Genomic DNA, 352898 nt, shown 5'->3' on the forward strand with positions numbered 1-352898 from the left:
GGCCCCGGAGAGACGACTCTCCGGGGCCCGACCCCTGTGCAAGGGGCAGGAGCCGATTTCCGTCAAGGGGTTGACGGCATAGGTATCCTCAGCGGAGCTTTGGAGTTCATAACTTGTACAAGGTTCGGTCACCCAGGGTGACGCGGGCCACGGATAAGGGTGGGTCAATGGAGACTCCGGGGTCGCAGACATCTCTGCATCGGGCCAACCTCGAGCGGGTCGTACGTGCCGTAAGGATGGCGGGGTCCCTGACCCAGGCGGAGATCGCCAGGAGCACCGGCCTCTCCGCAGCCACTGTCTCCAACATCGTTCGTGAACTCAAGGACGGCGGAACAGTCGAGGTGACCCCCACCTCGGCGGGCGGGCGCCGGGCCAGGAGCGTCTCCCTGAGCGGGGACGCGGGCATCGTCATAGGGGTTGATTTCGGACATACGCACCTCCGGGTGGCCATCGGCAACCTGGCTCACCAAGTGCTGGCCGAGGAATCGGAGCCGCTGGACGTGGACGCCTCGTCCGCGGAGGGCTTCGGACGGGCGGAACACCTGGTCAACCGCCTGATCGAGACCACGGGCATCAGTCCCGCGAAGGTGATCGGCGTCGGCCTCGGCGTACCGGGCCCGATCGACGTCGAATCCGGCACGCTCGGGTCCACCTCGATCCTGCCGGGCTGGACGGGCATCAATCCCAGCCAGGAGCTCGCGGGGCGCCTCGGGGTGCCGGTGTACGTGGACAACGATGCCAACCTGGGCGCCCTCGGCGAGCTCGTCTGGGGCAGCGGCCGGGGGGTGCGGGACCTCGCCTACATCAAGGTCGCCAGCGGCGTGGGAGCCGGTCTGGTGATCGACGGGCACATCTACCGCGGTCCCGGTGGCACGGCCGGCGAGATCGGCCACATCACCCTCGACGAGGCGGGCCCTGTCTGCCGCTGCGGCAACCGCGGCTGCCTGGAGACCTTCACCGCCGCCCGGTACGTCCTGCCCCTGCTCATGCCCAGCCACGGGCCCGATCTCACGATGGAGCGGGTGGTGCAGCTGGCCCGCGAGGGCGATCCGGGCTGCCGCAGGGTCATCGGGGACGTCGGCCGGCACATCGGCAGCGGGGTGGCCAACCTGTGCAACCTGCTCAACCCGAGCCGGGTCGTGCTCGGAGGATCCCTCGCGGAGGCGGGCGAGTTGGTGCTCGGACCCATCCGTGACTCGGTCTCGCGCTATGCCATTCCCAGTGCCGCGCGGCAGCTCTCCGTGCTGCCGGGAGCGCTCGGCGGACGGGCCGAGGTGCTGGGGGCGCTGGCCCTCGTACTCAGTGAGATGGGGGATTCAACCCTTTTGGAGAGCACCCTCCCTGCCGCGACGCCTGCCTTCACTTAGATAACGAATGGCACCGTTGTCATCTCGTTAAGGATTTACTCCTTGACGCTGACGTCGCGGCCGAGTTGACTTCCAGCCACCTCGGCCGCAACGTCGCGGCCTCGTCAGGGAGGTTCGAAATGAACACGCGTATGCGTCGTGCCGCCGTTGCCGTTGCCGCCACCACCATGGCCGTCTCGCTCGCTGCTTGCGGGAGTGCCAAGGAGTCCGGCGACAAGGCCACCACCGACTCGGGCAAGAAGGGCGACGATCTCAAGATCGGTCTGCTCCTCCCCGAGAACGTCACCGCCCGCTACGAGAAGTTCGACAAGCCGATCATCGAGAAGAAGGTCAGCGAGCTGACCGGTGGCAAGGCGGAGGTCGTCTACGCCAACGCCAAGCAGGACGCCACGCTGCAGTCGCAGCAGGTCGACACGATGATCACCAACAAGGTCGACGCACTGATCATCGACGCCGTGGACGCCAAGGCGATCGAGAACAGCGTGAAGAAGGCCAAGGACGAGGGCATCCCCGTCGTCGCCTTCGACCGCCTCGCCGAAGGCCCGATCGACGCCTACACCTCCTTCGACAACGAAGAGGTCGGCCGCGTGCAGGGCACGGCCCTGCTGGAGGCCCTGGGCGACGCCGCCAAGCCCACCATCGTGATGATGAACGGCTCGATCACCGACCCCAACGCCGCCCTCTTCAAGAAGGGCGCCAAGTCGGTCCTCGACGGCAAGGTGACGTACGGCAAGGAGTACGACACCAAGGAGTGGAAGCCGGAGAACGCCAACGCCAACATGGAGGGCGCGATCACCGCCCTGGGCAAGGACAAGATCGCCGGTGTCTACTCCGCCAACGACGGCATGGCGGGCGGCATCATCCAGGCCCTCAAGTCCGCGGGCATCTCCAAGCTCCCGCCGGTCACCGGCCAGGACGCCGAGCTCGCGGGTGTGCAGCGCATCGTCACCGGTGAGCAGTTCATGAGCGTCTACAAGCCCTACCCGCAGGAGGGCATCGTCGCCGCGGAGATGGCCGTCGCGCTCGCCAAGGGCGAGAAGCTCGACACCATCGCCACGTCCAAGGTCGACAACGCCGGCACGAAGGGCATCGCCACCGTCCTCGTCCCGGTCGTCTCGCTGACCAAGGACAACATCAAGGACACCGTCATCAAGGACGGTATCTACACGCTCGACGAGATCTGCACGGCCAAGTACAAGGCGGCTTGCGACGCCGCCGGCCTGAAGTAGGTCCCCCTCCGCCCGGCCGGCCCTCCACGGCCCGCCGGGCGGACCCGAAGCCTGTCCGGTGCCTCGCCCACCAACTGTCCCGCTGCCGGGCGGGGCGCCGGACGGAACGCTTCGGCCCCTCCTCTTTTCATGCTTCTGCTCAAACCACCGCGCCTTCCCCCAGGTGCGGTATCCCCGCCGGGTCAGGCGGCGAAGGAGATGGTTCACGTGTCCGCTACGCCCGTGTTGGCGTTGCGAGGGGTCTCCAAGCGATTCGGTGCCGTCCAGGCGCTCACCGACGTAGAGCTTGAGGTCCACGCCGGTGAGGTCGTCGCCCTGGTGGGTGACAACGGCGCCGGTAAATCAACGCTGGTCAAGACGATCGCCGGAGTCCACCCCATCGATGACGGTGTCATCGAGTGGGACGGCAAGGCCGTCCAGATCAACAAGCCGCACGATGCCCAGAACCTGGGGATCGCGACCGTCTACCAGGACCTCGCGCTCTGCGACAACATCGACGTCGTCGGCAACCTCTACCTCGGCCGGGAGCTCCGCAAGTTCGGAATCCTCGACGAGGTCGAGATGGAGCGCCGCTCCCGCGAGCTCCTCAGCACGCTGTCGATCCGCATCCCCAGCGTCCGCATCCCGATCGCGTCGCTCTCCGGCGGTCAGCGCCAGACCGTCGCGATCGCCCGCTCCATGCTGGGCGAGCCCAAGCTCGTCATCCTCGACGAGCCCACCGCCGCGCTCGGTGTCGAGCAGACCGCGCAGGTCCTCGACCTCGTCGAGCGGCTGCGCGAGCGGGGCCACGCGGTCATCCTCATCAGCCACAACATGGCCGATGTGAAGGCCGTCGCCGACAAGGTCGCCGTGCTCCGGCTCGGCCGGAACAACGGGGTCTTCGACGTGAAGACCACCTCGCAGGAAGAGATCATCTCCGCCATCACGGGTGCCACGGAGAACGCCGTGACCCGTCGTGCGGCGCGCAACGCGGAGGCCCAGAAGTGACAACCGACAAGACGTCCACCGCAGTGGTCAACCCGGAGGCGGCCAAGGGCGCCGACACCGTGGTCGACCCCCGGCTCCTCGTGCGCGAGCAGGGCCTCGCCGGCTACCTCACCGAGTTCAAGCGCAAGATGCGCGGCGGTGACCTCGGCTCGATCCCCGTGATCATCGGCCTGGTCATCATCTGCGTGGTCTTCCAGAGCCTGAACTCGGAATTCCTCTCGGCGAAGAACGTCAGCGACATCGCCGTGACCATGGTGGCCACCGGCATGATGGCCGTGGGCATCATCTTCGTGCTGCTGCTCGGCGAGATCGACCTCTCGGTCGGCTCGGTCAGCGGTGTCTCGGGCGCCGTCGTCGCCGTGCTCAGCGTCACGCACGGGATGAACGAGTGGCTCGCCGTCCTCGTCGCGATCGTCAGCGGCGCGGTCATCGGCGCCATCCACGGCTTCTTCTTCGCCCGGATCGGTGCTCCCGCCTTCGCCGTCACCCTCGCCGGTCTGCTGTTCTGGCTGGGCTTCATGCTCCAGCTGCTCGGTGACACGGGCACGATCAACCTGGACAGCGACGGTGTGGTCGGCAAGCTGACCACGTACTACTTCTCGGACGTGGCCGCCGCCTACGGCCTCGCGGCCGTCGCGGTGATCGGCTACTTCCTCTCCGCGTTCCTCGACACCCGCCGCCGCGAGGCCGCCGGCGTCCCGTCGCGGCCGCTGGTCGACATCGTGATCCGTACCGCAGTGCTCGCGGTCTTCGGCTTCGGCGCGGCGTTCATGTTCAACCAGTACCGCGGCCTCCCGCTGGCCCTGGTCCTCTTCCTTGTCGTCCTGGTCGGCACGGACTTCGTCCTGCGCCGCACCTCCTACGGCCGGAAGATCTTCGCGCTCGGCGGCAGCGTCGAGGCGTCCCGCCGCGCGGGCATCAACGTCACCGCGATCCGTGTCTCGGTCTTCGCGATAGCCGGCACCTTCGCGGCGATCGGCGGCCTCTTCTGGGCCTCCAAGATCGCGGCGGCCAACCAGGGCTCCGGCGGCGGCGACCTCCTGATGAACGTCATCGCCGCGGCCGTCATCGGCGGCACCAGCCTCTTCGGTGGCCGGGGCCGCACCTGGAACGCGCTGCTCGGCGTCATGGTGATCGTCTCGATCCAGTACGGCCTGGCGCTGGAAGGCATCGCCACCCCGATCAACTACATGATCACCGGTGCTGTTCTTCTCATCACGGTCGTCATCGACTCCATCACCCGCAAGACGCAGAAGACCGCGGGCCGCGCCTGACCGTCGTACCTGCGAACCTGTGCCCGGCATCCCCGTGATGCCGGGCACACGCGTGTCCGCCGGGCCCCGGCGCGGCGCGGACCAATACCCCGCCCGATGACCGCGGCCGTCGGCGGAACATTAGACTCATCGGATCGACACGCTCGACCAGCTCACAAGCAAGGAGGCACGGGTGGACCTGCTGACCCGCATCAAGGGACCGCGTGACCTGGACCGGCTCGGCCTCGAGCAGCTCGACCAGCTCGCCGGGGAGATCCGTACCTTCCTCGTCGAGGAGGTGTCCAAGACCGGCGGCCACCTCGGCCCGAACCTCGGTGTGGTCGAGCTGACCATCGCCCTGCACCGCGTCTTCGAGTCCCCGCAGGACAAGGTCCTCTTCGACACGGGCCACCAGAGCTATGTGCACAAGCTGCTCACCGGCCGGCAGGACTTCTCGAAGCTCAAGAGCAAGGGCGGCCTCTCCGGATACCCGTCCCGCGCCGAGTCCGAGCACGACGTCATCGAGAACTCGCACGCCTCGACCGTGCTCGGCTGGGCCGACGGCCTCGCCAAGGCCAACGAGGTGCTCAAGAAGGACGACCACGTCGTCGCGGTCATCGGTGACGGCGCGCTCACCGGCGGTATGGCCTGGGAGGCGCTGAACAACATCGCCGCCGCCAAGGACCGCCCGCTCGTCATCGTCGTCAACGACAACGAGCGCTCGTACGCCCCGACCATCGGCGGCCTCGCGAACCACCTCGCCACCCTGCGCACCACCGACGGGTACGAGCGCTTCCTGGCCCGCGGCAAGGACCTCCTGGAGCGCACCCCCGTCGTGGGCAAGCCGCTCTACGAGACCCTGCACGGCGCCAAGAAGGGCCTCAAGGACTTCATCGCCCCGCAGGGCATGTTCGAGGACCTCGGACTGAAGTACGTCGGCCCCATCGACGGCCACGACATCGAGGCCCTGGAATCCGCGCTCCAGCGCGCCAAGCGCTTCGGCGGGCCCGTCATCGTCCACTGCCTCACCGAGAAGGGCCGCGGCTACACTCCGGCGCTCGAGGACGAGGCGGACCGCTTCCACGCCGTCGGCAAGATCCACCCGGACACGGGCCTGCCCATCTCCACCTCCGGCCTCGACTGGACCTCGGTCTTCGGCGAGGAGATGGTCAAGCTCGGCCATGAGCGCGAGGACGTCGTCGCCATCACGGCGGCCATGCTCCAGCCGGTCGGCCTCGGCAAGTTCGAGGCGGCCTTCCCGGACCGGATCTACGACGTCGGGATCGCCGAGCAGCACGGCGCGGTCTCCGCGGCGGGCCTGGCGACCGGCGGGCTGCACCCCGTCTTCGCCGTCTACGCGACCTTCCTGAACCGCGCCTTCGACCAGGTCCTCATGGACGTCGCCCTGCACAAGTGCGGTGTGACCTTCGTCCTGGACCGGGCCGGCGTCACCGGCACGGACGGCGCCTCGCACAACGGCATGTGGGACATGTCGATCCTCCAGTGCGTGCCGAGCCTGCGCATCGCGGCCCCGCGCGACGCCGACCAGGTCCGCGCCCAGCTGCGCGAGGCCGTCGACGTCGACGACGCGCCCACCGTCGTCCGCTTCTCCAAGGGCGCGGTCGGCCCGGCGGTCAAGGCCGTCGGCACGGCGGGCGGCATGGACATCCTGCGTACGGCGGGTACGGACAGCCCGGACGTCCTCCTGGTCTCCATCGGCGCGCTCGCCCCGATGTGCCTGGAGATCGCCGCGCTGCTGGACGCCCAGGGCATCTCCACCACGGTCGTCGACCCGCGCTGGGTCAAGCCCGTGGACGAGGCGCTCGCCCCGCTCGCGACCGGGCACCGGGTCGTCGTCACCGTCGAGGACAACAGCAGGGCCGGCGGCGTCGGCTCCGCCATCGCCCAGGCGCTGCGCGACGCGGACGTGGACGTGCCCCTGCGCGACTTCGGCATCCCGCCGGTCTTCCTCGACCACGCCTCGCGGGGTGAGGTCATGGCCGAGATCGGGCTGACCGCGCCGGACATCGCCCGGCAGGTCACCGGCCTGGTCGCCAAGCTCGACGGACGGTACGAGAGCCGGGCCGCCGAGCCCGTCCGCGACTGATCCGCACCAGCGGGCCCGATGGGCCGGTCGCCACCCCGCACGGGTGGTCCGACCGGCCCATTCGCGTGAAATCGGGCCGCGCGGAGCGTGCCGCGGGCAGCCGGTTACGAATCATGGCGTGCACGACGAGCGCGTGGAGGTACGCCGGTGAGCACGCAGCAGGACACGCCCCCCAGCGGAGACGGGCTGTTCCGGACCAAGACGGTCGAACAGTCCATCCGTGACACCGAGGAACCGGAGCACGCCCTCAGGAAGTCCCTCTCGGCGCTGGACCTCACGGTCTTCGGGGTGGGTGTCATCATCGGCACCGGGATCTTCGTCCTCACGGGCAAGGTCGCCAAGGAGACGGCCGGCCCCGCCACGGCGCTCGCCTTCGTCGCCGCCGGCATCGTCTGCGCCCTCGCGGCCCTCTGCTACGCCGAATTCGCCTCCACCGTCCCGGTGGCCGGATCGGCGTACACCTTCTCGTACGCCTCCCTGGGCGAGCTCGTCGCCTGGATCATCGGCTGGGACCTGGTGCTGGAGTTCGCGCTGGGCACCGCGGTGGTGGCGGTCGGCTGGTCCGGCTATGTGCGCTCACTCATGGACAACGTCGGCTGGACGATGCCCGAGGCACTTTCCGGCCCGGACGTGGCCAGTGGATTCGGCTTCGACATCCTGGCGTTCGCCCTGGTCCTGATCCTGACCGTCATCCTGGTCCTCGGGATGAAGCTCTCCGCCCGGGTCACCACGGTCGTCGTGGCCATCAAGATCGCGGTCGTGCTGATCGTGATCATCGCCGGGTTGTTCTTCATCGACGCGTCCAACTACTCGCCGTTCATCCCGGAGGCCGAGAGCCAGACCTCGGGCTCGGGCCTGGACGCGCCGCTGGTCCAGCTGATCTTCGGCTACGAACCGACGAACTTCGGCGTCATGGGCATCTTCACCGCGGCCTCCATCGTCTTCTTCGCCTTCATCGGCTTCGACGTCGTGGCGACGGCCGCCGAGGAGACCAAGCTCCCGCAGCGCGACATGCCGCGCGGCATCCTCGCCTCGCTCGTCATCTGCACCCTGCTCTACGTCGCCGTGTCGATCGTCGTCACCGGCATGCAGAACTACTCCGAACTCTCCGTCAGCGCCCCGCTCGCCGACGCGTTCAAGGCCGTCGGGCACCCCTTCTACGCCGGTGTCATCAGCTTCGGCGCGGCCGTCGGCCTCACCACCGTCTGCATGATCCTGCTGCTCGGCCAGACCAGGGTGTTCTTCGCGATGAGCCGCGACGGACTGCTCCCGAGGTTCTTCTCGGTGACGCACCCGCGCTTCGGCACGCCGTACCGTCCGACGATCCTGCTCGGCGTGGTCATCGCGATCGTGGCGGGCTTCACGAGCATCAACGAGCTGGCGACGCTGGTGAACATCGGCACGCTCTTCGCGTTCGTGGTCGTCGCCCTCGGCGTCATCGTCCTGCGCCGCACCCGCCCCGAGCTCCACCGGGCCTTCCGCACCCCGTGGGTCCCGGCCCTCCCGATCGTGTCGGTGGCGGCCTCGGTCTGGCTGATGCTGAACCTGCCGGCCGAGACCTGGGTCCGCTTCGGGATCTGGATGGCGCTCGGCGTGCTCATCTACTTCCTGTACGGGCGCAGGAACAGCCGTATGGCGAAGGCCCGTTGACCCGCCCCTGAGTCACACCGCGGAAGCGGAAGCGGCCGTACGCCCGGTACGGCCGCTTCCGCCCGCCGGGGCGGGCTCCACCGATCACCGCCCGGTCAGCCGCCGGTGGCCGGGGACTTCTTCGCCGACTCGGGAATGGTGCCGTCCGTCCGGATCGCCTTCCAGAGGTCACCGGCCTGGGGCTCCGCCGCCACCACGCGGTTCGGGTCCTGCTTGTCGTAGGCGACCGGCAGCATGATCGTCTCCATCGAGGAGGGGTCGACGCCGTTCATCGAGCGGGCGAACTCCGCGAGCGAGGTCAGCGAGGCGAGCCCCTCGTCGGTCGTGAGTGACTTGGTCGCGGAGTTGGCGATCTTGTAGGTGCTCGTCGGACTGCCCAGCAGGTCCTGCGACTTGATCTCCGTCAGCAGGGCCATCAGGAACTGCTGCTGGAGCCCGATCCGGCCCAGGTCGCTCCCGTCGCCGACGCCGTGACGGGTACGCACATAGGCGAGGGACTCGGTTCCGTTCAGCTTGTGCGTACCGGCGGTGAGGTCGAGCCCCGAGGCGGAGTCCTTGATCGGCTCGTCGACCTTGACGGTGACCCCGCCGATCGCGTCGACCAGGTCCTTGAACCCGGCGAAGTTGATCTCCAGGTAGTGGTCGATCCTGACCCCGGACATCTTCTCCACGGTCTTCACGACACAGGCCGGACCGACCTGGGAGTAGACGGAGTTGAACATGACCCGCTCGGCGGAGGCCATCTTCGAACCGTCGCTCTTGACGCACTCGGGCCTGGTCACGAGGGTGTCGCGCGGGATGGAGACCGCGGTGGCCTCGGTGCGGCCCTCGGGTATGTGCACCACCAGCGCCGTGTCGGACCGCGCCCCGCTGACACCGCCGCCCCCGCCCAGCTCCTTGTTCTCCGCCCCGGCGCGCGAGTCGGAGCCGAGGACGAGCAGGTTCTGCCCGGTGGTGGGGAGCTTCTCGGGACGGTCCTCGCCGAGCGCCTTGTTGATGTCGACGCCCTTGATGTTGCCGTCGAGGTCCTGGTACATCCAGTACGCGGTGCCGCCGCCCGCGAGGAGGAGCACGAGGAGGACCCCGAGAGTGATCTTGAGGCCGCGGCGGCGCTTGCGTTCCTTCTTCCGGCCCCGCTTCGGTGCTTCCGCCCGGCGAGAGGCGCGCGGGCCCGGGGGTACGGCGTCGTGGCTCATCCTGCACGAGTCCCTTGGTCTGTGGCCCGTGAGGGCTGGATGTGGACTTGGGGACTCGGGTGGGGCCGGTCGACCCATGTGGGGGGCAGGCCGAGTAGTATAGACAAATTTTCGAATCGTGTGTAATTCTTCGCGCGCCGTTCGCATCCCGTACGCAGCCGCCCGGTCCGTTCCGTGGCGCGTCCGGCACGCGAAAAGCGAACGCCGGGCGGCGAGTCGGTGGCGATCGAACGGAGATTCTATGATGGCGGTTGCCAGACCCGTCTCGCGTCCCTGACGCAGAAGGCCGCGCGGCAGCCGGTGCCGGGTCCGGGCGGGGAATCATGGGAAGGACGACCTCACATCATGCGGGTCAAGTCTGGGCGCGCCGACCGGGGGAGCACTCCGGCACGGACTGTCCGTGAGCACCGTAACGACGACCGTCACGCGGCCGTGGCCGCCGTCGACGGCCAGTGGCTGGTGCGAGGCAAGGACGGAAGACTCACCGCCTACGCGCGCCACCCCGAGGGACTGCTCCGCTGGACGGAGACGCGCCCGGGGGGCCCGGAGTGGTCAGGCCCGGACCTCTTCGTGATCCGGCATCTGACGAACCTCTCCCTCGCGCAGGGCGCGGACGGCTATGTGCACTTCCTCGGGCGCCGGTGCGTACCGAAGAAGGACACCCAGCCGGTCGTCGATGTGATGCACGCCATCCAGTACCAGAGCGGCCGGGCCCTCAGCGGATGGCATTCCCTCGGCAATCCGCGCAGGAACACCGACCAGGCCCCCGGCATGGGCGCGCCGGCCGGCGTCGTGAGCCCGTCCGGGCTCGTGCACTTCTTCGTGCGGACCGCCGCCGGCGGGGTGATGCTGCGGCGCGACGACAAGGACGGCAAGTGGGAGTCGTGGCACAACATGAACGCCCGTGAGGCCGAGGACGGGATGGCGGTCACGCTCGGGGCGTCCGGCGCCGTCGATCTCCTCGTCCAGGGGCCGGGTAAGGCGATGCACTGGCGCCAGACCTCCGCGAACGGCGGCTTCTCGCGGGAGCAGGACATCCCCGTCCAGATGGCGCCGGCCAGTGTGACCGCGCTGGAGACCGCGCCGGGGCGGTGCACGTACTACTGGACCGATCCGGCCACGGGCGGTGTGGTGGCCTACCGCCTCGGGGGATGGGTGGTTCCGCTGGGCGGTACTCCGGCCGAGGGGCCGGTCTCCGTGCTGCGCGCGGTGCTCGACGGCTACGACTGCACCGTCCTGGCGCACCGCGACGCCGACGGGCACGTCATGCTCGCGGCCTGCGGCACCGAGAACGAGGGCGGCGGCCTGTGGTGGTCGCCGACCGGCGAGCGGACGGACATGCCGCCGGCCCTGGCCGTCGACAGCGTGGGCCGGGTGGTCGTGGGGACGATCGGCGCCGACGGGGCGCTGTACATCGCACGCCAGAACGCCGAACCGGGTCTGGCCATGGCTCCGGCCGAGCGCGTCTGACAGTCGGACCCGCGCGAGATCCATCCGGCCACCGGGTCATGGTCGATATGTTCCCTATATCGCCACTTTTAGTGGTTTGTGGCTTTCGGGTCGGACATTGACACGGGGCCTACAACTGATGAAGATGTGATCGCTCTGTGAAAGTTGAAAGTTCTTTCAATTGCCGTCAATGACTACTTGTGGCGAATAAGGCATGCAGAGTCGCGGTGTCCAAGGGGGGACCCGCGAACAGCTCTGCCGGTCGTCGACCGCAGGTGATCGAGGAGTGATGGCGTGCGGCGGCGTGTGTCCTGCCCTGGGGGGTGGCGGGTTTGACGATCATTCCTGGGCCGGTGGTGAGGCCTGTCAGGGAGGCGGTGCAGGACGGTTCGCCCGTGTCCCTCGCGGCGACGCCCGTGCCTCCGCAACAGCAGAACGCGCCCGGCGGTGCGACGGACGACATCTATGTCGAGCCGGGGCTCACGCCTCTCGGTGCCCGTGAGGCGAATCGTTCCGCCGTCGCCGACCTGCTTCAGTCCGCCGGAGTGTCCTTCTTCGCCGTCCGAGGCACCTCCGACCACGGGACCGTCGTGGCTGTCGCCGAAGAGGACCGCGAAGCCGTCCTCGGCGCCCTCTTCAGGGGCATGGGGCAGTACGCAGGCCACCTGAGCGTGATCGACCCGGACGCGGCGGCACCCGCGGCTCCCCGCTCGTCCCGGGACCCCAAGGCGTGGCGCGGTGTCCGTACCGCGGCTGCCGTGCAGGTCAGCTGGTACCGCGCCGACATCGGCAAACACCTGGTCATGGGCCACGAGTACGGCTGCGTGGTGGAGTTCTGGAGGTGGCACGGGACGCATCTCGTCGCACCCCGGGCCAACAGGGTCACCTGGGCGGTGTCCGGCGAGGGCGGAAACGTCTTCGGAGCTCCTCGGCTGTTCAGCCGTTTCGTGTCCGATCACACGTCGCGGCGGGAGGCTCCTCCGCTCGCCACCAGACCCGAATTCCTGGTGAGCTGCGTCGAGGACATCGCCTTCCCCGTCGATGCCGTGTACACGTGGGTGGACGGGAACGACCCCGCCTGGCAGCAGCGGAAGGCCTCGGCGAAGGGTGAGGTCTACCACGCCGAGTCCGCGAGTGACGCCCGTTTCATCAGCCGTGACGAGCTGCGCTACTCCGTCCGGTCGCTCCACATGTTCGCCCCGTGGATCCGCAACATCTACATCGCCACCGACGACCAGGTCCCGGCATGGCTCCGCGAAGACATCCCGGGCATCAGGGTGGTGAGCCACCGGGAGATCTTCCGTAACTCCGCCGACCTGCCGACCTTCAACTCGCACTCCATCGAGAGTCAGCTGCATCACATCGAAGGACTCTCCGAGCACTTCCTGTACTTCAACGACGACATGTTCATCGGCCGCCCCGTGGCACCGCACGCCTTCTTCACACCGAGCGGAACGGCGCGCTACTTCCCCTCGCGCAACCGCATTCCGCAGGGGCCCGTCGTCGAGACCGACACCCCTGTCGACGCGGCCTGCAAGAACAACCGCGCGCTCCTCAAGGAACGTTTCGGCAGGGTGATCACCCAGCCCATGGAGCACATCCCCTACGCGCTGCGCCGCAGCGCCATGGAGGAGGCCGAACGCGACTTCCCGCAGGCATGGGCCCGCACGGCCGCCAGCCGCTTCCGGGCGATGACGGACCTCTCCACGACCTCGTCGTTCGGGCTCTACTACGCGGCGCTGACCGGCCGGGCCCAGCCGGGCACCATGCCGTTCACCTATCTCCAGCTGGCGGTTCCCGACCTGGCGGACCGGCTGCAGAGGCTGCTCGACGGCCGGAGCCAGGACTCCTTCTGTCTGAACGACGCCTTCTCCACGCCGGAGGACATCGAGGCCCAGCAAGAGCTGCTCGACGGATTCCTCAACGCCTACTTCCCAGTCCCCAGTCCCTACGAGCGATGAATCGGGGTTCATGACATGACCGATTCGAGTTCGGCAGCCAGGGTCTACAAGCGCATCGTTCCCCAGCCGGTGCGTGCCGTCGCGGGCAGCCGCGTGCCGCCCAGGGTCAGGCGCAAGGTCAAGGGCGGGCTGGTCCGCACGCTGAACCGCCGTGAGGCGCGCCTGCACCGACGTGCGCTGCGGCTCGTCAGGAAGGGGGACTTCGCGAGCGCCTCCGAGCGCAGGACGCGCACCCCCGACGGCAGGGTCGGCCATGTGCACCAAGGGCTGACCGTCGACCTGGCGCGGCGGCTCGACCACGATCTGGTGACCTCGGCCCTGGACGCCGCAGACATCCCCTGGTTCGCGGTGCCCGCACTCGACGACCGGCGCATCTGCCTCGCCGTGGAGCAGCAGGACAAGGGCCAGGTCCGCAGGGTGCTCCGCGCGCTGCTGGAGGAGCACACCGGATACGTCGTGTCGGCGTCCCCCGTCAACAACGACACCCGCATGACCCCCGGGAGCCACCTCAAGGCCTGGAAGAACTACGGCAGGGCCAGGGCGATCCGGATCACCTGGCTGCGCACCGAACCGACCGAGAACCTCTGGGTCGGCGAGGACCAGGGCATCGAGATCGAGTTCTGGACGGTCAACACCGATCTGCCGCAGGAGCGCCTGGTGGGGCCCCGTCCCAACCGGGTCCAGCGTGTCGTCTCCAGGGACGCCGCGGGCATCGAGATCGGCTTCGACCGGCTCTCGGGCTACTGCGACATCGACGGTGACATGGACCCGTCGGTCACCCTCGAACAGTTCGACATCGCCCGGCTCGAGGAGGTCTCGTTCCCCATCGACGCCGTGCTTCTGTGGGAGCACCCGGGCGCCTGGGGCGAGGAGCTGCTGAGGGCCTCGCTGCGCTCCCTGCACCAGTACGCCCCGTGGGTCGACGTCGTCCATGTGGTGGCGCAGGAGCCGGTGCCCGAGTGGCTCAGGGGCGACGACGGCAGGCTCGCCGTGGTCGAGGGGCGGCACCCGGCCGACGGCCACCTCCACCTCCTTCCCGACATCGCGGAACACTTCCTGCTGTTCAGGCCGGGTGCGCTGCTCGGTCGGCCCACGCGTCCGTTCGACTACTTCACGCCCAACGGCACGACCAGGCCGAGGCGAGGGATGTGGACGGCCGAGGAGTCGTTCGCCCCCTGGACGGCGCTCGCGTACTCGGCCACAGGGCGTGCCGTGACGCAGTCCTTCGCACCGGGACCCCAGCCGTTCACCTGCTCCGCCCTGGGCCGGCTCGCCGAGAGCGGGGCGGCGGCCGAACCGTCACCGGACGGGCAGACACAGCCGAGGCTTCCCGGAACCCACCCGGGTGACGGACTGGTCCACCACTTCGCGTACGCCCACGGGCTCGCCGACCCGTCAGGGGAGACGACCGCGGTCCTGCACGCGGCCCTTCCCGGTATCGGGCTGCGGCTGGACCGGCTCCTCGTACGCCGTGACCTGCAGCAGCTTCAGTTCTTCGGGCTCGGGAGCGACGAGGCTCTCGGCCGTGGCGGCAGCAAGGCGGTCGTCGATTTCCTGCACCGCTACTTCCCCGTGGCGAGCCCGTTCGAGCACGGCCATCCAGAGGACCCGGAAACGTACACGTGAGCACAAGTAATCCTGAGGCGTCCGCTGTCGTCGGGGTGTACCGCACTTTCGTTCCTCGCTCCCTGAGACGTCGTGTCGCCCGCCGCGTTCCCATGCGCCTGCGCACCGGTCTCAAGGGGCTGCTGCGGCAGCTGCACATCCTCACCCTGGCCGCGCGGTTCGTCCGGGGGCGCAGGGCGCGGCGCCGCTGGCCGCACCTCTTCCGCGCGTCGGAGAGCCTCGCGGTCCTCTCGGGCCGGGGAGGGATGATCGCGCTCGTCCGCTCCACCGCGTCCCCGCTGGGCCTGCGGGAAGCGAACCTGGAGCTGATCGTCTCGCTGCTCGACAACGCGGGCATCGACTACTTCGCCGTCCGCGGCAACTCCGACTTCAGGTCCGTCCTCGGCGTCTCGGAGGCGGACCGAGCGAGGGTGGTGGCCGCCCTCGCGACCACCCGGATCACCGCGCCCGTGTATGTCTCCGCCTGCTCCGGCGAGCGGCTCGTCGGCAGGTCGGCACTCTGCGGATCCCCCCGTGCCCGCCGCACGGGCCGCCAGGCCCGCGTGCTGCGCACCGGAATGGTGTGGGCCGATCCCGGAAACTCCCTGGTGCTCGGCCTTCGTTACGGCTGCGACATCGAGTTCTGGCGCCCCGAGGACGGCCGGCTCGTCGCGCCCCGGCCCAACCGTGTCACCGAGGACGTCTCGCTGGACGAACCGAGGGTCAGCGTCCCTGTCAGCCGGCTGACCGGGTTCGCCGCCCTGCACACCCGCCGCACCCGCTCGGTGCGCACGATCGAGGCCTGCGCCGATGTGCTGCCCGAGGATGTGCGCTTCCCCGTCGATGTCGTCTACACCTGGGTGGACGGGTCCGCCCCCGAATGGCAGCGGCGCCGCTCCCATTTCGGCGACGGCGGCTACCACACCGAGTCGGCGAACGCGGCCCGCTACATCAGCCGCGACGAACTCCGCTATTCGCTACGCGCGTTGGAGCAGAACGCGCCATGGGTCCGCCATGTCTATCTGGTGACCGACCGGCAGAGGCCCGAGTGGCTCAGCCTGCGCAGCTCACGGCTCACCGTGGTCGACCATACCGAGATCTTCCAGGACCAGGCCGCACTTCCGACATACAACTCGCATGCCATCGAAAGCCAGCTGCACCACATCGACGGACTGTCCGAGCACTTCCTCTACTTCAACGACGACATGTTCCTTGGATGCCCGACAACGCCCAAGGACTTCTTCATGTCGAACGGGATGACCCGCACCTTCTTCTCTCCCTCGCAGGTCCCCAGGTGGGGACTCACCGTCGGGGACCGGCCCGTCGACGCGGCCGGGAAGAACAACCGGAAGATCATTCTCGACAATTTCGGGTCCGCCATCGTGCAGAAGCTCCGGCACGCTCCGTACGCCCTGCGGCGCAGTGTCCTCTACGAGATGGAGAAGGAGTTCGCCGAGGCGCACCACAGCACATCCCACAGCAGATTCCGCAGCGCGACCGACATCTCCATCCCGTCCTCGCTCTACCACTACTACGCGTATTTCACAGGACGAGCCGTGCCTTCCGACATCAGTTTCGCCTATCTCGACCTGGCGAAGCCGGAGATCTCCAGAAGGCTGGGCATCCTGCTGGCCCGGCGCGACCGGCAGGCGTTCTGCATCAACGACACGGTCTCCGACACCTTCGAGGTGAACCGGCAGACCCGCATGCTGAACACCTTCCTGGAGTCCTACTTCCCGGTGCCCAGCCCCTTCGAGCGGAAGGAACGGGAAGCCCGATGAAGATCTCGTTCCTGATCAACAACATCTACGGCATCGGCGGCACCAACCGCACGGTGATCAATCTCGCCGAGGCACTGGCGGTCCGCCACGAGGTCGAGATCGTCTCGGTCTTCAGGCGCGCCACCGCGACGAAGTTCGAGATCTCCCCCCGCATCACGATCAGGGCGCTGGTGGACCTCCGCCCCGGATCCGCGGACGTGAGGGCGGGCGGCAGCGACGAGCCGAGCGAGGTCGTCCCGCGCCAGGAGGAGTTCTACGCCCAGTACAGCAAGTTCACCGACGCGAGGATCATCCAGGACCTGAGCAGGACCACCGCCGATGTGGTGGTGGGCACCAGGCCCAGCCTGAATCTGTTCGTCGCGCGGTACACCCGTGACTCCGCCCTGCGCGTCGCCCAGGAGCACATGACCCATCTGGCGATCCCGCCGGCCGTCCGGGCCGAGATGGCCCGCGTCTACCCGCGCCTCGACGCGGTGACGACGGTCACGGAGGCCGACGCCCGCTCGTTCGTGGAGAACACCCCCGTGCCGGGCATCCCCGTCGTCGGCATCCCCAACAGCGTGCCGCGGCCCGTGGTCGAGCCCTCGGACGGCTCCCACAAGGTGATCGTGAGCGCCGGCCGCATGCACCAGATCAAGCGTTACGACCTGCTGCTCCACGCCTTCGGGATGCTCGCCGACGAGTTCCCCGACTGGCAGCTGCGGATCTACGGCGACGGGGGCGAGTCGGCCAAGCTGCGGGCACTCACCACCGAACTGGGCCTCGCGGGACGCGCGCTGCTCATGGGCGGGTTCTCACCGATCGAGTCGGAGTGGGCCAAGGGGTCGATCGCCGCCGTCACCTCCAGCGCCGAGTCCTTCGGCATGACCCTGGTGGAGGCCATGCGGTGCGGACTGCCCGTCGTGTCCACCGACTGCCCCGTGGGACCGCGCGAGATCCTGCGCCACGGCGAGGACGGGCTGCTGGTCAGGACCGAGGACGCGGACGCCATCGCACAGGGCCTGCGGCTGCTGATGTCCGACGACAGGCTCCGCCGCGACATGGGGGTGGCGGCGCTGCGCAACTCCGCGCGCTACGACCCCGAGGCGGTCGCGGCGCGCTACGTCGAGCTGTTCGAGGACGCGATGCGCCGCAGGTCCGCCTCGGACCGCGGCTACCGCGCCCCGTCCACGGCCGCGGACGCCGTCGCCGCGCCGCCGACCGTGCCGCCCGTCTCGATCGCGGCCGCGACGGTCGACGTCGCCGCCGACGACGCCGGCTGGCTGCGGTTCTCGGCCGTCGGCCCGCAGGACGGCAAGCAACGCTGGCAGTTCGTCCTCAGGCACAACCCGTCCGACGGGAAGCGGCTGCCGGACATGACGCTGCGCACCACCAGGAAGCCGCTCGGCAACGGCGGCACCCGCTACACGGCCGCGCTGACCCCCTCGGCCCTGGATGACCTCGGCGACGGCAGATGGCGGGTCACCATGTCCTCGGCCAAGTCGGTCAACGTCCATATGAAGGCCGGGATCAGGGACACGCGGAAGCTGATCGGGGCCAGGTCGGCTGTCCTGGCCGGCTCCGGTCCGGCTCCCGTCGGATGGAACCTCCCCTACGCGCAGCCGAACGGGAAGCTGATGCTCCGTACGGTGCTGCGCCAGGACCACGTCGAGTCGACCGCCGTCGAGGTCGACGAACATGGGATCACCCTCAGCGGTGTGCTCTGCGGGAGGGCCCGGGTGGAGCCCGGCGCGCTCTTCGTGGTCAGCAGGCGCGGACCGCACTCGGCCAATTTCACCGTGCCCGTCCAGGTGCTCGCGGACAACGCGTTCCGTGCCCGGGTGCCGGTCCGCAAGGTGGTGGACCACCGTCTCGACCGTTGGGAGGACTGGGACTGGTGGCTCCAGCCCTCTCCGGACAACTGGCGCAAATTCCGTGTGTGCCACCTCCTGGAGGACTTCCCCGACGTCAAGGGCGCGTTCGTGTATCCCGCCGTGCCGGTCGTGGGTGACGAGACATCGGAATTCGTGTGCGTCCACCCGGCCAAGCCCGTCCAGGTACGCCCCTACTGCTCAGCGTCAGGGGCCATGGCCATGAACGTCGTCGACCGCTAGAACTCCTTGAATGGGGATAAAATGAACCGCACTATATTTGTCCTCGGGGATTCCGTTCCGGCGCCGCGCACGGACGAAGAGGCCCCGATGGCGGGCTGGGGGCAGAAGATACAGGAACTGCTCGTCGGCCCGATCGAAGTCGCGAACTACGCGCGCAGCGCGATGACCACGCGCAAGTACTACACCGAGCGGTTCGCGGGGCTGCTCAACCGCATGAAGCCGGGAGACGTCGTTCTCCTCGGGTTCGGCGGCGTGGACCACATGATCCACAACGGCATGCGCTACGTCCCGGTACCGGAGTACCAGGAACTTCTCGGACTCTTCACCGAGTACATCCGGAGCGAGGGCGGGGTGCCGGTCATGGTCACCCCCACCGCGCGCTACGCCTTCTCACCGACCGGCGAGGTGAAGAACACCCGGGGCGAGTACCCGCGTGCCATGGCGGAGACCGCCGCCGCCCTCGGCGTCCCCCTGATCGACCTCACCGGCATCACGATGAGCCTCTGGTCCAGGATCGGCCCGACCCGGCTGCGCCAGTACTTCTGCTGGGTGGACGCGGGTGAGCACCCCCTGCACCCGGACGGCAACATCGACTCCAGCCACCTGAACCATCCCGGGGCCTACGAGGTCGCCAGGCTGGTCGTCGCCGGTCTGGTGGAACGGTCCGTGCTCACCCGGGCCGATGTCGACATAGCGGCTCTCATGGAACCCGAGGGACTGCCCCCGGTCTCCCACGAGTTCACCGTCCAGTCGCCCGAGTCGGCCCTGAACTACGGGATGGTCACCGGCGAAGCACCCGGCTTCGCCCGGCCCGTCGCGGGCGCCACCGTGGGTCCCATGACCAAGTTCTCGGGCACCGCCCCGCCCGGCACGGACTACCTGCTCTTCTTCGAGCAGGGCCGGTACATCGGTGGAACCGGTGTGGGCGCCGCGGGCCAGTGGCTGTGGCGCCGTGCGGTCGAGTGGACCCCGGGCGAACACGTCATCCATTGCGTGGGGCTCCGGGCGGACGGATGTTCTCCGACGGCCGAGCAGCACTTCCAGGTGATCGCCGGGGTGTCGCCCGCCGTCATCACCGCGCCGAAGGAGAACAAGTTCGCGGGGCCGAAGGTGCGCTTCGCCGGCCGTACCCAGCCGGGCGCCACCAAGGTCGTGCTCATGGAGGGCGGCCGGCTGATCGGCGCGACCGCCGTCGACGAGAAGGGCGAGTGGCACTTCACCCACGCCCACCGCTGGCGGGCGGGGCACCACGCCGTCGACGTCATCGCGCTGTTCGGGGCGCAGGAGTCCGCCCCCGCCACCGTGCGGTTCAAGGTCGTCGGCATCCCGGAGAACAGCAGCATCCGTACGGCGGGGAGCTCCCGCGAGGACGAATGCGGTGAGACGTGCAACCACAGGCCCTTCACCGGCACATGGTGAAGGACCGGTGCAAGCGAACGGGCCGTACGGGAGTGATCCCGTACGGCCCGTTCCCGGTGAATCCGCGGTTACGCCGGAACGCTCGCCACGCCCGGCGCCAGGAACGGCTTGCCGTTGACCCGCTGGGAGACGCCCTCGCGGTCCAGGTACGGCGTGATGCCGCCCAGGTGGAAGGGCCAGCCCGCGCCCGTGATCAGGCAGAGGTCGATGTCCTGGGGCTCGGCGACGACGCCCTCGGCGAGCATCAGGCCGATCTCCTGCGCCACCGCGTCCAGGACGCGGTCGCGGACCTGCTCCTCGGTGAGGACGGTGTCGCCCTGCTTGAGGAGCGCGGCGACCTCGGGGTCGAGGACCGGTGCACCGGAGTCGTAGACGTAGAAGCCGCGCTTCCCCGCCTTCACGACGGCGGCCAGGTTCTCGGAGACCGTGAAGCGCTCCGGGAAGGCGCGGTTCAGGGTCTCGGAGACGTGCAGGCCGATGGCCGGGCCGACCAGCTCCAGCAGCACCAGCGGGGACATCGGCAGGCCGAGGGGCTCGATGGCCTTCTCCGCCGTCTCGACCGGGGTGCCCTCGTCGATGATGTTCTGGATCTCGCCCATGAAGCGGGTGAGGATGCGGTTGACGACGAACGCCGGGGCGTCCTTCACCAGCACCGCGGTCTTCTTCAACTTGCGGGCGACACCGAAGGCCGTGGCCAGCGAGGCGTCGTCCGTCCGTTCGCCGCGGACGATCTCCAGGAGCGGGAGGATCGCGACCGGGTTGAAGAAGTGGAAGCCGACGACCCGCTCGGGGTGCTTCAGCTTCGACGCCATCTCGGTGACCGAGAGGGACGAGGTGTTCGTGGCGAGGATCGCGTGCGCCGGGGCGACAGCCTCGACCTCCGCGAACACCTTCTGCTTGACGCCGATCTCCTCGAAGACGGCCTCGATGATGAAGTCGGCGTCGGAGAAGCCCTCCGCCTTGTCCAGCACACCGGAGACCAGGGCCTTCAGGCGGTTGGCCTTGTCCTGGTTGATGCGGCCCTTGCCGAGCAGCTTCTCGATCTCGGCGTGGACGTAGCCGACGCCCTTGTCGACGCGCTCCTGGTCGATGTCCGTGAGGACGACCGGGACCTCCAGGCGGCGGAGGAACAGCAGGGCGAGCTGGCTGGCCATCAGGCCCGCGCCCACCACGCCGACCTTGGTGACCGGACGGGCCAGGGCCTTGTCCGGGGCGCCGGCCGGGCGCTTGGCGCGCTTCTGGACCAGGTTGAAGGAGTAGATCCCGGAGCGCAGCTCGCCGCCCATGATCAGGTCCGCGAGAGCCTGGTCCTCGGCGTCGAAGCCGGCGCCCAGGTCACCGCTCTTGGCAGCCGCGATGATCTCCAGCGCGCGGTACGCGGCGGGGGCCGCCCCGTGCACCTTGGAGTCGGCGATGGCCCTGCCGCGGGCGACGGCCTGGTCCCAGGCGTCACCGCGGTCGACCTCGGGACGCTCGACCGCGATCTCGCCCTTGAGGACGGACGCGGTCCAGATCAGCGACTGCTCCAGGAAGTCCGCGCCCTCGAAGATCGCGTCGGCGATCCCGAGCTCGAAGACCTGCTTGCCCTTGAGCTGGCGGTTCTGGTTGAGCGAGTTCTCGATGATCACCGAGACGGCGCGGTCGGCGCCGATCAGGTTGGGAAGCAGCGCGCAGCCGCCCCAGCCGGGGACCAGGCCGAGGAAGACCTCGGGCAGCGAGAACGCGGGCAGCGCGCTGGAGACGGTGCGGTAGGAGCAGTGCAGACCGATCTCCACACCGCCGCCCATGGCCGCGCCGTTGTAGTACGCGAAGGTCGGGACCGCGAGGCCGGAGAGGCGGCGGAAGACGTCGTGGCCGCCCTTGCCGATGGCCAGCGCGTCCTTGTGCTCCTTGAGGAGCTCGACGCCCTTGAGGTCCGCGCCGACGGCGAAGATGAACGGCTTGCCGGTGACACCGACACCGGTGATGGAGCCCTCGGAGGCCTCCTTCTCGACCTGGTCGATGGCGGCGTTCAGGTTCGCCAGCGACTGCGGGCCGATGGTGGTCGGCTTGGTGTGGTCGAAGCCGTTGTCCAGCGTGATGAGCGCGAAGCGCCCCGCGCCGCCGGGCAGGTCGAGGTGGCGTACGTGCGCCTGCGTGACGACCTCACCCGGGAACAGCTCGGCCGCGCCCTTCAGAAGCTCAGTGGTGGAGCTCACTTGTTGCCTCCGTTGAAGTTCGGGTTCTCCCAGACGACCGTCGCGCCCATGCCGAAGCCGACGCACATGGTCGTCAGGCCGTAGCGGACCTCCGGCTGCTCCTCGAACTGGCGGGCCAGCTGAGTCATCAGGCGGACGCCGGAGGAGGCGAGCGGGTGACCGTAGGCGATCGCGCCGCCGTACTGGTTGACGCGCTGGTCGTCGTCGGCGATGCCGTAGTGCTCCAGGAAGGCCAGCACCTGCACGGCGAAGGCCTCGTTGATCTCGAAGAGACCGATGTCGCCGATGGAGAGGCCGGCCTTGGCCAGGGCCTTCTCCGTCGCCGGGATCGGGCCGTAGCCCATGACCTCGGGCTCGACACCCGCGAAGGCGTAGGACACGAGGCGCATCTTGACCGGGAGGCCCAGCTCGCGGGCGGTCTCCTCGGACGCGAGCAGTGAGGCGGTGGCGCCGTCGTTGAGCCCCGCAGCGTTACCGGCCGTCACGCGGCCGTGGGCGCGGAAGGGCGTCTTCAGACCGGCCAGCGACTCCAGCGTGGTGCCGGGGCGCATCGGCTCGTCGGCGGTGACCAGGCCCCAGCCCGTCTCGCCCGCCTCCGCGTTGGTGCGGCGCACGGAGACCGGCACCAGGTCCTGCTGGATCTTGCCGTTGGCGTACGCCTTGGCGGCCTTCTCCTGCGAGCGGACCGCGTACTCGTCGGCGCGCTGCTTGGTGATCGAGGGGTACCTGTCGTGCAGGTTCTCCGCGGTCATGCCCATGAAGAGGGCGGACTCGTCGACCAGCTTCTCCGAGACGAGGCGCGGGTTCGGGTCCACGCTCTCGCCCATCGGGTGGCGGCCCATGTGCTCGACACCGCCGGCGATGACGACGTCGTACGCGCCGAAGGCGATGGAGCCGGCCGTCGAGGTGACGGCGGTCAGGGCGCCCGCACACATGCGGTCGATGGAGTAGCCGGGCACCGACTGCGGCAGACCGGCCAGGATTCCGGCGGTACGCCCGAGGGTGAGGCCCTGGTCGCCGATCTGCGTGGTCGCGGCGATGGCGACCTCGTCGATCTTCGCGGGGTCCAGGTCCGGGTTGCGGCGCAGCAGCTCCCGGATGGCCTTCACGACGAGATCGTCGGCGCGGGTCTCGTGGTAGATGCCCTTCGGGCCCGCTTTGCCGAACGGGGTGCGGACGCCGTCGACGAAGACGACGTCCCGGATGGTACGAGGCACGGTGGCTCTCCTCCAGGGTGCGGGATGGCACTGCTGCGGGCGCACGCATCGGCGCGCCACGCCCCTCATGCTACTTGCGGGTAACCAGACTGCCCACCCCCCACCACCGGAGCGGTGAACGTCACACGGGACGGGGTCGCCGCAGGCGCCCGGGAGCGGGTGGGGAACTGGCGTGAATTCGATCCTCGCCGATGGGTGGGGGAGCGGCCTGGTCCCGACACGCGTGTGCCCCCTGCCGGACCGGCAGGGGGCACACGCGGTGGGACGGAGGAGGTCAGGCGCTGGCGTCCAGGGCGCGCAGCAGCAGAGGGCCGACCTGCTCGATCTGCCAGCGCCGCGCGCCGTACCCCGCGAGTGCGGTCTCGACCGCGCCCGGGGTCAGGTGCTTGGGCGGCTCCCAGCAGACCCGGCGCACGGTGTCCGGGGTGATCAGGTTCTCCTGCGGCATGTGCAGCCGCTCGGCGAGCTCCGAGACGGACGCGCGGGCGGCCGAGAGACGGGCCGCGGCGGCCGGGTCCTTGTCCGCCCACGAGCGGGGCGGCGGCGGTCCGGCCGGCTGCTGGCCGGGCTGCGGCAGCTCCGACTCGGGCAGCCCCCTGGCCCGGTCGACGGCGGCCTGCCACTGCTCCAGCTGACGGCGGCCCATACGGTGGCCGAAGCCGGGCAGCGCGGTCAGGGCCTGCACGTTCACCGGCAGCGCCAGGGCCGCCTCGATGATCGCGGCGTCGCCGAGCACCTTGCCGGGCGAGATGTCACGGCGCTGCGCCACCTGGTCGCGGGTGGTCCACAGCTCCCGTACGACGGCGATCTGACGGCGGCGGCGCACCTTGTGCATGCCGGAGGTCCGGCGCCAGGGGTCCTTGCGCGGGGGAGCGGGCGGCGCCGACGCGATGGCGGCGAACTCCTCCAGCGCCCACTCCAGCTTGCCCTGCCGGTCGAGCTCCTCCTCCAGGGCGTTGCGCAGGTCGACCAGCAGCTCGACGTCGAGCGCGGCGTAGCGCAGCCAGGGGTCGGGCAGCGGGCGGGTGGACCAGTCGACCGCGGAGTGGCCCTTCTCCAGGGCGTAACCGAGGACGTTCTCCACGATGGCGCCCAGCCCGACGCGCGGGAATCCCGCCAGCCGTCCGGCGAGCTCCGTATCGAAGAGCGACGTCGGGGTCATGCCTATGTCGCGCAGGCAGGGCAGGTCCTGGGTGGCCGCGTGCAGGATCCACTCGGCTCCGGTGAGCGCCTCGCCGAGACCGGAGAGGTCGGGGCAGCCGACCGGGTCGATCAGCGCGCTGCCGGCGCCCTCGCGGCGCAGCTGCACGAGATAGGCGCGCTGGCCGTATCGGTAGCCGGACGCGCGCTCGGCATCGACGGCGACGGGGCCGGTGCCCGCGGCGAAGTCCGCGATCACCCGGGCCAGCGCGTCGTCGGTCGCCACCACCGGGGGGATGCCCTCGCGCGGTTCGAGCAAGGGGATCGGCGCCGGGGCGACGTCGTCCGGGGGAGCGCCCCCGGTGGTTCGCAGTGAACTGTCTTCTGCGGTCTCTTGGGCGTCGGTCACATGCCAAGGGTATCTGTGTATGCGCGTCGCCCGTCGACGGAACGTTCCGTCGACGGGCGGCCATGCGCGTAAACCGGCCGGTCGCGCATACGCGCAGGTGCCGGTGGGGTAGGGGGTCAGTGGATGATGCCCGTCCGCAGGGCGACGGCGACCATTCCGGCGCGGTCTCCGGTGCCGAGCTTGCGGGCGATGCGGGCGAGGTGGCTCTTGACGGTGAGTGCGGAGAGGCCCATCGAGACGCCGATGGCCTTGTTGGACTGGCCCTCGGCGACCAGGCGGAGCACCTCCACCTCGCGGCCGGAGAGCTCGCGGTAGCCGCCCGGGTGGCTCGGGGAGCCGGGAGGCCTGCGGTGCATACGGGCGGCGTTCGCCCCGATCGGGGCGACACCGGGACGGGTGGGGTGGCCGATGTTGGTACGGGTGCCGGTGACGACATAGCCCTTCACTCCGCCCGCGAGGGCGTTGCGCACCGCGCCGATGTCATCGGCGGCGGAGAGGGCGAGGCCGTTCGGCCAGCCGGCGGCTCGGGTCTCGGACAGCAGGGTCAGCCCGGAACCGTCGGGCAGGTGGACGTCGGCAACGCAGATGTCGCGCGGGTTGCCGACGCGGGGACGGGCCTCCGCGATGGACGACGCCTCGATGACGTCACGAACTCCGAGGGCCCACAGATGGCGGGTGACGGTGGAACGGACGCGCGGGTCGGCCACGACGACCATGGCCGTCGGCTTGTTCGGGCGGTAGGCGACCAGGCTTGCGGGCTGCTCGAGGAGAACGGACACCAGGCCTCCTGGGGAGTGGCGGGACGGGCCGGCTCGGGGATGAAGCCGGGGCGAACCGTGCTTGAAGGGTCATTGACCTCTTCGGCAGCAGGCGCGTCCTCCTTTAGGGGAAGATCACGGATTAGTGAGTAACAATTCGGGCAAATAGGACGCGCGATCGATTGTACGAAAAGAGAGCCGGTCGCTGTGCGACCGGCTCTCCCGAAAGGTCACGCTGTGTCATGGGGCCTGGGGGCCGCGCCGCTGGGGCAGTGTCACCACCGCCGCGTCGGTGGTGCCCGACGGCGGAAGACCGGCGAGCTGGCAGAGCAGATCACCCCACGCGACCAGATGGGCCGCCGTGTCCGGCGCCCCGCCGCGCCCCTCGCGCGGCGTCCATGAGGCACGGATCTCGATCTGCGTCGCCGGACGGCGCGCGCCGAGCGCGCCGAAGTAGTGCGAACCGGCGCGCGTCACGGTGCCACCGGCCTCCCCGTACGACAGGCCGCGGGCGTCCAGCGCACCCGTCAGCCAGGACCAGCACACCTCGGGCAGCAGCGGGTCCGCCGCCATCTCCGGTTCCAGCTCCGCCCGCACGAGCGTCACCAGACGGAAGGTGCCCTGCCAGGCGTCGTGCCCGGACGGGTCGTGCAGGAGCACCAGGCGCCCGTCGGCCAGATCGTCCTCGCCGTCCACCACGGCTGCTTCCAGGGCGTACGCGTGCGGGGCGAGCCGTTGCGGCGGACGTGTGGGCTCGACCTCCAGTTCGGGGCGGAGACGGGCGGACCGCAGCGCGTCGACCGCCGACCGGAACGCCGGCGGGACTGTTTCGCCCTCCGCACTCTCCTCGCTGTCAATGCCATCGGAATGATCGGAATACTGTCCCTGAGCCGGAGCCATGCGGGGAAGAGTAGGCGGAACCGGAGCCCCGTGCAGGGAGGGACACCCATGCGGGGTCCGGCTCGTTGCCGCTCCGTGCGAAGATTCTGTGCGTGAGTGCCAACGACCTTCCCCAAGAGCTCAGCTCCGTCCGATCGGGGGAGGGCCCGTCCTCGGGCCTGCCAGTGACCCCCGCCACCCATGACTCGGCGTTCCTGAAGGCCTGCCGCCGCGAGCCGGTGCCGCACACCCCGGTCTGGTTCATGCGTCAGGCGGGGCGGTCGCTGCCCGAGTACCTGAAGGTCCGCGAGGGCATCGCGATGCTGGACTCCTGCATGATGCCGGAGCTGGTCACCGAGATCACGCTGCAGCCCGTGCGCCGCCACAAGGTCGACGCCGCGATCTACTTCAGCGACATCGTCGTGCCCCTCAAGGCCATCGGCATCGACCTCGACATCAAGCCCGGCGTCGGCCCGGTGATCGCCGAGCCGATCCGCACCCGCGCCGACCTGGCCCGGCTGCGCGACCTCACGCCCGAGGACGTCCCGTACGTCACCGAGGCCTTCGGGATGCTCACCAGGGAGCTCGGCTCCACCCCGCTGATCGGATTCGCCGGTGCGCCGTTCACCCTGGCGAGCTATCTCGTGGAGGGCGGCCCGTCCCGCAACCACGAGCGCACCAAGGCCATGATGTACGGCGACCCGGAGCTCTGGGCCGACCTGCTCGACCGCCTCGCCGAGATCACCGGCGCCTTCCTGAAGGTCCAGATCGAGGCCGGAGCCTCCGCGGTCCAGCTCTTCGACTCCTGGGTCGGCGCCCTGGCCCCGGCCGACTACCGCCGCTCGGTGATGCCCGCCTCCGCGAAGGTCTTCGACGCCGTCGCGCCGTACGGCGTCCCGCGCATCCACTTCGGCGTCGGCACCAGCGAGCTGCTCGGCCTGATGGGCGAGGCCGGCGCGGACGTCGTCGGTGTGGACTGGCGCATCCCGATGGACGAGGGCGCCCGCCGGGTCGGCCCCGGCAAGGCGCTCCAGGGCAACCTCGACCCGGCGGTGCTCTTCGCGCCGACCGAGGCGGTCGAGGCGAAGACCCGCGAGGTGCTCGACGCCGCCGCCGGGCTGGAGGGCCACATCTTCAACCTCGGGCACGGCGTCCTGCCGTCCACCGACCCGGACGCCCTGACCCGCCTCGTGCAGTACGTCCACGAGCAGACGGCCCGTTAGTCAGACGTCCTCCCGGAGGCTCGCCCGCACCGCCGACACGGCCTTGCGGGCGGCCACCAGGACCGGGTCCCAGACCGGCGAGAACGGCGGGGCGTAGCCGAGGTCCAGTGCCGTCATGGCCTCCACCGTCATCCCGGCGGTGAGCGCCACGGCGGCGACGTCCACACGCTTCGCCGCCCCCTCGCGGCCCACGATCTGCACGCCCAGCAGCCTGCCGGTGCGGTACTCCGCGAGCATCTTCACCGTCATCGGCTTCGCCCCCGGGTAGTAGCCGGCGCGGCCCGTCGACTCGATCGTCGCCGTGACGTAGCGCAGCCCGACCGCCCGCGCGTCCTTCTCGCGCAGCCCGGTCCTGGCGATCTCCAGGTCGCAGACCTTGCTCACCGCTGTACCGACCACGCCGGGGAATGTGCCGTAGCCCCCGCCGACGTTGGACCCGATGATCTGGCCGTGCTTGTTGGCGTGCGTGCCGAGCGCGATGTGCCGGGTGCGGCCCGCGACGAGATCCAGGACCTCCACGCAGTCGCCGCCCGCCCAGATGTCCTCCTGCCCCACTACCCGCATCGACAGGTCCGTCAGGAGCCCGCCGTGCGGTCCCAGCGGCAGCCCCGCCGCACGGGCCAGGGCGGTCTCCGGCTCGACGCCGATGCCGAGCACCACGACATCCGCGGGGTACGTCCCGCCGTCCGTGACGACGCCCGTGGCCCGGCCGTCCCGGCCGGTGGTGATCCGGGTGACCGCGGCGCCGTTGACGGTGGTGATGCCCAGCCCGTCCATCGCGTCGTGGACCAGCCGCCCCATGTCCGGGTCGAGCGTCGCCATGGGCTGCGCTCCGCGGTTGAGCACCGTCACCTCGAAGCCGCGCTTGAGCATCGCCTCGGCCATCTCGACGCCGATGTAGCCCGCGCCCACGACGACGGCCCGGCGCCCCGGGGCCCGGTCCAGCGACTCCAGGAGCGCCTGGCCGTCACCCAGGGTCTGCACGCCGTGGACACCCGGGGCGTCGATCCCGGGCAGCGCGGGACGGACCGGCCGGGCACCGGTGGCGATCACCAGCTTGTCGAAGCCCGTCCAGTACGTCGCACCGCTCTCCCGGTCCAGCGCCCGCACCCGGCGCCCGGCCACATCGATCTCCGTCACCTCGGTGCGGGTGCGCAGATCGATGGAACGGGCCCGGTGCTCCTCGGGCGTACGGGCGATCAGGTCGTCCCGCCGCTCCACGTCACCGCTCACCCAGTACGGGATGCCGCAGGCGGAGTACGACGTGTAGTGGCCGCGCTCGAAGGCCACGATGCTCAGCTCGTCGGGCCCCTTGAGCCTGCGGGCCTGCGACGCGGCGGACATGCCCGCCGCGTCGCCCCCGACGATCACCAGTCGTTCCGCAGCCATAACGGGTCCCTTCGCCGCCGTGTGCAGGTCGGGGGCCCACGCTACGGCGACTACGGGGCCGACGGGGCCTCCGGGGCCCCGGACGGCTCCTGGGGTGCCCTGCGGCGCCGTGGCAGCCTGCCGCGCAGCAGACGCCACAGGACCACGAGCACCGCCAGCGCGGCCAGGAACGGTGCCGCGGCACCGACCGCCACCGCGATCCACCGCAGCGTCGTCACGAAGGCGTCCCAGCCGCCCGCCAGCGCGTCCAGGAAGCCCGGGTCCTCGTCCGACGCGTCCTCGTCCTCCTCGTACGGTTCGCTGAGGTCGAGGGTGATCGTCGCCAGCGAGGTGCGGTCCTTCAGCGACGCCTGCTGGGCGAGCAGGGACTCCAGGTCGGCCTGCCGGCTGCTCAGTTCGCCTTCCAGCGCCACCACATCGGTGAGCTTCCCGGCCTTGTCCATCAGGTCCCGGACCCGGGTGACGCTCGCGCGCTGGGTGGCGATCCGGCTGTCGACGTCGACGACCTCTCCCGTGACGTCCTTGGCGTTCGACGTGCGGGAGAGCAGCTTCCCCGACCCCGCGAGGCCGCGCAGCACCTCGTCGTAGCTCGCCTGGGGCACGCGCAGCACGAGGGTGGACACCTCGTGGGTGTCGTCGAGCCGCTCGGTCGTCTCGTCCGCGACGAGCCCCCCGGCGCCCTCCGCCGCCGCCCGGGCGGCGGCGACCGCCTTCGGCACGCTCTTCACCTCGACGGTGAGCGTGGCCGTCCGGATGACATGGACCGCGACCTCGGAGCCCGGCTCGGGCGCCGCCGAGGCGCCGTCGTCCCTTTTGCCCCCTGCCTGTTCACCGACCCCCTCCGAGCCGGCCGCGGCCTTGCTGTCGGACGCGGCTTTCGCCCCGTCCGAAGCGCTCTCCGAGTTCGCTCCGCACGCACCGGTGGCGAGGAGCGCCACGAGCAGTGCGGCGGCCGCGAGCGCACGCGGGCGGCGCGGACCGGAGCGGGCGGGTGGATGACTGTCCGTGTGGCGTTCGTATCGCATTGCGCGTCCCCCCAAGGGCCGTTGTCGATGGTGCCGGTTCGACGTGCGGTGCCCCTGCGCGGGTTGCCTGCCAGCGGTTTCGAAGTGGTCACGTTCGGGACTCGGTCCGGGTTTGAGAGAGTGGACCCATGCAGCGTCCTCTTCAGCGCGACACCACACGTACGGGCCATGCCGTCGTCATCGGCGGTGGCATCGCCGGACTCGCCGCCGCCCACCGGCTGTTGGCCTCGGGGCTCCGGGTCACGGTCCTGGAGGCGACCGAGCGGCTCGGCGGCAAGCTGATGACCGGTGAGATCGCGGGCACCCGGGTCGACCTCGGCGCCGAGTCGATGCTCGCGCGGCGGCCCGAAGCGGTCGGGCTGGCCACCGACGTGGGGCTCGGCGACCGGCTCCAGCCGCCCGCCACCGCCACCGCGTCGGTCTGGACCCGCGACGCCCTGCGCCCCATGCCCAAGGGCCATGTGATGGGCGTGCCCGGCGACCCGGAGGCCCTCAGCGGGGTCCTCTCCGCCGAGGGGCTGGCCAGGATCGCCGAGGAGCGCGACCTCACCCCGACCGCCGTCGGCGACGACGTCTCGGTCGGCAGTTACGTCGCCGACCGGCTCGGCCGCGAGGTCGTCGACCGGCTCGTGGAGCCGCTGCTCGGCGGGGTGTACGCGGGCGACGCCTACCGGATCTCGATGCGCGCCGCCGTGCCGCAGCTCTTCGAGGCCGTGAAGGAGGGCGGCCCGCTCCTCGACGGCGTACGCCGCATCCAGGAGCGGGCCGCCGCCCGGCAGCAGACCGGACCGGTCTTCCAGGGCATCGAGGGGGGCATCGGCACCCTGCCCGGCGCGGTCGCCGACGCCGTACGGGCGGGGGGCGGGGAGATCCTCACCGAGACCCCGGTGCTCGGCCTGACCCGCTCCGCCGAGGGCTGGGACGTGCGCACCGACACCCGGGTGATCGCCGCCGACGCCGTCGTCCTGGCCACGCCCGCCTGGTCCGCCTCCACGCTGCTCGCCGCCGAGTGCCCGGCCGCCTCCGTCGAGCTGGCCTCCGTCGAGTACGCCTCGATGGCCCTGGTCACCATGGCCTTCCGGCGCTCGGCCGTCGAGGGGACCGAAGCGCTCGGGGGCCGCTCCGGATTCCTCGTACCGCCGGTCGACGGGCGCACGATCAAGGCCGCCACCTTCTCCAGCAACAAGTGGCAGTGGGTCGCCGACGCCGCCCTGGACCTCTTCGTGCTGCGCACGTCCGTCGGCCGCTACGGCGAGGAGGAGCACCTGCACCGCGAGGACTCCGAGCTCGTCGCCGCGTCCCTGGGGGACCTCACCGCCGCGACGGGGCTGAGGGCCGAGCCCGTGGACACCGAGGTCACGCGCTGGATCGGCGGGCTGCCCCAGTACCCCGTGGGCCATCTCGGCAGGGTCGCCCGCATCCGTGACGAGGTCGCCAAGCTGCCGGGTCTGAGGGTCTGCGGAGCGGTGTACGACGGGGTCGGAATCCCCGGCTGCGTCGCGAGCGCCCACCGGGCGGCGGACGAGATCGTGGCAGGCCTGGCGGGGGCGGGCACGGGGGAGATCGACAACACGCCGACCCGGGTTCGGGGCACCGGGAGCGAGGCGGGACAATAGCCGTATGAGTGCGCCAGAAAAGCTTCCGAACGCAGGCAAGAAGGCCAAGGACCTCAACGAGGTCATCCGCTACACCCTGTGGTCCGTCTTCAGGCTGAAGGACGTCCTTCCCGTCGACCGCGCCGGTTACGCCGACGAGGTCCAGGAGCTGTTCGACCAGCTCGCGGCCAAGGACGTCACGGTCCGGGGCACCTACGACGTGTCCGGTCTGCGGGCCGACGCCGATCTGATGATCTGGTGGCACGCGGAGACCTCCGACGAGCTCCAGGAGGCATACAACCTCTTCCGGCGCACCAAGCTGGGCCGCGCCCTGGAGCCGGTCTGGTCGAACATGGCGCTGCACCGGCCCGCCGAGTTCAACAAGTCGCACGTGCCGGCCTTCCTGGCCGACGAGACGCCGCGCGACTACATCAGCGTGTACCCCTTCGTGCGCAGCTACGACTGGTACCTCCTGCCGGACGAGGACCGCCGCCGCATGCTCGCGGACCACGGCAAGATGGCCCGCGGCTACCCCGACGTGCGCGCCAACACCGTCGCCTCCTTCTCGCTCGGCGACTACGAGTGGATCCTCGCGTTCGAGGCGGACGAGCTGTACCGCATCGTCGACCTGATGCGTCACCTGCGGGCGTCCGAGGCGCGGCTGCACGTGCGCGAGGAGGTCCCGTTCTACACGGGGCGCAGGAAGTCCCTCGCAGACTTGGTGGCCGGACTCGCATAGCCAGCGTTTCCGGTCATCCCGACCCGGAAGATCAGTTGGCGGGCAACGGCGCGTGTGACGCCGCCCGTCGTTCCAGCGACACCGGGTCAGGTGCGGGGTGCACATCGGCCGACGGCCGGCGAACCGTCGCGGCCCGCGGGGGAGTCAGCCATTCCTCTCCGCGGACCGCCGCTTCTCGCCGTGTCCGGCCGGTGTGCCCCGCGCCGCACAACTGGATAGAACGCCACAAGGGCCGCCCCCGTCGGGCGGCCCTTGTGGCGTACGGCCCGTCCGTGTGCCGCCTGTTCGTGTTCCGCCGGTGTGTCCGGTCCCGCCGCGCGTCCCGCCGCGGCCCGGGGTGTCAGCCGCCGGTACGGGCCCCGCTCAGCAGGGCGGCCCGCAGTGCCGGGTCCTCCACGGCGCCCACGCCCCGCACCGCCACCGCCGCCAGCAGGTCGCGGTCCGCGCCGCGCTCCGGGGCGGGCAGGGAGTCGAGCCAGCGCTGCCCGGACGGGGAGGCCCACGGGCTGTACGGATGGTTCTCCACCCGCGCGATGGCGAGGCAGCCCAGCGTCAGCACCAGCGGCAGCCCGAACCAGGCGGCGACCGGGCCCGCGTAACCCGTCTCCTGACCCGGCATCAGCATGGCGAGCACCGCCAGGACGACCACCAGAACGGCCGCGCCCCGCACGGCGCGAACGGCCGATTCCAGGTTCGTCCGGGTGCCGTGCGGCACGGCGAGACCCGCGGCCACGAGGCGGTCGGCGAGGGAGCGTACGGCGTCGGCCGCCGCGGCGGCGGCCCGTATCGGCGCTATCCGCGACTGCCCCTCGGGGCCGATCGCGCGGATCACCGTGCGTTCCACCTCGTCCCTGCCCTCCGGGTCGACGACCGTCGCCCAGCCGGTGTGCGCGAGCAGCAGCCTGCGCCGCAGGTGCATGGAGACCAGGGCCAGGTCGGCGACCCGGTGCGGGCCGCCGGCCAGGAACGCCGTCTCGTACAGGTTGAGTTCATGGGAGGCGGGCGCCCGCGCGGCATCGGGGGGCCGCACGGCGGCGCCCGCGGTGACGAGGCAGAGCCGGATGCAGGAGATGGCGGCCGCGCCCCACGCGACCAGAAGAAGCAAGACCCAGAGCATGGCCGTGTTCTATGCGACGCCGGTGGGGGAGCGCCATGCCCTGTTCACGATATGGACGCATCTCGGTCACAGGCGGTCATCGGTGGCCGAATCCATACGCCTGCCGACCGCTGTCCTGAGCGGCCCCGGGACTCAGGAACTGCTGCCGCAGCTGGAACCGCCGCCGCAGCTGGAACCGCCGCCGCAGCTGGACCCGCTGCTGCAACTGGACCCGCTGCTGCTGCTGCCGCAACTCGATCCGCTGCTGCCACAGCTCGACCCCGAGCCGCAGGAGGACCGGGAGCCGCACGAGTCGCCGCCCCCGCCGCTCGAACTCCCGCAGCTTCCGCCGCCCGGGCTCACCCCGGCGCACCACACCGGCACGAACGCGGTGGCCGTGGCGCCCGTCGTGTACGGGGCGGACGACGAGGTGCTCCGGCCGGCCCGCTGCCTGGCGGCGGCCGTCAACTGTCCCTGGAGCTCGGGGTCCGGGAGCGCGCGCAGCCCTTGGACGGCCACCAGGTGGGCGGGGTCGGTCACTTGGGCGTTGTCGTTCCGGAAGGCGTCCAGGGCGCTGCGCCCTGCCTGTGTGATCCGCCGCAGGGTCGCCGCCGCCGCGAAGAATCCGATGATGCTCCCGGCGATGATCGCGGGCAGCACCTTGACGACGAACGGGAACGGTATGTCCCCGAAACCCGCGTGCGAGACGGACTGCACCACGGTGATGACCAGGGCGACGGGGAGGAGCACCGTGCAGGTGACCCCCTGGGTCATCGCCCACCGGCGCCTGTCCCGGCTCTCGTCCGGTGCGACCAGCAGCCCGCGGGCCGCGAGCCCGTCGCCGATCTCCTGCACCGCCTGATGCCGCATCACGGCCAGGCGCAGCGTGTGCAGGGCCCCGCTCGGGGCGGCGGCCAGCTCCTGGAGGACGGCGCGCTCCACCGGGTCACGGGCCTCCTCCCTGTACACGGCGACGATCCCCGGCCCTCCGACGGCCAGGCGGCCGTCCATGTGCATGGCCGTGAGCGTGCTGTCGACGACCCTGGCCGGGCCTCCGGCGAGGAAGGCGGCCTCGGCGCGGTCGTGCACCCGGTGGCCCTCGCCCGAGGGCCGGCCGGCCCTGCGGACGGCGAGGAGCAGGAGCGTCGAGGAGACCGCCACGGCGAGGTTCAGCAGGACGGCGAGCGTGTTCATCGGGGTCACCTTCCCAGGAGGGCGGTACGGGCGGCGTGGACCAGGCGGGAGCTCCGGCGCGGCGGGCGCGGTGCGGCGCGCTCCTGCCACCAGCGGGTCAGCCGGCGCCGGGCGGCTTCGTCGGCCGGTCGGCCGCCGATCAGCAGGTGCTCGGCGAAGTCGAGGGCGTCGCGGCGGTAACCGGCGGACATCGGCCGGTTCCTGGCGTACGCGAGGAACTCCCGCCGGTATTCCGAGCCGATGATCCCGGGCAGCTCGGGTGCCACCCTGGCCACGACATCGGCACGCTTCGCGGCCAGGGCGCGGCTCTGCACCCCGAGGCGGCGGCGGTCGAAGCCGTCCGGGACAGGCGTCCCCGCCACGAGCGAGGAGAGCAGCGCGGTCTGCGCCAGGGCGGCCCGGTCACGGGCCCCCGCCGCGCGGCCCGCGGGCTCCTCGGGCGGCGCGGGGCGCGACCGGCCGGCCGCCGGGGCGGAGACCGCCGCGTCCAGCGTGGCGCGGATCGCCGTCAGTTCACCTGCCAGCTCGGCGGCCGGCGGGAAGTCGTCGTCGCGCTCCAGCAGGACCCCGGGCGGGTCGACGCGGGAGCGCAGCTCGCTCAGCACGTCCAGGACGGGACGCGTGACGGGATGGGCGTGCGTGTCGTGCCAGACGCCGTCCTTCTCGACGCCGCCCGCCACATGGACGTACGCGATGGCCTCCACCGGCAGTTCGTCGAGCGCGGTCGCGGGGTCCTCGCCGCGGTTGACGTGGTTGGTGTGCAGATTGGCGACGTCGATCAGCAGGCGTACGCCGGTGCGCTCGACCAGCTCCGCCAGGAACTGGCCCTCGGTCAGCTCCTCGCCGGGCCAGGAGATCAGCGCGGCGATGTTCTCCAGGGCCAGCGGCACGGGCAGCGAGTCCTGCGCGATCCGCACGTTCTCGCAGAGCACCTCCAGCGCGTCCCAGGTCCGGGGTACCGGCAGCAGATGGCCCGCCTCCAGTACGGGCGAGCCGATGGCCGGCCCTCCGGCCCGTACGAAGGCGATGTGCTCCGTCACCAGCGGTGCGCCCAGCAGGGCGGCCCGCGCGGCGAGCCCGGCAAGGCGGCCGGGGTCGGGGCGGTCGGCGCCGCCCAGCCCCAGCGAGACGCCGTGCGGGACGACGGTCACGCCGCGCTCCCGGAGGCGTTCGAGGGGCGCGGGGAGATGGTCCGCGCAGATGTTCTCCGCCACCGCCTCGACCCAGTCGATCCCCGGCAGGGCCTCGACGGCGTCCGCGATCTCCGGCCGCCAGCCGATCCCGATTCCCAGCTTCATGGTGTCTCCTCCCCCTCGTGCAGGGGTCATGGCCCCGCCGCGCGGCGGCGAATCCGAAAGGGGGGACGTTCAGAGCTGAATTTGAGGTTCCCGACGCGCTCAAAGGCCCCCGTTATCCGATCGTGATATCCGGGGCCGAGGTGCGGTCACCGCGCCGACCTGCGGAAACGCGGTGCCGGGAAGATATATCGACGAGCCGGACACTCCGGATTAAATCCTTGGTCCGTTGACGGAGATCAACAGCCGTTCCCATGCTGACCGGCATGCCATCCAAGGACGGCCCCACGGCACGAGCCGAGCGGGGCGCGACGAACAGCACCGAACACCCCCAGCACCTCGGCCGGCGGTCCCTGCTGGCCCGCGCCGCAGGCGTGGCCGGAGCGGCGGCCCTGCCCGCCCTCGCCGTTCCGGGCGCGCAGGCGTCGGCCGCACCGGCCGTCCCGCCGGGTACCGCACCGGCCGCCGCGGCGCCGGCCTCCGCCCGGGCGAAGCGGCGGTACCCCCAGAACTGGCCCGATCCCGCGCCCTACGGTGTGGCCGACGCCCGGCAGGACCTGTGGCCCCGCGAGGACAACTCCTTCGTGCTCCCGCTGGAGCTGCGCCCCCGTGACAGGGAGCGCGGAGTGGTGTGGATGCGGGACACGTACGTCAACTGCTTCGTCGTGGACGGGCGTCCGCTCTACGTGGCCACGGGCACCACCCGGGTGCCCGGGCTCGAAGCGGCCGGTCCGTGGAACGACGGCATCTTCGTCTGGACGGCCCGCTCCATCGAGGGGCCATGGAAGCTGGCCGACACGACCGGAATCAGGCCGGGCGCGGAGAAGGGCAAGGTGTGGTCGCCCGAGTTCACCGACGAGAACAGGCCGGGCCGCACGGTCGTCGCCCCCTGGCAGGAGTACTGGTACGACGAGCGGTTCGGCAAGCGCGGCCAGGCGTGGGCCCCGGAACTGCACCTCTTCCGGGGAAAGTGGTACCTCGTCGCCTGCATGGGGGACCACTCCGCGAAGGTGGGCTCCTTCATGCTGGTGAGTGAGGGCGGGGTCGAGGGCCCGTACAGGCTCGTCGAGGGCAACCTGGAGAAGCCCTTCGGCGATTCCTTCATCGGGGGCCCGTCCTTCATCGAGCCGGGCGCCTACCACCACATCGACGGCGGCCTCTACACGGAGGACGACGACGCGTGGCTCGTGCTGCACAACAACCTGTACGCGAAGTTCCGCGACGACATGGAGGACATCGTCACCACGACGGATCTCCCCGTGTTCCGGCAGACCCCCTACGCGCCCGAGCCGTACCTCGAAGGCGCGTACGTGTTCAAGTACGGCGGGAAGTACTTCCTCCTGCACGCCGCCTGGGACCGCACGTCGGTCGACGCCGACGGAACCCCGCGCCACGCCTATGTCCCGGCGGGCACCGGCCGTGTGCAGTACCAGTACGACGCGGTCGCCGCCGTCTCGGACAGCTTCGAGGGCCCGTACTCCGAGCGCTGGACCGTCGGTGTCGGCGCGGGCCACAACAACCTCTTCGAGGACGCCGACGGCGGCCTGTGGGCGACGTTCTTCCGCAACCCGAACTTCGGCCACTGGTCCAACCCCGCACGCCTCGCCGACTCCGCGGTGCCCGGCGTCGTGCGGGTGGAGTGGACGGGCCCCGAGGGGAACCGCCTGTACGTCCGGCGCCGGGACCGCGACTGATACGCACTCAGGGCAGCGGTGCCATCGTCGGCGGCACCGGGCGGGACGTGAACGACTGGTCGCCGCTCGGTGTCACCGGCACCGGGACCTGCGGAACGCCACCGCCCGAGGACACGGGCGGCCCCGACGGGCTGGCGGTCGACGCACCGGCGGCATCGCGTGCGAGACCGTCGAAGTCGACGAAGCCGGTGCGCTCCAGCATGGTGATGTGGTCGAGCACCGTCTGATTCGCATCGGTGGCCAGCTGCCGGATCAGCGAGTTGCGTGTGGTGTGCCGGACCTGCGCGACCAGGGCGAACACCTTGCCGTGCGCGGCCCGCAGGAGGTTGGCGAACTTCTGCTGGTACTCCTCGCCACTGGCGGCGGTGAGCTCCCCGAGCCAGCCCTGCTGCTGCTCCGTCGGCTGGTTCGGGAGCTCCACCCCGAGCTTGGCGGCCACATCGCGGGCCCGCCGGTCCAGGTCGGTGTGGCCGACGACCAGATGGTCGCCCGCGAGCCTCACCGCCTCGCTCGGCGCGCGCTCGATCGCCTGCTGCCCCGCCGGGAGCTCCCACAGCCCGGCGAGCCGCACCTTGACCAGGAAGTCCCGGTCGGTCGCGGAGAGCGGGCCCCACTGGGTCGCGACGCTGGACGCGTTCAGATTGGCCTCGCCCGTGCCCGAGCGGTCGGCGTACGACCACACGGGGAAGGCGAGCGCGCCCAGCGTGGCGACCAGCGCGGCGATGATGAGGGCCGTTCCGTTGATGCGTCGCAGCAAGATGTCTCCCGGGCCGTTGTGTGACAGCTCGAACCAACCGCCAACCGAGGCGTCGATCAACCTACTTGGCGGTAATGCCGATGCGGCAGTACGGGGAGATACGTATTTCCGCGCAGGGATGTTCAGCCGACGGGCCTCGGTCTTCCGCCGGGCGGCTCGACTGCCCGGCTGTTCAGCGGCGCAGTGCCGGGTGGTCCGCGACGACCGTGCACGAGCCCGGTGCGACCTCGGTGAATCCGGCGTCACGCACCACCGGGAGCCCGCTCGCGGTGAGCTCGCTCCAGCGGGCGGCGTCGGGGGTGGCCACGGAGAGCGGGAAGCCCGCCTCGCGCCACGCCTTGCGCTCCGTCTCCGACAGCTCCCACCAGGCGAGCTGCGCGCCGTGTCCCGCCTGCGCCATCGTCTTGCCCGCCGACATGGTGACCTCAGGATTCAGCCAGAGCACGGGACCCGCCGTGTCGGGCGCGGCCGGAGGCTCGGGGTCGGTCAGGTCCGTGCCCGAGACCTGGAGCTTGGCCAGCTCCTTGGGCCAGCCGTCCAGCGGCACCGGCGGATAGACCCGGACCTCCGCGTGCTCGCCGGTCACCGTGATCCCGGGCAGCGTGGACGCCTTGCGCCACTCCGCGCCGCGCGCCCGCCGCACCACCTTGCGGATCCTGGCGTCCTGCCAGTCGCGCATGGCCTGGGCCCACTCGCCCTCGCCCACACCCTCGTCCTCACCGAGCGAGCGGGGGTCCGAGAGGATCGTGAGCACCGCGCGGGCAGCCGTCACCAGGGCGTCGTTGCGCGCCGGGGGGTCCGTCTTCTCCAGGTGCACCACCAGCGGCAGCACGAACTGGGGGGCCTCGTCACGCGCCGTCGGCTCCGTGCGGAACGGGCTGTCGGCGGGGGCCCCGGACGCTGCGGGGACGGGCTCGGGAATGCTGTCGCTGCTCACGCACTCCAGTCTGCCAGGCCCCTGTGACAACCCGTTCTTGGCGGAGGACCACGCTCCGGGTGAGGATGCACCGCATGAAGAGCGACCTCTTTTCCAGCGAGCACATGGCCCAGCAGGCCACCGCCCCCGGCATGACCCTGCAGAACGCCAAATCGATCAAATACGCCGTCAACGGCGAGATGTACGCACGTCAGGGATCGATGATCGCCTTCCGGGGCAACCTCCAGTTCGAGCGCAAGGGCCAGGGCATAGGCGGGATGCTCAAGCGCGCCGTGACCGGGGAAGGGCTCGCCCTGATGTCGGTCACCGGCCAGGGCGAGGCGTGGTTCGCGCACGAGGCGGCCAGCTGCTTCATCGTGGACATGGAACAGGGCGACGTCCTGACCATCAACGGCCGCAACGTCCTCTGTTTCGACGCGAGCCTGTCCTACGAGATCAAGACCGTGAAGGGCGCCGGAATGACCGGCGGCGGCCTCTTCAACAGCGTCTTCAGCGGATACGGGAAGCTCGGTCTGATCTGCGACGGCCACCCCATAGTGATCCCCGTCACCGCACAGCAGCCGGTGTACGTGGACACGGACGCGGTCGTCGGCTGGAGCGCCCAGCTCTCCACCTCCCTGCACCGCTCGCAGAGCTTCGGCTCGATGGTGCGCGGCGGCTCCGGCGAGGCGGTGCAGCTGATGCTCCAGGGCGAGGGGTTCGTGATCGTACGCCCCAGCGAACTCAAGCAGGAGAAGGCATCGGCCCATTGATCCTGCGGGACGTGGGCCGACGCCACAGCCTGCGCGGACCCTGGGTGCTGCGCGGCGTCGGCCTGGAGCTGCCCGCGCACACCCTGGTCCGGGTCGAGGGCGCCAACGGCTCGGGCAAGTCGACCCTTCTGCGGCTGCTCGCCGGGATCGACGCGCCCACCGAGGGCCGGATCACGGGCCGGCCGCGCACGGCGTACGTCCCCGAGCGCTTCCCGCCGGCGCTGCCGTTCACGGCCGCCGGATACCTCGTCCACATGGGCCGGATCCACGGCCTCGGCGCAGCGGAGGCCGCGGGCCGGGCCGAGGAGTGGCTCACGCGGTTCGGGGCGGCCGGGCACGCCCGCACGCCCCTGGCGGAACTCTCCAAGGGCACCAGCCAGAAGGTTGCCGTCGCCCAGGCGCTCCTGGCGGGCCCGGATCTGCTCGTCCTGGACGAGGCGTGGACCGGCCTGGACGCCGGGGCGCGCGAGGAGCTGGACCGGGCCGTCACCGAGCGGGTCGCCGAGGGTGCCACGGTGGTGTTCGTCGACCACGATCCGCGACGGCTGGCCGGATCGGCCGTCGCGTACCGGCTGGAGGGGCTGACGCTCGCTCCGGTCGGCACGGCGCCGCACCACTTCGGCCCGAGCGTCCGGATCGAGGCGACGGGCCGGGCGTCGGCCCCCCTCCCGGCCGGACTGCCCGGAGCCCTTACTGTCGACCGGGACGCCGGGAACCCTTCCTCGGTCCGCGTCACCACGACCACCGCGCACTCGGACCGCCTGCTGCACGCCCTGCTCACGGCCGACCCGCCCTGGCACATCACGCGGGTCACGCGACTCCCGGAACCGGCCCGGTCCCACGCCTCGGAGAAGGCGGCGGCCATGGACCAGGAGGAGAGCCCGGCCCAGAACGCGCAACAGCCCGCACCAGCCGCCGCACCCGCACCGACCGTCTCTGCGGGACCGACTGTCACACCCGCACCGGCTGCCTCTGCGGGACCGGCTGCCACACCCGCGCCCCGCGCCCACCGTTGGCCCCGCCCGGCCCCCGAGCCCCCGTCCCGGCCCGCCCCCGCACCCCGTACCGCGCTGCGCGTCACCGGCGCGACCGTGCGCTACCAGACCGCGATGCTGGCCCGGTCGCAGCGCTGGCTCGCGCCGCTCCTGCTCTACGCCGCCGTGCTCGGCATCGGCGTACGGGCGGGGCAGCCCGTGCTGGACTCGCTCGGTTACGCCGCCGCCGCGCTGGTCCCCGTCGCCGCATGGTTCACCGGGCTCTGCGTCACCCAGGAGCCGCGCGCCGCACGGGCCGTCACCGCCGCCGCCGGCGGACCGGCCCGCGCCCACCGGGCCTCGCTGCTGACCGCCCTGGGCTGCGCGCTCGCCGTGGGCGTCGCGGGCACCGGGGTCGTGCTGCTGATCAGCGAACCGGTCAGCACCGACCACACCGTCGCCGTACCGCTCCCGCCCGCCGCCCTCGCCGGGCTGCTCGCCGCCGCCTGCTGCGCCCTGGTGGGAACAGCAGCCGGGGCGCTCTGTGCCCGCCCGGTCCTGCACCGGCGGGGCTGGTCGCTCATGGCGACCCTGCTCGCCGTGCTGCTCGTCCTCGTGGGCAGGGGATCGCCGGCCAGGGACGCGGTGACGGCCCTGGTCACGGGCTCGACGACCGGCACGGTGGCGCTGCCCCTGCTGCCGTTGCTCGTGGCCGCCGTCGCCGCCGTCGCCGTGGCCGCCCTGACATCGCGGATCGCCGCGCTGCGCGGGTGAGTACGCTCGTACGCATGGACGACGCCTACTGCGAGACGCCCGCCCACGCACCCGCCCCGGTGGACGCCGGTCCGCCGTATGCCGAGTGCGTGCTGTGCCGGAAGCCGACCGAGTACCCGGAGTCGACGAAGGGCAGCACCCTCTGCCCGGTGTGCGAGTGGCAGGAGGCGGGGCGCACCGCGTGTTCCGGCTGACCGTGCGGGCACCGGCGCTCAGCCGCGCATCAGCTCGGAGACCTTGACGAAGCGGAAGCCTCGCTCGCGCAGCTCCGGCACGATCCGGCGTACGGCCTCCTCGGTGACGGGCGCGGCGCTGCGGGTGCAGTGCATGACGACCAGGGAGCCGGGCCGCACCCCGTCCAGCACCTGCTCGGCCACCGCGTCCGCGTCCGTCGCGAAGGCGTCACCGCTGACCACGTCCCACTGGACGGCGGTCACCCCGGCGGGGGCCAGGGCCTTCAGCGCCGCGTCGTCGTAGCAGCCGCCCGGGAAGCGGAAGTACGGCACCACATTGCGCGCCCCCGTCTCCCTGATCGCGGCGAAGGCCCGGTCCACATCGCCCCGCATGTCCGCCCGTCCGACGGTCGGCAGGCCGTAGCAGGGCGAGGAGAAGGCGTAATGGCTGAAGGAGTGGTTGGCGATCTCGAAGAGGGGGTCGGTGCCGATCGAGCGGGCCTGAGCCGGGTACTCCTGCGCCCAGCGGCCCGTCATGAAGACCGTCGACGGGATCTTCAGCTCGCGCAGCGACGCGATCAGCCCCGGGTTGTCGAAGTGTTCGCCGTTCGCGGCCCGGGGGCCCTGATCCGCCGTCATGTCCGCGTCGAAGGTGAGCGCCACGACCTTCCCGGACCCGCTCCGGGAGCCCGGGGCCGCTCCCTCCGCCCGGCGTTCGAAGACCGGTGTGAGGCCGGCGGGTCCCGGAGCGAGCACGGGCGGCTCGCTCTCCGGGGCCCGTGACGGGGAGGAGGGCTTCGGCGCGGGCCGGGTCGGCGCTTCCGGAGAGGCCGCCGGGGGAACGGCGGCCCGGGACCGGGTGGCCCCGGGGTCGGCGCACCCGGTGAGCGCCCCGCTCAGGACTGCTCCCCCGAGAGCAGTCAGCACGATCATCGTACGAACGGATGTGATCACCGAAGGACGCTAGCTGAAGGATGATCAGATTGCGCCCGCGGCACTCCGGGCCGGCGCGCGGCCGGCCCGGATCACCCGTCTGCCGTCCCGGTCAGCGCCAGGGGCCCGTCACCGCGAACGTCGTCCCCGGTGTGTAGCAGTTCACGAACATCGTCCGGCCGTCCGGCGAGAACGTGACCCCGGCGAACTCCCCCCACTCCGGTTCGTCCGCCGTCCCGATGTTCTGCCGCCCGCGCGCCATCGGATAGACCTCGCCGCGCCGCGTCACCCCCAGCACGTGCTGCGCGCCGCCGCCGTCCTCGCAGACCATCAGGCCGCCCCCGGAGGCGAGACAGATGTTGTCCGGGGACTCGCCCGGCAGCTGGACGTCGGTGTCCGGACCGAAGACGATCACCAGGGTGAGCCGGCGCAGTGCCGGCTCGTACCGCCAGACCTGGCCGAAGTGGTCGGCCGCCGATCCCTCCGCGCTCCGCGCGAAGCTGGAGACGAAGTAGACGGACGAGCCTCCCCAGTAGCAGCCCTCCAGCTTCTGGGCGTGCGTGACGCCCTTCGGCCCGAAGTCCTGGAGCCTGATCGGTGTCACGGCCGCCTGCGGGTCGGGTACGGGGACCCACTCGACCCGGTCGAAGCTCGCGCCGGTCTCCTGGATCAGGGAGAGGTCGGGGACCCCCGGCACCCGCATGGCCTCCAGGGTGCCGCCGGCCCGCAGCGACCCCGTCCCGCCGAGCGGCTTCTCGGGGAGGAAGCGGTAGAAGAGCCCGAAGGGCCTGTCGAACGCGTCCTCCGTCTCGTACACGACGCCGTTCTCCGGGTCGACGGCGATCGCCTCGTGCTGGAAGCGGCCCATCGCGGTCAGGGGGACGGCTCCGGTGCGGCGCGGATCGGCGCCGTCCACCTCGAAGATGAAGCCGTGGTCCTTCTCGTAGCCGTTGGTGCCGGCCTTGTCCTCGGTCTCCTCGCAGGTCAGCCAGGTGTTCCAAGGAGTGGGCCCGCCCGCGCAGTTGACGGCCGTACCGGCGATGGCGACGCGCTCGCCCCGGACGTCGCCCCGGGAGTCGAGTTCGAGGGCCGTACAGCCGCCCTTGCCCATCGGGTCGTAGGTGAGGCCCTCGACCGTGGGGACGCCGATCTTGCCCGTCACCCGGTTCTCGTGGTTGCGCACGAGGTGGACGCGGCCGTTGCGGCCCGCGAAGGCGGCCATACCGTCGTGGTTGCTGGGGACCGTGCCCTCGCCGGAGCGGAGCGGGTCGCCCTCCCGGGAGAGGACCCGGTAGCGGAAACCTTTCGGCAGGTCGAGCAGGCCGTCGGGGTCCGGGAGGAGGGGGCCGTAGCCACTGTGGCCCCGGGCGACGGCGGTGCCGGCGAAGAGTTCGGTGAAGGCGCCGGAGAAGGCGACAGCGGCGCTGCCGGCCAGGATCTGACGTCGTGTCGCGAGACGTCGAGGTGCTGATGTCATGAGGCAACTCCCTGTTGGCGGACAGGTGAAGTGACCCGCATGTGTGTACCACGCGTCGAGGCGTGCGGGAACCATGCGGGCCACGGTGCCCCCTGTGTCCCTGGGACGGACGAGGCCCCAGGGACGTGTGTGGGACCGGGCGACCGGACGATCAGGCCAGCGAGGCGCTGAGCGTGATCGTGGTGCCGGTGAGCGCCTGGCTCACCGGGCAGTTCGCCTTGGCGTCCTCGGCGGCCTTCACGAAGCCCGCCTCGTCCAGACCCGGGACCTCGCCCTCCACGGTGAGGTGGATGCCGGTGATGCCGGTGCCGGGCTGGAACGTGACCTCGGCCTGGGTGTTCAGCCTGGTCGGCGGGGTGCCCGCGCTGTTCAGGCCGTTGGACAGCGCCATGGAGAAGCAGCTGGAGTGCGCGGCGGCGATGAGCTCCTCCGGGCTGGTCCTGCCGTTCGCCTTCTCCGCGCGGGAGGGCCAGGAGACGGGGAACTCCCCGACCTTCGAGGAGTCGAGGGTGACGACACCCTTGCCCTCGGTCAGGTTGCCTTCCCAGACCGTGTGCGCCTGACGCGTGGTAGCCATGCTTGATCCCTTCGAACGGTGTGCGCGGTTGCGCGGGACGCACGGGCGCCGGACGGCACCCGCACGCGCTCAACCCCGAACCTACTGCGCCACCAGTCCCTTTGCGTCACGCGCCAGTGCGGTAAGCCGGGAGATGGCCCGGAAGTACTTCTTGCGGTACCCGCCGTTCAGCATCTCGTCGCTGAACAGCCGGTCGAAGGGGAGACCGGAGGCGAGCACGGGGATCTCACGGTCGTACAGCCGGTCCGCGAGCACCACCAGGCGCAGCGCCGTCGACTGGTCGGGCACCGCACGCACATCGGTGAGACAGACCGCCGTGATCCCGTCCGTCAGCGCGCCGTACCGGCTCGGGTGGACCCGGGCGAGATGGTCGAGCAGCGACGGGAAGTCGTCGAGGGAGGAACCGGCTGTGCGGTACGCGGCCCGGGTCACCTGGTCGTCGGAGTACGGCGGAGGCGCCTCGGGCAGCCCGCGGTGCCGGTAGTCCTCACCGTCGATGCGCAGCGGCCGGAAGTGCGAGGACAGCCCCTGGATCTCGCGGAGGAAGTCGGCCGCGGCGAAGCGGCCCTCGCCGAGCTTGCCCGGCAGTGTGTTCGACGTGGCGGCCAGCGCCACGCCCGCCTCGACGAGCCTGCTGAGCAGCGACGAGACCAGGACGGTGTCGCCCGGGTCGTCCAGCTCGAACTCGTCGATGCACAGTAGCCGGTGCCCGCTCAGGGTCTTCACGGTCTGCTGGAAGCCGAGCGCGCCGACCAGGTTCGTCAGCTCGACGAACGTGCCGAAGGCCTTGAGCGAGGCATCGGCGGGGGTGGCGTGCCAGAGGGAGGCCAGGAGGTGGGTCTTGCCGACGCCGTACCCGCCGTCGAGGTAGACACCGCGCGGGCCGGCGGGTGCGGCCGGCTGCTTCCTCCCGAACCACGAGCGCCGTCCCGAGCCCGTGGCATGCGCCCCGCCGAGCCCGGCCGCGAACGAGCTCAGCACCTTGACCGCGTCGGTCTGGCTCGGCTGGTTCGGGTCGGGGACGTACGTATCGAAGCGCACCGAGTCGAAACGCGGCGGCGGCACCATCTCCGCGACCAGACGGTCGGCGGGGACGCGCGGCTCGAGGGCGCACAGGGACTGCGGGGCCGTTTCGGCTATGGGGCTCTGCCCCGGCACGGCTGTGGAGGACGACACAACTCTCCACCTTAAGCGCCGTGCCAGACTGCTGGGCATGCGACGCCTGCTCCCTGTGACGGACCTGACAAACCAAGACGCTGCCACCGCCGACCGCGAGTGGATGCTCGACGAGCTGGCCGAGGCGTACGCGTACCCGGACACCGGTCGGCCCTGGCTCCGCGCCAACATGGTCTCCACCCTGGACGGAGCCGCCCAGCACGACGGCCGCTCCCAGGGCATCTCCTGCCCCACGGACATGCGGATCTTCGGCACCCTGCGCGGGCTGGCCGACGCGGTCGTCGTCGGCGCCCAGACGGTGCGGCAGGAGGGGTACAGGCCCGCGCGCGCCCGGGACGCCTTCGCCGCCCGGCGCGCGGCTGCCGGACAGGGCCCGGCCCCGGCCATCGCCGTCGTCAGCGCGAGCCTGGACCTGGACTTCTCACTCCCCCTCTTCGTCTCGCCCCTGGTCCCGACCTTCGTGATCACCGGGGCCGCGGCGCCCTCGGACCGGGTCCACGCCGCCCGGGAGGCCGGGGCGGAGGTGCTGTTCGCCGGGGAGGGCGCGGCCGTGGAGCCGGACCGTGCCGTGCGGGAGCTGGCTGCCCGCGGACTGGGCCGGCTGCTCACCGAGGGCGGACCCCGGCTGCTCGGCCAGTTCGTGGCGGCCGGGGTGCTGGACGAGCTCTGCCTGACCGTCTCGCCGCTGCTCACGGCCGGGGACGCGCAGCGGATCGCGGGCGGTCCCCCGGTCGCCGTGCCGGAACGTTTCTCCCTTGTCTCGCTCCTGGAGGAGGGGGGTTTCCTCTTCAGCCGGTACACGAAGGGCTGACCCTCGGCGCACCAAGATCTGACACTTAGCGGAATTTGCCGTTCCGGTTAGCTTCCGATGGGCACACTTAGTCCTGCACCCCGTGCAACAGCGGGGAAGGATGGTTTCAGCAACAACGGCCGTGCCCGCGGCCGACGAGATGAAGCGGAAGGGCGCCTGTCGTGTTCACAAGCGTTTTGATGATCGAGAAGCCCCTCACTCCCGAGGACGTGGAATTCGTCACCACTCTCCACGGCGAGGAGCGGATCTCGTTCGTCGTGCTGATGCAGCCCCGCAGCGACCAGGCCGACGTGCTGCTCCGCGCGATCGACGACGTGGCGATCGGCGAGCTCCGGGAGGCCGTCCGCGAGGGGGAGAAGCCCGAGGGCAAGGAGGCCGCCGAGCCGGCTGAGATGGCACTGGAGTACTCCCTCCGGGAGCTGCGGGAGGCGGGCTCGGAGGCTGTCGGACAGGTGATCGAGGACCACCCCCTGGACAAGCTGAAGACCGTCGTCGACGACTCGGGGGCGGACGAGGTCATCGTGCTGACGGCGCCGCACTACGTCGAGGAGTTCTTCCACCGGGACTGGGCGTCCCGGGCCCGCCACAAGGTCGGCGTACCGGTGCTCAAGCTCTTCGCACACAGCGAATAGGCTTGTGCCGCACTCTTGACCGCCTCACACCTCGGGAGACACACGCATGGCACCCGGTATTCCTGCCGCCCTGGAACGGCCGCACTTTATCGGCATCGGCGGCGCCGGAATGTCGGGCATCGCGAAGATCCTGGCCCAGCGCGGTGCGAAGGTGGCGGGCAGCGACGCCAAGGAGTCCGCCACCGCCGAGGCCCTGCGCGGGCTGGGGGCGACCGTCCACATCGGGCACGCCGCCGGGCACCTGGCGGACGACGCGACCTCGGTGGTCGTCTCCAGCGCCATCCGCGCCGACAACCCCGAGCTCGTCCGCGCCGCCGAGCTGGGCATTCCCGTCGTGCACCGCTCCGACGCGCTCGCCTCCCTGATGGAGGGCCTGCGGGCCATCGCGGTCGCCGGCACGCACGGCAAGACCACGACCACGTCGATGCTCGCCGTCGCCCTGTCCGAGCTGGGCCTCGACCCCTCGTACGCCATCGGCGGCGACCTGGAGGGCCCCGGCACCAACGCCACGCACGGCGGAGGCGACATCTTCGTCGCCGAGGCCGACGAGAGCGACCGGAGCTTCCAGAAGTACGCCCCGCAGGTCGCGATCGTGCTGAACGTCGAACTGGACCACCACGCGAACTACGCGTCGATGGACGAGATCTACGAGTCCTTCGAGACCTTCGTCGGCAAGGTCGTCCCCGGCGGCACCCTGGTCATCGCCGCCGACCAGCCCGGCGCCGCCGAGCTGACCCGGCGGGTCCGCGACCTCTCCTCGCTCACCGTCGTCACGTACGGGGAGTCCGAGGGCGCCGACGTACGCGTCCACAAGGTCACCCCGCGCGGTCTGACCAGCGAGGTCACGGTCGTGCTCAACGGCAAGTACCTCACCTTCACGGTCTCCGTGCCCGGCCGCCACTACGCGCACAACGCGGTCGCCGCGCTCGCCGCCGGTGTCGCCCTCGGCATCCCCGCGCACAACCTGGCCTCCGCCATCGGCAAGTACACCGGGGTCAAGCGCCGGCTCCAGCTCAAGGGCGAGGCGGCCGGTGTCCAGGTCATCGACTCCTACGCACACCACCCCACGGAGATGACGGCCGACCTGGAGGCCATGCGCGGCGCCGCCACCGGCTCGCGCCTCCTCGTCGTCTTCCAGCCGCACCTCTTCTCCCGCACCCAGGAGCTCGGCACGGAGATGGGCCAGGCCCTCGCCCTCGCCGACGCGTCCCTCGTCCTGGACATCTACCCGGCGCGCGAGGACCCGGTCCCCGGCGTCACCAGCGAGCTGATCATCGACGCCGCGAAGGCCGCGGGCGCCGACGTCATGGCCGTCCACGACAAGGCGCAGGTCCCCGCGGCCGTCGCGGGAATGGCGAAGCCGGGCGATCTGGTTCTTACCATGGGAGCGGGCGATGTCACCGACCTCGGCCCGCAGATCCTGGACCACCTGTCGAGCTGAGGGAGCCACCGTGTCGTACGACGTCGAGAAGCCGGACGAGCAATGGCGGGCGGAGCTGACCCCCGCCGAGTACGCGGTGCTGCGCAAGGCCGGCACCGAGCCCGCTTTCGTGGGTGAGTACACCGACACCAAGACGGCGGGTGTCTACTCCTGCCGTGCCTGCGGTGCGGAGCTGTTCCGCTCCGACACCAAATTCGAGTCGCACTGCGGCTGGCCGTCCTTCTACGACCCGAAGGACAGCGACGCCGTCGAGCTGCTCCAGGACAACAGCATGGGCATGGCCCGCACCGAGGTGCGCTGCGCCCGCTGCGGCTCGCACCTGGGCCATGTCTTCGAGGGCGAGGGCTACGCTACGCCCACCGATCAGCGGTACTGCATCAACTCGATCTCGCTGAGGCTGGCGCCCGACGAGAGCTGAGCCCGCGGCACCGGGCGTGCCCCGGTGCCGGGTACACGGCGACGGCCCGCCAGGAGAGCACCTCTCCTGGCGGGCCGCTTTCCGTTCGTACGGGCCGGCTACGCGGGCGCGCTCACGTCTTGACGAGCTCGACCGGCTCCTGCCGCTGCACCGGAATCCGGCGCTGCAGCTGCTCGCCCTCGATGTCGAGGTCGGGCAGCACCCGGTCGACGGCACGGGGCAGCCACCAGGCGGCACGCCCCACGAGGTGCATGACCGCGGGCACGAGGGCCATCCGCACGACGAACGCGTCGATGAGCACGCCGATCGCCAGGGCGAAGCCCATGGACTTGATGACGGGATCGTGCATGAAGACGAATCCGCCGAAGACGGCGGTCATGATCACGGCCGCGGCGGTGACGACCCGCGCGTTGTGGCCGACACCGCTGATGACGGACTCGCGGGCGTCGGCGCCGTGGACGAAGTCCTCCCGCATCCGCGAGACGAGGAAGACCTCGTAGTCCATCGCGAGCCCGAAGAGGATGCCGATCAGGAGGATGGGCAGGAAGCTGACCAGCGGGCCTGGCGTGTCCAGGCCCACCAGCGACGCCAGGTGGCCCTCCTGGAAGATCGCGACGGTGATGCCGAAGGTCGCTCCGATCGTCAGCAGGAAGCCCAGCGCGGCCTTCACGGGCACCAGGATCGACCGGAACACCAGCATCAGCAGCAGGATGGACAGTCCGACCACCAGCAGGAGGTAGACCGGCAGGGCGTCGGCGAGCTTCGCGGAGACGTCGATACCGACCGCCGTGGCACCGGTCAGCGCGATGGACGCCCCCGGGACGTCCGCGACCCTGTCCCGGATCTCGTTGACGGTGTCCTCGGTCTCGGCGGCGGTCGGGCCCGTCTCGGGGATCACGGCCAGCAGGGCGGTGGTGCCCTTCTCGTTCATCTGCGGAGGGGCTACGGCCAGCACGCCGTCGGTCTCCGTGATGAGCGCGGCGGCCTCCTTGGACGCCGTGCCGGTCGACTGCGCGCTGTCACCGGACACGACCGCGATCAGCCGGCCGTTGAAGCCCTCGCCGAAGCCCTCGGTGGTCAGGTCGTAGGCATCGCGGTTGGGTGACCCGACCGCTTCGGTGCTCGCGTCGGGCAGGGACAGCCGCATGTCCTGGAGGGGCAGGGCGAGAGCGCCGAGGCCGACCACACCGAGGATGAGCACGGGGACGCGCAGCCGTGCCACGATCCGGCCCCAGCGGAAGCCGAACGCGGACCGCGCCCGAGCCTCGTCCGACGGGGTGGCGGAGGCGGGTGCCTCGCTCCGCGTGCGGAGCTTGCGGGGCAGGACGCGGACGCCCGCGAAGCCCAGGACGGCGGGCAGGAGGGTGAGCGAGACCAGTACCGCGAGAGCGACCGTCGCCGCGGCCGCCAGCCCCATGACAGTCAGGAACGGCACCCCGGCGACGGTGAGTCCCGCCAGCGCGATGACGACGGTGGCGCCCGCGAAGACGACCGCCGAACCCGCGGTCCCGGCCGCCCGGCCCGCCGCTTCCTCGCCGTCCATGCCCTCCAGGAGGTAGTGGCGGTACCGGGAGGTGATGAACAGCGCGTAGTCGATGCCCACGGCCAGGCCCAGCATGAGCGCCAGGATCGGCGCGGTGCTGGTCAGTTCCACGACGCTGCTCAGTGCGAACAGCCCGGCCATGCCCGCCGCGACGCCGACCAGGGCGTTCAGCAGGGTCATCCCCGCCGCCACCAGGGAGCCGAAGGTGAGCACCAGCACGAGCGCCGCGACGGCGACACCGATGATCTCGGTCGAACCGACCTCCGGGACGCCGCGCATGATCTCGCCGCCGTGTTCTACGCGCAGATCGGTGACGGAGTCACCGGCCTTCGTGAACGCCTCCCGCTGCGCGTCGGTGATGCCGTCGACCCCCGTCGTGAACTGCACCTGGACCAGGGCGTACCGGCCGTCCTGCGACACGGCCCCGGCCCCGAACGGGTCGACCGCCGCGAGGACACCGGGAACCTTCGTGGCCTCCTCGGTCACGGGGGCCACGGCGGCGGGTGTGAGCTTCGCGCCCTCGGGCGCGGCGACCACGATCGTCCCGGTCGCGCCGCCGGCCTGCGGGAACTCCCGGGCGAGCGAGTCCAGGGCCTTCTGGGACTCGGTGCCCGGTATGGAGAACTTGCTGGTGGTGGGCCCGCTGAAGGCCGCGGCGGCCCCGCCGAGCAGTGCGAGCAGCAGCAGCCACAGGGCGAGGACACGCCCTCGGCGCCGGAAGGAGAGCCGGCCGAGCCGGTACAGCAGGATTGCCATGCGAAAGAGGCGTCTTTCTGTTCGAACGGGACGACTTCTGTCAGCTGGTGGTATGGCCGAGGGTTCTCAGTGCTCCCCGGAGGAGTTCGGCGCGCATGGTGTCGCGGTCGACGTCGAGGTCGGAGGCGACCGTGACGGCCACGCCCCCGATCACCATCTGGGCCATGACGCGCGCACGCGGCTGATCGGACCGGCCGGCCAGCGCGTCCGCGAGTTCGTCGACCGCCTCGGGGATGACGGCGAGGACCGGATGGCCGAGCATCTCGGGCAGTTCGGCGAAGATGATCTTGATTTCCAGGTGGAAGCGCATCGCCAGACCGATGTAGCCCGCCACGGCCGGTTCCACGGCGCGATCGCCGTCCAGTGCCGCCAACTCCGCGCGCAGGCCGGAGAGTCCCTCGGCGGGCGGGGTCAGCAGCTCGGTGAGGATCGCGTCCTTGCCGGCGAAGTGGTAGAGCAGGGACGCCTTGGAGCAGTGCGCCTCCACGGCGATGTCGTGCAGAGAGGTTCCCTTGAAACCGTGCTCGGCGAAGAGGCGCAGGGCGGAATCGAGAATGTGACGGCGCATCGCGGACGGCGGACGTGGCATGGGCCCACCGTAGCTGACCGATCGGTCAGCCCTGACCGTTCGGTCAGGAAGCCGGCGCGTGACACCCGCCACTCCGGCGGTGCTGCCGCCGCATGCCCGCCGCTCGCGTCCGTTGCCCCGGTCCTGCCCAACTCCCCTGCTAGCGTTGCCGGTCGACCCACTGGGAGGGATACATCGTGGCGGCGAGCACGTTCCGTATCGGCGGGGATCTGACGGTGAGGCGGCTCGGGTTCGGCGCCATGCACCTGCCCACGGAGCCCGGCGCGGCGCGCGAGGCATCCGTCGCGGTCGCGCGACGGGCCGTGGAACTGGGCATCAACCTGATCGACACCGCACACCTGTACGGCGGCGGGGCGAACGAGGAACTGCTGGCGGAGGCCCTGCACCCCTACCCGGAAGGGGTGTTGATCACCACCAAGGTCGGAGTGGCGCGCTCGGACGACTCCGGGGAATGGAGGCTCGACGGCCGGCCCGCCGTGCTGCGCGAGCAGGTCGAGAACGCCCTGCGACGGCTGCGCGTCGAGCGGATCGAGCTGCTCCAGCTGCACCGGATCGACCCGGAGACCCCGCTCGCCGACCAGATCGGCACCCTGCGGGACCTGCGGACGGAAGGGAAGATCGGCCGCATCGGGCTCTCCGAGGTCACCGTCGGCGAACTCGGCGAGGCGAGGGGCATCGTCGGCATCGCGAGCGTGCAGAACCGCTACAACCTGCTGGACCGTGAGCACGAGCCCGTGCTCACGGCCTGCGAGGAGGCAGGGATCGCCTTTCTGCCGTGGCGTCCCGTCGCCTGGGGCGATTCCGGCGCGAACGCCGAGGTCGCCGCCGTGGCGGCCGAGCTCGGCGCCACCCCCACCCAGGTGGCACTCGCCTGGCTCCTGGGCCGTTCACCGGTCGTCCTGCCGATCCCGGGCACGGCAAGGACCGACCACCTGGAGGAGAACCTCGCCGCGGAACGGCTCGACCTCACCCCGGCCCACCGCGACCGCCTGGACGGCCTGTCCGGCTAGGCGCCGGACTGACCCTCTTCGGACTCGGACTCCGCCTCGGCGCGCAGCAGCGGGTGCGCCACCCCCGGGAACACCCGGGCCCGTACGACCTCCTCGGCCGAACCGCCCTGGACGACGGTCTCGGCCACACCCCAGGGGCGCCCCGCGAGCCGGATGGTCAGGGTGTACGTGGCCGGGCAGCCCATGCACTCGTAGCGGTCCGCCCAGACCTCCACGTCCGTGACGCTGCCCGGGTAGCGCTTCACGTGCCGGTGCCGTGCGTGGCAGCGGTCACAGGTCTCGCCGGGCTCGCACGTGCTGCCGCACGGGCACGGCACGTCCAGGGTCTCCGCGGGACGCCAGCGCTGCGTGAGCAGGGCGTCGCGGGTGGCGCCCATGTCCTTCATCGCCTTCAGATTGCGCGCGGCGACGTTGTACGACTCGCCGGTCCCGGCCATCCGGACCCGGATCACGTCCTTGCGTCCGCGGTTCGTCGTCATGTGTTCCTCCTGGGTGTACGCAGCCCGTCAGGAGGCTCACGAAATCGTCCCTCCCTACGGTACCTGCCGGGCCGCACCCGCGATCCCGGCCGTCGGGCACGCGGCGCCGGCGGAAACCGCACCGGAGCCGGGGCACGGAGATCGCCCTCACTGGTTCGGACGGCCGGGCGGCGGGGCAGGACGAGGTGGACAGCCGAGAGCTGCCGCACCACTGGGTAAAAGGAGCATCCGATGGCAACGCCTCTTTCCGCCGACAAACTGCTCAAGGCCCTGCGGGACGAGGGTCTGCGGGTGGTCGAACACCGGAGCTGGCGCACACACAACCGCAACCACAAGGGCGCATGGGGCCCCGTGCACGGAGTGATGATCCACCACACCGTGACCTCGGGCACGCAGAGCTCCGTGGACCTCTGCTACGACGGTCATTCGGCCCTGCCGGGCCCGCTGTGCCACGGGGTGATCGCCAAGGACGGCTCGGTCCACATGGTCGGCCACGGCCGCGCCAACCACGCCGGACTCGGCGACGACGACGTCCTGCGCGCGGTGATCGACGAAAAGGCCCTGCCCGCCGACAACGAGGCCAACACCGACGGCAACCGTTCCTTCTACGGCTTCGAGTGCGTCAACCTCGGCGACGGCAAGGACCCGTGGCCCGCCGCCCAGCTGGAGGCCATCGAGAAGGCGGCCGCCGCCATCTGCCGGGCACACGGCTGGAACCACCGCTCGGTGATCGGCCACAAGGAGTGGCAGCCGGGGAAGGTCGACCCGCGCGGCTTCACGATGGACTCGATGCGCGGCAGGGTCCGCGACCGCCTCGCGGGCAGGCCTGACGGCCCGCCGCCCCCGGCGGCGTACGAGCCGTTCCCCGGCGCCGCGTTCTTCCGGGTGGGGCGGCACAGTGCCGTCATCACGGCGATGGGGAAGAGGCTGGTGGCCGAGGGCTGCGGACGGTACGAGGTCGGCCCCGGCCCCGACTGGTCCGAGGCGGACCGCGCGTCGTACGCCGCGTGGCAGCGCAAGCTGGGCTACTCGGGCAGCGGCGCGGACGGCATTCCGGGCAAGGCCAGCTGGGACAGACTCAAGGTGCCCAACGTCTGAGCCCGCCGCGGTGACGGGGCCGGCAGGTGATCCGCGAGAGCGCCCACGCACCCGGACCGGCGGCCGGCCGTCGAGTCCGGGGCACGCGGATCACCGTCGTCCGGACGCACGTCCCGGTCAGCCCCGGCGCACCCGGCCCGCGATGCGCTTCCCGAGGCGTCCCAGGGAGCGGGAGGGGCGGTTCCAGGCGCGGAACGCGTCGAGGGTGCGGCTGTTCCCCTCGCGTTCCACCGCCTGCTCCACCGCCGTCAGTCCGTCGGCGGCCAGCGCGCGTACCGCCGGGCGCAGCACCTCGTCGAGCAGGGCCGTGCGGGTCCGGGTCCAGGCCGCGCCCGCGTGCGGGTGGGCGTTCCACACTGTGAAGCAGTCCGCCACGTACGAGGGATCGGCCATCAGCAGGGTGCGGACCTCGTCGTGGCGGGCCGCCCTGCCGTACGCGGCGATCAGGTCCTCGTCCCCGCTGTGCACGAACGCGTACAGCTCCGCGTCCGGCCGGTCCGGGGCGAGCAGCCGCTCCGCGAGGGCGGCGTAGGCCTGCTCCAGGACCAGGGGTTCCACCGGTTCGGCGCGGGCGCGCAGCTCCCGGGCGCGGTCGGCCCAGCCGGGCTCCGCCGCTCCCGCGCGCAGGTCGCGGGCGAAGTCCAGCAGCATCAGGCAGGCGCGTACCCGGGCGGTGATCTCCTGCGGGAAGCCGCGCAGCAGGTCATGGGCGAGCTCGGGGGCGTCCTCGTCGCCGAGGGGGGCGGCGAGCGCGGCGTCGACCAGGTGCGCCCAGGTGCCGGCCGTCCGGTGGGCGTCGGACGTGGTCTCGGTGAGCAGCGATCTGGCCTCGCCCGCCGTCGGGGTGTCCTCGCCCCACACCAGTCCGACGGCGGTCCGCAGCACCAGCGGCTCGGCGAAGGGGGACATGCCCGCCGCGCGCAGCACCGTGTGCAGGATGCCCACCCGGTCCGTGCCGCGCGCCTTCGCGCCCGGCGCCTCGGCGCACATCCGCAGATGCGGCAGCGCCTGGGTCCCGGTGAACGGAAGGGTGACCCGGACCAGCAGCCTCTCCGCGCTCGCGGGATCGTCGGGGGCGAGCCGGTCCAGCTCGCCCAGCAGCGCCGTACGGACATCGAACTGTTCGTCCAGCAGGTCCAGCAGCGCGGGGCACGCGCCCGCCTCCGGGTCGTCGAGCAGCGCGCGGGCCAGCCGGCGCACGACGTCGGGCAGCAGCTCCCCGCAGTCGACGCCGAGCAGCCGCACGATCCGCAGCAGCTGTACGGTCCGCGCCACCCCCCGGTCCACCCCGGGGCCGAGCTCGGCCAGGAGGTCGTCGCCGAGCTCATCGACCAGGGAGGCGAGCGCGCGCTCCCCGGCGGGCTCGTCGAACGCCGAACGCGCGGGCGGCTCCAGGCCGACATCGCCTCCCCGTACGGCCTCCGTCACCAGCAGCGCGGCCAGCGGCGCGGTGACCGACGCGGGGCAGCGGCCGTCGAGCGCGGTCAGCAGCCGGAGCGCCGCGGCGCACTCCCCGGCCGTACGGTCGTCGGCGGGCGCGGTCAGCGCGTCGGTCAGCTGCCGGGTGCGCTTCTCGTCCAGCGCGTACGGCCGCACGGCGGCCCAGTCGGCCGCCGCGGCACGCTCGTCGGACCCGAGCGCGATGCCCGCGCCGAGCGCCGTCACGGCGAGCGGCCCCGCGGCGAACGGCTCGCCCGGCAGCTCCGCCGCCTCTTGGAACAGCTCGGGGGCCCGGCTGCGCCAGATCCGGGCGGCGGTCCCCGCCCAGGCGTCCTCCACCGGCCCGGCGGGGCGCGGGCCGGACGCGGCGTGCACACGGAAGCGGGGGTCGCGGGCGTCCGGCGCGTCCTCCGGCAGGACCCCGATGACCTGGTGCGTCGTGTGTCCGGGCTGCCGGGTGTACGTCGTGAAGGTCAGCCGCTCGGCGTGCTCCCTGGGCAGCACCGCGGTGGCCAGCGCGACCCACCGGGCCACATCCGCGCTCTGCCGCTCCACCAGCACGACCGGCGGGGCGGACGGGTCCTCGCTCACCCGGCGCAGATCGCTGAGCACGGCGGCCAGCCACGGGCTGCGGGACACGGCGAAGTCCCCGAGCCCTTCGCGGGTGAGCCCGTGGGAGGGGCCCTGAGCGCCGGACAGCAGGGTCAACGGGTCGGCGTGGGCGCGGTCCGGGGTCGCGGAGAGCCAGCCGGTGGCGCCCCACGCGGCGACCGGGAGGACCCGGCCCGGTACCGGCGTACCCGCGGGGAGGTGCACGCCGTGGGCGTGGAAGCCGCCCGAGGCGGTCGCCACGGAGCGGCTGAGCAGATGGCTGCCGTCGGAGAGCGCGGCGAATCCGAACGCGACCGGCAGTGCCCGGAGCCGTGCGTCGGTGAGCCGTTCGGGAGTGCCTGCCGGTGCCTCGTAGGCCAGCAGCGGTGCTGCCTCCGCGCGCACCGGCCCGGGTATCGCGGGGGTGACGGCGGTGTACCGGGCGGCGGACTCCCCGTCCCCGGCCGCGGCGGAGGTGTAGTGCAACTGCGGGAGGCTCATGCGTAGGCCCTCATCGTCCCTGCCACGTGCGTCCCCGTCCTACGCACCGGCCGCCGCTCGCCGCCCTGTTGGGGCGGCCCGGCCCAGCGGAGCGACGACCCCGGCGGGGAGCTTTCCGTAGTCGTGCGGGCGACGCTATCAAGCCCTGACGCACTGTTGGGCCGCGCGCCGAAGGAGAGGCCCTGGGCGAAGTGACGCTGTCCGCGTGAGCGGTGATCCGTCGGCCGGGTTCGCGATCGGCCGCCGGCCGCCGCCGCGCCGTCGTCCGGCCGGGGGAGAAGCGAGCGCCGCCCGGGGGAGAGGGGTGCGTCGCCCGGACGCGGCCCGCTGTCCGTCGCCGTGGTGCCGCAGCGGATCACGCCAGGGTGACCCGCATGCCGCCCTCGGCCAGGACTTCGAGGATCAGGCCGAACAGGTCGTAGGGCACGCCGTCCGGAGCCAGGGCCTGGGACAGGTACGCGCGGGCGGTCCCGGCGTCCCGCCAGAGCAGCGTCGCGGGCGCGGTGTAGCCGAAGGTGCCGCCCAGACAGTCGTCGAGGGCGGCGAGACAGCCGCCGAAGTAGCCGCCCGGCCCGTTCACCGCCTCGCCGAGCGCCAGGTAGAGGCCCGGTTCGTCGGTGACGTACCGGCCGTCGAGTTCGTACGCGTGCCCGGCCGGCCGGTCACCGGGGGCACGGTAGGCGGTCCGCTCCCGGACGAGGTCGTGCCAGGCCCAGCGGTGCCGGGTTCCGAGGTCCGCCCAGGCAGCCATGGTGTCGGGCGGCCCGGCGAACCACCGCTCCCAGATAGGCCGGACGTGCTCGGGAACGGGCCTGAAGAGCGCGCCGTCGAGCTCCAGATCGATCAGATCCGTCCCGTACGACGAGGGGTGCCACGCACCGACCCTGGCCCAGAGCAGGCGTTCGGTGAGCGGCTCGCCCCGGTCGTCCCGTATCTCCAGGGCGGCCTGCTCCAGGTCCAGTGCCTGCCGGGTGCCCTTCGCCAGCGCGGCCCGCAGCAGATCCCCCGCGGCGAGACCCCGCAGGACGAGCGGGGGCGCGGGCCGCTCGCGCGGCAGGACACGGGCGAACTCCCGGCAGGAGCCCAGCCATCGGTGTCCGTCGTGCACACGGACGCGGCCCCTGTGTCCCTCGGGCGGGCCCTCGTGGTCGTCGAGGCCGGTGAGCACGAGACCGTCCGCCCCGGGGGTCTGCCCAGGGCTCTCCGCGTCCTCCAGCAGCCAGGGGCCGAGCGACTCGACGTCCGGCACCAGCCAGACGCGGTGGCCGAACCAGCCGCCGGCCTCCGCTCGTGGAACCCAGCCGAACAGCTCGTAGGTCCCGCGCCGGGGTTCTCCGAACAGCCCTTCGGCCTCGGGGGACACGCCCCAGGCATGCCCGTGCTCCGTCTCGGTGAGCGTGTACCGGGGTCGCCCGCGGCGGGCACCTTCCTCATGTTCCTCATGCACGCGGGGAATCATGCCGGGAGCAGGCCCGGACGGCGAAGTGATTTCCCCCCGAGCCGGCCCCGCCACGCCCGACACGACTCGGCCCGATCCGGATGCGGGACCCGAGGCCCGGCCGGGTGCGGGGCGCTGTCACGCGCCTCCCGCACCCGCCCGTGGCCGGTCCGTCCGGTCGTCAGTCCTGCGCGGCCTCTTGCGCGTTGCCGCGCCGCATCCCGAGCCCGGCCAGCAGAGCGCCCGCGACACAGAGGACCGCGGTGACGATCACGGCGGAGTGCACACCGTTCATGAAGGCGTTGCCGCTGCCCTCGACGACGGCGGCCCTCAGCTGGGCCGGCATGTCGGCCGACACGGGCGAGACACCCATGGACACGGCGTCCTTGGCCTCCGCGAAGCCCGCCGCCGCGTCCGCCGGGACCCCGGCCGAGGTCAGCTCACCGGTCAGGGTGGAGCCCACCTTGCCGCTGATCAGGGAGACCAGCACGGACGTGCCGAGCGCGCCGCCGATCTGCAGCGAGGTGGCCTGAAGACCGCCCGCGACGCCACCGTCCTTCCGGGGCGCGTTGCCGACGATGGCGTCGGACGACGCGGACATCACCATGCCGACGCCCAGCCCGATGGCGAGGAACGGCGGCCACAGCGCGGCGTACGCGGAACCGGCGTCCCACGTCAGCATCCAGAGGGAGGCCGCGGCCTGGAGCAGCATGCCGATGGGCATGGTGAGCCGCGGGCCGAAGCGCTGGGTCAGCGCGGCGCCGAGCGGCGAGGCGACCACCGTGGCCAGGCTGAGCGGCAGGGTGCGGACGCCGGCCTCGACGGGCGTGAAGCCGCGCACGTTCTGCAGGTACAGCATCAGGAAGAAGATGACGCCGAGCAGGACGAAGAAGTTGATCGCGGTGACGGCGGTGCCGATGGTCAGCGACCGGTTGCGGAAGAGGCGCATCGGCAGCAACGGGTGCTCCTGGCGCGTCTCGTACCAGCAGAACACGGCCAGCAGGACCAGGCCCGCGGCCATCGACCCCAGCGTTCCGCCCGAGGTCCAGCCCCAGGTCTCGCCCTTGACCACACCGAAGACCAGGGCCACCAGGCCGACCGCCAGCAGGATCACGCCGGGCACGTCGAAACGGTGGTGGCCGGTGGAGTCCTTGCTCTTGGGAAGCACGAGCAGGCTGATGACGAGCGCGACGACGCCGATGGGGGCGTTGATGTAGAAGACCGACTCCCAGTTGACGTGCTCGATGAGCAGGCCGCCGACGATCGGTCCGAGCGCGGTGGAGCAGGACGCCACCATGGCCCACAGGCCCACGGCCATGCCGAACTTCTGCGGCGGGAAGACCGCGCGCAGCAGGCCGAGGGTGTTGGGGATCAGCAGGGCGGCGAAGAGCCCTTGCGCCGCGCGGAAGGCGATCACGCCTTCGATCGAGCCGGAGAGGCCGATCGCCACCGAGGCCAGGGTGAAGCCCACGGCGCCGGCCATGTAGACCGTGTGCCGCCCGAACCGGTCCCCGAGCTTGCCGCCCAGGATCAGCAGGGCGGCCATGGCGATCAGATAGGCGTTGGTGACCCACTGGAGGTCGGCGGTGGACGCGTCGAGGTCCCGGCCGATCTCCGGGTTGGCGATGGCGACGACGGAGCCGTCGAGGTTGACCATGAACAGACCGATGGCGACGGCGATCAGTGTCAGCCACGGGTTGGTGCGCCGGCTCTTGACCGGGATGCCGGCCGGAGGGCCTGCGGGCATGGAGGACTTGTCCACGGTGGTGGAGGACATGGAAATGCCTTGTCTGTGTTCGTACTTCGGGATGCCGGGCAGTCGGGCCCGGCGGACGGCGGTACGTCCGCACGTGTGCGGCGGGGATCGCCCGCGGCTGCGGAAACCGGTACGGGCCAGGGGCCCGGGTGCCTCATCGGGCCGGGCGCCTGGCCGGAAACGGGTGGTGTCAGCCGGCGGGGGAGTGGAGACGCCGGGTCAATGACGTCAGCGCGCCCAGAGCAGCACCGAGGGCGTCGAGATCGCCGTCGGTGAGGGTGATCAGCGCGCGTGCCAGGTGCGCTTCCTTGAGCTCCCGCGCCTCGGCGAGGCGCTCCCGCGCCACCGGCGTCGGGTGCAGATGGGCGATCCGCTTGTCGGCCGCGTCCTGCCTGCGCTCCAGAAGGCCGAGCTCGGTGAGCTGCGAGACGAGGGCGCTGACGTTGTTCGGCTTCATCAGCAGGGCTTCCGCCGACTCGCGGACGGTGATCCCCTCACGCTCCTCGACGAGGAACAGCAGCGCGAGCTGGCCGTCGGGCAGCCGGGGGTGCGGGAAATCCTGCGCGATCCGCCGCTCAAGAGCCCGTTGCAGCCCAGGCAGGAACGCCACGAGCGCGGAGGCTACGTGGTCGACGTCCTGGGAGGGCAGACGGGAGGCGGGCACGCGGCGAGTATAGGTACTACTGCATAGCTATGTCAACATACCTAAATATGTGGAGGGCCCGATGCCCATCGGGCAGCTCGGCGACGCCCTCGGCCTGGATGCCTCGACGCCTGGTCGACGGAGGAGGTCGCCGCCTTCGCCGCGTTCCTCCGGCGTTTCAACACCGACGTCGAGCGCCTCGACGGACGGCCCTGGCCGCGCCCCTGAGACGTGGTGTGAAGCACAGCTGCGGCGGCGCTTAAGAAATCCTCGATGGACCTGGAGCCCGTGGTGCGGGAGATTTCTCCGTGACGGCGGAAGGCGGCGCCAGGCATCGGTCCATGGGACGGGCCACCGCGTGACGCGCCCTCGCACCCCCGCCGTACCCCCAGTCGCCCCGGGCCGCAGGCCGTGATCCGGCATGCCCGGGACCGGGGTGTCCACCACGTACCAGGTACAGGGAGCCGCAGCCGTGAAGGCACTCGTGAAGCACAAGGCCGAGCCGGGACTGTGGCTGATGGACGTGCCCGAGCCGGAGACCGGACCCGGGGACGTGCTGATCAAGGTCCTGCGCACCGGGATCTGCGGCACCGACCTGCACATCCGCGACTACGACGGCTGGGCGCAGCAGGCCGTGCGCACCCCGCTCGTGCTGGGCCACGAGTTCGTCGGCAAGGTCGCCGGGATCGGCGCGGACGTCGTCGACATCACGATCGGCGACCTGGTCAGCGGCGAGGGCCACCTGGTCTGCGGGAAGTGCCGCAACTGTCTCGCCGGGCGCAGGCACCTCTGCCGCTCCACCCTCGGACTCGGGGTCGGCAGGGACGGGGCGTTCGCCGAGTACCTCGCGCTGCCCGCGTCCAACGTCTGGGTGCACCGGGACAAGGTCGACCTCGACGTGGCCGCGATCTTCGACCCCTTCGGCAACGCCGTGCACACCGCGCTGTCGTTCCCCCTGGTCGGCGAGGACGTGCTGATCACCGGCGCGGGCCCGATCGGCATCATGGCCGCCGCGGTGGCCCGCCACGCGGGCGCCCGCAACGTCGTCATCACCGACGTCAGCGAGGCCCGGCTCGAACTGGCCCGGAAGGTCGGCGTGAACCTCGCCCTGAACGTCGGCGAGCAGACCATCGCCGACGGACAGAGCCTCCTCGGGCTGCGCGAGGGCTTCGACATCGGCCTGGAGATGTCCGGACGCCCCGAGGCCATGCGGGACATGATCGCGAACATGACGCACGGCGGCCGGATCGCGATGCTCGGACTGCCGTCCGCGGAGTTCCCCGTCGACTGGTCCCGCGTCGTCACCTCGATGCTCACCATCAAGGGCATCTACGGCCGCGAGATGTACGAGACCTGGTACGCCATGTCCGTGCTCCTGGAGGGCGGGCTCGATCTCGCCCCGGTCATCACCGGCCGCTACGGCTACCGCGACTTCGAAGCCGCCTTCGACGACGCCGCGAGCGGACTCGGCGGCAAGGTCCTGCTCGACTGGGCCGCCTGAGACTTCTCGTACGCACCCGTAACCACCTGGGAGACACCCGACATGTTCGACTCCGTACGCGACGACCTGCGCGCCACCCTCGACGAGATCCGCGACGCCGGACTCCAGAAGCCCGAACGCGTCATCGGCACCCCGCAGTCCGCGACCGTCGCCGTCACCTCCGGGGGCCGCGCGGGCGAGGTGCTCAACTTCTGCGCGAACAACTACCTGGGCCTCGCCGACCACCCCGAGGTCGTCGCCGCCGCCCACGAGGCGCTGGAGCGCTGGGGCTACGGACTGGCGTCCGTACGCTTCATCTGCGGCACCCAGGAGGTCCACAAGGAGCTGGAGCAGCGGCTCTCGGCCTTCCTCGGCCAGGAGGACACGATCCTCTACTCCTCCTGCTTCGACGCCAACGGCGGAGTCTTCGAGACCCTCCTCGGCCCCGAGGACGCGGTGATCTCCGACGCCCTCAACCACGCCTCCATCATCGACGGCATCCGCCTCTCCAAGGCGAAGCGCTTCCGCTACGCCAACCGCGACATGGCCGACCTGGAGCAGCAGCTCAAGGAGGCCTCCGGGGCCAGGCGCCGCCTCGTCGTCACCGACGGCGTGTTCTCCATGGACGGTTACGTCGCCCCGCTGGCCGAGATCTGCGACCTCGCCGACCGCTACGGCGCCATGGTCATGGTCGACGACTCGCACGCCGTCGGCTTCGTCGGCACCGGCGGCCGGGGCACCCCCGAACTGCACGGCGTCATGGACCGCGTCGACATCATCACCGGAACGCTCGGCAAGGCGCTGGGCGGGGCGTCCGGCGGTTACGTCGCCGCGCGGGCCGAGATCGTCGCGCTCCTGCGCCAGCGCTCGCGCCCGTACCTCTTCTCCAACTCGCTCGCCCCGGTCATCGCCGCCGCCTCCCTCAAGGTCATCGACCTGCTGGAGTCCGCGGGCGACCTGCGCGAGCGGCTCAACGCCAACACCGCGCTCTTCCGTTCCCGGATGACCGAGGAGGGCTTCGACATCCTGCCCGGCGACCACGCCATCGCCCCCGTCATGATCGGGGACGCGGCGAAGGCAGGCCGGATGGCGGAACTCCTCCTCGAGCGCGGTGTGTACGTCATCGGGTTCTCGTACCCCGTCGTCCCGCAGGGCGCCGCGCGCATCCGCGTCCAGCTCTCCGCGGCGCACTCCACGGCGGACGTGAACCGCGCCGTGGACGCGTTCGTCGACGCGCGGACCGCGCTGGAGGCGTGAGAGCCGCCCGCGACCAGGGACAATGAGCGCATGATCGATGTACGGCGGCTGCGTGTCCTCCGTGCGGTGGCCGACCACCGCACGGTGACCGCTGCCGCCGCCGCGCTGTATCTCACGCCCTCCGCGGTCTCCCAGCAGCTCGCCGCCCTGGAACAGGAGACCGGCCACCGGCTGGTCGAGCGCGGGGCGCGGGGCACCCGGCTGACCCCGGCCGGCGAGATCCTGCTGACCCACACCAACGAGGTCCTCGCCCAGCTGGAGCGGGCCGAGGCGGAGCTCGCGGACTACAGCGAGGGCGTCGCGGGCACGGTCACCGTCGCCGCGTTCGCCACGGGCATCGGCCTGGTCCTGGCCCCCGCGATCGCCGAGCTCACCCGCACCGCGCCCGGCATCCGGGTCCGGGTGCAGGACGCCGAGGGCGACGCGAGCGTGCCGATGGTGCTGGACCGCCTGGTCGACATGGCCGTCGCCGTCGAATACCGGGGAGCGCCCGGTGACGACGACCGGCGGCTGACCCGGCTGCCGCTGTACTCCGAGCCCTTCGACGCGGTGCTGCCCGCCGGTCACCGCCTCGCCGGCCGGGAGCAGGTCGCCGTCGCCGACCTCGCCGAGGACACCTGGATCGGACCCTACCCCGGCAATCCCTGCCACGACGTGGTGGTCCTGGCCTGCGAGTACGCCGGATTCGAACCCCGGCTGGAGCACTCGTCCGACGACTTCCACGCCGTGGTCGCCCTCGCGGGGGCCGGCGCCGGGGTGGCGCTGGTGCCCCGCTCGGCGCTGCGCGGCACGGAGCCCGGCCGCGTCGTCGTACGCCCGGTGGAGGGCGCCGCCCCGACCCGGCGGGTCTTCGCCGCCGTCCGCCGCGGCGCCGAGGGGCACCCGCTGATCAGGCCCGTCCTGGACGCGCTGGCCGCCGCGGCCGGACCGGTCTGACGGCCCCGGTCCGGCGGGCCGGGGGTCAGGCGGGCTGGAGCAGGTCCCAGCGGTTGCCGTAGAGGTCCTCGAACACCGCGACCGAGCCGTACGTCTCGTGTCTCGGCTCCTCCAGGAAGCGGACCCCGGCGGCCAGCATGCGGGCGTGGTCGCCCCGGAAGTCCTCCGTGTGCAGGAAGAAGCCGACCCGGCCGCCGGTCTGCGCCCCCACGCTCGCGAGCTGCTCCTCGTCCTTGGCGCGGGCCAGCAGCAGCCCGGTGCCCGAGGTGCCAGGCGGCCGCACGACCACCCAGCGGGTGCCGTCGCCCCGGTCGGTGTCCTCGACCTGCTCGAAGCCCAGGGCGTCCGTGTAGAAGGAGAGGGCCTCGTCGTAGTCGCGGACGACCAGCGTGACCAGGGCGATGTGGGACATGGGGTTCCTCGTCGTCGCAGGGGCACATCAGTGGGGAAGCAGGTGGTGAGTTATACGTAACACTAACGCGCTCCCGGCCGTCCGGGGACAATGCCCGCCATGGACACGAGCGACCTCACCCCGCTGACCGACCGCGCGCGCGGCCTCGCCTCGGCGGGCGGCCGGCGCGTCCTCGGCATCGCGGGTCCACCCGGTGCGGGGAAGTCCACCCTGGCCGCCCGGATCGTCGAGGAGCTCGGAGAGCGCGCCGTCCTCGTCCCCATGGACGGCTTCCATCTGGCGGGGGCGGAGCTGGAGCGCCTCGGGCGGGCGGACCGGAAGGGCGCCCCCGACACCTTCGACGCCGCCGGATACGCCGCGCTGCTCCGGCGGCTGCGGGACGCGGGGGAGACCTGCCCGGTGTACGCGCCCGCCTTCGACCGGGCCCTGGAGGAGCCGGTCGCCGGGTCGGTGCGCGTGGACCGGGACACGCCGCTCGTCGTGACCGAGGGCAACTACCTGCTCCTGGACGAGGGCCCCTGGGCGCCGGTGCGCGGGCTGCTGGACGAGGTGTGGTTCCTGGACGCCGACCAGGAGACCAGGGTCGGCGGGCTCGTGGAGCGCCATGTGCGCTTCGGGAAGTCCCGGCCGTACGCCGAACGCTGGGTCGCCGAGTCCGACGAGCGCAACGCCCGGCTGGTCGAGCGCCACCGCGACCGTGCCGACCTCGTCGTACGGCGCCGCTGACCCGCGCCCGGCACGTGCGCGATCCCGCTCGCGTTCACGGGGGGCCTGCGGGCAGGATGCTGTGTGCCGTGTCGCCCCGCCAGGAGGACCCCATGCCCAGCACCGACCAGCCCGTGCCCTTCACCGCCGACGACTACCGGAACAGGATGACCAGGGCCGCCGAGTCGGCGGACGCCGCGGGCCTGTCAGGCGTCCTCGTGGCGCCGGGCCCCGACATGGTCCACCTCACCGGCTACAAGCCGACGGCGGACACCGAGCGCCTCACCCTGCTCGTCCTGCGCGCGGGCCACGACCCGGTGCTCGTCGTCCCCGCCCTGGAGGCGGCCGACGCCGAGCGCGCGGTGGGCGCCCCCGCCCTCACCCTGCGGGACTGGACCGACGCGGCCAACCCGTACACCCTGACCGCCGGACTCCTCGACGCCAAGGGCCGGTTCGGGATCAGCGACAACGCGTGGGCGCTGCACCTGCTGGCGCTGCACGCGCTGCTGCCCGACACCTCCTACGCCTCGCTCACCGAGGCCCTGCCGATGCTGCGCGCGGTCAAGGACGCGGCCGAGCTGGAGCGGCTCGCCGCTGCGGGGGCCGCCGCCGACGCGACGTACGAGCAGATCCTGAAGGTCCGCTTCGCGGGCCGCAGGGAGAGCGACGTGGCCGCCGATCTGGCGGCCCTGCTCACCCGGCACGGCCACTCCCAGGTCGACTTCACCGTCGTCGGCTCCGGGCCGAACGGCGCCAACCCGCACCACGAGGCGGGCGACCGCACCATCGAGCGGGGCGACATGGTGGTGCTCGACTTCGGAGGGCTGAAGCACGGCTACGGCTCCGACACCTCCCGTACGGTCCACGTCGGCGAACCCACCGCCGAGGAGCAGCGGGTCCACGACGTCGTACGGGAGGCGCAGGAGGCGGGCTGCCTCGCCGTGCGGCCGGGGGCCGCCTGCCAGGACGTCGACCGGGCCGCCCGCGCCGTCATCACCGAATTCGGTTACGGCGAACGGTTCATCCACCGCACCGGCCACGGCATCGGCGTCACCACCCATGAACCGCCCTACATGATCGAGGGCGAGGAGCAGCGGCTCGTGCCCGGGATGTGCTTCTCCGTGGAACCGGGCATCTATCTCCCCGGCCGCTTCGGCGTGCGTATCGAGGACATCGTCACCGTCACCGAGGACGGGGGCAGGCGGCTGAACACGACGGCGCGCGAGCTGGCGATCGTGGAGTAGCCGACCGCGCGCACCCGTGCCGCGCGCCCGGACGGACGGACGCGCGGACGCGGTGGGGTCAGGACGCGGGCAGCGCGGTCAGCTTCTCGTCGTGCAGGGCGAAGACGCGCTTGCCCTCCGCGGCGACGTACCACGCGCCCAGCGCGCCCGACTTGTCGTTGTAGGTCCAGCGGCGGGCGCCGGTCCTCGCGTCGAAGGCGTGGACGCCGCCGTGCTCGTCGAGGTCGGTGGCGCCGAACAGCGTGCCGCCGGACTTCGCGAACTGCCAGGCTGCCGCCGCCTGCTCATCGGTGGGGACCGGCCTGTGCCAGATCTCCTTGCCCGTCGCCGGGTCCACCGCCCACTGCGCGTGGCTGCTGTCCGACACGTACAGCACGCCCTCCAGCACCGCGGGCGGCTGGAAGTTCGTGAACTCCTCCGTGCGCAGCGTCCAGCGCTCGGCACCGTCTGCCAGTGCGAACGCCCTGAGGTCGCGGCCCTGGGAGACGATGACGAGGTCCTCGTGCACGGCGAACCTGTCGTAGTTCGTCTTTCCGAGCTTCTGGGTCCACACCTGCTTGCCGGTCGTGGTGTCACGGACCGTCAGGTTCTTCCGGAAGTCGGTGTAGACGAGCGTCTTCCCCCGCACGCTCGCGCTGATGCCGTTCTCCTCCGTCCCGGTGTCCCGCTGCTCCCGCCACAGGACCTTGCCGCTCGTGCTGTCGATCGCGGCGATCACATTGGTCTTCGTGCGGACGCCGTCCTCGATGATCGTCGCGACCATGTACACCGCCGTGTCGTCCACGGCGACGGGCCTGGGGTGGGCGAACCCGTTGCCCAGCCGGCTGCGCCAGACCTCCTGGCCGGTGGCGGGATCGAGAGCGACGATGTTGCCGTCGTACTGGCCGCTCGCCAGATACAGCCGTCCCTTGCCGACGAGCAGAGGGGCGCCCGGCACCGTCACGCCCTCCCGCGACCAGCGCTTCTTCCCGGAGGCCGCGTCCCAGCCCACCAGCGGATCGCCGATGGCTATGACGACGCCGTCCACCACCACGAGCGCGTCGTCGCCTCCGTAGGCCTTCGCGGTGGTCGTGACCTGCCACAGCGGCGCGGGCGCCTGCCCGTCGGCCGGAGCGGACGAACCACCGCCGGCGGCGGGCTTCTTGTCCTCGCTCCGGGTGGCGCCGCCTTCCGATTCGTCGCAGCCCACGGTTCCGGCGCCCAGGAGTGCCAGCCCGGCGCCGCCCGCCGCGGCCCTCAGCAGGCGCCGTCGCGACGTACTGCCCGGCATCACGTTCCGTGCTGGATTCATCAAAGCCCCCATGGCTGCGTTCGTCAGGAACTCGCGGCCCGCGGCGGGCTCCGAGCAGGGTGCAGCCTAGGACGGATCGAGGACGGGCCGTGCCTTTGCGCGTTGCACCGGTACACATCTGTGAAGTGAACGGCACACGGGCGGTACAGCGACGGAACGCGGGGCTCAGTCGTCGGCGAGCACCACGCAGGACTCCGGCGGCAGGTGCAGCAGCCCGTCGGCGCCCGGCGCCTGGGCGGGCTCCCAGGCGGCCAGCACCCGGCCCCCGCCCTTGCGGTGCCGGCCGGCGCCCAGCGGGATGGCCGCGGGCTTCCCGGACAAATTGACCGCGACGCGCAGGTCGCCCCTGCGGTACGCGATCCAGCCGGCGTCCTGGTCGTACGCCGTCCTCACGGAGGCGAGGTCCGGATCGGAGAGGTCCGGCAGGGTGCGGCGCAGGGTGATCAGCTCGCGGTACCAGGACCGCAGCCGGGCGTGCGGCTCGCGCTCCGGCTCGCTCCAGTCGAGGCAGGAGCGGGCCCGGGTCGCCGGGTCCTGCGGATCGGGGATGTCCTCCTCCGCCCAGCCGTGCTCCCCGAACTCCCGCCGCCTGCCCTCGCGTACGGCGCGGGCGAGCTCCGGGTCGGTGTGGTCGGTGAAGAACTGCCACGGGGTTCGGGCGCCCCACTCCTCGCCCATGAACAGCATCGGGGTGAAGGGCCCGGTGAGCACGAGCGCCGCGGCGCACGCCTGGAGCCCGGGACTCAGCGAGGCGGCCAGCCGGTCCCCGAGGGCGCGGTTGCCGATCTGGTCGTGCGTCTGGGCGTAGCCGACGAAGCGGTGCGCGGGCGCCCGGGTGACGTCCACGGGGCGCCCGTGCGTCCGGCCCCGGAAGCTGGAGTACGTGCCGTTGTGGAAGAACGCGCTGGTGACGGTCTTGGCGAGGGCGGCGAGCGGGGCGGTCGCGAAGTCGGCGTAATAGCCCTGGGACTCGCCGGTGAGCGCGGTGTGCAGGGCGTGGTGGAAGTCGTCGTTCCACTGGGCGTGCAGACCGATGCCCCCCTCCGTGCGGGGCGTGGTCGTCCGCGGATCACAGAGGTCGGACTCCGCGATCAGGCCGAGCGGTCTGCCGAGCTCGGAGGCGAGCGCGTCGACGGCGGTGGAGAGCTCCTCCAGGAACGTCAGCGCCCGGCCGTCGGCCAGCGCGTGCACGGCGTCCAGGCGCAGGCCGTCCAGCCGGTAGTCCCGCAGCCAGGCCAGCGCACTGCCCAGCAGATACGCCCGCACCTCGTCCGAGCCGGGAGCGTCGAGGTTGACGGCCGAGCCCCAGGGGGTGTGGTGGGTGTCCGTGAAGTACGGGCCGAAGGCGGGCAGGTAGTTGCCGGAGGGACCCAGGTGGTTGTGGACCACGTCCAGGACGACCGCGAGCCCCAGACCGTGCGCCGTGTCGACAAAGCGCTTCAGTCCGTCCGGGCCTCCGTACGGCTCGTGCACCGCCCAGAGCGACACCCCTTCGTACCCCCACCCGTGGGTTCCCGGGAACGGGCAGACGGGCATCAGCTCCACATGGGTGATGCCGAGGTCCACGAGGCCGCCGAGCCGCTCGGCCGCGGCGTCGAAGGTCCCCTCCTCCGTGAACGTGCCGATGTGCAGCTCGTAGAGGACCGCGCCCGGCAGCCCGAGCCCCGCCCAGGAGGCGGTGTCCCAGGTGTACGCCGCATGGTCGACGACCGCGCTCGCGCCGTCCGGCCCGTCCGGCTGCCGGCGGGAGCGCGGATCGGGCAGGACGGGTCCGCCGTCGAGCGAGAAGCCGTAGCGGTCACCCCCCGCCGCCTCCGCCTCGGCCGTCCACCAGCCGGCCCGCAGCGGGTCACGGTCCATCGGACTCCGCCCGTCCCGCACGCACAGCGCGACAGAACCGGCGGCCGGGGCCCACACCTCGAACTGCATTCACCACTCCTCGTCCATGGACCGGAAGCCTCACCCGGAGGCCCCCATGATCGGCGGAAGTCGCACACACGGCCCCGGGACACTGGAGCGAGTCCGTAACTGGCGATTAGGGTCTGGTCCTGATCATTGCCCTGCCGGGTTCTGCTCATACGTAGTGCACCCGGGCAGTACCACCGAGGTTCCTTCCACGGCTGCTGGAGGCCGAGATGACCGTGCCGACGTTCCCACCCGGTTTCCTGTGGGGAGCCTCCGCCTCCGCCTTCCAGACGGAAGGGGCCTTCGACGCCGACGGCAAGGGGCTCTCCGGCTGGGACGCCTTCGCCGCACAGCCCGGCCGGATCAAGGACGGCACCGACACCACCCGGGGCACCGGCTTCCACGAGCACTACCGCGAGGACGTCGCCCTGCTCGCCGGACTCGGAGCCGACGCCTTCCGCTTCTCCATCAGCTGGCCCCGCGTCGTCCCCGGCGGCAGCGGCTCGCTCAACCCGGCGGGGCTGGACTTCTACGACCGCCTCGTCGACGAGCTCTGCGCCCACGGCATCACCCCCGCGCCGACCCTCTACCACTGGGACACCCCGCTCCCGCTCGACGAGGCGGGCGGCTGGCTCAACCGGGACACCGCCTACCGCTTCGCGGAGTACGCGGGCATCGTCGCCGAACGCCTCGCCGACCGGGTGCCGATGTGGATCACCATCAACGAACCGGCCGAGGTGACGATGCTCGGCTACGCCCTCGGCGAGCACGCCCCCGGCCGCACCCTCCTCTTCGACGCCCTGCCCGCCGCCCACCACCAGCTGCTCGCCCACGGACTGGCCGTACGGGCGCTGCGCGCGGCGGGCGCGGGCAACGTAGGCATCGCGCTCTCCCACAGCCCCGTCTGGACGGCGGGGGACTCCGACGAGGACCGCGCCGGCGCCGAGCTCTACGACACCCTGACCAACTGGCTCTTCGCCGACCCGGTGCTCACCGGCCGCTATCCCGACGAGGGCTTCGCCGCGCTGATGCCGGGCGCGGTCGAGGACGACCTCAAGACCATCTCCACGCCCCTCGACTGGTACGGCGTCAACTACTACAACCCGACCCTCGTCGGGGCGCCCAGGCCCGGAGCCCTCGACTCCTTCTCCGGCTACGCGATGCCCGCCGGACTCCCCTTCGGCATACGGGAGATCGAGGGGTACGACACCACCGACTTCGGCTGGCCCGTCGTGCCCGAAGGGCTCGGCGAGACGCTCGGCCAGCTCCGGGACCGCTTCGGCGACCGGCTGCCGCCCGTCTACATCACCGAGAACGGCTGCGCGGTCGACGAGCCCGTCGCCGACGGCCGGCGCATCGCCTTCCTCGAAGGGCATCTGGAGGCGCTGCGCAAGGCCATCGACGAGGGCGTCGACGTACGGGGCTACTTCACCTGGTCACTGACCGACAACGTCGAGTGGACCGAGGGCGCGAGCAAGCGCTTCGGCCTCGTCCACATCGACTACGAGACGCTGCGCCGCACCCCCAAGGAGTCCTACGGCTGGTACCGCGACGTCATCAGGGCGCAGCGCGTCACACCAGGTGAACGCGCTCCTGGGTGATGCGGTGGCCCGCCCGGGCGAACGCGGCGGCCATCGGCACATTGCCCCGGTCCGTCGCGCCCGCGACGGACGTGGCGCCCTCGGCGGCCAGGAAACGGGTGCACTCCACCAGCAGGTCGTAGCCGTAACCGTGGCCGCGCGCCTCGGGGACGACCCCGATGAAGCCGATGCACGGGCCGCCCGGATTGCGCGCGGGTATGTGGATGCCCGCGAGCGCCCCGTCCGGGGTGTGGGCGAGCTGCCACCAGGAGCGCGGCGAGGGGCACCAGTTGAAGAAGTCCAGCTCCTCCCGGGCGGCCTGCTCCAGACCGCCCGGACCCTCGATGGTGCGCAGGGCGTGGGCGTCCAGCGTGACGGAGTGGACCCGGCGCAGCACGTCCAGGATCACGGCGTCGTCGGGCTCCTCGCGGAACTCCAGCCTGCCGGGCGGCTCGGGCAGCCCGTCCGCGGGCGTCCACTCGTAGCGGTAGCGCTCGACCAGCGGCTTCATCCCTGACGCCTCGGCCGCCGCGATCCGCGCCGAGGCGGCGGCCCGTACCCCAGGGGTCTCCCGCCAGCGCGGCGGCACGATCAGTTCGTACTCCACGGACCACGCGGCGCGGCGCAGCAGCTCGGCCGCGGTGTCCTCCTCGCCCTCGGCGAAGTCGAAGTAGTTGAGCAGGACGGGCTCGGTGTCCTCGGGCCCGCCCCACCAGGCGGCCCTGGCGACGACGACGCCGTCGCGCAGGGCGACCCAGGTCCAGTCGGGACGGTACTCACCGCCGTCGTCCACGGTGGCGTAGCGGTGGCCGAACGCGGCACGGCCCACGAGGAAGGGGCCCGGCAGGGCATGGAAGAGATGGGCGTCGCTCGGGGTGAGCGAACGGATGACCGTGACGGTCATGGGTGTGTCCTCCAGGACTCGGTGACAGGGAGCGCGCTCCCGGTCAGACCGAGTCCGACACCACCCCGGGGGCGGGGCGGGAGCGCGGGAACGACGGGGTACGCACGTGTTCTCGCCTCCTTCCGCCTCCGGGGCCGGTTCTCTCCGGGGAGAGTACGGACCCCGGAACCGGAGGTCCAGCGGTTTTACGTCCGGTCCCACACCATGTCGAAGGCCCGCTCGAAGTTCACATAACCGAGGCGCGCGAACGCCCTGGCCATCGGGACGTTGCCGAGGTCCGTCGCGGCCCGGATGTGGTCCATGCCCTCGGCGGCGAGCACCCGGGTGCCCTCGGCGAGGATGTCGTCGATATAGCCGTTGCCGCGGTGCGCGGGCAGCACCCCGATGTACGCGATCACCGGGTGGTAGTTGTTGCGGGCCGGGATGACGAAGCCGACGGGTTCGCCGCCGGGGAGCTCCGCGACGCGCCACCACTCCTGAGGCGTCTTCAGGAGCGCGAACTCCTCGTCGTAGTGCTTCTCCGCCGCCGCGCGCGTGCCGAGCCCCGACGCCAGGTCGGCCTGGCCGTGCGCGTCCAGGGTGCCCTCCATCACCGGGGTCATCAGCGCGACGAGGTCCTCGCGGTCCGTGACCTTCCGGAACACCAGCCGGCCGTTGTCCTCGGGGACCGGGGTGCCCGCCCTCCACTCCAGGCGGAGCCGCTCGACGAGCATCCGGGCGCCACTCGCCTCCATGACCCGTATCCGGGCCTCGACGGCGTCACGCACGGCAGGGTCCTCGCGCCAGTCCGGCGGGACGAACCGGCCGTACTCGGGGCGTGCGGTCCCGGACGGGAGGACCGCGGCCGTCGCCGTCTCCAGCAGGCGCAGACCGGCCTCACCACGCTCGGGCTCCGCGAGCGTGTCGTCCAGGTCGAAGAAGTCCAGCGCCTGGGGGCCGGTACCGGGCTGTCCCGTCCACCAGGACAGGCGGCCCACGACCCGGTCGCCGCGCAGCGCCACCCACATCCACCCGGGGATGCGCCGGCCGGTGGACAGGTCGTCGGCGAGCTCGTGGTCCAGGACATAGGAAAGACCGCAGAAGAGACCGAGTTCGTCCGCTCCGGTGAGCGGACGGATGGTCAGTTCCGATGGTGCAAGGGTCACAAAGTCTCCTCGTTCGTGTGCCGCGGCCGGTGGGCGGCGGCGTGCGACCATAGCAACCGTGCGACGGCCGCCGTACGGTATTTATCCGTTCCCGCGCAGGTCAGGACGGCCGGAATCGGGCATCGTCTGGACACCTCGGGCGTCTCGGCCCGACAATCAGTTCTGTGACGTCCCCCTTCGAGCACCACACGTATCCCGCGCGGCTCTCGGACGCCGAGCGCGACCGTGTTCTCGGTGTGCTCAGAGACGGCGCGGCGCAGGGGAAGCTCTCCCACGACACCTTCCTGCGGCGCATGGAACTCGCCCTCGCCGCACGCCGGTCCGACGAGCTGAAGGCCCTCACCAGCGATCTGGAGGCCGGCGGACGCTGGTCGCGCGGACTGTTCCGCGCGGTCGGCGGGGTCTCCGCCTTTCCGGCCCGGGTGCGCAGGGCCTGGCAGTCCGAGCGGCTGCCCCGGCTCCTGCTGCCGCTGCCCGGCCCGCACGCGCTGCGCATCGGCCGCGACCCCGGCAACGGCCTCCGGCTCAGCCACGAGACGGTGTCGCGGATGCACGCCGAACTGACCGCCGACGGCAGCCGGTGGATCCTCAGCGACCTCGGCTCGACGAACGGCACCTGCGTCAACGGCCAGCGGGTCGTCGGCTCGGTCGTGGTGCGCGAGGGAGACCAGGTGAGCTTCGGCCGGATGACCTTCCGGCTGACCACGTCCCTGCCGGTCCCGCCGGCCTGACCACCGCGCCCGCCTCCGCCCGGACGCGTACGGGGCCCGGTCCGCCGCGGACCGGGCCCCGCACACGTCAGGTCAGCCGGTCAGGGTGAACGCCTGGGCGGCGGAGCCGTCGCACGGCTGCTGCGAGAGCTTCGCCCCGTCGGCCCGGGAGGAGCCGTCCACGGTCAGGCACTTGCCGCTGTGGCGGGCGGTGAAGCGGTACTGTCCGCCGGTGCCGAGGGCCTCCGGCTTCCACTGCTGGTTGGTTCCGCCCACGTACGTCCACAGATGGACCCGGGTGCCGTCCGCGGTGGCCCCGGTACCGCCGTCGACGTCCCAGGCCTTGGAGTTGTGCCGGTTGACGACCTGGTAGTGGCCGTCGCTCGTGGGCCGGAACTGCCAGCTCTGGTTGGCGCCGGTCCCGCAGGCCCACTGCTGGAGCGCGGTGCCGTCGGAGGTGCCCCAGTCGGCCGCGTCCAGGCAGGCGCCGCTGTTGCCGTTCTTCACCCGGTACCAGGCGGCCGGGTCGATCGAGCCGGCGGGCGGCTCGGTGGTGGAACCGGTGCCGTCCCAGACGAACGTGGCGACCGCGCCGGCGGGCAGGGTGTAGGCGAGGGACCTGCCGTTGTCGGTCAGTGAGAAACTCCGCGACCCGGACGCGGTGTTGACGACATAGGCGGCGCGGCTGCCGTCCGGGTTCTCGAAGGCGACGTTCTGCACACCGCCGGCGCCCTGGCTGGTGGAGCCGATGCGGGTGGCCCCGCGCCCGACGAACTTGGAGAGGTGCCCGAGGACGTAGTACTCGGCGTTGCGGGTGACGTTGCCGCCGGTGATGTCGACGACGCCGTTGCAGCGGGTACCGCAACCGCCCTGGTGCGGCCCGCCGTTCCCGTCGAGGGCGAGGTTCCAGTTGACGACGGTCTCACCACCGTGGCGCATGTTCTGCACGACGAGGTTCTCGGCGTGCCACCGCAGCGTGTCGGCGAAGGTGGCGGACGGGTCGGCGCTCTCGGTGCCCGAGCACTCGGTGAAGAAGACGCGCTTGCCCGCGTCGACGACCTGCTGCTGGGCCGAGGGGGCTCCGCCGTAGCAGTGGAAGGCCGCGCCGATCACCCGGTCGATGCCCCGGGTGCCGGCGAAGACCTCGACCGGATAGTTCGGGTGGTCCCAGTTGTGGTCGTAGGCCAGCAGGTTGGTGGGGAGGCCGGCGGCGGTCAGCGTACGGTCGAGGACCTTGAGGAACTCCGCCTGCTGCCCCGACGTCATGGTCATCGAGGGGTAGCTCGCCGCGAACTCCGGCTCGTTCTGGGCGGTGAGGTCGGTCAGCGTGATGCCCTCCTGCCCGTACGCCCGGATCGCCTTGACCAGGTAGTCGGCGTAGTCCTGGTGGTTCTCCGTCTTCAGGCTGCCGCCGACGAGCGAGTTGTTGGTCTTCATCCACGCGGGCGCCGACCAGGGCGAGCCCATGAAGCGGATGCCGGGGCTGACGCCGAGGGCCTGCTTCAGGACCGGGATGATCTCGCTCCTGTCCCGGTTGACGGAGAACGCTCCGCGGGTGTCCTCGTAGCTGTGGAAGCCGCCGGCCGCGTTGAAGTCGGAGTCGCCCAGCGGCTGGCGCAGGTAGGTGAGGCCGATGCCGTCCCCGGCGGTGGAGAACAGCGATCTCATCAGGGCGTCGCGCCGGTCCTGCGGAAGGCCCTGGACGAGGTGGGCGGAGGCCCCGGTCACCGAGGCTCCGGCACCGGTGAACTTCTGGCTCCTGGCGGCGCCGTCGACGCGTATGTCGATGGCCTGGGGCGCGGCGGTGAAGGGGAGGCTGCCGTCGGCCGCCAGCTTCCTGCCGCCGTCCGGGGTGGTGATCCAGACCTGGGCCGTGGGTTCGGCGGCGCCGGCGGCGCCCGTGCCGGAGAGGCCGAAGCCGGCGACGGCCAGGGCCAGGGCGGCGCCCGCGGCTCCGGTCAGCCGTCTGCGGGCGGGACGGGGAGATGACATGTGCGGCTCCTTCGGTTCGTACCAGTGCGGGTGGTGCGGCCGGCTCCGAGCTCGCCGTGGTCGGTCAACTGGCGCGAGGAGTGGGGGAGTTCAATTGACGCCGACATGAAAACACACCCACTGAGTGGTTAGTAAGTGATGTGAGTCACATCCATGAAGAGGTGTGGAGGGACCGGCTGCCGTGCGGGTGGGCGGGACTAGGCTGCGTGGGTGAGCAACCCTTCAGCGGGTACACCCGCCCACAGAACCCGGCCCCGCACCCCGCGCAGCGCGGAGGCCAAGCAGCGACAGCAGCGCATCCTGCACATCGCCATGGACACCTTCGGAGCCCGCGGCTACAACAACGCCTCGCTCGCGGAGATCGCGGAGCAGGCGGGTCTGACCCAGGCGGGCGTCCTGCACTACTTCCGCTCCAAGGCGCTCCTGCTCACCAGCGTCCTGGAGCTGCGCGACCAGACGGACATCGAACAGCTGGGATCCGACCGGCCCCGCGGACTCGCCTTCCTGAGCCACCTGGTGGACACCGCGCTCCGCAACGCCGAACGGGAAGGCATCGTCCGGCTGTACGCCGTGCTGTCGGCCGAGTCCGTCACCGAGAGCCACCCCGCCCAGACCTACTTCCGTGACCGGTACAGCGGACTGCGCGCCTTCGTGGCCGACGCCCTGCGCGAGGCCTGCGACCTGCCCGCCGACCGCGCGGAGCAGGCCGAGACCGCGGCCAACGCCGTCATCGCGGTCATGGACGGCCTTCAGGTGCAGTGGCTGCTGGACCCCGAGGCCGTGGACATGGCGGCCTCCACCGACCTCGTGGTCAACGCGCTGCTGGCCACGCTCGCACCGGACCGCTTCGGACACGCCGGGAGCTGAACCGCCGTGCGGGGCTCACCCGCGCCCCGTCACCGCCCCGCGCCGGCCCGCACGAGCAGCGCCACCGGCCGGTCGGCGAACAGGGACGCCAGGCCCACCCGGGGCCCCGTGAACTCCCGTCCGGGCGCGAGGAGATCGGTCCACGGGCCGTCGTCGGGAAGATCCAGCCCGGTGTCGCGCCAGCCCCCCTCCTCGTCGAGCCGCAGCGCCAGCCGGGTCACCGCCGTGACCACCTCACCGGACCGGCAGAAGGCCACGCAGTGCGACGCCGCCGGGCCGCGCGCCGCCAGCGGGGCGTACGTCCCCGACTCGCCGAAGAGCTCCGGGCGCTCCCGGCGCAGGCGCAGCGCCGCCCTCGTGAGCGCGGCCTTCTCGTCCCCGTCGGCCGGGGGCCTGCTGAACGGCCGCCGGTTGTCCGGGTCGACCAGGGCGATGTACTCCCGCTCCGTGCCCTGGTACAGATCGGGCACGCCGGGCATGGTCAGATGCACCAGCGCGGCCCCCAGCACATTGGCCCGCACGAAGGGGGCGAGCGTGTCCGCGAACCGCGTCATCATCGCCCTGGCCTCGCCCGCGTCACTGCCGGGACCCGCCGCCACGAAGTCGGTCACCGCCCGCTCGTACACCGGGTCCGGCTCGGTCCAGCTGGTGAACAGGCCGGCCTCGCGCACGGACTTCAGCAGCGCCGGCTCCAGCCTGCCCGCCATCTCACCGGCGGGCAGGCTCGCACAGCCGTACGCCGACTGCCAGGCCTGCCAGGCCAGCTGGGGATCGGGCGCGGGCGCGGCCCCGGCCCTGGCCAGCCGTGCCACCAGGGCGGACCACTGCTCGGGGCACTCCGACAGGACCGCGATCCTGGCCCGTACGTCCCCGCTGCGCTTGGTGTCGTGCGTGGTCAGCACCGTCCCGGTGGCCGGCCAGTCCCGGGCGATACGGGCGCAGAAGGCGTGGAACTCCTCCGGGCTCACCGCCGGCTGCCCGGGGTCGCCCCCGACCTCCGTCGCCGAGATCAGCGGGACATAGCGGTAGAACGCCGTGTCCTCCACCGACTTGGCGTGCAGCGCGGACGCCGTCTGCGCGAACCGCGCGCAGAACGCCGCGTGCTCCGGCCCGTCCCCGAGCCGGCCCAGCGCCAGATCCCGCACCACGTCGACGGCCCGCGCCTCCTCGGCGACCGGGAAGACCGCCTTGGCGTCGCGCACCGCCTCGGCCGGGAGGGTGGACTCGGCGATCTCCGTGAGCGGACCGCCCGCCGTGACGTACGGCCGGTAGACCGGGACCCGTACGAGCAGCTCGCGCACCGCCGTGTGCAGTGCCCACGGCGCGTGGTCGTGCAGCGCCGGATCACCGGCGCACGCCTCGACCGCGAGACGCGTCAGCCACTCCGTCTCGGCGGCCAGCTCATGGGTGACCACCCGGTACGCCGCGCGCCGGACGGTCGCGGTCCAGTAGCCCCCGCGGTCCCCGGGCGGCCCCGCGAAGTCCCGGTAGCGGCCGAGCAGGTCCGCCGCGCCCATCGGGTCCGTGAACAGCCCGTCGATCCGGTGCAGCGCGTCGTAACCGGTGGTGCCCGCGACCGCCCAGCCCGCCGGAAGGGCCTCGGCGCCGGTGAGGATCTTCTCGACCACCGTCCACCGCCCGCCGGTGGCCTCGCCGAGCCGCCCGAGATAGGCGGCGGGGTCCGCCAGCCCGTCCGGGTGGTCGATGCGCAGCCCGTCGAGGACCCCGTCGCCGACCAGTTCGAGGATCTTGGCGTGGGTGGCGGTGAAGACCTCCGGATGCTCCACCCGGACGCCGATCAGATCGGAGATGGTGAAGAACCGGCGGTAGTTCAGCTCGGTCCTGGCCAGACGCCACCAGGCCAGACGGTAGTGCTGCGCGGCCAGCAGCTCGGGCAGGGGAAGGCCCGCCGTGCCCTCGCGCACCGGGAACTCCAGATCCCCGTAGCGGAGCACGGGCGTGCCGTCGTCCCTGGCCGCCACCTCGAAGCTGCCGCTCTCCTCGCCGACGCGCCCGCCGAGCACCGGCAGCAGCACCTTCCCGCCGCCGGCCGCCCAGTCGATGTCGAACCAACGGGCGTACGGGGACTCCGGACCCTCGCGCAGGACCTCCCACAGCGGCAGGTTGTGCCGGGGAGCGGCGGCCATGTGGTTCGGCACGATGTCCAGGATCAGCCCGAGGCCGTGCGCCCGTGCCGTGGCGGCCAGCTCCCGCAGCCCCTCCTCGCCGCCGAACTCGGCCCGCACCCGGGTGTGGTCGACGACGTCGTAACCGTGCCCCGAGCCGGGCACGGCCTCCAGGACGGGCGACAGATGCAGATGGGAGACGCCGAGCTCGGCGAGATACGGCACGGCGTCCGCGGCGGCGGCGAACGGGAAGCCCGGCTGCAGTTGCAGCCGGTACGTGGCGGTGGGCGTCATGGACTCGTACGTACCCAGCCGGGCGGCTCTCTCCCACCTTCTGCCCCGCCCGGTGCCCCCGGGAGGCCCTCCACCCCGCACCGGACACCCCAATGGCCTACGCCGGGCGCTTCAGCACCGTCAGACTGCGCCCCACCAGCGTCACCCGCTCGCCCGCCGACACCTTCGGGCCCGCGCCCGGCGGCACCCCGTCCGGGATCGCCGTGTCCACGACGACCTGCCACTGCTTGCCGTGGTTCGTCGGGACGGCGAATTCCAGCGTCTCGGCGCCCGCGTTGAACATGAGCAGGAACGAGTCGTCGGCGATCCGCTCACCGCGCGGCCCCGGCTCGGAGATGGCGTGGCCGTTGAGGAAGACCGTCATGGCCTTGGCGTGCGCGGCCTGCCAGTCCCGCTGGGTCATCTCCTCACCCCTGGGGGTGAACCACGCGATGTCGGACAGCTCGTCGTGCGTCCCCTCCACCGGGCGGCCGTGGAAGAAGCGCCTGCGCCGGAAGACCGGGTGGTCGCGACGGAGCCAGACCATCGCCCGGGTGAACTCCAGCAGGCTCGTGTCCGTGCGCGCGCCGTCCGCGTCGCCGTCCTCGCCGCGCGTGGCGGCGGCCGGGTCGGGCCAGTGGACCCAGGAGAGCTCGTTGTCCTGGCAGTAGCCGTTGTTGTTGCCCCGCTGGGTCCGCGCGAACTCGTCGCCGTGGCTCAGCATCGGCACGCCCTGGGAGAGCATCAGCGTGGCGATGAAGTTGCGCATCTGACGGCTGCGCAGCTCCAGGACCTCCTTGTCCTCGGTCTCACCCTCCACCCCGCAGTTCCACGAGCGGTTGTGGCTCTCGCCGTCGCGGTTGCCCTCGCCGTTGGCGTCGTTGCGCTTGTCGTTGTACGAGACGAGGTCGTGGAGCGTGAAGCCGTCGTGGCACGTGGTGAAGTTGATCGAGGCCAGCGGGCGCCTGCCGTCGTCCTGGTAGAGGTCGGAGGAGCCCGTGAGCCGGCCGGCGAACTCCGCCAGCGTCCGGGGCTCGCCCCGCCACAGGTCCCGCACCGTGTCCCGGTACTTGCCGTTCCACTCGGTCCACAGCGGCGGGAAGTTCCCCACCTGGTAGCCGCCCTCGCCCACGTCCCAGGGCTCGGCGATCAGCTTCACCTGGCTGACCACCGGGTCCTGCTGCACCAGGTCGAAGAAGGAGGACAGCCGGTCCACCTCGTGGAACTGGCGTGCGAGCGTGGCCGCGAGGTCGAAGCGGAAGCCGTCCACATGCATCTCGGTCACCCAGTACCGCAGGGAGTCCATGATCAGTTGCAGGACGTGCGGGGACCGCATCAGCAGGGAGTTCCCCGTGCCGGTGGTGTCCATGTAGTACTTCTGGTCGTCGGCCAGACGGTAGTACGAGGCGTTGTCCAGGCCCCGGAACGAGAGCGTCGGACCCAGGTGGTTGCCCTCCGCCGTGTGGTTGTAGACCACGTCGAGGATCACCTCGATCCCCGCCTGGTGGAGCGCCTTGACCGCCTGCTTGAACTCCAGCACCTGCTCACCGCGGTCGCCCCAGGAGGCGTACGCGTTGTGCGGGGCGAAGAAGCCGATGGTGTTGTAACCCCAGTAGTTGGCCAGGCCGGCGTCGGCCAGCCGGTGGTCCTGGACGAACTGGTGCACCGGCATCAGCTCGATCGCGGTGACGCCCAGCTCCGTCAGATGGGCGATGATCTCCGGGTGCGCCAGGCCGGCGTAGGTGCCGCGGAGCTCCTCGGGGAGGCCCGGGTGAAGCATCGTCAGGCCCTTCACATGGGCCTCGTAGATCACCGTGCGGTGGTAGTCCGTACGCGGCCGGCGGTCGTCGCCCCAGTCGAAGTACGGATTCACCACGACCGAGCTCATCATGTGCGGCGCCGAGTCGAGGTCGTTGCGCTCGTCCGGCTTGCCGAACGGATAGCCGTACACCGCCTCGCCCCACTGGATCTGCCCCGAGATCGCGCGTGCGTAGGGATCGAGGAGCAGCTTCGCCGAATTGCAGCGCTGTCCGCGCCCCGGCTCGTACGGACCGTGCACCCGGAAGCCGTAGCGCTGCCCCGGCATCACCCCGGGCAGATAGGCGTGCCGCACGAAGGCGTCGGTCTCACGGAGCTCCACCGCCGTTTCTGAACCGTCGTCGTGCAGCAGGCACAACTCGATTCGGTCGGCGGCCTCCGAGAAGACCGCGAAGTTGGTTCCTGCGCCGTCGTAGGTGGCGCCGAGGGGATACGCGTGTCCCGGCCAGACCTGCATAGATAGGACTCTTCCACTTCTGATCCGGGTGCTGGGGGTTTTCGCCCCGATACTCCCCGAAAGACGGTCCTGTGCCTAGGACGTCGCCCGGTGCGGCCGGGTCCCGTCGGGTGATCCCGCGGGGCCGGTCAACCTGGGACACGTCGGTGTCGCCCGGACAGGGGGCCCGGGCCGCCGGGCAGCTCCTCCGTCCGGTATGCGGCATGCGAGAGGGTGCGCAATCACTATGAACCATCTCACTCCACCCGATCTCACCGCAAGGAACGGGCCTTCACCATAGGGGAGTTGAGAAAGGAGCTCGCGCATCCGGCTGCACGCCTCCCGCTCCCGGAGTACCCTTCCTTGATCGTTGGTGGGGGATGGGAAGGCGGTACGCGGGTGAGCTCGGGAGGGTTCGAGCTGCCCCCAGGTGACGCAGGTCACGAGGGGGAGTCGACCGATGCCCCGCCGGGGGCGGTCTCCCTCGCGCAGCCCATGGAGATCGGCGCCGAGCTGGACTGGGGAGCGGACGCCTGGAACGAGGTGCGTACGCGCGCCCAGCGCGCCGGGCGCGCGTACATCTGGCTGAATCTGGTGGAACAGCGGCTGCGCGCCGTGGTCTCCGCCGTCATCCGGCCGATCTACGAGCCGGTGCACGGCGAGGACTGGGTGGTCGCCGCCGCGGGGCCCGCCGGGCAGGAGTGGGTGCAGCGCGCCGTCGCGGTCCGGGAGGTCTCGCGCCGCAAGGGCTATCTGCTCGACCCGGCCGACGACAACGTCCTGAGCTTCCTGACCCTGCCCCAGCTGCGCGAGCTGATGGTCCAGCACTGGCCGTGCTTCGAGCCGTACTTCGACGACCGCCGCGAGGTGGAGCTCGCGCTCGACGAGCTGGAGGTGGCGCGCAACGTCGTCTCCCGCAACCGCGCGCTCAACGAGGCGGTGCTCGCGCAGGCCGAGCGGGCGTCCGCCCGGCTCCTGGAGATCCTCGGCAGCGGCGCAGCGGTCCCGTCCGCCGACCGGCTGCCCGTGGACGCCGTCGAGGAGCTGGTCGGCGACCGCTACGCCGACGTCGTCTCCGTCCACCCCGACCGGGTGCGGCTCCAGCGGCAGCTGCCCGCCGAGGACCTGTTCGGCGGGGCGCGCCGGCTGGACGCGATCGGCATAGGGCTCAACCTCCTCACACAGAACTTCTCCGGGCGCCGGCTGGTGCGCCTCGCCGAGTCGGGCTGCCGGGTGCGGCTGCTGTTCATCAACCCGGCGAGCAGCGCGGTCAAGCGCAGGGAGCGCGAACTGGGCCTCAAGAAGGGCGAACTGAGCCGGTCCGTGGAGATGAACATCCTCCATATGCGCCGGGTGCGCTCCAAGCTCCGCGACCCGGGCGCCTTCCAGATCCACGTCTTCGACGAGACGCCGCGTTTCACGGCCTATCTGGTGGACGGCGACGGGCCCGACGCCGTGGGGGTCGTCCAGCCCTATCTGCGGCGCGCACGCGGCATGGAGGCGCCCGTGCTGGTGCTGCGCGGCGGCGGGCGCTCGGTGGTCAGGGCGGGACAGGACAGCGAGCACGGACTCTTCGAGACGTACCGCGAGGAGTTCGAGTCGGTGTGGACGGACTCCAGGCCCGTCTCCTGACACCCCTTCCCGGGTTGTCAGTGGTGCGTGCGAAGGTGGTCATCACTTGGGGGAAGGCACCACAGGAGGAGGTACGGGATGAGCTGGCATCAGGAGCGCCTGGTCGGCTTCGACCTGGAGACGACCGGCACGGAACCGCTGGAGGCCCGGATCGTCACCGCCGCGGTCATCGCGGTGGACAGCAGGCACGGCCAGCCGGTCCGCAGCGGCACCTGGCTCGCGGACCCCGGCATCCGGATTCCCGCACAGGCCTCCGCGATCCACGGCATCAGCAGTGAGCGGGCCGCGGCGGAGGGCCGCCCTGCCCGCGAGGTGGCCGACGAGATCGCCGCCACCCTCGTGGAGTACTGGCGCGAGGGCGTGCCCGTCGTGGCGTACAACGCGGCGTTCGATCTGACCCTGCTCTCGGCGGAGCTGAGCCGCCACGGGCTGCCGTCCCTGAGCGACCGGCTGGACGGCAGGGGAGTCGGCCCCGTCATCGACCCGTACACCATCGACCGGGCCGTCGACCGCTACCGCAAGGGCAAGCGCACCCTGGAGGCGGTCTGTGTGGAGTACGGCGTGGTGCACGGCGGGGCCCATGACGCCGCCGCCGACGCGCTGGCCGCGGTGCGCGTGGCATACGCGATAGCGGACCGGCACGGCTCGGTCGCCGCCCTGGAGACCACCGACCTGCACGAGCGTCAGATCGAGTGGTACGCGGACTGGGCCGCCGACTTCCAGAAGTTCCTTCGCCGCAAGGGCACGGCGGACGCCGTGATCGACGGCCGCTGGCCGCTGCGCGAGCCGGCCGCGGTCAGCGCCTCCTGAATCGCGGTACTCCGGCACACGCGGGCCGGGGCGGGTGCAGTGCCCGGTGGCCGTGCCTCGCTCAGAAGGGGTACCAGCGCACCTCGGGGTCGTCCTCGCGCAGTGACGCCACCCTGCGGCGGAATTCCGCCAGTGCCTTGGGGTTCCCCGGCGCGTGCTGGGAGACCCAGGCGCAGCTGGCCGTCTCGCGGGCGCCCCGCAGCACCGTGCAGCCCTCCCAGGCGCGGACGTCCCAGCCGTACGCGTCGGTGAAGGCCTCGTAGGCCTCGACGGGCAGCCCGTACCGGTCGCGGGAGAGGGCGAGGACGACCAGGTCGTGCTCGCGCAGATCGGCGGAGAAGGTCTCCAGGTCCACCAGGACCGGTCCGTCCGGGCCGACGTGGACGTTGCGGGGGAGCGCGTCGCCGTGGATCGGCCCCGGCGGCAGATGCGGGGACAGTTCCGCCGCGGCCTTCGCGAAGCCGTCGCGCCGGCCGCGCAGATAGTCGGCGTCGGCGGGATCGATGGCGTCGCCCGCGAGCCGCAGCCAGCGCTCGACACCGCCGAGCAACTCGCGGCGCGGCAGCGTGAAGCCGACGGGGGCGGGCAGCGCGTGGATCTGGGTGAGCAGCGGGGCCAGGTCGCGCGGCTCGGTCGGGCGCACGGCATCGGGCAGCCGGTGCCACAGGGTCACCGGGTGGCCCTCCACCAGCCGTGCCTCGGCCTCCGCGGCCCGTACGGCGGGCACACCCGACGCGGCGAGCCACCGGGCGACGGCCACCTCGCGCTCGGCCCGCTCCCGCAGCTCCGGGTGGTGCGTGGCGTCCCGGCCGACCTTGGCCACCAGGTCGCCGACAGCGAACACCGCGTTCTCGCCCAGCGCGAGGAGCTCCGAGCCGCCGGGCAGCCCGGCGGCGGTCAGTACCTCGCGCGCACGCTTGTCGTCCATGGCCCGATTTTCTCATCCCCCCAGGCCACCTCCACCGCGGGCACCACCTCGGCGGGCGGGCGGGCCTGCCGGGCCTGGAGCCCGCCGGCTGCACGGGCCGGCCGCACCGGCCGGGTCAGCGGGCGATGAACGGCTCGGTCAGGTGTGGCGTCGCGAGATGGAGGGTGCCGGCGGCCCGGTCGTCGAGCACCCGTTCCCTGGAGGACCTCGCCTGTTCGGCGTCCATCTCGTGGGCGTAGGCGAGTGCGGGGTGGAGCAACTGGATCGCGTGCACGAGCAGATCACCGGTGACGGCGACCGTTTCGTCTCCGGCGGTGACGAGCACGCTCTGGTGGCCGGGCGTGTGACCGGGCGTGGGGAGGATGCGCTCGCCGCCGCGCAGCGAGGCCGTGCCCTTGAGCGTCCGTAGCTGACCGGTCGTGCGGAGCGGGTCGATCACCGAGGACAGCAGCTGCGGGTTGATCCCCTCGATCGCGTCGAGCTCGGCCTGCTGCAGCAGGTACTCGGCGTTCGGGAAGAACGGCCGGGCCCGCTCGCCGCCGACGACGGCCCAGCCCACATGGTCGGTGTGGAGGTGCGTGAGCACCACCGTGTCCACATCGGACGGGTCGATACCGGCGGCGGCCAGCGAGGCCGGGAGCGCCCCGGGCACGGGTGCCCAGGAGGCCGCCGGGCTGTCCGCCGGGCCGATCCCCGCATCGACCAGCGTCACTCCGCGGTCACTGCGGATGGCGAAGGCGCGGAACCGGAGCAGCCAGCGCCCGTCGGCGTCGAGCGCGCCGGGATCGAGCTGGTCCGCTGCCGCCCACTGCTCGGCGGTGGCGCCGGGGAACGCCTCCGCCCTGGGGGAGAAGAAGGGGCCCGCGCCGTCGGCGAGCGCGATGACGGTGCAAGGGCCGACCTGGAGGGAAGGGGGCATCCCGCAGATGGTGCCACCGGCCGGGAGCTCACGACCAGGCGTCGGCCCGGCCCCCGCGCCTGCTCGCGTCCGGCCGTACGGACCGCGGGTCGCCTCCACCGCCCGCCGTCGTCCGCGCGGACCACCGGGACCGCGGGCCACCTTGACGAACGGGCGGGCCGTCAGCACGATGACGGGGGCCGCCAGTGCGGCCATACAGGTATGAACCGATCCAATGAGGTAAAGGGGTCGAATTCATGACACTGGCGACCGCGACGGCGCGGTCCGGGCGTAAGTCCCCGTCCCCCCGGGGCGGGCGGGGTGAGAACCGCCGACGTGACGGCGCCACCTGGTTCCTGGTGCTGCCCGCGCTGATCCCGATCCTGATCCTGAGCGTCGGCCCCCTGCTGTACGGCATCGCGCTGGCCTTCACCGACGCGCAGTCGGGCCGCACCCGCTCCACGCAGTGGATCGGCACCCTCAACTTCCAGGACCTGCTGCACGACACGCTGTTCTGGGACTCCTTCCGCATCGGCCTGCTCTGGGCGGTCGGCGTCACGGTCCCGCAGTTCGTGCTCGCGCTCGGCCTCGCCCTGCTGCTCAACGCGAACCTGCGGATGCGCTGGCTGGCCAGGGCGCTGGCGATCATTCCCTGGGCCATGCCCGAGGTCGTCGTCGGCATCATGTGGCGGCTGGTCTACAACCCCGACGCGGGCATCCTCAACGAGACCATCCGCGACCTGGGGCTCGGTGACGGCAGGGACTGGCTCACCGGACTCGCCACCGCCCTGCCCGCCGTGATCGTCGTCGGGATCTGGGCGGGCATGCCGCAGACCACGGTGGCCCTGCTCGCCGGGCTGCAGAACACCCCGCACGAACTCCACGAGGCCGCGGCCCTCGACGGGGCAGGCGCCTGGCGCCGCTTCCGCACGGTCACCTGGCCCGCCATCAGACCCGTGGCCCTCGCCATCAGCGCCCTCAACTTCATCTGGAACTTCAACTCCTTCGCCCTGGTCTACGTCCTGACCAGCGGCGGTCCGGGGGGCCGCACCCGGCTGCCCATGCTCTTCGCCTACGAAGAGGCGTTCCGCTACGGACAGTTCGGCTACGCCGCCGCGATGGGCTGTGTGATGGTCGCCGTGATCTCGGTGCTGCTCGCCCTCTTCCTCGTCGGCCGGCTCAGGGGAGGCGAGGACGCATGAGCCTCCGTACGGGCAGAACCGCGCGGGCCGGACAGTACGCCGCGCTCCTGTGCTACCTCGTCTTCCTGGCATTCCCCTTCCTCTGGCTGATCTCCACCGCCTTCAAGCCCGCCACCGAGCTGGGCTCGCTGCACCCGACCTGGATCCCCGAGGACCCGACGCTGGACAACTTCCGGCAGGCCTTCGACGAACAGCCCCTGCTCAGGGCCGCCGCCAACTCGCTCACCGCCGCGCTCTGCGCCGCACTGATCGCCGTCGTCATCGCGACCCCCATGGCCTATGTGATGGCACGCCACCGGAGCAGGCTCTCCACGGCCGCCACCGGCTGGGTCGTGATCAGCCAGGCGTTCCCCTTCGTCCTGGTGATCATTCCGCTCTTCCTGGTCCTCAAGTACCTGCACCTGATCAACTCGCTCTGGGGGCTGATCCTGGTCTACGTCGTCTGGTCGCTGCCCTTCGCGCTCTGGATGCTGGCCGGTTACGTACGGGCGGTGCCGACCGAGCTGGAGGAGGCCGCGGCCGTCGACGGAGCGGGCAGAACCCGGATCCTCGTCTCGGTCGTCGCGCCGCTGCTGGCCCCCGGAATCGTCGCCACGGCGCTCTTCGCGTTCATCACCGCATGGAACGAGTTCTTCTTCGCTCTCGTCCTGCTCAAGACACCGGAGAAGCAGACCTTGCCGGTCGTACTGACCCACTTCCTCGGCGCGGAGGGTGTGGCCGACCTCGGGCCGCTCGCCGCCGCCGCGTTCCTCGCCACCCTTCCCTCGCTCGTCCTCTTCGCGGTCATCCAGAAGCGGATCACGGGCGGTCTGACGGCCGGGGCGGTGAAGAGCTGATGCGACGGCGCCTCCACGCGGTCACCGCGGCGGTCACCACCGCGCTCGCCCTCCTGCTGAGCGGCTGCTCGGGGGACGGCGGGCGGTCCACGGACGCCGACGGCACGATCCGGCTCAGCTTCCAGTCGCTGGCGTGGCAGAAGGAGTCCGTCGACGCCAACGAGGAACTCGTCCGCGAGTGGAACGCCGCCCACCCCGGCATCCAGGTGGACTACGTCCAGGGCAGCTGGGACAACGTCCACGACCAGCTGCTCACCGCCTTCGAGGGCGGCGAGGCGCCCGACATCATCCACGACGCCTCCGACGACCTCGCGGACTTCGCCTACGGCGGCTACCTCGCCGACCTGCGGACCCTGCTGCCGGCCCGGCTGAAGAAGGACATCCCGCAGCAGTCCTGGTCCACCACCACCTTCGGCGACGGCGTGTACGGAGTGCCGTTCCTCCAGGAGCCGAAGGTCCTGATCGCCAACACGGAGGTCCTCCGGTCCTCGGGCGTCCGGATCCCGACACCGGACAAGCCGTGGAGCTGGGCCGAGTTCCGGCAGGTCACCGATGAGCTGACGAGCAAGGAGAAGGGGACGTACGGCGTCGCCTGGCCGCTCAAGGAGCCGGTCTCCGTGACCCTCAATCTGGGGCTCTCGGCGGGCGGGCGGCTGTTCCACCGCGGCGCGGACGGCAAGGTGACCATCCGCTTCGACGAGGGCGACCGGATCATGCCCGGCACGGTCAGGGACCAGGTCAACTCCGACGGCAGCGCGGCCCGTACGGCGCTCGGCATGGGGGGTTCGGACTCGCTCCCCGGCTTCTTCGGAGGCAAGTACGCCATGGTCCCCCTGGGGTTCTCCTACCGCCAGCAGGTCGTGGAGCAGGCCCCGAAGGGCTTCGAGTGGACGGTCCTGCCCGCCCCGGCGGGCAGCGAGGGGCTGGCCCAGGGGGTCAGCCCGCAGACCCTCTCGGTCGCCGAGGACAGCCCGCACAAGAAGGAAGCCGCGCAGTTCATTGACTTCCTGCTCCGCCCGGAGAACATGGTCCGCCTGGCCAAGGGCGACTGGATGCTGCCCACCGGGACCGAGGCTCTGGCCGATCCCGCACTCCACACCGCGGAGAACGGCTGGGCCACGGGCGCGGCCCTGGCCAGGGAGCTTCGCCCCGCGCCCGCGCAGTCGGTGCGCGGCTACCCCGAATGGAAGGACAAGGTCGCCACACCCGCGCTCCAGGAGTACTACAGCGGGGCCATCGACACGGAGGAGTTGAAGAAACGCCTGGTCGAGGACGGTAACCGGGTGCTGGCGCGCTACCAGCGCTGAACCGGCCGAAGCAGCGGGGCTGAAAACAACTGGACGAGACGTATCGTCTCGTTTACGGTAGTGGTCATGCCGACGACCCAGCGCGCCCACATCGCCATGTTCTCCATCGCCGCCCACGGACACGTGAACCCGAGCCTCGAAGTGATCCGGGAGCTCGTCGCCCGTGGGCACCGCGTCAGTTACGCGATCCCGGCGTCCTTCGCCGAGAGGGTCGCCGCCACCGGAGCGGAGCCGGTGATCTACACCTCCACGCTGCCCACGGACCCGGAGGACTGGGGCACCGAACTCATCGACAACATCGAGCCGTTCCTCGAAGACGCCATCCAGGCGCTTCCCCAGCTCGCCCGCGCCTTCGAGGGCGACGAACCCGACCTCGTCCTGCACGACATCACCGCGTACCCGGCCCGCGCCCTCGCCCACCGCTGGGGCGTCCCCGCAGTCCAGCTCTGGCCCAACCTGGTCCCCTGGGAGGGGTACGCGGAGGAGGTGGGGGAACCCATGAACGCCGGGCTGAAGCAGACCGAGCGGGGCCGGGCGTACTTCGCGCGCTTCGACGCCTGGCTCGCGGAGAACGGCCTCGGCGACCTCTCCTCCGACGACTTCGTCGCCCGGCCGCGCCGGGGCCTGGTGCTGATTCCCGAGGCGCTCCAGCCCAACGCCGACCGGGTGGACCGCACCAGGTTCACCTTCGTCGGCGCCTGCCAGGGCGAGCGCGCCGACCAGGGGGAGTGGGAACGCCCGGCCGGCGCCGGGAAGGTGCTGCTGGTCTCCCTCGGATCCTCCTTCACCAACGAGCCGGCGTTCTACCGCGAGTGCGTCGAGGCCTTCCGCGACCTGCCGGAGTGGCATGTGGTGCTGCAGATCGGCGCACAGGTGGACCCCGCCGGACTCGGGGACGTACCGCCGCATGTCGAGGTGCGCTCCTGGGTGCCGCAGCTGTCGGTGCTGAAGCAGGCGGACGCCTTCATCACCCACGCGGGCGCGGGCGGCAGCCAGGAGGGCCTGGCCACCGGCACTCCGATGGTCGCGGTCCCGCAGGCCGTCGACCAGTTCGGCAACGCGGACATGCTCCAGGCACTCGGCGTCGCCCGCCACATCCCGAAGGAGAAGGCCGACGCGAACGCACTGCGCGCCGCGGTCCTGGACCTGGCGGACGACCCGGAGGTCGCCGCGAGGCTGGCCCGCATCCAGGAGCGAATGGCGAAGGAGGGCGGCACACGACGTGCCGCCGACCTGATCGAGGCGGAACTGACGGGGTGACGGGAGGCGGGGGCCCGGGGGTGTTGAGGGAGCGTCCCCGCGTGTGGTGGGAGCGGCCTTTGTCCGCTCGCCCTACGTCTTCGCCAGGTGGAGCAGTACTGCTGGGCGGGGTGGTCCACCGTGGGAGAGTACCGGTTCACCTGAGCCAGGCGTCCGCCGGCTCAATCGCGCCCAGCGACGTAAGGCGGTGCGGCCTCGATGATCGCGGCCGTGCCGACGACCGGCCTGCCCTCGTGCATGGTGATCACGTCGCCGGGCCGGACATGGCGCCACTGTTCGGGGCTGAGCGGTGCCAGACGGACCGTCGCGCTCTCTCCCGGTGCCAGGCCGGGCGCACCCTCCACCCACAGGCGCGCGACATTCACCGCCTGCCCGCCATCGGGCGCCCGGTTACCGATGTCCCAGAGCGGCCGCAGCTGCCCTTGCCCGGCGAAGGCGGTCCGGCGTCCGCCCTCCTCCGTGCTCAGCAGGCTCAGCCTGGCCCGGAGGGTGCCGTGCTGTGTCTCCCAGGCCCGCCACTCGCACCAGTCGGCGCTGTGCTCCAGCATCATCTGGCGGGCCGCGCACCCGAGATGCGACCAGAACCGCGGGGAAACCGGCCGCCCGTCCGCGATCTCCATCAGGAGGTCGAGCACGAGCTCCCACTCCTGCTCCCTCTGACACTCGCGCACGTCGTCGACCGTCACACCGCTGTCGGCCCAGGCGCCCTCGGGGAGCAGAGCGGTCGCTCGCCGAAGAAGAGTGAAGGCATCGTCCATGAGGAGCATTCTCCGCCTCCGCCCCGGCCGCGGGGCGAGCCCGGCCTCGCCGGGCCAACACCGGTGGAGGGCCGGGCTTGTAGGTTGATCGCCCGCGTCGCTCCGGTGCGCGGGCCGCTCGCCGGCGGTGCGGAAAAAGATTTCGAAGAAAATCGTCGTCGGATGTCGAGGACCCGCCTCCCGCTCCGACTGAGGGGTGACAGCACGCCGACGGGGCGTGCGGAACGAGGAGGACACCCGAGATGAAGTACGTAGCGATGATCTACGGCAACCAGGCCAAGTGGGACTCCTTCCCGGCCGAGGCATGGCCGGAGGCGATCGCCAAGCAGGAGGCGTTCAACAAGAAGTACCGCGAGAGCGGTGAACTGCTGGGCGCCTACGGCCTGGCGGACGCGGCCAACGCCCAGCTCGTGCGCCGCGAGGACGGCGCGCCGGCGGTCACCGACGGCCCGTACCTGGAGACCAAGGAGTACATCGCCAGCTTCTACATGCTGGACTGCGACAGCCTGGAGCGGGCGCAGGCCATCGCCGCGGACATGCCGTTCGCCGACGCGGATCCGGTCGAACTGTGGCCCGTCCTGCACGAGTCCGCGGCGGACGTGTGACCGCCGGGCGCCACGTAGCCGAGGACCTGCTGCGCGAGCTCGCGCCGCAGGTCCTCGGCACGCTCGTACGCCGCTACGGCGTCTTCGACGCATGCGAGGACGCCGTCCAGGAAGCACTGCTGGCCGCCGCGATGCAGTGGCCCGAAGCCGGTGTCCCGGAGAACCCCCGCGGCTGGCTCGTCACCGTCGCCTCCCGCAAGCTGGTCGACCAGATCCGCAGCGACAGCGCCCGCCGACGCCGCGAGGACACCCTCACCCTGGCCACTCCCCAGGCAGCGCTGCTCAGCCACGCAGCCGACGCCGTACCCGACACCGACCGGGACGACTCGCTGGCCCTGCTGTTCCTGTGCTGCCACCCCGCGCTGTCACCGGCCAGCCGGATCGCCCTGACCCTGCGCGCGGTCGGCGGCCTGACCACCGCACAGATCGCCGCGGCCTTCCTGGTGCCCGAGACGACCATGGCCCAGCGCATCAGCCGCGCCAAGCAGACCCTCAACGCGTCCGGCGCCCCCCTGTCCGTGCCCGAGGGGACCGACCTCACCGAGCGGCTGGCCGAGGTGCGGCACGTGCTCTACCTCGTCTTCAACGAGGGGTACAGCACGACCGGCGGCACCGACGGCACCGGGCTGACCGCGCCGGAGCTGTCCGACGAAGCGATCCGGCTCACCCGGATGCTGCACCGCTCGAAGCCCGACGACACCGAGACCGCGGGCCTCCTCGCGCTGATGCTGCTCACCGACGCGCGCCGCCCCGCCCGCACCGGCCCGTCCGGGGACCTGGTGCCGCTGGCGGAGCAGGACCGCGGCCGGTGGGACCGCCGCGCCATCGCGGAAGGGGTCGACCTGATCAGCCGGACCCTGCCGCTCGGCCGGGTCGGCCCCCTTCAACTGCAGGCCGCCATCGCGGCCGTGCACGCCGAGGCCGAGGACACCGACGCCACCGACTGGCCCCAGATCCTCGCCCTGTACGAGATCCTGGAACAGTTCGGGCCGAACCCGATGGTCACCCTCAACCGTGCGGTAGCCGTCGCCATGGTCCACGGCCCGGCCGCCGGACTCGCCCTGGTCACCGAGCTGGAGACCGACAGCCGCACGGCCCGCCACCACCGCCTGCTCGCCACCCGCGCCCACCTTCTCGAACTCCTCGGCGAGCACGAGGCCGCGGCGGCCTCCTACCGCGAAGCCGCCCGCCGCACCACCAGCACCCCCGAACGCCGCCACCTCACCGCCCGCGCCCACCGCCTGGAGGTCCGTGCGTGACGCGCCGAGGGCACCGGATCGCGGGCGATCACGGGCTGCCCGGCCTACCCCTGTTCGCGCGCCGCGGGTTCCACCGTCAGTGAGGTGAAGCGCGGCCAGGCGCCGGCCGGGTCGCCGTTGCGGACGCTCAGGGCGAAGCCTCCGCTCGCGTCGCCCCCGGTCACCCTGGTGCCGAGCCGCTCGATCCGCGTCACGCCGTCGACGACGACCACGGTCCGGTCGCCGTCCACGGTGACCCGCACCCTGTGCTCCGCCGCCGCGGTGATCCTCCGCCGGGCGACCTCGTGCCAGCGCCCGTCCCGGCGTTCCAGCAGGCGGACATGGCTCAGGCTGAGCGCGACCGCGAGCGGGTCGCGGCTGCCGTCGCGCACGACCAGCCCGACGTTGTTCTCCGACTCGCGCAGCCGGGCCGCCCGGGCGTCCACGGTGTAGGCGGACCAGTCGGCCGTGCTCGTCGGCCGGTACGAGGCGGCGGCGTACGCGGTGCTCCGGGGGTACGGGCCCGTGCCGGTGAGTGCCCCCAGACCGGTGGCGTTCGTACGGTCGCTGCGCCGCCACAGCAGTGGCTCCGCCAGCGGGGCCGGGCACGCGCCGGGGGAGACGGCCGTCCAGCGCTCGATGCCGGCCAGCAGGTCCCGGACACCCGTCCGGCTCGTGACCTCCACCCGCTGCACCTCGCGGGCCGCCGCCGCACGGCGCCCCGCAGGGAGCGGACGGTCCGAGCTGTTCGTCAGGGCGGCGGCGAACCGTGCGTCGAGCGCCGCCCGCAGTGTCCGGTTCGTGAGCCGCACCGAGCCGTTCCGGCCGTTCGCCTCGGAGAAGGGGTAGGCGAAGAGAGTCGGGCCGGGCAGACCGTGGCGTCTGATGTCACCGATCGAGCGGTCCAGATCGGCCTCGACACGCCGCCGGTACTCCGCCTCCGTCTCCCGGCGCCTCTCACCGGACAGCCACAGCCTGCTGGTGAGGGCCGAGGCCCGGTTGCCGGACGCGTCCACGGCCGACCGCTGGTGCAGGTCGTGGGTGTGGTTCTCGAAGTCCCAGCGCCCCGAGCGGGCCATCCGGCCGATCTCCTCCCAGGAGAGGTAGTACGGGCGGTGGCTGCCGACCGCACGCGTGATGAGGAAGGCCGCCGCCCGCATCCGGTACTTGGCCAGAATGCGGTCCGCGTGCACCCACAGCCCGTGCGCGCCGTCGTCGAAGGTGAGGAACACCGAGCGCGGGCCGGGCGCCCGTCCGCCCCGGAGGTACGCGACGAACTCCGCGCTGCTCAGGGTGCGGTAGCCCGCCGCCGCGAGGGCGCCGAGCTGGGCGTCGAAGGCCTCGGGGGTCACGGTGTAGCGGCTGCGGCTCTCGCGGCCGATGTCGTGGTACGCCAGTACGACGGGCGCCGCGCCCTCAGCGTGCGATCCGGCCGGGGCGCCGCCCGCGGGTGCGCCGGGCGCCGTTCGTGGCGGTGGCTCCTGGGCGGTCACCGCCCTGCGGAACTCGTTGTAGCGCCAGGCGCCGTAGAAGGGCGCGCAGACCATGGCCAGGGCCAGCAGCCAGAGCAGCGCACGGGCCGGAGCGGATCGGGTCACGGAAGGGCCCCCCGGGAAAGCACGAGAAGGTACACGGCGGCGACGGCAGCCGCGCTGAGCAGCGCGGCCAACGCTCTGAGGACCAGACGGGGAACGCCTCTCATGCCGCCCCCCGGGACCAGACACCACGCCGGACGGTGAGCAGGGAGTACGGCAGCAGCCAGGCCAGCAGCACCGAGGAGAACACGCTCATCAGCGGCCGGTAGCGCCAGCGTGTGTCCCCGGGGTGGTCGATCTTGTACGCCAGACCCCAGACGCAGCCCTTGAGGAGCACGCCGCAGAAATAGAGGAACGTCAGGAAGAGCGCTCCGTGCAGCGGGGCCCAGACCAGGTGCCGGAAGGCCATCACCGGCGCGGCGAGGACCCACAGCGCATGCCCGTAGTAGAGCGCGGCGGGCCCGGGGCCCCGGCGCCACATGAACGAGCCCGTGAAGAAGAGGTTGCGGATGAAGCTCTTCTTCCAGCGGATCTGCTGGCGCAGGAGCGGGCGGAGCCGGGCCGGGACATCCGTCCACACCTTCGCGGAACGTACGTACCCGACGCGCCAGCGGCGCTCGGGGAAGTCCTGCTCGACGAACGGCGATCCGGCGTACCGGCGCTTGAGCGCCGCGCCCTTCCACGCCTGCCCGAGGACGTAGCCGGTCAGCTGGCGGTCCGTGGCGAAGCGGAACGGGGCGCCCATGAACCGGTCGTCGGCCCAGGCCGGAAGGTAGTTGTAGATGGCGTCCCTGCGGAACACGGCCAGCGGTCCCGAGACGCAGGAGACCGAACCGAAGGACGCCTCGGCCGCCTTGGCGACCCTGAACTGGCCCTCGTACCAGACGTCCTGGACCCGTGCCAGCAGACTCGCCTCCGTGTTCAGCGCCCGGCAGTGGCCGCTCACGGCGCCCAGCTCGGGGTGGTCCACCAGCGCGCGGAGACAACGCCGCAGGGCGTCGGGGGCGAGGACGCAGTCGGAGTCGGTGAAGGCGATGATCTCGGTGTCCGCGAGCTCGCAGGCCCGGACCAGCGCGTGCTTCTTGCCGACATTGGCGTCCAGGTGGATGACGGTGATCCCGAGCTCGTCCCTCAGCCGGCGCAGCACCTCACCCGTACCGTCCTGGGAGTGGTCGTCCACGACGATGATCCGCACCCCGGGGCAGTCGGACGCCGCCATGGAGCGCACGCACGCCTCGATGCCGTCCACCTCGTCCTTGACGGCGAGCAGGAAGGAGATGCCGGGGTTCGCGGACAGCGGGGGGAAGAACTCCTTCGAGCCCGGGCGCACCCGCAGTTCACCCTCGGCGGGGTCCTCGTACCTGCTGTACGCGATGTAGAGCGTGGCGATCGTGCCGCCGAGCACGACCAGCCCGTAGCAGACCGGAAGATCCATGTGGTGCGGCAACCGCGTGGCCTGGTGCGCCAGGACGATGAGCAGGGGCATCAGACAGAGCAGGACGAGCAGCCGCCGCACTCCGTGTCTGAGAGCCGGGTCCGCGGGTGTGGCACGGCGTCCGGGGGTGCGCACCTCTCGGGAGCCGCTGCCGTCGGCGGGGCCGGTGGCCGGTTCCGTGCGGACCGGGGGGCGGTGGAGGGTGCTCACCCGTGTTCTCCTTCCGGACGGAAGATCTCCGGACGGGAGCCGGCCCGAGAGGAGCCGCCCGGCAGCGAGACCTCGGGAAGTGTGACCTCGGGAAGTGTGACCTCGGGAAGGGAGACCTCCGGAAGCGGAGCCTCCGCGAAGGGCGTTTCCGGTCCGGACGCCTCCGGAGGGTTCCCCTGCGGACGCTCGTCCGCGCATCCGCGGCGCCCTCCGGTGTCCCTGGCCGTGAAACCGTAGAAGGCCATCTCGGTGTTGTCCCCCCGCAGTCCGACCCCGCCGGGCCCGGCCAGCCTGCCCGGGGTCCTGTCCTCCGCGTCCAGCACGGTCCGTCCGTCCAGGGCGAGCGTGATCCGTACCCGGTCGTTCCCGCAGCCGCCCACCGTGGCGGCGATCTGGTGCCAACGGCCGTACGCGACGGCGTGATCGCTCGTGGCGAGGGTGGTGTAGACGCCCTCCTCGTCCACGGGGCGGCCCGGCGCCGGGTGCTTGCGCTTGAGCACGGCCTTGCCGTCACGCCGGCGGAAACTGAGCGCGTACAGCTCCTGCGGGCCGTGGTAGCGGAGCCAGAGGTGTCCGCCGTCCCAGTCACGAGCGGGGGTACGCCCGGTGGTACCCGGGGGGCGCAGGAACACCCAGCACCGTACGGACGTGTCGCCGAAGTCGCGGCGGCGTGTGACGAGCCGGAAGACGGACGAGCCCGTGTACCGGCCGGAATCGGGGCCGGGTGTGCCGCCGTCGGGGACTCCGGTCCACCCGAAGCCCCACTGTGCGAACAGGGAACCGCTGGTGACGACCCAGTCGTCCGAGAGGCGGGCGTCGTCCGACTCCGGGCTGCGGTAGGCGTATTCGTTGGTCACCAGGCCGCCTGCGGGGAAAACCGCGCGGAAGGGACCCCCGGCACCGGCGGCGGGGTCCGGCCGGGGCGCCGGGGAGGGCGAGGGGCCGGACGCCTTGCCGTCACCGGGGCGGCGGGACACGTCCGGACCGGGTGCCTCCGCGTCCGCCCCGTCCAGGACGAGGGCGGCTGCGAGTCCCGCCGCCGGTGTGGCCACGGCCGCGGTGAGCAGGGCGCGCCGGGTCGGGGAGCGGCCCGGGTCCGGGGGACTGCTCATGGTCATACGGCGGCCCCCGCGGCCGTGAGGGCCCGGCGATGGGTGACGTCGAGGACCTCGGGACCGTCCTCCAGCCAGCCCAGATCCGCTCCGGGATGCAGGGTGTGGACGACGACGAGGTCCCAGCCCTGCGCTCCGGGGGCAGCGACGCTGTGGCGCACGGACCCGTGACGCTCCAGGCGCGGCACCAGGTCGTCGGAGTACTCGACGGCGGCGCCCCAGGCCGTGAGCCGGTCCATGATCTCCAGCGCGGGGCTCTCGCGCAGATCCGACACCCCCGGCTTGTAGGCGATGCCCAGGATCAGGACCCGCGCGCCGATCACGCCGGGTCCCCGCGCCGTGAGCGCTTCCCGGGCCTTCTCGGCGACCCGGGCGGGGCGCTCGGCGATCGCCGTCATCGCGACGTCCACCAGGGGGGACGCGACCTTCCTCGCCCGTAGCTGCCAGAGCAGGTAATGCGGGTCGCAGGGGATGCAGTGCCCCCCGACGCCCGGGCCCGGGTAGAAGGGCATGAAGCCGTACGGCTTGGTGGCGGCGGCCTCGATGACCTGCCGCGGTTCGAGGTCGAACTCCAGGCAGTTCTCGGACAGTTCGTTCGCCAGCGCGATGTTGACCGCCCGGAAGGTGTTCTCCCAGAGCTTGCTCATCTCCGCCGCCTCCGGGCTGTCCACCCGGTGGACGGAGGGCGCGGTCCCGGCCAGCAGGGCACAGGCGCGCTCGGCGCAGCGGGGAGTGACGCCGCCGACGACGCGTGGCGTCCGGTCGGGAGAGTGCGAGGGGTTCCCGGGGTCGATCCGCTCGGGCGCGAAGGCGACGAAGACATCCGTGCCGGGAGTCATTCCCCGTTCCGCGAGAGGCTCGATGAGAAGCTCGCGCGTGGTGCCCACATAGCTGGTCGAGGTGAGGACCAGGAGCTGTCCCGGCACCGCGTGGGCCACCGCGGAGGAGCAGGCGGCCTTCAGCGCGCGCAGATCGGGCACGAGGTCCCCGTCGACGGGGGTCGGTACGCAGATGATCACCGCGTCCGCCTCCAGGGCCGCGGCGGGGTCGGCCGTCAGCCGGAAGCCCGGGTCGTCGAGGGCCGCCGTCAGTCTGCCGAGCTGGGCGGGCAGCAGATCCACCCGCGCGGAACGGATGTGGTCCAGCCGGGATTCGCTGGTGTCCACGCCGACCACCGCGTGGCCGGCCGCGAACAGGGAGAGCGCGGTGGGCAGTCCGACGTAACCGAGACCGATGACCGCGACGCCGGCCCGGAGTCCGTGCGGGATCTGCGCCGGCAGGCTGGCCGTCGTGGTCTCCGGAGGCAGGGCGACGACGCGTGCGCCGTCCGGCGCATCGTCATACCGGCTTGTCGTACAAGCGGTCCGCCATGTGTCCTCGTGTGAGGTATGGGGTGTGTTGCTGGCGATATGCACATGCGAAACATGCCATTCCGCTTGGTCGTTCCCTCGCGACGGGCGGACTCAGCAGTGCTTTGCCGAGCCGAGTTCACTCGTCCGGAACCCCTGTTCGTCCTAATGCGCGTCGAGCGACCGGGCAGCCTGCGACCGCGTGGGCGAAATGCGGCGGTTCGCTGTGTCGAAAGTTTGCCGACTGCGTGACGGCTACATGAAGGTCTTGATCTGGGCGCGTCAATCGAGCAGGGTTTCGAGGCAGCCCCCGGAGAATTTCCGGCCGAGGGCCAATCCCCCCACAAAGAATGACGAGGAGACCCCTCTTCATGGCAATTCACAAGCGCGCACGTTCGGTCAGGCTCACCGCCGCGATAACAGCGGTGGCGGCAGCGGCCGGTGTCACCCTGCTCGCCACCCCGTACGCCGGAGCGGCTCCCGCCCCCGCGACGGGCGTCGTGTACGGCGCGGACGCGGCCACGGCCGTCTCCGGCAGCTACATCGTGATGCTGGACGGGAAGGCCGACAAGGCCGACCTGGCCGAGGAGTACGGCGGCACGCTCCAGCGGAACTACGACTCGGCCATCAACGGCTTCTCGGCCAGCGGGCTTTCGGAGACCGAGGCGAAGCGCCTCGCCGCGGACCCGGCCGTCTCCAAGGTCGTCCAGAACAAGAAGTTCCACATCGACGCCACCCAGGACAACCCGCCGTCCTGGGGCCTGGACCGGATCGACCAGACCGGGACCGAGGGCGACAGCGCGTACACCTACCCGGACGCCGCCGGCGGGGACGTCACGGCGTACGTCATCGACACCGGGGTCCGCGTCACCCACAACGACTTCGAGGGCCGGGCCACTTCGGGTTTCGACGCCGTGGACAACGACGACGACGCCGACGACGGCAACGGGCACGGCACCCATGTGGCGGGCACGATCGCGGGAGCGGCCCACGGCGTGGCCAAGAAGGCCAAGATCGTGGCCGTCCGCGTCCTCGACGACGCCGGCTCGGGCACCACCGAGCAGGTCGTCGCCGGGATCGACTGGGTCACCGCGAACCACGAGGGCCCGTCCGTCGCCAACATGAGCCTCGGCGGGGGTGCCGACCCGGCCCTCGACGCCGCGGTGCAGAAGGCCATCGCCTCCGGCGTCACCTTCGCGGTCGCCGCGGGCAACGAGTCGGGCGACGCCGGCGAGGGCTCCCCCTCCCGCGTCCCGGAGGCCATCACGGTCGCCTCGTCGACGGTGGACGACGAGCAGTCGTCGTTCTCCAACTTCGGCTCGGTCGTGGACATCTACGCTCCGGGGTCGGACATCACGTCGGCCTGGAACGACAGCGACGACGCCACGAACACCATCTCCGGCACGTCCATGGCGACCCCCCACGTCGTCGGTGCCGCAGCCGTCTACCTCGGCGGACACCCGGACGCCACCCCCGACGAGGTCGCCGCGGCGCTCACCGGGGGAGCCACCCCGGACGCCATCACCAACGCGACCGAGGGCACGGCGAACAAGCTCCTGAAGATCGTCGAGTAGGCGGCAGGCAGGGCACAAGGCCGTGTCCGCGACGTCCGGCCCGGCCCGCCGGGCGTACGGCGGACCTCGCGGACACGGCTCGGCACCAAGGCCGCCGCGCTCTCCCCCACGGGGCGCGGCGGCCGCCGTGCGCGAGCGGGCGGGACACGGGCGAGCGGAGCGCGAGGCTCTAGGGTGGGGACATGAGCACGATGTACGCGGCGCTGCTGCGGGGGATCAACGTCAGCGGCCACCGGCGCGTTCCGATGGCGGAGCTCCGCACGGTGATGGGGGAGCTGGGATACGGGCACATCGCCACCCATCTCCAGAGCGGGAACGCCGTGTTCAGCAGCGAGTCGGGTGACGAGGACTCCCTGGCCGCCGAGCTGGAACAGGCGATCGACGCGCACTTCGGCTTTCCGGTCGACTGTCTCGTCCGCTCGGGCGCCTATCTCGCCGCCGTGGCCGACGCGTGTCCTTTCCCGGCCGCGGAGCTGGAGGGCAAGCAGCTGCACGTCACGTACTTCGACAAACCCGTCGACGACGCCCGGTTCGCGGCGCTCGACGCCGACGCGTTCCGTCCCGAGGAGTTCCGGCTCGGGGAGCGCGCCCTCTATCTGTACGCCCCCGAGGGGCTCGGCCGCTCCAAGCTGGCCGTGGCGCTCGGACGGCCCGCCTTCACCCGCGGCCTGGTCGCGACCAGCCGTAACTGGAACACCGTGGTCAAACTTGTGGAGATGACGCGTGACTGAGCCTTCGCCCGCCGTGGCAGCAGCGATCGAGGGCGAGCTCCGCCTCCTCGATCCCGTGGTACGGGGCTCCGCGGAGGTGCTGGCCGCGCTGCTGCACCCCGAGTTCCGGGAGATCGGCACCAGTGGGCGGCTGTGGGAGCGTACGACGATCATCGCCGCCCTCACCGGACCGGACGCACCGCACCCCGGGCCGCTCACCGCGTCACGGATGCGCGGCGACCAGCTCGCGCCGGACCTGGTGCACCTCACCTTCGACACGGAGTCCAGAGGGCTGCGCTCCCACCGCAGTTCGCTGTGGCGGCTGTCCGGGGGCGGCTGGCGGCTCTACTTCCACCAGGCCACGCCCTTCATCGACGACCCCTTCGCCGAGGTCTGAGCACCGGGGTCCGGTCCCCTGCCGCACGGGGAGCCGGCCGCCGGGTCCCGAGCCGCGAGGCCCGATCGCCGGGCCCGGGGCGCTGTGGCCGAGTGCCGGGTCCGCGGGCACCGAGTGCGGGCGTCACGTACGTACCGCCTCCCGAGGCAGCACCCCCGCAGCACACGACGGGGCGGCACCGCAAGAGTGCCGCCCCGGTCCGATGTGCGTCCGATCTGCACCCGGCGTCCGGCTGGATATCGCCGGAAGGACGGATTCCGGCCACCCGGGATGCCCGGGCAAAACGCCGGTAACCGTCCGAACGGTCGGTGTGCTCGGGTGCCCGCTCCGGGGTGCGGCATCGCCCGGCCGGCGGCCACCCGGACGCCTCCGGCGTGTGTGAACGCGATGCGCGTGGACAACGGCCTTCGCCCGGGCACTCTTCGCGCCTTTGCTGCAATTCGCTGCGGGCGTCCGTTCGGTGAGCGGACGCCGGTGTTCGGAGGTTACCCGCACGCATAGCGGAGTGAGGGGTCCGCTGTGCGCCGAGGGTCCGGAAGGCGACCTTGCCACCGGGCCAAGCGGAGTCAAGGATTCGAGCCGTGCGGTTGGCAGGTCCACGACCAGAATCCGCGGTCGGGGACAACCGCACACCCCTCGGCCCGCCCACCCAGCGGACCGGACACCCCCCATCGACGGAGGATCCTGTGACCTTCAAGCGCTTCGCCCCCCTCGGCTCGATCTCCAGACGCGCTCGCCTCATCGCGGCGACCTCGGGTCTGGTCACCGCCGTCGCGCTTGCGGCCCCCACCGCGGTCGCCCAGGCCGCACCCGACACCACGGTCACCAAGGCCGAGCTCGCCGAGGCCAGTTCGGCCGTGCTCGGCGCCGACATCGCCGGCACCGCCTGGTACACCGAGGCGGGCACGGGCAAGGTCGTCGTGACCGTCGACAGCACGGTCACCGCCGCCGAGATCGCCACCATCAAGAAGTCGGTCACCGACTCCGGCGCCAAGGCCGACATCAAGCGCACCGAGGGCACCTTCAACAAGCTCATCGCGGGCGGCCAGGCCATCTACGCGGGCGGCGGCCGCTGTTCCCTCGGCTTCAACGTCCGCAGCGGCAGCACGTACTACGCGCTGACCGCCGGGCACTGCACCGAGATAGGCAGCACCTGGTACACCAACTCCGGCCAGACCACGACCCTCGGCACACGCGCCGGCACCAGCTTCCCCACCAACGACTACGGTCTGATCCGGCACTCCAGCTCCGCCGCCGCCGACGGCCGGGTCTACCTCTACAACGGCAGCTACCAGGACATCACCTCCGCCGCCAACCCCAGCGTCGGTCAGTCCGTCAAGCGCAGCGGCTCCACCACCGGCGTCCACAGCGGCACCGTCACCGGTCTCAACGCGACCGTGAACTACGGCAGCGGTGACATCGTCTACGGCATGATCCAGACCAACGTCTGCGCCGAGCCCGGCGACAGCGGCGGCTCGCTGTTCTCCGGCACCACGGCCCTCGGCCTCACCTCGGGCGGCAGCGGCAACTGCTCGTCGGGCGGTACGACGTTCTTCCAGCCCGTCGTGGAGGCCCTCAACGCCTACGGCGTGAGCGTCTTCTAGCAGAACCCGGCACCCCACACCTGCCGACGGGCCGCGCTCCCCGAGCGCGGCCCGTTGCCGTTCCGCCGGAGCCCCCGGCCCGGCCGCTGTCGCGTTTCTTCAAGACCGGCCTTCCTCCCCGGCCACAGGATGGAGCCATGAAGAACGCGTACGCGCACATGGCCGAATGCGCCACCGAGTCCGCCCGGATCGCCCGGGGCATCGATGCCACGCTCCCCGACTCGGCCCCGACCCCCTGTCAGGGCTGGGACCTGCGGGAACTGGTCAACCACTGGGTGCTCTACAGCGCCCACGGCCTGGAGTGCCGTGCCCTGCGCGTACCCATCCCCGACGAGCTGACGACCCGTGACTTCACGGCCGACCCCGACTGGCCCGAGCGGTACGCCACCCAGCTCGACCAGGCGGTCGCCGCCTGGTCCGATCCGGCGGTCTGGGAGGGCGGCATCGACACCGGACACGGCTCCACCCCGGCGTCGGAGATCGCCGCGATGCTCCTCATGGAGACCGTGCTGCACGGCTGGGACGTGGCCCGCGCCACCGGACAGGAGTTCCGGATCTCCGGACCGGCGGCGAGCCACCTGCTGAGGACGGTCGAGGGCACGGCCGCGCTCTACCGGCAGTACGAGGGCTTCGCCGGTGAAGTCACCCTGCGGGAGGGGGCCTCCGACTTCGAGCGCGCCCTGGCCCTCAGCGGACGTGACCCGCACGGGACCCTGGCGGCCTGACCGCTCAGGAGACACCGGTGGCCCACCGGCACGGGGGCCGAATGGCCCAGATGTGCGGGCCACCGCCTTCATAGGCTTCACGCATGAGCACCCACGTGAACAAGACATCGGGCAGCGCGGCCGTCGACTTCTATTTCGACCCCGCCTGCCCGTTCGCCTGGATCGCCTCCCGCTGGATGCTGGAGGTGGAGCGTCTGCGGGACATCGAGCTCCGCTTCCACGTCATGAGCCTCCATCTGCACAACACCGGCAACGAACTCCCCGGCTGGTACCGCGATCTGGTCGACAGATCGATCGGGCCTGTGCGGGTCGCCGCCGCCGCGGCGGCGAGCCACGGTCCGGGCATCCTCCGGGACCTCTACACCGCCCTGGGCACCCGCATCCACCGGGAGAAGAACGAGGACTTCGACGCCGTCGTCGCCGAGTCCCTCGCCGAACTGGGCCTGCCCGGGGCCCTGGCGGCGGCCGCGCACACGGACACGTACGACGAGGCCGTGCGCCGCAGCCACGACCGGGGGAAGGACCCCGCCGCCGGTTCCTATGTCGGAACACCCACGATCCATGTCGACGGCACCGTCTGGTTCGGACCGGTGCTCAGCTCCGTACCGCGCGGCGAGGAGGCGGCACGGATCTTCGACAGCTTCCGGGTCCTGGCCGGCCACCCGGACTTCTTCGAGATGAAGCGCGAGCGCACCGGCAGCCTCGACCTGGGGCAGGACCGCCCGGAGTCCTAGGCGCTGATCGCCCCGGTCACCGGGACGCGCGCCTCGTCGTAGCGCGTCAGCAGCAGCCGGGCCAGTTCGGGGGACGGGCCGAGCACGCCGGCCAGTACATCGGCCCCGGACTCCTCGGCACCCGCGGCGATACGGTCGGGAAGCCTGCCCGGTGCGATGACGTACGGGGCCACCGCGACCCGCCGTACGCCTTCGGCGCGCAGGGCACGCACCGCGTCGGCGGTGCGGGAGGAGCCCCCGGCAACTACAGCGGAGGCGAACGCAGGCCGCACGGCGCACCAGCCGGTGTGCCGCAGCTCCCGCGCGATTTCAGCGATCACTGCGATCGCCTCCGGGTCGGTGGAGCCCGCCGAGGCCAGGACCAGCCCGGTCGAGCTCTTGTCGCCGGGGGTGAGCCCGGCCTCGTACAGGCGCTGTTCCAGCGCGGCGTTCAGCAGCGGGGACGGGCCGAGCACATCGGCCTGGTGGATCCGCAGCCGAGGCAGCCGCGCACGGGCCTCGCGCAGCACCGAGGGGATGTCCGCCTTGGCGTGGAAGGCCCGGGTCAGCAGCAGGGGAAGCGCCACGACCTCGTCCGCCCCCTCCGCGGCCAGGCGCTCCAGCACCCTGGGCACGGACGGGGCGTTGAACTCCAGGAAGCCCGTCTCCACCCGCAGCCCGGGCCGCAGCGACCGCACCCGCGCGGTGAGCGCGTGGACGGTCGCCGCGTGCCGCGGGTCGCGGCTGCCGTGGGCGATGACGAGGAGAACCGGAGAGGGCATGAGGACTCAGCTCTTGACCAGGAGACCACGGCTGCGCAGCACCCGCCGCTCCAGCGGACTGAAGATCAGCAGGTCGATGGCGATGCCGACGAACAGGATGAGGAGGATGGCCAGGAAGATCCCCGGCATGTCGAAGTTGTTCCGGCCGTTCTCCAGCAACTGGCCGAGCCCCAGCCCCAGGTCGGGCGAGGACGCGATGATCTCGGCGGCCATGAGCGAGCGCCAGGAGAACGCCCAGCCCTGCTTGAGGCCCGCGAGATAACCGGGCAGCGCGGCCGGCAGGACGATGTGGATCGTCCCGCGCAGCCCCGTCGCACCGATCGTGCGGCCCGCGCGGAGGAACAGCGGCGGCACCTGGTCGACACCGGAGACCAGGCCGTTGGCGACGGACGGGACCGCGCCGAGCAGGATCACCGCGTACATCGTCTTGTCGTCGAGGCCCAGCCAGATGATGGCCGGCGCCACCCACGCCACGGACGGCAGCGACTGAAGCCCGGACAGGATCGGCCCGATCGCCGCCCGGACGACCTTCACCCGTGCGACCAGCATGCCCAGCGGGGTGCCGATCGCCACGGCCATCACGAAGCCGAACAGGCCGCGCGACACACTGGTCCAGATGACCTCCAGCAGGGTGCCCTGCACCCACATGTCGGTCAGGCTGTCCCAGACCGCCGCGGGCGGCGGCAGCTTGTAGTCGTCGGTGACCTTCGCCCAGACCAGCAGCTGCCAGACCAGGACCACCAGGACGACCGCGACGACCGGCGGAAGCACCTTGTTGAGCAGGATCTCGCGGGTCGGTGTCCTGCGGACCTGTACGGCGTCGAGCGCGTCCAGGCCGGCTTCGAGACCGGCCAGGTCGTCGGGCTTCGTATCAGTGCTGGCCATGTCGGCGGATCTCCCCACGCAGTTCTTCGGTGATCTCGACGGACAGCTCCGCCACGGCGGTGTCCTCGATGCGGCGAGGCTGCTCGATGTCGACCGTCCACTCGCGGGCGATCCTGCCCGGGCGCGAGGAGAGCAGGATGACGCGCTGGGCGAGCCGCACCGCCTCGCGCACGTTGTGGGTGACGAAGAGGACGGAGGCGTTCGTCTCGCGCCAGATCCGCGTCAGCTCGTCGTGCAGCACATCGCGGGTGATGGCGTCGAGCGCGGCGAACGGCTCGTCCATCAGCAGCAGCTGGCTGTCCTGGGCGAGCGCGCGTGCCAGCGCGACCCGCTGGCGCATCCCGCCCGAGAGTTCGTGCACCCGCTTCCCGTACGCCCCGCCGAGGCGCACGAGTTCGAGCAGCCGCTCCGCCTCCGGGCGGCGCTCGGTCTTCGGGACCCCGCGCAGCCGCAGGGCGAGTTCGATGTTCTTGCCCGCGGTCAGCCACGGGAAGAGGGCGTGCTCCTGGAACATCAGGGCCGGCCGCCCGCCGGGGGTCTCGATGGACCCCGCGGTCGGGCGGTCGAGACCGGCCACCAGATTGAGCAGCGTGGACTTACCGCACCCGGAAGCTCCCAGGAGGGTGACGAACTCGCCCGGAGCGACATCGAGCGTGATGTCGTCCAGGACGAGCTGCTGCCCCGTGGGTCCGGCGAAGGACTTGGAGACGTGTCGGATGCGGGCGGCATGCTCGACCGCTGCACGGTCCTCGGCCTTGGTGAGGGTGGTGGTCGCCATGGTCGTCACCTCCTGGGAATCTTCAGGGATCCTGGTGCGGGCGGGTGGACTACTCGGCGCCGAGACCGGCGTCGGCGACCTCGGGCTGGCCCTCGGCCTTGAGGATCTTGTTCAGCGGCTTCAGGTCGTAGATGCCCTTGAGGTCGGGCTTCTCCAGCAGACCCGCGGAGACCGCGTGGTCGGCCTGCGCCTGGAGCGTGGCGGCCAGCGGGTCGTCCGTGATCTGGATCGACTCCCATGCCGGGTCGAGGACCTCGGCGGGCAGCGCCTTGCCGCTGAGCTCCTTGAGCGCCGCGTTGGCCGAGGCCTTCGCCTCGTCAGGGTTGGCGTTGATCCACTTGTTGGTGTTCACCGTGCCGCGCAGCACCGCGTCCACGACGTCCGGGTGCTCGGAGAGGAACTTCTGCGACACGATGATGTTCGTGATGACGAACTTGTCGTCCGGCCACAGCGTCGACTCGTCGAGCAGGACCTTGCCGCCCTCGGCGACCAGCTTGGAGGCGGTCGGCTCGGGGACCCAGGCACCGTCCAGGGAACCGGCCTTGAAGGCGTCCGGGGTGACCTTGTTGTCCGAGCGGACCACGGAGACGTCGCCCTTGCCGCTCTGGGCGTCGACCTTCCAGCCCTTCTCGGCGATCCAGTTGAGGAACGCCACGTCCTGGGTGTTGCCGAGCTGCGGGGTGGCGATCTTCTTGCCCTTGAGGTCGTCCAGGGTCTTGATCTTCTTCGGGTTCACGACGAGCTTCACGCCGCCGGACGCCGAGCCACCGATGATCCGCAGGCTCTGGCCCTTGGACTTGCTGTAGCCGTTGATCGAGGGGGAGGGGCCGATGAAGCCGATGTCGATCGCACCCGCGTTGAGCGCCTCGATCTCGGAGGGCCCGGCGTTGAACGTCGAGGGCTTGACCGTGGTGCCGCCCAGCTCCTTGGCGATGAGGCCTTCCTGGATGCCGACCAGGGCGGTGGCGTGCGTGAGGTTCGGGAAGTAACCGATCTTCACGGTGTCCGTCGAGAGCTTCTTCCCGTCGGCGGAGACGTTCGACTTGGAGGAGTCGTCGTCCTTCGCCTCGGAGCCGTAGCCGCAGGCGGTGAGCGCCACGGCGAGCAGCGGCAGGGCGGCGGCAGCGGAGAGGCTGCGGCGGAGAGTGGTACGGGTGGCAGGCACGGGAGGCTTTCCTCTCGTTGGCCCGGTGCTCACGTCCCCCTGGGATCAGGTGGCGCGGCCGGGCGGTCGGCAGGTCTTCGTCTGAACTGGCGGTGCGGGTCGTACGAGCGGGCGCGCAGGCAGTGCGCGTACGTCATCACGCACATCGCCCGACCCCGCCCTGGCCGCTGCCGAGGGCGCCGCTGCCGACCCGGCCGCCCTCCTTCGCGAAGGTCGAGAAGAAATCGTTGATCATCAGAAGTCCCACTCCGCGTCCTCGGCGGAGGTGTCCGCCTCCGCCTCCCCGCCGTTGGCGGCGGCGAACGAGGCGCCCGCCATGCCGGCCGACAGCGTCGTGCCGTCGGCGGGGTCGATCAGCAGGAAGGAGCCGGTGCGCCGCGAGTCCGCGTAGGCGTCGAGCGCGAGCGGCTCGGCGGTGCGGACGACGACCCGGCCGATGTCGTTGGCCACGAGCTGCCCGGGGGCCGGGTGCTGCGACAGGTCGTCCAGGGTCAGCCGCGACGGGATGTCCTTGACGATGGCCTTGACCGTGCGGGTGGTGTGCTTGAGCAGCACCCGCTGGCCCACCGTGAGCGGCTGGTCCGCGACGTGGCAGACGGTCGCCTCGACGTCCTGTGTGGTGGCCGGCGTGTCCGAGGCCGGCGCGATCAGGTCGCCGCGCGAGACGTCGATGTCGTCGGCCAGCCGGATCGTCACCGACTGCGGCGCCCAGGCGATGTCGACGCTCTCGCCGAGCGCGTCGATCCCCTCGATCGTCGTGGTGCGTCCGGAAGGCAGCACGGAGACCGTCTCGCCGACCCGGAACACCCCGGCGGCGATCTGACCGGCGTACCCCCGGTAGTCGGGGTGCTCGGCGGTCTGCGGACGGATCACGTACTGCACCGGGAAGCGCGCGTGGCAGGCGGTGAGGTCATGGCTGACCGGCACCGTCTCCAGGTGCTCCAGGACCGTCGGGCCGCCGTACCAGTCCATGTGGGCGGAGGGTTCCACGACGTTGTCACCGGCGAGCGCGGAGATCGGGATCGCGGTGATCTCCGGGACGCCGAGCGAGGCGGCGTACGCGGTGAACTCCTCGGCGATCGCGGCGAAGACGGGCTCCGCGTAGTCCACGAGGTCCATCTTGTTCACCGCGAGGACGACGTGGGGGACGCGCAGCAGGGCGGCGACCGCGGCGTGGCGGCGGGTCTGCTCGACCACACCGTTGCGGGCGTCGACCAGCACGACGGCGAGCTCGGCGGTGGAGGCACCGGTGACCATGTTGCGGGTGTACTGCACATGGCCGGGGGTGTCGGCGAGGATGAACCGGCGCCGGGGCGTGGCGAAGTAGCGGTAGGCCACGTCGATGGTGATGCCCTGCTCGCGCTCGGCGCGCAGCCCGTCGGTGAGCAGCGCCAGGTCGGGTGCCTCCTGGCCGCGGTTGGTGGAGGCCAGCGCCACGGCCTCCAGCTGGTCGGTGAGGACCGACTTGGAGTCGTGCAGCAGGCGTCCGACGAGGGTCGACTTGCCGTCGTCGACGGAGCCGGCCGTGGCGAAGCGCAGGAGGGTGGTGGCCGAGAGCTGCTCTGCCAGCTGGATGGGTGTGGTCATTTTTAGAAGTACCCCTCGCGCTTACGGTCTTCCATCGCGGCCTCGGACATCTTGTCGTCGGCGCGGGTCGCGCCCCGCTCGGTGAGGCGGGAGGCGGCGATCTCGGTGATCACGGCGTCCAGGGTGGTGGCGTCGGAGTCGACGGCGCCGGTGCAGGACATGTCGCCGACGGTGCGGTAGCGGACCTGGCGGGTCTCGACCTTCTCGTGGTCCTTGGGGCCGCCCCACTCGCCGGCGGTGAGCCACATGCCGTTGCGGCTGAAGACCTCGCGCTCGTGGGCGAAGTAGATCTCCGGGAGCTCGATGCCCTCGCGCTCGATGTACTGCCAGACGTCGAGTTCGGTCCAGTTGGAGATGGGGAAGACGCGCACGTGCTCACCGGGGGCGTGGCGGCCGTTGTAGAGCTGCCACAGCTCGGGGCGCTGGCGGCGGGGGTCCCACTGGGAGAACTCGTCGCGGAGGGAGAAGACGCGCTCCTTGGCGCGGGCCTTCTCCTCGTCGCGGCGTCCGCCGCCGAAGACGGCGTCGAAGCGGTGCTGCTGGATGGCCTCGGTGAGCGGGACCGTCTGGAGCGGGTTGCGGGTGCCGTCGGGGCGCTCGCGGAGCTTGCCGGCGTCGATGTAGTCCTGGACGGAGGCGACGTGGAGGCGCAGACCGTGCTTCTCGACGGTGCGGTCGCGGTAGTCGAGGACCTCGGGGAAGTTGTGCCCGGTGTCGACGTGCAGGAGCGTGAAGGGTATGGGCGCGGGAGCGAAGGCCTTCAGCGCGAGGTGCAGCATCAGGATCGAGTCCTTGCCGCCGGAGAAGAGGATCACCGGCCGCTCGAACTCGCCCGCGACCTCACGGAAGATGTGCACCGCCTCCGACTCCAGCGAGTCCAGGTGGCTCAGCGCGTACGGGTTGACGGTGCCTTCCGGCACGGTGGCGACAGTGCTCACGCCAGGCCCCTCTCGGTGAGCAGCGCGTGAAGCGCCGCTGCGGACTCCTGCACGGTCTGCTGGTGCGACTCGATCCGCAGATCGGGCGACTCCGGCGCCTCGTAGGGGTCGTCGACCCCGGTGAGACCGGTGAGCTCGCCCGCCGCCTGCTTGGCGTACAGCCCCTTCACATCGCGCTCGGAGCACACCTCGACCGGAGTCGCGACATGCACCTCCAGATACGCGGTGCCCTCCTGCTGATGGCGCTTGCGCACCGCGTCACGGCTGTCGGCGTAGGGCGCGATGACCGGAACGAGGGCCTTCACACCGTTGGCGGCCAGCAGTTCGGCGACGAAGCCGATCCGCTGGACGTTGGTGTGCCGGTCCTCGCGGGAGAAGCCGAGGCCCGCGGAGAGGAACTCCCGGATCTCGTCACCGTCCAGAACCTCGACCCGGTGCCCGTCCGCGCGCAGCCGGCCCGCCAGTTCGTAGGCGATGGTGGTCTTGCCGGCGCTCGGCAGACCGGTGAGCCAGACGGTGGCTCCCGTCTCCGTCACGCTCATCGATATCTCCTGATCAGTCGTCATCAGCCGTGCAGCCCGCATTCGGTCTTGCCGCGTCCGGCCCAGCGGCCGGCCCGTGCGTCCTCGCCCTCCAGCACCCGCCGGGTGCAGGGCGCGCAGCCGACGGAGGCGTAGCCGTCCATCAGCAGCGGGTTGGTCAGTACGCCGTTCTCGGCGACATACGCGTCCACGTCGTCCTGGGTCCACCGGGCGATCGGCGAGACCTTCACCTTGCGGCGCTTCTCGTCCCAGCCCACGACCGGGGTGTTGGCCCGGGTGGGGGACTCGTCGCGGCGCAGCCCGGTCGCCCAGGCGGCGTACGCGGTCAGACCCTCCTCCAGCGGCTTGACCTTGCGCAGCGCGCAGCAGAGGTCGGGGTCGCGGTCGTGCAGCTTCGGACCGTACTCCGCGTCCTGCTCGGCGACCGACTGACGCGGGGTCAGCGTGATGAGCCTGACGTCCATCACGGCGTCCACCGCGTCCCGGGTGCCGATGGTCTCCTCGAAGTGGTAGCCCGTGTCGAGGAAGACGACGTCCACACCGGGGAAGACCTGGGAGGCCAGGTGCGCGACGACCGCGTCCTCCATGGAGGAGGTGACGCAGAAGCGCCGGCCGAAGGTGTCGGCCGCCCACTTCAGGATGTCGCTCGCGGAGGCGTCCTCCAGCTCGCGCCCGGCCCGCTCGGCCAGTTCCTTCAGTTCCTCGTCGGTGAGCTCGTCCGCGTGCAGCGTGTCCGTCATGCCGTGTCCCCTTCGACGTCGTCGCGCTGGAGCCCCTGGGCCAGCAGGCCCAGGAACTTCAGCTGGAACGCGCGGTTGCAGGAAGCACATTCCCAGGCGCCGTGTCCGGCCTCGTGCGGGCGCAGGTCCTCGTCGCCGCAGTACGGGCAGTAGAACGGCGCGGCTCGTTCGCTCATGACAGCGACTCCGCACTGGCGCGGGCCGCCCAGGTCGCGAAGCGCTCGCCCTCCTCGCGCTCCTCCTGGAACTTGCCGAGCACCCGCTCGACGTAGTCCGGGAGTTCGGCCGAGGTGACCTTCAGACCGCGGACCTTGCGGCCGAAACCGGCCTCCAGGCCGAGCGCGCCACCGAGGTGCACCTGGTAGCCCTCGACCTGATTGCCGTCGCCGTCCAGCATCAGCTGGCCCTTGAGGCCGATGTCCGCGGTCTGGATGCGGGCGCAGGCGTTGGGGCAGCCGTTGATGTTGATGGAGAGCGGCTCCTCGAAGTCCGGGAGACGGCGCTCCAGTTCGTCGATGAGCGCGGCGCCGCGCGCCTTGGTCTCGACGATCGCCAGCTTGCAGAACTCGATGCCGGTGCAGGCCATCGTGCCGCGCCGGAACGGGGAGGCCTTCACCTGGAAGTCCAGCGCCTCCAGGCCGGCGGTCAGCGACTCGACCTGGTCCTGCTCCACGTCGAGGATGAGCATCTTCTGCTCGACGGTGGTGCGGACCCGGCCGGAGCCGTGTGCCTCGGCCAGATCGGCGATCTTGGCCAGGGTGGAGCCGTCCACGCGGCCCACGCGCGGGGCGAAGCCGACGTAGAAACGGCCGTCGCGCTGCGCGTGCACACCGATGTGGTCGCGCCAGCGGGAGGAGGGCTGCGCGGGCGGCGGGCCGTCCAGCATCGGGCGCTTGAGGTACTCGTCCTCCAGGACCTGGCGGAACTTCTCCGGGCCCCAGTCGGCCATCAGGAACTTCAGGCGGGCGCGGGTGCGGAGCCGGCGGTAGCCGTAGTCGCGGAAGATCCCGATGACGCCGGCCCAGACGTCGGGGACCTCGTCCAGCGGCACCCAGGCGCCCAGACGCTCGGCGAAGCGCGGGTTGGTGGAGAGCCCGCCGCCGACCCAGAGGTCGAAGCCGGGGCCGTGCTCGGGGTGGTCGACGCCCACGAACGCGATGTCGTTGATCTCGTGCACCACGTCCTGGACCGGCGAGCCCGAGATCGCGGTCTTGAACTTGCGGGGCAGGTTGGAGAATTCCTTGCTGCCGATGTAACGCTCGTGGATCTCCTCGACGGCGGGGGTGCCGTCGATGATCTCGTCCGCGGCGATGCCCGCCACCGGGGAACCGATGATCACGCGGGGGCAGTCACCGCATGCCTCGGTGGTCGAAAGGCCGACCGCTTCGAGCTTCTCCCAGATCGCGGGGACGTCCTCGATGCGGATCCAGTGCAGCTGGACGTTCTGCCGGTCGGTGATGTCGGCGGTGCCGCGGGCGTACTCCTCGGAGATCTCGCCGATGACACGCAGTTGCGCGGTGGTCAGCTTCCCGCCGTCGATGCGCACGCGCAGCATGAAGAAGCGGTCGTCCAGCTCCTCCGGCTCCAGCACGGCGGTCTTGCCGCCGTCGATCCCGGGACGGCGCTGGGTGTACAGGCCCCACCAGCGCATGCGTCCGCGCAGGTCGTTGGGGTCGATCGAGTCGAAACCGCGCTTGGAGTAGATCGTCTCAATGCGCGTCCGCACGTTGAGACTGTCGTCGTCCTTCTTGAACTGCTCGTTCCCGTTGAGCGGTGTGAAGTGACCCATGGCCCACTGACCTTCACCACGGTGACGTCCGGCCTTGCGGCGGGGCGTGGCGGTAGCAGGCTTCTCGGGGATGGCGGCCATGGCTATACGTCCTTCGGGACTGCAGGAGGGCGGCTCTGAACTGCACACTCGCGTGAGGCGCGGCGGTGCGCAGGGGTGGAGCGGACTTCAGGAAATCGCGGTGCTGGTGACTCTCAGCGGACCGGACAGATGGCGCTGGACATGCGGCCGAGGTCGACGTGCCGCCGACTCACCAAGGCAATTCCAGTTCCAGACATGACGGAAGCGTGTCACGCCGATCTCGGAGCAGTCCACCACGATCCATCATGTGGACGAGATGGTCTCGAAATGCGAGACGATGTGGTGTCGATCACGCGGATCTGTCGACAAAGCGACAAGATCGGCCCGGGATCGGCCCGGACCGGGGCACCCGGGTGAGTGCCCCCGGCCTCCGGTCAGGCGTGCGCGCCCGGCCAGGGACCCGGGTTCGGGACGTCGGGCTCCTGCTCGGTCTTCGTGTCGAACAGCCGGAAGCCCCGCCGCAGGTAGTTGCCCATCGCGTGCGGCCCGTCATTGGAGCAGGTGTGCAGCCACACCCGCTTGGTGGGGGTCCGCTCCGGGTGCCGCTCGGCCAGGTCCCAGGCGCGCGCCACGCCCTCCGAGAGCAGGTGTCCGCCTATCCGGCGGCCCCGGAAGGCGGGGATCAGACCGAAGTAGACGATCTCGACCGCCCCGTCCTCCTGGGGGCCGAGCTCGATGAACCCCGCCGGGGTCCCGTTCTCGTACGCCACCCACGTCTCGACCCCGGGCCGCTCCAGGAGCTCTTCCCACTGCGCGTACGTGAGGTCCAGCCGGTCGGTCCACCGGACGTCCCCGCCCACCGCCGTGTACAGGAAGCGGCTGAACTCGGGCAGCGCCGTCTCCGAGCGCACGACCGTCACCGAGCCGTCGGGGGCGGCGGCGGGCTTCAGATCGGCGGGGGAGGTCTGCTCCAGGTGCCAGACGGTCACGTCGGAGAGGGGGGCGGCGGCGGAGTGCGTGGCGTTGCTCATGGCGGTCAGAAAACCACGGCCCGGGCCCTTCACCCAAAAGGCCGCCCAGAAGGCCCCAGAAAGACGGAGACGTCAGGCCACCCCGGCCGCCGCACGTGCCCTGAGCACCACCGGAGCGTTCGAGCGGGGCAGCAGATCGGCCGGCACGTCCGGATGGACGACCTCCACCTCGACACCCTCGCCGAAGCGGTACGGGCGGTGCGCGAGCACCTCCGCGAGATGCCGCCGTATACGGGATATCTCGGCCCGCACCGTCACCGTCCTGGTCGCGTCGCCGAAGACGTCCTCGGCCAGCTCCGCCGCCGTGCGCCCGTCCCTGTGCAGGGCCAGCGAGTACAGCAGCTCCGCGTGCCGGGGCGAGAGCCGGTGCGTCCAGGTGCCCACGGGGCCCGCCACATGGACCGCGAGCCCCCGCTCCCGGCTCAGATCGAGCACCACCCGGCGAGGCGGACCCTCGCTCGCGCCCTCCGTGACCTGGATCAGCCACCCGCCCGGCAGCGGCTCCACCCGGCACATCCCCAGCGACGCCAGCCACACCGTGCCCGCCCGCAGCGACTTCGGCAGCGGCAGCCGGTCCATGGGCGGCATGCCGCTGAAGGCGGCGGGCCAGCCGTGCGTGTCCACCACCAGGGCGCGGCCGGGCATCCGGCACAGGATCGGGGCGGCCACCGAGCGCAGCCGGTCTATGGAGACCAGATGCCGGTTGCGCAGCTCGCTCTCCGCCAGCGCCGTCACCGAGCCGACCAGGGCCAGCGTCGCCGGATGGAAGGTGGAGGCGGGCCCGCTGATGTCGACGATGCCCATCAGCCGGCCGTCCCGGGGATCGCGCAACGGGGCCGCCGCACAGGTCCAGCCGTGCAGGGCGCGGATGAAGTGCTCGGCGGAGTGGACCTGGACGGGGGTGCGGACGGCGAGCGCCGTGCCGATGGCATTGGTGCCCGTCGCCGACTCGGCCCAGTTCGCGCCCTCCTCCAGGCAGATGTCCCTGGCCCGGCGCAGCACGGCCGAGTGCCCCTGCCGCCACAGCACCCTGCCCTCCGGGTCCGTGACCACCATGATCTGCTGAGCGGCGTCCGCGATCGAGGCCAGCCCCTGCCGCAGCAGCGGCATGACCTCGCCGAGCGCGGTGCTGCTGCGGCGGTGCTCGATCTCGTCGGCCTCCAGCAGCCTGGTTTCCGGCGACTGCTCCGGATCGATCCCGCTGCGCAGCACCCGGTCCCAGGAGGCGTCGATCTCGGCGCGCGGCACGGCCGCTGTGCGCAGGCCTTCCAGCCGGGCCTCCCGGGCGCGGTGGACCATGCCCTCGGTCACCGCGGGGTACCGCGCATTCTCCTGCCGCGATGGCGTGAAACGGCGTGTCTCCATGACGGGTCCCCCCAACAAAGCCCGGGTCCGACCGGAACTGGGAAACCGGACCCAGGGAGCCATCCTGCCGTGGACAGGGTCCCGTCACCCCACAGTCCACGCAATGGTTGCAACCCTTTGCAACTCTGGCGAGAGGCCGCAGACCGTACAAGAGTGGTGGAACACCGTGCGGGGAGTCCTCGACCCGCCGTGCGGTGCTGCACAGGCGTGGAGGGTGGTGCCGTGTCGGCGCAGCACCACCCTCCGTCGTTTGTCCCGACGGCCCGGCGGCACTCACGGGCCCCGCGCCGCTAGCGCTCCTGGGCCCGTGCCCGCTCCACGACCGTGGCCAGATCCAGACTGTGCGGCAGCGTCCCGAAGGCAGAGCCCCAGTCCCCGCCCAGCCGGGAGGCGCAGAACGCGTCGGCGACCTCGGGCGGCGCCCAGCGCAGCAGCAGCGAACCCTGGAGCACCAGGGCCATCCGCTCCACCAGCCGCCTGGCCCGCGCCTCGACGGCGTCCAGGTCCGCGAGTTCGGTCAGCAGGTCCTTGATCGCCCTGTCGAGCCGGTGATCGGTGCCCCGCGCCTTCCCGACCTCCGTGAGGAAGGCGTTCAGCGCCCCCGGCTCACGCTGCAACGCCCGCAGCACATCGAGCGCCTGTACGTTGCCCGAGCCCTCCCAGATCGAGTTGAGCGGCGCCTCGCGCAGCAGCCGGGGCATCCCCGACTCCTCGACGTAACCGTTGCCGCCCAGGCACTCCAGGGCCTCCCCGACCACCGCGGCGCACCGCTTCGTCACCCAGTACTTGGCGGCCGGCACGGCGATCCGCAGGAAAGCGCGCTCCTCCTCCGTGTCCGCGTCGTAGGCGGCGGCCAGCCGCAGCGCGAGCGTCGTCGCCGCCTCCGACTCCAGGGCGAGATCGGCCAGTACGTTGCGCATCAGCGGCTTCTCGATCAGCAGCCCGCCGAACGCGCTGCGGTACGCGCTGTGATGGATCGCCTGTGCCACCGCCTGCCGCATCAGCGCCGCCGAACCCACCACGCAGTCCAGCCGGGTCGCCGCCACCATCTCGATGATGGTGCGCACCCCGCGCCCCTCCTCACCGACCCGGCGGGCCCACGTCCCGTCGAACTCGACCTCGCTGGAGGCGTTCGACCGGTTGCCCAGTTTGTCCTTGAGTCGCTGGATCGCGAACACGTTGCGGGCGCCGTCCGGCAGGACCCGCGGCACCAGGAAGCAGCTCAGCCCGCCCGGGGCCTGGGCCAGCACCAGGAAGCCGTCCGACATGGGAGCCGAGCAGAACCACTTGTGGCCGGTGAGCAGATACTCCCCGTCGCCGGCCAGCGGTTCGGCCCGGGTGGTGTTGGAGCGGACATCGGTGCCGCCCTGCTTCTCCGTCATGCCCATCCCGAAGAGCACACCGGCCTTCTGCGAGGCGGGCCGCAGCCCCTCCTCGTACACGTGCGAGGTCAGCAGCGGCTCCCACTCGGCGGCCAGCGCGGGGTCGGTGCGCAGCGCCGGGACCGCCGCGTGTGTCATCGACAGCGGGCATCCGTGGCCCGCCTCGGCCTGCGTCCAGACCAGGAACCCGGCCGCGCGCCGGACATGACCGCCCTGCCTGCCCCAGGCGTCCGTCAGCCCCGCCGTCACCGCGTGCCCCAGCAGCCGGTGCCAGGCCGGATGGAAGTCCACCTCGTCGACGCGGTGCCCGTAGCGGTCGTGCGTACGCAGCTTCGGAGGATTCTCGTTGGCCTGCGCACCCCACTCCTGGGCCTGGGCCGAGCCGGCGGAGAGACCCAGCGCGCCGAGTTCCCCCCGGGCCTCGTCGAGGATTCCCGGTTCCAGATGCCGCTCGACGGCCTCCGTCAGAGCACGATCGGCCGCGAAGACGTCATAGCCGACCAGCGGCGGAACCTGGTTGGTCACTGTGTGGGTGGTAGCTGCCATGCCGCTACGGTAAGGAGGTGCAGGCAGCAAACGAAACACCCGAGCGGCCACCAGGCCGGCTCCACCGGGCTCGAGTCCTCTATCGCAACGTGTCGAAGCGCCAGATGGCGTGGCATCTGCTCAAGGACACGGTCAACTCGTGCATCGAGTACCGCATCCTCGGCCTCGCCGCCGAGGCGGCGTTCTTCACCCTGCTGTCCCTGCCACCGCTGCTGCTCGGTCTGATCGGGCTGCTCGGATACGTCGACGACTGGACGGCCACCACCACCGTCGCCTCCATCGAGCGCAACATCCTCGGCGCGGTGCAGACCGTGCTGTCCGAGCGCGGCGTCAACGACATCGCGAAACCGCTCATAGCCGACGTGACCACGGGCGCGCGCCCCGACGTCATCTCCATCGGCTTCGCGATCGCGCTCTGGTCCGGCTCCCGCGCGGTGAACGTCTTCATCGACACCATCACCGTGATGTACGGCCTCGACGGCCACCGGGGCATCGTCAAGACCCGGCTGCTCGCCTTCCTGCTCTACGTGGTCGCGCTGCTCCTGGGCGCCGTGGTGCTGCCGCTGCTGGTCGTCGGCCCCGACCGGGTGGTGGAGTTCGTCCCCTTCGGCACCGAGGTGCTGGCCGTCCTCTACTGGCCGCTGGTCATCATCCTGTCCATCGCCTTCCTGACGACGCTCTACCACGTGTCCGTCCCCGTCCGTTCACCGTGGATGGAGGACGTGCCCGGGGCGCTCGTGGCGCTCGGCATGTGGGTGCTGGGGAGCTTCCTGCTGCGGATCTACCTCACGAGCACGGTCGAAGGCCCCACCATCTACGGCTCCTTGGCCGCGCCCATCGCCGTCCTGCTCTGGATAGGCATCTCCGCCTTCGCCGTCCTGGTCGGCGCCGCCGTGAACGCGGCGATCGACCGCGTCTGGCCCTCGCTGGCCACGGCGGCGGCCCGCGCGGCCAGCGACCGGGTGAAGGCGGCGCAGGCCGCGGAACTGGTGGCCCGTACCCAGGCGGCGAACTGGGACGCCTATGCGGACGACGACGAGGAGGACGTCTCCATGCCCTCCGAATTCCCCGAGCGCTGGTCGCGCTTCCTGCCCCCGGACGACGTGAAGTCCCGTCTGCACGGGAACAGGGACGCGAAGTAGGACCGGAACGTTCCGCAGGGACGGGAAGCACGGCGGGAACATTCGGGCGCGGCACCGCGTTGGTCCCGAGTCCGCCCACGACGTCACCCTGGGAGCATCGTGCCCGAAACGTCCACCGTCCTTCCCGCGCTCCCGGCACCGTCGGCACAGGCCGAGCGCCTGATCGAGCTCGGGGTGCACGGGATCGCCGGTCTGTCCGCCGGCGAACTGCGCGCCTTCGCCGAGGCCGCCGACGCCTCCGCCGACGAGGGAACCCTGCTCGCCGTCCATCCCGGCCGGGCCCCCGCCTCCGTCCTCGCGCCGTTGCTCAGCCGCAACGGCAAGCCGGGGTTCGTCGTCACCGACATGTCCGATGTCGACCTGTTCGCCCCGCTCGACACCGTCGCGCTGCCCGACGCCCCGCTCTACCTCGTCACCGGGGCCGACCGCGGGGACGAGATGGCCAACTGGAGCCCGGACGAGGCGCTGCCCGCCCTCACCGGGCGGGACCGCACCCCGATGCTGCTCACCGAGGGCATCGCCTGGGTGCTGCAGCAGCCCGAGATCCTGGAGCGCAACCACTGCTTCATGACCATCGGTTCCCGGCTGCGCAAGGCGAACAGCGCCCTGGACGCCCGTACTCCCGCGCTGTGGATCAGCAACGGCACCGGGCGCGACGGCCGTGAGCGGCGCGACGCCCCCAAGGTCGGCTGGTGCTGGGCCGGGAACCGGCACACTGGCTCGGCTTCGCGTCGGGGACGGGGCGGAGCGTGATCCCGGACCGGTCCGAGGAGGGCTGACCCGCCACCGGCCCACGGCGGGCCGGACCCGCGTCCGGGACCTCTAGGCTGGAACCATGGGCGCACGGTACGAGGAGCGGGTGTCGCGCTTCGGCGGCGCGGTTCTCTGGGCCTGGAGCGGGGCACGGGACCCCGCCCGGCCCGTGCTCCCCGACGGCTGCATGGACCTGCTCTGGGTGGGCGGCCGGCTCCTGGTCGCGGGCCCCGACACCCATGCGTTCACCCCCGGTGCGGCGCTCTCGGGCGACTGCGCCGGCATCCGCTTCGCCCCCGGCACCGCTCCCGCCCTCCTCGGCGTGCCCGCGCACGAGCTGCGCGACCGGCGGGTCGCCCTCGACGCGCTCTGGCCCGGCCCCGACGTCCGCGGGCTCACCGAGCGGATCGGGGCGGCGGGCGACCCGGGCGCCGCGCTGGAGGGCATCGCCCTGCGCCGGGCCGCCCGCACCGGGCCCCCGGACCCGCTCGCGGCCGTCGTCGCCGCGCGGCTGCGGCAGGGCAGCTCCGTCGCCGCCACCGCACGCGCCGTGGGGCTCGGACCCCGTCAGCTGCACCGCCGCTCGCTGGCCGCGTTCGGCTACGGGCCGAAGACACTGGCCAGGATCCTGAGACTGCAGCGCGCCCTCGCCCTCGTACGCGCGGGAACGCCGTACGCCGAGGCTGCCCAAGCCGCGGGCTGCGCCGACCAGGCGCACCTGGCGCGGGAGATGCGGGACCTGGCCGGTGCGACACTGGGCGGCTATCTCACCGCCACGGGCTACGAGGGACGGGGCGCGAACAGCGAGACCGCGGAGCCGTCCGGGTCCAGGACGACGGCGTAACGCTGCCCCCAGACCGCGTCCCAGGGCGGCAGATGGCCCTCGTAGCCGGCATCGGTCAGATCCGTGTACACCGCGTCCACCTCCGCCGGGCCGTCGCACAGGAAGGCCAGCCCGAGGCGCTCGCCGCCCTTCGAGCCCGTCCAGCCGGGATCGAATGAGCGGACGACGTCCTCCGTGTCCCAGAGCAGGCGCTGCCCGCCCGGCAGCGACACCTCGACATGGGGGGCCGACTCGGCACCCTTGGGGATGTCGAGCCCGAGCCTGCGGTAGAAGGCCAGCGAGGCGGGAAGATCGGCGGTGGTGACGGAGATCGCGTCGAGTCGTGGAGTCATGGAACGAACGTAGGCCGGGCCCGTGACCATGTCTTGTACGAAACGGTCACGGGCCCGGCGGGTGCCCGCGCTCAGGCGCAGTCGGCGGGCGAGGTGCCCGGGTCCGTCAGCGGCAGGCCGAGCTGCGCGCGTTCGGTCAGCCAGCGGGTCGGACGGTGGCGCTGGTCGCCCGTCGTGGCGTGCAGCGCCCGCTGGAGGTCCAGCAGCCGCGCGGCGCCGATCCGGTCGCCCCAGGCCAGCGGGCCCGCCGGGTAGCCGAGGCCGGTCGTCACCGCCAGGTCGATGTCCGCCGGGGTGGCGAGCGAGCGCTCCGCGATCGACGCGGCGACGGAGACCACCGAGGCGAGCAGCCGCTGTGCCACCGAACCCGCGGTGTCCCGCACCACGGACACGGCGTACGGCTCCCCGCCGTCCGCCGCGCGGGCCAGCACCGCGCGGGCGTCCCGCGCGGCGGCGGGGTCGGACGCCGGGGTCACGGCGAGGACCCTGCGGCGGCCCGCCGGGGGCAGCGGGTCCACACCGAAGGTGCGCGAGGCGGGAAGCCCCAGCGCGGCCACCGCTGCGGCGGCCGTGGTGCCCCAGACCGGGACGAGGACCACGGCTGCCTCCGAGGGCCCGGGGCCGCTCTCCACCGTCGCTCCGGCGGTGCTCAGCGCGCTCCGCAGCGCGTCCCCCTCGCCGCCCGCCACGAACACCGGCCGGTCCGCGTCACCCGTCACCGGTGCCTCCGGGGCGGGGGAGGGCGCCTCGGGGCCGTACGCGAACCAGCCCTGGCCGGTCTTGCGGCCGTGCAGGCCCGCCGTCACCCGGTTCGGGGTGAGGAAGGACGGGCGGAGCCGGTCCTCGTGGCGGAAGCCCTGCCAGATGGAGTCGATCACCGCCGCCGTGACGTCGAGCCCCGTGAGGTCCATCAGTTCGAACGGGCCCATGCGCAGCCCCAGCACGTCCCGGGCGATCCGGTCGATCCCCGCGGGGTCCGCGACCGACTCCTCCAGGAGCGCCAGGGCCTCCGTCACCAGGCCCCGGCCGGCGTGGTTGACCAGGAAGCCGGGGGTGTCGGCGACGGTCACCGCGCGATGGCCGCAGCTCTCGACCAGGGTGGTCAGGAGGGGCGGGATCTCCGGACGCGTCGCGGCGCCCGGCACGATCTCGACGATCTTCATCAGCGGTACCGGGTTGAAGAAGTGCAGCCCCGCCAGCCGGCCCGGGTCCTTCAGCGACGCGGCGATGCGGGTCACGGAGAGGGATGAGGTGTTGGTCGCGAAGACGGTGGAGTCCGGCAGCGCCTGCTCCAGCTTCCCGAAGACCTCGGCCTTGGTGTCCAGGTCCTCCCGTACAGCCTCGACGACCAGCTCCACGTCAGGGCCCCCCGCCCACGGGTCGTCCAGCGGGACCAGCCGCTCCAGGGCGGCGGCGGCGTCGCCGGCGGTCATCCGGCCCTTCTGGACCGCGCGTTCCAGCATGGACCGCACGAAGTCCACGGCCGCTGTCACCGCCTCGGTCCTCACGTCGCAGAGCTCGACGGTGTGCCCGGCGACCGCGGCCCACTGGGCGATGCCCCGGCCCATGGCCCCGGCGCCGACGATCCTGATACGCATGGCGGTTACGTCCTCTCGGCAGGTGCGGTGATCGAAGGAAAACCGTGGTGGATGCCGGCGGAGGCCGGCCACGGCCGTGTCAGCGAAGGTAGACCCTGCCCGGGTCGACGTCCTCGCGCAGGAGCCGGAGTTCCGCCGCGGTCGGCGGGGGCACGGTGTCGACGGTGGCGGCGACCTGGAGGTCCCAGCCCGTGGCCTCGCGCACCTGGTCCACCGTCACCCCCGGGTGCACGGCGACGAGCCGGAGCTCCTCCCCGACGCCGGCCCGGGCCAGGATGCCCAGCTCGGTGATGACCCGGGTGACCCCCGCGCCCAGCGGCCGGATGCCCTCGGCGAGCGCGCGGTCCGGGCCCGGGGTGGTGCAGAAGTCCAGGGTCCCGGTGAAGGAGCGCGGGTTGTGACGGCGCATCACCACGAAGACCTCGCGGGAGTTGGCCATCACCTCGACGGCACCGCCGGAACCGGGGAGCCGTACCGCGGGGCTCTCCCAGTCACCGATGACCGAGGTGTTGAGGTTGCCCCACCGGTCGATCTGCGCGGCCCCCAGGAAGCCCACGTCGATGTGACCGCCCTGGAGCACACAGCCGAACAGCGCCGGCATCGAGAGCACCGCCTCCGCACCCGAGATGAGCACGGCGTCGGCGATGGTCTCCGGCAGGTGCGAGGGGTGCGCCCCGCACACCCCCGACTCGTAGACGACCTCGATCTGCGGCGCGACCGTCAGATGGGCCAGCTCGGTGGCGAGCGTCGGCAGCCCGATACCGGCGAACACCGTGCGGCGGGAAGCCAGTTCGCGCGAGGCGACGACGGAGAGCAGCTCGGAGGAGGTGACGGCCTCCGGTGCGGTGGTGGTCATGTCCCGTTCCCTCTCCTCCGGCGCGCTCACAGCCGCCGCCCGTAGTTCACCGGTTCGCTGAGTGCCTCGCCGACGGCCAGACCCGCCCAGAACTCCTCGCCCAGCTTGTCGACGTACTCGGCGTGGTCGGCCGTTCCGTACACCCACTCCGCCAGCCACTCGCGCAGCCGCTCCGGGTCCTTGCTGATGTGGGACCAGGCCCGGTAGAAGGCGTTGTCGCGGTCGTAGTAGCCCTGCGCGAAGGAGGGGTGCGCGCCGCGCGGGCAGACCACGACGGCGTCCACCGCGTGGGAGGGGACGACCGTGCGGTTGGGGTCCGAGCGGACCACCTCGTCGGCGACGACCTCCTCGACGACGACAATCGCCTTGTCCGCCGCGTACACCGCCTCGGCCTGGATGCCGGTGAGCCCCCAGATCTGGGTGTTGCCCCGGCGGTCGGCGCGCTGGGCGTGGATGATCGTCACGTCCGGGTTGACGGGCGGCACGACGTAGATCTGCTCCGGCTCCCCGTCGGGCCCGGGATAGGGCGACGTCACCTTGCGCAGAGCGCTGTTGACGCCCGGCAGATCGCTGCCGCCGTAGCTGCGCAGCGGATAGAACGGCAGCCGCTGGGACCCGGCGAGATAGCGGCAGACCATCCCGTAGTGGCTGTACTCCTCGAAGGCCAGGGGCGCAGGGTCGGCGCGCTCGATCCGGCGCCGCAGCTCCCCGAGCGAACCGGCGGAGGAGTTGCCCACGAAGGACGAGACCAGCCGCGAGACACAGCCCGCGGCGATCATCTGGTCCACCACGATGTCCGCCGTCATCCGTACGACGGTGAGGCCCTTGCGGCCCTGGCGGATGATCTCGTGCCCGGCCGCGGTGGGAACCAGGTGGGTGAACCCTTCGAGGGCGACGGTGGCTCCGTCGTGCACGAAGGCGGCGACGGCCTCCCTCATCGACATGACTTTGCTCGGCGCGTCGGCCGTATCCGTCCGCTCCACGGTGCTCCTCGGCAAGTGCGTGCTGGTCGCCCTCACCGTGTCAGCGGCTATTGATTGCTGTCCAATACCAAATTAAGGTCGGATCAAGACCGTTGGTTAATGAATGGAAGTACCCGATGGAGCTGCGTCATCTGACCGCCTTCACCGCCGTCGCCGAGGAGCTGCACTTCGGCCGCGCCGCCAAGCGGCTGCAGATGGCACAGCCCCCGCTCAGCCAGCAGATCCGCCAGCTGGAGAAGGAGCTCGGCGTCCAGCTCTTCGAGCGCAACACCCGCTCGGTGCGGCTGACCAGCGCGGGGGAGTCCTTCCTCGAACCCGTACGGACCGTGCTCGACAACCTGGACACGGCGGTACGGGCCGCCAAGGCCGCCGGGCGCGGGGAGTACGGCAGGGTCACGATCGGCTTCGCGGGCGCCTCCAGCCACGAGACGCTGCCCCTGCTGACCCGGGCCGTGCGCGCCGCCCACCCCGCGCTCGAACTGGTCATGAAGGGCCAGACGTACGCCAATGTCGCCCTGTCCCGGGTCGCCGACGGCTCGCTCGACCTGGGCTTCGTCCGGCTCCCCGTCACCCAGCCCGGGGTGGACTACCGGGTGATCGACGAGGAGGAGCTCCTCTGCGCGCTGCCCTCCGACCACCGGCTCGCCCGCCTGGAGAGCATCCCGATCGGCGTCCTCGCCGACGAACCCTTCGTCTCCTTCCCGGCGAACGCCGGCTCCACGGTGCGCGACGCGATGGTCCAGGCCTGCGAGGCCACCGGCTTCAACCCGCGCGTGGTGCAGGAGGCGCCCGACTCGTACACGATCCTGGCCCTCGTCGCCGCCGGCGTCGGTGTCACGCTCACGGTCTCCTCGGTCCGCCACATCCAGCAGAACGGGCTGGTCTACCGCTCCCTCGCGGGCCCGCCCATACGGCGCCAGGCGGCGCTGGCCTGGCGGGCGGACAACCCCTCGGCGGCGCTGCGTGCCGTGCTCGCGGTCGCCGAGGACGCCTTGCCGACCCCCTGAGGCCGGATTGAGACGCCAGGCGTCTTGAATGTGGGGGAACTCGATATTGGACCGACTCAGTGGTCCAGTGCGAAGGTCGCCCCACACACCCGAACCCGCCGAAAGGTGTTCCGCCGTGCCCGACCAGACCGATGTCGTCATCTGCGAGCCGCTGCGCACACCCATCGGGCGTTTCGGCGGCGCGTTCGCCCAGCAGACGCCCGCCGCGCTCGCCGCACGCGTCATCGCCGAGGTCGTCGCCCGTACGGGCATCGATCCCGACCGGGTGGACGAGGTGATCCTCGGGCACGCCTACCCCTCCTCCGAGGCGCCCGCGATCGGCCGCGTCGCCGCCCTGGACGCCGGACTCCCCGACACCGTCACCGGCGTCCAGACCGACCGGCGCTGCGGCTCCGGCCTCCAGGCCGTCCTCGACGCCGCCATGCAGATCCGCGCCGGGTTCAGCGACGTCGTCATCGCCGGAGGCGTCGACGTGATGAGCGCCGCGCCGTACTACACGCACGACGGACGCTGGGGCATCAAGGGCCCCGGCCTCCAGCTCCACGACTCGCTGGCCAGGGGCCGGGTCACCGCGGGCGGCGTCCACCACCCCGTACCCGGCGGCATGATCGAGACCGCGGAGAACCTCCGCAGGGCGTACGCGATCAGCCGCGCCGACCAGGACGCCCTCGCCCTGCGCTCGCAGGCCCGCACCGCCCGCGCCGTGGCGGAAGGGCGGTATGACGCGGAGACCGTTCCGGTCACTGTGCGCACCCGCAAGGGCGAGACGGTCGTCTCGGCCGACGAGCACCCCCGCCCGGACACCACCGCCGAGCAGCTCGCCGCGCTGCGGCCCATCATGGCGAGGACCGACCCCGAGGCCACCGTCACCGCGGGCAATGCGAGCGGCCAGAACGACGCCGCCGCCGCCTGCCTGGTCACCAGCGCGGCCACCGCCGAACGGCTCGGGCTCACCCCGCTCGTCCGCCTCGTCTCCTTCGCCCGCGCGGGTGTCCCCGCCGCGACGATGGGCATCGGCCCCGTCCCGGCCACCCACGCGGCCCTCGGCCGCGCCGGACTCACCCTCGCCGACCTCGACCTGATCGAGATCAACGAGGCCTTCGCCGCCCAGGTACTGGCCTGCACCCGCGAACTCGGCCTGGGCGAGAAGGACCACGAGCAGCGGATCAACATCAACGGCTCCGGTGTCTCGCTCGGCCACCCGGTCGGCGCCACCGGTGCCCGCATCCTGGCCACGCTCAGCCGTGAGATGCACCGCAGCGAGGCCCGCTACGGCCTGGAGACCATGTGTATCGGCGGCGGCCAGGGCCTTGCCGCGGTCTTCGAACGCATCGCCGCCTGACCGGAGTCCGTCCCCCTCGACATCCCTCTCCGTCCCCCCTTTTCCGTCCCCTCTCCACCACGCGACCCAAGGCGTCTCGGGCGACGCCGGGTCCGCCGTGTCCCCATCCGCTTGATCGACGAAGTTCACGGGAGCCACCATGAGTGCGACCACCGCATCCGCACGCGAGCGAACAAAAGCCGCCAACCGCGCAGGTTTCGGAGCCTTCATCGGCTCGACCATCGAGTGGTTCGACTTCTACATCTACGGAACCGCGGCAGCGCTCGTCTTCGACAAGGTGTTCTTCCCGGAACTCGAAGGCCCCATAGGCACCCTGGTCGCCTTCGCCACCTTCTGGGTCGGCTTCCTCGCCCGCCCCCTCGGCGGCATCATCTTCGGCCACTACGGCGACCGCCTCGGCCGCAAGAAGACCCTCGTCATCACCCTGCTGATGATGGGCATCTCGACCACGGCGATCGGCCTGCTGCCCGGCTACGCCTCCATCGGCATCGCCGCCCCGATCCTGCTGGTCTGCATCCGCATGATCCAGGGCATCGGCCTCGGCGGTGAATGGGGCGGCTCCGTCCTGATCGCCTCCGAGCACGCCCCCAAGGGCAAGTCGGTGCTGTACGGCGCGTTCGCCCAGCAGGGCTCGCCCGTCGGCAACACCCTCTCCACGGTGAGCTTCCTCGCCATCAGCCAGCTGCCCGACGACGCCTTCGTCTCCTGGGGCTGGCGCGTGCCCTTCCTCGCCTCCGCCGCGCTCGTCATGGTCGGCCTGCTCGTCCGCCTGAAGGTCGCGGAGTCCCCGGCCATGGCCAAGATCATCGAGAAGAAGGAAGTCGTCAAGCTCCCGCTGACCGAGGTCCTCCGCAGCCACCCCATGCTGATCGTCCTCGGCATCGGCGCCTGCACCATCGGTCTGTCCGCGACGTACTTCAAGTCGACGTTCGCCCTGTCCTGGGCCACCACCTCGCTGGACTTCGACCGCAGCTCGTTCCTGACGATCATCCTGGTCGCCAACATCACCCAGATCATCGTCCAGCCCTTCGGCGCCGTCATCGCCACGAAGATGAAGAGCTGGTCCCGCGCCGTGCTCGTGATGCTGGTGCCGGAACTGATCCTGATGCCGGTGATGTTCGTCCTCATCAACACCGAGAACTACGGCCTCGCGATGCTCGGTGTCTCCGTCGCCACGATCCCGCACTGCCTCTACTACGCGGCGCTCGCCGGCATGCTCGCCAGCCGCTTCCCGGCCCACCTGCGCTACACCGGCATCTCGCTCTGCTACCAGCTCTGCGGCACCCTGCTCGGCGGCACCACCCCGATCATCGGCCAGTTCCTGCTCAACAGGACCGGCTCCATCACCGCCGTCATCGCCTACGCCGTCTTCCAGGTCGCGCTGACCCTGGGCTGCATGCTCCTCCTGCTGAAGCGCCCCAACCACGACGAGCAGGCCGCCGAGCCGGTCGCCGCGCCCCGCACCGCGCCCGTCACCGCCTGACCGCCCGCACCCGCAGAACGGAGTACCGCCATGCCGCTGACCGCGCACGGCATCCCGGAGATCCTCGCCCTCGGCGGGCGCGACCTCGGCCGCTCGGAGTGGAAGGAGGTCACCCAGGAACTCATCGACGCCTACGCGTTCGTCTCCGGCGACCACCAGTGGATCCACACCGATGTCGAGCGCGCCGCCGCCGGCCCGTACGGACGCACCATCGCCCACGGCTACATGGTCCTGAGCTGGGGCATCCCGATGTTCGGCGAACTGCTCCAGGTGAGCGGTGTGGGGCGCGCGCTCAACTACGGGGTCAACCGGGTCCGTTACCCCGCCCCCGTCCCCGTCGGCAGCCGCGTGCGCCTGCACGCCATCGTCACCGGGGTGACCGAGGTCGCCCGGGGCGGCGTACAGATGACACGGGGCTTCACCTTCGAGCTGGAGGGCTCCGACAAGCCGGCCTGTGTCGCCGAGTCGCTGACGCACTTCTATCCGTAGGACCCCTGCGGTACCCGCGCGAAAGGCGCCCGCCCGGAACTCCCGGGCGGGCGCCTTTTCGCATAGTGCCCCCACGTTGTACGTGAAGCACAGCATCCACGCTGCGGGACGGCCCCTGCGTGCGTACGGGACTAGTTGCGCGAACCGCGGGTGCGGCGCATCAGCACCGCGCCTCCCAGCAGCAGCCCCGCGCTCGCGCCGGCGGCCAGGCCCATGCCACCGGCACCCGTCTCGGCCAGCTGCGTGCCGGGCGTGTTCGGACCGGGGTTGCCGGCCGGCGGCTCGTCCACGGGAGGCTTCGAGGTCGGCGGGGTGACCGTCGGAGGCTCCTCGGTGGGGGGCTCCTCGCTCGGCGGGGTGACCGTCGGAGGCTCCTCGGTCGGGGGCTCCACCGGGGGCTCCACCGGCGGCTCCACGGGCGGATCCACCGGCGGGTGGCCGTGGTCGTAACCGCTGTCGTTGACGCAGGAGTTGCCGAACGCCGGGTTCAGCGCACCGACGACGTCGATGCTGTTGCCGCAAGCGTTCACGGGGACGTCCACCGGAACCTGGGCGAGGTTGCCGGAGAGGACACCGGGGGAGCCGACGGCCGCGCCGTCCGCGCCGGCGCCGGAGCCGTTGTGGCCGTGCCCGCCGCCCTGGCTGCCGCCGTGCTCGTCGCCGTACCCGCCACCGTGGCCACCACCGTGGCTGTCGTGCGAGCTGACGTTCGCGCAGGAGTTCCCGAAGGCCGGGTTCAGGAGGGCGATCACATTGACGGTGTTGCCGCAGAGGTTGACCGGGACGTGCACCGGGACCTGTACGGCGTTGCCCGAGCCGACGCCCGGCGAGTTCGCGGCGACACCGTCGGCCGAGGAATCGGCGTGCGCGTAGCCGCCGGCAGCGGACAGGATGCCCGAGGCCGCTGCCATGACGATCATGCTTTTATTCAGAACCTGTCGCATTACATGCCCTTCTCCGGGAATTCGCGCTGGGCGGGGCCCCTGATGGAAGTCATTCCATCGACGCGGACGAATCCGTAACGAGCCGGGCCATGCGGGGGAAACTTGAAGGTTCGTGGAAATTATGTAACCACCCGAAAGGGTCACGCACGTGTGTTCGTGCACCGGTGGCGATCTGATCCGGCATTCGGGTGAACGCGCGCCGCCGGGGGCAACCAAACGGCCGTCGGTGAGTTGATCAGTGCGCTCCGTCGCGGGGCAATCGGTACGAGAAGGGTTCATCGTGATCAAGAAGGTTCTGGCCACCGGCGCCGTCGCCGCCTCCATCCTCGGTCTCTCGGCGACGAGCGCCATGGCGATCGGTGACGACACCGGCACCACGTCGATCAACGGCAACGGTGCCGAGCAGGAGTTCGGCAACAGCGAGACCAGGGGTGACCAGAGCCCGCAGCTCAGCCTGGTGCAGGGTTCGCTGAACAAGCCCTGCGTCGCCCTGCCGGTCAAGGCCAACGCCGGTGCGCTCGTCGGCCTCCTCGCCGCCGTCGCGGTCCAGGACATCAACGTCCTGTCCAACCCGCAGAACCAGCAGTGCACCGACAACTCCACCCAGGCCAAGGGTGACGAGCCGCTGTCGCACATCCTGTCGGACATCCCGGTTCTCTCGGGCAACGGCGCCGGCAACAGCTGACCTGGCTGCCAGGACCGGTCCGGGCCGCCGACACTCCTCCATCGCGCGGCCCGGGCCTGCACCATTCGGGCGGATTTCAGAGAAACCAGTCCCATAGCGTTTCGTCTTCGCCCGTCAATCGTTACGGATTACAGCTCGGGAGTCACGAGCGAATTCATCGAATCGCTCGTGCGGCACGAAAGACGTGACCGCTCAGGACTCCACTGCAGAAAGGGACCAAAAGTGAAGTACACCAAGGCCGCCGCCGTCGCCGCCGGAACCCTCATGGCGCTGGGTGCCGCTGCCCCGGCCATGGCCGACTCCGGCGCCGAGGCCGTTGCCGCCCACTCCCCGGGTGTCCTGTCCGGCAATGTCGTTCAGGTTCCGATCCACATCCCGGTGAACGTCTGCGGCAACACCATCAACGTCATCGGCCTGCTGAACCCGGCGTTCGGCAACGTCTGCATCAACGACTGACGTTTTTCCGGTCGAGCCGACGGTTCGTCATGAGAGGGCCCTGGAGCGCACGTCCTGCTCCAGGGCCTTTTCGCTGTTTCCGTGCAGATCCCGTACGTGCAGTTTCCCCCTGTGCCGCTTGATCGTTGTCCCGTACAAAGGCGGCGAACGCCGCCGAGGAAGGGACTTGAGAAGTGAAGTACGCGAAAGCTTTCGCCGTCGTGGCGGGTTCCGTCGCCGCTCTCGGAGCGACCGCTCCCGCCCACGCCGCCACTCCCACCGCTCCGAGCATCAGCCTCACCGGCGGGATGAACGAGCTGACCTCCACCGTGCCGCAGGTCCCCGACCGGGTGGTGAACCCCGTGGTGGACGCGGTGGGCCAGACCGCCGGCGCGGTGCGCGAGGACGGCACGGTCAGCAGGTCTGCGGACGCGGTGGCCGAGGTGGCCGACTCGGCGGCCCCGCTCCTGGGCGGACTTCCGCTGGGCGGCTGATCCGCCGCGGAGCACCGGTTCCACATCGGGGGCGCTCAATTCACCGGGCATTTTCCCGGACCGCTCGATACCGCCGGAACGGGAAATCGTTCGAGTGAAACGGCGCAACCGAACCCCGCTGTGCGGAGTTGATCAGAATGCTTCCGGACAGGCGGGCAACAGAAAAACCAGAAGGGCACGTTCATGATGAAGAAGATTCTGGCGTCGGCGGCAGTCGCCGCCTCCGTCGCCGGTGTTTCCGCCGCCGCGGCCCCCTCGGCCATGGCGGTCGGCAACGACCACGGCACGACGACGTCCAACGGCAACGGTTCCGAGCAGTACTACGGCAACAGCAGCACGCACGGCGACATGAGCCCGCAGATCGGTCTCATCCAGGGCTCGTTCAACAAGCCCTGCATCGCGCTGCCCGCGAAGGCCAACGTCGGCTCGCTCCTCGGGCTCATCCCGATCTCGGTCCAGGACATCAACGTCCTGTCCTCGCCGCAGAACCAGCAGTGCACCGAGAACTCCACCCAGGCCAAGGGGGACGAGGCGCTGTCGCACATCCTGAACGACATCCCGATCCTCTCGGCCAACGGCGCGGGCAACAACTGACAGCGCGCGAATCCGGCATCCCTGGGCCCATCCCCGGCCAGGGCGCATCGTTTCCCGCCTCGTCATAGTCCGTGAGGACATGTGGGGCCAGTCCGTCCATGGGGCGACCGACCGTCGGTCTGGAGCCCGGACGCGCTGGCCCCACAGCTCTGTCCGCGTCCGGTACGAGACCCCGGCCGACCGGTCGGGTAGCCCGATAGTGCGGAAATTGGGCCGGTTGCCCCATCCGTGGCCGACGCGCTCCGCGCGGCCGGGTAGGGGCCCCTCATGGACCCGTACGACAGTTACCACCCGCCCGGCGGCGACCGGCTGCCGGAGAGTTCCACACCCATCTACGACCGGCTGCTCGCCGAATGGCGCGAGGCCGCCCGGCGCGAGGCCGTGCGTCACCCGGGGGGGACCGAGCTCGGGCCCGCTGCCGCCCCTCGCCGCGCCGGCGCCTTCGTCCCGGCGGCTCGTACGGCGGGCGGCGAGGGCGGTGCGAGCGGCGCCGGCGGATAACGCCAGGCAGGGGCGCGGGGCACGGCGTTCCGGCCTCGAATTGGGATTCAACCCGTTCGAGTGGTGTAGCGGAACCGAACCCTCCGTTTGGGGTTATCAGTACGTTCCACAACGGGACGCTCCGAAAGGTGAAGCGTGATGAAGAAGATGATGGCCGGCGCCGCCGTTGCCGTGTCCCTGATCGGTCTGTCCGCCGCTGCGGCCCCCACGGCCATGGCGATCGGCAACGACCGCGGCACGACGACGAGCAACGGCAACGGCGCCGAGTCGGAGTTCGGCAACAGCGAGACCAGGGGCGACCAGAGCCCGCAGCTCAGCCTGGTCCAGGGCTCGCTGAACAAGCCCTGCATCGCCCTGCCGGTCAAGGCCAACGTGGGTTCGCTGATCGGTGCCATTCCGATCGCGGTCCAGGACGTCAACGTCCTGTCCAACCCGCAGAACCAGCAGTGCGCGGACAACTCCACCCAGGCCAAGGGGGACGAGCCGCTGTCGCACATCCTGAACGACATCCCGGTTCTCTCGGGCAACGGCGTCGGCAACAACTGACGTCGCTAGGCACCGCGGACACGACGATGCCCACCACTCCACGGGGGGTGGTGGGCATCGCCATGGGCCCGGACGGTCAGCCCAGGCTGCGCACGGGCAGGAGGCAGTGGGCCGAGGTCCCGATGACCTCCGGGTCGCCCACGAAGGCGCGCAGCTGCTCCTCGCCGACCGGCTGCCCGGGTACGGCGGCGGGCCACGGCCGGGTGGCGAACATCCCGTGCACCGTGCCCGCGTCGCGCGCGGCGGTCAGCCACTGGGGCGGAACGGTGTACTGCGCCTTGAAGTGCGGCAGCGTCAGCACGGCCTGCCCGGCCTGGACGAGAAGCTTCACCGGGAAGTTCGGCATCGACGTCGCGTCCAGCGTCTCGCCGCCCACCCGCAGTCCGCTGCGCTCCAGGGCCGTGTGCATGGCCTGCTCTCCGGCCTCGGGTCCGTCGGGTCCGTCGCCCAGTGAGTAGGCGAGCAGGAAGGCGGTCTCGGGTTCGCCGGGGTTGGAGCCACTCCACGCGATCAGGATCTGGGTGCCCAACTGGGCTGGTGAGTAAGGGAGGGTGGCGGAATTGGGTGAGGTCATGTCCGGCACCCTAACGGCCTGAGACCGGTCGATGTGCACACGTATCACCTGATCGTGGAGTATTTACCTCAAGTCAGGGCAAACCGCCTGGTCGTGCGCTCTCGCCGGAAAACCTGTTGACGTCGCGGGGAGCCCCCCGGCTACTGTGTGCGGAGTTCGAGGAGCCAGGAGGTGAGGACATTGATGACTGTCGTTGCGATGGGCGCTGCCCACACGAAGCGCATCACTCCCACCCCCGTGGCCACCGGCTGACTTCGACCTTCTCTCTCCGCGCCCGAACGCGCGTTGCCGGGGCCGCCCTTGTGAAGGGTCTCCCTTGTCTCTCCCCGTTCCTCCGCTTTCTTCTTCCACCTCGTCGCACCCGCTGACCCCGTACGGCTGGGACGACGACTGGGCCGCCGACTTCGCGCCGTACGCCGCGCAGGGACTCCTGCCGGGGCGGGTGGTCCGGGTGGACCGCGGGCAGTGCGACGTGGTCACCCCGCGCGGCACCCTCAGGGCGGACACCGCGTTCGTCGTGCCCCGCGACCCGATGCGGATCGTCTGCACCGGTGACTGGGTGGCCGTCGACCCCGACGGCGACCCGCAGTTCGTCCGTACGCTCCTGCCGCGGCGCACCGCCTTCGTCCGCTCGACGTCGTCGCAGCGCTCCGAGGGCCAGGTGCTCGCCACCAACATCGACCACATCGTCATCTGTGTATCGCTCGCCGTGGAGCTGGACCTCGGACGGCTGGAACGGTTCCTCGCGCTGGCCATGTCCAGCACCGCGGGGGCCGCTCTGCTCGGCGACGGGACACAGGCCGAGCGGTACGAGGCGCACACCGTCGTGCTGCTCACCAAGGCCGACCTCGTCCCGGACCCCGTCACCCTGTCCCATCTCGTCGAGGACATCGAGCGCGTCGCCCCCGGGGTGCAGGTGCTGCCCGTCAGCTCCGCCACCGGGGAGGGCGTCGACGTGTTCGGCGCGATCATCGGCGGCGGTACGAGTGTGCTGCTCGGGACCTCGGGGGCCGGGAAGTCGACCCTCGCCAACACGCTCCTCGGCCAGGACGTGATGGACGTGCGGGCCGCGCGTGACGTGGACGGCAAGGGCCGGCACACCACCACCACCCGCAACCTCCTCGTGCTGCCGGGCGGTGGCGTGCTCATCGACACCCCCGGGCTGCGCGGGGTCGGCCTCTTCGACGCGGAGGCGGGCGTCGGCCAGGTCTTCTCCGAGATCGAGGACCTCGCACAGCGGTGCCGCTTCCACGACTGCGCCCACGAGGCCGAGCCCGGCTGTGCCGTGCTCGGCGCGATCGAGGACGGGTCGCTGGCCGAGCGGCGCCTGGACAGCTACCGCAAGCTGCTCAGGGAGAACCACCGCATCGCGGCCAAGACCGATGCCCGGCTGCGCTCCGAGACCCTGCGTGAGTGGAAGCGCAGGGGCGCGGAGGGCAAGGCGGCCATGGAGCTGAAGCGGGGCCGCACCCGGTAAGGGGCGAAGCGGTACGGGAGTGCCGGGGCGGCAGCCGCCCCGGCACTCCCGTACCTCAGCCCCAGATGACCGCTCCCAGCCATGCCCCCACCACCAGCAGACAGCTGAACAGCTCCAGGAGCACCGAGTAGCCCGTCGCCCGCATCACGGACTTGAGCGAGGCCAGGCCGGCCGCCCGGCTGCCCAGACGAAGACGCTCGGCGCCGTAGACCGCGCCCACGTAACCCAGGATTCCGCCCACCACCGGGACCACGAAGAACCCGGCGATGGCCGCGAGCCCGCCCGCCATCAGTGTCTTGCGCGGCGCACCCGACTCATGGGGGCGCCGCGCGGGCATGAGGGCCTTCAGGGCCTGGTTCAGCAGCAGCAGACACGTCGAGCCGATCAGCACGGCCCAGGCGACCGGCGTCGGGTCCGTCAGCGCCCACCAGAGCACCGCCGCCCAGACGATCGCCTGCCCGGGGACGCCCGGCACCAGCACTCCCACCAGGCCGAGCAGCATCAGAGCCCCGACGGCGACGAGCTGCCACACACTCATTCGACCAGCGTGCCGGAGTCCGCGGGGTCCCGCCCGTCAGCGCGGGGCCCGACGGGCCCGGAGCGACGGCCGAGGGGGGTCAGCGTGGGGCGCGGGCCACCCATCCGCGTTCGTACGCGTGCCATCCCAGCTGTAGCCGGGTGGTCACCCCGGTGAGCTCCATGAGCCCCTTCACCCGCCGCTGCACGGTCCGCAGGCCCAGATCCAGCTGTTTCGCCACGCTCGCGTCCGTCAGACCGGCCAGCAGCAGCGAGAGGATCTCCAGATCGGTCGGATCGGGCCCCGGGCCGTTCTCCTCCCTGATGCCGTCCCCGCCCAGCCGCAGCGGCATCGCGTCCCGCCACACCGCCTCGAAGAGGCCCATCAGGGACTCCAGCAGCCCACTGGCATGGATGACCAGCGCCGCGGGTTCGGCCCCGCGGCCGGTCAGCGGCACCATGGCGAGCGACGCGTCGGCGACCACCAGCTTCGTCGGCACCCTGTCCACCACCCGGCACTGCTCGTCACGGCCCAGCGCCGCCGACAGCTCGACGATGCCGGACGGCAGCGACAGCACGTCCCGCTCGACGACCACGCGGTACGAGACGCCCCGCATGGCCGCCCGCTCCTCGGACTCGTTCTCCAGTCCGCTGACCGCGATCGGCTTCCCCGTGACCAGCGCGCAGACCTCCGTCGTGGCGCCCAGTTGCAGCTGGTGGAACCGGTGGGACACCGCGCTCGCCCCCGTCACCACCTCCACCAGGTCGTGCGCGGCGGGCTCGGCCGCCTCGGCCCTGTACTCCTCGGCGAGCAGCGCGGACGCCAGCTCCGCCTGTTCCAGCTCGTGGCGCTGCTGGGTGAGCAGCGCGCCCAGCGCGACCCCGGGCGGCGCGGCGACCCAGCGGTCCGCCCGTGACGAGGACTGGGCCACGAGCCCCTGCTGTTCCAGCCTGCGCAGGGCGCGTTCCGTGTCCGCCTCCGGCTGGGCCAGCCGTCTCGCGAGATCGGGGAGTTCCGCGGCCCCGGCCGCGACCAGCGCCCTGTAGGCCGCCTCCTGTCTCTCGTCGAGACCTATCGCTGACAGCATCCTCGGCCCTCCCCGGATCGGTTCTCGCACGTTCCCGCGCCCGTCGGGCGGGGTGCGACCTGGCGGGAACCGGCCACGGCGTAAACCCGCCGAGGTCATCATGCCCCGTGACACCGGCCCCTCTGACAGTCTGGCGGCACCGCAGTACCACCCGCCCCGCAGGCGGTGGGCTGATCTCACAGACCGGCCCGCCGGGCGACCTTCCCGTGGGGGGTGGGGACGCTCGGCGGGTCCCACTTCCGCGCCACTTTCGGGATGACCCGGTTTCGTACGCCCCGAGCGGTCGACAATATGGGCATGAGCCAGCAGGGGGAGAGGCCCGCCGCCCACGAGGACGAGTGGTGGCGCCGGCTGTACGACGAGACCGCGCCGGACACCGGCCCGAGCGGCGCGGCCGACAGTCTCGACGACCGTTTCGACTCGGCGTCGGTCGCCGTGGGCGAGGCGGAGGAGCACGGTGACCACCCGGTCACGGTGGTCCCCCTGCCCGACCCGCGCCTGCCGGATACGCAGGCCGCCGCGCCCCGGCCTCCGGGCCGCGCGCCGCAGCCGCCCGCGCCGGACCCGGAGGGAGCCCCGCCGGAGCCGCCCGGGCCTTCGAGTCCCCCGCGCACCGTCTCGTTCGGGCGTGCGCCCTGGGAGGCGCCCGACGGGCCGCCTCCCCGGCCGCAGACCTTCGCCGTACGGCCCCCGGCTCCGCCCCCGCCCCCCGAGGCGCCGGCCGAACCGCCCGCAGCCGCCCCATCGGAGCCCCCGGCACCGCCCGCGCGTCCCGTGGCCGGGCACATCGGGGACCGGCCGCCGACCTACGACGCGGAGCCCGTCGCCCTGCCCGCCTCGGGGCCCGACGACCTCGACGCGCTCGTCCCCGACACCGTCCTCGACGGCGCCCGCTACGGGACCTGCACCCTGCGGGCCGCCTCCGTGCGCGGGGACTCCGCGCGCTTTCGCGGCGAGCCCCGCCGCGACGCCCTGCTCACCGCGCGCTTCGGCGCCGGGGACGCGGCCCTGGTCCTGGTCGCCGTGGCCGGAGGAGCCCGGGGCGGGGAACAGGCCCACCTCGCCGCCGCCGACGCCTGTCGCTGGATCGGCGGATCGGTCGCCCGCAGCCACGCCCGGCTCTCCGACGACATACGGGCGGGACGCAGGGGCGACCTGAAATCGGGTCTGCACCGCCTCACCGACCGTACGTACGGCAAGCTGCGTGCCCGCGCCGCCGAGCTGGGCCTCGAACCCTCCGCCTACAGCGCGGGCCTGCGCTGCCTGCTGCTGTCCGCCGACCCGGAGTGCCGCACCCGGGTCTTCTTCGGCATCGGACCCGGCGGCCTCTTCCGGCTGCGCGACGGCGCCTGGCAGGACCTCGACCCGGAGCTCCCGGTGGCGGGCGGCGGGGCGAGCGAGGCGACCCCCGGCGGGGACCGGCTGACGATGGATCTGCAGATCGCCACGCCCCCGTCCCCGTACGCCGAGGACCCGCCGCGACCGCCCGCCGAGCCCTTCCGCTTCCGCGCCTCCGTCGCCCGGCCGGGGGACACGCTGCTGCTCTGCGGGAACGGCCTGGCCGAACCGATGCGCGGCGAGCCGGCGCTCGCGGAAGAACTGGCCCGGCGCTGGACGAGCGGGGGCCCGCCGGGGCTGGCCGCCTATCTGGCCGACACCCAGCTCCGGACCAAGGGGTACGCCGACGACCGCACCAGCGCGGCGGTCTGGGAGGCGTAACGGCGCGGGCCATGGGTTGATGGAGTGCGGGGGCAGCCGGAGGCAGAGAGGGTGCGCACCCATGGCCAAGCAGAACGTGTCGGAACAGTTCGTCGACATCCTCGTGCGGGCGGGGGTCAAGCGGCTGTACGGCGTTGTCGGCGACAGCCTCAACCCCGTGGTGGACGCGGTCCGGCGCAACTCCGCCGTCGAGTGGATCCAGGTCAGGCACGAGGAGACGGCCGCGTTCGCGGCGGGTGCCGAGGCGCAGATCACCGGCACCCTCGCCGCCTGCGCCGGGTCCTGCGGCCCCGGCAATCTCCACCTCATCAACGGCCTGTACGACGCCCACCGCTCGATGGCCCCGGTCCTCGCCCTCGCCTCGCACATCCCGTCGAGCGAGATCGGCCTCGGCTACTTCCAGGAGACCCATCCCGAGCTGCTCTTCCAGGAGTGCAGCCACTACAACGAGATGATCTCCAACCCGCAGCAGATGCCGCGTCTGCTCCAGACGGCGATCCAGCACGCGATCGGCCGAGGCGGCGTCAGCGTCGTGTCGATGCCGGGTGACATCGCCTCGCAGCCCGCCCCGGAGAAGTCGATCGAGCACGCGCTGGTCACCTCGCGGCCCTCGGTGAAGCCCGGCGACGAGGAGATCGAGAAGCTCTGCCGGATGATCGACGAGGCCAAACGGGTGACGCTGTTCTGCGGGAGCGGAACGGCGGGCGCCCACGCCGAGGTGATGGAGCTGGCCGAGCGGGTGAAGGCCCCGGTCGGCCACGCGCTGCGCGGCAAGGAGTGGATCCAGTACGACAACCCCTACGACGTCGGCATGAGCGGGCTGCTCGGCTACGGCGCCGCCTACGAGGCGACCAACGAGTGCGACCTGCTGATCCTGCTGGGCACCGACTTCCCGTACAACGCCTTCCTCCCCACCGATGTCCGGATCGTCCAGGTCGATGTGCGCCCCGAGCACCTGGGCCGCCGGTCCAAGCTCGACCTGGCGGTCTGGGGCGACGTACGCGAGACGCTGCGTGCCCTGACCCCGCGGGTGAAGGCCAAGACCGACCGGAAGTTCCTCGACCGGATGCTCAAGAAGCACGCCGACGCCCTGGAGGGCGTGGTCAAGGCCTACACCCGCAAGGTCGAGAAGCACGTCCCGATCCATCCGGAGTACGTCGCCTCGGTCCTGGACGAACTGGCCGACAAGGAGGCGGTGTTCACGGTGGACACCGGCATGTGCAATGTGTGGGCGGCCCGCTATCTCACGCCCAACGGCCGCCGCCGGGTGATCGGTTCGTTCAGCCACGGCTCGATGGCCAACGCGCTGCCGCAGGCGATCGGCGCCCAGTTCACCGACCGGAACCGCCAGGTCGTGTCGATGTCCGGCGACGGCGGATTCACCATGCTGATGGGTGACTTCCTCACGCTCGTCCAGTACAACCTGCCGGTGAAGGTCGTCCTCTTCAACAACTCCTCGCTCGGCATGGTCGAGCTGGAGATGCTGGTGGCCGGGCTGCCGTCGTTCGGCACGACCAACAAGAACCCCGACTTCGCCGCCATCGCCCGGGCCAGTGGGGCCTACGGCGTGCGTGTGGAGAAGCCCAAGCAGCTGGAGGGCGCGCTCAAGGACGCCTTCCGGCACAAGGGGCCCGCGCTCGTCGATGTGGTCACCGACCCGAACGCCCTCTCCATCCCGCCGAAGATCAGCGCCGACATGGTCACCGGCTTCGCGCTCTCCGCCAGCAAGATCGTCCTGGACGGCGGGGTCGGCAGGATGCTCCAGATGGCCCGCTCCAACCTCCGCAACGTGCCGCGTCCCTGAGAGGAAGACGAGCCGTACGCCCGGGAGTTCAGCCCAGGCGCAGGGTGCCGGGTGCCGTCCGTTCCGTGATGATCCCGACCAGCTGGTCGAAGAGCGTCGGGCCGCGCCCGGCCCGCGCCTCGGCCAGTTCCCGTTCCAGGCGGGCCCGGTTGGTGGGGTGCGCGCGGGGGAGCAGACGTTCCAGCCGGCGGGCGGTCTCCTCGTGCCCCAGGGCGCGGGCGGAGCGGGCGTGGTCGCGCCACTCGATGACGAACGAGCCGTCGTCCGGGGTGCCGAAACCGCCGCTCAGGCAGTCCGCGAAGGCGTCTAGACCGCGGCCGAAGTAGCCGCCGGGGCCGTTCACCGCCTCGCCGATCGCGTCCCAGAAGCTCTCCAGGCCGGTGATCCCCGAGCCGTCGATCACATAGGTCACGGTCATGCGTGGAGCGTACAAGCGCGGTCTCCAGGCCGCCGGTCCGAGGGTCCGCGCCGCAGGTGGGGGACTACGGCGCGGACCGGACCGGGGGGTGCGGATCAGCAGTCGTGGTCGACCAGGTCGAAGGACTCGTAGTGGTCCGCGGTGTAGTAGTCCTCCTCGACCGCCTCACCCGTCACGATCCGGCGGGCGCCCCGGTCCGAGGAGCCGGGCGTGATGACCGTGTACTCGTGGTAGTAGCCCGTTTTCTGGCTCGGCAGCAGAGCTTCCCGGTTCTGGAAGACGGTGCCGTCCTGGTCGTAGGGGAACGGCCCGCCCGACTCGATGAGGTCGAGCGTGTCATGGGCCTGGGACGGCAGCGCGGAGTAGCAGACGCTGCCGACGGCGGCGGCCGAGGGGAGGCTCGCCGCCGAGGCGGTGACCGGGCCGCCGACGAGGAGTACGGACAGGAGGGCGGCGACGCCGCCGAGCGTGGTGATCCGTGGGGGGATTCGCATGACCCCTATGATGACGCGCGTAGATCCCCATCCGTCAACGCCAACTCGTGTGAATTTTTCGGAAGTTAACCGTGAGTAGGAAGATGTAACGCCCCTGTCGTCCGGCCGGGGTTGCGTGGCCGTCCGTTCATATGTTGACGCCTGGAAAAGCGTGACGGCTCCCCGGTGGGGCATGCATTGCGTGTGAGCGTTCGAGACCTGACGGAACGGACCGGGACCGAAGGAGACCGATTCATCGTGCGTACGGGGGACATGACGATGCGGCAGGAGAGAACGCCGGTGCGACTGCACCGCAGACTCGGGCACACCGACCTGTCGGGTGTGGGGAACATACGCAGCGACCTGCGGGAGTTCCTGCGCCACCGGGGGCGCCCGGAGGAGACCGAGATCGCGGAGCTCCTCCTCAGCGAACTGGTGACGAACGCGCTGATCCACACGAGGAACGGCGCCGTGGTCACCGTGACCTCCGCACCCGCACGATTACGGGTGGAGGTGCGCGACTTCGTGGCGGGGCAGGAGCCCGCGCCGTACGTACCGAACGCCGACGACGGTACGCACGGCAGGGGACTGCTCCTCGTCCAGAGCCTGGCGGACTCCTGGGGAGTCACGACTCAGGCGCTGGGCAAGGTGGTCTGGTTCGAGCTGCACGGCAGGAGGCCCTGAGGCCCGGAGTCCTGGGATCGGGCCCGGGGCCCGGAGCCCGGAGGCTCAGCCGAACTGCTGCTCCAGATCCTTGAGTTTCTGCTCCAGCGAATCGAGCCGGGGCAGGGCCTGGGTGTCGTCCTCGGCGGTGAGGTCGACGGTCGCGGGGTCACCGCTCGTGGTCTGTCCCGAAGTGCTCCTGGAGTTCGAGCCGTTGACGGCTTGCAGGGATGGCCGAGGGCGAAGTGGCAGTTGTCCCGGCTCTGTTATGGCAGGCTCCGCGACGGCCGGAGGGCCGCCGCCCGATGCCGGGGCGATGGCCTGGACGTCCACCCGGCGATCGGTGCGGCCACCGCGCGTCCAGACGCGGTTCTGCCGGTTCAGGGCCTTGATGTGAGCCCGGTCCAGCTTGGCCTGGTCCTTCCGGCGGTGCCGGTCCTGTTCCTTCTCGCGGCGGTCCTCGCGTACCTCGTCCACAGCCTCGTCCAGGGTGCGTACGCCCTCCAGGAGCATCAGCGACCAGGCGCCGAAGGTCTCCCTGGGGGCACGCAGCCACCGGACGATGCGGATCTGCGGCAGCGGGCGGGGCACCAGGCCCTGCTCGCGCAGTGCCGCACGGCGGGTCTGCTTCAGCGCGCGGTCGAACAGCACGGCCGCCGAGAGCGACATCCCCGCGAAGAAGTGCGGGGCGCCCGCGTGGTCCATGCCGCGCGGCGCGTGCACCCAGTTGAACCAGGCGGCGGCGCCGGCGAACGTCCACACCAGCAGCCGGGAGCCCAGCGCGGCGTCGCCGTGGCTGGCCTCGCGCACCGCGAGCACCGAACAGAACATGGCGGCCCCGTCGAGGCCGAACGGCACGAGGTACTCCCAGCCCCCGGAGAGGCTGAGGTTCTGCCGGCCGAAGCCGACGAGCCCGTGGAAGGAGAGTGCGGCGGCAACCGCGGCGCAGCAGAACAGCAGGACGTAGGAGGCGGTGGCGTAGAGCGCCTCCTTGCGCCTGCGGCGCTCCTCGCTGCGTTCCCAGCTGTCGTCGGCCGCGGCCTTCTCAGCGGCGCGCCTGCCGCGCGCGACCACCGTCACCGCCGCCATGACTCCCACGAGCAGCACGGCGCCCGGAAGCAGCCAGTCAAGCGATATGTCGGTCAGTCTCATGCGCGGTCCCTTGCGTCACGTAGGGCGTTTCGGGCGCCATCGTGGCGGAAATACCGTGCCGCTCAGGGGGTTTCGGGGCAAGTGAACGCCATTGGGGTGACGGCGCTCATCGATGGGCGGAATCTTCTCGAACGCCCATGGGGGGAAGTCCAGTTGCGTTCGAATTCCGGTCGCCCGGCCGGGTGGTGTGAGCCGCCGCGAGGATCAGGCGGCGGCCAGCTTCCGGACACGGTCGGCGTCGCACGTGCGCGGGCAGGTGACACAGGTGTCCTCGGGGCGCAGCGTGTAGAACATGCAGCAGCTGGCCCGGTCGCGCGTCGGCAGCGATTCGCCGTCGGGGCCGGTCAGTTCGCGGAAGCCCGCGGTGCCGACGTACGGCTTGGTGGTGCCCGGGAGCAGGAGTTCGAGCTCCCTCATCGCCCGGTTCTCCTCGCCGAGCAGATGCGCGATGTACCAGAGGCCCTCGACGATCTCGTCCGTCGCCATGCCCCACAGGGCGCGCTTCCCGCGCCGCATGCGCGGCCGGAAACCGTCCAGCACCGGGCCGATGTGCTGCGCCACGGCGTCGAGGACCTCGGCCCGCAGCGCGGCCTCGTCGGGGACGACGCGGGCGCCCGGCAGCGTGGCCGCCGGGTCGTCCGGCAGGCAGGCGAACTCGCTCACCCGGAGGGCGAGACGGCCCAGGCCCCGGTGGAACGCCACGTCCGCCACGGGGACCCTCGGCACCCGGCGGTGGGTGAACCACGGCAGGGTCACCAGGAGGCAGGCGGGCCACGCGTAACGGTGGAGCCCGAAGCTCGCCACCACGTCCGGGCGGGCCCGCGTGCCGTAGTCCCGCAGCACCTGCGCCTCGTCCCAGGCCAGGAAGTCGTCCAGCTCCGCGCCGCCCGCGGCGAGCTCCGCGGCGCCGACCCACCCGGCGCCCGAGGGCGCGGCGGTGCCATCGGCGAGCACCTCGGCGCGCAGGCCGGGGAAGACCTCGGCCAGACGCGCGTACGCCGCCGTCAGCGGGGACGGGGCGGTGGCGGCGAGCAGAGCGGGCACGGTCATACGGGGACCACCGAATCACGATCTTTTGCAGGTAAGCCTTACCTTACCCGAAGTGATCGGTGTTTGAACTGAGGCCCGCTCCGCCTATCGTGCACAAGGGGCCCGGCGCACGCGAGTCGGCCCGCCAGTGCGAGGAGGTTCCGGTGGAGCAGGGCAGAGCGCGTGAGACCGCGCGGCCGTACGCGTCCGCGGGCACCCCGTCCGACATCCGCGTGCCCGAACAGGCGCGCGGCGAGCACACCCACTGCGAGCCGCCCGCGCCGCGGGTGGTCCAGCGGCACTCCGTGCGCGGCCAGATCCTCGACGCCCTGCGCGCCGCGCTCGTCGGCGGCGAGCTGGCCCCGGGACAGGTCTACTCCGCCCCGGCGCTCGGCGCCCGCTTCGGGGTGTCCGCGACGCCGGTGCGCGAGGCGATGCAGCAGCTGGCCGCCGAGGGCGCCGTCGAGACCGTGCCGAACAGGGGCTTCCGGATCAGCGAGCGGGCACCCCGGGAGCTGGCGGAGCTCGCCGAGGTGCGGGCCCTGCTCGAGATCCCCGTCATGCTGCGGCTCGCCAGGACCGTCCCGGCGGCCGGCTGGTGCGCGCTGCGCCCGCTGGCCGACGCCACCGTCGCGGCCGCGGCGGTGGGCGACCGGGCGGGGTACGCGGAGAGCGACCGCGCCTTCCACCGTGCCGTCCTCGCGCTCTCCGGCAACCAGCAGCTCGTGGCGGTCGCCGACGAGCTTCACCGCCGCTCCCAGTGGCCGCCGGCCGGCGGCCCGGGAAGCGGCGGCGCGGACCTGCTCGCCGACGCCTCGCAGCACACCGCCCTGCTGGACGCGCTGATCGCCCGGGACCTCACGGTGGCCCAGACCCTCGTGCGCGAGCACTTCGACGCCGCTGAGGCCTGAGCGCTCCCCGCGCCCCCGCCCCGGTCAGTTCGCCTCGGCCGTCCCCGGGTCCGGCGGCTCCAGCCGGGGAGCGAGCCAGGTCGGTACGCCGCCGAGCAGCCGGAACAGCCGTCCCGCCTCCGCGCGCAGCCGGGCCGCCGCCTCGGGCTCCGTCTCGGCGTCCGCGAGCGAGATGAGCGCCGGCGCCGTACCGACGAGATAGCCGAGCTCCTCCCTTATCCGCAGCGACTCGGCGAAGCCGTGCCGGGCCTCGGCGACCTCGCCCTCGCGCAGGGCGAGCGAGGCGAGATGGCGCCAGGTGAACGAGAGCAGCAGCTCGTCACCCCGGGCGGTGGCCCCGGCGTGCGCCCTGCGGTAGGCGGCGCGGGCGGACTGCGGGGAATCGGCGATGTTCTGGGCGATCAGGCCCCGGCGGAAGTCCAGCAGCGGGCGGCCGGGAGCCGAGGGGGAGAGCAGGGCCGCGGCCCTGCTGAGGGCCACGCTCGCCTCGTCCGCCCGGTCGCGCGCCCCGAGCAGGGTGGAGGCGTACGCGAGATAGCCGCGCTCGCACGCGGCGGCCCCGCGCTCGGAGTCGTCGTGGGCGAGCGCCTCGGCGGTGCGCAGCGCGTCCTCGGCGTCGGTCCAGCCGGCGCCGGTGTACAGGCACCGTTCCGTCAGCAGCGAGGTCCGCTGGAGGGCTGCGGCGTGGTCGGTGGCCGCGTGCGGTTCGAGCAGCGCTGCGGCGTCCGTCCAGCAGGCGCGTGAGCGCAGCCGCCATACCGCGGTCTGGAGCGGAGGATCGTCATCTTCTGTCGTTCCGGAACCAGACATGGCGGTATGCGCCACGTTGCCCTCCCCGAGCGCGCCATCGAGCTGTGGAGGCCGATCTGCGAGTGACGGTCGGCCTGGGTCTGCGCGCATCTCAGCACGGAATGGCACGCCGGGCCAAGGGGTCGGATCGATGTCAGGTGAAAGATTTCACAATCACCTGGAACCCGGGGGTGGCGCGGGAGTCCCGGGAAATCAGCTCATGCGCAGGGCCAGGAAGAAGTCGAGCTTGTCCTCCAGCCGCGAAAGGTCACGCCCCGTCAACTGCTCGATACGTCCGACGCGGTAGCGCAGTGTGTTGACGTGCAGGTGCAGCCGGGCCGCGCAGCGGGTCCAGGAGCCGTCGCAGTCCAGGAACGCCTCGAGCGTCTCGATCAGCTCCGCGCGGTGCCGCCGGTCGTACTCCCGCAGCGGGTCGAGGAGCCGCGCGGTGAAGGCGCGGCGCACATCGTCCGGGACGAAGGGCAGCAGCAGGACGTGCGAGGCGAGCTCGTGGTGCCCGGCGGCGCAGACCGGTCCGGGCCGGGCGGCGGCCACCCGCCGGGCGTGCCGCGCCTCCTCCAGCGCGCCCCGGAGCCCCTCGGCGGAATGCACGGCGGCGCTGACACCCAGTGTCAGGCGGCCGTCGTCCGCGAGGCCCGCGGAGAGCGGCGCGCGGACGCTGTCGAGCAGGGCGTCGGCGTGCAGCGCGGCGTCCTGCCGCTCCGCCGCACCGGCGTCCTCCCCGGCTCCGGCGCGCTCCGGCGCGTCCGCGTCGGCGGAGTCCGCCGGGGGGAGCGCGCTCAGCGGCACGAGGGCGACCGCCTCCTCGCCCGTGTGCGCCACGGCGATACGGTCGGCCGATTCCGGGCCCGTCACCGCGGGGTCGACCAGGATCTCCTCCAGCAGCGCCTGCGCGGCCCGGCCGCCCGGGAGACCCGCGGACTCCCCGGTCCACTCGACCCGGGCCACCACGACCTGCCAGTGCGGGGCCGTGCCCAGGCCGGGCAGCAGGACCGGGGCGGCCACCCGCAGTCTCGCCGAGATCTCGGCCGGGGCCGCGCCCGACTGGACCAGCTCCAGCACCTCCTGGGCGAGCCTGCGGCGCACGGCACGGGCCGCGTCCCGGCGGTCCCGCTCGACCGCGATCAGCTGGGTGACGCCCTGGAGCAGGTCCAGCCGGGCGGCGGGCCAGTCGCCCGCGTCCGCCGCCACGGCCAGCAGCCAGTCCGAGAGCACGGACTCGCGTGTCTCGCGGTCCGGGGCGGGCACGGCGGCCCTGCCGGTGTGGCGCACCGGGAACAGCGAATAGGCCGTGCCGTCCACCTCCGCCCGGTGCGGGCCGGGCCGGCCGGAGCGGGTCGCCGCGAGATGCTGCCCGGCCAGCTCCGCGCCGACCCGAGGGGGCAGGGGCTCGCCGGCCCCGGCGATCTGCCGGCCCGTGGGGGACAGGACCCAGGCCCGCAGGTCCAGGTCGGAGGTCAGCAGGTCGAGGACCACCTCGGGGCCGCCGCCCGCAGGGCCCGAGGTCATCAGCCTGCGGTGGCGGTCGACGACGGCGGCGAGGTCGCCCGCCCGCTCGCCGGACACCTGGCGCACCACATGTTCGGTGATCGTCGCGAACGCCACGGTCTCGTCGACCGCGAAGAGCGGGAGCCGGTGCCGCAGACACGCCTCGATCATGTCGTCGGGGACGGCCCCGAGCTCCGCCTCACCCGCGGCCAGCCCGGCGACCCCGGCGTTCGCCAGGATCCGGACGAAGGGTTCCGAGTCCGACGCGTCCCGGCGCCAGGCCAGCCCCGTGAGGACCAGCTCCCCGCCGGAGAGGTACCGGCTGGGATCGCGCAGGTCGGTCGTCATCACGCCCCGGACCGGCCGGTCCAGCTCGTCCTCGCCGCCGAGCAGCCGCAGACCCAGCGCCTCGGTGTCCAGCAGTGCGCGCAGCCGCATCGTCGATTGCCGCCGATCTTTTCGTTGGTGAGGGGGCGGCGGAGGTCACCTGTGAATTGCGGTGAGGTTACCGCTGTCCGCCATTCGTTCGAATCTACAAGACAGTGAGGGGGACCAGCCAATTCCTTCATGGTTTCGGTGACTGCACCGAGTGGAGCAAGGCTTGTGTACTGGGCCACACACCGCGTGAAACAACACAGGAACGGCCCCCGTCGAAGGCGGGCAGGCCGACGGGCCGGCCGTCCCCCGCCCCAGCCGAACGACCCGACAGAGAAGAAGAGAGCCACTCATGGACTTCCTTCGCCCCGCCAGCTGGGAGGAGGCGCTCGCCGTCAAGGCCGAGCACCCGACGGCTGTGCCCATCGCGGGTGGCACCGACGTGATGGTCGAGATCAACTTCGACCACCGGCGGCCCGAGTACCTCATGGATCTGAACCGCATCGGTGAGCTGTCCGAGTGGCAGGTGGGCCAGGACTCCGTCCGCCTCGGCGCCTCCGTACCGTACAGCGCGATCATGGAGCACCTGCGGGCCGAGCTGCCCGGCCTCGCGCTCGCCTCGCACACCGTCGCCTCGCCGCAGATCCGCAACCGCGGCGGCGTCGGCGGCAACCTGGGCACCGCCTCACCCGCGGGAGACGCCCACCCCGCGCTGCTCGCCGCCGGAGCCGAGGTCGAGGCCGCGTCCGTACGGGGGACGCGGATGATCCCCATCGACGCGTTCTACACCGGCGTCAAGCGCAACGCCCTCGCCCCCGACGAGCTGATCAGGGCCGTACACATCAAGAAGGCCGACGGACCCCAGCAGTACTCCAAGGTCGGCACCCGCAACGCGATGGTCATCGCCGTCTGCGCCTTCGGTCTCGCGCTCCACCCGGAGACCCGCACCGTGCGCACCGGCATCGGCTCCGCCGCCCCGACCCCGGTCAGGGCGAAGGAGGCCGAGGACTTCCTGAACGCGGCACTGGAGGAGGGCGGGTTCTGGGAGAGCGGCAAGATCATCACCCCGTCCGTCGCCAAGCAGTTCGCCCAGCTCGCCGCGGGCGCCTGCAACCCCATCGACGACGTACGGGGCACCGCCGCCTACCGCAGGCACGCCGTCGGCATCATGGCCCGCCGCACGCTGGGCTGGACCTGGGAGCAGTACCGCGGCGCGGGCCGCACCCTCGAAGGAGCTGCTTAACCATGCGAGTGAATTTCACGGTCAACGGCCGCCGGCAGGAGGCCGACGACGTCTGGGAGGGCGAGTCCCTCCTCTACGTCCTGCGCGAGCGCATGGGCCTGCCCGGCTCCAAGAACGCCTGTGAACAGGGCGAATGCGGCTCCTGCACGGTCCGGCTCGACGGCGTGCCCGTCTGTTCCTGTCTCGTCGCGGCGGGCCAGGCCGAGGGCCGCGAGGTCGTCACCGTCGAGGGCCTCGCCGACTACGCGAAGCACCGCGAGGACGCCCACCCCGGCACCGGCTGCGCCGCCGGCACCTGCGGCACCTCGCTCGACGCCGCCCAGCGCTGGCAGGCCAGGCCCGCCGACGCGCAGAGCGCCGAGGTGGCCGAACTCTCCCCGGTCCAGCAGGCGTTCATCGACGCGGGTGCCGTGCAGTGCGGCTTCTGCACCCCCGGCCTGCTGGTCGCGGCCGACGAACTGCTGGAGACGAATCCCTCCCCGTCCGACCAGGACATCCGCGAGGCGCTCTCCGGCAACCTCTGCCGCTGCACCGGTTACGAAAAAATCCTCGACGCGGTCCGCCTCGCGGCCGCCCGCCAGGAAGAGGCGGTGCGATAGCCATGGCGTCCAGCCCGCGAGTCACGTCCGTACCGTCCGGCACCCCCACCAAGATCACCCAGGGCTCCACCTCCCCGGGCGGCATCGGCGAGTCCACCCTGCGCCCCGACGGCACCCTCAAGGTCACCGGAGAGTTCGCGTACTCCTCGGACATGTGGCACGAGGACATGCTGTGGGGCCACACGCTGCGCTCCACCGTCGCGCACGCCGAGATCCGGTCGATCGACATCGGCGAGGCCCTCGCCACCCCCGGCGTGTACGCCGTCCTGACCTACGACGACCTGCCCGCCGAGATGAAGAACTACGGCCTGGAGATCCAGGACACGCCCGTCCTGGCCCACGGCAAGGTCCGCCACCACGGGGAGCCGGTGGCGCTCGTCGCCGCCGACCACCCCGAGACCGCGCGCCGCGCCGCCGCCAGGATCAGGATCGACTACGCCGAGCTGCCCGTCATCACCGACGAGGCGTCCGCGACCGCCCCCGGCGCGGTCCTGGTCCACGAGGGCCGCACCGACCACCACATCGGCCACGTACCGCACCCGAACATCGTCCACCGCCAGCCCATCATCCGCGGGGACGCGGACGCGGCGGCGGCGCGGGCCGACGTGATCGTCACCGGCGACTACGTCTTCGGGATGCAGGACCAGGCCTTCCTCGGCCCGGAGTCCGGCCTCGCCGTGCCGTCCGAGGACGGCGGCGTCGAGCTGTACGTCGCCACGCAGTGGCTGCACTCCGACCTCCGCCAGATCGCCCCCGTCCTCGGCCTCCCCGAGGACAAGGTCCGCATGACCCTCTCCGGGGTCGGCGGTGCCTTCGGCGGACGCGAGGACCTCTCGATGCAGATCCACGCCTGCCTGCTCGCACTGCGCACGGGCAAGCCCGTCAAGATGGTCTACAACCGCTTCGAGTCCTTCTTCGGGCACGTCCACCGGCACCCCGCGAAGCTCCACTACGAGCACGGCGCCACCAAGGACGGCAGGCTCACCCACATGAAGTGCCGGATCGTGCTGGACGGCGGGGCCTACGCCTCGGCGTCCCCGGCCGTCGTCGGCAACGCCTCCTCGCTCGCGGTCGGACCGTACGCCGTCGAGGACGTGGACATCGAGGCCATCGCTCTCTACTCCAACAACCCGCCCTGCGGCGCCATGCGCGGCTTCGGCGCGGTCCAGGCCTGCTTCGCCTACGAGGCGCAGATGGACAAGCTCGCCGCCGCCCTGGACATGGACCCGGTCGAGCTGCGGCAGCTGAACGCCATGGAGCAGGGCACCCTGCTCCCCACCGGACAGCCCGTCGACTCGCCGGCCCCCGTCGCCGAACTGCTGCGCCGCGTCAAGGCCCGCCCGATGCCCCCCGAGCAGCAGTGGCTGTCGGCCGACGCCGGAGGCAGCTCCGTCGATGTGCGCGCGCTGCCCGGCGGACTGTCCAACACCACCCACGGAGAAGGCGTCGTACGCGGCGTCGGCTACGCCGTCGGCCTGAAGAACGTCGGCTTCTCCGAGGGCTTCGACGACTACTCCACCGCCCGGGTGCGGATGGAGGTCATCAACGGCGAACCGGTCGCCACCGTGCACACCGCGATGGCCGAGGTCGGGCAGGGTGGTGTCACCGTCCACGCCCAGATCGCCCGTACCGAACTCGGCGTCAGCCAGGTGACCATCCAGCCGGCGGACACCCGGGTCGGCTCCGCAGGATCGACCTCGGCGTCCCGCCAGACCTATGTGACGGGCGGGGCGGTGAAGAACTCCTGCGAGGCCGTCCGGGAGAAGGTCCTGGAGATGGGCCGCCGCAAGTTCGGTACGTACCACCCCGCCTGGGCCACCGCCGAACTGCTCCTGGAGGGCGGCAAGGTCGTCACCGACGCCGGGGAGGTGCTCGCCCCGCTGGCCGAGGTGCTGGAGGACGAGGCCGTCGACATCGAGCTTGAGTGGCGCCACCGGCCCACCGAGGCCTTCGACCTGCGCACCGGACAGGGCAACGGCCACGTCCAGTACTCCTTCGCAGCGCACCGCGCGGTCGTGGAGGTCGACACCGAACTCGGCCTGGTCAAGGTCATCGAGCTCGCCTGCGCCCAGGATGTCGGCAAGGCGCTCAACCCGCTGTCGGTCGAGGGCCAGATCCAGGGCGGCACCACGCAAGGGCTGGGGGTGGCCGTCATGGAGGAGATCATCGTCGACCCGAAGACGGCGAAGGTGCGCAACCCGTCCTTCACCGACTATCTGATCCCCACCATCCTCGACACGCCGACCATCCCGGTCGATGTGCTCGAACTCGCCGACGACCACGCCCCGTACGGGCTGCGCGGCATCGGCGAGGCCCCGACCCTGTCGTCGACCCCGGCCGTCCTCGCGGCGATCCGGAACGCGACGGGACTGGAACTCAACAGGACACCGGTGCGCCCCGAGCACATCACCGGAACCTGACGGTCCCTCACACACCTCCGGGCGGTGCGCGCCTGCCGCGAACGTCACAGTCCCCGCACCGCGCACCGTCCGGAGCAGCAACCGCACCACCTGCACGAAGAGTTCGCCTCGGGCCGTCCCCCGGGTCGTGCCGCCACGCAGTCATCCCAAATCCCGCAATCTCGACAGCTCCACGCGGGTGCCCCTGTGAACCTTGGGAGTCAGGCAACATGACCCAGCAGTCCGTGGAACCCAGGACCGGCGCGGAGGACGCGGGCTCCGGCTCGCGCGTCCCCGCCGGACGGTCCTGGCTCGACCGCTACTTCCACATATCCGAACGAGGATCGACCGTCGCCCGAGAGGTGCGCGGCGGCGTCACGACCTTCATGGCCATGGCGTACATCCTCCTGCTCAACCCGCTCATCCTCGGCGGCAAGGACGCCGAGGGCCAACTGCTCGGCCAGCCGGGCCTGATCACCGCCACCGCGCTCGCCGCGGCGGCCACCACCCTGCTGATGGGCTTCGTCGGCAAGGTCCCCCTCGCCCTCGCCGCCGGGCTCAGCGTCTCCGGGGTGCTCGCCTCGCAGGTCGCGCCGGCCATGACCTGGCCGCAGGCCATGGGCATGTGCGTGGTCTACGGCGTGGTGATCTGCCTGCTGGTCGTCACCGGCCTCCGCGAGCTCATCATGAACGCGATCCCGCTCGCGCTGAAGCACGGCATCACCATCGGCATCGGCCTCTTCATCGCGCTCATCGGCCTCTTCAAGGCCGGTTTCGTCCACAAGGGGGAGGCGACCCCGCTCTCCCTCGGCCCCGCCGGTGAGCTCACCGGCTGGCCCGTCCTCGTCTTCGCCGTGACCCTGCTGCTGATCTTCATGCTCCAGGCGCGGAACGTCCCCGGCGCGATCCTCATCGGTATCGTCGTCGGCACCCTCGCGGCGATCACCGTCAACGCCGTGGGCGACATCGACCCGAAGGCGTGGAGCAGCGGCCCGCCCGAGCTGAGCGGCAGCGCCGTCTCCGCACCGGACTTCTCGCTCTTCGGGAACGTCGAGTTCGGCGGCTGGGGCGATGTCGGCGTGATGACGGTCGGCATGATCGTCTTCACCCTCGTGCTGGCCGGCTTCTTCGACGCGATGGCCACCATCATCGGCGTCGGCACCGAGGCGAAGCTCGCCGACGACAAGGGCCGGATGCCGGGCCTGTCCAAGGCGCTGTTCATCGACGGTGCGGGCGGTGCGATCGGCGGTGTCGCCGGAGGCTCCGGGCAGACGGTGTTCGTCGAGTCCGCCACCGGGGTGGGGGAGGGCGCCCGCACGGGGCTCGCCTCCGTCGTCACCGGGCTCTTCTTCGCCGCCTGCCTCTTCTTCACCCCGCTCACGGCGATCGTGCCCGCCGAGGTGGCCTCCGCCGCCCTGGTCGTCATCGGCGCCATGATGATGCAGAACGCCCGGCACGTGGACTGGGCCGACCGCTCGGTCGCCGTACCGGTCTTCCTCACCGTGGTCCTGATGCCGTTCACTTACACCATCACCACCGGTGTCGCCGCCGGCGTCATCTCGTACTCGGCCATCAAGCTCGCCCAGGGCAGGGCGCGCGAGGTCGGCGTCTTCATGTGGGTCCTGACGCTGGTCTTCCTCGTCTACTTCGCCCTGCACCCCCTCGAGAGCTGGCTGGGCGTCAGCTGACGCCCACCGCACCCCCCCCGCACCTCAGTCAGAAGGAGACACGCCATGCTGGACATCGCCGAAGAGCTCCACCGGTGGGTCGGGCAGGGACGCGCGTTCGCCGTGGCCACCGTGGTGGCCACCGGCGGCAGCGCGCCCCGGCAGCCGGGTGCCGCCCTCGCCGTCGACAGCGAGGGAACGGCCGTCGGATCGGTCTCCGGCGGGTGCGTGGAGGGCGCTGTGTACGAGCTGTGCCGGCAGGCCATCGAGGACGGCACCACCGTCCGCGAGCGCTTCGGCTACAGCGACGACGACGCCTTCGCCGTCGGGCTTACCTGCGGAGGCGTCATCGACATCCTGGTGACACCGGTGCGCGCGGACGACCCCGCGCGCCCGGTGTACGCCGCCGCTCTCGCCGCCGCGGCGGAGGGCCGCGCGGCGGCCGTCGCCCGTGTCACCGAGGGGCCCGGGGGGATGCTCGGCCGGCCCCTGCTCGTCCACGCCGACGGGACGTACGAGGGCGGGCTCGGCGGGCATCCCGAGCTGGACCGCACGGCCGCCGCCGAGGCCCGCGCGATGCTCGACGCGGGCCGTACGGGCGAGATGGTGATCGGCGCCGAGGGCTCCCGCTGCGGCAGTCCTCTCACCCTGCTCGTCGAGTCGAGCGTCCCGCCGCCACGGATGATCGTCTTCGGGGCCATCGACTTCGCCGCCGCCCTGGTGCGGGCCGGACGCTTCCTCGGCTACCGCGTGACCGTCTGCGACGCCCGGCCCGTCTTCGCCACGGAGGCGCGCTTCCCGGACGCCGACGAGATCGTCGTCGACTGGCCGCACCGCTATCTCGCCACCACCGACGTGGACGCGCGCACGGTGCTCTGCGTCCTCACGCACGACGCCAAGTTCGATGTCCCGCTGCTGGAACTGGCGTTGCGCCTGCCCGTCGCCTATGTCGGCGCGATGGGTTCGCGCCGCACCCATCTGGAGCGCAACGAGCGGCTGCGCGAGGCCGGTGTCACCGAGCGCCAACTGGCCTCCCTGCACTCGCCGATCGGGCTGGACCTCGGTGCCCGTACCCCCGAGGAGACCGCTCTCTCGATCGCCGCGGAGATCGTCGCCGACCGGCGTGGAGGCAGCGGTCTGCCGCTGAAGGGCGCCCACACCGCGATCCACCACGAGAGCGTTCCGCCGCTCGCCCCCGTGGCCTGAACAGGACCATCGGCGGCCGATCACGCCGGGCGGGTTGCCGCCACGGCGGTTTCACGCCAGGGGTGAAGCCGTCCGCAGCCCCGGATTTACCGGTAGATCAGCTGCATGACATTTTCCCTCTCCTCCGTTTCCGGCCGGGCGAGACCCGCTCGCGCGGGACGCAGGGCTCTGCTCATAGCGACCTCCGTCGCCCTCGTGAGCGGCGTCATGCTCCCTGTCGCCGGTTCCGCCACCGCCGCTCCGAAGCCCGCGACGGCCGAGGACCGCCACGGGCCCGAGGCCCGCGACTACGACATCACCCTCGTCACCGGCGACGTCGTCCACTACACGGACGGCACGGGCGCCCAGGACGTCGTCACCGTCGACCGCCCCGAGGGCGCCGAGGGCGGTGTGCATGTGCAGCAGGCCGGGGAGGACGTCTACGTCATCCCCGACGAGGCGAGCTCCCTCATCGCCGCGGGGAAGCTGGACCGCCGGCTGTTCAACGTCTCGGCACTCGCCGCCATGGGGTACGACGACGCGCGCGCCGGCGGCATCCCGCTGATCGCCACCTACCCGCGGAGCACGGCGCGTTCGCTGCCGGCCGCCCCGCGCGGCAGCAAGACCGTCCGCCGCCTGGAGTCGGTCAACGGCGCCGCGCTCAAGGCCGACAAGGACGACGCCCGCGCCTTCTGGAGCGACATCTCCCGTACGGAGAAGAGCCGTTCGCTGGACAACGGCATCGCCAAGCTCTGGCTCGACGGCAAGGTCGAGGCCGCGCTGAAGGACTCCGTGCCGCAGGTCAACGCCCCCCAGGCGTGGGCGGAGGGCTTCGACGGCAAGGGCACCACGATCGCCGTCCTGGACACGGGCATCGACGCCGACCACCCGGACGTCAAGGACCGCATCACGCAGTCCAGGAGCTTCGTGCCCGGCGAGGAGGTCGACGACAAGAACGGCCACGGCACGCACGTCGCGTCCACCATCGCGGGCTCCGGCGCGGCCTCGGAAGGTACCAACAAGGGCGTCGCCCCCGGTGCCGACCTGATCGTCGGCAAGGTCCTGGGCGACGGAGGGTCCGGCGCGGACTCCGGCATCATCGAGGCCATGGAGTGGGCCAAGGCCGAAGGCGCCGACGTCGTCTCCATGAGCCTCGGCTCCAGCATCCCGGACGACGGCAACGACCCGATGGCGCAGGCCGTCAACGCGCTCTCGGCAGACGGCGGCCCGCTCTTCGTTATCGCCGCGGGCAACTCCTACGGCGCGGGCACCATCGGCTCGCCCGGCTCCGCCGCCGACGCGCTCACCATCGCGGCCGTCGACAAGCAGGACGGCCGCGCGGACTTCTCCTCCATGGGCCCGCTCGTGCGCTCCCACGGCCTGAAGCCCGACCTCTCCGCCCCCGGCGTCGACATCAACGCAGCCGCCTCGCAGTCCGTGCCCGGCATCGAGGGCATGTACCAGCAGATGTCCGGTACGTCGATGGCGACCCCGCACGTCGCCGGCGCGGCGGCCATCCTCAAGCAGCGCCACCCCGAGTGGTCCGGCCAGCGCATCAAGGACGCGCTGATGAGCTCCTCGAAGCTGCTGCCCGGTTACACGCCGTACGAGCAGGGCACCGGCCGTCTCGACGTCAAGGCCGCCATCGACACCACCGTCGAGGCCACCGGCTCCGTCGAGGTCGCCTCGTACGCCTGGCCGCACAGCGACACGGACCCGGTCACCGAGCGGACCATCACCTACCGCAACACCGGCGCCGAGGACGTGACGCTGGACCTGGCGACCGACACGGACGCCGCCGCCTACACGCTGTCCACGTCGAGGCTGACCGTCCCGGCCGGCTCCACCGCCGAGGCGGTTCTCTCGATCGACCCGTCGAAGGTGCCGGTCGACACGGAGTTCTCCGGCCAGGTCCTCGCCGCCGACGCGGCCGGCACGACCGTGGCCCACACCGGCTTCGCCGTGCACAAGGAGCAGGAGCTCTACGACCTGACGCTCCGGCTGCGCGACCGCGCGGGCGAACCGGCGGACGGCACCGTGGTCTTCGCCGCCCTGGGCGACACGAGCCTGGGCCTCGTCAACATCTCGGGCGAGACCACCCTGCGGCTGCCGCCCGGCAACTACACCGCGTGGACGGCCCTCGACGTGGAGGGCGACCGGGCCGACTCCCAGGGCCTCGCCTTCCTGATGGCCCCCGAGACCGTTCTGGACAAGCCGACGACGGTCACTCTGGACGCCTCCGAGGCGCGCAAGGTCAGCGTGCGCACCCCCCAGGAGACCGAGCAGCGGCAGATGCGCCTCGACATGGCGCGTACGGCTCCCAGCGGCGTCGTCCAGCGTGAGGCGTTCACGCTCCCGATCTCCTACGACCAGCTGTGGGTCAGCCCCACCAAGAAGGTGAAGGAGGGCGACTTCAGCTATCTGACCCGCTGGCGCCAGGGCGAGAAGACGATCGACGTCTCGGCCGGCGGCCATGACGTCCCGGTCACCGCGCAGATCGGCTCCGTGGTCGCGGAGGACAGCGACCGGAAGCTGAAGGGCGTCTTCGCCGGAAGCGGCGCGGCCTCCGACTACAAGGGCCTGGACGCCAGGGGCAAGGCAGTCGTGGTCAACCGCAGCGACGCGGTCGCCCCCGCCGACCGGCTGGCCAACGCGCTCGCCGCGGGTGCCTCGGCGCTCTTCGTCGTCAGCGACGGCCGGGGCGTGCTGATGGAGAGCTCCTACGTGCCGTACGGCGAGGAGACGACGATCCCGGTCGCCTCCGTGCAGCGGCTCGCGGGCGGGACGCTGATCGAGGCCGCCCGCAAGGGCTCCCGGATCGACGTGGACCAGCGGAAGTTCGCGAGCTACGTCTACGACCTCGTCGACCGCCACGACGGAGCGGTCCCGGACCGATCGCTGGCCTTCGCGCCCTCGGCCCGGCAGCTGGCGAAGGTCGAGAACACCTTCTACGGCCACCGGGACGTCCTCGGCGGCGGCTACCGCTACGACATCCCGGACTACGGCTTCGGCATCGGCTTCGAGGAGTACGAGAAGTTCCCGGGCACCCGCAACGAGTACGTCACCCCGCTGCCCGGCGCCTCCTTCTGGTACGAGAACCACTCGGTGCTCAACGCCGACGCGTCCGACAGGGCGCACGAGATGCGCAGCGCGGAGCTGGACTACACGGCGGGCAGGACCTACCGCGCCGACTGGTTCGCGCCGGTGACCGGTCCCCGCCTGGGTACGGGCTACTGGGGTCCTTTCCGCACCGCGTACAACGATGTGCAGTTCAACATCACCCCGTGGACCGACTCGGGCGAGGGCCACTCGGGCTCGATGCCCGCGGACGAGTACGACACCACGTCCTACGCCTTCTACCAGGGCGACACCCTGGTCAAGAAGGGTGCGGGCCGCGCCGGCGCCGCCTGGGACCTGTCGGCCGAGAAGGTGCCGTACCGCCTGGTCATCGACTCGGTGCGCGACGAGGCCACCTGGAAGACCTCGACGCGGACGCACTCCGAGTGGAACTTCGTCTCGGGCGCCCTGCCGGAGGGCACGGAGCGCGCCGACATCCCGCTGCTCCAGCTGGACTACGACGTGGACACCGACCTGGCGGGCGACGTCAGGGCCGGCAAGCCGGTCGAGCTCGGCATCGCGTCGGGCACGCAGGACTGGCTGGACGGCGCGGTGAAGGCCACCAAGGCATCCTTGTCGGTCAGTTACGACGAGGGCAGGACCTGGAGCGCGGTGCAGCTGCGCAAGGGCGCTTCGGGGGAGTGGACCGCGACGCTGCGGACACCCGCCGAGGGCGCGGACTCGGTCTCGCTGAAGGCCCAGGTGGAGGGCCCCGGCGGACTGGCCCTCGACCAGGAGATCATCAAGGCCTTCGGCCTGAAGTGACCTGCTGAACGGCCGGGTCGAGGTGGTCCCGCATCCCGAGTGGGGTGCGGGGCCACCTCTTTCACATGGTCCTGCCGAAGCGCGCCACGCAGTGCCAGACCCGCTTGAGGTCCTGCGGATCGTGGGCGCCCGGCGGCGGCGGCCTCCCCGATGATCCGGGCGTTCAGGAACGCAGCGACGGGTCCAGCGGCGGCCCCGTGGACAGCGCGGCCACATGGCTCAGCGCGCGTGTCCGGGCGGGCGGGAGGCCGGCACTCGTCGGCACAGTGTGCCCGAGCGCCGACCGGGTGAGCAGCCCGTTTCACCGGCGTCGGCGGGCCGCCTTCTCCCGCGCCTTGCGCCGCGCGACCGTGTACACCGACCAGTCGCCCCGGTGCCGGTCGCACCGCGAGGCGTCCTTCATCGCCAGCCGTCGGCAGCGCGTGCCCTTCTGGGTGGGTGCTCCGCACCTCGACTGCGTACGAGCCATGTCCGACCGCCCTCCGAGTCCCGCCGGCCCGGTGCCGGCACGGCCAAGGTTCGCCCGTGGGCGCGGCCCGGCGGAAGGCGCACCGGGGCCCGCCCGATGCGCTCCGGAGCGTACGGGCGGCCGGCGGGGCTTCCGGCCGTCGCGTTTCCCGGGCCGGGACGGGCCCGGTGCGGCCGGATGCGGCCGCACGGGGCCCAGGCGCAGGGGACAGCCTCTCCGGTGAGAGAATGCCGGACGGCATGCACAGTGGTTCTTCGAGGAGGTTCAGCGGTGGCGGCAGGGGACGAGATTCTGGTGGTCGGAGCGGGAGTGGTCGGTGCCTCCGTCGCCCTGCACCTGGCCGCGCTCGGTCACGAGCGGGTGACCGTCCTCGACACCCGGGGGCCTGAGCACCTGCCCGGCTCGACCGGCCTGGCGCCCGGCTTCGTCGGCCAGCTCAGCGCCACGCCGGAACTGGCCGTGCTCGCCAAGGACAGCGTCGCCACCTATCTCGCGCTCTCCGCCGGAGCGGACGAACCGCCCTTCCGGCAGGTCGGCTGCCTGGAGGTCGCCACTACCCCCGCGCGTCTGGAGCAGGCGCACGCGGACGTGGAGCACGGCAGGAGGCTCGGGATCGAGGCGTACGTCGTCGACGCGGCCACAGCCGTGGCGCACGCCCCCGCGCTCGTCGACGCCGGACGCGCCCTCGGCGGGCTGTTCATCCCCACCGACGGGGCGGCCGAGCCCGTGGCGCTGACCAAGGCCCTGATCGCCGAGGCGGAGCGCGCCGGGGTGCGCTTCCGCTGGAACACCCCGGTCGGAGCGCTGGAGTCGGAGAACGGCCGGGTGACCGGGGTGCGCACCCGCGACGGCGGGGAACACCTGCGGGCTGGGCATGTGGTGCTGGCCGTCGGCATCTGGGGGCCCGTGCTGGCCGCGACGGCGGGCGTGCGCCTTCCCATGGTGGACGTCCAGCATCCGTACATGTTCACCGCCGAGCGCCCGGAGCTCGACGACACCCCGATCGACGGCCCGCTCGTGCGCTACCCGGACCAGACCGTCTACGCGCGCCGCCACGGACGGCGTTACGGGCTGGGCAGCTACGCCCACCGTCCGCTGCCCCTGGAGCCGACGGAGGACCTCACCTCGGCCGAACGGCCCTTTGTCGCAAGTGACTTCGAGACCGCCCTCGACGAGGCGACGGCGCTCGTGCCCGCCTTCCGCGGCGCGCGGCTGGGCCACCGGCTCAACGGGGTCTTCGCGATGACGCCCGACGAACTCCCGCTCGTGGGCCCGGCGCCCGGCGTGCCCGGTCTGTGGCTCGCCGAGGCGAGCTGGGTCACCCACGCGGCAGGGGTGGGGCGGCAGCTCGCCAACCAGCTGCTGGAGACCGGTGACACCCTGGTGGACCCCGCGCGGCTGGCCCCCGGGCGCTTCGACGCCTGGAGCGACCTCAAGGTGCGCGAGACGGCACTCGGCAACTACCAGGGCATCTACGACGCCCACTGACGCGGCCCGGCGCGCGGCCGGGCCTCAGGCCGCGCCGTCGACCGCCCGCAGCAGGCGGAGGAACGCCTTCAGCCCGGTGATGATCTCCTGATTGTCCGTCAGGCGATTGACGGTGGACTCGAATTCACGCGCCAGCGCGGCGATCTTCCGGTCGGACTCGTCCGCGCGGGCGTGCGCCGAGACGTTCAAGGCGTCGGTAGTGTGCCGCAGTTCGCCCAGCGCGCGGTACTGCTCCTCCGCCTTCTCCTCCAGGGCGCGTGTACCCGCGTGCAGCCGCGCCACCTCCTCGCGCAGCTGGAGTACGTCGTCGCGCGGGAAGGTCACGTCCTTCAGCAGGGTGCCCAGCCGCCGCCGCAGCTGTCCGAAGTAGGCCCCGGCAGGCCGGAAGACCGTGCTGAGCAGGAAGAAGCCCGCGAACCAGTAGCCCGTCACCGCACCCGTCGCCGCCGTGACCGCCACGGCCAGGGCGGCGGTCAGCGCGTGCCCGCCCACCGCCACCCGGAGCATCAGCCGTGCGATCCGCGCCGCCTCGGCGTCCCGCTCCTTCGGCACCTCCAGACCCTTGGAACGGCTCACGCCGATCTCGCCCAGCACGGTGTGCGCCCGGAAGTACAGATTCCAGGGAACCGTCAGCAGGAGGAGCAGCCACAGCAGGCTCAGTACCCCCGCCGCCGCACCCAGCAGCAGCGAGGCCGGGGCCCCCGACATGTACGCCAGCGCCACCGCTCCGGCCACCACCGCCACCGCGAGCAGCGCGCCCACCGACCGACCCATGCCGTCCCCCTCGACCGGCGCCCCGAAGGCGCCCCGCCCCGTGTCCCCGCCGTGTCCCGCCCGTCCGTCATCGTCCCGGCGGTACGGCTCCGGGGCATGAGTACGGGTACTCAACGGGCAGCGGCAGGGGCCACGGGGCCCGGGTGGAGGCGGAGTCAGCGTCCGGACTGGAGCGCCGCCCAGGTGTTCGGGCCCACGGCCCCGTCGACGGCCAGACCCCGGCTGCTCTGGTACTCACGCACGGCCGTGTCCGTCGCCGTGCCGAACGCCCCGTCGACGGCCAGCGTCCTGCCCAGCGCGGCGGTCAGCGCGCGCTGGAGCCGCTTCACGGCCTCGCCCGAGCTGCCCTTGGCGAGCGCCGGCGTGGTGCCGGCCGAGAGCAGCGCGGTCCAGGTCTTCGGCCCGACCGTGCCGTCGGCGGTGAGCCCGCGGGCGGTCTGGAACGCCTGCACGGCGCTCTTCGTGGTGGCGCCGAAGATCCCGTCCGCGGTGCCCGCGTCGTAGCCCTGCTGGTTGAGCAGTGTCTGCACGGCCTTGACCTGGCTGCCGGTCGAGCCGGACGTCTGGGTCGTGTACGAGGTGAAGGTCAGCCCGTCGGCCCCGCTGTCGGAGCCGCCGATCAGCTGCATGTAGTAGGTCCAGTTCCAGTTGGCGCCCGGGTCGGTGTGGTCGTTCCCGGGGGCCTCGCTGTGCCCGATGACGTGCGCCCGGTCCTTGGCGATGCCGTACCGGTCGCAGAGGTACTTCGTCAGCGCCGCCGAGGAGCGGTACATCGTGTCGGTGAACCACGACGGGTCGTCGACGAAGCCCTCGTGCTCGATGCCGAGCGAGGAGGCGTTGGCGCTCTTGGCGTGGTACGCGGTGTCCTTGTCGCGCACCATCTGGGTGATCTGGCCGTCCGAGGAGCGGACCACGTAGTGGGAGCTGACCTTCGACGTGGCGTTCTGGAACCAGCTGATCGTCCCGGCGTACGAGCCCTGCGTGACGTGGACGACCACCTTGTCGACCGTGGCCGTGCGCCCGGTCGCGTAGTTGGCGGTGTTGGCGGCGACCCAGAGCGCCGGGGGGTAGTCGGGGCTCTGGGCGGTGACGTCGGCCTTCGCCAGGCTGCCCTTCTCCGGGGAGACCGGCCGGGAGGTGACCGAGACCCGTTCGCCGCCCGCGACGGTCGCGCGCAGCCCTTCGGCGAGGAAGGTGTAGACGGTGTCCGCGTACAGGGCGGCGACGGAGCCCTGCGCGCCGCTGTAGCGGGCGACCGCCGGATACCAGGAGTCGATGTCCGCCCGCTCGGCCGCGTCCAGGCCCAGCGCGTCGGCGTGGCTGCGCAGCACGGCCGCGCCGCCCAGGATGTTGGTACCGGTGTCCCGGCGCAGCTCGGCGGCCGATTCACCCGTCAGGGCGGCGGCCTTCTCCAGAGACCGGTTGACGGGGTTGCTGACGAGGTGCATCACGCCGTAGCCGTTGTCCTGGCTGGGGCGGCCCCCGTGTCCGTCCAGGTGGGTCTCGCCGTAGCCGACGGCGGCGAGCAGATCGCGCGGTACGCCGAACTCCTCGGCCGCCGCGTCGAACGCCTGGTTCATGGGGCCCGCTCCGGCGGGAGCCGCGGGAGCCGCGGTCGCCGGGTGGCCGGTGGTGACGAGTGCGGTGACGGTGAGGGAGGCCAGTACGGCTGCGCGGCCTCTGGTGTGGCCGGCGGGGCGTCGGGGCATGCCTGCTCCAGGTCTGTGGGGGGAGAGGAAGGCCGAGGGCCGGGGTGAGGGGCCGTTGGCCGCTGAGCCCGCACAGGCTATCTAGCTGATTCATGCATGACAATGACGCCCCGCCGTGCCCAAATTGCCTTCACTCCAATGGAGTTGGGCCGGGCCGGCGGCGCACGCCGGCGCCGTCACCCCCCCTGGCCGAGGGGGACGGCGCGGCGCGGTGCGGGGCGCCCGTGGCTACCAGTGGTTACGGTGGACGACGTCGGCGACCGGGCGGCGCCGCACGGGGCCGAAGTTGCCGGCGGGCCATCCCACGGGAATGGCCGCGAAGGTGTGCGTGTTCTCGGGGATGCCGAGGGCCTTCTTCCACTCCTGTTCCAGCATCAGGTGCCAGATGGTGACGTTGGCCGCGAGGCCCAGCGCCCGCGCCGCGAGCAGGATGTTCTGGACGCCCGGATAGACGCAGGAGCCCTCCGCGAGCGCCTGGAAGCGCGTCTGGGTGGCCGCCATCCGTTCGAGGCCCGCCGGGCCGAGCGACTCGGCGTAGACCGCGAGGCCCTCCTCGTCGAACTCCGGGTCGGGGAACTTGTAGCAGGGGATGATCAGGACCGGGGTGTCGGCGAAGTGGTCGCGCTGGTACTCGATCGCCGCCACCATCCGCGCGTACGCCGCCTCGGGCATCCCCTTCGGCGCGTGCTTGCCGGTCGTCGCGAGATAGGCGTCCACACACCGCTTCCAGAGCGGCGCCAGCTCGGCCATCACCGCGCGGTCGGTGACGACCACGTACTCGTAGCACTGCATGTTGCCGCCGCTGGGCCCCCAGACCGCGGCCTGTATGAGCTGGTCGATGGTCTCGTCCGGGACCGGGTCCTTGGTGAGGCGGCGCATGGCGCGCATGGTGGCCATGGTCGGGAAGAGGGCGGGCCCGTCGGGCGCGGGCGCGTCGGCGTACACCGTTTCGAAGGTCATGATCGCGGAGTTTACGGCTCAAGGGCCGCTACGGGGAGTCCCGTTGGCACCCCGGACCGGTCCGGTCGGCGCAGGTCAGCGCCGCCGCAGCCGTACGACCGGAATGTCGCGGCCGGTCTTCGCGCGGTACTCGGCGTACCGGGGGAAGACCTCCACGAGATGCGGCCAGACGCGCTCCTTCTCCTCGGCGGAGAGCGTCTCGGCCAGGGCCGGGAAGCGTTCGGTGCGGACGCGTACCTCCACCGCGGGCTCGGCCAGCAGGTTCAGGTACCAGAGCGGGTGGCTGTCCGAGCCGCCGTTCGATCCGACGATCAGATAGTCCTCTCCGTCCCGCCCGTACATCAGCACCGTACGGCGCCGGGCCCCGCTGCGCCGTCCGACGTAGTCCAGGAGCAGGCAGTCCACGCCGAGCTGGGTGGTCCCCTTCGTCCCGCCGGACGACTCGTACAACTCGGCCTGCTTCGCCACCCAGTTGGACGGGCTGAGCCGTACCGCCCCGTCGTTCCGCTCCGCCGTCATGGCCTGCCCTTCCGTCGCCGTGCCCCCGTGTCCGTACGTCCGTGCCCATCCTGTCACCCACGGCTCCGGCGCGCCGGAATCGCACACCTGGCCGTTCGCCCTCCTCACGGGGGAACGGGGGACTGAAAACCGGCCGCGAAGGCGTATAAAGGGTCCCTCCCGAGCAGCCGGCGTCCCCGATGGCCATCTCACCCCCCACGCGGCCGGCGTCACCGCGTACCGAGAGCGGAGGAGCGTCCCCATGAGCACCTCGGAAGAGATCAGCGCCTTGCTCGTCACCAGGTTCGGAACCGATCCGGCATCCATCCGGCCCGAAGTGCCGCTCCGCCACCTGCGCCTGGACTCGCTCGCCCTGGAGGAGCTCCGGCTCCTCATCGAGGACCGGATGGACATCGATCTGGAGGACGTCGTGCTGTCCTCGCGAGACACCGTCGGTGCCCTGGTCGCGGCCGTGAGCAGCAAGGCCGGCGCGTGACGGCCCGGGGACCGCTCGCCCGCCGGTCCACCCGTCCGGGCGTCGAGCCCTTCAGCGCCGCGGTTACCGGCGTCGGCCTCGTCACCGCCGCGGGAGTGGGGATCGAGGAGGCATGGAGCGGGGTCTGCGACACCGCGGCCGTGCCCTCGGTCGGGCCCTTGCCCGAACTCGACGGGCTGCCCTGCGACTTCATGTACACCGTCGCGGACCTCGACACCAAGGCCCTCCTGGGCGTCGCCGCGCAGCGCCTGATGGACCGCTTCTCGCAGCTCGCCGTGATCGCCGCCCGCGAGGCGGTCGCCGACGCCGGGCTCGACCCCTCGGTCTGGGACAGCGGCCGGGTCGGCGTCGTCATCGGCTCCGCCCACGGCGGCCTGCCGTTCTACGACGAGCAGCACACCACCCTCACCGAGCGCGGGGCGCGGCGCGTCTCCCCGAAGCTCGCCCCGCTGACCGTCGTCAACGGCGCGGCCAGCAGCGTCGCCATGGACCTGGGTGTGCACGGCCCCAGCCAGGCCGTCTCCACGGCCTGTTCCTCGGGTACCGTCGCCATCGGCACCGCCCACCAGATGCTCCGCACCGGGGCCTGCGACATCGTCGTCGCGGGAGGTGCCGAGTCGGTGCGCTCGCGGCTCCTGATCGCCAGCGCCTGCCAGATGCGGGCGGTCTCCACCCGCCGCGACGACCCGCAGGCCGCCTGCCGCCCCTTCGACACGCACCGCGACGGCTTCGTCGTCGGCGAGGGCGCGGGCCTCCTCGTGATGGAACGCCCCGAGCACGCCCGCGCCCGCGGCGCCGTCGTCCGCGCCCGTGTGGCCGGCTACGGGGCCTCCAGCGACGCCCACTCCGCCGTCGCCCCCGACCCGGACGGCCTCGGCATCGAGCGGGCGCTGCGCACCGCCCTGGCCGACGCGGACATCGATGCCTCCGACGTGGGTCATGTCAACGCCCACGGCACCTCGACCGTCGCCAACGACCTCATCGAGGCGGTCATGCTCCGCCGCGTCCTGGGCGAACACCCCCTCGTCACCTCGACGAAGGCCAGGACCGGTCACACCCTGGGAGCGGCGGGCGGCATCGAGACCGCACTGACCGTGCTCGCGCTCCAGCGCCGGCTGATCCCTCCGACCGCCAACCTCGACGCCCCGGACCCCGAGATCCCCGTGGAGGTGGTGAGCAAGGAGGCCCGGCACGCCGCCTTCGACTGCGCCGTCAAGACATCGCTGGGCTTCGGCGGCCACAACGCGGCCCTCGTGCTCACCAGGGCGTGAGGGAAGCGAGGAGCACCATGCCCGAGGAGATCATCCGCACCCTGACCGTGGACGGACTGCGCTACGGCTACCGGGTGCTGCCCCGCGACCCGGCCGGCGGCGGGGCCCCGGCCACCGAACCGGTGCTCATCATCGGCGGGGCGCTGCAAGGCATGTTCGGCTGGCCGCAGATGGACGACCATCTGGGCCCGCTGGCCGACGTGGTGACCGCGGACCTCCCCGGCATGGGCACGGCCGACCCCCTGCCGCCCGGCCCCGGAGCCCCGGTCCTGCGCGCCGCGGTCACCGGGATCATCGACGATCTGGGTGTCTCCCGGATCAACCTCTTCGGCTTCTCCTACGGCGCGGCCGTCGCCTTCGACTGCGCGCGCCACGATCCGGACCGCATCGCCCGGCTCGTCCTCGGCGGCGTCCCCACCCACATCGGGGCGGAGCAGCGGGACTACTGGCACCGGGCGACGCGACGGCTGGCCGACGGGGACGCGGAGGGCTTCGCGAGCCTGGCCGCCGACGGCCTGATCTGCCTGGACCCGGAGCGGCACGTGCACCGCAGGGAGCTCGCCCGGCGCTATGTGCGGCGCTCGTTCCTGCACGCGCTCACCCACTCGGCGCACGCCCTGGACTCGCTCCGGCGGGCGCTGGGGGACCGGCCGGACTTCTCCGGCGGGCTGTCCGGCGTGCCGGCGCTGGTCTTCGCGGGCGAGCACGACACGGTGACCTCGCCGGAGCGGCAGCGGGAGTTCGCGGCGACGATCGAGGGCAGCCGCTTCCTCACGGTCCCGGAGTCCGACCACTGGGTCGTGCTGGAGCGCTCCGAGGAGGTGGCCGCCCTCGTGACGCGCTTCCTCACCGGGCGGCCGGTCGACGCGGTCGGTCCGGTCCATGCGGACGGTCCGGTCGATGCGGTGGCGGCACCGCTTCCGCACCAGACGCGGGTACCGGCGGCCGGTCCAGCGGAATCCACACCCGCATAGCCCCGGCACCACGGTTGGTCCACACCGCGTAGGGCACGGCGGTGAGATCCCCGGCCGTCACCACCGTGACCCCGCCGAGCAGCCCGGGGCGGTGCTCCGCTCCGAGAGCGGTGCTCGCGTCGAGGAGCACCTCGTCCAGCCGGCGGGGCTGGTCGGCCGACTCCGGCCTCCCAGAGCCGCACCGCCGTCTCCCGCAGCCTCGCTCCGGGCGTCGGCGGACGGGCGCACGGGCCCGGTGGACGGGGAGAGCTCGTCGGGGGGAGCGGTCTCGGCAGCCATGCGCGGCACGGTAGCGATACGGCCCGTCGAACAGCCGGTGGCCCGGGTGGCGGCAGGACGGTGCCCCCACCCGGGAGGGGAGGCCGGGCGGGGAGGTCAGTGCCCCGGTCCTCGTCCCTTCACGTCGACCCGCACGATCTGCGGGTCGTGGTCGCTCGCCTGTTCGGCGAACTCCGCGTTGATGTGCACCACGTCGTAGTCGAAGCGGCGCACGGCGGGGCTGGTCAGGATGTGGTCCAGCGTCTGCGAGTTGCCGTCGTACACATAGCTGTACTGCTCGCCCAGGGGCAGCGTCGTGATCAGCGGCTTGAGCACCTTGCCGGCGGTCAGCGCGGCCATGGTGGGGGAGAAGGCGAAGTCGTTGAGGTCGCCGAGCGTGATGACCTGCGCGGACTTGTCCGCCTTGAGCAGCGACGTCACGAAGGTGTTGACCTCCGCCGCCTGCCGCACGCGCTGCGTCTCGGAGCTGCGCACCGGCTCCTGGAAGCGGCCGTGCAGGGACTGGTCCCCGCCCTTGGACGCGAAGTGGTTGGCGATGACGAAGACCGACTCACCACGGAAGCGGAACTCGCCGACCAGCGGCTTGCGGCTGCTGTCCCAGGCCGTGCTCGTGGGGTTGATGCGACCGGGCGAGACGGAGAGGGTGGCCCCCTTCTTCGTCTTCACGGCCTGCACCGCGGTGGTCGCGTCGCCTCCGGGGCGGTCCACGAAGCCGACCCGCGCGGGGTTGAAGAGGAAGACGTTGCGGATGTTGCCGCCGGGCTCGCCGCCGTCCTTGCCGTCGGCGGGCGCCACATAGCGCCACTCGTAGCGGGGGCCGCCCGCGGCGACGATGGCGTCCGTGAAGCGCTTCAGCGTGGCCTCGGAGCCCACCGTGCCGTCGTTCACCGCACCGTTGTCGTCCTGGATCTCCTCCAGGGAGACGACGTCGGGTGACGCGAGGCCGACCGCCACACCCTCGGCGAGGGTGTCGAACTTGGCCTGCTCGTCGACCGCGTCCAGGTTCTCCACGTTGTACGTGGCGACGGCGAGCTCCTTGCGCTTCTGCTTGCGCGTCACCTCGCGCTTCAGGCCGTTGTCCTTCAGCGTGCCCAGTTCGGTGGCCTGGACGTTGTAGCCGCCGAAGGACGCGTAGTCGACGACGCCCGTGGTCGTGCCGGACAGCTCGTCGCCCACGTTCGCGTCCGGCACGGGCTGCGCCGCGTTCAGCGACATCACCTTGAGGCGGCCGGTGTTCTGGTCCTCGTAGGAGGCGTACAGCGTGCCGCCGCGCCGGGTCGGGTTCTCCCGCGGCTTCACCGTCACCCAGACCTCGTCGTACGCGGTGGTCGCGCCCGTCACACGGGTGTCGGCCATCGTGACGCGGGCGCCCTCCAGCGACTCGTACAGGTCCAGGGCGTACGTCGACGGGTCGAGCGTCAGCGGCTCGATCGACCCGCCGCTGGCCGACGGCACATAGGTGTCCGGCACCGACGAGGCGTCGAGGACGACCGCCTCGGGCAGGGCGTTGCCCGAGGACAGGACCGTGGTCAGCGGGGCGGTCAGCTGGGTGACCGACTGGGTTCCGGTGGCCGGGTAGTACTCGGCCACCTTGCCGCTGACCAGCACCGAGTCGCCGAGGGCGACGGCGGGTGCCGCGGAGCCGGTGTAGACGAACAGGCCTTCGCTCGTACGGGAGTCGGCGTCCGGCGTGGTGTCCTGGATCCAGAAGCCGCGCGAGCCCGTGGTCCGCACGCCCGTGACGACGCCCGGGACCCCGGTCACCTGCTGGCCGACGAGCGGGGAGACGCGCGTGGTGCCCTGGATGTCGTGCACCCGCACCGTGCCCGGCTCGGTCGGGCCGCCGGGCTCGCCGGGACCGGACCCGCCGGACGTCTCGCCCGCCGCGTTGACCGGGGTCGGGGTGCCGGAGGCGAGGTCGGCGGCGTTGTCGTCGGTGTCCGCGAGCGACGTACCACGGGCCACGGAGGCGGTCGCCGAGGCGCCCGTGACCGGGCCGCTGCCCTCGCGCACCACGGCGGAGCCGTAGCCCACGAGGTCGACTATCCGGGTGTCCGCCGCGCAGTCCGCCGCGGTCTTGCAGGTCAGCGGGGTGGTGCCGGAGACCAGTGCGACGGTGCCGCTCGTCGCGGACATCGCCACCGTGCCGGTCGCGTCGGCGGTCGGGAGCGCCACCGTGCCGCCGGTGCCCGCCGCCTGCGCGACGAGGTAGCGGCCACCGGGCGCGACGGCGCCGGTCAGCGCGGAGACCTGCCACAGCGAACCGGCGGAGGGAGTGCCCGGAAGGTACTGGACGCTGAAGCCGGACAGGTCGAAGGAGCTCTGGCCGGCGTTGGCCAGCTCGATGTAGTCACGGGTCAGCGTCGCACCGGAGTTGCCTCCGCCGCCGTACACCTCGGAGATGACGGCCGACGACGACGGGGCCGCGAAGGCGGCGGGGAGCGCGGTGACCGACAGGGTGACGGCGACGGCGGCGGCCAGCAGGGCGGAGCCGGGTCTGGCGATGTGCACGGGAACTGCCCCCAAGTGTGTAGTGAGGGGGCAAAAACTATGCGCGTAGACCAGCCGTGGCAAGAGACCGGAGGTTAATTCCAGGCGTCTTTGTCGCGCTCACCACCCGGCCCCCGGCGGACAGTTCGGCACCGGGCGGGAATCCTCGGCCGGACTGCGGCAGCCCTCGGAGCGGCCCAGGTGCTGACCTGCGACGGTCGGTGGAGGCATGAACCGCGGCCGGAGGAACGGCCGTCGGGGGAGGGCGGACAGCAGGCGGAACAGAAGTCCACCATGCGGTCAGACGTTTGACCGGCTTACGGCGTTCCGGATACGTTGCGTGACATGCAGCGATCCGCACACCTGACGACGCGAGGTCATGTCGACCTGAAGCGTGTGTGCTCCGCGGCGTGTCACCGGCACTGAGCACCCGGAGTCCGCGCCCCCTTCCCGGCTTCGCGCAGGACGCCCCGTCACGGCTCAGCGGGACCCCGGCAGGCACCGACCGCCGCCCGGTTCCGTCAGGAGGCCCCCGCGCAGGGGTTCTCACCTCCACGCCCGCTGCCATCGAGGACCTGGAAGACACCTGTGACAAGTCTGCCTGCGCCCGTCCGCCGCTCCCGGCCCCCGCGCCGCTCCGAGATCCCCTCGCCCGGACACGCCCGCCGAGCCTCCGGCACGGGCTCTGTGCTGGGCGCGATCCTCGACCACGGGCCGGTCGCCCGTTCCACCGTCGCCCGGCTCACCGGCCTCTCGCCCGCCTCGGTGACCGGCCACGTGGGGCATCTGCTCTCGCGCGGCCTGGTCCGGGAGAGCGCCGAGACGACCGGGCCGCGCGGTCTCGGACGTCCCCATGTGCCCGTCGACATCGACACCAGCCGCTTCCTCGTGGCCGGCGCGCACATCGCGGTCGCCCACTCGACGGTCTCCCTGATGGACCTGCGCGGCCGGATCGTGGCCGAGGACCGCAGGCCGCACACCAGCACGAACCCGCGCCACATCCTCGCCGGCCTCGCCGCCCGGCTGCCCCTGCTGACGGACGCCCACGCGGCCGGACGGCAGGTGCTGGCCCTGGGCGTCGCCACCGGACACCGGGTCGACCCTGCGGCCGGAGTCGTCGTGGAGCACCCGCACCTCGGCTGGCGCGCCGTTCCCGTACGCGAGATCCTGGCCGCCGCCACCGGGCTCCCGGTCCATGTGGACAGCCACTCCCGGGCGTTGGCCCGGGCCGAGCAGATGTTCGGCGAGGTGTCCACCCGTCGCAGCACCGTCCTGCTCTTCATCGGCGCGGTCGTCGACGGGGCCTTCGCCACCTCCGGCGAACTGCACAGGGGCCCGCGCTCCGGTGCGGGCAGCGTGGCCCATCTCCCGCTGGGATCGGGCGGATCGGGCGACGCCGAGCCCTGTAGGTGCGGGCGCACCGGGTGCCTCCAGTCCGAGGTGTCCGAACGGGCCATGATCCGCCGCGCCGCCGAACAGAGCCTGTACGTCGGCACGTTCCAGGAACTGCTGGACCACGCCATGGCCGGCGAGCCGCGTGCGGTGGCGCTGTTCCGCCGCCGGGCCCGGCTGGTGGGCAGGGCCGCGGCGCTGCTCCTGGACATGTTCGACCCGGAGTGCCTGGTGGTGGTCGAGCCCGGGGCGGGCAGGCTGCCGGAGTGCCTCGCCGATCTCCGTGAGGAGGTGGGGATGCGCTCCTGGGTCTGCGACGACCCGGAACGGGCCGTGGTGCCCAGCAGCTTCACCGGATCGGTGCTGGCCACGGCGGGCGGAGCGGTGGCCCTCGGGGCCCTGTACACCGACCCGCTGGGGCCGTGGCCCGCGCTGCCCGCGGTGTCCTGACCGCCGCCGATTCCCGCTTTAATTCAGAACGTTGCATTGTTGACCGGCCGCACGCCGCACGGGAAGATGAATTCATGAACAGCCGACAGCGGAATTCAGGGAAGGCGCCCACGCCGGCGCGATCCTGCCGCGCGGCCGCGCCGAAGAGCGAAATCGCCCGGCGCTTCTGTTGTCGTCCCTGTCCGGGTCGCCGATAACCCCCAGCTGATGTACCGGGCGGTCCGCATCCGTGCGTGAATTCTCCATCCCGCCCGCATTCCCGTGTGCCCTCGCGCCCCCACGCATGCCTTCCCGCGATTCCGCACGTCCGCTTTCCGCCTTTCGACCGGGGAGAGACATTGTCCGTCACCGTGTCCTCGTACGCCGCCGTCCGACCGCCCGAGCCCTCAACGACCGCTCCCGTCCCCGGTATCGCACCCGACCGCTTCAAGCAGGCCTTCCGCAGGTACCCGGCGGGAGTCGTCGTCGTCACCGCGGACGCCGGACGCGGCCCGGTGGGATTCACCGCCACCTCGCTCAGCTCGCTCTCCCTCGCCCCGCCGCTGGTCTCCTTCGGCATCGGTACGTCCACCTCGTCCTGGCCCCACATCGAGCGGGCGTCCTCGGCCGTCGTCAACTTCCTCGGCGTCGAACAGCAGCGGGTGGCCACCACGTTCGCCACCAGCGGTATCGACCGCTTCGCCGCTCCGACCCGCTGGAGCAGGCTGGCCGGCGGGGAACCCGTGCTCGACGGGGTGGCCGGCTGGCTCCGGCTCACCGTCCAGAGCATCGTCCCGGCCGGCGACCACCGCATCGTCATCGCCCGCGTCGAGGAGTCCTGGCTCGACGAGGGACGCAGCCCCTTGCTCTTCCACGACGGCAGTTACCACTCCATCCGCCCCGCGCCCGACCAGTGATCAGGAATTCACCATGACACGCCACGACAACAGGCCGGCCCTGGCCCGGAGGTCTTTCCTCGCTCTCGCGGGAGGCACCGTACTGAGCCTCGCCGCATGCTCGCCGCAGGTGAAATCCGTAGCGGGTGCGGAACCTGCGGGCGCCCTTCCGTCCGGAGCTCCGGCGGCCGGGACCGAACTGAAGATCGCCGCTCGTACCACGCAGCTCCAGCTGAAACCGGCAGGGCTTTCGAAGGAACTCGACTTCACCGTCACCGAATGGCCGAACCTCTCCGCGGGGCCCGATATCATCCAGGGTTTCCGTGCGAAATCGATCGACCTGGCCACCAACGCCGGAATTCCGCCGATCCAGGCCCACGCCATCGGCGTCCAGGCGAAAATCGTCGCCGTCCAGATACGCCGCCACCCGCTCTACACCTTCGCCACCGCCCCCGGCTCCTCCCTCACGAAGGCCGAGGACTTCCGAGGGAAGAAGATCGGGTTCTCCCAGGGCCAGGCACAGGGCGTCGTCGTCCTGCGCGCGCTCAAGGAGGCGGGACTGAAGAACTCCGACGTCGAGCTGGTCGCCCTGCCCAGCACGCAGTTCCTCACCGCCCTCCAGTCCGCGCAGGTCGATGTGGCGCCGCTGGCCGAGCCGACCCTCACCAAGTACCTCGACCAGTACGGCAAGGACGGCGCCCGGGGCGTGAAGACGGAGGTCGTCGACCTGCTGACGGTGCTCTGGGCGCCGAACGAGGTCCTCAACGATCCGGAGAAGGCCAAGGCCGTACGCAGCTTCGTCCCGCTGTGGGCGCGCGGCCAGGTGTGGGCCTGGGAGAACCAGGACGAGTGGATCGACACGTACTACGTGAAGGACCAGGGGGTGTCGAAGGAGGACGGGCGCCGCATCGTCGACTCGCAGCACAAGCCGCAGTTCCCGGTCAGCTGGGACGAGGCCCTCGCCTGGGAGCAGGAGACCGCCGATCTGCTGGCCGAGGGCGGCTTCGTGCCGAAGCAGAAGGCCTCCGAGCTGTTCGACCGCCGATTCGAGAAGCTGGCGGCCCAGGCCGTGGCCGCCGAGTACCGGGAGGGGTCATGACCGACCTGCTGGCGAAAGCGCGGACCACCCGCACCGGGATGCGGGAGCCGGCCGGCTCTCCGGCCGCCGGAGCGCCCCCGGCCGTCTCCAAGGGGACCCGGCGCAGGCTCGGCCCCGGCCGCGCGCTGCCGTTCGGGCGGCTGATCGGCCCGGTCCTGCTCGTGCTCGCGTGGTGGGCGGCCTCCGCGTCCGGATACCTCGACCCGAGAATCCTGTCCTCGCCCGGCACGGTCCTCGCCACCGCCGGAGACCTCGTCAGCACCGGCCGCCTCCAGGACAACGTCCTGATCTCGCTCCAGCGCGCGGGACTCGGCCTGATCTTCGGCGTCACGGCCGGTGTGATCCTGGCCGTCGCCGCGGGTCTGAGCCGCAGCGGGGAGTACCTCCTCGACGGGCCGCTCCAGATCAAGCGGGCCATCCCCTCCCTCGCCATGCTCCCGCTGCTGATCCTCTGGCTCGGCATCGGCGAGCAGATGAAGGTCACCGTCATCGCGCTCGGCGTCGCGGTGAACATGTACATCAACACCTACGCCTCGCTGACCGGCATCGACAGCAGGTACGTCGAACTCGCCGAAGGGCTCGACCTGAGCCGGGCGACGTTCATCCGCAAGGTCGTCGTCCCCGGCTCGCTGCCCGGCTTCTTCGTCGGGCTCCGGCTCGGTGTCACCTCGTCCTGGCTCGGCCTGATCGTCGTCGAGCAGATCAACGCCACCAGCGGCATCGGCTACATGATGTTCCAGGCCCAGCAGTACGCCCAGTCCGACGTGATCATCGTGGGCCTGGTGGCCTACGGACTCTTCGGCTTCGCCTCGGACGCGGCGGTACGCGCAGTCGAAAGGAAGGTCCTGTCATGGCGACGCACCCTGGCGGGCTGACAGAAGCCCCGCCCGCGATCCGCACCTCCCGGCTCGTCCGCCGGTTCGGCGACCGTGACGTACTCAAGCGGCTCGACCTGACCGTGGCGCAGGGGGAGTTCACCGCTCTCCTCGGGCGCAGCGGATCCGGCAAGTCCACCCTGCTCCGGGCGGTCGCCCGCCTCGACCACACTGTCGAGGGATCGGGCGAACTCTCCGTGCCCGACCGGGTGTCCCTCTCCTTCCAGGACTCCCGGCTGCTGCCCTGGCTGCGGGTCCTCGACAACGTCGTCCTCGGACTGCGCGGCCCCGGGGCACGCGAGCGGGGCCTGACCGCGCTCGCCGAGGTCGGCCTGGAGGGCCGCGACCGCTCCTGGCCCCATGAGCTGTCCGGCGGTGAGCAGCAGCGCGCCGCCCTGGCCCGGGCCCTCGTACGCGACCCCGAACTCCTGCTGGCCGACGAGCCGTTCGGCGCGCTGGACGCGCTGACCCGGATCAAGATGCACGACCTGCTGCGCGAGCTGTACGAACGCCACCGCCCCGCGGTGCTGCTGGTCACCCATGACGTCGACGAGGCCGTGGAGCTCGCCGACCGGGTCCTGGTCCTGGAGGACGGCGCCATCTCCGTCGACCTCAGGATCGACCTGCCCTCCCCGCGCTCACGGCGCGAGCCGCGCTTCCAGGAGTACCGCGACAGGCTGCTCGCCGCCCTCGGCGTGGCACAGCCCCAGCTCACGCACTGATCTTCCGAGATCCTCCGAGGAGAAGACATCCCATGCCGCGCAAGCAGCTCCATCTGAACGCCTTCCTGATGTCCACCGGCCACCACGAGGCGTCCTGGCGGCTCCCCGAGAGCCACGCCGAGGCCAACTCCGACCTGGAGCACTACAAGAACCTGGCCCGCATCGCCGAACGCGGGCTGCTGGACTCGCTGTTCCTCGCCGACGGGCCCGTCCTCATGGGCGACCCGGGCCGGCGCCCCGCCGCCAAACTGGAACCCACCGTGCTGCTCACCGCGCTCGCCGGGGTCACCCAGCGCATCGGCCTCATCGCCACCGCCTCCACCAGCTACAACGAGCCGTACAACCTGGCCCGCCGCTTCGCCTCCCTGGACCACATCTCCGGCGGCCGGGCCGGCTGGAACATCGTCACCACTGCCGGCGCCGACGCGGCCCGCAACTTCGGCCTGGACGACACGCCCCTGCACCGCGACCGCTACCGGCGCGCCGTGGAGTTCGTCGAGGTGTCCACGAAGCTCTGGGACAGCTGGGCGGACGACGCGGTCGTGGCCGACAAGGAGGCCGGGGTCCACGCGCTGGCCGACCGCGTCCGCAGCATCGGCCACGCCGGTGAGTTCTTCCGGGTCGACGGCCCGCTGAACGTCGAACGCCCGCCGCAGGGATACCCGTTGCTCGTCCAGGCCGGTTCCAGCGAGGACGGCAAGGACTTCGCCGCCCGCTACGCCGAGGCGGTGTTCACCGCCCAGCAGACCCTGGAGGAGGGCATCGCCTTCTACAAGGACGTCAAGCGGCGCGCCGAGAGCCTGGGCCGTAACCCCGACGGCATCAAGATCCTGCCCGGCATCGTCCCGGTCATCGGCGACACCGAGGCCGAGGCCCTCGAACTGGACGCGGAACTCGACCGGCTCATCGTCCCCGAGTACGCCAAGCGCCAGCTCGCCAGGACGCTGAAGCTCGACCCCTCCCAGCTCCACCTCGACAAGGAGCTTCCCGCCGACCTGCCCGACGAGGACGAGATCGAGGGGGCCAAGAGCCGCTACACCCTGGTCGTGGAGCTCGCCAGACGCGAGAAGCTGACGGTGCGCCGGCTCATCGGCAGGCTCGGCGGAGGGCGCGGACACCGTACCTTCGCCGGGACGGCCGAGCAGGTCGCCGACACCATCGAGCACTGGTACGGGAGCGGAGCGGCCGACGGCTTCAACATCATGCCCGCCGTGCTCCCCTCCGGACTGGAGGTCTTCGTCGACCGGGTCGTCCCGATCCTCCAGGAGCGCGGCCTGTTCCGCACCGAGTACACCGGGGCCACCCTGCGCGAGCACTACGGACTCCCGCGGCCGGCCAACCGGCTGTTCGACACCGTCGACACCAGCGAGGGCCACACCGGCATCGGCCTCGCCACGGCGGCGGCCCGGTGACCGACTGTCCCGACCCCGCGCTGCGCCGCCGTTCCCCGAGGTGAGCCGCTACCGCGTCTCCTGGCGGGCCGGATACACGGCCAGCGAGAAGGAGTGGCCCGCCGGGTCGGTGTAGACGCGGACGTCGCGCGGACCGCTGTTGCTGTCCCCCGTGTCCACGGGCCGGGCGCCGAGGCCTATCGCCTCGCGCTCGGCCTCGTCCATGTCCCCCGGGTCCACCAGGATGCGCAGATGCGCCTGATAGGAGTCCTCGGGGCGGGGCCAGCTCGGCGGCGCGTAACCGTGGTCGCGTCGCACGGCCAGATGCACACCGGTGTTGCCGACGATCTCGACGAAGTCGGGATCGCTCCCGATCCGCGTCTGTGCGCCGAGCAGGTTCGCGTAGAAGTCCGCCAGTTCCAGCGGTTCGGCGCAGTCCAGGACCAGAACGCTCGTTTTCCCGACAGTCATGTTCCGTCGGTACCCCCGATGGGCCCCGGCACGCCTGGCCGGACGACGCCCCGGCCGCACGGCGCGCCCGGAGCGGGGTCCGGGCGGACGCGAACTAGGGTGCGGGGCATGTCAGAGAGCACGGAACACCGGGACACGGGCAAGCCCGGAACCGGACCCTCCGACCCCCGCCGCTGGCGCGCCCTCGCCGTCTGCCTGGTCGCGGGCTTCATGACCCTGCTGGACGTGTCCATCGTCAATGTGGCGCTGCCGTCCATCAAGGAGGGCCTCGACACCCCGGAGTCCGACCTCCAGTGGGTGCTGTCCGGCTACGCACTCGCGTTCGGGCTCGTCCTGATCCCCGGCGGACGGCTCGGCGACGCCCGGGGCAGGCGCGCGGTGTTCATGGCGGGGCTGACCCTCTTCACCCTCGCCTCCGCCGCCTGCGGGGCCGCGCAGTCCAGCCTCTGGCTGGTCATCGCCCGGCTGCTCCAGGGCGCGGCGGGCGGGCTGCTCTCGCCGCAGATCTCCGCGCTGATCCAGCAGATGTTCTCCGGACGCGAGAGGGGCCGCGCCTTCGGCATGTTCGGCACCGTGGTCGGCATCTCCACCGCCGTGGGACCGCTGCTCGGCGGCCTGCTGATCCAGGGGGCCGGGGAGCAGGAGGGCTGGCGCTGGGTGTTCTACGTCAACCTCCCGATCGGGGCGGTCTGCCTCGTGCTGGCCCACAGACTGCTCCCCGACACCCCGTCGGCGGGCCGGGTACGCCCGCGCGACCTGGACCCCTTCGGCGTCCTGCTCCTCGGGGCGGGGGTACTGGCCCTGCTGCTGCCCTTCGTCCAGGCCCAGCAGTGGCCCGGCGACGGCAAGTGGCTGCTCGTGCCGGTGGCCCTGGTGCTGCTCGGCGCGTTCGTCGCCTGGGACTCCCGCTGCGCGGCCCGCGGTGTCCAGCCGGTGCTGAATCTGGCGCTCTTCCGGCTACGGGCCTTCTGGCTCGGCTGTCTGATGATCCTGCTGTACTTCGCGGGCTTCACCTCGATCTTCTTCATCACCACGCTCTATCTCCAGTCCGGGCTGGACTACAGCGCCCTGGAGGCGGGGCTCGCGATCACCCCCTTCGCGCTGGGCGCCGGAGCGTCGGCGAGCATCGGCGGGCGGCTGGTCGGCCGCTTCGGCCGGCCGCTCATCGTCGTGGGCCTGACCATGGTGGCCGTGGGGCTCGGGCTGACCGCGCTCGCCGCCCACCTGGTGCCGGGCAGGGGCGCCGGGCTCGCGATGGCCGCGCCGCTGCTGCTGGCGGGGCTGGGCAGCGGACTGGTCATCGCGCCGAACCAGACCCTCACCCTCTCCGAGGTGCCGGTCGGCAACGCGGGCAGCGCGGGCGGCACCCTCCAGACCAGCCAGCGCGTCGGCTCGGCCATCGGGATCGCCTCCGTCGGCTCCGTCTTCTTCGCCAGGCTGGGCTCCGGCGACTGGGCGGCGGCCCTGGACCACGGGCTCGTCGTCTCGATCGCGTTCGTCCTCGCGGCTCTGATCGTGGCGCTGGCCGATGTCGGGGCGGGCCGGCGGGGAAGAAGACGTTCCGAGACGTCCTGAGCCACCGAAGAACCGAGGAGCACCCGATGACGTCCCGGGTCACCGAAGAACCGAGGAGCACCCGATGAACGACACCGAGGACCGGGAGCCGAACCGGAACACCTCGTACGGCCACAAGCCCTTCAAGCGCTCCCGCAGCCACTTCGCCGACCGCATCACCGCCGACGGCCGTGACGGCTGGCCCGTCGAGGCGGGGCGCTACCGGCTGGTCGTCAGCCGCGCCTGCCCCTGGGCGAGCCGCGCCCTGGTGTCACGGAGGCTGCTCGGGCTGGAGAGCGCGCTCTCGCTGGCCGTCGCCGATCCGATCCAGGACGACCGCAGCTGGCGCTTCACCCTCGACGAGGGAGGCAAGGACCCGGTGCTCGGCATCGGTTTCCTGAGCGAGGCGTACGACGCCCGGGAGCACGGCTACCCGGGAGGGGTCAGCGTGCCCGCCGTCGTCGACGTACCGACGGGTGCCCTGGTCACCAACGACTACCAGCGGATCACCCTGGACCTGGCCACCGAGTGGACCGAGCTGCACCGCCCCGGCGCCCCGGACCTCTACCCCGAGCGGCTGCGCGACGAGATCGACGAGGTGATGGACGGCATCTACCGGGACGTCAACAACGGCGTCTACCGCGCCGGATTCGCCTCGGGACAGGGTGAGTACGAGGCGGCGTACGTCGATGTGTTCCGCCGCCTGGACCTGGTCTCCGAGCGCCTCGCCGGGCAGCGCTACCTCGTCGGGGACACGATCACCGAGGCGGACATCCGGCTGTTCACCACGCTGGTGCGCTTCGACGCCGTCTACCACGGGCACTTCAAGTGCAACCGCTCGAAGCTCGCCGAGGACCCGGTGCTGTGGGCGTACGTCCGCGACCTCTACCAGACCCCCGGATTCGGCGACACCGTCGACTTCGACCACATCAAGCGGCACTACCATCAGGTGCACACCGGCATCAACCCGACCGGCATCGTGCCCCTCGGCCCCGACCTGTCCGGCTGGCTCACCCCGCACCACCGCGAGCAGCTGGGCGGCAGGCCCTTCGGCGACGGCACCCCGCCGGGACCGGTGCCTCCGGGCGAGGAGGTCCCCGCCTCCGGGCGGCCCTGACCGGATCACTCCACCCGGGGCGGCGGGCCCGCGTTCGCCGCCGCCAGCGGGGAACGCGCGAGCACCACGCAGCCCACGGCGATCAGCGCGAGCCCGGCCAGCTGCGGCAGCAGCCACCACCCCGTCCGCAGCTCCTCGCCGAACAGCGTCACCCCGTACACCACGCTGATCAGCGCGTCCCCGAGCGTCAGCATCGGCTGTACGGCGACGAGGCTGCCGGCCTGGAGCGCGTTCTGGAGGAGGAACAGCGCGCCGACGCCGGCCGCCGCCGTGGCGTACAGCTGCCACGCCGTCAGCAGGCCCACCGCACCGCCGCTGTCCAGCCGCCCCATCGCGTCCTTCATCAGCGCGGCGGTCAGCGCGTAACCGCAGGCCGCGGCCAGCCCCAGCAGCGCGGCACGGGTGTCGCCGCGGATGCCGAGGGCCGCCGTGATCAGCACGGCCTCGAAGATCCCGGTCGCGATCAGCGCCGGGACCCAGGCCGCGCCCTGCACCTCGTCGCTCCCGCCGACCGGTGCGGCCGCGGCCATCGCGAGGGCCAGACCCGCCGTCACGGCGGCCACCCCCGCCCAGACCGGGCGCGGAATCCGGACCCGCATGACATACCCGGCGATGAGCAGGGTCGCGGGCAGTTCGATCACGAAGATCGGCTGGACGACCGCGATGGGGCCGGTGGCCAGCGCCACCGCCTGGCAGACGGCGGCGACGATCACGAGCCCGATACCGGCGAGCCACACCTTCTGACGCAGCAGATGCCCGACCAGCGACAGACGCATCGCCTCACTGTCGGGAACGTTGAGGGCGGCGCGGCGCTGCAGGACGGAGGCTGAGCCGTTGCTGAGCGCGGTCAGGACGGCGAACAGGACGCTGATCACCCGCCCCATCATGAGGGCCGACGCCCTCCGGTCCGCGGCGCCGCGGACCGTGCGAGTGTCGCTCTTCCCCGGCCGGCGCCGGCCGGCCCGCGTAATCTGCGGAGCATGGCCGACAGGAACGCTCCCGTGCTCTCCACCCGCGCGCTCAACAGGGCGACGCTGGAACGGCAGTTGCTGCTCCGCCGCGCCGCCGTGACGGCGAAGGAGGCCATCGGCGGGCTGGTCGGCCTCCAGGCCCAGAACACCAGGCCGCCCTACTTCCAGCTCCACGCACGGCTGGCGGACTTCGACCCGGCCGAGCTCTCGGCGCTCATGGAGTCCCGCGAGGTGGTCAGGATCGTCACCCTGCGCTCCACGATCCACACCCACACGGCCGAGGACGCCCTGACCCTGCGCCCCCTGGTCCAGCCGGCCCGCGACCGGGAGCTGAACATGTTCCGGAACGGGCTCACGGGTGTGGACCTGGACCGCCTCACGGTGCTCGCCAGGGAGCTCGTCGAGGAACGGCCACGCACCCTGAAGGAACTGCGGCAGGAGCTGCGCCCCCACTGGCCCGACGCCGACCCGCAGTCGCTCGGAGTCGCCGCCCGGTGCCGCCTTCCCCTGGTCCAGGTCACCCCGCGCGGGCTCTGGGGGCGCAGCGGGCAGGTCGCCCTGACGACCGCCGAACACTGGCTGGGAAGCCCGCCGCTGCCCGCCGCCACGCCCGACGCGACCGTGCTGCGCTATCTCGCCGCCTTCGGGCCCGCGTCGGTGAAGGACATGCAGATGTGGGCCGGACTCACCCGTATGCGCGAGGTCTTCGAACGGCTGCGACCGCGCCTGGTCACCTTCCGCGACGACAACGGCGCCGAGCTCTTCGACCTGCCGGACGCACCCCACCCCGACCCGGACACCCCGGCCCCGCCGCGCTTCCTGCCCGAGTTCGACAACGTGCTGCTCGGCCACGCCGACCGGACCAGGGTGATCCCGCCCGAGTACAAGGGGCGCAACGGTGTGGGCAACCAGGCCTACGGGACCGTGCTGGCCGACGGCTTCCTGGCCGCGGTCTGGCGCCTCGACGAGACCGCCGACGAGGCGGTCGTCACCGTGCAGGCCCTGGGCCGGCTCGGCCGGGCCGCCCGCGACGAGATCGCCCAGGAGGCCGTGGAGATGCTGGGCGTCATGTGTCCCAGGCCCGCCTACGACGTCCGGTTCGCCGCGTTCGTCGACTTCGGCGACTGAGGACCTCAGTCCGCCCGGCCCGTGGCCGCCACCGTCACACCCAGGCCGACCATCGCGAACCCGCCCGCGCCGCCGATCATCGACAGCCGCCGGTCCGAGCGCGCGAACCAGTCCCGGGCCGCCGAGGCGCCCAGCCCCCACAGGGTGTCCGTGACCGTCCCGATCGCGATCGGGACCAGCCCCAGAAGCAGCATCTGGACGGCGAGATGCCCGGCCGAGTGATCGACGAACTGGGGCAGGACGGCGGCGAAGAACACGATCCCCTTGGGGTTGGTGACACCGACGAACACACCGTCGGCGACCGTCCGCAGATCACCTCGCGCCGGCTGCCCGGCGCCCTGGGCCATCGTGCTCATGCTCAGTTCCTTGCGGTGCCGGAACGCCTGGACGCCCAGATGCACGAGATACGCGGCACCCGCCAGCTTCACCACCATGAAGAACAGCGCGGACCGCTCCACCAGCGAACCGATTCCCAGCGCGACCGCCAGCACCAGCACATAGGAGCCGGCGACATTGCCGAGCACCGTGGCCAGAGCCGTACGGCGGCCATGTGCCAGCGCCCGGCCGATCACGAACAGCACGCTCGGCCCCGGAATCACGATCACCAGCAGGGACATCAGCGCGAAAGCAAGATACTGATCGATGGACACCATGCCGTCGAACCCCCCGTTCGTCGAAAGCCGTTCAGGGCAGGAGCCCCGCGCGGCGAGCCGCCACCACGGCCTCCAGCCGGGTGTGCGCCCCCAGTTTCCGCATCGCGGACCGCAGATAGCTTTTCACGGTCTCCGGCCTCAGACCCAGCCGTTCGGCCGCCGTGGCGTTCGTCGCTCCCGACGCGACGCAGGCGATCACATCCAGCTCGCGCGGCGCCAGCCGCACCCGGACCGCCGGTGCGCCGCGGTCCGCCCCCGAGGCCGACGCCAGCCGGCCACACACCGCGAGGAGCTCCCCGCGCAGCCCCTGGTCGGCGATCTTCGGGGCCAGGGCCCGCAGCTCCCGGTGCGCCTCGCGGACGTCCTCCCAGGTGCCGGAGCCCGCTCCCGGGTCGGTGAGCCGCTCCCTGGTGGCGGCGAGGAGCCGCTGCACCTCGTCCCGTACGGCGAGGGCCTGCTCCACGTCACGGGCCGCCGACGCCGCCGCGTCGAAGGTGCGGTCCCCGAGCGTGAGCGGCGCACGCAGCGCCCCGTACAGCACCCCGCGCACCGTACGGCGTACGACGACGGGCACCGCGACGACCGAGCGCAGGCCCTCGGCCGCGACCGCCGTGTCGTACTCGTGGCTGATGTGCCGGGCCGAGGGGTAGTCCGTGACCGCGCAGGGCCGCGACAGGGCGATCGTCTTGCCGCCGAGCCCGCTGCCCGCCGAGATCATCAGCCCGCGCAGCGCCACGGTCTGCGCCCCGCTCAGCTCCGAGATCCGGGCGTGGCGCGCGTCCGAGAGCAGCCCGCCGAAGACCACCGGCAGCCCGCTGGTCCGGCGCAGCCGCAGCAGAGCCGCCCGCAGCTCGGTCTCCTCGCCTGCTTCCGCCACGCCGATGACACACCGCCCTGTCCGGCCTCGCGACCTCACCCCCGTCCGGGGGTGGTGAGATCCGGGTCACTGTTCACATGATGTTAAAGGACGGGTCCGCAACGAGGAGGGCACATGCCGGCAACCAGTGCGACGGAGACGTTCCGGGCGGCCCGGGACTTTCTGATCGAGCACCGCGAGGACTACGCGGCGGCCTACGAGGGCTTCAGCTGGCCCCGGCCGGAACGGTTCAACTGGGCGCTCGACTGGTTCGACGCCATCGCCGAGAACAACGACCGCACCGCCCTGCACATCGTGGAGGAGGACGGCGGGCGCACCGAGATCTCCTTCGCCCGCATGGCTGCCCGGTCCGATCAGGCGGCGAACTGGCTGCGGGACCAGGGAGTGGCCGCGGGCGACCGGATCCTCGTGATGCTCGGCAACCAGGCCGAGCTGTGGGAGACCGCCCTCGCCGCGATGAAGCTGCGCGCCGTCGTCATCCCGGCCACCCCGCTGCTGGGCCCGGTCGACCTGCGTGACCGTGTCGAGCGCGGCGCGGTGCGCCATGTGCTCGTGCGGTCGGAGGACGCCGCCAAGTTCGACGAGGTGCCCGGCGACTACACCCGTATCGCCGTCGGCGCCGACGTGGACGGCTGGGTCTCCTACGCCGGGGCCGACAAGGCGTCCGACACGTTCACCCCGGACGGCGACACCGACGCCGGTGAACCGCTGATGCTGTACTTCACCTCCGGCACCACCGCGAGCCCGAAGCTGGTCGAGCACACCCATCTCTCGTACCCCGTCGGGCACCTGTCCACGATGTACTGGATCGGCCTCAAACCCGGCGACGTCCATCTGAACATCTCCTCGCCCGGCTGGGCCAAGCACGCCTGGTCGAACCTCTTCGCGCCGTGGAGCGCCGAGGCCACCGTCTTCATCTTCAACTACACGCGCTTCGACGCCGCCCGGCTCATGGCGGAGATGGACCGCTCGGCCGTCACCAGCTTCTGCGCCCCGCCCACGGTCTGGCGGATGCTCATCCAGGCCGACCTCACCCAGCTCCGTACACCGCCGCGCGAGGTCGTCGCCGCCGGTGAACCGCTCAACCCCGAGGTCATCGAGAGCGTCCGGCGCGCCTGGGGCGTCACCATCCGGGACGGCTTCGGCCAGACGGAGACCTCCGTCCAGGTGGCCAACTCGCCGGGCCAGCTCCTCAAGGCCGGCTCGATGGGCCGGCCCAGCCCGGGATTCAAGGTCGAGCTGCTGGACCCGGTCTCCGGTGAACCGGGCGCGCCGGAGGGCGAGATCGCCCTCGACCTGTCCGCCCGCCCCGTCGGCCTGATGACGGGCTACCGCGGCGACCCGGAACGCACGGCCGAGGCGATGGCGGGCGGCTACTACCGCACCGGCGACATCGGCTCGCGCGACGAGGACGGCTACATCACCTATGTGGGCCGGGCGGACGACGTGTTCAAGGCCTCGGACTACAAGATCTCGCCGTTCGAGCTGGAGAGCGCCCTGCTGGAGCACGAAGCGGTCGCCGAGGCCGCCGTCGTGCCCGCCCCCGACCCGGTGCGCCTCGCCGTCCCGAAGGCGTACGTCGTGCTCGCGGCGGGCTGGGAGCCCGGTCCCGACACCGCCAAGGTGCTGTTCGAGCACTCCCGGTCGGTCCTCGCCCCGTACAAGCGCATCCGCAGGCTGGAGTTCGCCGAACTGCCGAAGACCGTCTCGGGGAAGATCCGCAGGATCGAACTGCGCGAGCACACCGCGCGGGGCGCCGGCACCGAGTTCGACGAGGGGGACCTGCGGTGAGCGGCCTCTCCTACGCGCACGGCACCGGCGGCACCGCCCTGCTCGGCGACACCATCGGGCGCAACCTGGACCGCGCGGTCGAGGCGTTCGGCGAGCGGGAGGCGCTGGTCGACGTGGCGTCCGGGCGCCGCTGGACGTACGCCCGCTTCGGCGCCGACGTCGACGAACTCGCCCGGGGGCTGATGGCGTCCGGCGTGGCCAAGGGCGACCGGGTCGGGATCTGGGCGGTCAACTGCCCGGAATGGGTCCTCGTCCAGTACGCCACGGCCCGGATCGGGGCCGTCATGGTCAACATCAACCCCGCCTACCGCGCGCACGAGCTCGGTTACGTGCTGGGCCAGGCCGGGATCTCCGTGCTGATCGCCTCCCTCGCCCACCGCACCAGCGACTACCGGGCGCTGGTGGACCAGGTCCGCGCCGAGTGCCCGGCGCTGCGGTCCGTCCACTACATCGGCGACCCGTCCTGGGACGAACTGACCGCCGCCTCGCAGACGGTGACGCATGAGCAGATGGCGGCACGCGAAGCGGAGCTGTCCTGCGACGACCCGATCAACATCCAGTACACCTCCGGCACCACGGGCTTCCCCAAGGGGGCCGTGCTCTCCCACCACAACATCCTCAACAACGGATATTTCGTGGGGGAGATGGTCGCCTACACCGAACAGGACCGGGTCTGCCTGCCCGTGCCGTTCTACCACTGCTTCGACTGATACAGCTTTAGGGTACACGACGCGTGGACACCAACCCCCCAATTCCTGCGGGGGCTTCGCTGCGTCCGGGGAGGGCATACCCTGGCTTGGGAGGTGATCCGATGTCGTCGCTGCAAGAGAGCGTCCGAAGCCACCGTAGGCGCTCCGGCTGGAGCCAGGAACAGCTCGCCGAAGAGGCCGGCCTGTCCGTGGGCGTCGTCCGCAAGATCGAGCAGGGTGGGAACGCTCAGGTCGAGACCATCCACATGCTCGCGCGGGCTTTAGGCACCACCACGTCCAGCCTGTTCGCCACCGAGGCCCCCGAGCCTGTCCACGGCAACGCGGGCGACGGCCCCAAGCTCTCCGAACTGCGCCGGGCTCTCATGCCTCCGGTCGGGCTCCGCGAGGTGATCGTCGAAGCCGACCACGCGCCCGTGCTGGCCTCAATCCAGCGCGACATCGACGACAGCCACGCCCTGTATCACGCCGACCACTACGACAGCGTCGCCAAGAAGCTGCCGGGCATCCTTCGGGACGCCGAGGCTGCGGTCTCCCTGTCGGAGGAGATCGAGCGCCAGAACGCCATCGTCGTGCGCGCCAGCGCCTTCCTGCTGGCCGGGAAGTACCTCACCCAGGTCCGGCGCTACGACATGGCTTACCACGCCCTGTCGCTGGGCATCAGGGACGCCCGCGAGGCCGACGAGACGCACATCGCGGCCACGGGAGTCGTCGGCATGGCCTGGCTGCTCCTGCGCCAGGACCGATTCGACGAAGCCGAGCGCCTGGCCACCGTGACGGCCGAGGAGGTTGAGCCGCGCATGTCCAGCGCCAAGCCGGGCGAGCTCGCGCTCTGGGGCGAGCTGCTTCAGCGCGTAGCCTCGGCTGCGATCAGGAACAACCGCCCCGACATCGCCAAGGACGCCCGGCGCATGACCGCGACCGCCGCGAGCGCGCTCAGCCGGGAGCACGTCAACTTCAGGCAGCACTGGACCACCTTCGGGCCGGTGACGGCCGAGGCGAAGGCGATCGAGGATCTCTCCCTCATCGGGGACCACCGCGGAGTGATCAGCAGGGCAGACGAGGGGCCGGTCGGCTCCAAGGGGCTGAAGAAGTTCGGCCGGCCGAGCGCGAACAATTGGGACCGGCACCGCCTCGATGTCGCTCGTGCTCACGCGAAGCTCGGCTCCCACCAGGACGCCATGGACGAGCTCTCGACCATCAAGCAGTCCTCTCCCGAGTGGCTGCGGCACCAAGCGATGGCTCGGCGCGTCATGACGGACATCCTGGAGCGGCGCAAGCGCACCCTCACCCAGGACATGCGCGATATGGCCGTTCACCTGGGTGTTGCTGGCTAACTACCACGCCCCGTAGCACTTCCTGGCGATCAGTCAGGGAACTGCTACGGGGCGTGTCTGGTTGATCACTATCACCCCTCGTAGCTTCATGGCCATGGCGAGCAACCAGCAAGCCGAGCCCCGTATCGAGATCGGCTCGGTCATGAGGGACACAGAGTCGGGTCAGATCGGCATCGTTCAGCGGGCCCCCGAGGGGCCGGTCCGCTTACATGCCCTGAACTGCGACAGGCACTGGGAGGTCGTCCCCGACCTCCTGTCGGAGTTGACCTCGGTCGAGGCGCTCAGTGCTCGCGTCGCCGTCGCCAACTACTGGTCCAGGAACCGCGTGGGACGCGGAGTGCGCTCATGATCTGGCGAGCGATAGCCCGAGCGGCCGGCCCCTTGCTCGCCCTGACGATCGCCGCCTCGGTCGGCTTCGTCCTCGTCTTCGTCTGGCGAACGACGAACCCCTAGACCGGCCCGTCCTGCATGGTGACCACCCCCATGGCTCCCCCGCCACCGCCCACGCAGGACGGGCCTTCAAGCCCCCACCCCGGCCGCTCTCATGACGGTCAGTGGTCGGAGTGGGCTGCAAGTCCAGTGCACCACTCCACGAGCGAGAGGAACACGCATGACTGCTGTAGCGAGCGAGACGAAGACCGGCCGCTCCCTCGTCAGCGAGTCGCTGTTCGGCAGCCTCACGAACTTCGTGATGCAGCACGACGGCGAGACGCTGGAGCGCGCCGAGCGGATCGTGGACCAGGCCATCGCCTACGTCGCCACCGCCACGGTGACCCTGATGCCCAGCGACGACGTCGACAAGGGCTACCACGCCTTCATCCTGCACACGAAGGCGTACGCCGAGTTCTGCGACCGCCAGGCCGGACGCTTCCTGCACCACAACCCCGCGTCGGGCCCCGTCCAGGGCGGCCGTCCCCTGGAGCGGGTCAGCCTCACCACGCACACGATGAAGGCCGCGGGCTTCATGGTCTTCGACGACCTCTGGACGGTGGACGGCACCAACGCCGCCCAGTGCGACTCGGACGACGGGCGCGACTACTAGGACGTCGCCCAGGTGTAGGGCGCGGCCGGTCTGCATCACGGGCCGGCCGCGCCCCTGTAGTAAGGAGCTATGGCCTTGCCAGCGAAAGAACTGCCCGTCGTCATCCTCGACGGGTTCATGCCCACCGCTCAGCGCCTTGTTCTGAACCGGCGCGGCTCCACGGTGTGGGACATCGAGAGCGAGCGTGGCCGATACGCGGCGAAACTCGGGTATCCCAACGAGTCGAGCGAGGGCTCCCAGCCCTGGACGGCTCTCGCTCCCGCCAGGGAGGGGCACATCCTCAACGCGCTGAATGAGGAGCCCACGGCTTTCGGCGAGTGGGAGGAGGGGACCTGGAACGTTCAGCCCTGGCGGGAAGGCCCCAGCCTCTGGCAGCTCTGGGAGGGCTGCCGAGTGCCAGGCTCGACGATGGAGCCGCACCAGAGCGTCGCCCTCGCCTGCGCAGAGGTCATCGCCGAGCTGCACGGGAAGGGTTGGACACACTCCGACATCCAGCCCGCGCACCTCATCATCGGCCCCGAGCGGACGCACCTCATCGACCTCGCCCTGGCCCGAGGTGGCCGCGTATCCGCCGGCTTCGACTTCCCCTTCCGTGGATGTCTCGTGCACTACGAGGCCCCCGAGATCTCCCGCAGCGTGCTGGATACTGGCTGGGCCGAGCCGACGCAGGCGTCCGACGTCTACGCCTTCGGCGCTTCGCTGCTCATCTCCGCCACCGGGGCGCGGGCGGTTGAGTACCCAGACGACGCGCCTCGCCCGATGCAGCGTCAGGCCATCGTGGGCGGTCGGTTCCGGGACGTCACCATCTCTGGCCCGATGCGCAGCCTGGTGCGGGAGATGCTTCGGTACGACCCGAAGGACCGGCCCACGATCTACGAGGTTGGCAAGGCGCTGAGCTGACTGTGAGTATGCGACAAGAGAGCCCCCCGGCTGATGGCTGGGGGGCTCTGTCGTGGGCGTTAGTCGCCCGCCGGAGCGGCCTCGAACGGGTTCGTGTGTGCGCGCAGTCGCTGCGTGTTATCTTGAGTTCAGTTCGAGCGCGGCCCGCAACATCGGCCCGCTCGATGGCCCAGGGAGGCGCAGCCACTCCCGAGCCAAGTAGACCTGAGAGGCCCTATGAGCATCTGGGCTTAGGGAACCACGAATCCGCCAAACCGGGTTCTGTTGTCTGCGCAACGGGATTCGACCGGAAGAGATGCGCCGCCAAGCGTCTCTTCCAAGCCACCCATAGTTCGAGGTGGCCGGTCGAGTCTGCGTCGCTTCGTCCGGCACCTCCTTAAAGGCGAAGGACGCTCGAAGTGATGGTCAAAGTCGCGCTGGCAGTCTGTGTGAGCCTGGTGCTCTCCATGCTGATCGCCTTGGGCGCCGGCATTCTGCTGGGCACGGACAAGCGCACGGGCGTGATCTACGGGGCAAGGGCCCTGGTCGGCACCATGACCATCTGCCTAGCCGTGATCGGCGTGTTCCTGATGGCGCCCAGAAGTGACCCCTAGGGAAGAGCGGGCTCCTTGGGCGCATCCGAGGGGCCTTTATCCCTTGGGCGAGTTGGTGCGGGACATGCCCAGGTAGACCCGAAGGGCCGGCCCGCGATCTACAAGGTGGGCAAGACCCTGAACTGAGTACGCACGACGAATGCCGCCCCCAGCACAGGAGTTGGGGGCGTTCGCGCGTGAGCGATCAACGATCGGATCGTGCTAGCGTTCTTCCGCAGGCGATTGAGGGCGGACCGCCCCTGGCGGTCCAACGCAGTGGTCACAACCCTCCACTACGTGACGCGCCCTCTCTAGCCGAGGGGGCGTACCCTTCGCGGCTGCGCGATCCAAATTGAGCACGAGGGCGGGCCCAGTTGGCCCGCGCCATGCAAGTACTGAGCGGCGGGTTGACGCGGCAGAAGCTTGACCGACTCCTCCGGAGGATCACGTCCAGTGACGTGGTGCGGGAGGAGTCCGCCATCCATTGTGGGTGGCCAGGTCGAGGCTGCCGTTGGCTCGACCTGGCCACCCCTTCACTAGAAGGGGCTCGCCAATGAGCGCCAACCGCCAGAAGCTGATCGCCCTCGCGTTCGTAGTCCTGTCCGCCGGGCTTGTCGGTCTCGCATCCGGGGCGTTGCTCGCGCTGCTCGGCGCTTCCCTGCGGGACAGCGTGACAGGCGGCGCTGCGGCAGGCATGGCTGCCGCCATGTTCGGACTTGCGGCCGTCGCCATGTTTCGCTTCAGGGACGGCGATGACGGGAGGCCTCCTGGGACATCCGCGCCATAACTGCCGCACCAGGGGGCTCTCTCAATGCCTCAAGGCGGCAGCCCCGAAGGGCTGCCGCCAGGCGTCACTTACACAGGGCGTCCGGTCAGCTCGCCGAGCACGACGATCACCCGCTTCAGGGTGCCGGCGCTGTACGCGGCGAGGTCGGAGAGCAGTTTGATCTGCGCGGCCGTCTCCTCGGCCGTGGGAGCCTCCTTGGCGAAGTACGCCAGGCTCAGGTCGATCCGCTCGTCGAGGTAGGGGATCGCCTCCTCGGCCTCGCTCCTCAGACCGTCGAGCTGGGCGCGCTTCGCCTTGCCGGCGACCTCCTCGGCGTCGTACGGCCGGGAGTAGATGACGTTCGCGCTGTCCGTGCGCTCGTCGCGCCAGAAGTACAGCTCGCGCACGTCGTCGTAGAAGTCGAACCGGCCATCGGCCATCTCTGCGGGCGGGGCCTCACTCACGCTGCTTCATCCTCCAACTGGTCGTATCCGTCGATGTACTTGTCGCCGTTCAGGTGCGCGGCGAGCTTGCCGACACCGCGCTCGGCCCGGCGCTGTACCGTGCTCTTGTGGACCTCGAAGAGGCCGCCGATCTCCTCGTACGTCCAGTCCAAGCCGTAGCGCATGACGGTCGAGCGCTTCTCGTCGAGGCTCAGGTCCGCGGTGTCCCAACCCCGCCGTACGTCGGCGAGGTGAGCGGGGAAGCTGGACCCCCTTCTTCTTGTCGGTCTGCGCCTTGGGCATGTCGGCGTCGGGGGCCTGCTCGTTCTTCATCCCGTACGCGGCATCGGGGGCGAAGACGGCTGGGAGCGTGCGCTCGACCGTCGCGCGGTCGTATCCACCAACTCAGTACCCCTGCGCTTCGAGCTGGTCCTGGTTGACCTCCCAGGACTTGTGCTCGGAGCGGTGCTTCTGGGCGGTGAGGAACTTGTTGCCGATGCGCTGGACGAGCCAGCGGTTGAGCATGCCGGGGCCGCCAGCGAGGGCATGCCGGGCCGCAGCCGGCCGGGTGGCCAAGAACGCCACCGCCTCCTGGTAGGCGCTCGTCGCCTACCGCGAGGCGTACGAGGCGTACGAAGACATGCTGGCAGCCGGCATCGCCCGCGAGGTGGCGCGCATGGTCCTGTTCACCAGCTTCTACGTGACGTGCAACGCCCGCAGACTGATGCACTTCCTCGGACTGCGCACCAAGAGCAATGCCGCCACCTTCCCCAGCTTCCCGCAGCGTGAGATCGAGATGGTCGCCGAACTCATGGAAGACCACCTCGCCGAGCAGATGCCCCTCACCTACGGCGCGCACAACTCGACCGGCCGGGTGGCCCCGTCAGTAAGCCGCCCCAGGCCCGCCCTGAGTTCCTGATCGAGCGATACCCGACCCTCTTCAGCAGCGAGCGCGAGAAGGAGCTGCCCGCCTGGGCACAGATCAAGTTCGCCGACCTGCGTCTGCTACTTCTCCAGGAGGCCGGCAACTACGAGGCGTCCCTTGAAGAGATCGACCGCCTGGAGAGCGGGCACCACAACTGACGCACGAAAGCCCCGGCACCCCCGAAAGGGGGTAGCCGGGGTTTCGTCGTATCCACCCCCGTTCGGGGGTAGTGGTCAGTCGCTCACGTCACGCCACTCGATGGTGATGTGGTCGTCCACGGACATGGACGTGAGGTGCCGGCCCTTCGCCGGATTCAGGGTGACGATGCAGCAGAAGTCCACCCATGCCCGACGCGTCGGAAGCGGAAGAGTCGGCCACCCCTCAATCAGACCGGCTACCCCCTTCACCGGGTCGAGCGGAGGGATTCCGGCCGTGCTCACCAGCTCCGACTCGATGGTTTCGAGCTTCTTCTGGATTGCCTGAGACCCGGCGGTCATCTGGGACAGGCTGATCGCGCCCTCTGCGTAGGCCATAGCCAGCCCGTCGAGGCGTTCCCGGAGCTCCTTGGCCTGACTCTGGAGCTGGGCCCCTGACTGGCCCTCCTGGGCATTCTGAGTCTCCAGGATCTGCCCGAGGAAGTCGGGGAACATCAGCCGGGCCAGAGTCGCCTTGCTCGCGCGGTCGTCGGCGATGCTCCGGGGCGTGCGCGTGTGCGTGTCCTTGCACCCGTACACCGGGACGCCCCGGTAGCCCCGACCATTGACTGTGTCGGTGCAGCCGTCGTAACCGCATCCCCCGATGCCGGCGAGCAGAGTGCCCGGCGTCCGGCCGGTCCGCTTGCCCCCGGAGAACCGCTCCGGGCTGTTCAGGATCGCCAGCACTGAGTAGTGCACCTCGGGGTCGAGGATCGGAGGCCACTGCGCCTCGCCGATTACCTCGCCGTAGTACGTGGACATCCCGGCGTAGCGCGGGGACGTGAGCACCTTCTTCACGCCGCGCAGAGTCCACCCCTTGGCGCCCGTGACCTTGCTACGGGGCGACTGGAGCTTGGCCTCGTCCCACTTGCGCGCGACCGCCGTCAGGGACTCCCCGGCGAGGATCATCTGCGCGCCCTCAACGATGGCCGCAGCCTCGTCGGCGATGAGCGTCATGTGGTCGTCGCCGTAACCGAAGGGGCGGATGCCCGCGGTGTACGGGCGGCCCTGCTGGGCGGCCTGCTGGTTGGCCAGCTTCTGGCGCTCAGCCTTCTGCTCACCCTCGTACGTAGCCCAGGCCGTTACCGTGCGGGCGACAGCCCGACCGGCCGGAGTGGACAGGTCCAGGTGTCCGGCCATCACCGCGTGGACGTTGACGCCAAGCTCGATCACCTTCTCCAGGTCCTTCGTCACACGGATGAGCCGGTCCGTGTGCCAGCAGATGATCGCCTCCGGCTTGCTGGCGAGCATGGCCTCGAAGTCCGGGCGCACGACGTTCTTCTTCGTGGCGCTCAGGTCGTTGTCCGTCCACACGTGGCGGACCTCCATGCCGAGGTCGGCCGCGAGCTGGCGGCAGCTCTCTTCCTGCCGGGCGACGCCCTGCTCCTCGCCCGTGAGATCCTGGCTGATCCGAACGTAGATGTCGGCCCGGATCACAGGCCCTCCGTTGCTGCGCATGTTGCGCATGGTACCCCCAAGCTGTACCGCTGTTTCGGCATGGTCATGGGAAACCTCGCCATCACCTCGCACGGTGCCTGCATCGTCATCCCGGCCCCGGCCTTCGAGCCCGCCGCCGTGCTGGCCGCCGTCCAGCAGGAGCGCTGCACCTCGCTCTACGGCGTGCCCACCATGTTCATCGCGGAGCTCGGTCTGCCCGGCTTCGCCTCGTACGACCTCTCCTCGCTGCGGACCGGGATCATGGCCGGATCGCCGTGTCCCGTCGAGGTGATGAAGCGGGTCGTCGCCGAGATGCACATGGAGGAGGTGTCCATCTGCTACGGGATGACGGAGACCTCCCCGGTCTCCACCCAGACCCGCATGGACGACGACCTGGAGCGCCGCACCGGGACCGTCGGGCGCGTGATGCCGCACCTCGAGGTGAAAGTCGTCGACCCGGCGACCGGAGTGACCCTGCCGCGCGGTGAGCCGGGTGAACTGTGCACCCGGGGCTACAGCGTGATGCTCGGTTACTGGGAACAGCCCGAGCGGACGGCCGAAGTGATCGACGCGGGACGCTGGATGCACACCGGTGATCTCGCGGTGATGCGGGAGGACGGTTACGTCCAGATCGTCGGCCGGATCAAGGACGTGATCATCCGCGGGGGCGAGAACGTCTATCCGCGTGAGATCGAGGAGTTCCTCTACAGCCATCCGAAGATCGCGGACGTCCAGGTGGTCGGGGTGCCGGACGCGAGGTACGGCGAGGAGATCCTGGCCTGTGTCATTCCGCGTGACCCGGCCGACCCTCCGACGCTGGAGGAGCTGAAGGCCTACTGTCACGAGCGGCTGGCGCACTACAAGATCCCGCGCGGGCTGCGGATTCTGGACGCCTTCCCGATGACCGTCAGCGGCAAGGTCCGCAAGGTCGAACTCCGGGAGGGGTACGGCGCGTAGACCGGGCCGGGCGGTGGCCGGTCAGGCGGCTTCGGTGACGCCGGAGCCCAGGCCCTGGGTGGCCGCCGCCCACTCGATGAGCAGGACCTCGTACGCCGCGGCCTCCACAGGGGTCCAGTCCTGTCCGGCCCGCTCGTCCACGAGTGCGCGGATCGCCTCGTTCGCCTCGACGGCGGACGGGTGGGCGGGCTGGGTCAGGAATACGTGCGTGGAGTGGGTGGGATGCCGAGGAGTTAAGACCATGCCTTCACTCTACGTCCTCATACTGACAACGCCCCGAACATATGCGTCCGGCAGGGCACAGGTGACCGAAATCATGCGGTGTCAGGGACCGGCGCTGATCAATTCGTCGGCGGGGCCGTTCACCGGCTGCGGCGTACCGGTGAGGTCGAGGACGAACAGCGGGATGGCGAGGCCGTCCGCGCGTGAGCGGGCCTCGTCGGTGTAGCCGGCCAGCGAGAAGAGCACGCCGGACACCGAGGAGTTGAGCGCGTTGAGCCAGAGGCACTCGACGTCCCGCAGGGCCGTGGGCCGGGTGGTGGCGTCGACCTGCGCGATGAGGCCGGCGGCGCGGAGGTCGATCCGGGAGCTCGGCCGCACCTCGGGCTGGACGACGTCGCGGTAGCCCAGCCACCGTAGATACAGCGCCGCGGTGCTCACCGCGTCGCGCGCCGTGCGTATCACCAAGGGCCGGAACGACGGCCTCGGATGGGCGGCGGTCCGCGGCAGCGGTATGTGCGAGGGCCCGGTCCGGCCGGCGTCGGGCTGCGTGATCCCGCGCGTGGCCACCGGGCGCACGGGTATGCGCAGCACCGCGCCGCAGGGGCAGCAGAGTTCGGGGTGCGGCCACTGGTCGCGCCGCCCGCAGGAGTGGCAGCGCACGCTCACCCAGTCGTCGTTCCAGGTGCGGTGCGTGATGGGCACCGCCGGGGCGCCGCGCATCAGCGGCGGGGCGGTCGGGGAGCCGCACGGGCAGGGATACACCGGAGTGATGTACGCGTGTTCCCGGCGGCAGACCGGGCAGCGCACGGGCACGGACTCCACGTATGGCCCCCCTCCTCCAGCCGCTCCCCGCGGCGACTGCGTTCCGTACCCCATCGTCCACCAAGAGCGATGCCCTGGGGAGGAACTCGGCGCACTTCGCGGTCATATCTTCGCCCGCACCCTCCCTGTGCCCGTCCCGCGTTCCGCCCCGCGTCCTCCCCGCCGTCCCGCGCTCCCTTGACGGCCGTTCGGGGTCGCCCTAAATTGATTCCGTATAGCAGAACAAAACTTCCGTAATGCGGAATTGGTGCTCTCAGGTGGCGCGACAGAGCCCGAATCCACCAGGTCCGAGCAGGAGCACTCAATGCCTCGTATGACCGCTGCCCGAGCGGCAGTTGAGATCCTCAAGCGCGAAGGCGTCAGTAACGCGTTCGGTGTGCCGGGTGCGGCGATCAACCCGTTCTACGCGGCTCTCAAGGCCTCCGGCGGGGTGCACCACACCCTCGCCCGCCATGTAGAGGGCGCCTCCCACATGGCCGAGGGCTACACCCGTGCCGCGGCCGGGAACATCGGCGTCTGCATCGGTACGTCGGGGCCCGCGGGCACCGACATGATCACCGGCCTCTACTCCGCCATCGCCGACTCGATCCCGATCCTCTGCATCACCGGCCAGGCCCCGACGGCCGTCCTGCACAAGGAGGACTTCCAGGCCGTCGACATCGCGTCGATCGCGGCCCCGGTGACCAAGGCCGCGACCACCGTCCTGGAGGCCGCGCAGGTCCCCGGTGTCTTCCAGCAGGCCTTCCACCTGATGCGCACAGGCCGGCCGGGACCGGTCCTCATCGACCTGCCGATCGACGTGCAGCTCACCGAGATCGAGTTCGACCCCGAGCTCTACGAGCCGCTGCCCGTCCACAAGCCCGCCGCGAGCCGCAAGCAGATCGAGCGGGCCGTCGAGATGCTGAACGCGTCCGAGCGCCCCCTGCTCGTCGCCGGCGGCGGCATCATCAACGCCGACGCGTCGCACCTCCTGGTGGAGTTCGCCGAGCTGACCGGCGTCCCGGTCGTCCCCACCCTGATGGGCTGGGGCATCCTCCCGGACGACCACGAGCTCAACGCGGGCATGGTCGGCCTCCAGACCTCGCACCGCTACGGCAACGCGAACTTCCTGGAGTCCGACTTCGTCCTCGGCATCGGCAACCGCTGGGCCAACCGCCACACCGGCAAGCTGGACGTCTACACCAAGGGCCGCACCTTCGTCCACGTCGACATCGAGCCCACCCAGCTCGGCAAGATCTTCGCCCCGGACCTCGGCATCGCCTCGGACGCGAAGGCGGCCCTGGAGCTCTTCGTCGAGGTGGCGCGCGAGCTGAAGGCGGCGGGGAAGCTGAAGGACCGCGCGCGGTGGGCCGCGTCCACCCAGGAGCGCAGGGCCACCCTCCAGCGCCGCACGCACTTCGACAACGTGCCGCTGAAGCCGCAGCGGGTGTACGAGGAGATGAACCGGGCGTTCGGCCCCGAGACCCGGTACGTCACCACCATCGGCCTCTCCCAGATCGCGGGCGCGCAGATGCTGCACGTCTACCGGCCGCGCCACTGGATCAACTGCGGCCAGGCGGGGCCACTGGGCTGGACCATCCCGGCCGCGCTGGGCGTCGCCACCGCCGACCCGGACGGCTCGGTCGTCGCCCTCTCCGGCGACTACGACTTCCAGTTCATGCTGGAGGAGCTCGCGGTGGGCGCGCAGCACCGCATCCCGTACGTCCACGTGCTGGTGAACAACTCCTACCTGGGGCTCATCCGGCAGGCGCAGCGCAACTTCGACATCGACTTCCAGGTCAACCTGGAGTTCGAGAACCTCAACTCCCCGGAGCTGGGCGTCTACGGCGTCGACCACGTCAAGGTCGTCGAGGGCCTCGGCTGCAAGGCGATCCGCGTCACCGAGCCCGACCAGCTTCTGCCCGCCTTCGAGGAGGCCAAGAAGCTCGCGGCGGAGCACCGGGTGCCGGTGGTGGTCGAGGCGGTCCTGGAGCGCGTCACCAACATCTCGATGAGCGGCTCGGACATCGCGTCCGTCAACGAGTTCGAGGACGTGGCCTCCGAGCCGGGCCACGCCCCGACGGCGATCCGGCCGTTCGCGGAGGCCTGAGCCCGGAGGGGCTGCGGTCGTGTTCCCGGAGAGCACCTGCGGAGGCCCGTAGGTGCTCTTCGGGCCTGTGCCCTGGGGTGATTCGAACCTGCGGCACCCGCTTTAGGAGTGGGATCGAATCCTTGCCGGGGGGTGCTCTACCGTGTCGCAGGATGTTGCTCTGCCTGATCAGCGCCCTCTGGCGTCGTACACCATCCGGCTCCTGACGCCCTGTGCCGGACCAGATCAGGAACCTGCGGTGGGCCGTGGACTTCGATATCGGCGGCTCCGGACGAACTGGTTCCGACCATTCGCTTGGCAGCAGTTGACAGTAGGGATCGATGAGAACCACCCGCACGAGATGGGTGCGCTGTCACGACTGGTTCTCAAAGCAGGTGCAGATTGGGGGCCTGTGCGGCACCCGTGTACTCGGCCATCGTCACGACCGTTACGCCGGCGTCTTCGAGTGTCTCGGTTCCGTTCGCGCCGGCGACGAAGGTGTCTGGCTCGTTCCAGGCCGTGACGACGCGCCGCAAGCCGGACTCCTTCACGAGCTGGGCGCACGGGCGAGGGCGGGATGCCCTCCTCGCGCACGGTTCCAGGGAACTGTAGATCGTGGCGGTTGCTAGGCGAGGATCTTGGGGCGGCAGCTTGGCGAGAGCGCCTTCCTCGGCGTGGTCGTGCGGATCGTTCTCCCGGGAGTAGCCGCGTGAGAGCTCGGTTCCGTCGGCGGCGACGATCACCGCACCCACGCTGAACGCGGTTTTCGAGGGCGGGCACAGGGTGGCCAGCTCGCAGGCTCGGGCGAGCCATCCGCCGTCGGCGTCGTTCGGCTCGCGGCCTGTGCCCGGGGTGCCGATTGAGGGCGGCGTCGTACTCATCGTGGCTCCGTCGAGGTGTCCTTGGGGGCGTACCTCAGGAGTACCACGTCGTCGATCTGGCGTGTCTCCAGCAGCCGCAGGCGCGCGGCAGGGCCGCCGGGGTAGGCAGCCGGGCCGAGCATGCGTACCGCGTCCGGCTGGCCGACGAGCAGCGGGGCGACTACGAGTTGCAGTTCGTCGGCCAGTCCCGCCGACAGGAGTTGGGTGTGGACTGTGCCGCCGCCCTCCACCATGAGCCGCTTGACGCCATACACATCTCCTAGGGCATCGAGAGCACCTGACCACACTGCCTCTGTGGGCACGGTATGGACCGTCGCCAGGTCGCCGAGGTTGGCTTGGGCCTTGCTGGTGGCCGCGTCGCCGGCGGCCAGGACGAGCTTGTCTCCGCCGTGGTGCCAGAACTTCCAGCCCGGGTCAAGGTCTCCCGTGGCCGTGACGGTGACCTTCAGGGGGTACTCCGACTGACCGGAAGCCAGCCGGTCCGCCCTGCGCTGTGCCGAGTTGACCAGCAGACGGGGGTTGTCCGCTCGCAGGGTCCCGGCGCCGACGAGAATGGCGTCGACGCCGGCTCGTACGGAATCGACCCGGTCGAAGTCCGCCTTGTTGGACAGCATGAGCCGGTCCTCGCCCGGGCGGGTGTCGAGGTGGCCGTCGATCGATACCGCTGCGGACAGCAGGACGTACGGGCGTGCCATGGGAGTCTCCCGGATTCAGGCGCCGATGGGTCAGGCAGGGTGCAGGACGATGCGGTCGAGCGCGGCTCGGAACTCGTCGACGCCGTCCTCTCCAGCTGCGGGGGCCAAGGCCACATCGAGCCGGTCGAGCTGGTTGTAGATGCGCGCGGAGCCGGTCTCGGCGGCGATCCCCACGGCCTGTACGCCGATTCGAGCAGCCAGGGTCACGTTGCCCGCTCCCGAGTGCGCACGAGCAGCACGGGCCAGGTAGACCCCGCGGTCCCGTCGGTAGACGGCCGGAAGCCCTGCGATGGCGTTGTCGAAGCCGATCGCCGCCTGGTCGTAGTCGCCCAGGGTGGCAAGGGAGCGGGCGCGGGCGGTATCGATGTATGCCGTATCGAGCCAGGAGCCCCACACTGAGTCGGCGTCCGCGCGGTCAAGAAGCATGAACGCGGCGTCGTAGGCCCTCTGCGCTTCGTCGCCTTCGCCCAGCACGGCATGAGCATGAGCTTCGTGAAGGACCGCGATCACTTCGAGGCGGCTTCCGGAAGGAGCAGTACGCCGGGCGGCGGCTGCGAGCCCGAGTGCGTCGGCTGCGTACCCAGTGTCGACCGCGAGTTGAGCCTTGCGCCCGAGGATGTAAGCGGTCAGAGCGGCGTCGCCGGTGATGTGTGAGGCGTCGAGAGCCTTGGCGGTGTAGCCGTCGGCGGCGCGGTCGTCACCGATGTCGTGGGCGAACCAGCCCGCCAGTTCCTCGTACCGCGTCTCCAGAGCGAGGAGCCTGATGGCGTCAGTGCCACGAGCGGCTCGGCGTCGGGAGGCGAGAGAGACGAGGTGCTGTTGCAACGCGGGTAGCAGGTGCCGAGGGCCGATTAGGTTGTCCGTCTGGATCATGACTCGACGAAGCTGGGAGAAGTGCTCCAGGGGAGAACCCATGTCGGCGAGTTCGTCAGCGGCTGCCGCTCTCACGGGAAGAGCCGCTGAGGCCAGGCCGGCAAGCCCGGAGGCAAGAACAACGCGGCGGGGCACGGGCACGAAGAGGATCCTTCCGTTGATACGAGCTGGTACGACGACCAGGTCCGTGTCGCCCTCGCCTAAGCCTGCCTGTTCGAAGGGACCCAGAGCCAGGGGCTCCGGCGGGATGGCCCCATGCCCCCTTGGCGTGGCCCCATGAACGAATCCCTCGACTTTGGACACCGAAGCGGCCCGGTTCCTCCGGGCTTCGAGTTCTGCCCTGTCCCAACCCCGCGCCAGCGCGCCAGCGGCGTCCAGGGCCTCGTCGAGGCGCACGGCGGCGGAGCGTGGAACGGGACGCTCAGCACGCTCGAAGCGCGCAATATGGGAGCGGTCGATCAGCGCCTTTCGTGCGAGGACTTGCTGAGCGAGTCCGCGGGCCTCGCGGAACTGACGTAGCTCATATCCCCAGCGGTGCCACGGACCGGCATCGGGCGTCAGTTCGTTCGGCCGTTGCCCCATATGTTTCTCCTCTCTCGCTGTGATGCATTGTCGAGCGTGGACCGAACAATGAGGTCGGGCCGGACTCAATGGGGCGCGTGGGGCCAACAAGCGGGGCCCCACGCAGGGCCTCCCGGTGGGACTGCCCATCGATTTCACTATGGGCACGAGTCGTTCACACGCTATCCGAACGACCCAAGCGGCGACCCCTCCTCTCATCACGATGAGTGATCGCTCAGTGGCCGATCGATCAAATTGCTCAACTCTGGAGGTTTGCCATGCCCCACGAACACTCCCGGAGGAGCCGACTCGCGTTGGCGGATACGCCCAATGCCGTCGCTCTGGCACGGCTGCACACTGCCGATGTTCTTTCGGGCTGGGGCGTCTCCTCCGACATCGTCGAGACGGCGAAGCTCCTGGTGTCCGAGCTGGCGACCAACGCCGTGCGGCACTCGGAGGAAGGCCAGGCACCCGCGCTTCCGCTTGCGTCGCAGAGCACCGTGCAGACCTTCGAGCTGCTGCTGGAAGCCCTGCCGGGCGTCGTCAGGCTTTCGGTGTGGGACCGCGATGTGAGGCCGCCCGTTCTGAAGGAGGTCGGCGTCGATGCGGCGGGTGGGCGCGGGATCTTCATCGTGGCGGCGATGAGCCGGGACTGGGGTTGCTACCCGGCCCGTGGCCTGCCGGGCAAGGTGGTGTGGGCGGAGATCGCCCTCGCGTCCGCGAGCCCGGGTGGCGACCGTGACGCTTCGGCGTCGTCCCCGGGCCGGTGTGCAACGGCTGACCTCCGTGCGTCCGGGTACGCACGGGCCGACCCGAACTTGATCGGTCGCGTACTCGTCGGCATCGAAGAACTCTGAGCGCGCCGACCGAATGCCCTCCGCCCGCTCAGATCGCTGCCCGTGGCTCCGTACGGAAGTCGCCGAGTCAGGGCCTTGCGGGATGCGACTGGAGCGAGTGAACCACTGACAGGTGCTGGACCTACCCCTACGAGGACAATCCGATGACGAATTCGCTGACGACCGCGGCGGCCACGACTCGCGCACTGAAGCTGGTCCTGGTGTACGCCGGTCTCGGCTTCGAGCTGGAGGAAGGCGGCGCGCCGGGTGGCTGCCGCCTACGGTTGACCCCCTCGGCCGCCCACCCCTGGACGCGCGGAAACGTGCGGGCCCACCTACTCGCCGAAGGCATCGCCGCAGAGGTGGCACGTTTTGAACAGCCTCTGTCCTGCCCCGGCCACGAGCTGCTTCTCCTCCTTCCCTCGGAACAGGAAGTCCGGTCTCTTGGGCGGCTGCTCGAGGCCCGTCTCACCGAGGTGCAGAACGCGGCATTGCAGCTGGATCGCGCGCTGGCGAGCATCGGCGTCGAGCGGCGCCTGGACATCCAGACCATGGGGGAGCGGGCCCTCATCGACATCGGCGTGTTCGATACGGGCGCGGCCACGCAGCTGTACCGCGGTCTCGGCGGTGACGATGCGGTTCTGCGTGGCCTCGACCTGGGGGACTGGCACGACCACGAGCGGTTCGCCCGGGAACTGGAGCGGGTGATCTCCGCGACCGGCCAGGTGACGCTGATCGAGTCGGTGCCCACCTGCGGACATTGTCGGAGCCGGCACGGTGGCAACCGCATCCGTTTCGACTACCTGGATGCCGACGACGCGCTGCTCCTCGCGGACACCTTGCTCCGGACCGCCGCATCGACAGGCTCGGCCCAGGTCCCACGACACCTGCCGGCGCGGACGCGACCGTAGCGGCGGTGGCGTCTGTGCGGCCGGCGAAGTCAGGCAACCTGGGGAGTGATGCTCACCGCGCGGTAGTCGTAGCCGTCCTGCTTGAAGCCGGGTGCTTCCCAGGTGAGATCGACCTTCTGCCCCGGTGACAGCGCGCGGAAGCCGGGCGCCTGAATGTCGGAGTAGTGGCCGAAGCACCCTCCGGGAGTCTCGGGTGAGTCGAGGACGCCCCACCCCTCCTCATCGCTCCACTCGCGCACAGTCGCGGTCACGACTGCCGTCTCCTTGCGGAGCCTTCCGTGACGCCCCATGTGCCGCTCCCTTCGCTCATGGCCGCAGGAGGCGGTCACACGGTGATCATTCCAACTCCTCTGTCGTCGCGGGGCCCATTTCTTCGGCCCAGCGTCGACTCCAGGCATCCAAAGGGCTCAGCGCCTCGACGAGATCCCGGTCCTGGGGTGCTCGCTTCCCCGCACGGTGACTCCGGTCCGCGCACCCGTAGCGCGCGTCAAAGGGCAGCGCGTGAAAAGGGCGTGGAGTACGGGACCGTATCCGCACTCCACGCCCTGGTTCAGGGAAAACAGGGCCGCGGCGGTAGAGCGAAGGGGAGCGCCCGGGCCTTCAGGTCAGGTGACCGGGCCGCCCGCCCGCGTACCACCGCACTGGCATCGCGCCACCGCCGCGGCCTCGTCCTGCCCGCACCGCGTGCAACCCCTCATCCGGGTGGACGCGTCGGTGCGGGCAGGGCCTGGGAGAGGCTCAGTCCTCGCGCAGGGCGCGGACGGCCTCCTCCACGCGCTTGCCGTAGTCGGCGTCCGCGGCGTGGAAGTGGGCGAGGTTCTTCTCGATCACGTCGTCACGGGTGACCTGCGAGAGGCCGCCCGCGATGTTGGCGATCAGACGGTCCTTCTCGTCGGCCGACATCAGCCGGTAGAGCTCGCCCGCCTGGAAGAAGTCGTCGTCCTTCGTGTGGGCCGGCGCCTCGTGCGTACCCGTCCAGCCGTGCACCTGGAGCGGCGCGGCCAGTGCCTGGCCCGTCTGGGCGGGGCCCGCGTACGAGTTGGGCTCGTAGTTCTTGTCCTGGCGCGAGCCGTAGCGCGTCGCGTGCAGACCGTCGCGCCCGTAGTTGTCGGCGGTGGCCGCCCTAGGCGCGTTGACCGGGAGCTGGGTGTGGTTGATGCCCAGCCGGTAGCGCTGCGCGTCGGCGTAGGCGAACAGGCGGCCCTGGAGCATCTTGTCCGGGGACGGGCCGATGCCGGGCACGAAGTTGTTCGGCGAGAACGCCGCCTGCTCGACCTCGGCGAAGACGTTGTCCGGGTTGCGGTCCAGCACCAGGCGGCCGACCCGCTGGAGCGGGTAGTCGCTGTGCGGCCACACCTTCGTCACGTCGAACGGGTTGAAGCGGTACTCCGCCGCCTCGGCGGCCGGCATGATCTGCACGTGGAGCGTCCAGGACGGGTTCATGCCGCGCTCGATGGCCTGGAGCAGGTCCGTCTGGTGGGAGTTGGCGTCCTTGCCGACCTGTTCGGCGGCCTGTGCGGCGGAGAGGGAGCGCACGCCCTGGTTCGTCTTGAAGTGGTACTTGACGAAGAAGGCCTCGCCCTTTGCGTTCGTCCACTGGTAGGTGTGCGAGCCGAAGCCGTTCATGTGGCGGTAGGACGCGGGAATCCCGCGGTCACCCATCAGCCAGGTGATCTGGTGCGTCGACTCGGGGGAGTTCGCCCAGAAGTCCCAGACGTTGTCCGGCTCCTGGCGGCCCGTGAAGGGGTCGCGCTTCTGGGAGTGGATGAAGTCGGGGAACTTGATCGGGTCCTTGATGAAGAACACCGGGGTGTTGTTGCCCACGAGGTCGTAGTTGCCCTCGTTCGTATAGAACTTGAGGGCGAATCCGCGGGGGTCGCGCACCGCGTCCGCGCCGCCCAGTGAGTCGGCGACCGTGGAGAAGCGGATGAACGTCTCGGTGCGGCGGCCCACCTCGGAGAGGAAGTCGGCGCGGGTGAAGCCGGTGACGTCGTCCGTCACCTCGAAGTAGCCGTACGCCCCGGAGCCGCGGGCGTGGACGACGCGCTCCGGGATGCGCTCACGGTTGAAGCGGGCGAGCTTCTCCAGCAGGTGCTGGTCCTGGAGGAGGATCGGCCCGCCGGCGCCGGCCGTGGCGGAGTTCTGGTTGTCGGCGACCGGGGCGCCTGACTCGGTCGTGAGCACACGCTGGGACATGGAGGCCTTCCGTACGGGGCTGCTGACGGCCTCAGGAGCGTAGGTTCGCCGGGATCGGCGCGTCAACAGTTTGTTGAAATTGGAGGAGTGGGTTCCGGGTCGCGGCGGCGCCTGGGCGCGACAGGACAGGTGTCAGCGCCGCCGCGACCCGGAGTTCGGGGGCCCTGGAGGGCCGGGGGTGTCAGACCTGGGGGCCGGAGAGCCGCTCGACGGAGCGCAGCAGCGCCGAGTGGTCGAGTCCGCCGTCGCCCTGCGCGCGCAGGGACGCGACCAGCTGGGCCACGACCCCGCCGACCGGCAGCGCGGCGCCGACGTTGCGGGCGGCGTCCGTCACGATGCCCATGTCCTTGTGGTGCAGGTCGATCCGGAAGCCCGGAGCGAAGTCCCGCTTGAGGAAGTTGTCCTTCTTGCGGGTCAGGACCGTGGAGCCGGCGAGCCCGCCGTTCAGTACGTCGAGCGCGGCGGCCAGGTCGACCCCGGACTTCTCCAGGAAGACGACGGCCTCGGCGCAGGCCTGGATGTTGACCGCGACGATCAGCTGGTTGGCGGCCTTCACCGTCTGGCCGGAGCCGTGCGGACCGCAGAGCACGATGGTCTTCCCGAGCGCGTCGAGCAGCGGCCTCGCGGCGTCGAAGTCGGTCTGCTCGCCGCCGACCATGATGGACAGGACGGCCTCGATCGCACCGGCCTCACCGCCGGACACGGGGGCGTCCAGCACGCGGATGCCCTTCTCCTTCGCGCTCGCGGCGAGGTCGACGGAGGTCTGCGGGGTGATCGAGGACATGTCGATCAGCAGGGCGCCCTTGCGGGCGTTCTCCAGGATGCCGTCGGGACCGTAGGCGATGGCCTCGACCTGCGGGGACGCCGGGACCATCGTGATGACGACGTCGGCGTCGCGCACCGCCTCCGCGATCGAGGCGGCACCCCGGCCGCCCGCCGCGACGAGCCGGTCGATCTTGTCCTGCTCCAGGGTGTAACCGGTCACCTGGTAACCGGCCTTGACCAGGTTCTCGGACATGGGGGAGCCCATGATGCCGAGCCCGATCCAGGCGACCTTGGGGAGGTTGCTGCTCATGAGGGTGCCTTCCGGTAAGCGTGTGTACGTGGGGCGGGGGCCCTCAGCGGGCCGGCCGGTGCTCGGCGGGGAGCCAGTCGAACGCCTCGGCGCTCGGCCGGTCGCCCGGCTTGTACTCCAGGCCGACCCGGCCCTCGTAACCGGCCTCGGCCAGCTCGTCGAGGAGCCGCTCCAGCGGGAGCGAGCCGGTGCCGGGCGCGCCGCGCCCCGGGTTGTCGGCGATCTGGACGTGGCCGGTCTTCGCGGCGTACGCCTTGATCACCTGGCTGAGGTCCTCGCCGTTCATCGACAGGTGGTAGAGGTCCAGCAGGAACGTGGCGTTGCCCAGTCCCGTCGCCTCGTTGACGCGGTCGACGACCTCGACGCCCGCAGGTGCGCTGACCAGCGGATAGTGCGGCGACTCCGTGTCGTTGAGGGTCTCGATCAGGAGGGTCGCGCCGACCCGGTGGGCGGCGCGGGCGGCCAGGACGAGGTTCTCCAGGGCGAGTTCGTCCTGGACGGCCGGGTCGACGCCCTCGACGCGGTTGCCGTACAGCGCGTTGAGCGCCGTGCAGCCGACCGAGGCCGCGAAGTCCGCCGCCACGTCGATGTTCGCGCGGAAGCGCTCCGACTCCTCGCCGGGCAGCGAGAGGGCCCCCCGGTCCGGGCCGGGGAGCTCGCCCGCGTAGAAGTTCAGCCCCACCAGCTGGGTGCCCGCGTCGTCGAGCGCCTTCTTCAGGGCGTCGAGCTCGGCCTGCGCGGGGGTGGGGGTCTCGATCCAGGGCCACCAGAGCTCGACCGCGGTGAAGCCCGCGGCGGCTGCCGCCGCCGGGCGCTCCAGGAGCGGGAGTTCGGTGAAGAGGATGGAGAGGTTCACATCGAAGCGCTGGTCCGAGTAACCCATCGTGCGCTCCTTCCGTATCGCGGAAGTTAGTTTCTGCTTAACGGAAGATTGCCTGGCGGGTGGTGAGGCTGTCAAGAGGCGAACCGAATCCCGGACACACGGAAGCGGGGTGGAGGCCGGCTCGCCCTCCACCCCGCTCACGCTCACCCGTGCCTGGTCAGACGGCCGGCACCGTGTCCTTGAACGTCGTGCCCGCCGCCCGGTACCCGCTCACCAGAGCCGACACCTGGGCGGGCGAGAGGACCTGGTCCTTCACGTGCAGCACGTAGTCCACCTGCTGGTCGTACGAGCGGGGAGTGGTGCTGGTCTGACCCGCCAGATCGATCAGCCACTGGTTGAAGTTGATCGACATGGGCCGCTCGGGGAGGTAGGCCCCGCCGTGCGTGCCGAAGGGCTGCCCGTCCACGTAGTACGTGATGGCGTTGCCGTCGATCGTCACCACCAGGTCGTGCCACCCGGCGTAGCTCACGCGCGCCTCGCTGTGCTGGTTGACGGCCTCCCAGGGGTCGGGCCGGTAGGTCTCCCAGGACGTCGTGTAGAGGATGTTGGACGGCTCGCCCCAGCCGCCGTTGGGCAGGTACTCGAAGTCGTACTCCGCGTAGTCGTCCGCCATCGGCGCCTTCAGGTCGTTGATCGTGAAGAAGGTCTGGACGAGGTGGTCGCCGTCCGGGCCCGACCTCGGGGCGTCGCTGAACTTCACCCGCGCCGCGTAGGTGCCGTTGCGGAACTTCATGGACTTCGTGAGGATCTCCGTCTGCACCGTCGAGGCGCCCGTGCCGGCGGTCGACGTCTCCAGGTTCATCACCGAGTTGCCGCTCTGGCTGCCGAAGGTGACGTTCTCGGGAGCCCAGACCGCGCCAGGGACACCCGGGCCGCCGGAGTTCGACCGGACGCTCCAGCCGTTCGCCGCGATCCTCGGGTCCGTGTGACCGGAGTAGTTGAAGTCGTCGAACAGCGTGGCTCCGTCGGCCGGCGGGTCGGTGGGGGGATCGGTCGGATCGGTCGGTCCCTCGCCGCCCGGAGCCTCGCCCCAGGCCGTGACCCCGCCCAGCCGGGCGGTGACCCGGGACCAGTCGGCGTAGCTGCTCCGCTCCGCGCCGAACGAGTAGTCGTCGCTCTGCCTCAGCGACTGCCAGTCCGCACGGTGGAAACGCAGCTGCATGTCCCCGGTGTCCGCACCCGGGGCGAGGCTGCCCGCGCCCGCGGTGAAGGCGATCTCCAGATACCGGTCGGCGGTGGCGGTCGGGGTCGGCAGGGTCCCGAACGTCCCGGTGATGTTCGCGCAGCCCTTCACCGCCCAGGAGCAGGCGAAACGGTACGCGGCCGAGGCGGAGTCGGCCTTGAAGTAGTACCGCACCTTGACGTCCGACAGCGGCACGCTCGCGCTGCCCGTGTTGCGGACCTTCAGCCACGGCTCGCTCTGGTCGGCCGTCGCCCCGGACGCGCTCGTGCGGTACTGGACGACGAGCCCGCCCGCCGCCGCGGCACCGGCGGTCGCGGGCAGGGCGGCGAGGGCCGTGCAGCCCAGGGCCAGGGTCATGGCGGCGGCCGACGCCGCGCGGATACGGCTCCTGCGGAATGTCCTCATGGCGGTGTTCCTCTCCGGAACGGTGGGGGATGAGTTACCGAGGGGTCGCGCTGTACCTAGGGCCCCTGGAGCACGGTCGCCAGGGACCGCGCGGTGAGAGGCCGGTACCGGACGCCGAGGGCGTCCAGCCGTTTGGTGTGGTGGCGCAGTCGCTCGACGAAGCCGGTCCAGTCGCTGCGCCCGCCGGACCAGGCACGGTCCGCCAGTGCGCACAGCCGGGGGTAGGCCAGGTACTCGATCTGCTCCGGCGTCGTCACGTACTCGGTCCACAACTGGGCCTGGGTGCCCAGGACACGGGAGGCCTCCTCGGGACCCGAGCCCCGGGGCACCGGTTCGCCGGCGTGGACCGCGTGCAGGGGGACGAGCACGCCCTGCTGGCCGGGCGGTTCGTCCGGGTCCGTGGACTGGGCGTAGTCCAGGTACGTCGCACGGTGGTGCGTGGTCACGACCTGGTGGCCGCGCCGGGCCGCCGTGAGCGCGTGCGCGGGGTCGCGCCACGTCATCACCGTGAATTCCGGGGGAAGTCCGCCGCCGGTCTCGGCCCAGCCGGCCGGCCTGCGGCCCCGCTCCACGAGGAACGAGCCGATCCTGGCCATGAACCAGCCGTGCAGAGCACCGGGCCCGGGGAGCCCCTCGGCCGCCGCGCGCTCCAGGGCCGCCGGGCTGCTCTCCCACTCGACGGTGGGGCACTCGTCGCCGCCGACGTGGACGTACGGGGAGGGGAAGACCTCCATGACCTCCTCCAGCACGGTCCGGCAGAAGTCGAAGACCTCCTCGTGGACGCCGAGCACGGTGTCGCAGACACCCCACCTGGTCCAGACGTCGAGCCGGCGCTCGGGCCGGTTTCCGAGCGAAGGGTAGGCCGCGAGGGCGGCGCGCACATGCCCCGGCATCTCGATCTCCGGCATGACGGTCACCCCCCTCTCCCGCGCGTAACGGACCAGCTCGCGCAGTTCCGCCTTGGTGTACGCCCCCGAGTGCGGCACGCCGTCGGACAGCGACTGCGCCCGGTGTCCGCCGACCGAGGTCAGCCGGGGGAAGGCGTCGACCGGCATGCGCCAGCCCTGGTCGTCCGTGAGGTGCAGATGGAGGACGTTGAGCTTGTGCAGCGCCATCAGGTCCACGTAGCGGCGCAGGTAGGAGACGGGCTGGAAGTGCCGGGCGACATCGAGCATCGCGCCGCGCCAGGGGTGTTCGGGCACGTCGCTGATCTCGACGCACGGCAGCTCCCAGGGCCCCTCGCTCCTGCCGCCCGACAGCGCCCCGGGCGGCAGCAACTGCCTGATGGTCTGGATGCCCCGGAGCAGACCGTCCGGCCGGGCGGCCCGCAGCAGCAGGGCGTCCGGCCCGACGGTGAGGCCGTATCCCTCGTCGCCCAGCCCGCCGAGCTGCGGGTCGAGTGCCAGGACGACGCGGCCCTCCGGTGACGGGGGAAGGGGGAGCCCGGTCGTCGGACCGAGGAGCGTCCGCAGCAGCCCGGCCGCCGCCTCCGCGCCCGGAAGGGCCCGTACGGAGGTGTCCTGGCCGAGGGTGAAGCGGCCGGGGCGCGGCGAGAGCTTGCGGGGGCGGGGGACGAGGGAGAGCTCGGGGCGTGATGCGGGCACGGGGGCCTCCGGGTTCGGTGGGTCGGGCGGTTCGCGCGGACGGGTTCGCGGGGCGCCCGGCGGGCTCAGCCCTTGACCGCGCCGGCCGCGAAGCCGGAGGTCACATGGCGCTGGAGCAGCAGGAAGATCACGAGCGCGGGCAGGGCGAAGAGCGTCGAGGCGGCCATGGTGGCGCCCCAGTCCGTGCCGAAGGTGTTCTGGAACGAGGAGAGCCAGACGGGGAGGGTGCGGTTGTCCTGCTGCTTGATGATCAGGAAGTTGGCGTAGGCGAACTCGTTCCACGCGGTGATGAATCCGAACAGCGACGTCGCCATCAGGCCGGGGGCGAGCAGCGGCAGCGCCACCCTGGTGAACGCGCCGGTGCGGGTGCAGCCGTCGACCTGGGCGGCCTCCTCCAGTTCGGGCGGGATCGTGGCCAGGAACCCCCGCAGGACCACGATCGTGAACGGCAGCGTGATCATGAAGTAGACGAGGGTCAGGGTGGGCAGGCGGTCCAGCATGTCCGTGTCGCGCGAGATGATGTACACCGGGATGATCAGCGATTCCCAGGGCGCCATCTGCGCCACGAACACCAGCAGCAGGAACTGCCGCCGGCCCTTCCACCGCAGGCGTGCCACGGCGTACGAGGACCCCAGCGCCACGACGAGGGAGAGCAGCACCGCGCCCAGCGTGACCAGGACACTGTTGCGCCAGAACAGCTCGAAGCCGTCCGCCTGCACGGCCTTGCGGAAGTGGTCGAGCGTCCAGGTGTAGGGCACCAGCCGGGGCTCGGAGGACTGGATGTCCCGGGAGGGTTTGAAGGCGGTCGAGACCATCCAGTAGACCGGGAACAGACAGACCGTCACGGTCACGACGGCGGCGGCGTTCAGCGGGACCCGCCGGAGACGGGTGCGCAGCGGAGTCATCGGAGGTCGTCCTCCTGACGGAACATCTGACGGAAGTAGGCGACCAGCACCCCGGACATCAGGACCACGGTGATCATCGACGCGGCGGAGCCCAGGTCGTAGCGCTGGCCGGAGAGCGCCGTCTGGACGGCGTACACGGGCAGGATGGTGGTGGCGTCGCCGGGGCCGCCGCGGGTCATCACCCAGATCTGGACGAACGCCTTGAAGGTCCAGATCACCTCCAGGGAGAGGACCAGCATGAAGATCGGCCGCAGCATCGGGAACGTCAGCGAGCGGAAGATGCGGGGACCCGAGGCCCCGTCGAGCCGCGCCGACTCGTACAGCTCGGCGGGGACGGTGGTCAGGGCGGAGTACAGGGTGACCGCGGCGAACGGCACGGACTGCCAGACGATGAGCAGGACCAGGATCGTGAAGGACGCCGTGCCGTTCGCGAACCACGGGTAGCGGTCGAAGGACCCGAATCCGAGGCCGGTGAGCGTCTGGTTGACGATGCCGAACTCCGAGTGGAACAACCACTGGAAGACCGTCGTGGCCGCGACGACCGGCATCGCCCAGGCCAGCACCAGGGAGCAGAGCACGACGGTCCGCCCGACGCGCCCGAGCCGCTCCGTCATCAGGGCCACGAGGGTCGAGATGACCATGATCAGCACGACGTTGACGGCCATGAAGACGAAGGTGCGGCCGGTGACCTCCCAGAAGCGCTGGTCGGACAGGAGCGTCCGGTAGTTCCGCAGGCCGACGAACTCGGCGTCCCCGCTGATCAGCTGGCGGAGCCGGAAGTCCTGGAGGGAGATCACCACCGCCCGCACCAGCGGGTAGACCAGCAGATAGAGCATCCCGCCGATCGCGGGGGCGATCAGGGCGTACGGCCAGAAGCGGTGCGAGGTCCGTCCGGGCCGCCGCCCCGGAGGTGCCTTCGGGGGACGGGTGACGCGTGGAGCGGGCCGTTCGCGTACAGCCGGCACGGCGGGCCTCCTCTCGGTGACGGGTGACGGGTGACGGGTGACGGGGCGAGGGGGTGAGGGGGTGAGGGGGTGAGGGGGTGAGGGGAGGCGGACCGGACGGTCAGGAGCCCGCGGTCATGGCCCGGGTGATGTCCGCGGAGGCCTTGGCCGCCTCCTCGGCGGCGTCACCGCCGGTGAGGACGGCCGTCATGTAGTCCTTGATGGGGTTCTCGGCCTCCACGGCCGCCCAGCCCGGGGTGTTCGGCGTCGCGTGCCCGTTGGCCGCGCCGACCGCCATCGCCGAGGCGCCGGGGTCACCCGCCACCGCCGAGGCGAGGGTGGTCCGGTTGGGCACGTAGCTCATGGCCACCGCGAGCTTCTTCTGCCAGGCGTCGCCCGTCAGTTCCCTGATGAACGTCACCGCCGCGTCCGGATGCCCGGCCGCCGCGGGCACGACCAGATCGGAACCGCCGGTGAACACCGCGCCCGGGGTGCCCGCCGTCTTCCCCGGGATCGGGAAGAAGCCCAGCTTCCCCTTCAGCCCGGGGTTCTTCTCGACGACCACGTTGGCACCGCCCGGGGTGGAGATGACCTGGGCCACCTGCCCCTGCGCCATCACCTCGGCCTGCGGCGGATCGTCCTCGTCGGAGTCCCTGGGGCCCTTCCCGAGCGCCTGGAGCTGCGCGTAGAAGGCCATGCCCCGCTGCGCCTCGGGTGTGTCGAGCGCGCCCTTCCACCGCCCGCCGGACTCGGTGGCGAGGTCCCCGCCCTCGTCCCAGACGAAGCCCGCCAGCGCGTACCAGAGCTGGCCCGGCAGGTAGATGCCCTGGGTGCCGCCCTTGTTCAGCTTCGTGGTGGCGGCGATCCACTCCTCGCGCGTGGTGATCTTCGCGGGATCGACGCCGGCCTTCTCGAAGAGGTCCTTGCGGTAGATCACGACCCGGTTGGCGGCGTAGTACGGGATGCCGTACTGCTTGCCGTCGTACGAACCCGGCTCCGCCAGGCCCTTCAGCCAGTCGCCGCCGTTCAGTTCGTCCTTCCTGTCGCTGAGGTCCAGCAGCCCGCCGCTCTCGGCGAACTGCGCGACCTGCGTGTTGCCCGCCTCGATCACGTCCGGGGCGTCGTGGCTGGCCAGTGCGGCGGTGATCTTCTGGCCGATGCCGTCCCACTCCTGGATCTGGATCTTCACGTCGATGTCCGGGTGCGCGGCCTCGAATCCCTCGGTGAACTCCTTCTGGAACGCGGCGGAGACGCTGTCCCGCATCAGCCAGACATCGACCGTCGTCACGCCCCCGGCCCCTTCGGCGTCGTCGGCGCCGGAGCTGCAGGCAGTGAGAGCGGCGGCCGTCACGAGCGCGGACACACCGGCAAGCAAGCGGTACTTCACGGTTCACCTCAACGGGAGCAGAGACCTGACCACCTGACCAGTGAAGTCCACTGGACAGCTCACCTCTTAGTGGTGGATGAAGGTGGCATAGACCAATGGGGTCGTCAAGCCCCTCTGTATAAAGGGATATTGGCCGATCCGGATCCGCCGTCCCCCTGTTCATGCCGTGCGAGGTGGCTAGAATCTCCCTGACCAGTAGACATCGATTGCTCAACTGGTAAAGGGAGCAGAACGCGCGGAGGGAAGAGCATGAAAGCCGACGTACCGGGGACGGTGCTCAAGCGGGAGCGGGCGCGTGACGCGGTCCTCGAGCTGATCGAGAGCCGGAGCCCCGGGGACGCCATCCCGTCCGAACGGGCCCTGTGCGCCCTGCTCGACGTGTCCCGGCCCACCCTGCGCGCCGCCGTCGACGAGCTGGTGGCGGCCGGGCTGCTCGTACGGGAGCACGGGCGCGGGATGTTCGTGGCGCCGGAGAAGATCACCCAGGAGCTGGTCTCCGCCGACCTCTCCCTGAGCCTGCCGCAGGCCGCCGGGGCGTGGTCGAGCAGGCTGCTGGAGTTCACGACGCTCCCGGCCGGCGCCCGGGTGGGCCGCAGGCTGCGGATGTCGCCCGCCGAGGACATCGTGTACGTCGCGCGGCTGCGCCTGGTCGACGGTGCGCCGATGGCCATCGAGCACCTGCACATCAGGGCCGCCCTGGTCCCGGGCCTGTCGGCGGAGGAACTGGAGGACGGTGATCTCTACGAGCATCTGCGCCACACCCACGGGGTGCACGTGCGCGAGGCGGTCCAGGCGATCGAGCCCACCGTCGTCACGCGCGCGGAGGCCCAGCTCCTGGAGGTCCCCGAGCTGTCCCCCGCGCTGCTCTTCGAGCGCCTGACCTCGGACACCGCCGGGGTGCCCGTGGAGTACGTCCACTCGCTCTACCGGGGTGACCGCTACCGGATCGTCTCCCGGCTGGCACTCGGGCCCGCCGCCACCGCACCGCTGGTCAGGGACGGGCACCACCCGGGGATCCCGCCCGGGGACTTCGCGCACGGGGACCCCATCGCGTCGTCCACCCGGGGGGACATCCAGGCCGGAGGGTGAGGCGCGGGCCCAAGGCTCCGGGGGCCCGTGCCATAGGGTCGGGGCGAGCCGTGCGAGCCGACGGGCGCGGCGGGACATGAGGGAGGCAACGTGCGCTTGAGGGTGGAATTCACCACCGAGCCCTTCGATCTCGACGAGGCACCCGCCCACGCGGTGGTGGCCCGCGAGGTGATCCAGACCGCCGATCTGGACGCCGTGGACGTGGGCCCCTTCGGGAACACGGCCGAAGGGGGCGCGGACCAGGTCCTCACCGCCGTGGACTCCCTGCTGCGCAAGGCCCTGGCCTCCGGCGCCACCCGGGTGTCCCTCCAGCTCAACGTGATCGGGGAGGACACCCCGTGACCGAACCGACCGATCACCCCCTGGTCGCGGCCGTGAAGCCGCTCGTCGACGCCATGGGGGCCGAGCTGCTGAGCCCCGAGCAGGCCGCGGCCGACGACGTCGTGCTGGCGTGGGAGGGCACGGACGTCATGGCGGTGCGGCTCCCGCAGCTCTCCGAGTCGCTCGACCACATCCTGGCCGCCATGGAGCGGCGGCACGGAATGCCGCTGTCCGACCTGGACCGCAAGGCCAAGCAGGGTGTGGTGCGGTCCCTGGAGGCGCGTGGCGCCTTCGCCGTGCGGCACGGGGTGGAGACCGTGGCCGGAGCCCTCGGGGTCAGCCGCTTCACCGTGTACAACTACCTGAACAGGGACAATGCCGCCAAGGGTGAATAGCCCCGCGTAAGCGGTCCAATGCCGTCGCCCGGGGGACCGGTCGGCGGCATTCTCTGTTCGTGGAATTTCAACAAACTGTTGACGTCGTGTTGTGAAGGGCGTTAGCTATCCGCAGCCCGACAACGCACAGCGAAAACAGCCACGGAGGCTCCCGTGACTTCGAGCTCCACACCGGGCCTCGCCCGGTTCAACACCCTGGCGGCCGACGAGGCCGCAGCAGCGCTGCACGAGGTGTGTGCCAGTGCGAAGTGGGGAAGCCTCGTTCTCGCCCATCGGCCGTACGCCGGCACGGAAGCCCTCCTCTCGGCGAGTGACGCCGCCATGGCGGAGCTCTCCGCGCAGGACCTGGCCGAAGCGATGGCCGGCCACCCGCCGATCGGCCGCCCCAAGCCCGGGGACCCGGCCTCCGCCCGTGAGCAGCGGGGGATGGCCGGTGCGTCCGAGGAGCTCAGGGCCGAGATGCTCGAACTCAACCTGGCCTACCAGGAGCGGTTCGGACACGTCTTCCTGATCTGCGCCACCGGAGCCACCGGTGAGCAGATGCGCGACGCGGTGAAGGCCCGGACCGGGAACTCGCCCGAGCAGGAGCGCGAGATCGTGCGCACCGAACTGGGCAAGATCAACCGGATCCGGCTGACCCGGCTCGTACAGGACTCTCCAGAGCAAGGAGCGTGACGGTCTTGAGCACCGACACCACCGCATCGGTGTCCACCCACATCCTGGACACCAGCATCGGCCGCCCCGCGGCAGCCGTCACCGTGTCCCTCGCCGCACGCGGCAGTGCGGACGCGGACTACGTGACGCTCGGCGGTTCCGCGACCGACGCGGACGGGCGCTGCAAGGACCTGCCGGCCCTGCCGGAAGGCACCACCCACGTACGGCTCGTCTTCGACACCGAGTCGTACTTCACCAGCAAGAAGCAAGCCGAGGCGCAGCAGGACGCCCCCCGCGTAAGGGACAGCGGCGCGTTCTTCCCGGAGGTGGCGATCGCGTTCGCCGTCACCCCGGGCGAGCACTATCACGTACCGCTGCTGCTCAACCCGTTCGGCTACTCCGTTTACCGAGGGAGCTAGCAGACAATGCCCACGATTCTCGGCCAGAACCAGTACGGCAAAGCAGAGAACCGCGTCGTCAGGATCACGCGGGACGGCGACACCCACCACATCAAGGACCTCAATGTCTCGGTCGCCCTCTCCGGCGACATGGACGACGTCCACTACTCCGGCTCCAACGCCAACGTCCTGCCGACCGACACCACCAAGAACACGGTGTACGCCTTCGCCAAGGAACACGGCATAGAGTCCGCCGAGCAGTTCGGCATCCACCTGGCCCGGCACTTCGTGACCTCGCAGGAGCCGATCAAGGTGGCCCGCATCAGGATCGAGGAGTACGCCTGGGAGCGCATCGCGACCTCCGACGGCAACTCCAGGTTCATCGGCGCCGACGAGGTCAAGCATTCCTTCGTCCGCAAGGGCCAGGAGACGCGCACCACCCAGATCACCTACGACGGCGAGAAGTGGGAGGTCGTCTCCGGTCTCAAGGACCTCACGGTGATGAACTCCACCAACTCCGAGTTCTGGGGCTACGTCAAGGACAAGTACACGACGCTCAAGGAGGCGTACGACCGCATCCTGGCGACGGACGTCTCCGCCCGGTGGCGTTACAACTGGACCGACGACGAGCAGCGCATGCCGAACTGGGAGAAGTCCTACGAGCAGGCGCGCAAGCACATGCTCGAAGCCTTCGCCGAGACGTACTCGCTCTCGCTCCAGCAGACCCTCTACCAGATGGGTTCGCGCATCATCAACAGCCGGAGCGAGATCGACGAGATCCGCTTCTCGCTGCCCAACAACCACCATTTCCTCGTGGACTTGGAGCCCTTCGGCCTCAAGAACGACAACGAGGTCTACTTCGCGGCCGACCGCCCGTACGGCCTCATCGAGGCGACCGTACTGCGCGACGGCGTCGAGCCGAAGATCCCGGTCGACATGACCAACCTCTGACGCGGTGCTGAACCGGCCCCCGTCCCCAGCGGGCACGGGGGCCGGTCATCCCGGAGGGAAAATCCATGGCACAGCCTGCAACGGGGCCGGCGAAAGGCCCATGTACAACCCCACCGACCGCTGCCGGCACGGCAGTTCATCCGGTGGACGAAAAGCTCCCGCCCTCGCGGCTCGTCCCCGCCGCACTCCAGCACATCGCCGCCATGTACGCGGGCGTCGTCACCCCTCCGCTCATCATCGGACAGGCCGTCGGACTCGACACGGCCGGCATGACCCGTCTGATCGCCGCGAGCCTCCTGATCGCCGGACTTGCCACCCTCCTCCAGACCCTCGGCGCCGGGCGCTTCGCGGGGAACCGGCTGCCGTTCGTCAACGCCGCGTCCTCCGCGGGCATCGCCCCGATGCTCGCCATCGCCGAGAACACCGCGCCCGGCCACCAACTCCCCGCCATCTACGGGGCGGTGATCGTCGCGGGCGTCTTCTGCCTCGCCGTGGGACCCTTCTTCGGACGGCTGCTCCGCTTCTTCCCGCCGCTCGTCACCGGCGTCGTCATCACCCTCATCGGCGTCACCCTGATGCCCGTGCCGGTCGGCTGGGCGCAGGGAGGCGATGCGACCGCCGACGACTTCGGCGCCATGAAGTACCTGGCGCTCGCCGCCTTCACCCTTGTCGTCATCCTGCTGATCCAGCGCTTCGGACGCGGCTTCGTCAAGCAGACGGCCCTGCTCGCGGGCATGTTCGCCGGCACGCTGGCCGCCGTCCCGTTCGGACTCGCCGACTTCTCCGCGCTCGGCTCCGCTCCCGTCGCCGCCCTGCCCACGCCCTTCTCCTTCGGCGCGCCCGAGTTCCAGCCCGCCGCGATCCTCTCGCTCTGCATCGTGATGCTCGTGCTGATGACGGAGTCCTCCGCCGGCATGCTGGCGCTCGGCGAGATCTGCGAGCGGCGCACCGACGGCGCCACCATCACCAGGGGTCTGCGCACCGACGGAATCGCCACCCTGCTCGGACCGGTCTTCGGCGGTTTCCCGACCAGTGCCTTCGCCCAGAACGTCGGCGTCGTGACGCTGACCGGGGTGCGCAGCCGCCACGTCGTCGCCGCGGCGGGCGGAGCCCTGCTGGTCCTGGGCGCCTTCCCCGTGCTCGGGGCCGTCGTCTCGCTCGTCCCGATGCCCGTGCTCGGCGGAGCCGGCATCGTCCTGTTCGGCTCGATCGCGGTGAGCGGCATCCGGACCCTGGCCGAGGCCGGACTCGACGACAGCTCCAACATCGTCCTCGTGGCGGTGGCCCTCGGCGCGGGCATCGTCCCCCTCGCGGCCCCCGGCTTCTACGCCGGATTCCCGTCCTGGGCGCAGACCGTGCTCGGCTCCGGGATCAGTGCGGGAGCGCTCGTCGCGGTCCTGCTCAACCTGTTCTTCCATCATCTCGGCACCCACAGCCGCAACGCTGTGGCACTCAAATCCTCCTAGGGTCCTGCCGTGCCCACATCGCCCGAGACAGAAGAGGGAAGCACCATGGCAGCTTCGGCGGATCCCAGGACCACCCAGCGCACCGTCATCGAGAACTGCGCGATCGCCACCGTCGACGCCCACGACACCGAGTACGCCTCGGGGCACGTCGTCGTGGCGGGCAACCGCATCGAGTCCGTCGGCGCGGGCAGAGCACCGGAGAACCTCGAAGGCGTCGTCCGGCGCGTCGACGGCACCGGCCACCTCGTCACGCCTGGCCTCGTCAACACCCACCACCACTTCTACCAGTGGATCACCCGGGGCCTCGCCACCGACCACAACCTCTTCGACTGGCTGGTCGCGCTCTACCCGACCTGGGCGCGCATCGACGAGCCGATGGTCCGGGCGGCAGCGCAGGGCTCCCTCGCGATGATGGCCCGCGGCGGGGTCACCACCGCGATGGACCACCACTACGTCTTCCCGCGCGGCTCCGGCGACCTGTCCGGCGCGATCATCGGGGCCGCCCGTGACATGGGCGTACGCTTCACCCTCGCCCGGGGCTCCATGGACCGCAGCGAGAAGGACGGCGGACTGCCCCCGGACTTCGCGGTGGAGACGCTCGACGGGGCGCTCGCCGCGACCGAGGCGACCATCGACGCACACCACGACGCCTCGTTCGACGCGATGACACAGATCGCCGTCGCACCCTGCTCGCCCTTCTCCGTTTCCACCGAACTGCTGCGCCAGGGCGCTGAGCTGGCTCGCCGCCGCGGCGTACGGCTGCACACCCACGGCTCGGAGACCGTCGAGGAGGAGCAGTTCTGCAAGGAACTGTTCGGGATGGGCCCGACCGACTACTTCGAGTCCACGGGCTGGCTCGGCGACGACGTGTGGATGGCCCACTGCGTCCACATGAACGACTCCGACATCGCCGCCTTCGCCCGCACCGGCACCGGCGTCGCGCACTGCCCGTCCTCCAACGCCCGCCTCGCCGCGGGCATCGCACGCGTCCCCGACATGCTCGCCGCCGGAGTCCCGGTCGGGCTCGGCGTCGACGGCACCGCGTCCAACGAGTCCGGCGAACTCCACACCGAGCTGCGCAACGCCCTCCTCATCAACCGCCTCGGCGCCCACCGCGAGAAGGCCCTGAACGCGCGTCAGGCGCTGCGCCTCGGCACGTACGGCGGAGCGAGCGTCCTCGGCCGTGCCGACCAGATCGGCTCCCTGGAGCCGGGCAAGCTCGCCGACCTGGTGCTGTGGAAGCTGGACACCCTCGCCCACGCCTCCATCGCCGACCCGGTGACCGCCCTGGTCTTCGGCGCGGCGGCCCCGGTCACCCTCTCCCTCGTCGACGGCAGGCCCGTCGTCGAGGACAGCCGGCTCATCACGGCCGACGAGGACGCCATCGCCCGCGCCACCCGCGACGAGGCCCGGCGCCTGGCGCAGATCGCCGCAGGAGCCTGACGCTCCGCACCCCCCATGACAGGCCGGCCGAGGGGGACGGCCCTCGGCCGGCCGCAGTGGACCCGCAGGGTCCGCAGCAGCCTGCCCGGGTGCGCGTACGCCCTGTACGCGCACCCGCGCAGGTGAGCTCCACGCTGCCCGCACCAGCTGCACGACCTGCACCAACGCACCACTCAGCACCACCTCCCTGACACCCACGTCGCCCGACGTGTACCCGACCGGAGGAAGCCGTGGCAGCTACGCCCAGGTTTCGCAAGAACGCAGTCGACGGAAAAGCAGTCGAAGGAAGCACGCCGGAGGGAAGCGGACCGGAAGAGAAGCATCCGGTCGACGAGACGCTCCCGCCCCTCAGGATGTTCACCAGCGGCCTCCAGCACGTGGCCGCGATGTACGCGGGTGTGGTGGCCCCGCCCATGATCGTCGGCCCCGCCGTGGGCCTCAGCGCCAAGGAGACCGCCTTCCTCATGGGGGCGAGCCTCTTCACCGCGGGGATAGCCACCCTGCTCCAGACGCTCGGCTTCTGGCGCATAGGCGCCCGGCTGCCGTTCGTCAACGGCGTCTCGTTCGCCGGTGTCACCCCGATGATCGCGATAGGCAAGGACCGCGGCCACGACGGCATCGCCGTCATCTTCGGAGCGATCATCGTCGCCGGTCTGCTCGGCTTCGTCCTCGCCCCGTACTTCTGCAAACTGGTGCGGTTCTTCCCGCCCGTCGTCACCGGCACGGTGATCACCCTGATCGGTGTCTCGCTGCTGCCGGTCGCCTTCAACTGGGCCCAGGGCGGCAACGCGACCGCCGACGACTACGGTTCGACGACGAACATCGTGATGGCCGCCGTCACCCTCGTCATCGTCCTGGCCCTGCGGAAACTGCTGCGGGGCTTCCTCCAGCAGATCGCGATCCTGCTGGGCCTCGTCGTCGGCACCCTGATCGCGATCCCCGCCGGCATCACCGACTTCGGGGCACTGGGCGACGCCGACCTGGTCGGCTTCCCGACGCCGTTCCACTTCGGCGCACCGCAGTTCGAGGTCGCCGCCATCATCTCGATGTGCATCGTGATGCTCGTCTGCATGACCGAGTCCACCGCCGACATGCTGGCCCTCGGCAAGATCGTCGGACGCCCCGCCGACGAGCGGACCATCGAGGGCGGGCTCCGCGCCGACACCCTGGGCAGCGCCATCAGCCCGCTGTTCAACGGCTTCATGTGCAGCGCCTTCGCCCAGAACATCGGACTGGTCGCCATGACCAAGGTCCGCAGCCGGTTCGTCGTCGCCGCGGGCGGCGTCATCCTCGTCCTGCTGGGTCTCGTCCCCGTGGCCGCGTCCGTCATCGCCCTCGTACCGCTGCCGGTGCTCGGCGGCGCCGGCATCGTCCTCTTCGGTTCCGTCGCCGCGAGCGGCATTCAGACGCTCGCCACCGCCGCCCTGGAGAAGGGCGAGAACGCCCTGATCGTCGCGGCGGCCGTCGGCGTCGGCCTCATCCCGATCGCCGCGCCGGACTTCTACCACGCCTTCCCCGAGGACCTGCTCGTCGTCCTGGACTCGGGCATCTCCACGGGCTGCGTGGTGGCGATCGTGCTCAACCTGGCCTTCAACCACTGGGGCCGGAGGCCGGACGAGGACCCGGAGGCCGGGGCCCCGGCCGACGAGCTGCCGAAGGACCCCATGGCGGTGCCCGTCGCCCACTGAACGGCCGGTGCGCGTACGCCGCCCCTTCACGGGGAGCGCGTACGCGCACCCGTGTGCGGCCGGGCGGTCAGCCGATGTGGAAGCTGTCGCCGTAGACCTTCCACTCCAGCGGCGGGTCCAGGTCCATGTTCCGCTCGCGCAGGAAGACCCGCTGGGCCGTGTCCACGCGGCTGGTGTCCGAGTGGGCCTCCTCCCGCTTCATGGCGCGGACCCGCACGTCCAGGAACGCGTTCAGAAAGGCGGCCTCGTCGCCGCCGAACGACGGCGGCCGGGCCTTCTCCAGCGCCGCCCGCCGGATGCCGCCGAAGCTGTCGGCGTCGTCGCCCTCGCCGTGCATGACGGCCGCGTCGTAGTACACGAACTGGCCGAGCGTGCCGAGACCGTCCTTCCTGGCGGCGCGCACCGCCGGATCGAAGTACACCCGGTCGCGCTCGTCGCGCTGTGCCTTCCGGAACGACGCGCCGGAGGCAGCCTTCACCCAGTCCCGGGTGAAACCGGGGTCGAGCCCCTCGTGGGAGTCGGTGCCGTCCACCTCCCGCAGCGCGGGCAGGTACGTCGCGAGTACGTTGCCCGGTTCGCGCTCGGTGTGGCGCCGGACCAGCTCCAGCATGTCGCTCGTCCCGGAGCAGAAGCCGACGATCCCGGCGGTGTAGCCGCGGCCGTCGCCGATGTCCTCGATGTAGGCGTACTGGGCTTCCCAGTCCAGTGTGGAGTTCTCGGCGCTGGACACCAGCTGCATCGCGATGTCCTTCTTCACGGGGTCGTCGAGCCCGGACGTGGCTGCCTCCTGGAGGTGAGCGGCCGGCACCGTGGGGACGCCGGCCTGTGCGGTGAGGGGCGCCGCGGCGAGCGCGAGCCCGATGATCGTCGAGGCGGTACGGGCGAGGCGCCTTTGCCGGGCCGTGTGGCGGCGAGCGGTGCCGGTGTGGGGGTGGTGCACCAGTCCTCCCGGAGATCTCTTCCCCGCCGCGGCGGGGTTCAGCCCCCGTCGATGCGGAAGCTCTCGCCGTACACCCTCCATGCCAGAGGTGTCTCCAGCCGCAGTTTCCCCTCGCGCACGAAGACGCGTTGCGCCGTTTCCACCCGGCTGGTGTCGCTGTGGGAGGGCTCCTCGCGGATCGCGGCCACCCGGGCGTCCAGGAAGGCGTTCAGATACGCCTCCTCGTCGCCGCCCTCGGACGGCGGGTCCGTCTCGGCGACGGCCTGGGCGCGGATCGTACGGAAGCCGACGGTGCCCGGGGTGTCGGCGTAACCGTGCATCACATAGGCGTCGTAGTAGATGAACTGGCCGAGCGCGCTCAGCCCGTCGGCCTCGGCCCGCTCGACCGCCGGATCGAAGTACGCCGAGTCGCGCTCCGCGTCCTGCGCCGACCGGAACGCCGGGTCCGCCGCCGCCTTCTTCCAGGCACCGGTGAAGGCGCTGCCCAGCCCTTCGTGCGAATCCGTGCCGTTCACCGCGCGCAGCGCCGGGAGGAACCCGGCGAGCGCGTTCCCCGGGCGCTTCGCCGTATAGCGCTCCACGACCTTCAGCAGGTCGCCGGTGCCGGAGCAGAACCCGATGATCCCGGCGGTCCAGCCGCGGCCGTCGCCGATGTCCTCGATGTAGCCGTACTGGGCCTTCCAGTCCAGTGTGGAGTTCTCGGCGCTGGACACCAGCCGCATCGCGATGTCCTTCTTCGCGGGGTCGTCGAGCCCCTTCTCGGAGGTGTCGGAGCCCTCACCGGAGCAGCCGGTCAGGACGAGGGCCGCGACGGCGGCGAGGACGAGACATCTGTGCTTCACGCACCAAGCGTGCCAGGCCGGGGGGCCGGGTCCGGCAGCCGTCCGGCGCCTGTAGCGTTCGGGACATGGAAGATCAGTCTGTTGTGGATGTCGGCGACGTGCGGCTGGCGTACCGGACCTGGGGGGAGTCGCTCGGCTCTCCCGTCGTGCTGCTGCACGGCCTCGGCGGCTCGTCGGCGAACTGGGAGGCGGCCGGGAGCCTGCTCGGCGAGGACTGGCGGGTGTACGCCATCGACCTGCGCGGCCACGGCGAGAGCGACTGGCCGGACGAGTACGACTTCGAGCTGATGAGGGACGACGTCGCGGAGTTCCTGGAGGCCTGCGAGATCGACCGGGTCGGCGTCGTCGGCCACGGGATGGGCGGAGTCGTCGCCTGCATGCTCGCCGAGGAGCACCCGGACCGGGTGGAGCGGCTGGTGCTGGTCGAGACACCGCCGCCGTTCCGGCCCGACGAGCCCGCCCAGTTCGTCCCGGAAGGCCCGGTCGACTACGACGAGAACGCCGTGCCCGCCGTCATGGCGCAGATCAACGACCCGGACCCGGGCCTGGAGGAGCAGCTCGGCCAGATCGTCGCCCCCACCCTGATCCTCGCCGGCGGCCCGGAGAGCACCATGGACCAGGGACGCCTGGCCGACATGGCCTCCCTGATCCCGGACTGCCGGCTGGTCACCCTGGGCGGCGGCCACCGGCCGCACGAGCGGGACCCCGGTCAGATCGCGTCCCGCGTGACGGAGTTCTTCACGAGCTGATCCCCGAGGTGCCGCCCCCCGGCGCCCCGGGCCCCGTGCCCGGCCGCCAGTCGGGCCGCCGTCCGCTCAGCGCGATCACCCGGTCGAGCAGCGGCGCCCCGGGCGGGACGGGGACCGGCGGGCCGAAGATCGCGTCCGGGCCCGACCTGTCGTCGTCGCCCGGGGCGAGCAGCACCTCCGACGCGCGCAGACTCTCCTCGTCCGCCCGGAACTCCTGCCCGGTCGCCCTGGCCAGGTCCCAGCCGTGCACGAGCAGCTCGTTCCTCGCGACCGCCCCGGCGATCCGGCCCGGCAGATCGACCCCGCCCGCCTGGGTCATGCCCTCCAGGGCGTCCGGGGAGCGCCAGGCCGCCACCAGCTCGTCCAGCAGCTCAGGCATCGTCCCGCGCCAGTCGCCGGGCAGCACCGGGAGCGCCGAGCCGGGGGAGGTACCGGTCGTCGGGCCCAGTTCCTTGCGCCCCGCGTCGCGGAAGGCGACGGTCAGCCCCAGCAGATGGCCGAGCAGCTCCCGCACCGAGTAGCGGGGGCAGGGCGTCGGGCCGGCCAGCTGCCGGTCGTCCACGGAGCCGAGCAGCTCCCGGACCCGCCGTGCCACCGGTTCGAGATCGAGTCCGGGCGCGGTGCCGTTTCGTGTGTCCATACCCTTCAGACCGCTCCCGCGCCCGGAACTCATCGCGGACATTGCGGAACGTTCCGATCCGCCCCCTTGTGGCGGGCCCCACCCGCATGGCATATAGGTCTGGACCATTGCTGTCGGATGGAAGGCATCACCGTGCAACGCCCCCACGCACGCACCGCGTTGACCTGCTCCGCCGCCCTGCTCCTCGCCGCACTCACCGCCTGCGGGGGTTCCGCGGAGGCGGACACCGGAAAACCGACGGTCCCCGAGGGGGTGACGGCACAGGCGGGCAGCGCCACCTCCGTACACGTCATGTGGGAGCGCGCCTCGGACAACGAGGGGATCGCCGGCTACGACGTCTACCGGGAGGGGAAGAAGGCCGCCTCGGTCGACGCGGCGAAGCTGATGACCGACATCGACGGCCTCACCGCCTCCACGGCCTACTCCTTCACCGTCCGGGCCCGCGACGCCGCGGGAAACGTCTCCGCGCCGAGCGCCGCCGTCCCCGTCACCACTCCCGCCGCCGCACCCGCCGACGAGGAACCCCCGACCGGGCCCACGAAACTGCGGGGCACGGCGGACAGCGGCCGGACGGTCTCCCTGTCCTGGGGCGGCTCCACGGACGACGTGGGCGTGACCTCGTACGACATCTACCAGGAGGACTCCAGGATCCACAGCGTCCCCGGCACACGCACCACGGCCCGTATCGGCGGGCTGCGGCCCGGCACCGTCTACACCTTCACCGTCCGCGCCCGCGACGCGGCCGACCGCTCCTCACCGGACAGCAACGCCCTCGACCTCACCACTCCGTCAGCCCCCGGCGACCCCGCGAGCACGGCGCCCACCGGGCTGCGGACGAAGCTGACGGCCGAGGGCACGGAGTTCCTGGTCGACCTCTCCTGGGACCAGCCGGACACCGGCGGCACCATTCCCGCGTACCAGCTGTTCCTGAACGGGAAGCAGACCACCACGATCGTCTGGGGCGGTACGCCGCCCAAGGGCCGCGCGACGTACCGGCTCACCCTGAGCGACCCGCCGGGCACCCGCTACTCGCTCAAGATCCGGCCCAAGCTGCCCGACGGGAAGTGGGGTGACTTCTCGGCCCAGCGCACGGTGGTGCTGGGCGGCTGACCGGAGGCCCGGCCGGTCACGGGCCGCGCCAGAGGTTGGCGAAGGCGGAGTTCTCGATGTTCCGCCGCTGGCGCACGGCCTCCAGCTCCATCACAGCGTCGTGTACGGCGGCCACCACCGTCGCGACCGCCTCGTCGTCGAAGCCGCTCTCCTCGCCGGAGTTGCCGTCGTCGATGCCCACGGCCGAGGCGAGGGCGGCCAGCACGGGTTCGCCCGACTCCCGGCGTCCGGCCGCCCGGCGCCGGCCGGGCGTATCGGCCGGTTCGACCCGCTCCGGACCGAAGGGCGAGCGGCCGCTGCGCTTCCGCGTCAGCTCGCCGTCCTTCTCCAGGCCGGCCTGGTACACGGCCGAGAGGCCCTCGCCCCGGCGCCACAGCCAGTCGTCGATCCGCTCGTGGGGCGGCTGCCGGGTGAGCCCGGCCGCGGCGTCGCCGAGGAGCGCGTCGTCCGGCGTCCGGGGCTCGCCCGGCACGATCCGGTCACCGTCCACGGTGACGGCCCCCGCGCCGATGAGATCGATCAGCTCGGCTCCCGCGAGCGCGAGCGACAGGTCACCCTGCCCCACGGCGTGCTCGGGCCGCGGGTCCAGGGTGATGATGAACAGGTCCTTCGCCGTGGTCATGAACGGCTCCCCTCGGAGGCATCGACTCAAGTGCGTCCCACCGGTCCCGTGCGGAGCCGGTGCGCGGCGGGGCGACCGTCACGATCAGTATCGCCCCCGGGAGCGCCGGCGCGCTAAGGTACCGGCCCCCGGCGGCTGCGCCGGAGTCGTCGGAGGAGGCGGTCGGCATGCGGGACGCGCGGCCTTCCCGGCGTGTCGTCACCCGGGGCCATGTCGTGCGCGGAGCCTGCCGGTTCTTCCTGCGGCACGGCACCGTGGACATGGACGCGCTCGCGCAGGACCTCGCGATCAGCCGGGCGACCCTGTACCGCGTGGTGGGAAGCCGCGACGCGCTCCTGGCCGACGTGCTCTGGGAGCTGGCCGACCACCTGCTGGAACGGGCACGGCTGCGGCGCACCCGCGCGGGCGTGGACGGGGTCCTGGAGATCACCCGGTACTTCGTCGGAGCGCTGCGCGGCTCCGCCCCCTTCGAGGACTTCCTGCGGGACGAACCCGAGACGGCGCGGCGCCTGCTGACCGGCGGCCGTGTCCACCGGCGGGCCGTACTGGCCCAGCGGAGCATCCTGCTGGAGGCGGGGGAGAGAGACCGCCTGTGGCCCCGCTCGGGCATCGACGATCTGGCGTACCTCTATGTCAGGGTCGTCGAATCCACCCTGTACGCCGAGCTGTTGAGCAGCCGCAGACCGGACCTCGCCCTGGCCGAACGCACTGCCCGCGCCGTGCTCCAGCAAACCCGCGGGACCTCGCCCCGCGCGAGCTGAGACCGCCGTCTCAGCCTCGGTCCCGCGACTGGCGGGACTTTCGGCACCGGCCGTAGCTTCCCCTGCGACGACGGCAACTCGGAGGACACGATGACCGGTTCACAGCCGGCCCTGACGGGCCGGGCCACGCTGCTCGCTCTGTTTCTGGCACTCGTCGCAGCACTCGCCGCCCCGTCGGCCCCGACCCGGGCCGCGGCCGTGCCACGCGCCACGGTCAACCCCGTGATCTTCGTCCACGGGCAGGAGGGCTCGGCCCAGCAGTGGCAGGCGCAGGCCAAGCGGTTCTCCAGCAACGGCTACCGCGACGACCTGCTGTACGTCCATGAGTACGACACCTCCATCGCCACCGACGACCACGCGATCGCCGGACTCGAGGCACTGGTCGACTCCGTCCGGGCACGTACCGGCGCTTCCCAGGTCGACCTCCTGGCGCACTCGCGCGGGACACGGGTCGCGCAGGCGTACCTCTCCGTGCCGGAGCGGGCGGCGGAGGTCGCGAAGTACGTGAACCTGGACGGCCGTACCGCCGCCGCGCAGCCCGGCGGGGTGCCCACCCTGGCCATCTGGAGCAGCCTCCAGCCGAACGGGTCGATCGGCGGCGCGGTCAACGTCCACGAACCGCAGGCCGGCCACACGGAGAGCGCCACCTCCGCCGAGAGCTTCGGCCACATCTACACGTTCCTCCGGGGCAGGGCGCCGCTCACCACGCGCGTCCTGCCCGAGCCGCCCGCCTCCGTCGTGATCGAGGGGCGCGCCGTGCACTTCCCGCAGAACAAGGGCCTCCCGGGCCGGCTGGAGGTATGGCGGCTGGACCCCGCCACCGGAGCCCGTGCGGGTCTTCTGCCGCAGCACGTGGTGAAGACGGGCGCGGACGGCGCCTTCGGCCCGCTCGCGGTCGGCGGACGCGGGCACTACGAGCTCGCCCTCGTCCGCTCCGGCGAGCGCACCAACCACTTCTACTTCGAACCCTTCGAGCGCGACGACCGTTTCGTCCGGCTGCTCGTCTCCCCGCCGGGCGGGGTCGCGGACTCCATCGACGCGTGCCCGGGACAGACGGCGCTCACCGTGGTCCGCGCACGCGAGTGGCGGGCCGGCACGGCCGACGACGACCGGCTCCGGATCGGCGGGACCGATGTGCTCAACCCTGCCGTGTCCCCGCAACTCCGGCAGATCCTCGGCCTGTTCGCCTTCGACAAGGGGTGCGACGGGGTCAGTCACCTGGACGCGGCACTGCCGCCCTTCGACCGCGTACCGTTCCTGACGGCGACCGACCTGTCCCTCCCGGCCGACGAGCGGGGCAGGGGGTCGATCCCGGTCACGCAGACGATGCGCGGGACCGGCGGGGTGGACGAGACCCTCGTGGTGCCGAACTGGCCGTCCGACCGGCACACCGTGTCGCTGCTCTTCAAGGACTACGTGGACATCCCGTCCGGCGGGTGAGCCCCGACGGCCGCACGACCGCACGGCCGCACGGCCGGTGCGCCGCTCCGGCGACACGGGAGCGGCGCACCGGGGCTCAGCCCGTGACGCGTACCGTCTCGACCCACGGGGGAGCGGCGGGCGCGGACGGGCCGACGAGGGCGGCGACGACCCGGCAGGACGGGATCTCGTCCGGCCACGGGGTGAGGCCGTCCGTCAGGACGACCACGACGGAGGGGCGTTCGCGCACGGCCAGCGCCGCCGCGATGCCCACGCGCATGTCGGTGCCACCGCCGCCGGCGAGCGCGATCTGCTCGGCGGACGTCACCCGGGAGACGGCCCGGACATCGGCGTCGCAGGCCAGGACGGTGACCCGGTTGCCCCGGATGCCCACCTCCCGCAGCACTCCGGTCACCTCGGCGAGCGCGGCGGCGATCTCCTCGTCACCCATCGAGCCCGAGGTGTCGATGACGACCGCCACCCTGGGCAGCGGCCGGCGCAGGCTGGGCAGCACGACGCCGCGCAGGGCCGCGCTCCGGCGTGCGGGGCGGCGGTAGGTGTAGTCCACCGCCCCGGCCGCCCAGGCGGCAGCCTCCCGTACGGCCCCCGCGAGCACCTGCCGCCAGTCGACCGTGGGTTCGAGGACCTCGTCAGCCCACCGCTTCCAGCCACCCGGCAGGGTTCCCCTGGACCGCACATGGGCGCGCATGGCCTCCGCGGTGTGGTGGCGCAGCGACTCCGCCTCCACACCGCCGACCCCCGGCGGCCCCGCGGCCGCGTCCGGCTCCCAGGGGGACGGCTCGCCATGGGCGCCCGACCCGCAGTCGTGGATCCAGGCGGAGGGCGGCAGCGCCGTCAGATACGCCTCGAAGAGCTGCCCCTCCGGGAGACCGAAGAGGCGTGGCTCCAGCCGCCCGGCGGGCAGCGGCAGCCCATCGGCGACCAGGTCGTCGTTGATCTCGCAGTCCTGGGCGACGTTGACCCGGTGCCGGTCACGCCGGTCCGCCGCCGGCAGCAGATCCGCGCGGCCGTGATGGTCGCGCAGCAGATGCGCGACCTCGTGCACCCAGACCGCCGCCAGCTCCGCCACCGGGGTCCGGTCGACGAAGCCGGGCGAGACGTAGCAGCGCCAGTGACGGTCCACGCCCATGGTCGGCACCTCGTCGCTGGGCACCACCGTCAGGGCGTACAACGCCGAGGCGAGGTACGGACGGTCCGTCGCCGCCCGGTACCGCGCCGCGAGCAGCTTGGTGGTGTCCAGCTCAGCCACCCTGCGGAAGGGCGCCGGACTGCCGCAGCAGGTCCAGGAAGCCGTCGATGCCCGGCGGCACCGGCCAGTCCAGGCTGCGCATGGCCGCCAGATCGACCGCCGCCCGGGCCGCCACGTCGGGCACCCCCGCGTCCACGGCCTTGGCCAGCACCGCCCACCCCGCCTCCCAGCGCTTCCGGGTCAGCTCGCCCTGCACGGCGGCGACGACCGCGATCAGGAAGGCGAGCTGCCGGTCGCCGCGCTCGGGCAGCGCGAACGCGTCCGGGTCCGCGAGCACACGGTCCGGGTCGGGCAGGTCGAGATGGTCCAGGTACGACAGCAGCTCGATGCCCGCACCGTCCCCGACGGCACCGGTGAGCGCTGCCGCGACCGCCTCCCGCCCGGTACCCGCCGCGTAGCCGGCGGCCAGCAGCCGCAGGGCCATGTCCCAGGTCCTCGGGGAGGGCCACGCGCGGCCCCGGCTCTCCGCGTCGGCCGGGAGGTGGTGGACCAGCCCCGGACGTGCCGTCAGGAACCCGGAGACGGCGCCCCGGGCCCGCGCCGCGGCGCCGGAGACCTTGGCCGGGTCGACCACCGGCACCCCCAGGGCCGGCCAGGTCCCCGCCATGCCGCGGGCGACGGTACGAGGGTCGTGCGTCCACCGGAGATGGACGAAGCGGTTGGCGAGCGGCGGGCTGAGGTGCCAGCCGTCCGCCGCGCTCGACGGAGGGTTGGCCGCCGCGACGATGCGCACGCTCTCCGGCAGCCGCAGGCTGCCCACCCGCCGTTCCAGCACGACCCGCAGCAGCGCGGCCTGCACGGCCGGGGGCGCCGACGACAGCTCGTCGAAGAACAGCAGCCCGCGGCCGGCCCGGGCGAGCCTGACCGCCCAGTCCGGCGGCGCCATCGGCACACCCGTCACGGCGGGATCGTCGCCGACGACCGGCAGCCCGGCGAAGTCCGACGGCTCGTGGACGCTCGCGATGACCGTCTCCAGTTCGAGCCCCAGACCGGCGGCGAGCTGCTCCATCCCGGCGGACTTGCCGATGCCCGGCTCGCCCCACAACAGGACCGGCTGATTGGCCGTCACCGCCAGGGCGAGCGCGTCGAGCTGCGGGCTCTCCGCGGGCTCGGTGCGGGTGACGCGCAGGCGCCGGTTGAGCTCGTCGGCCGCCTCCAGGGGGCCGGAGGGCGGGGGCCGGTCCCCCGTGGTCGTGCTCACTGCTGCTCGCCCTCCCCGTCCTTGTTCCTGAACCACCGCTCGTACCAGTCGACGCCGATGCCAGGGTGCTCCGCGGCCAGCCGCTCCCGGAGGAACGCGAGGTCCTCGCGCTTGTACCGGTGGATCAGCTGGTCGAGGGAGAGTCCCTCCGCGTCCGTCACGTCGATCCTGGCACCCGCGTCGATCAGCGCGCGTACGAGCGTCACGGAGCCCCTCTCGCTCACCGCGACGCTCAGCGGGGTCCGGCCGAGATGGTCCCGGGCCTCCAGGTCGAGCTTCGCCGCCAGCAGTCGTGGCAGAAGTGCCTCGTGGTCGAGCAGCGGCAGCATGTGCAGCAGCCCCCGTCGCCTGGCGTTGCGCACCCGGAGGTCGACCCCGGCGTCCAGCAGCTCCAGGACTCCGGCGGTGTTCCCGTGCTGGATGTGCAGGAACAGCTCCTTGCGCTGTGCCCGGAGCGCCTTCGGGAGGCGCCCCTGACCCGTCGTGCAGGAGTGCTCCACCGCGAAGCAGCCCGCGACCGCGCCGCCGAACGCCCGCATGGCACTCTCCCGCAGCCGCTCCTCCTCCGTGTGCGGGGAGCGCAGGGCGCCGTCACGGAAGACGACCTCGTGCCACTCGCCGCGGCACCGCACGCGCACCGGACCCGGCAGCGAAGGACCGGGCGGCCCGAAGGGGCCTTCGAGGGAAGGGAACAGGGCCCGCGCCACCAACGGGTGCAGCCACTGCGGCGGTACGACGCCCGCCCGCAGCAGGTCGAGGTCGAGGAGACGCCGCCAGGCCGCCCGGGGCAGCAAGGCGCCGGGAGCGCTGGGCTTCGCCTCCACGACCGTGGCGCGGAGCCGCCCGCCGGCGCTGTGGTCGGTGAGCTCCAGCAGGATGTACCTGCGCCAGTGGCCGGCGGCCAGGAAGCGCTCGCTGCCCACGGCGGCCGTCGCCCGGCGCACGGCCGACTCGAGCCGGGGAATGTCGATGGCGGTCGCGCGGAGGACCTCCCCGGGGTCCGTCCGGTACAGCGACCGTTCGGAGGCCGGCGGCGTCGGATCCCACTCGATCCCCGCCGCGGCGAACGCCTCATCGATCTCGCCCCGCTCGTAGAGCAGTGTCACCCGCTCCGCCCGGGCGGCGGCGTCCCCGTCACCGGACGCGGCGAGCTCCTGCCGCGTCAGCGGGGTCCCGTCGTCGTGGAAGAAGGGAATCCGGCCACCGGCGCCCACGGCCGCCCGCAGACCGTCCGTACGCCGGGAGTCCCACAGATACCGGACCGAGCGCCAGTCCTCGGTACCGCCGCGGAACAGACCGGGGGAGGACTCGCCGGGCACCGCCCCGAAACGCAGCGAGAGCCGCTGGGGGCCCTCCACCATCGCTGGTGTGCGCAGGTGGAGGTACGGCGCGTGGGGCAGACCGGACCCGTCCAGGTGTCCGGCGTATCCGGCGAGTACGACGGTCCGGCCGGGGGCGAGCGTCGAGCGCCCGCCCAGGACCCGGGGCAGATGCCAGCGCACCAGGTCGGGCACGAGATGGAGCAGGTCGGCCACGAGGGCCTCCGCCACGGCCGTGCCGTACACGGAGGCCACCCCGGCGGGATCGAAGTCCACGTCGACGTCGGCCGCGGCGAGCGCGCCCCGCCAGTCACCGGCGAGCCGCCGCTCCGCGGACCGCTCGATCATCGTGCGGGGCACGGCGTACCGCCGGACCTGCCACAGGCTGGAGGCCTCCTCCGCGCTGAGGAACCGGTCCTCCGGGCGGAGCCTCACCGGTAGACGCTCCGGATCGCGCGCAGGTCCGGGTGGGCGCCGTGGTCCGGGCGCAGCCGGGTGGCGAAGGAACGCTTCACCTTGCGGGGGAGCCCGGGCCCGAGCCCCACGTACTCCAGCCGGCAGTCCGCGCCGACCGCTCCCAGCAGGGCCTTCGCGCCCCGCCCCGTCAGCCCGGTGTGGGCCAGTTCGAGGCGCCGCAGGGGGCTCCCGGGCAGGGCCAGGGTCAGCGCATGGGCGCCCGCGTCGCCGGTCGCGTTCCCCGCCGCCCCGAGGCTGCGCTCCGACATCGGCCGCCCGAGGTCGAGCGCCTCGATCCCGTCCAGCGCGTCGGCCAGGGCGCCGGCCCCGGCGGGCCCGATCCCGTTGCCGCCGAGCCCGAGCCGCACGGGGCGCTCCGGACCGGCCGAGGCGGCGAGCACGGCGGCCCCCGCGTCGCCGAGGTGGTTGGCCGACACGTACAGCTCCCGCACCCCCGCGTCCCGGATCAGCGCGGCGAGGAGCGGAGCGGCGTCCTGGCCGAGCCCGTTGCCGCCGAGGAAGAGCCGCTCCAGCGGCTGTTCCCGCGAGGTCAGCGCGTCGAGCAGCGCCTCCAGACCGGCGGTGGTGACCCCGGTGTTGACGAGGTCCAGGGTGCGCAGCGAGGTGGTGCGGGCCAGCATCGGCGCGAGTGCCCGGACGCCCGTGTCACCCAGCGGATTCCGCTTCAGCCACAGCGCCCTGACGGTGGAGTCCCCGCTCAGCGCGCCCGCGAGCGCGGCGGCACCCTCGGCCCCGATGCGGTTGCAGCCGAGATAGACCGTCCGCAGCCCGTGTCCGGGTACGTCGCGCAGAGCGTCGGCCACCGAGCAAGCGCCCTCGTCGCCCAGGGAGTTGGTGCCGAGCAGGACGTGGCCGGCGTGCGGCGACCGGGCGAGGGCGGGCATCAGCAGGGCGGCGCCGGCCGCACCGAGACCCTGCTTGCAGAGATCGACGCGCCCGTCGGCCCGCAGTGTCCCGACCGGGAACACCTCGTCGGACCCGACCGCCTGCTCACCCCCGAGCCGCTCCACCAGCGGGTTCAACGCGGCCACATCGACGAGCGGAACGTCCGGGTGCTCGATCGCGGGGCAGCGCACGGGCATCGGCTGCGACAACACAACTCCCCAGTCCCACGCCGGGCCCCGGGCCGGAAGCGGACCGTTCGCGCCCACCCCCGCCCAGCGCCGGCGCGATCCTCCAAGAACAGGTGGCAAGACCGACCGGATTCGAACCGGCGTCCTCCAGCTCGATGCGTGGGCGCGACGACCTCTGCGCTACAGCCTTGCCGTGCGTGATCATAACGGCCATCGGCCCGGAATCGCACGCCAGTACGGCGAATGAGGCAGGGGTGCGCAGAGTTTCGAACGTGTTCAATAATGGACCGGTCCACCTGCCTACCGAGAGGCCCGGCATGATGAGCCGTACCCGCTTCACCCCTCGCGGCGCCCGGATCGCGGCCGCCGCCTACGTCGTCGTCATGGCGGCCGGTGGGCTGATCGTGGGAGCCCAAGCCCCGTCGCGCGCCGAGTCGTTGCTCTTCCTGCTATCCCAGCCCGGGCTGAACGTGCTGTACGTGTTCGTCCTCACGCCCCTCGTCGCGCTCGTCGGTGACACCGGCGGGGGAGTGGGCGACGCCGGAGGCCTCGCTCTCGCCTGCGGTCTGGGGGCCGCCGTGAACGTCCTGCTCGTACGGGCGGCCGTGTGCGCGGCCCGCGCGGTCGCCGCGGACCTCCCCGCGTGCGGGAAGCGCCGCACCCCCGCGCGTTGAGGCGCGGGGATGCGGCGCTCGGGTCCTCGGAGGTCAGCCCAGCTGCTCGTACGCCGGCAGCGTCAGGAAGTCCGCGTAGTCCTGGTCCAGCGAGACCTGGAGCAGCAGGTCGTGGGCCTGCTGCCACTTGCCGGACTCGAACGCCTCGTCGCCGATCTCGGCGCGGATCGCCGTCAGTTCCTCGGCCGCGACCTTGCGGGCGAGGTCCGCGGTGGCGTGCTCGCCGTTCTCGAAGACCACGTCCGCGTTGATCCACTGCCAGATCTGCGAGCGCGAGATCTCGGCGGTGGCCGCGTCCTCCATCAGGTTGAAGATGGCAACCGCGCCCATGCCCCGCAGCCACGCCTCGATGTAGCGGATGCCGACAGCGACCGCGTTGCGCAGTCCGTCGTACGAGGGCTTCGCGTCCAGCGTGTCGATGGCGATCAGGTCGCCCGGCGCCACCGAGACGTCCTCGCGCAGACGGTCCTTCTGGTTCGGCTTCTCGCCGAGGACCGCGTCGAAGGAGGCCATCGCGATCGGGACCAGGTCGGGGTGTGCGACCCAGGAGCCGTCGAAGCCGTCGTTGGCCTCGCGGTCCTTGTCGGCCTTGACCTTCTCGAAGGCGACCTTGTTGACCTCGGCGTCGCGCCGCGAGGGGATGAAGGCCGCCATGCCGCCGATGGCGTGCGCGCCGCGCTTGTGGCAGGTGCGGACGAGGAGTTCGGTGTACGCCCGCATGAACGGGGCGGTCATCGTGACCAGGTTGCGGTCCGGCAGGACGAACTTCGAGCCGCCGTCGCGGAAGTTCTTGACGATGGAGAAGAGGTAGTCCCAGCGGCCCGCGTTCAGCCCGGAGGCGTGGTCGCGGAGCTCGTAGAGGATCTCCTCCATCTCGTACGCGGCGGTGATGGTCTCGATCAGGACGGTCGCGCGGACCGTTCCCTGCGGGATGCCGGCGTAGTCCTGGGCGAAGACGAAGATGTCGTTCCAGAGGCGGGCCTCCAGGTGCGACTCCGTCTTCGGGAGGTAGAAGTACGGGCCCTTGCCGAGGTCGATCAGGCGCTGCGCGTTGTGGAAGAAGTAGAGGCCGAAGTCGACCAGCGCGCCGGGCACCGGGGTGCCGTCCAGCTGGAGATGGCGCTCGTTCAGGTGCCAGCCGCGCGGGCGCGTGACGACCGTCGCGAGCTCCTCGGCGGGCTTGAGGGCGTACGACTTGCCCGACTTGGGGTCGGTGAAGTCGATGTTCCGGGTGTAGGCGTCGATCAGGTTGAGCTGGCCGGTGATCACGTTCTCCCACGTGGGGGCGGACGCGTCCTCGAAGTCGGCGAGCCAGACCTTGGCGCCCGAGTTCAGGGCGTTGATGGTCATCTTGCGGTCGGTCGGACCGGTGATCTCCACCCGGCGGTCGTCCAGCGCGGCCGGGGCCGGGGCGACCTTCCAGGTGTCGTCCACCCGGACCGCCTCCGTCTCCGGCAGGAAGTCCAGCGTGGAGGTGCGGGCGATCTCGGCCCGGCGCTCGCCGCGACGGGCGAGCAGCTCGTCACGCCGGGGCGTGAACCGCCGGTGCAGCTCGGCCACGAACGCGAGGGCCGCATCGGTCAGGACCTCGTCCTGCCTCGGCAGGGGCTCGGCATCGACGATGGCCAGCGGGGACGGCGCTGGTGCGGACATGAGCTGTCACTCCTTCAGCGGGTGGTGCGGTGGCATCCCGTGGCCGCCGGGTCGCCCGGGACGGCACGGGGTGCCAGGGCTCCGAGATACGGCCACGGGGCGCCTCCGGGGACCGGAAGCGGAACCATGGGCTTCTGATCAGTGGATATTAGTTTCCTCATGGTGGAAGTTCAATGGTTTGTTGATATCGAGATTCTCCGGGTCGAGGCACGTACGGCCGTGGTGGCGCGCCGTGCCGCCCCGGCACGGTCCGTCTTCCCCTGGGGAGCTCCGCCCACCCGGGCCGCCTCCTCCGGCCGTCACTCCAGGTGCGTCAGGTCCTCCGCCGTGTCGATGTCGTACGCCTGAGCCGCATCGGAACACTCGACGAGCGTGATCGCGTCGCGGTGCGCCCGCAGATACGCCCGCGCCCCCTGGTCGCCGACCGCGCCCGCCGCGATGTCCGCCCAGCGGTCGGCGCCGAACAGCACGGGGTGGCCGCGTTCGCCGGCGTACGAGGCCGCCGCGAGGGTCGCCCGGGAGCGGTACGCCGAGCGGACCCGCGCCACCGCCACCGCTCCGATGCCCGGCTGGTCGACCAGGAGCACGAGAACCGCGTCCGCGTCCGAACCGGCGAGGGCGCCGAGGCCGGCCCGGAGCGAGGAGCCCATGCCCTCCTCCCACAGCGGGTTCACGGTCACCGTGCACCCCGGCAGTTCCGCCCGCGCCCGCACCTTGTCCGCCGCGGCGCCCAGGACGACATGGACGGGGCCGCAGCCGCCGTCGCGCAGGGTCCGCGCCGCGTGTTCGACCAGGGGGCGGCCGCGGTGCTCCAGGAGCGCCTTCGGCCTGCCGCCGAGGCGACGGCCGCCGCCTGCGGCGAGCAGAAGCCCGGCGACCACGGGGTTTCGTTCCGATTGAGCCATGCGCCCTGGATACCACTGCCGGGCGCGTACCGGCGGAAGGACTGTCACCCCCCGGAGGTACTCTCGTTCTGTGTCCGCACGGTGGCGCGCGCCGCCTTTCATGGCGTTAACTGGCGGACGACCCCAGGCGTTTGACCGCCGCCCCGGGGTCATTCGACACACCGGCACAATGACGTGCGAGGGGGAGTGCTTTGTTGCGAAGCGTGGGGCAGGAGCGGTTGGCCGGCAGCGGTGAGGACCCGAGAGTGGCGGAGCTGCGTACGGCGGTCTCCCGGCTCCGCCGGGAACTGGCCGGTCACCCCGTCGAGTTCCCCGACCGGGGCATAGCCGAGGACGAGCTCGCGGCGCTGGACGCCATGGCGGCCGGCGGCATGCCCGAGATCCCCCGGCTGCGGCGCTCCCTGCTGCTGGTCGCCGGGGCGATCGGCTCGGTCAGCGCGCTGGCCCCGGGCCTCCGCGAGGTCAGGATCGCGATCGAGCTGTTCGGGGAGCCCCCGAGGTCCTGAGGGCTCTCCCTTGGTCCTGAGGCTCTCCCTGGGTGCCTCTCGGCCGGATCGGGCCCGGCCTCGCGTGCCCCGGCCCGACCCGGACGGAGGGCCTGGAGGCGTTCGAGGGGCCGCCGAGGTGGTGCGCCCCTCGGCCGGCCCCGCGCGTTCGCGTGTCTCAGGCCGCCGGGCCGCTGCTCGCCAGCGCCTCGGAGAGTTCCTTCGCGATCTGCTGGAGGATCGGCACGATCCGCTCCGTCGCCGTCTCGGTCACCCGGCCCGCCGGCCCCGAGATGGAGATGGCGGCCGAGGTGGGGGAGTCGGGCACCGAGACCGCGAGGCAGCGGACCCCGATCTCCTGCTCGTTGTCGTCCACCGCGTAGCCCGCCCTGCGCACCTGTTCCAGCGCGTCGAGGAAGCCGTCCGGCGTGGTGATCGTCTTCTCGGTGGCCGCGGGCATGCCCGTACGGGCGAGCAGCGCGCGCACCTCGTCGGCCGGGGTGTTCGCGAGGAGGGCCTTGCCGACGCCCGTGGAGTGGGGCAGCACCCGGCGGCCGACCTCGGTGAACATCCGCATCGAGTGCTTGGACGGCACCTGGGCGACGTACACGATCTCGTCGCCGTCGAGCAGCGCCATGTTCGCCGTCTCGCCCGTCTCCTCGACCAGCCGCTGGAGATACGGCCGCGCCCAGGTGCCCAGCAGTCGGGAGGCGGACTCGCCGAGGCGGATCAGGCGGGGGCCGAGCGCGTAACGCCGGTTGGGCTGCTGGCGGACGTAGCCGCACACCACCAGGGTGCGCATCAGGCGGTGGATCGTCGGCAGCGGCAGTCCGCTGCTCGCGGAGAGTTCGCTGAGCCCGACCTCGCCCCCGGCGTCCGCCATGCGCTCCAGCAGATCGAAGGCGCGCTCGAGGGACTGGACGCCGCCACTGGGACCGGCGGGCTTGGAGTCGGAAGTGCTGGCGTGGGACGGCGGCACGTCAACGGTCCTTTCGAAGCGGAGGCAAGGCAGCAGCCTACCGGGCTGTTCCCGATCGGCCCACTGCTCCCGGTGCGGCGTCCTTGCCGGTCAGGACCTGCTTTGTCCTGGTGTCGACGGTCCGGCCCGCGCTCGGCCCGGTGCCCGGTGAGGTCGCTCCTGGCCCATTCTACGTTCCGCCTGACGAAAATGAACTTTTACTTCGTGGAAATCTACAATCCTTGCCTTCCATGATCCTCCGGGGGTTCCATGGGGGAGGTGAGCCCTTGACGGGTCGCCTCCCCGAGTGAAGACTCCTTCAACAGTTCGTTGAAATCTGCCCTGAGGAGCACAGGTGCCCGGTGTGGACTTGAAGCTGGTGCTGCGCTCGACGCGCGTCGTCACCCCGGAGGGGACCCGTGCCGCCGCGGTCCTCGTCGCCGACGGAGCGATCGAGGCGGTCCTGCCGTACGACGCCGAGGTGCCCGGCGGTGCCCGGGTCGAGGACTTCGGCGACGACGTCCTGCTGCCGGGCCTCGTCGACACGCACGTCCATGTGAACGACCCCGGCCGCACCGAGTGGGAGGGCTTCTGGACCGCCACCCGCGCCGCGGCCGCCGGCGGCATCACGACCCTGCTCGACATGCCGCTCAACTCCCTCCCGCCGACGACCACCGTCGAGAACCTGCGCGTCAAGCAGCAGGTGGCCGCCCCCAAGGCGCACATCGACACCGGCTTCTGGGGCGGTGCGATCCCCTCCAACACCAAGGACCTGCGTCCGCTGTACGAGGCCGGGGTCTTCGGCTTCAAGTGCTTCCTCTCGCCCTCGGGCGTCGAGGAGTTCCCCGAGCTGGACCAGGAGCAGCTGGCCCGCTCCATGGCCGAGGTCGCGGGCTTCGGCGGGCTGCTGATCGTGCACGCCGAGGACCCTCACGAGCTGGCGTCCGCGCCCCAGCGCAGCGGCGGGAAGTACGCCGACTTCCTCGCCTCCCGGCCCCGCGACGCCGAGAACCAGGCGATCGAGGGCCTCATCGCCTACGCCAGGCGGCTGAACGCGCGCGTCCACGTCCTGCACCTCTCCTCCGGCGACGCCCTGCCGCTGATCGCCGCCGCCAGGCGCGAGGGCGTCCGGATCTCCGTCGAGTCGTGCCCGCACTTCCTCACGCTCACCGCCGAGGAGGTCCCGGACGGGGCGACCGAGTTCAAGTGCTGCCCGCCGATCCGCGAGTCCGCCAACCAGGACACGCTCTGGGCCGGGCTCGCCGACGGGACGATCGACTGCGTCGTCTCCGACCACTCGCCCTGCACGACCGACCTCAAGACCCCCGACTTCGCCTCCGCCTGGGGCGGCATCTCCTCCCTCCAGCTGGGCCTGCCCGCCATCTGGACCGAGGCCCGCCGGCGCGGTCACACCCTCGACGACGTCGCCCGCTGGATGTCCGCCGCGCCGGCGGAGCTCGCCGGGCTCACCCGCAAGGGCGCCATCGAGGCCGGACGGGACGCCGACTTCGCGGTCCTCGCGCCCGACGAGACCTTCACCGTCGACCCCGCCGGACTCTTCCACCGCAACCAGGTCACCGCCTACGCCGGGAAGACCCTGCACGGCGTGGTGAAGTCCACCTGGCTGCGCGGCACACGGATCGCGGCCGACGGCGTACTCGCCGAGCCCACCGGCCGCCTCCTCGAAAGGAACCACTGACCATGACGGCGACCCCGCACTTCACCGGTGACGCGAGCCCGTACGCGGGCGGCGACCCGTACGCCGACTACCGCACCGCCGACTTCCCCTTCACCCACCTCGTCGACCTCGCCGACCGGCGTCTCGGCGCCGGTGTCATCGCCGCCAACGACGAGTTCTTCGCCGAGCGCGAGAACCTCCTGAAGCCCGGGCCCGCGGAGTTCGACCCGGAGCACTTCGGGCACAAGGGCAAGATCATGGACGGCTGGGAGACCCGCCGCCGGCGGGGCGTGAGCGGCGACGAGCCGCACCCCGCGGACGAGGACCACGACTGGGCGCTCGTACGCCTCGGAGCGCCCGGTGTAATCCGCGGACTGGTCGTCGACACCGCCCACTTCCGCGGCAACTACCCGCAGTCGGTCTCCGTCGAGGCGGCCTCGCTGCCCGGCTCCCCGTCCCCCGAGGACCTCCTCGCGCCCGACGTGAAGTGGACGACCCTCGTGCCCCGCACGGCCGTCGGCGGTCACGCGGCCAACGGCTTCGCGGTGGACGCCGGGCAGCGCTTCACCCATCTGCGGGTCAACCAGCACCCCGACGGTGGCATAGCGCGCCTGCGGGTCCACGGAGAGGTCGTCCCCGACCCCGCCTGGCTGGCCGCACTCGGCACGTTCGACCTCGTGGCCCTGGAGAACGGCGGCGAGGTCGAGGACGCCTCCGACCGCTTCTACTCCCCGGCCACCAACACCATCGCCCCCGGCCGCTCCCGCAAGATGGACGACGGCTGGGAGACCCGCCGCCGCCGCGACAAGGGCAACGACTGGATCCGCTACCGGCTGGTGGAGCAGTCGGAGATCCGGGCCGTCGAGATCGACACCGCCTACCTCAAGGGCAACGCGGCGGGCTGGGCACAGATCTCGGTGAGCGACGGGGAGGGCGGCGAACCCGCCGAACTCCTGCCCCGCACCCGGCTCCAGCCCGACACCAACCACCGCTTCGTCCTGCCCGATCCCGTGCGCGGCACGCATGTGCGCATCGACATCTTCCCGGACGGCGGGATCTCCCGGCTGCGGCTCTTCGGCTCACTCACCGAGCAGGGCGCGGCGCGGCTGGCGAACCGTCATGAGGCGCTCGGAGGCTGACCGGACAGCCCTCGGCGCTGCCGGGTGTGCCGGTTCCCGTCCGGCCTGTGGGCATATGGGACCCTGGCCGGAACGCTGCCGTCCCGACCAGGGAGTCACCATGATCTTCATCGCCGTCAAGTTCACCGTGCGTACCGCCGAGCGCGACAACTGGATGCCGGCCGTCGAGGATTTCACCCTCGCCACCCGCCAGGAGCCGGGGAACCTCTTCTTCGACTGGTCCTACAGCGTCGAGAACCCGGACCAGTTCGTGCTGCTCGAAGCGTTCGCCTCGCAGGAGGCGGGCGTGGAGCATGTGAACTCCGAGCACTTCAAGGCGGCGATCGAGACCATGTCCGAGCTCGTCAGCGAGGTGCCGGAGATCATCAACGTCGAGGTGCCCGGGGACGACTGGTCCCGGATGTCGGAGGTCACCCCGCGCAACCGGTGAGAACCACCGGCCCCGTGGTAACCGCCGGGTCCGACGGCCGCCGTCAGAACTCCTCGTGCGTGTCGGGGTCCCCGCCGAAGCGGTGCGGCGGCCGTGCCCCGATCCGGTCCATCTCCTGCTGCGTCAGTGCGAAGCCGAACAGGTCGAGATTCTCCCGCTGCCGCCCCGGATCGGCGGACTTCGGGATCGGCACGGCACCCAGCTGGGTGTGCCACCGCAGGACGACCTGGCCCGGCGTCACCCCGTGCGCCTCGGCCGCGGCGACGACCTCCGGGGCCTCGAGCACCTGACGCCCCCGGGCCAGCGGACTCCAGCTCTCCGTGACGATGCCCTTGGCCGTGTGCACCGCGCGCAGCTCCTCCTGCGGGAGCAGTGGATGCATCTCGATCTGGTTCACCACGGGCAGCACACCCGTCTCACGCTCCAGCCGGTCCAGGTGCTCCGCCGTGAAGTTGGAGACACCGATGGAGCGTACGAGCCCGTCCTCGCGGAGCTTGATCAGAGCCCTCCAGGTGTCGACGTACTTGTCCACCCGGGGCAGCGGCCAGTGGATGAGATACAGGTCGACGTAATCCAGGCCCAGATTGCTCCGGGACTCCTCGAAGGAGGCGAGCGTCTCCTCGTAGCCGTGGTGCCGGCCGGGCACCTTCGTCGTGACGAAGAGCTCCTGCCGGGGCACCCCTGAGCGGGCGATCCCTCGGCCGGTGCCGGTCTCGTTCCCGTAGTTCAGCGCCGTGTCCACGAGCCGGTAGCCGAGCTCCAGCGCCCCGGCGACGGCCTGCTCGGCGGCCTCGTCGTCGAGCGGCCAGGTGCCGAGGCCCACCGCGGGGACGGTGCTGCCGTCGTGGAGGTTGCGGACGGGGGTCGGTGTCCGGTGCATGGTCTCCCGTTTCGTCGCGTGTGCCGTCCCCGCCAGCGTAGGACGCGCCGCCGGACGGGGCGCGACGCGGCACGGCCGCGCGGTCCACCGGGCGCACCGGCGGAATCCGCCGGAAGGTGGGATCGGAAGGGTGGAACCACAGGGCTGCCGGGAGTCACGGCGGCGATGCGGAGGAGCGGGACCATGACGAAGCTGACCCTCACCACGTTCGTGTCCCTCGACGGCGTGACGCAGGCCCCCGGCGGGCCCGAGGAGGACACCTCCGGCGGGTTCCGCCACGGCGGCTGGGTGGCGCCGTACGCGGACGAGGGCATGGGGGCCTTCATGACCGAGGTCTTCGACCGCGCGGGAGCCTTTCTCCTCGGGCGGCGTACGTACGACATCTTCTCGTCCTACTGGCCCAGGGTCACCGATCCTGAGGACCCGATCGCCTCGCGCCTCAACACGCTGCCCAAGCACGTCGTCTCCACCACCCTGACGCACCCGGAGTGGGAGAACACCACCGTCGTCCGGGGCGATGTGCCCGCCGAGGTGGCCCTGCTCAAGGAGCGGACGGCGGAGGGCGAGCTGCAGATCCACGGCAGCGGCACCCTGGCCCGGTCACTCCTGGAGCACGGCCTGATCGACGAGCTCAACCTGCTCGTCTTCCCGGTCTGCCTGGGCAGCGGCAGGCGGCTCTTCCCGGAGGGCGGACAGCCGACGGCCTTCGAACCGACCGGCGAGCGGACCACCGGCAGCGGCATCGCGATCCACACCTACCGGACCGCGGGGCCCGCCCGGTTCGGAACCGTCGGCGAGTGACCGGGCTCCGGACGCCCCGGGCACCTGTGCCCTCAGGGAGCCGGGGGCAGTTCGGAGCGGCCGGTGGACGCGGCGCGCAGCCGCCCCAGGATGGCCCGGGCCGCCTTGGTGTAGCCGGGGTTGTTGTTGTGCAGCACGGACTCCGCGTTGGCCAGCTCCATGAACGCGATGAGTTCGAACGCCAGTTGCGAGACATCCGTGTCCGCCGCGAGTTCGCCCCGCACCCGGGCCTCCTCGATGGTCTCCTCCACGAAGGTGACCCAGCCGGTCTGAGTGGAGGCCAGGGCGTCGTGCACCTTGCCCTCCCTGGAGTCGAACTCGGCGATCGTCGCGTAGAAGAAGCAGCCGCCGCTGAACACCCGGCGCTGCGAATAGGAGAGCCAGCTCTCGCACATCCGCCAGACGCGGCCCAGACCCGGCGCCGCCGCCCTCGTCGGTGTCAGCACGTGCTCCACGAACACCGTCACGGCGGCGCGCACCGTGGCGAGCTGCAACTCCTCCTTGGAGCCGAACAGGGCGAACACCCCGCTCTTGCTCAGCTTCAGCTCCGTCGCCAGCCGGCCGAGCGACAGCCCCTCCAGCCCTTCGGTCGAGGCGACCTGGACCGCGCGCCCCAGCACCAGTTGCCTGGTCTGGTTCCCCCGCTCGATCCGTCCGTCCAGCCGCGCTCCACCCATGTGCCAACTCCGTGTTCCCGAGCGTCCCAAGACCGACATTCTAGGAGGAGCCGGCACGGTGGAAGGACCGCTTCGGGCCGGGACGACCCCTGGGGGCGGACGGCCGGCCCACCCTGCGGACAGAGGTTCCCGAGGGGGGTGTCCGTTCGGTACCGTGACCGCTCCCCGTGTGAGCCGGCGAGGTCTCCACATCGTTCCCTTTGTGGAGAACCAGGAGCACCCGATGTCCGCTGCCGCCGTGCCCGCCCTCGCCCCGCCCCGCCGCGCGTGGGTCGCCGATCTGCCGCTGCTGCTCGTCGCGGCCGTCTGGGGCGCCAGCTATCTCGCGGCCAAGGGCATCACCACCACGCACACCGTGATCGCCGTCCTGGTGCTCCGCTTCGCGATCGTCCTGCCCGCCCTGGCCGTCGCGGGGTGGCGCGGGCTCCGGGCGCTGAGCGGTGCGCAGTGGCGGGGCGCGGGCCTGCTGGGGCTCGTACTGAGCGGGATCTTCCTGCTGGAGACGTACGGTGTCGTGCACACCTCGGCGACCAACGCCGGACTCATCATCAGCCTCACGATGATCTTCACCCCCCTGGCCGAGGCCGCAGTGACCCGGGTCCGGCCGTCTGGGGCCTTCCTCGCCGCCGCCGGGCTCTCCGTCCTCGGCGTGGTACTCCTGACACAGGGCGGCGGATTCACCAGCCCCTCCGGCGGCGACCTCCTGATGCTGCTCGCGGCCCTCGCGCGCACGGTCCACGTCCTGGCGATGGCCCGCATCAAGGCCGTCCAGGACGCGGACTCGCTCTCCCTGACCACGGTGCAGCTCGGCAGCGCCGTCGCGGTCTTCGCCGTCCTCGCCGCCGCCCCCGGCACCGGGCCCGCGCCCTGGACGGTGGCGGCGGGCTTCGGCGCCGCCGAGTGGGCCGGGCTGATCTTCCTCTCCGTCTTCTGCACCCTGTTCGCCTTCTTCGTGCAGATGTGGTCCGTGCGCCGCACCTCGCCCTCCCGGGTCAGTCTGCTCCTCGGCACGGAACCGCTCTGGGCCGCCGCGGTCGGCATCGCGATCGGGGGTGAGCGCCTCGGCGTCCTGGGAGTGGTGGGCGCGGTGCTGGTGCTGGCGGGCACCGCGTGGGGACGCCGCCGTGCCGATGCCGAGCCGGGTCCGGACCGTCCTGCCTCCGCATGACCCCGGTCTCCTCCACGAGGACGAGGACGGGACATGAGGGGCCCCCTAGGCTGAACCGGTCAGCCGGAGGAATGGGGGCGGGACCATGTCCGTGATCGATCTGCGCGGAGCGGAGGACTTCAGCGCGAATCCGTATCCGTACTACGCGAAGATGCGCGCCGAGGGACCCGTGCACGCGGTCCGCACCGACGACTTCGAGCGGATCTGGATGGTCGTCGGCTACGAGGAGGCACGCGCCGCCCTCGCCGACCAGCGGTTCAGCAAGGACTGGCGGACGAACGGCCTCTGGTCGGCGCAGAGCAACCCGATCAACGCCAACATGCTGGAGATGGACGCCCCGCACCACACCCGGCTGCGCAAACTCGTCGCACGCGAGTTCACCGCCCGGCGGATCGAGGCGCTCCGCCCGCGCGTCGAGGAGATCACCGGGAGCCTCCTCGACGCGATGGTGCCGTCGGGGAGCGCCGACCTCGTCGACGCGTTCGCCTTCCCGCTGCCGATGACGGTGATCTGCGAGCTCCTCGGCGTACCCGACATCGACCGGGAGGCCTTCCGCCTGCTGTCCAACGCGATCGTCGCCCCCGTCTCGCAGGAGGAGGAGAACGACGCGGTGCACAGGATGGGCGCCTATCTCGTCGAGCTGATCGAGGACAAGCGCTGCGCCCCGGGCGACGACCTGATGAGCGCCCTGATCCAGGCACGGGACGACGACGGCGACCGGCTCTCCCCGGACGAACTCATCGGCATGGCCTTCCTGCTCCTGGTGGCGGGCCACGAGACGACCGTGAACCTGATCGCCAACGGCGTACGCGCGCTGCTCGACCACCCGGAGCAACTGGCCCTGCTCCGCGCCCGGCCGGAGCTGATCGACGGTGCGGTCGAGGAGATGCTCCGCTACGACGGGCCCGTGGGGACGGCGACCTTCCGCTTTGCCCGTGAGTCCGTGGCCATCGGCTCCACCGTCATCCCCCGGGGCGAGGCCGTGCTCGTCGCCCTCGGCTCGGGGGACCGTGATCCCGGCCGCTACCCGGCCCCGGACACCTTCGACATCCGGCGCGAGGCCCGGGGCCATCTGGCGTTCGGCCATGGCATCCACTTCTGCCTGGGCGCGCCCCTGGCCCGCATGGAGGGCCGCATCGCGGTCCGGGCGCTGCTGGAGCGGTGCCCCGGCCTGGAGCGGGACCCGGACGGCGGCGAGCCCGACTGGCTGCCCGGCCTGCTGCTGCGGGGCGTCCGGCATCTGCCGGTGCGCTGGTGAGGTGGGATGGGCACCATGACTGAACTCTCCATCGGCCAGGCGCAGCAGGTCCTCGACAGCCAGCCCTTCAGCAGGCTCGTCGGAGCGCGGATCACGGAGTTCGGTGACGGCGCGGCCGTACTCGAAGTCGGCGTACGCGAGGAGCTGACCCAGCAGAACGGCTTCCTGCACGGCGGTGTGCTCTCCTACGCCGCCGACAACGCGCTCACCTTCGCCGCCGGGACGACGCTCGGTCCGGCGGTCCTGACCGGCGGCTTCTCCATCCAGTACGTCCGCCCGGCGAGCGGCAGCACCCTCACCGCCCGGGCCGAGGTGGTCCACACCGGCCGCAGGCAGGCGGTGGTGCGCTGCGAGCTGTTCACCGCCGACGACGAGGGGGCCGAGACCCTGTGCGCGGTGGCGCAGGGGACGGTGCTCTCCGCCCGGCCGGCCTGACGCTCCGTCCGGCGCGCGGCGGTCAGGCCTCGGCGATCTCCGTGAGCCGCACCGGGCGGCGCTCCGCCCGCGACAGCTCGCACGCCTCGGCGATGCGCAGTGCGTGCAGCGCCTCCCGGCCGTCGCACGGGTTTTCCCGCTCGCCGCGCACGACGCCGAGGAACGCGTCCAGTTCGGCCTCGTAGGCCGGGGCGAACCGCTCCAGGAAACCGGGCCAGGGCTTGGCCGGGGCGGGCGGGCCCTGCGGTTCGGCGGAGGTGAGCGGCGTACGGTCGTCGAGGCCCACGGCGATCTGGTCCCGCTCGCCCGCGAGCTCCATGCGGACGTCGTAACCAGCCCCGTTGCACCGGGTCGCCGTCGCCGTGGCGAGCGTGCCGTCGTCCAGGGTCAGCAGCGCGGCGGCCGTGTCCACGTCCCCGGCCGCCCGGAAGATCGCGGGGCCGGCGTCCGATCCGGTGGCGTACACCTCGCTCACCTCACGGCCCGTCACCCAGCGCAGGATGTCGAAGTCGTGCACCAGGCAGTCCCTGAACAGCCCGCCGGAGAGCGGCAGATAGGCGGCCGGCGGGGGAGCGGGGTCGGACGTCGTCGCCCGTACGGTGTGCAGCCGGCCCAGCGCTCCGCCGCGCACGGCGGCGCGCGCCGCGGCGTAACCGGCGTCGAACCGGCGCATGAAACCGAGCTGGAGCACACCGCCCGCCCGCTCGACCTCGCGCAGCGCGCCGAGCGTGCCCGGCAGGTCCAGCGCGATCGGCTTCTCGCAGAAGACGGGCAGACCGGCCCGCGCCGCACGGCCGATGAGCTCCGCGTGCGCCGAGGTCGCCGAGGCGATCACCACCGCGTCCGCCCCGGCGGCGAGGACCTCGTCGGCGGAGGCGAGGGCGACGGCTCCCGTCCGCGCCGCGACCTGGGAGGCGCGGGCGGCGTCGGGATCGGTCACCACCAGGGATTCGACTCCGGGATGGCGTGCCAGGACGCTCGCGTGGAAGGAACCGATCCGGCCCGTGCCGATGAGTCCGATGCGCATGGACCCAACGTGCCGCCCTCCCGGCGCACTGTCAACTATATGTCCTGACAAAGTGCAGGGTGCGGCGCGCCGGTACGCGGTACGCTCCCTGCCGTGCCCAAACCCGCCGCCGACTCCGCCGCCCTGGGGCTGGGCGTGGACCGCACCAGTCCCGTTCCGCTCTACTACCAGCTGGCCCAGCAGCTGGAGGCGGCCATCGAGCAGGGGCGGCTGGCCCCCGGCAGCCTCCTGGGCAACGAACTGGAGCTCGCCGCGCGGCTCGGACTCTCCCGGCCCACCGTCCGCCAGGCCATCCAGTCGCTGGTCGACAAGGGGCTGATGGTGCGCCGCAGGGGCGTCGGCACCCAGGTCGTGCACAGCCGCATCAAGCGGCCGCTGGAACTGAGCAGCCTCTACGACGATCTGGAGGCGGCCGGCCGGCACCCCGCCACCCGGGTCCTGCGCAACACGCTCGAACCCGCCTCGCCCGAGGTCGCCGCCGCGCTCGGTGTCGAGGAGGGCGCCGACGTCCATCTGGTGGAGCGTGTGCGGTACGCGCACGACGAGCCCATGGCGCTCCTGCGTAACCACCTCCCGCTCCAGCTGCTCGACCTCGGCACCGAGCGGCTGGAGACGACCGGCCTGTACCGGATGATGCGCGCCTCGGGGATCACCCTGCACAGCGCCCGCCAGTCCGTGGGGGCCAGGGCCGCGACCGCGGAGGAGGGCGAGCTGCTCGCCGAGCCCCCGGGGGCCCCGCTGCTCACGATGGAGCGGATCACCTTCGACGACGGCGGCCGGGCGGTCGAATTCGGCTCGCACGTCTACCGGGCCTCGCGGTACGCCTTCGAGTTCCAGCTGCTCGTGCGGCCCTGAGAAATCCGGACGGCGGGACTCCGGTCCGTATGTTCGGACAAAAGTGTTGACGCGGTCATGCTAGGTGGTGAGAACGACGGAAGGGCGCGGCCCGCGCCCCTGCCGGGCATGACGGGACCGGGCTCGGGGATACTTGGCCCGCCGGGCGGCGAGTCCGCTCGCCCCGGCCTCACCAGGCAGCACAACGAGCAGCACTAGAAGGGCACGGCGTCGTGGCAAGGGTTCGGACAGGGGTACGCGCGATGGGCGCCGTGCTGGCAGCGGTACTGGCGGCCTCCCTCGCGGGATGCAGCAGCACCGGCGGCAAGCGGGCGGAGGAGCGCGCCGCCCAGCAGGCCGCCGAGGGCCGGTCCGCGGTGAACACGCCCCGCTGGACGTTCGCCATGGTCACCCACTCGGGTGATGGCGACACCTTCTGGGACATCGTCCAGAAGGGCGCCAAGCAGGCGGCCCAGAAGGACAACATCAACTTCCTGTACTCGCACAACGACGAGGGCCAGCAGCAGGCCGAGCTCGTCCAGACCGCGATCGACAAGAAGGTCGACGGCCTGATCGTCTCGCTCGCCAAGCCCGACTCGATGAAGGCCGTCGTGGCCAAGGCCGTCAAGGCCGGCATCCCCGTCATCACGGTGAACTCCGGCTCCGCCGAGTCCAAGGCATTCGGCGCGCTCACCCACATCGGCCAGGACGAGTCCATCGCGGGCGAGGCCGTCGGCGACGAGCTGAACGAGCGGAAGCGCAAGAAGGTGCTCTGCGTCCTGCACGAGCAGGGCAACGTCGGCCACGAGCAGCGCTGCGCCGGGGCGAAGAAGACCTTCGAAGGGACGATGCAGAACCTCTACGTCGACGGCACCAACATGCCCGACGTCCAGGCGTCCATCGAGGCCAAGCTCGACTCGGACAAGAGCATCGACGCGGTCGTCACCCTCGGCGCCCCCTTCGCCGCCGCGGCGGTCAAGGCCAAGCAGACCGCGGGCAGCGAGGCCGAGATCGACACCTTCGACCTCAACGCGAGCGTCGCCACCCAGCTCCAGAACAAGACCCTCGGCTTCGCCGTCGACCAGCAGCCCTACCTCCAGGGGTACGAGGCCGTCGACCTGCTCTGGCTCTACCGCTACAACCAGAACGTGCTCGGCGGCGGGCTGCCCGTCCTGACCGGACCGCAGGTCATCACCGCCGACGACGCCGAAGCGCTCGCCGAGTACACGCAGCGGGGGACCCGATGACGGCGACCGGGCAACCGGTGGCGCCCCGCACCGACGAACGCCTGCTGCGAACCTCCCCGCTCCGCAAGCTGCTCGGCCGCCCCGAGCTGGGCTCCGTCGTCGGGGCAGTGGCCGTCTTCCTCTTCTTCGCGATCGCCGCCGACAGCTTCCTCCAGGCATCCAGCCTGGGCACGGTGCTCTACGCGGCCTCCACGATCGGGATCATGGCGGCGCCGGTGGCGCTGCTGATGATCGGCGGTGAGTTCGACCTCTCCGCCGGTGTGATGGTGACCAGCTCCGCGCTGATCTCCTCGATGTTCAGCTACCAGATGACCGCCAACGTCTGGGTCGGCGTCTTCGTGTCGCTGCTGGTCACGCTGGGTTTCGGCGCGTTCAACGGCTTCATGCTGACCCGCACCAAGCTGCCCAGCTTCATCATCACGCTCGGCACGTTCCTGATGCTGACGGGCCTGAACCTCGGCTTCACCAAGCTGATCAGCGGCACCGTGTCGACCAAGACCATCGGCAACATGGAGGGCTTCGAGTCCGCCCGCAAGGTCTTCGCCTCGTACCTCACCATCGGTGACGTCGAGCTGAAGGTCACCATCCTGTGGTGGGCCGCGCTGGTCGCGGTAGCCACCTGGATCCTGATCCGCACCCGCTTCGGCAACTGGATCTTCGCCGTCGGCGGCGAGGCCGACGCGGCCCGCGCGGTCGGTGTCCCGGTCATCCGCACCAGGATCGGCCTCTACCTCGGCGTCGCCTTCGCCGCCTGGGTCTCCGGGCAGCACCTGCTCTTCAGTTACGACGTGGTGCAGTCGGGCGAGGGCGTCGGCAACGAGCTGATCTACATCATCGCCGCCGTCATCGGCGGCTGCCTGATCACCGGCGGCTACGGCTCCGCGATCGGCTCGGCGGTCGGCGCGATCATCTTCGGCATGACCAGCAAGGGCATCGTGTACGCGGAGTGGAACCCCGACTGGTTCAAGTTCTTCCTCGGAGCGATGCTGCTCCTGGCCACCCTGCTCAACGCATGGGTACGCAAGCGCGCGGAGGCGACGAAATGACGGCCACCCAGGCTCCGGCCCCCAGGGACACGGCCGGTCCGGCGCTCGTCGAGCTCGACGGCGTCAGCAAGTACTACGGCAACATCAAGGCCCTGGAGAACGTCTCGCTGGAGGTCCACGCGGGGGAGATCTCCTGTGTCCTCGGCGACAACGGCGCCGGCAAGTCCACCCTCATCAAGATCATCGCGGGGCTGCACCGGCACGACGCCGGAACCTTCCTGATCGAGGGCGAGGAGACCACGCTCGCCAATCCGCGCGACGCGCTCGACCGGGGCATCGCCACCGTCTACCAGGACCTGGCCGTCGTCCCGCTCATGCCGGTCTGGCGCAACTTCTTCCTCGGCTCGGAACCGACGAAGGGCGCCGGCCCGTTCAAGCGGCTCGACGTGCGGCTGATGCGGGAGACGACCCGTGCGGAGCTGCTGCGCATGGGCATCGACCTGCGCGACGTGGACCAGCCCATCGGCACCCTCTCCGGCGGTGAGCGCCAGTGCGTGGCCATCGCCCGCGCCGTGTACTTCGGCGCCAAGGTCCTCGTCCTGGACGAGCCGACCGCGGCGCTCGGCGTCAAGCAGTCGGGGGTCGTGCTCAAGTACGTCGCCGCCGCCAGGGACGCCGGGCTGGGCGTGGTCCTCATCACGCACAATCCTCATCACGCCTATCTCGTGGGTGACCGCTTCGTGCTGCTGAAGCGTGGCGCGATGTCCGGCAGCCACACCAAGCACGACGTCACCCTGGACGAACTGACCCGTCAGATGGCCGGTGGGAGCGAGCTCGACGAGCTCAGCCACGAGCTCGAACGGGCCCCGTCGCCGGACCACCTCGGCGGCCGTCCGGTCGGGGACGACGCCCCATAAGTCATGGTTTGTCCCCCGCGCCCCTGACCCGGAGACCGGTTCCGGGGGCGCGGGAGTGGCAGAATCGTGCACGGCGGACGCCGTCCGCCGCCGGACCGACGACCGCCCGGCCCCCCGACCTGCGCAGGGACGATGAGCACGTACCGCGACTTCACACACCGCGGCTCCGCCCGCGCCACGGTCCTGCGGACCGTCGGCACCAGGGAGCGGCGCTCGCACCTCACGGCGCCCCGGGTGCCCACCGTCGGCATCGACATCGGCGGCACGAAGGTGATGGCCGGGGTCGTCGACGCCGACGGCAACATCCTGGAGACCCTGCGCACCGAGACGCCGGACAAGTCCAAGAGCCCCAAGGTCGTCGAGGACACCATCGTCGAGCTGGTCCTCGACCTCTCCGACCGGCACGATGTGCACGCGGTGGGCATCGGCGCGGCCGGCTGGGTCGACGCGGACCGCTCCAAGGTGCTGTTCGCCCCGCACCTCGCCTGGCGCGACGAACCCCTCCGTGACGCCATCGCCTCCCGCCTCGTGGTCCCCGTGATGGTCGACAACGACGCCAACACGGCGGCCTGGGCGGAATGGCGCTTCGGCGCCGGGCGCGGCGAGGACCACCTGGTCATGATCACGCTGGGGACGGGCATCGGCGGCGCGATCCTGGAGGACGGGCACGTCAAACGCGGCAAGTACGGCGTCGCGGGTGAGTTCGGGCACATGCAGGTCGTGCCCGGCGGGCACCGCTGCCCGTGCGGCAACCGCGGCTGCTGGGAGCAGTACAGCTCGGGCAACGCCCTGGTGCGCGAGGCCCGGGAGCTGGCCGCGGCGGACTCCCCGGTGGCGCACGGCATCATCGAGCGGGTCAAGGGCAACATCCCCGAGATCACCGGGCCGCTCATCACCGAGCTGGCCCGCGAGGGCGACGCGATGTGCGTCGAGCTCCTCCAGGACATCGGCCAGTGGCTCGGGGTCGGCATCGCCAACCTCGCCGCCGCCCTGGACCCCTCGTGCTTCGTCATCGGCGGCGGCGTCAGCGCGGCCGACGACCTGCTGATCGGCCCGGCCAGGGACGCCTTCAAGCGCCACCTCACGGGCCGCGGCTACCGCCCCGAGGCCCGCATCGCCAAGGCCCAGCTCGGCCCCGAGGCCGGCATGGTCGGCGCCGCCGACCTGGCCCGTCTGGTCGCCCGGAGGTTCCGCCGGACCAACCGCCGCCGGGTCGAGCGCTACGAGCGGTACGCGCAGTTCTACGACCAGGCCGCGAGCACCATCCGCAGCACGCGCAGCCCCCGGGCCGTCGACTGACCCGCTGCCGCCAGGCGGCACCCGGCCACCCGCACTCCGAACCGCAGCTTCGAGGGACCACCGACCATGACCGCAGCCGAGCACCACATCGTGCCGCGCCAGCCCCCTTCGTCCGGCTCTTCGGGCTCCTCTGACTCCACGGGCCCCACGGGCGCGCCCGGCGACGGCGGGGGAACGCCTCCGCAGGACCGGCGCAGAGTGATTCGCCGGCGCCTGATCACGCTGACCATCATCGTGCTGCTCATCGGCATCCCGGCCGGCTATCTGGTGATCTCCGCAGGCCAGAGCCGTCGTTCAGGCAAGGACAAGGAGGCCGAGGCCGCGGCCCAGGGGCTGCGTGAGGACTGGCCGTCCGGGATGCAGCGCCGGATCTTCGAGCTGCCCATCCCGGGCAACGCGGTCGGGGTCCAGTACTACGAGACGAACAACTGGAAAGCCAGCCGGATGTACGTGAAGTTCCGTACGACATCCGCCGGGCTCGACCGCTTCCTGAGCGGCATGGGCACCGGCCGGGCCGCCCTGGAGACCGGCGTGGTCACCATCGGCGAGCGGGACATCAAGATCACCGGCTGGTACTTCGGGCCCGGGGTCGACTGGGCGGGCACGGTCCACAAGAACAAGGACCCGCGCCCGACCCAGAACATCACCGTCAACATGACCGATCCGGCCGCACCCGTCGTCTACGTGGTCTCGGCCGCCACTCCCTGAGGCCCCTCGGGGGAGCCGCCGGTGTCCGGTGGATGTCCGGGGGTGCGGAAGACCTTTGCAGGACCGGCGACAGCAAAAGCAACACCGCTGTGCGTCCGGGGAAACGCGAGTGAAACGGCGTCAACAAAAAGTTGACCCGCTGCCCGGGCCGGTGGGCCCGGGCCGTCCCGCTCGTGTTCCTTCCCCGTTCCCCAGCTCCGCTTCGCCTCCCGGAGGCCCGCCGTGTCCCAGTCCCCCGACGCATCCGCGTCCGCCACCACCGCACCGGCCCGGCACCCGGTCGACGAGGTCCTGCCGCCCGCCCGCCTGGGGCTGCTCGGCCTCCAGCACGTGCTGGTGATGTACACCGGCTGCGTCACCGTGCCGCTCGTCTTCGGCGCCGCCGCCGGGCTCGACACCTCCACCATCGGCCTGCTCATCAACGCCGACCTGCTCGTGGCCGGGCTGATCACCCTGATTCAGGCGCTCGGTGTCGGCAAGTTCCTCGGGGTGCGACTGCCGGTCGTCGCGGGAGCCACCTTCGCCGCCGTCACCCCGATGATCCTCATAGCCGGCGAGTACGGCCTCCAGGCGGTGTACGGCTCCATGATCGCCGCCGGTGTCTTCGGACTGCTGGTCGCGATCCCGTTCGCACGGGCGGTGCGCTTCTTCCCGCCCCTGGTCAGCGGATCCGTCATCACCGTGATCGGACTCTCCCTGATAGGCGTCGCGGCCGGGCTGATCGCGGGCCAGGATCCCACCGCGAAGGACTACGCGGCCCCCGGCCACCTGGCCCTGGCCGGCGGCATCGTGCTGATCATCGTCCTCGTCAACCGCTTCACCAGCGGCTTCCTCTCCCAGCTGGGAGTCCTGCTCGGACTGCTCGTCGGCACGCTGGTCGCCGTACCCATGGGCCTGACCGACTTCTCGTCCGTGGGCGGGGCCGACTGGTTCGGCCTGGCCTCCCCCTTCCACTTCGGCGCCCCGCACTTCCCTGTCGCGGCCGTCATCTCCATGTGTGTGGTCATGCTCGTGATCTTCACCGAGTCCACCGCCGACATGCTGGCCGTCGGTGAGATGACCGGCCGCCCGCTGTCCCGCAAGGACCTGGCGCGGGGCCTCGCCGCGGACGGCCTCTCGGGTGTCCTCGGCGGTGTCATGAACGGCTTCCTGGACACGGTGTTCGCGCAGAACGTCGGCCTGGTCGGCATGACCAAGGTGCGCAGCCGTTACGTCGCCGCCGTCGCCGGAGCGATCCTCGTGGTCCTCGCCCTCATCCCGAAGCTCGGAGAGATCGTCGCCTCCCTGCCGGGCCCGGTCATCGGCGGCGCCGGGCTCGTCATGTTCGCCACGGTCACCGCCGTCGGCATCAGTACCCTGCGCAAGGTGGAGTTCGAGGGCACCAGCAACTTGCTCATCGTCGCCGTCGCCATCGGTGTCGGCATGCTCCCGGTGGTGGCGCCGTCCTTCTACCACGCCTTCCCGACCTGGGTGCAGATCATCGGCGGCAGCGCCATCACCAGCGCCACCGTCGCGGCGTTCGTGCTGAACCTGCTGTTCAACCACACACCCGGACGGAAGAAGCCCGCAGGCCAGGAGCCGGAAGCGCTCCACAAGCCCGCCCCGGAACCGGCCCCCGCGCCTGGCCGGCCCTGAGGTGCCCCGGTGCGGAGTCCCGCGGCGCGGAACTCCGCGCCGGAGGAGGGGGAGTGGTGGGGCCGGCTCCCGGAGCGGCCCTCCCGGTCAGGTGTCGGGAGCGAGCGCCGGTACCGTTCCGGGGCGGTGGCCCGCCGTCAGACGCTCCGATACCTGCGCCAGCAGGTCCTCCTCCTGCTCCATGAGGTAGAAGTGGCCCCCGGGGAAGGTCCGTACGTCCAGTTCGTGTGAGGTCGTCCGGGCCCAGGACAGCAGTTCCTCCCGAGTGCACACCGGGTCCGACTCACCTCCGAACGCCGTGACCGGTGTGCTCAGCTCCACCGGGTCCAAGGGCCGGTAGTCGCGCAGCAGCTGGAAGTCGCCGCGCAGCGCGGGCATGATCAACGGCGCCAGGATCGGCTCGTCGTACGCCGCCGCGTGCCGCCCGCCCAGCCCTCGTGCGTAGCCGATCAGCGTCTTGTCGTCCAGCGGACCGCGGAACCGGCCGCTGACGGAGTACGGGGCACCCCGGCCCGAGACGAAGAGATGGTCGACCACGAAGCCGTGCTTCTGTTCGAGTGCCTTGGCCGTCTCGTACGCCGCCGAGCTGCCCATGCTGTGCCCGAAGACCGCCAGCGGCAGATCGAGGAGCGGCCGCACCGCCGTGGTGATGTGGCCGACGAGCTCGTCCATGTCCGTCACGCACGGCTCGGCGAGGCGGTCCTGCCGCCCCGGGTACTGCACGGCGACCACTTCGACATCCAGGGGCAGCCGTTTCTGCCAGGTGCGGAAGAGCACGGCGGACCCGCCGGCGTGCGGCAGGCACAGCAGCCGGATCCGGGCACCGGCGACGGGGTGGCGGCGGAACCACGCCGTGCCCAGGTCGCCGAGGTCAGTACGCGGCACGTTCAGCACCTCTGGAAGCCGTGGAGGCGCTCGCCTCGAAGGAGCACCGTCATGCCCGAACGGTAAGGATGGCGCGGGACCACGGCGAGCAGGGAGGAGGGCTCGGCCGGTCCGTCCACCGCGAACTCACGCACGGCGTAAATGAATTGTTCGGACGGTGGGGCCTTGGTCTCCATGGTGACACGCTGTCCGACTCTCTCTCGGACGTCAAGATGGAGATCTGCGCCGTGCGTTTTCCGTACCTGGGGCCCGGTCCTCACTGCTACACCAATTCGCTGACGGCAACACGTCGGCCATCACCACGTATGAATGCCTCGGCTGTCCAAGCGCCTGTGCAGCGCGGCAGACATTGAGGAAGCACGGCTCCGCGCGACCGTCGGCACGGCCGGACCGCGGCAGGGAAGCGGAGCAGCTCGTTCTCCCCCCTCGACCTGCGCTTTTGCGTTCAGCCGCAAGGGAGTGGCCGGGCGCCGGCCGGACAGGCGACAGTTGGCCTCACCAGGCGCAGAGACCGGTCAGGACACGCGACCGGGGCTCGCGCCCTCGAAAGGCCGCAGTTTCCGCTCCACCTTCCATGTCCGTACCTCGCATTGCGGACGCCTTCACGGGAAGCGTCCACGCCAAGGAACCCAGGGGGAAGTATGAAGAAGCTCCGCGCACTGCGCACTCAGGCCGGTGCCTCCGCTGCGGCAGTCGCGCTCTGCGCCGCCGGCATCGGGATGGTCACCGCGACACCCGCTTCCGCCTACGCCGGCTACTGCAACGACACCGTCGGCAGGACGATCTCCAACTCCGGCTATCACGCGAGCATTCCCGCCTACAACAACAACGTGGACTGCCAGATGTACCAGGGAGCCAGCGGCCGCGAGGTCAAGGCTCTGCAGATCACGCTGAACAAGTGCTACGGCCGCAGTCTGAGCACCGACGGGATCTTCGGCACCAACACCAGGAACGCCCTTGTCTACGCGCAGGGGCAGGAAGACATCGGCACTGACGGCGGGTACGGCAAGGAGACGCGGACGAACATCAAGTGGGCCTTCCAGTACAGCGGCAGCCTCGGTCAGTGGTCCTGCTTCTACATCACCAACTGGTAGCGGCTGCCGAGCAGTGCCGGGCGGGCGATGGTCAGGGCCTGCGCAGGAACACTGCTGGCGGATCGGGTAGTTGTGTCCACGGCATCCGCGGGGCAGGAGGAAGGCTGTCTCGGTTCAGCACTCAGGGTTCGACCGGCAGGTGCCGTGGAGCGTATACACACGAGGGCGGGAGGTTCGGGCCGTGTTCGAGGGCTTCGAGACCGATCGGGTTCAGGCCGATGAAGCATCGATTCTCGTTCGCCACGGCGGGGAAGGGCCGCCGGTGGTTCTAAGTGCTCGGCGCACGAGCTCTATCCGGCGGGCCGTAGGGCTGCCGGACAGGAAGTGCGGGGGCAGGGCCTCGGGGCGCCGGTCCACCAGGCGTCGAGGTGGTGGAGGATCTCAGCGGTGGTGGTGACGCTGCCCCGAGCGTCGGCGTCGTAGGAACCCGACGACGTTTTTCGTCCTCGCAGGCTGACCTGCGGCAGACGTCCGCTGACTGGATATGGGGTGCGCAGTGCTCTCCCGGATCGCGAGCGCCAGGTTTTGCGCGTGTCATGGGGGTAGCCGTCCATGTGCTGCACGTGGGAAGCCTGCTGCTGCCCAGGAAGAGGAGAGTGCCATGCCCGCCGGATCCAGTCCCAAGCGTGAGCGTCAGTACGAGCACATCAAGGAAGGTGCCAAGAAGCACGGCACTTCTGAGAAGCGGGCTGAGGAGATCGCAGCCCGCACGGTCAACAAGGAACGGGCCCGCTCAGGAGAGGCGAAGTCGGCGAGCAAGACTTCCACGCGGGACCCCAAGTCCGCTCCTCAGCGTGGCGGCCAGCGCTCCCACAGCGGTTCCGGAGGTCCGACGAAGGACCAGCTTTACGCGGAGGCCAAGAAGAAGAACATCGAGGGACGCTCATCGATGACCAAGAGCCAGCTGAGCAAGGCTCTGGGCCGCTGAGCCAGTGCCCAAGGGCCGTGCCGCAGCGACGCCGTTGTGGTCGCGTTGGCCGCCGAGGTCCCGGCGGGCCGGTATCGAGGGAATTCAGCCGACGCGTGACCCCCGCCGGGCTCGACCGGTTCAGCGATCGGCGATGCGATGGACATCGCCGTGATGGACGGCCGTATGGTCGATGTACGGGAGCGAGCCACGGACCGGGTCAACCGAGGCACCGCACCCGTTCGTCGGGCACGCTCGTCGACCTGGCCGCCGCCGACTCGATGCCGTGCCCGGCCGGCGTCGCGCTCCACGGGACGGGCCCGGGACGCTCGCGCGCCCGGGGCCCGTCCCGTACCGGTGCAGGTCAGCGGAGCTGGACGGATGCGACCAGAGTGTTCAGGTCCGGCCAGACCTTCTTGTTCGTCTCCGGCAGTACGACCCACAGCACCGAGGGGCGGACCCGCCCGGTGTCGACCACGAGGACCGCGTTCAGGTCCATCGTGGACGGCACCCCGCGTTTGTGGAAGTGGATCTCGCTGACCAGCAGCCAGGCGTCATGCCCGTCGACCTTCAGCGGCTGCGAGGCGACATCGACCAGGATCGCCTGGTCGCGGGGGTACTCGTAGCGCCGCCGCTCGTCCATCACCGCGCCCGCCACGCCCCGCAGCTCCCCGGTGCCGCCGGCCGCGGCCATGATGTCCTCGTCGACCTGCGTGGACTTCACGAGTGCGCGCTGGCGCCCCTCCTGCTTGCGGGTGAAGCCGTCGAAGACCGGATCCGACGTCTTGCTCCGGTCCCACGTGCCGCCCAGCTCCGCGTACTCCAGGGAGGAGTCCGTGACGGTGCCGATGACCGGCGAGCCCTCGCCCGGGTAGTCCGGCACCTTGACGGTCCCGGTGAGCCGCCGCTCCTCGGGCAGCGGGGAGGCGCCGGGGGTGAGAGTGGGCACGGGGATGCCCCGCTGCGGGGCGTCCGCGGTGCTGCCCGCGCAGGTGGCGGACGAGGAGTCCGGTGTGCTGTGCGCCTGCTGGACCACCTTGCCGCCGACCAGCACGGTGCACGTGAGAGTGCCCCCTTCCTGGTCCTCGCGGCTGCTGACGTCCAGATAGAAGTCGGCGCCCGCCGCCAGCTCGACGGTCTTGCGGTACGGCAGGATGACGACCCCGTGGGGCTCGTGGTTGCCGTTCGCCTCCCCGACGGTGAGGTCCACCGAGGGGTGGTCGCCCGTCGCGATGTAGGTGACCTCGACCCGCCGGGATTCCTTGTCCGGGGATGCCCCGTCGTCGCTCGGGTCGCCGACGGCCAGGGCCAGGCCCACCGCGCCGAGCGCTACCACCTCGAAGAGGATCACCAGGGCGCCGACCAGATAGAACCCGCCCGGGATCCGGTCGAAGGTCTTCTTGCCGCGGCCGGAGTGGGACTCACGTCTCGGCTGGGACGTCTGCGTCATGTCGTCCTCCCCCTCACGCCCGGCCGCTGCCGCCGGACCGGCGGCCGGCGGGCTCGTCGAACCGCGTGGCCAGCAGCCCTGCCTCCCGCGCCTCGTCCAGCATCCGGTGCAGGTCCTGGAGCCGGGACCGGTCGGCGAGCCCCTCGATCTCGGCGACGGCCAGCTCGTCCCGCACCGTGTTCACCACCAGCTCGTGCATGTCCTCGCCGAGTTGCTCCAGCTCTCGTACGGCCTCCCACTCGCGGTACGCCGCGTCCGCCGCGCGGGTGTTCTCGGCGTACCGCTCCAGTGCCTCCACCCGCTCCTCCAGCGCGCTCGACGACAGCCGCAGCGCCCGCCGCTGAGTCCGCAGGACCTCCTCCACCCGCGAGCCGGAGGCGTCCCCGGCAGCGGTGAGCACCTTCCGCGCCAGCCGGGTCAGCTCGGCCAGGCGCTGGGCGATCTCGTACTGCTGGGCCGGCAGCGTCACGTCGTTGGCGATGTCGTCCAGCAGCCCTTCCCGGTCGACCTGCGACTGGAGTACCGCCGTCACGGCGGCCTGGGCGCGCTCCATCCGACGCAGCGGCGAGTGGCCCAGCAGCTCGCGCAGGGAGTCGTCGCCGAAGTCCTCGGCCAGGTAGTAGCGGCCGTGGCGCAGCCGGGCCACCCGCTGCCGCTCGTCGGTCCCGCAGCCGAGGACGACGATCAGCAGCCAGGCCAGCAGGTGCACCCCCACGACGGTCAGGATGAACGCCTCGAACCCGAACCGGACCCCGACCCAGATCAGTCCCGCCTGCGCCGCGAGCCCGACGGCCAGGCCGGGCCACACGCCGATCAGCGCCCACAGGATCGTCACCGGCAGTAGCGCGCACACGGCGGAGACCCCCAGGGCCGTCCAGATGTCCGCCTTGGTACGGCCGCCCAGCCCCGGTTCCTCGGGCAGCGGCAGCGTGGCTGGGAAGAGTCCGTCGGCGGACTCCTCCAGCAGCGCGCGCTCCGAGTCATCGAGGGCCGGATCCACGACCGGCCGCAGCGCGATGTTCTGCGCCATTCAGCAACACCCCCCACAGGTTGGGGGAGATCGTGACACACGCCGGAGGGCCTGCCCACGCCGCCCCTGTTCCCGGCCACCGACTGAGACGGCGCCGACCCGAAGACAAACGGTCTCCCGGCTCGTCGACGCCCTCGCCGCAGCCGGGCCGAACGCCCTGTCCGCGATCAGGACCGCTCGGGCCGGCGTGCGCGAGCAGGTGCCTGAAGGGAGGCGTCTTCCGAATGCGCAGTGCCACGAACGGCGGGACAGTAGGGGTGTTTACAGACCGTTGTGCAGTGGGGGTGTGGAGGACAAGGCGGAGGGAGCGTGCGGGGCGTGGCGAAGGGAAAGAAGCTCGGGAAAGGTGATCGGGTCTCGTGGAGCAGTCACGGGCAAAGCGTTCCTGGAAAGGTGAAGAAGAAGATCACGGGCCGCACCGAGGCTGCAGGGCGCACCGTCGACGCCTCGAAAAAGGAGCCACAGTACGAGGTCGAGAGCGATAAATCCGGGCGCAGTGCCGTACACAGGCCGGAGTCTCTGCGTAAGAAGGGATCCGGTTCATGAGCGGTACGGGTGAAAAAGCAACGGCGGTGAGAGCACGGCATGCGTCATCGTCCGCCTTCAGACTCACTCGGTTCAATCACCGCTGCGCCGTGCCCGTGCTGCGGCGACGGCGCCGAGTGCCGCGCCGACAGCCAGGACGAGGAGCCCTCTGAGCCAGACCTCCCGCTCGATCTGGGTCGCGAGAACGACGCAGGACACGGCCCCGAGCACGGGTACGGCCGTCGGCGCCCGGAAGTGCTCGCGAGGAGCGGCATCGCGGCGCAGCACCAGGAGTGCGGTGTTGACGAGGAAGAAGACGACGAGGAGAAGCAGGACGAGGGTGGAGGCGAGAGTGGAGACGTCGCCGGTCAGCGCCAGGAGCAGAGCGAGGCCGGTGGTCGCGGCGATGGCGGCCCACGGTGTGCGCCGGCCGGGCAGCACCTTCGTGAGGAATGTGGGCAGGAGACCGTCTCGCGCCATCCCGTAGGCCAGCCGTGAGGACATGATGCCCGTCAGCAGGGCCCCGTTCGCGACGGCCACCAGGGCGATCGCGCTGAAGAGTTCCGTGGGTACCCCGTCGGCGGCCCGGACGACTTCGAGGAGCGGCCCGCTCGACCCGGCGAGCGTCCCGGTCGGCACGGCTGCCGCGGCAGCTGCTCCGACCAGGGCGTACACAGCGCCGGCTGTGACCAGTGCGCCGAACAGCGCTCTCGGATACGACCGGCGGGGGTTCCGGGTCTCCTCGGCCACGTTGACGGAGGTCTCGAATCCTACGAAGGAGTAGTAGGCGAGCACCGCCCCGCTCAGCAGGGCTGCCACGGGCCCCTCGCTCGCGGTCCCCAAATGCGTCAGCCTTCCCACGTCCCCGTCGCCGCGCAGCACGATGCAGGCTCCGAGGCCGATCACGAGCAGCAGCCCGCCGACCTCGATGACCGTGGCGACGACGTTGGCCCGTGTCGAATCGCTGATCCCTCGCGCGTTCAGCAGCGCCAGCGCGACCAGGAAGACGACCGTCACCAGCACGACGGGGAGAGAGACGAATTCGGACAGGTAGTCGCCGCCGAAGCCGCGGGCCAGGGCGGCCACCGACACGACTCCGGCGGCGAGCATGCAGAAACCGGCGAAGAACCCGACGAACGGACCGTAAGCCAAGGTGGCGTAATGCGAGGCACCACCCGCCCGCGGATATTTGGTGACCAGCTCCGCGTAGGAGGCCGCTGTCAGCAGGGCCAGGCACAACGCCACGAGCAGGGGAGCCCACACGGCGCCACCCGACTCGGCGGCGACCTGGCCCACCAGGACGTACACCCCCGCCCCGAGGACGTCGCCGAGGATGAAGAAGTAGAGCAGCGGGGTGGTCAGGGCCTTTTTGAGCGTGGACGGAGGGCGGCCCGGTGCCGAGGGCGTCGCAGGGGGAGGAGGGTTCACGTGCTCCCGTATACCCGGCCGGGCGCCCTGCAGACGGCAGTACCACCGGATGCTTGCAAGAGTGGGAAGGTCCGCACCGATCGGGCACAGGGGCCGGTGCACCTTACCTGGAGGACTGATGGCCGTACGAAATCGATTGATCAGAGGCACCGTGGAAGAGGTCTGGACGGTTCTCGCAGACGCGGAGCGCTACGGCGACTGGGTGGTGGGGACGTCGGACTCGCGGCGTGAAGAAGGTGTGTGGCCGCAGGTCGGCTCCAGCATCGCGTACACGGTTCGCCTGGGCCCGTGGTCTGTGTCGGGGAGCACTGTCGTCCGGAGCTGTGAGGCTCCGGGGGTGCTGGAGCTGGAGGCCGACAGCGGGTGGCTGGGGACCGCCCGGATCGCCCTGGAGGTCCGGCCATGGGGTGAGAACGCCTTGGTGACCATCGATGAGCACCCCTTGCGTGGGCCGGCCGGGAAGCTCCATAACGCAGTCGCGGACGCGCTGATCCAGGTGCGTCACCGCAGCGTGCTCGCGCGATTGGCGGACACGGTCGAAAAGAATGCCGAGCCGGTGCATCACACACCGTGACACCCGGCCGCCGGCTGCCTGAACGGCAAGGCGGCGGGGATGACGGATCCGCGAGATCCACACCACCTGGAGGTATCGATGCCGGACGCGGTGGTCATCGGAGCGGGGCCGAACGGCCTCGTCGCCGCGAATCTCCTTGCCGCTGCGGGGTGGAGCGTGGAGGTGCTGGAGGCGGAGACCGAGCCGGGCGGCGCGGTCCGCAGTGACCGTGGCGTCCATCCCGACTACGTGAGCGACCTTTTCAGCGCCTTCTACCCGCTGGCTGCCGCCTCGCCGATCCTGGGCGGTCTGGAGCTCCAGGAGGAAGGACTCCAATGGAGCCGTGCTCCGCGTGTGCTGGCGCACCCGCTGCCGGACGGCCGGTGTGCGGTCCTCGAAAGCGGGGCGGAGGACACGGCTGCGGGGCTGGACAGGTTCGCGGCGGGCGACGGGGCCGCCTGGCTCGATCTGTACGGAACGTGGAGCCGTCTGGGTCCCGACATCCTGCGGGCCCTGTTCACACCCTTCCCACCTGTGCGCTCCGCTCTTCGCCTTGCCGCCAGGCTCCGGGCCTCCGGCGGCCTCCGGATGGCACGGACGATGGTGCTGCCCGTGCGTCGCCTCGGGGAGGAGGAGTTCCGTGGCGAGGGAGCCAGGCTCCTCCTCGCGGGAAACGCACTGCACGCGGACCTCGGCCCCGAGGCGGCGGGAAGCGGCGGCTACGGGTGGTTGATGTCCATGCTCGGGCAGACCTACGGCTTCCCGGTGCCGGTAGGGGGAGCCGGTGCCCTCACGGCGGCCATGGTGAGCCGACTGGAACGGCACGGCGGCGTCGTCCGCTGCGGAGAACGCGTGACCAACGTCCTCGTGCGTGGCGGACGTGCCGTCGGCGTACGCACCGCCGGGGGCGAAGCCGTACCCGCCTCCCGTGCCGTCCTCGCCGACGTGTCCGCGCCCGCGCTGTACGGCGGACTGGTCGAGGCACAGCACCTGCCCGGCCGAATGCTGAACGACCTGTGCCGCTTCCAGTGGGACTTCGCGACGTTCAAGGTCGACTGGGCACTGAACGGCCCCGTGCCCTGGACCGCCGAGGACGCGTCCACGGCGGGAACCGTCCACCTGGCCGACGGGGTCGACGGTCTCACCCGCTTCGCCGCCCAGATCGCGACCGGGCAGGTGCCCGACCGCCCGTTCCTCCTCTTCGGGCAGATGACCACCGCCGACGCCACGCGCTCACCCGCCGGCACTCAGTCGGCTTGGGCGTACACGCACGTCCCCCACCGGATCAAGGGGGACGCGGGCGAGGACAGCCTGACGGGGCTATGGGACCGGCGCGAGCAGGAAGCCATGGCCGACCGTATGGAGAGCGAGGTCGAACGCTGGGCACCGGGGTTTCGCTCCCGCATCATCTCCCGGCGACTGCTGGCGCCTCCGACCCTCGAGTCGATGGACGCCAACTTGCACGGCGGCGCGATCAACGGTGGAACCGCAGCCGCACACCAGCAGTTGGTGTTCCGCCCGACGGTGGGCACCGGGCGGCCGGAAACACCCGTGAAGGGCCTGTACCTCGCCTCCGCCTCAGCCCACCCAGGCGGCGGCGTGCACGGCGCCCCCGGCGCCAACGCCGCACGTGCGGCGCTGCGCGGAAGCAGCGCGTACGCACTGCGCGGACCCTCCATGCCGTGGTCGGTCCGCGCAGGACGGGGCAGCGGGTAGGCATTCACAAGTGCTGGCCGTCGTCGGCTTGCTCGGTGCACCGTGGTCAGCGTCGTGGGGACGCGGGTCGCCGGGTGTCTCAGGGACATGGGTCCAGGTCCATGAGCAACTGCCGTGTCACCAGCACGAGTGCATCCGCGGCGGCGGACGCCGGCCCCGTCTGGTGGCGGGCCGTGTCGGCGAGGGCGCGATGGGCGGCCCAAGCCCCGCTCAAGGCCCGCTCGCGGCCGGATCCGTCGGCTGATGCGGTCGTCTTCCCGGCCTCCTCGGCACAGACGCGGGCGGCCTGTTCCAGCACGGCCGACAGATGGGCGACACATCGGGAGGGCGGCGCCGGAAGGCCCGCGTCGTCACCATGGATACCGTTCAGCGTGCTCGCGACGGTGAGGATGCGCGTGCAGACCCCGCTCCACCGAATGTCCTCCGCGAAGGGCGGGGGAGGGGGCCCCGTCCGCCGTAACCGTCCGCCCGGGTTCCAGCGTGCCCCTTCCGTGGCCCAGTACCTGGCATCGGCGACGCCTTGGAGGGACATGGTGAGACGGGATGCCTCGGCGTGCCAGTCCTCCGCCTTCTGCAACGCGTCGTCCTCTCGCAGGCCGTCCGCCATGGTGTCGAGCAGGTCTGCGGATTCCCGCGCGAGGCGGCGCAGCCGGTCACGGACGCTGCGCAGATGCACGGGTGGCAGAACGAGGGCGTTGACCGCGATGCCCACCACCGCCCCGATCAGTGTTTCCAGCAGCCGGTGGCCCACGGTCGAAGCGCTGGCTGATCCGTAGGTGATCACGAAGAGGGCCGTGGTCGCCCCGAGGATGCCCTGGCTCCCGAATCGGCGGTAGTTCCCGAGCAGCGTCATGAACGGCAGAGTGAGCAGCATGGCGGCCATGGTCTGGTCGTACGTGATGGTCATGGCAGCCGACGCCCACACGGTCCCGACGGCGATCACGGCGAACTGCTGCGCTCCCATGCGCAGCGACTGGTAGACGGTGCTGCTGACAAGGGCGACGGCCGTCCAGGGGGCGAGGAGGGCCATGGGCGCTTGGAGCCACCATCCGGTCAGGGCCCACGCGATGATGGCCGCTCCCGCCGCTTTGAGGGACTGGGCGAGTGTGTCCCGTTCGGGCCCGGGCTCCTCGAACGCGTTGTGGACGGACCGCCGGACCCCGGCCCACTCCCGTCCGGCCCACCGCCAGGCGGCCGGCCAATGCACGTCCCGTGCCAATCTGTTCACCTCACCTCGCGGGTCCCGTCCCCCCGCATCCCGTTCGTCGGCCCTCTGGGCTTCGTGCCCGCAGGCGGAGAGGCTACGCGTCGGTGTGGCGGGCCCGGCGTTCCGGAGTCATGCACGGGTCTGCGGCGTATTTGGGCGCCGATGTGGGCGGCGATCACCACTCTTCCAGGACGACCGGACGCTGTGGAGAGGTGCCCCGCGCCAGTACATGGAGTTGAGGTGGGTTCGCTTGTCCAGCAGGTGGCTGCAGATGAAGGCGACCGTGTCCGGGTCGCCGCCCCGGTTGGCCCGGAGGTCCACGATCAGCGCCTGGGCACGGGAGACCAAGGTGAGCGCGGCGGTCAGCGGTTCGGCGGCCCACTCCAGCGGAAACAGCATCGGTGCCAGCTCCAGTACGGCGACTCCTCCGTCGAGCAGTTCCACCCGGGGCGCACCGCCCAGCGAGGTGTCGAACCCCCCGCGGATGGACTCCAGGACCGCCGCCCCCTGTTTTTCAGGCACCTGCTCGGCGTGGTACTGCAGGCTCAGATGCCGGTCGCCGTTGACGGACTGCAGGTCTGCGGTGACCAGGCGGGCAAGCTCCTCGGCGTCGTCAACGGCGTAGGCGCCCTCGGCGTATCGCAGTTGCAGCAGTCCAGCAAGCTGTCCGGCTGTCTCGGGGAAGACGTAGTGCTCGGTCAGAAGCCGGACGGTCTCGTCGATGACAGGGCCAGGCTGAAGCTTCGTCACAGTCGTCATGGCACGAAGTAGATCACCGCTCTTACGGAAGGGGCCATACGTTCAGCAGCCGCCACCACCAGGGCCTCGCCGGCAAGGCCGAGCGGGACGCCACAGCACTCGCACACACGCCCAAGGACTTACGGGACTGTGGTTTCGTTCGTGCTTCTCGACGCGTGTGTCGGTGAGTGCGAGCAGCACCTGGCGATCTTTGGTCGTGAGGATGTTCAGCAGTGTCGACGGCGCTCATGCCATCGCGTGCGCAGTGGCTCGGGATCTGGTTCAGAGGGCTTGCTTGAACGAACGAGCCCGGTGGGTAGGGGTGCTCGCAAGAGACGAGACATCAAGGCAGGAGGGACCATGGCGGTGCTCACAGGCAAGGCAGCTGTCGTTACTGGAAGCTCACGGGGGATCGGCCGGGCTATCGTGCTGCGACTCGCGCGGGACGGAGCGGCTGTGGTTTCAACTACGCGCAGAACCGGGATGCTGCGGACGAGGTCGTTCGGCAGGCTGAGAAGGCTGGCGGGAAGGTTATCGGGGTCCAGCTGGATTGATGACGAGGGCACCGGCGTTGATGAACGGGTTCCGGGGGACGCCGTTCTCGTACTCCAACTGTCGCTGACCGAACCGCCACCAAGCTCCCATGGAAGCAGAGCGCCGATCAGAACGAACGAGGCGCGTGGCACCACCACGTCATCCTCGTCACCGCCGCCCAGACATTCCTCACCTTCAGTCGGCTCGACCCAGAAGCTCCTGCGCGCCACATACGATCCGGCGCCGAAGCCATCTCCGCCGGATCGAGCACCGACCTCGGCCAGGCTTCTCCCGCGCCCACCGCCCGCCCCGCCCGCCGGCCCCGCACCCGGCCTGCAACCATCCACCTCGTATTACCTCCGGGGTAATCGCCTCGCTCCACGTCGACGGGCATGGTGGTCCCACCGGGTTCCGAGGAGGCTGAGGCCACCACGGGACGCGGCCCCGACCAGCGTGTACGCAACCGATGGAGGCTGATCTCCGATGTCCGCGACCACCCTTTCCGCTGTCGCCCGCACCGCCGAGCCACTCGGCATGCTGCGCCGCTTCCTCGCCCTCGACGCCGTCGTCACCGGTGTGAACGGGCTCGCCTACGTAGCGGCGTCCGGACCGCTGGGCCGTCTGCTGGGCGTCGACCCGACGCTGCTGCTCTGGCTCGGCGTCTTCCTCCTGGCGTACGCCGCCGACGTCGGCTGGCTCGCTTCCCGCCGCGAGCCCTCCGGCTTCCTCACCCGGGTGGTGATCGACATGAACGTCGTCTGGGTGGTGGCCAGCATCGCCGCACTCGCCCTCTGGCTCACGCCGACCACGACCGGCGTGGTGTGGGGACTGATGCAGGCGGGCACCGTGGGGGGCTTCGCGGCCCTGCAGTTCGGGGCCCTGCGGCTCAACCGCTGAGCGAGTGCGGACAGGTGGCGGTCGCCCCCTCGGCAGGCAGGAAGGTCTCGATGGCCAGCTCCGCCACGGTCACATCCATGGGCGTGTTGAAGGTCGAGATCGACGAGATGAACGACAGCACCCTTCCGTCGTGTTCGATCTGGAGCGGCAGAGCGAAGTACGGCACCGGATCGGTCGGTTCAACACCCGCCTCCCGCACCGGATACCCCGACACCTCCTCGTACAGATCGCGCAGCGCGGCCGAGCGGACCAGGGGCGATCTGCCGCTCCATCCGGGGGATGGAGAGTGAGATGCACGGCGTTGAGCGGGGGAGCGAGCAGCCGCTCCGGCACGGCCTCAAGGATCATCGCGAAGCCGTTGTTGGCTGCGACCACGTTGTAGGCCGCGACGACCACGAGCGCCAGGTACGGCTCGTACCCGGCGAGCAGTTGCAGGAGCTCGCGGTGCACGGTCTCCAAAGCCGGTCCGTCGAGCGAAGTCTCGGGTAGGCGAGGGCGTAACCGGCGGCCCGCAGCGCCGAGTTACGCTCTCACACCGGAATATCCAGATGCTCGGACGACGGAGCCCGCCTCCAGGCGTGGGGATACGGCGGCCACGACCGGCCGCCAGCTGCCGTGCCGTGCCGGTTTTTGGAGGAACGCCACGGCCATCGACTACGAGCTCGCTCCGGCTTGGCTGCCCTGGTCTGCTGTCGACCCCGCTCTCGTCGCCTTCGCCTGGGACGAAGCCGAGGCATCTGAGATCACCAGGGTGATTGCGTCCATGGTGCCTCCTGAAGATGCCGGGTGGGAGGAGAAGCATCGCTTCACCACCGACGTTACGGCGCTGCTGGGCGCGCGATACGGCCGGTGGGCCTGCGGGTGGCACTGGGCGGTCGGTGAGGGCGGTGGCGGCGGTGTCGTCACCCACTGGTGCTGCGCCTCCCACTCCGTCGGCAGACCCGCGTCAACGGCCGTCAATGTGGTCACGTCGCTGCTGGAGTGGCGCGAGTGGCTGGAGGAACTGGCCGAGCGGTTCGAAGAGTTGACTCCGCCCGCCGGAGCGAATGCCGAGGATCACAGCTGGCACCTGGAACGGGCGGCCACCCGTCTCGTGACCGTGGTCATGGACCGCACTGGTGCCGAATGCGGTTGGTACGGGCTCTGCCATACGGTGCTGACGTGGTTCCTCTCTTCCACGGGTATGGAGGCGCAGGAGGCGAAGGACGCGGTTTACACCGCGATCGGTGGACGGTTCAAGAGCTGGACCGTGCCCTCGCGAATCCTGATCGACGCAGTGGGAGAGGACCTCGCCGTGGATCTGACCGGAGTACAGCCCTATCGTGAGCTCTGACGCCCTGCCGCATGGGTCCAGGTCAGGAAGCAGATCGAGGAATGTTCACCGTGAGCGCGCGCCCGGATCTGCTGTGAAGAAGGGCATCCGCTGAGGCGGACGCCCCTCAGGGCCGCGGCCACGACGCCACGCCCTCCCTGTCAGCTGAGGGTCTCAGCCGCCCTGGTCATCGGCCCTCCTGCGTCACCGGTGTTGATCGTTCCCATCGGCTCGAGCAACAGGATCGCCGTCTCCTCGTCCGCCACGGGGCAGTGTTCGACGCCCCTGGGAATCACGAACAACTCGCCAGGTTCCAGCACCACATCGCCATCCCTGAGCTGGATGGTGAGCCGCCCGCTTATGACCAGGAACAGTTCATCGGTGTCCGCGTGAGTGTGCCAGACGAACTCCCCTTTCAGTTTGGCCAGCTTGACCTCGTAGTCGTTGAGCACAGCCACCTTCTTCTGTGACCACAGCTCGCTGAACTGCGACAACTTGTCGGCGAGGTTGACAGGAACAGCAGACTTGGACATCCGGCATCCTTCCTCAGAGCCGGTCAACCGGGAGCGACTCCTCAGCCCCTCCTGCCGGCATCACAGGCCTGCCGCGCTCGGTCCAGCCAGTCTTGTACGTTCCTGACGTGACCGGAGACCGACGACGCGGTGACCGCCCAGGCGGGCCGGTCCGGGTCGTGGCCGCCCAGATGGTCCAGGGTCGCCAGATTCTGGCTCGGGTGCTGGGCGGCGAAGGCGTCGAAACGGACACCCGCATCCTCGGCAGGGGAGGTCCAGCGATTCCAGCGTCCGTCCACGGTGTGCTTCCACCCTGCGTCGGAAAGCGGCTGCATGGCCGGCGTGACGGTCTTCTCCTGCACCGGGGTCCGATGACCGTGCCTCGTCGTCGCGTGCCGCATCCCACGGCCGACGCCCGCTACGTGTCCCTGGTCGCGATCGGGGCCAGCGACGAGACCGTCACCCCGTACACCTATCAGGCGAACCACATCACCGCGGACAGCCCCGTCACCGGCAAGGTCACGGTCACACCCGAGCGGGCCAGCGTCACCCCCGGCGTGCCGACCGACGTGACCGCCGCCTGGTCCGGCGTCCCGGCGGACGCCCGGTCCGGCGCCTGGATCGAGTACGGCAACGGGACGGGTTCCTTCCTGACCCTCAACTGAATCTCGGCACCCATCGGCGGGGGCGGCACCCACACACGTGCCGCCCCCGCACGCGTGCTCCGCAGGTGCCGGACACCGTCGACACCTTCGTGCGGAACCCTCGGCTCCCGGCCCCCGAGGTGGACGCGTTCAGATCCCACATGTCCGGCTCGGGGATGAAGTACCGGCCTCGCGGGCCGAGCCGTGGCCCTGAGCCGCCACGTCCCGGCCCCGGCGTGGGAGCTGTTCAGAGCGTGATGACGAGGCGTCCGCGCAGGCCACCCTCCGCCAGGCGCGCGTGAGCCGCGGCGGCGTCCGCGAGCGGGAAGGTCCCGGACACGCGGGCCAACAGGACGCCCTGGTCGGCGAGCCGGGACAGCTCGCCGAGCTGGGCGCCGTCCGCGCGTACGTCCAGCGCGTCGACGCGGATGTCGCGCTCCGGGGCCGGCTCCTGCCCGGGCCAGACACCGATGTAGGCGCCGCCGGCGCTCACCGCGGCGAGGGCCGTGTCCCCGAGCAGCGCGGTGTCGATGACACCGTCGAAGGCGGCTGCGGGGAGGGGCTCGTCGCGGGGCAGGAAGCGGTCCGCGCCCCGGGTGGTCAGGAACTCCTCGTCGCGCGCGGAGGCGAGCGCGGTCACCTTCAGGCCGCGGTGGTGGGCGAGCTCCACGGTGTGCGCCCCGACGCCGCCTGCCGCGCCGGTGACCAGCAGGCTCTGCCCGGCCGTGAGGTCGGCCATGTCCAGGGCCTGCGCCGCGGACAGTGCGTTCAGGGGGAGGGCCGCAGCGTGGGTGTCGTCCAGCGCCGTGGGGGCCGCCGCGATGGCGTCCGTGTCGAGGACGACGTACTCGGCGTGCGTGCCCAGCGGGGTGCGGTGGCCGGTGCACAGGCCGATGACACGGTCGCCCGGGGCCCAGCGCACATCCCTGCCGACGCTCTCGACGGTGCCGGCGACGTCCCAGCCCAGACCGATGCGCTCGCCCTCCCCGCCGAAGGCGCCGGCCCGCATGGCCGCGTCCACCGGGTTCAGCGCGCCCGCCGTCACCTTGATCCGTACCTGTCCCGGGCCCGGGGCGGGCACCGGAACCTCCGTGATCTCGACTGCCTCGGGGCCGCCGAAGCGGTACACGGTCGCGGCACGCATGATCATGCTGTTCCTCCTGCGATGGGTGGGGGCGGTGCGCGGGACGAGACACCGTGCAGCCGATTCCTACTTTTGGTGCGCAACCCCACTCTGCGTCAGTATGGAAGTCCGTACAAAAGGCACACGCGTGTAAGAGACGCGGAGAGCAGGCGCACCATGGCATCCGACGTTCACGCGGAGCAGCCGCCCGGCCGGACCGGGCCCTGCGCCCGCTGGCCGGCCGAGCAGGGCGAGACGATCCGGCAGATCGTCGAGCGGGCCGGCGACAAATGGGCCGTCCTCGTCATCGGCACCCTGGAGAGCGGCCCCCTGCGCTACACCGACCTTCAGCGCTCCGTCCCCGGCATCTCCCAGCGCATGCTCACCCACACCCTGCGACAGCTGCGCCGCGACGGCCTGGTCACCCGCACCGCCTACCCCGAGGTGCCGCCGCGCGTCGAGTACGCACTGACCGGTCTCGGCGCGACGCTGCTGGGCGCGGTCACCGCCCTGATCGACTGGGCGGGCACCCACCACGACGAGATCACGCGCAACCGGGCTCAGTACGACGACGAGGTCCTCGGCGACTGAGGCGCGGACCGCCGCGGAGTTCCGGTGAGCGGACCGAGAGCGTTGGTTCCGCAGCGGCCGGCTGATGCCCCGCGTCCCGGCGGCAGCACGGCGATCGCGACCGCCCCCTGCGAGGCCGACCATCCGTGCGGCTTCCGGAACAGCATCGCCCGACCTCCAGGCCGTGATCCGGCAGCGGGCCGGCGGATCACGGCCTCGCGATACGCCGGAGTCATGACGCGTACGCAGGGCGGCCTGACTCAGTGCCTCGCTCGTGCCACATCCGCGGCGAAGCCGTCCCAGTCGTCCGCGCACCGGAAGTTGCCCGCTTCCGAGGTCGCACCGGACCCGTCATAGCGAGCCACCTGCGGATAAGGGCAAAGGGGCCGTGTCATGGAGACTTCGTTCTCAGGACGGTCCGCCACGTACTTGGTGGCGACCATCTTCTTCGGAGCATTCCCCTGTTCGACCCAGGTCCTGACAGTGGCCAACGCGTCGAAGGCGTTGGGGCCCGGGCCTCCCGACACATGCCCACCGCCCGGAATCATGAACAGCCGGTAGAACTCCTGGACATCCCGGAGGGTCGAGCGGACGTGGGGGCCGCCCTTGTCGAGCAGCACCCGGTTGTAGTACTCGACGGGCCGTTCTGCCGCCTGGAAATCATCGCTCCATCCCTGGGTCATGATGAGCTTGCCGCCGCGAGCCGCGAACCGCGAGAGGTCCGGGTTCGTCGCGTCGGTCTTGGCGGCCAGTTTCTTCTCGACCAGTGCGGCGTCCTTGTCGAAGTCGAAGGTGTGCCAGTCCCAGTTCGCGTCGTTGAAAACGGCTCGCCCGAGCAACGCCTGCGGATAGGACGTCAGTGCCGGGTCCTCCGCCGCGAAGTGCCAGGCGGCTTCGCTGCCCAGCGAGAAGCCCGGATACAGCTGTTCACCGGTCCGCGGGTTGCTGACCGGCGCGTACACCCGTTCGGCGGTCGCGATCTGCTCGGAGGTCAGACACCCGCCGGTCCCACCGGCCCGGCACTTCAGCCGCGCGGGGTCGAATCCGCAGTCCCGCGGATCGTTGAGGAACGGGTCTCCCCGGACTCCGTCGCGGCCCGCGCATGCCGCCAGCACCGCGTCGTTGAGCAGCTTGCGATCGTCGACCCGGAGCACGCCGTCCGGGTGTTCTGCGATGCGCTGCGAGGTCCACAGGACCTCCATCATCGCGTGGCTGTAGTCCATCCCGGGGCTGTTCGACACGATGCCGTCGTAGTCCTCGGGGTAGTACTGGGCCTCGATCATGCCCTGCCGGCCACCCGTGGAACCGCCCACGAAGTAGGAGTACTCGGGCCCGGCTCCGTAGTGCGCCGCCAGGATCTCCTTGGCTCGCACCGTCATGAGATGGACCGAGGTCCGGCCCCACATCTCGAGCTGAGCCGGGTCGCTGATCCAGGAGTTCGCCGAGTCGGACGCCGAGTGTCCGGTGTCCGTGGAAACGGTCGCATACCCCGCGGCGAGGGCGGGTGCCATAGCCGAATAGCTGATCTGCCCGGCGAATCCACCGTTGCCGACTCCCTGGAGTCTCCGGTTCCAGGACGTGGTGGGCAGCCAGACCTCGAACGTGAGGCTCGGAGCGACCGTCGCGGTCACGCGACAGAATTCGGGGAGGTCCCGGTACGTTCTCCCGTCGGGAGCTCTGTAGTCGCCGGCAGACACCAGCTGCGCCGATGTCATCTCGGTCTTCGGCAGGACCAGCTTGGTGAGGGTGGCGCATGAACCACCGGGACGCGCGGCCTCGTCGGCCGCTGCGGCGGTGGAGACACCCGCCGTTTGAAGAAGAAGCAGAACGCAGCTCACGATCGCCACCCGTAGGCGCGATGTCCGCACTGGCCCCGTCGACTTTCGCAGAAATGCCATGGGTCCCCTTCGTGGTCGTCCTCTGCCTGACAGCAGGCAGCTACCTACGTGAGTCCAAGGCGGGACGATCGCGAACACGCGGCAGGCATGCAAGCCACGCGGTCCGCTGAACGGATCGGGGGTTCCCGCCCGAGCGGGTCCGGCTCCCTGGGGGAGCCGGACCCGTGTCACGCCGTCCCGTCCTGCCGGATCAGCCGCGGCCGGCCCACTCCAGGACGGTGTCGGCGAACTCCTGCGGCACCTGCTCCGGCGCCGCCGCGTGTCCGGCGGACAGCACGCGGGTCGGGCAGCCGAGCTCCGCCGCGAACTTCTCGAGGGACGGCATGGAGAACCGGTCGTCGGGGGCGCAGACCGCGAGCGTGCGCGCGGTGATCTTCGGCAGGCGGGGTTCCATGGCGTAGCGGCGCACCGCCTGGTGGCCCTCCTCGACACGGTCGAGGACGGTCAGCGCGTCGATGACGTACCGGCCCAGGGCCGCCTCCTCGCCCGGCTGGTAGAAGCCACGCCGGTTGTCCCACAGCTGCCGCAGGTGCGTGCCGTCGGGCTTGGGGTCGACATGGTCGACGCGCCCGTGGGACGCCCGCTTCTCGTCGTCGACGAACGACGTCGCCGAAAGGAGCAGGCTCGCCACGCGGTCCTGGAAGCGGGCCGCCACCTCGACGGCGACCACCCCGCCGGTGTGGTGCCCGACCAGGTGGAAGCGGTCCAGGCCGAGCGCCTCGATCAGGTCGGCGACGCCGTCCGCGAAGCGCTCGATGGTGTGCGGCCCCTCGGGCTTCGCGGACGCCCCGTAGCCGAGGGTGTCCATGGCGATCGCCCGGTACCGGGAACCGACGAGGGGGAGCACGTCGAGGTATTCCGTCCAGGAGCGGGGCGTCTGGTGGAGCAGCAGTACAGGCTCGCCGTCGCCGGTCTCCACATAGTGCAACTGGCCGAAGCGGCTGAGGGCGTAGTCCTTCCGCAGCGTGTTCGTGTCCGTCATGTGCGCGTCGCTTTCGTCACAGGGCCGGCAGCACCGAGGCGCCGACGGATTCGATGAGGTCGGTGGGCGGGGCGTACGAGCCGACGTACGGGCCGATGGCCGCCGGGGTCAGGTCGGTCAGCGTGCGGCCCAGGGGACGCAGGACGTCTTGGTGGTGGCGGCGGGTCCCGGCGGAGGTCGCGTCGAAGACGTACTCCACGTCCGCGAACTCCGGCATCTGCACCAGGCCCTCGACGCCTTTGTGGGTGGTGGCGGCCTTCGGACGGCGGGCACGGGCCGGACCGTCGGAGTCCGGGGCGACGCCGGGGCACGGGTGTGCCGCCGAGCACGTACAGGCCGCTGGAGGCGTTGTCGGCGACGGTGTCGACGATGGTGATGTCCCAGTCGGCGTTGCGGCTGTCGACGATCTCCAGTGCCGCGAACGCGAAGCCGGTTGCCCCGAGCGTCCCGAAATCTGGTTGCCCGACGTCACTGCGGCGGTGCTCATCGGGCGCTCACCAGCGCGGTGTCGACGCCCACCGGGCCGAGAGGGGTCGCTCCGCCGGGGGAGCCGAGCGCGCTGTCGCGGCCGGGCAGGACCTCCACGAAGAAGTTCCGGTTGTCCTCACGGAAGTCGGGGTCCGCCTTGCGGTCCACCGTGATCGCCTGCTCGGGGCAGGCGACCTCGCAGGCGCCGCAGTCGATGCACTCCATGGGGTTGATGTAGAGCTTGCGCTCCCCCTCGTAGATGCAGTCGACCGGGCACTCCTCCACGCAGGACCGGTCCATGATGTCGACGCAGGACGCGCCGATGACGTACGCCATGGTGTGTTCAGTGCTCCTTCTCGGTGGAGTGCCCGGGGAACAGGGCGGCCTCCGGGTCGATGACGGTGGCCGCGTTGTTGACGGCGGTGGCGGCCTCGCCGAAGCCGACGGAGATGAGGCGGACCTTGCCGGGGTAGTCGGTGATGTCGCCCGCGGCGAAGACCCGGGGCAGGTTGGTCGCCATGTGGGTGTCGACGGTGATCTTCCGGGCGTTGAGGCCCAGGCCCCAGTGCTGCAGCGGGCCGAGGTCGGCGAGGAAGCCGAGCGCGGCGACCACGGTTCCGGCCGGGACGAGACGGGTCTCCTTGGTGACGCGGTGCCGGATCTCCGCCTGCTCGGCCCTGTCGCTGCCGATGAGCCGGCTCACCTCGCTGTCGGTGACGATCTCCACGCCGAGGTCGCGGACCTTCTCGACGGACGCCGCGTGGGCGCGGAAGCGGGCGGTGCGGTGCACGAGGGTGACCGAGCGGGCGATCGGCGCGAGGAGGGCCGCCCAGTCGAAGGCGCTGTCGCCGCCGCCGACGACCACCACGTCCTGGTCCGCGTGCACGGACGGGTCCGGCACGAAGTACTCCAGGCCGCGCCCGAGGAACTCCTCCCCGGCGAGCAGCGGCCGAGGCGTGAAGGTCCCGACGCCGCCCGTGATGACGACGGCCCTCGCTCGCACGGTCGCGCCCTGGTCGCTGCGGACGGTCGGCAGGCCGTCGGCGTCATGTGTCAGTTCGGCGGCCCGGTGGCCCAGGAGATAGCGCGGCGCGTACGGATCGGCCTGGGCGACGAGACCGTCCACCAGGTCGCGGCCGCGCACGGACAGGAACCCGGCGATGTCGAAGATCGGCTTCTCGGGATACATCGCGCTGATCTGCCCGCCGAGTTGCGGGAGGACGTCCATCACGGTCACCGTCAGGCCGCGGAAGCCGGCGTAGTAAGCGCCGTACAGGCCCGCCGGACCGGCGCCGATGATCAGGACGTCGGTGCTCAGGACGCCGGTTTCGTCGGTGAGTTGGCTCATATCGGTGAGCCTAGGAACGAGGGGCGGTTCTCCCTACGGAGTCGTTCCGGTGAGCAGGACGCGGCTGGTCAGGGGGGCGCGGCGACGGCGTCGCGGCACCGGAACACGGCGAGGGGCCCGCCGTCCGGCGGGCCCCTTCGTGCTCGTGCGAGGTGGTGCGGGGCGGCTAGGCGAGCGACCTGCCGATGCCCAGCGCGGCGGTGCGCAGCGCCGTCGCGTAGCCGGTCGCGTCCATCCGGTAGGTGGGCGCGGTGATGGACAGCGCGCCCACGAGCGTGGTGCCCCCGGCGAACACCGGAACGGCCAGGCTCGCGTACCCGAGTCGGATCTCCTCGGACTCCAGGACGATGCCCTCCTCCCGGATCCGGTCGAGCTGGGCGCGCAGGCGGCCCGGCGAGATCACCGTGTGCCGGGTGATCGGCTTGAGGCCGCCCCGGACCACGTCGACGAAGAGCGACGGCGGCGAATACGCGAGGATCGCCTTGCCGGTCCCCGTGCAGTACAGCGGGAGCCGGCCCGCCACCCGGGACTCGGCGTTCAGCCCGCGGTGCGGGAAGATCTTGTCCAGGTAGACGACGTCCAGACTGTCGTGGATGGCGAAGTGGATGGTCTCCCGGGTGATGAGCAGAAGATCCTCCATGTACGGCTGCACGGCCTCGCGCAGGATGCGCTGCCGATGCACCCGCTGCCCCAGCTCGAACAGGCGCAGACCGAGCCGGTAGTCGCACCCCTCGCGCTCCAGCAGGCCCCAGGTGACGAGCTCCTGGGCCAGCCGGTGCACCGTGGCCTTGGCCGCCCCCGACCGGCGCACCAGCTCGGCGAGCGAGAGGGCGGCGTCGTCGGAGGTGAAGGCCTCCAGGATCGGGCGTACCTTCCCCAGGACGGAGTTCATGGAGTCGGCCCCGCCCGCCTCCTCGTTCCCGGGCCCCTGCTCGGTGCGGTGCGAGGAGAGCACGAAGCCCTGCGGCGCCGGGGCGGCGAGGGGCTGGTGACCGGCCGGTGCCGCCTCGGCCGGCGCTTTCATGCCGACTGCCCCGCGTCCGGGGCAACCGGGTCGATGACCGCGACGCCCATCCCGGTGAGCCACTCGGGCATCGGCTCGTACGCCAGACGCCGTGCGGGCGCATGGTCCAGGGCGGCGGCCATCAGGAGCCACGTGCGCAACTCCTGCGCGCCGTTGCCCGCGGCCTCCTCCAGCTCCCCGGATGTGAACTCGGTGAGGCGGTGTGCCTCTCCACGCTCGAGGAGGCCGAGGAACTCGTTGTCGAACTCCGGGGTGAGCGAGGCCTCGGCGGCCCGGATGATCTCGCGGCGGCGGGCGTCGTAGTCCTGCCAGTTCTCACGGCCGTCGAGCCAGGCGCCGACCATGAACTCCTCGTCTTCGCCGTGCGGTTCGCGCCAGTCGGGCCAGGGCAGCCGGTGCGAGAGCCCGCCCGAGCCGACCACCGCGACCCGCCGTTCGCCGGGGAAGGAGAGCACGGCCTCGCGGACGGCGCGCCCCAGCTCCTCGCAGCGCTGAAGGGTCGGCAGCGGATGCGCGAAGACGTTCACGACCAGCGGCACGATCTCCACGCCGAGCCCGTCGAGCAGGTACTGAATGGCGTGCGACTGCCCGTGGTCGATCTGGAGCCGGGCGGAGAACGCCGGGTCGAACCGTCCGCTCTCCACCAGCGAGTCCGCGAGGTGCTGCGCGAGCGGCACATCGACCGGCTGCGGGCCCTTCGGGGTCCCGGACTCGCCGCTGGCAATACACTCCCCGACGCCGAGCGTGAACGGCGGGATGAGGTCGAGCCAGAACCCGCGGAAGTGGTTCGAACCGATCAGGACGACTGTGTCGGGGCGGACCCGGGCCAGCTCGGCGCGGGCCGCGCCGAGCGCGTCCCGGAACCGTTCGGCCCGGTCCTTGTGGATCGTCTCCTCCCAGTGCGTGTTCATCAGGGTGCTGTGGGAGGCCCCCACGCCGAGCACGATCTCGCTCATGCCGATGCTCCTTCCGGCTGCGCGGGTGCCTCGCACTCCGCGCGGGAACGGGTGACGGTGTCGACCGCCGTGCGGATCAGGTGGCGGGTCAGTCTCTGCATCTCGCGTACGGAGACGGTGTTCATGCCGCGGGCGAAGTCGATGTCGAAGGGCGCCTTGCTCACCTTCGGCATGCCGACGCGGACGGTGGGGATGCCGCGCCCGCGCAGGATGTTGGCGTCGGTCGCGCCACTGTTGCTGTTCACGACCTCGTGCGGCCGCCCTTCGAGCGCCTCCCACCCGGCGACCGCGCTGCGGAAGACCCAGCTCTCCCGGCTGGTGGTGGTCCCCGGGATCGCGAGGATCATCTCCACCGTGGCGTCGAGCCCCGGCATCGAGCGCTTCAACTCAGCCATGGCAGCGACGAATTCACGCTTCGCCTCCATGGGGGTCGTCTCCGGTGCGATCCGCAGGTCGACGCGGAGGGTGCAGGCCGCCGTGGTCACGGCCGCCATGCGCGGCCAGCCGCCCCGCACCGACGACACGATGCCCTGCGGCGCGACGGTGCCGCCGGTGTGGCGCTTCGCGTACTCGGCGAACCACTCCTCCAGGTGCCGTACGACGTCGCCGGCGCGGCTGATCGCGTTGTCGTACGGGAGCCGGTGGCGCGAGCCCACATAGGTGTGGGTGCCGTGCACCGTCACCTCGAACCAGACCAGACCGACCTCGTCCCACGACACGGTCCATCCCGGCTTGGCGATGACCGCGTAGTCGGCCCACACGCCCTGCTCCAGGAGAAACGAACAGCCCGCGCCCTGACCGGTGTTGAGCCGGTCGCTGCCGGGCCGGGCGTTCGTCGGCATGCCGCCGGCCCCGAACGCCGCCACCAGGTCCCCGCTCAGCGGCACACCGGCCAGCGCGATCGCCTCGGCGGCCATCATCACGCAGGCCGCGTGCCCTTTGGGGTTGGAGGCGCCGAGGCCCGTCACCAGGTCGTCGTAGACGGTGGCCTCCGGCCGCATGTCCTCGCGCAGCTTCGGCCCGATCCACGGCACGTCCTCGCTCTCCTCACCCACGGTGAGGGTGTCGACGGGCGCGTACAGCATCAGATCGGGGCCGGTGCCGTCGCCTTCGAGGCGGGCCCAGGCGTTGGCCTGCCGCGCGTCGATCGGCTGACAGGCCGCGCGCAGACCGACCGAGGCGAGGGTCCCGGCGATGTGCTCGGCGAGAGGCCGCTCGTCACCGGTCGGGCTGGGGATGCCGACGAGCCCCACGATCAGCTCGCGCAGCCGTTCGTCGGTGACGTGCCCCCACGCCTCCGACACCCAGGCGCGGCGCTGCTCGTCGAGCCCACAGAGCCCGTCGAGACCGTCGAGTTCGGCGGCGCCCGTCACTGGTTGATCCGGTGGACCTGGGTCATGGTCTTCTCCGCGAACAGCTGCTTGGCGCGGGGCAGTGCCACCGCGACGGCGACACCGAGCAGGATCTTGAAGAGGGTGCGGGCCATGATCAGGCCTCCGTTTCCGTGGTGTCCGCGGTGGGTTCGGCGACGCCGGCGGCGGCGAGCTTCTTGGCGTAGTCCTCCTCGACGAGGTTGCGCCAGGAGGTCAGCGACACGTCGGGCCGGTAGAGCTTCTCCGGCGGCGCGTCGGTGATGTCGACCATCCAGGCGTCCTGGCCGGAGAACTGGCCGTGGAACAGCCAGCGGATGGCGCCGAGGTACTTGCCGTAGAAGCGCAGGGTGTCCCAGCCCTGCTTGAAGTTGACCATCACGCCGACGTACATGTGGTTGTCGTCGTCGATCGGCACGTAGAACTCGTAGTGCATGAAGGTGGGGTAGGCGATCCGCAGCATGCCCGGCATCGTCAGGGACGCGAAGCCGGGGAAGCCCTGGGACTCGATCACCGGGTCGACCTTGTCGGACGCGCCGGTGTTGCCGAGGTTGAAGGTCCCCTCCGGCGGCTGCTTCATCCACCACCGCTTGTTGGTCCAGCGACCCACGCCCGGGAAGTCGGCCTCCCAGTAGACCTCGTCCTGGACACGGTAGATCCAGCGGTCCTTCGGTACTATCCGGGTGATGTTCCACGTCGGCATCGGCTTGAGCAGGCGCCAAAGAGCCGTGCGGTGCAGGTACTTGGCGTGTCCTTCGTCGAAGCCGTTCTCGCAGGCGAAGCGCCAGTTACCGCCGCGCGGATCGAAACGGCCACCCATCACGAAGGCGTTCGACACCAGCTCCTCGGGGAGCTGCTCGTCGATCGGGTGCGGCTCCTCGTCGGCGATCGGCATGTACACCCAGACCATGCCGATCCGCTCCTCGACGGCGTACGTGCGCACGCCCAGCTTGCCCGTGAGGCGGCAGCCGGGGCCGTCGGTGATGACCGCGGACAGATTGCCGGTGGGCAGGTCGAAGGTCCAGCCGTGGTACGGGCAGCTGACGGTGCCGGGGAACTGCTGGTTGCCCTCGGACAGCGGGACGCCGCGGTGCGGGCAGCGGTTGTGCAGCGCGTACGCCTTGCCGTTGTCGCGGATCAGCGTGATCTTCTCGCCGCAGAGCGTGAAAGGCTTGGGGTCGCCCGTGATGTGGCTCGCCCAGGTGACCGGGTACCAGTAGCCGCGGAAACCGGACGCCGCGTTGTCGTAGTGGGGCCAGGACGACCAGTCCTGCCGGCCGATCTTGTCGGCGGATGCGCGGGGCGCCTTGACGGGCTCCTTCGCTGCGGTCTTCCGTGCGGCGGGGGGTCGTTCGCTCGTCGTCATCTCGTCGTGGCCTCCTGCTTCGGTGGGTGTGCGGCACGAGCATCCGGCGTAGCGCGACGCCTGCCTATGAACCTGTTCCGGTGAACGGAACGTGGCCGGCGGGGGACCGGTCAGCGAACCGTCCACCTTGATCGCTCAGGGGCGGGCGGACAGCATCCGTGCATGAACCGCATGACGATTCCCGGCCTGGTCGACGCGGCGGCCGCAGACCACGGTGAACGGGCCTTCCTGACCGTCGACGGAACCCGGCGCACCTACGCGCAGACACGGACGGCCGCGGCCACGACGGCCGGCGCGCTGGCGGCCCGCGGCTGCCGCCCGGGCGACCGGGTGGCGGCGCTCCTGCCCAATCGAGTCGAACTGATCGACCTGGTGCTGGGCTGTGCCTGGCTCGGCGCGGTCGTGGTCCCGCTCAACACCGCACTGCACGGACGGCTCCTCCGGCACGCGCTGGACGTGTCGGAACCCCAGTTCCTCTACGTGGAGGAGGAACTGGCCGCGCGGGTGGCAGAGGTGGGATACGCGGGGGAGGTGTGGGTGACCGGCTCGCCGCAGGCGCCGGTCCCCGGCATCGAGAAGGCGCTCGACCCCCACCCGTCCCGCCCCGGCGACACGGCCGCCATCCTGTTCACCTCCGGCACCACCGGCCCCTCCCGCGGCGTGCGCTGCCCGCACGCCCAGTTCGCCTGGTGGGGCCGGAACGTTGCCGGCTCGCTGCGGCTGACCGCCGACGACACCCTCTACACGTGCCTGCCTCTCTTCCACACCAACGCGCTCAACACGCTGGCGCAGGCGATGACCGTGGGGGCCTCCCTGGTGGTGGACCGTAGGTTCTCCGCCTCGCGGCACTGGCAGCGGGCCGCCGAGACCGGAGCCACGTGCGTGTACGTGCTCGGCGCCATGGTGCCGATGCTGCTCGCCCAGCCGCCGGGCCCGGGCGACCGTGCGCATCGGGCCTGGCGCGGTCTCGGCCCGGGGACGCCCGGCCCGCTGTGGGAGGTGTTCCGCGAGCGGTTCGGTGTGGCGCTCGTGGACGGGTTCGGCTCCACGGAGACCAACGCGGTCATCGGCTCCGTGCCGGAGGACTGCCGCCCCGGTTACATGGGCACGGTGCGGGACGGCTTCGAGGCGCTGGTCGTCGACACGGATCTCTCCGACGTGCCTGACGGAACTCCCGGGGAACTCATGGTCCGCACCGGCCAGGAACATGCCTTCTCCAGCGGCTATGTGGGCGAGCAGACGCTGGACCCCGGCTCCTGGCGGCGCACGGGCGACCGTGTGGTGCGCGAGCCCGACGGCTGGTTCCGCTTCGTCGACCGCGTCAAGGACTGCATCCGGCGACGCGGGGAGAACATCTCCTCGTACGAGGTCGAGACGGCCCTGCGCACCCACCCCGACATCGCGGAGGCCGCGGCTTTCCCGGTCGCGTCCGAGCTCGCCGAGGACGAGGTGATGGTGGCGGTGGTTCCGCGCGCCCATCGCGTGCTCGACGCGGCGGCGGTCGCGCGGCACTGTGCGGCGGAGCTGCCGGCGTTCGCCGTGCCGCGGTACGTGGACGTGGTGGCGGAGCTGCCGCTCACCGAGACCGGGAAGGTCCGCAAGTCCGTGTTGCGGGAGCGCGGTGTCACCGCGGTGACGTGGGATCGGCTCGGATAGGGGAGGCCCACGGCGCGACGGCCCGGCCGGACACGCCTGTCCGGCCGGGCCGTCGCGCCGTCGCGTGTCACGCGGGCAGCAGAACCGCCCGCCCCCGTACCCGTCCGCCCCGCAGCGCGTCCAGCGCCGCGGAAGCCTCAGCCAGGTCGAACTCCTGAACTGCCAGGGACAGCGCGCCCTCGGAGAGTTTGCGCACCAGGTCGCCGGAGACCTCCCGGGCCCGGCGCTCCTGGCGGATCATGTTCACCGGCAGCAGCGCCACCTCGTCGAGCAGCCAGCTCGGCAGGTCGAGCTCGACGTGCGGACCCGCCACGTACCCGATGACCACGGCGCGCCCGCCCCGCCGCACCCAGCGGCTGCGGCCGACGAGGCCCGAGCCGCCGAGCGTGTCGACGAGCAGTGATGCCGACCGGTCCTGGGCGAGACCTGCTGCGTCGTCCAGCGTCACGGCCTCCACCCCCTTCGGCACGTCGGCCAGCTGGTCCTGGCGGCCGACCACACCGGTGACCCGTGCGCCCGCGGCCAGCGCCTGCTGCGCCACCATCGCGCCCACCGCGCCGGCGGCGCCCACCACGACGACGTCTTCGTCCTGCCCGATCCGGGCGACGTCATGCAGAGCCACGTATGCGGTCGTCGCGGGGACGAAGAAGCTCGCAGCCACCGCGGGAGCGAGCGGCGCGTCGAGCGGCGTGACGGCCTTGCGCTTCACACTGACCTGCTCCGCCCACGTGCCGTCACGCAGCAGGCCGAGGCCACCGCCGCGCAGCACGACCTGGGCACCCGGCGTGAGGCCGGAGTCGGTGTCCGCCTCCAGGACCGTGCCGGCGCCCTCGACACCACCGATGTACGGGAGCGAGGGCTTGAGCTCGAAGTCGCCGGACGCGACGGTGGCATCGAGGTGCGAGACACCGCCCGCCGTCACCTGGACGAGGACCTCGCCCGGTGCGCGGACCGGCTCGGGCACCTCGTCGAGGACCGGAGCGGCGCCCCAGTCGTGGAACCGGACCGCCCGCATCAGGCGGCGGCCTTGCCGATGAACTCGAGGCTGAGCGCGTTGTAGCGCTCGGCCTGCTCGTGCTGCGGCCAGTGACCGCAGTTCTCGAAGAGTTCGAGGCGCGAGCCTGGGATGCCCTCGTGCAGGGCAGTCGCCTCGGGGGTGTCGCCGAACGGGTTCTGGCGCCCCCACACCACCAGCGTGGGCTGGGTGATCTGTGCCAGGTGCTCGGGGCGCAGCAGGTTGCGTTGGCGGCGCTCCATGTCCTGGAGGGAAAGGAGGTTGTCGACGCCCGCGACGAACTGCGGCGTGTGGTAGATCGCGTGCCGGACCTCGACCAGCTCCTCCGTGGCGGAGGCGTCCTCGGCCATCAGCAGCCGCATCCGCTTACGGGTGAGCTCGATGTTGTCGGAGGTGACGGCCTTCTTGGTGCTGGTGCGGATGCGGTCCATGACCTCGGGGTTGGCCACGGTGCCGCCGGAGCAGAGGAGCTGGAGGCTGCGAATCCGCTCGGGGTGCTCGATGGCGGCGCGGGCGCCGACCCAGCCGCCCAGGGACTCGCCGACGACGTGGACGCTGTCCACACCGACGGCGTCCAGGTAGTCGAGCAGATGGGCCACGTAGTCGGCGATCTCGTACGGCTTGTCGGGCTTGCCGGTGTAGCCGTGACCGAGCATGTCGATGGCGTGCAGGTCATAGGCGGCGTGAGCGGTGATGTTGCGAGCGAAGGCCTCCAGGTGACCGCTGGTGCCGTGCAGGAAGACGACGGCCTGGCCGGCCGGGTCACCGGCGCGCAGGGTGCGGGTGGGGACACCGCCGGCGTCGACGTACTCGACGCGGAAGGGGGTGGGGCTGATCTCCGTCCAGATGGACATGGGGCGTTCTCCGTAAGGCAGTTGGGGGAGGGGAAGTGGACTCAGCTCAGGAGTCTCAGCTCAAGGAGTTGAGGAAGCCGTTGACCACCGAGTGGTACGCCTCCGGGCGCTCCTCCTCGAGGTGGTGGGAGGTGTGGTCCATCACGTGGAGGTTCCCGTTCGGCACCATGCGGGCCAGCATCAGCGGGTAGTCCGGGGTGAGGAACGCGTCCTGCATGCCCCACATGAACAGCGTGGGAGCCTGGATCTGCCCCAGTTCCTCGGTGAGGTCCTGCCACTGGCCGCGCGGCGAGTCGGACATGGCCGCCAGCGCGCGCTCCTCCTCGTCGAGGCTCTGCTCGTAGCGCATGGTCAGCGTCTCCTCGGGGAGCTTCGCGCCGTCGTACCACTCCAGCCTCGTGATGAGGTCCCGCAGCTTCTCGCGGGTCGGGCCCTCGCCGCCGTAGTAGATGTCGCGGGCCGTGCGGCCGCGGTGCCCGTTCTCGGGGAGCGGGGCGAGCGGACCGTAGAAGACGGGCATGCTGCCGGTGATGACGAGGGACCGGACCCGCTCCGGGTACTTCGCGGCGAGATTGAGGGCGATGGTGCCGCCCCACGAGCTGCACACGAAGTCGGCGCGGTCGACGCCGAGCGTGTCGAGCAGGCCGACGGTCTTCGCCGCGTGGTGGTCCCACATCGGGCCCTCGATGGCGGACTTCTCCGACTTGCCGTACTGCTGGATGTCTACGAGCAGACAGCGCCGGTCGGCCGCGAACAGGTGCGCGACGGGACCGAAGTCGCTCCACGCGGTGCAGCCGGGACCGCCACCGTGCAGGAACACGGTGTCGGGCCCCGAGCCGAGGTCGTGGTAGTGGTAGCGGATGCCCGCGCCGTCCGCGTAGTGGCTCTCCGGTGCAGGTGACATGTGAGTCCTTCCGTCTTCCGTACGAATGCGGGGAGGGGGTACGGTGCCGAGCCCATCACCGCACCGGGCGCGGGCCCAGCGTCGCGGTCCGTTCAGCGAACCGCTCTCGCTGGGCGACGCGGGCGGCGCTCACTGCGCGGTGTAGCCGCCGTCCACGTGCAGCAACGCACCGGTGGTGTACGACGAGCCGGCGTCGAGCAGCGGGAGCACCGCGTGCGCGATGTTGTCGGGCGTGCCCCAGCGGCCCATCGGCACCTTGGCGGTGAAGGCGGCCTGGGCGGCGGCGTCGGTGGTGGCGGCGCTCTCGTTCATGGGGGTGCGCACGGGGCCGGGCGCGACGCAGTTGACGGTGACGCCGGTGCCGGCGACCTCCAGGGCCGTCGACCTGGTGAGCGCGGCGACCGCGCCCTTGGTGGCGGCGTAGCCGCCCCGTTCGGGGGCGCCCGTCGAGCCGAGCACGGAGCCGATCGTGACGATGCGGCCGTGACCGGCGTCGAGCATGCCGGGCAGGACGGCGCGCATCGCGAGCCAGGTTCCGATGACATTGCTCTCGAAGGCGGCGCGGAAGTCGTCGGGCGTGAGGTCGAGCACCGAGCCGCGGGCCAGCTGCCCGGCCGCTGTCACCAGGCCGGTGACGGGGCCCCAGAGTTCGGTGGCCCGGCTCACGACCGCGGCCAGCGCCTCGGGGTCGGTGGTGTCGGCGGCCAGCACCAACTGGCGATCTCCCGCGATGCTTCGGAGCTGCTTCTCCGCCGCGCGGCAGCGGTCCTCGGACCGCCCGGTGACCACCACAGGGCGCCCGGCACGGGCCACCGCCTCCGCGATGGCGAGTCCGATCCCGCTGGTGCCGCCTGTGACGAGCACGGGCCCGTTCTGCGCGGTTTCGTCGGTGTGCTGTGTATGGGTGTGCTCTGAAGAACTCATTCGCCGAGCATGCGCAACGTACGCGAAGACGCCAACGCGGATGGTCCGGTCACCGGAACCGGACCACCCGCGTCGGCGCGGCCTCACCGTCCGGTGAACACCGGTGCCCGCTTCTCCAGGAACGCCTGCAGCCCCTCGGCCGCGTCGGCGGTCGCGGTCACCTCGGCGACGCCCTTCGCCTCGCACTCCAGGGCCTGTTCCACGGGCAGCCCGTACCCCTCGTCGACGACGCGCTTGAGCAGGCCGATGGTGGTCGTCGGCTTCTCGGCGAGGCGCTGGGCCCGCTCGGCGACCACCGCGTCGAACTCGGCCTGCTCCACCACGACGTCGACAAGTCCGAGCTCCAGGGCGCGCCGCGGCGTCAGCCTTTCCCCCTCGATCATCAAGCGCTTCGCCAGATGGGGGCCGACGAGCCGGGGGAGTCGCTGACTGCCACCGGCCCCCGGGAACAGGCCGAGCCGCATCTCCGGGAACCCGAACGTGGCCTCCTCCGAGATGATCCGCAGGTCGCAGGCGAGCGACAACTCCGCCCCGCCGCCCAGGGCGTGGCCGTTCATCGCCGCGACGACCGGCTTGGGCGCCTGCTCGAGCGCCCGCTGGACCTCGATCCAACGGCGCATCTTCGCCTGGTTGCCCGCCGACAGGTCCCGCATGACGGCGATGTCGGCGCCGGCGACGAAGAACCGGCCGGTGCCGGTGATGACGATGCAGCGCACCTCCGGATCGGCGGCCAGCGGCGGCAGGACCGAGAGGAACTCCTCGACCATCGCCGGATTCACGGCATTCGCCTTGGGCCGGTCCACGCGGACCGTGGCCACGGCGCCGTCGTGGGTCACGTGAAGTACGGAGCCCTGCTCGTTGTCCATGGCTGTCCCGCTCATTCGGTCACTCCCTCGGCGGTCAGTGCCGCCAGTTGTTCATCGGTCAGGTCAAGCAGCTCGCGCAGCACTTCATCCGTGTGCTGGCCGAGGAGCGGTGCGGGCCGGTCGAGCCCGCCGGGCGTCGCGGCCAAGCGCGCGACGATCCCCTCGTGCGGGACGGGCCCGGTGAGCGGATGGTCGAGGACGGTGTAGAAGCCGCGGGCGGCGAGCTGCTCGTCGGCCTCGATCAGGTCCTGGCCGGTCGCCACGACAGCCGCCGGCACGCCCTCGGCCTGGAGCAGTTCGGCGAGCTTGTGGCCGTCCTGCCCGCGCGTCCACGCGGCGAGGGCGGCGTCGATCTCGTCCTCGTGCGACCGCCGTGCGGACAAGTCGCTCCCGACGCACGGGAGGTCGACGATGCGCGTCAGGGCGTGCCACCGCGCCTCGTCCGTCACCGACACCGCCAGCCACCGGTCGTCCCCGGCCACCGGGTACACACCGTGGGGCACGGCGTGGGGCGACCGGTTCGGATGCTCGGCCGTCCGGGGGTCGGGGGCGCCGGCGCCGAGGACGGGCTCCAGGGCCGCCGGGCCCATCGTCGAGGCCATCGCCTCCAGCTGGGACAGATCCACGTGACCGCCACGGCCCTGCGCCAGCAGGTCGAGCGTGGCGAGCACCGCGGAGTTGGCCGCGATCATGTCGCCGAGCCCGAAGGTCAGTCCCTGCGGCGGGCCGTCCGGGTCGCGGGTCTCGTAGGCCAGGCCGGACATCGCGGCGAGTGTGTCGGCGAACGTCACGGCCTCGCGCCAGGGCCCGGTCTGGCCCACCCCCGCCATGGACACCAGGACGATGTCCGGGTTCAGCTCGCGCAGCGAGGCGTAGTCCATGCCCCACTTGGCCAGCACGCCCGGGCTGAAGTTCTCCACGACGACGTCGCAGTGCGGGACCATCTCGCGCAGCAGCCGCTGGCCCTCGTCGGTGCGCAGATTGAGGGCGACGCTGCGCTTGTTGCGGTTGAAGTTGATGAAGTAGCCGCTGTCGTCGGGGTCGGAGCCCGGCCGCAGATGCATCGAGGGCGCGAAACGCGTGGGGTCCTTGCGGTGCCGGGACTCGACCTTGACGATGTCCGCGCCGTGCTCCCCGAACTGCTTGGTCACGTACGGGCCGGCGAGCACCCACGTCAGATCGAGGACCCGAACGCCCTCCATGGCACGGGACTTGGGCTGCTCCTGCTCCTGGCGCGTCCGGCCGGTGTGGCGCCACGGAGAGTCTCCCTCCGCCTCCCGGATCGCGGGCAGGGTGACCGGCCGTGGCAGCGCCGCCCACGGGAAGCCGACGTCCTCGACGCCGCCGTCGGGCAGCCCTTCGCCGGTGACGGTGACCAGCGACTCGCGGTCGCGCAGCTGCGGATGCTCGGTCAGCCGCTCGGGCGGTACGACCTCGGCCCACGGCAGGGCGCGCCGCCGCGCCTCCTCGGCGATCTCGGCCGTGGGCAGCCCCTTCGCGAACTGCCGGACGATCTCGTCGACATGGGGGCGCTCGCGCCACCGGAACGCGGCGTCCTGCCAGCACTCGTCGAGCAGTTCACCGGCCTGGCCGCGCTCCGCCATCCACGTCAGCAGATCCGTCCACATCCGGGGGCTGCCGGAGTAGCCCCCGGCCACATATCCGTCCGCCGTCTCGAAGATCTGATGCGCGACGTGCTCGTACACCCCTGCGCTGCGTACGGGGAAACGTCCCGCGTGGACCCAGGCGACGGCGGCGGTCTCCAGCGTGGCGGCGACCGCCTCCTGCGCGGAGATGTCGACGAGCTGCGGGGTTCCCGACACGACGGCGAGCAGCGCGCCGATCGCCGCGTGGGCCCCGGCGATCTGGAACGCCTGCTCGCGCGGCGGCGGCTTGGGCTGCCTGTCGGGGCGCCCGCCGAGCCAGGTCATACCGCCCGCCGATGCCAGGACCAGATCGTCGACGACCCAGTCGCGGCGCGGACCAGTGAGACCGAACGGCGTCACCACCACATGCACGGCGTGCGGCCAGCGGGACGAGCCGTCCTCGCGCAGGCCGCGCAAGCCTGCCAACGGGCCGCTCTCCAGCACGACATCGGCGCCCGCCGCCAGCGCATCGAGCTCCGCCGCGTCACGCACGGTCGTCCAGCGCTTGCCCGCGTGCCAGTGCGCGCGGGCCGCGGGACCGAGACTGGCACCCGACTCGGTACGTACGACATCGGCGCCGATCCCCACGAGCAACCGGGCGCCCTGGAAGGCGAGTTCATCGGTCAGGTCGAGCACGCGCAGCGGCGTCTGGTCCGGATCTGTTCGCACCACGGCTCCTCCCCTCACATGTCCGCAGCCTTTGCGGCATCTCACGATCACCGGGGGAGGGGAGGCGGGCCACCGGTGTGTTCTGCTGGCCGGACCGGGACCGCTACGGCGCGTGCTCAGCCCGAGACGACGCGCACGGCGGTCGGCTTCTGTTTCGGCGTGCGAACCGTGTGCACCGGGCGAGCCGGGTCGTACGACGTCTTGCGCGCCACACCGCGCGTGATGCGCTCCGCCGTGTCCTGCAACATCGCGAGGTGCCGCTCCACCGACACCTGCGTGACCGGTCCGGTGATCGAGAGCGCCGCGTACTCCGTCCCGGCCAGCGCCACCGGTACGGCGAGGCTGGCATCCCCGATCCTGACCCCCTCCAGCTCCAGCGCGTACCCCTCCCGTGCGGCCCGGGACAGCCGCTGGGCCAGGACCTGCGGGTCCGTGACGGAGCGAGGGGTCATCACGGGCAGCCCCTTGGCGACGAGCTCCGCGACCCGCTCGGGTCCGTCCGGGGCAAGAGCGAGCAGCACCCGGCCGGTCGCCGTGCAGGAGGCGGGCAGTCGGCCGCCGACATAGGAGTGGGTGAGGACGTTGGCCTCACCGGCGATCTTCTCGAGGAACAGGACGTGGGTCCCGTCGAGGACCGAGAGGTGCACGGCCGTGCGGGTCCGGGTGAACAGGTCGGTCATCAGCGGCCGGGCCACGGTGCGCAGCACGGAGGAAGCGGGCACCCGCTGCCCGAGCTGGAAGAGCCGGATGCCGAGCTCGTACCGTTCGCCGTGCCGGTCGAGCAGCCCCCACTGCACCAGTTCCTGGGCGAGACGGTACGCCGACGCCTTGGGCACGCCCGAGCGGCGGCTCAGTTCGCTCAGTCGCAACCGGTCCGCGCCCGACTCGAACGCGGCGAGCAGCAGCTGCGCCTTGCCCAGGACGGAATTGGGCAGCAGGACATCCTCGTCCGCGTACGACCCCATGGGCGTCCCCTCACTTCGTTTCATGGCGACACAGGCCATTTGAAGTGCAACAACGCCATGTTGCATAGAGGGGCGGGCGTGTAAAAATCAGGCAACAGGTGCGCCGACGCTCTCCTTCCGTGCCTGGTCGGCGGGGTGTCCGGGGCCCGGCGGTGCCTTCGCGAAGAAGACCAGCGCCACCAGGGTGACGAGTGCCATCCCCATGGTCAGCACCGCGACCGGCAGGAAGTGTCCCGTGGCGGCGAGCAGCGCCGTCGCCGCCACCGGCGACAGACCGCCGGCGATCGCCGACGACAATTCGTGGCCCAGCGCCATTCCGGAGTACCGGGTGCTGGTGCTGAACAGTTCCGAGAAGTACGAGGGCTGAACGCCGATCATCGCGGCGATGGCGACGTGCCCGACGATGAACGCCACCCACACCGCGGCGGGCCGGCCCGTGTCCATCAGAAGGAAGAACGGCGCCGCCCACACCAGCATGCCGATCGCCCCGCCCAGATAGACGGGACGCCTGCCCACCTTGTCGGAGAGCCGGCCGAAGACCACCATCATCGCCGAGTCCACCAGCATCCCGACGATCCCGGCCCACAGGAGCACCGTCGAGGAGATCCCCACGTACGCCCCGTACACGAGGGAGAAGGACATGAAGATGTAGCTGGCGCCGCTGTCGGCGAAGCGCAGCGACATCGCGAACAGCACCTGGCGCGGATGCCGCCGCAGGACCTCCCGCAGCGGCGAGTGCGGTGCGCCCTCGGTCCGCGGGGACTCGGCCTCGAAACTGTCGGTCTCACCGAGGTTGCGGCGGATGTAGATCCCCACCACGAAGATCACCGCGCTGGCCAGGAACGGGAGTCGCCAGCCCCAGGTGAGGAAGCCGTCCCCGGACACCTGCTCGGCCAGCCACAGCGCCAGCGACGAGAGGACGAAGCCCAGGCCCATCCCGCAGGAACTGAACGAGGCGAGGAAGCCGCGCCGCTCGGCCGGGACGTTCTCGGTGATGATGAGCACGCCGCCGCCCCACTCGCCGCCGGCCGCCGCGCCCTGCAGAACCCGGAGCAGAACGAGGAGCAACGGCGAGAGCAGACCGGCCGTGGAGTACGAGGGCAGCAGTCCCATGCAGAAGGTGGCGCCGCCCATCAGGGAAAGCGTCCCCATGAGGGCGGCCTTGCGCCCCCGCCGGTCCCCGATGTGCCCGAAGATCACGCCCCCGATGGGCCGGGCGGCGAACCCCACGGCGTGACCGGCCAGGGCGGCGATCGTGCCGAGCAGCGGATTCTCGCCGGAGGGGAAGAAGACCTTTCCGAGGACCAGTGCGGCAGCGGTGGTGTAAAGGAAGAAGTCGTACCACTCCATCATGTTGCCGGCGACGGACGCGATGACCACGCGTCGCGTCCTCGATGTGCCCTCATTCGTGCTCTTGTGGGGCATATACGCTCCTTGCCGTTCGAGCCTGAGACCGGTGGAGCGTACGAACGGCCGGAAGTCGCCTCAATCGCGTCGGTCCGCCAGGCGGGACACCGTGCTTTCCGCCGACCTCCCGGGGGTGCCAGGTTTCCGCCACCTCGACAGCACTCCGATTCGGAGGTCGTACCCGATGTTCCGTCATCACCGCACGGGTGGGCGCCCGGCAGGCGCCCTGCTCACCCTGCTCGCACTCCTCCTCGCCACCGCCTGCGGGTCGGGCACCACCGACTCGGCGGGTTCCGGGGGAGGCAGGAGCCTGACCGTTCGGATCGCGCTGGGAGTCGATGCCTCGTACGCCCCGCTGTATCTCGCGGTCGAACGCGGCATGTTCGAGAAGGCAGGTCTCGACGTCCAGTTGATGAAAGTGGAGGGTGGCCCGGCCGCGGCCCAGGCGGTCACGGCCGGCGTCGCGCAGATGTCCGCCAACGCCGACTCCACCGCGCTTCCGCAGATGGTGAGCAATCCCGCCCTGCGCTCCCTGGGCGTGTTCCAGTCCTCGGGCCGCCTCCTCAAGGTCGTCCTGCGCAAGGGCATCACCTCGCCACGGCAGATCAGGACGATGGGCTCGATCCAGGGCATCGGCCTGTTCGCCACCCACCAGTACCTGCGGCACCACGGCATCGACCCGGACTCCGTGAAGATCCAGCAGAGTTCGCCGCAGGAGATGCCCACCATATTCCAGCGCGGTGACATAGACGGCTACATCCTCTTCGACCCCTGGGTGACCAAGGGCGTCGAGGCGGGTGGTCACATCGCCGGTTCCACCGGCGACTTCGGTGTCACGTACCGGCAGTGGCTGCTCGCCGACCAGAAGTGGCTGAAGGAGCACCAGGACGTCGCGGGGAAGGTGTTCAAGGTGGTCGCCGAGGCCGACCGGCTCGTGACGAAGGACCCGCACGCGGCAGCCCTCGCGTCCCATGAGCAGGTCCAACTGCCGGTGGCCGGAACGGAGAAGGCCATCGGCGAGATCTCCTTCAGGTCCCGCGCCCTGACGGCCGCCGATGTCGCCTCCTCGCGCAGGATCGTGGACTTCCTCCTCGCGCAGAAGCTCATCAAGAGCGCACCCGACTACGACACCGTGCTGCTGCGCGGCTGGTACGACCGGCACGCCAGGTGACCGGCTACGAGAAGCCGTGCCCCGACCGTCCCGCTGAGCGGACCGCCGTGCATGCGCCTGCGCTCCGACCGGCAGTACCGTTCGCCAACTCGTGGCCCCGCACCCCGATTCCCCGCCGAAAAGCGCCCCCTTCCGAGGTGACCATGCAGACAGCGTCCCGCTCCCGAAATCGACCGATCCGTCGCATCGCCGGCACCCTCCTCTCCACCGCCGCACTGACCGTGGTGACCGCCTGCGGAGCAGGCACCACCGACTCCGGGGCCGAGTCGGGCTCCGGCGGCGGGGCGGGTGATCCCCACATCCGGATCGCCGTCGGTGTCGACGCCGGGTACGCGCCTTTCTACGTGGCCGACGCCGAGGGGTTGTGGGCCAAGCACGGGGTCGACGTCGACCTCGTCCAGTTCGCCAAGGGCGGGGAAGGCGTCGACGCTCTCAGCGCCGGACAGGTCCAGATGGCGGGGAACTCCGACGTCACCACCATCGGACTGCTCGTACAGAACCCGGATCTGCGATCGCTCCTCGTGTACGAGCAGTCCGGGCGTTACCTCAAAGTCGTCCTGAGGGACGGAGTGAAGTCCCCCGACGCGATCCGGAAGATGGCCGTGGTCCCGGGCCTGTCCGAACTGGCCACCACGCGGTTCCTCGAGTCGAAGGGCATCAAGCCGGGCTCGGTCGAGTTCGTCACGGCCGACCCCGCCGAGATCCCGGCCCTCACCAGCAAGGGCGACGTGGACGCGTACGTCCTGTGGGAGCCGTGGCCGTCCAAGGGCAAGGAGCTGGGCGAGCGGATCCTGGAGTCCACGGGCGACTACGGATTCAGCTACCAGCACTGGCTCCTCGCGGCTTCGCCCTGGCTCAAGGACCACAAGAGCACCGCCGTCAAGGTGGCCGCGGCCCTCGAGGAGGCGGCCGAGAAGACCGAGAGCGATCCGCAGGCCGCGGCGCAGGCCGCCAAGGACGCCGCGAAGATCCCCACCGCCCAGACGGTGAAGGCGGTGAAGGAGATCGACTTCGGCGTCCGCGACTTCACCGACGAGGACCTGAAGGGTTACGAGGACACAGCCGGCTTCTACCTGAGCACCGGCAAGGTCAAGGCCCGCCCCGACGTGTCCCGCACCGTCCGACGCGGCTGGCTGCCCGAGAACACGGAGGGGTCCTGATGACCAAGGGGATCGAGAAGGAGAAGGTACCGGGGGAGGGGACCCTGTCAGCGGTCACCGTTCCCGCCCCCCGTGACCCGGCGGCGTCGGCGCCGGCCGGACGCGGTGCGGCTCTGCGCGTCGAAGACGCGAGCATCTCCTTCGGTGACTTCCGGGCCGTCCAGGGCATCGATCTGGACATTCCGGCCGGGGAGTTCCTCTGTCTGCTCGGACCGAGCGGCTGCGGCAAGTCCACGCTGCTGTCGGCCATGGCCGGGTTCATCCAGGTCAGCGAGGGGTCCCTCACCGCGGACGGCGTTGCCGTGAGCGGCCCGGACCCCGAGCTCGGCATGGTCTTCCAGAGCAGCGAGGCTCTCTTCGACTGGATGACGGTGGAGCAGAACGTCACCTTCGGGCCTCGCATGCGTGGCTGTTCCCGCGCCGAGCAGAACCGGGTGGCCGACGAGTACCTCGGCCTGGTCGGCCTGCGCCACTGCGCGGACCGCTACCCCGGGCAGCTCAGCGGCGGCATGCGCCAGCGCGTCCAGATCGCCCGGGTCCTGGCCAACGAACCGGGCGTCGTCCTCATGGACGAGCCCTTCGGCGCCCTCGACGCCCAGACCCGGCAGGTGCTGCAACAGGAGACCGCCCGCATCTGGAGCGCGTCCGGCTGCACCGTCGTCTTCGTCACGCACGACATCGACGAGGCGATCCTGCTCGCCGACCGGGTCGCCGTGATGACGGCGGGCCCCGCGGCGTCGATCAAGTCCCTGTACACGATCGACCTGCCGCGCCCCCGCGACGAGTCCGACCCCGCCGCCCTGCGCCTGCGCAGCCGACTGCGCGAGGACATCGGAGAAGAGGTGCGCAAGGCCATGCGCGATCAAGGACTCGACGACCGGCCCGACCGAGAGGCGAAGGGCGCATGACGATCACCACCACCGAGACCCCGGCCCCGGCCCGCACCCGCTCGCGGCGTACGAGCGGGACCGGCGCCCAGGGACTTCGCACCCTCGGCCTGTACGCTGTCGCCGTCCTGGTCGGCCTGGGTGTCTGGCAGCTCGTGGCCATGAAGTACGGCCCGTCCCTGGTCGCCTCCCCCAAGGAGACCCTGTCGGCCGCCCGTGAGCTGGCCGCCGACGGCACGCTGGGCAACTCCGTCATCGCCTCCAGCCGCCGCATCCTGATCGGCTGGGGCCTCGGTGTCGTAGTGGGCGCCCCGGTCGGCCTGCTCATCGGGCAGATCAGGATCGTCCGCCAGCTCCTGGAGCCGTACATCGAGTTCTTCCGCTTCATCCCGCCGGTCGCCTTCGTGACCCTGGCGGTGGTGTGGCTCGGCATCGGTGAGACGTCGAAGGTCGTCCTGATCTTCTACACGGCCGTCTTCATCGTCACGCTCAACACCAGCGCGGGTGTCATGGCCGTCAACGAGTCCAAACTGCTGGCCGCCGCCAGCCTCGGAGCGAGCCGCCGCCAGATCCTCCAGCGCGTGGTGCTGCCGTCCACGGTCCCGTACATCCTCACGGGCGCCCGCCTCGCGATGGGCAACAGCTTCCTGACGATCGTCTCGGCCGAGATCGTCGCCGCCCAGGTGGGCCTCGGCTCCCTGATCTGGACCTCCCGCAACTACGGCCGGGTCGACTGGGTCTTCGTCGGCATCATCACGCTGGGCATCCTGGGCCTCGTCTACGACCGGATCCTGCGCCTGATCGCGATGCGTGTACTGCACAAGTATGGAGCTAAGGTGTAAACGGGGTCGAAGTCACCAACGGGGGTCGGCGCACAGTCCAACGGGGGAAGAACGGAGACCACAGCACGTGAGTACCACCTTGTCCACCTCGCGGGCCCTCTTTCTCGAGAAGTTCGGCACGCTGCCGCGCCTGGGAGAACGGGCCGTGCCCGAGCCGCGCCCCGGGCACACCCTCGTCCGGGTGGCGGCGGCCACCGCCGCCCATCTGGACCTCAACATCCTCGACGGACAGTTCGGCATCCTGCCCGAGCTGCCGTTCGTCCCCGGCACCCAGGGCAGCGGCTACGTCGTCGCCTCGGAGACGCACCCCGAGGGTGCCCTGGTGCGGCTGCGCGGCGAAGGTCTCGGCCTCAGCCGCGACGGCGCCTGGGCCGAGCACGCGCTCGTCCCGGACGCCGCCGCGGAGATCATGCCCGAGGGCACAGCCCCCGCTCTGGCCTGCATCTACTTCTCCCCGGTCGGCACCGCCTGGGCGACCGTCCACGCGATCGCCCAGGTGCGGCCGGGGGAGCGGGTGCTGGTCACCGGCGCGTCCGGCGCGGTCGGCGCCATGGCCGTGCAGCTCGCGGCGCGCGCCGGCGCTGAGGTCATCGGCGCGGTCGGCCGTCCGGCGAAACTGCCGCACGTGCCCGACGCCGCCAAGGCCCTGCTCGCCTCGGACCTCTCCGAGGACGCCATCGGCGGCAAGGTCGACGTACTCATCGACACGGTCGGCGGCCAGATCCTCCGCAACGCCCTCACCCTGGTCCGCCCGCGCGGTCGCGCCGCGCTCCTCGGCTACACCGCCGGCCGTGAACTCACCCTGGACCTCGCGGACTTCTTCCTCGCGGACGTCACCCTCCTGCCCGTGAACATGATGAGCCGCAGCCCGGAGGTCGCTTCCGAGGTGCTGCGCCTGCTGCCGGACCTGTCCTCGGGCGCGCTGACGCTCCCGTACGAGAGGTACGGGATGGACGCGCTCGGCGAGGCGGTCGAGCGGCTGCGGTCGGGCGCGGTGGTCGGCAAGATCGTGCTCGACATGGAGCACACCGGCAACTGAGCCGAACGCTCGCCGCACGGCAACCCAAGAGGCCCCCTCCCGCCGGAGGGGGCCTTCGTGCTGGACCGGATCAGGACTGCGAAACGCCTGCCTGAGAGGCCAGTTGGTCCGCGTCGAGGGGAAGCCAGTCGTAGTCGATCGAGTTCCAGAAGGAGCACCGGCGGCGCGCCTCGTACGCGCCGGTCTTCAGCGCCCGGCTCTCACCGCCGGGCAGCAGGGACATGAACCGTCCGGCCCGGTACGAGGGCCAGGCGGCGAGCCCCGGAGCGGCGGGGTTCCCGTGCTTCACGAACGATCCCCAGTAGCGCACCATCTCGCCGGACAGCTGCTGCTGAGCGGGAGTCAGCAGCGCCGAGGTCGCCGAGGGCATCAGGTACTGCTTCTCGCTGCCGTGCGAGGCGCCCGCTTCGAAGCCGGTCGAGGACCCGCCGGTGGGCGGGTGCGGATCGTTGAACTCATAGAAGTAGGTGCGTGGCTGGCGCTTCGAATACTGCGCCGTGAGGGTCAGGTACTGGCAGCCCCCGAGTCCGAAGAAGGTGCTGCTGTCGCCCCACAGCGCGCCGAAGGCGTAGGCCCCGGTGTACGCGTCGCCGTAGGCGCTGAACGGATAGTGCGCGAGGATGGCGTCGGCCTCGTCCCCGAACTCGATGCGGACCGCCCTCTCGTACTGGTCCTTCGTCGCGTTCGCGAACGGCCTTGCCCAGCTGCGCACTTCGTCGCGCGTGTGGCCGATGAGGAGGGGGACGTCCGCGGTCCGGCCGGTGCGTACGGCCTCGAGCGGAGCGACCGGCAGTTCGGGCACCCCCGACGTGGGCAGCGGACCGGTCACGAGACCGCCGATAAAGCCCTTTGCCGCTGCCTGGAGTTCACTGGCCGGCTTGTTGCGCAGGCAGGCCAGGTCGGGCGCGGTGGTGGAGCAGCCGGCGGCCGTCGCGTACGCCTTCCCGCGGGCGACGGCCTGCTCGACCGTGTAGCTCGGGCATCCGCCGCTCTGGATGATCGCGCCCGAGAAGAGACCACGGGCCGGGGGTGACGCGAGGAGTGCGCAGACGGAGTGGCCGCCGGCCGACAGGCCGCCGATGGTGACCCGGCTCGCGTCGCCGCCGAACGCACCGATGTTGCGCTGCGTCCAGCGCAGCGCCGCCTCCTGGTCGAGCAGGCCGTAGTTGCCCGCGCCCTGCTCGCTCAGCCCGGGCAGGTCGAGGAAGCCGAACACGCCGAGGCGGTAGTTGATCGTGACGACCACGACGTTGTTGGTCCGGGCGATCAGCGAGCCGTCCTCCGCGTTCCCGGAACCGGTGGAGAAGCCGCCGCCGTGGATCCAGAACATCACCGGCAGCGGCCGGCCGGTCCGGTTGGCGGGCGTGTAGACGTTCAGGTAGAGGCAGTCCTCGCTCATCCCCGGGCTCGTGCTGCCTCCGTTCTGGAGGCAGCGGGGGCCGGGGGCCGTGGCCGGCCGGGTGTCCGTCCACGCGGCGGCGGGTGCGGGCGGCTGCCAGCGTCCGGTGCCGACGGGCGGAGCCGCGTACGGGATGCCGTAGAAGTGGTCGACGCCGTCGGCCGAGGCTCCCGCGACCGGGCCCTTGTCGGTGGCGACCGTCAAGGACCGTGCGGTGGCCGACGCCGGCACGGCCGATATGAGGGTCAGCAGGAAGAGGAAGCTCGCCAGACAGGCGAGTCTCTGTCGGAGGGTGGATCGCACTGGGTCTCCTGAGAGGTAGGAGCGGTGGACGGAGTCATGCTTTGCCTCGCGTAGCGGGCGCACGACGTTTCCGTTCCGCTCCCCGGACCCCTGTGCGACCACCCAGGCATGGCCGGAGTCGAGGCCCGGAATGTTGGCGCTGGAAGGCGTGAAGGGCGGAGAAGTACTCCTGTGGTACGCCCGGCTCGGGAAGACCACCCGGGCCGGACAGGACCTTCTTGCCGACTGTGCATGTGAATGGTTCCCGACGCTATTGCCCAGCGACAGAGTGCATGCAAAAGTGTATTCATGATGTCCGGTTGCCGGAGCGACTACCGGACACGGGCTTGCGGCCGACCGGCCGCGCGGTGGCTGCCAGCACCTTCCGGCTGACGACGGCGAGGGCCACGTAGCGCATGTCCCCTCCCCTCGACGTCGTGGTCCGCCTTGGAACTACAGACAACTACTCAACGATGGAGGTCCCCATGGGAGCACTTGACGGGCAAGTGGTGGTGTTCACCGGTGCCGGAGCGGGCATCGGGCGCGCGGTCGTCACGCGGTTCGCGGCCGAAGGCGCGCGCGTCGTCGCCGTGGACATCACCAACACGGTGAAGGAGCTGGCTGACGAGCTCGGGGCTGCGGTCATCCCGGTGGTCGCGGATGCGCGGTCCTGGGAGGGCAATGTGCAAGCGGTCGCCGCAGCCACCGAGACCTGGGGCCGCGTCGACGTCTTCGTCGGCAACGCGGGCATCACCGACGCGGCCCGACCGCTGGAGGACATCGCCGGGCCCCAGCTCAAGGCTGGGTTCGATGAGCTTTTCGGGGTGAACGTGCTCGCTCCTCTGCTCGGCGTCCGGGCGGCTCTGGACGAGCTCATCCGCTCACGTGGCTCGGTGATCCTCACCGGCTCATTTGCGGGGGCCAATGCCGCCGGCGGCGGCGTCCTCTACACAGCGTCGAAGCACGCAGTGCAAGGTCTGGTGCGCCAGCTCGCCTACGAATTCGCTCCGGACGTGCGGGTGAACGGTGTCGCTCCGGGGGTGGCCCCGACCCGGTTGAAAGGAACCGCCGCACTCGGGCAGGCGGCCACCGACTCGGTGCTGGACGGCACCCGCGAGGCACTGCCCCTTCAGGAGATCCCGACCGTCGATGCCTACAGCGGGATCTTCACCCTGCTTGCTTCCCGTTCCGAGGCGACCGTGATGACGGGAACGATGGTCAGTGCGGACAGTGGGCTGTCCGTCCGCGGCATCGCCCGGCCGGGTGGCCGCGTCGGGCGCACCGACGCGGGAGCGCCCAGCGGTGAGAGCCGGTGACCACGCAGGACCTGTCCGGGCATGTCGCCGTGGTCACCGGTGCGCGGCGGGGAATCGGCGCGGCGATCGCGGCGGCTCTGCTCGAGCATGGTGCGACCGTGGTGATCGGTGGCCGCGACGAGGCTCTCCTCGCCCGGAAGGCCGAGGAGTTGGGCGAGCACGGTCGCGTGATTCCCTGCGCGGCGGATCTGCGCACCGCAGCGGGCCGGACACGGCTGTTGGAGGCGGCGGGCCGGGTGGACATTCTGGTCAACAACGCCGGCGGCTTCACCCGTGCCGCCACCACCCGCGACACGACGCCGGACGACTGGCGGCAGCAGCTCGAGATCAACCTGACCATCCCCTTCCTGCTGTGCCAGAGCGTGCTGCCGGGAATGATCGAACGAGGCTGGGGACGCATCCTCAACATCGGATCGGTGGTCGCCTCGGCCCCCCAACTCGGCAACGCCATCGGTTATGTGGCCGCCAAGTCCGGGCTGGTCGGTTTCACCCGGCAACTCGCCGCCGAGGTGGCAGGACTGGGCGTGACCGCCAATGTACTCAACCCCGGGACTGTGAAGACGGAGCACCTGGACGAGTACTTCGCCGCCTCGGACACCGTCTCGGAGTCAACGCTCAGCGCGGCCGTCCCGGTCGGCCGGCTGGGACGCCCTGACGAGATCGCCGCCATCGTCCCGTATCTGGTCTCCAACGCGAGCGGTTTCCTCACCGGATCCGTGATCGACATCAACGGAGGTGCGATCCATGCCTGATGTGACGCGAAGCGGCTCCCTGCCGTTGGCGGGAAAGGTGGCCCTGGTCACCGGAGGCGCGGCCGGCGTCGGCCGCGCCGTGGTGCAAGGATATGTCGAGGCTGGTGCGAAGGTCGCGGTGCTGGACCGCGACGCGGACCGCCTGGGCAAGCTGTGCACGGAAATGGGTCCGGACGTCCACGGCACGGTCGGCTCGGTGGAGAAGCTGGTCGACAATCAACGGGCTGTCAGCGAAGCGCTGGAGGCGTACGGCCGCCTCGACGTGTTCGTCGGCAACGCGGGCGTCGGAGCCGGCAACCTGCCGCTCGCCCAGGTGCCGGCCGAACACCTGGAAGCCGCGATCGACGAGATCTTCGCCATCAACGTCAAGGGGTATCTGCTCGGCGCCCGCGCCTCCTTGGCCTCATTGCTGCGGACGCGGGGCAGCATGCTCTTCTCCTGTTCCCTGGCCAGCTACCGAGCGGTCGACGACGGCGCGCTCTATGTTGCGACCAAGCACGCCGACCTCGGCATCGTGCGCCAACTGGCCTGGGAGTTCGCCCCGCATGTGCGGGTCAACGGCGTTGCCATCGGCGTGGCCCGCACCCGCATGGAAGGTCTGCAGTGCCTCGGCCAGCAGCCGATCGACGCGGTCCTGCCGGGGGCCGAGCACGTGATTCCCCAGGGATTCATCCCAGAACCGGAGGACTACGCCGGCGCGTTCGTCTTCCTCGCCTCGGATGCCGCCCGGGTCGCCACCGGCGAGTGTCTGTGGGCCGACAGCGGGTTCGGCGTGCGCGGCATCGGCAGCCCGGCCGGGGGAAGAAACCTCAGCGCCGATGCGGTGGAGGTCCGAACACGGTCGTGAGATCGTCCGCTCCCTGACCACCAACGCCTTCCGAGCTGCCCGGTCTCCTGATCTGCCGGGCAGCTCTGCGGCATGCCCGCATATCGACGGTCGTCAGGGACTCCGGCAGCCGCAGTTCCTGGTGGCGGGTGGCGGGCCCAGCGGAAAGACGAGGGCCCGGGGAACACCCCGCTCACGGAACAGTAGCTGGGGCCGTTGACGGCGACGGCGACCCGTCTTGTCGTCGAAAACCGGGCGCTCGCAGGCGCGTGCCGCGCGGGGGAGTCTTCATCTTCACGCCGCTCCGGGGTACGGGGGACCCGCCAACCGGCAGCATGCTTCGTCCGAGGAGTCCGGCTCCCGGGCACCGCAGGAAACATCGCTCGGGTCGGATGCCATGGCGTGATCGCCTCGGCCGGGAACCGTATGGGCGAAGCGATCACGCCATAGGACGTGGAGGTCAGGGGGCGAGCAGCGCGCCGGCGTTCGGGACGACCGGTTCGAGGTGCAGGGCACGCAGGGTGCGCCAGACGGTGGCGGCGGATGCTGTGATGACGGGGATGTCGAAGGCGTCCTGGACTGCCTGGAGCGCTGGCAGCGACGGCATCTGGACGCAGGCGGAGAGGATCAGCGCGTCCGCGCCCTTGGTGTCGACGCGCTTGGCCAGCTCGGTCAGCCGGGACGGGTCGAGGCGGCCGACTTCGAGGTTGTCGGGGACCTCCAGACTCAGGGAGTCCAGGACCTCCGTGCCCTCCGCCTGCAGGTAGTCGCAGACCATGCCGGTCAGCGGCTTCATATAGGGGGTGATGACGGAGATCTTCTTGGCGCCCAAGTGGTCGAGGGCCTCGGAGAGCGCGCCGGCGGAGGAGAGCACGGCGGGGGCCTTGCGGTCGCCGACCGCCGCGGCCGCGGCCGCGGCGAGCCGCTTCTCGCTCTCCCGGTGGTAGCCCTCGCCCTGAGCCATGATCGCGACCAGGCAGGCATAGGCCATCACGTCGACGTCGGCGTCGGAGAGCTCGACGGCGCAGCGATCCGAGGCGGCGTCCATGGCGGCGAGTTGGTCGGGGGTGACCTTCTGCATCCGCATGCGGGCCGAGTGGAAGGTGAAACGTTCGGGGCGGATCGACTCGCGGGCGCGGAGCATCGCGGGGATCTCCGTCTCCATAGTGGTGTTGGAACTCGGGACGATCAGGCCGATGCGGTACGGGGCGGTCACGGGACTGGCGGCATTCATGGGAATTTGTCCTGTCATGCGAGGTGGCTGGGGGCCTTGAGGGCAGGCCGGTGAAACGCCTGGCGGGCGTACGGCGGGGCGTCGCCGGCCGGCGTGAGCAGTGCGGAAGTCGGTGCCGGGACACCGCCCCGGGGCGGGGCGTGCCCCAGGCGGCTGTCAGGCTTCGGTGAGGTGTTCGAGGTTCTCGGTGCGGGTTGTCGGCATCGCGACGGCACCGGGACGCAGCCAGTTGAGCCGGACCGGGCGGTGCACCGAGCCGTCCTCCTTGTGCTCGAGCCGCAGGCCCAGGCCGCGGGACGCGGTGATGAGCGAGTCGAAGCAGTAGTCCGGGTCCAGGTCGAGCGCCATGCCCAACGCGGCGTCGATCAGGTGCAGTTCGAGGAACTGGCGGGCCCGCTCGCCCTCGCGGTCGCGAACGGCCTCCAGGAACTGCCGGTCGACCCGGGTGAAGTCGGCCGGCACCGCGGGCCGGGACATGTGCAGCCGCTGGTGCCGGAAGATCCGGGAGTGCTGCTGCATGGTCAGGTCGGCGAGCAGCGGTGGGTAGCGGTCGAGCAGGAAACGGTGGAAGCGCAGGTGCGCCTCCTGGAAGTCACGGGTACGCCGGACCGTGGCCTCCATCCGCTCGAGCGCCTCCGTCATCTCCGCGATCTCCTCCTCGCCGATGTCGTCCACCAGGGCGGCGACCAGCGGCGGCTCGAGAAGGAGCCGGGCGGCGTAGGACTGCTCGGCCTGCTCGTGCGTGGCCGGGCTGACCTCCATGCCGCGGTTGGCGTGGGAGGTCACCAAGCCTTCGGCCTCGAGGCGGTGCAGCGCCTCGCGCAAGGGGGTGCGGCTGGTGTTCAGCTCGTCGGCGAGGGCTTGCTGCGAGAGCCGTATGCCGGGAGCGTAGGTGCCGTCGAGAATGCGGTCGCGCAGGCCGGTGTAGATCTCCTCGACGGTGCGTCCCGAACGCGCCATCAGACGTCGCCCTCCTGGTAGGCGCCCAGGCGGCGGGCGAAGAGCTCGCTGAACTTCGCGGGGTCCTGGGCAGCGACGATCTCCAGTTGCATGGCGTCGAGGAGGATCCGGTGCCCCTGCTTGGGCACCACGATCTCCAGACGCTCGCCCTGACGGGTGTAGACCTTGCGGAGCCGCACACCGGTGAACTCGTTGCCGATCCCGATCCACTCGTCGGTCCGGACGATGCCGTCCGCGTCCGGACCGGTGCTCGCGGTGGTGACGGGGCGGTCGATCATGACAGAGACTCCTCGTGGTGCGAAGCGGTTACCCGTGACGGCACGCGCGCGTAGGCGTCCGGGCGCACCTGGTCGAGGACGGGCAGCGTGGCACGGGCCCGCGCCACCCGGGCCGCGTCCAGCTCGACGACCCGGCAGGCGTACGGCGCCTCGCCGAGGTCGGCGAGGACCTCGCCCCACGGGGCGACGGCCAGGGAATGTCCGTACGTTGCAAAGGCGTCCGCACCCGGCACGTCACCGTGGACGGTTGCGGAGGCGACGACGAACGCGCCGTTCTCGATCGCCCGGGCCCGCAGCAGAACCTCCCAGTGGGCGGTGCCGGTGGTGCGGGTGAACGCGGCCGGGACGAGGAGTACCTCGGCGCCCGCCCGGGCGAGACCGCGGTACATCTCGGGGAAGCGCACGTCGTAGCAGATGGTGACACCCACGGTGACGCCCTTCACCTCCACCAGCAGCGATCGGTCTCCGGCCTGCTCCACGCCGGACGCCTCGAAGGACACTCCGTCGACCCGTGCGTCGAACAGATGGACCTTGTCATAGGTGCCAACGATCGTACCGTCGGTGCCGATCACCAGAGCCGTGTTCGTGATCCTGCCTTCGCCCTGGTCCTGGCGGCGGAGTTTCAGCCCGCCCAGCACGAGTACGGTACCGGTCTCGCGGGCGGCGGCCCGCAGGGAGGCGATCTCCGGGGAGTCGAGCGTGAAGGCGGCCTGTCGCATCTCGGTGTTGGAGCCGAGCATCAGGCCGTTCTCGGGGAGCAGCACGAGATCGGCGCCGGCGGTCGCGCAGTCGCGGACCGCGTCGAGGGCGAGGGCGGTGTTGCGGGTGACGTCACGTGTGGCGTGCCACTGGGTGAGGCCCACCCGCAGCAGGGGAAGGGAGGGTGTCTCAGGCATCGGCACTCTCCGGAAGCATCATGTTGACGACGGCCCAGCCGCCTCCGGAGGCGTCCATCGGCTCGTATGCGTAGACGTTGCCGCGGACGCCCGGGCCGATCATGCCCAGCATGATGAGCCAGTTGGGGAACTCGTACTGCCCGTGGTCGAGCAGGGCGTACGGCTCCAGGTTGGCGATGTCGGTGCCGCGGCCGGCCTTGAGCATCTCCAGCAGATAGGTGTCGAAGTCGACATCCGCCTTGCCGAACTTCCCCGGATCGAGCCAGTGCGAGAGACCGCCGGTGGCGAGTATCGCGACCCTCAGGTCACGGCTCTCGACCACCCCGCGCAGCACCTCGCCGAAGACCCGGGCGCCGAACGGCGAGAAGGCGCGGGCGGGCTGGGTGATGATCGGGATCACCGGCAGGTCGGGACGCGGCAGCAGCAGCCGCAGCGGCATGATCTCGCCGTGGTCGAGCGGGAACTCGGAGCTCTCCTCGACCTCCAGGCCCTCGGCACGTACAGCGTTGACCATGGCGAGCGCCAGATCGGGATGCCCCTTGACCGTCAGGTCGAGGTCGGGACGCTTGAAGAATTCCAGGCAACCGGTGTAGCCCGAACCGGTGCCGATGACGTACGCGCCTGTCCGGAAGGACTGGAAGTGGCAGTCGGCGGTGATCAGCAGGACGTCCGGGTCGGCGACGGCGAGGTCCGCCTTGAGCCGCTCGTAGCCGGACATCAGGCGGGCCACGGCATCCTCCGGGTCGATCCCGGGGCGGGCGATCAGATCCGGCACGTGGGAGCAGCCCGCCGCGAACACCAGGTTGGCCGGCACCTCCGGCTCGGGCAACGGCGAGGTGGTGTCGACGTGGAAGGCGCCCTTGCTGGTGGAGTCGCCCAGGTCGTCGGCGAACCAGCGGCTCACCAGGATGGTGATCGCGTCTCCCAGGCCGGCCGAGCGCAGCCGGTCGCGGTCGCCGCGGGCGATGACATCGGACCACTCGGCATCGAGACCGAGCCGCTCGCCGACCGGGGCAGGGTCGGTGCGGAAGGCGGTGAGCAGGTCCTGGTCCTTGGCGAGGGCGAGGATCGCCTGCTCCAGAGTGTTGCTGTCCACGAGGGCTCCAGGGAAGGGCGGAGGTACGGGGGTGGGTCGGCCCGGGGGCCGGGCCGTGAGGGTCGAGGTCCGGCCCCCTGACGCGTGAGGGATCAGACGAGCTTGCCGTCGCGGACGACCGCGTCGCCGTCGATCTCGACAGTGCAGCCGCGCATCGGGATGTCCAGGTGCGCCGGGGTCTCGCGGTCGGCGAACCGGTTCGGGCCGGTCGACCACATGAAGTTGCCGGCCGTGGAACGCAGTTCCTGTCCGTACAGGCTGCGCGGGTCGTAGACGTCGAAGGCGGACCAGCGGGCCTGGGGCAGCAGGCCCCAGCCCATGTGCGAAACGGCGTAGACCTCGCCGTCCTCCCACGCCTCGAAGTAGTCCCGCAGCAGGTGGGCGTCGGCGCCGGAGCCCTCGACCCGGGTGATGAAACCCTTCTCGATCTTGATGGCGACCTCGTCGCGGACGTAGCGCTGCCACGGGATCAGGGCGTCGCCGGGCTGAAGGACGATCAGGCCCTCGGCGGTGCGGTCGTGCGGGAAGCAGGCGACGAAGCCGCTCGGCCAGTGGTCCCAGCGGTGCTCCTGGTCGACGTATCCCCACTGGTGGGTGATCGGCAGGTCCTCGCCGGCGATGCCGGCGGTCAGGTCGGTGCCAGCCGCGCTGGTGACGTGCAGGGTGGAACCGGCGCGCAGCTTGTCGCCGCCCTTCTCCACCTCGGTGCGCAGGCCGTCGTCGCCCATCAGGCGCTCGAGGACGTCGGCGGGCTCGGCGACGAACAGCATCCGCTTCCCGTTGCCGGTGATCCGGGTGCGCACGTCGGAGTGGATCAGACCGCCGACGGTGACGTCGACGACCAGGTCGCACTCGGCGGCCGCGGCGAGCAGTGCCGGGACCTCGCGGCCGTCCGCCGCGTAGGGAGGGAGCATCGGGTTCGAGAGGCTGGAGGCGGTCAGGACCAGCGCGGAGGCGCCGAGGTCGCGGGCCGCGGCCACGGCGGCCTCCACGTACTCGCTCTTCTGTCCCAGCTCGGAGATGACGGCGACCTGCTCTTCCGGCTTGACCGAGCAGAGTTTGAGCTGCTCGACGAAGAGCTCACGAAGGGTGCGGGGCATGGCATGTCCTTCCGTATGACGGGCTGTGCGATGGGTGGGGTCGGGTCGGGTTCCGCGCGTCGGCTACGGCAACGAGCGGATCGCGCCGCCGTCGACGGCGAGCGAGGCGCCGGTGGTGAAGGAGGACCGCGACGAGGCGAGGAAGACCACGGTGTCCGCGATCTCCTCGGCCGCGGCCCAGCGGCCCATCGGGATGTCGCCCACGACCTTCGCGACTTCCTCCTCCTCGGTGGTGCCGTTGGCCGCGGCCTTGCTGGTGGTGATGTCCCGCATCCGGTCGGTGCCGGTGGCGCCCGGCATCACCTGGACCACCCGCACGCCGAGCGGTGCGACCTCCGCCGCCAGACTCTTGGCCATGGCGGCGATCGCGGCGCGGAAGGAGGCCGACAGCACCCCGCCGGGCGCCGGCTGGCGGACCCAGGTCGAGGTGAGGAACACGATGCAGCCGCCGCCCTGTTCGGCCATCCGCCGCGCGCCGGTCCGGGCGAGCTGCACGGCCGGCCGCAGCAGCAGTTCATAGCCGCGCAGCCATCCTTCGTCCGTGGACTCGAGGAACGGGCCGAGCTTGGGGCCAGGCTTGTGTCCCCGGTTCCCGTCAACCCGTCGGAGCTGGATTTTTCCTCCTCGAAACACGTGCCTGACCTGCAGCAACGGGAAGTCGGGGCCCGTTTCGGGGCATGACTCCGCACCGCCCGGGGTGAAGCCCCGGACGGTGCGGATCGGGGGCGCCTACGCCCCTGTGCGCGGGGCGCCGAATCGCCCGCCCGGGCAAGCGATACCCCGGATCGCCGGGCCGCTGCCTGCAGCGATCACCGTTCCGCTCCTCACGCCGGAGCCACCCGCGAGGCCGGCAGGGTGAAGACGCCGTCGTCGGAGTCCGCCTCCGGCGTCTCCTGGAGCGGCAGCGCCTCCCAGGTCCCGTCCAGGGCGGACTCGGCCATGCCCGCCGTCTCATCCGTCCAGAGATCACCCGTCCAGGTCGCGACATCGGCAACCACGGGAAGGGTCGCCTCTCCCGGATGGCCGGAGAGCGCCTGTTCGGTGATGTCCACGGCGGCGACGCGGGCGCCCTCGGCGGGGTAACGCCGCACGACCGAGCCCTGATGTCGGACCCTGCACCGGTCAGGACCGTGGTCCGTCCGTCCAACAGCCATGCCGAACTCCTGAGCGCGGTGAACAAGGGGAGAGTGTGGATGCACTTTTGCATGCACTTGCCTGTCGGGCAATCCCCGGGTGGCAACTTCATGACCGAGTGGCACCAGCGCTGCCACGGGCCCGGCGTGATGCCGTGCGGAGGCCGCCGGAGGCCCTCACCCCGCCCATCGCCCTCACCACCACGGTGCAGCACGAGCTCGACTCGCTCGACCACCACAGCCGCCTGCTGGCCCACCTCGACGACGCTCGTCACCCACACTTTCCGGCCCTGGCGGTAGGACTGCGAGTGACAGATGAGAGGGTGTTCCGGGTGACCGAAACACCACCGAACACCATGCAATACCGCTTTGACGGGCCAGAAGACGCTCCGGTCCTGGTGATCGGGCCGTCTCTGGGTACCACTTGGCACAGGTTGTAGAGACCGTCTATGGGCGTCCACGCCAGTCCATGGTGTTTGCGTTTTAGCAGGTCAGCGCCTCGTGGTCCGGTGGCGTCGGCGTAGTTGGTGACAGACGTGTGACAGGACCGGTGATAGACCAAGGCCCCGCCGGGAGGCATCCTTACGGGCCTCTGCCCGAAGCCGTGAGGCGATGCTTCACCGGAGCGCTCCGGTGAAGCATCGCCGTGACGTTGACTGTGCGTGCACACGTGACGCGTTCGGCTCGTCAGGCAGATTGTCTTCCACCGCTGTTCTCGGGGACGCTGCATTTGCGATCGCAGGCTGTATGCCGGGTGCCCGTGGCTGAGTCACGTAGTGGCCGCCGTCGATGTCCGGCATCTGGGGTGGCGTGTTCAGTGGATCGAGGCGGTCGACGGTGGCTACTGCCCGGGTGATCCATGCCTCGGCTTCGGTTCTGGTCTGGCCTGGCCTGGCCCGGGGGCAGGGTCTCGACCTGTGTGCGTGCGGCGCTCACGTATTCGGCCAGTCGGGTCGCGTGGCACCATGCCGCTTCCTGCGCTTCGAAGTGCCTGACACGGCACGCCTTGGCGTATTGGACGCGCGCCTCACCGTGGCTGCTTCCCAGCGGATGCGCTTTTGGGTGCGCTGCCTCGAGTTCGTCCAGGCGCCGGCGTTCGGCGGCTTCACCGCGGCGTGTGACCTCTGGGGCGATCTCGGCGAGTTGGTCTTCGAGGAGGCGGCCGGGGGTGGGCCGGCTCCAGTGGGCCGACAGGCCGTCCCAGACCAGCACCACTCGCTCGCCGCGGTAGAACACCTTCATCTGCTCCAGAACCTCGACGAATTCGGCGGTGTCGTAGTTGCCGTGCTGGAGGTGGAAGCACAGACAGGCCCCATGATCGGGGTCGGTGGAGTGGAAGCCCATGGCCCCGGCCATCAAGGCACCTCGGCTGTGAGACCCAGTTCTGCAACGCCAGCCCCAGCGCCGCCCTACGTCGGGCCGCAGCTCAGACCGACGCGCGGCTCGTCCCCAACTGGATTACTCATAACGACACGTTTTACCTCGTTGGCCGGGCTCAGTGGTTGCTGATCCGCGACGTCACTTGGCCTGGGACCGACAATGCAGCCGACCTTTCTCTCGTCGGTGGATTCCGTTTCCTCGCCGACTGGCGCAGCCGCGCAGGAGGCATGCGAGATGCGCCACTGCTGTGTGGCCGGCGGGCCAGACCGTCGCGGAAGAGCGCCGGTCGGAAGTAGCGTTGAGTATGCCCTCGCTCGTTCTGCTGGGAATTCTAAGCGGGACGTGTAGGTGAGGCTTGTCGCTGGGAAGCATGTCAGTGAACACCGTCGCAGCGCCGAAGGCTGGCTCTTGAGATTTTTGGACGGAAGTGTCTTGACTATCCTGTGTCGCTTTCGCGTTGTGGCAGTGGGCTCGACCGTCGACTCGAACAAGCGTGTCTGGAGCTCTGGCTTGCGTGGTGTGCCTGCACATTCTCACCTATGACCGCTTGGTCGAGTCGGTGTCGCTTGCTGGCACTGTGTCTCACGGAGGGGGATGAGGATCATTTCACCGGGATCTGCCCTTGAATTGTCGGGAGATGAGGTTGTGCTGGGGGTGGACACGCACCGAGACTTTCACGTTGCGGCGGTGCTCTCGGCGAATGGGAGACTTCTGGGTATCGAGCGATTCTCGGCTACCGCGAGCGGCTATGGGTTACTTGTGCGATGGGCACTCCAGTTTGGTGTTGTTCGACGTGCTGGTGTGGAGTCTTCAGGCAGTTACGGTGCCGCCCTGTCCCGGTATCTGTTGTCGCAGGGGATCGAGGCCATGGAGGCGCCGGGGCCTGGGCGTGCGGCCCGGCGCCGGAGAAGCAAGTCGGACCAGGGCGATGCGGAGGCTGCTGCGTGCGCCGTGCTCAGTGGGCGTGCGCATGCGGCGGTGAAGGCGGGGAGTGGCCCCGCGGAGATCGCACGTATCTACATCGTGGCCAGGGACTCTGCAGTGAAGGCCCAGAGGCAGGCGGTGAATCAGATGAAGGCCCTTCTGATCACTGCGGACCCGGGCCTGCGTGAGGAGCTGGCAGGTCTGCCTCGTCGTGCGCTTGTGACTGCCTGCCTGCAGCTCAGGGAAGAGGGCGAAGGGAAAGACCCTTTGGCGCGGGCGACGCGGTTCACGCTGAGCGTGCTGGCGGAGCGTATCGCGCATCTCAGGTTGCAGGCGGGCGTGCTGGAGAAGCAGCTGTCGACTCTGATCAGTTGTCACTACCCCCGTCTGCTTGACGCGGTGGGGATCGGGCCGCACAGTGCCGCAGTCCTGCTGACGGCGATGGGCGACAACGCTGATCGTCTGCGATGTGAGGCGTCGTTCGCCGCCCTGTGCGGGGCGAGTCCGGTGGAGTACTCATCTGGCAACAGGCAGCATCGCCGGCTAAACCGAGGCGGAAACCGGCAAGCGAACGCAGCGTTACATCGCATTGTGCTGACACGGCTGCGCTGGGATGAGCGGACTCAAACGTATTACGAAAAGCGCCTGTCGGAGGGCAAGACGAGACGAGAGACTATCCGTTGCCTGAAGCGCTACGTGGCCCGCGAGGTCTACCGGTTGATCCTGGACGAAAGCCGACATCCGAGCCCCGCGACACCTCCCGGACAGCTTTGACCTGTCGGGCTGCGCTGCCCGAACTCGACCGCCGCCACGTGTTCCACAGGCTCTCCCGCAGCTGCACCCGGGCGAGCAGCAGCTGCAGCGTACAGGGCGATGTCAGGCTTCTGGGCGGCTCAGACACATGACGGATCACGACAGGATTCTGCATCATTTGTCCGTCGCATTGCGTGTTCATCCATGGCCAGATCCCCAGCTTCGCCGGGCTGTAGTGCGGGGGGCCGTTCCGGGAGGAACGGCGCATCGATTCGGTAGCAGGCCGCTTGGTTCTGCAACGCCCTCAGGGTGTCGGGAGGCGTCCGATGTGGGCATTGTTGTACTCCGGATCTCCGCTTTCGAGTACACGGAGCAGGGACGCCGTCACGACCCGTGTCTTGCGGCCGATGCACAGCACACGGCATGGAAACTGTCCACTGCGGATCAGGTCGTATCCCTTTGCTCGTGAGAAGCCGAGCGCCCTCGAAGCCTCCTCCACGCTCCCCGTTCCATCCCAGGTGGCGCGGATGTGATGTGGGCTGTAGCGAGGGCCCAGCGTCTCGTCGATCTCTGTGTGCATCCCGGTCCTTTCTATTGGCAGCGGGTCACCCAGGGCCGACGCAGGTCGCACGGCCCAGGTGCCAATACTCCGCGCCATCGCCGGTTTGGCTAACCGGCGATCCGGGGCTATGTTGCCTCGCCTCCTGCACCCTCGTCTGCCATTCAGGGGCGTGGAACGCCTTCGCCGCCCCGCACGTCGCCGGCCCAGTTGTCGTCTGCGTGCGCTTCACCGGCCGCTCCACCTCGGTGGCAAGGTTTTAGGCGGTGGGTTGATCACCAGGCCGTTCAGGTTCACCTCCACTCGCGCTGAGAGCACGCAGGGCGCTGGTCTTTGGTCATCCCTCTGGGCGGCTCACCTACTATCGGGTCGCGCACCCGCATGATTCACCTCCGCTCGCGCGGAGAGGACGCGCCGGCCACGTACGCGAGGACATCCAACAGCGGTTCACCTCCGCTCGCGCGGAGAGGACGAGCTGGACCTCTCACCCTGGACTCGTGGGACGGTTCACCTCCGCTCGCGCAGAGAGGACGACCGTGTCCTGGGCGTCCGACCAGACGACGGCGGTTCACCTCCGCTCGCGCGGAGAGGACCGCGCCCAGTCCCGGTGGCGCATGGTGCGCGACGGTTCACCTCCGCTCGCGCGGAGAGGACAGCCGGTCCAACTTCGATGGCGAACGATCTAACGGCTCACCTCCGCTCGCGCAAAGAGGACTCGTCCGGCACCTCGCACGGCACGACGTCGTACGGCTCACCTCCGCTCGCGCAGAGAGGACACTGACGTCTTCACCATGCTGGTGGTCAACGGCGGTTTACCTCCGCTGGCGCGGAGAGGACCACATCCTCTCCCACCGTCCCGTGGCCAGGCTCGGTTCACCTCCGCTTGCGCGGAGAAAACATATAAATCATTCCATCCGGAGTAAACCGGATCGGCTTACCTCCGTTTGCGCGGAGAGGACGCCACCCACACCTGCCCCAACTGCGGGCACACCGGCTCACCTCCGCTCGCGCGGAGAGGGCATGGCGGCGCTGATGCCACGCGCGGCCAGGGCCGGCTCACCTCCGCTCGCGCGGAAAGGATTCAACTCTCTCCCGTCGGCGCTGCTCGGCCAGCGGTTTACCTCCGCTCGCACGGAGAGGACCAACGTCACCCGTCCTCCGCACCGGGGCATCGGCGGTTCACTTTCGCTCGCGTGGAGAGGACGGGGCACCAGCAGCGTCCGGTGGGAGTCGTACGGTTCACCTCCGCTTGCGCGGAGAGGACATCGGCCGCTACCTGCGCGACGCCCACTACATCGGTTCACCTCCGCTCGCGTGGAGAGGACCTGAGCGCTTCCAGTGCCGCACCGTGGCCAACCGGCTCACCTCCGCTCGCGCGGAGAGGACCCAAGGGGTCGTTGGTGTTGGACACGGTGCTGCGGCTCACCTCCGCTCGCGCGGAGAGGACCCAAGGGGTCGTTGGTGTTGGACACGGTGCTGCGGCTCACCTCCGCTCGCGCGGAGAGGACCCGCCGGGCGTCGAGCCCGGGGCAGAGTCGTGCGGCTCACCTCTGCTCGCGCGGAGAGGACGCGGCGAACGCCAAGTCCATCCTGTTCGGCGACGGCTCACCTCCGCTCGCGCGGAGAGGACGAGGACACCGGGCACACCGGTCGTCCCGGCTACGGCGCACCTCCGCTCGCGCGGAGAGGACTCGTGAAGGTCTACAGCGACGACTACAGCCGTCGGCTCACCTCCGGGTGCGCGGAGAGGACGGCCAGGCGCCGGCAGTCTTCGGACCGTAGAGCGGTTCACCTCCGCTCGCGCGGAGAGGATGGCCTTGCCGTCTTCAGCCCCGAGGGCCTGTTCGGTTCACCTCCGCTCGCGCGGAGAGCACGGGCTCGGGAACCTGCTCATGCAGGTGCTGACCGGCTCACCTCCGCTCGCGCAGAGTCCACGTATCGCAGTACCGCCAGACCAAGTCCTGCCACAGAGCACCGGATCGGACAGGGCTATCTCCTGAGTCGGAGGTGCCGGCGCTGCAGGTCGGCTTGCCCCGTTCGCCCAGGGACCAAAGGGGCAGGGCGCCGTCGGCCCCGGTCGTGACCGGCTCACACTCGCTCGCGCGTGGGGAACCACGATTACGCTCTTCACGTTTCAAGGAACGGACTCAGAGGCAACGCGCCCCTAGTTTGTCGTGCAACACCGGCTCACTCCCGCTCGCGCGGAGAAAGTTGCAAGACACGAGGGAAGGCGTAGTTGCCGTGGGGACACATCGGCGTGCGGTGAGCAGCCAGCCATCGGGGCATCGCCTCATGTAATGGGTGACGGACCCTGGGATCCGTCACCCTTGGCTCAGAACAGCCAGCTGACGAGTTCGTTGATCAGGGCACGAAGTACCGCGCTGATCACCAGGCGTGAGACCTCGAGGAGGACCTCGCGTCGCAGGACGAACTTCCGCAGGAACCGGGACACTGTTTCTCCAGAGCGCCGACAGAGCCGAGGTTGCGCCACATCCCTCGAGAGGGTCGTGCGTTCATCTCGCTGTGCCGTTGGCTGGAGAGCCAATGGAATTCCGCGCACCTCCCAGGGAGGCGTGCAGCAGTAAGTATTCTACGGGAGACCAAGTTGGTGTACCGGCGGTTGACCGAATTTCCTACCGCCGGTCTTCAAAGGGACGTTCCAGACCAGGCTCTTTCTGCTGCGCGCCTCTGAAGCTCACCTGCGCCGGACCCGTGACAAGGAGCACCATGTCCCTGGACTCCCGCCTCTGGGGCAAGGCTGCCGGGCTGGGTAAGGACGCTCGCGGTGCACACCATAGCCATCCTTTGATCTGTCACCTGCTGGACACGGCGGCTGTTGCTGAGGTCGTCTGGGACGAGCTGCTGACCGCGCACCAGCGGAGCATGGTGGTGGCGGCGCTGCAGGTTTCGGATGAGCAGGCGCGGGCGCTCGCGGCATTCTGGGCGGGGCTGCATGACATCGGGAAGATCAGTGTGCTGTTCCAACTGCACCGGAATGGGCCGAAGCGCGAGGACGGGAAACTGTTGGCTCAGGAGCTGAGCGGTGAGCCGGGGTACGGATTCGGTGGTGGTGCCGCGCAGGACCGGCAGTCGCACGAAGCGGTGGCGCACTGGTGGCTGGTGGGGATGTTCAAGGAGATCGGCTATCCGTCGTCGAGTCGGCGTCCGCAGTCCCAGCTCAGTCATGCGGTGGCCCAGTTGCTCGGTGGGCATGGTGGTCGTTTCCACCCGGTGGTTTACGACAAGGACTCGCGGTGCCCTGTGGCCCGTCACCCCGGCATGGGTGGGGGAAGTTGGGAGGAGCAGCGGCGGATCCACTTCGACGAGGTGCGCAGAGTGGTCGGGGCGAGGTCGGTTCCGCGAGGGCGGATGACGCCAGGAGCGGCTGTTGTCCTGACGGGGTTGGTGACCTTGTCGGACTGGCTGGCCAGTATCGAAGAAGAGATCCGGACCCGGCTCAGGGGAGAGGGATGGGTTGGAACACCCGATGACCTGGACGCGTACTGGCAGATCGCCCGCACGGCGGCTCCCCGTCTGTTGCAGCAGACGGACCTGCTCGGGACGGGCTTCGCCCGGCCGCTGGAGCCTGCTCAGGTCGCGGGGGAGACTGGTCTTGGGGCGAGCATGGCTTGCCAGGTGCCTGTTCTGGTGACCGAACACGGGCCGGGCATGGTGGTCGTGACGGCTCCGTCGTCAGAGGAGCGTACGGAAGCGGCCCTTCGCGCGGCGGCAGTCTTTGGGCACGCGGTGAACGCGCGGGGCCTCTTCTACGCACTGCCGACCGGTTCAGCGGCTGACAGCCACATGGCGCAGGTACATGCGTTCGCCAAGCAGGCACTGACCGGCCCCTGGCGGTCGCTGCTGCTTCACAGTTCTTCCCGGTTGAAGCCGGCGGAAGCCGCGGAGTGGTGGGCGCATGCCAATGCAACCGACGGAGTCAGCGCGGAGCCTGGTGAGGAGTGGGCTCCGACTGCGAACAGCTGGCTCAACTCCCATCACCGCGCGCTACTGGCTGCGCTCGGCACGGGGACGGTGGACGAACTTCTGCAGGCTGTCATGCCGGTGAAGTTCAACGTGATGAGGCTCTTTGCTCTTTCCGGCAAGGTAGTCGTGGTGGATGAAGCCCATGCCCGCAGTGCCTGGGGGCAGAAGCTGATGCTCCGGTTTTTGGAGTGGGCGGCTGCGTTGCGGGTCCCGGTTGTCCTGGCCGCGACGGCTGCGGACAAGTCGGTGGACGCGATGTTGGCGGCCTACCGCCGAGGTGCAGGAGGGGACAAAGAGCCGGTGATGCCGCCCCGTCGGTCGCCAGGGTGGTCGTTCGTGGATGCTCAGTCCGGAGGCGTGCACCTGCCCCAGCAGCCTGCCGGGGTCGCTCGTGCCGGCATGCTCAGCATCGAAGTCGTAGACGGTAGGCCGTGTGGCGAGATCCGGGCGGCTCTTGCACCGATGGTCGCAGCCGGCAGTGGAAGGGCTGTCGTCTACCGATCGACGCCTGCGGAAGCCATCTGCACGTTCCATCAGCTCACGAAGGAATTCCCCGGTCTGGATGTGACCCTGGTCCATGAACGGATGCGCAACAAGGACCGGTGGCAGCGTCTCGCGGCCTGCCGCAGTGCCTTCGCCTCAGCTGGTGGAGTCTCCGGCCCCTCTGTGCTGGTGACGACGTCGATGCTGGAGCATGTTCGGGGCCTGCATTTCGACCTTGTCGTATCTGGGCCGGCACCGCTCGCGGCCTTGCTGGCCCGTGCGGTGCAGAGCGTGGGTGACCGGTCGAGGCTGGTGGTGCTCCGAGCGGATAACACGTCCGAACTGGACGATGCCGCGCTGGTGCGGCGGACCGACATGCTCCTGGGGGCCGGCAGGACGGTTGCTGTGCCCGAAGAGCTGCCCTTGCTGCTGGATGAGGTGTACGCCGACGAGCTCGCCGATAGCTTGGGGGAGTCTGAGACGAGTGAGCTCCAGCAGCTCGACAATCAGCGCATGGTTCGTGAACGCAGAGCCAGTGTTACTGCGGGTTGGCTGGCGGTGCCTGGACCACGGGAGCTCGATGGCGACCTCGGCCTGCTCAGCCGCGACCACACCGGCATGGAGCCCGAGCTGCTCTCCTCCGTGCTCGGCGAGGAGATGGTGCATGTGGTCTGTCTATACGAGCACGGCCAGCCGGGGAACAAGGTGCATCTCCTGGAGGACGGCGTCCCGGAGCGGAGGCTTGAGCGCGGTCCCAAAGGGAGACCGGTGCCGGGCCAGCTGGTCCCGTATCTGATTCCGGTACCGAAGCGACTCGTCGAAGGCGTGGAGGGTGATGCTAATAATGCCTGGCGCGGCATGGCCGCCCTCAAGAATGTTCTCCGGCTGAATCTGAAAAAGTTGGAAGACGGTAGGTGGGTGTACACCAGTGCGAAACACCGTTTCTGCATGAGTGAGGACGGCCTGATGATTGATCAGTTGCCGTGACTGTCCACGCCTCCCCGTGCGGCCGTCTAGGATTCGGTAGACGTCCGACCACGGGGGGAGGGACGTGGCTACGCCTGCGTCCAATCTGATTGACCAGCCATGGATTCCGGTTGCATGGGTGGAGGGGAAGTCAGGTCCACCGCAAGTGGGCCTCAGGAGTCTGTTCCTGCGTGCCGGAGAGATTCGCACGTTGCTGGTCCCGGAAGCGCCGGCTCACTCGGCGCTGTTGCGCTTGTTGTACGCGCTCACCGCCCGGATCACCGCTCTGGACGAGGCCGGCCCCGGAAGCTGGGGCGATCGGCGGGAGGAAATCCTCGAGCAGGGTTTTCCAGAGCAGAGCATCGAACTTCCCGACGGCCGCAAGGCCGGAATCGCCGGCTACTTCGACCAGTGGGCCCACCGTTTCGACCTGTTCGATCGCGATCGTCCCTGGCTCCAGGACCCTCGCCTTCCCGACCAGTGTGACAGGAACCAGACTGCCGGGACCCACAAGCTGGTCATGAGCCGGTCAGCGGGCAACAACCACTCCTGGTTCGGGCACTGGAGCCATGACAACCCCGTACCCCCCAACTTCTCGCAGGCAGCGCTGTCGCTGCTGACCTGGCATTACTGGGGAGCCCCCGGTGCCCTTTCGAGGCGTGCGGTCGGCACTGTGAGCCACCACTACGCGAAGGCATCACCACTGCGAGCTGCGCTGTCGTACCACCCGGAGTGCGACAACCTTTTCCTGACGCTGCTGGCGGGTCTGACACCGCCGGATGGTGACGTCAGCCGGCAGACCGACCTGTGCCCCTGGGAGCGCGAAGACCTTCCGGACCCGCTGGGGCCGATGCCCGAACCCCAGGGTCCCTGCTCACGTCTCACCGGCTGTTCTCAGCACGCTCTCTATCTTGTCCCTGCCCATGACGGCGAGCACACCGCCGATGCATACATCACCTGGGCCTACAACGCCGAGCGGATCCGGCCGGAAGACGACTACCTGATCTGGGACATCGGCAAGGACGGAGAGACCTTCCCCCGGCTCGCGCGCTCCTCTCGTTCCCTTTGGCGGGACATCGACGCCCTTCTGCTCAAGCAGCTGGACGACTCAAGCCCCATCCAGCCGAAGGTGATGGATCACGCCTTCGACGTCAGCGAATACTTGCGCGTACGTGCGCTCGGCTTCGAACAGGACGCCAGCCAGGCAGCAAACCACCAATACGTCGACTCCACGACCCCGGTGCTCCTTTCCCGAGTGGAAGAAGACGTGGTGAGCGCTGAGCGGCCTGTGCGCCAGCTCCGCGAACTCGGCGAGCTCTTCGGGGACCGGTTGGAGCAGGCTACGAAGGAAGCTTGGCTGAAGTACACGGATGACAAGAAGAACGATCCGGGGGCTTGGTTGGACGCGGTCGCGGCATGGTATTGGCCGGCGGCGGAGGACGAGTTCTGGTCCAGGTTCCGGCAGTTGAGCCGCGCTGACGGAGCTGTGGACGCCGGCCTCGACTTCGAGGCCGCATGCCGGGCCTTCGGGCGGCACGCGCTCGACGCGTACGAAGCGGTGACCGACTCCGTCACGCGCACACCACGGGGCGCGAAGGCCGTCACCAGGGCGAAGGCGATCATCCTTGCCGCCCTGAAAGACCCGCAGAGGGCGATGGAGCAGCAGAGGACCAAGCAGGCGGCCAAGAAGTCGTGACCATCGCCCGCCGACTTAAGGACAGGCAGTGACCTTCCAAGCCCCCGACGCGAGCAAGCGCCAGAGGACGAGCTCCTCATATACCGCTTTCACCGTGAGCATTGAACGCCTGTGCCGCACAGACCCCGGGGCCCGTGCGGCGCTGCGCGCGGGTCTTCGCCGCGACCTGGACCACCCGCGTGCCCGTCCCATGCACCGGCTGCTGACGCCGCGACTGCCGGAAGAGTGCGACGACAAAACAGCGCAGGCCCATTACACAGTGGCCGCGCTCATCGCGGCCCAGCCCCGGCATACCTTCGCGCCAGAGCAGGAAGAGGACGAAGACACCGCTGACGACCAAGAGGCGGGGAAGAAGCAGGTCCTGCATAAGGAGGGCGAGCCGGACGAGGAGGTTGCCGCGCCCGAGCCCGCTCTCTATGGCCCTTCGTTCGGTGCCACTCTCGGGCATGCCGTCATGGCGAAGGGCGCCTCCATGCGGATGAGCGCCGCAGAGAGCCGCATCAACCTCCTGACCAGGCAGAGCCTGCGCGGCATCCACCTCTACCTCCCTGCTGCGGTGAACCAGGTACGCACCACCGACGCCACCATCGACTGGGGGCAGTTGCTGGCAGACCTCGTCGACTGGCCGTACCGGTCCGGGCGTATCAGCCGCCGCTGGCTGCAGGACTTCTACCGCGTCACCGCCCGCGCCGACCAGGACTGAACCCCTCATCCACAGGAGATCCCCGATGGACCTCAAGCCACGCTTCATCGACATCCACGTCGTCCAACCCGTTCCCTACGCGAACCTGAACCGGGACGACACCAACTCGGTGAAAACCATGCTCTACGGCGACGCCCTGCGCACCCGCGTCTCCAGCCAGTCCTGGAAGCGGGCCATCCGCGAGCACTTCCAGGACACGCTCGGCGACAACGCGCTGCGCACACGCCGCATCGGCGAGCGGGTCGCCGAAGCGCTCAGCGACCGTGGGTGGGATAAGGCGGTTGCCGAACGTGCCGGTGCGCATGTTGCGGCGGGGAGCAGCATCAAGTGGGAGGTGGCCAAGGGGAAGGACAAGCAGCCCATCACGAACAAGGTCCTGACCAACGCGCTCGTCTACCTCCCCGAAGACGCTGTCGAGGAACTGGCGGACATCGCCGAAGCCCACAAGGACACGCTCACGACGGACTTCACCGGCAAGGGCAGGACCAAGCCCGAGAGCGCCCTGAAAGGGAAGATCGACAAGGTGCTTCGCAAGAGGAACGGCGTCATCAATCTCTTCGGCCGCATGCTCGCCGAGGTCGACCAGGCCGGCGTCGACGGTGCCGTCCAGGTCGCGCACGCCTTCACCACGCACACCACCGAGGTCGAACTCGACTACTTCGCAGCCGTCGACGATGTCACCGCGACCAAAGGCGACGAAACCGGCAGCGGACACATGGGCACCGCCGAGTTCAGTACCGGCACCTTCTACCGGTTCGCCACCGTCGATCTCAAGGAACTGAGCAAGAATCTGAGCGACGACCACGACATCGGCCTCGAAGCAGCCCGCGAGCTCGCTGGCCAGTTCCTGCTCTCCTTCATCGAATCGCTACCGCAGGCGAAGAAGAACTCCACCGCCCCGCACTCGCTCCCGCACTTGGTCCACGTGGCGGTCCGCTCCGACCGGCCCCTGTCTTTCGCCGCAGCCTTCGAAGAACCCGTACGGTCTGCCGAACACGGCGGCTACGTCGGGCGCTCCGTGGCAGCCATCGACGCCTACTCCAAGGCCGCGAACACCCTCCTCGGCCCCCAGCGGGTCCTGCACGCTGCACACGCTTCCCTCCATTTCGACAAGCTGGAACACCTCGGAGAGCGCCGCACCTCCTTCGAAGCTCTCGTTACTACCTCCCTCGACGCGGCTCTCCCAGAGGCCCCGCAGTGACCGAAACGCCCTCCCACGGGCTGCTGCTGCGCTTGGCGGGACCACTCCAGTCCTGGGGCACTCACAGCAAGTACTTGCGACGTGACACGGCCCGATTCCCCACCCGGTCCGGAGTTGTGGGCATGCTCGCCGCAGGTCTCGGGCGGGAGCGCGAGGCGCCCTTGGACGACCTCACGGCGCTCTCAATGACGGTACGAGTTGACAGACCTGGTCGCGTGCTGTCCGACTACCACACGGTAGGCGGTGGGCTACCCGCCGATGAAAAGGTGATCACCGTCGAAGGGAAACGCAGGTCCGAGAGCAAGGGGACACTGGTCTCCAAGCGCCAGTATCTAGCCGACGCGGCTTTCACCCTCGCGCTCACCTCCAACGACGCGGAGCTGCTCCACGTGTGCGCTGCTGCACTGCGTGACCCGCACTGGCCTCTCTTTCTCGGCCGCCGGTCCTGCCCGCCGGAGGGCCCGATCCTGGTGGGAACCGTGGAAGATCCGCTGCACCACCTTGTACAGCTGCCGCTGGCGACCAAGAGGCCGCGCCGCGGCCCGCAGCCGACCGACTTCTACAGCGACCGGCCGCTCGGGGTGCTGCCCGTGGACTCTGACGCCCCAGACAGGGGCGATGGTGATCACCACAGCGGCGAAGTAAGCGACGAGCCAGTGTCGTTCGCACCACTGGAGCGCCAGTATCGGCCCCGGCCGCTGTACCGGCGCGCCGTGCACCTGCCGGATGCCACGTACGCAGGCTTCGGCACCGGCTACCTGGAGAAGCTCCAAACCTATATCGATACCCATTTCGTCAAGCCGGAGAGGAGCACCCGGTGACTTTGTGGCTGACCCGCATCGTGCCCTCGCCCAGTTCTCGCGAGGCCCGAAGGGACCTCGGTGGCAGCGACCAAGGCATCCGACTGCACCAACGCATGCTGCAGATGTTCCCCGACGGCGTCGAAGGCCCGGCCCGGGCCGCATTCGGAGTTCTGTTCCGTGCCGAGGAAACCCCACGTGGACCGCAGATCCTCCTCCAGAGCCACAGAGAACCCGACTCCTCACGCCTACCACGCGCCTACGCCAGCGTCGAAACGCGATCCCTCGACACCTTGCTGTCGAACCTGCACAAGGGGATGGTCGTAAACTACCGGTGTGTGGCCAGCCCCGTGCGCAAGCCGGGGGCCACCGCTCGGGAAGCCTACGGGCTCCCGCCGGTCGTGGCCTTGAGCGGCAATGCAGCTGTTGAGTGGTGGGAACGACAGTCCAACGCAGGCGGGCTGGAACCGTTGAACATCAACGCCCACCCCCTTGCCACGGTAGGCGGCCTTCGGGGTTCTAAAGGATCCGCCGCAGAGCAGCGCATCAAGCATGCGCGCACACAATTCGATGGGACAGCCCGAGTACTGGACGCCGAGCTGCTTCGCGAGAAGCTCGCTACGGGCATCGGGCGGGGCAAATCATACGGATGTGGGCTTCTCAGCATCGCTCCCGCTCGATGAGTTCATCCGCGCGCCGAACGTTGCGTTGCCGCACTCACAGCCGCGATGCTCCCGCGCGGCGGGGACGGGCGCCGCGCGAGCGGAGGTGAACCGCGCGCCCCCAGCACCGACGCCGAGGCCCCGGCGTGCTCTTCGCGCATGCGGAGGTGAACCGCGCGTCTGGCGCCTGAACGTCGTCGAGACCACGTGCTCTCCGCGTGAGCGGAGGTGAACTGGCCCTGGGGCCATCATTCCGGGACCTGCACGTCGGTGCTCTCCACACGAGCAAAGGTGAACCGCAAGATCCCGTCATTTAGTGTGCAAAAGTATCGAGGTCCCTGCGCGAGCAGGGGCCAGCCGGACAAGAACCATGATGGCTGCATCGACGGGACGGTCCTCTCCGTGAGAGGAGGTGAACCGGTCCGCCTCGCCAAGGCCGGGGCCGACATATGTGCGCTCCGTGCGAGCGGAGGTGATCCGCGGTCGCAGAAGGGCGACTACGCCAGGGCGGAGTCCCTTCCGTGCGAGCTGAGGTGAACTGTTGCCGGGGCCGCTGTGGTCGTTTGCGCGAACGTGCTCCGCGGGAGCGGAGGTGAACCGGACCCGTATACAGGCAAGGACAGCAACCACGAGTGTTCTCTGCGCGAGCGAGGCGAGCGGCCGAAGAGGCCGATGGCCCCGATGCTCAGTATGTCCTCTCTGCGCGATCGGAGGTGACCGCCGGTCAGGTCCGACAGAGTGCCGGTGACAAAGTCCTCTCCGCGCGAACGGAGGTTAACCGGAATTCTGACGTTCCCAGATGGTCCGGCGCACATGCTCTCCGCGCGAGCGGAGGTGAACCGACCGCGTACGGGGACATCGCCGTCCTGCTCCAGTCCTCTCCGCGCAAGCGGGGGTGAACCGAGTTTTCACCTGTGGGCGAAGGGCGACTGGTAATGCTCTCCGCGCGAGCGGAGGTGACCGTCCGACGAGGACGGCGCGCCGGTTCGCTGCCCGCGCTCTCCATGCGAGCGGAGGTGAACCGACCTGGTAGGTCTGGCCGGCCGTGATGGCGTAGTGCTCTCCGCGCGAGCGGAGGTGAACCGGCCTACGACCTGCTCATCCCGTACGGCTGGTTGTGCTGTCCGCGCAAGCGGAGGTGAACCGGGGCTACTCACGGACCAGGCCCGGTCCGGGGCGTGCTCTCCGCGCGAGCGGAGGCGGACCGGCCGGCTGTCTCGCTCCGGATGTCGGCTGGGGAGGGCCGGAACAGGATCTGGGCAGCCCCGGCGCCATGTTCTCCGCGCGAGCGGAGGTGAACCGTAGAAGTCGTAGTTGGCGACCTTGTGCGGGGCGTGCTCTCCGCGCGAGCGGAGGTGAGCCGTCACGTGGCGATGCCGTTCCACGGTCACGTGAGTGCTCTCCGCGCGAGCGGAGGTGAGCCGAAGCCCGACACGGCCGTCTACCACGAGCAGCCGGGCTCTCCACGCGAGCGGAGGTGAGCCGAACGGGGCAGGCGCCCCGATCACGGTGACGCTGTGCTCTCCGCGCGAGCGGAGGTGAGCCGCTGGCTCGGCAGTACATGGAGAGCCTGGGCCTGTGCTTTCCGCGCGAGCGGAGGTGAGCCGTTCTATAAGGGCGCGGCGAACGCTGCGGCCGTGTGCTCTCCGCGCGAGCGGAGGTGAGCCGTGGAAGCCGGTTGCGTCGGCGCGGCCGGCGTAGGGTTCTCCGCGCGAGCGGAGGTGAGCCGTTCCGCTCCACACCCACGGAGCCGACCAGACCGTGCTCTCCGCGCGAGCGGAGGTGAGCCGCAGGAGAACGGGCCGCGCGGACTGCGCATGGGTGCTCTCCGCGTGGGCGGAGGTGAGCCGACATCCGGGGAACAGCAGGACGGCCGCGTGCGGTGCTCTCCGCGCGAGCGGAGGTGAGCCGGAATCAGGGATCGGGTGGACGACGTGCAGCGTGTGCTCTACGCGCGAGCGGAGGTGAGCCGAAGTCGATCGACACCGCGAACTACAACGGGCCGTGCTCTCCGCGCGAGCGGAGGTGAACCGAACGCGCGGATCGTGCCACCGACGACGCCGGAGTGCTCTCCGCGCGAGCGGAGGTGAACCGTTGACCACGTCAAACACGCCGACGCCCGCCTCGTGCTCTCCGCGCGAGCGGAGGTGAACCGGCGGTCGACTACCGGGCGGCCCGGCCATACTTGTGCTCTCCGCGCGGAGCGGAGGTGAACCGACCTTCTTCATCCGGAACATCGCCCTGGCCCTGTGCTCTCCGCGCGAGCGGAGGTGAACCGCCTTCCTCTCCGCCTCTAGATCCAGAATGCATGTGCTGTCCGCGCGAGCGGAGGTGAACCGCAGCCCGCCTCCGTCCTGTGGGCGATGGAGTAGTGCTCTCCGCGCGAGCGGAGGTGAACCGGCCTTGAGCAACGTCCGCGCCGTCACCGGGGCGTGCTCTCCGCGCGAGCGGAGGTGAACCGAGGAGTACAACGTCCCGCCCCTCACCCACGAGGTGCTCTCTGCGAGAGCGGAGGTGAACCGTACCTCAACGACTTCGCGGTCCTCTTCGGCCCGTGCTTTCTGCGTGAGCGGAGGTGAACCGAGGGGAGCCCGGATTGAACGGGTGGATCAGCAGGGCTCTCTGCGCGAGCGGAGGTGAACCGTCGCTTCCAACGTCTCCCCCTTATGATCAGACGTGCTCTCCGCGCGAGCGGAGGTGAACCGCCCAGGCAGGACTGCCCGGCGTGCCCAGTGCTCTCCGCGCGAGCGGAGGTGAACCGGGCCCCGTACAGCCCGGAGAGCGCCGATCACGGTGCTCTCCGCGCGAGCGGGGGTGAACCGCACTCCTACCGGCAGTGGACGACGCAGGCCGCGTGCTCTCCGCGCGAGCGGAGGTGAACCGGCTGCGGGCGGGGACGCGACAGCACGGAAGCGGTGCTCTCCGCGCGAGCGGAGGTGAACCGCCGACGTCATGCCCGATCTGCTCACGCTGTGGGTGCTCTCCGCGCGAGCGGAGGTGAACCGAGACCCGTAAGCGGGACGAGCACAAGCGCGACGTGCTCTCCGCGCGAGCGGAGGTGAACCGCGGCTGTCCGGCCTCCGGTCGGCGACGACGAAGTGCTCTCCGCGCGAGCAGAGGTGAACCGTCCAGTTGGATCACCGCACGAGCCCGGCCCACGTGCTCTCCGCGAGCGGAGGTGAACCGGACAAGGTCGTCTCCTACGTCCACCAGATCCAGTGCTCTCCGCGCGAGCGGAGGTGAACCGTCGTACGCCTTGCACAACGAGGACCTCAAGGTGTGCTCTCCGCGCGAGCGGAGGTGAACCGGCGCTGGCACAACTCGTCCAACGCCCGCTGGCGTGCTCTTCGCGCGAGCGGAGGTGAACCGTGGCAGTTGCCGTCAACGGTGGCCTCATTGTCGTGCTCTCCGCGCGAGCGGAGGTGAACCGCGCGAGAGCGAAAGCATCCTCGGTCAGTGCTGGTGCTCTCCGCGCGAGCGGCGGTGAACCGGTCCGGACTTCCCCGACGCGTTCAAGGCCGGAGTGCTCTCCGCGCGAGCGGAGGTGAACTGCGGAAGGCGGCCGAGCCGTGGTTCCTGCAGACGTGCTCTCCGCGCGAGCGGAGGTGAACCGGAGTGGCTGCGGGTTCAGGTTGTCGAAGAGGTGTGTGGCTTTGTTCACGAGTTACGGGTTCTAGCACAGACCTTGGGGAGCCGTCACGAAGGGTGACGGTGTCGTTCGATTTGCGTGGGTGATCGCGAACCCGCCAGCCCGGTTTGATTCGACGAAGATCTTCACAGGTCCCCGTCTCTGCGTGAACATCGTCGACGCTTCAACGCCTGGCCGGCAACCGCTGAAGACCGGCCAGGCCGACGTCATCCGAGCGGGACTCTCTCTGGGGCCAAGGACCCGCCCTTCAGATGAGCTGCGATGCGCGTGACGGTCCGGGCGTTGTCCTCAAACAGATGCGCCTGCATACCCGCCGCCTGGGCGGCCTCAACGTTGACTGCGACATCGTCGATGAACAGGCAGCTCTCCGGCCGCACGTCCAAGCTGGCGCATGCGGCCTCGAAGGCACGCAGGTGGGGTTTCTCGATGCCGATCTCGTGCGAGTAGACGATCTGCTCCACCAGTTCGTCGAAGCGATACAGCTTCGTCTCCCGCTCCCGGGCGCCGACGAAGCTGTTGCTCAGGATGCCCAGCCTGCAGCTTCCGCGCAGCCCTCGCACATAGTCGATCAACTCCTCGTTCGGCGTCCCCAGATACTCCGCCCAGAGATCAGCCATGAAGTCTTCAACCTGGGGGGCGTCGAGTCCCAATCGGGCCGCCACCTGTTCGTGCACCTCGCGCTCGCTGATGCTCCCGACGCTCCCAGCCCGCCACACGTCGTGCATCCGTTCGCGGACAGTGCCCAGCGGCAGTTCCAGCTGCGCTTCCCACCGTTGCACCCATCCCGTTTCCGGCGTGATCTCCAGCACGCCGCCGATGTCGAGAATGACGCAGGTCGCGGTCACGCGAACTCCCCCTCTTCGTCCTGGTCTGACCAGCAGGCGCAGACCGCCCGCTCATGTGATCGCCTCAGACACTGTCGACTCTCCCCCTGGGGCAAGGTCAAGCGATCTTCGAAGCTGTGACAGCCCTGTCGCAAGCCGCCGACCCGACTCGCTTGAATGAGCGGGTGCCTTCAAAATGTCGGTCTGCCACAGATCTTGGGGAGCCGTCCCTGAGCGTCACTGGAGGAGGATTATCTTGCGGAGTAGTTCGAATCCGGCTCGGCCGTAGAGCTGCCGCTTGATCTTCTTGATGCGGTTCACGGCGCCCTCGATGCTGCCCGAGCTCCAGTCCAGAGTGAGGCCGGCGGTCACGGCGTCGAGGTCCCGGAGCAGGTGGAGTGCGAAGCCGGTGAGTCCGGGCAGCCGGCTGGCGTCGACCGCGTCGATCCAGGCAGGGAACGTGGCACCAAGCTGATGCATCCACGGCCCGTACGCGTGCGCCTCGTCGACCACGAACACCTTGTCCGACAACCCGAACAGCCGCAGCACGTTGTACCGCAACGGCAACACCGCGGCCAAAACCTGGTCGATCGTCCCCACACCCAGCGGAGCGAGCAGCCCACGCTTCGGTCCCCTCAACCACCCGTCCGCCTCGACCGCGGTCTCCCTCGCCGCACTCACGGGCCCCTCACCGGCCGGTACGCCGGACTTGGAAGCATTCTCCCCGCTGCCTGCAGAGCTCAGCCACGCCATCGAGTGCAGCAGCATCAGCGCCCGCTCCCCGGAAAGCGCCCCTTCCGCGAACCTCGCCACACGCGGCAGCATCGCATCCGCCGTGCCCATTGTCGGCAGCGCGAAATACAACCCTCGCGCCCCCGAAGCCCGACCCAGCAACGAGGCCGCAAACAACGCCGCCTCCGTCTTGCCATCCCCGGTCGGAGCTGTCACCAGCACCAGCCCATGACCTCGCTCCCCGACCATCGCGGGAAGATGCTCCACAAGATCCCGCTGCAAGCTGTTGGGAGCGAACGGGAACATCACACTGAACTCCGAGGTGGAAAACTCGGCTCTGCCCAGCCGCGCCGCTCGCACGAGTTCCGGAGCCGCCTTCACCGCGGCGTGCCAGTGGGAATCGATCTCCTCCGACGTCCCCGACCATCCCGGATCAGGGATCCGCGCTTCGATGATCGACGTCTGACTGGCCAGCCAGTCAGCCACCACAATCAGCCCGGACACCACCACGGCAAGGCCCACCGGTAACCCAGCACAAGGAACCGCGAACGCACCCATGACCCGCCGCAGCTCGAGAAAGTGCACCCGCCGTTGATCAGTCCAACCCTGCTTCCCCAAACCGGGGTTGTAGTCCCCTGCCCGAGCCGCCCTCTTGGGGTTCAGGACCTCACCGAAGAGACCGTGGTGACCGCCCAGGAGTTGTGCGACCTGATGGCTCACCGCCCTGTGCAGCAGGCGCCCACCGCCGGGATACCCGGCCTCCAAGAGAAGTGGGTAGAGGGCCCAATGGGAGGCGATCTCGTGGCGGAAACCTCTCTCGTCCTCGGCACCCTGCGCGCTGACGTAGGCCGGGTCGTCGCTGACCGGCTGATAGCGGGCGGGAACCTGCGCCTGGAACGGAGGAGTGATCTTGCCGAGGTCATGCAGCCCGGCCCAGAAAGCCACCACCGTGCGTGCTTCCGCCACCCGTAAGCCGAGCGCCGCTGCAATCGCCTGCTTGACTTCGTCGCCGAGAACGACATCCCACAACTCCGCGAACACCGCACCGGTATCAAGGAGATGGCACATGACCGGATACGGCCGGGAGAGCCCGCTCTCCTTCCCCCACAGCCGAACATCCAGAGCACAGCCCCGCGGAGCCTCCGCCTCGTCGCACTTCATCATGAGCACAGAGATAGCACCCCCCGCTGACATCCGGCCCAAAAGGCCCAACTCGGAGCTGAGGAGCGAGGTGCGCCTTACACTCGCTGCGCGACCACAACGAATCGAGATGTATGCGCGACGAAGCTCAGCAAAGAGACGGCAAAGCGTGCGGATAAGGCCAGGTCGCGAAGGGTGCTCTCCGCGCGAGCGGAGGTGAACCGTGGCGACAGCTCGCCGACGAGATCGCGGCGCAGTGCTCTCCGCGCGAGCGGAGGTGAACCGCTGGAGGTGGCGGCGAGCAAGGCCGAGGACGTGTGCTCTCCGCGCGAGCGGAGGTGAACCGGCGCAGGCAAAAGGGCGGTCCCGCGAAGCGGGGTGCTCTCCGCGCGAGCGGAGGTGAACCGGACGCGAGGCTGCCTGAGTACGACCGGTATGTGTGCTCTCCGCGCGAGCGGAGGTGAACCGCCTGCTCCTGGGTTCGCCGGGCCGCCGAGCAGGTGCTCTCCGCGCGAGCGGAGGTGAACCGCCCCGCATCGCGGCACAAGCCCGGCTCCTGGCGTGCTCTCCGCGCGAGCGGAGGTGAACCGTCGACCTCACCGGCGCGCGGCGAATCGGGCTCGTGCTCTCCGCGCGAGCGGAGGTGAACCGTCCCTGCTCCGCGTCACGTACCAGCTGTGGAAGTGCTCTCCGCGCGAGCGGAGGTGAACCGCGCAACGAACTCGGTCAGCTCGGGGAAGCGGAGTGCTCTCCGCGCGAGCGGAGGTGAACCGCCGCGGCGTCGGCCGACCCGGGCCGCACCACGGTGCTCTCCGCGCGAGCGGAGGTGAACCGGCCACCAGGGACGCGACGAAGGCGACGATGCCGTGCTCTCCGCGCGAGCGGAGGCGAACCGTACACCAGGTCCCCGCGCTGGCACCGGGCCATGTGCTCTCCGCGCGAGCGGAGGTGAACCGCGGTGGGCGTCCAGCCAGGCGTCACCCCGGTCGTGCTCTCCGCGCGAGCGGAGGTGAGCCGTCCGTCGAGGAGCAGCTGATGGAGGCAATGGAGTGCTCTCCGCGCGAGCGGAGGTGAACCGACCCTCACCACCCACGGCGCCCGGCTGTGGGCGTGCTCTCCGCGCGAGCGGAGGTGAACCGATCCGGGAGCGCCCGATCCTCGCCGAGGTCGCGTGCTCTCCGCGCGAGCGGAGGTGAACCGGTGCGCCGGCTCGTCACGAGCCTGTACGCCGAGTGCTCTCCGCGCGAGCGGAGGTGAACCGACGTTCAGCCGCGCGCAGCTGCTCGCGGCGGTGTGCTCTCCGCGCGAGCGGAGGTGAACCGCCGGTGGCGCAGGCCACCGGGACCGAGGAGCAGTGCCCTCCGCGCGAGCGGAGGTGAACCGTTCGTCCGCCTCGTCCTCCGTCAGCGTGAGGAGTGCTCTCCGCGCGAGCGGAGGTGAACCGTCGGTCAGGCGGGTCTTAGTGGTCGGCTCCGGAAGTCCTTCGGGGGTTGACGCTGAAGGAGCGCGTGTGGATTCAGGACCTGCATGAAGGGCTGCGGTGATTGCTTACCGCGCCCATGTGGATCGTTTCTCAGGGCGCGGTTCAGGTGGCCGGGGCTGCGGCGATGACGGTGTCGAGCATGGTTCGCGAAGCGTGCAGCTCGTTGATGGCGTGAGTGATGCGTTCGCGCTCTCGCCGAAGCTCGGTGATGGTGTCAGAGCACACGGGGATGAGGGTCGGGCCGTCGATGCGGACGCAAGGCAGGATTCTGGCGATGATCGTCGTGGACAGGCCAGCGGTCAGCAGGCTGCGGATGCGCCGCACCGTGTCGATGTCGACCTCGTTGTAGACGCGGTAGCCGCTGGGGAGCCGGTCCGGGTGGAGCAGGCCCTGTTCCTCGTAGTAGCGCAGCAGGCGTTCGCTGACGCCGGTTCGCCGGACCATCTCTCCCATGCGCATGTGACCTGCACCTCACCGCGTTGACTCTCACATTGGTGTGAGACTTTAGCGTCGGTCGCATGACGACGAACAGCGCGGTCTCGATGACCGCCATCCCTCCCGCGCCGGTGCGGCGGCGCGCGTTACTGGCTCTGCTGACCGCCTGTGTGTTCGTGGTGGGCACCGCGGAGTGGGTGATGGTCGGCCTGCTGCCGGAGCTGTCAACGGATCTGCACCATCCGCTGCCGACCGTCGGGGTGCTGGTGACGGTGTACGCGCTGGTGGTCACCGTCGCCGGACCGCTGGTCACCCTGGGGATGCTGGGTATCGCCCGCCACCGCACGCTGCTGATCTTGCTGGGCGTGTTCGTCGCGGGCAACGCCGCCGCAGCGCTGGCCACCGGGGTCGGCGTCTTGGCGGCGGCGAGGATGCTGACCGCTCTGACGCACAGCACGGTCTTCGCAACGGCATTGGTGATCGCGGTAACCACGAGTCCGGCAGGACACCGCGGGCGTGCCATCGCCGTGATCACTGCGGGCTGGAATCTCGCCACGGTCCTTGGCGCTCCGTTGGGTACCTGGATCGGCGACCACTACGGATGGCGGACCACCTTTGCCGGCATCGCCATCCTGGGCGCCGCCATCCTTACTGCCACCAGTGTGCTGGTCCGTCCGGCGGCACCGGAGACAGCTGGCCGCCCTGGCAGCGAGGTCCGGGAGATGCTTAAGCCCAAAGTGGCCGCAGTGCTGGCGATCACCGTGGTCGCGCAGGCCGGCCTGTTCACCACCTACACCTACATCGCCCCGCTGCTGCGCCAGGTCAGCGGATTCACCGCCTCCGGGGTCACGACGCTGCTCGCGCTATTCGGCCTGGGCTCCGTAGCCGGCAACATCCTCGGCGGCCGCCTGGCCGACCGCGCCCCGTGGGCAGCGTTGTGCGTGCTGCTTGCCGCCCTCGCCACTGTGCTGGCCGCCTTCACGCTCACCAGCCAGAGCCGCTGGGGGGCCGCCGCTACCGTACTCATCCTCGGTGTCATCGCCGCCGCCTTGATCCCGTTGCTGCAAGACCGCGCACTGGCGTCCGCCCCCAAAGCACCCACCCTGGTCACGGCGGTCAGCGCCTCCGCGTTCAACCTCGGGGTCGCAGCCGGCTCCACCCTCGGCGGCCAAGCAATCACCGCCGGCTCCTCGCTCGACGACCTGCCGTGGATCAGCGCGCTGGTGACGCTCGCCGCCGTCGGTCTCGCCACCACTGCTGCCCGGCGGCGCCGTGCTCAGCCACGCACCCCGATTACCTGCTCCATCCCGTAACCGCCTGAGAACCCAAAGGAAGACATCCCCATGTCCTCAACTACTCTGCCCCCTTCCTCCCTTGGCCGCATCGTGCGCGGCACCGGCCCGGGCCTGCTGCTCGCCCACGGCGCCGGCGGCGGCATCGACGCCAACTTCGGCCCCATCCTGGCGAGTCTCGCCGCCCACCACACCGTCGTCGGACCCGACTATCCCGGCACCGGCCGCACCCCCCGCGCCGAAGCCCCCCTCGCCCTGGACGCCCTGGCCGACGCCCTGGTCGCCGCCGCCGTCGAGGAGAACGTGGACACCTTCGCCATCGCCGGATACTCGCTCGGCAGCCCGGTCGCCATCCGCGCCGCCACCCGCCACCCCGACCGCGTCACCGGCCTCGTCCTGACATCTGGCTTCGCCCACCCCAATCCGCGCTTCTTGCTTGCCGCCCGGCTCTGGCGCGATCTGCTCCTCTCAGGCGATCTCGAGCGTCTGGCCGCGTTCGTGTCCCTGATCGGGCTGAGCGCCCCCGCCTTGGAGGCCATCGGTCAGGACGACCTCGACACCGCCCTGAAAGCCACCGCGACCACGATCCCGCACGGCACACTCGGGCAGCTGGACCTGCTTATCGATCAGGTTGACGTCCGCGAAGACCTGGCTGCCATCACGGTGCCGACCCTGATCATCTCCACCACGCTCGACCAGCTGGTCACGCCCTATCACCACCGGCAACTCGCCGACACGATCCCGGGTGCCGAGTACGCCGAGCTCTCCACGGGGCACCTGCCATTCGTCGAGAGCCCCGAGGAATGGTCCGCGCTTCTCCTCGACTTCCTCGGCAATGTCTCCGCCTGACAGCGGCCCCACGGCCACACGGGACGCGTACTGGGCAAGGATCGCACCGAACTCCCAATACACCCGGTGCCAATGACCTCGCAGGCCCCACGAGCTGAACAGCCAAATGTCGTTCTCACGCCACAGACAGCAAACGGTCGGCATGGTGATCACGATGCCGACCCCGGTCCGTCGGCGCTAAAAAACACCTTTCGTCCGTGCCCCGCAGCCTTCGCACGGGGGCCGGGGTCACCGAATGCTGCTCCAGGCCAGAAGACCGCGCCGGCAGCAGCTCCGGTGGACAGCCGCCAGAACCTTGCACGACACCTTTTGACGACAGGCCGTCAGTTCACCATGCCCATACGCGCCGCCGTGACGGTGGTGCTGACCGCCGCCGAACGCCACCGGCTCAAGAAGATGGCCTACGGCCATAAGACCCCTCACCAGACCAGGCAGCGTGCCACCATCGTCCTCCTCGCAGCACGCGGCCGGGCAAACGCCAAGATCGCCGCCGACACCCGTCTGCACGTGGACACGGTGCGCACCTGGCGTGGACGCTTCGCACACGGCGGCATACCGGCTCTGACCGACCGCAGACGCTCCGGGCGCCCGGCCCGATTCACGCCCGTACAGGTCGCCGAAGCCAAAGCACTGGCCTGCCAACTCCCGGCCGAGAGCGGGCTGCCGCTGTCACGCTGGTCGTGTCCAGAACTGGCAGCCGAGCTGACAGCGCGCGGGATCACCGACAGCATCTCAGCTTCCACCGTGCGCCGTTGGCTGCGTCAGGACGCGCTCAAGCCCTGGCAGTACCGTTCCTGGATCTTCATCCGCGACCCCGCCTTCCGCGCCAAAGCCCAGCGGGTCCTTGACCTGTACGCCCGGACCTGGCAGGGCGTACCGCTGAGCGCAGACGAGTACGTCATCTCCAGTGACGAGAAGACCTCCGTGCAGGCCCGCTGCCGCTGCCACCCGACCCTGGCCCCCGGCCAGGCCCGAGCGATGCGCGTCAACCACGAGTACGGCCGCGGCGGTGCGTTGGCCTACCTTGCCGCCTACGACATCCACCAAGCCGAGGTCGTCGGGCGCTGCGAAACGACCACCGGCATCATGCCGTTCATGAACCTCGTCGAGCAGGTCATGACCTGCGAGCCCTACGCCAGCGCGAAACGCGTCTTCTGGGTCGTTGACAACGGCTCCTCGCACCGCGGTCAGAGATCCATCGACCGCCTTGCCGCCAGGTTCCCGAACGCCGTGCTGGTGCACACCCCGGTCCACGCCTCCTGGTTGAACCAGATAGAGATCTTCTTCTCCATCGTGCAACGCAAGGTCGTCCAGCCCAACGACTTCACCGACCTCGCGGAGGTCAGGGACCGGCTCAGAAGGTTCGAAGGCCGCTACAACGCCTCGGCACAGCCGTTCCAGTGGACGTTCACCACCTCCGACCTGGACGATCTGCTGACCCGGCTTGACCGGCGCACCGCCGATCTCCACGACAAATCCTCCGTGGCACCGGCATGATCAACCCCCGAAGGAGTTACGGACCGAACCACTAAGGAGCGAGGTGCGCCTTACACTCGCTGCGCGACCACAACGAATCGAGATGTCTGCGCGACGAAGCTCAGCAAAGAGACGGCAAAGCGTTCCAATAAGGCCAGGTCGCGAAGGTGCTCTCCGCGCGAGCGGAGGTGAACCGGTGGAGGACAAGGCTGGGCTTCTGATGCTCGCGTGCTCTCCGCGCGAGCGGAGGTGAACCGGCGACCGAGACCCTTGAAGGGTTGGAGGTCACGTGCTCTCCGCGCGAGCGGAGGTGAACCGTGGTGGAGCGGCCGTTGGTCGGAGCGCGACGGGTGCTCTCCGCGCGAGCGGAGGTGAACCGAGACCCGGCGCCGCGGTGCCCACTGGTTCACGGTGCTCTCCGCGCGAGCGGAGGTGAACCGAGCGACAGCGTGGGCCGACTGCCTCCCGCGTTGTGCTCTCCGCGCGAGCGGAGGTGAACCGTAGCGGGTGCCGTTGTCGTCGGTGCCAGCGAGGTGCTCTCCGCGCGAGCGGAGGTGAACCGTCATCTCGCAGCCGCCCGGGTGGGTGTCGACCGTGCTCTCCGCGCGAGCGGAGGTGAACCGATGAGGCCGCCGCCCACGGCCAGGACCCAGATGTGCTCTCCGCGCGAGCGGAGGTGAACCGGCGCAGATCGCTGCGACGGCCAAGGACTTGGCGTGCTCTCCGCGCGAGCGGAGGTGAACCGGTCGGCGGCGGGGTGTCCGAGTTCATGGACTAGTGCTCTCCGCGCGAGCGGAGGTGAACCGAACGCCGAGACCACGGTGAGCGGCGACCTGGGCTCTCCGCGCGAGCGGAGGTGAACCGCCCTGTCCGACGCGTCGACCACCTACGCCTCCGTGCTCTCCGTGCGAGCGGAGGTGAACCGTCGATGCCGCGCCGAACGATGAGGAAGCCGCTGTGCTCTCGGCGCGAGCGGAGGTGAGCTCTCAGAGCTCAAGAAGCGCATGGAAGCCAGGGAGGACCTCCCCGAGCTGCCCGACGCCGGCTGACGAGGAGCGCGGAGAACGTCTCCGTGGATTCTCCGTAGCCACCCGCAGAAACCCGGCGACAGCCGGACAGCGCCGGACCATCCTCGTGGCCGCACGGGGCCGGTCCGACGCTTACGTTCCAGCTACCCATCGCCCGGTAATGTGCCTCTGAACAGCGAAAATGCCCTCCTGGTCGGAGGGCCTCACAGTGGAGCGCAATGTGCGCCCCCGGCAGGACTCGAACCTGCGGCCAAGCGCTTAGAAGGCACGTGCTCTGTCCGCTGAGCTACGGGGGCTGACCTGCGTAAACGCAGCTTCCGGGTCTTGTCCCTCAGGTCGCGGGGGACGCATGGGGGAATCGCTGGTCCCTGGTGGCTGGGGGAGGCGAGTGCTCTCCGGCCGGCTCGTACGCAGGCTCTCACATCACCTTCACGCCCTCGTGGCCTCTCGCGGAAACAATCCCGCACCTTTTCGGCGTTGATGACCTCCGAGCCGAGGAGGGGTCGAGCCTGAAGTTGTTTCGCATGGACATGGTGAATGGCGGCATGACCGAGGTCGTGCCGCGTCTTGCTGAGGTCGAGGCCGATGTGCAGGGTCTTGTCGAGGCGCACATGGAGACGCTGCTGGGGGTGCGGTTCCTGGCGAGCGAGTACGGAACGGGTCCGGTGCACGGGGGCCGGATCGATTCGCTGGGGCTGGACGAGAACGGGTCGCCGGTCCTCATTGAGTACAAGCGCGGTGTCGACGCCGGCGTCATCAACCAGGGGCTTTTCTACCTCTCGTGGCTGATGGACCACCGGGCGGAGTTCGAGCACCTGGTCCGCGACCGGCTCGGGGTGACGGCCGCGTCCCAGGTCCTGTGGAGCGGCCCACGCCTGATCTGTATCGCTGGCGACTTCACCCGCTACGACGTGCATGCCGTGCGCGAGCACCGTCGGTCGATCGACCTGGTCCGCTACCGACTCTTCGGCAGCGATCTGCTCGGGCTTGAGACCGTTGCGTCGGTGAGCGGTGGCATGCGGGTAGCCCGTCGGGCGCGTCGGCAGGCGGTTGCTCGGGCAGCGGCCGACGTCCAGGGCGCGTCGATGGTGGAGCTGGCGGGTGCGGTGGACGAGGCGCTGCTCGGGCTCGGGGGCGGCGTGAAGCGTGTCGAGCGCAAGACGTACCGGGCGTACCAGCGGCTGCGGAACTTTGCTTGCCTGTGTCCGCCGCAGCGGAGCAAGGTGCTGGTCTACCTGAAGGTCGATCCGAAGGACGTCGACCTCGTACCGGGATTCACCCGGGACGTGTCCGGGCTCGGTCACCACGGGACGGGCGACCTGGAGGTGCAGCTGCGTACCCCACGGGACGTGGAGCGGGCACAGGAGCTGTTCCGGGCGAGCTTCGCAGCAGCGTGATCGCCTGCCGGCCTCTCGGTCGTGGCCGCTTCGTGGCTGTTCTGTGGTCGTGAGGGCGAAGCCTTTCGACGCGCGGGTGGGGCGTGGCGGTGGACTATTAATAATGCGCGGGATCGCCGGTTTGGCTAACCGGCGATCCCGCGCTCTGTTGCGCGGTCGCTGGGCGGCGGCTATCGAATGACGCAAGATTCCTTCGCCTCTCCCTGCGCGCTGGCCTGTTTCTCGCGCTGTCCGCGGTTGGCGGCTTCGTTACGCAGGTTGAGAAGGCGGCGTGGGAGTGGACGGTCACGAGGTAGAGCACCCGACTTGGTGGCGTCGCACCGAGCGATCAAGAAGTCGGATGGCGACGCCCCAGCGGGCCGGGCCGTAGGGCCAGTCGTATGGCGGTCTTGACGGCTGGAGGGATATGGCCTCCGCGTCTGTCACGCGTTACGGCGGCTCCCAACCGTTTGGTCAGCGCCAGGTGTACGTCTGGTCGGTGATCGGGGGGAGCAGCACGTCGCTGGGCGGGTCGGTGGGCTCGGTCAGCTCACTGAGCGCGGTGCCGACGGCGGGGTAGAGGTGGCGGCGGGCGGCCTTCGCGAGGGGGACCCAGACCACGCTGGTGACGTCTTCGGCGTCTTGCTCGGTTGTGGGGAGGGCGGCCCGTACGTGGCGGGGGATGGACAGAAGATGGATGAGGTGGAGCCGGCGGAACGTGCCGGTTCTGCCGGGGCGTGTCGTGATCTGGTCCTGTGCCCAGCGCAGCCGGGGGCGGTCGGGGAGGGCGGTGACATCGAGATCGAGCTCTTCCTTGAGTTCGCGGGCGAGGGCGACAGGTACTTCCTCGTCCGGGTGGAGGAGACCGCCCGGCAGTGAGTACTGGTCGCCATCGGGGCGGGCCCGGCGGATCAGGCAGATCTCGTCGCTTTCGATGATGGCTGCGCAGGTGCGGATCGCGATGGCCGGAACGGCGCCCGCCGTGGTCATGAGTCCGTCCGCGAGTGGAGGGCGACAGCATTGTTGGCGGCCAGCCAGCCCGTCGGGTTGCCGCAGTCGAAGTACTGGCCGGTGACGGGGTGGATGAGCACGTTGTGGTCGCGGGCGAAGGCGATGATGGCGTCGGTGGCCTGGTACTCGCCGTTCGCGGCCGGGGTGAGCTTCTCAAAGTAGGCGGTGGCCTCGGCGGGAAGCAGGGTGCGGCTGATGTTGATGAAGGCCGTCGGTGCGCCGTAGGTGGTCGGCTTTTCCAGCAGGTCGTCCATTACCTGCTGGCCGTCTTTCGTGTTTCGGGGCTTCAGGATGCCGTACCGGTGGGCGTCGCTGCCGGGGACGGTGGCGGCGGCGACAGCACCCGCGGTGTCGGCGGCGTCGCGGGCGGCGGCGAGGTCGGCGAGGTCGGATCCGCCGTCGGTCCGCAGGAGCAGGTCGTCGCCGGCGATGAGGAAGAAGTCCTGGTCGCCGATGAAGTCGGCGGCCAGGATCGCGGGCAGGGCCGTTCCGTACCGGTCGCCGTCGCGGGGCTGCTCGATGAAGTGGAAGTCCGCCTGGTCGTGAAGATGTGCGATCGGTTCGTACTTCTTCTGCCAGGCGCGGGCGGCGAAGTAGTCCCGCATGCCGTGGTCTTCGGTGAAGTAGTGGCGGACCTGCCGTCCACCCTCGCCCTGCGAGGTGACGATCGCGATCTCGCGCACGCCCGCTGCCAGGCAGTCGGCGACCGCGTAGGCGAGGACGGGTTGGTCGAGTACCGGCAGCATGCACTTGTTGACCGATTTGGCGATGGGGAAGAAGCGGGTTCCCATGCCGGCTACGGCGATGACGGCGCGACTCACGCGGGCCCTTCGGGTGGGTGCGGGCTCTGCCTGTGGTCCTCCGGCAGGGCCCGGCGGGGCGGGATAGGCGCGACAGTCTACGCATACCGTGCACGGTTTCCGTGAACCCGCAGTCCGCAGCGGTGGCGCTCAACTGGCCGAGCCGCCATCGCTGTTGAGCGAGGCGGCTTGGCGGAGTGCGTCTGCTGGATCAGCGGGTGGGCGGTGTGATCGAAATGGAGAGGGGTTTGGGGGCCGCGGCGGCGGTCAGGGAGCCGGCCTCGCGGATCCGGTCCCAGATCGGGGTGGCCCGGTTGCTGGGGTCGAGACCGTGGCGTACTGCCTGCTGGTGGACTGCGGCGAGCATGGTGTCGTAGTCGCGGGGCGTGCCGACCTGGCCGTCCACGTAGCGGTGCAGGGCGGCGATACCGACCTCGATGATGTGGTTGCCGGTGTGCTGGAGGGCGCCGAGCAGGTCGGTGTCGAAGGACAGCCGGTGATCGGTGATCGGTGACCTGGGGCAGGGCTGCGGCGAGGGCGGTGCGGGTGAACGCCTTGAACCCGGCCTGGGGGTCGGTGACGTGCAGGCTGAGGAATTCGTTGGCCGCCTGTGTGTAGAGCAGGGTGGCCGGCGTGGGGCCGGCGGGCGGGTAGTAGCCGTGCGAGTCGGGCCTACGGCGCGACCCGATTACCGCCCCGGCTCCGGAGTGGGTCAGCGCTTCGAGGTGCAGGCCCAGCTGGTCGAGGGGGTAGGTGAGGTCGAGGTCGGTGTAGGCGAGGGTCGTGTGGCCGGCGGCGTGCAGCTGGTTGAGGCCCCACAGCACCGCTCCGCCCTTGCTGCTGGTCACTGCCGCGCGGTGCGCGATGGTGATGCTGATCCGGGGGTGGGAGCCGGTCAGTTCCGCGGCGGCCTGTGCGGAGGCGCTGTCAGGGTCCTCGTCGATGAGCAGCAGGTGCGCGCGGGCGTCGGGACGGGTTTCGAGGAGCCAGGCGAGCTGTGCGGTCTTTGCGGCCAGGGCGTCGAGTCCGTCGGGGTTGTCGGGTGAGGCGGGGGCGAGCCGGCCGGTTTCGGAGCGCATGGGGATGACGATGCCGACGTCGGGTGTCTGGGTGAGGGTGAGGAGCGCCGCTTTCGAGCGGGCTGCCTTGAGCGCGGCGATCAGGCCGTGGATGTGCAGGGCTCCGGGGATCTTGTGCCGGCTGTTCTTGGCGTGGGCCTGGACGAAGGTGATGAGCAGGGCGTCATCGAAGTGCGGAAGCGGGCTGTGCCCGAGGTGGCCGGTGAGGTGGTCCGCGATGGTGTGCAGCAGGGCACGTCCTGCCGGATCGGAGGCCCAGCACCGCTCGGGGGTGGGAGCGGTGTCCGCCGTGTAGTGGGTGCGGACGTGCTCAGCGAGAAGGTCGTAGCCGGCGATCAGCGCCCGTTGGCTGGGGTCCCAGATGGACCCGTCGGTGGTGGCGGCCTTCTGCCAGGCCGGTGACCAGACCTGGGGGTGCCGGCTCGCGGCGCGAGCGGCGGCTCGAAGCTGCTGCCAGCGGGCCTGGACGGCGGGCCAGGGGCAGTCGGGCACCGCGTCGGCGGCGAGCGTGCGCGGGGCAAGGAGGGCTATCGCCAGGGCGCGTCCGGCGTTCTGCGGGGTGTCGGCGGCCTCGGCGAGCGCGCCGAACCAGAGGGTGGCGGCCAGGGTGAGGCCGCCGGTGTGCTGGGCGAGAGCGGCGATCGTTTCCTCGCGCCGGGTGAGACACCCGCCGTGGCATAGGGCTCGCAGCCGGGGATCCGGTACCCGACCGATGTCTGCCTGACCGCTGAGTCCATGCGGCGGTCGACTCTGCGGCTCGGCCGGGAGGGCCTGCGGGGCCTGCGTCAACGCAAAGCGTGAAGGCATCCATTGGTGACTTTGCTGGCCGGGTGCCCGCATGTCTTGTTGGAATCGATCTGGAACCGGCTGTAGTGGGCGGCCGATGAGAGCAAAGGGATGACGATGAGCATTGCTCGGACGGAAGCCGGTGGCGAGAATTTCGATCCTGAGATCAGCACCGTCGCGGGGACGGGGGTCGCAGGGTTCAAGGGAGACAACGAGCCGGCCGTCGCGGCTCAGCTGAATCGCCCGTACGGCATCGCGCTGGACAGCACCGGCAGCCTTTACTTCTCCGACTACAACAACCACCGGGTCCGGAAGATCAGCACGGACGGGAAGATCAGCACGGTCGCCGGTGGCGGTGCCGGCTACCGGGGTGACGGCGGTCCTGCCGTTTCGGCCCTGCTGAACTGCCCGCGTGAAGTGGCGGTGGACGCTGCGGGCAGTGTCTACGTCACCGACGCTGCCAACCACCGGGTCCGGGTAATCACCCCTGATGGGAAGATCGACACAGTTGCCGGAACGGGCACCGCAGGGTTCAGCGGTGATGGCGGTCCGGCCGCAAAGGCCCAGTTGAACTATCCGTTGGGGGTGGCGGTGGACAGCTCCGGCGCTCTCTACATTTCCGACCACAGTAACAACCGGGTCCGGAAGGTCAGTACGGACGGGAAGATTAGTACGGTCGCGGGGAACGGTGCAGCGGGATTCAAGGGAGACGATGGTCCAGCGGCCTCAGCTCAGCTGAATCGCCCGTACGCGTTGGCGGTGGATGACGCGGACATCCTCTACATCACCGATGGGAACAACCACCGTGTCCGCAAGGTCGTGGCCGACGGGACCATCAGCACGGTCGCCGGAACGGGCACCGCGGGGTTCAGCGGTGACGGCGGCCCGGCGGCCTCCGCACAGCTGAACCTGCCCCTGGGGGTGGTCGTGGACAGCACCGGCACCCTCTACATCTCCGACTACAACAACCATCGCGTCCGGAAGGTCGGACCGGACGGCAAGATCTCCACGCTCGCCGGCAAGGGCACCGCGGGATTCGGCGGTGATGGCGGCCCGGCCGCGGCTGCCCAGTTGAGCAACCCGTTCGGGCTCGCTGTGGACTGCGTCGACACCCTCTACATCGCCGACCACGTCAACAACCGTGTGCGTAAGGTCGCCTCGGCGAGGATGGCGGGGCTGCCCGAGTCAGGCACGGTGGTTTCCTGGGCCAACGTCCGCAGCAGGCTGCGGATGGGTGTCCTGCGCGAGTCCACCAGGGACGGCGCCGAGATCCACCAGTCCCTCGCCTCCCCCCGGGCACACCAGCAGTGGCGGCTGATCGCGTCCGGCCAGGACGAGGCCGACGTCCTGTACCGGATCGAGAACGTGCGCAGCGGCAAGGTCCTGGAGGTCGTCGGAGGAGGCACCGTCGACGGGGCGGTGGTCGCGCAGCGTGCCTACGAAGGCACCGCAGCCGGCCATCAGCAGTGGAGGCTGATCCCGGTGGGTTCGGTGACGGACACCCCGCGGGTGTACGAGATCGCGAACCGCAACAGCGGTCTGCTGCTTCGCGTCGATACCAATGCCCCAGCGGTGGTGAAGCAGTACGGGGCGCAGGGCGATCACCGCGACCGGCAGTGGCAGCTGCTCCCCGTGTGAACGCACGAGTACGCACGAGTGGTCAGGGGCGGTACCGCCCCTGACCACTCGGCCCCTGTGACCCTACTTGGGATCGGACGGCTTCTCGGCGGTGGCCTTGGGTGCCTTGGGGGGTTCTTCGGCCGTGGGGGAGGCCGGGGCGTCGGGCGCCTTGAAGTCGCCCCTCTTCGGTGCCTGCAGGCCGTCGTCCTTCTGCAGGTCGCCGTGCTGTGTCACCGTCTCGCTGGACTTCTCCATGCCGGCTGCTGCGGCTGTGGATACGGATCCGGGGTCGTGGGCGTAGGCGGCCTGGGTGCCTGCGGATGCCTGGGTGGTTTGGATGAAGGAGGCGAGGAAGCCCAGGATGGCCCGGGCTTCGGGTGCCTGTTCCTGCACGATCTTCGCCCGGTGGGAGGCCCCGTGGATCCCGCTGGTGAACAGGCTCGTGGTCGTGTCGTCGTACGTGTCGTCGTCGGCGTCTTCGAAGTCGACGCCCGCTCCCGGCCGCGGTTTGTGGCTGTCGGTGGTCACCGAGAAGAGTTCCGCGCCTGCCCCGGCGGAGTCGAAGACGTTTTTGAACACCATGGTCGTCACCTCTGGTCGTTGTGGCGGTGCCGCCCGCCGGTCACGGCTGCTTGTACAGGTCTCGTTGGCTGTCGGTGAGGCTCTCGCCGTCGAACATCGTGTGGTGTACCTCGAGGGCGGAGACGACCTCGGCCAGCCCTTTCATGCGGAACCCACCGCCGGCCAGGTCGAGGTCGGCGATGTCGCGGGCGACCAGCTCGTCGAGTCCGGGGTAGGTGTCCGGCTGTGGGGGAGACAGGACTGCCACAGGCACGTCGTACTTCACCGCGAGCAGCCCGGAGAAGGTCACCGGGATCTCGTAGGTGTACTGCTTGAGGGCCCGGCGCTGCGTGACGATGGTCTCCACGCGGGAGTTCGGCGGAACCGTCCCGGAAATCTGTGATTTCGACGCCCAGCTGGTGGTGAGGGAGCCGCCGACGGAGGCCGTGATGCCCTGGGCCAGGGCTGCGTTGAGGCCCGCGGTGCCGGAGGCGGTGCCCGTGGTGGTGAAGTCCACGGAGCCGGTCATCGAGGCGGAGGCGGAGTTCGTCATCCCGTTGCTCACCGACGTGTCGACGGTGTTGGCGTTGTCCACGCCGACGCTGTCCTTGCTGTTCTTGCTGGTCACCGTGTTGGCGTTCTTGTTCGCCATCTCGTTCTTGAGCTGTGTCCCCAGCTGCCCCTGAAGGTTCAGGCCGAGCTTGTTCTGGAGCTGAAGCTGGAGCTGGGCGCTGACGTTGCCGCCGAAGGTGAGCTTGGTGTCTCCCGAGAGTGACCAGGTTGCCCCGTTCGACACGTTGAAGTCGACGGAGTCGGTGAAGTTCATGGCGGAGCCGCTGCGGTTGACGTAGGTGCGCGAGGAGAACGTGTCGGGCGGGGGCTGCGTGATGTTGCGCCGCTCCTCGATCAGCGGCTCCCCGAGGTTCATGTAGGCAAGCCAGCCCAGCCCGAACGCCGTACCTGGGAAGGAGCCGAATCTCGACTTGTTCACGGAGAAGCCGACGGGCTTGTGCCGCACCCCGTAGTCGTCGACGTAGACCAGGTTGGGGTGCTCCAGGATGGACTGCCAGGTTTGCTCGATGTTGAGTTCCCGCAGGTTCTTCTTCGTCAGCGGCTGGCGCTTGGCCCGTTCCAGGTTGTACGCGTTGGAAGGCAATTTCTGTCCTCGACTGATCTGGCCGAAACCGCACTCGGTGAAATGGCGAAAAGGGGCTCTGTACACGCTCCGGCAAATTAAGCTAACAGGCTTCCCTTTGGTGGAGTGGCCACTTCTGTGCATCGCACTCAAACGGGTGATCAAGATTTCTGGTCGCTCTTGATCACCCGATCGAGGATCTCCCTGCTCTCCGCCGTAGGGCCATGACCTCGAATGTTGCCACTTTGGTCCTATTTGCTTCGGTCGCATATTCGGTTATGAAGCCACCTTCGCTCGCGCATGATCGAGAGCGCGGTAATGCCGCGTGATAAATCATGTCACTGAGCGCCTGAGGCGTTGTTCCCCCACATTAAGAACAGGTGAGGTTTCCGCGATGTACACCCAAGAACGCACGGCAATGGCGAATTTGGTGGTCGGCGGCCCGGTGGCGGTCAACAGCTACGACAACGCGATTGTGGCCGCGCTGGTCGAGAGCCGGCCGGTCATGCTCGTGCACGCCTTCAACGGCGGCTACCTGAGGCCCGCGGAACTGGCGGCGAGCAGCCACGACAAGGGCGTGAAGCTGGCCACCGCGCTCGACCCGGCCACCAAGGAGGCTCAGGGCCACCTCTGGCACATCACCCCCGGGGGCTTCTTCGGCCAGCGCCCGCTGTACTTCATCGAGAGCGCCGCGGGACAGGTGACGCCCCCGTCGGCCGGTGCGGCCGACCCGGACACAGGGCGGGGCGACGACGGAATCCCGAAGCCGCAGCGCAGGCGCGTCACCGTCCACCAGGACGCCCCGCAGAGCACGGCCGACACCCTGCAGGTGGGCCTGCCCGCCAAGGTGGCCGACAAGTGGCGTGGGAAGAACGGTGCGATGGAGGACACCCAGCTGTGGGTGGTCACGGTGACGCCGTGGGGCGGGATCACCTTCGTGCCGATCACCCACCCCGACGCGATTCTCGGGTTCAAGGACCACGCCGTGGCGAAGGACAGCGAAGCGCGGCTCACCTACAACTGGGGCGGGGACTTCACCGGGACGGTCATCAACACCTTCTACCCGCGGCTGCCCAACGAGTGGGACGTCCCCTACCACCACGTCTTCACGTGATCCGCGGTCACCACCGCGCCGCACCTGTCCCGAGCCGTCGCACCAACCGCCTGGAAGAGGCACCACGATGCCCGTGCCCACGCAAGAACTGAAGCTGGAGATCGTCAACGCCGCCACAGGCCAGACCCTCGGCGCCAAGGCCACGCCGGCCGCGGACGGGACGCTCGTCGTCCGCGACTACCCCGAGGACGGCCCGCGACCGGAGCTGTGGCAGTTCACCCCCGTGCCGGGCTCGCAGGACGACCCGGCATACGTGATCCGCAGCACGGCCGGCAGCAAAGTGCTCGACACCCCAGCCGCTGCGGGCCAGGGCGTTCGCCAGTCGGACGCCTCGGGCAAGAAGGGCCAGCAGTGGCGCCTCGTCCCCGTCGCGGGCGAAGCGGGCCTCTACTTCATCGAGGGCGCGGCCGACGGCGCCGTGCTCGACCTCGACGAACCCGGGAAGGACGACACCCTGATCGTCCTCGGCCAGTACGACGACCTCGCGGAGAGCCAGCGGTGGCGCCTCGTCCCCGCCGAGCCGGAGCGCACCAGCGACCTCGTGCTGGACTGGGCGCCGCTGAGCCACTGGAACAGCCGCCAGTCCTGGCGACTGACCCACCACCAGAGCGCACTGCGGCCGGCACCCGACGCGACGCCCTCCTTCAGCAACGTACTGCTGGTTCTGGAGAAGTTCGGGAGCGACCAGGACACCGCCGGCTGGAAGAACGACGCGCTCACCCCTTCCGCCGGCGGGGAACCGGGCCGCTGGGCCGGGGTCGGTGCGCGTTTCCTCGCCGACACGGAAGGCACAGGGCGGGCCGACATCGTGGGGATCAGATCCACGAAGGGATCCGTGACCTCGTCCAGCCGAGGCGACGGGACGTTCGACGACGAGCGCCCGCTGCACCAAGGGGTGGCCACTCCGAGCTCGTCGGATCTGTGGTCCGTCGTGGATCTGACGGGCAACGGCAGGCCCGACGTGGTCGCCCTGTGCACCGGCGGAGTCCGGGTGTCCGCACAGGACCAGGGCGGGGCGTTCACACCCGAAGGCGGCGAACTGGTCCTCAAGGCTTTCGGCCATGGCAAACAGGCCGGCGGTTGGCTGGTCGACAAGCATCCGCGTTTCCTCGCCGATACCACCGGTGACGGCAGACTCGACATCGTCGGCTGTCACGACGACGGCCTCTGGGTATCACTCCAGGACGAGGAAGGGAAGTTCGCACCGCTCTCCGACGAACCCGCCCTCCGGGCGTTCGGCCACAGTGAGGAGGCCGGCGGTTGGCTGGTCGACAAGCATCCGCGTTTCCTCGCCGATACCACCGGTGACGGCAGACTCGACATCGTCGGCTGTCACGACGACGGCCTCTGGGTATCACTCCAGGACGAGGAAGGGGCTTTCGTCGAACCTCTTTACGTCCTCGACGACTTCGGGGTCGACCACGGATGGAGCTCGATCAGGGAGCACCCCCGGTTCGTGGTCGCCACCACCCGCGATGGGGTACCGGACATCGTCGGCTTCGGCCCGCAGGGTGTCACCGTCGCACGCGGACGCGGCGACGGCACCTTCGAGCCCTCCCGGCTCGTCCTGAACGACTACGGGCAGGCCCAGGGGTGGAGGGGCGAGAAGCACCTCCGGCTCCTGGCCGACGTCACCGGCGACGGGACCCCGGACATCGTCAGCTTCGGCAACGAGGGCGTCTGGGTATCGCACAACAACGGCGACGGCACCTTCGAGCAAGCCCAGCTGGTATGCCGCGGATTCGGGTACAACGACGACGCAGGCGCCTGGCGGGTCGACCGTCACCCCCGGTTCCTCGCCGACATCACCGGCGACGGACGCGTCGACATCGTCGGCTTCGGCGGGCCGGGCGTACACGTGGCCCGAAACCTCCACCGCCGCTTCCGGACCCGGTGACCCCGGAGGCACCCACAACCCATCACGGCACATGTGCGCGACCGAAGTGCGACTCCAAGCCCGTGACCATGATGGTCACGAAAGCGCCCGACCTCACGATGCGCCAGCTCGCCCCGCTCTTCCGCTGTTCCCCGGCCACCGTCTGCCGGGTCATTCATCGCCTGCGGCCGCTTCTCGCGCTGGAGCCGGCGCCGCGGCCTGTCGCGGATGTCGAACGGTTGTGGATCGTGGACGGAACCCTCGTCCCGGTCCGCGACCGCACGGTCGCCGCGTCCTCCCGTAACTATCGGTTCTCTGCGAATGTGCAGGTCATCATCGATGCGGATAGCCGCTTGGTGATCGCCTCAGCCCGCCCCGTCCCCGGGAACAAGGCCGACGCCCACGCCAGGCGAGAGTCGGACCTGCCCGCCTTCGCGGCCGGGACAACGGTCATCGCTGACGGCGCCTACCTGGGGACCGGGTTGATCGTCCCGCACCGGAGAAGAGCCGGACGCCCACTCCTGCGCGGCCAGGAGGAGGACAACGCCGAACACCGACGCGTCCGCGCCCGCGTCGAGCACAGCTTCGCCCGCATGAAACTGGAAAATCCTCCGCGACTGCCGCCTCACCATGCCGTCCAAGCCGTCGCCACCACGCACAACCTCGCCATGACAGGCTGAACCAGCAGGTCAAACATCATCCCGGCCTGCCCGCACCCACCCTTCTGCAACAACTTTTAGTGCCGCTGCGTAGCGGAAATAGCCGCGCGTACCCGGAGGATCAGTGACGTGGCCCAGGAGCAGCGGGTTCTCGAGACGGGCGGCTGCGCTGGCGGAGAGCAGCCGGGCCGTCATAGAGGCCCACCATGCGAGCCCGCCCGATCCCAACCCCGTGACGAAGGAGCCGTGATGGGACGCCGACCGCGTGACGAGGGAGCCGACCGTGCCGCGATCCGGGCAGCGGCCGACCGGCTTCTGGCCGGCATGCCTCTGCACTCGCAGCCCGCCGAGCGGACCGCGGTCAACCGGGGCGGCCGTATGGCGCAGCCAGACCTACACCCTGCGGCTCACCGCCACCCCCACAGAGCGGCCACCCCTCCATAAACCAGCAACCGGCCGCACATCGCCGCTCAGGCCGGCCTCCACTGTCAGCAACGTCCGTGGGCAATACAACTAGACTCCGCTCTTCCAGTCGGCCCAGCTGATAGTGGACCGAGCTGGCACTGGTGAGGCCGACCCGCTCGGCGATCTGGCGGAGGCTAGGCGCCTTACCCCTCTCGGTTATCGCGGCCTTGATCGCCTGGAGGATGGACTCCTGCCGTGCACTGAGGGGAGCGTCAGCGGTCATGCCGGTCTGCCCTGCTCCGCCGCGCGGACGGACCTTTGGAGTTCCATCCGGGCTGCCGAGGACCGCCCATTCCTCGTACCCCAGAACGGATGCCACCAGACCCGCGCGGACAACTGCAGCAGCCGTCGGCGCAGGGCGGTGTTCTCGACAGGGCTCACGGTGCTGAGCGCCAGGTAAGCGGCGTGCCTCTCACGCTCGGCTTGCAGGAGATCGTAGGGGAAGGGGGGTGTCGGAGCCATACCTCAATTAGAGTATGCGTTCGAATTTGGACGCACCTTCTGGAGCAACGGCGGGTCGGAGCCAATGAACGTGCACGTTGGTCGACTGCCTCACACGAGGGGGTGCAAGTGTTCGCTCCGCAGATGGTCGGGCTAGGGATCCGGCCGATGGCCTGTGGTGCATCGGCAGCATTTTTCCCGCGCTACGTTGAGTCGTTTGGTCTCTGAGATCAGCGCGTTCGACTGGGTTGGTGGCAGGCGCCGGTGACAGGTCCGGCCGGTGAAGTGGTGACGGGGCGTGTTTGACGCTGGCGGCTCGTGGCCGTCTTCTGGCGGGTGCCGGTTCCGTAGGCGAGGTTTTCGGAGAGGTCGGCCAGCAGCGAGCTGGGCGTGTACGGCGAGGCGGTGAGGGTCCAGGCGGGGCGGTCGGGGTTCGGGCCGCCCCAGACGGTCCAGGTGGCCAGGTTCTGAGTCGGGCGCTGGGCCGCGAAGGCATCGAACTGGACCCCGGCGTCTCCTGCGGGGGATGTCCAGCGGATCCCTCGTCCGTCCACGGTGTGCCTCCAACCGGCTTCGGAGAGGAGGCGAGTGGAGGCGGTCACGGTCTTCTCGCCGACGGGGGAGCCGAGAGCGGTGTCCGAGCTGTCAGCGTCGGCGAGGTGATGCAGAAGCCCGCGCAGCACGGGGGCCGGGGTGGCGCCGGTGGCGGTGAGGACCCACATGCGGTCGGAGACGGGGCTCTCGTACGCGGCCACCGTCCACGCCGTTTCGTGGGCGTCGGTTTCGTGGACGTGCTCGATGCGCAGGGTCTGGTCCTCGTGGATGGCGTGCGTCGTGTCGTCGGACCAGGTGCGCCACTTCTGCCAGTCGCGGTGATCTTCGAGGAAGGTGTCCAGGAGGGCGTCGTGGTCGCCGGCGTCGGCCGCGTATGCGGGGACGGTTTCCGGTTCCGGGCGCGGAGGCTCAGCCCCGGCGGTAGGCGGGCCGAGTGAGGTCCGGGCTTGGGCGGTGTCTTGCTCGGTGTCGGTCAGCGGAGCCGGGCCGGGTCGCATGGCGGCGCCGTGGGCCTTTTCGAAGGCGACCAGGGCTGCGGCGGGTGATCGAAAGGTGTCGGCGACCTGGCGCAGGTGGTCCTCGCCGTGGAGGTAGACGGACTTGCCGCTCTGATGGAGGTATGTGCCGACTGCGACGGTGGTGTGGCCGTCGCGGGCGTGGGCGTGGATGAGGAGGTGGCCGTGGCGGATGTCGTCGTGGATCTTCTGGGCCTCGTTGGAGACCTGGCGGATCTCGCTGCGGGTGCACCAGTGCATCGGGTAGTTGGGCCAGGTCCATTCCTCGTCCATGGCTTCCCGGAGCTTCGGGGTGATCTCGACGGTGATGCCGTCAGCGGCCAGTTGTTCGGCTGCCCACTCGGCCCAGTAAGGCTCCTCGTGATCGATGCGGGCCAGAACCAGGGTGTTCTTGCCCGCGACGCTCCAGTTGCCGGCCTCCAGGGCAACGTGGGCGATATGGGCCTGGGAACCGGTCAGGACGGCGGTCACGGCACTGGAGTGGTGAGGGTGGACATCGAGGCGGACATGGGCGTCGATGGAGGGAGTTGTCATGCGGGGGCTCGTTCCTGCCGGTTGCCGGGACACGAAGGGCCCGACAACCGGCGGGTGGGGATCAGCGGTGACTGCGCGTGGCGGAGGGAGCCGTGGTCTGCGGCGGACCGGCGCGGGGCACGCCTGCAGCTCTCGTGGCCCGTGCACGTGGGGTCCGGTCGGCCGGCTGAGGAGAGGGGGAGGTGGCGTGTCGCCATCGGGTACGCACGGCGGACAGGTCGGCGAGGGCGCGGCGGCTGCCGACGACGAGCTGGTAGGGCGTGCTGGACGCATCGTCGGTGAACGCCTCGATGGTCCGGCCAGCGTGGTCGGCGGCGGTGAGGACGGAGCGCTGGACGACGCGCTCGCCCCAGTGTTCGGGGGAACCGAACGACCCGGACAGGAGCCCCAGCAGCTCGCGCGGATCGGCCCCGGGACGCAGGAGCCCGCGGTGCTGTGCCTCCCACAGGACGGTCACGGGGTCGATGGGAGTGCCGCGCCGGTCCAGGGCCGTCAGGCACTGCCACAGCCCGGCGTGCAGCGGGTGCGTGAAGTCGCCGGGCGTAAGCCACCGCATCTGCTCGATGCCGCTGGGGTTGGCGGTCACGGTCGCGAGGAGCAGCCGCTCCTCGTCTGCGGCTTCTTCATCCACGGTCGCTACCGGCGCGGGAGCGGCCGTGCCGGGCAGGGAGCCGGGGTGTGGGGGGAAGCGGGCGGCGATGTCGTCCACCACGGTGACCACGGCGTCAGCCTCGTCCAGGGTGGCGGCCACGCGCTGGGGGAGTGAGGTGTCCGCGGCGGTGTGCGTGAGGCGCTGGGCGGCGGCGGCCAGACGGCG

At 70.9% G+C, this 352898-nt stretch carries 310 protein-coding genes, 1 tRNA gene, 12 pseudogenes and 4 CRISPR repeat arrays; of the genes and pseudogenes, 161 read left to right on the forward strand and 162 right to left on the reverse strand.

The window, feature by feature from the left end; all coding sequences use genetic code 11:
* Positions 1-167: 167 nt before the first annotated feature.
* From ACWCQM_RS14220 to ACWCQM_RS14245, 6 genes are all read left to right on the forward strand, one after another.
* A complete protein-coding gene (locus ACWCQM_RS14220; protein WP_073748376.1) occupies positions 168-1367 on the forward strand; it encodes an ROK family transcriptional regulator in 1200 nt (399 codons plus the stop codon).
* A gap of 119 nt (positions 1368-1486) precedes the next feature.
* Positions 1487-2596 carry a sugar ABC transporter substrate-binding protein gene (locus tag ACWCQM_RS14225; protein ID WP_450915576.1) on the forward strand — a complete coding sequence of 370 codons (1110 nt, stop codon included), beginning with the start codon at positions 1487-1489 and terminating at the stop codon, positions 2594-2596.
* Positions 2597-2794: 198 nt separating this feature from the next.
* Positions 2795-3583 carry an ATP-binding cassette domain-containing protein gene (locus ACWCQM_RS14230; protein WP_073748378.1) on the forward strand — a complete coding sequence of 263 codons (789 nt, stop codon included), beginning with the start codon at positions 2795-2797 and terminating at the stop codon, positions 3581-3583.
* Entirely contained in the window at positions 3580-4857 is a 1278-nt protein-coding gene (locus ACWCQM_RS14235) for a sugar ABC transporter permease (protein ID WP_450915577.1), read from the forward strand. The genes ACWCQM_RS14230 and ACWCQM_RS14235 overlap by 4 nt, the downstream gene beginning before the upstream one ends.
* 172 nt (positions 4858-5029) lie before the next feature.
* Positions 5030-6943, forward strand: coding sequence for a 1-deoxy-D-xylulose-5-phosphate synthase (gene dxs / locus ACWCQM_RS14240; protein ID WP_450915578.1), 1914 nt, complete (start codon positions 5030-5032; stop codon positions 6941-6943).
* Positions 6944-7090: 147 nt separating this feature from the next.
* A complete protein-coding gene (locus ACWCQM_RS14245; RefSeq protein ID WP_450915579.1) occupies positions 7091-8593 on the forward strand; it encodes an amino acid permease in 1503 nt (500 codons plus the stop codon).
* 95 nt (positions 8594-8688) lie between these two features.
* Here the strand turns inward: ACWCQM_RS14245 and ACWCQM_RS14250 are convergent, their stop codons facing one another.
* Entirely contained in the window at positions 8689-9789 is a 1101-nt protein-coding gene (locus ACWCQM_RS14250; protein WP_450915580.1) for an LCP family protein, read from the reverse strand.
* A gap of 345 nt (positions 9790-10134) precedes the next feature.
* On the opposite strand from ACWCQM_RS14250, the gene ACWCQM_RS14255 reads away from it, so the two are divergent.
* From ACWCQM_RS14255 to ACWCQM_RS14280, 6 genes are all read left to right on the forward strand, one after another.
* On the forward strand, positions 10135-11259 hold the full coding sequence (locus tag ACWCQM_RS14255; RefSeq protein WP_450915581.1) for a hypothetical protein: 1125 nt from the start codon (positions 10135-10137) through the stop codon (positions 11257-11259).
* Positions 11260-11633: 374 nt separating this feature from the next.
* The gene (locus ACWCQM_RS14260; protein WP_450915582.1) at positions 11634-13199 is read left to right on the forward strand and encodes a stealth family protein; all 1566 of its coding nucleotides are present in this window, start codon (positions 11634-11636) and stop codon (positions 13197-13199) included.
* Positions 13200-13214: 15 nt separating this feature from the next.
* Positions 13215-14825, forward strand: a complete 1611-nt coding sequence (locus tag ACWCQM_RS14265; RefSeq protein ID WP_450915583.1) for a sugar phosphotransferase — start codon at positions 13215-13217, stop codon at positions 14823-14825.
* Positions 14826-14917: 92 nt separating this feature from the next.
* Positions 14918-16585 (forward strand): stealth family protein, encoded by a 1668-nt coding sequence (locus ACWCQM_RS14270; RefSeq protein WP_450915584.1) that lies wholly within the window; start codon positions 14918-14920, stop codon positions 16583-16585.
* Entirely contained in the window at positions 16582-18678 is a 2097-nt protein-coding gene (locus ACWCQM_RS14275) for a glycosyltransferase family 4 protein (RefSeq protein ID WP_450915585.1), read from the forward strand. The genes ACWCQM_RS14270 and ACWCQM_RS14275 overlap by 4 nt, the downstream gene beginning before the upstream one ends.
* Positions 18679-18699: 21 nt before the next feature.
* Positions 18700-20097, forward strand: a complete 1398-nt coding sequence (locus ACWCQM_RS14280; protein WP_450915586.1) for a GDSL-type esterase/lipase family protein — start codon at positions 18700-18702, stop codon at positions 20095-20097.
* Between the two features lie 68 nt (positions 20098-20165).
* On the opposite strand, the gene ACWCQM_RS14285 is transcribed toward ACWCQM_RS14280, so the two are convergent.
* From ACWCQM_RS14285 to ACWCQM_RS14305, 5 genes are all read right to left on the reverse strand, one after another.
* Positions 20166-22295 carry a 3-hydroxyacyl-CoA dehydrogenase NAD-binding domain-containing protein gene (locus tag ACWCQM_RS14285; RefSeq protein WP_450915587.1) on the reverse strand — a complete coding sequence of 710 codons (2130 nt, stop codon included), beginning with the start codon at positions 22293-22295 and terminating at the stop codon, positions 20166-20168.
* Positions 22292-23512, reverse strand: coding sequence for a thiolase family protein (locus ACWCQM_RS14290; RefSeq protein ID WP_450915588.1), 1221 nt, complete (start codon positions 23510-23512; stop codon positions 22292-22294). Before ACWCQM_RS14290 ends, ACWCQM_RS14285 begins: the two co-directional genes overlap by 4 nt.
* 274 nt (positions 23513-23786) lie before the next feature.
* A complete protein-coding gene (locus ACWCQM_RS14295; protein WP_450915589.1) occupies positions 23787-25061 on the reverse strand; it encodes an HRDC domain-containing protein in 1275 nt (424 codons plus the stop codon).
* 116 nt (positions 25062-25177) lie between these two features.
* Positions 25178-25840, reverse strand: coding sequence for a helix-turn-helix transcriptional regulator (locus ACWCQM_RS14300; protein WP_033300087.1), 663 nt, complete (start codon positions 25838-25840; stop codon positions 25178-25180).
* 219 nt (positions 25841-26059) lie between these two features.
* On the reverse strand, positions 26060-26719 hold the full coding sequence (locus ACWCQM_RS14305) for a DUF3000 domain-containing protein (RefSeq protein ID WP_450915590.1): 660 nt from the start codon (positions 26717-26719) through the stop codon (positions 26060-26062).
* Between the two features lie 92 nt (positions 26720-26811).
* Between ACWCQM_RS14305 and hemE the strand changes: the two genes are divergently transcribed.
* Positions 26812-27921 (forward strand): uroporphyrinogen decarboxylase, encoded by a 1110-nt coding sequence (hemE, locus tag ACWCQM_RS14310; RefSeq protein WP_450915591.1) that lies wholly within the window; start codon positions 26812-26814, stop codon positions 27919-27921.
* On the opposite strand, the gene ACWCQM_RS14315 is transcribed toward hemE, so the two are convergent.
* Positions 27922-29310: an FAD-dependent oxidoreductase gene (locus tag ACWCQM_RS14315; protein ID WP_450915592.1), complete on the reverse strand. Its 1389-nt coding sequence runs from the start codon at positions 29308-29310 to the stop codon at positions 27922-27924. It abuts the gene before it with no gap.
* A gap of 50 nt (positions 29311-29360) precedes the next feature.
* Entirely contained in the window at positions 29361-30335 is a 975-nt protein-coding gene (locus ACWCQM_RS14320; RefSeq protein ID WP_450915593.1) for a DUF4349 domain-containing protein, read from the reverse strand.
* Positions 30336-30463: 128 nt separating this feature from the next.
* On the opposite strand from ACWCQM_RS14320, the gene hemG reads away from it, so the two are divergent.
* Both hemG and hemQ read left to right on the forward strand, forming a co-directional pair.
* Positions 30464-31951 carry a protoporphyrinogen oxidase gene (gene hemG / locus ACWCQM_RS14325; RefSeq protein WP_450915594.1) on the forward strand — a complete coding sequence of 496 codons (1488 nt, stop codon included), beginning with the start codon at positions 30464-30466 and terminating at the stop codon, positions 31949-31951.
* A 4-nt stretch (positions 31952-31955) separates the two neighbouring features.
* Positions 31956-32669, forward strand: coding sequence for a hydrogen peroxide-dependent heme synthase (gene hemQ / locus ACWCQM_RS14330; protein WP_450915595.1), 714 nt, complete (start codon positions 31956-31958; stop codon positions 32667-32669).
* 340 nt (positions 32670-33009) lie between these two features.
* Here hemQ and ACWCQM_RS14335 read toward each other — a convergent pair whose 3' ends face one another.
* From ACWCQM_RS14335 to ACWCQM_RS14345, 3 genes are all read right to left on the reverse strand, one after another.
* The gene (locus ACWCQM_RS14335) at positions 33010-33786 is read right to left on the reverse strand and encodes a TIGR04222 domain-containing membrane protein (RefSeq protein WP_450915596.1); all 777 of its coding nucleotides are present in this window, start codon (positions 33784-33786) and stop codon (positions 33010-33012) included.
* A gap of 132 nt (positions 33787-33918) precedes the next feature.
* The gene (locus ACWCQM_RS14340) at positions 33919-34959 is read right to left on the reverse strand and encodes a TIGR04222 domain-containing membrane protein (protein ID WP_450915597.1); all 1041 of its coding nucleotides are present in this window, start codon (positions 34957-34959) and stop codon (positions 33919-33921) included.
* A gap of 5 nt (positions 34960-34964) precedes the next feature.
* The gene (locus tag ACWCQM_RS14345; RefSeq protein ID WP_450915598.1) at positions 34965-36257 is read right to left on the reverse strand and encodes a DUF692 domain-containing protein; all 1293 of its coding nucleotides are present in this window, start codon (positions 36255-36257) and stop codon (positions 34965-34967) included.
* 263 nt (positions 36258-36520) lie between these two features.
* Here ACWCQM_RS14345 and ACWCQM_RS14350 point away from each other — a divergent pair, with 263 nt between their 5' ends.
* Positions 36521-37948, forward strand: a complete 1428-nt coding sequence (locus tag ACWCQM_RS14350; RefSeq protein WP_450915599.1) for a family 43 glycosylhydrolase — start codon at positions 36521-36523, stop codon at positions 37946-37948.
* A 7-nt stretch (positions 37949-37955) separates the two neighbouring features.
* On the opposite strand, the gene ACWCQM_RS14355 is transcribed toward ACWCQM_RS14350, so the two are convergent.
* Complete coding sequence (locus ACWCQM_RS14355; protein ID WP_450915865.1) at positions 37956-38702, reverse strand: DUF4142 domain-containing protein; 747 nt, start codon at positions 38700-38702, stop codon at positions 37956-37958.
* Between the two features lie 175 nt (positions 38703-38877).
* Complete coding sequence (locus ACWCQM_RS14360) at positions 38878-39642, reverse strand: peptidyl-tRNA hydrolase (protein WP_450915600.1); 765 nt, start codon at positions 39640-39642, stop codon at positions 38878-38880.
* Between the two features lie 74 nt (positions 39643-39716).
* Here ACWCQM_RS14360 and ACWCQM_RS14365 point away from each other — a divergent pair, with 74 nt between their 5' ends.
* The 3 genes from ACWCQM_RS14365 to ACWCQM_RS14375 are packed head-to-tail and all read left to right on the forward strand — an operon-like array spanning position 39717 to position 42336.
* On the forward strand, positions 39717-40394 hold the full coding sequence (locus ACWCQM_RS14365; RefSeq protein WP_450915601.1) for an AIM24 family protein: 678 nt from the start codon (positions 39717-39719) through the stop codon (positions 40392-40394).
* Positions 40395-40405: 11 nt separating this feature from the next.
* Positions 40406-42142 carry an ATP-binding cassette domain-containing protein gene (locus ACWCQM_RS14370; protein WP_450915602.1) on the forward strand — a complete coding sequence of 579 codons (1737 nt, stop codon included), beginning with the start codon at positions 40406-40408 and terminating at the stop codon, positions 42140-42142.
* A 14-nt stretch (positions 42143-42156) separates the two neighbouring features.
* Positions 42157-42336: a hypothetical protein gene (locus ACWCQM_RS14375; protein ID WP_450915603.1), complete on the forward strand. Its 180-nt coding sequence runs from the start codon at positions 42157-42159 to the stop codon at positions 42334-42336.
* Positions 42337-42354: 18 nt separating this feature from the next.
* Here the strand turns inward: ACWCQM_RS14375 and ACWCQM_RS14380 are convergent, their stop codons facing one another.
* The 4 genes from ACWCQM_RS14380 to zapE all read right to left on the reverse strand — a co-directional run bounded on the left by ACWCQM_RS14380 (position 42355) and on the right by zapE (position 46478).
* Positions 42355-43248: a polysaccharide deacetylase family protein gene (locus tag ACWCQM_RS14380; RefSeq protein WP_450915866.1), complete on the reverse strand. Its 894-nt coding sequence runs from the start codon at positions 43246-43248 to the stop codon at positions 42355-42357.
* 112 nt (positions 43249-43360) lie between these two features.
* Positions 43361-44725: an alkaline phosphatase PhoX gene (locus tag ACWCQM_RS14385; RefSeq protein WP_450915604.1), complete on the reverse strand. Its 1365-nt coding sequence runs from the start codon at positions 44723-44725 to the stop codon at positions 43361-43363.
* A gap of 151 nt (positions 44726-44876) precedes the next feature.
* Complete coding sequence (locus ACWCQM_RS14390; RefSeq protein WP_450915605.1) at positions 44877-45302, reverse strand: OsmC family protein; 426 nt, start codon at positions 45300-45302, stop codon at positions 44877-44879.
* 81 nt (positions 45303-45383) lie between these two features.
* A complete protein-coding gene (zapE, locus tag ACWCQM_RS14395) occupies positions 45384-46478 on the reverse strand; it encodes a cell division protein ZapE (protein WP_450915606.1) in 1095 nt (364 codons plus the stop codon).
* A 37-nt stretch (positions 46479-46515) separates the two neighbouring features.
* Between zapE and ACWCQM_RS14400 the strand changes: the two genes are divergently transcribed.
* The 4 genes from ACWCQM_RS14400 to msrB all read left to right on the forward strand — a co-directional run bounded on the left by ACWCQM_RS14400 (position 46516) and on the right by msrB (position 49780).
* The gene (locus ACWCQM_RS14400) at positions 46516-47289 is read left to right on the forward strand and encodes a pyrimidine reductase family protein (RefSeq protein ID WP_450915607.1); all 774 of its coding nucleotides are present in this window, start codon (positions 46516-46518) and stop codon (positions 47287-47289) included.
* Between the two features lie 179 nt (positions 47290-47468).
* Entirely contained in the window at positions 47469-47921 is a 453-nt protein-coding gene (locus ACWCQM_RS14405) for an indole-3-glycerol phosphate synthase (protein ID WP_450915608.1), read from the forward strand.
* A 46-nt stretch (positions 47922-47967) separates the two neighbouring features.
* Positions 47968-49362, forward strand: coding sequence for a UDP-N-acetylmuramate--L-alanine ligase (gene murC, locus ACWCQM_RS14410; RefSeq protein ID WP_450915609.1), 1395 nt, complete (start codon positions 47968-47970; stop codon positions 49360-49362).
* Positions 49363-49372: 10 nt separating this feature from the next.
* On the forward strand, positions 49373-49780 hold the full coding sequence (gene msrB / locus ACWCQM_RS14415; RefSeq protein WP_450915610.1) for a peptide-methionine (R)-S-oxide reductase MsrB: 408 nt from the start codon (positions 49373-49375) through the stop codon (positions 49778-49780).
* 112 nt (positions 49781-49892) lie between these two features.
* Here msrB and ACWCQM_RS14420 read toward each other — a convergent pair whose 3' ends face one another.
* Together ACWCQM_RS14420 and ACWCQM_RS14425 are read right to left on the reverse strand one after the other, a co-directional pair.
* Positions 49893-52079 carry an MMPL family transporter gene (locus ACWCQM_RS14420; RefSeq protein WP_450915611.1) on the reverse strand — a complete coding sequence of 729 codons (2187 nt, stop codon included), beginning with the start codon at positions 52077-52079 and terminating at the stop codon, positions 49893-49895.
* Between the two features lie 40 nt (positions 52080-52119).
* The gene (locus ACWCQM_RS14425; RefSeq protein ID WP_450915612.1) at positions 52120-52668 is read right to left on the reverse strand and encodes a TetR/AcrR family transcriptional regulator; all 549 of its coding nucleotides are present in this window, start codon (positions 52666-52668) and stop codon (positions 52120-52122) included.
* 176 nt (positions 52669-52844) lie between these two features.
* Here ACWCQM_RS14425 and ACWCQM_RS14430 point away from each other — a divergent pair, with 176 nt between their 5' ends.
* On the forward strand, positions 52845-53678 hold the full coding sequence (locus tag ACWCQM_RS14430; RefSeq protein WP_450915613.1) for an aldo/keto reductase: 834 nt from the start codon (positions 52845-52847) through the stop codon (positions 53676-53678).
* On the opposite strand, the gene ACWCQM_RS14435 is transcribed toward ACWCQM_RS14430, so the two are convergent.
* The gene (locus ACWCQM_RS14435; protein ID WP_450915614.1) at positions 53675-54157 is read right to left on the reverse strand and encodes a hypothetical protein; all 483 of its coding nucleotides are present in this window, start codon (positions 54155-54157) and stop codon (positions 53675-53677) included. The two genes, ACWCQM_RS14430 and ACWCQM_RS14435, sit on opposite strands and share 4 nt — an antisense overlap.
* A 231-nt stretch (positions 54158-54388) precedes the next feature.
* On the opposite strand from ACWCQM_RS14435, the gene ACWCQM_RS14440 reads away from it, so the two are divergent.
* Positions 54389-55255: a peptidoglycan-binding protein gene (locus ACWCQM_RS14440; protein WP_450915615.1), complete on the forward strand. Its 867-nt coding sequence runs from the start codon at positions 54389-54391 to the stop codon at positions 55253-55255.
* 117 nt (positions 55256-55372) lie between these two features.
* Here the strand turns inward: ACWCQM_RS14440 and ACWCQM_RS14445 are convergent, their stop codons facing one another.
* From ACWCQM_RS14445 to ACWCQM_RS14460, 4 genes are all read right to left on the reverse strand, one after another.
* On the reverse strand, positions 55373-57787 hold the full coding sequence (locus ACWCQM_RS14445; protein WP_450915616.1) for a GTPase-associated protein 1-related protein: 2415 nt from the start codon (positions 57785-57787) through the stop codon (positions 55373-55375).
* A 355-nt stretch (positions 57788-58142) separates the two neighbouring features.
* Complete coding sequence (locus tag ACWCQM_RS14450; RefSeq protein ID WP_450915617.1) at positions 58143-59246, reverse strand: barstar family protein; 1104 nt, start codon at positions 59244-59246, stop codon at positions 58143-58145.
* Positions 59247-59406: 160 nt separating this feature from the next.
* On the reverse strand, positions 59407-61002 hold the full coding sequence (locus ACWCQM_RS14455; RefSeq protein ID WP_450915618.1) for a DHA2 family efflux MFS transporter permease subunit: 1596 nt from the start codon (positions 61000-61002) through the stop codon (positions 59407-59409).
* Positions 61003-61171: 169 nt separating this feature from the next.
* On the reverse strand, positions 61172-61645 hold the full coding sequence (locus ACWCQM_RS14460; protein ID WP_450915619.1) for a MarR family winged helix-turn-helix transcriptional regulator: 474 nt from the start codon (positions 61643-61645) through the stop codon (positions 61172-61174).
* Positions 61646-61756: 111 nt separating this feature from the next.
* Here ACWCQM_RS14460 and ACWCQM_RS14465 point away from each other — a divergent pair.
* The 4 genes and pseudogenes from ACWCQM_RS14465 to ACWCQM_RS14480 all read left to right on the forward strand — a co-directional run.
* Positions 61757-61852 (forward strand): annotated as a pseudogene (locus ACWCQM_RS14465) (MarR family transcriptional regulator); the annotation flags it as partial.
* Between the two features lie 244 nt (positions 61853-62096).
* Entirely contained in the window at positions 62097-63125 is a 1029-nt protein-coding gene (tdh, locus tag ACWCQM_RS14470) for an L-threonine 3-dehydrogenase (RefSeq protein WP_450915620.1), read from the forward strand.
* A gap of 42 nt (positions 63126-63167) precedes the next feature.
* On the forward strand, positions 63168-64361 hold the full coding sequence (locus tag ACWCQM_RS14475) for a glycine C-acetyltransferase (RefSeq protein WP_450915621.1): 1194 nt from the start codon (positions 63168-63170) through the stop codon (positions 64359-64361).
* 30 nt (positions 64362-64391) lie between these two features.
* Positions 64392-65297: a LysR family transcriptional regulator gene (locus tag ACWCQM_RS14480; protein WP_450915622.1), complete on the forward strand. Its 906-nt coding sequence runs from the start codon at positions 64392-64394 to the stop codon at positions 65295-65297.
* A 25-nt stretch (positions 65298-65322) separates the two neighbouring features.
* On the opposite strand, the gene ACWCQM_RS14485 is transcribed toward ACWCQM_RS14480, so the two are convergent.
* Positions 65323-65709 (reverse strand): VOC family protein, encoded by a 387-nt coding sequence (locus ACWCQM_RS14485; RefSeq protein WP_450915623.1) that lies wholly within the window; start codon positions 65707-65709, stop codon positions 65323-65325.
* Positions 65710-65808: 99 nt separating this feature from the next.
* Between ACWCQM_RS14485 and ACWCQM_RS14490 the strand changes: the two genes are divergently transcribed.
* The gene (locus ACWCQM_RS14490) at positions 65809-66435 is read left to right on the forward strand and encodes a nucleoside/nucleotide kinase family protein (RefSeq protein WP_450915624.1); all 627 of its coding nucleotides are present in this window, start codon (positions 65809-65811) and stop codon (positions 66433-66435) included.
* 92 nt (positions 66436-66527) lie between these two features.
* Positions 66528-67658: a M24 family metallopeptidase gene (locus ACWCQM_RS14495; protein ID WP_450915625.1), complete on the forward strand. Its 1131-nt coding sequence runs from the start codon at positions 66528-66530 to the stop codon at positions 67656-67658.
* A gap of 58 nt (positions 67659-67716) precedes the next feature.
* On the opposite strand, the gene ACWCQM_RS14500 is transcribed toward ACWCQM_RS14495, so the two are convergent.
* Entirely contained in the window at positions 67717-68949 is a 1233-nt protein-coding gene (locus ACWCQM_RS14500; protein ID WP_450915626.1) for an outer membrane protein assembly factor BamB family protein, read from the reverse strand.
* A 165-nt stretch (positions 68950-69114) separates the two neighbouring features.
* Positions 69115-70878, reverse strand: coding sequence for a malto-oligosyltrehalose trehalohydrolase (treZ, locus tag ACWCQM_RS14505; protein ID WP_450915627.1), 1764 nt, complete (start codon positions 70876-70878; stop codon positions 69115-69117).
* A gap of 206 nt (positions 70879-71084) precedes the next feature.
* On the opposite strand from treZ, the gene ACWCQM_RS14510 reads away from it, so the two are divergent.
* The gene (locus ACWCQM_RS14510) at positions 71085-72455 is read left to right on the forward strand and encodes a GH1 family beta-glucosidase (RefSeq protein WP_450915628.1); all 1371 of its coding nucleotides are present in this window, start codon (positions 71085-71087) and stop codon (positions 72453-72455) included.
* Here ACWCQM_RS14510 and ACWCQM_RS14515 read toward each other — a convergent pair.
* Together ACWCQM_RS14515 and ACWCQM_RS14520 are read right to left on the reverse strand one after the other, a co-directional pair.
* A complete protein-coding gene (locus ACWCQM_RS14515) occupies positions 72427-73338 on the reverse strand; it encodes a GNAT family N-acetyltransferase (RefSeq protein ID WP_450915629.1) in 912 nt (303 codons plus the stop codon). The genes ACWCQM_RS14510 and ACWCQM_RS14515 overlap by 29 nt on opposite strands.
* Before the next feature lie 185 nt (positions 73339-73523).
* On the reverse strand, positions 73524-74483 hold the full coding sequence (locus ACWCQM_RS14520) for a GNAT family N-acetyltransferase (protein ID WP_450915630.1): 960 nt from the start codon (positions 74481-74483) through the stop codon (positions 73524-73526).
* Positions 74484-74647: 164 nt separating this feature from the next.
* On the opposite strand from ACWCQM_RS14520, the gene ACWCQM_RS14525 reads away from it, so the two are divergent.
* Positions 74648-75214, forward strand: coding sequence for a DUF1707 and FHA domain-containing protein (locus tag ACWCQM_RS14525; protein WP_450915631.1), 567 nt, complete (start codon positions 74648-74650; stop codon positions 75212-75214).
* Positions 75215-75286: 72 nt separating this feature from the next.
* Here the strand turns inward: ACWCQM_RS14525 and ACWCQM_RS14530 are convergent, their stop codons facing one another.
* Positions 75287-77185 carry an RICIN domain-containing protein gene (locus tag ACWCQM_RS14530; RefSeq protein ID WP_450915632.1) on the reverse strand — a complete coding sequence of 633 codons (1899 nt, stop codon included), beginning with the start codon at positions 77183-77185 and terminating at the stop codon, positions 75287-75289.
* Positions 77186-77395: 210 nt separating this feature from the next.
* Between ACWCQM_RS14530 and ACWCQM_RS14535 the strand changes: the two genes are divergently transcribed.
* Entirely contained in the window at positions 77396-78052 is a 657-nt protein-coding gene (locus ACWCQM_RS14535; RefSeq protein WP_450915633.1) for a TetR/AcrR family transcriptional regulator, read from the forward strand.
* A gap of 29 nt (positions 78053-78081) precedes the next feature.
* On the opposite strand, the gene treY is transcribed toward ACWCQM_RS14535, so the two are convergent.
* Together treY and glgX are read right to left on the reverse strand one after the other, a co-directional pair.
* Entirely contained in the window at positions 78082-80472 is a 2391-nt protein-coding gene (gene treY, locus ACWCQM_RS14540) for a malto-oligosyltrehalose synthase (protein ID WP_450915634.1), read from the reverse strand.
* A 97-nt stretch (positions 80473-80569) separates the two neighbouring features.
* Positions 80570-82726 (reverse strand): glycogen debranching protein GlgX, encoded by a 2157-nt coding sequence (gene glgX / locus ACWCQM_RS14545; RefSeq protein WP_450915635.1) that lies wholly within the window; start codon positions 82724-82726, stop codon positions 80570-80572.
* A gap of 378 nt (positions 82727-83104) precedes the next feature.
* Here glgX and ACWCQM_RS14550 point away from each other — a divergent pair, with 378 nt between their 5' ends.
* On the forward strand, positions 83105-84337 hold the full coding sequence (locus ACWCQM_RS14550) for an SAV2148 family HEPN domain-containing protein (protein ID WP_267080469.1): 1233 nt from the start codon (positions 83105-83107) through the stop codon (positions 84335-84337).
* Positions 84338-84415: 78 nt separating this feature from the next.
* On the forward strand, positions 84416-85147 hold the full coding sequence (locus tag ACWCQM_RS14555) for an exonuclease domain-containing protein (RefSeq protein ID WP_450915636.1): 732 nt from the start codon (positions 84416-84418) through the stop codon (positions 85145-85147).
* Between the two features lie 61 nt (positions 85148-85208).
* Here the strand turns inward: ACWCQM_RS14555 and ACWCQM_RS14560 are convergent, their stop codons facing one another.
* Entirely contained in the window at positions 85209-86075 is an 867-nt protein-coding gene (locus ACWCQM_RS14560) for a phosphotransferase enzyme family protein (protein ID WP_450915637.1), read from the reverse strand.
* A 115-nt stretch (positions 86076-86190) separates the two neighbouring features.
* Positions 86191-86994: an MBL fold metallo-hydrolase gene (locus ACWCQM_RS14565; RefSeq protein ID WP_450915638.1), complete on the reverse strand. Its 804-nt coding sequence runs from the start codon at positions 86992-86994 to the stop codon at positions 86191-86193.
* A gap of 236 nt (positions 86995-87230) precedes the next feature.
* Here ACWCQM_RS14565 and ACWCQM_RS14570 point away from each other — a divergent pair, with 236 nt between their 5' ends.
* The 4 genes and pseudogenes from ACWCQM_RS14570 to mgt all read left to right on the forward strand — a co-directional run bounded on the left by ACWCQM_RS14570 (position 87231) and on the right by mgt (position 91578).
* Positions 87231-88175: a carbohydrate ABC transporter permease gene (locus tag ACWCQM_RS14570; protein ID WP_450915639.1), complete on the forward strand. Its 945-nt coding sequence runs from the start codon at positions 87231-87233 to the stop codon at positions 88173-88175.
* Positions 88172-89011 carry a carbohydrate ABC transporter permease gene (locus ACWCQM_RS14575; RefSeq protein WP_450915640.1) on the forward strand — a complete coding sequence of 280 codons (840 nt, stop codon included), beginning with the start codon at positions 88172-88174 and terminating at the stop codon, positions 89009-89011. Before ACWCQM_RS14570 ends, ACWCQM_RS14575 begins: the two co-directional genes overlap by 4 nt.
* Positions 89011-90318 carry an ABC transporter substrate-binding protein gene (locus ACWCQM_RS14580; protein ID WP_450915641.1) on the forward strand — a complete coding sequence of 436 codons (1308 nt, stop codon included), beginning with the start codon at positions 89011-89013 and terminating at the stop codon, positions 90316-90318. Before ACWCQM_RS14575 ends, ACWCQM_RS14580 begins: the two co-directional genes overlap by 1 nt.
* 29 nt (positions 90319-90347) lie before the next feature.
* Positions 90348-91578: pseudogene (mgt, locus tag ACWCQM_RS14585) on the forward strand (macrolide-inactivating glycosyltransferase).
* Between the two features lie 161 nt (positions 91579-91739).
* Here the strand turns inward: mgt and ACWCQM_RS14590 are convergent.
* Entirely contained in the window at positions 91740-92336 is a 597-nt protein-coding gene (locus tag ACWCQM_RS14590) for a hypothetical protein (protein ID WP_450915642.1), read from the reverse strand.
* Between the two features lie 242 nt (positions 92337-92578).
* On the opposite strand from ACWCQM_RS14590, the gene ACWCQM_RS14595 reads away from it, so the two are divergent.
* Together ACWCQM_RS14595 and ACWCQM_RS14600 are read left to right on the forward strand one after the other, a co-directional pair.
* On the forward strand, positions 92579-92941 hold the full coding sequence (locus ACWCQM_RS14595; protein WP_450915643.1) for a YciI family protein: 363 nt from the start codon (positions 92579-92581) through the stop codon (positions 92939-92941).
* Positions 92938-94200, forward strand: coding sequence for an RNA polymerase sigma factor (locus tag ACWCQM_RS14600; protein WP_450915644.1), 1263 nt, complete (start codon positions 92938-92940; stop codon positions 94198-94200). Before ACWCQM_RS14595 ends, ACWCQM_RS14600 begins: the two co-directional genes overlap by 4 nt.
* Before the next feature lie 44 nt (positions 94201-94244).
* Here ACWCQM_RS14600 and ACWCQM_RS14605 read toward each other — a convergent pair whose 3' ends face one another.
* From ACWCQM_RS14605 to ACWCQM_RS14620, 4 genes are all read right to left on the reverse strand, one after another.
* Positions 94245-95777, reverse strand: a complete 1533-nt coding sequence (locus ACWCQM_RS14605) for a polysaccharide deacetylase family protein (protein ID WP_450915645.1) — start codon at positions 95775-95777, stop codon at positions 94245-94247.
* A gap of 100 nt (positions 95778-95877) precedes the next feature.
* A complete protein-coding gene (locus ACWCQM_RS14610; RefSeq protein ID WP_450915646.1) occupies positions 95878-97359 on the reverse strand; it encodes a glycosyltransferase family 2 protein in 1482 nt (493 codons plus the stop codon).
* A complete protein-coding gene (locus ACWCQM_RS14615; RefSeq protein ID WP_450915647.1) occupies positions 97356-98471 on the reverse strand; it encodes a hypothetical protein in 1116 nt (371 codons plus the stop codon). Before ACWCQM_RS14615 ends, ACWCQM_RS14610 begins: the two co-directional genes overlap by 4 nt.
* A 2-nt stretch (positions 98472-98473) precedes the next feature.
* A complete protein-coding gene (locus ACWCQM_RS14620; RefSeq protein ID WP_450915648.1) occupies positions 98474-99886 on the reverse strand; it encodes a nucleotide sugar dehydrogenase in 1413 nt (470 codons plus the stop codon).
* A gap of 305 nt (positions 99887-100191) precedes the next feature.
* Here ACWCQM_RS14620 and ACWCQM_RS14625 point away from each other — a divergent pair, with 305 nt between their 5' ends.
* The 6 genes from ACWCQM_RS14625 to ACWCQM_RS14650 all read left to right on the forward strand — a co-directional run bounded on the left by ACWCQM_RS14625 (position 100192) and on the right by ACWCQM_RS14650 (position 105564).
* Positions 100192-101394: a S8 family peptidase gene (locus ACWCQM_RS14625; RefSeq protein ID WP_450915649.1), complete on the forward strand. Its 1203-nt coding sequence runs from the start codon at positions 100192-100194 to the stop codon at positions 101392-101394.
* Positions 101395-101576: 182 nt separating this feature from the next.
* Positions 101577-102125, forward strand: a complete 549-nt coding sequence (locus ACWCQM_RS14630) for a DUF1697 domain-containing protein (RefSeq protein WP_450915650.1) — start codon at positions 101577-101579, stop codon at positions 102123-102125.
* Positions 102118-102501: a nuclear transport factor 2 family protein gene (locus tag ACWCQM_RS14635; protein ID WP_450915651.1), complete on the forward strand. Its 384-nt coding sequence runs from the start codon at positions 102118-102120 to the stop codon at positions 102499-102501. The genes ACWCQM_RS14630 and ACWCQM_RS14635 overlap by 8 nt, the downstream gene beginning before the upstream one ends.
* 686 nt (positions 102502-103187) lie before the next feature.
* Positions 103188-104105, forward strand: a complete 918-nt coding sequence (locus ACWCQM_RS14640) for a S1 family peptidase (RefSeq protein WP_450915652.1) — start codon at positions 103188-103190, stop codon at positions 104103-104105.
* 137 nt (positions 104106-104242) lie between these two features.
* A complete protein-coding gene (locus tag ACWCQM_RS14645) occupies positions 104243-104830 on the forward strand; it encodes a TIGR03086 family metal-binding protein (protein WP_450915653.1) in 588 nt (195 codons plus the stop codon).
* An 83-nt stretch (positions 104831-104913) separates the two neighbouring features.
* Positions 104914-105564, forward strand: coding sequence for a DsbA family protein (locus tag ACWCQM_RS14650; protein ID WP_450915654.1), 651 nt, complete (start codon positions 104914-104916; stop codon positions 105562-105564).
* On the opposite strand, the gene ACWCQM_RS14655 is transcribed toward ACWCQM_RS14650, so the two are convergent.
* The 14 genes from ACWCQM_RS14655 to ACWCQM_RS14720 all read right to left on the reverse strand — a co-directional run bounded on the left by ACWCQM_RS14655 (position 105561) and on the right by ACWCQM_RS14720 (position 119094).
* Positions 105561-106325, reverse strand: a complete 765-nt coding sequence (locus ACWCQM_RS14655; RefSeq protein ID WP_450915655.1) for a sirohydrochlorin chelatase — start codon at positions 106323-106325, stop codon at positions 105561-105563. The genes ACWCQM_RS14650 and ACWCQM_RS14655 overlap by 4 nt on opposite strands.
* A gap of 6 nt (positions 106326-106331) precedes the next feature.
* Entirely contained in the window at positions 106332-107210 is an 879-nt protein-coding gene (locus ACWCQM_RS14660; protein WP_450915656.1) for an ABC transporter permease, read from the reverse strand.
* Complete coding sequence (locus tag ACWCQM_RS14665) at positions 107197-107988, reverse strand: ABC transporter ATP-binding protein (protein WP_450915657.1); 792 nt, start codon at positions 107986-107988, stop codon at positions 107197-107199. Before ACWCQM_RS14665 ends, ACWCQM_RS14660 begins: the two co-directional genes overlap by 14 nt.
* 49 nt (positions 107989-108037) lie before the next feature.
* Positions 108038-109153: an aliphatic sulfonate ABC transporter substrate-binding protein gene (locus ACWCQM_RS14670; RefSeq protein ID WP_450915658.1), complete on the reverse strand. Its 1116-nt coding sequence runs from the start codon at positions 109151-109153 to the stop codon at positions 108038-108040.
* Positions 109154-109387: 234 nt separating this feature from the next.
* Positions 109388-110740, reverse strand: a complete 1353-nt coding sequence (locus ACWCQM_RS14675) for a sulfate adenylyltransferase subunit 1 (RefSeq protein WP_450915659.1) — start codon at positions 110738-110740, stop codon at positions 109388-109390.
* Between the two features lie 2 nt (positions 110741-110742).
* On the reverse strand, positions 110743-111678 hold the full coding sequence (gene cysD / locus ACWCQM_RS14680; protein WP_450915660.1) for a sulfate adenylyltransferase subunit CysD: 936 nt from the start codon (positions 111676-111678) through the stop codon (positions 110743-110745).
* Complete coding sequence (gene cysC, locus ACWCQM_RS14685; protein WP_450915661.1) at positions 111675-112220, reverse strand: adenylyl-sulfate kinase; 546 nt, start codon at positions 112218-112220, stop codon at positions 111675-111677. The genes cysD and cysC overlap by 4 nt, the downstream gene beginning before the upstream one ends.
* A gap of 23 nt (positions 112221-112243) precedes the next feature.
* Positions 112244-112960, reverse strand: coding sequence for a phosphoadenylyl-sulfate reductase (locus ACWCQM_RS14690; RefSeq protein ID WP_450915662.1), 717 nt, complete (start codon positions 112958-112960; stop codon positions 112244-112246).
* Entirely contained in the window at positions 112957-113136 is a 180-nt protein-coding gene (locus tag ACWCQM_RS14695) for a hypothetical protein (RefSeq protein WP_450915663.1), read from the reverse strand. The genes ACWCQM_RS14690 and ACWCQM_RS14695 overlap by 4 nt, the downstream gene beginning before the upstream one ends.
* Positions 113133-114830, reverse strand: coding sequence for a nitrite/sulfite reductase (locus ACWCQM_RS14700; protein WP_450915664.1), 1698 nt, complete (start codon positions 114828-114830; stop codon positions 113133-113135). The genes ACWCQM_RS14695 and ACWCQM_RS14700 overlap by 4 nt, the downstream gene beginning before the upstream one ends.
* Before the next feature lie 113 nt (positions 114831-114943).
* Positions 114944-115027: a putative leader peptide gene (locus ACWCQM_RS14705; RefSeq protein WP_349817346.1), complete on the reverse strand. Its 84-nt coding sequence runs from the start codon at positions 115025-115027 to the stop codon at positions 114944-114946.
* 177 nt (positions 115028-115204) lie between these two features.
* The gene (locus ACWCQM_RS14710) at positions 115205-115801 is read right to left on the reverse strand and encodes a GNAT family N-acetyltransferase (RefSeq protein WP_450915665.1); all 597 of its coding nucleotides are present in this window, start codon (positions 115799-115801) and stop codon (positions 115205-115207) included.
* A 72-nt stretch (positions 115802-115873) separates the two neighbouring features.
* Positions 115874-117100, reverse strand: a complete 1227-nt coding sequence (locus ACWCQM_RS14715) for a GAF domain-containing protein (RefSeq protein ID WP_450915867.1) — start codon at positions 117098-117100, stop codon at positions 115874-115876.
* A 356-nt stretch (positions 117101-117456) separates the two neighbouring features.
* Entirely contained in the window at positions 117457-119094 is a 1638-nt protein-coding gene (locus ACWCQM_RS14720) for an acyl-CoA dehydrogenase family protein (RefSeq protein WP_450915666.1), read from the reverse strand.
* A gap of 17 nt (positions 119095-119111) precedes the next feature.
* Here ACWCQM_RS14720 and ACWCQM_RS14725 point away from each other — a divergent pair, with 17 nt between their 5' ends.
* The 3 genes and pseudogenes from ACWCQM_RS14725 (at position 119112) to ACWCQM_RS14735 (ending at position 121833) form a co-directional block, all read left to right on the forward strand.
* Entirely contained in the window at positions 119112-120236 is a 1125-nt protein-coding gene (locus ACWCQM_RS14725; RefSeq protein ID WP_450915667.1) for a YihY/virulence factor BrkB family protein, read from the forward strand.
* 99 nt (positions 120237-120335) lie between these two features.
* Positions 120336-121015 (forward strand): annotated as a pseudogene (locus ACWCQM_RS14730) (DUF5701 family protein).
* Positions 121016-121071: 56 nt separating this feature from the next.
* Positions 121072-121833, forward strand: a complete 762-nt coding sequence (locus ACWCQM_RS14735; protein WP_450915668.1) for a helix-turn-helix domain-containing protein — start codon at positions 121072-121074, stop codon at positions 121831-121833.
* Here the strand turns inward: ACWCQM_RS14735 and ACWCQM_RS14740 are convergent.
* The 4 genes from ACWCQM_RS14740 to ACWCQM_RS14755 form a co-directional block, all read right to left on the reverse strand.
* On the reverse strand, positions 121770-122165 hold the full coding sequence (locus ACWCQM_RS14740; RefSeq protein ID WP_450915669.1) for a VOC family protein: 396 nt from the start codon (positions 122163-122165) through the stop codon (positions 121770-121772). The two genes, ACWCQM_RS14735 and ACWCQM_RS14740, sit on opposite strands and share 64 nt — an antisense overlap.
* Before the next feature lie 71 nt (positions 122166-122236).
* Positions 122237-123763 carry a 3-hydroxyacyl-CoA dehydrogenase gene (locus ACWCQM_RS14745; protein WP_450915670.1) on the reverse strand — a complete coding sequence of 509 codons (1527 nt, stop codon included), beginning with the start codon at positions 123761-123763 and terminating at the stop codon, positions 122237-122239.
* A gap of 79 nt (positions 123764-123842) precedes the next feature.
* Positions 123843-124619, reverse strand: coding sequence for a CoA-transferase subunit beta (locus ACWCQM_RS14750; protein WP_450915671.1), 777 nt, complete (start codon positions 124617-124619; stop codon positions 123843-123845).
* A gap of 26 nt (positions 124620-124645) precedes the next feature.
* Positions 124646-125563: a CoA transferase subunit A gene (locus tag ACWCQM_RS14755; protein WP_450915868.1), complete on the reverse strand. Its 918-nt coding sequence runs from the start codon at positions 125561-125563 to the stop codon at positions 124646-124648.
* Between the two features lie 155 nt (positions 125564-125718).
* Here ACWCQM_RS14755 and ACWCQM_RS14760 point away from each other — a divergent pair, with 155 nt between their 5' ends.
* The 4 genes from ACWCQM_RS14760 (at position 125719) to ACWCQM_RS14775 (ending at position 129923) form a co-directional block, all read left to right on the forward strand.
* Entirely contained in the window at positions 125719-126609 is an 891-nt protein-coding gene (locus tag ACWCQM_RS14760; protein ID WP_450915672.1) for a LysR family transcriptional regulator, read from the forward strand.
* Positions 126610-126724: 115 nt separating this feature from the next.
* A complete protein-coding gene (locus ACWCQM_RS14765; protein ID WP_450915673.1) occupies positions 126725-127951 on the forward strand; it encodes an acetyl-CoA C-acetyltransferase in 1227 nt (408 codons plus the stop codon).
* Between the two features lie 139 nt (positions 127952-128090).
* Positions 128091-129434, forward strand: a complete 1344-nt coding sequence (locus ACWCQM_RS14770; protein ID WP_450915674.1) for an MFS transporter — start codon at positions 128091-128093, stop codon at positions 129432-129434.
* A gap of 30 nt (positions 129435-129464) precedes the next feature.
* The gene (locus tag ACWCQM_RS14775) at positions 129465-129923 is read left to right on the forward strand and encodes a MaoC family dehydratase (protein WP_450915675.1); all 459 of its coding nucleotides are present in this window, start codon (positions 129465-129467) and stop codon (positions 129921-129923) included.
* Between the two features lie 131 nt (positions 129924-130054).
* On the opposite strand, the gene ACWCQM_RS14780 is transcribed toward ACWCQM_RS14775, so the two are convergent.
* Positions 130055-130843, reverse strand: a complete 789-nt coding sequence (locus ACWCQM_RS14780) for a chaplin (RefSeq protein WP_450915676.1) — start codon at positions 130841-130843, stop codon at positions 130055-130057.
* A 304-nt stretch (positions 130844-131147) separates the two neighbouring features.
* Here ACWCQM_RS14780 and ACWCQM_RS14785 point away from each other — a divergent pair, with 304 nt between their 5' ends.
* The 6 genes from ACWCQM_RS14785 to ACWCQM_RS14810 all read left to right on the forward strand — a co-directional run bounded on the left by ACWCQM_RS14785 (position 131148) and on the right by ACWCQM_RS14810 (position 134122).
* Positions 131148-131552: a rodlin gene (locus ACWCQM_RS14785; protein WP_450915677.1), complete on the forward strand. Its 405-nt coding sequence runs from the start codon at positions 131148-131150 to the stop codon at positions 131550-131552.
* Positions 131553-131774: 222 nt separating this feature from the next.
* On the forward strand, positions 131775-132008 hold the full coding sequence (locus ACWCQM_RS14790) for a chaplin (RefSeq protein ID WP_450915678.1): 234 nt from the start codon (positions 131775-131777) through the stop codon (positions 132006-132008).
* A 173-nt stretch (positions 132009-132181) separates the two neighbouring features.
* A complete protein-coding gene (locus tag ACWCQM_RS14795; protein ID WP_073748503.1) occupies positions 132182-132481 on the forward strand; it encodes a hypothetical protein in 300 nt (99 codons plus the stop codon).
* Between the two features lie 183 nt (positions 132482-132664).
* On the forward strand, positions 132665-133075 hold the full coding sequence (locus tag ACWCQM_RS14800) for a rodlin (protein WP_450915679.1): 411 nt from the start codon (positions 132665-132667) through the stop codon (positions 133073-133075).
* A 267-nt stretch (positions 133076-133342) separates the two neighbouring features.
* The gene (locus ACWCQM_RS14805; protein ID WP_450915680.1) at positions 133343-133576 is read left to right on the forward strand and encodes a hypothetical protein; all 234 of its coding nucleotides are present in this window, start codon (positions 133343-133345) and stop codon (positions 133574-133576) included.
* Between the two features lie 138 nt (positions 133577-133714).
* Positions 133715-134122 carry a rodlin gene (locus ACWCQM_RS14810; protein WP_450915681.1) on the forward strand — a complete coding sequence of 136 codons (408 nt, stop codon included), beginning with the start codon at positions 133715-133717 and terminating at the stop codon, positions 134120-134122.
* A 76-nt stretch (positions 134123-134198) separates the two neighbouring features.
* Here ACWCQM_RS14810 and ACWCQM_RS14815 read toward each other — a convergent pair whose 3' ends face one another.
* Positions 134199-134696, reverse strand: a complete 498-nt coding sequence (locus ACWCQM_RS14815; protein ID WP_450915682.1) for a DUF5949 family protein — start codon at positions 134694-134696, stop codon at positions 134199-134201.
* Positions 134697-135012: 316 nt separating this feature from the next.
* Between ACWCQM_RS14815 and rsgA the strand changes: the two genes are divergently transcribed.
* Positions 135013-136173, forward strand: coding sequence for a ribosome small subunit-dependent GTPase A (rsgA, locus tag ACWCQM_RS14820; protein ID WP_450915683.1), 1161 nt, complete (start codon positions 135013-135015; stop codon positions 136171-136173).
* Between the two features lie 55 nt (positions 136174-136228).
* Here the strand turns inward: rsgA and ACWCQM_RS14825 are convergent, their stop codons facing one another.
* Both ACWCQM_RS14825 and ACWCQM_RS14830 read right to left on the reverse strand, forming a co-directional pair.
* Positions 136229-136711 carry a DUF456 domain-containing protein gene (locus ACWCQM_RS14825; protein ID WP_450915684.1) on the reverse strand — a complete coding sequence of 161 codons (483 nt, stop codon included), beginning with the start codon at positions 136709-136711 and terminating at the stop codon, positions 136229-136231.
* Between the two features lie 79 nt (positions 136712-136790).
* The gene (locus ACWCQM_RS14830) at positions 136791-137777 is read right to left on the reverse strand and encodes a helix-turn-helix domain-containing protein (protein WP_450915685.1); all 987 of its coding nucleotides are present in this window, start codon (positions 137775-137777) and stop codon (positions 136791-136793) included.
* A 297-nt stretch (positions 137778-138074) separates the two neighbouring features.
* Between ACWCQM_RS14830 and ACWCQM_RS14835 the strand changes: the two genes are divergently transcribed.
* Positions 138075-139496, forward strand: a complete 1422-nt coding sequence (locus tag ACWCQM_RS14835) for a protein phosphatase 2C domain-containing protein (protein WP_450915686.1) — start codon at positions 138075-138077, stop codon at positions 139494-139496.
* Between the two features lie 61 nt (positions 139497-139557).
* A complete protein-coding gene (locus ACWCQM_RS14840; RefSeq protein ID WP_450915687.1) occupies positions 139558-141300 on the forward strand; it encodes a pyruvate dehydrogenase in 1743 nt (580 codons plus the stop codon).
* 28 nt (positions 141301-141328) lie between these two features.
* Here ACWCQM_RS14840 and ACWCQM_RS14845 read toward each other — a convergent pair whose 3' ends face one another.
* Together ACWCQM_RS14845 and ACWCQM_RS14850 are read right to left on the reverse strand one after the other, a co-directional pair.
* Entirely contained in the window at positions 141329-141718 is a 390-nt protein-coding gene (locus tag ACWCQM_RS14845) for a barstar family protein (RefSeq protein ID WP_450915688.1), read from the reverse strand.
* A 95-nt stretch (positions 141719-141813) separates the two neighbouring features.
* Complete coding sequence (locus ACWCQM_RS14850; protein ID WP_450915689.1) at positions 141814-142212, reverse strand: ribonuclease domain-containing protein; 399 nt, start codon at positions 142210-142212, stop codon at positions 141814-141816.
* 252 nt (positions 142213-142464) lie between these two features.
* On the opposite strand from ACWCQM_RS14850, the gene ACWCQM_RS14855 reads away from it, so the two are divergent.
* A complete protein-coding gene (locus ACWCQM_RS14855; RefSeq protein ID WP_450915869.1) occupies positions 142465-142875 on the forward strand; it encodes an ATP-binding protein in 411 nt (136 codons plus the stop codon).
* A 45-nt stretch (positions 142876-142920) separates the two neighbouring features.
* On the opposite strand, the gene ACWCQM_RS14860 is transcribed toward ACWCQM_RS14855, so the two are convergent.
* Together ACWCQM_RS14860 and ACWCQM_RS14865 are read right to left on the reverse strand one after the other, a co-directional pair.
* Complete coding sequence (locus tag ACWCQM_RS14860) at positions 142921-144006, reverse strand: DUF2637 domain-containing protein (RefSeq protein ID WP_450915690.1); 1086 nt, start codon at positions 144004-144006, stop codon at positions 142921-142923.
* 204 nt (positions 144007-144210) lie between these two features.
* Entirely contained in the window at positions 144211-145056 is an 846-nt protein-coding gene (locus ACWCQM_RS14865) for a (2Fe-2S)-binding protein (RefSeq protein ID WP_450915691.1), read from the reverse strand.
* Between the two features lie 143 nt (positions 145057-145199).
* Between ACWCQM_RS14865 and ACWCQM_RS14870 the strand changes: the two genes are divergently transcribed.
* Positions 145200-145946 carry a GntR family transcriptional regulator gene (locus ACWCQM_RS14870; RefSeq protein WP_450915692.1) on the forward strand — a complete coding sequence of 249 codons (747 nt, stop codon included), beginning with the start codon at positions 145200-145202 and terminating at the stop codon, positions 145944-145946.
* 24 nt (positions 145947-145970) lie between these two features.
* On the opposite strand, the gene ACWCQM_RS14875 is transcribed toward ACWCQM_RS14870, so the two are convergent.
* Together ACWCQM_RS14875 and ACWCQM_RS14880 are read right to left on the reverse strand one after the other, a co-directional pair.
* Positions 145971-146756 (reverse strand): hypothetical protein, encoded by a 786-nt coding sequence (locus ACWCQM_RS14875; RefSeq protein WP_450915693.1) that lies wholly within the window; start codon positions 146754-146756, stop codon positions 145971-145973.
* Between the two features lie 192 nt (positions 146757-146948).
* On the reverse strand, positions 146949-148682 hold the full coding sequence (locus ACWCQM_RS14880) for a PucR family transcriptional regulator (protein WP_450915694.1): 1734 nt from the start codon (positions 148680-148682) through the stop codon (positions 146949-146951).
* Between the two features lie 289 nt (positions 148683-148971).
* Here ACWCQM_RS14880 and ACWCQM_RS14885 point away from each other — a divergent pair, with 289 nt between their 5' ends.
* From ACWCQM_RS14885 to ACWCQM_RS14910, 6 genes are all read left to right on the forward strand, one after another.
* Positions 148972-149862 carry an FAD binding domain-containing protein gene (locus tag ACWCQM_RS14885; protein ID WP_073748521.1) on the forward strand — a complete coding sequence of 297 codons (891 nt, stop codon included), beginning with the start codon at positions 148972-148974 and terminating at the stop codon, positions 149860-149862.
* Between the two features lie 2 nt (positions 149863-149864).
* A complete protein-coding gene (locus ACWCQM_RS14890) occupies positions 149865-150461 on the forward strand; it encodes a (2Fe-2S)-binding protein (RefSeq protein ID WP_450915695.1) in 597 nt (198 codons plus the stop codon).
* Positions 150462-150463: 2 nt separating this feature from the next.
* Positions 150464-152881: a xanthine dehydrogenase family protein molybdopterin-binding subunit gene (locus ACWCQM_RS14895; protein ID WP_450915696.1), complete on the forward strand. Its 2418-nt coding sequence runs from the start codon at positions 150464-150466 to the stop codon at positions 152879-152881.
* 209 nt (positions 152882-153090) lie between these two features.
* The gene (locus ACWCQM_RS14900; RefSeq protein WP_450915697.1) at positions 153091-154548 is read left to right on the forward strand and encodes an NCS2 family permease; all 1458 of its coding nucleotides are present in this window, start codon (positions 153091-153093) and stop codon (positions 154546-154548) included.
* A 45-nt stretch (positions 154549-154593) separates the two neighbouring features.
* Positions 154594-155733 carry an XdhC family protein gene (locus ACWCQM_RS14905; protein WP_450915698.1) on the forward strand — a complete coding sequence of 380 codons (1140 nt, stop codon included), beginning with the start codon at positions 154594-154596 and terminating at the stop codon, positions 155731-155733.
* A 207-nt stretch (positions 155734-155940) separates the two neighbouring features.
* Positions 155941-159594 (forward strand): S8 family serine peptidase, encoded by a 3654-nt coding sequence (locus ACWCQM_RS14910; protein WP_450915870.1) that lies wholly within the window; start codon positions 155941-155943, stop codon positions 159592-159594.
* A gap of 301 nt (positions 159595-159895) precedes the next feature.
* Here the strand turns inward: ACWCQM_RS14910 and ACWCQM_RS14915 are convergent, their stop codons facing one another.
* A complete protein-coding gene (locus ACWCQM_RS14915; RefSeq protein ID WP_450915699.1) occupies positions 159896-160063 on the reverse strand; it encodes a hypothetical protein in 168 nt (55 codons plus the stop codon).
* Between the two features lie 270 nt (positions 160064-160333).
* Here ACWCQM_RS14915 and ACWCQM_RS14920 point away from each other — a divergent pair, with 270 nt between their 5' ends.
* Positions 160334-161551, forward strand: a complete 1218-nt coding sequence (locus tag ACWCQM_RS14920) for an NAD(P)/FAD-dependent oxidoreductase (RefSeq protein ID WP_450915700.1) — start codon at positions 160334-160336, stop codon at positions 161549-161551.
* Positions 161552-161575: 24 nt separating this feature from the next.
* On the opposite strand, the gene ACWCQM_RS14925 is transcribed toward ACWCQM_RS14920, so the two are convergent.
* The 4 genes from ACWCQM_RS14925 to ACWCQM_RS14940 form a co-directional block, all read right to left on the reverse strand.
* Complete coding sequence (locus ACWCQM_RS14925) at positions 161576-162325, reverse strand: hypothetical protein (protein ID WP_450915701.1); 750 nt, start codon at positions 162323-162325, stop codon at positions 161576-161578.
* A gap of 155 nt (positions 162326-162480) precedes the next feature.
* Positions 162481-164034: a peptidoglycan-binding protein gene (locus ACWCQM_RS14930; RefSeq protein ID WP_450915702.1), complete on the reverse strand. Its 1554-nt coding sequence runs from the start codon at positions 164032-164034 to the stop codon at positions 162481-162483.
* A 228-nt stretch (positions 164035-164262) separates the two neighbouring features.
* Complete coding sequence (locus ACWCQM_RS14935) at positions 164263-164994, reverse strand: nitroreductase family protein (protein WP_450915703.1); 732 nt, start codon at positions 164992-164994, stop codon at positions 164263-164265.
* A gap of 75 nt (positions 164995-165069) precedes the next feature.
* Positions 165070-165513 (reverse strand): nitroreductase family deazaflavin-dependent oxidoreductase, encoded by a 444-nt coding sequence (locus ACWCQM_RS14940; protein ID WP_450915704.1) that lies wholly within the window; start codon positions 165511-165513, stop codon positions 165070-165072.
* A gap of 241 nt (positions 165514-165754) precedes the next feature.
* On the opposite strand from ACWCQM_RS14940, the gene ACWCQM_RS14945 reads away from it, so the two are divergent.
* The 3 genes from ACWCQM_RS14945 to ACWCQM_RS14955 are packed head-to-tail and all read left to right on the forward strand — an operon-like array spanning position 165755 to position 168233.
* Positions 165755-165988 carry an acyl carrier protein gene (locus ACWCQM_RS14945; protein ID WP_450915705.1) on the forward strand — a complete coding sequence of 78 codons (234 nt, stop codon included), beginning with the start codon at positions 165755-165757 and terminating at the stop codon, positions 165986-165988.
* Complete coding sequence (locus ACWCQM_RS14950; RefSeq protein WP_450915706.1) at positions 165985-167259, forward strand: beta-ketoacyl-[acyl-carrier-protein] synthase family protein; 1275 nt, start codon at positions 165985-165987, stop codon at positions 167257-167259. Before ACWCQM_RS14945 ends, ACWCQM_RS14950 begins: the two co-directional genes overlap by 4 nt.
* A gap of 17 nt (positions 167260-167276) precedes the next feature.
* Positions 167277-168233: an alpha/beta fold hydrolase gene (locus ACWCQM_RS14955; protein ID WP_450915707.1), complete on the forward strand. Its 957-nt coding sequence runs from the start codon at positions 167277-167279 to the stop codon at positions 168231-168233.
* A 40-nt stretch (positions 168234-168273) separates the two neighbouring features.
* Here ACWCQM_RS14955 and ACWCQM_RS14960 read toward each other — a convergent pair.
* Together ACWCQM_RS14960 and ACWCQM_RS14965 are read right to left on the reverse strand one after the other, a co-directional pair.
* Positions 168274-168582, reverse strand: a pseudogene (locus ACWCQM_RS14960) (hypothetical protein); the annotation flags it as partial.
* A gap of 26 nt (positions 168583-168608) precedes the next feature.
* The gene (locus ACWCQM_RS14965) at positions 168609-171023 is read right to left on the reverse strand and encodes an endonuclease/exonuclease/phosphatase family protein (RefSeq protein WP_450915708.1); all 2415 of its coding nucleotides are present in this window, start codon (positions 171021-171023) and stop codon (positions 168609-168611) included.
* Between the two features lie 567 nt (positions 171024-171590).
* Here ACWCQM_RS14965 and ACWCQM_RS14970 point away from each other — a divergent pair.
* The 6 genes from ACWCQM_RS14970 (at position 171591) to ACWCQM_RS14995 (ending at position 177827) form a co-directional block, all read left to right on the forward strand.
* Positions 171591-172844 (forward strand): ROK family protein, encoded by a 1254-nt coding sequence (locus ACWCQM_RS14970; RefSeq protein ID WP_450915709.1) that lies wholly within the window; start codon positions 171591-171593, stop codon positions 172842-172844.
* 338 nt (positions 172845-173182) lie between these two features.
* Complete coding sequence (locus tag ACWCQM_RS14975; protein ID WP_450915710.1) at positions 173183-173740, forward strand: flavin reductase family protein; 558 nt, start codon at positions 173183-173185, stop codon at positions 173738-173740.
* Positions 173741-173753: 13 nt separating this feature from the next.
* Complete coding sequence (locus ACWCQM_RS14980; RefSeq protein WP_450915711.1) at positions 173754-174818, forward strand: ABC transporter substrate-binding protein; 1065 nt, start codon at positions 173754-173756, stop codon at positions 174816-174818.
* The gene (locus ACWCQM_RS14985; protein WP_450915712.1) at positions 174815-175693 is read left to right on the forward strand and encodes an ABC transporter permease; all 879 of its coding nucleotides are present in this window, start codon (positions 174815-174817) and stop codon (positions 175691-175693) included. Before ACWCQM_RS14980 ends, ACWCQM_RS14985 begins: the two co-directional genes overlap by 4 nt.
* On the forward strand, positions 175669-176415 hold the full coding sequence (locus ACWCQM_RS14990; protein ID WP_450915713.1) for an ABC transporter ATP-binding protein: 747 nt from the start codon (positions 175669-175671) through the stop codon (positions 176413-176415). Before ACWCQM_RS14985 ends, ACWCQM_RS14990 begins: the two co-directional genes overlap by 25 nt.
* Positions 176416-176447: 32 nt before the next feature.
* Positions 176448-177827, forward strand: coding sequence for an LLM class flavin-dependent oxidoreductase (locus ACWCQM_RS14995; protein WP_450915714.1), 1380 nt, complete (start codon positions 176448-176450; stop codon positions 177825-177827).
* Positions 177828-177875: 48 nt separating this feature from the next.
* Here the strand turns inward: ACWCQM_RS14995 and ACWCQM_RS15000 are convergent, their stop codons facing one another.
* Positions 177876-178277: a VOC family protein gene (locus tag ACWCQM_RS15000; protein WP_450915715.1), complete on the reverse strand. Its 402-nt coding sequence runs from the start codon at positions 178275-178277 to the stop codon at positions 177876-177878.
* A gap of 108 nt (positions 178278-178385) precedes the next feature.
* Here ACWCQM_RS15000 and ACWCQM_RS15005 point away from each other — a divergent pair, with 108 nt between their 5' ends.
* Together ACWCQM_RS15005 and ACWCQM_RS15010 are read left to right on the forward strand one after the other, a co-directional pair.
* Positions 178386-179852, forward strand: coding sequence for an MFS transporter (locus tag ACWCQM_RS15005; protein WP_450915716.1), 1467 nt, complete (start codon positions 178386-178388; stop codon positions 179850-179852).
* Positions 179853-179916: 64 nt separating this feature from the next.
* On the forward strand, positions 179917-180948 hold the full coding sequence (locus ACWCQM_RS15010) for a glutathione S-transferase family protein (protein ID WP_450915717.1): 1032 nt from the start codon (positions 179917-179919) through the stop codon (positions 180946-180948).
* Between the two features lie 5 nt (positions 180949-180953).
* Here the strand turns inward: ACWCQM_RS15010 and ACWCQM_RS15015 are convergent, their stop codons facing one another.
* Positions 180954-181823, reverse strand: coding sequence for a DMT family transporter (locus ACWCQM_RS15015; RefSeq protein ID WP_450915718.1), 870 nt, complete (start codon positions 181821-181823; stop codon positions 180954-180956).
* Positions 181824-181928: 105 nt separating this feature from the next.
* On the opposite strand from ACWCQM_RS15015, the gene ACWCQM_RS15020 reads away from it, so the two are divergent.
* Complete coding sequence (locus ACWCQM_RS15020; RefSeq protein WP_450915719.1) at positions 181929-183047, forward strand: winged helix DNA-binding domain-containing protein; 1119 nt, start codon at positions 181929-181931, stop codon at positions 183045-183047.
* A 5-nt stretch (positions 183048-183052) separates the two neighbouring features.
* On the opposite strand, the gene ACWCQM_RS15025 is transcribed toward ACWCQM_RS15020, so the two are convergent.
* Together ACWCQM_RS15025 and ACWCQM_RS15030 are read right to left on the reverse strand one after the other, a co-directional pair.
* Positions 183053-183700: a LysE family translocator gene (locus ACWCQM_RS15025; protein WP_073748546.1), complete on the reverse strand. Its 648-nt coding sequence runs from the start codon at positions 183698-183700 to the stop codon at positions 183053-183055.
* A 31-nt stretch (positions 183701-183731) separates the two neighbouring features.
* Positions 183732-184577 (reverse strand): response regulator transcription factor, encoded by an 846-nt coding sequence (locus ACWCQM_RS15030; protein WP_450915720.1) that lies wholly within the window; start codon positions 184575-184577, stop codon positions 183732-183734.
* 114 nt (positions 184578-184691) lie between these two features.
* Here ACWCQM_RS15030 and ACWCQM_RS15035 point away from each other — a divergent pair, with 114 nt between their 5' ends.
* From ACWCQM_RS15035 to ACWCQM_RS15070, 8 genes and pseudogenes are all read left to right on the forward strand, one after another.
* Positions 184692-186368 (forward strand): AMP-binding protein, encoded by a 1677-nt coding sequence (locus ACWCQM_RS15035; protein WP_450915721.1) that lies wholly within the window; start codon positions 184692-184694, stop codon positions 186366-186368.
* Positions 186365-187072, forward strand: a pseudogene (locus tag ACWCQM_RS15040) (AMP-binding protein); the annotation flags it as partial. The gene ACWCQM_RS15035 and the pseudogene ACWCQM_RS15040, both read left to right, overlap by 4 nt.
* A 107-nt stretch (positions 187073-187179) precedes the next feature.
* On the forward strand, positions 187180-188412 hold the full coding sequence (locus tag ACWCQM_RS15045) for a helix-turn-helix domain-containing protein (RefSeq protein WP_450915722.1): 1233 nt from the start codon (positions 187180-187182) through the stop codon (positions 188410-188412).
* Between the two features lie 94 nt (positions 188413-188506).
* Positions 188507-188761 carry a hypothetical protein gene (locus ACWCQM_RS15050; protein ID WP_450915723.1) on the forward strand — a complete coding sequence of 85 codons (255 nt, stop codon included), beginning with the start codon at positions 188507-188509 and terminating at the stop codon, positions 188759-188761.
* Positions 188762-189022: 261 nt separating this feature from the next.
* Positions 189023-189454 (forward strand): glycine-rich domain-containing protein, encoded by a 432-nt coding sequence (locus ACWCQM_RS15055; protein ID WP_450915724.1) that lies wholly within the window; start codon positions 189023-189025, stop codon positions 189452-189454.
* A gap of 69 nt (positions 189455-189523) precedes the next feature.
* A complete protein-coding gene (locus tag ACWCQM_RS15060; RefSeq protein WP_450915725.1) occupies positions 189524-190354 on the forward strand; it encodes a protein kinase domain-containing protein in 831 nt (276 codons plus the stop codon).
* 398 nt (positions 190355-190752) lie between these two features.
* On the forward strand, positions 190753-190947 hold the full coding sequence (locus tag ACWCQM_RS15065; protein WP_450915726.1) for a hypothetical protein: 195 nt from the start codon (positions 190753-190755) through the stop codon (positions 190945-190947).
* A gap of 532 nt (positions 190948-191479) precedes the next feature.
* A complete protein-coding gene (locus ACWCQM_RS15070; protein ID WP_450915727.1) occupies positions 191480-191713 on the forward strand; it encodes a hypothetical protein in 234 nt (77 codons plus the stop codon).
* 68 nt (positions 191714-191781) lie between these two features.
* On the opposite strand, the gene ACWCQM_RS15075 is transcribed toward ACWCQM_RS15070, so the two are convergent.
* The 3 genes from ACWCQM_RS15075 to ACWCQM_RS15085 all read right to left on the reverse strand — a co-directional run bounded on the left by ACWCQM_RS15075 (position 191782) and on the right by ACWCQM_RS15085 (position 192711).
* Positions 191782-192156: a hypothetical protein gene (locus ACWCQM_RS15075; protein ID WP_450915728.1), complete on the reverse strand. Its 375-nt coding sequence runs from the start codon at positions 192154-192156 to the stop codon at positions 191782-191784.
* Positions 192153-192320: a hypothetical protein gene (locus ACWCQM_RS15080; RefSeq protein WP_450915729.1), complete on the reverse strand. Its 168-nt coding sequence runs from the start codon at positions 192318-192320 to the stop codon at positions 192153-192155. Before ACWCQM_RS15080 ends, ACWCQM_RS15075 begins: the two co-directional genes overlap by 4 nt.
* Before the next feature lie 220 nt (positions 192321-192540).
* A complete protein-coding gene (locus ACWCQM_RS15085; protein ID WP_450915730.1) occupies positions 192541-192711 on the reverse strand; it encodes a hypothetical protein in 171 nt (56 codons plus the stop codon).
* A 31-nt stretch (positions 192712-192742) separates the two neighbouring features.
* Between ACWCQM_RS15085 and ACWCQM_RS15090 the strand changes: the two are divergent.
* Positions 192743-193054, forward strand: a pseudogene (locus ACWCQM_RS15090) (FAD-dependent thymidylate synthase); the annotation flags it as partial.
* A gap of 239 nt (positions 193055-193293) precedes the next feature.
* Here ACWCQM_RS15090 and ACWCQM_RS15095 read toward each other — a convergent pair.
* On the reverse strand, positions 193294-194712 hold the full coding sequence (locus ACWCQM_RS15095) for a recombinase family protein (RefSeq protein WP_450915731.1): 1419 nt from the start codon (positions 194710-194712) through the stop codon (positions 193294-193296).
* On the opposite strand from ACWCQM_RS15095, the gene ACWCQM_RS15100 reads away from it, so the two are divergent.
* Positions 194656-195648 (forward strand): AMP-binding protein, encoded by a 993-nt coding sequence (locus tag ACWCQM_RS15100; RefSeq protein WP_450915871.1) that lies wholly within the window; start codon positions 194656-194658, stop codon positions 195646-195648. The two genes, ACWCQM_RS15095 and ACWCQM_RS15100, sit on opposite strands and share 57 nt — an antisense overlap.
* Before the next feature lie 21 nt (positions 195649-195669).
* Here ACWCQM_RS15100 and ACWCQM_RS15105 read toward each other — a convergent pair whose 3' ends face one another.
* Together ACWCQM_RS15105 and ACWCQM_RS15110 are read right to left on the reverse strand one after the other, a co-directional pair.
* On the reverse strand, positions 195670-195891 hold the full coding sequence (locus ACWCQM_RS15105; RefSeq protein WP_450915732.1) for a hypothetical protein: 222 nt from the start codon (positions 195889-195891) through the stop codon (positions 195670-195672).
* 81 nt (positions 195892-195972) lie between these two features.
* Positions 195973-196692 carry a hypothetical protein gene (locus ACWCQM_RS15110; protein ID WP_450915733.1) on the reverse strand — a complete coding sequence of 240 codons (720 nt, stop codon included), beginning with the start codon at positions 196690-196692 and terminating at the stop codon, positions 195973-195975.
* A 313-nt stretch (positions 196693-197005) separates the two neighbouring features.
* Between ACWCQM_RS15110 and gcl the strand changes: the two genes are divergently transcribed.
* Positions 197006-198781, forward strand: a complete 1776-nt coding sequence (gcl, locus tag ACWCQM_RS15115) for a glyoxylate carboligase (protein WP_450915734.1) — start codon at positions 197006-197008, stop codon at positions 198779-198781.
* 365 nt (positions 198782-199146) lie between these two features.
* Here gcl and ACWCQM_RS15120 read toward each other — a convergent pair.
* Both ACWCQM_RS15120 and ACWCQM_RS15125 read right to left on the reverse strand, forming a co-directional pair.
* Positions 199147-200336: pseudogene (locus tag ACWCQM_RS15120) on the reverse strand (dihydrofolate reductase family protein).
* A gap of 30 nt (positions 200337-200366) precedes the next feature.
* Positions 200367-201989 (reverse strand): helix-turn-helix domain-containing protein, encoded by a 1623-nt coding sequence (locus ACWCQM_RS15125; protein ID WP_450915735.1) that lies wholly within the window; start codon positions 201987-201989, stop codon positions 200367-200369.
* An 8-nt stretch (positions 201990-201997) separates the two neighbouring features.
* Between ACWCQM_RS15125 and ACWCQM_RS15130 the strand changes: the two genes are divergently transcribed.
* Together ACWCQM_RS15130 and ACWCQM_RS15135 are read left to right on the forward strand one after the other, a co-directional pair.
* Positions 201998-202627, forward strand: coding sequence for an ATP-binding protein (locus ACWCQM_RS15130; RefSeq protein ID WP_450915736.1), 630 nt, complete (start codon positions 201998-202000; stop codon positions 202625-202627).
* Positions 202628-202770: 143 nt separating this feature from the next.
* The gene (locus tag ACWCQM_RS15135; RefSeq protein ID WP_450915737.1) at positions 202771-203517 is read left to right on the forward strand and encodes a hypothetical protein; all 747 of its coding nucleotides are present in this window, start codon (positions 202771-202773) and stop codon (positions 203515-203517) included.
* 29 nt (positions 203518-203546) lie between these two features.
* On the opposite strand, the gene ACWCQM_RS15140 is transcribed toward ACWCQM_RS15135, so the two are convergent.
* The 9 genes from ACWCQM_RS15140 to ACWCQM_RS15180 all read right to left on the reverse strand — a co-directional run bounded on the left by ACWCQM_RS15140 (position 203547) and on the right by ACWCQM_RS15180 (position 214099).
* Complete coding sequence (locus tag ACWCQM_RS15140; protein WP_450915738.1) at positions 203547-203807, reverse strand: cold-shock protein; 261 nt, start codon at positions 203805-203807, stop codon at positions 203547-203549.
* Positions 203808-204255: 448 nt separating this feature from the next.
* Positions 204256-205713 (reverse strand): catalase, encoded by a 1458-nt coding sequence (locus ACWCQM_RS15145; RefSeq protein WP_450915739.1) that lies wholly within the window; start codon positions 205711-205713, stop codon positions 204256-204258.
* 181 nt (positions 205714-205894) lie between these two features.
* On the reverse strand, positions 205895-206788 hold the full coding sequence (locus ACWCQM_RS15150; RefSeq protein ID WP_450915740.1) for a 2-hydroxy-3-oxopropionate reductase: 894 nt from the start codon (positions 206786-206788) through the stop codon (positions 205895-205897).
* A 43-nt stretch (positions 206789-206831) separates the two neighbouring features.
* Positions 206832-207671 (reverse strand): TIM barrel protein, encoded by an 840-nt coding sequence (locus ACWCQM_RS15155; RefSeq protein WP_450915741.1) that lies wholly within the window; start codon positions 207669-207671, stop codon positions 206832-206834.
* A gap of 157 nt (positions 207672-207828) precedes the next feature.
* Positions 207829-209259 carry a cellulose binding domain-containing protein gene (locus tag ACWCQM_RS15160; RefSeq protein WP_450915742.1) on the reverse strand — a complete coding sequence of 477 codons (1431 nt, stop codon included), beginning with the start codon at positions 209257-209259 and terminating at the stop codon, positions 207829-207831.
* Between the two features lie 56 nt (positions 209260-209315).
* Complete coding sequence (locus ACWCQM_RS15165) at positions 209316-210863, reverse strand: beta-N-acetylhexosaminidase (protein WP_450915743.1); 1548 nt, start codon at positions 210861-210863, stop codon at positions 209316-209318.
* Between the two features lie 65 nt (positions 210864-210928).
* Positions 210929-211768, reverse strand: coding sequence for a carbohydrate ABC transporter permease (locus ACWCQM_RS15170; RefSeq protein ID WP_450915744.1), 840 nt, complete (start codon positions 211766-211768; stop codon positions 210929-210931).
* Positions 211765-212733, reverse strand: a complete 969-nt coding sequence (locus ACWCQM_RS15175; protein ID WP_450915745.1) for a carbohydrate ABC transporter permease — start codon at positions 212731-212733, stop codon at positions 211765-211767. Before ACWCQM_RS15175 ends, ACWCQM_RS15170 begins: the two co-directional genes overlap by 4 nt.
* Positions 212734-212833: 100 nt before the next feature.
* Positions 212834-214099, reverse strand: a complete 1266-nt coding sequence (locus ACWCQM_RS15180; protein ID WP_450915746.1) for an extracellular solute-binding protein — start codon at positions 214097-214099, stop codon at positions 212834-212836.
* Positions 214100-214348: 249 nt separating this feature from the next.
* Here ACWCQM_RS15180 and ACWCQM_RS15185 point away from each other — a divergent pair, with 249 nt between their 5' ends.
* From ACWCQM_RS15185 to ACWCQM_RS15225, 9 genes are all read left to right on the forward strand, one after another.
* The gene (locus tag ACWCQM_RS15185) at positions 214349-215188 is read left to right on the forward strand and encodes a GntR family transcriptional regulator (RefSeq protein WP_450915747.1); all 840 of its coding nucleotides are present in this window, start codon (positions 214349-214351) and stop codon (positions 215186-215188) included.
* 90 nt (positions 215189-215278) lie between these two features.
* A complete protein-coding gene (locus tag ACWCQM_RS15190; RefSeq protein WP_073748564.1) occupies positions 215279-215530 on the forward strand; it encodes a hypothetical protein in 252 nt (83 codons plus the stop codon).
* Positions 215527-215904 carry a helix-turn-helix domain-containing protein gene (locus ACWCQM_RS15195; RefSeq protein WP_450915748.1) on the forward strand — a complete coding sequence of 126 codons (378 nt, stop codon included), beginning with the start codon at positions 215527-215529 and terminating at the stop codon, positions 215902-215904. Before ACWCQM_RS15190 ends, ACWCQM_RS15195 begins: the two co-directional genes overlap by 4 nt.
* 153 nt (positions 215905-216057) lie before the next feature.
* Positions 216058-216579, forward strand: coding sequence for a 2-oxo-4-hydroxy-4-carboxy-5-ureidoimidazoline decarboxylase (gene uraD / locus ACWCQM_RS15200; RefSeq protein WP_450915749.1), 522 nt, complete (start codon positions 216058-216060; stop codon positions 216577-216579).
* Positions 216580-216584: 5 nt separating this feature from the next.
* Positions 216585-216977, forward strand: a complete 393-nt coding sequence (gene uraH / locus ACWCQM_RS15205; RefSeq protein ID WP_450915750.1) for a hydroxyisourate hydrolase — start codon at positions 216585-216587, stop codon at positions 216975-216977.
* Positions 216978-216983: 6 nt separating this feature from the next.
* Positions 216984-217907, forward strand: a complete 924-nt coding sequence (gene pucL, locus ACWCQM_RS15210; protein WP_450915751.1) for a factor-independent urate hydroxylase — start codon at positions 216984-216986, stop codon at positions 217905-217907.
* Between the two features lie 65 nt (positions 217908-217972).
* A complete protein-coding gene (locus ACWCQM_RS15215) occupies positions 217973-219373 on the forward strand; it encodes a nucleobase:cation symporter-2 family protein (RefSeq protein WP_450915752.1) in 1401 nt (466 codons plus the stop codon).
* Between the two features lie 45 nt (positions 219374-219418).
* Positions 219419-220816, forward strand: coding sequence for an 8-oxoguanine deaminase (locus ACWCQM_RS15220; RefSeq protein WP_450915753.1), 1398 nt, complete (start codon positions 219419-219421; stop codon positions 220814-220816).
* Positions 220817-221046: 230 nt separating this feature from the next.
* The gene (locus tag ACWCQM_RS15225) at positions 221047-222504 is read left to right on the forward strand and encodes a nucleobase:cation symporter-2 family protein (protein ID WP_450915754.1); all 1458 of its coding nucleotides are present in this window, start codon (positions 221047-221049) and stop codon (positions 222502-222504) included.
* A gap of 67 nt (positions 222505-222571) precedes the next feature.
* On the opposite strand, the gene ACWCQM_RS15230 is transcribed toward ACWCQM_RS15225, so the two are convergent.
* Positions 222572-223444, reverse strand: coding sequence for a chitosanase (locus ACWCQM_RS15230; protein ID WP_450915755.1), 873 nt, complete (start codon positions 223442-223444; stop codon positions 222572-222574).
* A 38-nt stretch (positions 223445-223482) separates the two neighbouring features.
* A complete protein-coding gene (locus tag ACWCQM_RS15235; RefSeq protein WP_450915756.1) occupies positions 223483-224286 on the reverse strand; it encodes a chitosanase in 804 nt (267 codons plus the stop codon).
* 65 nt (positions 224287-224351) lie between these two features.
* On the opposite strand from ACWCQM_RS15235, the gene ACWCQM_RS15240 reads away from it, so the two are divergent.
* Positions 224352-225035 carry an alpha/beta fold hydrolase gene (locus ACWCQM_RS15240; RefSeq protein WP_450915757.1) on the forward strand — a complete coding sequence of 228 codons (684 nt, stop codon included), beginning with the start codon at positions 224352-224354 and terminating at the stop codon, positions 225033-225035.
* On the opposite strand, the gene ACWCQM_RS15245 is transcribed toward ACWCQM_RS15240, so the two are convergent.
* Entirely contained in the window at positions 225025-225675 is a 651-nt protein-coding gene (locus ACWCQM_RS15245) for a TIGR03086 family metal-binding protein (RefSeq protein ID WP_450915758.1), read from the reverse strand. The two genes, ACWCQM_RS15240 and ACWCQM_RS15245, sit on opposite strands and share 11 nt — an antisense overlap.
* Positions 225676-225792: 117 nt before the next feature.
* Here ACWCQM_RS15245 and ACWCQM_RS15250 point away from each other — a divergent pair, with 117 nt between their 5' ends.
* Positions 225793-226785, forward strand: coding sequence for a fibronectin type III domain-containing protein (locus tag ACWCQM_RS15250; protein WP_450915759.1), 993 nt, complete (start codon positions 225793-225795; stop codon positions 226783-226785).
* Between the two features lie 16 nt (positions 226786-226801).
* Here the strand turns inward: ACWCQM_RS15250 and ACWCQM_RS15255 are convergent, their stop codons facing one another.
* Positions 226802-227407, reverse strand: coding sequence for a GOLPH3/VPS74 family protein (locus ACWCQM_RS15255; RefSeq protein ID WP_450915760.1), 606 nt, complete (start codon positions 227405-227407; stop codon positions 226802-226804).
* Between the two features lie 167 nt (positions 227408-227574).
* Here ACWCQM_RS15255 and ACWCQM_RS15260 point away from each other — a divergent pair, with 167 nt between their 5' ends.
* Together ACWCQM_RS15260 and ACWCQM_RS15265 are read left to right on the forward strand one after the other, a co-directional pair.
* On the forward strand, positions 227575-228168 hold the full coding sequence (locus ACWCQM_RS15260) for a QsdR family transcriptional regulator (protein ID WP_450915761.1): 594 nt from the start codon (positions 227575-227577) through the stop codon (positions 228166-228168).
* 90 nt (positions 228169-228258) lie between these two features.
* Complete coding sequence (locus ACWCQM_RS15265; protein ID WP_450915762.1) at positions 228259-229608, forward strand: hypothetical protein; 1350 nt, start codon at positions 228259-228261, stop codon at positions 229606-229608.
* A gap of 76 nt (positions 229609-229684) precedes the next feature.
* On the opposite strand, the gene ACWCQM_RS15270 is transcribed toward ACWCQM_RS15265, so the two are convergent.
* The 5 genes and pseudogenes from ACWCQM_RS15270 to ACWCQM_RS15290 all read right to left on the reverse strand — a co-directional run bounded on the left by ACWCQM_RS15270 (position 229685) and on the right by ACWCQM_RS15290 (position 235117).
* Positions 229685-230857, reverse strand: a complete 1173-nt coding sequence (locus ACWCQM_RS15270) for a vWA domain-containing protein (protein WP_450915763.1) — start codon at positions 230855-230857, stop codon at positions 229685-229687.
* Positions 230850-232058 carry an AAA family ATPase gene (locus ACWCQM_RS15275; RefSeq protein WP_450915764.1) on the reverse strand — a complete coding sequence of 403 codons (1209 nt, stop codon included), beginning with the start codon at positions 232056-232058 and terminating at the stop codon, positions 230850-230852. The genes ACWCQM_RS15270 and ACWCQM_RS15275 overlap by 8 nt, the downstream gene beginning before the upstream one ends.
* Positions 232055-233812 carry an ankyrin repeat domain-containing protein gene (locus tag ACWCQM_RS15280; protein WP_450915765.1) on the reverse strand — a complete coding sequence of 586 codons (1758 nt, stop codon included), beginning with the start codon at positions 233810-233812 and terminating at the stop codon, positions 232055-232057. The genes ACWCQM_RS15275 and ACWCQM_RS15280 overlap by 4 nt, the downstream gene beginning before the upstream one ends.
* A complete protein-coding gene (locus ACWCQM_RS15285) occupies positions 233809-234948 on the reverse strand; it encodes a gala protein (RefSeq protein WP_450915766.1) in 1140 nt (379 codons plus the stop codon). The genes ACWCQM_RS15280 and ACWCQM_RS15285 overlap by 4 nt, the downstream gene beginning before the upstream one ends.
* 93 nt (positions 234949-235041) lie before the next feature.
* Positions 235042-235117: pseudogene (locus tag ACWCQM_RS15290) on the reverse strand.
* A 127-nt stretch (positions 235118-235244) separates the two neighbouring features.
* On the opposite strand from ACWCQM_RS15290, the gene ACWCQM_RS15295 reads away from it, so the two are divergent.
* Positions 235245-235601 carry a hypothetical protein gene (locus tag ACWCQM_RS15295; protein ID WP_450915767.1) on the forward strand — a complete coding sequence of 119 codons (357 nt, stop codon included), beginning with the start codon at positions 235245-235247 and terminating at the stop codon, positions 235599-235601.
* A gap of 33 nt (positions 235602-235634) precedes the next feature.
* Here the strand turns inward: ACWCQM_RS15295 and aceB are convergent, their stop codons facing one another.
* Entirely contained in the window at positions 235635-237254 is a 1620-nt protein-coding gene (aceB, locus tag ACWCQM_RS15300; protein WP_450915768.1) for a malate synthase A, read from the reverse strand.
* A 299-nt stretch (positions 237255-237553) separates the two neighbouring features.
* Entirely contained in the window at positions 237554-238159 is a 606-nt protein-coding gene (locus tag ACWCQM_RS15305) for a nucleotidyltransferase family protein (protein ID WP_450915769.1), read from the reverse strand.
* 203 nt (positions 238160-238362) lie between these two features.
* Here ACWCQM_RS15305 and ACWCQM_RS15310 point away from each other — a divergent pair, with 203 nt between their 5' ends.
* Complete coding sequence (locus tag ACWCQM_RS15310; RefSeq protein WP_450915872.1) at positions 238363-238665, forward strand: DUF5955 family protein; 303 nt, start codon at positions 238363-238365, stop codon at positions 238663-238665.
* Positions 238666-238822: 157 nt separating this feature from the next.
* Here the strand turns inward: ACWCQM_RS15310 and ACWCQM_RS15315 are convergent, their stop codons facing one another.
* On the reverse strand, positions 238823-239623 hold the full coding sequence (locus ACWCQM_RS15315) for an IclR family transcriptional regulator (protein WP_073748589.1): 801 nt from the start codon (positions 239621-239623) through the stop codon (positions 238823-238825).
* A 334-nt stretch (positions 239624-239957) separates the two neighbouring features.
* On the opposite strand from ACWCQM_RS15315, the gene allB reads away from it, so the two are divergent.
* From allB to ACWCQM_RS15330, 3 genes are all read left to right on the forward strand, one after another.
* Positions 239958-241301: an allantoinase AllB gene (allB, locus tag ACWCQM_RS15320; protein ID WP_450915770.1), complete on the forward strand. Its 1344-nt coding sequence runs from the start codon at positions 239958-239960 to the stop codon at positions 241299-241301.
* 2 nt (positions 241302-241303) lie between these two features.
* Positions 241304-242419, forward strand: a complete 1116-nt coding sequence (alc, locus tag ACWCQM_RS15325) for an allantoicase (protein ID WP_450915771.1) — start codon at positions 241304-241306, stop codon at positions 242417-242419.
* A gap of 100 nt (positions 242420-242519) precedes the next feature.
* Complete coding sequence (locus ACWCQM_RS15330; protein ID WP_450915772.1) at positions 242520-242849, forward strand: putative quinol monooxygenase; 330 nt, start codon at positions 242520-242522, stop codon at positions 242847-242849.
* A gap of 43 nt (positions 242850-242892) precedes the next feature.
* Here ACWCQM_RS15330 and ACWCQM_RS15335 read toward each other — a convergent pair whose 3' ends face one another.
* Entirely contained in the window at positions 242893-243729 is an 837-nt protein-coding gene (locus ACWCQM_RS15335) for an aldo/keto reductase (protein WP_450915773.1), read from the reverse strand.
* Positions 243730-243912: 183 nt separating this feature from the next.
* Between ACWCQM_RS15335 and ACWCQM_RS15340 the strand changes: the two genes are divergently transcribed.
* Positions 243913-244530: a dihydrofolate reductase family protein gene (locus tag ACWCQM_RS15340; protein ID WP_450915774.1), complete on the forward strand. Its 618-nt coding sequence runs from the start codon at positions 243913-243915 to the stop codon at positions 244528-244530.
* 32 nt (positions 244531-244562) lie between these two features.
* Here the strand turns inward: ACWCQM_RS15340 and ACWCQM_RS15345 are convergent, their stop codons facing one another.
* The gene (locus tag ACWCQM_RS15345) at positions 244563-245207 is read right to left on the reverse strand and encodes a TetR/AcrR family transcriptional regulator (protein ID WP_450915775.1); all 645 of its coding nucleotides are present in this window, start codon (positions 245205-245207) and stop codon (positions 244563-244565) included.
* Between the two features lie 223 nt (positions 245208-245430).
* Between ACWCQM_RS15345 and ACWCQM_RS15350 the strand changes: the two genes are divergently transcribed.
* The 3 genes from ACWCQM_RS15350 (at position 245431) to ACWCQM_RS15360 (ending at position 248068) form a co-directional block, all read left to right on the forward strand.
* Positions 245431-246375 (forward strand): DMT family transporter, encoded by a 945-nt coding sequence (locus tag ACWCQM_RS15350; protein ID WP_450915776.1) that lies wholly within the window; start codon positions 245431-245433, stop codon positions 246373-246375.
* An 85-nt stretch (positions 246376-246460) separates the two neighbouring features.
* Positions 246461-247633, forward strand: a complete 1173-nt coding sequence (locus tag ACWCQM_RS15355) for a cytochrome P450 family protein (protein WP_450915777.1) — start codon at positions 246461-246463, stop codon at positions 247631-247633.
* Between the two features lie 15 nt (positions 247634-247648).
* Entirely contained in the window at positions 247649-248068 is a 420-nt protein-coding gene (locus ACWCQM_RS15360) for a PaaI family thioesterase (protein ID WP_450915778.1), read from the forward strand.
* Positions 248069-248090: 22 nt separating this feature from the next.
* Here the strand turns inward: ACWCQM_RS15360 and ACWCQM_RS15365 are convergent, their stop codons facing one another.
* The gene (locus ACWCQM_RS15365; RefSeq protein ID WP_450915779.1) at positions 248091-249095 is read right to left on the reverse strand and encodes a Gfo/Idh/MocA family protein; all 1005 of its coding nucleotides are present in this window, start codon (positions 249093-249095) and stop codon (positions 248091-248093) included.
* Positions 249096-249188: 93 nt separating this feature from the next.
* Between ACWCQM_RS15365 and ACWCQM_RS15370 the strand changes: the two genes are divergently transcribed.
* From ACWCQM_RS15370 to ACWCQM_RS15400, 7 genes are all read left to right on the forward strand, one after another.
* Positions 249189-249950 carry a GntR family transcriptional regulator gene (locus ACWCQM_RS15370; protein ID WP_267080624.1) on the forward strand — a complete coding sequence of 254 codons (762 nt, stop codon included), beginning with the start codon at positions 249189-249191 and terminating at the stop codon, positions 249948-249950.
* A gap of 212 nt (positions 249951-250162) precedes the next feature.
* Positions 250163-251176, forward strand: a complete 1014-nt coding sequence (locus ACWCQM_RS15375; protein ID WP_450915780.1) for a substrate-binding domain-containing protein — start codon at positions 250163-250165, stop codon at positions 251174-251176.
* On the forward strand, positions 251173-252222 hold the full coding sequence (locus ACWCQM_RS15380) for an ABC transporter permease (protein ID WP_450915781.1): 1050 nt from the start codon (positions 251173-251175) through the stop codon (positions 252220-252222). Before ACWCQM_RS15375 ends, ACWCQM_RS15380 begins: the two co-directional genes overlap by 4 nt.
* Complete coding sequence (locus ACWCQM_RS15385) at positions 252219-253079, forward strand: ATP-binding cassette domain-containing protein (RefSeq protein ID WP_450915782.1); 861 nt, start codon at positions 252219-252221, stop codon at positions 253077-253079. The genes ACWCQM_RS15380 and ACWCQM_RS15385 overlap by 4 nt, the downstream gene beginning before the upstream one ends.
* Positions 253080-253211: 132 nt before the next feature.
* Positions 253212-254378: an ROK family glucokinase gene (locus ACWCQM_RS15390; protein ID WP_450915783.1), complete on the forward strand. Its 1167-nt coding sequence runs from the start codon at positions 253212-253214 to the stop codon at positions 254376-254378.
* Positions 254379-254444: 66 nt separating this feature from the next.
* The gene (locus ACWCQM_RS15395; protein WP_450915784.1) at positions 254445-255086 is read left to right on the forward strand and encodes a hypothetical protein; all 642 of its coding nucleotides are present in this window, start codon (positions 254445-254447) and stop codon (positions 255084-255086) included.
* A gap of 222 nt (positions 255087-255308) precedes the next feature.
* Entirely contained in the window at positions 255309-256721 is a 1413-nt protein-coding gene (locus tag ACWCQM_RS15400) for a nucleobase:cation symporter-2 family protein (RefSeq protein WP_450915785.1), read from the forward strand.
* Positions 256722-256808: 87 nt separating this feature from the next.
* Here ACWCQM_RS15400 and ACWCQM_RS15405 read toward each other — a convergent pair whose 3' ends face one another.
* Both ACWCQM_RS15405 and ACWCQM_RS15410 read right to left on the reverse strand, forming a co-directional pair.
* Positions 256809-257606 (reverse strand): thioesterase II family protein, encoded by a 798-nt coding sequence (locus tag ACWCQM_RS15405; RefSeq protein WP_450915786.1) that lies wholly within the window; start codon positions 257604-257606, stop codon positions 256809-256811.
* Positions 257607-257608: 2 nt separating this feature from the next.
* The gene (locus ACWCQM_RS15410) at positions 257609-257782 is read right to left on the reverse strand and encodes a hypothetical protein (RefSeq protein ID WP_450915787.1); all 174 of its coding nucleotides are present in this window, start codon (positions 257780-257782) and stop codon (positions 257609-257611) included.
* Positions 257783-258247: 465 nt separating this feature from the next.
* On the opposite strand from ACWCQM_RS15410, the gene ACWCQM_RS15415 reads away from it, so the two are divergent.
* Together ACWCQM_RS15415 and ACWCQM_RS15420 are read left to right on the forward strand one after the other, a co-directional pair.
* Positions 258248-258700 carry a peptidoglycan-binding domain-containing protein gene (locus ACWCQM_RS15415; RefSeq protein WP_450915788.1) on the forward strand — a complete coding sequence of 151 codons (453 nt, stop codon included), beginning with the start codon at positions 258248-258250 and terminating at the stop codon, positions 258698-258700.
* 601 nt (positions 258701-259301) lie between these two features.
* Positions 259302-259628, forward strand: coding sequence for a plasmid stabilization protein (locus tag ACWCQM_RS15420; RefSeq protein ID WP_450915789.1), 327 nt, complete (start codon positions 259302-259304; stop codon positions 259626-259628).
* Between the two features lie 343 nt (positions 259629-259971).
* Here ACWCQM_RS15420 and ACWCQM_RS15425 read toward each other — a convergent pair whose 3' ends face one another.
* Together ACWCQM_RS15425 and ACWCQM_RS15430 are read right to left on the reverse strand one after the other, a co-directional pair.
* Positions 259972-261057 (reverse strand): hypothetical protein, encoded by a 1086-nt coding sequence (locus tag ACWCQM_RS15425; protein WP_450915790.1) that lies wholly within the window; start codon positions 261055-261057, stop codon positions 259972-259974.
* 13 nt (positions 261058-261070) lie between these two features.
* Complete coding sequence (locus ACWCQM_RS15430) at positions 261071-262087, reverse strand: hypothetical protein (protein WP_450915791.1); 1017 nt, start codon at positions 262085-262087, stop codon at positions 261071-261073.
* A gap of 318 nt (positions 262088-262405) precedes the next feature.
* On the opposite strand from ACWCQM_RS15430, the gene ACWCQM_RS15435 reads away from it, so the two are divergent.
* Complete coding sequence (locus ACWCQM_RS15435; RefSeq protein WP_450915792.1) at positions 262406-262633, forward strand: DUF2945 domain-containing protein; 228 nt, start codon at positions 262406-262408, stop codon at positions 262631-262633.
* Positions 262634-262705: 72 nt separating this feature from the next.
* Here ACWCQM_RS15435 and ACWCQM_RS15440 read toward each other — a convergent pair whose 3' ends face one another.
* The gene (locus tag ACWCQM_RS15440; RefSeq protein WP_450915793.1) at positions 262706-264040 is read right to left on the reverse strand and encodes an APC family permease; all 1335 of its coding nucleotides are present in this window, start codon (positions 264038-264040) and stop codon (positions 262706-262708) included.
* A 118-nt stretch (positions 264041-264158) separates the two neighbouring features.
* Here ACWCQM_RS15440 and ACWCQM_RS15445 point away from each other — a divergent pair, with 118 nt between their 5' ends.
* Complete coding sequence (locus ACWCQM_RS15445; RefSeq protein ID WP_450915794.1) at positions 264159-264614, forward strand: SRPBCC family protein; 456 nt, start codon at positions 264159-264161, stop codon at positions 264612-264614.
* A gap of 78 nt (positions 264615-264692) precedes the next feature.
* Positions 264693-266309 carry a phytoene desaturase family protein gene (locus ACWCQM_RS15450; protein WP_450915873.1) on the forward strand — a complete coding sequence of 539 codons (1617 nt, stop codon included), beginning with the start codon at positions 264693-264695 and terminating at the stop codon, positions 266307-266309.
* A 79-nt stretch (positions 266310-266388) separates the two neighbouring features.
* On the opposite strand, the gene ACWCQM_RS15455 is transcribed toward ACWCQM_RS15450, so the two are convergent.
* The gene (locus ACWCQM_RS15455; RefSeq protein WP_450915795.1) at positions 266389-267528 is read right to left on the reverse strand and encodes an aromatic acid exporter family protein; all 1140 of its coding nucleotides are present in this window, start codon (positions 267526-267528) and stop codon (positions 266389-266391) included.
* Positions 267529-267645: 117 nt separating this feature from the next.
* The gene (locus ACWCQM_RS15460; RefSeq protein ID WP_450915796.1) at positions 267646-268275 is read right to left on the reverse strand and encodes a hypothetical protein; all 630 of its coding nucleotides are present in this window, start codon (positions 268273-268275) and stop codon (positions 267646-267648) included.
* A gap of 339 nt (positions 268276-268614) precedes the next feature.
* Here ACWCQM_RS15460 and ACWCQM_RS15465 point away from each other — a divergent pair, with 339 nt between their 5' ends.
* Together ACWCQM_RS15465 and ACWCQM_RS15470 are read left to right on the forward strand one after the other, a co-directional pair.
* Positions 268615-269265, forward strand: a complete 651-nt coding sequence (locus ACWCQM_RS15465) for an SDR family NAD(P)-dependent oxidoreductase (protein WP_450915797.1) — start codon at positions 268615-268617, stop codon at positions 269263-269265.
* A gap of 6 nt (positions 269266-269271) precedes the next feature.
* On the forward strand, positions 269272-269685 hold the full coding sequence (locus tag ACWCQM_RS15470; RefSeq protein ID WP_450915798.1) for a hypothetical protein: 414 nt from the start codon (positions 269272-269274) through the stop codon (positions 269683-269685).
* Here ACWCQM_RS15470 and ACWCQM_RS15475 read toward each other — a convergent pair.
* Positions 269675-270422: pseudogene (locus tag ACWCQM_RS15475) on the reverse strand (MmyB family transcriptional regulator). The gene ACWCQM_RS15470 and the pseudogene ACWCQM_RS15475 overlap by 11 nt on opposite strands.
* A gap of 26 nt (positions 270423-270448) precedes the next feature.
* Between ACWCQM_RS15475 and ACWCQM_RS15480 the strand changes: the two are divergent.
* A complete protein-coding gene (locus ACWCQM_RS15480; RefSeq protein WP_450915799.1) occupies positions 270449-271018 on the forward strand; it encodes a hypothetical protein in 570 nt (189 codons plus the stop codon).
* A gap of 140 nt (positions 271019-271158) precedes the next feature.
* Here the strand turns inward: ACWCQM_RS15480 and ACWCQM_RS15485 are convergent, their stop codons facing one another.
* Together ACWCQM_RS15485 and ACWCQM_RS15490 are read right to left on the reverse strand one after the other, a co-directional pair.
* Positions 271159-271530: a cupin domain-containing protein gene (locus tag ACWCQM_RS15485; RefSeq protein ID WP_450915800.1), complete on the reverse strand. Its 372-nt coding sequence runs from the start codon at positions 271528-271530 to the stop codon at positions 271159-271161.
* A 41-nt stretch (positions 271531-271571) separates the two neighbouring features.
* A complete protein-coding gene (locus ACWCQM_RS15490) occupies positions 271572-271871 on the reverse strand; it encodes a hypothetical protein (RefSeq protein ID WP_450915801.1) in 300 nt (99 codons plus the stop codon).
* Positions 271872-271901: 30 nt separating this feature from the next.
* Between ACWCQM_RS15490 and ACWCQM_RS15495 the strand changes: the two genes are divergently transcribed.
* On the forward strand, positions 271902-272174 hold the full coding sequence (locus ACWCQM_RS15495) for a hypothetical protein (protein ID WP_450915802.1): 273 nt from the start codon (positions 271902-271904) through the stop codon (positions 272172-272174).
* Positions 272175-272400: 226 nt separating this feature from the next.
* Here the strand turns inward: ACWCQM_RS15495 and ACWCQM_RS15500 are convergent, their stop codons facing one another.
* Entirely contained in the window at positions 272401-273297 is an 897-nt protein-coding gene (locus tag ACWCQM_RS15500; RefSeq protein ID WP_450915874.1) for an NADP-dependent oxidoreductase, read from the reverse strand.
* A 156-nt stretch (positions 273298-273453) separates the two neighbouring features.
* Here ACWCQM_RS15500 and ACWCQM_RS15505 point away from each other — a divergent pair, with 156 nt between their 5' ends.
* A complete protein-coding gene (locus ACWCQM_RS15505; protein ID WP_450915803.1) occupies positions 273454-273867 on the forward strand; it encodes a winged helix-turn-helix transcriptional regulator in 414 nt (137 codons plus the stop codon).
* 239 nt (positions 273868-274106) lie between these two features.
* Here ACWCQM_RS15505 and ACWCQM_RS15510 read toward each other — a convergent pair whose 3' ends face one another.
* The 10 genes and pseudogenes from ACWCQM_RS15510 to ACWCQM_RS15555 form a co-directional block, all read right to left on the reverse strand.
* Positions 274107-275684 carry a tannase/feruloyl esterase family alpha/beta hydrolase gene (locus ACWCQM_RS15510; protein WP_450915804.1) on the reverse strand — a complete coding sequence of 526 codons (1578 nt, stop codon included), beginning with the start codon at positions 275682-275684 and terminating at the stop codon, positions 274107-274109.
* A gap of 250 nt (positions 275685-275934) precedes the next feature.
* Entirely contained in the window at positions 275935-276726 is a 792-nt protein-coding gene (locus ACWCQM_RS15515) for an alpha/beta fold hydrolase (RefSeq protein ID WP_450915805.1), read from the reverse strand.
* A 58-nt stretch (positions 276727-276784) separates the two neighbouring features.
* Positions 276785-277030, reverse strand: a pseudogene (locus tag ACWCQM_RS15520) (acetaldehyde dehydrogenase (acetylating)); the annotation flags it as partial.
* Positions 277011-277169 (reverse strand): annotated as a pseudogene (locus ACWCQM_RS15525) (2-keto-4-pentenoate hydratase); the annotation flags it as partial. The pseudogenes ACWCQM_RS15520 and ACWCQM_RS15525, both read right to left, overlap by 20 nt.
* Positions 277170-277209: 40 nt before the next feature.
* Entirely contained in the window at positions 277210-277530 is a 321-nt protein-coding gene (gene fdxA / locus ACWCQM_RS15530) for a ferredoxin (RefSeq protein ID WP_450915806.1), read from the reverse strand.
* Positions 277531-277537: 7 nt separating this feature from the next.
* Positions 277538-278542 carry an NAD(P)/FAD-dependent oxidoreductase gene (locus ACWCQM_RS15535; protein ID WP_450915807.1) on the reverse strand — a complete coding sequence of 335 codons (1005 nt, stop codon included), beginning with the start codon at positions 278540-278542 and terminating at the stop codon, positions 277538-277540.
* A 166-nt stretch (positions 278543-278708) separates the two neighbouring features.
* Positions 278709-279566, reverse strand: a complete 858-nt coding sequence (locus tag ACWCQM_RS15540) for an IclR family transcriptional regulator (RefSeq protein WP_450915808.1) — start codon at positions 279564-279566, stop codon at positions 278709-278711.
* Entirely contained in the window at positions 279563-280522 is a 960-nt protein-coding gene (locus ACWCQM_RS15545; RefSeq protein WP_450915809.1) for a DODA-type extradiol aromatic ring-opening family dioxygenase, read from the reverse strand. The genes ACWCQM_RS15540 and ACWCQM_RS15545 overlap by 4 nt, the downstream gene beginning before the upstream one ends.
* The gene (locus tag ACWCQM_RS15550; protein ID WP_450915810.1) at positions 280519-281895 is read right to left on the reverse strand and encodes a M20 family metallopeptidase; all 1377 of its coding nucleotides are present in this window, start codon (positions 281893-281895) and stop codon (positions 280519-280521) included. Before ACWCQM_RS15550 ends, ACWCQM_RS15545 begins: the two co-directional genes overlap by 4 nt.
* A gap of 115 nt (positions 281896-282010) precedes the next feature.
* Positions 282011-283258, reverse strand: coding sequence for an aromatic ring-hydroxylating oxygenase subunit alpha (locus ACWCQM_RS15555; protein ID WP_450915811.1), 1248 nt, complete (start codon positions 283256-283258; stop codon positions 282011-282013).
* A 162-nt stretch (positions 283259-283420) separates the two neighbouring features.
* On the opposite strand from ACWCQM_RS15555, the gene ACWCQM_RS15560 reads away from it, so the two are divergent.
* Positions 283421-284914, forward strand: coding sequence for an AMP-binding protein (locus ACWCQM_RS15560; RefSeq protein WP_450915812.1), 1494 nt, complete (start codon positions 283421-283423; stop codon positions 284912-284914).
* Positions 284915-284981: 67 nt separating this feature from the next.
* Here ACWCQM_RS15560 and ACWCQM_RS15565 read toward each other — a convergent pair whose 3' ends face one another.
* From ACWCQM_RS15565 to ACWCQM_RS15600, 8 genes are all read right to left on the reverse strand, one after another.
* Complete coding sequence (locus ACWCQM_RS15565; protein WP_450915813.1) at positions 284982-285929, reverse strand: quinone oxidoreductase family protein; 948 nt, start codon at positions 285927-285929, stop codon at positions 284982-284984.
* Positions 285929-286783 carry an alpha/beta fold hydrolase gene (locus ACWCQM_RS15570; protein ID WP_450915814.1) on the reverse strand — a complete coding sequence of 285 codons (855 nt, stop codon included), beginning with the start codon at positions 286781-286783 and terminating at the stop codon, positions 285929-285931. The genes ACWCQM_RS15565 and ACWCQM_RS15570 overlap by 1 nt, the downstream gene beginning before the upstream one ends.
* 55 nt (positions 286784-286838) lie before the next feature.
* Entirely contained in the window at positions 286839-287687 is an 849-nt protein-coding gene (locus tag ACWCQM_RS15575) for an alpha/beta fold hydrolase (RefSeq protein WP_450915815.1), read from the reverse strand.
* A gap of 129 nt (positions 287688-287816) precedes the next feature.
* A complete protein-coding gene (locus ACWCQM_RS15580) occupies positions 287817-288611 on the reverse strand; it encodes an SDR family NAD(P)-dependent oxidoreductase (protein ID WP_450915816.1) in 795 nt (264 codons plus the stop codon).
* 83 nt (positions 288612-288694) lie between these two features.
* Positions 288695-289492 carry an enoyl-CoA hydratase/isomerase family protein gene (locus ACWCQM_RS15585; RefSeq protein ID WP_450915817.1) on the reverse strand — a complete coding sequence of 266 codons (798 nt, stop codon included), beginning with the start codon at positions 289490-289492 and terminating at the stop codon, positions 288695-288697.
* Positions 289489-291795 carry a CoA transferase gene (locus ACWCQM_RS15590; protein ID WP_450915818.1) on the reverse strand — a complete coding sequence of 769 codons (2307 nt, stop codon included), beginning with the start codon at positions 291793-291795 and terminating at the stop codon, positions 289489-289491. Before ACWCQM_RS15590 ends, ACWCQM_RS15585 begins: the two co-directional genes overlap by 4 nt.
* 113 nt (positions 291796-291908) lie before the next feature.
* On the reverse strand, positions 291909-292757 hold the full coding sequence (locus tag ACWCQM_RS15595) for an IclR family transcriptional regulator (RefSeq protein WP_450915819.1): 849 nt from the start codon (positions 292755-292757) through the stop codon (positions 291909-291911).
* A gap of 87 nt (positions 292758-292844) precedes the next feature.
* The gene (locus ACWCQM_RS15600; protein WP_450915820.1) at positions 292845-294182 is read right to left on the reverse strand and encodes an MFS transporter; all 1338 of its coding nucleotides are present in this window, start codon (positions 294180-294182) and stop codon (positions 292845-292847) included.
* A gap of 166 nt (positions 294183-294348) precedes the next feature.
* On the opposite strand from ACWCQM_RS15600, the gene ACWCQM_RS15605 reads away from it, so the two are divergent.
* The 5 genes from ACWCQM_RS15605 to ACWCQM_RS15625 all read left to right on the forward strand — a co-directional run bounded on the left by ACWCQM_RS15605 (position 294349) and on the right by ACWCQM_RS15625 (position 299263).
* On the forward strand, positions 294349-295335 hold the full coding sequence (locus ACWCQM_RS15605; RefSeq protein ID WP_450915821.1) for an ABC transporter substrate-binding protein: 987 nt from the start codon (positions 294349-294351) through the stop codon (positions 295333-295335).
* A 143-nt stretch (positions 295336-295478) separates the two neighbouring features.
* Positions 295479-296495: an ABC transporter substrate-binding protein gene (locus ACWCQM_RS15610; protein WP_450915822.1), complete on the forward strand. Its 1017-nt coding sequence runs from the start codon at positions 295479-295481 to the stop codon at positions 296493-296495.
* A complete protein-coding gene (locus ACWCQM_RS15615; protein ID WP_450915823.1) occupies positions 296495-297403 on the forward strand; it encodes an ABC transporter ATP-binding protein in 909 nt (302 codons plus the stop codon). Before ACWCQM_RS15610 ends, ACWCQM_RS15615 begins: the two co-directional genes overlap by 1 nt.
* Positions 297400-298224: an ABC transporter permease gene (locus tag ACWCQM_RS15620; protein ID WP_450915824.1), complete on the forward strand. Its 825-nt coding sequence runs from the start codon at positions 297400-297402 to the stop codon at positions 298222-298224. The genes ACWCQM_RS15615 and ACWCQM_RS15620 overlap by 4 nt, the downstream gene beginning before the upstream one ends.
* A gap of 67 nt (positions 298225-298291) precedes the next feature.
* Positions 298292-299263: a quinone oxidoreductase family protein gene (locus tag ACWCQM_RS15625; RefSeq protein ID WP_450915825.1), complete on the forward strand. Its 972-nt coding sequence runs from the start codon at positions 298292-298294 to the stop codon at positions 299261-299263.
* Between the two features lie 70 nt (positions 299264-299333).
* Here ACWCQM_RS15625 and ACWCQM_RS15630 read toward each other — a convergent pair whose 3' ends face one another.
* The gene (locus tag ACWCQM_RS15630) at positions 299334-300965 is read right to left on the reverse strand and encodes a carboxylesterase/lipase family protein (protein ID WP_450915826.1); all 1632 of its coding nucleotides are present in this window, start codon (positions 300963-300965) and stop codon (positions 299334-299336) included.
* A 395-nt stretch (positions 300966-301360) separates the two neighbouring features.
* On the opposite strand from ACWCQM_RS15630, the gene ACWCQM_RS15635 reads away from it, so the two are divergent.
* From ACWCQM_RS15635 to ACWCQM_RS15645, 3 genes are read left to right on the forward strand one after another with little or no spacing between them, the layout of a single operon-like run.
* Positions 301361-302260, forward strand: a complete 900-nt coding sequence (locus ACWCQM_RS15635; RefSeq protein ID WP_450915827.1) for an SDR family NAD(P)-dependent oxidoreductase — start codon at positions 301361-301363, stop codon at positions 302258-302260.
* A complete protein-coding gene (locus tag ACWCQM_RS15640; protein ID WP_450915828.1) occupies positions 302257-303012 on the forward strand; it encodes an SDR family NAD(P)-dependent oxidoreductase in 756 nt (251 codons plus the stop codon). Before ACWCQM_RS15635 ends, ACWCQM_RS15640 begins: the two co-directional genes overlap by 4 nt.
* The gene (locus ACWCQM_RS15645) at positions 303005-303859 is read left to right on the forward strand and encodes an SDR family oxidoreductase (RefSeq protein WP_450915829.1); all 855 of its coding nucleotides are present in this window, start codon (positions 303005-303007) and stop codon (positions 303857-303859) included. The genes ACWCQM_RS15640 and ACWCQM_RS15645 overlap by 8 nt, the downstream gene beginning before the upstream one ends.
* Before the next feature lie 439 nt (positions 303860-304298).
* On the opposite strand, the gene ACWCQM_RS15650 is transcribed toward ACWCQM_RS15645, so the two are convergent.
* The 9 genes from ACWCQM_RS15650 to ACWCQM_RS15690 all read right to left on the reverse strand — a co-directional run bounded on the left by ACWCQM_RS15650 (position 304299) and on the right by ACWCQM_RS15690 (position 311891).
* Positions 304299-305072 carry a maleate cis-trans isomerase family protein gene (locus ACWCQM_RS15650; RefSeq protein WP_450915830.1) on the reverse strand — a complete coding sequence of 258 codons (774 nt, stop codon included), beginning with the start codon at positions 305070-305072 and terminating at the stop codon, positions 304299-304301.
* A 156-nt stretch (positions 305073-305228) separates the two neighbouring features.
* Positions 305229-306032: a GntR family transcriptional regulator gene (locus ACWCQM_RS15655; protein ID WP_450915831.1), complete on the reverse strand. Its 804-nt coding sequence runs from the start codon at positions 306030-306032 to the stop codon at positions 305229-305231.
* Positions 306032-306310 carry a hypothetical protein gene (locus ACWCQM_RS15660; RefSeq protein ID WP_450915832.1) on the reverse strand — a complete coding sequence of 93 codons (279 nt, stop codon included), beginning with the start codon at positions 306308-306310 and terminating at the stop codon, positions 306032-306034. The genes ACWCQM_RS15655 and ACWCQM_RS15660 overlap by 1 nt, the downstream gene beginning before the upstream one ends.
* Positions 306307-307206 carry a nitrilase-related carbon-nitrogen hydrolase gene (locus ACWCQM_RS15665; RefSeq protein ID WP_450915833.1) on the reverse strand — a complete coding sequence of 300 codons (900 nt, stop codon included), beginning with the start codon at positions 307204-307206 and terminating at the stop codon, positions 306307-306309. The genes ACWCQM_RS15660 and ACWCQM_RS15665 overlap by 4 nt, the downstream gene beginning before the upstream one ends.
* The gene (locus ACWCQM_RS15670) at positions 307199-308302 is read right to left on the reverse strand and encodes a DODA-type extradiol aromatic ring-opening family dioxygenase (protein ID WP_450915834.1); all 1104 of its coding nucleotides are present in this window, start codon (positions 308300-308302) and stop codon (positions 307199-307201) included. The genes ACWCQM_RS15665 and ACWCQM_RS15670 overlap by 8 nt, the downstream gene beginning before the upstream one ends.
* A 92-nt stretch (positions 308303-308394) precedes the next feature.
* Positions 308395-309402: a hypothetical protein gene (locus tag ACWCQM_RS15675; protein ID WP_450915835.1), complete on the reverse strand. Its 1008-nt coding sequence runs from the start codon at positions 309400-309402 to the stop codon at positions 308395-308397.
* Between the two features lie 63 nt (positions 309403-309465).
* Entirely contained in the window at positions 309466-310035 is a 570-nt protein-coding gene (locus ACWCQM_RS15680) for an SDR family oxidoreductase (RefSeq protein WP_450915836.1), read from the reverse strand.
* 191 nt (positions 310036-310226) lie between these two features.
* The gene (locus tag ACWCQM_RS15685) at positions 310227-310556 is read right to left on the reverse strand and encodes a hypothetical protein (protein ID WP_450915837.1); all 330 of its coding nucleotides are present in this window, start codon (positions 310554-310556) and stop codon (positions 310227-310229) included.
* A 666-nt stretch (positions 310557-311222) separates the two neighbouring features.
* Positions 311223-311891: a hypothetical protein gene (locus ACWCQM_RS15690; RefSeq protein ID WP_450915838.1), complete on the reverse strand. Its 669-nt coding sequence runs from the start codon at positions 311889-311891 to the stop codon at positions 311223-311225.
* Between the two features lie 618 nt (positions 311892-312509).
* On the opposite strand from ACWCQM_RS15690, the gene ACWCQM_RS15695 reads away from it, so the two are divergent.
* The gene (locus tag ACWCQM_RS15695; RefSeq protein ID WP_450915839.1) at positions 312510-313613 is read left to right on the forward strand and encodes an IS110 family transposase; all 1104 of its coding nucleotides are present in this window, start codon (positions 312510-312512) and stop codon (positions 313611-313613) included.
* A 283-nt stretch (positions 313614-313896) separates the two neighbouring features.
* Here ACWCQM_RS15695 and ACWCQM_RS15700 read toward each other — a convergent pair whose 3' ends face one another.
* The gene (locus tag ACWCQM_RS15700) at positions 313897-314250 is read right to left on the reverse strand and encodes a helix-turn-helix domain-containing protein (RefSeq protein WP_450915840.1); all 354 of its coding nucleotides are present in this window, start codon (positions 314248-314250) and stop codon (positions 313897-313899) included.
* A 2628-nt stretch (positions 314251-316878) separates the two neighbouring features.
* Between ACWCQM_RS15700 and ACWCQM_RS15705 the strand changes: the two genes are divergently transcribed.
* The 6 genes from ACWCQM_RS15705 to cas6e all read left to right on the forward strand — a co-directional run bounded on the left by ACWCQM_RS15705 (position 316879) and on the right by cas6e (position 324667).
* On the forward strand, positions 316879-319605 hold the full coding sequence (locus ACWCQM_RS15705; RefSeq protein WP_450915841.1) for a CRISPR-associated endonuclease Cas3'': 2727 nt from the start codon (positions 316879-316881) through the stop codon (positions 319603-319605).
* A gap of 64 nt (positions 319606-319669) precedes the next feature.
* Positions 319670-321280 (forward strand): type I-E CRISPR-associated protein Cse1/CasA, encoded by a 1611-nt coding sequence (gene casA, locus ACWCQM_RS15710; RefSeq protein ID WP_450915842.1) that lies wholly within the window; start codon positions 319670-319672, stop codon positions 321278-321280.
* Between the two features lie 94 nt (positions 321281-321374).
* On the forward strand, positions 321375-321983 hold the full coding sequence (gene casB, locus ACWCQM_RS15715) for a type I-E CRISPR-associated protein Cse2/CasB (protein WP_450915843.1): 609 nt from the start codon (positions 321375-321377) through the stop codon (positions 321981-321983).
* Positions 321984-322008: 25 nt separating this feature from the next.
* Positions 322009-323184 (forward strand): type I-E CRISPR-associated protein Cas7/Cse4/CasC, encoded by a 1176-nt coding sequence (gene cas7e, locus ACWCQM_RS15720; protein WP_450915844.1) that lies wholly within the window; start codon positions 322009-322011, stop codon positions 323182-323184.
* Complete coding sequence (gene cas5e, locus ACWCQM_RS15725; protein WP_450915845.1) at positions 323181-324005, forward strand: type I-E CRISPR-associated protein Cas5/CasD; 825 nt, start codon at positions 323181-323183, stop codon at positions 324003-324005. Before cas7e ends, cas5e begins: the two co-directional genes overlap by 4 nt.
* The gene (gene cas6e, locus ACWCQM_RS15730; protein ID WP_450915846.1) at positions 324002-324667 is read left to right on the forward strand and encodes a type I-E CRISPR-associated protein Cas6/Cse3/CasE; all 666 of its coding nucleotides are present in this window, start codon (positions 324002-324004) and stop codon (positions 324665-324667) included. Before cas5e ends, cas6e begins: the two co-directional genes overlap by 4 nt.
* Positions 324668-326895: 2228 nt before the next feature.
* A CRISPR array of direct repeats spans positions 326896-327774; the repeat unit is 29 nt; unit sequence GTGCTCTCCGCGCGAGCGGAGGTGAACCG.
* Between the two features lie 90 nt (positions 327775-327864).
* Positions 327865-328259: direct repeats of the CRISPR family, unit length 29 nt; unit sequence GTGCTCTCCGCGCGAGCGGAGGTGAACCG.
* 242 nt (positions 328260-328501) lie between these two features.
* Here cas6e and ACWCQM_RS15735 read toward each other — a convergent pair.
* The 3 genes from ACWCQM_RS15735 to ACWCQM_RS15745 all read right to left on the reverse strand — a co-directional run bounded on the left by ACWCQM_RS15735 (position 328502) and on the right by ACWCQM_RS15745 (position 332933).
* Positions 328502-329140: an HAD family hydrolase gene (locus tag ACWCQM_RS15735; protein WP_450915847.1), complete on the reverse strand. Its 639-nt coding sequence runs from the start codon at positions 329138-329140 to the stop codon at positions 328502-328504.
* 216 nt (positions 329141-329356) lie between these two features.
* On the reverse strand, positions 329357-331015 hold the full coding sequence (locus ACWCQM_RS15740) for a CRISPR-associated endonuclease Cas3'' (RefSeq protein WP_450915848.1): 1659 nt from the start codon (positions 331013-331015) through the stop codon (positions 329357-329359).
* A gap of 171 nt (positions 331016-331186) precedes the next feature.
* Positions 331187-332435: a CRISPR direct-repeat array (repeat unit 29 nt; unit sequence GTGCTCTCCGCGCGAGCGGAGGTGAACCG).
* 141 nt (positions 332436-332576) lie between these two features.
* Positions 332577-332933 carry a MerR family transcriptional regulator gene (locus tag ACWCQM_RS15745; RefSeq protein ID WP_450915849.1) on the reverse strand — a complete coding sequence of 119 codons (357 nt, stop codon included), beginning with the start codon at positions 332931-332933 and terminating at the stop codon, positions 332577-332579.
* Between the two features lie 59 nt (positions 332934-332992).
* Between ACWCQM_RS15745 and ACWCQM_RS15750 the strand changes: the two genes are divergently transcribed.
* The 3 genes from ACWCQM_RS15750 (at position 332993) to ACWCQM_RS15760 (ending at position 336547) form a co-directional block, all read left to right on the forward strand.
* On the forward strand, positions 332993-334222 hold the full coding sequence (locus tag ACWCQM_RS15750; RefSeq protein WP_450915850.1) for an MFS transporter: 1230 nt from the start codon (positions 332993-332995) through the stop codon (positions 334220-334222).
* 30 nt (positions 334223-334252) lie between these two features.
* Positions 334253-335050: an alpha/beta fold hydrolase gene (locus ACWCQM_RS15755; RefSeq protein ID WP_450915851.1), complete on the forward strand. Its 798-nt coding sequence runs from the start codon at positions 334253-334255 to the stop codon at positions 335048-335050.
* Positions 335051-335383: 333 nt separating this feature from the next.
* The gene (locus ACWCQM_RS15760; protein WP_450915852.1) at positions 335384-336547 is read left to right on the forward strand and encodes an IS630 family transposase; all 1164 of its coding nucleotides are present in this window, start codon (positions 335384-335386) and stop codon (positions 336545-336547) included.
* Positions 336548-336693: 146 nt separating this feature from the next.
* Positions 336694-337512: direct repeats of the CRISPR family, unit length 29 nt; unit sequence GTGCTCTCCGCGCGAGCGGAGGTGAACCG.
* Positions 337513-337777: 265 nt separating this feature from the next.
* On the opposite strand, the gene ACWCQM_RS15765 is transcribed toward ACWCQM_RS15760, so the two are convergent.
* Positions 337778-337850, reverse strand: a tRNA-Arg gene (locus ACWCQM_RS15765).
* A 228-nt stretch (positions 337851-338078) separates the two neighbouring features.
* On the opposite strand from ACWCQM_RS15765, the gene ACWCQM_RS15770 reads away from it, so the two are divergent.
* Entirely contained in the window at positions 338079-338951 is an 873-nt protein-coding gene (locus tag ACWCQM_RS15770) for a DUF5655 domain-containing protein (RefSeq protein WP_450915853.1), read from the forward strand.
* 453 nt (positions 338952-339404) lie between these two features.
* On the opposite strand, the gene ACWCQM_RS15775 is transcribed toward ACWCQM_RS15770, so the two are convergent.
* From ACWCQM_RS15775 to ACWCQM_RS15785, 3 genes are all read right to left on the reverse strand, one after another.
* Positions 339405-339920: an NUDIX domain-containing protein gene (locus ACWCQM_RS15775; protein ID WP_450915854.1), complete on the reverse strand. Its 516-nt coding sequence runs from the start codon at positions 339918-339920 to the stop codon at positions 339405-339407.
* A complete protein-coding gene (locus tag ACWCQM_RS15780; protein ID WP_450915855.1) occupies positions 339917-340762 on the reverse strand; it encodes a sugar phosphate nucleotidyltransferase in 846 nt (281 codons plus the stop codon). Before ACWCQM_RS15780 ends, ACWCQM_RS15775 begins: the two co-directional genes overlap by 4 nt.
* Positions 340763-340839: 77 nt before the next feature.
* Entirely contained in the window at positions 340840-342627 is a 1788-nt protein-coding gene (locus ACWCQM_RS15785; protein WP_450915856.1) for a hypothetical protein, read from the reverse strand.
* Between the two features lie 90 nt (positions 342628-342717).
* Between ACWCQM_RS15785 and ACWCQM_RS15790 the strand changes: the two genes are divergently transcribed.
* On the forward strand, positions 342718-344244 hold the full coding sequence (locus ACWCQM_RS15790) for an NHL domain-containing protein (RefSeq protein WP_450915857.1): 1527 nt from the start codon (positions 342718-342720) through the stop codon (positions 344242-344244).
* A 63-nt stretch (positions 344245-344307) separates the two neighbouring features.
* Here ACWCQM_RS15790 and ACWCQM_RS15795 read toward each other — a convergent pair whose 3' ends face one another.
* Both ACWCQM_RS15795 and ACWCQM_RS15800 read right to left on the reverse strand, forming a co-directional pair.
* Positions 344308-344808, reverse strand: a complete 501-nt coding sequence (locus ACWCQM_RS15795; RefSeq protein ID WP_450915858.1) for a hypothetical protein — start codon at positions 344806-344808, stop codon at positions 344308-344310.
* A 40-nt stretch (positions 344809-344848) separates the two neighbouring features.
* Positions 344849-345943: a hypothetical protein gene (locus ACWCQM_RS15800; RefSeq protein ID WP_450915859.1), complete on the reverse strand. Its 1095-nt coding sequence runs from the start codon at positions 345941-345943 to the stop codon at positions 344849-344851.
* Between the two features lie 373 nt (positions 345944-346316).
* Between ACWCQM_RS15800 and ACWCQM_RS15805 the strand changes: the two genes are divergently transcribed.
* The 3 genes and pseudogenes from ACWCQM_RS15805 to ACWCQM_RS15815 all read left to right on the forward strand — a co-directional run.
* Complete coding sequence (locus tag ACWCQM_RS15805; protein WP_450915860.1) at positions 346317-347036, forward strand: hypothetical protein; 720 nt, start codon at positions 346317-346319, stop codon at positions 347034-347036.
* 67 nt (positions 347037-347103) lie between these two features.
* Positions 347104-348933: an FG-GAP-like repeat-containing protein gene (locus tag ACWCQM_RS15810; RefSeq protein WP_450915861.1), complete on the forward strand. Its 1830-nt coding sequence runs from the start codon at positions 347104-347106 to the stop codon at positions 348931-348933.
* Positions 348934-349022: 89 nt separating this feature from the next.
* Positions 349023-349592, forward strand: a pseudogene (locus ACWCQM_RS15815) (transposase); the annotation flags it as partial.
* Between the two features lie 340 nt (positions 349593-349932).
* Here ACWCQM_RS15815 and ACWCQM_RS15820 read toward each other — a convergent pair.
* From ACWCQM_RS15820 to ACWCQM_RS15830, 3 genes are all read right to left on the reverse strand, one after another.
* Positions 349933-350259 (reverse strand): LexA family protein, encoded by a 327-nt coding sequence (locus ACWCQM_RS15820; RefSeq protein ID WP_450915862.1) that lies wholly within the window; start codon positions 350257-350259, stop codon positions 349933-349935.
* Positions 350260-350707: 448 nt separating this feature from the next.
* On the reverse strand, positions 350708-352081 hold the full coding sequence (locus ACWCQM_RS15825) for a DUF317 domain-containing protein (RefSeq protein ID WP_450915863.1): 1374 nt from the start codon (positions 352079-352081) through the stop codon (positions 350708-350710).
* Positions 352082-352142: 61 nt separating this feature from the next.
* Positions 352143-352898, reverse strand: a 756-nt coding sequence (locus ACWCQM_RS15830; protein WP_450915864.1) for a DnaB-like helicase N-terminal domain-containing protein, incomplete at its 5' end; no start/stop codon positions are given.

The sequence above is a fragment of the Streptomyces sp. NPDC002125 genome (genome assembly GCF_053593715.1).

What these genes read in the sequence shown, in the direction of transcription:
- ACWCQM_RS14220 (WP_073748376.1), top strand. Translation starts at nt 168, where the DNA reads ATGGAGACTCCGGGGTCGCAGACATCTCTGCATCGGGCCAACCTCGAG.
- ACWCQM_RS14225 (WP_450915576.1), top strand. Translation starts at nt 1,487, where the DNA reads ATGAACACGCGTATGCGTCGTGCCGCCGTTGCCGTTGCCGCCACCACC.
- ACWCQM_RS14230 (WP_073748378.1), top strand. Translation starts at nt 2,795, where the DNA reads ATGGTTCACGTGTCCGCTACGCCCGTGTTGGCGTTGCGAGGGGTCTCC.
- ACWCQM_RS14250 (WP_450915580.1), bottom strand. Translation starts at nt 9,789, where the DNA reads ATGAGCCACGACGCCGTACCCCCGGGCCCGCGCGCCTCTCGCCGGGCG.
- ACWCQM_RS14255 (WP_450915581.1), top strand. Translation starts at nt 10,135, where the DNA reads ATGCGGGTCAAGTCTGGGCGCGCCGACCGGGGGAGCACTCCGGCACGG.
- ACWCQM_RS14265 (WP_450915583.1), top strand. Translation starts at nt 13,215, where the DNA reads ATGACCGATTCGAGTTCGGCAGCCAGGGTCTACAAGCGCATCGTTCCC.
- ACWCQM_RS14270 (WP_450915584.1), top strand. Translation starts at nt 14,918, where the DNA reads ATGCGCCTGCGCACCGGTCTCAAGGGGCTGCTGCGGCAGCTGCACATC.
- ACWCQM_RS14275 (WP_450915585.1), top strand. Translation starts at nt 16,582, where the DNA reads ATGAAGATCTCGTTCCTGATCAACAACATCTACGGCATCGGCGGCACC.
- ACWCQM_RS14280 (WP_450915586.1), top strand. Translation starts at nt 18,700, where the DNA reads ATGAACCGCACTATATTTGTCCTCGGGGATTCCGTTCCGGCGCCGCGC.
- ACWCQM_RS14305 (WP_450915590.1), bottom strand. Translation starts at nt 26,719, where the DNA reads ATGGCTCCGGCTCAGGGACAGTATTCCGATCATTCCGATGGCATTGAC.
- ACWCQM_RS14315 (WP_450915592.1), bottom strand. Translation starts at nt 29,310, where the DNA reads ATGGCTGCGGAACGACTGGTGATCGTCGGGGGCGACGCGGCGGGCATG.
- ACWCQM_RS14320 (WP_450915593.1), bottom strand. Translation starts at nt 30,335, where the DNA reads ATGCGATACGAACGCCACACGGACAGTCATCCACCCGCCCGCTCCGGT.
- hemG (WP_450915594.1), top strand. Translation starts at nt 30,464, where the DNA reads ATGCAGCGTCCTCTTCAGCGCGACACCACACGTACGGGCCATGCCGTC.
- hemQ (WP_450915595.1), top strand. Translation starts at nt 31,956, where the DNA reads ATGAGTGCGCCAGAAAAGCTTCCGAACGCAGGCAAGAAGGCCAAGGAC.
- ACWCQM_RS14335 (WP_450915596.1), bottom strand. Translation starts at nt 33,786, where the DNA reads ATGCTCTGGGTCTTGCTTCTTCTGGTCGCGTGGGGCGCGGCCGCCATC.
- ACWCQM_RS14340 (WP_450915597.1), bottom strand. Translation starts at nt 34,959, where the DNA reads ATGAACACGCTCGCCGTCCTGCTGAACCTCGCCGTGGCGGTCTCCTCG.
- ACWCQM_RS14345 (WP_450915598.1), bottom strand. Translation starts at nt 36,257, where the DNA reads ATGAAGCTGGGAATCGGGATCGGCTGGCGGCCGGAGATCGCGGACGCC.
- ACWCQM_RS14350 (WP_450915599.1), top strand. Translation starts at nt 36,521, where the DNA reads ATGCCATCCAAGGACGGCCCCACGGCACGAGCCGAGCGGGGCGCGACG.
- ACWCQM_RS14365 (WP_450915601.1), top strand. Translation starts at nt 39,717, where the DNA reads ATGAAGAGCGACCTCTTTTCCAGCGAGCACATGGCCCAGCAGGCCACC.
- ACWCQM_RS14375 (WP_450915603.1), top strand. Translation starts at nt 42,157, where the DNA reads ATGGACGACGCCTACTGCGAGACGCCCGCCCACGCACCCGCCCCGGTG.
- ACWCQM_RS14380 (WP_450915866.1), bottom strand. Translation starts at nt 43,248, where the DNA reads ATGATCGTGCTGACTGCTCTCGGGGGAGCAGTCCTGAGCGGGGCGCTC.
- ACWCQM_RS14385 (WP_450915604.1), bottom strand. Translation starts at nt 44,725, where the DNA reads ATGACATCAGCACCTCGACGTCTCGCGACACGACGTCAGATCCTGGCC.
- ACWCQM_RS14390 (WP_450915605.1), bottom strand. Translation starts at nt 45,302, where the DNA reads ATGGCTACCACGCGTCAGGCGCACACGGTCTGGGAAGGCAACCTGACC.
- ACWCQM_RS14400 (WP_450915607.1), top strand. Translation starts at nt 46,516, where the DNA reads ATGCGACGCCTGCTCCCTGTGACGGACCTGACAAACCAAGACGCTGCC.
- ACWCQM_RS14405 (WP_450915608.1), top strand. Translation starts at nt 47,469, where the DNA reads ATGATCGAGAAGCCCCTCACTCCCGAGGACGTGGAATTCGTCACCACT.
- murC (WP_450915609.1), top strand. Translation starts at nt 47,968, where the DNA reads ATGGCACCCGGTATTCCTGCCGCCCTGGAACGGCCGCACTTTATCGGC.
- ACWCQM_RS14420 (WP_450915611.1), bottom strand. Translation starts at nt 52,079, where the DNA reads ATGGCAATCCTGCTGTACCGGCTCGGCCGGCTCTCCTTCCGGCGCCGA.
- ACWCQM_RS14425 (WP_450915612.1), bottom strand. Translation starts at nt 52,668, where the DNA reads ATGCCACGTCCGCCGTCCGCGATGCGCCGTCACATTCTCGATTCCGCC.
- ACWCQM_RS14435 (WP_450915614.1), bottom strand. Translation starts at nt 54,157, where the DNA reads ATGACGACGAACCGCGGACGCAAGGACGTGATCCGGGTCCGGATGGCC.
- ACWCQM_RS14440 (WP_450915615.1), top strand. Translation starts at nt 54,389, where the DNA reads ATGGCAACGCCTCTTTCCGCCGACAAACTGCTCAAGGCCCTGCGGGAC.
- ACWCQM_RS14445 (WP_450915616.1), bottom strand. Translation starts at nt 57,787, where the DNA reads ATGAGCCTCCCGCAGTTGCACTACACCTCCGCCGCGGCCGGGGACGGG.
- ACWCQM_RS14450 (WP_450915617.1), bottom strand. Translation starts at nt 59,246, where the DNA reads ATGATTCCCCGCGTGCATGAGGAACATGAGGAAGGTGCCCGCCGCGGG.
- ACWCQM_RS14455 (WP_450915618.1), bottom strand. Translation starts at nt 61,002, where the DNA reads ATGTCCTCCACCACCGTGGACAAGTCCTCCATGCCCGCAGGCCCTCCG.
- ACWCQM_RS14475 (WP_450915621.1), top strand. Translation starts at nt 63,168, where the DNA reads ATGTTCGACTCCGTACGCGACGACCTGCGCGCCACCCTCGACGAGATC.
- ACWCQM_RS14480 (WP_450915622.1), top strand. Translation starts at nt 64,392, where the DNA reads ATGATCGATGTACGGCGGCTGCGTGTCCTCCGTGCGGTGGCCGACCAC.
- ACWCQM_RS14485 (WP_450915623.1), bottom strand. Translation starts at nt 65,709, where the DNA reads ATGTCCCACATCGCCCTGGTCACGCTGGTCGTCCGCGACTACGACGAG.
- ACWCQM_RS14490 (WP_450915624.1), top strand. Translation starts at nt 65,809, where the DNA reads ATGGACACGAGCGACCTCACCCCGCTGACCGACCGCGCGCGCGGCCTC.
- ACWCQM_RS14495 (WP_450915625.1), top strand. Translation starts at nt 66,528, where the DNA reads ATGCCCAGCACCGACCAGCCCGTGCCCTTCACCGCCGACGACTACCGG.
- ACWCQM_RS14500 (WP_450915626.1), bottom strand. Translation starts at nt 68,949, where the DNA reads ATGAATCCAGCACGGAACGTGATGCCGGGCAGTACGTCGCGACGGCGC.
- treZ (WP_450915627.1), bottom strand. Translation starts at nt 70,878, where the DNA reads ATGCAGTTCGAGGTGTGGGCCCCGGCCGCCGGTTCTGTCGCGCTGTGC.
- ACWCQM_RS14510 (WP_450915628.1), top strand. Translation starts at nt 71,085, where the DNA reads ATGACCGTGCCGACGTTCCCACCCGGTTTCCTGTGGGGAGCCTCCGCC.
- ACWCQM_RS14515 (WP_450915629.1), bottom strand. Translation starts at nt 73,338, where the DNA reads ATGACCGTCACGGTCATCCGTTCGCTCACCCCGAGCGACGCCCATCTC.
- ACWCQM_RS14530 (WP_450915632.1), bottom strand. Translation starts at nt 77,185, where the DNA reads ATGTCATCTCCCCGTCCCGCCCGCAGACGGCTGACCGGAGCCGCGGGC.
- treY (WP_450915634.1), bottom strand. Translation starts at nt 80,472, where the DNA reads ATGACGCCCACCGCCACGTACCGGCTGCAACTGCAGCCGGGCTTCCCG.
- glgX (WP_450915635.1), bottom strand. Translation starts at nt 82,726, where the DNA reads ATGCAGGTCTGGCCGGGACACGCGTATCCCCTCGGCGCCACCTACGAC.
- ACWCQM_RS14555 (WP_450915636.1), top strand. Translation starts at nt 84,416, where the DNA reads ATGAGCTGGCATCAGGAGCGCCTGGTCGGCTTCGACCTGGAGACGACC.
- ACWCQM_RS14560 (WP_450915637.1), bottom strand. Translation starts at nt 86,075, where the DNA reads ATGGACGACAAGCGTGCGCGCGAGGTACTGACCGCCGCCGGGCTGCCC.
- ACWCQM_RS14565 (WP_450915638.1), bottom strand. Translation starts at nt 86,994, where the DNA reads ATGCCCCCTTCCCTCCAGGTCGGCCCTTGCACCGTCATCGCGCTCGCC.
- ACWCQM_RS14570 (WP_450915639.1), top strand. Translation starts at nt 87,231, where the DNA reads ATGACACTGGCGACCGCGACGGCGCGGTCCGGGCGTAAGTCCCCGTCC.
- ACWCQM_RS14575 (WP_450915640.1), top strand. Translation starts at nt 88,172, where the DNA reads ATGAGCCTCCGTACGGGCAGAACCGCGCGGGCCGGACAGTACGCCGCG.
- ACWCQM_RS14580 (WP_450915641.1), top strand. Translation starts at nt 89,011, where the DNA reads ATGCGACGGCGCCTCCACGCGGTCACCGCGGCGGTCACCACCGCGCTC.
- ACWCQM_RS14590 (WP_450915642.1), bottom strand. Translation starts at nt 92,336, where the DNA reads ATGGACGATGCCTTCACTCTTCTTCGGCGAGCGACCGCTCTGCTCCCC.
- ACWCQM_RS14595 (WP_450915643.1), top strand. Translation starts at nt 92,579, where the DNA reads ATGAAGTACGTAGCGATGATCTACGGCAACCAGGCCAAGTGGGACTCC.
- ACWCQM_RS14615 (WP_450915647.1), bottom strand. Translation starts at nt 98,471, where the DNA reads ATGAGCAGTCCCCCGGACCCGGGCCGCTCCCCGACCCGGCGCGCCCTG.
- ACWCQM_RS14625 (WP_450915649.1), top strand. Translation starts at nt 100,192, where the DNA reads ATGGCAATTCACAAGCGCGCACGTTCGGTCAGGCTCACCGCCGCGATA.
- ACWCQM_RS14630 (WP_450915650.1), top strand. Translation starts at nt 101,577, where the DNA reads ATGAGCACGATGTACGCGGCGCTGCTGCGGGGGATCAACGTCAGCGGC.
- ACWCQM_RS14645 (WP_450915653.1), top strand. Translation starts at nt 104,243, where the DNA reads ATGAAGAACGCGTACGCGCACATGGCCGAATGCGCCACCGAGTCCGCC.
- ACWCQM_RS14650 (WP_450915654.1), top strand. Translation starts at nt 104,914, where the DNA reads ATGAGCACCCACGTGAACAAGACATCGGGCAGCGCGGCCGTCGACTTC.
- ACWCQM_RS14655 (WP_450915655.1), bottom strand. Translation starts at nt 106,325, where the DNA reads ATGCCCTCTCCGGTTCTCCTCGTCATCGCCCACGGCAGCCGCGACCCG.
- ACWCQM_RS14660 (WP_450915656.1), bottom strand. Translation starts at nt 107,210, where the DNA reads ATGGCCAGCACTGATACGAAGCCCGACGACCTGGCCGGTCTCGAAGCC.
- ACWCQM_RS14665 (WP_450915657.1), bottom strand. Translation starts at nt 107,988, where the DNA reads ATGGCGACCACCACCCTCACCAAGGCCGAGGACCGTGCAGCGGTCGAG.
- ACWCQM_RS14675 (WP_450915659.1), bottom strand. Translation starts at nt 110,740, where the DNA reads ATGACCACACCCATCCAGCTGGCAGAGCAGCTCTCGGCCACCACCCTC.
- cysC (WP_450915661.1), bottom strand. Translation starts at nt 112,220, where the DNA reads ATGAGCGTGACGGAGACGGGAGCCACCGTCTGGCTCACCGGTCTGCCG.
- ACWCQM_RS14690 (WP_450915662.1), bottom strand. Translation starts at nt 112,960, where the DNA reads ATGACGGACACGCTGCACGCGGACGAGCTCACCGACGAGGAACTGAAG.
- ACWCQM_RS14695 (WP_450915663.1), bottom strand. Translation starts at nt 113,136, where the DNA reads ATGAGCGAACGAGCCGCGCCGTTCTACTGCCCGTACTGCGGCGACGAG.
- ACWCQM_RS14700 (WP_450915664.1), bottom strand. Translation starts at nt 114,830, where the DNA reads ATGGCCGCCATCCCCGAGAAGCCTGCTACCGCCACGCCCCGCCGCAAG.
- ACWCQM_RS14705 (WP_349817346.1), bottom strand. Translation starts at nt 115,027, where the DNA reads ATGTCTGGAACTGGAATTGCCTTGGTGAGTCGGCGGCACGTCGACCTC.
- ACWCQM_RS14710 (WP_450915665.1), bottom strand. Translation starts at nt 115,801, where the DNA reads ATGAGCAACGCCACGCACTCCGCCGCCGCCCCCCTCTCCGACGTGACC.
- ACWCQM_RS14715 (WP_450915867.1), bottom strand. Translation starts at nt 117,100, where the DNA reads ATGGTCCACCGCGCCCGGGAGGCCCGGCTGGAAGGCCTGCGCACAGCG.
- ACWCQM_RS14720 (WP_450915666.1), bottom strand. Translation starts at nt 119,094, where the DNA reads ATGGCAGCTACCACCCACACAGTGACCAACCAGGTTCCGCCGCTGGTC.
- ACWCQM_RS14735 (WP_450915668.1), top strand. Translation starts at nt 121,072, where the DNA reads ATGGGCGCACGGTACGAGGAGCGGGTGTCGCGCTTCGGCGGCGCGGTT.
- ACWCQM_RS14740 (WP_450915669.1), bottom strand. Translation starts at nt 122,165, where the DNA reads ATGACTCCACGACTCGACGCGATCTCCGTCACCACCGCCGATCTTCCC.
- ACWCQM_RS14745 (WP_450915670.1), bottom strand. Translation starts at nt 123,763, where the DNA reads ATGCGTATCAGGATCGTCGGCGCCGGGGCCATGGGCCGGGGCATCGCC.
- ACWCQM_RS14750 (WP_450915671.1), bottom strand. Translation starts at nt 124,619, where the DNA reads ATGACCACCACCGCACCGGAGGCCGTCACCTCCTCCGAGCTGCTCTCC.
- ACWCQM_RS14755 (WP_450915868.1), bottom strand. Translation starts at nt 125,563, where the DNA reads ATGTCGATGAGGGAGGCCGTCGCCGCCTTCGTGCACGACGGAGCCACC.
- ACWCQM_RS14760 (WP_450915672.1), top strand. Translation starts at nt 125,719, where the DNA reads ATGGAGCTGCGTCATCTGACCGCCTTCACCGCCGTCGCCGAGGAGCTG.
- ACWCQM_RS14770 (WP_450915674.1), top strand. Translation starts at nt 128,091, where the DNA reads ATGAGTGCGACCACCGCATCCGCACGCGAGCGAACAAAAGCCGCCAAC.
- ACWCQM_RS14775 (WP_450915675.1), top strand. Translation starts at nt 129,465, where the DNA reads ATGCCGCTGACCGCGCACGGCATCCCGGAGATCCTCGCCCTCGGCGGG.
- ACWCQM_RS14780 (WP_450915676.1), bottom strand. Translation starts at nt 130,843, where the DNA reads ATGATCGTCATGGCAGCGGCCTCGGGCATCCTGTCCGCTGCCGGCGGC.
- ACWCQM_RS14800 (WP_450915679.1), top strand. Translation starts at nt 132,665, where the DNA reads ATGATGAAGAAGATTCTGGCGTCGGCGGCAGTCGCCGCCTCCGTCGCC.
- ACWCQM_RS14805 (WP_450915680.1), top strand. Translation starts at nt 133,343, where the DNA reads ATGGACCCGTACGACAGTTACCACCCGCCCGGCGGCGACCGGCTGCCG.
- ACWCQM_RS14810 (WP_450915681.1), top strand. Translation starts at nt 133,715, where the DNA reads ATGAAGAAGATGATGGCCGGCGCCGCCGTTGCCGTGTCCCTGATCGGT.
- ACWCQM_RS14815 (WP_450915682.1), bottom strand. Translation starts at nt 134,696, where the DNA reads ATGACCTCACCCAATTCCGCCACCCTCCCTTACTCACCAGCCCAGTTG.
- ACWCQM_RS14825 (WP_450915684.1), bottom strand. Translation starts at nt 136,711, where the DNA reads ATGAGTGTGTGGCAGCTCGTCGCCGTCGGGGCTCTGATGCTGCTCGGC.
- ACWCQM_RS14830 (WP_450915685.1), bottom strand. Translation starts at nt 137,777, where the DNA reads ATGCTGTCAGCGATAGGTCTCGACGAGAGACAGGAGGCGGCCTACAGG.
- ACWCQM_RS14835 (WP_450915686.1), top strand. Translation starts at nt 138,075, where the DNA reads ATGAGCCAGCAGGGGGAGAGGCCCGCCGCCCACGAGGACGAGTGGTGG.
- ACWCQM_RS14840 (WP_450915687.1), top strand. Translation starts at nt 139,558, where the DNA reads ATGGCCAAGCAGAACGTGTCGGAACAGTTCGTCGACATCCTCGTGCGG.
- ACWCQM_RS14845 (WP_450915688.1), bottom strand. Translation starts at nt 141,718, where the DNA reads ATGACCGTGACCTATGTGATCGACGGCTCGGGGATCACCGGCCTGGAG.
- ACWCQM_RS14850 (WP_450915689.1), bottom strand. Translation starts at nt 142,212, where the DNA reads ATGCGAATCCCCCCACGGATCACCACGCTCGGCGGCGTCGCCGCCCTC.
- ACWCQM_RS14855 (WP_450915869.1), top strand. Translation starts at nt 142,465, where the DNA reads ATGACGATGCGGCAGGAGAGAACGCCGGTGCGACTGCACCGCAGACTC.
- ACWCQM_RS14860 (WP_450915690.1), bottom strand. Translation starts at nt 144,006, where the DNA reads ATGAGACTGACCGACATATCGCTTGACTGGCTGCTTCCGGGCGCCGTG.
- ACWCQM_RS14865 (WP_450915691.1), bottom strand. Translation starts at nt 145,056, where the DNA reads ATGACCGTGCCCGCTCTGCTCGCCGCCACCGCCCCGTCCCCGCTGACG.
- ACWCQM_RS14875 (WP_450915693.1), bottom strand. Translation starts at nt 146,756, where the DNA reads ATGTCTGGTTCCGGAACGACAGAAGATGACGATCCTCCGCTCCAGACC.
- ACWCQM_RS14880 (WP_450915694.1), bottom strand. Translation starts at nt 148,682, where the DNA reads ATGCGGCTGCGCGCACTGCTGGACACCGAGGCGCTGGGTCTGCGGCTG.
- ACWCQM_RS14885 (WP_073748521.1), top strand. Translation starts at nt 148,972, where the DNA reads ATGGACTTCCTTCGCCCCGCCAGCTGGGAGGAGGCGCTCGCCGTCAAG.
- ACWCQM_RS14890 (WP_450915695.1), top strand. Translation starts at nt 149,865, where the DNA reads ATGCGAGTGAATTTCACGGTCAACGGCCGCCGGCAGGAGGCCGACGAC.
- ACWCQM_RS14895 (WP_450915696.1), top strand. Translation starts at nt 150,464, where the DNA reads ATGGCGTCCAGCCCGCGAGTCACGTCCGTACCGTCCGGCACCCCCACC.
- ACWCQM_RS14900 (WP_450915697.1), top strand. Translation starts at nt 153,091, where the DNA reads ATGACCCAGCAGTCCGTGGAACCCAGGACCGGCGCGGAGGACGCGGGC.
- ACWCQM_RS14905 (WP_450915698.1), top strand. Translation starts at nt 154,594, where the DNA reads ATGCTGGACATCGCCGAAGAGCTCCACCGGTGGGTCGGGCAGGGACGC.
- ACWCQM_RS14910 (WP_450915870.1), top strand. Translation starts at nt 155,941, where the DNA reads ATGCTCCCTGTCGCCGGTTCCGCCACCGCCGCTCCGAAGCCCGCGACG.
- ACWCQM_RS14915 (WP_450915699.1), bottom strand. Translation starts at nt 160,063, where the DNA reads ATGGCTCGTACGCAGTCGAGGTGCGGAGCACCCACCCAGAAGGGCACG.
- ACWCQM_RS14925 (WP_450915701.1), bottom strand. Translation starts at nt 162,325, where the DNA reads ATGGGTCGGTCGGTGGGCGCGCTGCTCGCGGTGGCGGTGGTGGCCGGA.
- ACWCQM_RS14930 (WP_450915702.1), bottom strand. Translation starts at nt 164,034, where the DNA reads ATGCCCCGACGCCCCGCCGGCCACACCAGAGGCCGCGCAGCCGTACTG.
- ACWCQM_RS14935 (WP_450915703.1), bottom strand. Translation starts at nt 164,994, where the DNA reads ATGACCTTCGAAACGGTGTACGCCGACGCGCCCGCGCCCGACGGGCCC.
- ACWCQM_RS14940 (WP_450915704.1), bottom strand. Translation starts at nt 165,513, where the DNA reads ATGACGGCGGAGCGGAACGACGGGGCGGTACGGCTCAGCCCGTCCAAC.
- ACWCQM_RS14945 (WP_450915705.1), top strand. Translation starts at nt 165,755, where the DNA reads ATGAGCACCTCGGAAGAGATCAGCGCCTTGCTCGTCACCAGGTTCGGA.
- ACWCQM_RS14955 (WP_450915707.1), top strand. Translation starts at nt 167,277, where the DNA reads ATGCCCGAGGAGATCATCCGCACCCTGACCGTGGACGGACTGCGCTAC.
- ACWCQM_RS14980 (WP_450915711.1), top strand. Translation starts at nt 173,754, where the DNA reads ATGACACGCCACGACAACAGGCCGGCCCTGGCCCGGAGGTCTTTCCTC.
- ACWCQM_RS14985 (WP_450915712.1), top strand. Translation starts at nt 174,815, where the DNA reads ATGACCGACCTGCTGGCGAAAGCGCGGACCACCCGCACCGGGATGCGG.
- ACWCQM_RS14990 (WP_450915713.1), top strand. Translation starts at nt 175,669, where the DNA reads ATGGCGACGCACCCTGGCGGGCTGACAGAAGCCCCGCCCGCGATCCGC.
- ACWCQM_RS14995 (WP_450915714.1), top strand. Translation starts at nt 176,448, where the DNA reads ATGCCGCGCAAGCAGCTCCATCTGAACGCCTTCCTGATGTCCACCGGC.
- ACWCQM_RS15000 (WP_450915715.1), bottom strand. Translation starts at nt 178,277, where the DNA reads ATGACTGTCGGGAAAACGAGCGTTCTGGTCCTGGACTGCGCCGAACCG.
- ACWCQM_RS15005 (WP_450915716.1), top strand. Translation starts at nt 178,386, where the DNA reads ATGTCAGAGAGCACGGAACACCGGGACACGGGCAAGCCCGGAACCGGA.
- ACWCQM_RS15010 (WP_450915717.1), top strand. Translation starts at nt 179,917, where the DNA reads ATGAACGACACCGAGGACCGGGAGCCGAACCGGAACACCTCGTACGGC.
- ACWCQM_RS15020 (WP_450915719.1), top strand. Translation starts at nt 181,929, where the DNA reads ATGGCCGACAGGAACGCTCCCGTGCTCTCCACCCGCGCGCTCAACAGG.
- ACWCQM_RS15025 (WP_073748546.1), bottom strand. Translation starts at nt 183,700, where the DNA reads ATGGTGTCCATCGATCAGTATCTTGCTTTCGCGCTGATGTCCCTGCTG.
- ACWCQM_RS15035 (WP_450915721.1), top strand. Translation starts at nt 184,692, where the DNA reads ATGCCGGCAACCAGTGCGACGGAGACGTTCCGGGCGGCCCGGGACTTT.
- ACWCQM_RS15045 (WP_450915722.1), top strand. Translation starts at nt 187,180, where the DNA reads ATGTCGTCGCTGCAAGAGAGCGTCCGAAGCCACCGTAGGCGCTCCGGC.
- ACWCQM_RS15050 (WP_450915723.1), top strand. Translation starts at nt 188,507, where the DNA reads ATGGCGAGCAACCAGCAAGCCGAGCCCCGTATCGAGATCGGCTCGGTC.
- ACWCQM_RS15055 (WP_450915724.1), top strand. Translation starts at nt 189,023, where the DNA reads ATGACTGCTGTAGCGAGCGAGACGAAGACCGGCCGCTCCCTCGTCAGC.
- ACWCQM_RS15060 (WP_450915725.1), top strand. Translation starts at nt 189,524, where the DNA reads ATGGCCTTGCCAGCGAAAGAACTGCCCGTCGTCATCCTCGACGGGTTC.
- ACWCQM_RS15070 (WP_450915727.1), top strand. Translation starts at nt 191,480, where the DNA reads ATGAGCGCCAACCGCCAGAAGCTGATCGCCCTCGCGTTCGTAGTCCTG.
- ACWCQM_RS15080 (WP_450915729.1), bottom strand. Translation starts at nt 192,320, where the DNA reads ATGCGCTACGGCTTGGACTGGACGTACGAGGAGATCGGCGGCCTCTTC.
- ACWCQM_RS15095 (WP_450915731.1), bottom strand. Translation starts at nt 194,712, where the DNA reads ATGCGCAGCAACGGAGGGCCTGTGATCCGGGCCGACATCTACGTTCGG.
- ACWCQM_RS15105 (WP_450915732.1), bottom strand. Translation starts at nt 195,891, where the DNA reads ATGGTCTTAACTCCTCGGCATCCCACCCACTCCACGCACGTATTCCTG.
- gcl (WP_450915734.1), top strand. Translation starts at nt 197,006, where the DNA reads ATGACCGCTGCCCGAGCGGCAGTTGAGATCCTCAAGCGCGAAGGCGTC.
- ACWCQM_RS15125 (WP_450915735.1), bottom strand. Translation starts at nt 201,989, where the DNA reads ATGAGAGGAGGGGTCGCCGCTTGGGTCGTTCGGATAGCGTGTGAACGA.
- ACWCQM_RS15135 (WP_450915737.1), top strand. Translation starts at nt 202,771, where the DNA reads ATGACGAATTCGCTGACGACCGCGGCGGCCACGACTCGCGCACTGAAG.
- ACWCQM_RS15140 (WP_450915738.1), bottom strand. Translation starts at nt 203,807, where the DNA reads ATGGGGCGTCACGGAAGGCTCCGCAAGGAGACGGCAGTCGTGACCGCG.
- ACWCQM_RS15145 (WP_450915739.1), bottom strand. Translation starts at nt 205,713, where the DNA reads ATGTCCCAGCGTGTGCTCACGACCGAGTCAGGCGCCCCGGTCGCCGAC.
- ACWCQM_RS15150 (WP_450915740.1), bottom strand. Translation starts at nt 206,788, where the DNA reads ATGAGCAGCAACCTCCCCAAGGTCGCCTGGATCGGGCTCGGCATCATG.
- ACWCQM_RS15155 (WP_450915741.1), bottom strand. Translation starts at nt 207,671, where the DNA reads ATGGGTTACTCGGACCAGCGCTTCGATGTGAACCTCTCCATCCTCTTC.
- ACWCQM_RS15160 (WP_450915742.1), bottom strand. Translation starts at nt 209,259, where the DNA reads ATGAGGACATTCCGCAGGAGCCGTATCCGCGCGGCGTCGGCCGCCGCC.
- ACWCQM_RS15170 (WP_450915744.1), bottom strand. Translation starts at nt 211,768, where the DNA reads ATGACTCCGCTGCGCACCCGTCTCCGGCGGGTCCCGCTGAACGCCGCC.
- ACWCQM_RS15185 (WP_450915747.1), top strand. Translation starts at nt 214,349, where the DNA reads ATGAAAGCCGACGTACCGGGGACGGTGCTCAAGCGGGAGCGGGCGCGT.
- pucL (WP_450915751.1), top strand. Translation starts at nt 216,984, where the DNA reads ATGCCCACGATTCTCGGCCAGAACCAGTACGGCAAAGCAGAGAACCGC.
- ACWCQM_RS15215 (WP_450915752.1), top strand. Translation starts at nt 217,973, where the DNA reads ATGGCACAGCCTGCAACGGGGCCGGCGAAAGGCCCATGTACAACCCCA.
- ACWCQM_RS15220 (WP_450915753.1), top strand. Translation starts at nt 219,419, where the DNA reads ATGGCAGCTTCGGCGGATCCCAGGACCACCCAGCGCACCGTCATCGAG.
- ACWCQM_RS15240 (WP_450915757.1), top strand. Translation starts at nt 224,352, where the DNA reads ATGGAAGATCAGTCTGTTGTGGATGTCGGCGACGTGCGGCTGGCGTAC.
- ACWCQM_RS15245 (WP_450915758.1), bottom strand. Translation starts at nt 225,675, where the DNA reads ATGGACACACGAAACGGCACCGCGCCCGGACTCGATCTCGAACCGGTG.
- ACWCQM_RS15250 (WP_450915759.1), top strand. Translation starts at nt 225,793, where the DNA reads ATGGAAGGCATCACCGTGCAACGCCCCCACGCACGCACCGCGTTGACC.
- ACWCQM_RS15255 (WP_450915760.1), bottom strand. Translation starts at nt 227,407, where the DNA reads ATGACCACGGCGAAGGACCTGTTCATCATCACCCTGGACCCGCGGCCC.
- ACWCQM_RS15260 (WP_450915761.1), top strand. Translation starts at nt 227,575, where the DNA reads ATGCGGGACGCGCGGCCTTCCCGGCGTGTCGTCACCCGGGGCCATGTC.
- ACWCQM_RS15265 (WP_450915762.1), top strand. Translation starts at nt 228,259, where the DNA reads ATGACCGGTTCACAGCCGGCCCTGACGGGCCGGGCCACGCTGCTCGCT.
- ACWCQM_RS15295 (WP_450915767.1), top strand. Translation starts at nt 235,245, where the DNA reads ATGATGAGCCGTACCCGCTTCACCCCTCGCGGCGCCCGGATCGCGGCC.
- aceB (WP_450915768.1), bottom strand. Translation starts at nt 237,254, where the DNA reads ATGTCCGCACCAGCGCCGTCCCCGCTGGCCATCGTCGATGCCGAGCCC.
- ACWCQM_RS15305 (WP_450915769.1), bottom strand. Translation starts at nt 238,159, where the DNA reads ATGGCTCAATCGGAACGAAACCCCGTGGTCGCCGGGCTTCTGCTCGCC.
- alc (WP_450915771.1), top strand. Translation starts at nt 241,304, where the DNA reads ATGACGGCGACCCCGCACTTCACCGGTGACGCGAGCCCGTACGCGGGC.
- ACWCQM_RS15330 (WP_450915772.1), top strand. Translation starts at nt 242,520, where the DNA reads ATGATCTTCATCGCCGTCAAGTTCACCGTGCGTACCGCCGAGCGCGAC.
- ACWCQM_RS15335 (WP_450915773.1), bottom strand. Translation starts at nt 243,729, where the DNA reads ATGCACCGGACACCGACCCCCGTCCGCAACCTCCACGACGGCAGCACC.
- ACWCQM_RS15340 (WP_450915774.1), top strand. Translation starts at nt 243,913, where the DNA reads ATGACGAAGCTGACCCTCACCACGTTCGTGTCCCTCGACGGCGTGACG.
- ACWCQM_RS15345 (WP_450915775.1), bottom strand. Translation starts at nt 245,207, where the DNA reads ATGGGTGGAGCGCGGCTGGACGGACGGATCGAGCGGGGGAACCAGACC.
- ACWCQM_RS15350 (WP_450915776.1), top strand. Translation starts at nt 245,431, where the DNA reads ATGTCCGCTGCCGCCGTGCCCGCCCTCGCCCCGCCCCGCCGCGCGTGG.
- ACWCQM_RS15355 (WP_450915777.1), top strand. Translation starts at nt 246,461, where the DNA reads ATGTCCGTGATCGATCTGCGCGGAGCGGAGGACTTCAGCGCGAATCCG.
- ACWCQM_RS15360 (WP_450915778.1), top strand. Translation starts at nt 247,649, where the DNA reads ATGACTGAACTCTCCATCGGCCAGGCGCAGCAGGTCCTCGACAGCCAG.
- ACWCQM_RS15365 (WP_450915779.1), bottom strand. Translation starts at nt 249,095, where the DNA reads ATGCGCATCGGACTCATCGGCACGGGCCGGATCGGTTCCTTCCACGCG.
- ACWCQM_RS15380 (WP_450915781.1), top strand. Translation starts at nt 251,173, where the DNA reads ATGACGGCGACCGGGCAACCGGTGGCGCCCCGCACCGACGAACGCCTG.
- ACWCQM_RS15385 (WP_450915782.1), top strand. Translation starts at nt 252,219, where the DNA reads ATGACGGCCACCCAGGCTCCGGCCCCCAGGGACACGGCCGGTCCGGCG.
- ACWCQM_RS15390 (WP_450915783.1), top strand. Translation starts at nt 253,212, where the DNA reads ATGAGCACGTACCGCGACTTCACACACCGCGGCTCCGCCCGCGCCACG.
- ACWCQM_RS15395 (WP_450915784.1), top strand. Translation starts at nt 254,445, where the DNA reads ATGACCGCAGCCGAGCACCACATCGTGCCGCGCCAGCCCCCTTCGTCC.
- ACWCQM_RS15410 (WP_450915787.1), bottom strand. Translation starts at nt 257,782, where the DNA reads ATGGAGACCAAGGCCCCACCGTCCGAACAATTCATTTACGCCGTGCGT.
- ACWCQM_RS15415 (WP_450915788.1), top strand. Translation starts at nt 258,248, where the DNA reads ATGAAGAAGCTCCGCGCACTGCGCACTCAGGCCGGTGCCTCCGCTGCG.
- ACWCQM_RS15420 (WP_450915789.1), top strand. Translation starts at nt 259,302, where the DNA reads ATGCCCGCCGGATCCAGTCCCAAGCGTGAGCGTCAGTACGAGCACATC.
- ACWCQM_RS15425 (WP_450915790.1), bottom strand. Translation starts at nt 261,057, where the DNA reads ATGACGCAGACGTCCCAGCCGAGACGTGAGTCCCACTCCGGCCGCGGC.
- ACWCQM_RS15430 (WP_450915791.1), bottom strand. Translation starts at nt 262,087, where the DNA reads ATGGCGCAGAACATCGCGCTGCGGCCGGTCGTGGATCCGGCCCTCGAT.
- ACWCQM_RS15445 (WP_450915794.1), top strand. Translation starts at nt 264,159, where the DNA reads ATGGCCGTACGAAATCGATTGATCAGAGGCACCGTGGAAGAGGTCTGG.
- ACWCQM_RS15450 (WP_450915873.1), top strand. Translation starts at nt 264,693, where the DNA reads ATGCCGGACGCGGTGGTCATCGGAGCGGGGCCGAACGGCCTCGTCGCC.
- ACWCQM_RS15460 (WP_450915796.1), bottom strand. Translation starts at nt 268,275, where the DNA reads ATGACGACTGTGACGAAGCTTCAGCCTGGCCCTGTCATCGACGAGACC.
- ACWCQM_RS15465 (WP_450915797.1), top strand. Translation starts at nt 268,615, where the DNA reads ATGGCGGTGCTCACAGGCAAGGCAGCTGTCGTTACTGGAAGCTCACGG.
- ACWCQM_RS15470 (WP_450915798.1), top strand. Translation starts at nt 269,272, where the DNA reads ATGTCCGCGACCACCCTTTCCGCTGTCGCCCGCACCGCCGAGCCACTC.
- ACWCQM_RS15480 (WP_450915799.1), top strand. Translation starts at nt 270,449, where the DNA reads ATGGTGCCTCCTGAAGATGCCGGGTGGGAGGAGAAGCATCGCTTCACC.
- ACWCQM_RS15485 (WP_450915800.1), bottom strand. Translation starts at nt 271,530, where the DNA reads ATGTCCAAGTCTGCTGTTCCTGTCAACCTCGCCGACAAGTTGTCGCAG.
- ACWCQM_RS15500 (WP_450915874.1), bottom strand. Translation starts at nt 273,297, where the DNA reads ATGCGTGCCGCGACCGTGTACCGCTTCGGCGGCCCCGAGGCAGTCGAG.
- ACWCQM_RS15505 (WP_450915803.1), top strand. Translation starts at nt 273,454, where the DNA reads ATGGCATCCGACGTTCACGCGGAGCAGCCGCCCGGCCGGACCGGGCCC.
- ACWCQM_RS15515 (WP_450915805.1), bottom strand. Translation starts at nt 276,726, where the DNA reads ATGACGGACACGAACACGCTGCGGAAGGACTACGCCCTCAGCCGCTTC.
- fdxA (WP_450915806.1), bottom strand. Translation starts at nt 277,530, where the DNA reads ATGGCGTACGTCATCGGCGCGTCCTGCGTCGACATCATGGACCGGTCC.
- ACWCQM_RS15535 (WP_450915807.1), bottom strand. Translation starts at nt 278,542, where the DNA reads ATGAGCCAACTCACCGACGAAACCGGCGTCCTGAGCACCGACGTCCTG.
- ACWCQM_RS15540 (WP_450915808.1), bottom strand. Translation starts at nt 279,566, where the DNA reads ATGAAAGCGCCGGCCGAGGCGGCACCGGCCGGTCACCAGCCCCTCGCC.
- ACWCQM_RS15545 (WP_450915809.1), bottom strand. Translation starts at nt 280,522, where the DNA reads ATGAGCGAGATCGTGCTCGGCGTGGGGGCCTCCCACAGCACCCTGATG.
- ACWCQM_RS15555 (WP_450915811.1), bottom strand. Translation starts at nt 283,258, where the DNA reads ATGACGACGAGCGAACGACCCCCCGCCGCACGGAAGACCGCAGCGAAG.
- ACWCQM_RS15560 (WP_450915812.1), top strand. Translation starts at nt 283,421, where the DNA reads ATGAACCGCATGACGATTCCCGGCCTGGTCGACGCGGCGGCCGCAGAC.
- ACWCQM_RS15565 (WP_450915813.1), bottom strand. Translation starts at nt 285,929, where the DNA reads ATGCGGGCGGTCCGGTTCCACGACTGGGGCGCCGCTCCGGTCCTCGAC.
- ACWCQM_RS15570 (WP_450915814.1), bottom strand. Translation starts at nt 286,783, where the DNA reads ATGTCCATCTGGACGGAGATCAGCCCCACCCCCTTCCGCGTCGAGTAC.
- ACWCQM_RS15575 (WP_450915815.1), bottom strand. Translation starts at nt 287,687, where the DNA reads ATGTCACCTGCACCGGAGAGCCACTACGCGGACGGCGCGGGCATCCGC.
- ACWCQM_RS15580 (WP_450915816.1), bottom strand. Translation starts at nt 288,611, where the DNA reads ATGAGTTCTTCAGAGCACACCCATACACAGCACACCGACGAAACCGCG.
- ACWCQM_RS15585 (WP_450915817.1), bottom strand. Translation starts at nt 289,492, where the DNA reads ATGAGCGGGACAGCCATGGACAACGAGCAGGGCTCCGTACTTCACGTG.
- ACWCQM_RS15595 (WP_450915819.1), bottom strand. Translation starts at nt 292,757, where the DNA reads ATGGGGTCGTACGCGGACGAGGATGTCCTGCTGCCCAATTCCGTCCTG.
- ACWCQM_RS15600 (WP_450915820.1), bottom strand. Translation starts at nt 294,182, where the DNA reads ATGCCCCACAAGAGCACGAATGAGGGCACATCGAGGACGCGACGCGTG.
- ACWCQM_RS15605 (WP_450915821.1), top strand. Translation starts at nt 294,349, where the DNA reads ATGTTCCGTCATCACCGCACGGGTGGGCGCCCGGCAGGCGCCCTGCTC.
- ACWCQM_RS15610 (WP_450915822.1), top strand. Translation starts at nt 295,479, where the DNA reads ATGCAGACAGCGTCCCGCTCCCGAAATCGACCGATCCGTCGCATCGCC.
- ACWCQM_RS15615 (WP_450915823.1), top strand. Translation starts at nt 296,495, where the DNA reads ATGACCAAGGGGATCGAGAAGGAGAAGGTACCGGGGGAGGGGACCCTG.
- ACWCQM_RS15620 (WP_450915824.1), top strand. Translation starts at nt 297,400, where the DNA reads ATGACGATCACCACCACCGAGACCCCGGCCCCGGCCCGCACCCGCTCG.
- ACWCQM_RS15635 (WP_450915827.1), top strand. Translation starts at nt 301,361, where the DNA reads ATGTCCCCTCCCCTCGACGTCGTGGTCCGCCTTGGAACTACAGACAAC.
- ACWCQM_RS15645 (WP_450915829.1), top strand. Translation starts at nt 303,005, where the DNA reads ATGCCTGATGTGACGCGAAGCGGCTCCCTGCCGTTGGCGGGAAAGGTG.
- ACWCQM_RS15650 (WP_450915830.1), bottom strand. Translation starts at nt 305,072, where the DNA reads ATGAATGCCGCCAGTCCCGTGACCGCCCCGTACCGCATCGGCCTGATC.
- ACWCQM_RS15655 (WP_450915831.1), bottom strand. Translation starts at nt 306,032, where the DNA reads ATGGCGCGTTCGGGACGCACCGTCGAGGAGATCTACACCGGCCTGCGC.
- ACWCQM_RS15660 (WP_450915832.1), bottom strand. Translation starts at nt 306,310, where the DNA reads ATGATCGACCGCCCCGTCACCACCGCGAGCACCGGTCCGGACGCGGAC.
- ACWCQM_RS15665 (WP_450915833.1), bottom strand. Translation starts at nt 307,206, where the DNA reads ATGCCTGAGACACCCTCCCTTCCCCTGCTGCGGGTGGGCCTCACCCAG.
- ACWCQM_RS15675 (WP_450915835.1), bottom strand. Translation starts at nt 309,402, where the DNA reads ATGCCCCGCACCCTTCGTGAGCTCTTCGTCGAGCAGCTCAAACTCTGC.
- ACWCQM_RS15685 (WP_450915837.1), bottom strand. Translation starts at nt 310,556, where the DNA reads ATGGCTGTTGGACGGACGGACCACGGTCCTGACCGGTGCAGGGTCCGA.
- ACWCQM_RS15690 (WP_450915838.1), bottom strand. Translation starts at nt 311,891, where the DNA reads ATGGCCGGGGCCATGGGCTTCCACTCCACCGACCCCGATCATGGGGCC.
- ACWCQM_RS15695 (WP_450915839.1), top strand. Translation starts at nt 312,510, where the DNA reads ATGAGGATCATTTCACCGGGATCTGCCCTTGAATTGTCGGGAGATGAG.
- ACWCQM_RS15700 (WP_450915840.1), bottom strand. Translation starts at nt 314,250, where the DNA reads ATGGCGCGGAGTATTGGCACCTGGGCCGTGCGACCTGCGTCGGCCCTG.
- ACWCQM_RS15705 (WP_450915841.1), top strand. Translation starts at nt 316,879, where the DNA reads ATGTCCCTGGACTCCCGCCTCTGGGGCAAGGCTGCCGGGCTGGGTAAG.
- cas7e (WP_450915844.1), top strand. Translation starts at nt 322,009, where the DNA reads ATGGACCTCAAGCCACGCTTCATCGACATCCACGTCGTCCAACCCGTT.
- ACWCQM_RS15740 (WP_450915848.1), bottom strand. Translation starts at nt 331,015, where the DNA reads ATGATGAAGTGCGACGAGGCGGAGGCTCCGCGGGGCTGTGCTCTGGAT.
- ACWCQM_RS15745 (WP_450915849.1), bottom strand. Translation starts at nt 332,933, where the DNA reads ATGCGCATGGGAGAGATGGTCCGGCGAACCGGCGTCAGCGAACGCCTG.
- ACWCQM_RS15750 (WP_450915850.1), top strand. Translation starts at nt 332,993, where the DNA reads ATGACGACGAACAGCGCGGTCTCGATGACCGCCATCCCTCCCGCGCCG.
- ACWCQM_RS15755 (WP_450915851.1), top strand. Translation starts at nt 334,253, where the DNA reads ATGTCCTCAACTACTCTGCCCCCTTCCTCCCTTGGCCGCATCGTGCGC.
- ACWCQM_RS15760 (WP_450915852.1), top strand. Translation starts at nt 335,384, where the DNA reads ATGCCCATACGCGCCGCCGTGACGGTGGTGCTGACCGCCGCCGAACGC.
- ACWCQM_RS15770 (WP_450915853.1), top strand. Translation starts at nt 338,079, where the DNA reads ATGGACATGGTGAATGGCGGCATGACCGAGGTCGTGCCGCGTCTTGCT.
- ACWCQM_RS15775 (WP_450915854.1), bottom strand. Translation starts at nt 339,920, where the DNA reads ATGACCACGGCGGGCGCCGTTCCGGCCATCGCGATCCGCACCTGCGCA.
- ACWCQM_RS15785 (WP_450915856.1), bottom strand. Translation starts at nt 342,627, where the DNA reads ATGCCTTCACGCTTTGCGTTGACGCAGGCCCCGCAGGCCCTCCCGGCC.
- ACWCQM_RS15790 (WP_450915857.1), top strand. Translation starts at nt 342,718, where the DNA reads ATGACGATGAGCATTGCTCGGACGGAAGCCGGTGGCGAGAATTTCGAT.
- ACWCQM_RS15795 (WP_450915858.1), bottom strand. Translation starts at nt 344,808, where the DNA reads ATGGTGTTCAAAAACGTCTTCGACTCCGCCGGGGCAGGCGCGGAACTC.
- ACWCQM_RS15805 (WP_450915860.1), top strand. Translation starts at nt 346,317, where the DNA reads ATGTACACCCAAGAACGCACGGCAATGGCGAATTTGGTGGTCGGCGGC.
- ACWCQM_RS15810 (WP_450915861.1), top strand. Translation starts at nt 347,104, where the DNA reads ATGCCCGTGCCCACGCAAGAACTGAAGCTGGAGATCGTCAACGCCGCC.
- ACWCQM_RS15820 (WP_450915862.1), bottom strand. Translation starts at nt 350,259, where the DNA reads ATGACCGCTGACGCTCCCCTCAGTGCACGGCAGGAGTCCATCCTCCAG.
- ACWCQM_RS15825 (WP_450915863.1), bottom strand. Translation starts at nt 352,081, where the DNA reads ATGACAACTCCCTCCATCGACGCCCATGTCCGCCTCGATGTCCACCCT.